The 451,470-nt window shown below is 65.4% G+C and carries 402 protein-coding genes, 13 tRNA genes and 7 pseudogenes (1 of these 422 only partly in view); 204 read left to right on the top strand and 218 right to left on the bottom strand.

Going from position 1 to position 451,470, the window contains the following annotated elements:
- The 3 genes in view from ACNKW1_RS02110 to fliF are tightly spaced (at most 33 nt apart) and all read right to left on the bottom strand, a layout consistent with a single transcriptional unit that may run on beyond the window.
- Positions 1-519: the 5' portion of a flagellar assembly protein FliH gene (locus tag ACNKW1_RS02110; protein WP_418362942.1), read on the bottom strand. The gene continues 456 nt to the left of window position 1, outside the view; only the first 519 of its 975 coding nucleotides appear in the window; the start codon lies at positions 517-519; the stop codon falls past the left edge of the window.
- A 33-nt stretch (positions 520-552) separates the two neighbouring features.
- The gene (gene fliG, locus ACNKW1_RS02105; protein WP_418362941.1) at positions 553-1,554 is read right to left on the bottom strand and encodes a flagellar motor switch protein FliG; all 1,002 of its coding nucleotides are present in this window, start codon (positions 1,552-1,554) and stop codon (positions 553-555) included.
- Positions 1,551-3,242, bottom strand: a complete 1,692-nt coding sequence (fliF, locus tag ACNKW1_RS02100; protein WP_418362940.1) for a flagellar basal-body MS-ring/collar protein FliF — start codon at positions 3,240-3,242, stop codon at positions 1,551-1,553. The genes fliG and fliF overlap by 4 nt, the downstream gene beginning before the upstream one ends.
- Positions 3,243-3,373: 131 nt before the next feature.
- Between fliF and ACNKW1_RS02095 the strand changes: the two genes are divergently transcribed.
- The 3 genes from ACNKW1_RS02095 to fliE all read left to right on the top strand — a co-directional run bounded on the left by ACNKW1_RS02095 (position 3,374) and on the right by fliE (position 6,567).
- Positions 3,374-4,612, top strand: coding sequence for a sensor histidine kinase (locus tag ACNKW1_RS02095; protein ID WP_418363349.1), 1,239 nt, complete (start codon positions 3,374-3,376; stop codon positions 4,610-4,612).
- The gene (locus tag ACNKW1_RS02090) at positions 4,609-6,078 is read left to right on the top strand and encodes a sigma-54-dependent transcriptional regulator (protein ID WP_418362939.1); all 1,470 of its coding nucleotides are present in this window, start codon (positions 4,609-4,611) and stop codon (positions 6,076-6,078) included. The genes ACNKW1_RS02095 and ACNKW1_RS02090 overlap by 4 nt, the downstream gene beginning before the upstream one ends.
- Before the next feature lie 165 nt (positions 6,079-6,243).
- Positions 6,244-6,567 (top strand): flagellar hook-basal body complex protein FliE, encoded by a 324-nt coding sequence (fliE, locus tag ACNKW1_RS02085; protein WP_418362938.1) that lies wholly within the window; start codon positions 6,244-6,246, stop codon positions 6,565-6,567.
- A 33-nt stretch (positions 6,568-6,600) separates the two neighbouring features.
- Here the strand turns inward: fliE and ACNKW1_RS02080 are convergent, their stop codons facing one another.
- The 9 genes from ACNKW1_RS02080 to ACNKW1_RS02040 all read right to left on the bottom strand — a co-directional run bounded on the left by ACNKW1_RS02080 (position 6,601) and on the right by ACNKW1_RS02040 (position 14,082).
- Complete coding sequence (locus ACNKW1_RS02080; protein WP_418362937.1) at positions 6,601-7,377, bottom strand: flagellar brake protein; 777 nt, start codon at positions 7,375-7,377, stop codon at positions 6,601-6,603.
- Between the two features lie 11 nt (positions 7,378-7,388).
- Positions 7,389-8,174 (bottom strand): flagellar brake protein, encoded by a 786-nt coding sequence (locus tag ACNKW1_RS02075; protein ID WP_418362936.1) that lies wholly within the window; start codon positions 8,172-8,174, stop codon positions 7,389-7,391.
- Between the two features lie 187 nt (positions 8,175-8,361).
- Positions 8,362-8,712, bottom strand: a complete 351-nt coding sequence (locus ACNKW1_RS02070) for an EscU/YscU/HrcU family type III secretion system export apparatus switch protein (RefSeq protein WP_418362935.1) — start codon at positions 8,710-8,712, stop codon at positions 8,362-8,364.
- Positions 8,705-9,847: a flagellar hook-length control protein FliK gene (locus tag ACNKW1_RS02065; protein WP_418362934.1), complete on the bottom strand. Its 1,143-nt coding sequence runs from the start codon at positions 9,845-9,847 to the stop codon at positions 8,705-8,707. The genes ACNKW1_RS02070 and ACNKW1_RS02065 overlap by 8 nt, the downstream gene beginning before the upstream one ends.
- A gap of 37 nt (positions 9,848-9,884) precedes the next feature.
- Positions 9,885-10,199, bottom strand: coding sequence for a flagellar protein FliT (locus ACNKW1_RS02060; protein ID WP_418362933.1), 315 nt, complete (start codon positions 10,197-10,199; stop codon positions 9,885-9,887).
- Positions 10,200-10,214: 15 nt separating this feature from the next.
- Positions 10,215-10,619, bottom strand: a complete 405-nt coding sequence (gene fliS / locus ACNKW1_RS02055) for a flagellar export chaperone FliS (protein WP_418362932.1) — start codon at positions 10,617-10,619, stop codon at positions 10,215-10,217.
- Between the two features lie 17 nt (positions 10,620-10,636).
- The gene (fliD, locus tag ACNKW1_RS02050) at positions 10,637-12,064 is read right to left on the bottom strand and encodes a flagellar filament capping protein FliD (RefSeq protein WP_418362931.1); all 1,428 of its coding nucleotides are present in this window, start codon (positions 12,062-12,064) and stop codon (positions 10,637-10,639) included.
- A 27-nt stretch (positions 12,065-12,091) separates the two neighbouring features.
- Positions 12,092-12,523: a flagellar protein FlaG gene (locus ACNKW1_RS02045; RefSeq protein WP_418362930.1), complete on the bottom strand. Its 432-nt coding sequence runs from the start codon at positions 12,521-12,523 to the stop codon at positions 12,092-12,094.
- A 77-nt stretch (positions 12,524-12,600) separates the two neighbouring features.
- A complete protein-coding gene (locus tag ACNKW1_RS02040; protein WP_418362929.1) occupies positions 12,601-14,082 on the bottom strand; it encodes a flagellin in 1,482 nt (493 codons plus the stop codon).
- Between the two features lie 253 nt (positions 14,083-14,335).
- Between ACNKW1_RS02040 and ACNKW1_RS02035 the strand changes: the two genes are divergently transcribed.
- Positions 14,336-16,675 carry a tetratricopeptide repeat protein gene (locus tag ACNKW1_RS02035; RefSeq protein WP_418362928.1) on the top strand — a complete coding sequence of 780 codons (2,340 nt, stop codon included), beginning with the start codon at positions 14,336-14,338 and terminating at the stop codon, positions 16,673-16,675.
- Here ACNKW1_RS02035 and ACNKW1_RS02030 read toward each other — a convergent pair whose 3' ends face one another.
- The 8 genes from ACNKW1_RS02030 to ACNKW1_RS01995 form a co-directional block, all read right to left on the bottom strand.
- Positions 16,676-21,694: a glycosyltransferase gene (locus tag ACNKW1_RS02030; RefSeq protein WP_418362927.1), complete on the bottom strand. Its 5,019-nt coding sequence runs from the start codon at positions 21,692-21,694 to the stop codon at positions 16,676-16,678.
- Between the two features lie 64 nt (positions 21,695-21,758).
- Positions 21,759-24,767, bottom strand: coding sequence for a sulfotransferase (locus tag ACNKW1_RS02025; protein ID WP_418362926.1), 3,009 nt, complete (start codon positions 24,765-24,767; stop codon positions 21,759-21,761).
- Positions 24,768-24,772: 5 nt separating this feature from the next.
- The gene (locus tag ACNKW1_RS02020) at positions 24,773-25,486 is read right to left on the bottom strand and encodes a WbqC family protein (protein ID WP_418362925.1); all 714 of its coding nucleotides are present in this window, start codon (positions 25,484-25,486) and stop codon (positions 24,773-24,775) included.
- Between the two features lie 11 nt (positions 25,487-25,497).
- Positions 25,498-26,700: an aminotransferase class I/II-fold pyridoxal phosphate-dependent enzyme gene (locus tag ACNKW1_RS02015; RefSeq protein WP_418362924.1), complete on the bottom strand. Its 1,203-nt coding sequence runs from the start codon at positions 26,698-26,700 to the stop codon at positions 25,498-25,500.
- Positions 26,697-27,929 (bottom strand): aminotransferase class I/II-fold pyridoxal phosphate-dependent enzyme, encoded by a 1,233-nt coding sequence (locus ACNKW1_RS02010; RefSeq protein ID WP_418362923.1) that lies wholly within the window; start codon positions 27,927-27,929, stop codon positions 26,697-26,699. Before ACNKW1_RS02010 ends, ACNKW1_RS02015 begins: the two co-directional genes overlap by 4 nt.
- Positions 27,930-27,936: 7 nt before the next feature.
- The gene (locus ACNKW1_RS02005; RefSeq protein ID WP_418362922.1) at positions 27,937-28,644 is read right to left on the bottom strand and encodes a class I SAM-dependent methyltransferase; all 708 of its coding nucleotides are present in this window, start codon (positions 28,642-28,644) and stop codon (positions 27,937-27,939) included.
- On the bottom strand, positions 28,644-29,648 hold the full coding sequence (locus tag ACNKW1_RS02000; protein WP_418362921.1) for a hypothetical protein: 1,005 nt from the start codon (positions 29,646-29,648) through the stop codon (positions 28,644-28,646). Before ACNKW1_RS02000 ends, ACNKW1_RS02005 begins: the two co-directional genes overlap by 1 nt.
- 239 nt (positions 29,649-29,887) lie before the next feature.
- Positions 29,888-31,372, bottom strand: a complete 1,485-nt coding sequence (locus ACNKW1_RS01995; RefSeq protein ID WP_418362920.1) for a flagellin — start codon at positions 31,370-31,372, stop codon at positions 29,888-29,890.
- A 374-nt stretch (positions 31,373-31,746) separates the two neighbouring features.
- Here ACNKW1_RS01995 and cysD point away from each other — a divergent pair.
- The 3 genes and pseudogenes from cysD to ACNKW1_RS01980 form a co-directional block, all read left to right on the top strand.
- A pseudogene (gene cysD / locus ACNKW1_RS01990) lies at positions 31,747-32,658 on the top strand (sulfate adenylyltransferase subunit CysD); the annotation flags it as partial.
- Entirely contained in the window at positions 32,658-34,538 is a 1,881-nt protein-coding gene (gene cysN / locus ACNKW1_RS01985) for a sulfate adenylyltransferase subunit CysN (RefSeq protein ID WP_418362919.1), read from the top strand. The pseudogene cysD and the gene cysN, both read left to right, overlap by 1 nt.
- A gap of 27 nt (positions 34,539-34,565) precedes the next feature.
- Complete coding sequence (locus tag ACNKW1_RS01980; RefSeq protein WP_418362918.1) at positions 34,566-34,802, top strand: ribbon-helix-helix domain-containing protein; 237 nt, start codon at positions 34,566-34,568, stop codon at positions 34,800-34,802.
- Positions 34,803-35,085: 283 nt separating this feature from the next.
- Here the strand turns inward: ACNKW1_RS01980 and ACNKW1_RS01975 are convergent, their stop codons facing one another.
- A complete protein-coding gene (locus ACNKW1_RS01975) occupies positions 35,086-35,646 on the bottom strand; it encodes a Uma2 family endonuclease (RefSeq protein WP_418362917.1) in 561 nt (186 codons plus the stop codon).
- Between the two features lie 206 nt (positions 35,647-35,852).
- On the opposite strand from ACNKW1_RS01975, the gene ACNKW1_RS01970 reads away from it, so the two are divergent.
- Genes ACNKW1_RS01970 through ACNKW1_RS01960 form a run of 3 tightly spaced genes read left to right on the top strand, consistent with a single transcriptional unit; the run spans position 35,853 to position 40,358 of the window.
- Positions 35,853-38,333, top strand: a complete 2,481-nt coding sequence (locus tag ACNKW1_RS01970) for a hypothetical protein (protein WP_418362916.1) — start codon at positions 35,853-35,855, stop codon at positions 38,331-38,333.
- Positions 38,334-38,335: 2 nt separating this feature from the next.
- A complete protein-coding gene (locus ACNKW1_RS01965; protein ID WP_418362915.1) occupies positions 38,336-39,763 on the top strand; it encodes a hypothetical protein in 1,428 nt (475 codons plus the stop codon).
- Positions 39,764-39,773: 10 nt separating this feature from the next.
- Positions 39,774-40,358 carry a GrpB family protein gene (locus tag ACNKW1_RS01960; RefSeq protein WP_418362914.1) on the top strand — a complete coding sequence of 195 codons (585 nt, stop codon included), beginning with the start codon at positions 39,774-39,776 and terminating at the stop codon, positions 40,356-40,358.
- On the opposite strand, the gene ACNKW1_RS01955 is transcribed toward ACNKW1_RS01960, so the two are convergent.
- Complete coding sequence (locus ACNKW1_RS01955; RefSeq protein WP_418362913.1) at positions 40,336-44,124, bottom strand: hypothetical protein; 3,789 nt, start codon at positions 44,122-44,124, stop codon at positions 40,336-40,338. The two genes, ACNKW1_RS01960 and ACNKW1_RS01955, sit on opposite strands and share 23 nt — an antisense overlap.
- 240 nt (positions 44,125-44,364) lie before the next feature.
- Here ACNKW1_RS01955 and ACNKW1_RS01950 point away from each other — a divergent pair, with 240 nt between their 5' ends.
- The 10 genes from ACNKW1_RS01950 to ACNKW1_RS01905 all read left to right on the top strand — a co-directional run bounded on the left by ACNKW1_RS01950 (position 44,365) and on the right by ACNKW1_RS01905 (position 60,834).
- Positions 44,365-46,476, top strand: a complete 2,112-nt coding sequence (locus ACNKW1_RS01950; RefSeq protein WP_418362912.1) for a VWA domain-containing protein — start codon at positions 44,365-44,367, stop codon at positions 46,474-46,476.
- Positions 46,477-46,526: 50 nt separating this feature from the next.
- On the top strand, positions 46,527-47,288 hold the full coding sequence (locus ACNKW1_RS01945; protein ID WP_418362911.1) for an ABC transporter ATP-binding protein: 762 nt from the start codon (positions 46,527-46,529) through the stop codon (positions 47,286-47,288).
- A complete protein-coding gene (locus ACNKW1_RS01940; RefSeq protein WP_418362910.1) occupies positions 47,285-49,156 on the top strand; it encodes an FtsX-like permease family protein in 1,872 nt (623 codons plus the stop codon). The genes ACNKW1_RS01945 and ACNKW1_RS01940 overlap by 4 nt, the downstream gene beginning before the upstream one ends.
- Before the next feature lie 24 nt (positions 49,157-49,180).
- Entirely contained in the window at positions 49,181-50,884 is a 1,704-nt protein-coding gene (locus ACNKW1_RS01935) for a formylglycine-generating enzyme family protein (protein ID WP_418362909.1), read from the top strand.
- Between the two features lie 75 nt (positions 50,885-50,959).
- Positions 50,960-51,607 (top strand): YMGG-like glycine zipper-containing protein, encoded by a 648-nt coding sequence (locus ACNKW1_RS01930; protein WP_418362908.1) that lies wholly within the window; start codon positions 50,960-50,962, stop codon positions 51,605-51,607.
- Positions 51,604-52,149: a hypothetical protein gene (locus tag ACNKW1_RS01925; protein ID WP_418362907.1), complete on the top strand. Its 546-nt coding sequence runs from the start codon at positions 51,604-51,606 to the stop codon at positions 52,147-52,149. The genes ACNKW1_RS01930 and ACNKW1_RS01925 overlap by 4 nt, the downstream gene beginning before the upstream one ends.
- Positions 52,149-53,333, top strand: a complete 1,185-nt coding sequence (locus tag ACNKW1_RS01920) for a S41 family peptidase (protein ID WP_418362906.1) — start codon at positions 52,149-52,151, stop codon at positions 53,331-53,333. Before ACNKW1_RS01925 ends, ACNKW1_RS01920 begins: the two co-directional genes overlap by 1 nt.
- Positions 53,334-53,335: 2 nt before the next feature.
- Entirely contained in the window at positions 53,336-57,559 is a 4,224-nt protein-coding gene (locus ACNKW1_RS01915; protein ID WP_418362905.1) for a hypothetical protein, read from the top strand.
- Positions 57,560-57,701: 142 nt separating this feature from the next.
- Positions 57,702-59,684 (top strand): hypothetical protein, encoded by a 1,983-nt coding sequence (locus tag ACNKW1_RS01910; protein WP_418362904.1) that lies wholly within the window; start codon positions 57,702-57,704, stop codon positions 59,682-59,684.
- 121 nt (positions 59,685-59,805) lie between these two features.
- A complete protein-coding gene (locus ACNKW1_RS01905) occupies positions 59,806-60,834 on the top strand; it encodes a hypothetical protein (protein WP_418362903.1) in 1,029 nt (342 codons plus the stop codon).
- Positions 60,835-60,852: 18 nt separating this feature from the next.
- Here the strand turns inward: ACNKW1_RS01905 and ACNKW1_RS01900 are convergent, their stop codons facing one another.
- From ACNKW1_RS01900 to ACNKW1_RS01885, 4 genes are all read right to left on the bottom strand, one after another.
- Positions 60,853-62,907 carry a hypothetical protein gene (locus ACNKW1_RS01900; RefSeq protein WP_418362902.1) on the bottom strand — a complete coding sequence of 685 codons (2,055 nt, stop codon included), beginning with the start codon at positions 62,905-62,907 and terminating at the stop codon, positions 60,853-60,855.
- Positions 62,908-62,984: 77 nt separating this feature from the next.
- Positions 62,985-63,626: a tetratricopeptide repeat protein gene (locus ACNKW1_RS01895; protein ID WP_418362901.1), complete on the bottom strand. Its 642-nt coding sequence runs from the start codon at positions 63,624-63,626 to the stop codon at positions 62,985-62,987.
- On the bottom strand, positions 63,623-64,288 hold the full coding sequence (locus ACNKW1_RS01890; RefSeq protein ID WP_418362900.1) for a hypothetical protein: 666 nt from the start codon (positions 64,286-64,288) through the stop codon (positions 63,623-63,625). Before ACNKW1_RS01890 ends, ACNKW1_RS01895 begins: the two co-directional genes overlap by 4 nt.
- A gap of 54 nt (positions 64,289-64,342) precedes the next feature.
- Entirely contained in the window at positions 64,343-65,980 is a 1,638-nt protein-coding gene (locus ACNKW1_RS01885; protein ID WP_418362899.1) for an electron transfer flavoprotein-ubiquinone oxidoreductase, read from the bottom strand.
- Between the two features lie 172 nt (positions 65,981-66,152).
- On the opposite strand from ACNKW1_RS01885, the gene ACNKW1_RS01880 reads away from it, so the two are divergent.
- The 8 genes from ACNKW1_RS01880 (at position 66,153) to ftsB (ending at position 78,747) form a co-directional block, all read left to right on the top strand.
- The gene (locus tag ACNKW1_RS01880; RefSeq protein WP_418362898.1) at positions 66,153-66,572 is read left to right on the top strand and encodes an acyl-CoA thioesterase; all 420 of its coding nucleotides are present in this window, start codon (positions 66,153-66,155) and stop codon (positions 66,570-66,572) included.
- Between the two features lie 91 nt (positions 66,573-66,663).
- Positions 66,664-68,655 carry an acetoacetate--CoA ligase gene (locus ACNKW1_RS01875; protein ID WP_418362897.1) on the top strand — a complete coding sequence of 664 codons (1,992 nt, stop codon included), beginning with the start codon at positions 66,664-66,666 and terminating at the stop codon, positions 68,653-68,655.
- A 12-nt stretch (positions 68,656-68,667) separates the two neighbouring features.
- Positions 68,668-69,210 carry a hydrolase gene (locus ACNKW1_RS01870; protein ID WP_418362896.1) on the top strand — a complete coding sequence of 181 codons (543 nt, stop codon included), beginning with the start codon at positions 68,668-68,670 and terminating at the stop codon, positions 69,208-69,210.
- A gap of 229 nt (positions 69,211-69,439) precedes the next feature.
- Positions 69,440-74,308 carry an NAD-glutamate dehydrogenase gene (locus ACNKW1_RS01865; protein ID WP_418363348.1) on the top strand — a complete coding sequence of 1,623 codons (4,869 nt, stop codon included), beginning with the start codon at positions 69,440-69,442 and terminating at the stop codon, positions 74,306-74,308.
- 169 nt (positions 74,309-74,477) lie between these two features.
- Positions 74,478-76,115 (top strand): CTP synthase, encoded by a 1,638-nt coding sequence (locus tag ACNKW1_RS01860; RefSeq protein ID WP_418362895.1) that lies wholly within the window; start codon positions 74,478-74,480, stop codon positions 76,113-76,115.
- 11 nt (positions 76,116-76,126) lie between these two features.
- Positions 76,127-76,966: a 3-deoxy-8-phosphooctulonate synthase gene (gene kdsA, locus ACNKW1_RS01855; protein ID WP_418362894.1), complete on the top strand. Its 840-nt coding sequence runs from the start codon at positions 76,127-76,129 to the stop codon at positions 76,964-76,966.
- A 43-nt stretch (positions 76,967-77,009) separates the two neighbouring features.
- Positions 77,010-78,293 carry a phosphopyruvate hydratase gene (gene eno, locus ACNKW1_RS01850; protein WP_418362893.1) on the top strand — a complete coding sequence of 428 codons (1,284 nt, stop codon included), beginning with the start codon at positions 77,010-77,012 and terminating at the stop codon, positions 78,291-78,293.
- 181 nt (positions 78,294-78,474) lie between these two features.
- Complete coding sequence (gene ftsB / locus ACNKW1_RS01845) at positions 78,475-78,747, top strand: cell division protein FtsB (protein ID WP_418362892.1); 273 nt, start codon at positions 78,475-78,477, stop codon at positions 78,745-78,747.
- Between the two features lie 32 nt (positions 78,748-78,779).
- Here ftsB and ACNKW1_RS01840 read toward each other — a convergent pair whose 3' ends face one another.
- The 3 genes from ACNKW1_RS01840 to ACNKW1_RS01830 all read right to left on the bottom strand — a co-directional run bounded on the left by ACNKW1_RS01840 (position 78,780) and on the right by ACNKW1_RS01830 (position 80,666).
- Entirely contained in the window at positions 78,780-79,268 is a 489-nt protein-coding gene (locus ACNKW1_RS01840; protein WP_418362891.1) for a C40 family peptidase, read from the bottom strand.
- A 151-nt stretch (positions 79,269-79,419) separates the two neighbouring features.
- A complete protein-coding gene (locus tag ACNKW1_RS01835) occupies positions 79,420-80,115 on the bottom strand; it encodes an SIMPL domain-containing protein (protein WP_418362890.1) in 696 nt (231 codons plus the stop codon).
- Positions 80,115-80,666, bottom strand: coding sequence for a gamma carbonic anhydrase family protein (locus tag ACNKW1_RS01830; RefSeq protein ID WP_418362889.1), 552 nt, complete (start codon positions 80,664-80,666; stop codon positions 80,115-80,117). Before ACNKW1_RS01830 ends, ACNKW1_RS01835 begins: the two co-directional genes overlap by 1 nt.
- Positions 80,667-80,844: 178 nt before the next feature.
- Here ACNKW1_RS01830 and ACNKW1_RS01825 point away from each other — a divergent pair, with 178 nt between their 5' ends.
- The 4 genes from ACNKW1_RS01825 to ACNKW1_RS01810 all read left to right on the top strand — a co-directional run bounded on the left by ACNKW1_RS01825 (position 80,845) and on the right by ACNKW1_RS01810 (position 84,176).
- Positions 80,845-81,690, top strand: coding sequence for a 23S rRNA (adenine(2030)-N(6))-methyltransferase RlmJ (locus tag ACNKW1_RS01825; protein ID WP_418362888.1), 846 nt, complete (start codon positions 80,845-80,847; stop codon positions 81,688-81,690).
- A gap of 5 nt (positions 81,691-81,695) precedes the next feature.
- Entirely contained in the window at positions 81,696-82,055 is a 360-nt protein-coding gene (locus ACNKW1_RS01820) for a nucleotide pyrophosphohydrolase (protein WP_418363347.1), read from the top strand.
- A gap of 122 nt (positions 82,056-82,177) precedes the next feature.
- Positions 82,178-83,758: an inorganic phosphate transporter gene (locus ACNKW1_RS01815; RefSeq protein WP_418362887.1), complete on the top strand. Its 1,581-nt coding sequence runs from the start codon at positions 82,178-82,180 to the stop codon at positions 83,756-83,758.
- A 67-nt stretch (positions 83,759-83,825) separates the two neighbouring features.
- Positions 83,826-84,176, top strand: a complete 351-nt coding sequence (locus ACNKW1_RS01810; RefSeq protein WP_418362886.1) for a DUF3301 domain-containing protein — start codon at positions 83,826-83,828, stop codon at positions 84,174-84,176.
- Between the two features lie 30 nt (positions 84,177-84,206).
- On the opposite strand, the gene folE is transcribed toward ACNKW1_RS01810, so the two are convergent.
- From folE to fabI, 3 genes are read right to left on the bottom strand one after another with little or no spacing between them, the layout of a single operon-like run.
- The gene (gene folE, locus ACNKW1_RS01805; protein ID WP_418362885.1) at positions 84,207-84,860 is read right to left on the bottom strand and encodes a GTP cyclohydrolase I FolE; all 654 of its coding nucleotides are present in this window, start codon (positions 84,858-84,860) and stop codon (positions 84,207-84,209) included.
- Positions 84,861-84,918: 58 nt separating this feature from the next.
- Positions 84,919-85,512 carry a hypothetical protein gene (locus tag ACNKW1_RS01800; protein WP_418362884.1) on the bottom strand — a complete coding sequence of 198 codons (594 nt, stop codon included), beginning with the start codon at positions 85,510-85,512 and terminating at the stop codon, positions 84,919-84,921.
- 18 nt (positions 85,513-85,530) lie between these two features.
- Complete coding sequence (gene fabI / locus ACNKW1_RS01795; protein WP_418362883.1) at positions 85,531-86,310, bottom strand: enoyl-ACP reductase FabI; 780 nt, start codon at positions 86,308-86,310, stop codon at positions 85,531-85,533.
- Positions 86,311-86,494: 184 nt separating this feature from the next.
- Here fabI and ACNKW1_RS01790 point away from each other — a divergent pair, with 184 nt between their 5' ends.
- From ACNKW1_RS01790 to ACNKW1_RS01780, 3 genes are read left to right on the top strand one after another with little or no spacing between them, the layout of a single operon-like run.
- Positions 86,495-87,004, top strand: coding sequence for an HAD domain-containing protein (locus tag ACNKW1_RS01790; RefSeq protein WP_418362882.1), 510 nt, complete (start codon positions 86,495-86,497; stop codon positions 87,002-87,004).
- 10 nt (positions 87,005-87,014) lie between these two features.
- On the top strand, positions 87,015-87,797 hold the full coding sequence (locus ACNKW1_RS01785) for a hypothetical protein (protein ID WP_418362881.1): 783 nt from the start codon (positions 87,015-87,017) through the stop codon (positions 87,795-87,797).
- Entirely contained in the window at positions 87,797-88,345 is a 549-nt protein-coding gene (locus ACNKW1_RS01780; protein ID WP_418362880.1) for a YaeQ family protein, read from the top strand. Before ACNKW1_RS01785 ends, ACNKW1_RS01780 begins: the two co-directional genes overlap by 1 nt.
- A 13-nt stretch (positions 88,346-88,358) precedes the next feature.
- On the opposite strand, the gene ACNKW1_RS01775 is transcribed toward ACNKW1_RS01780, so the two are convergent.
- From ACNKW1_RS01775 to ACNKW1_RS01760, 4 genes are all read right to left on the bottom strand, one after another.
- Positions 88,359-89,243 carry an alpha/beta fold hydrolase gene (locus tag ACNKW1_RS01775; protein WP_418362879.1) on the bottom strand — a complete coding sequence of 295 codons (885 nt, stop codon included), beginning with the start codon at positions 89,241-89,243 and terminating at the stop codon, positions 88,359-88,361.
- 47 nt (positions 89,244-89,290) lie between these two features.
- Positions 89,291-92,464 (bottom strand): EAL domain-containing protein, encoded by a 3,174-nt coding sequence (locus ACNKW1_RS01770; protein WP_418362878.1) that lies wholly within the window; start codon positions 92,462-92,464, stop codon positions 89,291-89,293.
- A gap of 239 nt (positions 92,465-92,703) precedes the next feature.
- Positions 92,704-94,710, bottom strand: coding sequence for a DEAD/DEAH box helicase (locus ACNKW1_RS01765; RefSeq protein WP_418362877.1), 2,007 nt, complete (start codon positions 94,708-94,710; stop codon positions 92,704-92,706).
- A 208-nt stretch (positions 94,711-94,918) separates the two neighbouring features.
- Entirely contained in the window at positions 94,919-95,128 is a 210-nt protein-coding gene (locus ACNKW1_RS01760; protein ID WP_002926583.1) for a cold-shock protein, read from the bottom strand.
- Between the two features lie 255 nt (positions 95,129-95,383).
- On the opposite strand from ACNKW1_RS01760, the gene ylqF reads away from it, so the two are divergent.
- Complete coding sequence (gene ylqF, locus ACNKW1_RS01755; RefSeq protein WP_418362876.1) at positions 95,384-96,313, top strand: ribosome biogenesis GTPase YlqF; 930 nt, start codon at positions 95,384-95,386, stop codon at positions 96,311-96,313.
- Between the two features lie 22 nt (positions 96,314-96,335).
- Here ylqF and ACNKW1_RS01750 read toward each other — a convergent pair whose 3' ends face one another.
- Complete coding sequence (locus tag ACNKW1_RS01750; RefSeq protein ID WP_418362875.1) at positions 96,336-97,013, bottom strand: YitT family protein; 678 nt, start codon at positions 97,011-97,013, stop codon at positions 96,336-96,338.
- A gap of 172 nt (positions 97,014-97,185) precedes the next feature.
- Between ACNKW1_RS01750 and ACNKW1_RS01745 the strand changes: the two genes are divergently transcribed.
- From ACNKW1_RS01745 to pnp, 14 genes are all read left to right on the top strand, one after another.
- The gene (locus tag ACNKW1_RS01745; RefSeq protein WP_418362874.1) at positions 97,186-98,073 is read left to right on the top strand and encodes a 3',5'-nucleoside bisphosphate phosphatase; all 888 of its coding nucleotides are present in this window, start codon (positions 97,186-97,188) and stop codon (positions 98,071-98,073) included.
- Positions 98,074-98,078: 5 nt separating this feature from the next.
- A complete protein-coding gene (locus ACNKW1_RS01740; protein ID WP_418362873.1) occupies positions 98,079-98,702 on the top strand; it encodes an L-threonylcarbamoyladenylate synthase in 624 nt (207 codons plus the stop codon).
- Between the two features lie 27 nt (positions 98,703-98,729).
- Complete coding sequence (locus ACNKW1_RS01735; protein ID WP_418362872.1) at positions 98,730-99,389, top strand: site-2 protease family protein; 660 nt, start codon at positions 98,730-98,732, stop codon at positions 99,387-99,389.
- A gap of 6 nt (positions 99,390-99,395) precedes the next feature.
- Complete coding sequence (locus ACNKW1_RS01730; protein WP_418362871.1) at positions 99,396-100,598, top strand: tryptophan--tRNA ligase; 1,203 nt, start codon at positions 99,396-99,398, stop codon at positions 100,596-100,598.
- Positions 100,599-100,636: 38 nt separating this feature from the next.
- Positions 100,637-101,467 carry a segregation and condensation protein A gene (locus ACNKW1_RS01725; protein ID WP_418362870.1) on the top strand — a complete coding sequence of 277 codons (831 nt, stop codon included), beginning with the start codon at positions 100,637-100,639 and terminating at the stop codon, positions 101,465-101,467.
- Positions 101,445-102,047: an SMC-Scp complex subunit ScpB gene (scpB, locus tag ACNKW1_RS01720; RefSeq protein ID WP_418362869.1), complete on the top strand. Its 603-nt coding sequence runs from the start codon at positions 101,445-101,447 to the stop codon at positions 102,045-102,047. Before ACNKW1_RS01725 ends, scpB begins: the two co-directional genes overlap by 23 nt.
- The gene (rluB, locus tag ACNKW1_RS01715) at positions 101,995-103,089 is read left to right on the top strand and encodes a 23S rRNA pseudouridine(2605) synthase RluB (RefSeq protein WP_418362868.1); all 1,095 of its coding nucleotides are present in this window, start codon (positions 101,995-101,997) and stop codon (positions 103,087-103,089) included. Before scpB ends, rluB begins: the two co-directional genes overlap by 53 nt.
- Before the next feature lie 304 nt (positions 103,090-103,393).
- Positions 103,394-103,828, top strand: coding sequence for a ribosome maturation factor RimP (rimP, locus tag ACNKW1_RS01710; protein WP_418362867.1), 435 nt, complete (start codon positions 103,394-103,396; stop codon positions 103,826-103,828).
- A gap of 27 nt (positions 103,829-103,855) precedes the next feature.
- Positions 103,856-105,331, top strand: coding sequence for a transcription termination factor NusA (gene nusA / locus ACNKW1_RS01705; protein ID WP_418362866.1), 1,476 nt, complete (start codon positions 103,856-103,858; stop codon positions 105,329-105,331).
- 13 nt (positions 105,332-105,344) lie between these two features.
- On the top strand, positions 105,345-108,263 hold the full coding sequence (infB, locus tag ACNKW1_RS01700; protein ID WP_418362865.1) for a translation initiation factor IF-2: 2,919 nt from the start codon (positions 105,345-105,347) through the stop codon (positions 108,261-108,263).
- A gap of 3 nt (positions 108,264-108,266) precedes the next feature.
- Positions 108,267-108,671: a 30S ribosome-binding factor RbfA gene (rbfA, locus tag ACNKW1_RS01695; protein ID WP_418362864.1), complete on the top strand. Its 405-nt coding sequence runs from the start codon at positions 108,267-108,269 to the stop codon at positions 108,669-108,671.
- The gene (gene truB, locus ACNKW1_RS01690) at positions 108,661-109,641 is read left to right on the top strand and encodes a tRNA pseudouridine(55) synthase TruB (RefSeq protein ID WP_418362863.1); all 981 of its coding nucleotides are present in this window, start codon (positions 108,661-108,663) and stop codon (positions 109,639-109,641) included. The genes rbfA and truB overlap by 11 nt, the downstream gene beginning before the upstream one ends.
- A gap of 78 nt (positions 109,642-109,719) precedes the next feature.
- Positions 109,720-109,989 carry a 30S ribosomal protein S15 gene (gene rpsO, locus ACNKW1_RS01685; protein ID WP_002926549.1) on the top strand — a complete coding sequence of 90 codons (270 nt, stop codon included), beginning with the start codon at positions 109,720-109,722 and terminating at the stop codon, positions 109,987-109,989.
- Between the two features lie 230 nt (positions 109,990-110,219).
- Complete coding sequence (gene pnp / locus ACNKW1_RS01680; RefSeq protein WP_418362862.1) at positions 110,220-112,319, top strand: polyribonucleotide nucleotidyltransferase; 2,100 nt, start codon at positions 110,220-110,222, stop codon at positions 112,317-112,319.
- Positions 112,320-112,481: 162 nt separating this feature from the next.
- Here pnp and dksA read toward each other — a convergent pair whose 3' ends face one another.
- On the bottom strand, positions 112,482-112,907 hold the full coding sequence (dksA, locus tag ACNKW1_RS01675; RefSeq protein ID WP_418362861.1) for an RNA polymerase-binding protein DksA: 426 nt from the start codon (positions 112,905-112,907) through the stop codon (positions 112,482-112,484).
- Positions 112,908-113,120: 213 nt separating this feature from the next.
- Between dksA and ACNKW1_RS01670 the strand changes: the two genes are divergently transcribed.
- The 5 genes from ACNKW1_RS01670 (at position 113,121) to ACNKW1_RS01650 (ending at position 120,300) form a co-directional block, all read left to right on the top strand.
- The gene (locus ACNKW1_RS01670) at positions 113,121-114,722 is read left to right on the top strand and encodes an NYN domain-containing protein (protein WP_418362860.1); all 1,602 of its coding nucleotides are present in this window, start codon (positions 113,121-113,123) and stop codon (positions 114,720-114,722) included.
- Positions 114,719-115,504 carry a glycerophosphodiester phosphodiesterase gene (gene ugpQ / locus ACNKW1_RS01665; protein ID WP_418362859.1) on the top strand — a complete coding sequence of 262 codons (786 nt, stop codon included), beginning with the start codon at positions 114,719-114,721 and terminating at the stop codon, positions 115,502-115,504. The genes ACNKW1_RS01670 and ugpQ overlap by 4 nt, the downstream gene beginning before the upstream one ends.
- Positions 115,505-115,594: 90 nt before the next feature.
- Positions 115,595-116,803 (top strand): ChaN family lipoprotein, encoded by a 1,209-nt coding sequence (locus tag ACNKW1_RS01660; protein ID WP_418362858.1) that lies wholly within the window; start codon positions 115,595-115,597, stop codon positions 116,801-116,803.
- Positions 116,804-116,880: 77 nt separating this feature from the next.
- Positions 116,881-118,998 carry a M1 family metallopeptidase gene (locus tag ACNKW1_RS01655; RefSeq protein WP_418362857.1) on the top strand — a complete coding sequence of 706 codons (2,118 nt, stop codon included), beginning with the start codon at positions 116,881-116,883 and terminating at the stop codon, positions 118,996-118,998.
- A gap of 90 nt (positions 118,999-119,088) precedes the next feature.
- Positions 119,089-120,300, top strand: a complete 1,212-nt coding sequence (locus ACNKW1_RS01650) for a lytic murein transglycosylase (RefSeq protein ID WP_418362856.1) — start codon at positions 119,089-119,091, stop codon at positions 120,298-120,300.
- A 103-nt stretch (positions 120,301-120,403) separates the two neighbouring features.
- On the opposite strand, the gene ACNKW1_RS01645 is transcribed toward ACNKW1_RS01650, so the two are convergent.
- Positions 120,404-121,174: a GntR family transcriptional regulator gene (locus ACNKW1_RS01645; RefSeq protein WP_418362855.1), complete on the bottom strand. Its 771-nt coding sequence runs from the start codon at positions 121,172-121,174 to the stop codon at positions 120,404-120,406.
- A 327-nt stretch (positions 121,175-121,501) separates the two neighbouring features.
- On the opposite strand from ACNKW1_RS01645, the gene ACNKW1_RS01640 reads away from it, so the two are divergent.
- From ACNKW1_RS01640 to ACNKW1_RS01625, 4 genes are all read left to right on the top strand, one after another.
- Entirely contained in the window at positions 121,502-123,202 is a 1,701-nt protein-coding gene (locus tag ACNKW1_RS01640; RefSeq protein WP_418362854.1) for an L-lactate permease, read from the top strand.
- 106 nt (positions 123,203-123,308) lie between these two features.
- Positions 123,309-124,142 carry a (Fe-S)-binding protein gene (locus ACNKW1_RS01635; protein WP_418362853.1) on the top strand — a complete coding sequence of 278 codons (834 nt, stop codon included), beginning with the start codon at positions 123,309-123,311 and terminating at the stop codon, positions 124,140-124,142.
- Entirely contained in the window at positions 124,139-125,578 is a 1,440-nt protein-coding gene (locus ACNKW1_RS01630; protein WP_418362852.1) for a LutB/LldF family L-lactate oxidation iron-sulfur protein, read from the top strand. The genes ACNKW1_RS01635 and ACNKW1_RS01630 overlap by 4 nt, the downstream gene beginning before the upstream one ends.
- Before the next feature lie 23 nt (positions 125,579-125,601).
- Complete coding sequence (locus tag ACNKW1_RS01625; protein ID WP_418362851.1) at positions 125,602-126,273, top strand: LutC/YkgG family protein; 672 nt, start codon at positions 125,602-125,604, stop codon at positions 126,271-126,273.
- A gap of 58 nt (positions 126,274-126,331) precedes the next feature.
- Here ACNKW1_RS01625 and chrA read toward each other — a convergent pair whose 3' ends face one another.
- From chrA to ACNKW1_RS01605, 4 genes are all read right to left on the bottom strand, one after another.
- The gene (gene chrA / locus ACNKW1_RS01620) at positions 126,332-127,528 is read right to left on the bottom strand and encodes a chromate efflux transporter (RefSeq protein WP_418362850.1); all 1,197 of its coding nucleotides are present in this window, start codon (positions 127,526-127,528) and stop codon (positions 126,332-126,334) included.
- 32 nt (positions 127,529-127,560) lie between these two features.
- Complete coding sequence (gene ubiG / locus ACNKW1_RS01615) at positions 127,561-128,265, bottom strand: bifunctional 2-polyprenyl-6-hydroxyphenol methylase/3-demethylubiquinol 3-O-methyltransferase UbiG (RefSeq protein WP_418362849.1); 705 nt, start codon at positions 128,263-128,265, stop codon at positions 127,561-127,563.
- Positions 128,266-128,368: 103 nt separating this feature from the next.
- Entirely contained in the window at positions 128,369-129,070 is a 702-nt protein-coding gene (locus ACNKW1_RS01610) for an OmpA family protein (protein ID WP_418362848.1), read from the bottom strand.
- A gap of 99 nt (positions 129,071-129,169) precedes the next feature.
- A complete protein-coding gene (locus ACNKW1_RS01605; RefSeq protein ID WP_418362847.1) occupies positions 129,170-130,489 on the bottom strand; it encodes a TRZ/ATZ family hydrolase in 1,320 nt (439 codons plus the stop codon).
- 143 nt (positions 130,490-130,632) lie between these two features.
- Here ACNKW1_RS01605 and ACNKW1_RS01600 point away from each other — a divergent pair, with 143 nt between their 5' ends.
- Positions 130,633-131,997 (top strand): protein kinase domain-containing protein, encoded by a 1,365-nt coding sequence (locus ACNKW1_RS01600; protein WP_418362846.1) that lies wholly within the window; start codon positions 130,633-130,635, stop codon positions 131,995-131,997.
- 56 nt (positions 131,998-132,053) lie between these two features.
- Here the strand turns inward: ACNKW1_RS01600 and hemH are convergent, their stop codons facing one another.
- Positions 132,054-133,151, bottom strand: coding sequence for a ferrochelatase (gene hemH / locus ACNKW1_RS01595; protein ID WP_418362845.1), 1,098 nt, complete (start codon positions 133,149-133,151; stop codon positions 132,054-132,056).
- 52 nt (positions 133,152-133,203) lie between these two features.
- Entirely contained in the window at positions 133,204-134,232 is a 1,029-nt protein-coding gene (hrcA, locus tag ACNKW1_RS01590) for a heat-inducible transcriptional repressor HrcA (RefSeq protein WP_418362844.1), read from the bottom strand.
- Between the two features lie 167 nt (positions 134,233-134,399).
- Between hrcA and ACNKW1_RS01585 the strand changes: the two genes are divergently transcribed.
- Both ACNKW1_RS01585 and recN read left to right on the top strand, forming a co-directional pair.
- Positions 134,400-135,281: an NAD kinase gene (locus ACNKW1_RS01585; RefSeq protein WP_418362843.1), complete on the top strand. Its 882-nt coding sequence runs from the start codon at positions 134,400-134,402 to the stop codon at positions 135,279-135,281.
- Between the two features lie 90 nt (positions 135,282-135,371).
- Positions 135,372-137,027, top strand: coding sequence for a DNA repair protein RecN (gene recN / locus ACNKW1_RS01580; protein WP_418362842.1), 1,656 nt, complete (start codon positions 135,372-135,374; stop codon positions 137,025-137,027).
- A 15-nt stretch (positions 137,028-137,042) separates the two neighbouring features.
- On the opposite strand, the gene fur is transcribed toward recN, so the two are convergent.
- Positions 137,043-137,480, bottom strand: a complete 438-nt coding sequence (gene fur, locus ACNKW1_RS01575; RefSeq protein ID WP_418362841.1) for a ferric iron uptake transcriptional regulator — start codon at positions 137,478-137,480, stop codon at positions 137,043-137,045.
- 178 nt (positions 137,481-137,658) lie between these two features.
- Here fur and ACNKW1_RS01570 point away from each other — a divergent pair, with 178 nt between their 5' ends.
- The 6 genes from ACNKW1_RS01570 to greA all read left to right on the top strand — a co-directional run bounded on the left by ACNKW1_RS01570 (position 137,659) and on the right by greA (position 146,597).
- On the top strand, positions 137,659-138,072 hold the full coding sequence (locus ACNKW1_RS01570) for an outer membrane protein assembly factor BamE (RefSeq protein ID WP_418362840.1): 414 nt from the start codon (positions 137,659-137,661) through the stop codon (positions 138,070-138,072).
- A gap of 105 nt (positions 138,073-138,177) precedes the next feature.
- Positions 138,178-138,984: a 4-hydroxy-tetrahydrodipicolinate reductase gene (gene dapB / locus ACNKW1_RS01565; RefSeq protein WP_418362839.1), complete on the top strand. Its 807-nt coding sequence runs from the start codon at positions 138,178-138,180 to the stop codon at positions 138,982-138,984.
- Between the two features lie 14 nt (positions 138,985-138,998).
- The gene (locus ACNKW1_RS01560) at positions 138,999-141,506 is read left to right on the top strand and encodes a response regulator (protein WP_418362838.1); all 2,508 of its coding nucleotides are present in this window, start codon (positions 138,999-139,001) and stop codon (positions 141,504-141,506) included.
- Positions 141,507-141,665: 159 nt separating this feature from the next.
- On the top strand, positions 141,666-142,808 hold the full coding sequence (gene carA, locus ACNKW1_RS01555; RefSeq protein ID WP_418362837.1) for a glutamine-hydrolyzing carbamoyl-phosphate synthase small subunit: 1,143 nt from the start codon (positions 141,666-141,668) through the stop codon (positions 142,806-142,808).
- Between the two features lie 85 nt (positions 142,809-142,893).
- Positions 142,894-146,124: a carbamoyl-phosphate synthase large subunit gene (gene carB, locus ACNKW1_RS01550; protein ID WP_418362836.1), complete on the top strand. Its 3,231-nt coding sequence runs from the start codon at positions 142,894-142,896 to the stop codon at positions 146,122-146,124.
- Entirely contained in the window at positions 146,121-146,597 is a 477-nt protein-coding gene (greA, locus tag ACNKW1_RS01545) for a transcription elongation factor GreA (protein ID WP_418362835.1), read from the top strand. Before carB ends, greA begins: the two co-directional genes overlap by 4 nt.
- Before the next feature lie 90 nt (positions 146,598-146,687).
- On the opposite strand, the gene yhbY is transcribed toward greA, so the two are convergent.
- Positions 146,688-147,149 (bottom strand): ribosome assembly RNA-binding protein YhbY, encoded by a 462-nt coding sequence (gene yhbY, locus ACNKW1_RS01540; protein WP_418362834.1) that lies wholly within the window; start codon positions 147,147-147,149, stop codon positions 146,688-146,690.
- Between the two features lie 108 nt (positions 147,150-147,257).
- On the opposite strand from yhbY, the gene ACNKW1_RS01535 reads away from it, so the two are divergent.
- From ACNKW1_RS01535 to pstB, 8 genes are all read left to right on the top strand, one after another.
- Positions 147,258-147,881 carry an RlmE family RNA methyltransferase gene (locus ACNKW1_RS01535; protein ID WP_418362833.1) on the top strand — a complete coding sequence of 208 codons (624 nt, stop codon included), beginning with the start codon at positions 147,258-147,260 and terminating at the stop codon, positions 147,879-147,881.
- A 122-nt stretch (positions 147,882-148,003) separates the two neighbouring features.
- Positions 148,004-149,896: an ATP-dependent zinc metalloprotease FtsH gene (ftsH, locus tag ACNKW1_RS01530; RefSeq protein ID WP_418362832.1), complete on the top strand. Its 1,893-nt coding sequence runs from the start codon at positions 148,004-148,006 to the stop codon at positions 149,894-149,896.
- A 117-nt stretch (positions 149,897-150,013) separates the two neighbouring features.
- On the top strand, positions 150,014-150,844 hold the full coding sequence (folP, locus tag ACNKW1_RS01525) for a dihydropteroate synthase (RefSeq protein WP_418362831.1): 831 nt from the start codon (positions 150,014-150,016) through the stop codon (positions 150,842-150,844).
- Between the two features lie 54 nt (positions 150,845-150,898).
- Positions 150,899-152,251, top strand: coding sequence for a phosphoglucosamine mutase (gene glmM / locus ACNKW1_RS01520; RefSeq protein ID WP_418362830.1), 1,353 nt, complete (start codon positions 150,899-150,901; stop codon positions 152,249-152,251).
- A gap of 158 nt (positions 152,252-152,409) precedes the next feature.
- Positions 152,410-153,450, top strand: a complete 1,041-nt coding sequence (gene pstS, locus ACNKW1_RS01515; protein ID WP_418362829.1) for a phosphate ABC transporter substrate-binding protein PstS — start codon at positions 152,410-152,412, stop codon at positions 153,448-153,450.
- A gap of 108 nt (positions 153,451-153,558) precedes the next feature.
- Positions 153,559-154,521 (top strand): phosphate ABC transporter permease PstC, encoded by a 963-nt coding sequence (pstC, locus tag ACNKW1_RS01510; RefSeq protein WP_418362828.1) that lies wholly within the window; start codon positions 153,559-153,561, stop codon positions 154,519-154,521.
- Between the two features lie 12 nt (positions 154,522-154,533).
- Positions 154,534-155,376 (top strand): phosphate ABC transporter permease PstA, encoded by an 843-nt coding sequence (gene pstA / locus ACNKW1_RS01505; RefSeq protein ID WP_418362827.1) that lies wholly within the window; start codon positions 154,534-154,536, stop codon positions 155,374-155,376.
- A 59-nt stretch (positions 155,377-155,435) separates the two neighbouring features.
- Positions 155,436-156,200, top strand: coding sequence for a phosphate ABC transporter ATP-binding protein PstB (pstB, locus tag ACNKW1_RS01500; protein WP_418362826.1), 765 nt, complete (start codon positions 155,436-155,438; stop codon positions 156,198-156,200).
- 84 nt (positions 156,201-156,284) lie between these two features.
- Here the strand turns inward: pstB and ACNKW1_RS01495 are convergent, their stop codons facing one another.
- Positions 156,285-156,521, bottom strand: a complete 237-nt coding sequence (locus tag ACNKW1_RS01495; RefSeq protein WP_418362825.1) for a DUF2789 domain-containing protein — start codon at positions 156,519-156,521, stop codon at positions 156,285-156,287.
- A 300-nt stretch (positions 156,522-156,821) separates the two neighbouring features.
- On the opposite strand from ACNKW1_RS01495, the gene tpiA reads away from it, so the two are divergent.
- From tpiA to ACNKW1_RS01390, 21 genes are all read left to right on the top strand, one after another.
- Positions 156,822-157,559, top strand: coding sequence for a triose-phosphate isomerase (gene tpiA / locus ACNKW1_RS01490; RefSeq protein ID WP_418362824.1), 738 nt, complete (start codon positions 156,822-156,824; stop codon positions 157,557-157,559).
- A 33-nt stretch (positions 157,560-157,592) separates the two neighbouring features.
- A complete protein-coding gene (gene secG / locus ACNKW1_RS01485; RefSeq protein ID WP_418363346.1) occupies positions 157,593-157,943 on the top strand; it encodes a preprotein translocase subunit SecG in 351 nt (116 codons plus the stop codon).
- Positions 157,944-158,007: 64 nt separating this feature from the next.
- A tRNA-Leu gene (locus ACNKW1_RS01480) sits at positions 158,008-158,092 on the top strand.
- A 105-nt stretch (positions 158,093-158,197) separates the two neighbouring features.
- The gene (gene ndhC / locus ACNKW1_RS01475; protein ID WP_138861751.1) at positions 158,198-158,572 is read left to right on the top strand and encodes an NADH-quinone oxidoreductase subunit A; all 375 of its coding nucleotides are present in this window, start codon (positions 158,198-158,200) and stop codon (positions 158,570-158,572) included.
- Between the two features lie 3 nt (positions 158,573-158,575).
- On the top strand, positions 158,576-159,052 hold the full coding sequence (locus tag ACNKW1_RS01470; protein WP_002926530.1) for a NuoB/complex I 20 kDa subunit family protein: 477 nt from the start codon (positions 158,576-158,578) through the stop codon (positions 159,050-159,052).
- A gap of 14 nt (positions 159,053-159,066) precedes the next feature.
- Positions 159,067-159,672: an NADH-quinone oxidoreductase subunit C gene (locus tag ACNKW1_RS01465; RefSeq protein ID WP_418362823.1), complete on the top strand. Its 606-nt coding sequence runs from the start codon at positions 159,067-159,069 to the stop codon at positions 159,670-159,672.
- Complete coding sequence (locus ACNKW1_RS01460) at positions 159,665-160,918, top strand: NADH-quinone oxidoreductase subunit D (protein WP_418362822.1); 1,254 nt, start codon at positions 159,665-159,667, stop codon at positions 160,916-160,918. Before ACNKW1_RS01465 ends, ACNKW1_RS01460 begins: the two co-directional genes overlap by 8 nt.
- A 61-nt stretch (positions 160,919-160,979) precedes the next feature.
- Positions 160,980-161,459 carry an NADH-quinone oxidoreductase subunit NuoE gene (nuoE, locus tag ACNKW1_RS01455; RefSeq protein WP_418362821.1) on the top strand — a complete coding sequence of 160 codons (480 nt, stop codon included), beginning with the start codon at positions 160,980-160,982 and terminating at the stop codon, positions 161,457-161,459.
- A gap of 11 nt (positions 161,460-161,470) precedes the next feature.
- Positions 161,471-162,775, top strand: a complete 1,305-nt coding sequence (gene nuoF, locus ACNKW1_RS01450; RefSeq protein WP_418363345.1) for an NADH-quinone oxidoreductase subunit NuoF — start codon at positions 161,471-161,473, stop codon at positions 162,773-162,775.
- Positions 162,769-165,108, top strand: a complete 2,340-nt coding sequence (nuoG, locus tag ACNKW1_RS01445; protein WP_418362820.1) for an NADH-quinone oxidoreductase subunit NuoG — start codon at positions 162,769-162,771, stop codon at positions 165,106-165,108. Before nuoF ends, nuoG begins: the two co-directional genes overlap by 7 nt.
- Positions 165,108-166,157, top strand: coding sequence for an NADH-quinone oxidoreductase subunit NuoH (nuoH, locus tag ACNKW1_RS01440; protein ID WP_418362819.1), 1,050 nt, complete (start codon positions 165,108-165,110; stop codon positions 166,155-166,157). Before nuoG ends, nuoH begins: the two co-directional genes overlap by 1 nt.
- A 7-nt stretch (positions 166,158-166,164) precedes the next feature.
- Complete coding sequence (gene nuoI / locus ACNKW1_RS01435) at positions 166,165-166,650, top strand: NADH-quinone oxidoreductase subunit NuoI (RefSeq protein WP_418362818.1); 486 nt, start codon at positions 166,165-166,167, stop codon at positions 166,648-166,650.
- Positions 166,651-166,682: 32 nt separating this feature from the next.
- Positions 166,683-167,288 carry an NADH-quinone oxidoreductase subunit J gene (locus ACNKW1_RS01430; protein ID WP_418362817.1) on the top strand — a complete coding sequence of 202 codons (606 nt, stop codon included), beginning with the start codon at positions 166,683-166,685 and terminating at the stop codon, positions 167,286-167,288.
- A gap of 60 nt (positions 167,289-167,348) precedes the next feature.
- Positions 167,349-167,657: an NADH-quinone oxidoreductase subunit NuoK gene (gene nuoK / locus ACNKW1_RS01425; protein ID WP_418363344.1), complete on the top strand. Its 309-nt coding sequence runs from the start codon at positions 167,349-167,351 to the stop codon at positions 167,655-167,657.
- Between the two features lie 12 nt (positions 167,658-167,669).
- The gene (nuoL, locus tag ACNKW1_RS01420) at positions 167,670-169,697 is read left to right on the top strand and encodes an NADH-quinone oxidoreductase subunit L (RefSeq protein ID WP_418362816.1); all 2,028 of its coding nucleotides are present in this window, start codon (positions 167,670-167,672) and stop codon (positions 169,695-169,697) included.
- 74 nt (positions 169,698-169,771) lie between these two features.
- Complete coding sequence (locus ACNKW1_RS01415; protein WP_418362815.1) at positions 169,772-171,253, top strand: NADH-quinone oxidoreductase subunit M; 1,482 nt, start codon at positions 169,772-169,774, stop codon at positions 171,251-171,253.
- A 50-nt stretch (positions 171,254-171,303) separates the two neighbouring features.
- Positions 171,304-172,773, top strand: coding sequence for an NADH-quinone oxidoreductase subunit NuoN (nuoN, locus tag ACNKW1_RS01410; protein WP_418362814.1), 1,470 nt, complete (start codon positions 171,304-171,306; stop codon positions 172,771-172,773).
- A gap of 7 nt (positions 172,774-172,780) precedes the next feature.
- On the top strand, positions 172,781-173,113 hold the full coding sequence (locus ACNKW1_RS01405) for a DUF2818 family protein (RefSeq protein ID WP_418362813.1): 333 nt from the start codon (positions 172,781-172,783) through the stop codon (positions 173,111-173,113).
- Positions 173,110-173,679 carry an NUDIX domain-containing protein gene (locus tag ACNKW1_RS01400; protein WP_418362812.1) on the top strand — a complete coding sequence of 190 codons (570 nt, stop codon included), beginning with the start codon at positions 173,110-173,112 and terminating at the stop codon, positions 173,677-173,679. The genes ACNKW1_RS01405 and ACNKW1_RS01400 overlap by 4 nt, the downstream gene beginning before the upstream one ends.
- Positions 173,680-173,784: 105 nt before the next feature.
- Positions 173,785-175,413 carry an NAD+ synthase gene (locus tag ACNKW1_RS01395; protein WP_418362811.1) on the top strand — a complete coding sequence of 543 codons (1,629 nt, stop codon included), beginning with the start codon at positions 173,785-173,787 and terminating at the stop codon, positions 175,411-175,413.
- 15 nt (positions 175,414-175,428) lie between these two features.
- Positions 175,429-175,767, top strand: a complete 339-nt coding sequence (locus ACNKW1_RS01390; RefSeq protein WP_418362810.1) for a P-II family nitrogen regulator — start codon at positions 175,429-175,431, stop codon at positions 175,765-175,767.
- A gap of 93 nt (positions 175,768-175,860) precedes the next feature.
- Here ACNKW1_RS01390 and ACNKW1_RS01385 read toward each other — a convergent pair whose 3' ends face one another.
- Positions 175,861-176,973, bottom strand: coding sequence for a Smr/MutS family protein (locus ACNKW1_RS01385; RefSeq protein WP_418362809.1), 1,113 nt, complete (start codon positions 176,971-176,973; stop codon positions 175,861-175,863).
- A 9-nt stretch (positions 176,974-176,982) separates the two neighbouring features.
- Entirely contained in the window at positions 176,983-177,936 is a 954-nt protein-coding gene (gene trxB / locus ACNKW1_RS01380; RefSeq protein ID WP_418362808.1) for a thioredoxin-disulfide reductase, read from the bottom strand.
- Between the two features lie 237 nt (positions 177,937-178,173).
- Here trxB and ACNKW1_RS01375 point away from each other — a divergent pair, with 237 nt between their 5' ends.
- From ACNKW1_RS01375 to ACNKW1_RS01360, 4 genes are all read left to right on the top strand, one after another.
- Positions 178,174-178,845, top strand: a complete 672-nt coding sequence (locus tag ACNKW1_RS01375) for a Crp/Fnr family transcriptional regulator (protein ID WP_418362807.1) — start codon at positions 178,174-178,176, stop codon at positions 178,843-178,845.
- A gap of 145 nt (positions 178,846-178,990) precedes the next feature.
- A complete protein-coding gene (locus tag ACNKW1_RS01370; RefSeq protein ID WP_418362806.1) occupies positions 178,991-181,282 on the top strand; it encodes a DNA translocase FtsK in 2,292 nt (763 codons plus the stop codon).
- Complete coding sequence (gene lolA / locus ACNKW1_RS01365; RefSeq protein WP_418362805.1) at positions 181,279-181,941, top strand: outer membrane lipoprotein chaperone LolA; 663 nt, start codon at positions 181,279-181,281, stop codon at positions 181,939-181,941. Before ACNKW1_RS01370 ends, lolA begins: the two co-directional genes overlap by 4 nt.
- Positions 181,942-181,951: 10 nt before the next feature.
- The gene (locus tag ACNKW1_RS01360; RefSeq protein WP_418362804.1) at positions 181,952-183,346 is read left to right on the top strand and encodes a replication-associated recombination protein A; all 1,395 of its coding nucleotides are present in this window, start codon (positions 181,952-181,954) and stop codon (positions 183,344-183,346) included.
- Here ACNKW1_RS01360 and ACNKW1_RS01355 read toward each other — a convergent pair.
- On the bottom strand, positions 183,343-183,606 hold the full coding sequence (locus ACNKW1_RS01355; RefSeq protein WP_418362803.1) for a hypothetical protein: 264 nt from the start codon (positions 183,604-183,606) through the stop codon (positions 183,343-183,345). The genes ACNKW1_RS01360 and ACNKW1_RS01355 overlap by 4 nt on opposite strands.
- 258 nt (positions 183,607-183,864) lie before the next feature.
- Between ACNKW1_RS01355 and serS the strand changes: the two genes are divergently transcribed.
- The gene (serS, locus tag ACNKW1_RS01350; RefSeq protein WP_418362802.1) at positions 183,865-185,157 is read left to right on the top strand and encodes a serine--tRNA ligase; all 1,293 of its coding nucleotides are present in this window, start codon (positions 183,865-183,867) and stop codon (positions 185,155-185,157) included.
- 66 nt (positions 185,158-185,223) lie between these two features.
- Here the strand turns inward: serS and ACNKW1_RS01345 are convergent, their stop codons facing one another.
- The 8 genes from ACNKW1_RS01345 to ACNKW1_RS01310 form a co-directional block, all read right to left on the bottom strand.
- Positions 185,224-188,349 (bottom strand): efflux RND transporter permease subunit, encoded by a 3,126-nt coding sequence (locus tag ACNKW1_RS01345; protein WP_418362801.1) that lies wholly within the window; start codon positions 188,347-188,349, stop codon positions 185,224-185,226.
- A complete protein-coding gene (locus ACNKW1_RS01340; protein ID WP_418362800.1) occupies positions 188,346-189,545 on the bottom strand; it encodes an efflux RND transporter periplasmic adaptor subunit in 1,200 nt (399 codons plus the stop codon). Before ACNKW1_RS01340 ends, ACNKW1_RS01345 begins: the two co-directional genes overlap by 4 nt.
- A gap of 319 nt (positions 189,546-189,864) precedes the next feature.
- A tRNA-Arg gene (locus ACNKW1_RS01335) sits at positions 189,865-189,941 on the bottom strand.
- A gap of 54 nt (positions 189,942-189,995) precedes the next feature.
- A tRNA-Arg gene (locus tag ACNKW1_RS01330) sits at positions 189,996-190,072 on the bottom strand.
- Between the two features lie 667 nt (positions 190,073-190,739).
- The gene (gene dmeF / locus ACNKW1_RS01325; RefSeq protein WP_418362799.1) at positions 190,740-191,726 is read right to left on the bottom strand and encodes a CDF family Co(II)/Ni(II) efflux transporter DmeF; all 987 of its coding nucleotides are present in this window, start codon (positions 191,724-191,726) and stop codon (positions 190,740-190,742) included.
- A gap of 6 nt (positions 191,727-191,732) precedes the next feature.
- Positions 191,733-192,011, bottom strand: coding sequence for a metal/formaldehyde-sensitive transcriptional repressor (locus tag ACNKW1_RS01320; protein WP_418362798.1), 279 nt, complete (start codon positions 192,009-192,011; stop codon positions 191,733-191,735).
- 371 nt (positions 192,012-192,382) lie between these two features.
- Positions 192,383-195,706, bottom strand: a complete 3,324-nt coding sequence (locus tag ACNKW1_RS01315; RefSeq protein ID WP_418362797.1) for an EAL domain-containing protein — start codon at positions 195,704-195,706, stop codon at positions 192,383-192,385.
- A gap of 60 nt (positions 195,707-195,766) precedes the next feature.
- On the bottom strand, positions 195,767-198,733 hold the full coding sequence (locus tag ACNKW1_RS01310; RefSeq protein ID WP_003100881.1) for a Tn3-like element ISPa38 family transposase: 2,967 nt from the start codon (positions 198,731-198,733) through the stop codon (positions 195,767-195,769).
- Between the two features lie 158 nt (positions 198,734-198,891).
- On the opposite strand from ACNKW1_RS01310, the gene ACNKW1_RS01305 reads away from it, so the two are divergent.
- The 9 genes from ACNKW1_RS01305 (at position 198,892) to ACNKW1_RS01265 (ending at position 202,734) form a co-directional block, all read left to right on the top strand.
- Positions 198,892-199,182 (top strand): nucleotidyltransferase family protein, encoded by a 291-nt coding sequence (locus ACNKW1_RS01305; protein WP_001247892.1) that lies wholly within the window; start codon positions 198,892-198,894, stop codon positions 199,180-199,182.
- Positions 199,179-199,565, top strand: a complete 387-nt coding sequence (locus ACNKW1_RS01300; RefSeq protein WP_003100872.1) for a DUF86 domain-containing protein — start codon at positions 199,179-199,181, stop codon at positions 199,563-199,565. Before ACNKW1_RS01305 ends, ACNKW1_RS01300 begins: the two co-directional genes overlap by 4 nt.
- Before the next feature lie 15 nt (positions 199,566-199,580).
- Positions 199,581-199,754 carry a hypothetical protein gene (locus tag ACNKW1_RS01295; protein ID WP_003154411.1) on the top strand — a complete coding sequence of 58 codons (174 nt, stop codon included), beginning with the start codon at positions 199,581-199,583 and terminating at the stop codon, positions 199,752-199,754.
- A 47-nt stretch (positions 199,755-199,801) separates the two neighbouring features.
- Positions 199,802-200,158 (top strand): cupin domain-containing protein, encoded by a 357-nt coding sequence (locus ACNKW1_RS01290; RefSeq protein ID WP_003465043.1) that lies wholly within the window; start codon positions 199,802-199,804, stop codon positions 200,156-200,158.
- 254 nt (positions 200,159-200,412) lie between these two features.
- Positions 200,413-200,739: a hypothetical protein gene (locus ACNKW1_RS01285; protein ID WP_003100858.1), complete on the top strand. Its 327-nt coding sequence runs from the start codon at positions 200,413-200,415 to the stop codon at positions 200,737-200,739.
- Entirely contained in the window at positions 200,736-201,236 is a 501-nt protein-coding gene (locus tag ACNKW1_RS01280) for a hypothetical protein (protein WP_003100856.1), read from the top strand. Before ACNKW1_RS01285 ends, ACNKW1_RS01280 begins: the two co-directional genes overlap by 4 nt.
- Positions 201,233-201,604, top strand: coding sequence for a hypothetical protein (locus ACNKW1_RS01275; RefSeq protein WP_003100853.1), 372 nt, complete (start codon positions 201,233-201,235; stop codon positions 201,602-201,604). The genes ACNKW1_RS01280 and ACNKW1_RS01275 overlap by 4 nt, the downstream gene beginning before the upstream one ends.
- Positions 201,598-202,155 carry a recombinase family protein gene (locus tag ACNKW1_RS01270; RefSeq protein ID WP_003100847.1) on the top strand — a complete coding sequence of 186 codons (558 nt, stop codon included), beginning with the start codon at positions 201,598-201,600 and terminating at the stop codon, positions 202,153-202,155. Before ACNKW1_RS01275 ends, ACNKW1_RS01270 begins: the two co-directional genes overlap by 7 nt.
- A 108-nt stretch (positions 202,156-202,263) precedes the next feature.
- Positions 202,264-202,734, top strand: coding sequence for a hypothetical protein (locus ACNKW1_RS01265; RefSeq protein WP_418362796.1), 471 nt, complete (start codon positions 202,264-202,266; stop codon positions 202,732-202,734).
- A gap of 243 nt (positions 202,735-202,977) precedes the next feature.
- Here ACNKW1_RS01265 and ACNKW1_RS01260 read toward each other — a convergent pair.
- From ACNKW1_RS01260 to ACNKW1_RS01235, 6 genes are all read right to left on the bottom strand, one after another.
- Positions 202,978-203,067, bottom strand: a tRNA-Ser gene (locus tag ACNKW1_RS01260).
- 87 nt (positions 203,068-203,154) lie between these two features.
- Positions 203,155-203,505, bottom strand: a complete 351-nt coding sequence (locus ACNKW1_RS01255; RefSeq protein ID WP_418362795.1) for a carboxymuconolactone decarboxylase family protein — start codon at positions 203,503-203,505, stop codon at positions 203,155-203,157.
- A gap of 102 nt (positions 203,506-203,607) precedes the next feature.
- Positions 203,608-204,426 carry a GTP cyclohydrolase FolE2 gene (gene folE2 / locus ACNKW1_RS01250; RefSeq protein ID WP_418362794.1) on the bottom strand — a complete coding sequence of 273 codons (819 nt, stop codon included), beginning with the start codon at positions 204,424-204,426 and terminating at the stop codon, positions 203,608-203,610.
- 99 nt (positions 204,427-204,525) lie between these two features.
- The gene (gene dxs, locus ACNKW1_RS01245; RefSeq protein ID WP_418362793.1) at positions 204,526-206,385 is read right to left on the bottom strand and encodes a 1-deoxy-D-xylulose-5-phosphate synthase; all 1,860 of its coding nucleotides are present in this window, start codon (positions 206,383-206,385) and stop codon (positions 204,526-204,528) included.
- A gap of 54 nt (positions 206,386-206,439) precedes the next feature.
- Positions 206,440-207,339: a polyprenyl synthetase family protein gene (locus ACNKW1_RS01240; RefSeq protein ID WP_418362792.1), complete on the bottom strand. Its 900-nt coding sequence runs from the start codon at positions 207,337-207,339 to the stop codon at positions 206,440-206,442.
- Positions 207,336-207,593 carry an exodeoxyribonuclease VII small subunit gene (locus ACNKW1_RS01235; protein ID WP_418362791.1) on the bottom strand — a complete coding sequence of 86 codons (258 nt, stop codon included), beginning with the start codon at positions 207,591-207,593 and terminating at the stop codon, positions 207,336-207,338. Before ACNKW1_RS01235 ends, ACNKW1_RS01240 begins: the two co-directional genes overlap by 4 nt.
- Positions 207,594-207,719: 126 nt before the next feature.
- Here ACNKW1_RS01235 and ACNKW1_RS01230 point away from each other — a divergent pair, with 126 nt between their 5' ends.
- Positions 207,720-208,826, top strand: coding sequence for an aromatic ring-hydroxylating oxygenase subunit alpha (locus ACNKW1_RS01230; RefSeq protein ID WP_418362790.1), 1,107 nt, complete (start codon positions 207,720-207,722; stop codon positions 208,824-208,826).
- A 42-nt stretch (positions 208,827-208,868) separates the two neighbouring features.
- On the opposite strand, the gene ACNKW1_RS01225 is transcribed toward ACNKW1_RS01230, so the two are convergent.
- The 8 genes from ACNKW1_RS01225 to ACNKW1_RS01190 form a co-directional block, all read right to left on the bottom strand.
- Positions 208,869-209,333 (bottom strand): chemotaxis protein CheX, encoded by a 465-nt coding sequence (locus tag ACNKW1_RS01225; RefSeq protein ID WP_418362789.1) that lies wholly within the window; start codon positions 209,331-209,333, stop codon positions 208,869-208,871.
- 15 nt (positions 209,334-209,348) lie between these two features.
- Complete coding sequence (locus tag ACNKW1_RS01220) at positions 209,349-209,714, bottom strand: response regulator transcription factor (protein ID WP_418362788.1); 366 nt, start codon at positions 209,712-209,714, stop codon at positions 209,349-209,351.
- Positions 209,715-211,811 (bottom strand): ATP-binding protein, encoded by a 2,097-nt coding sequence (locus tag ACNKW1_RS01215; RefSeq protein WP_418362787.1) that lies wholly within the window; start codon positions 211,809-211,811, stop codon positions 209,715-209,717.
- A 342-nt stretch (positions 211,812-212,153) separates the two neighbouring features.
- Positions 212,154-213,092, bottom strand: a complete 939-nt coding sequence (gene ispH, locus ACNKW1_RS01210; RefSeq protein WP_418362786.1) for a 4-hydroxy-3-methylbut-2-enyl diphosphate reductase — start codon at positions 213,090-213,092, stop codon at positions 212,154-212,156.
- Positions 213,093-213,119: 27 nt separating this feature from the next.
- Positions 213,120-213,548: an FKBP-type peptidyl-prolyl cis-trans isomerase gene (locus ACNKW1_RS01205; protein ID WP_418362785.1), complete on the bottom strand. Its 429-nt coding sequence runs from the start codon at positions 213,546-213,548 to the stop codon at positions 213,120-213,122.
- Positions 213,545-214,090 carry a signal peptidase II gene (gene lspA / locus ACNKW1_RS01200; RefSeq protein ID WP_418362784.1) on the bottom strand — a complete coding sequence of 182 codons (546 nt, stop codon included), beginning with the start codon at positions 214,088-214,090 and terminating at the stop codon, positions 213,545-213,547. The genes ACNKW1_RS01205 and lspA overlap by 4 nt, the downstream gene beginning before the upstream one ends.
- Positions 214,083-216,899 carry an isoleucine--tRNA ligase gene (ileS, locus tag ACNKW1_RS01195; protein WP_418362783.1) on the bottom strand — a complete coding sequence of 939 codons (2,817 nt, stop codon included), beginning with the start codon at positions 216,897-216,899 and terminating at the stop codon, positions 214,083-214,085. The genes lspA and ileS overlap by 8 nt, the downstream gene beginning before the upstream one ends.
- Positions 216,900-216,956: 57 nt before the next feature.
- Positions 216,957-217,895: a bifunctional riboflavin kinase/FAD synthetase gene (locus ACNKW1_RS01190; protein ID WP_418362782.1), complete on the bottom strand. Its 939-nt coding sequence runs from the start codon at positions 217,893-217,895 to the stop codon at positions 216,957-216,959.
- 276 nt (positions 217,896-218,171) lie between these two features.
- Here ACNKW1_RS01190 and thrC point away from each other — a divergent pair, with 276 nt between their 5' ends.
- Positions 218,172-219,635: a threonine synthase gene (thrC, locus tag ACNKW1_RS01185; protein WP_418362781.1), complete on the top strand. Its 1,464-nt coding sequence runs from the start codon at positions 218,172-218,174 to the stop codon at positions 219,633-219,635.
- Positions 219,636-219,745: 110 nt separating this feature from the next.
- Here the strand turns inward: thrC and ACNKW1_RS01180 are convergent.
- The 3 genes from ACNKW1_RS01180 to ACNKW1_RS01170 all read right to left on the bottom strand — a co-directional run bounded on the left by ACNKW1_RS01180 (position 219,746) and on the right by ACNKW1_RS01170 (position 222,441).
- Positions 219,746-219,830 (bottom strand) — tRNA-Leu (locus tag ACNKW1_RS01180).
- 176 nt (positions 219,831-220,006) lie between these two features.
- Positions 220,007-220,852 (bottom strand): carboxylating nicotinate-nucleotide diphosphorylase, encoded by an 846-nt coding sequence (gene nadC / locus ACNKW1_RS01175; protein ID WP_418362780.1) that lies wholly within the window; start codon positions 220,850-220,852, stop codon positions 220,007-220,009.
- A 53-nt stretch (positions 220,853-220,905) separates the two neighbouring features.
- Positions 220,906-222,441 (bottom strand): NAD(P)H-hydrate dehydratase, encoded by a 1,536-nt coding sequence (locus ACNKW1_RS01170; protein WP_418362779.1) that lies wholly within the window; start codon positions 222,439-222,441, stop codon positions 220,906-220,908.
- 280 nt (positions 222,442-222,721) lie between these two features.
- On the opposite strand from ACNKW1_RS01170, the gene tig reads away from it, so the two are divergent.
- The 10 genes and pseudogenes from tig to ACNKW1_RS01120 all read left to right on the top strand — a co-directional run bounded on the left by tig (position 222,722) and on the right by ACNKW1_RS01120 (position 230,598).
- Positions 222,722-224,029 carry a trigger factor gene (tig, locus tag ACNKW1_RS01165; RefSeq protein ID WP_418362778.1) on the top strand — a complete coding sequence of 436 codons (1,308 nt, stop codon included), beginning with the start codon at positions 222,722-222,724 and terminating at the stop codon, positions 224,027-224,029.
- Positions 224,030-224,049: 20 nt separating this feature from the next.
- Complete coding sequence (gene clpP / locus ACNKW1_RS01160) at positions 224,050-224,688, top strand: ATP-dependent Clp endopeptidase proteolytic subunit ClpP (RefSeq protein ID WP_418362777.1); 639 nt, start codon at positions 224,050-224,052, stop codon at positions 224,686-224,688.
- Between the two features lie 17 nt (positions 224,689-224,705).
- Positions 224,706-225,974: an ATP-dependent Clp protease ATP-binding subunit ClpX gene (gene clpX, locus ACNKW1_RS01155; RefSeq protein WP_418362776.1), complete on the top strand. Its 1,269-nt coding sequence runs from the start codon at positions 224,706-224,708 to the stop codon at positions 225,972-225,974.
- Between the two features lie 108 nt (positions 225,975-226,082).
- Complete coding sequence (lon, locus tag ACNKW1_RS01150) at positions 226,083-228,494, top strand: endopeptidase La (RefSeq protein WP_418362775.1); 2,412 nt, start codon at positions 226,083-226,085, stop codon at positions 228,492-228,494.
- 239 nt (positions 228,495-228,733) lie between these two features.
- Positions 228,734-229,024: pseudogene (locus ACNKW1_RS01145) on the top strand (HU family DNA-binding protein); the annotation flags it as partial.
- A gap of 38 nt (positions 229,025-229,062) precedes the next feature.
- Positions 229,063-229,138, top strand: a tRNA-Val gene (locus ACNKW1_RS01140).
- A gap of 130 nt (positions 229,139-229,268) precedes the next feature.
- The gene (locus tag ACNKW1_RS01135) at positions 229,269-229,496 is read left to right on the top strand and encodes a DUF3079 domain-containing protein (protein WP_418362774.1); all 228 of its coding nucleotides are present in this window, start codon (positions 229,269-229,271) and stop codon (positions 229,494-229,496) included.
- Positions 229,497-229,661: 165 nt separating this feature from the next.
- Positions 229,662-230,222, top strand: a complete 561-nt coding sequence (locus ACNKW1_RS01130; protein ID WP_418362773.1) for a phasin family protein — start codon at positions 229,662-229,664, stop codon at positions 230,220-230,222.
- A gap of 181 nt (positions 230,223-230,403) precedes the next feature.
- Positions 230,404-230,478, top strand: a tRNA-Val gene (locus ACNKW1_RS01125).
- A gap of 45 nt (positions 230,479-230,523) precedes the next feature.
- A tRNA-Val gene (locus tag ACNKW1_RS01120) sits at positions 230,524-230,598 on the top strand.
- A 107-nt stretch (positions 230,599-230,705) separates the two neighbouring features.
- Here ACNKW1_RS01120 and ACNKW1_RS01115 read toward each other — a convergent pair.
- The 12 genes from ACNKW1_RS01115 to ACNKW1_RS01060 all read right to left on the bottom strand — a co-directional run bounded on the left by ACNKW1_RS01115 (position 230,706) and on the right by ACNKW1_RS01060 (position 243,857).
- Positions 230,706-231,551: an HD-GYP domain-containing protein gene (locus tag ACNKW1_RS01115; RefSeq protein ID WP_418362772.1), complete on the bottom strand. Its 846-nt coding sequence runs from the start codon at positions 231,549-231,551 to the stop codon at positions 230,706-230,708.
- A 114-nt stretch (positions 231,552-231,665) separates the two neighbouring features.
- On the bottom strand, positions 231,666-232,193 hold the full coding sequence (locus ACNKW1_RS01110) for a hypothetical protein (protein WP_418362771.1): 528 nt from the start codon (positions 232,191-232,193) through the stop codon (positions 231,666-231,668).
- Positions 232,190-233,797 (bottom strand): ASKHA domain-containing protein, encoded by a 1,608-nt coding sequence (locus ACNKW1_RS01105; RefSeq protein WP_418362770.1) that lies wholly within the window; start codon positions 233,795-233,797, stop codon positions 232,190-232,192. Before ACNKW1_RS01105 ends, ACNKW1_RS01110 begins: the two co-directional genes overlap by 4 nt.
- Positions 233,798-233,802: 5 nt before the next feature.
- Positions 233,803-234,813, bottom strand: coding sequence for a uroporphyrinogen decarboxylase family protein (locus tag ACNKW1_RS01100; protein ID WP_418362769.1), 1,011 nt, complete (start codon positions 234,811-234,813; stop codon positions 233,803-233,805).
- Positions 234,810-235,484 carry a cobalamin B12-binding domain-containing protein gene (locus ACNKW1_RS01095; protein ID WP_418362768.1) on the bottom strand — a complete coding sequence of 225 codons (675 nt, stop codon included), beginning with the start codon at positions 235,482-235,484 and terminating at the stop codon, positions 234,810-234,812. The genes ACNKW1_RS01100 and ACNKW1_RS01095 overlap by 4 nt, the downstream gene beginning before the upstream one ends.
- 183 nt (positions 235,485-235,667) lie before the next feature.
- Positions 235,668-235,752: transfer RNA gene (locus tag ACNKW1_RS01090), tRNA-Leu, on the bottom strand.
- 104 nt (positions 235,753-235,856) lie between these two features.
- Complete coding sequence (locus ACNKW1_RS01085; RefSeq protein WP_418362767.1) at positions 235,857-237,305, bottom strand: mannose-1-phosphate guanylyltransferase/mannose-6-phosphate isomerase; 1,449 nt, start codon at positions 237,303-237,305, stop codon at positions 235,857-235,859.
- A gap of 43 nt (positions 237,306-237,348) precedes the next feature.
- A complete protein-coding gene (rfbD, locus tag ACNKW1_RS01080) occupies positions 237,349-238,257 on the bottom strand; it encodes a dTDP-4-dehydrorhamnose reductase (RefSeq protein WP_418362766.1) in 909 nt (302 codons plus the stop codon).
- Positions 238,254-239,324: a dTDP-glucose 4,6-dehydratase gene (rfbB, locus tag ACNKW1_RS01075; RefSeq protein ID WP_418362765.1), complete on the bottom strand. Its 1,071-nt coding sequence runs from the start codon at positions 239,322-239,324 to the stop codon at positions 238,254-238,256. Before rfbB ends, rfbD begins: the two co-directional genes overlap by 4 nt.
- Before the next feature lie 113 nt (positions 239,325-239,437).
- Positions 239,438-240,589, bottom strand: a complete 1,152-nt coding sequence (locus ACNKW1_RS01070; protein WP_418362764.1) for a lipocalin-like domain-containing protein — start codon at positions 240,587-240,589, stop codon at positions 239,438-239,440.
- Between the two features lie 38 nt (positions 240,590-240,627).
- Positions 240,628-243,183 (bottom strand): FtsX-like permease family protein, encoded by a 2,556-nt coding sequence (locus ACNKW1_RS01065; protein ID WP_418362763.1) that lies wholly within the window; start codon positions 243,181-243,183, stop codon positions 240,628-240,630.
- On the bottom strand, positions 243,180-243,857 hold the full coding sequence (locus tag ACNKW1_RS01060; protein ID WP_418362762.1) for an ABC transporter ATP-binding protein: 678 nt from the start codon (positions 243,855-243,857) through the stop codon (positions 243,180-243,182). The genes ACNKW1_RS01065 and ACNKW1_RS01060 overlap by 4 nt, the downstream gene beginning before the upstream one ends.
- Before the next feature lie 207 nt (positions 243,858-244,064).
- On the opposite strand from ACNKW1_RS01060, the gene hpnC reads away from it, so the two are divergent.
- From hpnC to hpnE, 3 genes are read left to right on the top strand one after another with little or no spacing between them, the layout of a single operon-like run.
- The gene (hpnC, locus tag ACNKW1_RS01055; RefSeq protein ID WP_418362761.1) at positions 244,065-244,913 is read left to right on the top strand and encodes a squalene synthase HpnC; all 849 of its coding nucleotides are present in this window, start codon (positions 244,065-244,067) and stop codon (positions 244,911-244,913) included.
- Positions 244,910-245,743: a presqualene diphosphate synthase HpnD gene (gene hpnD, locus ACNKW1_RS01050; protein WP_418362760.1), complete on the top strand. Its 834-nt coding sequence runs from the start codon at positions 244,910-244,912 to the stop codon at positions 245,741-245,743. Before hpnC ends, hpnD begins: the two co-directional genes overlap by 4 nt.
- Entirely contained in the window at positions 245,740-247,065 is a 1,326-nt protein-coding gene (gene hpnE / locus ACNKW1_RS01045; RefSeq protein ID WP_418362759.1) for a hydroxysqualene dehydroxylase HpnE, read from the top strand. Before hpnD ends, hpnE begins: the two co-directional genes overlap by 4 nt.
- Positions 247,066-247,104: 39 nt before the next feature.
- On the opposite strand, the gene ACNKW1_RS01040 is transcribed toward hpnE, so the two are convergent.
- Both ACNKW1_RS01040 and yaaA read right to left on the bottom strand, forming a co-directional pair.
- Positions 247,105-248,241, bottom strand: coding sequence for a M14 family metallopeptidase (locus tag ACNKW1_RS01040; protein ID WP_418362758.1), 1,137 nt, complete (start codon positions 248,239-248,241; stop codon positions 247,105-247,107).
- 4 nt (positions 248,242-248,245) lie between these two features.
- Entirely contained in the window at positions 248,246-249,031 is a 786-nt protein-coding gene (yaaA, locus tag ACNKW1_RS01035) for a peroxide stress protein YaaA (protein ID WP_418362757.1), read from the bottom strand.
- A 277-nt stretch (positions 249,032-249,308) separates the two neighbouring features.
- Between yaaA and bioA the strand changes: the two genes are divergently transcribed.
- From bioA to bioD, 5 genes are all read left to right on the top strand, one after another.
- Positions 249,309-250,673 (top strand): adenosylmethionine--8-amino-7-oxononanoate transaminase, encoded by a 1,365-nt coding sequence (bioA, locus tag ACNKW1_RS01030; RefSeq protein ID WP_418362756.1) that lies wholly within the window; start codon positions 249,309-249,311, stop codon positions 250,671-250,673.
- A gap of 85 nt (positions 250,674-250,758) precedes the next feature.
- Entirely contained in the window at positions 250,759-251,940 is a 1,182-nt protein-coding gene (gene bioF, locus ACNKW1_RS01025; RefSeq protein WP_418362755.1) for an 8-amino-7-oxononanoate synthase, read from the top strand.
- A complete protein-coding gene (locus tag ACNKW1_RS01020; protein WP_418362754.1) occupies positions 251,937-252,758 on the top strand; it encodes an alpha/beta fold hydrolase in 822 nt (273 codons plus the stop codon). Before bioF ends, ACNKW1_RS01020 begins: the two co-directional genes overlap by 4 nt.
- Positions 252,751-253,644, top strand: coding sequence for a methyltransferase domain-containing protein (locus tag ACNKW1_RS01015; protein ID WP_418362753.1), 894 nt, complete (start codon positions 252,751-252,753; stop codon positions 253,642-253,644). The genes ACNKW1_RS01020 and ACNKW1_RS01015 overlap by 8 nt, the downstream gene beginning before the upstream one ends.
- A gap of 13 nt (positions 253,645-253,657) precedes the next feature.
- Positions 253,658-254,356, top strand: a complete 699-nt coding sequence (gene bioD / locus ACNKW1_RS01010) for a dethiobiotin synthase (RefSeq protein ID WP_418362752.1) — start codon at positions 253,658-253,660, stop codon at positions 254,354-254,356.
- A 14-nt stretch (positions 254,357-254,370) separates the two neighbouring features.
- Here the strand turns inward: bioD and ACNKW1_RS01005 are convergent, their stop codons facing one another.
- The 17 genes from ACNKW1_RS01005 to rpsB all read right to left on the bottom strand — a co-directional run bounded on the left by ACNKW1_RS01005 (position 254,371) and on the right by rpsB (position 270,190).
- Entirely contained in the window at positions 254,371-254,874 is a 504-nt protein-coding gene (locus tag ACNKW1_RS01005) for a hypothetical protein (RefSeq protein ID WP_418362751.1), read from the bottom strand.
- A gap of 134 nt (positions 254,875-255,008) precedes the next feature.
- A complete protein-coding gene (locus ACNKW1_RS01000; RefSeq protein WP_418362750.1) occupies positions 255,009-255,809 on the bottom strand; it encodes a TrmH family RNA methyltransferase in 801 nt (266 codons plus the stop codon).
- Positions 255,810-255,818: 9 nt separating this feature from the next.
- A complete protein-coding gene (gene rnhB, locus ACNKW1_RS00995) occupies positions 255,819-256,445 on the bottom strand; it encodes a ribonuclease HII (protein WP_418362749.1) in 627 nt (208 codons plus the stop codon).
- A gap of 8 nt (positions 256,446-256,453) precedes the next feature.
- A complete protein-coding gene (gene lpxB, locus ACNKW1_RS00990; RefSeq protein ID WP_418362748.1) occupies positions 256,454-257,605 on the bottom strand; it encodes a lipid-A-disaccharide synthase in 1,152 nt (383 codons plus the stop codon).
- Between the two features lie 16 nt (positions 257,606-257,621).
- Positions 257,622-258,410, bottom strand: coding sequence for an acyl-ACP--UDP-N-acetylglucosamine O-acyltransferase (lpxA, locus tag ACNKW1_RS00985; RefSeq protein WP_418362747.1), 789 nt, complete (start codon positions 258,408-258,410; stop codon positions 257,622-257,624).
- Entirely contained in the window at positions 258,407-258,844 is a 438-nt protein-coding gene (gene fabZ / locus ACNKW1_RS00980; RefSeq protein ID WP_418363343.1) for a 3-hydroxyacyl-ACP dehydratase FabZ, read from the bottom strand. Before fabZ ends, lpxA begins: the two co-directional genes overlap by 4 nt.
- 3 nt (positions 258,845-258,847) lie before the next feature.
- The gene (gene lpxD, locus ACNKW1_RS00975) at positions 258,848-259,885 is read right to left on the bottom strand and encodes a UDP-3-O-(3-hydroxymyristoyl)glucosamine N-acyltransferase (protein ID WP_418362746.1); all 1,038 of its coding nucleotides are present in this window, start codon (positions 259,883-259,885) and stop codon (positions 258,848-258,850) included.
- A gap of 13 nt (positions 259,886-259,898) precedes the next feature.
- A complete protein-coding gene (locus ACNKW1_RS00970; protein ID WP_418362745.1) occupies positions 259,899-260,399 on the bottom strand; it encodes an OmpH family outer membrane protein in 501 nt (166 codons plus the stop codon).
- A gap of 35 nt (positions 260,400-260,434) precedes the next feature.
- On the bottom strand, positions 260,435-262,792 hold the full coding sequence (bamA, locus tag ACNKW1_RS00965; protein ID WP_418362744.1) for an outer membrane protein assembly factor BamA: 2,358 nt from the start codon (positions 262,790-262,792) through the stop codon (positions 260,435-260,437).
- 7 nt (positions 262,793-262,799) lie between these two features.
- Entirely contained in the window at positions 262,800-264,164 is a 1,365-nt protein-coding gene (rseP, locus tag ACNKW1_RS00960) for an RIP metalloprotease RseP (protein WP_418362743.1), read from the bottom strand.
- Entirely contained in the window at positions 264,164-265,363 is a 1,200-nt protein-coding gene (gene ispC, locus ACNKW1_RS00955; RefSeq protein ID WP_418362742.1) for a 1-deoxy-D-xylulose-5-phosphate reductoisomerase, read from the bottom strand. The genes rseP and ispC overlap by 1 nt, the downstream gene beginning before the upstream one ends.
- Positions 265,364-265,411: 48 nt before the next feature.
- Positions 265,412-266,233, bottom strand: a complete 822-nt coding sequence (locus ACNKW1_RS00950; protein ID WP_418362741.1) for a phosphatidate cytidylyltransferase — start codon at positions 266,231-266,233, stop codon at positions 265,412-265,414.
- Entirely contained in the window at positions 266,226-267,005 is a 780-nt protein-coding gene (uppS, locus tag ACNKW1_RS00945) for a polyprenyl diphosphate synthase (protein ID WP_418362740.1), read from the bottom strand. Before uppS ends, ACNKW1_RS00950 begins: the two co-directional genes overlap by 8 nt.
- Before the next feature lie 49 nt (positions 267,006-267,054).
- Positions 267,055-267,612, bottom strand: a complete 558-nt coding sequence (gene frr / locus ACNKW1_RS00940; protein WP_418362739.1) for a ribosome recycling factor — start codon at positions 267,610-267,612, stop codon at positions 267,055-267,057.
- Between the two features lie 18 nt (positions 267,613-267,630).
- A complete protein-coding gene (gene pyrH / locus ACNKW1_RS00935) occupies positions 267,631-268,344 on the bottom strand; it encodes a UMP kinase (protein WP_418362738.1) in 714 nt (237 codons plus the stop codon).
- A gap of 10 nt (positions 268,345-268,354) precedes the next feature.
- Positions 268,355-269,257 carry a translation elongation factor Ts gene (tsf, locus tag ACNKW1_RS00930; protein WP_418362737.1) on the bottom strand — a complete coding sequence of 301 codons (903 nt, stop codon included), beginning with the start codon at positions 269,255-269,257 and terminating at the stop codon, positions 268,355-268,357.
- A 177-nt stretch (positions 269,258-269,434) separates the two neighbouring features.
- On the bottom strand, positions 269,435-270,190 hold the full coding sequence (gene rpsB, locus ACNKW1_RS00925) for a 30S ribosomal protein S2 (protein WP_418362736.1): 756 nt from the start codon (positions 270,188-270,190) through the stop codon (positions 269,435-269,437).
- Positions 270,191-270,499: 309 nt separating this feature from the next.
- On the opposite strand from rpsB, the gene map reads away from it, so the two are divergent.
- Together map and ACNKW1_RS00915 are read left to right on the top strand one after the other, a co-directional pair.
- Positions 270,500-271,321 (top strand): type I methionyl aminopeptidase, encoded by an 822-nt coding sequence (gene map, locus ACNKW1_RS00920; RefSeq protein WP_418362735.1) that lies wholly within the window; start codon positions 270,500-270,502, stop codon positions 271,319-271,321.
- Between the two features lie 23 nt (positions 271,322-271,344).
- Positions 271,345-273,921, top strand: a complete 2,577-nt coding sequence (locus tag ACNKW1_RS00915) for a [protein-PII] uridylyltransferase (protein WP_418362734.1) — start codon at positions 271,345-271,347, stop codon at positions 273,919-273,921.
- Between the two features lie 30 nt (positions 273,922-273,951).
- Here the strand turns inward: ACNKW1_RS00915 and ACNKW1_RS00910 are convergent, their stop codons facing one another.
- Complete coding sequence (locus ACNKW1_RS00910) at positions 273,952-274,458, bottom strand: TIGR00645 family protein (RefSeq protein WP_418362733.1); 507 nt, start codon at positions 274,456-274,458, stop codon at positions 273,952-273,954.
- 11 nt (positions 274,459-274,469) lie between these two features.
- Complete coding sequence (locus ACNKW1_RS00905) at positions 274,470-275,207, bottom strand: S-methyl-5'-thioinosine phosphorylase (RefSeq protein ID WP_418362732.1); 738 nt, start codon at positions 275,205-275,207, stop codon at positions 274,470-274,472.
- Positions 275,208-275,334: 127 nt separating this feature from the next.
- Here ACNKW1_RS00905 and typA point away from each other — a divergent pair, with 127 nt between their 5' ends.
- Positions 275,335-277,146: a translational GTPase TypA gene (gene typA, locus ACNKW1_RS00900; RefSeq protein ID WP_418362731.1), complete on the top strand. Its 1,812-nt coding sequence runs from the start codon at positions 275,335-275,337 to the stop codon at positions 277,144-277,146.
- A gap of 217 nt (positions 277,147-277,363) precedes the next feature.
- On the opposite strand, the gene galU is transcribed toward typA, so the two are convergent.
- Genes galU through smc form a run of 4 tightly spaced genes read right to left on the bottom strand, consistent with a single transcriptional unit; the run spans position 277,364 to position 285,116 of the window.
- On the bottom strand, positions 277,364-278,266 hold the full coding sequence (galU, locus tag ACNKW1_RS00895) for a UTP--glucose-1-phosphate uridylyltransferase GalU (protein WP_418362730.1): 903 nt from the start codon (positions 278,264-278,266) through the stop codon (positions 277,364-277,366).
- A gap of 50 nt (positions 278,267-278,316) precedes the next feature.
- Positions 278,317-280,428 (bottom strand): NAD-dependent DNA ligase LigA, encoded by a 2,112-nt coding sequence (ligA, locus tag ACNKW1_RS00890; protein ID WP_418362729.1) that lies wholly within the window; start codon positions 280,426-280,428, stop codon positions 278,317-278,319.
- Positions 280,428-281,531, bottom strand: coding sequence for a cell division protein ZipA C-terminal FtsZ-binding domain-containing protein (locus tag ACNKW1_RS00885; RefSeq protein WP_418362728.1), 1,104 nt, complete (start codon positions 281,529-281,531; stop codon positions 280,428-280,430). Before ACNKW1_RS00885 ends, ligA begins: the two co-directional genes overlap by 1 nt.
- 36 nt (positions 281,532-281,567) lie before the next feature.
- Positions 281,568-285,116: a chromosome segregation protein SMC gene (gene smc / locus ACNKW1_RS00880; protein ID WP_418362727.1), complete on the bottom strand. Its 3,549-nt coding sequence runs from the start codon at positions 285,114-285,116 to the stop codon at positions 281,568-281,570.
- Positions 285,117-285,242: 126 nt separating this feature from the next.
- Between smc and dapC the strand changes: the two genes are divergently transcribed.
- The 5 genes from dapC (at position 285,243) to prmB (ending at position 290,832) form a co-directional block, all read left to right on the top strand.
- Positions 285,243-286,436: a succinyldiaminopimelate transaminase gene (gene dapC, locus ACNKW1_RS00875; protein ID WP_418362726.1), complete on the top strand. Its 1,194-nt coding sequence runs from the start codon at positions 285,243-285,245 to the stop codon at positions 286,434-286,436.
- 14 nt (positions 286,437-286,450) lie between these two features.
- Positions 286,451-287,272, top strand: coding sequence for a 2,3,4,5-tetrahydropyridine-2,6-dicarboxylate N-succinyltransferase (gene dapD / locus ACNKW1_RS00870; protein WP_418362725.1), 822 nt, complete (start codon positions 286,451-286,453; stop codon positions 287,270-287,272).
- A 96-nt stretch (positions 287,273-287,368) separates the two neighbouring features.
- Positions 287,369-288,544, top strand: a complete 1,176-nt coding sequence (locus ACNKW1_RS00865; RefSeq protein ID WP_418362724.1) for a PilT/PilU family type 4a pilus ATPase — start codon at positions 287,369-287,371, stop codon at positions 288,542-288,544.
- Between the two features lie 47 nt (positions 288,545-288,591).
- Positions 288,592-289,731: a succinyl-diaminopimelate desuccinylase gene (gene dapE / locus ACNKW1_RS00860; protein ID WP_418362723.1), complete on the top strand. Its 1,140-nt coding sequence runs from the start codon at positions 288,592-288,594 to the stop codon at positions 289,729-289,731.
- A 153-nt stretch (positions 289,732-289,884) separates the two neighbouring features.
- Positions 289,885-290,832, top strand: coding sequence for a 50S ribosomal protein L3 N(5)-glutamine methyltransferase (gene prmB / locus ACNKW1_RS00855; RefSeq protein WP_418362722.1), 948 nt, complete (start codon positions 289,885-289,887; stop codon positions 290,830-290,832).
- A gap of 111 nt (positions 290,833-290,943) precedes the next feature.
- Here the strand turns inward: prmB and iscX are convergent, their stop codons facing one another.
- From iscX to ACNKW1_RS00800, 11 genes are all read right to left on the bottom strand, one after another.
- The gene (gene iscX / locus ACNKW1_RS00850; RefSeq protein ID WP_418362721.1) at positions 290,944-291,138 is read right to left on the bottom strand and encodes a Fe-S cluster assembly protein IscX; all 195 of its coding nucleotides are present in this window, start codon (positions 291,136-291,138) and stop codon (positions 290,944-290,946) included.
- Between the two features lies 1 nt (position 291,139).
- Entirely contained in the window at positions 291,140-291,481 is a 342-nt protein-coding gene (gene fdx / locus ACNKW1_RS00845) for an ISC system 2Fe-2S type ferredoxin (protein WP_418362720.1), read from the bottom strand.
- A gap of 11 nt (positions 291,482-291,492) precedes the next feature.
- Positions 291,493-293,361: a Fe-S protein assembly chaperone HscA gene (gene hscA / locus ACNKW1_RS00840; RefSeq protein WP_418362719.1), complete on the bottom strand. Its 1,869-nt coding sequence runs from the start codon at positions 293,359-293,361 to the stop codon at positions 291,493-291,495.
- Positions 293,362-293,379: 18 nt separating this feature from the next.
- On the bottom strand, positions 293,380-293,916 hold the full coding sequence (gene hscB, locus ACNKW1_RS00835) for a Fe-S protein assembly co-chaperone HscB (RefSeq protein ID WP_418362718.1): 537 nt from the start codon (positions 293,914-293,916) through the stop codon (positions 293,380-293,382).
- Between the two features lie 10 nt (positions 293,917-293,926).
- Positions 293,927-294,250, bottom strand: coding sequence for an iron-sulfur cluster assembly protein IscA (iscA, locus tag ACNKW1_RS00830; RefSeq protein WP_418362717.1), 324 nt, complete (start codon positions 294,248-294,250; stop codon positions 293,927-293,929).
- A 26-nt stretch (positions 294,251-294,276) separates the two neighbouring features.
- Positions 294,277-294,660, bottom strand: a complete 384-nt coding sequence (gene iscU, locus ACNKW1_RS00825; protein ID WP_418362716.1) for a Fe-S cluster assembly scaffold IscU — start codon at positions 294,658-294,660, stop codon at positions 294,277-294,279.
- 51 nt (positions 294,661-294,711) lie between these two features.
- On the bottom strand, positions 294,712-295,920 hold the full coding sequence (locus ACNKW1_RS00820; RefSeq protein ID WP_418363342.1) for an IscS subfamily cysteine desulfurase: 1,209 nt from the start codon (positions 295,918-295,920) through the stop codon (positions 294,712-294,714).
- A 57-nt stretch (positions 295,921-295,977) separates the two neighbouring features.
- A complete protein-coding gene (locus ACNKW1_RS00815; RefSeq protein ID WP_418362715.1) occupies positions 295,978-297,141 on the bottom strand; it encodes a cysteine desulfurase family protein in 1,164 nt (387 codons plus the stop codon).
- 29 nt (positions 297,142-297,170) lie between these two features.
- Positions 297,171-297,653 (bottom strand): Fe-S cluster assembly transcriptional regulator IscR, encoded by a 483-nt coding sequence (gene iscR / locus ACNKW1_RS00810; protein ID WP_418362714.1) that lies wholly within the window; start codon positions 297,651-297,653, stop codon positions 297,171-297,173.
- Between the two features lie 260 nt (positions 297,654-297,913).
- Positions 297,914-298,669 (bottom strand): serine O-acetyltransferase, encoded by a 756-nt coding sequence (gene cysE, locus ACNKW1_RS00805; RefSeq protein WP_418362713.1) that lies wholly within the window; start codon positions 298,667-298,669, stop codon positions 297,914-297,916.
- A gap of 143 nt (positions 298,670-298,812) precedes the next feature.
- Positions 298,813-299,550: an RNA methyltransferase gene (locus ACNKW1_RS00800; protein WP_418362712.1), complete on the bottom strand. Its 738-nt coding sequence runs from the start codon at positions 299,548-299,550 to the stop codon at positions 298,813-298,815.
- Positions 299,551-299,683: 133 nt separating this feature from the next.
- Between ACNKW1_RS00800 and ACNKW1_RS00795 the strand changes: the two genes are divergently transcribed.
- The 5 genes from ACNKW1_RS00795 (at position 299,684) to ACNKW1_RS00775 (ending at position 304,670) form a co-directional block, all read left to right on the top strand.
- Positions 299,684-300,496, top strand: a complete 813-nt coding sequence (locus ACNKW1_RS00795) for an inositol monophosphatase family protein (RefSeq protein WP_418362711.1) — start codon at positions 299,684-299,686, stop codon at positions 300,494-300,496.
- A gap of 94 nt (positions 300,497-300,590) precedes the next feature.
- Complete coding sequence (mutS, locus tag ACNKW1_RS00790) at positions 300,591-303,197, top strand: DNA mismatch repair protein MutS (protein ID WP_418363341.1); 2,607 nt, start codon at positions 300,591-300,593, stop codon at positions 303,195-303,197.
- Positions 303,194-303,964, top strand: coding sequence for a fused MFS/spermidine synthase (locus tag ACNKW1_RS00785; RefSeq protein WP_418362710.1), 771 nt, complete (start codon positions 303,194-303,196; stop codon positions 303,962-303,964). Before mutS ends, ACNKW1_RS00785 begins: the two co-directional genes overlap by 4 nt.
- An 82-nt stretch (positions 303,965-304,046) precedes the next feature.
- Positions 304,047-304,244, top strand: coding sequence for a (Na+)-NQR maturation NqrM (gene nqrM / locus ACNKW1_RS00780; protein WP_418362709.1), 198 nt, complete (start codon positions 304,047-304,049; stop codon positions 304,242-304,244).
- An 18-nt stretch (positions 304,245-304,262) separates the two neighbouring features.
- On the top strand, positions 304,263-304,670 hold the full coding sequence (locus ACNKW1_RS00775) for a CBS domain-containing protein (protein WP_418362708.1): 408 nt from the start codon (positions 304,263-304,265) through the stop codon (positions 304,668-304,670).
- Between the two features lie 24 nt (positions 304,671-304,694).
- Here ACNKW1_RS00775 and dnaQ read toward each other — a convergent pair whose 3' ends face one another.
- From dnaQ to ACNKW1_RS00760, 3 genes are read right to left on the bottom strand one after another with little or no spacing between them, the layout of a single operon-like run.
- The gene (dnaQ, locus tag ACNKW1_RS00770) at positions 304,695-305,420 is read right to left on the bottom strand and encodes a DNA polymerase III subunit epsilon (RefSeq protein WP_418362707.1); all 726 of its coding nucleotides are present in this window, start codon (positions 305,418-305,420) and stop codon (positions 304,695-304,697) included.
- Positions 305,421-305,433: 13 nt separating this feature from the next.
- Positions 305,434-305,892, bottom strand: coding sequence for a ribonuclease HI (rnhA, locus tag ACNKW1_RS00765; RefSeq protein ID WP_418362706.1), 459 nt, complete (start codon positions 305,890-305,892; stop codon positions 305,434-305,436).
- 2 nt (positions 305,893-305,894) lie between these two features.
- On the bottom strand, positions 305,895-306,614 hold the full coding sequence (locus ACNKW1_RS00760; RefSeq protein ID WP_418362705.1) for a class I SAM-dependent methyltransferase: 720 nt from the start codon (positions 306,612-306,614) through the stop codon (positions 305,895-305,897).
- A 27-nt stretch (positions 306,615-306,641) separates the two neighbouring features.
- On the opposite strand from ACNKW1_RS00760, the gene gloB reads away from it, so the two are divergent.
- Positions 306,642-307,415, top strand: a complete 774-nt coding sequence (gene gloB / locus ACNKW1_RS00755; protein WP_418362704.1) for a hydroxyacylglutathione hydrolase — start codon at positions 306,642-306,644, stop codon at positions 307,413-307,415.
- 7 nt (positions 307,416-307,422) lie between these two features.
- Positions 307,423-308,919 carry a transglycosylase SLT domain-containing protein gene (locus ACNKW1_RS00750; RefSeq protein WP_418362703.1) on the top strand — a complete coding sequence of 499 codons (1,497 nt, stop codon included), beginning with the start codon at positions 307,423-307,425 and terminating at the stop codon, positions 308,917-308,919.
- 23 nt (positions 308,920-308,942) lie between these two features.
- Here ACNKW1_RS00750 and ACNKW1_RS00745 read toward each other — a convergent pair whose 3' ends face one another.
- From ACNKW1_RS00745 to ACNKW1_RS00735, 3 genes are read right to left on the bottom strand one after another with little or no spacing between them, the layout of a single operon-like run.
- The gene (locus ACNKW1_RS00745; RefSeq protein WP_418362702.1) at positions 308,943-311,021 is read right to left on the bottom strand and encodes a dipeptide ABC transporter ATP-binding protein; all 2,079 of its coding nucleotides are present in this window, start codon (positions 311,019-311,021) and stop codon (positions 308,943-308,945) included.
- A complete protein-coding gene (locus tag ACNKW1_RS00740; protein ID WP_418362701.1) occupies positions 310,993-311,481 on the bottom strand; it encodes an FKBP-type peptidyl-prolyl cis-trans isomerase in 489 nt (162 codons plus the stop codon). The genes ACNKW1_RS00745 and ACNKW1_RS00740 overlap by 29 nt, the downstream gene beginning before the upstream one ends.
- A complete protein-coding gene (locus tag ACNKW1_RS00735) occupies positions 311,456-311,953 on the bottom strand; it encodes a peroxiredoxin (protein ID WP_418362700.1) in 498 nt (165 codons plus the stop codon). The genes ACNKW1_RS00740 and ACNKW1_RS00735 overlap by 26 nt, the downstream gene beginning before the upstream one ends.
- A gap of 412 nt (positions 311,954-312,365) precedes the next feature.
- On the opposite strand from ACNKW1_RS00735, the gene lexA reads away from it, so the two are divergent.
- From lexA to ACNKW1_RS00715, 4 genes are all read left to right on the top strand, one after another.
- On the top strand, positions 312,366-312,974 hold the full coding sequence (lexA, locus tag ACNKW1_RS00730; protein WP_418362699.1) for a transcriptional repressor LexA: 609 nt from the start codon (positions 312,366-312,368) through the stop codon (positions 312,972-312,974).
- A 25-nt stretch (positions 312,975-312,999) separates the two neighbouring features.
- A complete protein-coding gene (gene imuA / locus ACNKW1_RS00725; RefSeq protein WP_418362698.1) occupies positions 313,000-313,884 on the top strand; it encodes a translesion DNA synthesis-associated protein ImuA in 885 nt (294 codons plus the stop codon).
- Positions 313,885-313,895: 11 nt separating this feature from the next.
- Positions 313,896-315,368: a Y-family DNA polymerase gene (locus tag ACNKW1_RS00720; RefSeq protein WP_418362697.1), complete on the top strand. Its 1,473-nt coding sequence runs from the start codon at positions 313,896-313,898 to the stop codon at positions 315,366-315,368.
- Between the two features lie 201 nt (positions 315,369-315,569).
- Complete coding sequence (locus ACNKW1_RS00715; RefSeq protein WP_418362696.1) at positions 315,570-316,190, top strand: hypothetical protein; 621 nt, start codon at positions 315,570-315,572, stop codon at positions 316,188-316,190.
- A gap of 28 nt (positions 316,191-316,218) precedes the next feature.
- On the opposite strand, the gene ACNKW1_RS00710 is transcribed toward ACNKW1_RS00715, so the two are convergent.
- From ACNKW1_RS00710 to ACNKW1_RS00700, 3 genes are read right to left on the bottom strand one after another with little or no spacing between them, the layout of a single operon-like run.
- The gene (locus ACNKW1_RS00710) at positions 316,219-318,012 is read right to left on the bottom strand and encodes a M61 family metallopeptidase (RefSeq protein ID WP_418362695.1); all 1,794 of its coding nucleotides are present in this window, start codon (positions 318,010-318,012) and stop codon (positions 316,219-316,221) included.
- A 50-nt stretch (positions 318,013-318,062) separates the two neighbouring features.
- Complete coding sequence (radA, locus tag ACNKW1_RS00705) at positions 318,063-319,478, bottom strand: DNA repair protein RadA (RefSeq protein WP_418362694.1); 1,416 nt, start codon at positions 319,476-319,478, stop codon at positions 318,063-318,065.
- A gap of 4 nt (positions 319,479-319,482) precedes the next feature.
- Positions 319,483-320,400: a LysR family transcriptional regulator gene (locus ACNKW1_RS00700; RefSeq protein ID WP_418362693.1), complete on the bottom strand. Its 918-nt coding sequence runs from the start codon at positions 320,398-320,400 to the stop codon at positions 319,483-319,485.
- Between the two features lie 235 nt (positions 320,401-320,635).
- Between ACNKW1_RS00700 and lplT the strand changes: the two genes are divergently transcribed.
- Positions 320,636-321,886 carry a lysophospholipid transporter LplT gene (gene lplT, locus ACNKW1_RS00695; RefSeq protein ID WP_418362692.1) on the top strand — a complete coding sequence of 417 codons (1,251 nt, stop codon included), beginning with the start codon at positions 320,636-320,638 and terminating at the stop codon, positions 321,884-321,886.
- Positions 321,887-322,003: 117 nt separating this feature from the next.
- On the opposite strand, the gene ACNKW1_RS00690 is transcribed toward lplT, so the two are convergent.
- The 4 genes from ACNKW1_RS00690 to ACNKW1_RS00675 form a co-directional block, all read right to left on the bottom strand.
- Positions 322,004-322,855 carry a uracil-DNA glycosylase gene (locus tag ACNKW1_RS00690; protein WP_418362691.1) on the bottom strand — a complete coding sequence of 284 codons (852 nt, stop codon included), beginning with the start codon at positions 322,853-322,855 and terminating at the stop codon, positions 322,004-322,006.
- Positions 322,855-323,304: a ribosomal protein S18-alanine N-acetyltransferase gene (gene rimI, locus ACNKW1_RS00685; protein ID WP_418362690.1), complete on the bottom strand. Its 450-nt coding sequence runs from the start codon at positions 323,302-323,304 to the stop codon at positions 322,855-322,857. The genes ACNKW1_RS00690 and rimI overlap by 1 nt, the downstream gene beginning before the upstream one ends.
- Positions 323,301-323,993, bottom strand: a complete 693-nt coding sequence (tsaB, locus tag ACNKW1_RS00680) for a tRNA (adenosine(37)-N6)-threonylcarbamoyltransferase complex dimerization subunit type 1 TsaB (RefSeq protein ID WP_418362689.1) — start codon at positions 323,991-323,993, stop codon at positions 323,301-323,303. Before tsaB ends, rimI begins: the two co-directional genes overlap by 4 nt.
- Before the next feature lie 123 nt (positions 323,994-324,116).
- Positions 324,117-324,488, bottom strand: coding sequence for a hypothetical protein (locus tag ACNKW1_RS00675; RefSeq protein WP_418362688.1), 372 nt, complete (start codon positions 324,486-324,488; stop codon positions 324,117-324,119).
- A 241-nt stretch (positions 324,489-324,729) separates the two neighbouring features.
- Between ACNKW1_RS00675 and ompR the strand changes: the two genes are divergently transcribed.
- The 6 genes from ompR to ACNKW1_RS00645 are packed head-to-tail and all read left to right on the top strand — an operon-like array spanning position 324,730 to position 328,928.
- Positions 324,730-325,509, top strand: coding sequence for a two-component system response regulator OmpR (gene ompR / locus ACNKW1_RS00670; protein ID WP_418362687.1), 780 nt, complete (start codon positions 324,730-324,732; stop codon positions 325,507-325,509).
- A gap of 10 nt (positions 325,510-325,519) precedes the next feature.
- On the top strand, positions 325,520-326,947 hold the full coding sequence (locus ACNKW1_RS00665) for an ATP-binding protein (protein ID WP_418362686.1): 1,428 nt from the start codon (positions 325,520-325,522) through the stop codon (positions 326,945-326,947).
- On the top strand, positions 326,944-327,552 hold the full coding sequence (locus ACNKW1_RS00660) for a septation protein A (protein WP_418362685.1): 609 nt from the start codon (positions 326,944-326,946) through the stop codon (positions 327,550-327,552). Before ACNKW1_RS00665 ends, ACNKW1_RS00660 begins: the two co-directional genes overlap by 4 nt.
- Positions 327,552-327,851 (top strand): YciI family protein, encoded by a 300-nt coding sequence (locus ACNKW1_RS00655; protein ID WP_418362684.1) that lies wholly within the window; start codon positions 327,552-327,554, stop codon positions 327,849-327,851. Before ACNKW1_RS00660 ends, ACNKW1_RS00655 begins: the two co-directional genes overlap by 1 nt.
- Positions 327,848-328,135, top strand: a complete 288-nt coding sequence (locus ACNKW1_RS00650) for a BolA family protein (RefSeq protein WP_418362683.1) — start codon at positions 327,848-327,850, stop codon at positions 328,133-328,135. Before ACNKW1_RS00655 ends, ACNKW1_RS00650 begins: the two co-directional genes overlap by 4 nt.
- A gap of 10 nt (positions 328,136-328,145) precedes the next feature.
- Complete coding sequence (locus ACNKW1_RS00645; RefSeq protein ID WP_418362682.1) at positions 328,146-328,928, top strand: peptidylprolyl isomerase; 783 nt, start codon at positions 328,146-328,148, stop codon at positions 328,926-328,928.
- 174 nt (positions 328,929-329,102) lie between these two features.
- Here ACNKW1_RS00645 and ACNKW1_RS00640 read toward each other — a convergent pair whose 3' ends face one another.
- Genes ACNKW1_RS00640 through ACNKW1_RS00625 form a run of 4 tightly spaced genes read right to left on the bottom strand, consistent with a single transcriptional unit; the run spans position 329,103 to position 333,305 of the window.
- A complete protein-coding gene (locus ACNKW1_RS00640; RefSeq protein WP_418362681.1) occupies positions 329,103-330,899 on the bottom strand; it encodes an acyl-CoA dehydrogenase in 1,797 nt (598 codons plus the stop codon).
- 34 nt (positions 330,900-330,933) lie between these two features.
- On the bottom strand, positions 330,934-331,599 hold the full coding sequence (locus tag ACNKW1_RS00635; protein ID WP_418362680.1) for an energy-coupling factor ABC transporter permease: 666 nt from the start codon (positions 331,597-331,599) through the stop codon (positions 330,934-330,936).
- A gap of 22 nt (positions 331,600-331,621) precedes the next feature.
- Positions 331,622-332,551 (bottom strand): electron transfer flavoprotein subunit alpha/FixB family protein, encoded by a 930-nt coding sequence (locus ACNKW1_RS00630; protein WP_418362679.1) that lies wholly within the window; start codon positions 332,549-332,551, stop codon positions 331,622-331,624.
- 4 nt (positions 332,552-332,555) lie between these two features.
- Positions 332,556-333,305: an electron transfer flavoprotein subunit beta/FixA family protein gene (locus tag ACNKW1_RS00625; protein WP_418362678.1), complete on the bottom strand. Its 750-nt coding sequence runs from the start codon at positions 333,303-333,305 to the stop codon at positions 332,556-332,558.
- A 169-nt stretch (positions 333,306-333,474) separates the two neighbouring features.
- Here ACNKW1_RS00625 and ACNKW1_RS00620 point away from each other — a divergent pair, with 169 nt between their 5' ends.
- A complete protein-coding gene (locus ACNKW1_RS00620) occupies positions 333,475-334,071 on the top strand; it encodes a TetR/AcrR family transcriptional regulator (RefSeq protein WP_418362677.1) in 597 nt (198 codons plus the stop codon).
- 1 nt (position 334,072) lies between these two features.
- Here ACNKW1_RS00620 and ACNKW1_RS00615 read toward each other — a convergent pair whose 3' ends face one another.
- The 7 genes from ACNKW1_RS00615 to ppx form a co-directional block, all read right to left on the bottom strand.
- Positions 334,073-334,843, bottom strand: a complete 771-nt coding sequence (locus tag ACNKW1_RS00615) for a TatD family hydrolase (RefSeq protein WP_418362676.1) — start codon at positions 334,841-334,843, stop codon at positions 334,073-334,075.
- A gap of 47 nt (positions 334,844-334,890) precedes the next feature.
- Positions 334,891-335,691 (bottom strand): enoyl-CoA hydratase, encoded by an 801-nt coding sequence (locus ACNKW1_RS00610; RefSeq protein WP_418362675.1) that lies wholly within the window; start codon positions 335,689-335,691, stop codon positions 334,891-334,893.
- A gap of 64 nt (positions 335,692-335,755) precedes the next feature.
- The gene (locus tag ACNKW1_RS00605) at positions 335,756-336,391 is read right to left on the bottom strand and encodes an ABC-type transport auxiliary lipoprotein family protein (protein WP_418362674.1); all 636 of its coding nucleotides are present in this window, start codon (positions 336,389-336,391) and stop codon (positions 335,756-335,758) included.
- Between the two features lie 52 nt (positions 336,392-336,443).
- A complete protein-coding gene (locus tag ACNKW1_RS00600) occupies positions 336,444-337,382 on the bottom strand; it encodes an MlaD family protein (RefSeq protein WP_418362673.1) in 939 nt (312 codons plus the stop codon).
- Between the two features lies 1 nt (position 337,383).
- Positions 337,384-338,160, bottom strand: a complete 777-nt coding sequence (locus ACNKW1_RS00595) for an ABC transporter ATP-binding protein (RefSeq protein WP_418362672.1) — start codon at positions 338,158-338,160, stop codon at positions 337,384-337,386.
- A gap of 8 nt (positions 338,161-338,168) precedes the next feature.
- On the bottom strand, positions 338,169-339,269 hold the full coding sequence (locus tag ACNKW1_RS00590; RefSeq protein WP_418362671.1) for an MlaE family ABC transporter permease: 1,101 nt from the start codon (positions 339,267-339,269) through the stop codon (positions 338,169-338,171).
- 18 nt (positions 339,270-339,287) lie between these two features.
- Positions 339,288-340,793, bottom strand: a complete 1,506-nt coding sequence (gene ppx, locus ACNKW1_RS00585; protein ID WP_418362670.1) for an exopolyphosphatase — start codon at positions 340,791-340,793, stop codon at positions 339,288-339,290.
- A gap of 187 nt (positions 340,794-340,980) precedes the next feature.
- Here ppx and ppk1 point away from each other — a divergent pair, with 187 nt between their 5' ends.
- Positions 340,981-343,065: a polyphosphate kinase 1 gene (gene ppk1, locus ACNKW1_RS00580; protein WP_418362669.1), complete on the top strand. Its 2,085-nt coding sequence runs from the start codon at positions 340,981-340,983 to the stop codon at positions 343,063-343,065.
- Positions 343,066-343,119: 54 nt separating this feature from the next.
- Here ppk1 and ACNKW1_RS00575 read toward each other — a convergent pair whose 3' ends face one another.
- Positions 343,120-345,324, bottom strand: a complete 2,205-nt coding sequence (locus tag ACNKW1_RS00575) for a RelA/SpoT family protein (RefSeq protein WP_418362668.1) — start codon at positions 345,322-345,324, stop codon at positions 343,120-343,122.
- A 106-nt stretch (positions 345,325-345,430) separates the two neighbouring features.
- On the opposite strand from ACNKW1_RS00575, the gene ACNKW1_RS00570 reads away from it, so the two are divergent.
- From ACNKW1_RS00570 to ACNKW1_RS00560, 3 genes are all read left to right on the top strand, one after another.
- On the top strand, positions 345,431-346,204 hold the full coding sequence (locus ACNKW1_RS00570; protein ID WP_418363340.1) for a zinc-dependent peptidase: 774 nt from the start codon (positions 345,431-345,433) through the stop codon (positions 346,202-346,204).
- Positions 346,201-346,674: a flavodoxin family protein gene (locus ACNKW1_RS00565; protein WP_418362667.1), complete on the top strand. Its 474-nt coding sequence runs from the start codon at positions 346,201-346,203 to the stop codon at positions 346,672-346,674. The genes ACNKW1_RS00570 and ACNKW1_RS00565 overlap by 4 nt, the downstream gene beginning before the upstream one ends.
- A 161-nt stretch (positions 346,675-346,835) precedes the next feature.
- On the top strand, positions 346,836-347,273 hold the full coding sequence (locus ACNKW1_RS00560; protein ID WP_418362666.1) for a host attachment protein: 438 nt from the start codon (positions 346,836-346,838) through the stop codon (positions 347,271-347,273).
- 196 nt (positions 347,274-347,469) lie between these two features.
- On the opposite strand, the gene thpR is transcribed toward ACNKW1_RS00560, so the two are convergent.
- Genes thpR through ispD form a run of 3 tightly spaced genes read right to left on the bottom strand, consistent with a single transcriptional unit; the run spans position 347,470 to position 349,329 of the window.
- Entirely contained in the window at positions 347,470-348,135 is a 666-nt protein-coding gene (thpR, locus tag ACNKW1_RS00555; protein WP_418362665.1) for an RNA 2',3'-cyclic phosphodiesterase, read from the bottom strand.
- Positions 348,128-348,622 carry a 2-C-methyl-D-erythritol 2,4-cyclodiphosphate synthase gene (ispF, locus tag ACNKW1_RS00550; RefSeq protein ID WP_418362664.1) on the bottom strand — a complete coding sequence of 165 codons (495 nt, stop codon included), beginning with the start codon at positions 348,620-348,622 and terminating at the stop codon, positions 348,128-348,130. The genes thpR and ispF overlap by 8 nt, the downstream gene beginning before the upstream one ends.
- A complete protein-coding gene (ispD, locus tag ACNKW1_RS00545) occupies positions 348,619-349,329 on the bottom strand; it encodes a 2-C-methyl-D-erythritol 4-phosphate cytidylyltransferase (RefSeq protein ID WP_418362663.1) in 711 nt (236 codons plus the stop codon). Before ispD ends, ispF begins: the two co-directional genes overlap by 4 nt.
- 101 nt (positions 349,330-349,430) lie before the next feature.
- Here ispD and amrB point away from each other — a divergent pair, with 101 nt between their 5' ends.
- The 4 genes from amrB to ACNKW1_RS00525 are packed head-to-tail and all read left to right on the top strand — an operon-like array spanning position 349,431 to position 352,600.
- Positions 349,431-350,255 carry an AmmeMemoRadiSam system protein B gene (gene amrB, locus ACNKW1_RS00540; RefSeq protein WP_418362662.1) on the top strand — a complete coding sequence of 275 codons (825 nt, stop codon included), beginning with the start codon at positions 349,431-349,433 and terminating at the stop codon, positions 350,253-350,255.
- A complete protein-coding gene (gene amrA / locus ACNKW1_RS00535; protein ID WP_418362661.1) occupies positions 350,242-350,808 on the top strand; it encodes an AmmeMemoRadiSam system protein A in 567 nt (188 codons plus the stop codon). Before amrB ends, amrA begins: the two co-directional genes overlap by 14 nt.
- A complete protein-coding gene (gene amrS, locus ACNKW1_RS00530; protein WP_418362660.1) occupies positions 350,805-351,947 on the top strand; it encodes an AmmeMemoRadiSam system radical SAM enzyme in 1,143 nt (380 codons plus the stop codon). Before amrA ends, amrS begins: the two co-directional genes overlap by 4 nt.
- Positions 351,944-352,600 carry an alpha/beta hydrolase gene (locus tag ACNKW1_RS00525; protein ID WP_418362659.1) on the top strand — a complete coding sequence of 219 codons (657 nt, stop codon included), beginning with the start codon at positions 351,944-351,946 and terminating at the stop codon, positions 352,598-352,600. The genes amrS and ACNKW1_RS00525 overlap by 4 nt, the downstream gene beginning before the upstream one ends.
- Positions 352,601-352,608: 8 nt before the next feature.
- On the opposite strand, the gene ACNKW1_RS00520 is transcribed toward ACNKW1_RS00525, so the two are convergent.
- Complete coding sequence (locus tag ACNKW1_RS00520; RefSeq protein WP_418362658.1) at positions 352,609-353,301, bottom strand: nitroreductase; 693 nt, start codon at positions 353,299-353,301, stop codon at positions 352,609-352,611.
- A gap of 233 nt (positions 353,302-353,534) precedes the next feature.
- Here ACNKW1_RS00520 and mfd point away from each other — a divergent pair, with 233 nt between their 5' ends.
- The 3 genes from mfd (at position 353,535) to corA (ending at position 359,914) form a co-directional block, all read left to right on the top strand.
- Complete coding sequence (gene mfd / locus ACNKW1_RS00515) at positions 353,535-356,987, top strand: transcription-repair coupling factor (RefSeq protein ID WP_418362657.1); 3,453 nt, start codon at positions 353,535-353,537, stop codon at positions 356,985-356,987.
- A 171-nt stretch (positions 356,988-357,158) separates the two neighbouring features.
- The gene (locus ACNKW1_RS00510) at positions 357,159-358,928 is read left to right on the top strand and encodes a putative bifunctional diguanylate cyclase/phosphodiesterase (protein ID WP_418362656.1); all 1,770 of its coding nucleotides are present in this window, start codon (positions 357,159-357,161) and stop codon (positions 358,926-358,928) included.
- A 20-nt stretch (positions 358,929-358,948) separates the two neighbouring features.
- Complete coding sequence (gene corA / locus ACNKW1_RS00505; RefSeq protein ID WP_418362655.1) at positions 358,949-359,914, top strand: magnesium/cobalt transporter CorA; 966 nt, start codon at positions 358,949-358,951, stop codon at positions 359,912-359,914.
- A 160-nt stretch (positions 359,915-360,074) separates the two neighbouring features.
- On the opposite strand, the gene ACNKW1_RS00500 is transcribed toward corA, so the two are convergent.
- Genes ACNKW1_RS00500 through ACNKW1_RS00490 form a run of 3 tightly spaced genes read right to left on the bottom strand, consistent with a single transcriptional unit; the run spans position 360,075 to position 361,840 of the window.
- On the bottom strand, positions 360,075-360,704 hold the full coding sequence (locus ACNKW1_RS00500) for a LysE family translocator (protein ID WP_418362654.1): 630 nt from the start codon (positions 360,702-360,704) through the stop codon (positions 360,075-360,077).
- Positions 360,705-360,749: 45 nt separating this feature from the next.
- Positions 360,750-361,337, bottom strand: coding sequence for a DNA-3-methyladenine glycosylase I (locus tag ACNKW1_RS00495; RefSeq protein WP_418362653.1), 588 nt, complete (start codon positions 361,335-361,337; stop codon positions 360,750-360,752).
- A gap of 44 nt (positions 361,338-361,381) precedes the next feature.
- Positions 361,382-361,840 (bottom strand): YaiI/YqxD family protein, encoded by a 459-nt coding sequence (locus tag ACNKW1_RS00490; RefSeq protein WP_418362652.1) that lies wholly within the window; start codon positions 361,838-361,840, stop codon positions 361,382-361,384.
- Between the two features lie 256 nt (positions 361,841-362,096).
- On the opposite strand from ACNKW1_RS00490, the gene ACNKW1_RS00485 reads away from it, so the two are divergent.
- Positions 362,097-363,176 (top strand): 3-deoxy-7-phosphoheptulonate synthase, encoded by a 1,080-nt coding sequence (locus ACNKW1_RS00485; protein WP_418362651.1) that lies wholly within the window; start codon positions 362,097-362,099, stop codon positions 363,174-363,176.
- Positions 363,173-364,006, top strand: a complete 834-nt coding sequence (gene serB, locus ACNKW1_RS00480) for a phosphoserine phosphatase SerB (protein WP_418362650.1) — start codon at positions 363,173-363,175, stop codon at positions 364,004-364,006. Before ACNKW1_RS00485 ends, serB begins: the two co-directional genes overlap by 4 nt.
- A 74-nt stretch (positions 364,007-364,080) precedes the next feature.
- On the opposite strand, the gene ACNKW1_RS00475 is transcribed toward serB, so the two are convergent.
- A complete protein-coding gene (locus ACNKW1_RS00475; protein WP_418363339.1) occupies positions 364,081-364,788 on the bottom strand; it encodes an ABC transporter ATP-binding protein in 708 nt (235 codons plus the stop codon).
- Here ACNKW1_RS00475 and ACNKW1_RS00470 point away from each other — a divergent pair.
- Positions 364,772-365,401 carry an arylesterase gene (locus ACNKW1_RS00470; protein ID WP_418362649.1) on the top strand — a complete coding sequence of 210 codons (630 nt, stop codon included), beginning with the start codon at positions 364,772-364,774 and terminating at the stop codon, positions 365,399-365,401. The two genes, ACNKW1_RS00475 and ACNKW1_RS00470, sit on opposite strands and share 17 nt — an antisense overlap.
- Positions 365,402-365,449: 48 nt before the next feature.
- Here ACNKW1_RS00470 and selD read toward each other — a convergent pair whose 3' ends face one another.
- On the bottom strand, positions 365,450-366,490 hold the full coding sequence (gene selD, locus ACNKW1_RS00465) for a selenide, water dikinase SelD (protein ID WP_418362648.1): 1,041 nt from the start codon (positions 366,488-366,490) through the stop codon (positions 365,450-365,452).
- Positions 366,491-366,549: 59 nt separating this feature from the next.
- Here selD and mnmH point away from each other — a divergent pair, with 59 nt between their 5' ends.
- Complete coding sequence (gene mnmH, locus ACNKW1_RS00460) at positions 366,550-367,626, top strand: tRNA 2-selenouridine(34) synthase MnmH (protein WP_418363338.1); 1,077 nt, start codon at positions 366,550-366,552, stop codon at positions 367,624-367,626.
- Between the two features lie 34 nt (positions 367,627-367,660).
- Here mnmH and ACNKW1_RS00455 read toward each other — a convergent pair whose 3' ends face one another.
- The gene (locus ACNKW1_RS00455) at positions 367,661-368,254 is read right to left on the bottom strand and encodes a class I SAM-dependent methyltransferase (RefSeq protein ID WP_418362647.1); all 594 of its coding nucleotides are present in this window, start codon (positions 368,252-368,254) and stop codon (positions 367,661-367,663) included.
- A gap of 289 nt (positions 368,255-368,543) precedes the next feature.
- On the opposite strand from ACNKW1_RS00455, the gene ACNKW1_RS00450 reads away from it, so the two are divergent.
- The 12 genes from ACNKW1_RS00450 to ACNKW1_RS00395 all read left to right on the top strand — a co-directional run bounded on the left by ACNKW1_RS00450 (position 368,544) and on the right by ACNKW1_RS00395 (position 383,865).
- Positions 368,544-371,231, top strand: a complete 2,688-nt coding sequence (locus ACNKW1_RS00450) for a GNAT family N-acetyltransferase (protein WP_418362646.1) — start codon at positions 368,544-368,546, stop codon at positions 371,229-371,231.
- Positions 371,232-371,234: 3 nt separating this feature from the next.
- The gene (locus tag ACNKW1_RS00445) at positions 371,235-372,083 is read left to right on the top strand and encodes a D-hexose-6-phosphate mutarotase (protein WP_418362645.1); all 849 of its coding nucleotides are present in this window, start codon (positions 371,235-371,237) and stop codon (positions 372,081-372,083) included.
- Between the two features lie 211 nt (positions 372,084-372,294).
- Positions 372,295-374,682 carry a Tex family protein gene (locus tag ACNKW1_RS00440; RefSeq protein ID WP_418362644.1) on the top strand — a complete coding sequence of 796 codons (2,388 nt, stop codon included), beginning with the start codon at positions 372,295-372,297 and terminating at the stop codon, positions 374,680-374,682.
- A 131-nt stretch (positions 374,683-374,813) separates the two neighbouring features.
- Positions 374,814-375,167 (top strand): arsenate reductase, encoded by a 354-nt coding sequence (locus ACNKW1_RS00435; RefSeq protein ID WP_418362643.1) that lies wholly within the window; start codon positions 374,814-374,816, stop codon positions 375,165-375,167.
- Positions 375,168-375,196: 29 nt separating this feature from the next.
- Positions 375,197-376,060, top strand: coding sequence for an Hsp33 family molecular chaperone HslO (locus ACNKW1_RS00430; protein ID WP_418362642.1), 864 nt, complete (start codon positions 375,197-375,199; stop codon positions 376,058-376,060).
- A 183-nt stretch (positions 376,061-376,243) separates the two neighbouring features.
- Positions 376,244-378,394: an EAL domain-containing protein gene (locus tag ACNKW1_RS00425; RefSeq protein WP_418362641.1), complete on the top strand. Its 2,151-nt coding sequence runs from the start codon at positions 376,244-376,246 to the stop codon at positions 378,392-378,394.
- A gap of 10 nt (positions 378,395-378,404) precedes the next feature.
- Positions 378,405-379,880 (top strand): hemerythrin domain-containing protein, encoded by a 1,476-nt coding sequence (locus ACNKW1_RS00420; RefSeq protein ID WP_418362640.1) that lies wholly within the window; start codon positions 378,405-378,407, stop codon positions 379,878-379,880.
- 647 nt (positions 379,881-380,527) lie between these two features.
- On the top strand, positions 380,528-381,565 hold the full coding sequence (locus ACNKW1_RS00415) for an HDOD domain-containing protein (RefSeq protein ID WP_418362639.1): 1,038 nt from the start codon (positions 380,528-380,530) through the stop codon (positions 381,563-381,565).
- A 329-nt stretch (positions 381,566-381,894) separates the two neighbouring features.
- Complete coding sequence (minC, locus tag ACNKW1_RS00410) at positions 381,895-382,665, top strand: septum site-determining protein MinC (protein ID WP_418362638.1); 771 nt, start codon at positions 381,895-381,897, stop codon at positions 382,663-382,665.
- A gap of 31 nt (positions 382,666-382,696) precedes the next feature.
- Positions 382,697-383,509: a septum site-determining protein MinD gene (minD, locus tag ACNKW1_RS00405; protein WP_418362637.1), complete on the top strand. Its 813-nt coding sequence runs from the start codon at positions 382,697-382,699 to the stop codon at positions 383,507-383,509.
- Position 383,510: 1 nt separating this feature from the next.
- On the top strand, positions 383,511-383,771 hold the full coding sequence (gene minE / locus ACNKW1_RS00400) for a cell division topological specificity factor MinE (RefSeq protein ID WP_418362636.1): 261 nt from the start codon (positions 383,511-383,513) through the stop codon (positions 383,769-383,771).
- Between the two features lie 9 nt (positions 383,772-383,780).
- A tRNA-Leu gene (locus tag ACNKW1_RS00395) sits at positions 383,781-383,865 on the top strand.
- A gap of 187 nt (positions 383,866-384,052) precedes the next feature.
- On the opposite strand, the gene ACNKW1_RS00390 is transcribed toward ACNKW1_RS00395, so the two are convergent.
- From ACNKW1_RS00390 to tnpA, 12 genes are all read right to left on the bottom strand, one after another.
- Positions 384,053-384,292, bottom strand: a complete 240-nt coding sequence (locus tag ACNKW1_RS00390) for a thioredoxin family protein (RefSeq protein WP_418362635.1) — start codon at positions 384,290-384,292, stop codon at positions 384,053-384,055.
- A 2-nt stretch (positions 384,293-384,294) separates the two neighbouring features.
- Positions 384,295-385,758: a permease gene (locus ACNKW1_RS00385; RefSeq protein WP_418362634.1), complete on the bottom strand. Its 1,464-nt coding sequence runs from the start codon at positions 385,756-385,758 to the stop codon at positions 384,295-384,297.
- Between the two features lie 137 nt (positions 385,759-385,895).
- Positions 385,896-386,444: a sigma-70 family RNA polymerase sigma factor gene (locus tag ACNKW1_RS00380; protein WP_038012257.1), complete on the bottom strand. Its 549-nt coding sequence runs from the start codon at positions 386,442-386,444 to the stop codon at positions 385,896-385,898.
- Positions 386,445-386,463: 19 nt separating this feature from the next.
- Positions 386,464-387,216: an arsenical resistance protein ArsH gene (gene arsH / locus ACNKW1_RS00375; RefSeq protein ID WP_051019166.1), complete on the bottom strand. Its 753-nt coding sequence runs from the start codon at positions 387,214-387,216 to the stop codon at positions 386,464-386,466.
- The gene (gene arsC / locus ACNKW1_RS00370) at positions 387,194-387,616 is read right to left on the bottom strand and encodes an arsenate reductase (glutaredoxin) (RefSeq protein WP_004291318.1); all 423 of its coding nucleotides are present in this window, start codon (positions 387,614-387,616) and stop codon (positions 387,194-387,196) included. The genes arsH and arsC overlap by 23 nt, the downstream gene beginning before the upstream one ends.
- A 12-nt stretch (positions 387,617-387,628) precedes the next feature.
- On the bottom strand, positions 387,629-388,666 hold the full coding sequence (gene arsB, locus ACNKW1_RS00365; RefSeq protein WP_418362633.1) for an ACR3 family arsenite efflux transporter: 1,038 nt from the start codon (positions 388,664-388,666) through the stop codon (positions 387,629-387,631).
- A 144-nt stretch (positions 388,667-388,810) separates the two neighbouring features.
- The gene (locus ACNKW1_RS00360) at positions 388,811-389,143 is read right to left on the bottom strand and encodes an ArsR/SmtB family transcription factor (protein ID WP_418362632.1); all 333 of its coding nucleotides are present in this window, start codon (positions 389,141-389,143) and stop codon (positions 388,811-388,813) included.
- 304 nt (positions 389,144-389,447) lie between these two features.
- A complete protein-coding gene (locus tag ACNKW1_RS00355; RefSeq protein ID WP_418362631.1) occupies positions 389,448-389,615 on the bottom strand; it encodes a hypothetical protein in 168 nt (55 codons plus the stop codon).
- Positions 389,616-389,721: 106 nt separating this feature from the next.
- Positions 389,722-390,231, bottom strand: a complete 510-nt coding sequence (locus ACNKW1_RS00350) for a hypothetical protein (RefSeq protein ID WP_418362630.1) — start codon at positions 390,229-390,231, stop codon at positions 389,722-389,724.
- Positions 390,231-391,784, bottom strand: coding sequence for an IS66 family transposase (gene tnpC / locus ACNKW1_RS00345; protein ID WP_418362629.1), 1,554 nt, complete (start codon positions 391,782-391,784; stop codon positions 390,231-390,233). Before tnpC ends, ACNKW1_RS00350 begins: the two co-directional genes overlap by 1 nt.
- Before the next feature lie 71 nt (positions 391,785-391,855).
- Positions 391,856-392,203 carry an IS66 family insertion sequence element accessory protein TnpB gene (gene tnpB / locus ACNKW1_RS00340; RefSeq protein ID WP_418362628.1) on the bottom strand — a complete coding sequence of 116 codons (348 nt, stop codon included), beginning with the start codon at positions 392,201-392,203 and terminating at the stop codon, positions 391,856-391,858.
- Entirely contained in the window at positions 392,200-392,592 is a 393-nt protein-coding gene (gene tnpA, locus ACNKW1_RS00335; RefSeq protein ID WP_418362627.1) for an IS66 family insertion sequence element accessory protein TnpA, read from the bottom strand. Before tnpA ends, tnpB begins: the two co-directional genes overlap by 4 nt.
- Positions 392,593-392,928: 336 nt before the next feature.
- Here tnpA and ACNKW1_RS00330 point away from each other — a divergent pair, with 336 nt between their 5' ends.
- The 7 genes from ACNKW1_RS00330 to ACNKW1_RS00300 all read left to right on the top strand — a co-directional run bounded on the left by ACNKW1_RS00330 (position 392,929) and on the right by ACNKW1_RS00300 (position 397,561).
- A complete protein-coding gene (locus ACNKW1_RS00330; RefSeq protein WP_418362626.1) occupies positions 392,929-393,243 on the top strand; it encodes a PepSY domain-containing protein in 315 nt (104 codons plus the stop codon).
- Positions 393,244-393,246: 3 nt separating this feature from the next.
- Positions 393,247-393,912, top strand: a complete 666-nt coding sequence (locus ACNKW1_RS00325) for a response regulator transcription factor (protein WP_418362625.1) — start codon at positions 393,247-393,249, stop codon at positions 393,910-393,912.
- 27 nt (positions 393,913-393,939) lie between these two features.
- Entirely contained in the window at positions 393,940-395,295 is a 1,356-nt protein-coding gene (locus tag ACNKW1_RS00320) for a sensor histidine kinase (protein ID WP_418362624.1), read from the top strand.
- Positions 395,296-395,452: 157 nt separating this feature from the next.
- Positions 395,453-395,950: a hypothetical protein gene (locus ACNKW1_RS00315; RefSeq protein WP_418362623.1), complete on the top strand. Its 498-nt coding sequence runs from the start codon at positions 395,453-395,455 to the stop codon at positions 395,948-395,950.
- Positions 395,951-395,998: 48 nt separating this feature from the next.
- A complete protein-coding gene (locus tag ACNKW1_RS00310; protein WP_418362622.1) occupies positions 395,999-396,583 on the top strand; it encodes an RNA polymerase sigma factor in 585 nt (194 codons plus the stop codon).
- Positions 396,576-397,100 (top strand): anti-sigma factor family protein, encoded by a 525-nt coding sequence (locus ACNKW1_RS00305; protein WP_418362621.1) that lies wholly within the window; start codon positions 396,576-396,578, stop codon positions 397,098-397,100. Before ACNKW1_RS00310 ends, ACNKW1_RS00305 begins: the two co-directional genes overlap by 8 nt.
- On the top strand, positions 397,097-397,561 hold the full coding sequence (locus ACNKW1_RS00300) for a periplasmic heavy metal sensor (RefSeq protein WP_418362620.1): 465 nt from the start codon (positions 397,097-397,099) through the stop codon (positions 397,559-397,561). The genes ACNKW1_RS00305 and ACNKW1_RS00300 overlap by 4 nt, the downstream gene beginning before the upstream one ends.
- On the opposite strand, the gene ACNKW1_RS00295 is transcribed toward ACNKW1_RS00300, so the two are convergent.
- The 4 genes from ACNKW1_RS00295 to ACNKW1_RS00280 form a co-directional block, all read right to left on the bottom strand.
- A complete protein-coding gene (locus ACNKW1_RS00295) occupies positions 397,558-398,886 on the bottom strand; it encodes a ferric reductase-like transmembrane domain-containing protein (RefSeq protein ID WP_418362619.1) in 1,329 nt (442 codons plus the stop codon). The genes ACNKW1_RS00300 and ACNKW1_RS00295 overlap by 4 nt on opposite strands.
- A 15-nt stretch (positions 398,887-398,901) precedes the next feature.
- Positions 398,902-399,393 (bottom strand): diheme cytochrome c, encoded by a 492-nt coding sequence (locus tag ACNKW1_RS00290; RefSeq protein WP_418362618.1) that lies wholly within the window; start codon positions 399,391-399,393, stop codon positions 398,902-398,904.
- A 21-nt stretch (positions 399,394-399,414) separates the two neighbouring features.
- Positions 399,415-399,831, bottom strand: a complete 417-nt coding sequence (locus tag ACNKW1_RS00285) for a DUF1924 domain-containing protein (protein ID WP_418362617.1) — start codon at positions 399,829-399,831, stop codon at positions 399,415-399,417.
- A 175-nt stretch (positions 399,832-400,006) separates the two neighbouring features.
- Positions 400,007-401,347, bottom strand: coding sequence for a ferric reductase-like transmembrane domain-containing protein (locus tag ACNKW1_RS00280; protein ID WP_418363337.1), 1,341 nt, complete (start codon positions 401,345-401,347; stop codon positions 400,007-400,009).
- A 226-nt stretch (positions 401,348-401,573) separates the two neighbouring features.
- On the opposite strand from ACNKW1_RS00280, the gene ACNKW1_RS00275 reads away from it, so the two are divergent.
- Positions 401,574-402,020 (top strand): hypothetical protein, encoded by a 447-nt coding sequence (locus tag ACNKW1_RS00275; protein WP_418362616.1) that lies wholly within the window; start codon positions 401,574-401,576, stop codon positions 402,018-402,020.
- A 4-nt stretch (positions 402,021-402,024) separates the two neighbouring features.
- Positions 402,025-402,915, top strand: coding sequence for a cation diffusion facilitator family transporter (locus ACNKW1_RS00270; protein ID WP_418362615.1), 891 nt, complete (start codon positions 402,025-402,027; stop codon positions 402,913-402,915).
- 78 nt (positions 402,916-402,993) lie between these two features.
- On the opposite strand, the pseudogene ACNKW1_RS00265 reads toward ACNKW1_RS00270, so the two are convergent.
- Both ACNKW1_RS00265 and ACNKW1_RS00260 read right to left on the bottom strand, forming a co-directional pair.
- Positions 402,994-403,137: pseudogene (locus ACNKW1_RS00265) on the bottom strand (cytochrome B); the annotation flags it as partial.
- Between the two features lie 136 nt (positions 403,138-403,273).
- Positions 403,274-403,531, bottom strand: coding sequence for a PepSY domain-containing protein (locus ACNKW1_RS00260; RefSeq protein ID WP_418362614.1), 258 nt, complete (start codon positions 403,529-403,531; stop codon positions 403,274-403,276).
- Between the two features lie 234 nt (positions 403,532-403,765).
- On the opposite strand from ACNKW1_RS00260, the gene ACNKW1_RS00255 reads away from it, so the two are divergent.
- Complete coding sequence (locus ACNKW1_RS00255; protein WP_418362613.1) at positions 403,766-404,089, top strand: hypothetical protein; 324 nt, start codon at positions 403,766-403,768, stop codon at positions 404,087-404,089.
- A gap of 218 nt (positions 404,090-404,307) precedes the next feature.
- Here the strand turns inward: ACNKW1_RS00255 and ACNKW1_RS00250 are convergent, their stop codons facing one another.
- From ACNKW1_RS00250 to ACNKW1_RS00195, 12 genes are all read right to left on the bottom strand, one after another.
- The gene (locus ACNKW1_RS00250; protein ID WP_418362612.1) at positions 404,308-404,724 is read right to left on the bottom strand and encodes a Crp/Fnr family transcriptional regulator; all 417 of its coding nucleotides are present in this window, start codon (positions 404,722-404,724) and stop codon (positions 404,308-404,310) included.
- Positions 404,725-404,899: 175 nt separating this feature from the next.
- Positions 404,900-407,191, bottom strand: a complete 2,292-nt coding sequence (locus ACNKW1_RS00245; protein ID WP_418362611.1) for a TonB-dependent receptor — start codon at positions 407,189-407,191, stop codon at positions 404,900-404,902.
- Positions 407,192-407,327: 136 nt separating this feature from the next.
- Positions 407,328-407,780, bottom strand: a complete 453-nt coding sequence (locus tag ACNKW1_RS00240; RefSeq protein ID WP_418362610.1) for a copper chaperone PCu(A)C — start codon at positions 407,778-407,780, stop codon at positions 407,328-407,330.
- 198 nt (positions 407,781-407,978) lie between these two features.
- Positions 407,979-408,395 (bottom strand): DUF2946 domain-containing protein, encoded by a 417-nt coding sequence (locus ACNKW1_RS00235; RefSeq protein WP_418362609.1) that lies wholly within the window; start codon positions 408,393-408,395, stop codon positions 407,979-407,981.
- A 77-nt stretch (positions 408,396-408,472) separates the two neighbouring features.
- Complete coding sequence (locus ACNKW1_RS00230) at positions 408,473-408,739, bottom strand: hypothetical protein (RefSeq protein ID WP_418362608.1); 267 nt, start codon at positions 408,737-408,739, stop codon at positions 408,473-408,475.
- A 301-nt stretch (positions 408,740-409,040) separates the two neighbouring features.
- Positions 409,041-410,447, bottom strand: a complete 1,407-nt coding sequence (locus ACNKW1_RS00225; RefSeq protein WP_418362607.1) for an ATP-binding protein — start codon at positions 410,445-410,447, stop codon at positions 409,041-409,043.
- Positions 410,444-411,106, bottom strand: coding sequence for a response regulator (locus ACNKW1_RS00220; protein WP_418362606.1), 663 nt, complete (start codon positions 411,104-411,106; stop codon positions 410,444-410,446). Before ACNKW1_RS00220 ends, ACNKW1_RS00225 begins: the two co-directional genes overlap by 4 nt.
- Before the next feature lies 1 nt (position 411,107).
- Positions 411,108-411,770, bottom strand: a complete 663-nt coding sequence (locus ACNKW1_RS00215) for a tetratricopeptide repeat protein (protein WP_418362605.1) — start codon at positions 411,768-411,770, stop codon at positions 411,108-411,110.
- A 14-nt stretch (positions 411,771-411,784) separates the two neighbouring features.
- Positions 411,785-412,600 carry an SDR family oxidoreductase gene (locus tag ACNKW1_RS00210; RefSeq protein WP_418362604.1) on the bottom strand — a complete coding sequence of 272 codons (816 nt, stop codon included), beginning with the start codon at positions 412,598-412,600 and terminating at the stop codon, positions 411,785-411,787.
- Positions 412,591-413,256: a TenA family transcriptional regulator gene (locus ACNKW1_RS00205; protein WP_418362603.1), complete on the bottom strand. Its 666-nt coding sequence runs from the start codon at positions 413,254-413,256 to the stop codon at positions 412,591-412,593. The genes ACNKW1_RS00210 and ACNKW1_RS00205 overlap by 10 nt, the downstream gene beginning before the upstream one ends.
- Positions 413,240-414,742, bottom strand: a complete 1,503-nt coding sequence (locus ACNKW1_RS00200) for an AMP-binding protein (RefSeq protein ID WP_418362602.1) — start codon at positions 414,740-414,742, stop codon at positions 413,240-413,242. The genes ACNKW1_RS00205 and ACNKW1_RS00200 overlap by 17 nt, the downstream gene beginning before the upstream one ends.
- Positions 414,735-415,337, bottom strand: a complete 603-nt coding sequence (locus tag ACNKW1_RS00195; RefSeq protein ID WP_418362601.1) for a thermostable hemolysin — start codon at positions 415,335-415,337, stop codon at positions 414,735-414,737. The genes ACNKW1_RS00200 and ACNKW1_RS00195 overlap by 8 nt, the downstream gene beginning before the upstream one ends.
- A 142-nt stretch (positions 415,338-415,479) precedes the next feature.
- Here ACNKW1_RS00195 and yghU point away from each other — a divergent pair, with 142 nt between their 5' ends.
- From yghU to ACNKW1_RS00180, 3 genes are all read left to right on the top strand, one after another.
- Entirely contained in the window at positions 415,480-416,355 is an 876-nt protein-coding gene (yghU, locus tag ACNKW1_RS00190; protein ID WP_418362600.1) for a glutathione-dependent disulfide-bond oxidoreductase, read from the top strand.
- Positions 416,356-416,751: 396 nt separating this feature from the next.
- The gene (locus ACNKW1_RS00185) at positions 416,752-417,333 is read left to right on the top strand and encodes an ABC transporter ATP-binding protein (protein WP_418362599.1); all 582 of its coding nucleotides are present in this window, start codon (positions 416,752-416,754) and stop codon (positions 417,331-417,333) included.
- A complete protein-coding gene (locus tag ACNKW1_RS00180; protein ID WP_418362598.1) occupies positions 417,326-417,895 on the top strand; it encodes a hypothetical protein in 570 nt (189 codons plus the stop codon). Before ACNKW1_RS00185 ends, ACNKW1_RS00180 begins: the two co-directional genes overlap by 8 nt.
- A gap of 154 nt (positions 417,896-418,049) precedes the next feature.
- Here ACNKW1_RS00180 and ACNKW1_RS00175 read toward each other — a convergent pair whose 3' ends face one another.
- The 16 genes and pseudogenes from ACNKW1_RS00175 to ACNKW1_RS00100 form a co-directional block, all read right to left on the bottom strand.
- On the bottom strand, positions 418,050-418,862 hold the full coding sequence (locus ACNKW1_RS00175; RefSeq protein ID WP_418362597.1) for a TOBE domain-containing protein: 813 nt from the start codon (positions 418,860-418,862) through the stop codon (positions 418,050-418,052).
- A 148-nt stretch (positions 418,863-419,010) separates the two neighbouring features.
- Positions 419,011-419,868 (bottom strand): ModD protein, encoded by an 858-nt coding sequence (gene modD / locus ACNKW1_RS00170; RefSeq protein WP_418362596.1) that lies wholly within the window; start codon positions 419,866-419,868, stop codon positions 419,011-419,013.
- Between the two features lie 126 nt (positions 419,869-419,994).
- Positions 419,995-420,696, bottom strand: coding sequence for a sulfate/molybdate ABC transporter ATP-binding protein (locus ACNKW1_RS00165; protein WP_418362595.1), 702 nt, complete (start codon positions 420,694-420,696; stop codon positions 419,995-419,997).
- 6 nt (positions 420,697-420,702) lie between these two features.
- The gene (gene modB, locus ACNKW1_RS00160) at positions 420,703-421,380 is read right to left on the bottom strand and encodes a molybdate ABC transporter permease subunit (protein ID WP_418362594.1); all 678 of its coding nucleotides are present in this window, start codon (positions 421,378-421,380) and stop codon (positions 420,703-420,705) included.
- An 18-nt stretch (positions 421,381-421,398) separates the two neighbouring features.
- Positions 421,399-422,160, bottom strand: a complete 762-nt coding sequence (modA, locus tag ACNKW1_RS00155) for a molybdate ABC transporter substrate-binding protein (RefSeq protein ID WP_418362593.1) — start codon at positions 422,158-422,160, stop codon at positions 421,399-421,401.
- A gap of 101 nt (positions 422,161-422,261) precedes the next feature.
- Positions 422,262-422,710: pseudogene (locus ACNKW1_RS00150) on the bottom strand (arsenic resistance protein); the annotation flags it as partial.
- Position 422,711: 1 nt separating this feature from the next.
- Positions 422,712-423,224: an arsenate reductase ArsC gene (locus ACNKW1_RS00145; RefSeq protein ID WP_418363336.1), complete on the bottom strand. Its 513-nt coding sequence runs from the start codon at positions 423,222-423,224 to the stop codon at positions 422,712-422,714.
- A 45-nt stretch (positions 423,225-423,269) separates the two neighbouring features.
- Positions 423,270-423,572: pseudogene (locus ACNKW1_RS00140) on the bottom strand (ArsR/SmtB family transcription factor); the annotation flags it as partial.
- Between the two features lie 24 nt (positions 423,573-423,596).
- Complete coding sequence (arsJ, locus tag ACNKW1_RS00135; RefSeq protein ID WP_418362592.1) at positions 423,597-424,916, bottom strand: organoarsenical effux MFS transporter ArsJ; 1,320 nt, start codon at positions 424,914-424,916, stop codon at positions 423,597-423,599.
- A 3-nt stretch (positions 424,917-424,919) separates the two neighbouring features.
- On the bottom strand, positions 424,920-425,963 hold the full coding sequence (locus ACNKW1_RS00130) for an ArsJ-associated glyceraldehyde-3-phosphate dehydrogenase (protein ID WP_418362591.1): 1,044 nt from the start codon (positions 425,961-425,963) through the stop codon (positions 424,920-424,922).
- A 141-nt stretch (positions 425,964-426,104) separates the two neighbouring features.
- Positions 426,105-426,833, bottom strand: a complete 729-nt coding sequence (locus ACNKW1_RS00125; protein WP_418362590.1) for an FAD-dependent oxidoreductase — start codon at positions 426,831-426,833, stop codon at positions 426,105-426,107.
- Positions 426,834-426,860: 27 nt separating this feature from the next.
- A complete protein-coding gene (locus ACNKW1_RS00120; RefSeq protein WP_418362589.1) occupies positions 426,861-427,517 on the bottom strand; it encodes a TIGR04282 family arsenosugar biosynthesis glycosyltransferase in 657 nt (218 codons plus the stop codon).
- Positions 427,514-428,248, bottom strand: a complete 735-nt coding sequence (locus ACNKW1_RS00115; RefSeq protein ID WP_418362588.1) for a TIGR04283 family arsenosugar biosynthesis glycosyltransferase — start codon at positions 428,246-428,248, stop codon at positions 427,514-427,516. The genes ACNKW1_RS00120 and ACNKW1_RS00115 overlap by 4 nt, the downstream gene beginning before the upstream one ends.
- Positions 428,248-430,395 (bottom strand): FAD-dependent oxidoreductase, encoded by a 2,148-nt coding sequence (locus ACNKW1_RS00110; protein WP_418362587.1) that lies wholly within the window; start codon positions 430,393-430,395, stop codon positions 428,248-428,250. Before ACNKW1_RS00110 ends, ACNKW1_RS00115 begins: the two co-directional genes overlap by 1 nt.
- 20 nt (positions 430,396-430,415) lie before the next feature.
- Entirely contained in the window at positions 430,416-431,378 is a 963-nt protein-coding gene (gene arsS, locus ACNKW1_RS00105) for an arsenosugar biosynthesis radical SAM (seleno)protein ArsS (protein WP_418362586.1), read from the bottom strand.
- A gap of 88 nt (positions 431,379-431,466) precedes the next feature.
- A complete protein-coding gene (locus ACNKW1_RS00100) occupies positions 431,467-432,009 on the bottom strand; it encodes a hypothetical protein (RefSeq protein WP_418362585.1) in 543 nt (180 codons plus the stop codon).
- A gap of 184 nt (positions 432,010-432,193) precedes the next feature.
- On the opposite strand from ACNKW1_RS00100, the gene ACNKW1_RS00095 reads away from it, so the two are divergent.
- Positions 432,194-433,375 carry a glycosyltransferase gene (locus ACNKW1_RS00095; protein ID WP_418362584.1) on the top strand — a complete coding sequence of 394 codons (1,182 nt, stop codon included), beginning with the start codon at positions 432,194-432,196 and terminating at the stop codon, positions 433,373-433,375.
- 106 nt (positions 433,376-433,481) lie between these two features.
- Here ACNKW1_RS00095 and ACNKW1_RS00090 read toward each other — a convergent pair whose 3' ends face one another.
- The 3 genes and pseudogenes from ACNKW1_RS00090 to ACNKW1_RS00080 all read right to left on the bottom strand — a co-directional run.
- Entirely contained in the window at positions 433,482-434,801 is a 1,320-nt protein-coding gene (locus tag ACNKW1_RS00090; RefSeq protein ID WP_418362583.1) for a PEP/pyruvate-binding domain-containing protein, read from the bottom strand.
- 65 nt (positions 434,802-434,866) lie between these two features.
- Positions 434,867-436,795 (bottom strand): DUF47 family protein, encoded by a 1,929-nt coding sequence (locus ACNKW1_RS00085; RefSeq protein ID WP_418362582.1) that lies wholly within the window; start codon positions 436,793-436,795, stop codon positions 434,867-434,869.
- Positions 436,774-437,337, bottom strand: a pseudogene (locus ACNKW1_RS00080) (transposase); the annotation flags it as partial. The gene ACNKW1_RS00085 and the pseudogene ACNKW1_RS00080, both read right to left, overlap by 22 nt.
- Before the next feature lie 117 nt (positions 437,338-437,454).
- Here ACNKW1_RS00080 and ACNKW1_RS00075 point away from each other — a divergent pair.
- The 3 genes and pseudogenes from ACNKW1_RS00075 to ACNKW1_RS00065 all read left to right on the top strand — a co-directional run.
- Positions 437,455-437,736, top strand: coding sequence for a DUF1778 domain-containing protein (locus ACNKW1_RS00075; protein WP_418362581.1), 282 nt, complete (start codon positions 437,455-437,457; stop codon positions 437,734-437,736).
- Complete coding sequence (locus tag ACNKW1_RS00070; protein ID WP_418362580.1) at positions 437,733-438,230, top strand: GNAT family N-acetyltransferase; 498 nt, start codon at positions 437,733-437,735, stop codon at positions 438,228-438,230. The genes ACNKW1_RS00075 and ACNKW1_RS00070 overlap by 4 nt, the downstream gene beginning before the upstream one ends.
- A 63-nt stretch (positions 438,231-438,293) precedes the next feature.
- Positions 438,294-438,458, top strand: a pseudogene (locus ACNKW1_RS00065) (ISAs1 family transposase); the annotation flags it as partial.
- Between the two features lie 432 nt (positions 438,459-438,890).
- Here ACNKW1_RS00065 and ACNKW1_RS00060 read toward each other — a convergent pair.
- The 5 genes from ACNKW1_RS00060 to pgsA all read right to left on the bottom strand — a co-directional run bounded on the left by ACNKW1_RS00060 (position 438,891) and on the right by pgsA (position 441,234).
- A complete protein-coding gene (locus ACNKW1_RS00060; RefSeq protein WP_418362579.1) occupies positions 438,891-440,075 on the bottom strand; it encodes an alkaline phosphatase family protein in 1,185 nt (394 codons plus the stop codon).
- A 61-nt stretch (positions 440,076-440,136) separates the two neighbouring features.
- Positions 440,137-440,212, bottom strand: a tRNA-Gly gene (locus tag ACNKW1_RS00055).
- A gap of 69 nt (positions 440,213-440,281) precedes the next feature.
- A tRNA-Cys gene (locus tag ACNKW1_RS00050) sits at positions 440,282-440,355 on the bottom strand.
- Between the two features lie 73 nt (positions 440,356-440,428).
- Positions 440,429-440,504, bottom strand: a tRNA-Gly gene (locus tag ACNKW1_RS00045).
- A 160-nt stretch (positions 440,505-440,664) separates the two neighbouring features.
- The gene (pgsA, locus tag ACNKW1_RS00040) at positions 440,665-441,234 is read right to left on the bottom strand and encodes a CDP-diacylglycerol--glycerol-3-phosphate 3-phosphatidyltransferase (RefSeq protein ID WP_418362578.1); all 570 of its coding nucleotides are present in this window, start codon (positions 441,232-441,234) and stop codon (positions 440,665-440,667) included.
- Between the two features lie 205 nt (positions 441,235-441,439).
- On the opposite strand from pgsA, the gene pgi reads away from it, so the two are divergent.
- Together pgi and ACNKW1_RS00030 are read left to right on the top strand one after the other, a co-directional pair.
- A complete protein-coding gene (pgi, locus tag ACNKW1_RS00035) occupies positions 441,440-443,095 on the top strand; it encodes a glucose-6-phosphate isomerase (protein WP_418362577.1) in 1,656 nt (551 codons plus the stop codon).
- A 127-nt stretch (positions 443,096-443,222) separates the two neighbouring features.
- Complete coding sequence (locus ACNKW1_RS00030) at positions 443,223-443,684, top strand: PaaI family thioesterase (protein ID WP_418362576.1); 462 nt, start codon at positions 443,223-443,225, stop codon at positions 443,682-443,684.
- Positions 443,685-443,780: 96 nt separating this feature from the next.
- On the opposite strand, the gene ACNKW1_RS00025 is transcribed toward ACNKW1_RS00030, so the two are convergent.
- The 5 genes from ACNKW1_RS00025 to ACNKW1_RS00005 are packed head-to-tail and all read right to left on the bottom strand — an operon-like array spanning position 443,781 to position 451,319.
- The gene (locus ACNKW1_RS00025) at positions 443,781-444,569 is read right to left on the bottom strand and encodes a peptidylprolyl isomerase (protein WP_418362575.1); all 789 of its coding nucleotides are present in this window, start codon (positions 444,567-444,569) and stop codon (positions 443,781-443,783) included.
- Between the two features lie 10 nt (positions 444,570-444,579).
- Positions 444,580-445,302, bottom strand: a complete 723-nt coding sequence (narI, locus tag ACNKW1_RS00020) for a respiratory nitrate reductase subunit gamma (RefSeq protein ID WP_418362574.1) — start codon at positions 445,300-445,302, stop codon at positions 444,580-444,582.
- Positions 445,299-445,985, bottom strand: coding sequence for a nitrate reductase molybdenum cofactor assembly chaperone (narJ, locus tag ACNKW1_RS00015; RefSeq protein ID WP_418362573.1), 687 nt, complete (start codon positions 445,983-445,985; stop codon positions 445,299-445,301). Before narJ ends, narI begins: the two co-directional genes overlap by 4 nt.
- Complete coding sequence (narH, locus tag ACNKW1_RS00010) at positions 445,982-447,511, bottom strand: nitrate reductase subunit beta (protein WP_418362572.1); 1,530 nt, start codon at positions 447,509-447,511, stop codon at positions 445,982-445,984. Before narH ends, narJ begins: the two co-directional genes overlap by 4 nt.
- A 28-nt stretch (positions 447,512-447,539) precedes the next feature.
- On the bottom strand, positions 447,540-451,319 hold the full coding sequence (locus ACNKW1_RS00005) for a nitrate reductase subunit alpha (RefSeq protein ID WP_418362571.1): 3,780 nt from the start codon (positions 451,317-451,319) through the stop codon (positions 447,540-447,542).
- Positions 451,320-451,470 lie beyond the last annotated feature (151 nt).

Below are 451,470 nucleotides of genomic sequence, written 5' to 3'. Positions count from 1 at the left end.
GTCGAGGATGGTTTCGGGGTGGTGCTCGAGCGTGAGCCGCACCATGCGCCGCGCCATCTCGATCGCGAGCGCCATGAGCTCTTCTGCGATCTCCGCGTCCAGCGTCTGCATCGCGTCCTCGAGCGTGTCCACCAGCCTGGCGATCCGTCCGGCTTCCTGCGCGGCCTGGCGCTGACCTTCCTCGTACCCCTGCTTGCGTCCGGCCTCCAGCCCTTCGGCCACGCCTTCGCGCCGGCCTTCGTCGAAGCCGGCCTGGCGCACCTCCTCGTGCATGCGCTCGATCTCCTCCGCTGTGGGCAGGCGGAAATCGGGGGGCAACTCGGGCAACTCGGGCGGCCCGGCTGGGGCGGGCGCCTCCTCCGCCGCAGCGGGTGCAGCGACTGCGGTCGGTTCGGCCTCAGCCGATGATGCCTCGCCGGTATCCGCGTCGTCTGCAGCGCCGTCCTCGCCTTCGGCATCGAAGTCGGCCGGCGTCCAGCGCCTGTAGGCCCCTACGGCCTGATGGCGGGAAATGCTCATGGGCGGCTCACGTGTTCAGTGCCGGGGCGCAGATCAGACGAAACCATCGTCGCCGCCCTTGCCGCCGAGCATGAGCTGGCCCTCTTCGGCCAGGCGACGCACGATCTTGAGGATCTCCTTCTGCTCGGCCTCGACCTCGGACAGGCGAACCGGCCCGCGTGCCTCGAGATCCTCGCGCAGCATCTCTGCAGCACGGCTGGACATGTTCTTGAACACCTTCTCGCGCAGTTCGGGCGGTGCGCCCTTGAGCGCGATGATGAGCGAGTCGGACTGGATCTCGCGCAACAGAGTCTGAATGCCGCGATCGTCGATGTCGAGCAGGTTCTCGAACACGAACATCTCGTCGAGTATCTTCTGCGCCAGTTCCGGATCGTATTCGCGCACGTTGTCGATGACCGCCGTTTCATGCGTGGAACCGACGAAGTTGAGGATCTCGGCCGCATGGCGAATGCCGCCCATTGCCGCCTTCTTCACGTTCGATGCGCCCGAGAGCATCCGTGTCAGCGCGTCGTTGAGTTCCTTCAGCGCCGCGGGCTGGACGCCGTCCAGCGTGGCGATGCGCAGCACCACATCGTTGCGCAGGCGGTCGGTGAAGTGCTTGAGGATCTCGCCCGCCTGGTCGAACTCCAGGTGCACGAGGATGGTGGCGATGATCTGCGGGTGTTCGTTCTTGATCAGGTCGGCGGCGGTGGCGGCGTCCATCCACTTCAGGCTTTCGATGCCTGCCGTGTCCGAGCCGCTCATCATGCGCGCGAGCAGGTGGCCGGCGCGCTCGTCGCCGAGCGCCTTGGTCAGCATCTCGCGCAGCTGCGCCTCGTCGGGCTGGATCATCGCGCCCTTGCCGAAGTGCGCGTCCACTTCCATCAGCAGTGGCATCACGCGATCGCGGGTCTGGGCGGGCATCTCCGACATCTTCAGGCTCAGCTTCTGCACCTCGCGCGGGCCGAGCTGGCGCAGGACTTCTGCGGCCGCATCCGGGCCCAGGGTCAGCAGCAGCAGGGCGGCCTTCTCCAGGCCCTCCTCAGGCGTCGTCACTTGCGCCCCTCCTCATTCAGGCCCATCCAGTTCTTCATCAAATTCGCCATGGTCTTGGGATCGTCGCGGGCGAGTTGGCGAATGCGCTCGAGGCGCTGCTCGAAGCTCTCCTCGGCTTCGCCCGACAGGGTGACGCGCACGCCTTCCTCGCCTTCCTCCAATGCCTCCTCTCCCGCCGCACCGGCACCCGTCTCGGTCTTTACCGGCGGCGGCAGCACCGTGCGCAGCAGCGGGCGGATCACGCCGAAGTAGGCCAGCAGCAGCGCCACCAGCACCAGCAGCCAGTTCAGCCCTTCCTTGCCCAGCTCGATCATCTCCGGGTCCTTCCACAGGGGCAGGGCCGGCTCGACGCCATCCTGGGCAAAGGCGCTGTTGGCCACGTTGATGCTGTCGCCGCGGTCGGCGTTGTAGCCGACCGCTTCGCGTACCAGATTGGTGATGCGCGAGATCTCGTCGTCCGTCAGGGGTACGCTGGTGGGCGTGCCGTCGGTGCCGGGGATGGTGCGATTATTCACCACAACGGCCACCGACAGGCGCTTGACCTGGCCCACGGCCTGCTTGATGTGCTGGATACTGCGGTCGAGTTCGTAGTTGAGCACGGCGCTGCGGTTGCTGCTCACCGCGGCGGCGCCCGCTGCACCCGGGCCGCCGGCCACCGGCGGTGCGGTGAGGGGGGCGGTCGCCGGCACCGGCGGCTGGTTGGTGAGCGCGCCCGGCACGCCCTGCGGTCCCTGCAGCGGATTGATCTGCTCGGTGGTCTGCTGACTGCGGATCGCCTGGTCGGGAGACGGATTGGGCTTGTAGCTTTCGGCGGTCTGCTCCACCTGGTCGAAATCGACATCGGCTGCGACCTGGGCGCGGAAGTTGTCCTTGCCGACCATCGGGATCAGGATGTTCTCGATGCGCTCGATGAAGGCCTTCTCCATCGCACGCACGTACTCCAATTGGCGTGCGTTGAGCCCCGCATGCATCAGGGGGTCGGCCTGCTCGGTGAGCAGGCTGCCGTTCTGGTCGACGATCTTCACGCCGTCGGCGGTCATGCGCGGCACGCTCGACGACACCAGGTGCACGATGCCCGCCACCTGGCTTTGGTTCAGCACCCGGCCCGGACGCATGTTCACCATCACCGAGGCTGTCGGGCGCTGCTCGTCGCGCAGGAAGGCGGTCTGCTTGGGCATGGCGAGATGCACGCGTGCGCCGGCCACCGCGTCGATGGCCTGCACGGTGCGGGACAGCTCGCCCTCGAGTGCGCGCTGGTAGTTCACCTGTTCGTTGAACTGCGAGATGCCCAGCTTCTGCCCGTCCATCAGCTCGAAACCGGCGAGCCCGCCCTTGGGCAGACCTTCTGCGGCCAGGCGTAAGCGCGTCTCGTGCACCTGCGCCTGCGGCACCAGGATGGCGTTGCCGTTGGCCGACATGCGATAGGGCACGTTCTGCTGTTGCAGCGCGGTGATGATCTGCCCGCCATCGCGCTCGTCGAGGTTGGAGAACAGCACCGCGTAATCGGGCGCCCGGTTCCACAGCAGTGCGCCTGCGACCAGTGCGATCGCGAGCGCGATGGCGGCCGCGGCGGCAATCTTCTGCCGCTGCGAGAGCGCGTTGATGTTCTGCAGTGCCTGCTGCAGCCGGGTGTCCGCCGGCGCTGCGGCGCCGGGGGCAAGGTCTGCGGTGTTTTCTGCTGCGGCCATGGTGGCTGTCCTGTCGCGTACGCTTTTTCCGATGGCGGCATTGTCCGTCCGCGAGCGCAAGGTTCATGTCGTGAAAAGCGGCATTTTTTGCCGCTTGTTTGCCGGCTAAGATGACGGTGTTCGCCGATAGAGTGCATGCCGTGAAAACGGAACCCGCGTTGACTCCTGCCGTGACCGACCCCGCCAGCGCCGATGCAAGGACTGCGCCGGGCGCTGCTGCGCCCGCGCTGGATGCCGCCCAGCTCGCCGAAGCCTTTGCGCTCTTCAGCCGTGCGTCGGAAGAGCTCTCTTCGGCCTACAACGCGCTGCAGGAGCAGGTGGGGCAACTCACCGAGCGCCTCGCGGTGTTGATGGGCGCGCTGCCCGCGGGGGTGCTCGTGCTCGACCGCGCAGGCCGCATCGTGCAGGCCAATCGAGCCGCCGGCGAGCTCTTCGGTCGCGACCTTTCCGGCCTGGGTGAGGGCGAAGCCCTGCGCTGTCTGGAAGAGACCGAGACCCCCGGAGAATACCTGCTGCGCCTGCCGCAGGCGGAGGCGGGCGCTGAACCGCGCCGCGTGGCCCGGACCGAATCGGAGCTCGAGTCCGGCGACGAGCGCATCGTACTGCTGCACGACATCACCGACACCTTCCGCATGCGCCTCACCGCCGAGCGCAACGAGCGCCTGGCCGCGATGGGCGAGATGGTCGCCGGCCTCGCGCACCAGTTGCGCACGCCGCTGGCGGCTGCCTTGCTCTACACCGGCAACCTGCGCCAGTCCGAACTCGACCCGCTGCAGCGCATCCAGGTGGCCGACCGCGCGCTCGAGCGCCTGCGGTATCTGGAGCGCCTGATCCGCGACATGCTGCTGTTTGCCCGCGGCGACAGCACCGGGCGCCACCGCTTCGAAGTGTGCGAACTGGTCACGGAGCTCACGCATACGCTGGAGCCGCTCGCACGTGCTCGCCAGGTGAGCTTCGAGAGCGGCTGCGCGTGCCCGCAGGCAAGCGTACTGGGCGACCGCAAGGCGCTCGGCGGGGCGCTCACCAACCTGCTCGAGAACGGCATCCAGGCTTGCCCGCAGGGCGGGCAGCTTGCCTTCGCCGCGGTCGAGATCGACGCGGCCGAGTCCGGTATCGGCTGCGCGGCGGTGCGCTTCACGGTGCGTGACAGCGGCGGCGGCGTGCCGCCCGAGTTGCAGGAGCGCCTTTTCGAGCCTTTCTTTACCACTCGCGCGGAGGGCACCGGTCTGGGGCTCGCGATCGCGCGCGGCGTCGCCCGTGCGCACGGCGGCGACATCACGCTGCGCTCCGCACCGGGGCAGGGGGCGGAATTCGCGCTGACCGTGCCGCTCGCATCGGCAGCCGCTTCGAACGGGGACGAACCCACATGATCGAGACATTGAACATCCTCGTGGTCGAGGACGACGCCGCGCTGCGCGATGCGGTCTGCTTCACGCTGGAGATGGCGCATCACGGCGTCGTCGGCGTCGATGGCGGGCCGGCGGCGCTGGCGGCGCTGGAGCAGGACCACTTCAACCTCGTCGTCACCGACCTGCGCATGCAGCCCATGGATGGCCTGCAGCTGCTGCATGAGATCCGTGCGCGCTGGCCGCAGCTGCCGGTGCTGCTGATGACCGCCTATGGCGACGTGGACAAGGCCGTGGCGGCCATGCGCGGGGGCGCCTGCGACTTCCTGATGAAGCCCTTCGAGCCCGATGTGCTGCTCGAGAACGTGCGCCGCTACGCCGCCGTGCAGCCGGATGCGGAAGACACCGTGGCCGAGGATCCGCTTACGCGCAACCTGCTGGCGCTTGCTGCGCGTGTGGCCGAGACCGACGCCACGGTGATGCTTTCGGGCGAATCGGGCACCGGCAAGGAAGTGTTCGCGCGCTACATCCACGAACATTCGCCGCGCGCCGGCAAGGCCTTCGTCGCCATCAACTGCGCGGCCATCCCCGAGAACCTGCTCGAAGCCACGCTGTTCGGCTATGAGAAGGGCGCCTTCACTGGCGCGCAGGCGGCGCAGCCGGGCAAGTTCGAACAGGCGCAGGGCGGCACCATCCTGCTCGACGAGATCTCCGAGATGCCGCTTGGCCTGCAGGCCAAGCTGCTGCGCGTGCTGCAGGAGCGTGAGGTCGAGCGCGTGGGCGGCAAGAAGCCGGTGGCGCTGGACATCCGTGTGCTCGCCACCAGCAACCGCGACATGCCGGCCGAGGTCGCCGCCGGACGCTTCCGCGAAGACCTCTACTACCGGCTCAATGTGTTCCCGATCGCGATTCCCGCGCTGCGCGAGCGCCCCGGCGACATCGTCCCGCTCGCGCGGCATTTCCTTGCGCGCCATGCCGCCCGGCTCAAGCGCCAGGTGCGCTTCTCGCCCGAAGCCGAGGTGCTGCTTGCGCGCTACGGCTGGCCCGGCAACGTGCGCGAGCTCGAGAACACCATGCACCGGGTGCTCATCCTCACGGCGGGTGACGAGGTGAACGCAGAGACTGTGCGGCTGTGCCTGCCGCACTGGAATCCGGAGGCGGCAACACCTGCCGCTGCGCCGGCAAGTTCTGCCGCTTATCTGTCTGCATTCACGTCTCCAGTCACGCCCCCACTCACGCCCCCGACGGCTGCCGTGCCCGTGCACGCCGCCCCGCTACCGCCAGCGGCGGGCCCGCTTCCTGCTTCCAGCCCCCATGAGGCAGTGGCCCAGCGCCCGGCGAACATGAAGGACCTGGAGCGCGAGCACATCCTCTCGACGCTGCGCGCGCTGGGCGGCTCGCGCAAGAAAACCGTTGAAAAGCTTGGGATTTCAGAGCGTACGCTGCGCTACAAGCTGCAGCAGTACCGTGAGGAGGGCCATGACTGCTGACCCGGGCCCTCCAGAGCTTCCCTGTGGAAACGGGCTTGCCCGCGAGTGCGGCACCCAAAGGCGCGGCGGTCGCGGGTAGGCTGCACTGCGACCACGCCAATGCTTGGCATGCCGCTTGCTCTGCTACACTGACGTCACCAAACACCCTGAGGCTGGGGAACGCACATGGATACCCGTGGAATCGACCAGATGCTGAGCGACCTGCGCTCGGTATCGCAGGCTGCACAAGGCAAGGCCGCATCGCCCGCCGACGCGCCCGCCGGGGGCGTTAACTTTGCCGACGTGCTTGGCAACGCACTCAAGGATGTCAGCGCCGCGCAGGGCGAGGCACGGGCGATGGCCGAGAACTTCTCCGCAGGCGACCCCAACGTGAACCTGCAGGACGTGATGGTCAATCTGCAGAAAGCAAGCCTGTCCTTCCAGCAGATGGTGCAGGTACGCAACCGGCTGGTCACGGCTTACCAGGACATCATGAACATGCCGGTATAACCGGCGCCGGCGCAGCGATCGCTGCGCCGCTCTTCAGAAACCGCCGCGCGTGCGCGCGTTGATCTCGCGCTCGACGTTGAAGATGTAGCGCTGGATGCGTGTGTCCGCGCTGCGCGGCAGGGATTCGAACCGCAGGCCGATACGCAGCTGCTCGGTACCGTTGGGCCGAAGCTGACGGTTGATGTTGCGCACCTCCAGATCGACCGGCAACGGCTCGCGGTCCGTCAGGCGCAGCGTACAGCCGTGCAGGAACTCCCCGATGGTGAGCTCGCGCAGGTCGGCCGGAACCTGCACCGCGATCCCGGTGCCGCTGATGTCGACGACGCGCGTCTCGCTGGGGGCCTGCTCGGACCCTTCCGCTGGCGGAATCGTCAGCGTGACGTTGTGCGCAATGGGCACCTGCAGGCGGAAGAAGTCGCGGCGTTGCAGGCGCAGCACCTCGGTCGGGAGCCTCGCACGCAGAGCTGGGCGGCCTTCGTCGACCACTTTGCGGATGCCCGTCGCGGTGAACTGGATGCGGATGCGGTTGATCTGCGTGGTGCACAGGATCTGCTCGGCTTCGAGTGCCTTGGCGTGAATTTCCGCGTCCGGGCTTACGTCGATCAGGATCGCCTCGTCATCGGGCATGACCTTGAGCACCGCGCTGACGTAGGAGACCCCGCCGCGAATGTAGGCCGACATCAGGCAGCGGTTGTCGATCAGTTCCTTCATCACCTGAAGGATCTGTCCCCGACCGCGCAGGATGTAGCGCTCGAATCCCGCGTCCTGCATGGGTGGAACGGGGGTGAAGGTCTTTTTCTCTTCTTCCATGGTCTCGGATGTCAAGTCAGCCCCCGCTCGCGCGCGTTGCGCTCTCGTTCCATGCGCAGGACGTAGCGCTGGATTGCGTCGCCTGCGCCGCGCGAGAGGTTGGCGAAGGCGCAGCCGATCCGCAGCAATTCGACGCCGTTCATGCGGGTGATGCGGAAGAGGTTGCGTACGATCAGTCGCGCGCTGATCGGTGGGTTGTCGGGCAACAGGAGCGTGCAGTCCTCGAACGCGGCCCCCTGTTCCAGCGTGACGCCACCGGGCGGCACGGCGATCGCGAGACCACCGCGGCTGATGTCGAGGATGTTCAGTTCCACCTCGCGTATCGTTCCGTCGCCCAGCGGCAGGGGCAGCCTGCACACCACGCGGCGCGGGGACGAGGATGAGGGGGTCTGCAGACGGTAGAACTCGCGGCGCTGCAGGCGCAGCACGGTGTTGGGGAAGGGCGCGCGAAAGCCGGGTTTGCCTTCCTCGACTACCCGTACTGGGCGGCGGACGAGGAATTGGATCCGCACGCGGTCAAGCTGCGTGACGCAGTCGAGTGCCTCGGATTGGGCAATGCGGTCGTTCTGCAGAGGATCTGCGCTGGCATCGAGCAGGATGCCGTGCTGCTCGTCGGCCTCGATCAGGGCGGTGATGAAACTCTGCCCGCCGGGGACCATGCGTGCGCTGACCAGCCCTCGGCTGGCGAGCAGCGCTCGAAAAAGTGCCTTGATTTCGACGGGGTCGCGCAGCAGGTATTTTGCTTCGTCTTCACCGTAGACCAGCTCGACGCGGGTATCTTCCTGTTCGATGTGCATCTTGTGCAGAGTGTTGTAGGGCGTACCCGCTTTCTTTCCAAACGCTCGTTCCCGCGTGTTCCGGCGCGTTACGGTTCCGGCTTCGTTATATCACGATAAACCCGCCTGCGGCCGGTCGCTGCGCCATCGGGCGCAGGGTCTCAGCCTCCGGGCGCGGCCTCGGCGCTGCGCCATCGGGCGCAGGGTCTCAGCCTCCGGGCGCGGCCTCGGCGCTGCGCGGGCGCAGGGTCTCGGGCAGATCCTGTGCCACCGGCGGTGCACCGGCCTCGGCGCCCTGTTCGATCCGGTACAGCCAGGCCAGCAATTCGGCCACTGCGACATAGAGCTGAGGCGGGATGCGGGCGTCCAGATCGACCTGCATCAGCAGGCTCACCAGTTCGGGCGATTCATGCACGAAGACGCCCGCCTCTCGTGCGCGGTCGATGATCTCCTGCGCCAGCACGCCCTTGCCCTTGGCCACCACCCGCGGCGCGGTCTCGCCGGCCGTGTAGGCGAGGGCGACGGCCTCGTTGCGGGTGCCGGGGCGTGCGTCACTCATTGCGCGGCTCCACGATCAGACCGGAGAGCTTCAGGTCGACGGCCTCGAGGGCCGAGGCCAGGGCAGCGGCACCCGAATCCAGCGCTACCAGGGTGTCTGCCTCGTCTGCACGCAGACGCAGCGCCACCTGATTGCCGGAGAGGTGCAGCACGGCTTCCACGCCGCCGAGGCGCGGCAGGGTCAGGCGCAGGGTGCTGTCCCAGCCGCGTGCGGTTTCTTCCTCGGCGGTGCCGTCATCGCGTTCAGGATCCTCGATCCGCCACTCCACCGCCTGGCCCGGCCAGGCCTGCCCGTGCCAGACATACTGCTGTGTGGCGAGCGCGTCCAGCTGCTGGTGGACGATGGGGATCAGGCGCTCCGGAATCGGTGCGCTGCGTACCGGCGCGGTCTCTTCGGCCGACATTGCGGCGCTGCGCGCCTGGCTCGTACGCTCGTTGCCCTCGGATGCCGCGGCCTGCTGCCCGGCTTGCGTACCCTGTGCAGTAGGTGTGCCGCCCTGTGCAGCGGCCTGGCCCGACGAGGCCTGGGGCGAAGCCTGCGCCACGGGGCGCGGTTGGCCCTGCGGCTCGCTCCTCAGGCTGGCGGTGTCGCGGCGGCCCAGCACCCAGTCCGCCTGATGCGATTCGTAGAACAGCCCGCTCTGACCGAGCGCCTGGCGCAGCAAGGGCGCCAGTTGTGACCCGTTGGCCGGTGGTGCGGTGAGCAGGGGCTGATTGGCGGCAAGGCTTGCCGGCTGCGGTGCCGGCTGCCCGGTGAGCAGAAAGCTGATCAGCCGGCCCGTCTGGCTCAGCGCCGGCTGTGCCGAGGCGGTGCTGGTCGCGGTCGCCTCCTGGCCCACGATGCGCGCGAACACCGCGCGCGGCGTGACCTGCGAGACTTCGAGCTCCAGGGTGTCGCCCGACTGGGCTGCGGTGTTCAGCGCCAGCGTCATCTGCTGTCCGGCGACCACGGCGCGGAAGGTGCCGTCGGGCAGGGTGCGCTGCAGCGTTGCGAAAAAGCGCTGTCCCGGAACCAGATCCGGCAGCTGGGACTGGATCTCCCGTGCCCGCTGCAGGCCCGGAACGGGCGGCTCGGTGTTGAAGAAGCTCGCTTCGTTGAGCAGACGCAGGCGGGAGGCGAGGTCGGCGGGGATCATGGCGAGACGGTCCTGGCGCTCGGGCGGTCAGCGCCCGTCAGCCACCGTAGGCGTCACGTAGGGCGCGACCCTTTACCGAACTGGAGATCAGCTTTCGAGTGCTCTCCAGCGCAGGTTCCGCGTGGAGGCGGATCTGGTGGTCCAGTTCCAGGATGTCGGCAATGAGCCTCTGAAGCTCGGCTGTGTCCTCTTCGGAAGGCGCGGCCGCCTCAACCGGCGATTCGGCCAAAGCGCGCAATGTGCTCGCCTGCCGTTCCAGGTCGGCCAGCGCCTCCCAATCGCCCGCCTCGGCAGCGTCGTGCATCTGCCGGTACAGGGAAAGCAGGGTCCGAGCGGTGTCCAGGGTCAGCATGGCCGTACGGGTTCCCTAGCCTTGTACCTGAGCTTCGATTGCCGCCCAGGCTTCTCGCAGGCTGTCGAGCAGACCGATCACTTCGTCGATCGCTGCCTGATTGTTGTGCAGGTTTGCGTGCAGCAGGCGATCGGCCATGTATTCGTACAGCGCGTCGAGGCGCTCCGCGAGTTCGCCACCGGCCTTGATGTCCAGACTCACCTTGAGCCCGTTCATGATGATGTCGATCGCCTTGGAGATCGACTTGCCCTTGGTCGGGATGTCCTTGTTCTGCATTGCCACGGTGGCGGTGCGCAGGGCGACGAGGGCGCCGTCGTACAGCATCAGGATGAGCTTGTGCGGCGAGGCCGATTCGACGCTCGTCTGATTGCCGACGCGGGCGTAGGCCGCGGCACGATTGGCGTATGAGGTTCCGAACATGGAGATCTGGCTCCGGGTTACTGAGGCTTGCTGGCGGAAGGCAGGCTGGCCAGTTGCTGGGTCAGGTAGGTGCTGGTCTGCGTCAGGCCGTTGAGCAGGGTGTCGAGGTTGGAGTACTGCAGTCGGTAACGCTCCTCCATTCGATTCAGCCGCGCTTCCATGGTGTCGTACTGCTTGGTCAGGGACTTGATGGTCGAGTTGATGCCTTCAGTACGACTATTCAGCAGGCCATCGGTGTCGATGAAAGCGTCGAGTCGGGTACTGAGGGTCTCGGCAAAGCCCTTGACGCCATCCTTGCCCGTGAAGAAAGCCGCGACGTCCTTTTCCGGATCGCCCAAGGCTGCCGTGAACTTCGTGTCGTCGAGCGAAAGTTTCCCATCCTTGCCGAAGCTGACACCAACCTGTGATAGAGAACTGGCGCCCGTAAGACCCGCTATGGACGTGCCCAACACGTTGCGCAGCTGATTCTGGATGTTGCGTGCGGTCGAGTCGCCGGTCAGTGCGGCTCCGGTCTTGTTCTCGGCATTGTAGGAGGTCAGGCTGGACAAGGTGCTGGCGACTTCGTTGTACGCCTTCACGAATGCCTCGACGGCAGTTTTTGCCGCGCTCTGGTCATCGCTGACCGACAGCGTGCCGGTCAGGCTGGTCGCCGGGGAGACGGGCTCCTTGTTCAGCGTGAGCGTCACGTTGTCGATGACGTCGGTGATGGTGTTCTTGCCGCGCGTGACCTCGATGCCGTCCACGCGGATGCGGGCATCCTGCGCTGCCTGTACCGAGTACATCGGATCCGTCGGCGCAGGCGTCGCTGCGGGGTCGAAGCTCAGATCCGTGAGTCCGCCCTCGCCAGTCAGCTTGAATGCCATGTCGGCACCCGTGGCGGTTCCGCTCAGTACGAGTTGCTTCGCCGTGCCATTGTTGATGATGTTGGCCTTGATGCCGAGCGTGGCGTCGCCGTTGATCGCATCACGCAGTTCTTCGAGTGTGCTGCCTTCGAAGTCGAGGCTGGCCGTTCGGGGCGGGCTGTCGCTCTCGAAGGTCTTCCCGGAACCGTCATCCTTGACCGCGCCGAACTCGATGGTCAGCTTGCCAGCTGCAGGCGTGAAGCTGCTGGTTGTCGGCGTGGAGACACGCTGGATCTTGGCCATCTGCAGCACGTCAACCGCATAGCTGCCGCTTGATGCACCCGGGCTGGAACTGGCTGTGAAGCCGGCGTCGCCCGTGACGCTCGCCTTCGTCGCAGAAAACCTGGTCGCTGTCTTCAGCCCGTCCGTCGCGGTCTGCAGGGAGGACAGCGCGCCCTTGATCTGGCCGAACGCCGAAAGCTTCGCCTGATAGCTTGCTTCCTTCTGCGCCAGCAGGGTCAGTGGCCGGCTTTCCACCGACATCAAGCCGCTCACGATCGCGTTGACGTCGATGATCGAACCGCCGCTCGTGATGGTTGCCATGTCGGGTCCTCCTTTCTGCTAATCGGGTCAGGCCTTCTGTTCGACCAGCAGGCCCTGCAACTTGTCCAGCGCCTTCGCGATGGAAATGATCTCTTCCGAGGGGATCTGGCGGATCACCTCGTCTGTACTGGCATCGACCACCTTGACGATCGTCTTGCCGGTGTCTTGGTCTATGGAGAAAAGCAAATCTTGTGCCACCGGCGCAATCGCCTTCCGGACGTCGTCCATTGCCTGCTCCACCTGCTGCAGAGGGGTCGGCTCCTGTGCCGTGGCGGTGTCGCCGGGTGCGGCTTGCCGGCTCCGCTCGACGCCCGTGCCGGGTGCGGCGGTTCCTGCTTTAGCAGGTGAGTCCGATTCGCTGCTGGCGGAGGCGCGTTCTGCAGGCGCGGCGCGCGAGCCAGATGTGCTCTGGATCAGGTTCTCGGCTTGAGCCGAGATGTTCACCGAAGAGATGTTCATGATCGTCACCCTGATGGTGTGACGGCGCGGGGCCCTTGCGAACCCCGCGCCGTGCCTAGCGACTTAGGCTACTCCGCTTACCCGAGCAGCGAAAGCACGTTCTGCGGCAGCGCGTTGGCCTGCGAGAGCATTGCCGTGCCGGCCTGCTGCAGGATCTGCGCACGGGTCAGGTTGGCGGTTTCCTGAGCGAAGTCCGTGTCGCGGATACGGCTGCGGGAGGCGGCCATGTTCTCCGAGGTGGTCGCGAGGTTCGCGATGGTGGTTTCGAATCGCGACTGGAGGGCGCCGAACTTGGCGCGCTGCCCGTTGACCGCTGCGAGTGCGGAGTCGACCATCGCTAGCGTTCGCTGCGCGGAATCGACCGAGCTCACATCCAGATCGCTGACCTTCTGCAATTGACCTGCGGCTGCCGTTGCGGTGAAGAAATCGGTCGTGTTTGCCGCAGCGAGGCTGAACGACTTTTCCGAATCGAGCACCAATTGACCGGTTGCAACAGCGGTCGCTCCTGCTGCAGTCGAGGTGCCGCCAACGGTCGCTGTGGCCGAGCCGCTCGCTGCGTTCGCCACGGTGATGTTCTCGCCGTTCGCATTCAGCAACGTGATGCCGTTACCCGCATCATTGACGCGGGCGGTAACGCCGGTCTTGGAGGCGACGTCGTTGAAGGCATTCACTGCGGAGGCCAGGCCGTCCTTATCCACCGCAGCGCCCAGCGTGAAGGAGACGGTGACCGCGGTCGAGTTGTCCGAGGTGACGTCAAATTTGTAGGAGGTGTTGGCCGCCATCGCGGTCACATCGATCTCGGTCTTGGCCGAGGCCTTGACGCCAGTCGTCCCGGTCTGACCGTTGATCAGCTCAGCCGCTTTTTTCGCGGAATCTCCCGCGGTGATCGTGACGGCGGCCGAACCGGTGGCGCCGCTGATGGTGATTGCACCGCCGCCGACACGGCTGGTTGCCGCTGCGTTGGAGGCGATCGCGTTGGCGGTGCTGCCGGTGGTCAGATCACCCTTCGCGCCTGCGTCGGTCGCTACTTTGGCGCCGACCCGGTAGTTGCCGTACTGGCTGGTGGAGAAGTTGGCCGTGCTGGCCGAGATCGATTGACCAGCGTTGGCGCCGACCTGGAAGGTCGCGGTGCCGAAAGAGCCGTCAAGCAGTTTGGAGCCGTTGAATTCGGTCGTCTTGGCGATGCGGTCGAGTTCGGCCGTGAGCTGGTTGACTTCGGCGTTCAGGGCCTGGCGGTCCGAGGCGGAGTTCGTCGCGTTGGACGACTGCACGGCCAGTTCGCGGATGCGCTGCAGGATGTCGCCGGAGGACTGCAGGGCGCCTTCAGCGGTCTGCGCAAGCGAAATGCCGTCGTTCGCGTTACGGCGAGCTTGGTCCAGACCGCGGATCTGGGAGGTGAAGCGCTCCGAAATGGCAAGGCCGGCAGCGTCGTCCTTGGCACTGTTGATGCGAAGACCCGACGACAGGCGCTGCAGCGACGAGTTCAGCGAGTTTGCGGATTGGTTCAGGTTGCGCTGAGCGTTGAGCGACTGAACGTTGGTGTTGATCACTTGTGCCATGATTTTTCTCCGTTAGAGAAGTATCAAAAATGGTCCGGCCATGGCCGGGGTGTCCTCAGCGAGCCAGCCTGCGAAACCTGCCAGCTGCACTCTTGAGACCTTTAACGGAGTAGCGACCGGAAACTTTAGGGTTTATCGAAGGGTTGCTCTTCTCGGGAGGCTGGGAGGCTGGGAGGGTGTGTCGGGTCGAAGACGATAGGCTGCGGGCGCTATGATCCTGTGGGTTCATTCATGAGAAAGGAAGGGTTGATCCATGGCCGCTGAATTCACTTTATCGTCGCGAGACCTGGAAAGCTTGAGAGAGGCTGCTCATCACTTCTCTGCTGGTCGTTATGCTCGGGCGGTGGAGTTGGCGAGCTCTCTATGCACGAAGCACGCTGCGCTGCCGGCCGCTCACAAACTCCTCGGAAGTGCCCTCCACCTCGATGGCCGTAGTAAAGAGGCGGTCGCTCCGCTCGAGCGGGCGACGTGCTTGGATCCTGACGATGCGCAGGCCTGGAGCAATCTGGGCAACGCGCTTGCTGCGATCGGGCAGCATGAGGCTGCGGTGGCTGCGCATGAGCGTGCGGTTGCGCTTCAGCCTTCCAATCCGACCGTCCTCTACAACTTCGGGTGTCTGTTGCTCGAAATGAAGCGCTCCGCGGATGCGCTGGAGCAGTTCTGGAGGTCCTATGAGGCTGGGGCCGGGGACCCTGAGGTCGCGTGTCTATGCCGAGGAATTCTGGCTGAGCTCGGGGATTCAGCGCTCTCTGAAGCGTTCTGCCGGCTGAATGTGATGCGTGCGCCGGATGATCACAATGCGCAGTCGATGCTCGGAGGTTTGCTTGTGCAGCGTGGGGCGTACGCGGAAGGAGAGCAGCTATTGCGCTCTTCGCTCCAGCGAGATCCGGCGAATGCGCTCGTGTGGTCGAATCTTTGCGTTGCTTTGAAAGGCGATGGGCGTTTCGCGGAGGCGATTGATGCCGGGCAGCACGCGGTAGCTCTTGCACCGGAGTGGGCGTTGGCACACAGCAATCTGGGCGTTGCGCTGCGCGATGCCGGTGCGTGGGCACAGGCGAGGCAGCAGTTCGTGGAGGCGCTGACACTCGATCGGGAGTGTGCAGACGCCTGGTACAACCTGGGGTGCGTCAGCGCCGACCTTGGAGAGGCCGAGGATGCACGTGCTGCCTATATCGAGGCGGTTTCGCGAGCTCCGCTACCGGAATGGCTGATTCAGGGAGCACATGCATGTCGCCAAATGGTGGATTGGGAAGCGGCCGATTTGATGGAGGTCGAGCTGGTAAGGCAAATCGAAAGCGGTACTCTGTCTCAGGCGAATGGATACCGACCCTCTCCCTTTGCTTTCCTCACTACGCCTGGGGCGTCTGCTGCTGCGCAGCTTCAGGTCGCCGGAAACTTCGCTGCGCAGTTTGCGGGGCGTGCCGGCTTGACCAAGGACGCTGCGGTTGTCGATGGTCACCCGCGAAGGCGGGGCTTGTGCATAGGCCTGCTATCGGCCGACTTTCGCGATCACGCTACAGCGCACCTGATCACCGGCGTGCTGGAGGCGCTGGACCCAGCTCGGTTCGACCTGATTGCCTACGATTACGGCCCCCAAGCGATTGAGGGCGATGAATACCGACGTCGACTGCGGTCGGCAATCCCGCGGTGGGTGGATGTTGCAGCGATGTCCGACATCGACGCGGCCAGGAGAATGCAAGCCGACGGCGTCGATATCGCCATCGACCTGAAGGGATGGACCCAGGGCTATCGTGCAGGAATCCTTGCGTATCGGCCGGCGCCGATCCAGATGCAGTGGCTTGGCTTTCCCGGCACCATGGGGGCCCCCTGGATCGACTACATCATCGCAGACGCCATCGTCATTCCGCCTGGCATGGAGGGCGGCTACAGCGAGCAGGTCTTGCGCTTGCCCGCCTGTTATCAGCCCAATGATCGTCTGCGGGTGATCGGCCGGACGCCGGGCCGAGCGAGCCTGGGGCTTCCGGAGAATGCTGTCGTGCTGGCGGGCTTTCATCAGTACTACAAGATCACCCGGGAAACCTTTGCGTTGTGGAAGCGGGTGCTTGGGCAGTGTCCTGACGCGGTGCTCTGGCTGCTGGATGGGCCGGAAAGTGCCAAGGCGGTGTTCTTGCGCGAGGCCGCCGCCGCGGGTATTGAACGCAAGCGGCTCGTGTGGGCGCAGAGGGTTCCTGCTGCTGACCATTTGGGCAGGTTGGGGCAAGCCGATCTTGCCCTCGATGCATTTCCTGTCAATGCCCACACAACGGCAAGCGATGCGCTGTGGGCAGGGGTGCCCCAATTGGCAATTTGCGGTGACACCTTCGTGTCCCGGGTTTCGGCGAGCATTCTGCATGCCGCGGGTTTGCCCCAACTCGTTACCAACGATCAAACGACTTATGAGCGCTTGATCGTTGAACTTGTTCGCAGTGCCGAAATGAGGGAAATGCTACGGAATCAACTGCGTGAGACACGGGACAAGCTTGCTCTTTTCGATGCGGAGGCCTTTGCTCGACACCTTGGTGCAGGACTTGAGGAAGCGTGGCAGCGCCACCAGCGCGGATTGCCGGTGGCGCATATCAATGTTAACGGCTGATCAACGCGTCCAGCCAGCAAGCCATTCGTCAAGATGGTCGTCGAGCATCCAATGCTGGCGAACCTGAGCTTGCAGGGCCATGCCCTCCTGCCGGGCCGCATCCGGATCGTGGATACGTTCCCGGATTGCCGCAATCCATGCCTGGGGTGTGTTGGCGACCCGTTTGACCGGGAGCCCTTGCCGGTATGGCCCGATGTCGGAGCACACTACGGGGTAGCCGAGGATGCCGTACTCCAGTAGCTTGAGATTGCTCTTGGCCTCATTGAATGCATTGCTGGCGATCGGCGCGATGGCGAGATCCAGGCCCATGCTGGCCAGGGCCTGGGGATACTGCGAGAAGGACACGGCAGCTTTTTTCTCACTGATGTAGGGAAGCATGTCCCGAGAGCAGGTGCCGAGAAAGACCCAGTCGACTTCATTGGCCAGGGTTTTCACGACATCGGTCAGCAATGCCAGGTCGCCGAGGTGGGAGATGCTGCCCGCCCAGCCGACCCGCGGGCGGCTGCCGGATCTTCTGGCCGGTGTCAGGGTGTTCCAGACCCGCTTCGGCAAGTAGTTTGGCACGACCCTGACCTCATCCACCAACTGACCATAGGCTTGAGCGAGCGCCTCGGTGGGGACCACCAGGCGGTTGCACAGGCCGAGCGCCTGCTTGAACAGTGCGATGGTGTCCGGACCGAAGTCACGGGCATGGGGACTGCTCTCCGGAACGTCAGTGAGCAGGTCGTCTACTTCAAAGATGCGCAATGCGCTGCTCAGTTGCCGGTATTGGTGCATGGCACGGAGTACGGGCGCAGTATGCGGCCGCTGGAAGATCAGGGTGTCGAATTCGTCGGCGACCATCCGTGCAGGGGGCAGGGGGTCTGTGGCTGCGCCGCCACTGACCCGCGCGTTCGACAGCAGGGCTTCGAGCGGCTGGAGAATGCGGTAGTGGCCGCAGCCTTCGCGGTCGGCGGCGTGCGCGTAGATACGCGGAAGGCCGAGGCTGGCCAATGGAGCATAGGTGAGCGCGCTGCGCGTTTCGGGTATCAGGTCTCTTGCTTCCATGTTCAGGTGCGGCTCGGCAGCGACCTGGTCTGCTATCTGGGTCTGCCAGCGCAGAAGGGTGGCCGTAGTGGTCCCTCCCAACTCGCTCTTGCGCCTTGAGGTGTCTTCCTGCTCAAGTTGTTCGAGCGATTCGCGCACCATCACAGTGGAGCTTGGCGTCCATAGCAGCGGGCCGAGCGCCCCGAGGCGCAGGCAAAGATCCGCGGCCCAATGCTCTTCGCTGCTGGCCGCATCCAGGCCTCCTGCGGCGGCGAGGGCGGACCTGCGTACCAGCAGGCAGCGGGGATCCAGAATCCGGACGCGATGGTCTGACTGCAGCCAGGCGTTTTCGCCCGGATAGTCGAGAAATACCCCTTTGTAGGGTGCGCCTGATGGGCCACAGAGTCCCATGATCTCTCCCGCACTGACGAGTTGCGCGGCGGCATTGGCCAGCCGCGGTCCGACGGCGGCGGGTGATGAGGGGCGACTGAACTGTTTGAGCAGCGGCGTGAGCCAGTCGGTCTGTACCGCCACGCTGTCATCCGCCCAGAAAACGAGGAAATCATCGGTAATCCGGGTGACTGCCTCCTGCAGGATCCGTACTCGCCCTTCATCGTATGGGGCGGGGAGGAAGACCACATTGGGCAGCCCGAGGCTTTCGAGCTGGGTTAGAAAACGCCAGATGTCCGGATGACGAGGGCCTGGGTTGATCAGATAGAGCGTGTGTGGCTGGGGCGGAGTTTTTTCCAGCAGGCTGGTGATGGCCTGTTCGAGGGCGGCAAGCTGGCAGGCCGCGGGGTAAATCACGATTGCGACCGAGGGGGTGGCCTTGGCGGGGGACGGGTGGAAATCCAAGCGTAGCGGCTGTCCTTCGTCGAAACGCAGCGACGCTTCGATGCCCTGACGGCCGAGGTGGTCGGCCACCGCCTGAGCGTGGCTGTGCTGCGGGTAGGGGGACCAGCGGCCCGCGGGACGGTGTAACAGCACGTCCGGGACGTGGCCGATGGCCTCCGGGGGACAGGATTCCAGCGTGCGAAGCATGAGATCGAAGGTCTCCGCTTCGGGTAGGGCAGAACACAGCCCACCGAGGTCGGCGAGGTGGTCGGCGCGGAAAAAGAGTACTTTGCCGATGTAGGGGGCGGCTAAAACATGGTCGGGATCGAAAGCCGGTTTGAAGTGGGGGCTGTGGTGTTTCCCTTTAGCGTCGATTTCATCTTCATCGACATAAAGGAGCTGCCATGCCGTGTGCGAATGGGTGTCCAGGGCAAGCGTGAGCAAGGCGCGTTCGGGCAGTCGGTCGCCTTCCTCCAGCACGGCCACCCAGGTCGCATGGCGTTCGCCGACTCCAGCTGCCAACTGGTTGACCGCCTCCGCCCACTGCGAAGGGGGGCACTGAATCCAGGTCAGCCGTTCGCCCTCGATGCCCGGAGGGGCTTCGATAGGTGATAGGACAACCAGCCTGAATGCACCGTACAACTGGGCCGTGAGTGAACGGATCGTGGCGGAGAGTGCATTGAAGTCTGCCTGGGTGTGACGCACGAAGAGCATGAACTGGGGCTTTTCGATCCAGCCGTCCAGTTCTGCGTCGATACGCCGGGCCATGCCGGTGGTGAAGTAGCAGCCTTCGCGCCACAAGCCGTAGGCATACTCCCGACGGTGATGTTCTGCGATCTGGCGATATTCGGACTGGGCACGTGCGCGGTTGCCGGAAAGGGAGTCGTCGCTGACCAAGTAGAGGCCGGTGAAGTCCCACAGACATCGCATCGGGTAGCGGGCCCCCACGCGTAACCAGAAGTCCTGGTCGCTGATGGCGGTGTATCTCTCATCGAACCAGCCGAATTCGTCGTGAAGGCGCCGCCTCCACATTGGGTGAGGGCCGATGGAAGGCTCTTTAAGGAGTCCTCGATAGCTGTAGTCGGCCCATTTGTAGCAACCGGCATAGGTGAAACGGGCAAACGACTCGTGCGGCGTGCGGGTGAGATAGCTGAAACCGTAGGTCAGCGCGATATCGGGTTGTTCATCGAGTACCCGGGCCATCAGTTCGAGCGCGTTGGGGCGGAGACGGTCGTTAGTGCTGCATGACACGAGGTAAGCACCTTGCGCCATGCGAATGGCGAGATTCCACGCCGCATAGACGCCGATCCGCTCCGCAGTCCGGTGGTAGCGGATGTTGGTATGCCTGGCCTGGTAGCCGCGCACGATCTCTGCCTCGTTCTCTGGAGAGGCCGCGTCAATGACGATGATCTCCGTGTCATCCGCAATCGATTGGCTGAGCAGGTCGTCCAGACAATCGGCGATGAACGCTGCGGAGGCATAGGTCGAAACGATGGCGCTGACACGATAGGGACGGTCCGGCTCGGCTCCCTGATTGATTGTGTTAAGCGCAACCACCGGGGATGAATATTTCAGACGTACATTGCTGCATTCCAGACTGTGGAGCAAAACGTCTCCCAGTACGGCGAGTTGTGTTTCACGTTTGAGTGCCTCGTCCGGGTCTCCTGCACGGACTTCGACACGCCGGATGGCCTCATTCAGGAGCGGGCTCTTGGCCAGAGAGAGAATATGATCCTTGAAACGGTAGAGATCGTCCTTGCGATAATTGACAGGATGGGAAATATGGAAAGCAACGTAGGCGTCCAGGCGCTTGATCGGTATGCCAGCTTGTGCGGCCTGGAAGGGGACCCAGTAGTCCCACCACGGGATACCGAGCATGAACTGTGATGCCGGATAGGCATCCAGTAGGACGCGATCGAAGAAGAAATAATCGAAGCCATAGTGATACGTATAGCCGAGCGCCGAGCCGTATCTCGGGATTTCGACGCGCGAGCCATAGACAAGGGCGTCCCGGCTGTGCTGCCCGATAAAGTCGACGAAATCCTTGTCAGCAAAAAGGAATACGTCGGAATTGACGATCCCGAAACGATCCGCTGCGCTTGTGCGGAAGTGGCTAAGGATATCGTCGATGAAAACACAGGGTTTGCCGACCAGGTGTTTGCCGTGGCGTTTTGCGGTGATAAAGCGGACACCCGGGTAATGCTGGTCGAGCAGGGGGATTTCCTCGGCAGGGTTGATGCTGACAACCTCAAAACCGAGTTTTTGCCAGCTGCGGACTGCGGGCAATTGTCCGCTGACGTTGTTGGGGACAAGACTGGTGGCGATCTCGATCCGGTGGGTTGGGGGAGACGTGCCCCTGTTGCTGGCGACGTGTTGCGTGCAGCGGATGCGCTGCACTTCTTCCAGGTAGCGCTCGCTGGCGACGGCGGTTTTCTGGGCGGCGTGGTAACGAAAACCGCCCAGAAGTGCGTCCACGAGGTGGAGCTGAGCATGGTCGAAGAAGCGGAGCCACAGCTCGAAGTCGCCCGCGTAGTCAAATTCGCCATTGATCGCTCCGCCGCTCTTTTCCCATAGATCACGGCGCCAGAAGGTACTTTCCTGCTGAATGTAGGTATCGAGCGCTGGGTCGAGATAATCGTCCCTGGTGAAAGTGTGCATCAGGCGGACGTCCGCCAGATCACCCTGTTCGTTCCACGTGCTTGGACGGCCTGTGAGCCAGGAAACCTCGGGGTGGCTGATGAATGCGTCGGCGACGGTTCGGAAGCTGCCGGGATGGTATTTGTCGTCTGAATTGATCCAGGCCATGATGGCTCCGCTGCTGTGACGGAATCCTTCGTTGATGGCCTGATATTGCCCACCGTCCCGTTGGGACTGCCAGTAGGTCAGGTATTTCTCGTACTTCTTGATGATCTCGACGGAGCGGTCGGTGCTCCCACCGTCCATGATGATGTATTCAAGGTTTGGGTAGCCTTGCTCCAGTACCGAAAGAATGCATTCCTCCAGGAAGTCGCCCTGATTGTAGGAGGGCGTGACGATCGAAATCCGTGGTGGGGTGTCCTCCCCCCTGCGCGGCGGTGCGGCTAGTAGCGGCAGGCCATCGGGGCCGTACACACGGCGGGTCTGGCGCAGCGGGAGTTCCTGAAGTCTGGGCTTATTCATGTTGTATCGATGGCGTCGCGATTGGGAGTAGCCAGGCGAAGTGCCGGGCTGGAGCGGGGGCGATCTAGGTCGCGGCCGGTTTGCGCCAGACGAGATTATAGGAAGCCGGGCGACCGAAGGCTTCATAGGTCTTCTGGGTGATCGGCTGCCATTGCCGTGTGTAGGCCGCCTTGCTCATATGCCAGAGATCAGGGTCGAGGCGCAGTGCCCAGAGCGGGACTGCCGGGTTGAGGGTGGGGCGGTGAGCGTGCAGGTAAGGGATCAGCGGGTGAATAAAGGCCTGCCGGTGCAATACCACGTCGATGCAGTGCATCGACAGCCCACCGGGTTTGAGGATGCGGTCGATATCGGCAGCGATGCGCCCGAGTGTGGCGTCGTCTTGTGGAGTGTGTTCGAGGGTCGAGATACTGAACACGCCATCGAAGGTGTTGTCTGCCAGTTCAGGAGAAAAATCCCCAATGTAGGCGCGCACCAGCGTGTGGCCTGCCGTGTTGCTGGCGTCTGTTGGTCCCGCGCCCAGTCCTTCGAATTTGTCCAGATTCCAGAATTCGTATTGGCCCTTCAGCGCCTGAATGATTCTGGAATTTCCCCCACCGATTTCCAGCAGGCGAGCGCCCGGTGGGAAGTTGTCGAGGATGAACCAGTAGGTCAGCATGTCCTGGTACACCTTCAGGTCACAATCTTCGATGTTCGCTCCCGCGTGCATGGGCGGCAGTCCGAGCCGAGTGAAGTGGCGGACACGTGAAATCGTATAGTCGGAGAAATCGTCTGCGCGGACCTGCGCTCGCGCCGTCTTGGAGGGCGCCGGCGGGGGAGGTGGGGTAGAAGGCTGCTTCTCGTCGAGGCTGAGATAGAGGCCGGCGACTTCATGGTCCTCCGGGTGGCTCATCATGTAGCCGAAATACACGTGGCGCGCCTGCTCGATATGCCCCTGCACGGTCAGCGCGGCAGTGAAGTTGAGCAGTGAGGTGCGGTCGTTCGGATCGTTCTGGTGCGCACTGGCGAAGAATGACAGTGCGTGTTCCGGTTGTTGATTGATCCACCACAGTACGCCGATGTTGTTTTGCGTGCGGGTATGGTTGGGAACGAGGGACAGTGCGGTTTCGAAGTGCTCTGCTGCCTCATCGAATTCTTCGGCCTCGATTGCTTGCTCTCCCTTGTCGCAGGCCTCGTCGGCCAGTGCCAATGTCTGGCTGGGCGCTAGCGCGTCGAATGGCAGGGCGCCTTGCAGCACCCGTTCCAGAATGGCGTTCTCGAACTGTGCTTGGAGATTCTGCGAGTCCTGGCCGAACTGCGCGAGGATCTGTGGGGAGGTGGCAGCGAGAAAAGCCTTGGCGGCAAGGATATTCTCCGGTCGGAAGAGAACATCCTGCCACTTGTCGACGGACGCCGGGCTGGCTGCATCGTGCTGCGGAATACCGATATTGTCGCCAAAGGCGCCTTTGAAATGCTGTGTGGGGTCGTACCGCAGCATCGCAGGCGTGAAGTCTACTTCGAGAAAATCGCACAGTTTCCGCAACTCCGTTTCAGGCTGCTTGACCAGCGTCTCGTACTGCAGGGTATGGGCCTGGTGACCGAGCAAGGGCAAAGCCTGGGCCAGATGCTCGAACCCGCGGGTTAGATCGCGCTGGTGGTGCGGGCTGGCGAGCGCGTGTTCGACGCTGCCGTTGAACCAGGACTCGGCCACGGAAGCCAGAACGCCGAGCGGGTTGCGGAGCAGAACGACGAACTTTGCCAGTGGGAAGAGCTGCCGTAGTTCCGGGACGATGTAGTGATAACGGGGGGTCTTGTCGAGAAAGTAGCTTGCGCCGCTTGCGGTGCGGCATTGCCGGTACAGGTCTGCTACGAATTGTCGTAGTCCATCGAGCAGCGTGGCCTTGCCCCCGGGGAGTTCAAGAGTGAATTCCTCCACGCCTTGTGCCGCGAGCACGGTGTCGTAATCGGCGGTAACCAGCCTTGGTGAGAGCAGGGTGCTGACAGGGAGCAGAAGCCACGGCTCGGCCGTGGTGTGAATCTCCGGATGCTCCCCCAGCAGGCGCTGCAACAGCGTGGTGCCGGAACGTGGCAGGCCGAGCAGGAACACGATGCCCTTGCCCAGTTTGTGAGCGTGTTCGACTGGAAGCGTGTCTGCCAAGCGCGCCGCGTGCCTTTTCGGTTCCAGCGTTTGCTGAATTTCGTCGATGGTGGTGATGATCTCGTCGTCCCGCCAGGGCTCAGTACGCCAGGTGGAGCAGCGGAATCGGCGCAGCATCTCGAAGACAAGCGGGTCGTCCGTGAGCGAGTAGGGAATCGGCATGCCTGTCGGGACCCGGCGAAGATCGGCATCGAAGCGTCGAGTGCTGGGGCAATGGGTGCCGGTGTCGTCGAAGCCTATGTTATGCACCAGTGAAACGGTGGGGCAAACCACGCGCAGGTCGTCGCGCGCCATGATGTAGTTCATGCGCACGTCACCCGCGTCTAGCGAACCTGCCAATTCACGTTGCAGCATTTGTGCCAGATCGTCCCCTTGCATTTCGAGATGCTTCCGGAATGCAGGAGATTGGCTTGTGTGTGGATAGTCCTCGATGCGACGGGGAATTCTTTCCAGGCTGCGTTTCCAGTAGCCGTAACCCCACCCAGAATAGCGCGGGCTCAGGATGGCGTTCTCCCGGGTAATCCATTCGAAGCGCATCGGTGGGGTATATCCGCAGATGGCGAAGATCCGTTCGTCGTCCTTGAAGCGCTCGAGGCCGTCGTTGAGGAAGCGGAGAAAAGAGGGCGCGACGATGAGGTCGTCTTCCAGGGAGATCACTCTGCCGTATTCGTTGAGCAACTGCATCTCGCCGTCGACCCAGTTGGCGACGCGGTTGTTCATCTCGCGTTCGATGATCTCAACACGGCGAAAGCCGGTGATGGTGCGCAAGTAGCGGCGGACAGCGGCAACGTCCCTCTCATCACCAGGGGCTGGCGCGTCGGAAAAGAAAAAGAGGTCGCTGTAGATTGCCTCCGGATTTTTCTTCAGCGCATCGACAGTCTTTTGCAGGTGCTCGAGGCGGCGATAGGGGCAAATGCAGATCGGGCTGAATGTGGGCATCGCGGTCAGTCCTGTGAAACTTTATGCTTTGGGAGGGCATGCTGATCAAGAAAAGTCTTGACGGTTTCGGCGCTGTTCCACATCAAGACATCGATCACAGACAGAGCTGACTCGAACGGCCAGCCACGGCAAGTGTATTCCATCTGCGGCGGATGTCTGATTGTCAGTCGTATGCTGTGGGCCGCAAAAGCGGCTCGGTCGAACAGACCTTCGCCCCCCGGAGGGTTGACGTACTCGTCCGCGCCGACTGCGGCAGAGATGCGCAAAGCCCAGTCGCCGGGGTGGGTGGTTTCGCCGATGTTCAGGTCCAGGTCGGAGAAATAGCTATGGTGGAATGCAATGCCCAGCCTTGCGCAGATCTTTTCCAGGATGTGGCCGTTGAGGCGCGCAATCGATGGCTCAGGATGGGCTAGGCAATCCATGACCAAATCTACCGTCTCGGAGTAGAAGGGCGCCCGGCGCTTGTAGTGCGTGAGCTGGCCGATCAGGGTCTCTTGCCAACGCAATTGATTGTTTATGTGAATGTCCTTGATTGGTGTGCGGTGACCATGCTTGCATAGAGGCACGATGACATATTGCCAACCAGTTTTCGGGTGGAGTATCCGGTTACGGTTGATCCAACCATGCCGGATGTACTGTGGCGTGTCGAAGATGATCCAGTGGTCGGTGTTGCGGATCAGGTCGAAATACCCAAGATAAGGGAAGAAATATGGCTGCATGACCCCCAGTCTCATCCGGTTCGCTCCAGCTTGGCACGGAGGGTGTGAGCTTGTCTCAAAAGGGCCTCGACGACATCGCAGATTTTGACCACGTCGTCTTCGGTCATTGGGGCGCCGTTTGGAAAAACGATGACATCGCGGCACAGTCGTTCTGTGACCGGTAAGCTGAGTGTCCGGTACGCTGGGTGATCGCGAAAGGGTGGAAGCTGGTGCGTTCCGGGCGCGAAATAGCGTCGGCACATGATGTTTTCAGCGTCGAGCAGCAGGGCAAGCTGGTCGCGAGAGAGTCCGGCGCGCTCGCTATCGATGACGACGGTGACGTACTGGTGGTTGCTGGTGTCATGCGCTTCGGGGGTTAGAAGTCGCATGCCCGGCAAATCCCCGAGCCGTTGTTGATAGATGATGTGACGGGACCGATTGGCGGTGATGTTGCTCTCCAGTTCGGCCAGGCTCAGAAGGGCGAGGCCAGCCTGGGCCTCGCTCATCTTGCCGTTGATACGGGCTGTGACCGCTGCGTAGTGTTCGCCGGGATGGAAGCTGCGGATGGTTCTTGCCCTCGCCGCCAGTTCATCGTCATCGGTTGCAATGCAGCCGCCCTCTGCGGCATTGACGACCTTCGTGGCATGAAAGGAAAAGGTCGCCAAATCGCCGAATTGCCCCAGGGGGCGACCGTGGTGCGTGCAGCCGACCGCATGCGCTGCATCGAACAGCAGCGCAAGCCCGAACTCTTCGGCGAGTGCGGCCAGCGACTCCGGGGCACAAGGTTGCCCCCAAAGGTGCACGCCTGCAATGGCGACGGTTGAAGGCGTGATCAAGGGGCGGGCCTGCTCGGCGGTGAGGGTATGGGTTGCAGCCGAAACGTCGCAGAATACGGGTGTCAGTCCTGCCCAGGAAAGGGCTTGCACGGTGGCGGGGAAGGTAAACGACGGGACGATCACCTCTCCCTGTTCGAACCCGAGTGCGCGGGCTGCGACCATCAGGGCGACGGTGCCATTGCTAACTGCAATTGCATGTTTGACGCCGAGATGTCGGGCAAAGGCGATGTCGAACTCTCTGGCCAGCGGGCCGTGATTGGTGTACCACTGGCGCTCGAATATTCCTCTGAAGGTCGTCTCTATCTTGTCCCATTGTGGCAGGTTTAGTTGGCCGACATGCAGGGGTTGAGCGAAGGTGGGTTTCCCGCCAAACAAAGCCCATTGGTCGGGGTGCTTCATAATTGGGAGCCGCACTGATGAGCGTCGGCCGGATGACGCGCGGCGATTTCTCTACCATGCGAATGCAGGAACTGCAGGAACGCACTGATTGAGGCGATATCTTCGGGCGAAACCTGATTGCCGGCGGGGAGTTGGAGGAAGCGTTGCGCAAGGGATTCGGTCACCGGGAGATGAGCAGGGTCATTATCTGCGACATGCAGAGGTGGACTGTAGTAGGGATTTATGGAGGCTCCCTCCGCTCGTAGCAGGGTGCAGGTGAGATCCCTGCTTAGCGGCCACTCGGGTTCGATATCAGCGATTACCATGGAGTAGTTCCAGGCCTCTGCATCCGGACCCGCAGGTGTAAGCAGACTCAGGCCGGGGATCGCGCTTAGTGCTTCACGATAGAGTGTGAAACGGCGCCGATTCGCATCGATGATGCCGTCAATGTTCTGCAAAGAATGCAGCGCCATTGCGGCGTGAATCTCGTTGAGCTTTGCATTGCAGCCGAGCAAATGCTGCGGGAGGTTGGCGGTGTCCAAGCCATAAGAGAAGTTGCGCTGATGCCGCAGCGACTGCGCCAGTCCAGCGTCGTCGGTGGTGATGTAACCGCCTTCGAAACCGTTGAGGAGTTTGGTGGCGTGCAGGCTGAAGACCTCTGCCTGGCCGAAACCACCCAGACGTTTGCTGCCGTAGCGATTGCCAAGTCCGTATACCGAATCGAAGAAGAGTGGTAGTCCGTGCCGTGCCGCTACCGCAGTGAGTTTGTCGATGTCGCCCGCGCCGTTGATGTTGCACACCGCCAGGATGGAGCGGGTACGATCCGTAATACGGCTTTCCACCGATTCCGGTTCGAGGGTGTGCGTATCAGGCGTGACGTCGGCATAGCATGGCGTTTGCCCCGCCCAGCGTGCGAAATGAGGTAATCCTCGGAAGGCGAACGACGGCATGATCACAGTGCCAGGACGTCCCCCGGAAAAGAGTTGCATCAGCATCATCAACCCAAGTCCGGCGTTGGCCAGGGCGATGACGTGAGCAACGCCGTGGTATGCGGCTAGCGCCTCTTCCAGTTCGCGCACGAAGGGGCCGTCATTCGTTAGGCGGCGTTGCTCGGTCATCGACTTGAGCGCTGCAAGAAACGGCTCTATCGGTGGTGCGTCGAGTTGTCCGATCGATCTGTGCCGCTGAAACAGTGCTGAGCCGCCGAACAACGCCAGTTCGTCGAGGGACCGTTTGCGCGTGACTGTCATAAGGGCTTCAAGCCGGGGTCAGTAGAGCGTCGTAACGATAGGCAGCACCGTAGAATTGCTCTGGCATGCGGAGAATGTGGCAGTTCCAGCCGTGCTCGTTTGCCAGGTCTGCAAATTCGCTTTCTGTACGCCAGATACCGATCACTGAATCCGCGCGACTCTCGATGCCGAGTGTGTACGAGCGCTGATCGAAGTGGCGATGCATTAGTGCCTTGTCGGGCAGGTTTCCGATGTAAAAATGAGTGACGCGGGAAAATCGTTGTCGCAAGGTTGCGAGTAGGACAGCGGCTGCAGAGGAGGGTAGATACTGAAAGGCGCCGTAGCAGAGTGACTTGGTGAAACGCTCGGGGTGTGTGGTGTGCTGAACGTAATCGACCGCGTCCATCAGTTCGTAGGATTCACTCGTGCGGTGAAGGAAATCGCGCCGGGCGATCTTGATGAGTGAAGGTGAGAAATCGATGCCAACGCCGCCGCGACATCGCGATAGGAAATAACGGGTCAGCGCACCGTTGCCGCAGCATAGGTCGAGCAAGCGGTCTTCTTTGCCCAATTCGAGGCCAGCATTGACCGCATCTACAATCATCCCGATCTGTGCTTCCGATACAGGTTTCCCGTTCACGGTTCTGCCGACCTGACGCCAGTAATCATCAGGGGCGCAGCTTTCTGGGAATAGCTTGTAAAATTCGCCGCCTGTGGCGATTGAAGCGTTGTTCATCACATTTCCTTTCGGAGATTCGAAATCAACCATCCGAAAATTGGGACAATTTTATCTACTGTCAAGCCTGGATAGGGGGGCGGAGCGAGGCTGCCACCATCTGTATCCGGGGGTGTCGGCTCAAAAAGTTCATTACGGCCAAGATAACGCTCCGCGACGTTCCGGTTGCTGTCGGCGTAGCGAGCGTAAATACTATTCCGTGTTGTGGTATCCAGCAACGGGAGGGTGTTGAACAGTGAAGTGCCTGCTGCGCTCTCACTGAGTTGCATGAGCGCCTTGTGAAATTGTCGTTTTTCGAAAGTTGGTAAGGGCAGTTGGTTGAGTAAGCGTTGAAATTCCAGAAGGTCGCGATTCAGGGATGGGTTGAAACGCTGTTCGTTGAATCGAAAGCCAGTGTCTGGGAGACTAAGAAAGGTAAGGAAGTCATGGCATATGTCAGTACTGGCAGCATAGGTGCGAATATGCATGTTGGAAAGTCCAAATGCCGACTCCCACTTTGCCAAGGATGTAGTGTAGTCCCAAAGCTCAGCGTTTTGATCAATATGCTGCTCTAGTGTCCCCGCGTAGCCGAGCGCCTTGACCGCTTGGTTGTACCAAGATACGACCATGTCCTCTTGTCGTCGTAGATAGACGACGATTGTGGTGTTCCGAGGATCGATGCCCAGTGCGGCGATGAGTTCGGCAACGATTTCGGCAGAACATAACCAATAGAAATTTTCGCTGCTCAGTATAAGGTCTAGCGGGCTAGCCTGAATTTCCTGTTTGAGTTGATGTGTGAGGGTGTCGAACGAATGTTCGTTCGGGGCGGACCACTCGGGGTACCCACCGCTGCACAGAAAGGCCAAGTCATGGTGGCCGCCGCCACGACGTGCTGTAGCGGGGTAATTGAAACCATGGCTGCGCAAGCTTTCGGCATTCGCCGCTAAAAAAACCTGCAGTGCAGTCGTTCCAGTCTTGGGAGTCCCAATATGAAGGACGCAACGACGCTTCCTAGAAGAGTGCATCTTGTCGACTCAATCGATCTCGGGTTCAATCGTGAATGCGATTCCAATACAGCTCTGGGAATCACCGCAACTTCGATAGAATTGGGAAATCCGTGCTTCTATCCATGATGGATTTCGGGAATCGCGAGTATATTCGGGGTTGCAAGCGCTGTGCGTCAAGTCGAATTGTAAAGCCCCTCGGCATGAAAATAAGGCCCGTGCGAACGGGCCTTATTTGATAAGTTGCGCAGGTACTTGGATCAACCCTGCAGCAGCGACAAAACCTGCTGCGGTAGTGCATTGGCCTGGGATAGCATCGCCGTACCTGCCTGCTGCAGGATCTGCGCGCGGGTCAGGTTCGCGGTCTCGGCCGCGAAATCGGTATCCCGAATCCGAGAGCGCGATGCCGACAGGTTTTCAGACGAGATCTGCAGGTTAGCGATGGTGGTTTCGAATCGCGACTGGAGGGCGCCGAACTTGGCTCGCTGTCCATTCACCGCGGCGAGGGCTGAGTCCACCATTGCCAGCGTGCGCTGCGCCGAATCCACAGAACTTACGTCCAGATCGCTGACCTTTTGCAACTGACCTGCGGCTGCCGTTGCAGTGAAGAAATCGGTCGTGTTCGCAGCGGCAACGCTGAAGGATTTTTCGGAGTCGAGGATCAGTTGACCTGTCGCGACTGCGGTCGCTCCTGCGGCTGTCGAGGTGCCGCCAACGGTCGCGGTCGCCGAGCCGCTCGCCGCGTTCGCGATGGTGATGTTCTCGCCGTTTGCATTCAGTAGCGTGATGCCATTGCCAGCATCGTTGACGCGGGCAGTAACGCCGGTCTTGGAGGCGATATCGTTGAAGGAATTCACGGCGGATGCCAAGCCGTCCTTATCCACCGCAGCGCCCAAGGTGAAGGAGACGGTAACTGCAGTCGAGTTGTCGGAGGTGAGGTCGAACTTGTACGACGTGTTGGCCGCCATCGCGGTCACGTCGATCTCGGTCTTGGCCGAGGCCTTGACGCCAGTAGTGCCGGTCTGACCGTTGATCAGTTCAGCCGCTTTCTTCGCAGAATCTCCCGCGGTGATCGTGACTGCGGCCGAACCGGTGGCGCCGCTGATGGTGATTGCACCGCCGGCGACACGGCTGGTTGCCGCCGCGTTGGAGGCGATCGCGTTTGCGGTGCTGCCCGTGGTGAGGTCGCCCTTGGCGCCTGCGTCCGCGGCCACCGTAGAGCCAATCCGGTAGTTGCCGTACTGGTTGGTGGAGAAGTTTGCGGTCGTCGCTGAAATCGACTGACCTGCGTTGGCGCCGACTTGAAAGGTTGCGGTGCCGAAGGTGCCGTCGAGCAGCTTGGAGCCGTTGAATTCGGTCGTTTTGGCGATGCGGTCGAGTTCGGCCGTGAGCTGATTCACCTCGGCATTCAGCGCCTGACGGTCGGACGCGGAGTTGGTAGCGTTTGAGGACTGCACCGCCAGTTCGCGGATGCGCTGCAACACATCACCCGCGGATTGCAAGGCGCCTTCAGCCGTCTGTGCAAGCGAGATGCCGTCGTTGGCGTTGCGCCGCGCCTGATCCTGTCCGCGGATCTGCGAAGTCATGCGCTCCGAAATCGCCAGACCCGCCGCGTCGTCCTTTGCGCTGTTGATGCGCAGACCCGAGGACAGGCGCTGCAGCGAGGTCGCGAGCGAGCCGGCTGAGGTATTCAGGTTGCGCTGCGCATTGAGCGACTGAACGTTGGTGTTGATGACTTGAGCCATGATTGATCTCCGAGGGTGTCCGTTGCGTTTTGCAGTACGGCCAGCGTTGTCGGAATGCCAGATCCGGGGCAGAACGTGGTCGTGCTTGGCAGTCTCTTAGCGAATATCGTGCCAAGCAGACGAGACCTATTCTAGTGGGGCGGCGAGGCGCGCAAAGGCCGGAAAATGCCGGTTTATTGGTGCCAATTCGGCAAACCTTGCCGGTCTTGCCGCGTTGAGCGTGGGATATTGCCGGTGGCTGAACGCTTGTACCGCAGGGCGAAGTGTGCGGGTGGTAAGCGATGAGGTGTGGGATGTGGCCGTGGATGCCCTGCGTACGCAGCTTTGGATGTAAGCGGTAGGCTACGGGGTGCGACTCTTGCAAGTCCGCAGCAAAGTCCATCATGAACGGGTGCTTGCACATGAAGAATATCGAATCCGAATCCATAGAAATCATCCGCGAGGCAGTGGCGACTGCGCGCAACCCGGTGATGATGTACTCCGTCGGCAAGGACAGCTCGGTCATGCTGCACTTGGCCCGCAAGGCCTTCTACCCTGGTCCGCCGCCGTTTCCGCTGCTGCATGTGGACACCGGCTGGAAGTTTGCCGCCATGTACGCGCACCGCGATCGCATGGTGAAGGAGTCTGGGATGAAGCTGATCACCCACACCAATCCGCAAGGGCTTGCAGAGGGTGTAGGGCCGTTCTCGCACGGCAGCAACTACCATACCGATGTGATGAAAACCCAGGCCCTCAAACAGGCCTTGGATGCCCACGGCTTTGACGTGGTATTCGGAGGGGCGCGCCGCGACGAGGAAAAGTCCCGCGCCAAGGAGCGCGTGTTCAGCTTTCGTGCACCAGGCCACCGCTGGGACCCGAAGGCGCAGCGCCCAGAGCTGTGGAGCCTTTACAACACCCGCATCCAACCGGATGAGACCATCCGTGTGTTTCCGATCAGCAACTGGACGGAGTTGGATATCTGGCAGTACATCCACGAGGAAAACATCCCCATCGTGCCCTTGTACCTGGCTGCTGAGCGCCCGGTGGTGCAACGCGGGGGGCAGTGGATCATGGTGGACGACGAGCGCTTTCCTTTTGCGCCGGGCGAGCAGGCCGAGATGCGTAAGGTGCGTTTCCGTACCCTGGGCTGCTGGCCGCTGACTGCTGCGATCGAGAGCGGTGCCGACACGCTGGAAGCGGTGATTGCCGAAACCTTCAACGCTCGCAGTTCAGAGCGACAAGGCCGGCTGATTGATTCGGATGTGCCAGGTTCCATGGAAAAGAAGAAGCAGGAGGGCTACTTCTGATGAGCATCCTCAAGGCACAAGACATCGCCGCGTTTCTGGATGGCCAGCGTAACAAGGAAACGCTGCGCTTCATCACCTGCGGCAGTGTGGACGACGGGAAGAGCACGCTGATCGGCCGCCTGCTGTTCGAGAGCAAGGCGATCTTCGATGACCAGCTCGCCAGCTTGGAGAGTGATTCGAAAAAGTATGGCACCCAAGGCGAAAGGATGGACCTGGCGCTGCTGGTGGATGGTCTGCAGGCCGAGCGTGAGCAAGGTATCACCATCGACGTGGCCTACCGCTTCTTTGCCACCGACCGACGCCGTTTCATTGTGGCTGACACCCCGGGCCATGAGCAGTACACCCGGAATATGGCCACTGGCGCCTCCACCGCCGACCTGGCAGTGATCCTGATCGATGCGCGCAAGGGGGTGTTGACGCAGACCCGCCGCCATAGCCGCATTGCGGCGATGATGGGCATACGCCATGTAGTGCTGGCAGTGAATAAGATGGATTTGGTGGAATTCCGCCAAGCTACGTTTGATGCCATCGTTGCCGACTACCGGGCGTTTGCCGCCGGTTTGGGATTTGCCAGCGTGCAACCGATTCCGCTTTCGGGCCTGGACGGTGACAACGTATTGCAAGAGAGTTTGCACGCCCCCTGGTACGACGGTCCGAGCCTGATGACTTACCTGGACACAGTGGACGTGCGTGACACCCGTGACCGCCACGCCTTCCGGATGCCGGTACAGTGGGTCAATCGCCCGAATCTGGACTTCCGCGGTTTCTGCGGTCGAGTCGCTGAGGGCCAGGTGCGCCCGGGTGACGTGGTGCGCGTGTTGCCTTCGGGTGTCCAGACCCGGGTCAAGGCCGTCATTGCCGGCTTCGACCAAGTTGAAGTTGGTCATAGTGGCGACGCCATTGCCCTGACCCTGACCGAAGAGGTGGACGCCAGCCGGGGTGACGTGCTGGTCGCGGCTGAGAACCCACCCGAGGTGGCCGACCAGTTCGAGGCGCGTTTGCTGTGGATGCACGAGCACGCGATGACACCGGGGCGGCCCTACCTGATGAAGCTCGCGACGAAGGAGGTGACGGCCACCGTAACCGAGATCAAGTACCGCGAGGATGTGAATACGGGTGCGCACCTTGCCGCCAAGACGCTGGGGCTGAACGAGATCGGGACGGTGAATCTGTCGACCAGTGTGCCGCTGGTGTTTGAGCCGTACGGCGTGAACCGGGTGTTGGGTAGCTTCATCCTGATCGACAAGCGGACCTTCGAGACGGTGGGTGCTGGCATGATCGACTTTGCGCTGCGCCGAGCCAGCAACATCCACTGGCAGGCGCTGGAGCTGAACAAGGCGTCCCGGTCTGCGCAGAAGAATCAAACGCCAAGGTGCATCTGGTTTACCGGTCTGTCGGGGTCTGGAAAGACGACGATTGCCAACCTGCTGGAAAAGCGCCTGCACGCGGAGGGTAAACACACCTATCTGCTCGATGGCGACAACGTGCGCCACGGTTTGAATCGCGATCTGGGCTTTACCGAAGCCGACCGGGTGGAGAACATCCGTCGGGTAGCTGAGGTGGCGAAGCTGATGGTGGATGCGGGCATCATCGTGCTGGCGGCGTTCATCTCCCCCTTTCGCAGCGAGCGGCGCATGGCGCGTGAGCTGTTTGAGGAAGGGGAGTTCATCGAAGTGTTTGTCGATACGCCGATTGCCGAGTGCGAGGAGCGTGACGTGAAGGGTCTGTACGCCAAGGCGCGCAGGGGCGAGTTGAAGAATTTCACGGGCGTCGACAGTCCTTATGAGCCCCCCGAGACGCCTGAAGTGCGGTTGTTGACTGCCAAGCACAGCCCGCAGGACTGTGTGGAGCAACTGCTGACCGTGCTCAACCGGTCGTAGGTCATGGCTCAGTCCAGAGGAATGACGATGACGGTTCGCCTGAACGAGACGCTCAGCGAGTTCGTGGCAGCGAAGGTGGGCGAGCAGGGGGATTACGAGGACATCAGCGAGTACGCCCGCGACCTGATCCGCCGCGACAAGACGTGTCTGGAGCAGGCGATGGAAGAGCGGCTCAGGATCGAACTTGCCCATGCCTTCGCGGCGCCGGAGTCGGCCTATACGCGCCTGACTGCGGGCGACGTGATCGCGCGTAACAAGGCTTGATTGCGATGGCGCAAGTCCGCGTCCAGGAAGCTGCGTCCTATCGCCTTGACGAAATCTATCGCTATACGCGGGACCGCTGTGGGGTTGAGCAGGCGGACCGCTACATCAACGGCCTGTTCGACGCCTTCGAGGGGCATCGAAGCTCACCGGGTGGCGTCGCGCCCCGTTCCGGCCAACTTCGGCGTCGAGGGGTTCTACTTCCGCTACGAGCGCCATTTTGTCTACTGGCGATGTTTGTCGAACGGCGACATCGGCTTCGGTGGCTTCGCCGACCCGAACGCGCTCAATCGACGTTGCGGAACACCTTCTGCCATGCAATCTCCACGTCCAGGCTCTGCAACTGCAGCGGCTGCTCGGGTTCGATTTCCTGCAGCTCCCAGCGGTTGGCTTGCGTGCGCCGGTAGTGCTCGATGCGGCGCGTGTCGGGGTCGATGAGGATGAAATCCTGTAGCGAGGCGATGCGGCGGTAGGCGGCGAATTTGTCGCCGCGGTCGTAGGCGGCGGTTGCCGGGGAGAGCACCTCGACGATGAGCTTGGGTGCGCGCATGAACTGGTCGGCGCGGTGGTCGGCGGGGTCGCAGGTGACGAGGACGTCGGGGTAGAAGTAGGCCTCGTTTTCGGCCGCCTGGACCTTCATGTCGGCCATGTAGGCACGGCAGGGTGTGCCGTCGAGGGCGTCGTCGAGGGCAGAGGCGACGTTGAGCGAGATCGTCACGTGCCGGCGGCTGGCGCCACCCATCGCGAAGGCCTCGCCGCGCACGTATTCATGCTTCTTGGGCTGCTCGGCTTCCCAGCGCAGGTAGTCGTCGGCAGTGAAGCGGGGTACGGGGTGGGGCAGGGCCATGGTCTCCTCGTCCGGGCGGTGAAGTCCTGCAGGGATTATAGTCCGGCCCGTGCGGCCGAACGCTCGGGCCATCCGGGGTCATCTGGGGCGCCATCCGTGAAGCAGGCCACGGCGCGAAACACAGTTCCGATCCATGATTACGGCGAAAGCGCATTGTTCCTGCCCGACATCCGTACGCAGCGACTGCGGACAGCGAGGTGAGAGTCTTGTCCGACACACTCGAAGTACCCAGAAAGATCGATCTGCGCCCGCTTGTGCGCTTGCTCTCTGCCTGTTTGCTGGCCGTCTTCATGGCGGGGCCTGCAGCCTTCGCCGAGGAGGCGGTCGGGGTGGGCAGCGTGGGCGCGAATCCAGCCGGCACGCAGGCCGGCGACGCTTCGCTGGAGGCACTGGTGCGCAGTGGCAAGCTCACGGTGCGCGCGGTGGCGGCCTTCGGACGCATCCCCACCCGTTTGCTGGCCTCGTTGTCCGGCCTGGGGGCGGGCGGTGTCGATGTGCTCGGGGCCACGCCGGAAGCTCTCGCCCGCATGCTCGAAGATCCCGCCCTCGTGCTCGATGCGCGGCAGCGTGCGGCACTCGAAGAGGCGCTAGTGATTCTGCAGCAGGTGCAGGAGGAGGCAGGGGCAGGCGCAGGAGCAGGAGCCAGTCCGGCCGCTGCCGCGCTCGCGCCTGCCAGCGTGCAGGCCGAACCGCTCTTCAAGGGCGAGATGACCGAGGCCTGGCAGCCCCATGCCGTCCGCGGTGGAGACTTCGATGCCTTCGCGCGCATGGAGGGTGGGGCCTTGCGCGTGGCTGTGGCGTCGCCTTCTGGGGCGATGACGACCGGGCTGAAGACGGCCGCGCCGGTCGTGAAGCTGCCGCAAGCGGGTGGCGATCAGGTCGTGCGGCTCGGCTTCGACTTCGACGTGGAGACCGTGCGCAACGTGGTGTTCGCGCTGGTGCCTGGCGATCAGTTGGGCAAGTGGGATTGGTCCGTGCACGAGATCTGGCTTGCGGTGGAGCAGACGGCCGATGGCGCGCCGCATCTGGTGCTCGCGGTGCAGCGACAGGTGCAGACCCGGCTGAAGCTGGACGATCCGGGTGTTCTCGCCGGGCTGACGCTGGAGCTTCGGCCGGACGGACTGATCCTGGTCGGCAACGGGGAGGGTCGCGTCCTCATCGAAGGCCGGATGGCGAATGCGCCGGTCGCGACGGATCTTCACTTGCAGGTCTCGGCCAGTTCGCCCGACGCACGTGCGCCTGCACGTCTCGATCTGCGGACGGTGAGGCTGGACACGGTGCGTTTTGTGCCGAACGATCCGGGTGTGCTGCTGGAGGATGTGCCGCTGACGGTCACGTTGTTCGACGGACGCACGATGGCGCCGCATTTTCAGCGTCACGGGCTGCCGCGAGGCGGGATTGCGCCGGAGAAGCTAAGCATCCGGGATGGGCTGCGGGTCGCATCGGAGAAAGGCGACGGCAAGAACCTGCTCGGGATCTACGCCCCGGAACCCGTGGTGTGGCTCGACCGCTTCGGCCCGGGGGCCAGCGTGCGCTTGCGCTTCGAGTTTGACGCCGCCGAGACCCGCGGCTTCCGCTTGGGGCTGGCAACGCCGCACAGCCTCTCGGACGGCGGCCCGAACCCGCCGCGTTTCGTGCTCGACTGGGTGCGTGCGCCGGACGGCGTGATTCGCGCCTCGCGCTGGCTTGACCGCGAGGAGGCGCGCCTCGACGCGACGCCGGCGGCCATGCCCGCGGTCGTCGAACTGGAACTGACGCCGCAGGGCGTTCGTGTGATCGCCGAGGGTTTTCCGACCGATCTTGCACCGTGGGGCGATGCCCGGACCGGGCAGGGGCTGCGGCTCTTCATCCTCGCGCTCGCCGATGACCGGGCGCATCCCGTGTCGATGGTGCTGAAACGCATCTCGATGACCCGGACGCCGGGTCAGAAGCCTGCGCAGCCACTGCCTGCGCCCGGTGTCGAGCCGCTGCCGGTCACCCGTCTGTTCCCCGATGCGGGCGCACCCTGGGAGCCGTTCGGCCTTGCGGGCGTCGATTTCGCCAAATTCGGACATCTGGATCCGGAAAAAGGGCTGACGGTGGCGGTCGAGCGTGGCTTCTCTGGCGGGCGGGCGGGCATCCTGTCGCCCGCGCCGGTCGCCCGTCTGGACCAGCGAATTCTGCGCACACCCTACCGCCTGGTCCTTCGCTTCGATCCTGCAGCGACCGATGGCGCGCAGGTGATGCTGTCCCCCCACCGGGTCGCGGACATGCAGAAGGGAAGCCTGCTCGCCCTCTCCCTGGTCCGCACCGCCGAGGGCCGTGACGCGGGCAGCTATGTGCTGACGCTGACCCGTGACTACTACGCCTACTGGAGCCGCCGGATTCCGGCCGAGGTGATGGCGCGATGGGACGGCATGCTGACCATCGACCTGTCGCCCGGCTCGGTGGTGGCAGATCTGCCGGGCGTGACCACGATGCGCGGCACCGGATTCATCGGCATCGCCAAAGGGGCCGAGCTCTCCATGGCCATCCAGTCGCGCTCGGATGCCGGCAACGGGCCGGTACGGATGGCGTTGCGGCAGGTGGATGCGCAGTGGGTGACACCTGACGGGATGACGGCCCTTGAAAGGATGGAACTGGTGGATCTGCAGGACTTCGATCCAGAGGCGTACCTCGACGTCCTCATCGACGCGCAGGAGAAGTGAGCATGCAGAAGTTTCGCGGTGTCGTGGCAAGCACCCTGGTGGCGTTCGGCCTGGTGCTGGTGGTGGGGCAGGGCTGGGCGCAGGATCTGCATGCGCTGCGTGATACGGTCGCCGCCCAACTGCGGGAGGCGCGCGAGAAGGGCTATGCCATGCCGAAGGTCGCCGACCCGTGGGCCTATAGTGCAGAGACGCTCCAGGAGGTGGCGACTCGGCTGAAGACCGTCAAGGATCCCTGTCTTTCTGCCTTGGAGACCGCTCTTTATCTTGACTCGCGTCGCGCGGAGACGAGCGTCGAGGCGGCCCTCGAGAAGATTGAAAACCCGGGCGTCATGGCGCTCGAGATTGCCGCCGAATGGATACTGCCCGACGGCGTAGGGGTGTCGACATCGCTGCTGGATTACCTGTTCAAGGTGGATGATCACTTCGGCCCGATTGGAACCCTGACCGACGCCGTGGACAGCTGGCACATCATGAAGCGCCACTTCGTAGGCACGGTCGAAAGCGAGAGCGGCGTTTGGGCCTACAAGGCCTGGCGCGAGGCAAGCGACAAGAAATGGACCGATACCGATCTCCAGGCGCAGCACAAGGCGCGCGTGGACTTGAGCGCCAGCTTGTTGGCCGAGATCGAGGCTGCGAAGGAGGGGCTCGACGATCAGATGATGCGGGTTGATCTGAGCCATGGTCAGGCCCGTCTTGACATCGAGAAACGCCACGCGGATGCCGTCGATGCGATCCGGCGAGAGGCGGGTGGAAACAGATTCCGACTCGAAGAGCCCGCCTTCGTTGCCAAGCTGGCGAATGCAAAGAACGTGTTCGTCCGTGCGTGGGGCGAGGAACTGCAACGCTACCAGGATGCGCAGAACAAGGTGATCGCCGAACACACCGGGAAGGTGGCACGCGCGCTGAAGGACATTGCGAGGCTGCAGGTTGAGCAGGCGACATTGAAGAAATATGTCACTCATGTCGTTCGCGGCGAATGCGAGCAGACGGGCAAACCCTTGCTGCCCGCTATGGCAGGAAAGGCATCCCCGCTGAATCCGATTCTCGGCCTTGATCATGATCGGCTCAAACAGGTCCTGGAGGTGCTGGGGGTGCAGCCTCCGAAAGCCTTCCTGAACTGTCTGTGCGCGAAGGCGGGGTGGGGCAGCCCCCAGACGTCCCGTTTCTATCATCCCGATACCTGGGGGAGCTATGACAAACGCTATGTTTGTCAGCGTCCGGGGGAGCCTTGCATCGTGGAGGGTTATGGTTGCCTGCGGTTCCCGCTGCCTTCTGATCCCGCCATCTGGACGGGCTGCGCTGCGGAGGTTGTCGCTGCGGGCGAAAGGAAGGTGACGACCGCCATCGAAGAGGCGGTCGCGGCTCGGGCGGCCAAGGCCAACGCGGCCCGAGCAGCCAAGGATGCAGCGGCTCGGGCAGCCAAGCCCTAGGTATTGCTACATGAGCGCAAAACCCCGCCATGTCCAACGCGCGCTGCAGGAGCGGGTGGAAATCGTGCCTTACGATCCCGCCTGGCCAGCGCGTTTCGAGGAAGAGGCGGCGCGGCTGCGGGCGCAATTGCCGGCGGAACTGATCGGGCGCATCGAGCACTTCGGCAGTACCGCCGTGCCGGGGCTGGCGGCAAAGCCGATCATCGACATGCTGGTCGAGGTGCGCTCGATGGCCGATGTGGTGCAGCGTATCGCGCCCGAGCTGAAGCGACAGGGCTATGAGTTCTTCTGGCGCGACCGCGAGCGTGGGCTGCCGGGGATCGCGTACGCGTGGTTCATCCGTCGTGATGCGGCGGGGCGGCGCACGCATCACATTCACTGCCTGGAGCCGGGCTCCTCGGAGTGGGCGCGCTTGCTGTTCCGTGATTACCTGCGCGCCCACCCGGAGGCGGCATGTGAATACGGTGCGTTGAAGCAGCGCATCGCGGCCGAGCACCCCGACGACCGCGTCGCCTACGCGAAGGCGAAGACGCGCTTCGTGCGCACGGCGATGGAGGCCGCGCGCAGGGAGCTCAGCCGCCCGGACCGAACTTGATCGCCGCCTCCATCAGCATCGCCATCTCGTCGACCACCTGCGGGATGTCCTTGCCGCCAGTGAGCATGCGGATGCGGCGGTTGGCGGTGATGGGGTCGATGGTGTTGTTGCCGAAGTCGGCCAGCACCTGGCGCACCTCCTGCCAGTGCTGGCGTGAGGTCTTGAAGTGGTCGGCGCTGCCCGCAGTCGGCTTGATGCGGTCGAGCATGGGGGCGACCTTGGTGTCGAAGTCCTTCGCAGCGCCGCGGCTGACTTCCTGCAGGCGCTCGAAGTGGCTGAGGTTAGGCGCCTCCTCGAGCATGTGCCAGCTCTTGTAGCGGGTGACATCGGCAGCCTGCTGTCCCCATGCCTTGCTGACCCTGGACTTGTCCGCGGCCAGCCAGGCGGTGTCGCGATAGCTCTCGAGGTGCTTGCTGGTGGTGACGTTCTCCCAGGCGAGCTCGGCGTTGCGGCCGGTGATCTTGGCGTAGGCCGCTTCCCAGGCCTCTTGTGCCTCGCTCTGCCAGGTGTGCAGCTTGGCGGGCTCACCGTTGCGGGTGAGCGACTTCATCGCCGCCTCGTCGAGGCCGATGTCGAAGTCCATGCCCACCGAGCCGGCGCTGGCAGCGTTGCGCATCTCCTTCAGCGCCTGCTGGTTCCAGCCGCGGTCGCGCATGTTCTGGTGGAACTGTCGTTCGACGTCGCCGTGTACCGATTCGAGCTGCAGCACGTACATGCGCTGGGTGGTGGGGTCGCCCTTGTACTTGAGGTAGTTCTTTGCGTTCGGGTTGCCGTTGATGGCCGTGACCTTGTCGCGGATCTCCTTCTGGATCTGCGCCAGTTCAGCGGCTGGGCGGCCGGCGCTGCCGGCGTCGGCCAAGCGTTGCTGGGCGGTACGCAGGTCCTGCACCAGGGCCTCGCCTTCCTTGCGCGCGCGGTTGAATTGCGCTTGCGCCTCGCGCTCGAAGGCGGTGGGGCCGATCGGGGCGGGCGCAGCATCGCTCGTCCCTGTTTTCGAAGGCGGTGCGGCGTCTGCGGCCTTGGCCTTGGCGGTGGGGGCGGGGCCGTCGGCATCGATTCCGCCGCGCCCGGCGCGAGCCACGACCTTGCCCATGCCATATTCAATGCCCTTCGAAGTGATGAAGGAGATGCTGCCGCGTTTTGCGGCCTCGGTGAGCCCGCCCTCGCGGTAGCCGCGCAGGGCCTCGACCGCCGCGCCCGTGCGCGGTCCGATGCTGCTGACGGTGCGCAGCACGGCCTCGGTGGGGCCGCCCTCGATGTAGCCGGTGACGGCCTGGTAGGCGGTGTCCACCGCCTGCCCGCCGAAGAGCGAGGCGACCATCATGCCGGTGTCGGCGGCGGTCTTGATGTTCTCCGAGGCCTCCAGCCCGAAGTTCGCCAGCGCGGCCGCTTCCTCGTCCTGCGCCTGCTGGCCGAGGTAGTGGCCCTGCACCTTCTTGCCGAGCGCATCGGCGATCTGCTGGATCGCCGCCTGGTCCATCGTGGTGCGCACCTCGGGGGTGAGCTGGCGCTCGACGAAGGCGCGCGCGTTCTCGCCTTCCTCGCCGGGCAGCATGGAGGCGAGCTTCAACAGCGAGGCTGTGCCGCGCTGGAAGCGCTCCATGCGCTGCTGGTTGTCGCGGATGCTGGCGATGAAGCCGGCATGGGCATAGTCGTCGAAGGGCGAGCGGGTGCGGACGAGCTCGCCGGTCTCGATCGAGGCGATGAGGTCCTTCTCGCTCTGGATGTCGGACAGCGCACCGACGATGCGGAACTCGAGCGCGGCGCGGCGCTCGGGGTCGGTTTCGGCGGCCAGCTCGGTGCGATCGCGTGCGAGGTTGGCTTCGACGAAGCGGATGTTGTGACGGTGGAAGTCGATGCGCTCGCGCTGGGCTTCGGCCTCGGCCTTCGCTTCGGCTTCGGATTTCGCGCTCGCCTTGGCGTCGTCGTTCTTCGCTGCCGGGGAGGGCGCTTTTGCGGCGGGGGCGATTGCGGGTGCTCGCTGGGCGGCGACCCCGCCACCGTCGCGCGCTGCGACCAGGGCGGAAAGGCGTGCCCTGTCCTCTGCCAGGGTCGTGTCTTCCGAGAAGGGGCGCTCCTGCAGCCATTGCCGCGCTGCAGCCACGAAGGCGGGCGTGAGCGCATGGTGGCGTGCGATGTCTTCGTACTGTGACTTCGTCAAACCCTTGATGACGGCGTCCCCGACCGCTGCCCCAAGCGCCAGGACATTCTGCTCGATGGCCTGCCCGGCAGCGGCGACCGGGTCATCACCGCCCGAGTCGCCCTGCTGCGCGGCGGCGGCTTCCTGCGCGCGCTCCTTTGCAGACCGTGCGATCGTGGCGTCCCTCGCTGCCGCCACACGGGAGAGTTCGAGCGATTCGGGATACTGCACTGCCTGCCCTTCGGACAGGGCGCGGGCCTTGACGGTCGTGCTCCAGGTGCTGGTTTCGCCGTCCTCGTCCGTGTCGGACAACTCGAAGGTTTGCCGGATCTCGCCACCCTTGAGGTAGGGCAGCAGCGAGGGCATGGGCAGCCCATCGTCCTCGTGCATCTCGAGGACGTCGATGTACGGGTCGGTTTTCTCGTCGTACTCCTCGGCGTCCAGGGACAGGGCCCGGTAACGCGGGGCGGAGGCCGGGCCAACGGCGTAGACGACGAACAGCAGGGGTTGCTCGACGAGATCGTCGATCCACAGGTCCTCCTCGTTCTGGTACACGCCGAACCAGATGCCCTCGGGGCCTGTTGCCGGGGTGAGCAGGCCGAGCAGGGTGTCGGTGGCCCTGCGGTGACCGGTTGCGGCGGCGTCCTGTGCGGCGATCGGGTCCGGCGCTTCGCCGAGGGCCTGCATGGCCTCGGCGAGCTTCTGCGCGCGCGCCTCGAGGGCGACCAGGTAGTCCTTCAGCAACGCGGCCTGCGTCAATGCGGCTCCGGCGTAGGCTTCGTTCTCGTACTGGGCCGCTATGTTCGCTTCGGCCCAGGCGTCGTCGAAGGCGGCTGCAGTGAGTGCGATCGCTTCACGGATGTTCAGCAGCTCGGACAGAATGGGTGTGGCGCGACGGAAGTACTGCAGGATGTCGTCTGCGGGAAAGGCGTAGTACCCCGCCCAGCGCTGCTCGACGCGTGCCGCGTCCGCTTGTGAGAGTGGGCCCATCAGGGCCAGGGTGGCTTCCTTGGCGGTGGTGATCATGCCTGCGTACTGCGCGCTGCCGAGTTCGACCATGGGCAGGGCCGTTGGCATGGCGAAGGGGGGCAGGGGGGGAGGTAGCGGGCGGGTCACGGCCAGGGAGTCAGGGGCCGAGGCTGTGCTGGCGCTGCCGCCTGCCGCCTCGGTTTCGACCTCGCGGATCACCTCCAGCGCCTTGCCGAGCGCCGTGCGCTGATGGGCATCGAGCGCGGGATCGTCGAGCATGCGGGCGAGGGCTTCGGGGGATGCGCCGAGCACATCGATGCCGCGCGCACGTAGTCCGGCCAGTGGTGCAAGGACGCTGGCGGGGATGCGGTTGAAGGCGACCAGCGCGCGAACCGTGAGGGCGTCGCGGCCAACGAGATCGCGCAGTGCACCGGCGGTGTCCTGCTGACCCTGCATGGCGCGCTCGCCCGCGCCGGCGCCCTGTGCAGCGGGTTGGCCCAGCGCGGCGGGGCTGTTCATCAGAGCGGTGGCCAGGCAGGCGCTGGTCGCCAGACTCAGGAGCGTGCGGTGCGGGTGTGGCAGCAGACCGCTTTGCGCTCGGGTGGGGCGGGGGGTGGGAAAGGAGCTGGAGCAGGGGACGATGAGGCGGTCGGGCATGGTCTTGACCTCTTGATCGAGTGCCGTCGTTCGGTTTGCCCCATTTTCGGTGTTTGGCCTTGCAACGGCCCCATTATTCTTTAGCGGCACTGTGGCTTGAATCACGAATCGCATCGTCCGTACGTGAAAGAATGGCGGTGAGCCCGTTTTCCGTTGTTCTGCGCGGGTTGTGCCCGAATTGGGTGGCTTGTTTTGATCGAGGCGTCATCGATGCCTCATGTCATGAGAGTGAATGCCGTCATGAGCCGACAAACCGTTCGTCGTGTGGCCCACCGCTTGCGTTGGGGCGTTGCCGTCGTTTCCCTGTGTGCGAGTGGTCTGGCTGCTGCGCAGCTGTCTGCACTGGAGGGCAAGGAGGGCCATGCGCCCGCCGCGGGCGCGGATGCGCTGGAAGGCGCGTCCGCAGTTCAGGCCGGGACGGCGCCCGTGGTGGCCGACGGCGTCCAGTGCGAGGGTACCGGGCCCTGTATCGAGACGGTCACCCAACTGCCGCTGAGGGTGCTGCCGCGCCCGTTTTCCAGCCTGTACCGCGAGGCGCAAGCCAGCGCAGACGGCGTTGCCCGGGCAAACCTGCCGGCCTTCAAGCCGCTGTACGTGTTCGAGCGCAAGGGGCTGGATCTGAGCAACCCCACCGAACCGCAGGGCTGGTACCGCGTCGGCACGGCGCGTGATGCGGCAGAAGGCTGGATGCAGGCCCGTGATGTGCTGGAATGGCGCCAGGCGCTGCTGCTGTCCTACACCCACCCCGGCAACCCGCTCGAGGGGCGCCGTCCGGTGCTGATGTTCCGCGACCAGACCGGACTGCAGGGCATTGTCGACGACATGGACATGGCGGGGCGCGCAGAGGCCCTGTACAAGGAGATCGACGCCGGAAACACGCCCGATGCGGTGGTGAGCATGGAGCCCAAGCGCTTCGTCGACATCACGCAGAATTTCTACATGCTGCCGATCCTGCAGTGGTCGCAGACCCAGATCAACGGCGACGACGCGCGCCTGGTGCAGCTCGCGGCGGCGGTGCCACGCAGCCGGGGTGCGGACAGCCTCGAGAACCCCGAGTACCGCAGCCAGGCCGAAGTGGGGCGTGATGCAGCGGGTGCGGCCTTGCGAGACGTAAAGGCCGACATCGTGTTCGTGGTCGACACCACGCGCAGCATGCAGCCCTTCATCGACATGACTCGCGAGGCGGTGGCCGAGATGGCACGCCGCTTCACCGGCGACAAGGCTGACCGCGTGCGCTTCGGCCTGGTGGTGTATCGCGATTCGCTCGAGGCCGTGCCCCAGCTCGAATACCTCACCCGCAACCTGACCCCCGAACTGGTCGATGCCGGCACGCTCGCCGGTCTGCTGGAAAACGACGCGCGTGCGACGGCGGTCGGCAGCCTCGATTACGCCGAAGAGGCCTTCGCCGGCGTCGAGACCGCGCTCTCGTCGAAATGGCGTGAGGGCGCGTTGCGCTTCGTGATCCTGGTCGGTGACGCCAGCGCCCACCCCAAGGGCCACGCGCAAAACAAGACCAGCAAGGACGAGACCGACCTGCGCCGCGAGTATGACGACCAGCAGGTGCACCTGCTCGCCATCCACCTGCAGGACCCGCGTGCGAAGGAAGACCACCCGACGGCGGTGGCGCAGTTCGGCCACCTTGCGCGCGTGCGCGGCTCGCAGGACCAGTCGGCGCTGGAAACGGTCAATGCCTTCGAGGAAGCGGAATACCGTGCGTTGGTCGATCGTGTCACCCGGGGCATCGGGCAGAAGCTGGACGAGGCCATGGGCGTGGCCAGTGGCGCCGATGCGATCGAGGTGCCCGAGTCGCTCAGCAAGGTGTGGGATGCGGCGCTCATCGAGTACATCGGCAAGGAGGCCTCGCCGCCCAAGGACATCGTCGCCTGGGCGCTGGACCGCGACCTGGTGAATCCGGCCGACCGGGCGCTGGACGTGCGCGTGCTGGTGACGCGCGACCAGCTCTCCTCACTGGCGCAGGCGCTCGACCAGGTGGTGCAGGCACTGATGCGCGCCGAAGTCACCCAGGTGCAGTTCTTCGAGGCACTGCAGGGCGTCGCGGGGCAGACGATGAAACGTCCCGAGGACATCGGGGCCGGTGCGCGTCTGGCCGACAGCGGGCTGTTGCCGGCGTTCATCCAGAGCCTGCCGTATCGCAGCGACATCCTTTCGCTGACCGACGACATGTTCGCCAGCATGACCGCCGAGCAACGCTCGAAGCTGGAGTGGAGCATCCTCGCCAAGCTCGAGCAGTACCGCGCCATCAACGAACAGGTCGATGCCTGGTTCCGGCTCAACGACGCCGACCCGGACAAGGAGCTGGTGTATCCCCTGCATCTGGACTATCTGCCCTGAGCGTGACGGGACGCCAGGGTTGCGTGAAGGGCGAAGCGGAGCAAGCGGCGATGTCTGCGCGCAAGGGCGGTGGATTCCGGGTTCGCATGGATGGACTGCGCAAGCTGCGCACCCAGGGCGAGAGCGTGTTCGAGCTCGCGGTGCCCTTCTTCGAGGTGGAGGCGGGCGAGCTGGTCGCCGTCGTCGGCCAGAGCGGTTGTGGCAAGAGCACGCTGCTTGACATGCTGGCGCTGGTGATGGAGCCGACCGAGGTCGGCCGCTTCGAGCTGCACCCTGGCGACGGACCAGGCGGCTTCGACGTGCAGGCCTTGTGGGCGCGTGCGGACGAAGCCGCCCTCGCAGGCCTGCGCCGCGATTACCTGGGCTACGTGTTGCAGACGGGGGGCTTGCTGCCCTTTCTGTCGGTGCGCGACAACATCGCGCTGCCCGGACGGATCAAGGGCCTGGACGAGCGGGGTGAGCGGCTCGAACGCCTGGCGAGCCGGCTCGGCGTGCAGGAATGCCTCGACCGCATGCCCTCGGCGCTGTCGATCGGGCAGCGCCAGCGCGCTGCGATCCTGCGCGCACTGGCGCACGGCCCGCGTCTGGTGCTCGCCGACGAGCCTACGGCCGCGGTCGACAAGGCGCGTGCCCGCGCCATCATCGACGACATGGAGGCGCTTGCACGCGACGAAACCGTCGCCGTGGTGGTGGTCACGCATGATGTCGAGCTGCTCGCCGGACGTGCCGACCGGATCTACGGCTTCGAGGTGGAGCAGGTTTCGGCCCAGGTGACGCGCTCGCTATGCCGGCGCATGGAGCGGCTGCGATGATGCACATGCCCACTCCGGCCCCCGCTGCCCGTCCGCGCCGTCCCGCGCGCCTGGTGTCGTCGCTGGCTGCACACAGCCTGTGGCACGAGTGGATCCTCACCCTGTGCCTGGTGATCGCGCTCGCCGCCGTGATTGCGCCGCTGCTGGTCCTGCTCGGGCTCAAGCACGGCACCATCGAGACCTTGCGCGACCGGCTCGTTGAAGACCCTGTGTTCCGCGAGATCCGCCCTGCGCAGACACGCGAATACCCGCCCGAATGGTTCGAAGCCTGGCGGACGCGCGGGGAAATTGCCTTCCTCACCCCGACCGTCCTGCCCCTGTCTTCCGTGCTCGGTGTGGAGCCTGCCACGGGCGGCCGCCCGGAGCTGCTCGACCTGGTCCCTACGGCACCCGGCGACCCGCTGCTGCTCGAGAATGGCGGGGTGATTCCGGGCGCTGACGAGCTCGTTCTCAGCGCGGAGGCGGCGCGGCGCGTGGGCGTGAAGGCGGGTGATGTGGTGCAGGCCAGGGTGAGCCGCAGCCGGGCCGGGCGCAACGAGGTTGCGCAGGCGGCGCTGCGGGTCGCGGCGGTGCTCGACGCGCGCGCCGGCAGCCTGGCGCGGGTGTATGCGCCGCTCGCCTTCGTGCTCGATGTCGAAGCCTACAAGGAGGGCTATGGCGCCCCCGCCCGTGGTTGGGCCGGAGATACCCCGGAGCCATACCTGAGCTTCGATGGCGCGGTGCTGTTGCTCGATGCTCCGCTGTCACCGATCCGTCGCAGCGGGCTCATCATCAATACCGGCTTCGGTCGTATCACCGAACTTGCACCGGAGCAGGTGGCCGAACGCCTCGGCTTCACCCCCTCCGGCGGCTTCGCCGCGTACGACCTGCATACGCCCGGGGCGGCCATCACCGTGTCCAGCCTGCGTGCGATCGAGCAGAAGCTGCGGGGTGAGCAGCGCATCCTGCTGCCCTACGTGAGCGACCTCAAGGTACGGGATGCCGGCGGCGAGCCTTTGCAGCTCGTCGGTTTGTCCGTGGACGCGGAGCAGGCGGCCCGCCTCGGTGTCGCGGCGCCGCCCTGGGGCGGATTCGCCCCAGCGGCGGCCACGCCGGAGCGCCAGCGCAGCGTGCTGTGGCCTGCGCAATCGGGCCCGGGTGCGCAGGCGGGGGCAGTGCGCTTGTCGGCGGAGGGTGTGGTCGGCATGGACTTCAGTCTGCTGCCTGTCGGCGACAGCGCCTTCGATCATGCGGTGGTGCCGGTGGAGCTGCTGGGCATCCTGCGCACCGCGCGTCAACGTGCGGTGCTGTTCGACGCAAGCAGTGGCCGGTTCGAGATGGCGCGCGGCGGCTACCGCGGTTTTCGCCTCTACGCGCGCAGCATCGACGACGTGCCGGGCCTGTATCACGCGCTCGCGGCTGAAGGCATTGAAACGATTGCGGAAGTGGAGGCGATCGAGCGTATCCAGGTGCTCGACACCGGTCTGACGCGCCTGTTCTGGCTGATCGCCGTGCTCAGCATCAGCGGCGGCACGGCCGTGCTGGTCGCGAGCCTGTATGCCGCCGTGGAGCGTCGCCGGCGCGACCTTGGCGTGCTGCGCCTGCTGGGTTTGGCACGTGCGCATGTGTTTTTCTTCCCGGTTGCACAGGGGCTGATGATCGCCACGCTCGGGCTGGGTGCCTCCTTTGGCGGCTACGGCCTGCTCGCCGAGGTGATCGACCGCAGCTTTGCCAGTCAGCTGGCACCGGGCGAAGCCTTCTGCTCCCTGCCGGCAGCCTATCTGCCGCTGGCGGGCGGCGCGACGCTTGCGCTGGCGGCGTTCGCCTCGCTGGCGGCCGCCTGGCGGACGACGCGGGTCGATCCCGCCGAAGCGATCCGAGAGCAATAGCATCGATTCACGAGAGAACCGTACATGAACGCCCCCCAACACTCTTCCCGAGCCAGGCAGCCGCTGCAGCGCCGTGCTGCCTGGCTGGCGGTGCTGCTGACGCTCGCCTTGGGTGCGCCTGTGGCGGCGGCCCAGGACGCTGCGCCGAGCGCGTGGAACCCCAAGCCGGCCGAGGGCGACCTGGTGCTGCCGATGCCCGATGGCGCAGAAATGGTCTTCCGTCGCATTCCCGTGCCCGGCGAGGGTTTCTGGGGCGACCGGGCGCGCATCATCCAGCTCGGTGACGCCAGTGGCGGCATCTTCGAGGGGCTTCAGCGCACGCAGGTGAGCGGCTCCTTCCCCGCGGCCGATGGCAAGCAATGGGAGATCGTGCTCGGCAAGTACGAGCTCACACGCGGCCAGTTCGTGGCCGTGATGGGCATGGAGGCGCTGCTGGCCGCCAGCGGCGACCCCGAGGACCAGAAGCTCCCGACGTTGCAGGGGCGGGCGCTGCGTGACGCGCTGATGAAACCGCTGGCCTTCGTCAGCTATCAGGACGTGCTCGCCTTCATGCGGCGCTACAACCAATGGCTGTTCGATCCTGCGCATCCGGAACGCGTCCAGGGGTTGCCACGCCTTGAGGGTGTTCCCGGCTTCATTCGGCTGCCGACGGAGGAAGAGTGGGAATACGCCGCTCGCGGCGGGCTGCAGGCGATCGAAGCGGGACGCTTCGACGATCGCCTGCCGATGCCGGCTGGTGAGATCAACGAATACGCCTGGCATCTGGGCAATGCACGTCACCAACTGCGGCCGGTCGGTCTGCGCAAGGCGGGTGCCTTCGGCCTGCATGACCTGTTCGGCAACGTGCAGGAGATGAGCGCTGGCGTGTTCCGCCCCGAGATCTGGCAGGGCAAGCCGGGCGGGGTCGCGGTGCGGGGCGGTTCGGTTTCCACGCCCGCGGCCGAGCTGCGCAGCGCACAGCGGGCCGAGCTCGACGTGTACGCATGGAACGCCGACCAGAAGAAGATGGAGGAGCGGCGCTCCTTCAACTCGGGCGCGCGCATGGCAATCGGAGCCAACGTGGTGGTGAGTACCGCCCAGTTCGCGCAGATCGAGAAGGAATACGAAGCCTACCGCGCCGATTTGCGGCGCAGCACCCCGGTCGGGCGCACGCTCGACAACCTGGTCGCGCAGGCCTCGGTGCAGATCGATTCGGTCGACCCGATCCTCGACCGTTTGATGAAGGAGAACGCGGCGCTGCGCGAGCCGCTCGCCGCGGTGCAGGCCACCATGGGCAAGGCGCGCGAGCAGCTTGAGCTCGCGCAGCGCGAGAACGCGCGTGGCCTCGCGCAGGATGCTGCGCGCAACGGCGTGAACCTGTCGGTGTACCTGTCCAGGCTGGAGCGCCTCGCGGTGACGCTGACCACCGCGAAGGAGCTCGCCGCCATGTCCACCCGCTACGACGAGCAGGTCAAGGCGGTCGAGACCTCGATGGCTGAGCTGGAAACCGCTGCGCGCGAACAGCTCGACGGCTACCGCGACAAGCTGGCCAAGCTTGGCGAATACGACAAGGCGCACGTTGCGCTGGCTTTTCAGACCCTGGAGGGGCGTGAGCCCACGCGGCGCGAGCGGACGGTGCTCGAGGTGCTCAAGCAGCACGCGAAGGTGTTCGAGGAGACGCGCCGCGCGGATCCCGAGCGCTGGATGGAAGATTTCCGCGCCCGCTTCAAGGGTTTTACCGACAGTTGAGGACGGCAGGCCGCCTGGCCGTTGTCTTCGTGAGCAGGAACGTTGCAGACGCTTTCGACAAGGAGAATCCAGATCATGAAAACCGCAAGACTCAGCCTCATCGCCGCCCTGGTGGCAAGCCTCTCGTTCGGCTGTGCAAACATGGACGACCCTTCGCGCACCCAGGCCGAGGGCGCCGGGATCGGTGCGCTGCTCGGCGCCGTGGTCGGCTATGCCGTCAGTGGTGACGGCAAGGGTGCGGCAATCGGTGCCGCGGTCGGTGGCGGGCTCGGCTTGCTGGTGGGCAACGAGGTTGCCAAGCGCAAGCAGGCCTACGCGAGCACCGAAGAGTTTCTCGATGCCGAGATCGCCCGCACCGATGAGTTCAACGCCACCGCAGTCGCCTACAACAAGAAGCTGAATACGGAGGTCGCCGCGCTGGAGAAGGAGACCAAGACCCTGCGCGCGCGCTACGACAGCGGCAAGGTGAAGAAGGAGGTCCTGGTCGCCAAGCGCACCGATCTGCAGAAGCGCATCGACGACAGCAACAAGCTCGAGCAGACGCTGGCCAAGGAGTTGGAGGTGCAGAACGCGATCCTCGCCGAGGAGCGCGGGAGCCGTCCGGCCGGCGATGCCCACATCGCACGTCTGGAGAAGGAGGTTGCGGAGCTGCAGAAGAACCTCGACAAGCTGCGTGAGGGCAGCAGCCAGCTCGCGCGCATCGACCAGAGGCTCTCGGTATGAGTGCGACGATTCGGCTGGCCGCCGCTGCAGCGGCCGTGGCGCTGACCGGGTGCGCGAACCTGTCCACCGATCCGCGCGAGGGCGGGTTTCTGGGGGGCGTTTCGGGCTTGAGTTCGGGCGCCTATGAGGCCCGCGTGGTCGAGCGTGAGGACCGCCTGGCGCAGTTGCGCGAGACGCAGCGCGGGCTCGAGATGGAGCGGGCCCAGCTCGAGTCGCGCAAATCCGACGCCGGACGCCAGCTTGCCGCCGAGCGTGCGCGGGTGAAGAAGCTCGACGCCGACATCGCAGGCCTGGAGAAGAAGGTCGGCACGATGACGAGCCAGCAGGGTGCGGATGCGCAGCGCGTTGGCGAGCTGCAGTCGCGTCTCGCGGAGCTCAAGCGCAAGAGCGCGCAGCAGACGAGTGCGCTCGACGCGCTCGAGGGCAGCGGCTTGGGCGACGCCGAAACCGATCTGCGCCGCAGCCAGCTCGAGGAGCAGCGCCGTGCGCTGCAGCGCGAGTACGACCTGCTCATGAAGATGCAGCTGGAGCTCGCACGCTGATGCCTTTGGCCACGCTCCGTCCGCTCCTGTTGTCCGCGCTTCTGGTTTGGGCGGGCGGCGTGACGACGGTGCGGGCTGCGCCGGTGGATGAGATTCGTGCCCTGCTGGCGAGCGCGCTCGTCGATCCCCCGGACGAGCAGGCGCTAGCCCGGCTGGCGGGGCTCGATGCCACCGGGCGCGCGCCCGCGGTGCAGGCGGGGGCGCCCGACGCATTCGACGCTGCCCTGCGGGCGATCGATCGCCACGCGCGCTATTTCGCGGCCGATGCCTATCGTTCGCCGCTGCTGGGCGCGGCGGAATCGAGCGGCATCGGCGCGCGGCTGCTGACGCAGGGCGATGCGGTGTTGCTCGACGTCTACCAGGGGGGGCCGGCCGATCGTGCCGGCATTCCGGATGGCGCGCGGCTGCTCGAGGTGGATGGCCGTGCGCTGGGTGGCCGTGCCGTGCAGGAGGTGGCCGTGCTGTTGCGCGGAGAGGTGGACAGCCGGGTGCGCATTGCGTTTGCCGATGGCGATGGACGTCGCCGGACGGTGACGCTCGAGCGTGCGCGCTTCACCCCGCTCGAGGTGGAACTGGTGGAGGCGGGGGCGCTGCCGGTGCTGCGCATACGCGACTTCGTCGGCAGCATCACGCGCACGGCGGCGCTGGCGACGGTGGCCCATCTTGGCCGGGGGCGCTCCGAGGGCGCGCCGCCCGCGCTGGTGATCGACCTGCGTGCGGCGCCGGGGGGCGATCTCTACGAGGCGTTCGATCTGGCCGCCGCTTTTCTGCCGCAGGGGGCGCTGCTCGGCACCTTGCGTTCACGCTCGGCGCCGCCGCGCGAGGTCCGGGCGCCGGGCGGGCCCAAGCTCGACATGCCGCTCGCGTTGCTGATCGGCCCCGATACCGCGAGCGCGGCAGAGGTGTTCGCCGGTACGCTCCAGGCCCATGGGCGCGCCGTCCTGATCGGGGGACACAGTTTCGGCAAGTGCAGCTCACAGACCGATGCCCGGCTCTCGGATGGCTCGGTGCTGCGCTTCACCAATCTCGAGGTGCTGCTGCCCGATGGGCAGAGCTGCTCGGGACGGGGCTTGAGCCCCGATGTCGAGGTGGACGCGACCACGCTGGTGCGTCTGCCGGATCTGCTGCGGCTTGCGCGTGTGCGGCTGGGGACGGAAGGGCCTCGGCCAGCGGGAGGAGGATGATCGTGTACGAGCCCTTGCTGTGGGTGCAGTCCTGGTTCTCCCGGGCTGGGGGGGCAGCTGCGCGGCGTGCGGCAAGGGCGGCGCTGTTCCGGTCTGCCTGCCTCGGTCTGCTGCTGGCGATTGCGCTGCCGGCCTGGGCGCAACACACCAACGAAGAGCTGATGGTCATCCTCAAGGATGTGGTGGCGCGCGACCCGGATGTCGCGCTCATGGGCATCGGCTCATGGACCGGCGGCAACAAAAAGTACAAGGATCCGCTTGCAGCCGAGCATGCGACGAAAAGCCTGGACAGCGTTTCCGATCACGACATGAAACTGCTGGTGTCGGAGGGCATGGATGACGCCTCGGCGCTGGCCAAATGGCGCAAGACCCAGGACAGCATCCGCGAGGCGGTCAAGCGCAAGTACGGCTCGATCGCGCCGGGTACGCGCGGACACCGGGTGCTCGGCACGATCAACGTGTATCCGCCCGAACAGCTCGTCGCGCATGCAGAGGATGCGAGCCAGGCCGCACGCATCTTCCGCGACGAGCTCAAGGGCTTCCCGAACCTGGCGATCGATCCCGACACCACCATGTCGCTCAAGGACATCGAGAAGAAGGCTGCCGACGGCATCTGGGGCAGCGGCAAGGCCGCCTACGTGCAGTCCTACGAGCGCCAGACCGGCAAGCTCATCTACAGTCGCAACGGCCGGGTGTGGGTCAACAGCGCCGAGCTCTATCACTTTGGCCAGGGGGCAATGAACTTCACCCCCGAGGGTTCGATCAGCAACGCCTTCCAGTGGCTGGAAAAGGGGCGCGATGCGCTCGATGTCGGCGATCCGGGCAAGGTGGGCAAACATCTGCAGCGTGCGCTCGGCGACATCAAGAAGGCGCGCAACCTGCTTCGGCTGGGCAACAGCGCCGTCACCGGCGAGCTGGACATGCTGGTGCGCAGCCTGCAGAGCATGAAGCCGGAGGATGCGAAGGCGCTGCTGAAGTCCGGGCGGGTGCAGCGGGCGCTGGCCAACGCCTACAGCGAAGGACGTCTGATCGAGGGCTACCTGCGCATGGGCGGCAAGGAGCGTCAGCTCTTCAAGCACGTACTGACCGACCCGCACCCGCGCTGGACCAAGCTGCGCACGACCCTGAGCGAGCTGCAGCTCAAGCTCCCGGTCGACCAGATGGCGCGTGCGGGAACGGTCCTGATCAAGGCGGTGGCGGCCTATGCCAGCTACCGCGCGGTAGCGGGTGTCGCCGCCAAAGCTGGCGAGGAGGGCATGCTCGCGGCGGCGAAGCAGGCCGGCATCGAGGTGGCGATGATCGCCAGCCTGCCGCTGGGGGCGCTTGCCACCGCGGTGGACGCCATTCTGGAGGAAGCCAAGTCCTTCGGTTACGGCATGGTGTCTATGACGCAGGACTGCGACAACCTGCTCGCCGGCATCTCCCAGGTCAAGGGCTCCGAGGGTTTCCTGAAGGCGAACGTGACCGCGCGCGATCTGGCAGAGCGCTACGCGAAGGTCTCTTCGGTACGCGACCGGGTGTTCTATTTCGCCGATCAGGCGACCCAGCGCGACTATGGCGCCGAGCGTGGCGAGACCCTGCGCAAGGCCGACGAAGGTCGCCGCGATGCGCTGGTGAGCCGCTGCTCGGTGCCGATCCTGCAGCTGTGGCTGACCGAGCGGGTCGCGATGCAGGATAGCCTGGAGACTGCCTTGCTCGGGCTCGACACTTTCCTGACGACCCAGCCCTTCCTGGTTGGGTTCTCGCCCGATCCCGCGCGCCTGCCGGCTGCGCGCGACGGTGCGGATGCGCCGGTGGTGGAGGTCAAGGCCAGCGTGCGCTCCAAGGGCGAGTGGAAGGTGGTGCGGGAGGCGAACGAATCGATCCGCCGGGAACTGGACTTTCTCGGCGGCACGGACGGACGCGAGGGCACCTACGTCTACGAACAGGTGAAATGCAGCTGGACGCTGTCGCGCGAGGAGGGCGACGATCTGGTGATGCTGCGTCAGGAAGACGCCTTCTGCACTCTGGACCAGGCGGAGCATGAATGGGCGCTTGCCTTGAGTGAGCCGGGGACCTATCTGGTGGAGTTCGACTGGGCGCTGCAGTACTCGCCCTACTGCCCGCACTGTCCGATTCCTGCCGATTACCGGCGCACGCACAAGTACAAAACCGCCGGCCGGGTCGAGGTGATCCGTGACGAGGGGCTTGCGGTGGCCTGGGCGGGGCGCGCCGAAGGGGGCGACAAGCTGCAGGCCCTGGGGCGGGTGCAGTGGCCGGGCGATGCCGCGGCGGCATCGGTTGCGGGGGCGGTGCGGCCGTTCGGAGTGAGCGCGGAGACGGGCGACAACCTGCTGGCGGTGAAGGTCGAAACCGCCGCGGAGGCGGATGCTGCGCAGACCTGGGGACTCAAGCTGCTGCGGGTGCAGGGCCCCTCCTGGGCAAGGCCTGGCGCGGCGAGCCTGAACGAAGCCCGACTCTCACCCGGCGCGCCGGCCGAGTTCGAGCTGCCGTTCGCGCTCGGTGCTGCGCCGGTGGATGAGGAGGGCGAGCTGGTGCTCGACTTCGCGGTGACCTCGCCGCGCGGGGAGGCCTCGGAGCGCAGCCTGCGCGTGCCTTTATGGGTGCAGGAGCCGGTCACGCTGGAGGCGCGCTTCGAACCGGCGACCCGTGAACAAGCCGCCAGACTGACCCTCCGGCTGCAGGCACGGGAGACGGTCTGGGACGCGAACAGTGTGCGCGCTGCCATCGGTGGGCTGAAGCTGGAGCCCGTGATCAAGGTCGAGGACCAGGGACGCACGCTGCACCTCGAGCACCGCTTCGACCGGCAAACGCCGGGGGCGGGGCGCCACACCGTGCAGTTGAGTGTGGCCGACCAGCGCAAGCGCAGGGCGCGTGCGTTCAGCGTGGATTTCGACTATCTGCTGAGCCTGGTCATCGCCGAGCACGCACTGCGCCCGGTGGACGAGCCCGACGCCGCGCCGCGAACCGCTAGCCTGGAGGGGGGCGAGCGCGCCGCGCTGACGATGACGCTGGAGACCTTCGAGCCGACGCCGATCGCGGGGCTGGTGATCACGCCCATGACTGCCGCGCCGCTCGCACTCGACCCCGACACGCGGCCGCAGGAGGTGGCGCGGCTTGCCCGCGGCAAGCCGCTCGTGCTTGCGCCGGTGCGCGTCGAGGCGCGTCCCGTGGGCAAGGAGGAGGGCGCCCGCGTCGAGTTGCAGGCGCGCGTGGGTGGTCGCGCGGACGTGGTGCAGCCGGTGCTGCCGCTCAAGGTCGTTCCGGGCGAGACGCTGACCGTGGTGATCGACGGGCCGGTGGACGACGCCCGCGCCGAGGGCCTGCCCAACAACGCCGATGGGGTGCCGCAGGCGGGCGAGCGCGTGCGCATTCCGCTTCGGGTGCTCAACTTGAGCGAGTTGCCGCAGCCCGCCTACCGCCTTCAGGCCCGCAGCCTCGAGCCCCGCCTCGAGGTGCTCGACACTCAGCCCCAGCCCGGGCGGGCGCTGGTCCGCGGCGACAGTGAGATGCACTGGGTCGCGGCCAAGGTGGGCAAGGACGTCACCGGCGGCAGCCTGGGCTTCGGGGTCGAACTGCGCCTCGAGGGCCGAAGCGATCCGCTCGACTTCACCCTCCAGCTCGAGCTGCCCGCGCTCGGGCCACTGGCGGCACTGAGATTGCCGGCGGTGGTGTTCGCATTTGCGAACGAGGACACGGTGATTCCGGCCAGCCTGCCGCCGCGTCTGATGCCGCGAGAACCGGTCTTTGTGTGGGAGTTCAGCGATACCACGCAGGTGTGGCAGAGCGCGGAGGGAAGGCTGGTCCGCAACTTCCGCAGCGAGGATTCGTGCATGGTGCGTGCGCTGTTGTACGACGGCGATACCGGCGCGCTGGTCGCGGCGGGCGGTACGCTGGTCGTGGTGCACACACTGGCTGGCACCGGGCCGGAGAACGCCGCGAACCGCAAGGCGGTCACCGATATGGCGAAGATGGTCGAGGGCCAGATGACTTCGGTGCTCGCCTCGGCGCCGGGTGCGACGCTGGACGAGAAATACCAGTCGATGGCCGCTGCCAGCGGCGGCCAGAAGGTGAGCGAGGCGCAGCGCCTGGCGATGCTCGAGCAGTTCGCCGCGATGAACGGCGGACAGGTGGATGTGGAGCGGATCCGCCAGGGCTTTGCCCGCCTGATGAAGGATCCCCCGTCGCGGCTTGCGGATCACCCTGCCGCCGCGGCGAAGCAGTGAAGACTCACTCGGACCTGACGGGCAACTGCCCGCAACGGAGTAGATCATGATGATGCGAAGCGAAATGCAAGGCTGCCGGGCCGTTGTCCACCGCTCCACGAAGAGGCAACGATGGTGGCGTGTGCGGGCGACCGATCTATGCATGGCAGCCATGCTTGCGCTGCCCCTGCTCGGACTATCGCAAGCGGACGCCGCGCAGGCAGCGGAGGGCGAGCGTGTGTGGCGATGGATGCCGCCCTTCCATGTGCAGGTACCGGCGAACTGGCGGCCGCGAATGGACGATGGCGGGGTCGGCTACTACAGCGCCCGCCATCCGGAGGCCAAGACCGAGGACATCCCGGAGGGGATGAGCGAGGAGGATTTTTCCAGGCTGCCGTTTGGCATGGTGCACGTCGGTCGTGAGCGCCCGCCTAAACGCGGCGGAACGCTCGATGACATCCTCGGGCAGTTCAAGAAGATGGGTGAGGACGAAAAGGTGAGCAACTTCTCGCTGACCCAGGAGGACGCGATGCTGGGCAGTCGTCCGGCCGTCCTGCTGCGTGTTGGTGGCGATCAGCAGGTCCGGGAAGGACTGAGCGTGCGGCTGGATTCGACCATGATGATCGCGCGTGAACCGGATGCGGACGGCATGTTCCAGGCAGCGATGCTGGCGGGTACGAGCACTTTTTTCGACGCGCACACCGCTGCAATCAAGGCCATGCTGGCCGAGGCCGTCGAAGATCGCCAGCCGCCCCTGCGTCCCCTGCGCGAGATCACCTATCTGGTCGATGGCGACAAGCTCAAGTACACGTTCGGGCCAGCCGTCGCGCCCGACGGCGCAGTGGCGCTGGGGGACTGGAAGCACGCAAGGGTGCTGGTGTTCGCGGCCGATGGCAGCGTGATGCACGAGTGGGGAAGCAAGCATGCCTACAATGAGCCGTCGCCACCCGATGCCTTCAAGCAGGGCAAGGGGCTCGCCTTCGGGCCGGAGGGGCGCGTCTACCTGGTCGATGATGGCTATGGGGATCCGGTCATCCGCATTTTCGAACGCGATGGCAGGCCGGTTGCGGCGCATGCGCTCGACCGGAAGACCCTGCCTGAGCGCGGACTGAAGGAGATCCGCAGTTTGTGGGTCGGCCCGGCGGGTGAGCTGTGGCTGACCGGCCAACGGGCAAGCGACGATGCCCTCGTGCTCATGACGCTTTCTGCAGCGGGCGAGATTCTCACCGAGATCGCCTTGCCCCAACACCACGCTGCTGCACGTATGCCGGATGGCGGCGTGGTGCTCGGCGTGGACGGTGATCGGGCAGACCGGATCGTGCGTCTAGACGCGCAGGGCCAGCAGATCGCGGAATGGACCTATACCGGAACCGGCTTCGATCCGCTGCCGGGGGAGTCGAGGCAGTACTTCAGCATCGAGCACCTTGCGACGGACGGCATCGGCCGGGTGTATGTGTTTGATGACGCAGAAGACGGCTTCTGGATCTACTCTGCTGAAGGGGTCTTTCAGGAGGTGGTGCCGGAGCAGGGGCTGGTGAACAACCGTTTCGCCGCACTGGTGGCTTCGGCACGTGGCGACCTGCTCGTTCAGGATGAGCCCGGTTTGGGGAGCGGTGATGCGCCGGCTCTGCGCTGGCTGGAGAATGCAAGTCCGGCCGCGATCGGTGCCCCGATTCCGGCTGCAGCGGCCGTCGCAGCGCCTGCAGCGGACAAGCGCGCGCCCGAACTGGTGGCGCTGGCCGCTCAAGGCAATCTCACTGTGCGTGCCTTGCGCGGCTTTGGCCAACTGGAGCCCAAGCACGACGCGCTTGCGCTCCAGTTGCGCGCCCAGAGCCTCGACCTCTACGCGGCGGATGCAGCGGGGATCGAGGCGTGGTTGGTGGCGCATGCGGGCGGCAAGCAGGCGCTGCCGGAGGGCAGCATCGAGACCTTGCAGTTGCTTGCGCTCAAGCTGCGCGAGTTCGAGCCGAGGGCGCCCGAAACATCTGCGGGCGTGTGCGTGTGCGTCGATACGCGTGGCAACGGGCAGCACACCGTGATGAAGCACGGCAGCGGCGCGCCGCAGCAGGTGCGGCTGCAGGCCGGGGACATCAACGCGTGCATGAAGCTTATCGAGACCTTGCCCGAGTGTTCGCGCCAGCCTTGAATACTGTGCTCCCGCTCCCCTGGGCTGACGACTTGCACAAGTGGGGTGCCGATGCCCGGCGAGGGGTGGGCACCTTCGTACCGGCGAGGTGCTGCAGCGCCCATCTTGACGGCGGCGCGGGATGAATATGCGCGTCGAAAGCGGCCGGCCGTTCGTGGTGTGGCTGATCGTGCTGATGCTGATCGCCTACGGGCTGCTCGGCCCCGTCCTGCTGAGGATCGGTGCCGGTTCCACGGCGACCATCACGGAGGTGCGTCGCACCGGCGGTGCCGAGCCGCAGTGGTTCAACCAGTACTGGTGGGTGGTGGCCTATGAGTTCAGGGCGGCCGACGGCAAGGTCCATGGGGGACATACGCGGGTGTTGGCGCATGACACTGGCCCGCGTGGTTACGCGAGGGTCGAGCCGGTGGTCTATCTGGCTTCGGCGCCGTGGCTCAACGTGCTGCGCAAGGAGGCCGGTTTCCATGCCGGGACGGCCGCCACGTTGGGCGCCGCCCTGTTGATCCTCTGGTTGACCCGTTCCCGAAAAACCGCGGGCAGTGCGTCTGCACGGCGCGCGAGCAAGCGGGTGGGGGGCAGTCGGAGCCGCGCGAGTGCCTCTCGCGGTGCAGTCACAGCCATGACGGTTGATCAATCGGTACGCTGGCTTCTTGGCTACCGTCGCCAGAGCCGGCTGTATGCCTGGCTGTTCTTCGCCGCGGTGATCCCGGTGGTGCTGCTGGTGATCTGGCTGGAGATGGGCGAGCTCAACGACGAGGTGCTGGGCTCGCTCGCCTTCTTCATCCTTGTGTTTCTGGCGCTCGCCCTGGGCTCGCGGCGGCAGACGAGCGCCGCCTGGCGGGCTGTGGTTGTGGACAAACAGCCTTCGGAGCAGGGCGCGGGCGGGACGCTGGTGCTGGCGCTGAAACATGGGAAGCAACGCAAGCTGCGGGTGTCCTCACCCCTGTTCGATTACTACGCGCCGGGAGATGCGGTGTTCAAGCTCGACGGCTTCGAGTGGCCGGAAAAATGGGAGCCCGATGCGGGGCGCAGGGCGTGCATCGCCTGTGGCGGGGTGATCAAGGGTGAGACGCGCACGACCGCCTGTCCGCACTGTGGCGCGCCGCTGCCCGCACATGAGGCGATGCAGACGCTGGCACCGCGTGCGTAGTGCTGTGGTGCAGTAGGCTCAGCGCGGCGCGAACCCGCCGCCGACCGGCACGCCGCCCACTGGCTGCCCTGCAGGTGTGGGTTCGGGCGAGTGCTCGACCAGCGTGCGTACCCGATAGCCTTGGCGAAACTCCGCCTGGTAGCGTGTGCTGCCGGCCGCGTTGATCTCGGTGCGGGTGCCGTGCCACATGATGAAGAGCTGGCGTGTCGTCAGCAGCGTATGGCAGTGCCTGGGCATGGCCGCAGCGATCGCGGCCTGGGATGCGTCGTCGGGCATCGAGCTGCGGTAGGTCTGCGTGAGCAAGCGTTCGATCTCGTGTTCCTGGAGCGGCTTGCTTGCGCGTTCCTGGGCGAGACGAACGACCTCGTCGCGCGGCATCAGCAGGAAGCTGAATTCGGTGCGTGCGCGGTCGGCGTGCGTGACGCGCGCTTCGAAAACGGTTCTCTCGCACGGGGTGTCTGCCGGGGGCTGTGGCCAATCCGGCCTTTCCGCCGCTTGCACGTTCAGCACGGCCTGTGCTCGCACACTGCGCCCGAGGTGGTCGCGCAGGGTGAATTCGAGCGTGTGCATGCCCGGGCTGGAGGGCGCACGCAGGCTGGCGATGGCGCCACCTGCGAGAGGCGTCGACTCGATGCCGACCGCGCTGAAGTCCTGAGCGCCGCCGCGGGCCTGCAAAATGAAGCTCACCCACTCGCCCGCAGGTGCGGACGTCGGGCCGCTGACGTCGACCCCTTGGAGGGTAGGCGCCTCGGCGATCAGGCGTTCGATCAGACCGATCACCTGGTTGGTGCGGTCCAGCGCCGGCCGCAGCATGGGATAGACCGCCAGGCCTTCCTCGAGAATCTTGCGCGCATCGAGCATGTGCTCGCGTGCCTGGCGGAGCTGGCGCCCTTGGCGCGCGAGACCGTAGCCGGCGTTGTAGTGAACCCGGGCCTCCGCGATGATGCGGTTGGCCTGCAGGAGATCGCGAGCGTCTTCGATGTTGCGGTCGAGTTCGAGCAGTTTGCCCAGTACCCAACTGTCGGGCTCGTCTTTCGTGGCGTAGAAGGCACGCAGCTTGCCGAGATAGCTGCGCGCCTTGGCAAGCTTTCCAGCCTTGATCAGCTCGTCCGTTCGCAGCAGGCCCTGCAGTACGCTGGCCCGCATCGCCAGTGCTGCTTGCTGCTCGGCGATCGCTGCGTTCTGACGATCGTAATGCAGCTGAATGATCTCGCTGGTCAGCTCGCCCACTGCGGCGGCCGACAGGCTCACCACCAGGCCGTGCAGGAACAGCCCGCCTCCCAGCGCCCGAACCGCGACGTTCGCGCCGGTCTCCAGGCCATAGGTCACAAGGGTGCCGCTACTGCGTGCGGCCTTCTCCTGCGGGCTGTCGAGTGCCGCAATACCCAGGATGTCGCCGGCCACGAACAATGCGTCTACGCCGGTGCGCATGAACATGTCGAAGCCGCTTACGCCTCGCGCAGCCAATTGGTTGCGCACTAGGCGCTGGCCGGCGAGGGCGCGCTCGGGGGGCAGTCTTGCCAGCACATCGACCAGCTTCTCGTCGAGCTCGCGGGTGATGCGGCCGGTGCTGGCGAGCTGTGTTTCGGCCTGGCGGAGGAGTGTGAGAGCCTCGCGGCCGGCTTCGTCGAGGCCCTCATCCGAGTGGGCCACGATCCGCCGCAGCACGTCGTCGCCCTTGCCCGCGAGTCCGTCCGCATGATCGCGGATCAGCGAGGCGGCATACGCGCGCAGGCGCTTCTGCTCCACCAGCGTACGCAATGCGTCGCGGCTCTGAACCTTGCGGAGATCCCCCCAGAACTGCGCAGCGGCCGAGGCGTTGTTCACCAGCACGTCGGCAGCCGCATTCAGTTCGGCAGCGACTTGTCGACGAACCGTTTCGTCGCTGCTGAACCGCCGCAGCAGATCGTTGACCGTGTCGGCCGCGAAACGGACGCTGGTCTTTCCCGCCTCGACCTTGGTTGCACGTTTGGCCCAGTCTGGGTCGTCCTGTGGCCCCTGGGCGAACAGCGACGTGCTGCTGGTGCCGACCACCAGGCCGACCAGCACGCCGAGCAGTGCGGGCTGGCACAAGGGCGCCCGAACGGGATCCGTCCGCCTGGGTGCGGCCGCAGTGAGGCGAACGGCGGGTTTGCGCTGTGCCATGGTTTTCAGCGCCCCCATTCCGCCAGCGCGGAGCCGAGGCGTGCAGCCTGCTCGCGCAGTGTGCGTGCGCGTTGCGGATCGGCCGCCACCCACAGGCCCGAATCGAGTTCGTCTGCGAGCATCGCCATCGCGTCCGGGTCACCGCCAGCCGCGGCCCGCTCGAGCCATTCGATGCCGGCCTCGGGCGCAGTGCGCTCGCCTGTGCCCTTGAGCAGAAGCAGGCCGAGCAGCATCTGTGCGCGGGGTGTGCCGGCTTGCGCGTCCGATTCAAGCCTGACTCTCGGGTCGCTGGGATGGTCGGAGGTACTGGCGTCGTTGTCGATGTCCACGATTCCGCGTATGCCTTGGGTATCGAGCGTCGGGGACGCGGCGGACGTTGGCGCCGGATGAATCCCGGCTGCTTCGAGTTTCGACTGAAGGGTTCTGTAGCGCGTCGAAGCCTCGCGATAGGCCTGGAGCGCAGCCTTGCGATCGCCGTCTGCACCCGGCGTGGTAAGCAGGCGCGTGTAATGCTCGAAGGCGGCCTGATAGGCTGCGCGCGCTTCGGCCAGCTGTGCGGGATCGACCGCTCCCGCGGTGTGCGCCATCGACGAGGCGAGGGCGCATGCGAGAACGGCTGTACGCAGCCCGGTGGCCAGATGGCTCACCTTCCGCGGCCTCCGGAGTGGCCCCGCACCAACGCCTTCGGGCAGCGCGAAACGATGTAGTCGCGCACGAAGGCGAAGTCTTCCGGCGCGGCGTAGACCTGGTTGCGGCTGAACTTCTCCGCGAGGTAGATGACCCCGCGGCGCTCGTTGATCCGGATCTGCCGGACCTTGGTGAAGGTCGTGTGCAGGGACTGGCGCGACGCCGCGAGCAGGCCGGCGCCGGTGGTCTGTGGGCTGCTGCCGGCGATGCCTGCGAGCATGGTGACCAGCATCAGGGCCTGGTTGCGCTCGAACTGTTTGCGCAACTGGACGTGATTGACGCCGCGCGCGTCCATCTCGAAGACGACGCAATAGCGTCCGCCCGTCAGCAATGCGAGCAGCGGGTAGGCAATCAGCGTCAGGACGACCACGATGCCGATCGAGAGACCACCCACCTCCGCGAAGGTGCGCAGCGCCGCGACCACACCGTCACCGTCGAAGAGGGTGAGGACGCCAACGAGCAGCGCCGGCACCAGGGCCGCAAACAGCATGACCTTTGCGACGGTGATGAGGATCGTCGGGTTCTTCCACAGATTGACCTCATGCACCCAGCGGAGAACCCCGTCCTGTCCGGACGTGATGCCCGAGCCGGGGAGGGGTTCCGCATCTGCAGCGCCAGCCATTCTGAACCTCCCGAAGGGGATGACGCAGCGCGGTGGCTGCGTCGGGTGGACAGATTACATGCCCTGGTAGATCGGCCCTTCGCCGCCCTGCGGCACGACCCAGTTGATGTTCTGGGTCGGGTCCTTGATGTCGCAGGTCTTGCAGTGGATGCAGTTCTGCGCGTTGATCTGCAGACGGGGCTTGCCTTCTTCCTCGACGATCTCGTACACGCCGGCCGGACAGTAGCGCTGTTCCGGGGCGTCGTACCGGGCGAGGTTGATCGAGATGGCTACCGAGGGGTCCTTCAGCTGCAGATGGCAGGGCTGCTCTTCCTCGTGGTTGGTGTTCGACAGGAACACGGACGAGAGCCGGTCGAAGGTGAGTACCCCGTCGGGTTTGGGGTAGTTTATCTTCGGGCACTCGGACGCCGGCTTCAGTTTCTCGTGATCGGCGCTGTTGTGCAGGGTCCAGGGGGCTTTGCCGCGGAAGAGCATCTGGTCCATGCCGAACAGGAAGGAGCCCATGATCAGGCCCTTCTTCATCAGCGGCTTGAAGTTGCGCGATTTGTGCAGCTCTGCATAGAGCCACGAATCGCGGAAGGCGGCCGGGTAGCCCGTCAGCGCGTCGCGCTGGCGTTCGGCGGCCAGCGCCTCGAAGGCTGCTTCGGCGGCGAGCATGCCGGACTTGATCGCTGCATGCACACCCTTGATGCGCGCGGCGTTCAGGAAACCCGCGTCGTCACCGATCAGCGCACCGCCCGGGAACACCAGGCGCGGCAGGCTCTGGATGTTGCCGGTGGCGATGGCACGTGCACCGTAGGACAGGCGCTTGCCGCCCTCGATGTGCTTGCGCACCGCGGCGTGGGTCTTCCAGCGCTGCATCTCTTCGAAGGGGGACAGGTGCGGGTTTTCATAGTTGAGGCCGACCACGAAGCCGAGCGCGACGAGGTTGTCCTCGAGGTGGTAGATGAAGCCGCCACCGTAGGTGCGGTTGTCCATCGGCCAGCCGGCAGTGTGCACGACCAGGCCGGGGCGATGCATCTCCGGGCTGACTTCCCACAACTCCTTGACGCCGATGCCGTAGGTCTGCGGATCGACGCCGTCGCGCAGGTTGAACTTCGCTTCGAGCTGCTTGCCGAGGTGGCCACGACAGCCTTCGGCAAACAGCGTGTACTTGGCGTGCAGTTCCATGCCGGGCTGGTGCTGCGGGCCGGGTGTGCCGTCGCGGTTCAGACCCATGTCACCGGTGGCGATGCCTTTGACCGCACCGTGCTCGTCGTAGAGGATCTCGGCCGCGGCGAAGCCCGGATAGACCTCGATACCGGCAGCTTCGGCCTGCTCGCCCAGCCATTTGACGAGGTTGCCCAGGCGGATGATGTAGTTGCCGTGGTTGTCGAAACAGTCCGGCGTGAGCGCAGGCGGGTTGCGGAACGAGCCCTTTTCGGTGAGAAAGATGACCTGATCTTCGGTCACGGCGGTCGTCAGCGGAGCCCCCTTTTCCTTCCAGTCGGGGATCAGCTCGTTGAGCGAACGCGGGTCGATCACCGCGCCGGAGAGGATGTGGGCACCGATTTCCGCGCCTTTCTCGATCAGGCACACCGCAAGGTCCTGCCCTTTTGCCTCGGCCTGTTGCTTCAAACGGATCGCCGCGGCGAGGCCTGCAGGGCCGCCGCCGACGATCAGTACATCGAATTCCATCGATTCGCGTTCCATCCTGTCCTCCTGTCCCATCATTTCGGCGTGTGCGCGAGCTGTCGCTGGCGCCAGTTTAAACCCGTGCGCGCTCGCGCATGCGCCGACGATCATCCGGCACGCAGGCGCCTTGCGCAAACATACGGGGCCGTATGTTACATTAGCGCGCTCAACATACAAGAGGAGATGCAACATGAAGGAGCACGGCAAGCTCATCTACACTGCGCGCATCCCCGTGCGCTGGGGAGACATGGACGCCTACGGGCACGTCAACAATACGGTGTACTTCCGCTTCCTCGAGCAGGCCCGCTGCGAGTGGCTGGAAAAGGTCGGTGTCCGCGTGCGTCCGGACGAGGCCGTAGGGCCGGTGATCATCAACGCGAGCTGCACGTTCCTGATTCCGGTGAATTATCCTTCAACGGTCGTTGTGAAGATGTACGTCGGTGAGCCGGGGCGGTCGAGCGTGATGACCTGGTATGAACTTTTCGTCGAAGGCGACGAGCGATTGTACGCAGAGGGCGCGGCCAAGACGGTGTGGATGGACATGCGCACCGGCAAGTCGGCGCCGATTCCCGATTTCATCCGTGCGCTGTTCGAGGACGCGCCCGCCTGAAGCAGGCCGTACTTGCACGTGACATAGCGACTGGCTGTACAGAAAAAGACGAGGCCACCGAAGTGGCATGCATTCAGTGAGAGGAGACACGATGAATCAGCTTGCAGAACAGAAGCCGCTCTGGACGCCGTCGGCCGAGCGTGTGGCGGACGCCAACGTCACCGCCTTCCGTCTTGCCGCGGAGAAGCGGTGGGGCGTCACGCTGCCCGACTATGCGGCGCTCTACGACTGGTCGGTGGCGCAGCCCGAGCAGTTCTGGGTGAGCGTCTGGGAAGGGGATGGGACTGGCGCCGGCGTGATCGGCGCGCGCGGTCAGCGCGTGCTGGTCGATGGTCACCGCATGCCCGGCGCGCAGTGGTTTCCCGATGCACGCTTCAACTTTGCCCGCAACCTGCTGCGTTCGCGCGATGCGCACGATGCCATCGTGTTCTGGGGCGAGGACCGGGTGAAGAACCGCATGAGCCACGGCGAGCTTTATCGCGCCGTTGCGCACTTCGCCGCCGCCCTGAGGGAACAGGGCGTGGTCGCCGGTGACCGCGTCGCCGCCTACATGCCCAACCTGCCCGAGACCGCCATCGCCATGCTGGCCGCGGCGAGTATCGGCGCCATCTTCACCTCGGCCTCGCCCGACTTCGGTGTGCAGGGCGTGCTCGACCGCTTCGGCCAAACCGAGCCCAAGGTTTTGATCGCCTGCGACGGCTATTACTACGGCGGCAAGACGGTCGACGTGCTCGGCAAGCTCGGCGACATCGTCGGTCAGTTGCCGTCCGTGCAGCGCGTCGTGGTCGTGCCTTACGTTCATCACGACCACGACCTGTCGCATGTGCCGCATGCGCGCATGTACGCGGATTTCATCGCCCCCTTCCACTTCGTGGACGACATCGAGTTCGCCGAGCTGCCCTTCGACCACCCGCTGTACATCATGTACTCCTCGGGCACCACCGGCGTCCCGAAGTGCATCGTGCACTGCGCCGGCGGCGCGCTGCTGCAGCACCTGAAGGAACACACGCTGCACGGCGACGTGAAGCCGGGCGACCGCGTGTTCTACTTCACCACCTGCGGCTGGATGATGTGGAACTGGCTGGTCTCCGCGCTCGCCGCAGAGGCTACGCTGCTGCTCTATGACGGCTCGCCCTTCGCCGGCGACAACCAGATCCTCTTCGACTATGCCGACGCCGAGCAGATGACGCACTTCGGCACCTCGGCCAAGTACCTCGATGCGGCCGCGAAGTTCGGACTCAAGCCGCGTGAGACCCACAAGCTCGACAGCGTGCGCGCCATGATGAGCACCGGCAGTCCGCTCGTGCCGGAAGGCTTCGACTACGTCTACCGCGACATCAAGGCCGACCTGCAGCTCTCGTCCATCTCGGGCGGCACCGACATCATCTCCTGCTTCGTGCTCGGCAGCCCGGTGCTGCCGGTGTGGCGCGGCGAGATCCAGTGCCGCGGCCTGGGCATGGCGGTGGACGTGTGGGACGACGAGGGTCGCCCGGTGCGCGGCGAGAAGGGGGAGCTGGTGTGCAGCAAGCCCTTCCCGGTGATGCCGATTGGCTTCTGGAACGACGCCGACGGCGCCAAGTACCACGCTGCCTACTTCGATCGCTTCGACAACGTGTGGTGCCACGGGGATTTCTGCGAGATCACCGCGCATGGCGGGCTGATCATCTACGGAAGGTCGGACGCCACGCTCAACCCGGGCGGGGTGCGCATCGGCACCGCCGAGATCTACCGCCAGGTCGAGAAGCTGCACGAGGTTGTCGAGTCGCTGGTGATCGGCCAGGACTGGCCGCCGCAGAATCCGAACGATGTACGCGTGGTGCTGTTCGTGAAGCTGCGCGAAGGGCTGACGCTCGACGACGATCTGGTCGGACGGATCAAGCAGACCATTCGCGACAACACCACGCCGCGCCACGTGCCGGCCAAGGTGCTTCAGGTGGCAGACATCCCGCGCACCAAGAGCGGCAAGATCGTCGAACTGGCGGTGCGGAACGTAGTGCATGGCCGCCCGGTCAAGAATCAGGAGGCCCTGGCCAACCCCGAGGCGCTGGCGCATTTCCGCGAACGCGCCGAGCTGGCCGACTGAGGAGGAAAGACCATGCTGATGAATCCCGATAGATCCGTGTTGCTGATCGTGGATGTGCAGGCGCGGCTCGCACCCTATATTCACCAGGGCGAGCAGGTGGCGGAGAACTGCGCCTGGCTCGCCCAGGTGGCCGAGCGGATCGGTGTGCCGGTGGTGGTGACCGAGCATTTCCCCGAGAAGATCGGTGGCACCGTGGATTCGGTGCGCGCGGTGACCGCCAATGCGCAATACGTCGGCAAGCAGTTCTTCTCCGCGCAGGCCGATGGCTGCTTTGCGGGCACGGCGGTGGAGCAGCGCAAGCAGGTGATCGTGTGTGGTACCGAGGCGCATGTGTGCGTGCAGCAGACCGCACTTGACCTGCGCCAGGCCGGCAAGGATGTCTTCATCGTCGCCGAAGCCTCGGGTTCGCGCGACCCGGCCAACCGCGACCTCGCCTTCGAGCGCATGCGTGGGCACGGTATCGAGATCGTGTCGCGCGAGATGGTCGCTTTCGAGTGGCTCCAGCGCGGCGGAACGGATCTGTTCCGTGAAGTGAACCGCGACTTCATCCGCTGAATGCGGTGGCCCGAAGGGCCGCAAGACGGCGCGCCGACCTGAAGGAGGGGGCGCGCTTTTTTTTCGTGCCTGTGGCGGCGGGTACGGGAAAACGTGCCTATGACCGGCAGATCCTTTGACCTAACCTGACCGATCTGTTCCACGGCGCTGCGATCCGGGTTCTCGCCACGCAATCCGCAGGAGCCCGCATCGTCGCACCGTGCCCCAACACGCACGTGCGGAGGTCGAGATGGAAAAGCGGGAGACAGGCAGGCTTACGGCACAGATCGATGCGGTGATCGAGCAGATTGCCGCACGGCTGCCGGCGGACCAGGCAGCGGTGGTGAGCGACTTTGCCGCCCGCTACTTCGCCCAGATGGATCCGGACGAACTCGAAGCTCTGCCCGTCACCGACCTCTACGGCGCGGTGTTGAGCCAGTGGCATTTCATCGCTCGCCGCAAGGAAGCAAGCTGCGTGCGCGTGTTCAACCCACGCGTGGATGAGAGCGGATGGGAGTGTCCGCACACCGTCATCGAGATCGTCGGCGAGGACATGCCTTTTCTGGTCGACTCGATCACCATGGAGGTGGCGCGCCAGGGACTGACCCTGCATCTGATCATCCATCCGGTCATCAAGGTGCAGCGTGATGCGCAGGGCCGCTTTGTCCGCTTCGGCAGCGACGGCGCAGACGCTGCGGGTGCAAGCGCCGAGGGGGCGGGAGGCAAGGGGGCGGGAGGCAAGGGCGCCGGCTTCGAATCCATCATGCACCTGGAGGTCGACCGTCGTACCGACCCCGCGGATCTGGCCGCGCTGCAGGCGGGCATCGAGCACGTGCTGGCCGATGTGCGTGTTGCGGTGAGCGACTGGCCCGCGATGCGCACCCGGCTGCAGGAGATCACCGCCGGGCTCGATACGCTGCCGACTGCGCTGGAGTCGGCCGATGCCACGGAGGTGAAGGCCTTCCTGCAATGGCTGGCCGAGGACAATTTCGTGCTGCTCGGCTGCCGCGACTACACGCTGGCGAGTACGGAGGAGGGGAACGAACTGCGCATCGTCCCCAACTCGGGGCTGGGTTTGCTGCGCGGCGAGGGTGAGGATGGCCAGTCACGCTCCTTCGCGGCCTTGCCGCCGCAGTTGCGTGCACAGGCCCATCTGCCGCGACTGCTCACGATCACCAAGTCGAATTCCCGCTCGACGGTACATCGGCCGGGCTATCTGGACTTCATCGGCATCAAGACCTTCGACGGCGAGGGCAGGGTGGCCGGTGAGCGTCGGGTCATCGGCCTGTTGGCATCCACCGCCTACAGCACCAGCCCGCGCCAGATCCCGCTGCTGCGCCGCAAGGTCGACGCGGTGTTCGAGCGCGCTGGCCTGCTGCCCGGAGGTCATGCCGCCAAGGCGCTGCAGACCTTGCTCGAGCGCTATCCGCGCGACGAGCTGTTCCAGATCGATCCGGAAGAGCTGCACGCCCACGCGATGGGTATCCTCCGCCTCGGCGAGCGGCTGCGCACCCGGCTCTTCGTGCGCATCGACCCGTTTGCGCGCTTCGTGTCCTGCCTCGTCTATGTGCCGCGCGAACACTACAACACCGACCAGCGCAAGCGCATGCAGGCGGTGCTGATGGATGCGTTCAACGGGACCTCGTCCGAGTTCGACGTGCAGTTCTCGGACTCCGCTCTGGCGCGCATCCTGATCACGGTACGTACGCGGGACTCGATCATTCCACCCTTCGATACCCGCGAACTGGAGCAGCGCCTGATCCGCGCCGCGCGGCGCTGGGAGGATGAGTTGCAGCAGGCGCTGGTCGAGCAGTGCGGCGAGGAGCGCGGCATGAAACTGCTGCGTCGCTACGGCAGCGGGTTCCCGGCCGGCTACCGTGAGGACTATTCGGCGCGCATGGCGGTGTTTGATATCGAACAGATGGAGGCGTTGCGCGACGATGACGCGCTGGCGCTCAACCTGCATGTGCCGCTGGAGGCGCAGCAAGGGCGCCTGAACCTGCGCCTGTATCACCTCGGTGCGCCGGTGGCGCTGTCGCACAGCCTGCCCATGCTCGAGAAGATGGGTGTGAAGGTGATCGACGAGCGCCCTGCCGAGATCGAGCGTCTGGATGGCAGCACGGTGTGGCTGCACGACTTCGGCCTGCAGTACGCGGGCGCCGAGAGCCTGGACATCCACGCCCTGCGGCCGCTGTTCCAGGACGCCTTTCTGCGCGCCTGGCGCGGCGAGGTGGAAAACGACGACTTCAACCGCCTCGTGCTGCTCGCCGGTCTTTCATGGCGCGAGGTCAGCGTGCTGCGCGCCTACGCGAAGTACATGCGGCAGGCGGCCTTCACCTTCAGTCTCGCCTACATGGAGCAGACGCTCGCGGCGTATCCGAAGCTCGCGCGCGCGCTGTTCGAGCTCTTTCGCACCCGCTTCGATCCGGCGCTGGGCGGCGACCGCGACGCGCAATGCGCGGCGCAGGTGGCGGCGATCGAGGCCGAACTCAACACCGTCGCCAATCTCGACGAGGACCGCATCCTGCGCCAGTTCCTCGCCATGATCCTCGCCACGCTGCGCACCAACTGGTTCCAGCGCGACAAGGACGGCGCAGCCAAGACCTACACCTCGTTCAAGTTCTCGCCGGCGAAGATTCCCAGCCTGCCGCAGCCCCTGCCGATGTTCGAGATCTTCGTATACTCGCCGCGCTTCGAGGGCGTGCATCTGCGCGGCGGCAAGGTGGCGCGTGGCGGCCTGCGCTGGTCCGACCGCATGGAGGATTTCCGCACCGAGATCCTTGGCCTGGTGAAGGCGCAGATCGTCAAGAATGCGGTGATCGTGCCGGTAGGCTCGAAGGGCGGCTTCGTGGTCAAGTGTCCGCCCGCCGAGGGCGGACGCGAGGCGCTGGTCGCCGAGGGCGTGGCCTGCTACCGCAATTTCCTGCGCGGCCTGCTCGACCTCACCGATAACCTGGTGCAGGGTGCCGTGGTGCCGCCGGCCGACGTGGTGCGCCACGATGAGGACGACCCCTACCTGGTGGTGGCGGCCGACAAGGGCACGGCGACCTTCTCGGACTATGCCAACGAGGTTTCGGCCGAATACGGCTTCTGGCTGGCCGACGCCTTTGCCTCCGGCGGCTCGGTGGGCTACGACCACAAGAAGATGGGCATCACCGCGCGCGGCGCCTGGGAGGCGGTCAAGCGCCACTTCCGCGAGATGGGCAAGGACATCCAGGAAGAGCCCTTCACCGCGGCCGGCGTGGGCGACATGTCGGGCGACGTGTTCGGCAACGGCATGCTGCTGTCGAAGCAGACGAGACTGATCGCGGCCTTCGACCATCGCCACATCTTCATCGACCCCGATCCCGACCCCGCGCGCTCTTGGGAAGAGCGCGCGCGCCTGTTCGCGCTGCCGCGCTCGAGTTGGGATGACTACGACAAGGCGCTGATCTCGCAGGGTGGCGGCGTGTGGCCGCGCAGCGCAAAGTCGATCAAGCTCTCGCCCGAGGTGCGTGCCGCGCTCGATCTCCAGGCCGCGCAGCTCACACCCACCGAGCTCATCCGCGCCATCCTCACCGCGCCGGTGGAACTTCTCTACAACGGTGGTATCGGCACCTACATCAAGGCCAGCGCCGAGGCCGACGCCGCGGTGGGCGACCGCGCCAACGACGCCGTGCGCGTCAATGGCGGCGAGCTGCGCTGCAAGGTGCTGGGCGAGGGCGGCAACCTGGGGGCCACCCAGCTCGGCCGGATCGAGTTCGCGCTGGGCGGCGGCCGCGTCAACACCGACGCGATCGATAACTCCGGTGGCGTGGATTGCTCGGATCACGAGGTCAACATCAAGATCCTGCTCGGTGCCGTGGTGGCCGAGGGCGAGCTCACCCTGAAGCAGCGCAACAAGCTGCTCGCAGACATGACCGATGAGGTCGCGACGCTGGTGCTGCGGGACAACTACGCGCAGACGCAGATCCTCTCGGTGACATGGGCGCGGGGCGTGGCGTTGCTCGACGAGCAGGCGGACTTCATGCGCCGCCTCGCCCACGCCGGGCGGCTCAACCGCAAGCTCGAGTTCCTGCCGATGGATGAGGAGCTTGCGCAGCGCAAGGCCGCGCGCGCCGGTCTCACCCATCCTGAGCTGGCCGTGCTGCTCGCCTACAGCAAGATCGAGCTCTACGACGAGGTACTGGCGTCCGACGTGCCGGAGGATCCCTACATCCGCACCGCGCTGGAGCGCTACTTCCCGGGACCCCTGCGCGAGCGCTTCGCCGTCCAGATCCAGGCGCATCCGCTGCGGCGCGAAATCATCTCCACGCACGTCATCAATAGCATGATCAACCGCGTCGGGCCGACTTTCGTGCATCGGCTGAAGACCGAGGTGGGTGTGCCTGCCGCCGATATCGTGCGCGCCTACATGGCTACGCGCGAGGTCTTCGGGCTGGTGGGGGTGTGGCAGGATACCGAGGCGCTAGACAACCGCATCGACAATGCGGTGCAGCTGGAACTGATCTTGGCCTCCGGCCGGCTGGTGCAGCGCGGTACCTTGTGGTTCCTGCGCAACCGGCGCTGGCTGGCCGATCTGCAGGCGACGCTGGCCCACTTTTCGCCGGGCGTCGCAGCGCTGGCCGGTCGGCTGCACGACGATGTCGGCCCTGCTTACCGGGAAGAGCTCGATGCTGCAGTGGCACGCTGGGTGGAGCAGGGCGTGGCCGAGGCGCTGGCGCGGCGCGTGGCGGCATTGGACGAGCTGTACTCGGCGCTCGACCTGGTCGAGATTGCCGCCGAGACCGGACAGGATGAGGCGGCGGTGGCACGGGTGTATTTTGCGCTCGGTGGCGAGCTGGAGTTGCACTGGCTGGGGCGGCAGATCTCGGCGCTGCCGGCGGAGACGCGCTGGCAGAATCTCGCCCGGGGCGCCTTGCGTACCGACCTGTCGATGCTCGCGCGCACGCTCGCTGCGGAGGCCATCCGCCTGGCGCCGGAGGGCGGCGACACGGCGGCCCGGCTCGCGGCATGGCGCGCTCGTGCTGCCGCGGCCCTGGACCGATACCAGCACTTGCTCGGAGAGATCCGTGGTGCGCAGAACATCGACCTGGCGATGCTGTCGGTGCTGCTGCGCGAGCTGCGCGGTATGACCTGAGAGGCATGGCCTGAGCAGCGAGGCCCCCGGCCGGAGGCTGGATCATGCGATTCCCGTGGGGCGGCGCGGGGTCCGGCCTGGGGGCCGAACAGGGGCGGAGCGAGCGCCGGACTGCTGACGCATGTCCGGCGCTTCGGTTATCATCGCGCTTTCCCGCAGCACATCTCCCATGACCAAATACGTCTTCGTTACCGGCGGTGTCGTGTCCTCCCTGGGCAAAGGCATCGCGGCGGCCTCTTTGGGGGCCATTCTCGAGTCCCGTGGCATCAAGGTCACGCACCTCAAGCTGGACCCGTACATCAACGTCGATCCGGGCACCATGAGCCCGTTCCAGCATGGCGAAGTCTTCGTCACCGAAGACGGTGCGGAAACCGACCTCGACCTCGGCCATTACGAGCGCTTCACCAGCGCCAAGATGAGCAAGCGCAACAACTTCACCACCGGTCAGATCTATGAGTCGGTGCTGAAGAAGGAGCGCCGTGGCGAGTACCTGGGCAAGACCGTGCAGGTCATCCCGCACATCACCGACGAGATCAAGGCCTACGTCAAGCGCGGCGCCGAGGGCGCCGACGTGGCGATCATCGAGGTCGGCGGCACGGTGGGCGACATCGAGTCGCTGCCCTTCCTGGAGGCCATCCGCCAGATGGGCTTCGAGGAAGGCCGCAACGGCACCTGCTTCATCCACCTCACGCTGCTGCCCTACATCCCGACCGCCGGCGAGCTCAAGACCAAGCCGACCCAGCACTCGGTGAAGGAGCTGCGCGAGATCGGCATCCAGCCCGACATCCTGCTGTGCCGCGCCGATCGCTCGATTCCGGTGGACGAGCGCCGCAAGATCGCGCTGTTCTGCAACGTGATGCCCGAGGCGGTGATCGAGGTGCTCGACGCCGACTCCATCTACAAGATCCCGGGCATGCTGCACGACCAGATGCTCGACCAGATCGTCTGCCACAAGCTCGACATCCTCGCACGCGCGGCAGATCTCTCGGTGTGGGAGAAGCTGATCCACGCGCTCGAGAACCCGAAGCAGTCGGTCGACATCGGCTTTGTCGGCAAGTACGTCGACCTCACCGAGTCCTACAAGTCGCTGATCGAGTCGCTCAACCACGCCGGCATGCACACCGAGTCGAAGGTGAAGATCCACTACATCGACTCCGAGGACATCGAGCGCGACGGCTGCGGCGTGCTGCAGGCCATGGACGCGATCCTGGTGCCCGGCGGCTTCGGCAAGCGCGGCACCGAGGGCAAGATCGCCGCGATCCGCTACGCGCGCGAGAACAAGGTGCCGTACCTGGGCATCTGCCTCGGCATGCAGCTCGCGGTGGTGGAGTTCGCTCGCGACGTCGCCGGCATGGAAGGCGCCCACTCTACAGAGTTCGAGCGCGACACCAAGTACCCGGTGATCGGCCTGATCACAGAGTGGAAGGATCGCACGGGCAAGATCGAGAAGCGCTCGGAAGAGTCCGACCTCGGCGGCACCATGCGCCTCGGCGGCCAGCTCTGCCAGCTCAAGGAAGGCACGCTGGCGCGCGCGATCTACGGCGCCCCCGAGGTCATGGAGCGCCATCGCCATCGCTACGAGGTGAACAACACCCTGCTCGCCAAGCTGGAAGAGAAGGGACTGGTGGTGTCGGGCCGTGCGCCCGTCACCGACCTGTGCGAGATGGTCGAGCTGCCCGCCGAAGTCCATCCGTGGTTCGTCGGCTGCCAGTTCCACCCCGAATTCACCTCCAACCCGCGCAAGGGCCATCCGCTGTTCACCGCCTATGTGAAGGCGGCGATTGCGCGCAAGCAGGCCGCGGCCTGAAGGAGCGAAGCATGAACCTCTGCGGTTTCGATGTTGGCCTGGACAAGCCGATTTTCCTGATCTCCGGCCCCTGTGTGGCCGAATCCGAGCAGATGTGCCTGGACATCGCCGGCCAGATGAAGGAAATCTGCGCCGAGCTGGGCATCCCGTACATCTTCAAGGCGTCCTACGACAAGGCCAACCGCAGCTCGGGCAAGAGCTTCCGCGGCCACGGCATGGACGCCGGCCTCAAGATGCTCGAGGCGGTGAAGAAGCAGCTCGGCCTGCCGGTGCTGACCGACGTGCACACGATCGAGGAAATCCCTGCGGTGGCGTCGGTCGTCGACGTGCTGCAGACCCCGGCCTTCCTGTGCCGCCAGACCGATTTCATCCACGCGGTGGCGGCCAGTGGCAAACCGGTGAACATCAAGAAGGGCCAGTTCCTTGCGCCGGGCGACATGAAGAATGTCGCCGACAAGGCCAGGGAAGCGAACGGCGGCGCCGACACCATCATGGTGTGCGAGCGCGGTGCGTCCTTCGGCTACAACAACCTCGTCTCCGACATGCGCTCGCTGGCGATCATGCGCGACACCGGCTGCCCGGTGGTGTTCGACGCCACCCACTCGGTGCAGCTGCCGGGCGGGCAGGGCACGGCCTCGGGCGGCCAGCGCGAGTTCGTGCCGGTGCTGGCGCGCGCCGCAGTCGCGGTGGGCGTGGCGGGTCTCTTCATGGAGACCCACCCGGACCCCGCCAAGGCGCTGTCCGACGGTCCCAACGCCTGGCCGCTGCCGAAGATGAAGGCGCTGCTGACCACCCTCAAGGACATCGACGCGCTGGTAAAGCGCCAGGGCTTCCTCGAGACCACGCTCTGAGCTTCGAATTCCCCCAATCCCAGTAACTGCAACAGGACTACACATGAGTGCAATCGTTGATGTGATCGCCCGCGAGATTCTCGACTCACGCGGCAACCCCACCGTCGAAGCCGACGTGCTGCTGGAATCCGGCGTGATGGGCCGCGCCGCGGTGCCGTCGGGCGCCTCCACCGGTTCGCGCGAGGCGATCGAGCTGCGTGACGGCGACAAGTCGCGCTTCCTCGGCAAGGGCGTGCTGCGCGCGGTCGAGAACGTGAACACCGAGATCGCCGAAGCGATCATCGGCCTCGACGCCGAGGAGCAGGCCTTCATCGACCGCACCCTGATCGAGCTCGACGGCACTGAGAACAAGTCGCGCCTGGGCGCCAACGCCATGCTGGCGGTGTCGATGGCGGTGGCCAAGGCCGCCGCCGAAGAGGCTGGCCTGCCGCTGTACCGCTACTTCGGCGGCTCCAGTCCGATGGTGATGCCGGTGCCGATGATGAACGTCATCAACGGCGGCGAACACGCCAACAACAGCCTGGACATCCAGGAATGCATGATCATGCCGGTGAGCATGGGCAGCTTCCGCGAGGCGCTGCGCTGCGGTGCCGAGATCTTCCACCACCTCAAGAAGATCGTGGACGGCAAGGGCTACCCCACCACCGTTGGCGACGAGGGCGGCTTCGCCCCCAACGTCTCGGGCACCGAGGAAGCGCTCAACCTGATCCAGGAAGCCATCGTCGCCGCCGGCTACGTGCCCGGCCAGGATGTGCTGCTGGCGCTCGACTGCGCTGCATCCGAGTTCTACAAGGACGGCAAGTACGAGCTCAAGGGCGAGGGCCTGTCGCTCACCGCGGAGGGCTTCACCGACTACCTCGAGACCCTGTGCGACAAGTTCCCGATCGTCTCGATCGAGGACGCCATGGCCGAGGGCGACTGGGACGGCTGGAAGATTCTCACCGAGCGCCTGGGCAAGCGTGTGCAACTGGTGGGTGACGACCTCTTCGTCACCAACACCCGCATCCTTGTGCAGGGCATCGAGCAGGGCGTGGCCAACTCGATCCTCATCAAGATCAACCAGATCGGCACGCTCACCGAGACCTTCGCCGCCGTCGAGATGGCCAAGCTCGCTGGCTACACCGCGGTGATCTCGCACCGCTCGGGCGAGACCGACGATTCGACCATCGCCGACATCGCCGTGGGCTTGCGCGCGATGCAAATCAAGACCGGTTCGCTGAGCCGCTCGGACCGCATCTCCAAGTACAACCAGCTGCTGCGTATCGAGGAAGACCTCGGCGATACTGCGGCCTACCCGGGCAAGCGCGCGTTCTACAACCTGCGCTGACCGTCGTCCTGCGGCGAGGTCGGCGCTCTTGTCGCCGACCTCGCCGAATCGGTGCTGACCGGGCCTTCGTGGGCAAGCCCGGTATAACCGGAATGCAGGCCCGCCCCGCCACGGGGAGTGGGCCTGTCCGCGAACGCGGTGGTCGGCCCTGCGGCAATCCAATCTCGAGTTTTTCTGCTTGATGCGCTGGCCCATCCTGATCCTGCTCGCACTCGTCGTGCTGCTGCAGTACCCGCTCTGGCTGGGGAAGGGTGGATGGCTGCGCGTGTGGGACGTCGATCGCCAGTTGCAGGCGCAGCGAGATGAGAATCTGCGCCTCGAGCAGCGCAACGCAAGCCTCGCGGCCGAGGTGAATGACCTCAAGTCGGGTAATGAGGCAATCGAGGAGCGCGCCCGTTTCGAACTCGGGCTGACCAAGCCGGGCGAGATCTACGTGCAGGTGCCGCAGCGCTGAGTGTTCTCTGGGCGGCGCCGGGCTTGTAGCCTTCAGTTGGCAAGCAGGGTGCGGGCGCCGTCGATGCGCTGTGCGAAGTAGCGGTTGTCCAGGCGCTCGACGCGAACCTTTCCACGGCTCGACGGCGCATGCACGAACCGGCCATCACCGATGTAGATCCCCATGTGTGAATGTCGGCGCTTGAGCGTGTTGAAGAACACGAGATCGCCGGGCGCGAGCGCCTCGACCGGGATGGGCCGGGTCCGTTCTGCGATCTGAGCCGCATTGTGGGGCAGGCGCTGGCCGCTGATATTCTCCACGACGTACGCGACCATTCCGCTGCAGTCGAGCCCGGCCTCGGGGTTGCGGCCGCCGAAGCGATAGCCGGTGTCGAGGAGACCGAGGGCGAACAGCACCATCTCCTGGGCATGCTGCTCGTCGGGGAAGGCAAAATAGCTGCTGCGCGCGGGCGCCGGCGTCTGTGGCGCAGCGGTGCTGTGGCGGGGTGCCTCGGGGACCGTGCTGCAGGCGGCTAGCAGCATGACTGCGCTGAGGCAGGCGAACCGTCGCCGGCTTGCCTGCCGGGGGTGAATTGCCTTGCGCGCGGAGTTCGTCGATCTCATGTGCGCAAAGATAAAGCAGGCCTTGGAGACGGTCCAGCGGCGGGCTTCACGCCACGGGTCCTTCAGGCTGTCAGTCCGTCAACTCGATGCGCCCGCTCACATGCACCGATACCTGGCTCTCGCCGCCTTCAAGCGGTGCGGGTGCGGCATCGGCGGCGGCCATGGTCGCCATGCGCATGCGGGGCATCGGGGGGGGCGAGAAGCCGCTGTCACCGACGCTGAGGTGGACGATGCGGTGTTTCCGACCCAGGGTGCCGGCGATCAGTCCGGCGCGGGCCTCGAAAGCCTGTAGCGCGTCGACGGTGGCCGCGTCGAGCGCCTTGCGCCGCGTGGCGGGGGCAGGCTCCATGCCGACATGGGCGAGCGCCAGAGCGGCCTGCAGTCGTCCGACCAGCGCGGACATCGCCGCCAGGTCCATGCTTTCGAGGCGGATCTCCGAGCGCATGCGCCACGACGTGATGCGGCCACGGTCGTCCTTGTCGTAGACCGGCCAGGTGGAGACGCTGCCGGTCTGCGCCTTGACCGTTTTCTCCGCGCGCACGGTTTCCAGCGCCCCGGCGATGGCGCGGTTCACCTCGTCGGCAAGCACCGCGGCGTCGGCACCGGAGCGCTCGACATACAGTACCGCGGTGGCGAGGTCGTTGGCAGCCGCGGTGCTGGCCTGCGCGGATAACTCGACCGTGAGCGGCGCGCCGGCCTCGGCGGCGGCAGGCACAGCCACGGCGATGTTGAATGCCGCGACCAGGGCGAGCAGGGCGGGTTTCATCAAGCGGCCCCTTCGATGACGCTGGCGGGTTCGAGTGCGCATAGATCCTTCTCGTACAGACGCGCGTTCTCGATGTAATGTTGCGCGTTCCACTTCAGGTGCGCGATCTCATCCTCCGTCAGGGTGCGGATGACGCGGCCCGGAGACCCGACGACGAGCGAGCGGTCGGGAATGACCTTGCCCTCGGGGATCAGGGCATTCGCGCCGATGATGCACTGGCTGCCGATGACGGCACGGTTCAGGATCACCGCGTTGATGCCGATCAGGCTGCCATCGCCGATCGTGCAGCCATGCAGCATGGCCATGTGGCCGATGGTGACGCCGCTGCCGATGTGAAGCGGAACGCCCTTGTCGTTGTGCAGCACCGTGCCGTCCTGGATGTTGGTGTCGTCACCGATGGTGATCGGGTCGTTGTCGCCGCGCATCACCACGTTGTACCAGATGCTCACGTTGCGCCCGGCGTGCACTGCGCCCACCACGGTTGCGTTGTGGGCGATCCAGCTGCCTTGACCGAAGGTGGGGCGGCGATCGCCCAGGGCATAGATGCTCATGTGTTGTTCTCGCTATGTATGTCTCGTGCCACAGCGTACTGCGGCATGTCGGGGCGCGCATCATAACAACTGCGCTCTGGCGTGCAAACACGGTGATTGTGTCAATGTGGCTGATCTGCCAAGGGTTTTGCCGCGCCCTGCGGGGTGCTACGATGCCGGCCGCGAACGGACAACACCCATGCTCAGCTATCGACACGCCTTCCATGCGGGCAATCACGCGGATGTGCTCAAGCACTTCGTGCTGCTCGAATTGCTCGACTACTACAACCGCAAGGATAAACCCTGGGTTTATATCGACACGCATGCCGGTGGCGGCTGCTATGCGCTTGACAGCGAGCAGGCCGGCAAGACCGCCGAGGCGGCGGCCGGGATCGGGCGACTGTGGGACAGGGATGATGTCCCTCCGGCGCTCGGGCCGTACCTCGATGCCGTGCGCCAGTTCAACCCGCATGGCCGGCTCCTGTTCTACCCAGGCTCGCCCGCGCTGGCCATGACCAAGGCGCGCGCGCAGGACAGGCTGCGCCTGTTCGAGCTCCATCCGGCCGATCACGAATCGCTGCAGCGCACCTTCACTACCGAACGCGAGCGCGTGCAGGTGCAGCGCAGCGACGGCTTCGGTGCGCTCAAGGGCTTGCTGCCACCGCCCACCCGGCGTGCCGTGGTGCTCATCGATCCGCCTTACGAGGTCAAGGAAGACTACCGCCGCACGGTCGACACCGTGCGTGAGGCGTTGCGACGCTTCCCAACCGGTACTTTTGCGGTGTGGTATCCGATGCTGGCGCGCCCCGAGGCCCGTGCCTTGCCACAGAAGCTCGCCGAGATCGGCGCCGAGAGCTGGCTGGACGTGCGCCTGGCCGTATCTGCTCCGCCGCGCGACGGGTTCGGCATGTTTGGCAGCGGGCTGTACGTGATCAACCCGCCCTGGGTGTTGCCCGAGCGGCTGGAGGCGGCCCTGCCATGGCTGGTGCGGCAACTTGGCGTAGATGAATCGGCCGGCTTCGATCTGGAGCATCACATCGAATGAGCGAGATGCGACCTTCGGGAGACGCGCTGGACGAGTTGCGCGAGGCCATGCGCCGCTTCACGACCGAGCGCGAGTGGACGCCGTTCCACACACCGAAGAATCTTGCCATGGCGCTGGCTGGCGAAGCGGGGGAACTGCTCGAGCACTTCCAGTGGCTCACCCCCGAGCAGTCTGCGCGCCTGCCTGTGGACACCCACGAAGCGGTGGCGCTGGAGATGGCGGACGTGCTGCTTTACCTGGTCCGCCTGAGCGATGTGCTGGGTGTGGACCTCGCCGACGCGGCACGGCGCAAGATCCGCATCAACGCGGAACGCTACCCGGTCGAACTCGCCCGCGGCAGGGCCGACAAGTACAACCGCCTGTAAGACCTCCCCGGAGCCGACCCCAGGGGAGGGGATGGCAATTTGCGGTGCTGCAGCAGGAATGGATTGGGCCATTGCAAATTTTCTGAAACAATACGCGCTTTCGTATTGAACGGACTCCCATCGTGGACTTGCAGCACATCACTGACATCGAGCGTGCGGCCCAGAAGGGCCGCGGAGAGATATTCCGCCTCGGCATGGGTGTGCTCTTCATCGTCGGTGTGATGTTCTACTCGGCTATGCGGGGGGCTGGAGAAGGCAGTCTGGTGCTGGTCATGGCGGCCATGATCGGTGGCTATATGGCCATGAACATCGGTGCCAACGACGTCGCCAACAACGTCGGCCCCGCGGTCGGCTCGCGCGCGCTCACCCTGGCGGGCGCGCTGGTGATCGCAGCGGTATTCGAGGCCGCGGGGGCGCTGATTGCAGGCGGCGAGGTGGTAGGCACGATCCGCAACGGCATCATCAATCCGGACCTCATCTCCGACCCGGATGTGTTCGTCTGGGTGATGCTGGCCGCACTCCTGGCCGGGGCCTTGTGGCTCAATCTTGCCACCGCGGTGGGCGCACCGGTGTCGACCACGCACTCGATCGTCGGCGCGGTGCTCGGCGCAGGCATGGCGGCAGCCGGGCCTTCGATCGTCGACTGGAACACGATGGGCAGCATCGCCGCGAGTTGGGTGATCTCTCCCTTGCTTGGCGGCTTGTTCGCCGCAGGCTTCCTGTATCTGGTCAAGCGCAGCATCACCTATCAGGTGGACATGGCCGAGGCCGCACGGCGCATGGTGCCGCTGCTGGTGGGCCTGATGGCGTGGACCTTCTCGACCTACCTCATGCTCAAGGGCCTGGGCAAGGTCTGGAAGGTGAGCTTCGGTGAGGCGCTGGCCTATGGCTTCGTGCTTGGTCTGGTGGTCACGCTGGTGCTGCAGCGCGTGCTCGCCCAGCGCCAGTCCGTTGTGGCCAACACCAAGCAAAGCGTGAACCGGCTGTTCACGGTGCCGCTGATCTTCGCTGCGGCGCTGCTCAGTTTTGCACACGGCTCGAATGACGTTGCGAACGCGGTGGGTCCGCTGGCTGCGATCGTCGATGTGGTGAGCTCGGGGGGGGAGATCCACAAGGCGGCGCCGATCCCGACCTGGGTGATGATGGTGGGGGCGATCGGCATCGCGCTGGGGCTGGCGCTGTTCGGACCCAAGGTGATCCGTACCGTGGGTTCGGAGATCACCGAACTGGATCAGATGCGGGCCTACTGCATTGCCATGGCCGCGACCATCACCGTGATCTTTGCGAGCCAGTTCGGGCTGCCGGTCAGCTCGACGCACATCGCGGTCGGTGGCGTGTTCGGCGTGGGCTTCCTGCGCGAATATCTCAAAAGCAACTACGACCGCATGCTGGCCGAGATCAAGGCGCACCACCCTGAGGGCGACATCGTCGCGATCGAGGCGTTCATCCAGCGCTTCGACAAGGCCACGCTCGAGGAGAAGGGGGCCATGCTCGAGGATCTGAAGCAGCGCTCGAAGAACGCCGAGGATCCGGCCCACTTCTCCAAGGGCGAGCGCAAGGATCTGAAGAAGGTGTACCGCCGCGAGCTCGTGAAGCGCTCACAGCTGATGCGCATCGCTGCGGCCTGGGTGATCACGGTGCCGGCTTCCGCGTTGATGGCTGCGATGCTGTTCTTCACGATTCGCGGCATGATGCTGCCGTGAGCGCCAGCGGAGAGGCCTTTCTCGCGCGCCCGCGTTCGCGCGAATGCAGCGTGTGCCACTTTCCGACATGACCCTCACCGAACTCTTCGTGCTGTTGCTGACCGGTAGTGTGGTCTGGTTCTGGCTTGACAGTCTGAAGGCGCGCGAGGCCGGCATTGCGGCGGCGCGCCGTTCCTGCCAGCGCGAGGGCGTGCAGTTGCTCGACGAAACCGTGGTGGGGCATGGGCTGCGCTTTGCGCGCAACGACCGTGGGCACATGGTGCTGCGGCGGGGCTTCGACTTCGAGTACTCGGTGAGCGGCGACGATCGTTACCGTGGCACTGTCGTGATCGAGGGACGCGAGGTGGTGCTTGTGGATGTGAGTGCGCACAGGCTCGCGCGCCGCGCCGTGATCATCGATTTCCAGCAGGAAGGCTAGACCCGCGGAGCTGCTGGCCGTTGGCGCTGATCAGCGCCGACGGTCCTCGATGGCGTGAAGGAATTCGTTGCGCGCCTGCGGTGAGTGTGCGAACGATCCCGCGAACGCCTGCGTCACCACCCGCTCGTCTCCGCGCCGGTCCTCACCGAGCAACAGGCACAGCTGCTCGGCCTCGATCACGCAGGCGGCGCCGTCGGCCATGCCGTGGGTCACGAGCGCATCGGCAATGTCGCGCGTCATCCATTCCTGATAGGTGAAGCGGTGCCCGATCGCGTCGACCATGCGGGCGATGCGGCCGAATCCATGCAGACGACCGCCCGGCAGGTAGGCGACATGCGCGACGCCCCGGAAGGGGACGAGATGGTGTGGGCAGACCCCGTGCACCGCGATGCCGCGGATCACGACCATGTCGCGGCGTGCATCCTCGAAGCCTTCGCCAAGCGCCTCGGCGGGATCGAGCTCATAGCCGCCGAGCAACCGGCGCTGCCAGAGTTCGCGCACGCGCTGCGCGGTGCGGCCCGTGTGGGAGTTGTCGGGGTCAATGCCGGCGGCACGCAACAGCTCTGTCACGGCCCGCTCGAACGCAGGGCCATCGAAGTGCCCGCTGCGGGCGATCCCGATCGAGGCGGGCCGGGCTGGCGCCGGGTGCTCGTGATCGCAGGCATCTGCACGCTGCGCGCTCATGTGCGGGGACTTGGTTGCGAGAGGTGCGCCTGCGATGCGCAGGGTGGGGAAGGCGGGCTCATGCGATGAAGACCGGGTCGGAGAACACCAGGGTGCCGTCCTTGCGCATCATGAGGTTGTTGGCGTTGAGGATATCGGGTAGTACTTGGTAGTCCTCGACGAAATCGGACAGCGCCTTGACCGCCTTCTGCATGCCGGTGCCGAGCGCAAGCGGATTCATGGTCATGTCGTAGAGGGCGATGCGCCCCATGTCCGCGCCGAGCCGGCTCCATTGCTGGCAGGCCGACCAATACACCTCGATCAGGCGCCGTGCGAGCTCCGCCGCGGGCGCATCCTCGGCCAGCGGGTAGAGCTTTTCCATCTCGAGCAGGTGCAGAGGGTAGCCCGACTGCGCACGGCCGATGATGCCGTGGTCCGCGTGGATGATGGGGAAGTGCTCACCGCGGGGGCGATCCTCGGCCGTGTAGAGAAAATAATCCGCGGGCGAGCTGACAATCTTGTACACCCGCTCGTCGTCGCCCTTGTCGAGCACGATGGAGTATTCGCCGCGCCCGATTTCCTTTTTCCCGTCGAGCAAGGGGTGTTCCGGAACCGGGTCGGGAAGGAGGACGGTCTGCCGTCCGATCAACTCGCGTGCTGCGGAAAAATCCATCGTGCCATCTCCAGGACGTCAGGCCATGATGTTATAACCGGCGTCCACGAAATGCACGCCACCGGTCACCAGACGGCCCGCATCCGACACGAGGAAGGCGGTAAGGGCGCCGATGTCCTCGGGGGTCACCAGCGCGTGCATTGGCGAACGTTCGACCGCGGCCGCCATCAGCCCGTCGAACCCGGCAATGCCCGAGGCTGCGCGGGTCATGAGCGGGCCGGGAGAAACCGCATTCACGCGGATGCCCTTTGTGCCCAGTTCGGCTGCCATGTAGCGGGTGGCTGCCTCCAGCGCCGCCTTGCACAGACCCATCACGCCGTAGTTCGGGATCACCTTCTCCGAACCGAGATAGGTCATCGTCACCAGCGCGCCGCCGCCAGCCTTCATGAGCAGGGGTTCTGCCATTTTCGCCATGCGCACGAAGGAGTGGGTGGATACGTCCATTGCGAGCGCGAAGCCGTCGGGCGAACTGTCCACGACGCGTCCATGCAGGTCGTCGCGCTTGGCGAAGGCCATGCTGTGGATGGCGAAGTCGAGCTTGCCATGGCGGGCGTCGATCTGGGTGAACACGTCCGCCATGGTTTCGGGGCGGGTGACGTCGAGCAGCACCACGTCCTCGACCCCGAGTCGATGCACGACCGGCTCGATGAACGCACGCGTCTTCTCGTTCTGGTAGGTGATGACGACCTTGGCTCCGGCCTCTATGCAGGCCTCGGCCACGCCGGTGGAGATGGATTTCTCGTTGGCGATTCCGGTGATCAGTCCGACCTTGCCTTCCAGGCTGACGATAGGTTTCATGTTGAAGCGTTCCTTGATGGATGTGTTGTTGCAGTGCAACGAAAATGCCCTTGAGGGTGCCGCCGGGGCTTGATTCCGGTCGATCGTGACATCGGGCACGCGGCGCCACTATGGTGCATGCAGTATATTGCGCATTGCAACAATCTCCTGGAGCGTGCGGGGATAATTTGTCCCCCGTCCAAATATGTCACGACCCACCTACATCTTCATGGACTTCGACGGCGTAACCCACCCGTGGGGGGAGGCGGAGGATTTCCGCTGCCTGCCGAGGATCGAAGCCGTCGTGCGCGAGTTCTCCGAAGCACGCATCGTGATCGCATCGGACTGGCGCATGCTGTTCTCGCTGTCCAGACTGATCACGCGCTTTGCCGAGGACGTTCGCGCGCAGATCGCAGGGGTTACGCCGCAACTGCTACCGAAGACGGGGGCGGAACTGCATGGCCTGCGCGAACGCGAGGCGATGGTGTGGCTGGCGCAGCACGAGGCCAGTCCTGGCGAGGCGGCCTGGTGCGCGATCGATGATGCGCCCGGTAACTGGCTTTCGCGCCCGCGACTGATCCTCACCGATTTCAAACGTGGCTTCACTGCGGAAGATGAGGGCGCGTTGCGGCGCGTGCTGCAGGGCTTCCGCGATGGGAAGCGCAACCAGGTGGGCACGGTGGCGCCCTCGCTCTGGTCGCGTGATAGCGCGTGAAGGAGCGAGCATGAACTCGTCCGAGAAGATCCTTCCTCCCGACCCGATTGCCGCGCTGGTCGACCCCGACGCGCAGCGTCAGGCCGCAGGCATGGCAGAGCAGACCTTTGCACGCGTGTTCCGGCTCAGCGTCAACGAGGACGACGCCGCACGACGCAAGGGCGTGGAGCAACTGCAGGGCGACCTCGCCGACTGGAGCCTGCGCGGGAAGGCGGGGGAGGCAGGGGAGCCGCAGGCGGCGCGAATCGCCCTGCTGCTCTATGGTCTGGACCAGTGGGGGCTGGCCTGGAGCCGGGCCTTTGGCCTGGTGTCGATCCCCGCACTGAGCGAGCTCATCGGCGCCCTGCGCACCGGGCTGGACGCGCGCGCGGAGGCCCGCTTCCTGCGCCATTTCGATGAGATCGGTAGCGTCGAGGAATGTGCCATCGAATTCAAGGTCGAGCTGCGACGCGGGGTTCACCTCGCGCTCTGGCACGCCTCGATCGCCAGTGAGAACCGGGAGGAGGCACTGCGCCTTGCGGGGCAGCTGGGCAGCCACCTGCTGGCGCTCACGCGCGAGATGCCGGTCGCGGGCTGGCGCCTGGTGGCCGACGCGCTGGCCTTCATCCAGATCCGCTGCCTGTCGGAAGGGCTAGCGAGTGAAGGCATCGGCCAGGAGGCCACGCAGGCCTTGTTCGCGGCACTGGCGCGCGAGCTGCCGGGCAGTCAGCGCGAGCTGGTCATGGCCCACTCCGCGCGGGCGGTGATTGCCTGGCAGCAAGCCTTGCGAACGGCCAACGGGCAGGTTCACTGATGGCACTCAAGGCTACGATCTTCAAGGCCGACCTGCAGGTGGCCGACATGGACCGACACCATTACGCGGGCTACAGCCTCACGCTGGCGCGCCACCCGTCCGAGACCGACGAGCGCATGATGGTCCGGCTGCTGGCGTTCGCGCTCTTCGCCGACCCGGCGCTCGCCTTCGGCAAGGGTTTGTGCGTGGAGGACGAGCCGGATCTGTGGCAGAAGGATCTCACGGGTGTGATCGAGCGCTGGATCGACGTGGGGCAGCCCGATGAGAAGTGGATCCGCAAGGCTTGCGGGCGCGCGCGCGAAGTGGTCGTCGTCGGCTACGGTCGTGCGCTGGATGTCTGGTGGAACGGCGTCGCGCCGAAGCTCGCGCGTCACGACGGGCTGCGCGTGCTGGAGCTCGACCGCGAGGCGACGGCTGCGCTGGCTCGCCTGGCCGAGCGCAGCATGCGCCTGCAGGTGAGTATTCAGGACGGACAGGCCTGGGTTACGAACGGGCGGGAGCAGGTGCTGGTCGAGCCGCGCTTCCTGCTCGGCGAGCCGGGGCGCTGAGGCCGCGCAACGCTCAGGCGTTGCTGCCGAGCAGTGCGCCGCGCACCGCACCGGCAGCGGCGTCCGGGTCTTCCTGCATGAAGCAATGTCCACCGGGCACCTCGCTCCAGCGCACGTTGGCGCGCCGCTCCGCCCAGCGCTGGATTGCGCGTGCGGCGAAGGGGTAGCTGTCGCGCCCGCGCAGCACCTGTACCGGGATCTCGATGCGAGCGAGCGAGGACCACAGCCGGCGTGGGTAGGAACCGAAGATTTCGGCCTCGCGCGAAGGCAGACATTTGAGCTCGACGCCCCCGCCCGGGACATCCCGCAGGGCGTGCTCGACGTATGCGTCGAGGGCGTCCTCGCACCAGCCGCGGAACATGCCGCGTCCATGCAGGTTGGCACGTGCAGCGGCGCGGTCGGGCCAGTGGTGGCGACGACGGCGCGCGCGCGTGGCGAGTTGGTTGCGCGAGTAGAGGCCGACAACGTCCGAGAGCGCCATCAGCCCGATCATCGCCGGAGAGAACAACACCGGGTCGAGCAGCACGGCGCGTGAGAACTGGCTGGGTGCGCGTGCGAGCATGAGGCAGGTGATGACGCTGCCGAAGCTGTGGCCAACCGCGTGGACAGGCGCACGACCGAACAAGGGGGCATGCGCATGCCATGCCTCCAGGGCGAGTTCGGCGCAGCGGTTCCAGCCCGTGAAGCGACCGCCGTGTTCGCTCTCGCCGTGCCCTTGGGTATCGGAAAGAAAGAGGTCGAAGTGCTCGCTCAGACCCTTGAGCATCGGGGCATAGACGAGGCCGCAATAGCCGTTGCCATGGAGGAAGTGGATGACCGGGCGTCCGCTCGGCGCAGTGTAGTGGCCGCGCAGCGTGAAGCCGGCGCTGCTGTGGTGGGTCCAGGAAAGCAGTTTCATCGCTTGGGGAGGATTCGCATCGCAGCCAGGGGCTGCAGCTGGGTCGATCAGAGGGTACAGGACGCGTCCGCGTCCCAGGAGGCTGGCGTGTTGTCGCGGCACGCGGCCGACGCTGGCGTGCCAGTGCCGTCCTCGTACCACGCGTGCCAGGCGAGCAGGTGCTCCGCAGGCATCGGGCGTGCGATGCCGAAGCCTTGCCCGAGTCGGCAGCCGAGCGCAGAGAGGGCTTCGGCATGCGCCGGCGTTTCCACCCCTTCGGCGATGACGTCGCGCCCGAAGGTTTCGGCAAGTTGCACCACGGACCCGACGATCGCGTGCGCCTCCTCGTCCGTGAGCATGTCGAGGACGAAGCTGCGGTCGATTTTCAGCAGGTCGACCGGGAGTTGGCGGAAGTGGCGAAGTGATGCATAGCCAGTGCCGAAGTCGTCCAGTGCGATCCGTACACCAAGACGACGGCAGGCGTGCAGGATCTCCATCGCATGCACCATGTCGTCGAGGGCGGTGGACTCGAGGATCTCGAGCTCGAGCTTGGAGGGGGGGATGGTCGGATGGCGCTCCAGTGCACCGCGCACAACCTCCACAAAACCGGGCATCAACATCAGGCCGGTGCCGATGTTGACGCTCACGCTGATGTCCATGCCCGCCTGGCGGCAGATGCGCAACTGGGCGAGGGCGCTGTCGATGACCCACTGCCCCAGATCGACCTCCAGGTCCGTGCCTTCGATGTCGTCCAGGAACTCGGCAGGCAGCAGCAGTCCCCGCTCGGGGTGTTGCCAGCGGATCAGCGCCTCTAGGCCTACGAGCCGCCCGCGATTGATGTCCACCTGCGGCTGATAGTGCAGCACGAACTCCCGCTGCTTCAGGGCGAGGGCGAGGCGTTCGGTGCGCTGCTTGCGGCGACGTTGCGCGTCTTCGATGCCGGCGTCGAAGTATTGAATGCAGTTCCGTCCGCGCTGCTTGGCGCGGTACATCGCCTGGTCAGCATGGCGCAGCAGGGTATCGGGGTCGGACTTGTCCTCGGGATAGAGCGTGACACCGATGCTCGCCGATACGCTGACCCGCTCGCGGCCTAACACGAACGGCGCGCGGATCGCTTCGAGGATGCGTTCGAGCACGGTGTTGCCCTGCACGTCCTCCAGCAGCAGCACGAACTCATCACCGCCCAGACGGGCTACGGTGTCACTGGCGCGCAGGAGCTGGTTGAGGCGATCCACGATACCCATCAGAACCTGGTCGCCCGCCTTGTGTCCGTGGAGGTCGTTGATCGGCTTGAAGCCGTCGAGATCGATCACGCAGACGGCGAGCTTGTCTCCGCTCCTGTTCGCGTGGGCAATCGCCTGTCGCATGCGATCGTCTAGCAGGCGCCGGTTCGGCGCGCCGGTGAGCGGATCGAAGTACGCGATGCGGTTCAGCTCTTCCTGGTGGCGTTTAAGACGGCTGATGTCCGAGAACATTGCCAGGTGATGGAGCAGTCGTCCGCTGCTGTCACGCACCCTGCTGATTGAGAGCACTTCGGCGAACTCCCCGCCGTCCTTGCGCCGGTTCCAAAGCTCGCCGCGCCAGTGGTCGTTCCGCTCGAGCTCGTCCCACATCTTCTTGTAGAACTCCGGACTCTGCCGACCGGAACTGAGCATGCTCGGATCGCGGCCGATCGTTTCGTCGCGACTGAAACCGGTGATGCGGGTGAAGGCAGGATTGACGTCCACGATCCGGTTGCGCGGATCGGTGATGACGATCGCCTCGTAGCTGGAGGAGAAGACGCTGGCCGCGAGTTGAAGATTCTCTTCGTTGGCCTTGCGGCGGGTGATGTCGATCTGCGCGCCGGTGATCAGTTCGGCAGTACCTCGCGCGTTACGCTGCACGGCGATCGCGCGGTCATGCACCCAGATCCAGTGCCCGTCGGTGTGGCGCAGGCGCAGGTCCAGCTCGTAGCAGGGGGTTTCGCCGTCGATATGGCGCTTGAGCTCGCATTCGGCGGCTGCAAGGTCGTCGGGGTGGACGATCACGCGCCAGTGCGAACGATCGAGCTGGCGGCTCGCCGTTTCCGGCATGCCTAGCATTTCGGCCATGCGCCGGTCGACAACCCACTCGCCGGTCGTCAGATTCCACTCCCAGCTTCCAGCGCGGCTGGCTTCGACCACATTGCGCAGATGGTGGCGTTCGAGATCGACCTGCGCGGCGAGCATGCGTGCGGCTTCGTTCGCTCGCTCGAGCCGGCCGTTGTTCTGCAGCATCCGGACGAGCAGCAGGACGATGGTGATCGCCGCAAGTGCGAACGCGAACAGCCACTCTTGGTACTTCTCCCAGATGTCCAACCAAGTGAATTCGGGACTGCTGTCGAAGGGCGGCAGGCGCAGTTCACGCATCGCCTCTTCTACGCGCGAGTAGTCCGAGGGGATGGTGAAGCCCGCGATTCCGGCGGCGACGGCCGCGGGATGCTCTGGCTGCAGCGCAAGGACGAGCGCGGCTACCCGCCGCACCACCTTTTCGTCGGCGTGGTCCAAGGCGACCAGTGGCCACTCTGGATAGAGCTCGGTGGAGCTCATGTAGGGGTGATCCGGCCAGGTAAGCGGGTTGAGCACGCGCAGCCCGGAGATATCCCGGCCTTCGCGGGACAGGCGCTCGATCAGCCCGGTGCGCACGAAGGCTGCATCGGTCTGCCCGGCGAGCAGTGCGTCGATCACGCTGTCCTGATCCTGGCCAAAGGGCCTGAGTCGAAGCGACTCGAGATCGACGCCGGCTTTCTTGAGCGCGAGCGCCTGCGCCGGGTAGGTGCCGAGGAAGTTCGATGAGGTCGTGGCGACGCGCCGTCCCTCAAGGTCGGCCAGCGACCGCAGGTGTTCGTCCTTCCTGCGCACGACGACTACGCCACCGAAGGTCCGGACCTCGATGCCGCCGTCGAGGTTGACCTGAGTGGCGATGGCGCCGGAGAGGGGGCTGGACGCCCTGAGTTCGATGAAATGCGCCGGGTTCGTCAGCAGCAGGTCGACCTCGCGGCGGTCGATGGCGCCGCGCAACTCTTCGGTGTCGAGCACGCGCAGCCGTACCTCGCGGTCACCCAGACCTTCGCCAAGATAATCGGCAAATGCGTGCCACGTGGCTTCCACGATCGGCTTCGGGCGTAGCGCGAACACGCCGAGCGTGAGCGGTTCGGCGGCATTCGCCAGTGCGCAGAGCAACAGCGGGACAAGCAGCAGGGCTCGGGCGAGGTGCTTCCTCATGCTGCGTTCTTTGCCCCTTCGGTCAAGTCATCGTCGCAGCCGGCCCGCCAGGGGCGCGCGGCCAGACACTGCTCGCTCCAATGTGCGCAGGGCGCAACGGAGCGAGTGGATCGAGGAAAGCAGGGCAGGTTTTCGGGCATGCGTGTGGCGCGTCGATGAGGCGACCTATTCTAGGTGGAGCACGCTCGCGAAAAGTTGACGGAAATCACGCTTGTCCGGTGAAAGATGTTGTCATTGAATCACTTGTCCCGCCGCTTGGGTCCGGAATAGGGGCGACCCTGGTCCGGGCCGCGCTGGGGGCGTTTGTGCGGCTCGCCCCGGGGGGCGAAGGGAGCTCTCTCCCCGGGTTCGGGCTTGCGTGCCGGGCGCGGCCGGTCGGAGAAGGGCTTGTCCTCGCGATAGGGCGCGCGCGGCCGATCGCCGCTGGCTTCGCGACTCTTGCCGTGGCGCTCGCGGGGGGCATCGTCCGCCGGCCGTGTGCGTCGGGTTGGGGTGGTGGCTTCCTCGGCGGCGCTCAGGGCCCGGATGTTCAGCGGCATCTGGCGGACGCGCGTGCGCCGCAGTGTGGCGAGCAGGTCCTCGGGCAGGCTGGAAGGCAGCTCCACCGTGGAGAACGCGTCGAAGAGGTGGATCTGGCCGATGAAGCGGCCTTCGATGCCGCCTTCGTTGGCGATTGCGCCGACGATCTCCTTAGGGCTGGCGCCGTGCATGCGACCGACCTCGATGCGGTAGCGCACGAGCGATCCTTCGGAGAAGGCGCGGCGACGCGCCAGGATCTCGTCCCGGTTCGGGCGGGGCGCATGCTCGCGCGGAGCGCCTGTGGTGAAGTGTTCAGCGCGCGGCGGGCGGTTCTCGAAGGTGGTGGGTGCGGTGGCGATGTCCCAGCCGCGGCCGGATTGCTCGATCTGCAGCGGGCGCTCGCGCTGGGCGAGCAGGGTGAGTGCGGCGGCAACTTCGTGGATGTCGAGCTCGTTCTCTTCGACCAGATCATTCACGATGCCCATGAAGAAGCCCAGATCCTCGCTGGCGATCGCGTCGACGACCTGGCGCTTGAACTGGGCGACCCGCAGATTCGTGACTTCCTCGGTGCTTGGCAGGGCGATCGGTGTGATCGGCTGGCGGGTTGCGCGCTCGATCATCTTCAGCATGCGCGTCTCGCGCGGTGCGACGAAGAGGATCGCCACCCCTTCGCGGCCCGCGCGGCCGGTGCGGCCAATGCGGTGCACGTAGGCTTCGGTGTCGTAGGGGATGTCGTAGTTGATGACGTGCGACACACGCGGTACGTCGATGCCGCGCGCAGCGACGTCGGTGGCGATGACGATGTCGAGCGCGCCGTTCTTGAGTTGCTCGATCACGCGTTCGCGCAGGCCCTGTGTCATGTCGCCGTTGAGGGCGGCGGCGGCGTAGCCGCGGGCGGCAAGCTTGTCGGCGAGTTCCTCGGTGGCGATCTTGGTGCGCACGAAGACAAGTGCGGCGTCGAAGGTTTCCTCGGCGTCCAGAATGCGGGTAAGTGCGTCGAGCTTGTCGACGCCGCGCACCAGCCAGTAGCGCTGGCTGATCTTGGCTACGGTCGAGGTGGCGGCGCGGATCTTGATCTCCTGCGGCTCGCGCAGGTGGCGGCGGGCGACGTCGCGGATTACGTTGGGCATCGTTGCCGAAAACAGCGCGGTCTGGCGCTCGGTCGGCGTGTGCTCGAGGATCCATTCGACATCGTCGATGAAGCCCATGCGCAGCATTTCGTCGGCTTCGTCGAGCACGATGGCCTTGAGCGCGTCGAGCTTGAGGCTTTCGCGCTCGAGGTGGTCCATGACCCGGCCGGGGGTGCCGACGATGATCTGGGCACCGCGCGAGAGCTGGCGCAGTTGCACCACCATGCTCTGGCCGCCGTAGATCGGCAGCACATGGAAGTTCTTCAGATGATGGGCGTACTTGGCGAAGGCCTCGGCGACCTGGATTGCAAGCTCGCGCGTCGGCGTCAGCACCAGCACCTGAGGGCGCGTGTCGGCGAGGTCGAGCCGGGCCAGCATCGGCAGCGCGAAGGCGGCGGTCTTGCCGGTGCCGGTTTGCGCCTCGCCGAGGATGTCGCGGCCTGCGAGCAACTGAGGAATGCAGGCGGCCTGAATGGGCGACGGCGTTTCATAGCCGACCTCGGCCAGCGCAGAAAGGAGCGGGGCCGGGAGGTCGAGGTCGGCGAAGCGCAGGGTAGCCTCGGGGCTGGCGGGTTCGGTGCGGGCAGAGTCGGTCATGGCAGTCGGGCTGTGGTGGCGGCGATGTGCAGCAGCGCTGCGAAGTCGCGATTATCGGCGATTCCGGCGCGGCAAACGAAAAAAGCGGCTCGTGGCCGCCGTGGGGCGAATCAGGCTGGAGTCAGCAGCGGCAGGCGCCGGAAAAGCAAAAACGCGGCGCAAGGCCGCGTTTCGGATCAATCGAAGGACGTCGGAGACGTCGGATCGATTACAGCGGGCGGATGTTGGCCGCCTGCAGGCCCTTCGGGCCGGTCTTGACTTCGAATTCGACGCGCTGGTTTTCGGCCAGGCTCTTGAAACCCTTGCTCTGGATCTCCGAGAAGTGGGCGAACAGGTCGTCGCCGCCGCCTTCAGGGGTGATGAAGCCGAAGCCCTTGGCGTCGTTGAACCATTTCACGGTACCGGTTTGAGTGCTCATTTTGCGTTCCATATGAAAAATTGCGGGCTTGCGCCCCGGAAATGCAGGAACGATCAAGAAACGTAATCAGGGGGCATCAAACCGACACGCGCTCTCTTGGAACACGCTGGGCAACCACCAGAACAACCACTGCTTGAATCGACTGCGACCGGCACAATACACGCTTTTTCAGGCTGTGCGCGATTTTATTTGGGTGTTCGCGCAAAAAAACGTCGGGTGGGATAATCCCCGCTTCGAACATGAAGGCAATTCCCCATGCCCATCCAGTGGTTTCCAGGACACATGGCCTCCGCACGCAAGAAAGCAGCGGAGGCGATGGCGTCCATCGACGTGGTGATCGAGGTCACCGACGCGCGCCTGCCCGAGGCGAGCAGCAATCCGATGATCAGCGAATTGCGCCGCTTCCGTAACCGCCCCTGCCTGAAGCTGCTCAACAAGTCGGACCTGGCCGACCCTGCGGTGACGCGCGCTTGGATGGAGCACTACAACCGGCAGCCCGGCGTGAAGGCGGTGGCGATCTCGGCGAAAAACCCGGCAGAGGTCGCGCGCGTTCCCGGGCTGTGCCTTCAGCTCGCGCCGCACCGCGACGATGGCGTCAAGCCCTTGCGCATGATGATCATGGGGATCCCCAATGTGGGCAAATCGACCCTCATGAATGCGCTGCTCAAACGCAAGGTGGCCAAGGTGGGGGACGAGCCTGCCGTGACCAAGCACCAGCAGACCCTGGATCTCGGGCCGGGCATGACGCTGACCGACACGCCCGGCATGATGTGGCCGAAGATCGCATATGACGCGGACGGCTACATGCTTGCTGCGAGCCATGCCATCGGCCGCAACGCAGTGATCGATGAGGAGGTGGCGGCCTTTCTCGGCGACATTCTGATCGCCCGCTATCCGGCGCAGCTGAGCGCACGCTATCGCCTGGGCGCCGATGCATTGGCGGTGATGGACGGCCCGGCACTGGTCGAGGCCGTGGGACGCAGGCGCGGCTGTCTGGTGAAGGGGGGCGGGCTGGACCTGGAGAAGGCTGCACAGATCCTGCTGCAGGATTACCGCGATGGCGCCCTGGGACGTATCAGCCTGGAGACGCCCGAAACGCGTGCGGCGATGGTTGCCGCGGCGCAGGCGGCCGAGGCCCTGCGACGCGAGGAGGACGAAGCGCCGGGGGCTTTGGGGGAGGATTGAGCGGGCAGGCTTCAGTGCCCGCTCAGATGCCGAAGTACCGGCCCGGGCGGTGGTTGACCGCGATCACGAAGTTCAGCGCTGCGGCGCCGAGCACGGAGAGTGCGACCTTGTCCGGGCTCACCGCCAGCAGGCCGAGCGACAGGATCAGGCAGTCGAAGCCCATCTGCACCCAGCCTGCCCGCCATCCGCGTTGTTTCTGAAAATACAGTGCGAGGATCGTCACCCCGCCCAGGCTGGCCCCGTGGCGGATCAGGATCAGGATCCCGATTCCCGCGAGCAGTCCGCCCATGATCGCGGAGAAGACGGGGTTCAGGTGCTCGAAGCCGATCACTGCCGGCAGCAGTTCGGTCTGCAGCGCGAGCACGCCGACGGCACAGAAGGTCTTGATGGTGAAGGTGCGGCCGAGGGTGCGCAGGCCAAACACGTAAAACGGCAGGTTGATCATGAACAGCACGATGCCCAGCGGCCAGCCGCCGAGGTAATGCGTGAGGAAGGCAAGCCCGGTCGTTCCTCCGGTGAGGAGCGAGCTTTCACGCAGCATGAGCACTGCCAGTGCCACGAACAGGCAGCCTGTAAGCACTCCCTGCACGTCTTCGAACACGGTGTGCGCCTGCGCCTGAGGCACCGGTGTGCGCGCATGCGGCGGAGGTGTTTTTTGCGTCGGGGTAGCGGGGGGCTGGTCTGCGGCTTGCGGGGACATCGTGCGCTTCGGAGGAACGGGGCTGCAAATGATACCGGCTCACACGCTGCCGGGGAGATTGCGGCAATTGCACGCGAGACGCGACAGGTGCCGAGGCTCGCCTGGAGCCTGCACGGGGTTTGAAGGCGGGATTTGCTATCATTCCAGCCTACTGATTCGATACAGGATACGCATGAGCGATCCGTCAGCCGCCGGGCTGCGCGCCATCAACGCTGATCTGCACTGCCATTCGACTGTCTCCGACGGCTGGCTGGAGCCCGAGGAACTGGTTCGGCGCGCCGTTGCGAACGGTGTGGAGTTGCTTGCGCTGACCGATCACGACGAGGTCGGCGGTGTCGATGCGGCCGCGCGCGTCGCGCGTGCGCAAGGCGTCGCCTTCGTGGCGGGGGTGGAGATCTCGGTGTCGTTCGCGGGCGCGACCATTCATATCGTCGGACTCGATGTCGACCACCGGCACCCCGCCTTGCGCGATGGGCTGGCCCAGGTGCGGAGCGGGCGTGATGCGCGCGCGCAGCGCATGAGCGAGGCGCTCGAGGCCGTCGGGATTCACGATGCGCTCAGCGGCGCCAGGCGTTTCGCGCGCAACCCGGACCTGGTGAGCCGGGCGCATTTCGCCCGCCACCTCGTGGCGAGTGGCGTGATGCCGGACGTGAAGACGGTGTTCGATCATTACCTCGTGCGCGGCAAGCCCGGCTTCGTGGAGCATGAATGGGCCACGCTTGAAGAAGCGGTGGGATGGATCCGGGCTGCGGGTGGCGTGGCGGTGGTGGCGCATCCGGCGCGCTATCGGCTGTCCTCCGCTCAGCTGGCGCTGCTCTTCGATCGCTTCATGGCGGCAGGGGGCGAAGCGGTCGAGGTCGTCTCCGGTGCGCATACCGAGGAAGAGATGCTTCGTTTCGCGCACCTCGCGCGGCAGCGTGGCCTGCTGGCGTCGCGTGCATCGGACTTCCACGGCGAGAACGAGAGCGTGGTGGATGTGGGCTGCTGTCGGCCATTGCCGCCCGATCTCGAGCCGGTGTGGTCACGGTTCTGGCCGCCCGCACAAACCTTGACGAACTAGAAGACATGGCCCAGTTCTTTTCGCTGCACCCCGAACAGCCCCAGCCGCGCCTGATCCGCCAGGCGGCGGACATCATCCGTGCCGGAGGCTTGGTTGCGCTGCCCACCGACTCGGCTTACGCGCTTGCCTGCCATGTCGGAGACGCCGCGCTGCTCGAGCGCATCCGGCGTATCCGCGGCGTGGACGAACGCCACCACTTCACGCTCGTGTGCCGTGATCTGTCCGAGATCGGTACCTATGCCAGGGTGGACAACAGTCAGTACAGACTGCTCAAGGCGATCACGCCCGGGCCGTACACGTTCATTCTCGAAGGGACGAAGGAACTGCCCCGGCGCGTGTTGCACCCCAAGCGCAAGACCATCGGTCTGCGCGTCCCCGACCATCCTGTCGTCTCGGCCTTGCTGGCCGAGCTCGGCGAGCCGTTGCTGAGTTCGACCTTGCTGTTGCCCGACGAGGAACTGCCCCTGACCGACGTGGATGAGATTCGCGACCGTCTGGCCAAGCAGGTGGATCTCGTCATCGAGGCCGGGTACTGCGGCCCGGAGGCGACGACAGTGGTCGATCTGACCTCGGGCGTCCCTGAGTTGGTGCGCGAGGGTCGCGGCCCGCTCGGGCCGCTCGGGCTGTAAGATCCTCGGTTTGCGAACGACACTCGAATGGATTCGCTGATCTCCACGCTGGCCATCTGGGCCCTCCCGGTGCTGCTGGCCATCACCCTGCACGAGGCTGCGCACGGCTATGTGGCGCGGCATTTCGGCGATCCTACTGCGGACCTAGCGGGGCGCATCACGCTGAACCCGTTGCGGCATATCGACCCGGTGGGCACGATCCTGGTGCCGGCAGGCATTCTTGCGCTCAGTTCGATCGCTGGCGCGGGCGGCATCCTGTTCGGGTGGGCAAAGCCGGTGCCGGTCAATTTCGGTCGGTTGCGCAACCCCAAGGCGGACATGCTCTGGGTGGCCGCCGCCGGCCCCTTCGTGAATCTGCTCATGGCGATCGGGTGGGCGATCCTGTTTACGATCGCGGCCAAGAGCGAGCCGGGCGCCTACACGCTTCCGATGCTGAAGATGGCCGATGCCGGCATCCAGATCAATGCGGTGCTGATGGCGCTGAACCTGCTCCCGATCCCCCCGCTCGACGGCGGGCGCATCGCGGTCAGCCTGTTGCCCAACCGGCTCGCCTGGCGCTATGCGCGGCTGGAGCCCTACGGCTTCCCGATTCTGCTTGTGCTCCTCTTCACCGGGATCCTCGGTGACATCCTGTGGCCGCTGATTGCCGGCTTCCGTTACCTGCTTTCGATCTTCTTCGGCTTCTGATCCCTCATGTACGCAGAACGCGTCCTTTCCGGCATGCGCCCCAGCGGGCGTCTGCATCTTGGCCACTACCATGGCGTGTTGAAGAACTGGGTGAAGCTGCAGGAGGAATACCCCTGCATGTTCTTCGTTGCCGACTGGCATGCGCTGACCACGCACTACGACACGCCCGAGGTGATCGAGCAGAACGTGTGGAACATGCTCATCGATTGGCTCGCAGCCGGCGTGGATCCGGCGCAGGCGACGCTGTTCATCCAGTCGCGCGTTCCGGAGCATGCGGAGCTGCATCTGCTGCTGTCGATGATGACGCCGCTCGGATGGCTCGAGCGGGTGCCGACGTGGAAGGAGCAGCAGGAGAAGATCGAGGGGCGCGACCTGTCGACCTACGGCTTCCTCGGCTACCCGCTGCTGCAGTCGGCGGACATCCTGATCTATCGCGCCGACAAGGTGCCGGTGGGCGAGGATCAGGTGCCGCATGTGGAGATCACCCGTGAGATTGCCCGTCGCTTCAATCATCTGTACGGCCGCGAGCCCGGTTTCGAGGACAAGGCGAAGGATGCTGTGCGCAAGCTCGGCGCCAAGCGTGCACGGCTATACCACGAGCTGCGCACCCGCTTCCAGCAGGAAGGCGATGAGGATGCGCTCGAGCAGGCGAAGGCGCTGCTCGACGAGACCCAGAACCTGAGTCTCGGCGACCGTGAGCGCCTGTACGGCTATCTCGAGGGCAGCGGCAAGATGATCTTCGTCGAGCCCGAGGCGCTGCTCACCCCGGCCGGACGCATGCCCGGCCTTGACGGCCAGAAGATGTCGAAGTCCTACGGCAATACGATCAATCTGCGCGAGGATGCGGAGAGCGTCACGCGCAAGGTACGTACCATGCAGACCGACCCGGCACGCATGCGCCGTACCGATCCCGGCGAGCCCGAGCGGTGTCCGGTGTGGCAACTGCACGCAATCTATTCCGACGAGTCCACGCTGGGCTGGGTGCAGGATGGCTGCCGCAAGGCCGGTATCGGCTGTCTGGAGTGCAAGCAGCCGGTGCTGGAGGCCATCCTGAAGGAGCAGGAGGTGCTTCACGAGGGTGCGCAGCCCTACCTGGACGACCCCAGTCTGGTACGCAGCATCATGGCCGATGGTTGCGAGCGTGCGCGAAAACTTGCACAGGAAACCATGCGTGACGTGCGCGAGGCCATGGGCCTCGACTACGGCTGAGGTCGGGACGTCGTTTTCCGTCCGGGCATGGCTTGCTGATGAATCTGCCGCTCGATCTGGCGCCGGTCGACACCGCCGACACCCTCGACGTGTTGGCGCGCATCCATGGCGAGCCCCTGCTCGAACTGCCGAAAGACCTGTATATTCCGCCCGACGCGCTGCAGGTCTTCCTCGATGCATTCGAAGGGCCGCTGGATCTGTTGCTGTATCTGATCCGCAAGGCGAACCTCGACGTGCTCGACATCCCGATGGCGCCGTTGACCGCGCAGTATCTCGAGTACGTCGAAGCCATGCGGACTTCCAATCTCGAGCTTGCCGCCGAGTACTTGTTGATGGCGGCAATGCTGCTTGAAATCAAGTCGCGCATGCTGCTGCCGCGGCCGCCACGCGAGCATGCAGAGGAAGTCGATCCGCGCGCGGAGCTGGTTCGCCGATTGCTCGAATATGAGCAGATGAAGCTTGCCGCAGCGCGGATCGATGCGCTGCCGCGTGTCGAGCGGGATTTCGAATGGGTCGGCGTGTTCGCCGCCGAGAAGGTGGTCGAGCGCTTGCCCGCGGTGAGTCTGCATGACTTGCAGCTGGCCTGGCTTCGCATCATGAAGAAGGCCCGTCTGACGCAGACGCACCGCGTGGAGCGCGAACAGCTCTCGGTGCGCGAGCACATGACGGTGATCCTGCGCAGGCTGCGCGGAGGCGGCTTCGTGGTTTTCGACACGCTGTTCGAGGTCGAGCTCGGTGCGGCGGGCCTGGTGGTGAGCTTTCTCGCCGTGCTCGAGCTGGTGAAGGAAAAGCTGGTTGAAGTGACCCAGAACGAGGCGTTCGCGCCGATTTACGTGAAACTTGCCGATGCAACCCGCGACGACGCCTGAAGCCTGGCTGCGCATTGTGGAGGCTGCACTGCTGGCGGCCACGGGCCCGCTGACGGTGGCCGAGCTGCGCAGGCTGTTCGATGAGGACCCGGGTCCGGACCTGGTGCGTCGTCTGCTCGACGAGTTGCGCGCCGAGTGGTTCGATGCTGCGCGCGGGGTGGAGCTCGTGCAGCTGGCGAGCGGCTGGCGCTTCCAGACGCGGGCCGAAGTTCAGGTCTATCTCGACCGCCTGAAGGAGGAGAGGCCGCCGCGTTACTCGCGTGCGGTCATGGAAACACTGGCGATCATCGCCTACCGGCAACCGGTCACCCGCGGTGACATCGAGGATATCCGGGGAGTGGCGGTGTCGCCCAACATCTTGAAAACCCTCGAATCGCGGGGGTGGATCGACGTTGTCGGCCACCGCGACACCCCGGGGCGGCCGGCGCTTTTCGCCACCACCCGGCGCTTCCTCGATGACATGGGCTTGCGCAGTCTGACCGAACTGCCTGCGCTGACCGAAATCGAAAAAATCATGGACCTCATCGATGTCTCGCAAAACGAACCGGCCACTGCGCCCGCCCTTGAAGAAGAAGTCTGAAGCGATCGAGATTCTCGATCGCGACCCCCGTGCGCAGCGCACGGACCGCCAGGAGGGGCATGCTGCCCGCGATACGGGCGAGTGGTCCGAGGACGGCGTGCCGTCCCGCCGGCGCGACGCCCGTGGGGGCGGACGGTCGCAGGATGCGCCTAGCGCGCCGCGACCCGCTCAGGCCAGGGGGCAGGGCGGCAGGACCGGAGGGCGCGGTGCGCCGCCCGAGCCGGTCGAGCCCGAGCGTCTGCAGAAGGTTCTGGCTCAGGCGGGCGTTGCCTCGCGCCGCGAGATCGAGGAATGGGTGGTCGCGGGTCGGATCACGGTCAATGGCGAGCCGGCTGCGCTTGGCCAGAAGATTGGTCCGGGGGACCGCGTGAAGGTCAATGGCCGACTGGTGCCGCTGCGCTTCAACCAGCGTTCGCCCCGGGTTCTGATCTATCACAAGCCGGAGGGCGAGATCGTCTCGCGCGAGGACCCCGAAGGGCGCCCGACCGTGTTCGAGCGCCTCCCGCTGTTGCGCAAGGGGCGCTGGCTGGCGGTGGGGCGGCTGGATTTCAATACTTCCGGGCTGCTGCTGTTCACGAATGACGGCGAACTTGCCAACAAGCTGATGCATCCGCGTTACGCGCTCGAGCGCGAATACGCCGTACGGGTGCTCGGTGCCTTGAGCGAGGAGCAGGCGAAGTCCCTGATCGACGGGATTCAGCTCGAGGATGGTCCAGCAAAGTTCAATGTGCTGCGTGACGAGGGCGGAGAGGGCGCGAACCACTGGTACAGGGTGACGATTTCGGAAGGGCGTAACCGTGAAGTGCGGCGCATGTTCGAAGCCGTGGGCCTCACCGTGAGCCGGCTCATGCGCGTGCGCTACGGAAGCGTAGAGTTGCCTGCGCGCCTCAAGCGTGGCATGTGGATGGAGATGCCCGAGGCCGAGGCCTGCGCGCTCGCGGGTCTGCCACCGCCGCAGCAGAGCCGGCAGCAGGACGAGCGCGCGAAGCGCCCGGTCAAGATGCATCGCACGCAGGTGCGTGCACCCTCGAAGCCGCGCTGAACCCGCGCAGCGGCGGCGCGAGGCCGCAGAGCCCGTCCCACGCGAGGCGTGGTCGCTACGGCAGCTTCGGCTGCCGGTGGCGCACCATGCTTTGCGTGTTTGCTCGTGCACGTCCTTTCGCTGTATACTCTCGCGGCTTTGATGGATGGCTTCCTGTTTGCGCCCTCTTGCTGCGCGACAGCTTCTGTCTGTCATCCGGTTGTGCCAGCGGTTTTTTCCGGCAGGAGCAATGGTTTGATGGGCGTTTCGCCCATTTTTTATTTGTGGCGCCAGCAGGGCGCGGCATGAGGGACGGACGGAATACATGCGTGCAGATGTCGAGCAGCTGATCGAACAGGTGGTGACGGGGCTGGGGTATGAACTCGTGGATGTCGAGTTCTCGCCCAAAGGCCGGTTGCTGCGCGTGTTCCTCGACATCGAGCGCGGGATCACCGTGGATGACTGCGCCACGGTGAGCAATCAGCTGCAGCACGTGTTTGAGGTCGAGAACGTCGATTACGACCGCCTTGAGGTGTCGTCGCCGGGGCTGGATCGCCCCCTGAAGAAACTGGCCGACTTCGAACGTTTTGCCGGCGAGCAGGCCCAGGTGCGCCTTTCCCTGCCGATCGGCAACCAACGCAATTTCGTCGGCGTGATCGAGCGGGTGCAGGACGGCGCGGTGGCGCTGCGCACCGAGAAGGGCGAAGTCCTGCTGCCCTTTGAAGACATCGAGAAAGCACGCCTGGTACCCCAATTTTGAGACTGTGGATGTGGAGGTTTTACTGAAATGAGCCGCGAGATTCTGCTGCTTGTCGATGCCTTGGCGCGCGAGAAGAACGTCGCCAAGGAGATCGTTTTTTCCGCGCTCGAAACCGCCTTGGCCTCCGCGACCAAGAAGCGCATCCACGACGACGCTGACGTGGTGGTGTCGATCGATCGCGATTCCGGTGATTACACCTCCAAGCGCCGCTGGCTGGTGATGCTCGACGAGGAGGTCACCAACGACGAGGGCGAGATGGGCATCATCGACGCCCGTGATCTGCGTGCCGACATCGAACTCGGCGACTACATCGAGGAAGAGCTCGAGCCCATCGACTTCGGGCGCATTGGTGCCCAGGCCGCAAAGCAGGTCATCCTGCAGAAGATCCGCGACGCCGAGCGTGAGCAGGTGCTCAACGACTTCCTCGACCGCAAGGAATTTCTCGTCTCCGGCTCGATCAAGCGCATGGAACGCGGCAACGCGATCATCGAGGTCGGCCGTATGGAGGCCGTGCTGCCGCGCGATCAGCAGATCCCGCGCGAGAACCTGCGTGTGGGCGACCGCGTCAAGGCCTTCCTGCTGCGCATCGACCGCGGCGCCCGCGGCCCGCAGCTGGTGCTGTCGCGTACCGCGCCCGAGTTCCTGATGAAGCTCTTCGAGCTCGAGGTCCCCGAGATCGAGGACGGACTGCTCGAGCTCAAGGCCTGCGCCCGCGATCCCGGCCTGCGTGCCAAAATCGCAGTCAAGTCGAACGATCAGCGCATCGATCCGATCGGTACCTGCGTCGGACTCCGGGGCTCCCGCGTCACCGCGGTGCGCAACGAGATCGGCGGCGAGCAGATCGACATCATCGTGTGGTCGGCCGATCCGGCCCAGTTCGTGGTCGCCGCGCTGCAGCCCGCCGAGGTGGTTTCCATCGTCGTGGATGAAGACTCGCATGCGATGGATGTCGTGGTCGACGAGAACAACCTCGCGATCGCGATCGGACGCAGCGGCCAGAACGTGAAGCTCGCCTCCGAGCTGACCGGCTGGACGATCAATCTGATGAGCGAGCAGGAATCGGCCGAGAAGACCGCGCAAGAGCAGCAGGGCCTGCGTGCGTTGTTCATGGAAAAGCTGGATGTGGACGAAGAAGTCGCCGACATCCTGATCGAGGAAGGCTTCTCCTCGCTCGAGGAAGTGGCGTACGTGCCGCTGGCCGAGATGCTGGAGATCGAGGCCTTCGACGAGGATACGGTCAACGAGCTGCGCAACCGTGCGCGCAATGTGCTGCTGACCGAAGCGATCGTCACCGAGGAGCAGATCGAGAAGGTCTCCGATGATCTGCTCAACCTCGACGGCATGGAGAAATCCCTTGCCGCAACGCTGGCCCAGCAGGGCATTCGTACCCGTGACGACCTGGCCGACCTTGCGGTCGACGAGCTGGTCGAGATGGCCGGGATCGACGAAGAAAGAGCCAAGGCGCTGATTTCCGTTGCGCGCGCCCATTGGTTCGAAGAATGATGGGAGGGCTGTAATGGAACAGATGAGCGTGACCCAGTTTGCCGGCGAACTGAAGATGCCGGCCGTGGCGCTGCTCGAGCAGTTGAAGCGCGCGGGTGTCGAGAAGACCGGTGCGGCGGATCTGCTGACCGAACAGGACAAGGCGAAGCTGCTGGAATTTCTCCGGCGTTCGCACGGCGACACCCAACCGAAGGGCAAGATCACCCTTACCCGGAAGGAAACGACCGAGATTCGTGCCACCGACTCCACCGGTCGTGCGCGCACGGTGCAAGTGGAGGTGCGCAAGAAACGCACTTTCGTGAAACGAGATGAACTGGCCGAACAGGCTGCAGCGGTCGCCGCAGAGACGGAAGACGCCGTTGCCGCAAGCGTCGCTGGTGAGGTCTCCGCGCCGGTCGAGCTGGCGCCCGTCGCTGCTGTCGAGCAGGCTCCGGCTCCGCAAGCGCCTGAGGAGGCGGTTGCCGAGGTTGCACCGTCTGAGCCCGCGAACGTGGCTGAGGTTGTCGCACCGGAGGTCCCAGTGCAGTCGCCCGTCGAGGCAGAGTCCAGGGTCGATGCGCCTCAGGAGGTGCCTGCAGCGGTCGAGAGCGCCGAAGCTGCCGAGCCGGTCGTTGCTCCGGCTACGGCTGCAGGAAACGATCGCAAGCGTGGCAAGCCGCGCAGCGAGGCGCCGGTCGAAGCGCCTGCCGTCACGACCGTGCTGAGCAAGCCCTTGCCGCTGTCGGAGATCCTCAGCGAGGAAGAGATCGCGGCGCGCAAGCGCGACGAGGAGCGTCAGCGCGCGCTGAAGGAGCGCCAGGCAGCCGACCTGCGCGCCCGACAGGAGCGGGAAGCCGCGGCGCGTGCAGCATCCGAGGCGCGCAAGGCCGAGGAGGAAGCCCGCCTGCGTGCGGAACAGCAGAAGAAGGACGAGCCCGCCAAGGCGGCCAAGCCGACCACCGGGACCCTGCATCGTCCGGCCAAGGCTGAGGACAAGACGCCCGCGACGCGCGACGGCAAGCGCAGCCCGGCGGCGCCTGCCCGCGAAGCAGACGCGGCGAGCAAGCGCCGTGGCGGCATGAAGACGCGCGGTGAAGTCGGAGCAGGCAGCGGTTGGCGCGGTGCGGGCAAGGGCGGTGGACGAAATGCCCGTCGGCAGGACGATCGCACCAACTTCCAGGCGCCTACCGAGCCGATCGTGCGCGAAGTGCACGTACCTGAAACCATCACCGTGGCCGATCTGGCACACAAGATGGCGGTCAAGGCGACCGAAGTGATCAAGGCCCTGATGAAGATGGGCTCGATGGTCACGATCAACCAGGTGCTGGACCAGGAAACCGCGATGATCATCGTCGAGGAAATGGGGCACGTTGCCGTCGCCGCCAAACTCGACGACCCGGATGCCTTCCTGGAGGAGCATGAAGCACACAAGGACGCAGAAGTTCTGCCGCGCGCACCGGTCGTCACCGTCATGGGTCACGTCGACCACGGCAAGACCTCGCTGCTGGACTACATCCGTACCGCGAAGGTGGCGGCGGGTGAATTCGGCGGCATCACGCAGCATATCGGTGCCTACCACGTCGAGACTGCGCGTGGCATGGTCACCTTCCTCGATACCCCGGGTCACGAGGCGTTCACGGCCATGCGTGCCCGCGGTGCGAAAGCGACCGACATCGTCATCCTGGTGGTTGCCGCCGACGACGGCGTGATGCCGCAGACGCGCGAAGCCATCCACCATGCGAAGGCGGCCGGTGTGCCGCTGGTCGTTGCGATCAACAAGATCGACAAGCCCGAGGCCAACCCGGATCGGGTGACGCAGGAACTGATCGCGGAAGAGGTCATCCCCGAGGCCTACGGCGGCGAGACCATGTTCGTGCCGGTTTCGGCCAAGAAGGGTATCGGCATCGACGAGCTGCTCGAAGCGGTGCTGCTGCAGGCCGAGGTGCTGGAGTTGACTGCGCCGAAGGATACCCCTGCCAAGGGCCTGATCATCGAGGCACGCCTGGACAAGGGTCGTGGCCCGGTCGCTTCCCTGCTGGTGCAGTCCGGCACGCTGCGCAAAGGCGACGTGCTGCTGGCCGGCGCTACCTTCGGCCGCATCCGCGCGATGCTGGACGAGAATGGCAAGCAGATCGAGGAAGCCGGCCCCTCCATTCCGGTCGAGATCCTCGGTCTGTCGGATGTGCCTTCCGCAGGAGACGAGGCGATTGCGCTCACCGACGAGAAGAAGGCGCGCGAGATCGCCCTCTTCCGCCAGGGCAAGTATCGCGACGTGAAGCTCGCGAAGCAGCAGGCGGCGAAGCTCGAGACGCTGATGGACCAGATGACGGAGGGAGAGGTCAAGACCCTGCCGCTGATCATCAAGGCCGACGTGCAGGGTTCGCAGGAAGCGCTGGTGCAATCGCTGCAGAAGCTCTCCACCGACGAGGTCCGCGTCAATGTCATCCACGGCGCGGTGGGCGCGATCAGCGAATCCGACGTCAACCTGGCGCAGGCCTCGGGTGCAGTCATCATCGGCTTCAATACCCGCGCCGATGCAGGTGCGCGCAAGCTGGCAGAGACGTTCGACGTCGATATCCGTTACTACAACATCATCTATGACGCAGTGGATGAAGTAAGAGCGGCGCTGTCCGGCATGCTCGCACCGGAGAAACGCGAGGAAGTGATTGGCCTGGTCGAGATCCGCCAGGTGTTCACGATCTCCAAGGTCGGCTCGATCGCGGGCTGCTACGTGCTCGAAGGCGTGGTGCGGCGCGGTTCGCATGTCCGTCTGCTGCGTAACCACACCGTCGTGTGGACCGGTGAGCTCGAATCGCTCAAGCGCTTCAAGGACGATGTCAAGGAAGTCAAGTTCGGTTACGAGTGCGGTCTGCAGCTCCGGAACTACAATGACATCCATGAAGGCGACCAGCTTGAGGTGTTCGAGATCAAGGAAGTCGCGAGGACCCTGTAAGCGATGCCCAAGGAGTATTCCCGCAGCCAGCGCGTGGTGGAGCAGATCCGCCGCGAGCTGGCGGAGCTGATCCGGCTCGAAGTCAAGGATCCACGTGTCGGCTTCATTACCCTGACCGACGTCGAGATCACGCCCGACTACGCCCATGCCAAGGTGTATTTCACCAACATGACCGGCGAGGACGACGTGCCCGAGATTCTGCAGGGTCTGCGCCGCGCCAGTGGCTTCCTGCGCCGCGAACTCGGCCGTCGCATCCGCATCCACACCATCCCGGAACTGCATTTTCACTACGACCGCTCGGTGGAAGAGGGCTCGCGTCTCTCCCAGCTGATCGATGCGGTGGTCAAGGACGACGAAGCGCGGCACGAGGGTGAAGGCGATGGCGCCGACGACAGGGATGGGCGCTGATTCCGTGGTGGAGGCAGCCACGCCGGCGAGACGTCCGCGTCAGATACAGCGCAAGATCCCCCGTCGCCAGGTCGACGGTGTGCTTCTGCTCGACAAGCCGCAGGGCGTGAGCTCGAACGGTGCCTTGCAGACGGCGCGTCGCTTGCTCAATGCCGCCAAGGCTGGCCACACCGGCACCTTGGACCCGATGGCGAGCGGCCTGCTGCCGCTCACCTTCGGTGAGGCCACCAAGTTCTCGCAGATGCTGCTGGATGCCGACAAGACCTACGAGGCCGACGTGTTGCTCGGGGTGGAAACGGACAGCGGCGATGCCGAGGGCAGGGTGCTTGCGACGCACCCGGTCGCTGTAGATCGGGCCCGGCTCGAGCGTGTGCTGGAGCGCTTTCGCGGTCCGATCGAGCAGGTGCCGCCGATGTTTTCGGCGCTCAAGCGCGACGGCAAGGCGCTGTACGAATACGCACGCGAGGGCATCGAGCTCGAGCGCGAAGCGCGCCAGGTCACGATCCACGCGCTCGATCTGCTCGACTTCGAGGGCGACCGCTTCCGCCTTCGCGTTCATTGCAGCAAGGGCACCTACATCCGCAGCCTCGCCATGGACATTGGCGCTGCGCTGGGCTGCGGTGCGCATCTGACCGCGCTGCGGCGTACCGGAATCGGCCGCTTCACGCTGCAGGGGGCGGTCTCGCTCGCGGCGCTCGAGGCGACAGCGGAAGCCGTCCGCGAGGCCTTGTTGGCACCGGTGGACGCCCTGGTTGCCGAGTTCCCGCGACTCGATCTCGACCAGGCTGGCGCAATTGCGCTGCTGCAGGGCAGGGTGCTCGATCTCAGCCTTGAAGGGGTGGAGGGCGTGCTGCTGCGGGTATTCGGACCCCAGGGTTTCCTCGGCCTGGCCGCGCGGCAGCACGACGGACGGCTTGCCGCGAAGCGGCTGATCGCGACCTGCGGCGACAAGCTCGCCGCAAATGCGTGATTTCGATTGAATTCGTCGAACGCTTTTGGGTATAATCCGGCGCTTCTGATTGGCAGAAAAACACGAGTAAAGACACACATGGCTCTTGATACCGCATCCAAGTCGCAGATCGTCTCCGACTTCCAGCGCGCCCAGGGCGACACCGGCTCGCCGGAAGTCCAGGTTGCACTCCTGACCGCCCGCATCAACGGGCTTGCCCCCCACTTCAAGGCTCACGGCAAGGATCATCACTCCCGCCGCGGCCTGCTGAAGATGGTTAGCCAGCGCCGCAAGCTGCTGGACTACCTGAAAGGCCGCAACGCTGACAGCTACCGCAATCTGATCGAGCGTCTGGGCCTGCGCAAGTAATTGCCGTCCATGACGAGCCAGACAGCGCCGATCAGGGCGAAGTAAGCCAGCAAAGCCGGTGTGTGCCCCTGCGGCCTCACCGGCTTTTTGCCATACAGGCTTCCCGCACGCAGATCCTGCATCGACCGACCTGTCCGGGCCCGTCTTTTCTCGGTGCTCTGGCCTCCATCTTGGAAAGCCCGCCGCAAGCAGTTGTAGTTCGCTGCATCCATCGAATAAGGAAAAGAACCTTGCCTACCGCAATCAAGAAAACCTTCGCCTACGGCGCCCACACCGTCACCCTGGAAACCGGCGAGGTCGCCCGCCAGGCCGGCGGCGCCGTCATCGTGAACATGGACGAGACCGTGGTGCTGGCCACCGTGGTCGGCGCCAAGGAAGCCCGCCCGGGCCAGGACTTCTTCCCGCTCACCGTCGACTACGTCGAGAAGTTCTACGCTGCGGGTCGTATCCCCGGCGGCTTCTTCAAGCGCGAAGGTCGTCCGAGCGAGAAGGAAATCCTCACCTCGCGCCTGATCGACCGTCCGATCCGCCCGCTTTTCCCTGAAGGCTTCATGAACGAAGTCCAGGTCATTGTCACCGTGCTGTCGCTAAACCCCGAGATCGATTCCGACATCCCGGCGATGATCGGTGCCTCGGCCGCGCTGGCGATCTCCGGTTTGCCCTTCAACGGCCCGGTCGGGGCCGCGCGCGTCGGTTACCTGGATGGCAAGTACGTCCTCAATCCGACTGCCACTGAACTGCAGTCCAGCCAGATGAACCTGGTTGTGGCAGGCACCCAGACCGCAGTGCTGATGGTCGAGTCGGAAGCCCAGGAACTGGCGGAAGACGTGATGCTCGGCGCCGTGGTGTTCGGCCATGAGCAGATGCAGACCGCGATCCAGGCCATCAACGAGCTGGTCGAAGTCGCCGGCAAGCCCGAGTGGGACTGGCAGGCGCCGCCCGCCAACGAGGCGCTGATCGCCAAGGTCACCGAGCTCGCCAAGGGCGAGATGGAAGAGGCCTTCCGCATCACCAGCAAGCAGGAGCGCTCGGGCCGTCTGTCCGAGATCCGCAAGCGCGTGATCGGCCAGCTCACCGAAGGCGTGGAGAACGCACCCTCGGTCAACGAGATCAAGGACATCTTCTTCAACCTCGAGTCGGGCATCGTCCGCAGCCGCATCCTCAATGGCGAGCCGCGCATCGACGGGCGCAATACCCGCACGGTGCGTCCGATCGAGATCCGCACCGGCGTGCTGCCGCGTACCCACGGCTCGGCGCTGTTTACCCGTGGTGAAACCCAGGCGCTGGTCGTGGCCACGCTGGGCACGGGCCGCGACGAGCAGATCATCGACGCCATCGCTGGTGAGTACAAGGAGCGCTTCCTGCTCCACTACAACTTCCCGCCGTTCTGCACCGGCGAAACCGGCCGCTTCGGCATCACCAAGCGTCGTGAAGTGGGCCATGGCCGCCTGGCCAAGCGCTCGCTCGTCGCCATGCTGCCGAAGGCGGAAGAGTTTTCCTACACCGTGCGTGTGGTTTCCGAGATCACGGAATCCAACGGTTCCTCGTCGATGGCCTCGGTGTGCGGCGGCTCTCTCGCCATGATGGACGCCGGCGTACCGCTGAAGAACCACGTCGCCGGCATTGCCATGGGCCTGATCAAGGACGGTAACCGCTTCGCGGTGCTGACCGACATCCTGGGCGACGAGGACCACCTTGGCGACATGGACTTCAAGGTCGCCGGTACCGAGAACGGCATCACCGGCCTGCAGATGGACATCAAGATCCAGGGCATCACCAAGGAGATCATGCACGCCGCGCTGGAGCAGGCCAAGGAAGGCCGCCTGCACATCCTCGGTCTGATGCAGCAGGCCCTGAGCAGCAGCCGTGGCGAGGTGTCCGAGTACGCTCCGCGCATGATCAACATGAAGATCAACCCCGAGAAGATCCGCGACGTGATCGGCAAGGGCGGTGCGGTGATTCGCGCGATGCAGGAAGAGACGGGTACGGTGATCGAGATCGAGGATGACGGTTCGATCAAGATCTCGTCGGTCAGCGCCGAGGGTGCCCAGGCCGCGAAGGCGAAGATCGAGGCGATCACTGCCGAAGTCGAGGTGGGCAAGGTCTACGAAGGTCCTGTGGTGCGCCTGCTTGATTTTGGCGCGATCGTGAACATCATGCCGGGCCGCGACGGCTTGCTGCACGTTTCGCAGATCGCCAACGAGCGCGTGAACAACGTGTCGGACTACGTCAAGGAAGGCCAGGTCGTGCGCGTCAAGGTGCTCGAGACCGATGAGCGCGGCAAGATCCGTCTCAGCATGAAGGCCCTGCTGAACGACAGCGCAGCGTGATGAGGTGGCAGCGGGTCATCCGCTGCACGCTGTAGAAACGAAGAAGGACGCCTAGGCGTCCTTCTTCGTTTTGAATCCCAGCTAGCTTCGGTCGGCGTGGTCTGACGACCTGAAAAAAGGGGCGCCTCGGCGCCCCTTGTCGATGGTGAAGCCAGTCGTGCCTTATTTGGCGACCTGGCGTTCGCGCATTTCCTCGAGCGTCTTGCAATCGATACACATTGTTGCGGTCGGTCGCGCCTCCAGGCGCTTGAGACCAATCTCGACGCCACAGCTGTCGCAATAGCCGTATTCGCCCTCGTCGATGCGGCCAATCGCCTCGTCGATCTTCTTGATGAGCTTGCGTTCGCGGTCGCGGTTGCGCAGCTCGAGAGCGATGTCGGACTCCTGGCTCGCGCGATCGTTGGGGTCGGCAAAGACAGTGGCTTCGTCCTGCATGGTATGGACCGTACGCTCGATGTCATCCACGAGCTCGGCCTTGAGCGAATTCAGGATTTCGCGGAAGTGGGCCAGCTGCTTCTCGCTCATGTACTCCTCGCCGGCGGCTGGGACGTAGGGCGGGAATTGCTTGTGCAGGGTATCGTCGGCCATGGATCAGCTTCCGTAGATGGTCAATGAAGGGAGCGGACTTAATAGCAGAATCGGCTTGAGGCAGCAAGCCGAAGATCCGCCGACGATCTGCAGCAGGCCAGCCGTGGGAGCGTGATTTTGGGGGCGACCCGTGCGGGCCCGACTGTGCGGGCCCGACTGGTGTGGCGGGGAGGCAGGGCTTAACATCACGGCTGACTTGAACCGGAGATTCTCATGGCCTCTTCCTCGGACAGCGTGAGCATGGCGCTATTCTGCGACTTCGAGAACGTCGCGCTCGGTGTGCGCGATGCGAAGTACGAGAAGTTCGACATCAAGCGCGTGCTCGAACGCTTGCTGCTGAAGGGCAGCATCGTGGTCAAGAAGGCGTATTGCGACTGGGATCGCTACAAGAGTTTCAAGGCCGCCATGCATGAGGCGAACTTCGAACTCATCGAGATTCCCCACGTGCGGCAGTCTGGGAAGAATTCCGCGGACATCCGGCTCGTGGTCGATGCTCTGGACCTCTGCTATACCAAGTCGCACGTAGATACCTTCGTGATCATCAGTGGCGATTCCGATTTTTCCCCGCTGGTCTCCAAGCTGCGGGAGAACGCGAAGCAGGTCATTGGCGTAGGGGTCAAGCAGTCGACCTCGGACCTGCTGATCGCCAACTGTGACGAGTTCATTTTCTACGATGACCTCGTGCGTGACAGCCAGCGCAATGCCGCGAAGCGCGAGGCGCGGGATGCAGTGTCGGGGAGTCGGCGCTCGGCGGAGGAAGAGAAGCTTGGGCGCGAGGAGCTCGAGGCGCGCCGGGCCAAGGCGATCGATATTGCGGTCGAAACCTTCGACGCGTTGCTGGCCGAGCGCGGCGAAAGCGGCAAGATCTGGGCGTCGATGCTCAAGGAGGCAATCAAGCGCCGCAAGCCCGATTTCAACGAGAGCTACTTTGGCTTTCGTGCCTTCGGCAACCTGCTCGAAGAAGCGCAGACGCGCCGTTTGCTCGAGCTTGGCCGTGACGAGAAGTCGGGTACGTATGTGAGTCGTGCTTCCAGCACTGGAGGTGCTGTTTCCGATTCAACATACGCTACATCGGAACGCCAGTCGCCGGCGGCCGCGCAGGCGGGGTCCGTACCCGCGGAGGCGCAGGCTGCGAGCGATAACGGCGAGGCGACAGAGGGAGCGGGCAGGGCGCGTCGTGGTCGTTCGCGTAGCCGCGGGGCTGCAGCCAGGCCCGAAACGCCTACCGAGGTTTTGGCGGAAGTTGCCCTTGTCGAGGATTCAGCGGCAGCGGAGGTGCCAACCGGCCTGCGCGTCGAAGAGGCTGCTGCCTCCTCGACGGAAGCCAGTGCAGCCGTTCCGGCGGATGGGGAGGGGCAGGAGCCTGCTCGCACGATGCCGCCTGCCCCGTCGAGCGCCCGTTCTTCCCGCGGGCGGCGCGCCCGTGCCACCGTGGCTGAAACCGATGTGCCCCTCGTGGCACCGGCCAAGGCGGACAACCCTCCGGCGGCCGACAGTTCGCCTGCAGGCGCAGCCGCTGTGAAGGGTGAGAAGGGTGAGAAGGGATCAAGGGCGCAAAAGGGGACGAGAGGGACAAAGAAGGAGACCGGGCGGGCGCAGAAGGCCAAGGCCTCTGGCCCTGCTGATCAGCCGGCGGAGTCGGCGTCCTCGCCCGCGGCGGTGAAGCATGGGAGCGGGGCCGAGGTGGAGGCGCACGCCTCGTCTCAGTTGGCGGTCGTTGCGACCAAGGCGGACAGCGATGAAACAGGTGGTGGTGGCGGGCGCAAGGGGGCGTCGAAGCCCCGGCGCAAGCCCAAGCCCGAGTCGGCGGAGTGACCCCCGGCGATCGCAGTCCGAGCGGCGAGGCCCGCCCCGGCGTGCTCGAAACGCGGGGCGGATGGCCCTATCCGCGCTGGATCGCGCATCGAGGTGCAGGGTTGCTGGCGCCTGAGAACACCATTGCTGCGTTCCGCGCGGGTGCGGCGAATGGTTTCCGCATGTTCGAGTGTGATGCCCGCCTGAGCGCTGACGGCGAAGTGTTCCTGCTTCATGATGATCTGCTGGAACGCACGACCGATGGCCATGGTGCTGCGGTCGAGTTCGATTGGGCGGCCCTGTCCAGGCTCGATGCGGGAAGCTGGCACGGGCCGGGTTACGCGGGCGAGAGGCTCCCGACGCTCGCCGGGGTCATTCAGGAGTGCGAGGCGCATGGCTGGATGCTGAATGTCGAGATCAAGCCTGCGCCCGGTGACGAAGAGCGCACAGGCCGGCGTGTCGGTGAGGTGCTTCGTGCGCAGTGGCGATCGGCACCGCCCCCCTTGCTTAGCTCCTTTTCGCTGCCCGCGCTCGCGGCGGCGGCGAGCGCTGCGCCCGGGGTGCCGAGGGCCTTGCTCTGCGAACGACTGGTGCCGGGTTGGCGCAGTTGTGCTGCACGCCTGGGCTGCGTCGCGATCGTCGCCGCGCAGGCGGCGTGGAACGAGGAGACTGCGAAGGTGGTCGCTGAGGCCGGGTTCCGCCGGCTGGCCTATACCGTCAACACGGATGCCGAGGCGGCCCGCCTGGCGGCACTCGGCCTCGAAGGCCTGATCACCGACAGGGTCGATCACTTCCCGGGTTGAGCCTGTTGCCGGGCATGGCATCCGGGTAGTGCGGAACTCGCGGGGATCCGGCTCGCTCTACCGGTGGTTACCGTCTCCCGGATACTCATCATGCGTGCTCGTTCAAGCCTGGGGGCAGTCGTGCTCTCGGCGGCCCTTTTGATCTCCCTGTCTGCGCAGGCTGCGGTAGCGTCCGAGCAAACCGACTGTCTGGCGCCCGGCAACTGGGCACGTGTCGACGGCGCGACACCACAGCTGGTGGCACCGACCGGTCTGCTGATTGCCATGGGGCAGCGCGACGTCGTTCTCCTTGGCGAGCAGCACGACGACATGGATCACCATCGCTGGCAGTTGCATACCCTTGCAGCCTTGCACGCCCAGCGTCCGCACATGGTCATCGGCTTCGAGATGTTTCCTCGCCGGGCGCAGGCGGTGCTGGATCGCTGGGTGGCTGGAGAACTCGGCGAGGCTGAGTTCCTTTCCCTGAGTGAGTGGGACGAAGTGTGGAGCATGCCGGCAGAACTGTATCTGCCGCTTTTCCACTTCGCCCGCCTGCACCGCATCCCGATGCTGGCCCTCAACGTGGATGCATCGGTAACGCGCGGGATCGCGGAACGTGGTCGGGCGGCGATGGACGCGTCCGAACTGGAGGGGGTGGGGCGCCCGGCCGAGCCGGCGCCGGACTACATGGCCTTCCTGCGTGAAGTGCACGGCCACCACGCGGCGGCGCGCGACGAAGACAAGTTGGAGGCGGAGAGTGAGCGTGCCTTCCGCAACTTCGTGGACTCCCAGTTGAACTGGGACCGTGCAATGGCCGAGGCGCTGCTGGATGGGCGCCGTCGCCATGCCGCGCCCGATGGCAGCCTGCCGCTTGCCGTCGGCATCCTCGGTAGCGGACACGTCCGTTTTGGGTATGGCGTGGCGCATCAGCTGCGCGACCTGGGGGAGTACAGCATCGGGCAACTCCTGCCGGTACCTGCAGGCGTTCCGTGTGCCAGCCTTCCATCCGGCCTGGCGGACGCCGTTTTTGCCGTGGATAGTGAACGCACTGCACCTCCACCGCCACCCCGTCTGGGCGTGTGGCTGGAGGAGGTGGAGGGCGGGGTGCGTTTGCGTGAGGTCAGATCGGGGAGTCTTGCGGAGCGCAGTGGGCTGAAGGCGGCTGATGTCGTCCTGGAAGTCGCGGGGCGGCCCGCACGCACCTCCCGGCAACTCGTTACGGCTGTGCGCGAGCAGCCTTCCGGCACCTGGTTGCCGCTGGTCGTGCAACGCGACGGTAGGCGTATCGACGTGGTGATCCGCTTCCCGCCCGAGGGTTGAGCGCGGAGTTTGTGTCGGCCGTGCCGGAAGTGTCGGATGTGTGATTCGTGCGGGGGGGCAGTGATCGGGGGAGAACGATGAATCGCTGTGTCGTGAGCGGCCTGTGGCGCAGGTTTGCCTTGCTCGCCACGGCTTTGCTTTGCCTGCCCATTCCTGCGTCCGGTATGGCGGGGCCGATTGCCGCCGGTCAGTTGGTGCTGGACGTGGAACTGGACCCGGCCACACGGCAGATCGCCGTGCAGGCTGAGTGGCTTGCAGAGGATGCGCACTTTCGCTTCGTCCTGCATGAGTCACTGCGCCCGGTGTCGGCGCAGGCGGGGGCACGAGCGCTGCAGGTCCGTCCGCTTGGGGCGCGCGGGGCGCTGCGTGCCTGGGCGCTGGACAACCCCGCGGGCGAGGCGCTGGTGTTGCGCTATGCGGGTACGCTGCCCGCGCTCGAGCAGGCGCGCGATCATCGCGGCGTACTGCAATCGATGCCGCCGATGGCCTCACCACAGGGGAGTTACCTCTCGGCGGGGAGCGCGTGGTATCCCCGTCCGGCGGATCTGTTCTCGTACGCGGTGAACCTCCGTGTGCGTGGCGCGCAGCGAGCGCTGGTGCCGGGGCGCCTGGTGGAGGAAAGCTTGCCGGCCCCCGCCGATGGCGTCTATCGTGCCCACTTTGTCTTTGAGCACCCGACGGACGGGATCGACCTGATGGCCGGCCCCTGGACGGTACGTGAGCGAACCGTCGCACAGGACGACGGGCGCCCCTTGCGACTGCGCACCTACTTCCCGCCTGCGCTGGACGGCGAGCCCGGGCTCGCCGATGGCTATCTTGCGGACAGCCAGCGCTACATCGAGCGCTATTCGGGCCTCATCGGGGCCTATCCCTTCACCGAGTTCTCCGTGGTCGCGAGCCCGCTTCCCACCGGATTCGGCATGCCGACGCTGACCTACATCGGGGAACAGGTGTTGCGGCTGCCTTTTATCCGTGCCACCTCTCTTGGTCATGAGGTGCTGCACAACTGGTGGGGTAACGGGGTCATGGTGGATTACGCACGTGGAAACTGGTCCGAGGGCCTGACCACCTTCATGGCCGACTACGCGTACCGGGTAGACGACTCTGCGGCCCAGGCGAGGGAGATGCGCCTAGGGTGGATACGAGATTTTGCTGCGCTACCGGCAGACGCGCACGCGCCGCTTGCGGCGTTTCGGTCGCGCACCCATGGGGCTGCCGCTGCGATTGGCTATGGCAAGGCCGCGATGCTGTTCGTGATGCTGGAGGACGAGATCGGTGCGGAGGCGTTTTCACATGCGATTCGTAGTTTCTGGACGCAGCACCGCTTCCGCACTGCAGGCTGGGAGGATCTGCGCGCTGCGTTCGAGCGGGCCGCGGGACGTTCTCTCGAGGGATTCTTCAGCCAGTGGCTGGAGCGCCGAGGGGGGGCTGCACCCGGCATCGAGCGCGCGTGGCTGGAACGGGCTGCTGAGGCCGGGCGCGATGCCCGCATCCGCCTCGTGCTTACGCAACCTGCGCCGGCGTACGCGCTGCGCCTGGAGGTTCGTGCAAGTGCCAGTGATCTCTCCAGCACACGTTCGGTGGGCTTCTCGGAGACCCGCGCCGAGGCCGTCATCGATCTGCCCTTCGTGCCTGAAACACTCAGCCTTGATCCCGATCTGCGACTCTGGCGCGTGCCCGAACCCGAGCAGCTGCCGCCCATCCTGCGGCAATGGATCGTCGCCCCCCAGCCCCGTCTCGTGCTTGCCGATGCACTTGCCTTACCGGGGGGCCTTGGGGCGAGCGCAGCGGTGCGCCTCCCGGAGGCTGCGATCTCCGCTGCAGCGCGTACGCTGGCGCAGCGCTTGTTCGAGCGGGAGGCCGTGATCGCGGGCTTCGAGGCCCTGCATGTCGACGGCGGGCCGGTGCTGCTGATCGGCACTATGCCTGCAGTGGAGCGCGCGTTGGCGCAGGCGGGGCTCGCGACACAGGTCGAGGGCATGCCTGCTGGAGGAAGCGCACGCGTGTGGACCGTCCGGCGCACGGAAGGGCCGCCCTTGGCGGTGGTGGCCGGGCAGGACGCGGCGGCGCTGGAGGCGCTCGTGCGCCCGTTGCCCCACTACGGTGGCCAGAGCTGGCTGGTGTTCGACGGTGCGAAGCTTCTCGAGCGTGGCGTGTGGGTGGCGCCTGGGCGGATGGTCAAGGTGGAGCGTTGAGTTGCGCGGCCGGCAGATACGCACGCCGGATCCCGGTGGTGCGCGATGGTAGACTGCTCGCCCGGATAGTCGTCTTTCGCTGACAGAACCATGCGCTCCCGTTCGCTCCTGCTTGTCGCAGCCTTCTCGACCCTCTCCGTCTCTGCACCCGCCGCTGCAGATGAGGCGGCGTTTACGTCCTGTGTCGCGGATCTGCGCGGCGAGGCGATCCGCCAAGGGGTGCGCGAAGAAGTGTTCGATGCACAGATCGCCGATCTGGCGCCCGATATGGCCGTGCTTGGCTTTCTGGACGCCCAGCCGGAATTTGTCACGCCGATCTGGGATTACCTCGCCGCGCTGGTGGACGAAGAGCGTGTCACCGACGGCACCGCGATGCTCTCCGAGTGGAAGACCGTGCTGGAGCGGGTCGAGGCCGAGTATGGCATCGACCGCGCCACCGTGGTTGCCGTGTGGGGGGTGGAAAGCAACTACGGGCGCAACTTCGGCAGCCGGCCGCTGTTGAGCTCCCTGTCCACACTGTCCTGCTTCGGGCGGCGGCAAGCCTTCTTCCGTGGCGAGTTCATCACCACGCTCAAGATCGTCCAGGAAGGCCATGTTGCGCCTGAGCGTCTGACCGGCTCCTGGGCGGGTGCATTCGGGCATACGCAGTTCATGCCCTCGACGTTCATGCGCCTGGCGGTCGACTTCGATGGCGACGGGCGCCGCGACCTGGTCGACAGCGTACCGGATGCGCTGGCGTCGACCGCGAACTTCCTCAAGCGAGCGGGCTGGCGCAGCGATCTGCCGTGGGGATTCGAGGTTGGCTTGCCGGCCGGGATGAAGGTGTCCGACGCCGGGCGCAAGAACAAGCGTGCGGTTTCGGAATGGGTTGCGCGCGGAGTGAAGCGCCTGGATGGTCGCCCCATGCCGGCTGCTGGAACGCAAGCGGCTTTGCTCCTGCCGGCCGGCGAGGCAGGGCCGGCCTTCCTCATAACGCGCAATTTCGATGCGCTGTATTCCTACAACGCTGCCGAAAGCTACGGTCTTGCGATTGCGCATCTCTCCGACCGCCTGCGCGGCGGCCGGCCTTTCGTGACGCCCTGGCCCACCGAGGACCCCGGGCTTTCGCGCGCCGAGCGGCGCGAACTGCAGTCCTTGCTGATCTCACGGGGCCATGACATTGGCGAAGTGGACGGGATGATCGGCGCGCGCACGCGCGATGCGCTCAAGCTCGAGCAGACGCGGCTGGGACTGGAGCTTTCAGGGCGTGCCGGCCAACGCGCACTGCAGGCGTTGCGGGTGCGCTCCGAGGGCGTGCGCTAAGCCCGGCGGCTTGATCCGGACGAGCCGTGGCTTGACAGGGGCACCGGCACGGATCCGGATGCCGCTCGGTAGCATGGGCGGGATCTGAATGGACCCGCAGCGCTCAGGCGGGCTCGCGGCGGCGCTTGGCGCGCTCGATCCTCTTCGCCTCGTCGAGGGTGTCGACGAGGACCTCCTGTACGTAATCGAGGTGTTCCGAGGCCTTGCGCCGCGCGTCGTCGGCCCGGCCGTCGACGATTGCGCGGTACAGGGCCTCGTGCTGCGCGAGCAGCCTGTCGCGGACCACGCTACCGAGCGGCAGCATGCCGCCGATGTTCGTCACCACATTGTGTTCGAGCAGATCGAACAGACTGCGGATGGTGTGCAACAGCACGGCATTGTGGCTCGCCTCGGCGATTGCGAGATGGAAAAGGGCGTCGGTCCGGCCTTCCTCGCTGCGGCTGACGCGCCCCTGCTGCAGGTAGCAATCCTGCACGCGTTCGAAAGCGGCCTTCAGACGCTGACGGTCGAGGTCCGTGGCGCGTAGGGCCGCGTAGTAGGCGCAGGCCCCCTCCAATGTGTGGCGGAACTCGATGAGGTCGCGCTGGGCTTCCGGATTGTTCTCCAGCAGCTCGAGCATCGGGTCGCGGAAGGACGAACCCAAGGAGTCGCTGACGAAGGTTCCACCTCCATGACGGCTGATCAGTAGGCCGCGTGCGACAAGCTTCTGGATCGCCTCTCGGAGCGATGGACGTGAGACGCCGAAGTCCTCGGCCAGCGCACGCTCGGCGGGCAGGCGCTCGCCCGGGCGCAGGCTGCCTTCGAGGATCAGGGTTTCGATACGCTCCACGATGTCGTCAGAGAGTCTTCTTTGTTGCAAGGGGGTGGCTTTCATCAGGGGGTTCCGTGGAGGACTGCGTTCGTGCGGGGAGACGAAAACTGCTGCCGAATCTAGCGGCGCAGGGGGAGGAGGGCAAGTGCCGTCTTGCGTGCGGGCGAGGTGTACTGGATACGAGTTATGTGGCTATCGGAAAAGTTGATGAATTCCATTGACAGCTTCCGGTCGCTCCCCTAGTCTAGGTCACAACGTGGTGAAGTGGTAAGACCACTATCTATTTTCCAGTAGGACTTCTGAGGGGAAGGGGGAGAGTAAATGCGATTTTTTGTCACGATAGTCTTCGATGCGGACGCTGGCTGCCGCACGGTTGTGGGGGGGTGAGGGATGCAGCCCGGAACCCTTGCCCTGCTGGCGTTCTCGCCCATCCTGCTTGCGGCGATCCTGCTTGTCGGGCTGCGCTGGCCCGCAAAGCGGGCGATGCCTTTCGTCTATGTCGTCACCGCGTTGATCGCGCTCTTCGCCTGGGACATGAGCATCAATCGCGTGCTGGCTTCGACCCTCCAGGGGCTCGTGATCACGGTGGGCGTGCTGTGGATCATCTTCGGCGCCATCCTGCTGCTGAATACGCTCAAGTACTCCGGCGGCATTACCGCGATCCGGTCGGGCTTCGCCACGATCAGCCCTGATCGCCGCATCCAGGCCATCATCATCGCCTGGCTGTTCGGCTGCTTCATCGAGGGGGCGTCGGGATTCGGCACGCCAGCGGCGATCGCCGCACCGCTGTTGGTGGCGATCGGCTTTCCGGCGCTGGCGGCAGTGCTGCTGGGCATGCTGGTGCAGAGCACGCCGGTGTCGTTCGGTGCGGTGGGTACGCCAATCATCATCGGCGTGAATAGCGGGCTCGATACGGCGACCATCGGCGCCGAACTTTCTGCCAGGGGCTCGAGCTGGGAGGTGTTCCTGCAGCTCATCACCAGCAACGTGGCGATCATCCATGCGCTGGTCGGCACGGTGATGCCGTTGATCATGGCGATGATGCTGACCCGTTTCTTCGGGCGTGAGAAGAGCTGGAAGGCTGGCCTGGAGGTGCTGCCGTTCGCGCTCTTCGCCGGTGTTGCGTTCACCGTGCCGTATGCATTCACCGGTGTTTTCCTCGGGCCCGAATTCCCGTCCCTGCTGGGGGGGCTCGTCGGTCTGGCGATCGTCACCACGGCCGCGCGTGCGGGTTTCCTCGTGCCGAAGAAGGCGTGGGATTTCGCCGATGCAAAGGAGTGGCCGAGTGAATGGATGGGCAGTGTCGAGATGAAGCTCGATGCGCTGCCGAAACACCGCGAGATCGGCGTAATCCGCGCCTGGCTCCCGTACGTGCTGGTGGGAGCGCTGCTGGTGTTGAGTCGTGTGTTCCCGGAGGTTGGAAGTGCGCTCAAGGCGGTGGTGCTCAATTTCCCCAATCTGCTTGGCGAGAAGGGCGTGAGTGCGAATTTTCAGCCGCTCTACCTGCCTGGCGGGATCCTGGTGGCAGTGGTGTTGATCACCGTGTTCCTGCACGGCATGCATGCACGCTCGCTGGTGAAGGCGGTGGGCGAGTCCTCGCGGGTGCTGCTTGGCGCCGGATTCGTGCTGCTGTTCACCGTGCCGATGGTGCGCATCCTGATCAACTCCGGCGTCAATGCGGCAGATCTTCCGAGCATGCCGATCGCGATGGCGCAGTGGGTGGCCGACAGTGTCGGCAACGTCTATCCCCTGCTGGCACCCTCGGTCGGTGCGCTCGGTGCCTTCATCGCCGGCTCGAATACGGTGAGCAACATGATGCTGAGCCAGTTCCAGTTCGGGGTTGCGAACACGCTGGGTATTTCGGGGGCGCTGATCGTGGCGGTACAGGCGATCGGTGCTGCGGCCGGCAACATGGTGGCGATCCACAACGTGGTTGCGGCCTCCGCGACCGTGGGGCTGCTCGGCCGGGAGGGGGCAATCCTGCGCAAGACGTTCTGGCCGACCGTGTACTACGTGCTGATGACCGGCGCGATCGCGATGATCGCGATCTACGCGCTGGGTGTCAGCGACCCGCTGCTCGCTGCGGGGTGAAGGTGACGGGAGGCGGAATGGCCTCCCGCCATCAGTGTTTCCGGCAGTCGCGGCGACGCTGCGACTGCTTCACAATCAAGGGCATCGTTTTCTGGAGCCGAAGCGAATGAGCCATCCGTCCTCCGTACCTGCCAACGCGACGCGTGTGGCGCCTCCGCTCGAAGCTGCGCGCAGCTATCCCGCCAAACCGTCGGATGTGTATCTGTTCGGCACCTGCGTGATCGATGTGTTCTTTCCCGGTGCAGGGATGGACGCCATCCGCCTGCTTGAGCGCGAGGGTATCAAGGTGCATTTCCCGCAGGGCCAGAGCTGCTGTGGCCAACCCGCGTACACCTCGGGCTATACCGACGAGGCGCGTGAGGTCGCGCGGGCGCAACTCGCACTGTTCGGTGGTGACTGGCCGGTGGTGATCCCGTCCGGTTCCTGTGCCGGCATGTTCCGTCATCACTACTTTGAACTGTTCAAGGACGAGCCGCAGACGTTGAGACAGGTCGAGTCGCTTGCCGCACGGACCTACGAGCTGGCCGAGTTCCTGCTTGAAGTGTGCAAGGTCGAGTTCGAACACAACGGTGCGCCGGTCAAGGTGGCGCTGCACACCTCCTGTTCGGCGCGGCGCGAGATGAATACGCATGTGCATGGTCGGGCGCTGCTGGCACAGCTCCCGGGTGTCGAGCGGGTCGATCATGACCACGAAAGCGAATGCTGTGGATTCGGTGGAAGCTTCAGCGTGCGCATGCCCGACATCTCCGGCGCGATGGTCAAGGACAAGACGGCCGCGTTGAAAGGCTCGGGCGCGGCCGAGGTGGTCAGCGCCGATTGCGGCTGTCTGCTGAATATCAACGGTTGCTTCGAAAAGCAGGGCGATGCGCTGCGCGGCGAGCATTTGGCGAGCTTCCTGCTGCGCCGTACTGCGTCTGCGCGCAAGGGAGGTGCAACATGAACGGCCTGGCCGATACCCCCGCGATGCCGATCGCCTTCAAGCGCAACGCGCGCGAGGCGCTCGCCGATCCGCAACTGCGGCGCAACTTCCGGGGCGCGATGGATTTTCTCATGGACAAGCGTCGCAGCCAGTTCCCCGATGGCGAGGAACTGGAGCGCCTGCGGGCTTTCGGTAACCGGGTGCGGGCGCGGGCGCTGTCGAAGCTTCCGGATCTGCTCGAGCGCCTCGAAGCCAACCTCACCCGTAACGGCGTGCAGGTTCATTGGGCCGAGACGGTCGAGGAGGCGAACGCGATCGTGCACCGTATCGCCGAACGTCATGCGGCGAAGAAGGTGATCAAGGGCAAATCGATGGTGTCCGAGGAAATGGAGATGAACCATTACCTTGGCGAGCGTGGCGTGGACTGCCTCGAATCCGACATGGGCGAGTTCATCGTCCAACTGCGCGAAGAGAAGCCCGCGCACATCATCATGCCGGCGATCCACCTCAATGCGGGGCAGGTCGCTAAGCTGTTCCACGAACGGCTGAACGTCGATTACACCGAAGACGTGGACCGCCTGATCCAGATCGGTCGCGAAACCCTCCGCCGCAACTTCTTCGAGGCCGACATCGGCGTCTCGGGCGTCAACTTCGCCATTGCGGAGACCGGAACCCTGCTGCTGGTCGAGAACGAGGGCAATGGCCGCATGTCGACCACGGTGCCGCCGGTCCATATCGCAGTGACGGGCATCGAGAAGGTGGTCGAGAACCTGCGTGACGTGATCCCGCTGCTTTCGCTGCTGACACGCTCGGCAACCGGACAGGCGATCACGACCTACGTAAACATGATCTCCGGTCCGCGCAAGGCGAACGAACTCGACGGCCCGCAGGAAGTGCATCTGGTGCTGCTCGACAACGGCCGCACCCAGGCCTTCGCAGACGGCGAACTGCGTCAGACGCTCAATTGCATCCGCTGTGGTGCATGCATGAACCACTGCCCGGTCTACACCCGTATCGGAGGCCACGCCTACGGAACCGTGTATCCGGGGCCGATCGGCAAGATCGTCACGCCGCACATGCTTGGCTTGGAGACCACCCGTGACCTGCCTACCGCGTCGTCGATGTGCGGCGCCTGCGGAGAGGTATGCCCGGTCAAGATCCCGATCCCCTCCCTCTTGCGCCGGCTGCGCGAGGAGGCGGTGCGCCCGCCGACGGAGGCGCCGCATCACATGCGCGGCCAGGGCGCCAAGTACTCGAAGAGGGAGACGATGATCTGGAAGGCCTGGCGTACGCTCAACACTTCGCCTGCGCTGTACCGGGCAGCGATGTACGCCGGAACGCGGATGAGGGGGCTGATGCCGGCCAGCATCGGCCCATGGACCGAGCACCGCAGCGCGCCGAAGCTTGCGCCGCGCACCCTTCACGAACTCGCCCGTGAGCATCTTGGCGACCAATGAGCGATCTGGGGAGCATGGACGCAATGAATGCAAAGCAACGGATACTGGGCAAGCTGCGCGGTAGCCTTCAGGGTACGACGCCGGTTGCCGATGATTACGATATCGACCTGCTTACGGAGCCGTGGCGGTACAGCGACGAAGCCCGCATACCACGCCTTCGGCAGATGCTCGAGGCGGTCCATGGCGAAACACAGTTGAGCACCCGCGCCGGGTGGCCTGCGCGGGTGGTCGAGGCGCTCGTGGCGCGGGGAATCGGCGAGTTGCTTGTTTCGCCCGCCACCGCCCACGGGCGGCAGCTCGCCGAACACCTTGCGTCGAGTCCGTGCGCGATTCGTCTGAAGGCCTACGATCGACCGGTGGAAGAGTGGAAAGACGAACTCTTCTTCCATACCCCGGCCAGCTTGACGGGAACGCTCGGCGGGATCGCCGCGACCGGCAGCCTTGTGCTCTGGCCGACGCCTGAGGAGCCGCGACTGATGAGTCTGGTGCCGCCCTTTCATATCGCGCTGCTGAACGCGAGCGAGGTGCGGGACAACTTCCACGACTTCATGCACGAGCACAACTGGGCCGCGGGACTGCCGACCAACGCATTGCTGGTGTCGGGGCCTTCAAAAACCGCCGATATTCAGCAAACGCTTGCCTATGGCGCACATGGGCCAAAGGAGTTGCTGGTCCTGATCCTTGAGGACGCCTGAGCGTTCGGGCCATGGGATGCGGTTGCAAGAGGGATCAGCGATCGCGGCCGCCTCGCGTTCAGGTGGCCCACGCCTGCAGCAGCCCGCCGAGCAGTGCAGTGAGCACAACGACCGCCCAGGGCGGTGCCTTGAATCGCATCAAGGCGAGCAGGGCGAGTGCGGCGAGCATCAGGTCAGCGGGTGCGTGGATCGCGCTTGTCCATACCGGGTCGTAGAGTGCAGCGAGCAGCAGGCCGACGACCGCAGCGTTGACGCCGATGAGGCTGGCGCGTGCTGCGGTGCTGGAACGTAGCCGGTCCCAGAAGGGCAGGGCACCAAGCACGAGCAGAAAGGCCGGCACGAAGATCGCCACCAGGGCGAGCATGCCGCCCGCCCAGCCGTTGACCGGCCCGTCGGCGGATGCGCCAAGAAAGGCCGCGAAGGTGAAGAGTGGTCCGGGCACCGCCTGTGCAGCGCCATACCCGGCGAGGAAGGTGTCGTTGTCCACCCAGCCGGGCGGGACGACCTCGGCCTGCAGCAAGGGCAGCATGACGTGGCCGCCACCGAATACCAGGGCGCCGCTGCGATAGAACACATCCACCATCGCCAAGGTGGCATTCTCGAACGATGCGGCCAACACGGGCAGGCCTGCGAGAAGCACGGCGAAGCCGAGCAGCAGGCCAAGAGCGACCCTCCGGCTCATCTGCGCGATGGGTGGCGAGTGTGCGGGGTTGGCCTGTCCGGCGAACAAGCGGCGACCGATCAGCGCACCCGCAAGGATGACAGCGATCTGACTCCATGCCGATGGCAAAGCAAGCAGGAACAGCGTGGCGCCAGCCATGAGGAGTTTGTGCGGCACTTGAGGGCAGAGTTTTTGCATCATGCCCCACACCGCTTGTGCGACGACCGCGACCGCCACCACCTTCAGTCCGTGCAGCACGCCGTCCGGCATCGATCCCCAGTGCTGCATGCCGAGTGCAAGCAGGATCATCGCCACCGCAGAGGGGAGCGTGAAACCGAGCCACGCCGCCAGCGCGCCCGGGAGTCCGGCGCGCGCATAGCCGACTCCCATGCCGATCTGGCTGCTCGCAGGGCCCGGCAGGAACTGGCACAGCGCGACGAGGTCTGCATAGCCTCGCTCGGTGAGCCATGCACGCCGGGTTACGAACTCGGCGTGAAAATAGCCCAGATGGGCCACCGGTCCGCCAAAGGATGTGAATCCGAGGCGCAGAAAGGCGAGGAAGATGGTCCTGAATGAATCCTGGGGTTGTGCCATCTACGATCCTGTATCTGCGGTCGGTCGGGCGCTCAACTCAGGCTCTGCGTGTGCACCATGTAGTTCACGTCGGTGTCTGGCCCAAGGCTGTAGACGCGGCTCAGCGGGTTGTAGGCCAGACCGATGATGTCGCGCACCTCAAGCCGGGCTTGGCGACAATGCCGTGTCAGTTCGGAGGGCTTGAGGAACTTCGCGTACTCGTGCGTCCCGGCGGGGAGCAACTTGAGCACGTACTCTGCGCCGATGATCGCGAAGACGTAGGACTTGAGGTTGCGATTGAGCGTGGACAGAAAGACGTGTCCACCAGGCTTCACCAGGGCGGCGCAGGCAGCGATGGTGCTTGCGGGGTTCGGGACGTGCTCCAGCATCTCCATGCAGGTCACCACATCGTAGTGCTGCGGGTCGTCCGCGGCGTGCTGCTCTGCGCTGATCAGCCGGTACTCCACCTTGTGGCCGCTTTCGAACAGGTGCAACCGTGCCACGCTGAGTGCCTTATCCGACAGGTCGATGCCGGTCACCTCAGCGCCGAGCGCAGCCATCCCCTCGGAGAGGATTCCGCCGCCGCAGCCGACATCGAGCACCTTCTTGCCCGCCAGTCCGGCCTTGCCGTCGATCCACCCCAAGCGGAGCGGGTTGATCTCGTGCAGGGGCTTGAACTCGGATGCGGGGTCCCACCATCTGTGGGCGAGTTCGCTGAATTTCTGCAGTTCGGCGGGATCGGCGTTCAGGGTGTTCATGAGGGTCGATGGTCCTTGATGGCGGGACGCCGGGAGCGCGGGACGCCCGGCAGAAATGAAAAAGCCCCGCCGAGGCAGGGCTTTCGCGCATGCGGTTCCGGAATTACTTGGAGCCGATGACTTCCACTTCGACGCGACGATCCGGCTGCAGGCAGGAGATCAGCGCGGCGCGGCCACGGACCTTGTCGCACTGGTTGCCGGTCACCGGCTGGGCTTCGCCCTTGCCTTCGGTGTAGATGCGGTTGGCGTCGACACCCTGCGAGACCAGGTAGGTCTTGACGGCGGCGGCACGGCGCTCGGACAGTCGCTGGTTGTAGGCTTCCGAGCCGATACGGTCGGTGTGGCCGACGGCGAGGATGACTTCCAGCTTCAGGGACTTGGCCTGCGCAGCCAGTTCGTTGAGCTTGGCCTGGCCTTCCGGCTTCAGGGTGGCCTTGTCGAAGTCGAACAGGGCGTCGGCGGCCAGTTTCACCTTGTCGGCGGTGGGCTTCGGAGCCGGGGCAGCAGCAGCAGCGACCGGGGCGGTGCACTTGTCGGCCGGGACGATGTCGGCATCGCACGCGCAGCCGACCGGGAACTCACCGGCCAGGGCGGTCGAAGCGGCAGCCGGGCTCCAGTAGCCGGTGCGCCAGCACAGGCCGGTACCGCTGCGGGCGACCACGTTGCGCGCGTCGATGACGTAAGGGATTTCGCTGGCGCCCGACACGACGACGTCGTTTACCTGCGCAAAGGCGCTCGGAGCGGACAGGCCAATCGAGGCGATGGCGGCCAGCATGAGCATCTGCTTCTTGGTTTGTTTGATCATGGTTTCCTCTTTGATGGGCGAGTCGCCGGTAATGCCATTGAAAGGGATGAAGACAGCCGGACTACCGTCTTCGCGTACGAAAGACTCTGTATATCCACTTCAATTACTGAACCTAGTTTGCCACACCGACGAAAGGCGGAGCAATTCGCTGTCGTTAATATGCAACAGCGCAGCGCCTTTGTCCACGCGGGTTTCACCATTTACCCAGACGTGTGAAACATGCTCGCGACCCGCGACATGGACAAGGTGTGAAACGGGGTCGAAACACGGTTGGCAATCCACTGCACCGAGATCGACTGCGCACAGGTCGGCCAGCTTGCCAACCTCGATCGAGCCGATCCGGTCGGCCATTCCCAGTGCGCTTGCGCCGTCCAGTGTCGCCATGCGCAGTGCGGTCTGAGCAGGGACGACTGTTGGGTCGCGGGAGGCGGCCTTGGCCAGCAAGGCTGCGTGACGCATTTCGTGGAACATGTCGAGGCGGTTGTTGCTTGCGGCGCCGTCCGTACCCAATCCCACGCGCAGGCCTGCAGCGAGCATTCGCGATATATCGGGGATGCCGCTACCGAGCTTCATGTTCGAGGTGGGGCAGTGTGCCACGCTGCAGGCGTGGCGTTGGAGAAGCTCCAGATCGGTCTCGTCGAGATGCACTACGTGAACTGCGATCGTGTTCTGGCCGAGCACCCCCAGCCGCGCCAGACGAGCTAGCGGGCGGCAGCCGTGGGCGGCGAGCGAGTCAGCGATCTCCTGGCTGGTTTCGTGCACATGGATATGAATGGCGAGATCGAGCTCCTCGGCAATGGCCAGCGCACGCGCGAAGCTGGCGTCCGAAACTGTGTACGGTGCATGGGGCGCGACCGAGAACTGAATCAGGGGGTGCGCGGACCAGCGGTCGCGCGCAGCAAGACCTTTGCGCAGGTAGTCGTCGGCGTCGCTCGCGTAAGGGGTGGGGAACTCGAGCATGACCATGCCGACGACCGCGCGCATGCCCATCTCGGCGAAGGCCTCTGCAGCGGCCTCGGGGTGAAAATACATGTCGTTGCAGGTGGTAACGCCACCGCGCAGCATCTCGGCGGCCGCAAGACGCGTGCCGTCGCGGACGAATGCCGGGCTTACGTGGCGGGCCTCGGTGGGCCAGATGGCTTCCTGCAGCCAGCGCATCAGCGGCAGGTCGTCGGCGATGCCGCGCATGAGGTTCATTGCTGCGTGCGCATGAAGATTCACCATGCCGGGGATGAGCAGATGGGTGGGCAGGCTCACCACACGTTCGGCTCGATAGTGGCGGTGCGCTTCGGCCTGAGGCATCACGCCCACGATGCGTCCATCCCGAACGGCCACTGCGTGGTTCTCGAGGACGGTGTCGACGGGTGCGACCGGGGCGATCCAGCGCGTGTTGATGACCAGGTCGGCAGGCTCGTTCAAGTTCTCGTCTCCGTCGGGTAAGGGGGGCGGGCAAGGGTAATGCAGGCCGGGTGCATTACATTGCCTCGTGCAGGCCGCTTCGTGCAAGAATTGCACTGTTTTCCAGCGCTGCGTAGTGGGGCGCCTGCCTCCACGGGATGAAGATGAACGCGACTCCGGACCGGATCGGGAAGTACAGGATCATCAGGGAAATCGGCCGTGGTGCAACGGCGGTGGTCTATCTCGCCGAGTGCGACGATTACCCTACGCCCGTGGCGCTCAAGCATGTGCGCTTCGGCGACCGCGGCCGCGACGAGGCCAAATGGAGCCGGCGCCTGATCAAGCTGCTTCGGGCGGAGCAGGCGGTGTCCGGGCGCCTTGATCACCCGAATATCATCCGTATCTTCGATGCTTCGGTCGATGCCGAGCAGGCATATGTGGTAATGGAGTATTTCCCGGGTGAGTCACTCGAGCGTTATTGCGGGTTCGAGAACCTGCTGCCCATCCATCGCACGATCGCGATCGTGTTCAAGTGTTGCATGGCGCTGGATCACGCCTATCGGCAGGGGGTCGTTCATCGCGACATCAAGCCGGCGAACATCCTGGTGGATGAGCGCGATAATGTAAAAATTACCGACTTCGGTCTGGCGCTCAACATCAACAAGAAGCTCGATACCGACTCCACCTTCATCATGGGGGTCGGTTCACCCGCCTACATGAGCCCGGAACAGATCAAGGGCTACCCGCTCAACCAGAAGACCGATCTCTATTCGCTTGGTGTCGTGCTGTTCCACATGCTCACCGGGCGGCTGCCATTCCGCGCCAGCAATCCGGCGCAGCTCGTCTACAAGATCATCAACGCCGATCCGCCCTCGGTCTCGCAGCTGAACCCGGACGTGCCCGAGCAGATGGACGCGGTGATCCGCAAGGCGCTGGAAAAGGACCTGTACTCGCGTTACCGCAATGGCGCGGAGTTTGCCAAGGATCTGGCAGCGGTTCGCTACCGCATCCTGGACGAGAGCTACGTGCCGCCGGATTCGGCGCGTTTCACTCAGTTGCGCCGCATGGCCTTCTTTACAGAGTTCGAGGATGTGGACCTGTGGGAGGTGCTGCGCATCTGCTCGTGGCGCAAGGTGGAGCAGGAGGTGGCCTTGATGCGCGAAGGTGATACCGACCAGCGGTTCGGTATCGTGCTTGCGGGGCGGGTCGAACTCTCTAGGAACGGCAAGCGGGTCATGGAGCTCGGCCCGGGCGAGGTGTTCGGTGTGCAGGCCTGGCTGGACCAGCTCGAGCATCGTCACATGCTCACGGTCGTGTCGCTCGAGCCGCTGAGCTACCTGGAGGTCAATCCGGCTGCGCTTGCGCTGGCTACCGATGAGGTGCAGGAGCGCTTCAAGCGCCAAGTCGCCACCGCCGTGGTGCGCAGGCTCGCGTCGCTTTCTGCTCAACTTGCCGAGGAGGCGCCCGAGGCTGTGCGGGCGCAGCGATCTGCGCCTGTGAGCCATGACCTGCAACTGCTCGACCCCTGAACGCAATCCTCCTGTGGATCCTCCGCGGGGGAGGGTCGCCTCCCCCGGCACATGCCCTATTGAGCTGCGCCTAGTTTGCGTGCGCGTTCGAGGCTGGTCTTGCGCGCTTCGGGTGTCGAAGGCGCCAGCGCGAGCCAGTTGCCCAGGTGCGCGCACGTGAGCTCGGTGAGTGCCTGCATCCATTCGTGGCGCTCATTCAGGCAGGGGATGTAGTGGAAGGCCTTGCCGCCTTTCTCCAGGAACGCCTCCCTGCACTCCATGCCGATTTCCTCCAGGGTCTCGAGACAGTCCGAGACGAAGCCTGGGCACATCACGTCGACGCGGCCCACCCCCTGTGCCGCGAGCGCCTCGAGCGTGGGCTGCGTGTAGGGTTTGAGCCATTCGGCCTTGCCGAAGCGCGACTGAAAGGTTACCAGCACCTTCTCCGGCGCGAGGCCAAGCCCTTCCGCCACCAGCCGGCCGGTCTTGTGGCATTCGCAATGATAGGGGTCGCCCAGATCGAGCGAGCGCCGCGGCACGCCATGGAAGCTGAGCAACAGGCGATCGGGTTCACCGTTCGCGGCCCAGTGGTCGCGCACGCTCTGCACCAGCGCCGCGATGTAGCCTGGATGGTCGTGGAAGTTGCGTACGAAGCGGACTTCGGGCTGATTGCGCCAGCGTGCCATGCAGCGTCCCACCTCATCCACGACGGTGGCGGAGGTGCTTGCCGAATACTGCGGGTAGAGCGGTAGCACGAGGATGCGGGTGCAGCCGCGTGCGCGCATTGCATTGAGGGTGTCCTCGATCGAGGGCGCTCCATATCGCATCGCATACGCGACGTCGAGTTCCCCGTGGCCGGCTTTCGCGAGATATCCGGCGAGCAGCTTGGTCTGGCGCTCGGTGTGCACCTTCAGGGGGGAGCCTTCATCGGTCCAGATGGTGGCGTATTTTGCGGCCGAGGCCTTGGGGCGGGTGTTGAGGATGATGCCGTTGAGGATCAGCCACCAGATCGGGCGTGGAATCTCTACCACGCGTGGATCGGACAGAAACTGCTTGAGGTAGGGGCGCAGCGCGGCCGCGGTGGGTGCCTCGGGGCTGCCCAGGTTGACGAGCAGCACGCCGGTGCGGGGCGTATCGTCGTGTTTGAAAGGCGGTTCTTTCCAGTAACGGGACATCGGATTCCTTGTCGTTCTTTCGGTTGTCGCGGCCAGTGGTGTGGGTCCGCCCTCAGTTGCGGGCGGACAGCGCGTTGGAGAGCAGGCGGGCGGTGATGTCGACGATCGGGATCACGCGGTCGTAGGCCATGCGTGTTGGGCCGATCACGCCCAGGGAGCCCACGACCTGACCATCCACCTCGTACGGGGCAGTGATGACACTGCAGCCGTCCAGGGGCTCCAGGCCGGATTCGCCACCGATGAAGATCTGAACGCCTTCGGCCCGGTTCGACAGGTCGAGCAGTTGCATCAGGCCGGTACGCTGTTCGAAAAGCTTGAACAGCTCGCGCAGGCGCGACATGTTCGAGGACAGGTCGTCGATATCGAGCAGGTTGGTTTCGCCCGAAATCACGTAATTTGACGCGTTGTCCTCGGCTGCCTGCGCGCCTGCGTCTACCGTTGCGCTCATCAACTCGGTCATGTCGCTGCGCAGCTGTCGGAGTTCATCCTTGAGTCGGATGCGGATCTCGTCGAAGGACAAGCCGGCGTAGTGTTCGTTCAGGTACTGCGTGGTGGCCCCAAGTTCGGCGGAGCTATAGCCGCGGCGGGTGAGGAGCAGACGGTTCTGCACGTCGCCACCGGTGGTGACGATGATGAGCAGGATCCGGTTCTCGGCGAGGCTGATGAACTCGAACTGGCGGATGCGCACCGCTTCCTTGCGCGGCGCGACGACCACCCCCGCGAAGCGTGTGAGATCCGAGAGCAGATGTGAGGCGGAACTGATCAGGCGTTGCGGCTGATCTGGCGGCAGTTGCCCCTTCAGTGCGCGTACACGCTCGCTGCCGAGTGGCTGCACGGTGAGCAGGGTATCCACGAAGAAGCGGTAGCCCCGCGCCGTCGGAATGCGCCCTGCCGAAGTGTGCGGGCTTGCAATGAAGCCCATCTCCTCTAGGTCGCTCATCACATTGCGCACCGTGGCGGGTGACAGCTCCAGTCCGGAAAAGCGCGACAGTGCGCGCGAACCAACCGGCTGCCCATCGGCGATGTAGCGTTCGATCAGGGTCTTGAGCAGGATCTGGGAGCGGGTGTCGATGGAATTCATGGCAGTCGGGAATATAGCCCGGATTCTACGGAAGCGTCCCTTCGCAGGCCAGTTGGCCGGGTTACATTGGCCGGGTTGCGCGATCCGCAAAGCTTCTCTCCTTCGGCTTCTCCGGAACTCTTTGGCGTCATGCCCGAGGGCTGGGCATTGTGGTTTAATCCAGGTCCATGAGCACGAACTTCCGCACGATTGCCCTCATCGGCAAGTACCAGAGTACCGACGTGGCCGAGTCGGTGCTCTCGGTCGCGCGCTATCTGCGTGATCGTGGCCTCACCGTATTGATCGAGCAGGGCACCGCGAGTTCGATCGGTGGCGTGCACGATTTTCCGGTGGCGAGCTACGAATACATCGGTGTGAGCGCTGACCTCGCCGTCGTTGTCGGCGGAGATGGAAGCATGCTGCATAGTGCGCGCCGGCTCGTCGATCATGGCGTACCCCTGGTCGGGGTCAATCTGGGACGGCTGGGTTTTCTGACCGACATCTCGCGCAGCCATGCCAGCGAGCGCCTGGGCGAGATGCTGGACGGCCATTACACGGAAGAGCATCGTTTCATGCTCGATGCCGAGGTGCTGCGGGGTGGAGAACGTGTGTTCCATACGCTCGCGCTCAACGACGTGGTGGTCAACAAGGGCGATCTGGGGCGCATGATCGAATTCGACCTCTCCATCGATGGGGAATTCGTCTACACGCAACGCTCGGACGGCATGATCGTGTCCACGCCGACCGGCTCGACCGCCTACGCGCTCTCCGCCAATGGCCCGATCCTGCACCCGAGTGTGGGCGGAATCGCCCTGGTGCCGCTGTGTCCGCATGCGCTTACGGCGCGTCCGATCACGTTGCCCGACAGTTGCTGCATCGACATCGCCATGCTGCCCCTGCAGGATGCGCGCGTGCATTTCGACGGCCAGACACGCTTCGACCTGCGTGCGGGAGACTGCGTGCGGCTCAAGCGTTCTGTGCACACCCTGCGTCTGCTGCACCCGAAGGGCTACAGCTACTTCGACATGCTGCGCGAGAAGCTTCACTGGAGCGCCGCGCCGCGGAACTGATCCGGTCGCTGGTGCAAACGAACGCGCTCTTGCGTTGCTCGTTTTTCTTCCGTTTCGAAACCCGCTTTTCCTTTGATTTGCCTCGCTACGATGCTGCGCAGCCTGACCATTCGTGATTTTGTCATCGTCGACCGGCTCGATCTGGAATTCGAGCCGGGCTTTGGCGCCCTGACCGGCGAAACCGGGGCAGGCAAATCCATCCTGCTCGATGCGCTTGGTCTTGCGCTCGGTGGCCGCGGGGATGCCGCCGCAGTGCGTCAGGGGCGCGAGCGCGCCGAGGTGGCCGCCGAGTTCGATCTGCCGGTCGAGGGCGGGCTTCGTGCCTGGCTGGTGGAGCAGGGCTTGGGTGTTGAAGAGGATTGCGTGATCCTGCGCCGGACCATCGACGCCGGCGGACGCAGCCGGGCCTGGATCAATGGCAGCGCTGTAACGCTCACGCAACTGCGCAGCGCGGGGGAGTGGCTGGCCGATATTCACGGGCAGCATGCGCACCACGCCTTGTTGCGTGGCGATGCGCAACGCGCGCTGCTGGATGCCCAGGCTGGAGCGCTTGGCCTCGCGGCGGAGGTGGCGGAAAGGCATCGTGAATGGCAGCGAATGCTGCGTCTGCAGCGGGAGGCCGAGGTGGATTCGGCTAGCTCGGCCAAGGAGCGCGAACTGCTTGGCTGGCAACTTGGCGAGTTGGAAGAGCTTGGCTTCGATGTCGAGGAATGGCTCGCGCTGGAAGCCGAGCATGGACGTCTTGCTCATGCTGCAAGCATTTTGGAAGGCGCCGAGGAAACGCTGGCCGTGCTTGGGGAAGGCGACGCGGCGGTCTGTTCGATGCTCCGGTATCTGGATGCACGCATCAGCGGGCTGTGCGAGTTCGATCCCGGGCTGGCCGATGTGCGCGAGCTGCTTGGCGCAGCAGCGATCCAGGCGGACGAAGCCCTGCACGCCTTGCGTCGTTACCACGACCGGCTGGACCTGGACCCCGCACGACTGGCAGAGGTGGAGCGCCGTATCGCCGCCGTCATGGATATGGCGCGCAAGTACCGCGTGGCGCCGGAGGCGCTTCCCGAGCTTGCCGATCAGTGGCGCACGCGGCTGGCTACACTCGAGGCCACTGCCGATCCGCAGCGCCTGGCCGCAGCCGCGCGTGAGGCCGAGCAGCACTACACGGAAGCAGCACGTGCGCTGTCGCTGCAGCGCGCGCCGGCAGCGCGCAGGCTGTCTGAAGAGATCAGCGCTGCGATGCAGGACCTCGCGATGGCGGGCGGGCGCTTCGAGATCGCACTCGAGACCTGCGCGCCCGGGGCAAACGGGCTGGAGGATGTCGAGTTCCGCGTTGCTGCCAACCCCGGGCAGGCATTGCGCAGCCTGGCGAAGGTGGCGTCCGGCGGCGAGCTATCGCGCATCGGGCTTGCCATTCAGGTGATGACGAGCCGGGACGCGGCAGTGCCGACGTTGATTTTCGACGAGGTGGATGTGGGTATCGGCGGTAGGGTCGCCGAGATCGTCGGCAAACTGCTGGCGCGCCTGGGCACGGAGCGTCAGGTCCTGTGCGTGACGCATCTGCCGCAGGTGGCCGCTTGTGCCGACTGGCAGTGGCGAATCGCGAAGCGGGACCAGGATGGCGAAACGCTGAGCGAAGTCTCCCCGCTTGGGCACGAGGCGCGCGTGGAGGAGATTGCGCGCATGCTCGGCGGCGTGCACATCACCGCCACCACGCGCCAACACGCCGCCGAACTGCTCGGTGCGCGTTGAGCGCGGGCGGCTGCCTCAGTCCTCGCGCTCGAGGTTGGGGCAGTTCTCGCGCGTGCAGTCCGCGTAAATGTAGAGGGCGTGATCGCGGATCTTGAATCCGCGCTCTTCGGCGATCTTGTTCTGCCGGCGCTCGATCTCCGCGTCGAAGAATTCCTCAACTTTGCCGCACTGCATGCACACGAGGTGGTCGTGATGCCCGCCCTCGTTCAGTTCGAACACGGCCTTGCCCGATTCGAAGTAGTGCCGCTCGAGCAGTCCGGCCTGCTCGAACTGGGTCAGCACGCGATAGACCGTCGCCAGGCCGATGTCCATGCCTTCGTTCATCAGTGCGCGGTAAACGTCCTCCGCGGTCAGATGGCGCTGATCCGAATGCTGAAAGAGGTCGAGGATCTTCAGGCGCGGATAGGTCGCCTTGAGGCCGATGCTTTTCAGGTTTTTGGAGTTGTCTGACATTGGACTGGGCAGGTGATGAGGGCCTGAAGGGGCCGTATTCGCCGGGGGGCGGCCACGGCAGCGAGGCGAAGCGGTGACCGGGAGAGGGCGCAGCAGCGCCTTATGAACGCGCCTATGTTATATTTTTTACCCCTTTCTGAGAACAGCGACTCCGTCGCGACCAGGTCCGAACACCCACATGCGTTCCCACTTCGCTGCCGCGCTCGTCGCCACCAGCCTGCTCGCAGGCTGCTCCTTCGACTCCCTGGTCGGGGTCGTCAATCCTTATCGCATCGACGTCCGGCAAGGCAATTACGTCGACCAGGAAATGGTATCCCAGTTGCAGCGAGGCATGACGCGCGACCAAGTGCGTTACGTGCTCGGGACACCCCTGGTGGTGGGGATGTTCCGCAAGGATCGGTGGGATTACGTCTATCGCTACCGCCCGGGGCATGCCGATGCGCAGCAGCGTGTGATCTCGCTGTTCTTTGAAGGCGATGCGCTCGAGCGGATCGAAGGTGACGTCGAGGCAGGCAGTGGCGCGGAGGCGTCCGGCGAAACCGGCGCGGTGCGCAGTCGTGTGGTCGAAATGCCGGCCGCAACGGCGCGCTGAGGGCGTGTTCGGCTCGGAACAGTCCCTTGGAACCCCCGGGTTCGCAACCGTTCACATCGTCGGCGCGCCTGCCGGGTGCGCCGCGTCGTTCAGGAATACATGAAGATGTCGGAGATTCGAGTCGCGATTGCCGGAGCATCCGGCCGAATGGGGCGCATGCTGATCGAGGCGGCGCTCGCGGAGGAAGGCGTGGTGCTGGCAGCCGCCTTCGATCGGCCGGGTACGCCTTTCATCGGCCGCGATGCGGGCGAGATGGCTGGGGTGATGACCGGTGTGGCAATCGGTGACGATGCGGAGCGCGCGATTGGCGCAGCCGACTGTGTGATCGACTTCACCCGCCCCGAGGGAACGCTCACCCATCTCGCGCTGGCTCGCCGTCTGGGTAAGGCAATGGTGATCGGTACGACTGGATTCGACCAGGCGGGCAAGGACGAAATTGCGGCAGCCGGTCAGGAGATCCCCGTCGTGTTCGCGCCCAACATGGCCGTTGGTGTCAATGCCGTGTTCAGGCTGCTCGAGGTGGCGGCCCGCATCCTGTCCGAGGGTTATGACGTAGAGGTGATCGAAGCGCATCATCGCTTCAAGGTCGATGCGCCTTCGGGCACTGCGTTGCGCATGGGTGAGGTGGTGGCGCGCGAGCTCGGTCGGGATCTCGATCGCTGCGCAGTGTATGGGCGCGAAGGCCATACCGGCGAGCGCAGCTCCGAGACGATTGGTTTCTCCACGATTCGTGGCGGCGACGTCGTCGGCGACCACACGGTCCTCTTCGCGGGGATCGGTGAACGCATCGAGATCACGCACAAGTCTGGCAGCCGGATGCCCTATGCGCTCGGCTCCATGCGCGCCGCGCGCTTTCTGGCCGGTCGCAGCAGTGGCTTGTTCGACATGCAGGACGTGCTCGGGCTGCGCTGAACGAGGTCCGTGCCGTGCCCGGCGAAACGCCCCCTTCCCCTCGTGAGCCTGACCAGTCGGCGAGCTCCGCAGCGGGCGAAGAGGTGCTCACCGAGGCCTGCGCGAGGGTGCGGCGGCAGTTGGAGCTGCTCTGCGACACGACCGGCGCCGGGGTTTGGGAGCTGGATCTCGAGAGCGGTGTCGTGCAGACCGACACGCGTTGGCGCGCCCGCCTTGGCTATGAAGCATCCGAAACGATCGAGTGGTCCGACCTGATCGAGGAAGGGGGCGTAGAGCGGATCCAAGCGGTACTGCGGGCGCTGTTGAAGGAGGAGGTGCCCGAGCTGATCGTGGAGCTGCGCTTCCGCGCCTGTGACGGCAGCTGGCGCTGGATCGAGCTGCGGGGGCGTACGGCGGGCGCACCGTTCGAGGGGCGCTGGACACTCGTCGAAGGTACCTACCGCGACGTCACGCAGCGCAAGCAGCGCGAGCTTGAACTGCTTGAGGCCAAGGAGGCGGCGGAAGCCGCCAGCCGTGCAAAGGGTGACTTTCTGGCGAACATGAGCCACGAGATCCGCACGCCGATGAACGGCATCATCGGCATGACGGACCTCCTGCTCGACTCCGGCATGGTGGGCGAGCAGCGCGAATACCTGCTTACGGTCAAATCGTCGGCGGATGCACTGCTCACCATCATCAACGACATCCTGGATTTCTCGCGCATCGAGGCCGGGCAGCTGAGCGTGGAGGAGATCGATTTCTCGATCTCGTCGGTGGTGGCGGAAACCTGCAGGGTGCTCGCGTTGCGTGCTTCACAGAAGGGCATCGAACTGTTCCATGACATCGACCCTGACGTTCCCCGGGTGCTGCGGGGTGATCCGACACGCCTGCGGCAGATACTGGTCAACCTGATTGGCAACGCAGTGAAATTCACCGAGCGGGGCGAGATCTGCGTGCGCGTGGAACGTGCCGAGCGCGGCGAGGAGATCGATCAGCTGAGGTTCTCGGTGCGCGACACGGGATGCGGCATTCCTGCGGACAAGCTCGAGGCGATTTTTGCTGCATTTTCCCAGGCAGACACCTCCACGACGCGCAAGTATGGCGGTACGGGGCTGGGCCTCGCGATCACGCGTCAACTCGTCGAGCTGATGCATGGGCGCGTCGAGGTCGAGAGCCGGCTCGGCGCGGGGAGTACCTTCAGCTTCACACTGCCGTTGCGCCCGATTGCCGGACGGGCAGAGAGCATGCCGCCGGGCCTCGCGGGAACGCGTGTGCTGGTAGGCGCGACCAATGCAGCATTCGGCGCGTATCTGTGTCGCACCCTGGCGCGCTGTGGCCTGCGCCCGGAGCATGCAGGGGACGGGCAGGCCGTGCTTGCAGCCCTCGTCGCGGCCCGCGACGGGCGTGATCCCTATCACTTCCTGCTGCTGGATGCGGATATGCCGGATCCGGGTGGCTTGGCGCTTGCGCATCGCTTCGCGGACCTGGACCGGAGGGTGGATCGCATCGTCATGATGCTCGCCAGCCATGCACAGCGCAACGAGGCAGTGCGCTGCGCCGAGCTCGGCATCCAGCACAGGCTCGCGAAGCCTTTCGCGACCGAGGATCTGCTGTCGGTGCTCGAACTCGCACGTTCCGGGAAGGCCTCCGGGGAGGAACCGTCGCAGGCGGGAGGGGGAGATGGCGCTGCGTTCATGCTCGACCCCGTCATGCTTCCGCCGAGCCCGGATGGGTGCGAGACAGCGCGCCTGAGGATCCTGGTGGCCGAGGACAACCCGGTCAACCAGACAGTGGCGCAGCGTATCCTCGAGCGTGCCGGTCATGAGGTGACGGTGGTCGATAACGGCGAGCAGGCGCTGGAGGCGGTCGAGGAGGGCCGCTTCGACCTGATCCTGATGGACGTCCAGATGCCGGTGATGGGCGGAATGGAGGCGACGCAGGCCATTCGTGCGCACGAAGCGAGACGCAGCTGGGTGGTGCAGGACGACTGGCGCCCGATCCCGATCGTCGCAATGACGGCCCATGCCATGGAGGGTGACCGTCAGCGCTGCCTGGATGCCGGAATGGACGACTACGTGGCCAAGCCGATCCAGCCGAAGGCGCTTTTCGCCGCCATCGAGCGGGTCCTGGCCCCGCGCGCGACGGATGAGGTGGCCAGCGACATCACCTTCCTCGAACTTGGGGCCGATGATCGGCGGCAGATTGCCAGTCTGGACGAGGCGCGCGAGATGTTCGGTGGCGACGAGGGCGTGGTGAAGCAGCTCGTGACTGTGTTTCTCGACGATCATAATCACATCATCGGCGAACTGCAGGCGGCGGCAGCGGACATGGACTATGCGCGGCTCGCGCAGATCGCGCATTCGGTCAAGGGCTCGGTGGGGCTGTTCGCCGCGCGGCGCGCGGTAGATGCGGCGCTTGAGTTGGAGACGCTCGCGCGGGCCGGTGACGCACAGGCGCCCGCCAACCAGGCCAGGGTGCTGATCGGTGAGTTGCGGCTGCTCGCGCAGGCGCTGCAGGGGGAGCTGGGCAAGGCTCCGCCCTAGCGTGCGGCGTTGTTGCCAGTTTGCCTTGAGGCGGCCGGAAATATACAATTCAAGGGTTTGTTAAGCGGGATCGGCCCGGAGGCCCGTCCCGCTTTTTGTACATATCGGGCGCGCAGGCTGCGCGCCCCTGAATCTTCCAGCTGAATCCAGGAGCTTTTCGTGAGTGCATTCCCGTCCGCCCTTCTTGCGCTTGCCGACGGAACGGTTTTCCACGGCAAGGGTATCGGCGCGGTTGGCAGCACGGTCGGCGAAGTGGTGTTCAACACCTCGATGACGGGCTATCAGGAAATCCTGACCGACCCGAGCTACTGCCGCCAGATCGTCACGCTGACCTATCCGCACATCGGCAACACCGGCGTCAATACCGAGGACGTCGAGTCGACCCGGGTGCAGGCAGCCGGCCTCGTGATCCGCGACCTGCCCATCCTCGCTTCCAATTTCCGCATGTCCGAGCGGCTCGACAGCTACCTCAGGGCGCAGAACGTCGTCGCGATCGCCGGGCTCGACACCCGCCGCCTGACGCGCGTGCTGCGCGAGAAGGGTGCGCAGGCGGGCTGTATCGTCACCGCCGCCGAGGGCGAAACCCTTAACGCTGATGCTGCCGTGGCCCAGGCCCGCAGTTTCCCGGGGCTGGCCGGCATGGACCTGGCCAAGGTGGTGAGTGCGAGCGAGCGTTATCCATGGGCCGAATCCGAGTGGGTGCTGGGCGAAGGCTACGGCAAGTGCGAGGATGGTCGTTTCCATGTCGTCGCCTATGACTTTGGTGTGAAGTACAACATCCTGCGCATGCTTGCCGAGCGTGGTTGCCGCCTGACGGTGGTGCCGGCGCAGACGCCTGCTGCCGAAGTGCTGGCGCTGCAGCCCGATGGGGTGTTCCTGTCCAACGGCCCCGGCGACCCTGAGCCCTGCGACTACGCCATCGAGGCGATCCGCGAACTGATCGCGGCGCGCGTGCCGACCTTCGGCATCTGCCTCGGCCACCAGTTGCTGGCGCTTGCCTCGGGTGCAAAGACCATGAAGATGAAGTTCGGCCACCACGGGGCGAACCATCCGGTCAAGGATCTAGACAGCGGTCAGGTGCTGATCACCAGCCAGAACCACGGCTTCGCGGTCGACCCCACCTCCATGCCGGCGAACCTTCGCGTGACCCACCAGTCTCTGTTCGACGGCTCGAACCAGGGCATCGCCCGTACCGACGCCCCGGCCTTCTCGTTCCAGGGGCATCCCGAGGCGAGCCCCGGTCCGCATGATGTCGCGTACCTGTTCGATCGCTTCATCGGTCTGATGGAATCCGCCAAGTAATCCGGCAAACGGCGGGCGCAGGCCCGCCGCCCCCAGTTTTGGACGTGCGCGCCTTGCGCCGTCGACGAATCACCGAGGCAAGACAATGCCGAAACGTACAGACATAAAGAGCATCCTGATCATCGGGGCAGGCCCCATCATCATCGGCCAGGCCTGCGAATTCGACTACTCGGGTGCCCAGGCCTGCAAGGCCCTGCGGCAGGAAGGTTACAAGGTCATCCTGGTCAACTCGAACCCGGCGACCATCATGACCGATCCGGAGACGGCCGATGTCACCTACATCGAGCCGATTACCTGGCAGGTCGTCGAGCGCATCATCGAGAAGGAGCGCCCCGACGCGGTGCTGCCGACCATGGGCGGACAGACCGCGCTCAACTGCGCGCTCGACCTCGCCCGCCACGGCGTGCTTGCCAAGTATGGCGTGGAACTCATCGGCGCCTCGGAAGAGGCGATCGACAAGGCCGAGGATCGCCTCAAGTTCAAGGATGCGATGACCAAGATCGGTCTCGGTTCCGCGCGCTCGGGCATCGCCCACAGCATGGAAGAGGCGCTGCAGGTGCAGGGCGGCATCGGCTTCCCGGTGATCATCCGCCCGAGCTTCACGCTCGGTGGAACCGGCGGTGGCATCGCCTACAACATGGAAGAGTTCCAGGATATCTGCAAGCGCGGCCTGGAAGCGAGCCCGACCAACGAACTGCTGATCGAGGAATCGCTGCTCGGCTGGAAGGAGTACGAGATGGAGGTCGTCCGCGACAAGGCGGACAACTGCATCATCGTGTGCTCAATCGAGAACCTCGATCCGATGGGCGTGCACACCGGAGACTCGATCACCGTCGCGCCGTCGCAGACGCTGACCGACAAGGAATACCAGATCATGCGGAACGCCTCGATCGCGGTGTTGCGCGAGATCGGGGTGGATACGGGGGGGTCGAACGTACAGTTCGCGATCAACCCCAAGGACGGTCGCATGATCGTCATCGAGATGAACCCACGTGTGTCGCGCTCGTCTGCGCTGGCCTCCAAGGCCACCGGCTTCCCGATCGCCAAGGTCGCGGCCAAGCTCGCGGTCGGATACACGCTGGACGAGCTCAAGAACGAAATCACCGGCGGAGCCACCCCGGCCTCGTTCGAGCCCTCGATCGACTATGTCGTCACGAAAATCCCGCGCTTCGCGTTCGAGAAGTTCCCCCAGGCCAACGACCGCCTGACCACCCAGATGAAGTCGGTGGGCGAGGTCATGGCGATGGGTCGCAGCTTCCAGGAGTCGTTCCAGAAGGCCCTGCGCGGGCTGGAGGTCGGCGTATATGGTCTGGATGAGGTGGAAGCCGACCGCGAGGACCTCGAGCACGAGCTCGCCAGTCCGGGCGCGCAGCGCATCTGGTACGTGGGCCAGGCCTTCCGTGAGGGCATGAGCCTCGAACAGGTCTTCAACCTCTCGAAGATCGACCCGTGGTTCCTCGCCCAGATCGAGGACATCGTGCTGTCCGAGAAGGCGCTCGCCGGTCGTTCGCTGAAGGCGCTGCAGGCGCCCGAACTGCGCGAGCTGAAGAAGAAGGGTTTCTCCGACCGCCGCCTGGCCAAGCTGCTCAATACCGACGAGACCGCCGTGCGCCTGCACCGCCACGCGTTGGGCGTGCGCCCGGTGTTCAAGCGCGTTGACACCTGCGCAGCCGAGTTTGCCACCTCGACCGCCTATCTCTACTCGTCCTATGAGGAAGAGTGCGAGGCGATGCCGACCGAGCGCAAGAAGATCATGGTGCTCGGCGGTGGTCCCAACCGCATCGGCCAGGGCATCGAGTTCGACTACTGCTGCGTGCACGCGGCACTCGCGCTGCGCGAGGACGGGTACGAGACCATCATGGTCAACTGCAACCCGGAAACCGTATCCACCGACTACGACACTTCGGATCGCCTGTACTTCGAGCCCATCACGCTCGAGGATCTGCTCGAAATCGTGCACATCGAGAAGCCGGTCGGCGTGATCGTGCAGTTCGGCGGCCAGACGCCGCTCAAGCGTGCGCAGGCGCTTGCGGACAACGGTGTGCCGATCATCGGCACCAGCCCGGACATGATCGACGCCGCTGAGGACCGCGAGCGCTTCCAGAAGCTACTGAACGACCTCGGCCTCAAGCAGCCGCCCAACCGCACCGCCCGCACGCCGGAAGAGGCGGTGCGACTGGCCGCCGAGATCGGCTACCCGCTGGTGGTGCGTCCATCCTATGTGCTCGGTGGGCGCGCGATGGAGATCGTGCACGAGCAGAAGGACCTCGAGCGCTACATGCGTGAGGCGGTCAAGGTGTCCAACGAGTCGCCGGTTCTGCTCGACCGCTTCCTCAACGACGCCACCGAGGTGGACGTTGACGCGCTGTCCGACGGCAAGCAGGTGATGATCGGCGGCATCATGGAGCATATCGAGCAGGCCGGCGTGCACTCGGGCGACTCCGCCTGCTCGCTGCCGCCCTACACGCTGACGCCGGCGCTGCAGGACGAACTGCGCCGTCAGACCGAAGCGATGGCGCGGGCGCTCAACGTCGTCGGCCTCATGAACGTGCAGTTCGCGATCCAGGGCGAGGGCGACAATGCAGTGGTCTATGTGCTTGAGGTGAACCCGCGTGCCTCGCGCACGGTGCCCTTTGTGTCGAAGGCCTGCTCGCTTCAGCTGGCCAAGATCGCCGCGCGCTGCATGGCCGGCCAGACGCTGGCCGAGCAGGGCGTGACGGGCGAGGTCGTGCCGCCGTACTACTCGGTCAAGGAAGCGGTGTTCCCGTTCGTGAAGTTCCCGGGCGTGGATACCATCCTCGGCCCCGAGATGAAGTCCACCGGCGAAGTCATGGGCGTAGGTCGCAGCTTCGCCGAGGCCTTCGTCAAGAGCCAGATGGGTGCCGGCGTGCGCCTGCCGACCTCGGGCACGGTGTTCATCAGTGTGCGTCCGGGTGACCGCCCTGTGGCGATCGAGGTCGCGCGCGAACTCCACGAACTTGGGTTCTCGCTGGTGGCGACCCGCGGTACGGCCTCGGTGATCGAAGGTGCCGGCATTCCGGTGAGCGTGGTCAACAAGGTCAATGAAGGGCGGCCGCACATCGTCGACATCATCAAGAACCAGGAAGTGGTGCTGGTGATCAACACGGTGGAGGAGAAGCGTCAGGCGATTGCGGACTCGCGCTCGATTCGTACCAGTGCGCTTGCCGCCAAGGTTTCCATCTTCACCACCATCGAAGGTGCGCGCGCCGCATGCATGGGCATGCGCCATCTGGCCAGCGGCCTCGAGGTCTACTCGGTGCAGGAACTGCACCAAGAACTGAAGCAGAAAGCATGAACAAAACCCCGCTCACCGTTGCTGGCGCCGAGAAATTGCGCGCCGAGCTGCATCGCCTCAAGACCGTGGAGCGCCCCAACGTGATCGCTGCGATCGCGGAGGCGCGCTCTCACGGCGACCTGTCGGAGAACGCTGAATACGAAGCCGCCAAGGACCGTCAGGGATTCATCGAAGGCCGGATCATGGAGGTCGAGGCCAAGCTTGCCACCGCCCAGATCATCGACCCGCAGTTGCTCGACGCCGATGGACGCTGTGTGTTCGGCGCGACGGTCGAACTCGAAGATCTCGACTCCGGGCAGGTCGTTACCTACCAGATCGTGGGTGACGACGAGGCCGATATCAAGGAGAACAAGATCTCCATCAGCTCACCGATCGCGCGCGCACTGATCGGCAAGTACGCGGGCGACGTCGCGGAGGTGCAGGCCCCCGGTGGTGTGCGCGAGTACGAGGTGATCGACGTCCGCTATATCTGACCGCAGCCGCGTGGCGGATACAGGCAACGAAAAAGGCGGTGCGCTGCACCGCCTCTTCTTTTTGCCGCTTGCCTGCGCAAGCCCGGCGGTTCAGCGTCCCCGCGAGCCGCTGCTTGTGCCCCGCGTGCGCGGTGTCGGGCTGCGGGCCGGTGAGCGGCGGGATTCGGCGCTGGCCTTGGCCAGTGCGGCGCGGCGCGCTGCGGCCGCGAACGCAGCGGCGGACTTGGCCGTCGCCGCGCGCGCCGGTTTCTTTTCGGGCGCGGCTGCGGGCTTGTCTTCCTCACGGCGCTGACGCCAAACGATGAGGATGTTGCCGATGTGCTGCACGGGCTCCGCATCCAGGGTCGCGCAGAGCTCCTGCATCAGCGCGTCACGCTGCTCGCGCTCGGTGCCCTGGACTTTCACCTTGATGAGCTCATGCGCTTGCAGCGAGCGCTCGATCTCGGCGAGGACGTTCGGTGCGAGGCCGTTGCCGGCAATCGTGACCACGGGGTTGAGGTGGTGGGCGCGGGCGCGCAGGTCGCGGCGCTGGGCCGGGGTGAGCTCGGTCATTGAGATTCTCTGGATACTGGATGCCTGGGAGGCGGATTCTACTCTGTGCGCGGGGGTGGGTGGTCCTTCATGGACGAGTGGGCCCAATATGGATAAGCGGATGAAGGCATGAAGAAGAACAAGACGAGTCGCGCCTGGGTGCACGACCATTTGAACGATCCGTGGGTGCAGCGAGCCCAGGCGGAGGGGTACCGCGCCCGCGCGGCCTACAAGCTGATCGAGATCGACGAGCGCGATCACCTGCTGCGCTCCGGCGCGGTAGTCGTCGACCTGGGGGCGGCGCCGGGCTCCTGGTGCCAGGTCGCGGTCAAGCGCTGTGGGCCGAAGGGAAAGGTGTTTGCTCTCGACCTGTTGCCGATGGAGGCCGTTGCCGGCGTGGATTTCCTGCTCGGGGATTTTTCCGAGGATGCGGTGCTCGAAGAGTTCGAGCGGCGACTGGAAGGCGCCCGTGTTGACCTCGTGATGTCCGACATGGCCCCCAACCTGAGCGGGGTGGCCACGGTCGATCAGGCCCGTTCGATCCACCTTTGCGAACTGGCGCTGGATTTCGCAGCACGACACCTCAAGCCTGGCGGCCAGTTCGTGGTGAAGGTGTTCCAGGGCGAGGGTTTCATGGAGTTCCGGCGCCAGATGGAGGCGGTGTTCTCCAGCGTGCAGGTGCGCAAGCCCAAGGCGTCGCGCGACCGCAGCGCGGAGGTCTATCTGCTGGCGAAGGGCCTCAGACGGAGCTGAATCGCAACGGGTGTCCCCAATAGCGCCTGCCAATGCGGCTCATTGGTTTGCCCGGGGGAACATTCACCACTAGAATCGGTCAGTCGCGTACATGGCCAGAAAGGCTCTCGGGGAATAGAACCTTGAATAATCTCTTCAAAAATCTCGCGATCTGGATGGTCATCGGCGTGGTGCTGATGACCGTATTCAACCAGTTCAACACGCGTCAGACGCCTGCCGCCACCATGGAGTACTCCCAGTTCCTGGAGGAAGCCAAGGCGGGTCGAATCGCGCGCGCGACGATCGACGGGCGCGTGGTCAAGGCGACGACGCAGGAAGGTCGCACGATCACGGTGTTCACGCCTGGGGTGCAGGACATCTGGATGGTGTCCGATCTGATGCGCTATGGCGTCCAGATCACGGCTTCGAAGCCCGACGAGGAGCAGTCCTTCCTCGCGAGCGTCTTCGTGTCCTGGTTCCCGATGCTGCTGCTGATCGGCGTGTGGATTTTCTTCATGCGGCAGATGCAGGGCGGCGGCAAGGGCGGTGCGTTCTCCTTCGGCAAGAGCAAGGCACGCATGCTCGACGAGTCGGCCAATTCGATCACCTTCGCCGACGTGGCGGGATGCGATGAGGCCAAGGAAGAGGTTTTTGAGCTGGTCGAGTTTCTGCGCGACCCGTCCAAGTTCCAGAAGCTCGGCGGACGCATCCCGAAAGGTGTGCTCATGGTGGGTTCGCCCGGTACCGGCAAGACGCTGCTTGCAAAAGCCATTGCGGGCGAAGCGAAGGTGCCGTTCTTCTCGATTTCCGGCTCCGATTTCGTCGAGATGTTCGTCGGCGTGGGTGCTGCGCGCGTGCGCGACATGTTCGAGCAGGCCAAGAAGCACGCGCCCTGCATCATCTTCATTGACGAGATCGATGCGGTCGGCCGCCAGCGCGGTGCTGGTTTGGGCGGTGGCAACGACGAGCGTGAGCAGACCCTGAACCAGTTGCTCGTCGAGATGGACGGCTTCGAGGGTCAGACAGGTGTTATCGTCATCGCAGCGACCAACCGCCCTGACGTGCTCGACCCCGCGCTGCTTCGCCCGGGGCGCTTCGATCGTCAGGTTGTCGTGTCGCTGCCCGACATCCGCGGTCGCGAACAGATCCTCAAGGTGCACATGCGCAAGGTGCCAATCGCGCCCGACGTCGACCCGCAGGTGCTGGCGCGTGGTACGCCGGGCTTTGCCGGCGCGGATCTCGCCAACCTGGTCAACGAGGCGGCGCTGTTCGCAGCGCGGGGCAACAAGCGCCTGGTCGATATGGACGATTTCGAGCGCGCCAAGGACAAGATCATGATGGGCGCGGAGCGCCGGTCGGTGGTCATGCCCGAGGAGGAGCGCCGCAATACTGCCTATCACGAGTCGGGCCATGCGGTGGTTGCACGCCTGCTCGACAAGACCGATCCGGTGCATAAGGTCACGATCATCCCGCGCGGTCGCGCGCTGGGGGTGACCATGCAGCTGCCGACCGAAGATCGCTACAGTCAGGACCGCGAGCGGCTGCTGCAGACCATCGCCGTGCTCTTCGGCGGCCGTATCGCCGAAGAGATCTTCATGAAGCAGATGACCACCGGAGCGTCCAACGACTTCGCGCGCGCCACCGATCTCGCTCGACGCATGGTCACGCAGTGGGGGATGTCGGACAACCTCGGCCCCATGGTGTACGGTGAAGAAGAAGGCGAGATCTTCCTCGGGCGTCAGGTGACGACCCATCGCAACGTGTCCGAGGCGACCATGCAGAAGGTGGACGGGGAAATCCGTCGCATTATCGACCAGCAATACGGTCTGGCCCGACGGCTCATCGAGGAGAACAGCGACAAGGTCGAGGCGATGACCAAGGCGCTGCTCGAGTGGGAAACCATCGACGCCGATCAGGTAAACGACATCATGGATGGTCGCCCGCCGCGCCCGCCCAAGCCGGTGCCGGTACCGCCAGCGCGCCCGAAGGACGATGCACCGGGCGCGGCACCTAACGCCGCTGCTCCGGCGGCCTGATTAACTTCGTTCCACACTGGGACATCCCGATCCGAGGGCCGGTTTTACCGGCCCTCTCCCTTTCAAGCCCCCCGAGGCCATGCCGCCCCAGGCTTGCGCCCGCCCGGAGTTCACCCCTTGAGCATGCTGCACTGTGGCCGTTTCCGCCTCGATCTGGCGGAGCCGAAGATCATGGCGATCATCAACCTCACCGACGATTCCTTCTCCGGGGATGGTCTTCGTGCGGACACCCGCGCCGCGCTCGTGCGTGCGGAGCAGGCTCTGGAGGAGGGCGCGGACGTGCTCGACATCGGCGCGGAGTCATCGCGCCCGGGTTCAGACCCGGTACCCGAGGCGCAGGAGCGCGAGCGCATCGTGGCTTTCCTTCAGGCCGCGCAGGCATGGCGGGTTCCGCTGTCGGTTGACACCCTGAAGCCCGTGGTGATGTGCGCGGCGCTGGACGCCGGGGCGGATATGATCAACGACATCAATGGTTTCCGTGCGCCCGGTGCGGTGGAGGCTGTGGCAGGAGGCGAGGCCGGTCTGTGCCTGATGCACATGCAGGGGGAGCCCCGCACCATGCAGCAGGACCCGCGCTACGAGGACGTGGTGGGCGAGGTCGCGGGGTTTTTCGCCGAGCGTGTGGCCGTCCTCGTGGCGGCGGGTGTCGGACGCGAGCGGCTCGTGCTCGACCCCGGCCTCGGTTTCGGCAAGAACACCTCGCACAACTACACCCTGCTCCGCGATCTAGGCCGCCTTGCTGTGGGTGGCCTTCCCTTGCTTGCGGGGTTGTCGAGAAAGTCGATGCTCGGGGCCGTCACAGGACGACCGGTGGAGGATCGCTTGGCCGCGAGCGTTGCCGGCGCGCTGATCGCGGTGCAGAACGGTGCGGGCATCGTGCGCGTGCACGACGTTGCGGCGACCCGCGACGCTTTGCGTGTATGGAAAGCGACGCAGAATCCGTGCTGAAGCCGGTCTTCCGGAGTGTCATAATTCAGCTCTTTTGACGTCTTCGGAGCGAGGATGGGACGCAAGTATTTCGGTACCGATGGGGTTCGTGGCAAGGTGGGCGAGGCACCGATCACACCCGAGTTCGTGATGAAGCTCGGCTATGCTGCGGGTGTGACCCTGGTGGCGCGGGAGCAACTGCCTCCGGGAGAGCACCCTGCAGTCCTGATCGGCAAGGACACCCGCATCTCGGGCTACATGCTCGAAGCGGCCCTCGAGGCCGGTTTTGCGGCAGCCGGGGTCGATGTCATGCTCGCAGGGCCGATCCCCACGCCGGCGGTGGCGTACCTGACGCGCGCACTGCGCCTGCAGGCGGGTGTGGTCATTTCGGCGTCGCACAATCCGTTCTACGACAACGGAATCAAGTTCTTCTCCGCCAGCGGCAGCAAGCTGCCCGACGCGATCGAAGCCGAAATCGAGGCGAGGATCGAAGAGCCCATCGGCTGCGCCGAGTCGGCCAGGCTGGGCAAGGCGCGTCGCATTGCGGACGCGGCGGGACGCTACATCGAGTTCTGCAAGAGCACGTTCCCGAACGAGCTAGACCTGCGCGGCATGCGCATCGTGGTCGATTGCGCGCATGGCGCGGCGTATCACATCGCCCCGAAGGTCTTCCATGAACTGGGCGCCGAGGTGGTCGCCGTGGGGGCGGAGCCGAACGGCTTGAACATCAATGACGGCGTTGGTGCGACCCGTCCCGAAAATCTGCGCAAGGCCGTGCTTGCGCAGGGTGCCGATCTGGGGATCGCGCTCGATGGTGACGCCGACCGGATCGTCATGGTGGATCAGACTGGCGAGATTTACGATGGCGACAAGCTGCTCTATGTCGTGGCACGGTCGCGGCACGCCGAGGGGCGGCTCGATGGGGTCGTCGGCACCCTGATGAGCAATCTGGGTTTCGAGCATGCGATCAAGCGCTTGGGTACACCCTTCGCTCGCGCGAAGGTGGGCGACCGCTACGTGCTCGAGATGCTTCAGGCGCGTGGCTGGAAGCTGGGGGGCGAGAATTCGGGTCACATTATCTGCCTGGACCAGCACACCACCGGTGATGGAATCGTATCTGCACTGCAGGTGCTCGCCGCGCTCAAGCAGCGCGGCGTGTCCCTCGCCGAGGCTTGCGCCGACCTCGTCTTCTATCCGCAGCGGCTGATCAATGTGCGTATGCCGAGCGGTTTTGACTGGGGTGCTGACGATGGCATCGCGAGCGCGAGGCGCCGCGCAGAGGCAATGCTGGGCGAGCGCGGGCGGGTGCTGCTCCGCCCGTCGGGCACCGAGCCCTTGCTGCGTGTGATGGTGGAAGGTCAGGACGGCATGCTAGTCGAGCAACTCGCACGCGAGATCGCAGACGCCGTGGAGCAGGCCTTCGGTTGATGGCCGGAGTAGAGGCGCAGTGTATCCAGCGCTGCGCCCAGTCGGATCGCGAGCAGGCATTTGCTCCTGGCCTCCGTTCTGTTTCGATGACATGAAACGTCGCTGTAACAATGCATTGCTACCTTACGGGCTCAGTCTTCCAACCCGAGGTAGTGACCATGCGTTTTTCCACCAAGTTTGCACTCGCCGCGTTCTCCACCGCATTCATCGGCCTCAACGCCCACGCTGCGGACATCACCGGCGCAGGTGCGTCCTTCCCGGCGCCGATCTACGCCAAGTGGGCGGATGCATACCAGAAGGCGACCGGCAACCGTGTGAATTACCAGTCGATCGGCTCCGGCGGCGGCATTCGTCAGATCGGTGCCAAGACGGTCGACTTCGGTGCCTCGGACATGCCGCTCAAGCCTGAGAAGCTCGATGAAGGCGGTCTGCAGCAGTTTCCGACCGTGATCGGTGCGGTGGTGCCCGTGGTCAATATCGAAGGCGTCGAGCCTGGTGAGATGAAGCTCACCGGCGAGGTTCTGGCTCAGATCTACCAGGGCAAGATCACGAAGTGGAACGATCCGGCCATCGTCGCGCTCAACCCGGACGTAGGCCTCACCGACCAGGATATCGGCGTCGTGCGCCGTGCAGACGGTTCTGGCACCACCTTCGTGTTCACCAACTACCTTTCGAAGGTCTCGGCCGAGTGGAAGGAAAAGATTGGTGAAGGCACCGCAGTGCAGTGGCCGGTGGGTCTGGGTGGCAAGGGTAACGAGGGGGTTTCGGCCTTCGTGCAGCGTCTGCCTGGCTCGATCGGCTACGTCGAGTACGCTTATGCCAAGCAGAACAAGCTGTCGCACACCAACATGCAGAACAAGGACGGTCAGTTCGTCGCGCCGAGCAACGAAACCTTCGCTGCGGCCGCCGAGGGTGCGGATTGGTCCAAGTCTGCGTTCTACGAGATCCTGACCAATCAGCCGGGTGCAAAGTCGTGGCCGATCACCAGTGCCACCTTCATCCTGATGCATAAGGTGCAGGACAAGCCCGCACAGGCAGCCGAAGTGCTGAAGTTCTTCGACTGGGCGTACGAGAATGGCGGTGATATGGCGCTCGAACTTGAGTACATCCCGATGCCGAAGGCAACGGTAGATCTCATCCGTGCCTCGTGGGGTGGAATGAAGGGCGCGGATGGCGCGGCTGTGTATCAGGCCAAGTAATCCGGGTCCGCACGCGTGGCTCAACCCAGTGCTCAGCCAAAGGCCCATGGGGCCTTTGGCGGTGATCTTTACGCGGGTGGCGGTGATGCCTCCCGCTCTGGTAATCAAATGCGAACGACCGAGTTCAAGTCTCCGGCGTCGAGCAAGCTCGCCGACAAGGTGTTCGGCGGCATGGCGAAGTCCTTCGCCTGGCTGACCCTGATCCTGCTTGCGGGCATCATCATCGCCCTCGTCTTTGCCTCCTGGCCGAGCATCCAGGCCTTTGGCATCGGCTTTCTGTTCTCCGACGCGTGGAATCCGCCGATGGAAGAGTTCGGGGCGCTGATCCCGATCTACGGCACCATTGTGACGTCGGTGATCGCGTTGCTGATCGCCGTGCCGGTCAGCTTCGGCATTGCGCTCTTTCTGACCGAACTCGCGCCCGTATGGCTGCGCCGCCCGCTCGGCACGGCGATCGAACTGCTCGCCGCCATCCCATCGATCGTCTATGGCATGTGGGGTCTGCTCGTGTTCGCCCCCATCTTCGCCAAGTACATTCAGCCCGCGCTGCAGTCCTCGCTCGGCCAGTTGCCATTGATTGGCGATCTGTTCGCCGGACCACCTTTGGGTATCGGTCTGCTCTCTGCCGGCATCATCCTCGCAATCATGATCATTCCGTACATTGCCTCGGTGATGCGGGACGTGTTCGAAGTGACGCCGCCGATGCTCAAGGAGTCGGCCTACGGCGTGGGCTGTACGACCTGGGAGGTGATGTGGGGCGTAGTGCTTCCTTACACCAAGACCGGCGTGATCGGTGGCGTGATGCTCGGCCTTGGGCGTGCGTTGGGCGAGACGATGGCGGTGACCTTCGTTATCGGTAACACGAACTTCCTCAACTCGGCCTCGCTGTTTGCGCCGGGCAACAGCATCACCTCGGCACTGGCGAACGAGTTCGCCGAGGCCGACCCGGGCTTGCATACCGCAGCGCTGATGGAGCTGGGCCTGATCCTGTTCTTCATCACCCTGGTAGTGCTCGTCGTGTCCAAACTGCTGCTGCTCAAGCTCGCCAAGGGCGAGGGTGCGAAGACCTGAGCGAGAACGAACATGAACCTGCTTGCAAGACGCAAATTCACCAACCGGCTCGCATTGACGCTGTCCCTTTCGGCGATGGCGTTCGGCCTCTTCTGGCTGGCCTGGATCCTGTGGACGGTGTTCGAACTGGGTCTTTCCGGGCTGTCGGTGAGCCTCTTCACCGAGATGACGCCGCCGCCGGGGGCGGAAACGGGTGGCCTGCTCAATGCGATCGTCGGTAGTCTGGTGCTGGTCGTGCTCGCGACTCTGCTCGGGACCCCGATTGGCATCCTGGCCGGGGTGTATCTCGCCGAGTACGGGCGCTACCACTGGCTGGGGGCGACCACGCGTTTCATCAACGACCTGCTGCTGTCGGCACCCTCGATCGTGATTGGCCTCTTCGTCTATGCCGTGGTCGTGGCGCAGACGGGCAAGTTCTCGGCGTGGTCAGGCGTGATTGCGCTCGCCCTAATCGTGCTGCCCGTGGTCGTGCGGACGACCGAGAACATGCTCCAGCTTATCCCCAACACGCTGCGTGAAGCCGCCTTCGCGCTCGGCGCACCCAAGAGCGTGGTGATCTCCAAGGTCACGCTGCGAGCGGCACGAGCAGGGGTGCTGACGGGAGTGCTGCTTGCCGTTGCACGTATCGCGGGCGAGACCGCGCCCTTGCTCTTCACGGCGCTGTCCAACCAGTTCTGGACGCTCGACCTGAACGAACCGATGGCCAACCTGCCGGTGACCATCTTCAAGTTCGCCATGAGCCCCTTCACCAACTGGCAGGAGCTGGCCTGGGCAGGCGTGTTCCTGATCACCATGGGCGTGCTGGTACTCAACATCATCGCGCGCGTCTTCCTGCGCGCCGAGAAGATCAACTAAGGCATTGGCCGCATGCAATCCGCGCCCGCCGCGACGGCGGGCCGGGATTGGAGAAGAGAATGGAAATCACCGACGCGCAGATCGAGTTCAAGGACTTCAACTTCTACTACGGCAAGTTTCACGCGCTGAAGAACATCAATTTCAAGATGGCGCGGCACAAGTGCACAGCGTTCATCGGTCCCTCGGGCTGCGGCAAATCGACGCTGCTGCGCACGATCAACCGCATGTACGACCTCTATCCCGAGCAGCGCGCCGAAGGGCAGTTACTGTTCGATGGCCGCAACCTGCTGGCCTCGGAGATCGACGTGAGTGTGCTGCGCGCCAAGATCGGCATGGTGTTCCAGAAACCGACGCCATTCCCGATGTCCATCTATGACAACATCTCGTTCGGAGTGAAGCTGCACGAGAAGCTGTCGAGCAAGGATATGGACCAGCGCGTTGAATGGGCGCTGCGCAAGGCCGCCCTGTGGGATGAGGTCAAGGACAAGCTCAACCAGAGCGGGATGAGTCTCTCCGGCGGTCAGCAGCAGCGTCTTTGCATTGCGCGCGGCATTGCAGTCAAGCCTGAGGTGATCCTGCTCGACGAGCCGACCTCGGCGCTGGACCCCATCTCGACAGCCCGAATCGAGGAGCTGATCGACGAGCTGAAGGAAGAATTCACCATTGTCATCGTGACCCACAACATGCAGCAGGCGGCGCGGATTTCCGATTACACCGCCTACATGTACTTGGGCGAGATGGTCGAGTTCGGCGTGACCGACGAGCTGTTCGTGAAACCGAAGAAAAAGGAAACCGAGGACTACATCACCGGGCGCTTCGGCTGACCGGGTGAGCGCACGCCCCGCGGGCCGGCCACGCGGCCGGCGGGCGTGGATGGGAGGGCAGCCCCATCCGCGCCCGCAGCGGTTTCAGCCCCCGCGCAGTGCCACGCTGAGTTGATCGACGAGCTCTGCCCAGTCAGCGTCATTCGCCAGTTGTTCGCGCAGGAAGGCAGCTTGGGCCGTGGTCCAGAACGGTGCATCGCAGAGCTTGACGGCTTCGGCGAGTGGCGAGTGCGTGCGGATGAAGGCCTCGATCGAGGCCGCATCGTTCGGCAGGCCGAGCTGTGCGAACAGGTCGCTGAATACGTGAATCGGCTTTTCCATGGGCTGCTCCTTCGGGTGTGCGAGATCGGAAGAGAGATTGCGGAGTGTCACGGGCCGGGGCTTGCGTCCTCCACGGATGCTCGAGCGTACTTTTTCCAGTATGGTTCGCGTCGTGCGCCGAGGCAAACCGGGCGGTCGGTGTTGGTCCTCGCGTGCTTCGTGGCTGGGCAGGCACTTTGATGCGCCGATGCGGCTGGCTCGCGGGGTCGGTTGGCCTCTGTTCGCGCGGCCTGCATTTGCAGCATTGGCGCCGGCAGCCCTATAATCCTGCGGTTTATCCCCGATCGCATGATTCGACAAATGACCAGGCTCGTCGCCGGCAACTGGAAGATGAACGGCAGCCTCGCTGCCAACCGCGAGCTTCTGGGCTCGCTGTCAGCCGTATCGGGCGTCGAGATGGTCATCTGCGCGCCTTTCCCCTATCTGGCGCAACTGCAGAAGCGCCCCGAGGGTCTGGCGCTCGGCGCGCAGGATGTGAGCGAGTTCGAGGAGGGTGCCTATACCGGCGAGGTCAGCGCGGCGATGCTCGCCGAGTTCGGCTGCAGCTACGTCATCGTAGGTCACTCGGAGCGCCGTGCGCTGTTCGGTGAGGGCGACGCGCTCGTCGGGCGCAAGGCCGTTGCAGTGCTTGCGCACGGCATGGTTCCCGTGGTGTGCGTTGGCGAGACGCTGGCCGAGCGCGAGGCGGGTGAAGTGATGTCGGTCATTGGCCGGCAACTCGGCGCGGTGTTCGGTGTGCTTGGGCGGGCTTCGATGCGAAAGGTGGTCGTGGCCTATGAACCCGTGTGGGCGATCGGCGCGGGGCGCTCGGCGAGCGTCGAGCAGGTCGCCGCGGTGCATGGCGACATCCGCGCCTGGCTCGAGGCGAACGGTATCGCCCGGGACGAGGTCCGCATCCTTTACGGTGGTAGCCTCAAGCCCGAGAATGCCGCTGCGCTGTTCGCGGTGCCAAATGTAGATGGCGGGTTGATCGGCGGAGCGTCGCTGATCGGGGAGGATTTCATGGCCATCTGTCGCGCTGCGGCAGATGCGGTTTGATTGTTCAACGTTGGGTTTAATTCAGGGTTTGAGATGGGTGATTATCTTTTTTCTCTCGTGCTGACGGTTCATGTGCTCGTCGGCATTGGTGTCATCGGCTTGGTGCTCGTGCAGCACGGCAAGGGGGCTGACATGGGGGCTGCGTTCGGCGGCGGTGCATCGGGTAGTCTTTTCGGCGCATCGGGTTCGGCGAACTTCCTCAGTCGGACGACCGCCGTGCTTGCGACGGTCTTTTTCCTGACGAGTCTGGGTCTCAGTTTCCTCGCCAGCAACAAGCCTGCTGCGCCCTCGAGCGTGATGGAAGGTGCTCAGGTCGCGCCGGCCGTGGAGTCGCAGCCTGTGGCCCCGGTGGACACTTCGCCGGCCCAGTCGATCCCGAAATAATTGCTCGCCTGGCTTTGCTCAGTCAGGGAAAACTCGTATAATTACGAGGCTTTCAACGTGAAGCGCCGACGTGGTGAAATTGGTAGACACGCTATCTTGAGGGGGTAGTGGCGAAAGCCGTATGAGTTCGAGTCTCATCGTCGGCACCATATTCCGGGAGCGCCCGCAACTGCGGGCGTTTCCATGCAGAACAGCAAAAACAATAATGACGGCGCGCCAATGATGCCGTTCAACGCAAACGGGGGTTTCTGGACATGCTGGAAAACTATTTTCCTGTCCTGATGTTCATGCTCGTCGGTCTTGGCTTTGGCCTTGCGCCCGTCATTCTTGGGCGACTGATTGCCCCCTATCGTCCCGATTCAGAAAAAAACTCTCCCTACGAATGCGGCTTCGAGGCGTTTGAAGATGCCCGAATGAAGTTCGACGTTCGCTATTACCTGATCGCAATTCTTTTCATCCTGTTCGATCTTGAAATCGCCTTTCTCTTCCCGTGGGCGACGGTCTTCCAGGAGTTTATTGCCGCCGGTGAAATTGCCTGGTTCGTGTTTGGATCGGTCATGGTCTTTCTGGCGATTCTGGTAATTGGCTATATCGTCGAGTGGAAGAATGGCGCACTCGACTGGGAGTAATGCATGAGCATTGAGGGCGTATTTCGCGAGGGGTTTGTCACCACCTCGCTGGATGCGGTCATCAACTGGACGCGCACGGGTTCGCTCTGGCCGATGACTTTCGGTCTGGCCTGCTGCGCGGTCGAGATGATCCATGCGGGCTGTTCCCGCTATGACCTGGACCGCTTCGGGGTGGTTTTCCGCCCGAGTCCGCGTCAATCCGATCTGATGATCGTCGCTGGTACCCTGTGCAACAAGATGGCGCCCGCGCTGCGCAAGGTCTACGACCAGATGTCGGAGCCGCGCTGGGTGATCTCCATGGGGTCCTGTGCCAACGGTGGCGGCTACTACCACTACTCCTATTCGGTCGTGCGTGGTTGCGACCGGATCGTGCCGGTTGACGTCTATGTGCCGGGCTGTCCGCCCACGGCCGAGGCGCTGATCTACGGCATTCTCCAGCTCCAGAACAAGATCAAGCGCACGAACACGATCGCGCGCTGAGGGGTGTCCCAGACATGAGTGCCAAGCTTGAACGCCTGAGCCAGTCCCTGCGCGAAGTCTTCGGCGACCACATCCGGTCGCTGGTGCTCGATCGGGGTGAGCTCACCATCGAGGTGCCTGCCTCGGAATACCTGCGCATCTGCCGTCGGTTGCGCGACCATGCCGAGTTGCATTTCGAGCAGCTGATCGACATTTCGGGTGTCGATTATTCCACTTATGGCAACGCGCCATGGGCGGGAAAACGCTTCGCATCGGTGGCGCATCTCACCTCGGTGAAGCACAACCAGCGCCTGCGCGTCCGCGTGTTCGCGGAAGAAGATGCCTTCCCGGTGGTGGATTCGGTGGTAGAGGTCTGGCCAAGCGCCAACTGGTACGAGCGCGAGTCCTTTGATCTGTACGGGATCCTGTATTCCGGCCATCCGGATCTGCGCCGGATCCTGACCGACTACGGTTTCGTCGGCCACCCATTCCGCAAGGACTTCCCGGTGTCGGGTCATGTCGAAATGCGCTACGACCCCGAGCAGGGCAGGGTCGTCTATCAGCCGGTCACCATCGAGCCACGCGAGAACACACCGCGCATCGTGCGCGAAGAGAATTACGGGGACGTCGGCCATGGCTGAAATCCGCAACTACACGATCAACTTCGGTCCGCAGCACCCTTCGGCACACGGCGTGCTTCGTCTCGTGCTCGAGCTGGATGGCGAGGTGGTCGAACGTGCCGACCCGCATATCGGCCTGCTGCATCGCGGCACGGAAAAGCTTGCCGAGACCCGTACCTGGGTGCAGTCCGTGCCCTACATGGATCGTCTCGACTACGTGTCGATGATGTGCAACGAGCACGCCTACTGCATGGCGATCGAGAAGCTGCTCGGCATCGAGGTTCCGTTGCGCGGTCAGTACATCCGGGTGATGTTTGACGAAATCACCCGCATCCTGAACCACCTGCTCAACATCGGCACGCATGCGCTCGACATCGGCGCCATGACGATGGTGCTGTATACCTTCCGCGAACGCGAAGACCTCATGGACGCCTATGAGGCCGTCTCGGGCGCGCGGATGCACGCGGCCTACTACCGGCCCGGTGGCGTCTATCGTGATCTGCCGGACCGCATGCCGAAGTACGAGGCCAATCGTTTCAAGAACGAGAAGGCGGTGCGCGAGCTCAATGCTGCGCGCGAAGGCTCGATGCTGGATTTCCTCGAGGACTTCACGAACCGCTTCCCGACCTATTGCGACGAGTACGAGACGCTTCTCACCGAAAACCGGATCTGGAAGCAGCGCACCGTCGGCATTGGTGTCGTTTCGCCCGAGCAGGCGCTGGCATGGGGATTCACCGGTCCGATGTTGCGTGGTTCCGGAGTCGCATGGGATCTGCGCAAGAAACAGCCTTACGAGGTTTACGACCGACTGGATTTCGACATCCCCGTTGGCAAGAACGGCGACTGCTACGACCGTTACCTGTGCCGCATGGAAGAGATGCGCCAGTCGAACCGCATCATTCGCCAGTGTATCGACTGGTTGCGCAAGAACCCTGGTCCGGTGATCACCGACAACCACAAGATTGCGCCGCCTTCGCGCGAGGCGATGAAGTCGAACATGGAAGAGCTGATTCATCACTTCAAGCTCTTCTCCGAGGGCATCCATGTGCCGAAGGGCGAAGTCTATGCTGCAGTCGAGCACCCGAAGGGCGAGTTCGGGGTGTATGCGGTTTCGGATGGTGCGAACAAGCCGTATCGCCTGAAACTGCGTGCCCCAGGGTTTGCGCACCTCGCCGCGATGGACGAGCTCGCGCGTGGCCACATGATTGCCGACGTTGTGGCGATCATCGGCACGATGGACGTGGTGTTCGGCGAGATCGACCGCTGATCCCCCCGCGAACGCACCACACGAATACGAATCGGCAGGCTATCCGGAAGATCAAGACGACATGCTGAGCCAGGAATCGCTGCAACAGATCGATCGAGAGATCGCGAAATATCCGCCAGATCAGAAGCAGTCCGCGGTCATGGCCGCGCTGCGGATCGCGCAGGTCGAAAAGGGCTGGTTGCCGAAGGAGCTCATCGAGTTCGTCGCCCAGTACATCGGCATGCCGGCGATCGCAGCCTACGAGGTCGCGAGCTTCTACAACATGTACGACCTGGAGCCGGTGGGGCGTCACAAGATCACGGTGTGCACAAACCTGCCCTGTGCGCTGTCCGGCGGCGTGCATGCCGCCGACTACCTGAAGCAGAAGCTCGGCATCGATTTCAACGAGACCACGCCCGATGGCCAGTTCACGCTGAAGGAAGGTGAATGCATGGGTGCGTGCGGCGATGCCCCGGTGCTGCTGGTGAACAACCATCACATGTGCAGCTGGATGACCACCGAGAAGATCGACCAGATCCTGGCCGACCTGGACAAGAAATGAGCACGCAAGGAATGATTCTCGCCGGCTGTGACGGCGACCGCACCTGGCGGCTCCAGGACTACGTCGCTCGCGGCGGCTACTCGGCGTTGAAGAAGATCATCGGCGAGAAGGTCACGCAGGACGCCATCATCGCCGAGCTCAAGTCCTCGGTGCTTCGCGGCCGTGGTGGTGCGGGTTTTCCGACCGGACTCAAGTGGAGCTTCATGCCGCGCTCGTTCCCGGGCGACAAGTACCTCGCCTGCAACTCGGACGAGGGCGAACCGGGAACCTTCAAGGATCGTGACATCCTGCGCTACAACCCGCACTCGGTCATCGAGGGCATGATCATCGCAGCTTATGCGATGGGTGCTGCACGCGGATACAACTACATTCACGGTGAGATCTTCGAGGTGTATCAGCGCTTCGAGGAGGCGCTCGCCGAAGCGCGCGAGGCGGGCCTGCTCGGGCAGAACATCCTGGGTTCCGACTTCTCCTTCGAACTGTTCGCGCATCACGGCTACGGTGCCTACATCTGTGGCGAGGAAACCGCCCTGCTCGAGTCGATCGAGGGCAAGAAGGGGCAGCCGCGCTTCAAGCCGCCGTTCCCGGCGAGCTACGGTCTCTACGGCAAGCCGACCACGATCAACAATACCGAGACCTTCGCGTCGGTCCCGTTCATCATGAACATGGGCGGCGAGGCCTTCCTCAACCTCGGTAAGCCGAACAATGGCGGCATGAAGCTGTTCTCGGTGTCGGGGCATGTCAATCGCCCGGGCAACTACGAGATCCCGCTTGGCACGCCGTTCTCCGAACTGCTCGAGATGGCAGGCGGGATGCGCGGCGGTCGGAAGCTCAAGGCGGTGATCCCGGGAGGGTCCTCCGCGCCGGTGGTGCCGGGTGCGGTGATGATGGACTGCACGATGGACTATGACTCCATCTCCAAGGCCGGGTCGATGCTCGGCTCAGGCGCGGTCATCGTCATGGACGAGACCACCTGCATGGTGAAGGCGCTCGAGCGGCTGTCCTATTTCTATTTCGAGGAATCCTGCGGGCAATGCACGCCTTGTCGCGAAGGCACAGGCTGGTTGTATCGCGTGGTGCACCGTATCGAGAACGGCCTTGGCCGTCCGGACGACCTCGACCTGCTGAACTCGGTCACGACCAACATCATGGGGCGCACCATCTGTGCGCTGGGCGATGCGGCTTCCATGCCGGTGCAGAGCTTCGTCAAGCACTTCGGTAGCGAGTTCGAATACCACATCGAAAACAAGAAGTGCCTCGTGCCGCCCGAAGTGCAGCGCGCAGGCAGTCAAATCTACGTGAGCCCGTCATGCTAGAGATCGAAATCGACGGCAAGCAGATCCAGGTCGAGGACGGCAGCACCGTGATGGATGCCGCCTCGGTCGCCGGGGTGTATATCCCGCATTTCTGCTACCACAAGAAACTCTCCATCGCGGCGAGCTGCCGCATGTGCCTGGTTCAGGTCGAGAAGGCGCCCAAGCCGCTGCCGGCCTGTGCGACCCCGGTCACCAATGGCATGAAGGTGTGGTCACACTCCGAGCTCGCCGTGAAGGCGCAGAAGGGGGTGATGGAGTTCCTGCTCATCAACCACCCCTTGGACTGTCCGATCTGCGATCAGGGCGGCGAGTGCCAGCTGCAGGATCTCGCGGTCGGTTACGGTTCCACCGCTTCGCGCTATCAGGAAGAAAAGCGCGTCGTCTTCAACAAGAACCTCGGTGCGCTCGTCTCCACCGACATGACGCGCTGCATCAACTGCACCCGCTGCGTGCGCTTCACCGCCGAGATCGCCGGCGAGATGGAACTGGGCCAAGCGTTCCGTGGCGAGCACGCGGAGATCATGCCCTTCATCGAGAAGACGGTCGATTCCGAACTCTCGGGCAACATCATCGACCTCTGCCCGGTCGGTGCGCTCACCTCCAAACCCTTCCGCTTCGCTGCCCGCACCTGGGAGCTCTCGCGCCGCAAGTCGGTGAGCCCGCACGATTCGCTGGGCGCGAACCTGATCGTCCAGACCAAGCACGACGTCGTCAAGCGCGTGCTGCCGCTGGAGAACGAAGACGTCAACGAGTGCTGGCTGTCCGACAAGGACCGATTCTCCTATGAGGCGCTCAACGGTGAGCAGCGACTCACCACGCCCATGGTCAAGCAGGGCGGGCAGTGGAAGCAGGTCAACTGGCAGGCGGCGCTCGAGTTCGCGGCCAATGGACTGCGCGGGATCGCACATGATCACGGCGCCCCCGCGATTGGTGCCCTCGGCTCGCCGCATGCGACGGTCGAAGAGCTCCATCTGTTGCAGAAGCTCGTTCGCGGCCTCGGCTCGCAAAACGTCGATTTCCGCCTGCGCCAATCGGATTTCCGCTGCGACGCCCATCGGCTCGGCACCCCTTGGCTTGGCATGCCGATCACCGGCGTCAAGGACCTCAACCGCTTGCTCGTGGTCGGCAGCTTCCTGCGCAAGGACGCACCGCTCCTCGCGCAACGCGTGCGGCAGGCCGCAAAGAAGGGACTGCACGTCAGCGCCATCGGGCCAAATGCCGAGCAATGGTTGATCCCGGTGCGCAACCGAGCGCTTGTCGCACCGTCGGCGATGGTTGCCGTCATGGCCCAAGTGGTGGTCGCGCTGTCGCAGGAGAAGGGTGTCGAGGTCAGTACCGCGCTGCAGGGCAAACTGCCGGTGGACGTTTCCGATGACGCCCGGGCGATCGCCCAGAGCCTGGCCAGCGGCCGCAAGGTTGCGGTGTGGCTCGGCAACCTGGCCGTCCAGCACGAGCGCTACAGCGAATTGCAGACCCTGGCGCAGGAGATCGCGCGCATTTCCGGAGGCAGCTTCGGCGTCATCGGAGAAGCGGCCAACAGTGTTGGCGGCTATCTTGCCCGCGCCGTGCCGGGCGAGGATGGCCTGAACGCCGCCGCGATGATCGAACAGCAGCGCAAGGCCTACGTGTTGCTCGGCGCCGAACCCGATCTCGATTTTGCCAACCCGGTCGCCTCGCTCGCAGCGATGCGCGCGGCGCAGCTCGTCGTCGCGATGAGCGCCTTCGACTCGCCCGCGTTGCGTGAGGTGGCCGACGTGCTGCTGCCGATCGCGCCCTTTACCGAAACCTCCGGAACCTTCGTCAACACCGAGGGCAGGGCGCAGAGCTTCACTGCGGTTGCCCGTCCCTTGGGTGAGGCGCGGCCGGGCTGGAAGGTGCTTCGCGTCCTGGGCAACCTGCTCGCCCTCGAAGGCTTCGAGTATGGCGACTCGGAAGCCGTGCGCGCCGAAGCGCTGGGTGGCGACATTCCGGCACGCTTGGACAACGAACTGCGTGGCATCGTGGTCAATGCGGCGCTGGGTGAAACCTCCAGGCTCGAGCGCGTGGCCGATGTCCCGATCCACTTCGCCGATCCGATCGTGCGTCGTGCGCCTTCGCTGCAGAAAACGCGTGATGCAGCCGCACCCGTGGCGCGCATCGCACCGGCCACCATTGCGGCCCTCGGCCTCAGCGACGGAGATCGGGTGCGGGTGACGCAGGGTGGTGGCAGCGTCGAACTGGTTCTTGCGGCCGACACCGGCCTTGCCGAAGGCTGCGTGCGCGTGGCCGCAGCGCATCCCTCGACCGCCGCGCTTGGCGCGCTGAGCGGTGACCTCAGCGTGGAGCGTGTCTGATGGATTCGATGCTTCAACCCGTAGCCGATTTCTTCGGCCCGAGCTGGACGGCGATCTGGACGCTGATCAAGATCGTCGCGATCATCGCCCCGTTGATGATCTGCGTGGCGTATCTGACCTTGGCCGAGCGCAAGGTGATCGGTTTCATGCAGGTGCGGATCGGCCCTAACCGGGTCGGCCCGATGGGTCTGCTGCAGCCGATCGCGGACGGCATGAAACTGCTGTTCAAGGAGATCATCGTCCCGAGCGGCGCAAGCAAGGGGCTCTTCATCCTGGGCCCCATCCTTGCCATCGCGCCTTCGCTGGCCGCCTGGGCGGTCATACCCTTCGATGACGGGCTCGTGCTCGCCAATGTCAATGCAGGGCTGCTCTTCCTGCTCGCGATCACTTCGCTCGAGGTGTACGGCGTGATCGTCGCGGGCTGGGCGTCGAACTCAAAGTATCCCTTCCTCGGCGCCATGCGTGCGGCGGCACAGATGGTGTCTTACGAGGTTTCGATGGGCTTCGCCCTGATCTGCGTGCTGCTGATCTCGGCCAGCCTCAACCTCACCGACATCGTGATGTCGCAGTCCCAGGGACGTTTTGCCGACATGGGCCTGGGCTTCCTATCCTGGAACTGGCTGCCGCTGTTCCCGATGTTCGTCGTGTATGTGATCTCCGGCATCGCCGAAACCAACCGCGCCCCGTTCGACGTGGTCGAAGGCGAGGCAGAGGTGGTTGCCGGACACATGGTCGAGTATTCGGGTATGGCGTTCGCGCTGTTCTTCCTCGCCGAATACGCCAATATGATCCTGGTCTCCATCCTGACCGCGGTCCTGTTCCTTGGCGGATGGCTTTCGCCCGTGGGCTTCCTGCCCGACGGTTTCCACTGGCTGGCGGTGAAGACGGCATTCATCCTGCTGCTGTTCCTGTGGGCGCGAGCCACCTTTCCGCGCTTCCGCTACGACCACATCATGCGTCTGGGCTGGAAGGTGTTCATTCCCGTCACCCTGGTGTGGGTGTTCGTGGTGGCGGTCTGGATGATGTCGCCGTTGTCGATCTGGAGTTGAGAAGACCATGGGTGCCAAGGATTACATCGGCAGTCTGTTCCTGAAGGAACTCGTCAAGGGCATGGCCCTGACCGGACGGCATTTCTTCCAGCGCAAGATCACGATCCAGTATCCGGAAGAAAAGACTCCGCAGAGCAACCGTTTCCGCGGTTTGCACGCCCTGCGCCGTTACCCGAACGGTGAAGAGCGCTGCATCGCGTGCAAGCTGTGCGAGGCCATCTGTCCGGCAATGGCTATCACGATCGAGTCCGCGCAGCGGGACGACGGATCGCGTCGCACCACGCGCTACGACATCGATCTGACCAAGTGCATTTTCTGCGGTTTCTGCGAGGAGGCGTGCCCGGTTGATGCGATCGTGGAGACGCGCGTGCTCGAGTACCACGGCGAGCAGCGCGGCGATCTCTACTACACCAAGCAGATGTTGCTGGCAGTGGGGGATCGTCACGAGGCGCAGATCGCCGCCGACCGCGAACAGGACGCCAAGTACCGCTAAGGGGAGGGCGCGCGAGCGCCACAGCCGAGAACATGGAATTCAAGACCTTCGTCTTCTACTTTCTAGCCGCGATCATGGTGTTCGCGGCACTGAAGGTGATCACCGCCCGGAATCCGGTGCATGCAGCGCTGTATCTGGTGCTGACTTTCTTCAACGCCGGCGGCCTGTGGCTGCTGTTGCAGGCAGAGTTCCTCGCCATCACGCTCGTCATGGTCTACGTGGGCGCGGTGATGGTGCTGTTCCTGTTCGTCGTGATGATGCTGGACATCAACCTGGACCGCCTGCGTGAGGGGTTCTGGAGCTATCTGCCGGTGGGGGCACTGGTTGGCGTGCTGATGCTCGTCGAGATGGTGATGATTCTCGGTGGGCCGTACTTTGGCCTGGACGCGATGCCCGCGCCTCCGGCCGCGGCCGAGACCTACAGCAACACGCGCGAACTCGGCCGTGTGCTCTATACCGACTACGTCTATGCCTTCGAACTCGCTTCGCTGGTTTTGCTGGTGGCGATGGTGGCAGCGGTTGCGCTGACGCTTCGCAAGCGCAAGGGGCTGAAGTACATCCAGCCTTCCCAGCAGGTTTCGGTCACGCGTGAAGGTCGTGTCGAACTCGTGAAGATGCAGGCCGAGAAGCAGGACTGACGTCGTAGCTGCGCAAAACAAGAACCGCACCTGCCGGGGGCAGGTGCGATCAGGGGGTCACTGATGCTTTCGCTTTCCCATTTCCTCATCCTGGGCGCGATCCTGTTCGCGATCAGCGTGGTCGGGATCTTCCTCAACAGGAAGAACCTGATCGTGCTTCTGATGGCCATCGAACTGATGTTGCTGTCGGTGAACATGAACTTCGTCGCTTTCTCGCATTACCTCGGCGACATCGCAGGCCAGGTTTTCGTTTTCTTCATCCTCACCGTCGCAGCGGCCGAATCCGCGATTGGCCTTGCGATCCTGATCGTGATGTTCCGCAGCATGCGCACGATCCATGTGGATGATCTGGACAGCCTCAAGGGTTAAGGAAGCGTCACGATGACGGACATGAAAGCACTTTATCTCCTCGTGCCGCTGGCGCCGCTGGCCGGCGCGATCCTTGCGGGCCTGTTCGGCAAGCAGATCGGCAGGGCGGGGGCGCACATCGTCACCATCCTCGGCGTGGCGATCGCATTCGTCGCCTCGGTGGTGATCTATCAGGACGTAGCTGCGGGGAATACCTTCAACGGCACGGTCTACACCTGGATGCAGGCGGGCGGCATCGACTTCGAGGTCGGCTTCCAGATTGATTCGCTGACCGTGATGATGATGCTGGTCGTCACCTTCGTATCCCTGATGGTGCATATCTACACGATCGGCTACATGTCCGAGGACCCCGGCTACCAGCGTTTCTTCAGCTATATCTCGCTGTTCACCTTCTCCATGCTGATGCTGGTGATGTCGAACAACTTCCTGCAGCTTTTCTTCGGCTGGGAGGCGGTGGGCCTCGTGTCCTACCTGCTGATCGGCTTCTGGTACGAACGTCCGACGGCCATCTACGCCAACATGAAGGCCTTCCTGGTCAACCGCGTGGGTGACTTCGGCTTCCTGCTCGGCATCGGTCTGATCGCTGCCCATACCGGCAGCCTCAACTACCAGGAAGTGTTCGCCCAGGCGCAGGCGCTTTCCGTGACCGAGATGGTTGTCACCGGCTGGCCGCTGCTCACCGCGATCTGCATCTGCCTGTTCATCGGTGCGATGGGCAAGTCGGCCCAGGTCCCGCTGCACGTGTGGCTGCCCGACTCGATGGAAGGCCCGACCCCGATCTCGGCGCTGATCCACGCCGCGACCATGGTTACCGCGGGTATCTTCATGGTGGCGCGGATGTCGCCGCTGTTCGAGCTCTCCGATACCGCGCTGTCCTTCGTGCTCGTCATCGGCGCCACCACCGCGCTGTTCATGGGTTTCCTTGGCATCGTGCAGAACGACATCAAACGCGTGGTCGCATACTCGACGCTGTCGCAGCTCGGCTACATGACCGTGGCGCTCGGTGTGTCGGCCTACTCCGCGGCGGTGTTCCACCTGATGACGCACGCCTTCTTCAAGGCGCTGCTGTTCCTCGGCGCGGGCTCGGTGATCATCGGCATGCACCACGATCAGGACATGCGCAACATGGGCGGCCTGCGCAAGTACATGCCGATCACTTGGATCACCTCGCTGCTCGGTTCGCTGGCCCTGATCGGCTTTCCGTTGTTCTCCGGTTTCTATTCGAAGGACTCGATCATCGAAGCGGTGCATGCGTCCGAGATCGCAGGCTCCGGCTACGCGCTGTTCTGCGTGCTGCTCGGCGTGTTCGTGACCGCGTTTTACTCCTTCCGAATGTATTTCCTCGTCTTCCACGGCGAGGAGCGCTTCGGCAAGGCGCATGACCACGCCCATCACGACCACCACGGCGACCACGATGATGAGGAGCCGTCGGCGGACCATCACCACGGTCTCGCGCCGGGTCAGAAGCCGCACGAGTCGCCCTGGGTGGTCACCGTGCCGCTGGTCCTGCTCGCCGTCCCTTCGGTGCTGATCGGATTCTTCACCATCGATCCGATGTTGTTCGGCGGGTGGTTCAAGGACGTGATCTTCGTCGGTGACAGCCACGCCGGCCTGAAGGAACTCGCGGCCAGCTTCCACGGACCGGTCGCGATGGCGATCCACGGCCTGCAGACGGCACCGTTCTGGCTCGCGATGGGTGGCGTTGCGCTTTCCTGGTTCTTCTACATGAAGCGCCCCGACATCCCGGCGGCGATCCAGCAGAAGTTCAAGCCGATCCACACCCTGCTGGAGAACAAGTACTACTTCGACCGCTTCAACGAGATCTTCTTCGCCGGTGGTGCGCGTGCGCTCGGCAAGGGCCTGTGGAAGGCCGGCGATCAGGGGCTGATCGACGGGGTCATGGTGAACGGCTCGGCGAAGCTCGTGGGTTGGGTCGCGCAGATGTCGCGCCTGTTCCAGACCGGCCATCTGTACCAGTACGCCTTCATGATGATCATCGGCGTGTTCATCCTGCTCACCTACTGGTTCAACAAGGGTTGAGCGGCACACTCCGGTGCTGAAACACATAACAAGATCGAACGCGCCGTGCGCGGCGCACTGAACGGAAAGCAACGATGACGGACATTCCTCTCCTCAGTCTGGCGATCTGGGTACCGATCCTCGGTGGCCTGCTGGTGCTCGCGACCGGCTCGGATCGCAATGCCCCGATGGCGCGCATGCTCGCTCTCGCGGTCGCGGTGGCTGGCTTCGTCGTGACGATTCCGCTCTACACGGGCTTCGACGTGACGACCAGCGCCATGCAGTTCGTCGAACTGACCGCGTGGGTGCCCCGTTTCAACATCAACTATCACCTCGGCGTCGATGGCCTGTCGGTCCTGTTCGTGATCCTCAATGCCTTCATCACCATCCTCGTGGTGGTCGCAGGCTGGCAGGTGATCCAGGACAAGGTTGCGCAGTACATGGCCGCCTTCCTGATCATGTCGGGCCTGATGAACGGCATCTTCTCTGCGCTCGATGGTGTGCTGTTCTATGTGTTCTTCGAGGCATCGCTGATCCCGCTGTACCTCGTGATCGGCATCTGGGGTGGCGCGAACCGCGTGTATGCCGCGATCAAGTTCTTCCTCTACACGCTGCTTGGCTCCCTGCTGATGCTGATCGCACTGCTGTACCTGTTCATGCAATCCGGTGGCAGCTTCAGCATCCTCGACTGGCACCAATTGCCGCTCCCGATCGAGCCGCAGATCCTGATCTTCCTCGCCTTCCTCGTGGCTTTCGGTGTCAAAGTCCCGATGTGGCCGGTGCACACCTGGCTGCCCGATGCGCACGTCGAGGCGCCCACCGGCGGTTCGGTGGTACTGGCGGCGATCGGCCTGAAGCTTGGCGCCTATGGCTTCCTGCGCTTCTCCCTGCCGATCGTGCCCGACGCCGCGCAGCAACTGGCGCCGCTGGTGATCACGCTGTCGCTGATCGCGGTGGTGTACATCGGCTTCGTCGCCCTCGTCCAGGCGGACATGAAGAAGTTGGTGGCGTATTCGTCGATCTCGCACATGGGTTTCGTCACCCTGGGCTTCTTCATCTTCAACCCGCTTGGCGTGGAAGGCGCCTTGGTACAGATGATCTCGCACGGTTTCGTGTCCGGCGCAATGTTCCTCTGCATCGGTGTCCTGTACGACCGTATGCACTCGCGCCAGATCGCTGACTACGGCGGGGTGGTGAACACCATGCCGAAGTTTGCTGCCTTCTTCATGCTGTTTGCGATGGCCAACTCCGGGCTACCTGCCACTTCTGGCTTCGTGGGCGAGTTCATGGTGGTGCTCGGCGCGGTGCAATACAACTTCTGGATCGGCTTCGTGGCAGCCACGACCCTGATCCTCGGCGCGGCCTACTCGCTGTGGATGTACAAGCGCGTCGTTTTCGGCAAGGTTGCGAACAAGCATGTGGCGGAGCTCACCGACATCAACGGGCGCGAGTTCGCCTTCCTTGCAGTTCTTGCGTTCTGCGTGCTGGCGATGGGTCTGTACCCCTTCCCGTTCACCGAAGTGATGCATGCCTCGGTCAACGAACTCCTGCGGCATGTTGCCGTGAGCAAGCTCTGAGCGCTGCTTGGCGCTGGCGCAATAGAGACACTTAACGGACTGGTCAGAAGATGAATTTCGTCGTTCCCGACTTCTACCCCGCAGCGGCCGAGATCTTCGTTGCCGTGATGACGCTGGTGATCATGCTGGCGAGCACCTTCGCGCGCAGCATTGCACGCAACCTGTCCTACCTGTTGACGCAGGCGACGCTGATCGTGGCGGCCTTCATCACCATCTTTACGATGGATGGCGAAGTGGTCTACACCTTCAGCAATCTCTTCATCAGCGACCTGATGGGCGATTTCCTGAAGCTGATGATCTACGGCTCCACGGCCGTGGCGCTGCTGTACGGGCGCGGTTACATGGCCGACCGCAAGCTCGACAAGCCCGAGTACTACATCCTCGCGCTGCTGATGACCCTGGGCATGATGGTGATGGTTACCGCCAACCACATGCTGCCGATGTACATCGGCCTCGAGATGATGTCGCTCGCGCTGTACACGATGGTCGCCTTCGACCGCGATTCCCCGCGCTCGACTGAAGCGGCGATGAAGTACTTCGTGCTCGGTGCGCTCGCCTCCGGCCTGCTCCTGTACGGGATGTCGATGGTGTACGGTGCCACCGGTACGCTCGAGTTCTCGGCCATTGCGCAGTCCCTGCACAACCAGACCGCCAATACCACGGTGCTGATGTTCGGCCTGGTGTTCCTGGTTGCAGGCATCAGCTTCAAGCTTGGTGTCGTGCCCTTCCACATGTGGGTTCCGGACGTCTATCAGGGCGCACCGACCGCGGTCACGCTGGTCATTGCAACGGCGCCGAAGCTTGCTGCGTTTGCGATGGCGGTGCGCCTGCTGATCTGGGCGCTGTTCGACCTCGCCCAGGAATGGCAGATGATGCTCATGCTGGTCGCTGGTGCCTCCATCGTGCTCGGCAACCTGGCCGCGATCGCGCAGCAGAACATCAAGCGCATGCTGGCGTATTCGGGGATCTCGCACATGGGCTTCGTGCTGCTCGGGCTGCTCGCCGGCGTAGTGGAAGGGGATCGCCAGTTCGCGCTCAACGCCTACAGCTCGGCGATGTTCTACGCGGTGGCGTATGTGATCATGAGCCTGGCCTCTTTCGGCATGGTCATCCTGCTGTCCCGCGCGGGCTTCGAGGCCGAAAACATCGAAGACTTCAAGGGCCTGAACAAGCGCAGCCCGTGGTACGCACTGATGATGTTGTTCGTCATGTTCTCGATGGCGGGCGTGCCCTTCTTCATCGGGTTCTTCGCGAAGCTGTCGGTGCTGCAGGCCGTTGTCGCTGCAGGGTACTTCTGGCTGGCGGTGCTGGCGGTGGTGATGTCGGTGATCGGGGCATTCTATTACCTGCGCGTGGTCAAGCTGATGTACTTCGATCAGCCCGTCGACGCGTCGCCCATCCGTGCGCCGGCCGAAGTTCGTGTCATGCTGTCGGCCAACGGCCTCGCAATCGCAGGGCTTGGCCTGATGCCGCAGATGCTGATGTCGGTATGCGCCTACGCGCTGCTCGCATCGCTCTGAACGTGACGTGAGCCACTCCGGGTCGAGTCTTTTTCTTCTGTTGGCCATCGCGTTCACGATGGCCAATCTTCCTTTTGTCTTCGAGCGCATCTTCTTCGTACGCAAGCCCGCTGCGGGTAAGCGCAAGGCGCTCGGGTGGAGCCTGCTCGAGCTCGTCGTCCTGTATGCCGCCCTCGGGGTGACCGCGGCGCTGCTCGAGATTCGTGCGAACGGAAGCCTGTATGAACAGGGCTGGGCCTTCTACGTGACCACCTTCTGCATGTTCCTCGTCTTTGCCTTTCCAGGCTTCACGTATCGCCACCTCTGGCATCCTCCCCGGGCTGGACGCGCATCCGAATGAACGCGAGGCAGGCAGACGACCCGCTGGCCGAGCACACACTCGGTTCGGAGCCGGTGTTCGACGGACGTCTGCTTCACGTACGACGCGATCGTGTGCGTCTGCCCGACGGGAGCGACGCGATACGCGAGTACATTCGCCACCCGGGTGCTGTGGTGATTGTCGGTATGCTTGACAGTGGGCGGCTGCTCTTCGAGAGACAGTTCCGTTACCCGCTGCGACGTGCCTTTGTCGAGCTTCCCGCGGGCAAGCTGGATGCGGCGGAGCCGCCGCTCGCGTGCGCGTGCCGTGAACTGCGGGAGGAAACCGGCTACGAAGCCTCGACCTGGATTCACCTTGGGGTGATGCATCCCTGCATTGGCTATTCCGACGAGCGCATCGAGATCTTTTTCGCACATGGCCTGACACCCGGCGCAAGCGCGCTCGATGAGGGCGAGTTCCTCGAAGTGCTCGAACTGTCCATCGACGAGGTCGAGCGCCAGATCGATGCCGGCGAGATCACGGATGCGAAAACGATCACCGCCTTTTTCCGTGCCCAGCCGCTGATTCGCGCGTATCTTCCCGCATAGTCTGCTCCGGCCTCGGTTTCCCAGCGCAGTCTGCATCTCCGCACACTCCACACGACCCGGTCGGATGGCGCCAGCCGTTCGATGCATGTCCCACCGTTCGAAATCATGAATACATCCATCCAGTCTTCCATCGGGATCGCGATCGCCCAGCTCAACCTGACCGTCGGTGATCTTGGCGGCAACGCGGACAGGATCATCGCCGCGGTCGGGCGTGCGCGCGCGGCCGGAGCGAGCCTGTTGCTGACCCCGGAACTCGCGCTCTCGGGTTATCCGCCAGAGGATCTGCTGCTTCGGCCCGATTTCTACCGTGCGTGCGCGCGCGAAATGCAGCGCATCGCTGACGCTGCAGTCGGCATCGTAGTGGTGCTAGGCCACCCGGTTGAGGAAGGGCTGCAACGTTTCAATGCTGCATCCGTGCTGTTCGAGGGGCGGGTGCTCGCGCGTTACCACAAGCGCCTGCTGCCAAACTACGAGGTGTTCGACGAGGAGCGTTACTTCCAGGCGGGTGACGAGACCTGTGTGTTCGAGTGGCAGGGCATTCGCTTCGGACTGAACATCTGCGCCGACGTGTGGGAGAGCGGCCCCGCCACCGCGGCGCGCGCGGCCGGGGCACAGGTATTGCTCGCCCTGAACGCCTCGCCCTATCACATGGGCAAACAGGCGCTCAGAAGGCAGATCCTGCGCGAACGCGTGCGCGAGGCGGGATTGCCGGTGGTGTACTGCAACATGGTGGGTGGCCAGGACGAACTGGTCTTCGACGGGGCGTCCTTCGTTCTCGCGGCAGACGGTGAGTTGGTGCATCAATCGGAGCCGTTCGAGGAGCAGGTCGACGTAGTGCGCTTCGACGGGGGAGGTTGGCAGGGCGGGCGCAGCGTCCCCGAATGTGGCTGCGAAGAGGAAGTCTACGAGGCGCTCAAGATCGGGGTGCGCGACTACCTGGGCAAGAACAGCTTCCCTGGGGCCATCATCGGGCTCTCTGGCGGAATCGACTCCGCCCTTACCCTGGCCATCGCGGTCGATGCGCTCGGTGCGGACAAGGTCCGGGCGGTGATGCTGCCCTCTCCTTACACCTCGCAGATGAGCTTGGATGATTCGCGTGAGATGGTTCGGCGGCTGGGCGTGCGTTACGACGAGATTCCGATCGAGCCTGCGATGAAGGCATTCGACGGACTGCTCGCATCCCAGTTTGCCGGACTGCCCGCAGATGCCACTGAAGAGAACCTCCAGGCGCGCATCCGCGGCATGATCGTGATGGCGCTGTCGAACAAGACGGGCGCGATCGTCCTCACCACGGGCAACAAGAGCGAGATGGCGACCGGCTATGCCACGCTCTACGGGGACATGGCGGGCGGGTTCGCGGTGCTGAAGGATCTCTACAAGACCTTCGTGTTCAGGCTGTCGAACTGGCGCAACACGGTGAGTCCTGTGATTCCGCAGAACATCATCGACCGTCCGCCGTCGGCTGAACTCAAGCCTGACCAGAAGGATCAGGACAGCCTGCCGCCCTACGAAATCCTGGATGCGATCATCCAGGCCTACATGGAGCGCGACCAGTCGCCGCGCGAAATCATCGCAGCAGGCTACCCCGAGGCCGATGTGCGGCGCACCGTCACCCTGCTCAAGCGCAACGAGTACAAGCGCCGGCAGGCGCCCGTGGGGATCCGGGTCACTCAGCGGGGCTTCGGCAGGGATTGGCGTTATCCGATAACATCGCGCTACCAGGACGAATACTGAGACGAGGAGGAGTGGATGAAGAAGATCGAGGCGATCATCAAGCCGTTCAAGCTGGACGAGGTGCGTGAGGGACTTTCAGAGGTGGGCATCACCGGCCTCACTGTCACCGAGGTGAAGGGTTTTGGTCGGCAGAAGGGCCATACCGAGTTGTACCGCGGCGCCGAATACGTGGTCGACTTCCTTCCCAAGATCAAGGTCGAGGTGGTGCTCGCCGATGACATGGTCGACCAGGCGGTGGAGGCGATCGTCAAGGCCGCGCACACGGGCAAGATTGGTGACGGAAAGATCTTCGTCACGCCCGTGGAGCAGGTGATCCGCATCCGTACGGGTGAAACCAACGAGGCGGCCATCTAGGTCTTACGGGTCTTAGCGCTCCGCCGGCACGCTGATCTGGTGTTGCCGGCGCCCGGGCGGGGTAGGTGTGGAGCGGCGAGTGCCGGTCCCTGCTCAGCGCGGCGCGGCGTTTTGCGCCCTGAGGAGCACCAACAGCGCTCCACCGCCTCCGTCGTGCGGGCCGGCTTGGCAGAAGGCGAGGATCTCCTCGCGCTGCGCGAGCCACCCACGCGAGAGTTGCTTCAGGATTGAGACCTTCCCCGGGGAGCCGTGTCCTTTTCCGTGGATCACGCGGATGCAGCGTTTTCCCTGGCTCAGCATGTCGTGCAGAAAATGTGCGAGCGCCGACCGAGCCTCATCGCGGGTGAGGCCATGCAGGTCGATCTGCCCCTGCAGCACCCAACGGCCGCGGCGCAGGTCTGTGAGCACCCGGCGTGGCAGGCCCGTGCGCAGGAAAGCGGCCTCTTCGCCCATGTCGAGGCGGTCTTCGAAGGTCAGGGGCGCAGCGAGCGTTTCGCTCAGTGCGGCACGCTCGTCTTCCTCGCGCTTGAGCGGGGCCGGTAAGGGCGCGGGTTTGGCCAGTTCGACACGGTTGGCTTGATCCAGAGGTTTCGCCTCGCCGATCACGGTGCGAAAGAGCGCAGCCGGGTCATGCAGGTCGGCATCGGCAGGCAGCACCAGCGCGTCGGGTCGCAAGGCCGGGCCCGCGTGCGGACGGTCCCGCTCATGGTGGCGCCGTGGCGTGTCGAGCACCACGCGGCCGCTGTCGCGCAGGGGCATCACGCCTTCATAGGCGAGCTGCAGCGGGTCCTGCCTGCGCGCGCCTGCGGGGCGGTCCGTTGGTGCATCCTCTTCGACGACGCGTGGGCGAGGAACTGGCGCGGGGCGGGCACCCTGAACCTCGACCCGCCCGCCAGTCCGTACTGGACGGACCGGTCCAACTGCCTTGCGAAAGGCTTCCAGCTCCGCAGCGTCGCATACCGCAGCCGGGCCCTCGCGGTCAGGGGGCGCGTCGGCCGGTGCGGAGGGCTTGCCCGGCGTCGTCTGCGCCGTCGCGGGTCGTTCCTCGGAGGACGGCTGAGTACGCGGCTGAGTATGCGGCTGGGCGCGCAACTGCTTGCGCAGGTCGGCAAAGGGCGCATTGAGCGCCTTTGTGCTCGCGGCGGGGACTTCCCCTCCACGCCCCTTGCGCGACTTACCGGATGCTGCTGCGCCCTTGCGGCTCACCCGGGTGCCTCAGCCGCCCAGGGCGTCGAGGTAACGCTCGGCGTCGAGCGCTGCCATGCAGCCGGTCCCGGCCGAAGTCACGGCCTGGCGATAGATGTGATCCTGCACATCACCGGCGGCAAAGACACCGGGAATGCTGGTCTGCGTGGCATTGCCGTTGCGCCCGCCCTGGGTGACGATGTAGCCGCCCTCCATCTCCAGCTGCCCCTCGAAGATATCGGTGTTGGGCTTGTGGCCGATCGCGATGAACACGCCCTGCAGGGCGACGTCACGGGTGGCGCCGGAGTTGACCTCCTTGATGCGCATGCCGGTCACGCCGCTGTTGTCGCCCAGCACCTCGTCGAGCGTGGTGTTGAGCGCGAGTTCGATCTTGCCGGCCGCGACCTTCTCCATGAGCTTGTCGATCATGATCTTCTCGGCGCGGAACTTCTCGCGTCGATGCACGAGCGTGACCTTCTTCGCGATGTTGGCGAGGTAGAGCGCTTCCTCGACCGCGGTATTGCCGCCGCCGATCACTGCCACTTCCTGGTTGCGGTAGAAGAACCCGTCGCATGTCGCGCAGGCCGACACACCCCGCCCGGAGAACTTCTCTTCGGAGGGCAGGCCAAGGTACTTGGCGGTCGCCCCGGTTGCGATGATCAGGGCATCGCAGGTGTATTCGCCGTTGTCACCGATGAGGCGGAACGGGCGCTCGCCCAGCTTCACCGTGTGAATATGGTCGAAGATCATCTCGGTGTTGAAGCGCTCGGCGTGCTTCTGAAACCGCGCCATCAGGTCGGGCCCCATCACGCCGTCGGCGTCAGCGGGCCAGTTGTCGACCTCGGTGGTCGTCATCAGTTGCCCGCCCTGGGCGAGGCCGGTAATGAGCACCGGATTCAGATTTGCGCGCGCTGCATACACTGCGGCGCTGTAGCCGGCCGGGCCAGAGCCGAGGATGAGCAGGCGGGCGTGCTTGTTCGTCATGGGGGCTTTCCTGCGGGTTGGGGTGAAGTGCGTGATTATAGCCGAGCGTCGGGACCCTCCCGAGGTACGGAAGGGCTTGATCCGCAAGGTTCGGCGGATTGGGTCGCCGATAATGAAAGCTTGCACGGAGGCGTGCGTGTGACGAATATCACACCTGCTCCTCGCGACGGCTTGCATTCGATTACAATCGGATGCCCGTTGTCGGGGACGGGACATACACCGCAAACCGGAGTACGCATGACGCAAGCCACCGCCGTTTCCGTGGTCGCACTCAAGACCATCCCCTTGTTCCAGGGACTGTCCGACGACGCGCTGGGCACCATCGCCCGTGTGGCGATGATGCGACGTTTCCCGCGCGGGCAATCGGTCGTCTGTGCTGGTGACCGGTCCGACTACGTTTATCTGGTGCTGACCGGCAGCCTCAAGGTCGTTGTCAGCGACGAGGATGGTCGTGAAGTCATCCTCTCGATCCTGGGGCAGGGTGAGCTCTTCGGCGAAATGGGCATGTTCGACGAGCGCCCGCGTTCGGCGTCGGTGATCGCGGTCGTTCCTGCGGATCTGGTGCTGATCTCGAAGCAGGATTTCCGCCGCATCCTGCACGACAGCTTCGATGTGTCGTGGCGAATCATGTGCAACCTGGCCGAGCGGCTGCGCAACGCCGACCGCAAGATCGAAAGCCTTGCCCTGATGGACGTCTATGGGCGGGTCGCGCGGCTGCTCATCGAGATGGCCGAAATCGTCGGCGCCGAGACGGTGGTGGTGCGCAAGGTCTCGAAGCAGGACATTGCCAAGATGATCGGCGCCTCGCGTGAAATGGTCAGCCGGGTGATGAAGGATCTTGGTCAGCAAGGACTGATCGAGGAACGGCCCGATGGCATCGTGCTGCGCGACCGTATCAACGATCTCTGAGCTGCGACGGGCGTGTCAGGGCGGGGCAGGGGTTCTCGTCTGCACTATGACGCCTTTGTGAGCAGCCGCAACATCGGGCCTGGATGAGACGGTCGATCCCGTATAATCCCGGGGTCTCTCCAAGCCATCCCGGTGCCCCGATTCGATGTTGTCCCGCTCGTCTTCCCGTTCGCAGCCGTTGCCGGAAAAGATCTCCTTGCTGTTGCAGGAGGCACGCTGGCTCATCCTCGGGGTGATGTCGCTCTACGTCGGACTGATCCTGATCGGTTACAACCAGGCTGACCCAGGTTGGTCGCATGCCTCGGATGTGGCCGGGGTGTCCAACCCCGGCGGGCGCTTCGGAGCCTGGCTCGCCGACCTGCTGCTGTATCTGTTCGGGGTCTCGTCCTGGTGGTGGGTCGTCTTCCTTGGCTACAGCCTGCTTTGGGGCTTTCGCCGCATCAAGAACCAACTTGAGCTCGACCGCCGTTCGTTCGCCTTCGTCATGGTCGGGTTCCTCGTTGTGCTGCTTGCAAGCAGCGCGCTGGAGTTCCTTCGTTTCCATTCCCACGGAGCGGCCGTTCCGCTCGAGCCCGGTGGACTGCTCGGCATGGAGATCGGGCGCGCCACGCAGCGCTACTTCGGCTTCACCGGGGGGACACTGCTTCTCCTGACCCTCCTTGCCACGGGGCTTTCGGTATTCACCGGAGTCTCCTGGATTGCGGTGGCGGAGCGCACGGGGCTCGGGCTCGAACAACTGGTGGTCGGTACCCGGCAGGCATGGCTGAGCTGGCAGGACCGGCGCATGGGGCGCGAAGTTGCGCAGAAGCGCGAAGCCGTGGTGCAGACCCGTCGTCGCAAGGTGGAGAAGGAGGCGCCGGCGCCCTTGCGCATCGAGCCTGCGGTCGTGGCGGTGGTGCGATCGGATCGCGTCGAGAAGGAGCGTCAACAGACCCTGTTCGAGGACGCCCCGGAGGGCATGATTCCACCCGTGGGGCTGCTTGACCCGGCAAGCGGCGGTGTCGAGCCGCCTTCGGCCGAATCGCTCGAGTTCACTTCCCGCCTGATCGAGACCAAGCTCGCCGACTTCGGCGTGGAGGTCAAGGTGCTTGCCGCCTATCCCGGCCCGGTGATCACCCGCTACGAGATCGAGCCAGCCACCGGAGTGAAGGGCAGCCAGGTGGTGAACCTCGCCAAGGATCTCGCCCGAGCGCTGTCCCTGGTGTCGATCCGCGTGGTCGAGACCGTGCCCGGCAAGTCGTGCATGGCGTTGGAGTTGCCGAACCCGAAGCGACAGATGGTGCGCCTGTCGGAAATCGTCGGTTCCAAGGTTTATCAGGATGCACATTCGCCGCTCACCGTAGTGCTCGGCAAGGACATCGGCGGTCAGCCGGTGGTGGCAGACCTCGCCAAGATGCCGCACCTGCTTGTGGCCGGCACCACCGGCTCGGGCAAGTCGGTGGGCATCAACGCGATGATCCTGTCGCTGATCTACAAGAGCGAGCCCGAGCGCGTGCGGCTGATCATGGTCGACCCGAAGATGCTCGAACTCTCGATCTACGAGGGCATCCCGCATCTGCTCGCCCCCGTCGTCACCGACATGAAGCACGCGGCCAATGCGCTCAACTGGTGCGTGGCCGAGATGGACAAGCGCTACAAGCTGATGGCTGCGGTGGGCGTGCGCAACCTGGCCGGTTTCAACAAGGCGGTGCAGGAGGCACGCAAGGCCGAGAAGCCCCTCACCAACCCGTTCTCGATCAGCCCGGAGAACCCTGAGCCGCTCGAGCAGCTGCCCTATATCGTGGTCGTGGTCGACGAGTTGGCCGACATGATGATGGTGGTCGGCAAGAAGGTGGAAGAACTCATCGCTCGCCTCGCGCAAAAGGCGCGCGCCGCCGGCATCCACCTCATCCTTGCCACCCAGCGCCCCTCGGTGGACGTGATTACGGGCCTGATCAAGGCCAACGTGCCAACGCGAATCGCTTTCCAGGTGTCGAGCAAGATCGACTCGCGCACCATTCTCGACCAGATGGGTGCGGAGACCCTGCTCGGCATGGGCGACATGCTTTACCTTGCGCCCGGGACGGGGCTGCCTGTGCGGGTGCACGGTGCATTCGTCGCGGACGACGAGGTGCACAAGGTGGTCGATCACCTGAAGAAGGCCGGTCCGCCCGATTACGTCGAAGGCATCCTGTCGGCGTCCGAGGACGAGCTCGACGGCATGGCCGGTGGGGGCGAGGGCGATGCCGATGGCGAAGCCGACCCCCTTTACGATCAGGCAGTCGAAGTCGTGGTGAAGACGCGGCGCCCGTCCATCTCGCTCGTGCAGCGACACCTGCGCATCGGCTACAACCGCGCCGCACGCCTGATCGAGCAGATGGAGCGGGCCGGGCTGGTGTCGCCGATGGGCAGCAATGGCAACCGTGAAGTGATCGTTCCCGCAAAGGACAGTGAATGAAGACCGGCTACCGCTTCTCCGGCGCGCTCGCGAGTGCTGCGCTGCTTGTCTCCATGGCAGGCGTTGCCTTTCCGGCGTTTGCCGCCGATGGCATCGCACAGCTGCAACGCTTCGTCTCCGCCGTTCAGAGTGCCGAGGGCGAGTTCGAGCAGGTGGTGACCAGCCAGTCGGGACGGCGCCCGCAGGAAGCGAGTGGCAGCTTCGCGTATTCGCGCCCCGGGCGCTTCCACTGGGAGTACGCCGCACCCTACCGGCAGGTGCTCGTGGGTGACGGGCGCTCGCTCTGGTCCTGGGACCCGGACCTCAACCAGGTCACGGTGCGAGAGATCGGCGACGCACTGGGCGCGACACCGGCCGCAATCCTGTTCGGCAGCACGGCGCTCGAAGATGGCTTCGAGCTCGCGGAGGGCGGAGAGCTCGATGGTCTGGCCTGGGTCGATGCGCGTCCGAAGAACCAGGAGAGCGGCTTCGAGGCCCTGCGCATCGGTATGGCGAATGGCGAATTGCGACGCATGGAGATGCGTGACCACTTCGGGCAGACGACCGTGATCCGGTTCCTTCGCCTGCGCGCCAACCCGGTGTTCGATGAAGACCGCTTCCGTTTCTCGCCGCCGCCCGGCGCCGATCTGATCGGCGAAGCGCCGGGCGTCACGCGCTGAACCGGCGCGCATGAGCGACCTTTTCGACGCGCTCGAGCCGCCGCGCGTCCCGCTGGCGGAGCGCATGCGCCCGCAAACGCTGGACCAAGTCGCGGGGCAGGCGCATCTGCTCGGCCCCGGCAAACCGCTGCGCCTGGCCTTCGAAGCCCGCAGACCGCACTCGATGATCCTGTGGGGTCCGCCGGGCGTGGGCAAGACCACGCTCGCGCGGCTGATGGCGGACGGCTTCGATGCGGAGTTCGTGGCACTCTCGGCGGTGTTTTCCGGCGTCAAGGAAATCCGCGAGGCCATCCAGCAGGCTCAGGCGGCGAAATCGAGAGGGCGGCATACGATCCTTTTCGTCGACGAGGTGCACCGCTTCAACAAGGCCCAGCAGGACGCCTTTCTGCCCTATGTCGAGCAGGGGCTGGTGACGTTCATCGGTGCCACCACCGAGAACCCGTCCTTCGAGGTGAACTCGGCCCTGCTGTCACGGGCGGCGGTGTACGTGCTGGAGTCGCTCGATGCGGCTGCGATGAGGCTGCTGTTTGAACGTGCGCACGCGATGGCCTGCCCGGACCTCGTGTTCGAGGACGACGCGCGCGAGCGCATTGTCGGCTTTGCCGATGGCGATGCCCGCCGGCTTATGAACCTTGTTGAACAACTCCAGGTGGCCGCCCAGACCGCGGGAGCCGATACGATCACTGCTGCTTTTGTCGACGCTGCGCTGTCGCGAGATTTGCGCCGCTTCGACAAAGGCGGCGAGGCCTTCTACGACCAGATCTCGGCACTGCACAAGTCGGTGCGTGGCTCGAGCCCCGATGCGGCCTTGTACTGGCTTTGCCGCATGCTGGACGGTGGGGCAGATCCGCTGTATCTGGGGCGGCGCATCGTTCGCATGGCAATCGAGGACATCGGCCTTGCCGATCCTCGTGCCCTCGAGATTGCGCTCAACGCTTGCACTACGTACGAACGGCTGGGGTCGCCCGAGGGCGAACTCGCGCTGGCGGAGGCGACCCTGTTCCTCGCCTGCGCCGCAAAATCGAACGCGGCCTACAAGGCCTACAATGCCGCCCGCGCCTTCGTCGCACGCGATGGCTCACGCCCGGTGCCGCTTCATCTTCGCAACGCTCCCACCAAGCTGATGAAGGCGCTCGAGTACGGCAAGGCCTATCGCTACGCGCACGACGAACCCGACGCCTACGCCGCGGGCGAGAATTACCTCCCGGAAGGCATGACGCCACCCGGCTGGTACGCGCCCGTGCCACGCGGCATGGAGCTCAAGATCGCCGAAAAGCTCGCCCGTCTCCGCGAACGCGATGTGGCCGCATCCGCAAAGGCAACAGGAACGAGGCCCGGCCAAGGTGTCGGTCAGGCCTCGCCGAAAGGGCCGCCTCGTGGAAACGAGCCGGACGAGGAGCCCTAATGGGGGAGTGGGTGATCCTGCATGAAGCGGGCGCAGACCTTGGCAGCGCGCTCGGCCTTGCCGTTATCGCCGCACGCGTTGGCACGCTCGATCAGGTCGAGCATGAAATTGGTCAGCACCATGACGCCCTCCGGCGTTTGCACCATGCCGCAGCACACCTGCGCGGCGGCTGCATCAGGAATGTCCTCATGTTCTGCGATGAGAGCGATCTCTTCCTCGGTCAGGTCGCAGTAGTCGAGACAGTCGCGAATCGATAGCATGCCGAACTCCTCCAATGATGTGCCGTCTGTTGCGGCTTCATATCTCCTTCAAGGATAGTTGACGTTCCGGCGGCTGCAAGTTCGATACATCTTGCCCTGCAGTGCTCCGGTTCCGATTGCCCAGTTTTATCCAGGCCCGGGTCAGACGACCCCTTCAGGCGCATAGAGTCATTTGAAAACAGATATTTGCAGAGCACGCGCCGCCTCCGCTTCTGCAGCATCGAGAGTATTCGTTTCGCAACGTTCAGGATCCGATTCATGCTAGACATCCAGTTACTCCGTACCCAGCTCGACACCGTCGCCGCCCGTCTCGCCACCCGTGGCATGACGCTGGATACCGCCGCTTTCCAGGCGCTTGAGGATGAGCGCAAGCAGCTACAGACCCGCACGCAGGAACTCCAGGCTCGCCGTAATGCGCTGTCCAAGCAGATCGGCATGCTGAAGGGCAAGGGTGAGGATGCGTCGGCAGTGATGACCGAGGTGGCTCAACTGGGGGACGAGCTCAAGGCTTGCGAGCAGGCGCTTCCGCCCTTGCTCGAGCGCATCAATGCCTTCCTGGCCACGCTGCCGAACCTGCCGCAGGAAGATGTCCCGATTGGGGAGGACGAGCACGGCAACGTGGAAGTGCGCCGTTGGGGCACGCCGCCCACCTTTGACTTCGAAGTGCGCGATCACGTGGATCTTGGCGCGCCCCTTGGACTGGATTTCGAAACCGGCGCCAAGCTTTCGGGCTCGCGTTTTGCCTTCCTGCGCGGCCCGGTGGCGCGTCTGCATCGCGCCCTCGCGCAGTTCATGCTCGATACGCACACCCGCGAGCACGGGTACACCGAGTGCTACACGCCCTACATCGTCAATGGTTCGGCGCTGTTCGGTACCGGACAACTGCCCAAGTTCAAGGAAGATCTGTTCTGGGTGCTGCGTGGCGGCGACGAGGAGGGGCTCGAGCAATACCTGATTCCGACCGCGGAGATCACGCTCACCAACAGCGTACGCGACGACGTGCTTGCGTTGGACCAGTTGCCGATCCGCCTGACTGCGCACAGTCCCTGCTTCCGCTCCGAGGCGGGCAGCGGCGGACGGGATGTACGCGGCATGATCCGCCAGCATCAGTTCGACAAGGTCGAGATGGTGCAGATCGTGGAGCCGTCGAAGAGCAATGAGGCGCTCGAGCAGATGGTTGGGCACGCGGAGGCGATCCTGCAGAAGCTCGAGCTGCCGTACCGCGTGATCACCCTGTGCACCGGAGACATGGGCTTCGGCGCGGCGCGGACCTACGACCTCGAGGTCTGGCTACCGGCGCAGGATACCTACCGCGAGATCTCCAGTTGCTCGAACTGCGAATCCTTCCAGGCCCGTCGCATGCAGGCCCGCTTCAAGAATGCGCAGGGCAAGAACGAACTGGTGCACACGCTCAACGGTTCCGGCCTTGCTGTCGGGCGCACCCTGGTCGCGGTGCTGGAGAACCATCAGCAGGCGGACGGATCGATCGTGATCCCGAAGGCGCTTGTGCCGTACATGGGTGGAGTGGAGCGGCTCGAAGCGCCACTCTGACCTTCGGCGGCGTTCATGCGCATTTGGCAAAGGGGGCGCAGGCCCCCTTTGTTGTAGAGCCCGCGCTTATGCAGGGCCGGAGGTGCTCGCGGTGGCGACTGACCTGCGCATCGCCATCCAGGCGCGCGCACTCTCGAGCAGCGACAGCAATGCGGGCACGAAGAAAAGCACCAGCAGGGCCGAGAAACCCAGGCCGAATGCGATCGAGGTCGCCATCGGGATGAGGAATTGCGCTTGCAGGGACCGTTCGAACAGCAGCGGCGTGAGGCCTCCGATCGTGGTCAGCGAGGTCAGCAACACTGCCCTTAGCCGGCCGCAGGATGCACCCACGAGCGCATCGTGCAGGCTTGCGCCCTTGTGTTGCAACTCCTTGAACAGCGACACGAGGATGATCGAGTTGTTCACCACGATGCCGGCGAGGCCGAACAGTCCGAACATGGACAGGATCGTCAGGTCGATGCCCAGCACCCAATGGCCGAAAATGGCGCCGGCCAGCCCGAGCGGAATCGCCGACATCACCACCAGGGGCCAGGTCCAGGACGAGAAGGACCACACCAGGACCAGGTAGATCAGGCCGAGGCCCAGAACCAGTCCGTCGCGCATGTCGGCCATGGTCTCGCGCTGGTCGGCGGAGCGCCCCTCGAAGCTGAAATCGAAATCGTAGCGTTCGGCAAGCGCAGGCAGTGTGTTGCGTTCGAGTTCGGCTTGCACGGTGTTCGCGTTGCTTACGCTCGGATCGACGGCAGCTGAAACTTCCACCGCGAGCCGCCCTTCTGCATGGCGCAAGGCTTCGAAACCCCGCCGAGCCTCCCAGCTCGCGACCGTTGCCAAGGGAACGAATCGCCCATCCGGGAGGCGGACGGTGATGCGCTCGAAGACGTCCAGGCGATAGCGCTCGGAATGCGGCAGCATCACGCGTACCTCGAGTTCGTCGCGCCCGACCTGCACCAGTTGTGCGAGCGCACCGTCGAATGCCGCGCGCAACTGCTGGCCCAGGCTCTCGGTGGTCAGGCCGAGTGCCTCGCCGGCTGGTGTCAGCCGGTAGATGAGCTGTTCGCGGCCATAGGGCATGTCGTCCTCCGTCTCGCTCACGCCGGGGATGCTGCCCAGGGTTTCCGCAAGCTCCAGTGCCGCCGCCTTCAGGGTGTCGGCATTGTCACCGGTGAGCCGGATGTTGATGTCGCGCCCCGGCGGGCCTGACTGCCGCGCAGTGAAGGTCAGCAGTTCGAGCCCCGCCACCGGCGGCAGCTTCTCGCGCCACTTTGCCAGGAAGTGCTCGTTGCGCACCTCGCGCGCGTCCGGCGGGGTCAGCTCGACCATGATGCCGGCGAGCTGATCGCCACGCGCACTGCTGCCGGAGCCGCTGCTGATGGTGCCCCCCAGTCGCGCCACCGCGGTTTGGATGAGCCCTCCGCCAAGTTCCGCCTCGGCTGCATACAGAGCCTGCTCAAGTTGGGCGAGGAAGGCTTCGGTGTGCGCACGCGGCGTGCCCGCGACGAACGTCGCGTTGGCGAAGACGACCTGACCCTCTGGCGTGGGAAAGAACACGAAGCCGATGCGCCCCCCGACGATGAGCCCCACCGCGAGCACCATTGCCGCCAAGCTGATCGCCACCGTCGCACTCCGCCAATGCAGCGCGCGCTCGACCAGGCGTCTGAAGGGGCCGTCGCGAAAATGTGCGAACCCCGCATCGAGCCGATTGCGTAGCGCGGAATGCTTGAGTGCCGCGTCGCCGGCAAGCGCTACGCGCAGGTGAGAGGGCAGGATCAGGAAGCTCTCGAGCAGGGAGGCGGTGATCACTGCGACCATCACGAACGGGATGTCGCCAAGGATGTTGCCGATGATCCCGCCGACCATCATCAGCGGCAGGAAGGCCGCGACCGTGGTGAGCGAGGCTGCGACCACTGGCCAGAGCATGCGCCGGGCTCCGCCGAGTGCGGCCTGCGCGGGGCCTTCGCCCATGTGGCGGTGGGTGTCCGCATCCTCGCTGACCACGATGGCATCGTCGACGATGATGCCCAGCGCCATGATCAGCGCGAACAGGCTCATCATGTTGATCGTGCCGCCCAGCATGAACATCATCGCCAGCGTGGCCAGGAAGGCGGTGGGCACCCCAACCATGACCCAGAACGCGACTCTCGCAGGCAGGAAGAAGTACAGTACGGCGACCACCAGCAGCAGTCCGGAGACGCCGTTGGCTACGAGCAGTTCGATACGGTCACTGATCAGCTGCCATTGCGCGTCGAATACCTCCAGCCGGATCGAAGGTGGAAGGGCGGGGCGGGTCGTTTCGAGCCAGGTGTCGAGTACCCGGGCGGCCTTCAGGGAATGGCCCGTCTCGCTGCGTTGCAACTGAAGTTCGACCACGGTGTCGCCGCGCTCGAACAGGGCGAGTTCGTTGCTGCGCGGCTCGCGCTGGATGCGGGCGATTTCACCGAGGCGGACGAGCCCATGCTCATCGCTGGTGACGGGCAGAGAGCCGAAGGCCTCGGCGGTGCGCCGTTGTTCCAGGCCGCGAATTTCGCGCGCGCCGTCGGCCTGCCCTGCAATGCCTGCGGGGACATCGCGTGCAAGCTGGTTGATCCGGTCGCCCACCTGGACGAGCGACAGGCCGAGCGTTTCCAGCGCCGCGGACGGAATCTCGATGGCGATGCGCTCCTCAGGCAGGCCCGTGATCGTCACGCGATCGATGCCCGCCGCAAGCAACTCGCTCTCGAAGCGCCGCACCCACGGCCTGAGCTCCTCCACACTGCTGCCGCGCACGAGCAGCCGTGCAATCGGCTCATAGCGGGAGACCCGGCTGACTTCGGGGGTTTCCGCGTCGCGAGGGAGGTTGCGGAACTCATCGACGCGCTGACGGACCTGGTCGAGCGCGGTCAGCGCTTCGGTGTCCTCCTCCAACTCCAGGGTGATGCTCGATACCCCCTGCGCCGACGTGGAGCTCATGCGTTTCAGACCGTCCACGGTCTTGAGCCGCTCTTCGAGCGGCGCCGTGATTCCGGCCTCCACGTCTTCCGCCGCCGCACCGCTCCACACCACCCGCACGGAGATCACGTCCAGTTCGAAGGTGGGGAAGAACTGCACGTTCATGCGCGTGACGCCGAGAACGCCGAGCACGAAGGCAAGCAGCATCAGCACGTTGGCGGCAACCTTGTGTCCCGCCAGGCGTTCGAGCAGGCTCACATGCTTCATTGTGTCGCCCCGTCGCCGACCACCTCGACTGCCAGGCCGTCGATCGCATGGGGAAGGTGGGTGCCGAGAATGCGCTGGTCGTTGGCCAGAAGCACCCCCTCGTCGCGCGGGCGAACGAGCAGGGTGAGCACGTCGCCCTCTCGTCGCTCACCGGCGCGGATCACGGGCAAGGCACGCAGTCTGCCGCCGTCGATCAGATAGAGGCGATCGCCGCCGTGCAGGGCCGAAGGCGGTACCGCAAGCACCTGCGTGGCGACGGGGCGCTCGAGTACGGCGTTCACGAAGGCCCCGATCGGGACCCGGCTGGCGTCCTCCAGCCTGAGCAGGACTTCCACTCCGCGCGCATCGGCTTCGCCGCTGATGCGCTCCAGTCTTGCGAGGAGGGGGGTGGTGCCGAACGCCGCGCGTGCTTGCAGCGCCTTGCCGCCCGCCAATGCCGCACGTAACTCCTCGGCGTAGATTGCCGGCACCCGGGCGCGCAGGTAAAGGGCGTCCGATGGATAGAGGCTGAGTATGGTCTGCCCTGTCTGCACCTGATCACCGGCCGCTACCTCCACCCGCCCGATCCGCGCAGGAAAGGGGGCAGTGATCGCCCCGCGTGCGGCATCGCGCTGCATCTCCAGCAGCTTCGCCTCCAGTTGGGCAAGCCGGGAAGGGTGTTCAGCAATGGCCTGCTCGCGCTGGGTAAGGGAAAGACGCACGCGGGCGAGCTCTTCCCGCGCTTGATCAAGCGCGCTCTCCGCCCCCAGGCGGGCATTCTTCAGGCGTTCGAAACGCTCTACCTTCGCCTGCGAAAGGCTGAGCAGGGTTCGCTCCTGCTGGATCGCCCGTTGATCGTGCTGGTGCCGGATGCGCTCGCGTTCGACCTCCGCAGCGGCTTGTGCAACGCGGGGTTCGAGGTCGCTTGGATCCATGCGGGCGAGCACCGTCCCTGCCTCGACCCGGTCGCCGTCGCGCACCCGCACGTCCAGCAGCCGCCCGCCGACCGGCGACGCAGCGCGCACGCGATCAGGTGCTTCGATGCGACCGTACAGGACCAGGGTCGGCGCAAGGTCAGTCGGCGTGAGCGCGTGCGCCTCGACACGCCACACCCGTTCGCGTGCCTCGACCGTGGGGGCCGCGGGCTTGGTTGCGCGCAGAAAGGCGAAACCCGCAATCGCCAGGAGGAGGATGAGCAGGGGGAGGGCGCGACGCATGGTGGGGGCCTTGGGTCTGTCGTTTTTTATTAGAGGGCGCTTATTTTAGGCCTTTGATGCGCCCAGCGCGAACAGCTTCGTTTCCGGGGCCGGGTCGAGGCGGTGCGATGGCGTGAACGTCCGGTTCTTGAGCGGCAGGGAGTGAGCAGGGGTGCGGATTCCGTTGCCGCAGCGCGCAGGGATCCGGCCAGGCCGGGCGTGCAGGGCCCGGTGCCGATGAAGGCGGGCAGAGAAAAGGGCGCGGCTTGCGCCAGATAAGGGCGCGGCTTGCGTCAGATGTACGAAGGGCCCGGTCCATGGACCGGGCCCTTCTGATGTCTGGCGCGCCCGGAAGGATTCGAACCTCCTACCCCCTGGTTCGTAGCCAGGTACTCTATCCAGATGAGCTACGGGCGCGTAGCCGAAATCGTTTTGAGCCTGAAATCGGAAAGGCTTTTCCACAATGCGTTGTGGCGCGCCCGGAAGGATTCGAACCTCCTACCCCCTGGTTCGTAGCCAGGTACTCTATCCAGATGAGCTACGGGCGCTTTGTACTGCGTCACTGCGAAGGACCGGCATTATAACGACTAATGCCACGACTTCAAGTGTTTCGTGGCGAAGACGGTTGGAATGGATGGGTCAATAAACTTTCGTATAAAAAACAATTGTTTACTGATATACATCGATTCCGTGTATCACCATCTTGTTACACCAGAACCAACAGCGGTCGCCACTATGCCAGCTATGGCGCCCTGACGCAAGCGCTTCCTGGCTGCTTCCTGGCTGCGGCTTCCTGGGCGCCGCTGGGTCGTGTCGTACGCGCCCACGACGGAGGCCGAGCGACGTCCTTCACACGTATTGCCGGCGATTCATGCAGTCCGCCTGGCAGCACGGAGGGGAGGATTCAATCCTCTTGGCGGGTGTCGCCCTGGTCGTCATCGTCGCCGACCACTGCATCGACGCCCGCAACTGCGATGTCGACTGTGGTCTCCACTGCACTTGCCGTAACGCTGACCGCGGTCGCAGCTACCGAAACGGCGGCCCCGGCAACGGTAACAACCGCGCATCCGTGCAGTCCGAAAGCAAACAGGAAAGCGGAGATGAGCGGGCCCACCCCGAGCCGGCGCGCGCAGGGTGGTGCCGAAGTGCAGTCGTCCTGATCAGATGGCAGCCGAGCGCTTCGGTGACCGTGGTGATCGAGTAGGGGAGAGCGCCTCATCCACCCGCTCCGGCAAGGTTTCCCTGCAGGCCGTCGCGGTGATGAATCTCGATCGTGGAGTGGACGATCTCCTCATGCACTGCCAACCGCGCGCGTATCGCCCCGGGGGTGAGTCCGGCATCCTTTGTGACCACCGCGATCGCGCATGAGTATGCCTCCTTGCCAACGCGCCAGACATGAAGGTCGGTGATCCGCGTATCGCTCGCTTCCGGGCCGGATTCGACCACTTCGTGTATCTCGGCGACGACCGGGTGATCCATCTCGCGGTCGAGTAACACCCTGCCTGTCTCCAAGAGCAGGCCCTTGGCCCAGATGGCGACCAGCACTGCACCGACGATGCCCATCACCGGATCCAGCCAGGACCATCCGTAGATCCACCCCCCGACGAGTGCCACGATAGCCAGCACGGAGGTGGCCGCATCGGCGATGACGTGAAGGTAGGCGGACTTCAGGTTGAGGTCGTGATTGTGGCGTTCGTTGCCGTGATGAGGATGATCGTGCCCGTGCGGGTGGCCGTGCCCGTGATGATGCGCCTTGCCCAGGATGAGCGCGCATACGAGGTTGACCGCCAGGCCCAGGATGGCGACCGTGATCGCCTCCTTGTACTGGATGGGTTGCGGCGACACGATGCGTTCGATCGAACCGATGACCATCATCGCGGCCACGCCGAGCAGGAAGATGGCACTGGCAAAGCCGCCCAGGATCTCGATCTTCCAGGTTCCGAATGCGAAGCGGGGGTCCTTCGCGTAGCGTCGCGCAGCCGCATAGGCCAGCGCGGATAACCCAATTGCGAAGGCGTGCGAACTCATGTGCCAGCCGTCCGCCAGCAGCGCCATCGAGTTGAACCACCAGCCGGCGGTGATCTCGATGACCATCGCCGCTGCGGTGATCCACATCACCACCCAGGTGCTGCGTTCGGCAAGCGCGTTTCCGGTATCGAAGACGTGTTCGTGCGTCCAGGCCGAGAGGTTGTCGGTATGCATGGGGGGTCACTTGAGATAGGTGCGCAGGACGCCGATCAGCTCGTCGGCGCCCTTGGTGCGCTCGGCGGCGTCGGTGATTGCCGGGTCTGCGATGTGGGTGCGAACGTGCTCCTCGAGTACCTCCGCCATCAGGCCATTGGTGGCGCCGCGCACGGCGGCGATCTGGTGCAGGATCTCGGCGCACTCCCTCTCGGCCTCGAGCGCGCGCTCGAGTGCTTCGACCTGGCCGCGTATCCGTCGGACACGGGCCAGCAGTTTGGTCTTGTCACGGATGGTGTGGCTCATGTAAGAACGCGATAGATAGTATAGGGGGGTAGGGTATTCAAATAACGTGGTTCTGTCCAGGGGCAGCGCTGGGCGGTGCAGAGCGGGGAGGTCAGTCCCAATCGGAGTTGCAGTGTGCAGATGCGCAGGACAAGGGCAATCACGTCAAGCGGACGATCAGCGAGTAGGTCATCCTGTCATTTGCGCCGCTGGGTTTGAGTCAGGAGCTTGAAGACGAACTCACCGACATGTTGCTCGTGCAAACGCGCGGAATCCTGAGACTGTTTCAGGAGTCCGACGACACCGTCGAGACGCTCGCCGGGTTGGTTCGGCGGCTGGAAACAGTGCTGAACCAGACTTGACGTCCACCTGAAGTGGTCCGCAGCCATGTTTCATCGATCCTTGGCTGCATGTGCAGAGATGAAGGCATAGCAAAACGGCGGATCGTCGGCAAGGTCGAAGAAGCTCAAACTGCGTTTCTGCCGGGCAGTGAGATCAGCGTTGATTCGGTCATGGTCGAGCGTTAGCAACACCATGCCCCAGTCCGTGAAGGTACGTCGATGCATGGGGCCTTCCGCCACGATCCGAAAATCACGATGCCGAACATCGCTGCGGATGCGTTCGCTCAGCGCCAGTACGGTTTCCTTTGTGCCTTCAAGGAGTTGAATGAACTCCCCATTCTTGTATAAGAGGGAGCCGGAGATGCCATCCCGCCGGTTCCTCTGCTGGAACTGGAGCATCAGCGCAGAAACGTCATCCTCGGACATGGGCTGGGTGCTACGGCTCACGTAGATCAGGAAATAGAGTTCCGTTTCGGCAGCGCCGCCAGGCTGGAGGATCTCGTGTTCGAACGTTTCGACAAAGGTCTTCTCAGCCAGGGGGCGGTGGAAGAAGTAACCCTGGATCATTTCGCAGCCGTAGGTGCATAGCTCCCGCCTCTGGCCGGCGTTTTCCACGCCTTCTGCGACCAGTTTCAGGCCCAGGGAACGCCCGATTCCGATGACTGCGCGGATGATGGTCCGGCTCTCCTCGTTCTTCTCGATGCCGTCGACGAAAGCTCTGTCGATCTTCAGGACATTGACCGGCAAGCGGGTGAGTTGTGCAAGCGAAGAGTAACCGGTTCCGAAGTCATCCACCGCCACGCGCAGACCAATATCCGCAAGACGACGGAGGATGCGCAGGTTCGCCTCGACGTCGGCCATCAGCGATGTTTCGGTGATCTCGAGCAGCAGGCGTTTCGGGTCGGCGCCGGTCTCAAGCAAGATCGCAGAAAATTCATCCACCAGGGTGGGCTCGTTCAACTGGCGAGCCGAGACATTGACGGAGACGTAGGGGGCCGCCTCGCCCCAGCGGTGCCGCCATTCTGCCTCGGCGCGACACGCTTCCCGGAAGACCCACAAACCGATCGGCACGATGGCACCGGTCATCTCCGCAATGGGGATGAAGGCCGCAGGCGAGATTGCACCGCTGTCCGGGTTCCAGCGCAGCAACAATTCGGCGCCCGCAATGCGCCCTGTCTCGGCGTTGACGATGGGCTGAAACAGGGCAGAGAGCTCCTGTCTTTCGATGGCGGTGCGCAGACCATTGATGATGGTGAGGCGCTGTCGAGCCTGCTCCTGCAGCGTTTCGCTGAAAAACTGCCAGCCGTCGCGACCGCGTTCCTTGACCGTATACATCGCGGTGTCGGCATAGCGCAGCAAGTCGTCTGCAGAATGGTTGATGCCGTTGCCGATGGCAACGCCGATGCTCCCCGAAACGAAAAGATCCGTACCCCGAAAAGGTACGGGCTGACGCACGATGTCGTTCAGTCGAGCAGCAAGCACGGACATGTTGATGGGTTGTTCGACCTTCTCGCAGAGGATGACGAACTCGTCACCTGCAAGGCGGGCAACGGTATCGCCGGGGCGCACCTGCTCAAGCAACCGGCTGGCGATCGCCTTCAACAGTTCATCGCCCGCTTCATGGCCGTGGGCGTCGTTGATCAACTTGAATCCGTCGAGGTCCAGGAACAACAGCGCGATGCTTTCACCGCTGTGTCGTGAGCGTTGCAGGGCGTTGCACAGGCGCTCGTGGATCAAGGCCCGGTTCGGCAGTCCGGTCAGGACATCATGGGTGGCGCGGCGGGTCAGTTCCTCCTCCGCCCGCTTGCGCTCGGTGATGTCGCGCATGGTGACGACCAGTAGCCCGACGTTGCCATCGTGAAACTTTGCAATCGAAGCTTCGAGCGGGAAAAAGCTGCCGTCCTTGCGGTAGCCAATGACTTCATTGCGTCCGCTCATCCTGCGCTCGTTCTCGGCGCTATCTACAAAGGCCCTCAGGAACTCCGCATGACGCTGCCGGAGGTGGGGCGGCAGCAACTGGTGGACCGACATGCCGACCAGCTCATCCTCGAGATATCCGAAGAGGGCTTGCGCGCTGCGATTCGACTCGCTGATGACGCCGTCGTTGTCGGTCGCGACGATCGCCATGTCGGCGATTGAGAGGATATGTTGGGCGGCATCGACGCGTCCCCGTGCTCGAACCATCTTCTCGGCGAGGTTGCCTGCCAGAGTGGGGGATGGTCGGGACTCCCTGAGCACGACGGGCTGAGCTGGGGTCCGGTATCGATCGGGTATCTGCGGCGGGATCTGGCCGAAATTCTGGATGATCCTGAAGCTGCCGTCGGCACTGCAGCAGGCCAGAACACTGTTGACCTTCGCGTGATGCGTGGCAGCGTCCATTTCCACAACGCCTTGCGGGCCGCTGACAGAGACGTGCTCAAGCGCACCGACCAGTGCATCGGCTGATACGCTGCCGGCGGCCTCAGCGGCGCGGGCGAACGCGTGCACGCACAGGTATGCGCCTTCACCGAAATTGGTCAGTACGCCATTGCCATCCGGCCAGATGCCGGTAATGCCCGGCTGTGCTGCGAGTTGCTGGAGGTAGTTTCGGTTGGATGTGGTCTCCAGTGACATGAAGTACGTATTGCTGGAGTAGAGCCCCTCGCGCACTTCGGGTGCAAGCTGGCTTGCGAGCATCTCGTCGAAGTGGCCCATCACCACCGCCATGCGCCGTTTCAGTCCGGCAGCCGCAAATCGCGTGAGCAGGGTCAGCTGATCCTGACCGGCAAAATAGGGCACAAACACATCCGCGCCAGAGCGGGCAACTTCGGCCAGCAAGTGATCGATTTCCTCGATACTCGCGCCCAGGGGAAGGTAGCGCTCCGCGACAACGTCGCCATCCAGCGCCTGAAGCGACCGCTTTGCGGCGTCGACAGATCCTCTCGGCCATTCGTAGTTATTGCCGGCAAAAAACATCTTCAGACCGAAGCATCGCGCCATGAAGGGGATCATCTTGTCGATCTGCTGATTCGGCAGCGCGGCAAAATTGAAAAAATACGGGCTACTGATGCTTCCTTCGTAAAACGAGAAATTCAGCAGTGGAATCTGCCGGGGCTCGGCGATCTGGGTTGCAACGGCAATGCGGGAGTTTGACAGCAGGTTACCGATGAATGCGACGCAACGATGTTCGTCGACGAGCCTCGCGGCCGCTTTCAGTGCGGTGTCCGGCAGGCTGCCATCGTCCTCGATGACCAGCTTCAGCGGCCGGCCAAGGACGCCACCGGTTTGATTGATTTCTGCGCAGGCGATGTGGGCGGCAGCAATAATTTCTCGGCCGTAGAGTCCGACCATCCCTGTTATCGGAGGCATCAGACCCAAGCATATCGGTTCGATCATCTGAATGGCATAAAAAGGCGTGATTTAGGGGTCGTCTCAGAAAACGGAAAATAAAGCACGCTAAGCCGGTTGCAGCGGCCGTAGCGGCCTGAACTTGCCCGCGCCGATCTTGGCGCTGCTGCGCCAGAGGTAATCGCCGGTCAGGTTGATGTGCTCCCAGCCGAGCGGCGACAGGTACTGCAACAGGCCGTCATCGACGGCTTGACCGTGGCCACGCAAGGCGTTCGCGGCCCGCTCCAGATAGACCGTGTTCCATAGCACGATGGCCGCCGTCACCAGGTTGAGGCCGCTGGCCCGGTAGCGCTGCTGCTCGAAGCTGCGGTCGCGGATTTCCCCCAGGCGGTTGAAGAACACGGCGCGGGCCAGCGCGTTGCGCGCCTCGCCTTTGTTCAGCCCGGCATGCACGCGGCGGCGCAGCTCGACGCTTTGCAGCCAGTCCAGGATGAACAGTGTGCGCTCGATGCGTCCCAGCTCACGCAGGGCGACGGCCAGGCCGTTCTGGCGCGGGTAGCTGCCAAGCTTCCTGAGCATCAGCGAGGCCGTCGCCGTGCCCTGCTTGATCGAGGTGGCCATCCGCAGGATTTCATCCCAATGGGCGCGGACGTGCTTGATGTTGAGCGTGCCGCCGATCATCGGTTTCAACGCCTCGTAGGTGGCATCGCCCTTCGGGATGTAGAGCTTGGTGTCGCCCAGGTCACGAATGCGCGGGGCGAAGCGGAAGCCCAGCAGGTGCATCAACGCGAAGACGTGGTCCGTGAACCCTGCCGTGTCGGTGTAGTGCTCCTCGATCCGCAGGTCGGATTCGTGATACAGCAGGCCGTCGAGCACGTAGGTCGAGTCGCGCACGCCGACGTTCACGACCTTGGTGTGGAACGGCGCGTACTGGTCGGAGATATGGGTGTAGAACGTCCGCCCTGGGCTGCTGCCGTATTTCGGATTGATGTGGCCGGTGCTCTCGGCCTTGCTGCCGGTGCGGAAGTTCTGGCCGTCCGACGATGACGTGGTGCCGTCGCCCCAATGCTCGGCGAAGGGATGTCGGAACTGCGCGTTGACCAGCTCGGCCAGTGCCGCCCCGTAGGTTTCGTCGCGGATGTGCCAGGCTTGCAGCCAGGCCAGCTTGGCGTAGGTCGTGCCGGGGCACGATTCCGCCATCTTGGTCAGGCCCAGGTTGATCGCGTCGGCGAGGATCGTGGTCAGCAACAGGTTTTTGTCCTTGGCCAGGTCGCCTGACTTCAGGTGGGCGAAGTGCCGGGTGAAGCCCGTCCATTCGTCTACCTCCAGCAGCAATTCGGTGATCTTGACGTGCGGTAGGATCATCGCCGTCTGGTCGATCAGGGCCTGTGCGGTATCGGGCACCGCCGCATCGAGCGGCGTGATCTTCAGGCCCGACTCCGTGATGATGGCGTCCGGCAGCTCGTTGGCCAGCGCCATGCGGTTGACGGTGGCGAGCTGCGTTTCCAGCAGCGTCAGCCGGTCATGCAGGTACTGGTCGCAATCGGTGGCCACGGCCAGCGGCAATTCGCTGGCCTGCTTGAGGCTGGCGAATTTCGCGGGCGGCACCAGGTAGTCCTCGAAGTCCTTGAACTGGCGCGAGCCTTGCACCCAGATGTCGCCGGAGCGCAGCGCGTTCTTCAGCTCCGACAGCGCGCACAGTTCGTAGTAGCGCCGGTCGATGCCGGTGTCGGTCATCACCAGCTTCTGCCAGCGCGGCTTGATGAACTCGGTCGGCGCGTCGGTGGGCACCTTGCGGGCGTTGTCGCTGTTCATGCTGCGCAGCACCTCGATGGCGTCGAGTACGTCCTTGGCGGCGGGCGCGGCCCGCAACTTGAGCACGTCGAGAAATTCCGGCGCGTAGCGGCGCAGCGTGGCGTAGCTCTCGCCGATGCGGTGCAGGAAATCGAAGTCCTCGGGTTGCGCGAGCCGCTGCGCTTCGGTGACGCTCTCGGCGAAAGCATCCCAGGACATGACGGCCTCGATGGCGGCGAACGGATCGCGGCCCGCTTGCTTGGCCTCGATCAGCGCCTGGCCGATGCGCCCGAACAGCCGCACCTTGGCATTGATCGCCTTGCCGGATGCCTGGAACTGCTGCTGATGCTTGTTCTTGGCGGCATTGAACAGCTTGCCCAGGATGCGGTCATGCAGGTCGATGATTTCGTCGGTGACGGTGGCCATGCCCTCGATGGCGAGCGCCACCAGGGTCGCGTAACGCCGCTGCGGCTCGAACTTCGCCAGGTCGGCGGGCGTCATCTGGCCGCCCTCGCGGGCGATCTTGAGCAGCCGGTTCTGGTGAACCAGCCGCTCGATGCCGGAGGGCAGGTCGAGCGCCTGCCACGCCTTGAGGCGTTCGATGTGTTCCAGCATGTGCCGCGAGTTCGGTTTGACCGGGGATTGCCGCAGCCAGGCCAGCCACGTCGTCTTGCCGTTGTCGCGGCGCTTGAGCAGATCGTCGAGGCGACGGCGATGCACGTCCGTCAGCGGCTCAGCCAAGGCGTCGTAGAGACGCCGGTTGGCGCGGGTAATCGCTTCGGCGCTCGCCCGCTCGACGGCGTTGAGGGCGGGCACAATGACCGACTGCCGCCGCAGGTGCTCGATCAAGGCTCTGGCCAGCACGATGCCCTTGTCGGTTTGCATGGCCAGCTCGGTCAGCAACTGGACAGCCTGCCGGTAGTGGCCAATCGTGAACGGCTGGAAGCCGAACACCGTTTGCAGCTCGACCAGGTGCTCGCGTCGGGTCTGCTCACGCTGCCCGTACTCGTCCCAGCTTTCGATGCCGACCTTGAGCTGGTTGGCGACCAGTCTCAGCAATGGCGGGAACGGTGGCTCATCAGCGCCAAGGATGACGCCGGGAAAGCGCAGGTAGCAGAGCTGCACCGCGAAGCCCAGCCGATTGGCCGGGCCGCGCCGCTGCCGGATGATGGAGAGGTCGCTTTCGCTGAACGTGTAGTGACGGATCAACTCATCCTTGGTGTCCGGCAACGCCAGCAGGCTTTCGCGCTCGGCGGCGGAGAGGATCGAACGGCGGGGCATGCGGTTTCCTTCTTCTTGAAAACGTAGGTTTGTGACAAGCCCGCCAAGGCAACCGGCGCGGCACGGGAATCAAGGCATTGCGATTCTCGAAAATAGTTCTTGAAATTCTATTCTTGATTGCATATCATCTCAACGAGTTTCGATAAGAAAGGATGCGCATGCGACCGTCTGTTGTGCTTGACATGAAGCGAAGCGCAGTGCGTGAAGCGGTAGGCCGCTTTCGCGCCGCGAACCCGCGCGTCTTCGGCTCGGTGCTGCATGGCACCGACCGGGATGGCAGCGACCTCGACCTGTTGGTCGATGCGCTGCCCGGTGCCACGTTGTTGGACTTGGGCGATTTGGAAGAAGAACTGAAATCGCTGCTCGGCGTTGACGTCGATCTGCTGACTCCCGGCGACCTGCCGCCGAAGTTCCGGGCCAAGGTGCTCGCGGAGGCGCAACCGATATGAGCGAGAACCGCCTGCCCGATTACCTCGACCACATTCAGCAGGCCGCAACCGATGCGCGCAGCTTCGTGGAAGGGATGGCCAAGGACGACTTCTTGGCCGACAAGCGCACCCAGCAGGCCGTCATCATGAGCCTGATCGTCATCGGCGAGGCGGCCACAAAGGTGATGGATGGCTACGTCGAGTTCACCCAGGCGCATGCCGACGTGCCGTGGCGCAGCATGCGCAATATGCGTAATCGCATGGCTCACGGCTATTTCGACATCAACCTCGATGTGGTGTGGGAGACGGTACAGGAATGGCTGCCGGCGTTGCTCCAGCAATTGCCCGCCGTGCGTCAGGATGCCGACGATGAAGACCGTAACGACAAAGGCATGGAGCCATGACCAATCAAGCCGCCGATGTTCGGCCCCTCTGGCGTGTTCGATCCCGCGACCTATGAGCCGCGCTCGGGCAAGACCTTCTGGATGGCCGCAACGGACGTGAGTTCGCTGGTGGGCAAGGAGGCAGCAGCCGACACGCTCATCGGCAACTGCACGACCGCACGACCAGCCTCCCGTTCAAATTCGAGTTAGAACTCATATCCAGCCTGTCTGGGGGCACTGTGAAAGAGGGATCTCCGATGACTGTTGAATCGAGAATATTTTCTGTAGCCGAGTATGTTCAGCCGTCCGAAGGCGAGCCTATTCGTTCCGTTGTGCTTGAAACCCGAGACTCAATTATCGTGGTTTGGCATGTCCATCCCGGGCAGGAAATTGCGGCTCACATTCATCCTCACGGCCAAGACACGTGGACTGTTTTGTCGGGAATGGCTGATTACTTTCAGGGCAATGGGATTGTTCGTGCCCTCAGGGAAGGTGAGATAGCCGTGGCAAGACCGGGCCAAGTGCACGGGGCGCGAAATACAGGTACCGAGCCATTTGTGTTCGTCTCGGTTGTGGCATCAGCCAATGCCGGTTTCGTATTGGCTGAGCGATAGAGCCCAATCTCTGGAGTTGGTCCAATGAGCGGTCGGGGAGATAGGTAACAGACATGCAGCGGACACGGCTGCTAAACCAGGTCGCAAACCTCCTTGCGTCGCAGCGTGCCGCAAGCGACGCGATCAATCGAATGGGGTCGGCATGAGACTGAACACCATCCAGTTCCCGACCGCGTAGCCGCCTGTCCTGCCGATCAGGTCTTGACCATCGACGCCTGGGATCAGTCCTGAATGTTCTTGGAGACCACTACGTTATGAGCCGCAGCCGCCGCAAAACACCCATCGTCGGGCACACGACCTGCGGCAGCGAGCGCGAGGACAAGAAGCTCTGGCATCAGCGCTGGCGCACCCGTGAGCGCACGGCGCTGACCAGCGCGTCGCCCGAAGCCCTGAGCGCCCATCTGCCCCTGCTGGAAAACCAGGCCAGCAGCGTCTGGTCGATGGGCAAGGATGGCCGCTCCTACTGGCCCGTCAAGCGCCAGGCCGCCACGGCGGATCGCATCGCCAATCACAAGGGACGCAACCCGCAAGAACGCGCCTCCCTGAAAAAGCGCCTGCTGCGCAAGTGGATGAGCAAATGAAGCTCTCCTTCCATCAGCACATTGCGCTGTTCTGGATGATCGGTGCTCCGGGCGTCTTCGCGCCCGTGATCGAGAACGCCAAGCGGCCCGATGCCGGCGCCGTCATGGCGTGGGGTGTCGCGATCGTGGCGGTGATGATCCTCTTCACCCCTTTGCTGCTGCGCTGTCCACCATTCCGGCGCTGGTATGGCCGGACGGATGCGCTGTCGGAGCGGCAGCGCCAGGCGCTTGCCGAGCGCGGCCTGCGCCGCTACTACCAGACCGCTTTCGATGACGGCTACGTGCCCCGCGTGATGCCCTACGTGTGGCGCATCATCTGGACGGTCGGCGGGTTGATGGCTGTGACCGCCGTACTGCCTACCAACACCGGACGGCCAGCCTTCGATGCCTTGGTGGTCTTCTCGACCTGGTATCCGATAGGCGTGATGCTGCTGGTTTTCGCGTCGAGGCCCCTTGGCCGGTTGATTCGCCAAAGAGCACAGGAGCGGCGGAAATGAGCACGTCAACCATCGAGGCGCTGGCCAGCGCCTGGGCAAGGATTGCCGAGGAAGCGGAATTCCCCGCTGACTACGAGGGGACTGCCACACCACAAGCGCATCGGGCTAGCGAAGCTATTCAGGAGCAGATTCGGGAGCGCATCGTCGCCACCAACGACATGCGGCTGTTCAGCCTGCTGCACCTGCTGGGTCAGGCGTCGCTGCGCATGGAGCAAGCGCTGTGGCCGGAGGATTACGAGCGGATGACGCGCGAGGTTGAGGAAGCCCTGCGGCAAGCCACCGACGCCAACGCCAGATCGTACACCCACGAAGAAGTGATGCAGGCGATGCAGGAACGCATCGACCGGGCGCGAGACAAGCCATGTTGATTGGCTATGCGCGCGTCTCGACGCAGGATCAGAACCTGGAGCTGCAACGCGAAGCCTTGAGCAAGGCCGGATGTAAAAAGGTCTTCGAGGACAAGGTGAGTGGCACGCGGGCAGACCGGCCTGGCTTGGCCAAGACGCTCGAAATGCTGCGCGAAGGCGATACTTTGGTCGTCTGGAAGCTCGACCGGCTGGGCCGGTCGGTCAAGCAACTGGTCGATCTGGTCGGCGATCTGCACAAGCACGGTGTCCAGTTCAGGAGCCTCACCGACTCCATCGACACCGGCACACCATCCGGGCGGTTCTTCTTCCACGTCATGGCGAGCCTTGCCGAAATGGAGCGCGAGCTGACCGTCGAGCGCACCCGCGCCGGGCTGGAAGTCGCCAAGCAGCTCGGCCGCAAAGGCGGCCGCAAGCCGAAGATGACCGACAGCAAGATCGAGTCGGCCAAGAAGCTGCTGGCCAGCGGGGTGCCGCCCAAGGACGTGGCCAAGAACCTCGGCGTGTCCATTCCGACGCTGTACCGCTGGGTGCCAGCCTCCACGCACGCTTAGCGTGCTTTATTTTCCGTTTTCTGAGACGACCCCTACTATTACTTCACGAGCAAGGAAGCGATCATCGCTGCCATCGTGTGTAGGGATCTCGCCGGGCAGATCGAGCTCATGGAGATGCTGCGCCGCGAGGGGCGATCCTCTTCGCTGGTGCGCGACCGCATTGCCAGTGCAATGCGCGCGCAACTGAACCCTGAGATCGCCGCTTTGAAGGTGGAGATTCTCGCGGAGGCCGGAAGAAACCTGGAGATTGGAAAGGTCGTGCGTGATGCAGACTCCGTGATTCGCCATAGCCTTGCACTGGCGGTCGAGGAGGTACGGCGATCTGCAGGGTTTGACGATGATCCAGAAGGCATTGCTGCTCTGGTCGAAGTTCTGCTTACGATTTACAACGGCCTGTCGTTGCGGGTCATCCGAAACCCATCCCTGGACCCTGGGCCACTCATCGAACGAGCAGGCGTTCTCATTCACGATGCGCTCATGGGGAGCGTACAAGCGCCCGACTCTGCTGGTGGAGCCGGTAACGATGGCAGAGAACTCGACGACCAAGTGAAAGTCCTGTTGAAAGGCCAGTCGAATTGAAATGCCGACAGGGTGGTTTCCATCACCCTGTCGCTGAAGATGCATTGACCGGCACCCTCGCTGGCTGCGCCTGCCACCACCATCCGTGGCAGAAGGTGCTCCTCGGCGCGCTGCGGATGGCACAATCGGGCCGACGGTGCTTATTCCCACGCGGTGACAAAGCCCGATGGTTTTTCGAATGGCGGCTTGCCCAAAGCAAAAAACCCGCAAAGCCAATGGCAGTGCGGGTTTCAGCGTGTTGTCTGGCGGAGAGGGTGGGATTCGAACCCACGGTAGGCTTGCACCTACGCCTGATTTCGAGTCAGGTACATTCGACCACTCTGCCACCTCTCCGCTCGAAGCTCGACATTATAGTGTATTTCACTGAAAAGTGAACACGGGGTCACGCCTTTCTGCGTTCTCGGGCGTGTACTTGTGCGATCACTCGTCCTTCGGCAGCAACTGCTCGTAGGCGCGGACCGCGTCGGCCGCATACATCAGGGCCGGGCCGCCGCCCATGTAGGTGCAGACGCCAAGCGTTTCCATGATCTGCTCGCGGGTTGCGCCCAGCCGGATGAGCGCCTTGATGTGGAAGCCGATGCAGGCGTCGCAGCGCTGCGTGACTGCGATGGCTAGCGAGATCAACTCTTTCTGCAGCTCGCTCAATGCGCCGTCCTTCAGCGCGCTTTGCGCCATCGAACTGAAGCCCTGCATGGTCTGTGGAATCTCTTTGCGCAGGGTACCCAGGGCCTTGGAGACGTCGTTGGTGATCTGTAGGTACGACTTGGACATGAAGCGGATCCGGTAATTAAGAAACCGCTTATATTACGCATTCCCGTCGCCCTGCGCCATTGCGAAGGGTGATCACGCCATAAGTTTGACGTAAAGACCCGCTCAGGAAGCCAGCGATGCGCCGCGCTTGTCGTGCTCGATCAAAGCGTAGGCCGAGTGGTTGTGAATGGACTCGAAGTTCTCGGATTCGACGGTATAGGCGTCGATCCTCGGCTCGCGTGTGAGCTGTGCAGCCACGTCCCGCACCATATCCTCGACGAACTTCGGATTGTCGTAGGCGCGTTCGGTCACCCATTTTTCGTCCGGGCGCTTGAGCAGGCCGAAGAGTTCGCAGGAGGCCTGGGCCTCGACCAGCGCGATCATCTCCTCGATCCAGAGATGATCGTTGAGAACGGCTGTGACCGTGACGTGCGAGCGCTGGTTGTGCGCACCGTAGTCAGAGATCTTCCTCGAGCAGGGGCAGAGGCTGGTCACGGGCACGACCACCTGCATCGTGAATTCGTAGCGCCCACCTTCACAAATGCTGCCGGTAAAGCACACCTCGTAGTCCATCAGGCTCTGTACACCTGAAACCGGCGCCGTCTTGGTCACGAAATAGGGGAAGCGCATCTCAACATGACCGGTTTCCGCCTCGAGTCGCTCCACCATGGTGCGCAACATGGGCTCGAAATTCTCGACAGAGATCTCGCGCTCATTACCATTGAGCAACTCCACGAAGCGCGACATGTGCGTGCCCTTGAAGTTGTGCGGCAGTCCGACGTACATGTTGAAGCTAGCAACCGTATGCTGGACGCCGCCGGCCTTGTCTGCAACCTTGACCGGATGGCGGATCGACTTGATGCCGACCTTGTTGATTGCGATGCGGCGGCTGTCGGCGCTGCTCTGGACGTCCGCCATCAGGGGCTCGGAAGGGGAGTTCATACGTGTTCTCTGTCTTTTCGTAAGGTGTGGCGCTGCGGTCGTGGTGCAACATAATTGCAGATTCGACGCGATGTTAGCCTCCACACCCGGCCAACTCAACTATTGCGTCGATAGCGCATCACTGATGCTTGCGAGGATGCCGGCTTTGTCGAGGCCGACCGAAGCGAGGAGTTGCGCCTGATCGCCGTGATCGACGAACTGGTCTGGCAGGCCGAGGCGAAGAACGCGTGGTCGCTTCGGCAGCCGTTCGATTATGCGGGAAACCTCGGAGCCGGCCCCCCCGATGAGGGCGTTCTCCTCAAGCGTCACGACGAGATCGTGCGTAGCCGCCAGTTCGGTCACGAGCGCTTCATCGATTGGCTTGATGAAGCGCATGTTCGCAACCGTGGCGTCGATCTCCTCACCCACTTCGCAGGCCAGGTTAACCATGCTCCCGAAGGCCAGCAGGGCGACGTTGCGGCCATGGCGGCGCACTTCGCCCTTGCCAATTGGCAGGGCGCTCATCGTCTGCAGCGGTACCGTGCCGTTTCCGCTACCGCGCGGATAGCGCACGGCTGTCGGCCCCGGATGCTGCACGGCGGTGAAGAGCATCTGACGGCACTCGTTCTCGTCCGACGGCGCCATCACGACGAGGTTCGGAATGCAGGTCAGGAAGGAAAGATCGAAGGCTCCGTGATGGGTCGCTCCGTCCGCGCCGACGAGTCCGCCACGGTCGATGGCAAACACCACCTGAAGGTTCTGCAAAGCCACGTCGTGAATGAGCTGATCATAGGCACGCTGCAGAAAGGTAGAGTAGATCGCCACCACCGGCACGAACCCCTCGCAAGCCAGACCTGCTGCGAAGGTCACCGCATGCTGCTCCGCAATGCCGACGTCGAAATAGCGCTCCGGGAACTCCTCTGCAAAGCGGACCAAGCCCGACCCTTCGCGCATGGCCGGTGTGATGCCCACGATGCGCGGATCGCGCTTCGCGATGTCACAGAGCCAATCGCCGAAAACCTGCGTATAGGTGAGCTTTCCGGCCCCCTTGCCGGTCTGTATGCCTGCGACGTGATCGAACTTCGAGACTCCGTGGTAGAGCACCGGATCGGCCTCGGCCAGCTTGTAACCGTGTCCCTTGCGCGTGATCACGTGCAGGAACTGGGGCCCCCTGAGCTTCTTGATGTTCTGAAGAGTGGGGATCAATGCGTCGAGGTCGTGGCCGTCGATGGGGCCGTAGTAGTGAAAGCCGAACTCCTCGAACAGGGTGCCCGGCCCGATCATGCCCTTCGCGTATTCCTCGACCTTGCGCGCAAGTTCTGCCACCGGTGGTGCCATGCCGAGCACGCGTTCGCCCACGCGACGTGCGGTGTTGTAGGTCGAACCGGACATCATGCGGGCCAGGATCTTGGTAAGCGCCCCAACAGGCGGGGAGATCGACATCTCGTTATCGTTGAGGATCACGAGCAGGTTGATGTCTTCCATGTCCCCGGCGTTGTTCAGCGCCTCGAAAGCCATGCCGGCGGACATCGCACCGTCGCCGATGACGGCGATGGACCGACGCTCTTCCCTGCGCGCACGTGCGGCCACGGCCATGCCCAGTGCGGCGGAAATCGACGTAGACGAGTGCGCGGTGCCGAAGGTGTCGTATTCGCTTTCGCATCGACGCGGAAAGCCCGAGATGCCGCCCCAGTGACGCAGCCGGGACATGGCCTCGCGCCGCCCGGTGAGAACCTTGTGGCCGTAGGTCTGATGGCCGACATCCCAGACGATGCGGTCATCCGGGGTATTGAACACATGGTGCAGCGCAATCGTCAGCTCGACCGTGCCAAGGTTCGAGGAGAGGTGACCGCCGGTTTTGGATACCGACTCGATGAGGAAGGCGCGCAACTCGCTTGCAAGTGCGCCCAACTCACGACGGTCCATCTTGCGCAGGTCGGCCGGCGAGCCGATGCGTTCCAGATTGGGGTAGGGGGCCATGTCGAATCCGGCTTTCGGTTTGTTCGTTCTTTGACGTTCGCGGCGTACTGGCGTTCAGAAGGCCCGATGCACGACGTAGTCTGCGAGTTGCGCCAGGCGCAGGGCGCGGGGGCCAAAGCCCTGGAGCGAGGCCTTTGCCTCGGAAAGCATGTCCTCCGCGAGCCTGTGCGCCTCGGAAAGGCCAAGCAGGCTTACGTAGGTGGGCTTGTCGTTGTCCGCATCCTTGCCTGCAGTCTTGCCCAGCGTGGCAGTGTCGGCCACCGCATCCAGAATGTCATCGACCACCTGAAACAGCAGACCGACGATCTTAGCGTAGTGGTCGAGGCGCTCCAGGGCAGTGTCCTCAAGGGCGGGACCCGTGCGTGCGCCAAGCAACACCGCGGCGCGGATCAGCGCCCCGGTTTTGTGGACGTGCATGAACTCCAATTCTTCCCGACCGAGTTTTCTGCCTACCGAGGCCAGGTCGATCGCTTGCCCGCCCGCCATGCCGCGCGACCCGGATGCTGCGGCCAACTGGGCGAGCATCTCGAGCTGCACGTCTGGCGCTTGGGAGATGGGGCGCTCCGCAAGCACCTGGAAGGCCAGCGTTTGCAATGCATCCCCCACAAGCAGAGCGGTAGCCTCGTCGTACTCGACATGCACGGTCGGTTTGCCGCGGCGCAACACGTCGTCGTCCATACACGGCAGGTCGTCATGCACCAGCGAATAGGCGTGGATCAACTCAACGGCACAGGCCACCCGGTCAACGTCCTCAGGTGCCCCACCGGTGAGTTCGCCGGCCGCGTGGGCCAGCAGGGGACGCACCCGCTTGCCGCCCCCGAGCACTGCGTAGCGCATCGCTTCATGTAGCCGCCGCGGGGCGAGCGCGGGCGATGGCAGGGCCGACGCCAGGGCATGCTCGGTGCGGTGCTGAACTGCTGCCATCCAGTCAGCAAGCGTGGGCGCTGTGCTCATGACCCGGCCTCGGTCGAGGACTGACCACTGCTGTCAGGCGCAAAGGGCTGCAGCATGTCGCCTTCGAGAACCTTCACGCGCTGCTCCGCGTCTGAAAGCGTAGTCTGGCAGAAGCGCATCAGGTTCACGCCGCGCTGGTAGCTGGCGAGCGCATCCTCGAGCGAAAGCCTGCCGGACTCCATTTCCTGAACAATGGCTTCGAGTTCCGAAACCGCGACCTCGAACGTTTTTGGGGCGGACGCCGACTTTGGCATGGATCAATATCTGGCGCGGTAAAAGCGGGAAAATAACCGAATGCGGGTGTAGCGGTCAAACAGCGGCTGACTTACACTAACCTGTTTATTTTTCCGGATTTCTTGTCCGCAAGAGGAGGTTCGGGGATGTCCGACATCGCTCCCAAGGCACGGCTGGCCCAGGCGGTATCCCAACTGCCGGTTTCATGGTACTTCGACGAGAAGGTTTTCGAACTGGAGAAAAGGCTTCTCTTCGACGCCGGTCCGGGCTATGTCGGCCATGAGCTGATGGTGCCCGAGCCTGGCAATTACCGTTCGCTCGAGTGGCTGGACCACGCCAAATTGCTGTTTCGCACCGAGATGGGCGTACACCAGATGTCCAACGTCTGCCGCCATCGCCAGGCGATCATGCTGCAGGGCAGTGGTACGACCGAACATGTGGTCTGCCCGGTGCATCGCTGGACCTACGATCAGCAGGGGGCACTCATCGGTGCGCCGCATTTCGCTGAGAAGCCCTGCCTGGGTCTCAAGCGCGATGAACTCGAGTGCTGGAACGGCCTGCTGTTCAAGGGACCGCGCTCGCCCGCAACCGACCTTGCCGGAATGAAGGTGGCGCGAGCGCTGGATTTTTCCGGCTACAAGCTCGATAAGGTCGAGATCCACCAGTGCAACTACAACTGGAAGACCTTCATCGAGGTCTATCTGGAGGATTACCACGTCGTACCCTTCCACCCCGGCCTGGGTAACTTCGTGACCTGCGACGACCTAAGCTGGCAGTTCGGAGACTGGTACTCCGTCCAGCAGGTGGGCATCACATCGCTGGCGAGGCCTGGTTCGGAAACCTACGCAAGATGGCACAAGGCAGTGCTGGAATACTACGGCGAGAACAAGCCCGAGCACGGTGCGATCTGGCTTACCTATTACCCGAACATCATGGTGGAGTGGTATCCACACGTACTCGTCGTCAGCACCTTGATTCCGACCGATGTGGACAGGACGACGAACGTGGTCGAGTTCTACTACCCGGAAGACATCGTCGAGTTCGAGCGCGAGTTTGTCGAGGCAGAACAAGCGGCCTACATGGAGACGGCAGTCGAGGACGACGAGATCGGCGAACGCATGGACCGCGGACGGCTCGCCCTGTACAAGGCGGGGCGCAATGAGTTCGGCCCCTACCAGTCACCATTCGAGGACGGTATGCAGCACTTCCACGAGTTCTACCGCCGGATCATGGGGTCGCAGATCGAGGACTGATCCGACAACCAGGGCCCTGGCCGCACCGGGGCCCACCCACGCTCAGCAGCGTTCGACGTCGACCACTACGGTGGCCGTATGCCGCTTCCACTCGATATCGATGACGAAGGGGCGCGCTCGCACCGGAACCTGCAGCGTATCCACGCTACCGCGGAAAGTTACCGGCACCGAAATTTCCATTGCCTCGCCGAGCAACTTGCGGGCATTGCCAGCGAGGGTGTTGGCCACTTCGCCTACTGCATCGAGCAGGTTCAATTCACTGTGGTCGGGCTCCTGCATCGCGCTCAGCAACTGGCGCACGAGCGCGTGACCGGCCGTGAAGTACACTGCGCCGCGATATTCACCGGATACCGTGATGAGTCCGGTGTAATCGAGGGTGGGGAGCGTTTCGTTTCCCGAGGAAAGATAGGATGCGCGCACACTCGCGGCTTCCCCTGTAAGCGCGCGGAAGTACTGCGTCACCGCATCCACAAAAACCTTGATTTCGCTCTCGCTGATGTTCGGCATGAAGGTCTCGCAGGATTATTGAACGACTTGCGTCAGCCCGTTGATGAGTTGCTCGTCCGTGAACGGCTTGTGCAGAAAGCCATGCGCGCCACGTTTCAGCGCTTCGATCGCAGTGGCCTTATCGGAGAGCGCCGAGACGACAAGGATGATCAAGTCGGGATTGTCGCCCAGGATGCGAGGAATGCATTCGATTCCATCCATCTCGGGCATCGTCAGATCCATGGTCACCACGTCGGGCCGAAGTTCCTCGCAGACGCGAACCGCGTCTGCGCCGTTGCGGGCGAGGCCCACAATCTGCCAACTGGACAGCGAGCCGCTGCCGACCACCCGGGCGATACGGGAGCGGATCACGTTCGAGTCATCCACGATGAGCAGTCTCATTTAAGCGCCCTCCGGGCTAGGTGAACCCGCAAAGCGGATACTGAATTCGGTGAAATGCTTCGGCCGGGAGACCAGCTTCAGGCGCCCGCCCAGTGCGCGCACCCGTTCGGCCACCAGATCCAGTCCGACCCCGCGCCCCGCGTGCTCATCGACCGTCGCGGCAGTCGAAAAACCTGGCTCGAAGAGCTTGCCGTAAAGCTGGCGCTCGTCCATCCGCGCGATTTCGTCTTCGCTGCAGGCGCCCGAACGGCGGAGCGCGTCTCGGATCCTCTCTTGGTCTATCCCATGCCCGTCGTCGCGAAACACCAGTTCGTAACCTCCTTCTGAAGCCTTGCGGAGCCCAATGAAGACCTCGCCGGCGCTCGGCTTGTTCGCACGCTCACGCTCGGGTGCGGGCTCGATGCCGTGCACGATCGCATTGCGCAGCAACTGCAGTGCAATTTCGCGCACCTGCCTGAACAAGGGATCAGGCAGGTAGCTGATTCCGTCCAGGTCAGTGCGAACCCGCACCTTCTTCTTCTGTTCGGCAGCGATACGGTCAGCGAGCGACTCGATGCTCTGACGCAAGCCCTGTGTTGCATCCGGTTTCTTCGTGGGCGCATGGTCATCGCTGCGGTCTGAAACTGCAGCAAGCAGTTGCTTGACGGTATCGACCCGCTCCAGCATGAGGTCAAGATGCGGTGGCAGGCTGAGCAGATCCTCGCCCCCGATGCCCGTCTTGTCGCGCAGTTCGGCGAGCGTGTCCTCAAAGTCATGTGCGAGATTCTCGAACAAGCCCAAGCCCAGCGCGGCGGCATCGCCCTTGATTCCGTGGATGCTTCGGAACACAGCCGTAACCTGTCGGCGCAACTCTTTCTCGTTCTGTGCAGATTGCTGCAGGATCGCATTGACGTTATTGAGCGTCTGCTCCGTTTCATCGAGGAACCGCGTGAGGGAGTCCCGATCGGCCGACAAGGTCGCAAGGAGTGAGGCAATCTCGCTTCGTGCACCACGTCTGGCCTCATCAAGTTCACGCGTCAGACGCACCTGTTCGGTCACGTCGATCACGGTGACCAGGAGGTTTTCGACTTCGTTATCGCGCTTCACGCGGTTGAATGCGAGCGTGAGATAGCGGGGGCTTCTGGATGCACCTGATGTGAAGACCTCAATTTGCTGCAGCGGATTCAACTCCCGTACGAGTTCCTCCTTCACACGTTTCCCGAACAGCAGCCCGATGTAGTCTCGGGCGGAGGCGAAGATCTCCGGCGAAACCATTTTCTCGAGCAGGGGCATGAACTCTGCGCCGCGCTCGATCGTCCGCCCCATGATCGCGGGCAGTGCCGAAGACATCTGGGAGCCGATCCGGCCATCCTTGTCGAGCAGGAAAAGACCTTCGTTCACCGTCGCCAGTATGCGTTCGGTTTCCTCGCGTGCGGTCTCGGCAACCGCATCGCTCGCACGCAGGCTGCGGACGAAATTGAGCAGGATGAAGAAGAAGTTGCCGAGCGCGAGCACGATCACGGCGATCTGTATCCAGCGCAGCATGGCCGCCTGGCGCTGCGCGTTCCCTTCGAGTTCCGCGGTTAGCTTGTTCATCAGCCCCAGCAGCGTAGCGCTGTTCGTGCGCGCATACTCGACCGCCTTGTCAATGTCGGTCAGCGTTGCCTGGGGCCCCAGCGCTGCTGCGATTGCGGCGAGATAGGGGTGCCACAGTCTCGTCGAATCAGAAAGCAGGCTCCGTTCTGCTTCGCGCTCAAGCGCATCGACGCGAACCAGTTCACCGATCGGCCCGATTACGCTCCCGCCTGTCGAAAAAGCCTGCAAGGTTCCGTCGAACAACTCCGTGGCCTGTTTCAGCTCTGCGAGCGCGGGCTTCGGGTCGCTACCGGTCTGCAGTTCATCACGGACGATGAACAGCGATTTTGCGACCTGCTGCGACAACATTCGCTGGCGACCGGAGATGTTGATCAGCATCGCATCGCCCTCAATCCGGGACGACACGTAGAAATTCATGATCAGCGCGGTGAGGTCCAGCACCAGAAAGAACCCGACCGCCAGGATGATGCCTCGGTATTTATCCCCGAAGCGTTCGCGCTTGCGCGTTGCCACTGCTTGCATGACCGAGTTCCCCTTCAGCTTGGCGAATCGTGGAGGGCAACGCTAGCCATCGCAATGGTCGCCGTACCCTGATGGCGGGCGATCAGATCACGTAAGGGTCAGGTGCGGATTTGATAAGTGTCAAATGCTGATGCTCTCCGCATGCACAGTGAGGAATAAATCACGGAAGCGATGAAAAGAGCATAAATTGCTCGAGGGTTGCAAGAAAATCCGCTTATCCCTCTGTGCGGGCAGAGGTCCTTTGAGCGAGCGCTTTGGCCTGGGTGGGGCACGACCCGAACCGCTCCGATGGGCCGGAGATTCAGGTGAACGGCGTGGCGGTTACGGGCTTCCGGACACCGTTCAGTGCGGATCCTGCAGTTCCTTCGGGAGCGGGAAGGTGACCCGTTCAGGAACGCCGTCCAGGTTCTGCACCGAAGCACCGCTGAGTTCCTTCAGGCGTGCGATCACCTCATCGACCAGCACTTCCGGTGCGGATGCGCCCGCAGTGACACCGATGCGACGTCTGCCGGCCACCCATGCGGGGTCGATCCCCGCAGCGTTGTCGACCAGATGGGCAGGCACGCCCCGCAGCTCTGCCACTTCACGCAGGCGATTGGAGTTGGAGCTGTTCTTCGAGCCGACGACGAAGACCACGTCCGCGTATGGGGTCATGAACTTGACCGCATCCTGGCGGTTCTGGGTGGCATAGCAGATGTCGTCCTTCTTCGGGCCGACGATGCTCGGAAACCGCGCACGCAGCGCGCTGACAATGGCTGCCGCGTCGTCCACCGACAGGGTGGTCTGGGTGACGTAGGCCAACTGGTCGGGATCCGCGACCTCGAGACCCGCCACGTCCTCCGGTTTCTCGACCAGATGGATCCCGCCCTGCGCCTGACCCATGGTGCCCTCGACCTCGGGGTGCCCCTTGTGCCCGATCATGACGATCTCCTTGCCCTGCTCGCGCATGCGTGCCACTTCGATGTGCACCTTGGTGACCAACGGGCAGGTCGCGTCAAAAACGCGCAGGCCGCGCCGCTCGGCTTCCTCCCGTACCGCGAGCGACACGCCGTGGGCGGAAAAGATCACCGTGTTGCCGGCAGGCACTTCATCGAGCTCGTCGATGAAGACGGCACCCTTGCTGCGCAAGTCGTCCACGACGAACTTGTTGTGCACGACCTCGTGGCGCACATAAATCGGTGCTCCGAAGCGCTGCAGTGCACGCTCGACGATCTCGATCGCGCGTTCGACGCCCGCGCAAAAGCCGCGCGGGTTGGCGAGCAGGATTTCCTTGTCGTTCATTCTTTCGTCTCTGTGGGGCCGGTGCGTTCAGGAGATGCCGATGACCTGCACCTCGAAATGGATCGACTTGCCTGCAAGCGGATGGTTGAAATCGATCAGTGCCGATCTGTCATCAATCTCGCGCACCAGACCCGAATAGCGTGAACCGTCGGGAGCGGCAAACTCCATGATGCTCATCGGCTGGATCTCCTCATCGGGCATGTGCTCGCGCTTGACACGCTCGACGAGGTCCTCGCGATAGGGGCCGAAGGCGTTCTCGGGATCCAGCTCGAACACGTGATGGGTGCCCGGCAGCAAGCCGACGAGCAGCTTCTCCATCGCAGGAAGCATCTCCCCTGCGCCCAGTTGCAGCGTTGCGGGGGTGGCGTTGAAGGTGCTGATCAGCGGCTGGCCGCTCGGCAGCGAGATGCGGTAATGCAGGGTGACGAGGCTGTTGGCCTGGATCGCTTCGCTCAAGATGGTGCTCCCGATCGGGGCTGCTCGTCGCCGCTGGAGCCGAAGAACTGGCCCCACAGCATCAGCACGACGCCCACGGTAATGGCCGAGTCGGCCAGGTTGAACGCCGGCCAACTCCAGCCGGCGTAGTGGAAATGCAGGAAGTCGACGACCGCGCCATGCACCAGGCGGTCGTACACATTGCCGAGCGCGCCCCCGATGATGAGCGCGAAGGCCGCCGGCAGCAGCCTCTCGTGGCGGTGATGGTGCATCAGCGTCAGCAGCCAACCGCTGACCGCGAGCGCCAACACGGTGAAGAACCAGCGCTGCCAGCCGCTATGCTCGGCGAGGAAGCTGAATGCCGCGCCGGTGTTGAATACCAACACGAGGTCAAAGAAGCCGGTGACCGGGATCACTTGGCCGTAGTGCAGGTTCGCCAGCACCAGTTGCTTGGTGAACTGATCGAGTACGCCGACCACCAAGGCGAGGATAAGCCAGGGCAGCATCAACGACAGCGCACTGCGCGGCGCAGGAGAGCGCATCGTGGCCACTGCCTCAGGCATGAAGGCGTGTTTCGCCGCTGCCGAACAGATTGCTCACGCAGCGCCCGCACAGCGTGGGATGCTCGGCGTCGCCGCCTACCGACTCGACGTAGTGCCAACAGCGCTCGCACTTCTTCGCCGCGCTGGGCGTTGCGATGATGCGCTCCTCTTCGGCGCTGGCGACTGCGGTGAGGGTGGCCGAGGACGTCATGGTAACGAAGCGCAGATCCTCGCCCAGGCTCGCCAGAGCAGCGAACTTGTCGGCGGTAAGCGCAAGCTCCAGCTCTGCCTGCAGCGAGGCGCCGACCTTGCCTTCGGTGCGCAGCGCCTCGATCACCTTCAGGCCTTCGCTACGCACCGCTCGGATGGTCTCCCAGCGCGCGATCAGGCCGGCCTCGCCTTCCTGTGCGGGCAGGGCGTGGAAGGTGTGCAGCATCACGCTGTCGGCTTCCTCGCCGGCTTTCGCCGGGTTGAGGATGGCCCAGGCTTCCTCTGCGGTGAAGGACAGGATCGGCGCCATCAGCTTGAGCAGCGTCTGGGTGATGTGCCACAGCGCCGTTTGCGCGGCACGGCGCGGCAGGCTGCCGGCAGCCGTGGTGTACAGGCGGTCCTTCAGGATGTCGAGATAGAAGGCGCCGAGGTCCTCGGCGCAGAACACCTGCAGCGCCTGCACGATGCGGTGGAACTCCATCTTCGCGTAGTCGGCCTCGGCCTGCTGCGCCATCTGGCGGGTGAAGGCGAGCGCGTAGCGGTCGAGGTCCATCCACTGCTCGAGCGGCACCGCGTCCCGGGCGATGTCGAAGTCTGCGGTGTTGGCGAGCAGGAAGCGCAGGGTGTTGCGGATGCGGCGATAGACCTCGACCACGCGGTCAAGGATCTCCTTGGAGATCGAAAGCTCGCCCGAGTAGTCGGTCGAGGCCACCCACAGGCGCAGGATTTCGGCGCCGAGCTTGCTGGTGACCTCCTGCGGCACGACCACGTTGCCGAGCGACTTGCTCATCTTGCGTCCGGCCCCGTCGACAGCGAAGCCGTGGGTGAGCAGGCTGCGGTAGGGGGCGTGGCCGTCGATCGCGCAGCCGGTGAGCAGCGAGGAGTGGAACCAGCCACGGTGCTGGTCCGAGCCCTCAAGGTACATGTCGGCGCGCGGGCCTTCGGGGTGGCCGTCGTTGTGCGAGCCGCGCAGCACGTGCTTGTGGGTGGTGCCGGAGTCGAACCAGACGTCGAGGGTATCGCTGATCTTGTCGTACTGGTTGGCCTCGGTACCGAGCAGTTCCGCTCCGTCGAGCTTGAACCAGGCCTCGATGCCTTCCTTCTCCACGCGCAGCGCGACTTCTTCCATCAGCTCGACCGTGCGCGGATGCAGCTCGCCGGTTTCCTTGTGCAGGAAGAAGGGGATCGGCACGCCCCAGTTGCGCTGGCGCGAGATGCACCAGTCGGGGCGGTTGGCAATCATCGCGTGCAGGCGCGCCTGACCCCAGCCGGGGTAGAACTTGGTCGCCTCCACCGCGCGCAGCGCGCGCTCGCGCAGGGTGGATCCGTCGGCGGCGTTGCGGTCCATGCCGACGAACCACTGCGCGGTGGCGCGGTAGACCAGCGGGGTCTTGTGGCGCCAGCAGTGCATGTAGCTGTGGGTGATCTTACCGTGCGAGAGCAGGGCGCCGACCTCGGCGAGCTTGTCGACGATGACCGGGTTGGCCTTCCAGATGCTCATGCCGCCGAAGAAGGGCAGGTCGGGCACGTACTCGCCGCCGCCCATCACCAGGGACAGGATCTCGTCGTTGCTGCGGCCGTAGGCGCGCCACGAGTTGAAGTCGTCCACGCCGTGTGCAGGGGACGAGTGCACGATGCCGGTGCCGGCGTCGATGCCGACGTATTCGGCCAGATACACCGGCGAGACGCGATCGAAGAAGGGGTGGCGGAACTCGATGAGCTCGAGCGCCGCGCCCTTGGTTGTGGCGACGATCGTGCCTTCGAGCTGGAAGCGCTGCAGGGCGGATTCGACAAGTTCTTTCGCGAGCACGAGCAGGCGGTCACCGGTATCGACCAGCGCATAGTCGAACTCGGGGTGAGCGTTGAGCGCCTGGTTGGCGGGGATGGTCCACGGCGTCGTGGTCCAGATCACCGCCGCGGCGGGTTTGTCGAGCTTCATCAGGCCGAAGGCGGCGGCGAGCTTGTCTGCGTGCCCGGAAGAGACCGGAAACGCGACGTCGATCGTCGGCGACGGCTTGTCGGCGTACTCGACCTCTGCCTCGGCGAGCGCCGAGCCGCAGTCGAAGCACCAATTCACCGGCTTCAGGCCCTTGAACACATAGCCGTTCTTCGTCATCTCGGCCAGCGCGCGGATCTCGTTGGCCTCGTTGGCGAAGTCCATCGTGCGGTAGGGGTTGTCCCAGTCGCCGAGCACCCCCAGGCGGATGAAGTCGGCCTTCTGGATCTCGATCTGCTCGGCGGCGTAGGCGCGGCACAGCTCGCGCACCTTGTCCGCGGGCAGGTTCTTGCCGTGAGTGACCTCGACCTTGTGCTCGATCGGCAGGCCGTGGCAGTCCCAGCCCGGCACGTAGGGCGCATCGAAGCCGGCGAGCGTCTTCGAGCGCACGATGATGTCCTTGAGGATCTTGTTGAGCGCGTGGCCGATGTGCAGGCTGCCGTTGGCGTAGGGCGGGCCGTCGTGGAGCACGAACTTGGGCCGGCCGGCGCTGGCCTTGCGGATGCGCTGGTAGAGCTTCTTCTGCTGCCAGTCGGCGATCCAGTTCGGCTCGCGCTTGGGCAGGTCGCCGCGCATCGGGAAGGGGGTGTCGGGCAGGTTAAGCGTCTTGCGGTAGTCGGCCATGGCGAATTCGGGAGTCGGTTGAGTCGGTACGATTCAGGTGGGCGGGCCTGCGCGGGATCAGGCGATGTCAGTTGTCGCCGCGAACCAGTCGCGCGCGGACAGCGCGTCGCGCGCGATCTGCGCGCGCAAGGCGTCGAGCGATTCGAACTTGCGTTCTTCGCGCAGCTTGTGCAGGAAATGCACGCGTATATGCGCACCGTAGCAGTTCTGGGTCCAGTCGAAGAGGTGGACTTCGAGCCGCGCGCGACCACGTGCGGTGGCCGTCGGGCGAACGCCGACGTTCGCGACGCCGTGTATGCGCCCCTCGACCAGGCCTTCGACGCTGACCGCATATACGCCGGTCAGGGCCGGACGGCGGTGCTTCATCTGCAGGTTGGCGGTTGGAAACCCCAGCTGCCGCCCGACCTTGTCACCGTGGCTGACACGGCCCGCGATGCTGTACGGACGCCCGAGCAGTCGCGCAGCGCGATCGAGTTCTGCCGCGCACAAGGCGGCGCGGACAGCTGAACTGGAGACGCGCTCGCCTTCGACTTCGAGTGTCGGCATCGCCTCGACGCCGAAGCCTTGAGTACGGCCCGCTTCGCACAGCATGGCAAAGTCGCCCTGACGGCGCGCACCGAAGCGGAAGTCATCCCCTACGAAGAGGTGGCGCACGCCGAGTCCGCGCACAAGCGTGTCGCGAACGAAGCTCTCGGCGCTCTGCGCAGCTCGCTGGGCGTTGAACCGACAGATATGCACCCGATCCACGCCAGCGCTGGTCAGCAGCAGCAGCTTTTCACGCAGGGAGGCGAGGCGGGCAGGGGCGTCGTCAGGACTGAAGAACTCGCGCGGGTGCGGCTCGAAGGTGAGCACCACCGCCGGCAGGCCGAGCTCGCGGGCCTTTCCGGTCAGCAGCGAGAGCAGTGCCTGGTGGCCGAGATGCACGCCATCGAAATTGCCGATGGTAAGCACCGCCGCCGTGTCGGCGCGCTCGGGAATCCCGCGATGAACCTGCATAAGCGCCTGTTAAAAAGGCGCAATTATAACGGCAAAGGGCTGACCTGCGGGCTGGTCGCCGTGCAGGTTTGGATGGGCTGTGGGTTGGCAAGTACGGGGAGCCCGTGTAGCGCGTCGCGGGTGTCGGCTGCGAAACGCGCGGATGGGCGTGCGGATTCGTTTCCCAGGCATTGGGTTAGAATCCCGCCCTTGCGCGCGAGCGCGCCCCGGCCGCAGCCTGCCACGCCCCCGCAGCCAAACCCGCCCGACCCTCCAGCCAATCGAAGGACTGCCCACGTGAAGTACATCTCGACCCGCGGCCATGCCGGCCAGCCTGCACATCCCGAGTTCTGCGACATCCTCCTCGGCGGTCTTGCGCCCGACGGCGGCCTGTACCTTCCGGAAACCTATCCTCGGGTCACACGCGACGAACTCGACAGCTGGCGCAAGCTGTCGTATGCGGAACTGGCCTTCGCCATCCTGTCGAAGTTCATCACCGATATTCCGCCTGCAGACCTGAAGGCGATCTGCGACAAGACCTACACGGCTGAGGTTTATCGCCACGTACGCAAGGGCGACGATGCGCGCGACATCACCCCGGTGCACTGGCTGGAGAAGGATGCCGGCGGCCGTGGTCGTTTCGGCCTGCTCGAACTGTCCAACGGCCCGACGCTAGCCTTCAAGGACATGGCGATGCAGTTGCTCGGCAACCTCTTTGAGTACGTGCTCGCAAAACGCGGCGAGTCCATCAACATTCTCGGCGCCACCTCGGGCGACACCGGCTCGGCGGCCGAGTACGCAATGCGCGGCAAGCAGGGCGTGCGCGTGTTCATGTTGTCGCCGCACGGCAAGATGAGCGCCTTCCAGCGTGCGCAGATGTATTCGCTGCAGGACGAGAACATCTTCAACATCGCCGTCACTGGCATGTTCGACGAAGCGCAGGACATCGTCAAAGCGGTATCCAACGACCACGCCTTCAAGGCAAAGCACAAGATCGGCGCGGTCAACTCGATCAACTGGGCGCGGGTCGCCGCGCAGATCGTGTATTACTTCAAGGGCTACTTCGCCGCAACGAGCAGCAATGACGAGCAGGTCGCGTTCTGCGTGCCCTCCGGTAACTTTGGCAACATCTGCGCAGGCCATATCGCCCGCCAGATGGGACTGCCGGTGGCCAAACTGATTCTTGCCACCAACGAGAACGACGTGCTCGACGAGTTCTTCCGCAGCGGCGTTTACCGCCCGCGCAAGGCCGCGGAGACGCACGTCACCTCCAGCCCGTCGATGGATATCTCCAAGGCCTCGAATTTCGAGCGCTTCGTGTTCGATCTCGTCGGCCGCGATCCGAAAAAGGTCGCAGCCCTGTGGGCCGAAGTGGATGCCGGCCGCGCGTTCGATCTCTCCGGCTCGCCCGAATTCACGCGCATTGATGAGTTCGGCTTCGCGTCGGGCGCCAGCGGTCACGCAGACCGCCTGGCCACGATCCGCAAGGTGTTCGAGCAGTACGGCGTACTGATCGACACGCACACCGCCGACGGCGTGAAGGTAGCCTGGGAGCGTGCAGCCGACGTGCCCGCTGGGGTACCGGTTCTCGTGCTGGAGACAGCGCTTCCGGTAAAGTTCGCCGAAACGATCGTGGAGGCGCTGGGCCGCGAGCCGGAGCGCCCTGCCGACCTGGAAGGAATCGAAAAGCTGCCGCAGCGGGTGGAGGTCATGGCGCCCGACGTCGAGGCGATCAAGCGCTTCATTGCTGAGCGCACCTGAGCGCCGCTTCATGCCCTGTCGTCCCGGCCGGGGCGGCAGGAAACAAAAAGCCCGCGAACGACTCGCGGGCTTTTTGTTGGGGCGCTGACAGTGAGCAGCGCCGTTACGTTTGGTGCCTTGGGCGAGACTCGAACTCGCACGGCTTTCGCCACTACCCCCTCAAGATAGCGTGTCTACCAATTTCACCACCAAGGCTCGCTCGCTGCGCGACCTGCAGGGACCTCAAGGTGTTCAGCGAGGGCGCGGATTATGCTCTGGCGCCGCACCGCCCGTCAACGCAATTGAGCGCAATGAGGGCGATTTGAGGGAATGGCAAGGGGAAAGGCAACGAAGGCGCAGGGCGAGCACGGTGAATTCTGCGCCCCGGCTTCTCAGGCTTCGACGTGACGCAGCGAAAGATCCAGTGCGCGCACGTCCTTGGTGAGGGTCCCGATGGAGATCCGGTCGACCCCCGTTTCGGCAATGGCGCGCACCCGGTCGAGGCTGACCCCGCCCGACGCTTCGAGTTCGGCGCGCCCCGCCGTGATCGAAACCGCCTCGCGCATCTGCTCAAGGCTCATGTTGTCGAGCAGAACCATGCGCACGCCCGCATCGAGGGCCTCGCGCAGTTGCTCGAGCGTTTCTACCTCGACTTCGATAAAGACGTTCGAGGGCGCGATGGCGCGGGCCTGGGCAACCACCTCGCGGATGCTCCCCGCAGCGATGATGTGGTTCTCCTTGATCAGAATCCCGTCATAGAGCCCAATCCGGTGATTGGTGCCACCGCCGATTGCGACGGCGTATTTCTGCGCCAGGCGCAGGCCGGGCAGGGTCTTGCGGGTATCGACGATCCGTGCCTTGGTTCCAGCGACCGTCTCCACGAACCGGCGCGTCACGGTAGCCGTGCCGGACAGCAACTGAAGGAAGTTCAGTGCGGTGCGCTCGGCCGTCAGCAGCACGCGGGCACGCGCGATGATCTCGCACAACTGCTGCCCCGCTTGCACGCAGTCTCCATCCTTGACCAGCCAGTGCACGACGGCCGAAGGGCTCAGTGCGGCGAAGGCTGCATCGAACCAGGCCGTGCCGCAGATCACCGCGTCCTCGCGCGTGATCACTCGCCCGCGCGCTTCGGTATCGGGTCCGATCAGGCGAGCGGTCAGGTCGCCGGTGCCGATGTCCTCGGCGAGAGAGGCGGCAATATTGCGCTGGATTTCGACGCGGAGTTGTTCGGAGAGCATGAGGGCCTTGAAAAGAGAGGTATCTATGGTTACGGATTCTAGCATCCGCACGCCTAGCGCTCGGGACGCAAGCCCGCGGTCGGACCGGGTTCGCGTTGCGCCTCGATCAACCACGCATTGAAGACGCCACGCGCAGCATCGATGGTCTCGCTGGCGCTGAGTCCTACCGGGCCGATGCCTTCACGTGCAAGCCGGTCGGCTGCAGCGCCATGCAGATGCACGCCGGCGATCAGGGCCTTCTCGGGTGGCCAGCCTTGCGCAAGCAGGCCGACCACGAGGCCACTGAGCACGTCGCCCATGCCGGCGCTGGCCATTCCGGGGTGTCCCGAGGTGTTGATGTACCACCTCCCATCCGGAGTGCCGATGATGCTGCCACATCCCTTGAGTACAACCATGGCGCGATAACGGCGCGCGATCTCGAGTGCTGCACACAGGCGGTCTGCCTGCACCTGTGCCGTGCTCACCCCGAGCAGGCGCCCCGCCTCGGCCGGATGCGGGGTGAGGATGGTGGGTGCCTGGCGCTCGCCGAGCGTAGCGGCAAGCGCAGGATCGGTGCCCACGAGATTGAGCGCATCGGCGTCGACCAGCAATGGCATGTCACGTCGCAGCGCATTCGCCAGCACACCGGCCGAGATGTTCTGCGTGCCAAGCCCGGGGCCGACCGCCAGCGCACTCAGCCGCTCGGGCAGGAGGTGCGCCCGCCGAAGCATGAGTTCGGGATGCGCAAAATCAACGGCCGGGCCGTGGTCATCCAGAAGTCCGACGTAGACACGGCCGGTACCGAGCCACAATGCGGCTCGACCCGCGAGCAAGGCTGCCCCCACCATGCCAGCGTTGCCGCCGAGGATGCCCACGTCGCCATAAACCCCCTTGTGGGTGTTGCGCGGTCGTGGCTGAAGCAGGGTGCGGAACAGCGAAGGAGCAATGGCAAGGCCGCTCGCCGGCAGCCACGCAGCGGCATCGACGTCGATGCGCTGTACCGAGACCTCCCCGCAATAGTCGGGGCCATCATTGGTGAGCAGTCCGGGCTTGAGGGCAATGAAGGTGGTTGTGTGCGTGGCGCGGAAAGTGGCTCCCTTCGGCTGGCCGGTATCGGCGTCGAGCCCGCTCGGAACGTCGAGCGCCATGCGTGGCACAGGCTGCGCGTTCAGGGTGAGAATCCAGTCTGCATAGCGCCCGTCGATCCGTCGCGCGAGGCCGATGCCGAACAAGGCGTCGACCACCAGTGCCCAGCCACAGGCGGGGGCCGCAGGCAGGTCGGAGACGATGCTGCCGCCCGCAGCAACATAGTCCGCGTGCGCCTTGGCGGCTTCGAGCGGAAGCGATTCGACCTTTCCGGCGAAGGCCACCACCACTTCGCGCCCTGCCTGAGCGAGCTGGCGAGCCATCACGAAGCCGTCGCCGCCGTTGTTGCCCGGGCCGCAGGCGATCAGGATCGGGCCGGGCCGGTTCATGATCAGCCGCACCGCATCCTGCGCGGCTGCGCGCCCGGCACGTTCCATAAGTGGAGGGCGTGCATTGGGGATGAGTTTGTCCTCGATTTCTCGTATTCCGGCGACGGGATAGATCGGACGCAAGGGGCTGAACATGCTGAGCGACTCCAGGGGGTTTGGCCGCGATTCTACGCCGTCTGGCGGACCGCCCCACGCGGGCCTCCTCGGTCCGGTGGCAAAGCCCGCATTGGGTACTCCTGCGTCTGTGCGCGTGCCCTCGTCTGTGCGCGTGCCCTGCAGGTGCGTCCCGGGCCTGTGCTAGAATTGTCGACTTCGTACATCGTGCTCACGCTGGCGAAATGCGCCCCGGGCTCGTGCCCGTCATCGCACTACAGTAAGCGGGAGCGGTTATTCAAGACTTCTCAGGATCGATTTAATGGAGCAGAACCAGGTCACCCCGAGCGCGCTCGAGCGCCGTATCGACATCGCCGTTTCCCTGGCGGACATCGAGAAGGAGGTGGATGCTCGCCTCAAGCGCATGGCGCGCACGGTGAAGATGCCCGGGTTCCGCCCGGGCAAGGTGCCGCTGAAGATCGTGGCCCAGACCCATGGCGGTCAGGCACGTGGCGAAGCCGTCGGCGCTGCCGTCGAAAAGGCCTTTGGCGAGAAGGTGCGCGCAGAGAACCTGCGCGTGGCTGGCTACCCCAGCATCGAGCCGAAGGACGGCGCACCCGAGGGCACGCTCGAGTTCACCGCGGTGTTCGAGGTCTACCCGGACATCGTGGTGGGGGAGTTTGCCAGTCAGAAGATCGAGCGCCCGACTCTGGCGGTTGGAGATGCCGAGGTTGACAAGACCCTTGAAGTCCTGCGCAAGCAGCGTACCAGCTTCAAGGCAGTGGATCGTGCTGCCGCCGAAGGCGACCGTGTGGTGATCGACTTCACCGGCCGCAAGGACGGCGAGGTGTTCGATGGCGGCCAGGCGCAGGACTTCCCCTTCGTGGTCGGCGCAGGGTCCATGCTCAAGGACTTCGAGACTGCGGTAGTGGGTCTCAAGGCTGGAGAAGGCAAGACCTTCGACATGACCTTCCCCGAGGACTATCACGCCCAGCACCTGGCGGGCCAGACCGTGCAGTTCGAGATCACCGTGAAGGCGATCGAAGAGCCGGTGCTGCCCGAGGTGGACGCCGAGTTCGCCAAGTCGCTCGGTGTTGCCGATGGCGACGTCGCAAAGCTGCGCGAGGAAGTAAAGGGCAACCTCGAACGTGAGGTGAAGCGCCGCATCCAGTCCAAGGTCAAGGAACAGGTCATGGACGCACTGATCTCGGCCACGCCGATCGAAGTGCCCAAGGCGCTGGTGCAGGCCGAATCGCAGCAACTGGCCGAGAGCGCCCGCCGCGACCTCGAGATGCGCGGTCTCAAGACCAAGGACATCCCGGTCAACCCGTCCTGGTTTGCGGAGCAGGCCGAGCGCCGCGTCAAGCTGGGCCTGATCATGGCCGAGCTGGTCAAGGCCAACGAGTTGCATGCAAAACCCGAACAGGTACGCGCGCTGGTCGAGGAAATGGCCCAGAGCTACGAGGACCCTTCGGAACTCGTGCGCTGGTATTACGCTCAACCGGAACGTCTGGCGCAGGCCGAAGCCGTGGTCATCGAAGACAACGTCGTCGCCTGGGTCTGCGACAAGGCCGAGACCACCGACAACCCGGTGGCCTTCGACGAACTGATGGGCAACAACGCGGCCTGATGCCGCAGAGGGTCTGACGAATGATGCAAGGAACACCCCAGCAAAGCAGCGACTGGAACCCGGTCGGTCTCGGCCTGGTTCCGATGGTGGTCGAACAGAGCGGTCGCGGCGAACGCGCCTACGACATCTATTCGCGCCTTCTGAAGGAGCGGGTGGTGTTCCTCGTCGGCCCCGTCAATGACGTGACCGCCAACCTGATCGTCGCGCAGTTGCTGTTCCTCGAGTCCGAGAACCCGGACAAGGACATCTACTTCTACATCAACTCGCCTGGCGGTTCGGTCACCGCCGGCATGGCGATCTACGACACCATGCAGTTCATCAAGCCGAATGTCAGCACGCTGTGCATCGGCCAGGCAGCGAGCATGGGCGCCTTCCTGCTGGCGGCGGGCGAGAAGGGCAAGCGCTTCATCCTGCCGAACTCGCGCGTCATGATCCACCAGCCGCTCGGCGGCTTTCAAGGCCAGGCTTCGGACATCGAGATCCACGCCCGTGAGATCCTCTACCTGCGCTCACGCCTGAACGAGATGCTGGCCAAGCACACCGGCCAGCCGCTCGAGCGCATCGAGAAGGACACCGACCGCGACAACTTCATGTCCGCCACAGCGGCCGTGGAGTACGGCCTGGTCGACAAGGTGATCACCAGTCGCGACGACACCTGATTCAGGAGAACCCCCACATGACGGACAAGAAGGCTGGCGGCGACAAGCTGCTGTACTGCTCCTTCTGCGGCAAGAGCCAGCACGAGGTGCGCAAGCTGATCGCCGGTCCTTCGGTCTTCATCTGCGACGAGTGCATCGAGCTGTGCAACGACATCATTCGCGATGAGGTCGTAGGCGCCGCAGATCCGGAGAAGTTCAAGGACGCCCTGCCAACCCCGCAGGAGATCTGCGAGATCCTCGACCAGTACGTGATTGGCCAGTCCAAGGCCAAGCGCAATCTGGCGGTGGCGGTGTACAACCACTACAAACGTCTTCGCCACATTGAGGCCAAGCAGGACGACGTCGAGCTCGCAAAGAGCAACATCCTGCTGATCGGTCCCACCGGCTCGGGCAAGACCCTGCTCGCGCAAACCCTGGCGCGCGTGCTCGAAGTTCCGTTCGTGATGGCCGACGCCACCACGCTGACCGAAGCCGGCTACGTCGGCGAGGACGTCGAGAACATCATCCAGAAGCTTCTCCAGAAGTGCGACTACGACGTAGACAAGGCGCAGCAGGGCATCATCTACATTGACGAGATTGACAAGATCTCGCGTAAGGCCGACAACCCGTCGATCACCCGCGATGTGTCGGGCGAAGGCGTGCAGCAGGCCTTGCTAAAGCTCATCGAAGGGACGATCGCGTCCATTCCGCCGCAAGGCGGCCGCAAGCACCCGAATCAGGACTTCGTCCAGGTCGACACCACCAACGTGCTGTTCATCTGCGGCGGCGCCTTCGACGGACTGGAGAAGGTCATCCGCAACCGCACCGAGAAGGTCGGGATCGGCTTCGGCGCCGAGGTCAAGAGCAAGGAAGCGAACAACCTCTCCGACACCTTCCGCCAGGTCGAGCCTGAGGACCTGATCAAGTTCGGCCTCATCCCCGAACTCATCGGCCGTCTGCCCGTCGTCGCCACCTTGCAGGAACTCGATGAAGAGGCGCTGATCCAGATCCTTGTGGAGCCGAAGAACGCATTGGTCAAGCAGTACCAGAAGCTATTTTCCATGGAAGGCGTCGAGCTCGAGATCCGTCCGACGGCACTGCACGCGGTCGCACGCAAGGCGATCCGTCGCAAGACCGGCGCGCGCGGCCTGCGTTCGATTCTGGAATCGGCGCTGCTCGACATCATGTACGATCTGCCGGCCATGGAGAACGTGACGAAGGTCGTCGTCGACGACGCCACGATCGAAGAGGGTGGCAAGCCGCTGCTGATCTATGCGGAGCAGCAGAAGGTGTCCGGCGGCAACTGACTCCCAGCTTCGCGCATCCGGCCCCAGGACGTGAGCCGACGGCCCGCAGCTTGAATTTCCAGGTCACGCCCATACATGGGTGTGACCTTTTGCTTAAGGAAAGAAAAAATGTCGGGTCCTGCTGACCTCCCCAACGAAGCGATGGAAATGCCGCTCCTGCCACTGCGGGATGTGGTGGTGTTTCCGCACATGGTCATCCCGCTCTTCGTGGGCCGCCCCAAGAGTATCAAGGCGCTCGAAAACGCCATGGAGGCAGGCAAGAGCATCCTGCTCGTGGCGCAAAAATCAGCTGCCAAGGACGAACCCTCGGTCGAAGACCTGTACAGCATCGGCTGCATCGCAAACATCCTGCAGATGCTCAAGCTGCCGGACGGCACCATCAAGGTGCTGGTCGAAGGTGTGCAGCGGGCACACATCGAAAAGGTCGAAGATCTGCGCAGCGTTTTCGTTGCCACGGTACGCCCGGTTCCGGCCGCAGAGCATGCCACTCATGAGCTCGAAGCCATGCGGCGCGCAATCATCTCGCAGTTCGACCAGTACGTTAAGCTCAATAAGAAGATTCCGCCTGAGATCCTCGGCTCGCTGCAGGGCATCGAAGACGCGGGCCGGCTGGCCGACACGATTGCCGCACATCTGCCGCTCAAGCTCGAGCACAAGCAGGAGGTGCTCGAGATGTTCGATACGGCCGAGCGACTCGACAAGTTGTTGAGCCAGCTCGAGGGCGAACTGGACATCCTGCAGGTCGAAAAGCGCATCCGTGGCCGCGTCAAGCGCCAGATGGAGAAGAGCCAGCGCGAGTACTACCTGAACGAGCAGGTCAAGGCGATCCAGAAGGAACTCGGCGAAGGCGAGGACGGCGCCGACCTCGACGAAATGGAGAAGAAGATCCGCTCGGCGGGCATGCCGAAGGAAGCCCTTGCCAAGGCCGAAGCCGAGTTCAAGAAGCTGCGCCTGATGTCGCCGATGTCGGCCGAAGCCACGGTCGTGCGCAACTACATCGACACCCTAATCGGCCTGCCCTGGAAGAAGAAGTCGCGCGTAAGCAAGGACCTCGGCGAGGCCGAGAAGGTGCTTGACAAGGACCACTACGGCCTTGAGCGCGTCAAGGAACGCATCCTCGAATATCTCGCCGTGCAGCAGCGTGTCGACAAGGTCAAGGCGCCGATCCTGTGCCTGGTTGGCCCCCCGGGGGTGGGCAAGACCTCGCTCGGCCAGTCGATCGCAAAGGCGACCAACCGCAAGTTCATCCGCATGGCGCTGGGCGGTGTGCGTGACGAGGCCGAGATCCGTGGTCATCGTCGCACCTACATCGGCTCGATGCCGGGCAAGATCCTGCAGAACATGAGCAAGGTCGGCGTCAAGAATCCGCTTTTCCTGCTGGATGAGGTGGATAAGCTGGGCATGGATTTCCGTGGCGACCCCTCGTCGGCACTGCTGGAGGTGCTGGATCCCGAGCAGAACCACACCTTCCAGGACCACTACGTCGAGGTCGACTTCGATCTTTCCGACGTGATGTTCGTCGCCACGGCCAATACGCTGAACATTCCGGCGGCGCTGCTCGACCGCATGGAGGTCATCCGGCTGTCGGGGTACACGGAAGACGAGAAGGTCAATATCGCTCAGCGCTATCTGCTGCCCAAGCAGATGAAGAACAACGGCCTCAAGCAGGACGAACTCTCCGTCACCGAAGAGGCACTGCGCGACATCGTGCGCTACTACACCCGCGAGGCGGGTGTGCGCAGCCTCGAGCGCGAGATCTCGAAGGTGTGCCGCAAGGTGGTCAAGCAGCTCGTGCTCAAGCCGCGCAGCAGCAAGATCGTCGTCAACGCCAAGAATCTCGACAAGTTCCTCGGCGTGCGCAAGCACAGCTTCGGCATGGCCGAAAAGGAAAACCAGATCGGCCAGGTGACTGGACTGGCGTGGACCGAGGTCGGCGGAGAGTTGCTTACCGTTGAAGCCGTGCAACTCCCGGGCAAGGGCAAGGTGCTCACCACCGGCAAGCTGGGCGAGGTGATGCAGGAGTCGATTCAGGCTGCGCTGTCGGTGGTGCGTCGCCGCGCGCGCTCCCTTGGCATCGATCCCGAGTTCTATCAAAAGAGCGACATCCACATTCACCTGCCGGAGGGCGCGATTCCGAAAGATGGCCCCTCGGCGGGCATCGCGATCTCCACTGCGCTGGTGTCCGTGCTCACCGGCATCCCCGTGCGTTGCGACGTCGCCATGACCGGTGAAATCACGCTCCGTGGCGAGGTGCTGGCGATCGGCGGACTCAAGGAGAAGCTGCTTGCCGCCGTGCGTGGAGGCATCCGTACCGCGCTGATTCCCGAGGAGAACGTCAAGGACCTCGCGGAGATTCCCGACAACATCAAGAACGCTATTGAAATCGTGCCGGTGAAGTGGATCGACAAGGTCCTTGAACTCGCGCTCGAACGCAACCCGGAACCCCTGCCCGAGGAACCCGAGGCTGCAGCCGTGCCACCAGCCTCGGACGAGGCCGCATCCTCACGTCACGCGCACTGAGAAAGCCAGTCTCTGTCGTAGCGGCAAGAAGGCCGCATGCCGTATCTTCGGCGTGCGGCTTTTTTGTGCAATTCATCCTGCTTCCATCGTGCTCCTGGGCAACACGACAGGACACGCGCGTGGACACGCGCGTTGACAGCGCGGAATTCACCGCGCTATAAAACTCCCCATATGCAAACTGTCGTCCAGGTTGCAGTGGCCATCAGTTCTGGCCGGTCTGCACTCTTTTCCATGCGGTTCGTCTCCGGAGGGGTCAAGTGAACAAACAGGAACTGGTTGCAAACATTGCGGAAAAGGCAGGCATGACCAAGGCTGATGCAGCGCGAGCGCTCGAGGCCACAGTCGCTGCCGTGACCGAAGCCCTCCAGCGCACGGAGACGGTCACTCTGGTTGGTTTCGGTAGCTTCTATGTGGGAGAACGTGCTGCACGCAGCGGACGCAATCCGCGGACGGGAAAGGACATCAAGATCAAGGCGGCCAAAGTACCCAAATTCCGCGCTGGCAAAGGGCTCAAGGATTCGGTAAACTGACGCACTTTGCGAATCCGGCCCGATCCGGGTTGCAGCGCGGGTGCTTAGCTCAGTTGGTAGAGCGTCGCCCTTACAAGGCGAATGTCGGCGGTTCGACCCCGTCAGCACCCACCAATATCACCGAAGCCCGGGCCTGTCCCGGGCTTCGTCTTTTGCATGCTTGAACTCGCAACAGGCCAGCACGGTTTGGGAACTTCCAGGCGTGCGGCTCGCGCCTGTGGATCTGCGTAGGCTGGAGAAATCCATGGCGAAGAAATTCCCGCTACACCCCAAGAACCCTGAGCGCATCTGCTGGGGCTGCGACAAGTACTGTCCGGCTGACGCGCTGGGATGTGGTAATGGCTCGGGACGCACGCAACATCCGTCCGAGCTGCTGGGCGAGGATTGGTATACCTACGGGGACTGGGGTATCGATCCTGAAGACCCCGCGACGCCCTCTGGAAAGCCCAAAGGGGCCCCTGGCGAGCGCTGACCTGCGGATACGACTCAGCGGGCAAACAGGGGCAATGGTGCGGCGCACAAAGTATTTGACATGTCTTTCGCTGCGCACTAGGATTTGAATTGTTGCAGCGCAGCATTACGTTCCGGGTGCTGCAAGGAATCATCCAATCCGCTTGTCCAGCCAAGGAGCATCCAAATGACGAAGATCCAGTCCCCCGAGCAGTTTGCAGCGGTGAGCCAGGCCAACCTCGAAAAGCTGGTTGCGCTCGCCAACAGCGCGCTGTCGCGCGCCGAGCGTCTTGCAGAATTGAACCTGAACGCCGTCCGCTCCGTGCTGGAAGACAGCGTGGCCACGACCCGCAAGCTGGCCGAGGCAAAAGATCCCCAACAACTGGCCAGCCTGCAGGCCGAGCTGACCAAGCCGATGATCGACAAGGCCGTTGCGTACGCCCGCAGCGTGCAACAGATCGCCACCGAGGGCCAGGAAGAAGTCTCAGGTCTGTTCGAAGATCAGATCGCCGAACTTAACCGCAACTTCAACAACATGCTGGAACAGGCTGCAAAGCAGGCCCCTGCTGGCTCCGAGAGCGTGTTCGCCGCAGTCAAGTCGGCCATGGAGAGCGCAAGTACCCTGTACGAGAACGCCTCGAAGGCTGCCAAGCAGGCTGCGACCACCGCTGAAGCCAATATGGCTGCAGCGACCGAAGCGGCCGTGAAGGCTGTGACGGGTGCCCAGAAGCCTGCCGGCAAGAAGTAATCCCACGCGTCGTACCCCAGGGGCCGTCTCCGAAGACAGGAGGTCGCCCCTGTGTTTTTCCCGCGCCGCGCCAGACCGACCACCACTGGCTGCGCAAAGGCATGCGATCTCATGGCATGTTCTGATGGCATGTGCTTGACGCGAGCCTGGCCGCCTCCTAAAATGCGGCCTCTTTTCTGGCGGGCGGTTAGCTCAGCGGTAGAGCACTGCCTTCACACGGCAGGGGTCACTGGTTCGATCCCAGTACCGCCCACCAACGTTCGCGTTGTCTCCTCCAGAACACCGATCAGATTTTCCGATCGGGCGGTTAGCTCAGCGGTAGAGCACTGCCTTCACACGGCAGGGGTCACTGGTTCGATCCCAGTACCGCCCACCAGACACGAAACGCCGGCCTTTGGCCGGCGTTGTTCGTTCACCCCAGGCAAGGCAACGTGCAGGAGCAGGGGGGCTGCACTCCGGAACGCAACGCCTGCCATCGAGCGTTCATGCCTCCGTTCGGGCGGGTGAGGGCCGGCGCGAGAAGAGGCTGCCAAGATCTACGCCGTCCGGGAAGTTGTAACCCCTGTCCCTGAACAGTTCGAGGCATACATCCACTACCTGTGGATCATAGCGTGTGCCACGGTTGCGAGTGATCTCGTCAAGTGCCGTATCCACGCCCAGACCCGGACGATACGGGCGATACAGCGCGATCGCCTCCACTACATCCGCTACGGTGATGATGCGGGCACCAATCATGATTTCGTCCCCGCGCAAGCCTCGCGGATAGCCCGTCCCGTCAAGATGTTCGTGGTGTTGATAGACCATCTCTGCGACAGGCCATGGAAAATCCACGTTTTTCAGGATCTGGTAGCCCACCTCCGGGTGCGTGCGGATGAGGGCAAATTCGATTTCCGGCAGCGGTCCGGGAAAGCTTAGGATCTCGGCCGGCACATGGATCTTTCCGATGTCGTGGATTGCCGCGGTCAGCCGGATGCCATGGACCTGCTCTTCCGGCATACCCAGCGCCATGGCAAGCCGCGCCGCGAGATCCGAAACGCGGCGCTGATGGCCAGCCGTGTAGGGGTCGCGTTTCTCGATCGTGGTTGCGATCGCCTGAATGGCGTCTTCCATACTCCTGTTCAGGCGCAGCAGGTTGCGGCGGCTTTCTTCCTCAAGCCGGACCTGCTCACTGATGTCACGCAATGCACCATCCCATACCGGTCGACCTTGCTCGCCGGTGGCGCTGGCGGCATCGAGCAGCAGATGGCGCAGGTTCCCATCCGGCGCAGTCCAGCGCAGTGGAATATGCAAGCGCCTGCCCGCTTCACTTTCACGAAGCGCCTCGGACAATCGAGTTTGCTGACCGTCGTCCAATCCGGCAAAGAGCAGGGCGGGGCGGTCAAGCAGATCCTGCGCCTGAAGGCCGAGGGCCGCACGAGCGCCACCACTCGCGTAGCTGAAGCGCTACGCGCCATCCTGCTCGACCATCTGAAAGAGCAGTTCCGGCACGTTGTCCGCCATGCTCAGAAAACGGTGTTGCGATGCGATGCGGTCCAGGGTGGTCTCGATCAAGCCCGCCAGGGCAAGATAGAGGTCCAGCGTCTCACGCGGCAGGGGCGTCCTCCCCCTGTGCGCAGCGACCAGAACATAGGCGGTGCGCTGACGCTCCCTGCCGATCGGCAGCAAGATCGATTCGTGCGGATCCGGCAGGCTGAGCGCCTCCGTGCTGAGAAAGCCGCTTTCGAACACCTGCTTGGCCGACTCAGCGCACACCTGCGCAAGCTCTGTATTTTCCGGCTCACATTGCAGGCAGCGAATTTCCCCGCCAGCATCGCGTGCCAGAAAGGCAGCGATGTCGGCGCCATAGAAGTTGTGCACGACCCGTGCGAGTTGGGGCCACAGCCCTTCGTAGGACACGATGCCAGCGAGATACTGAGCCGTGCGCACCACGGCGTCAACCGGCGTACGCGGATCGGGCAGCGGACCGCTCATGACGAAATGCTCATCGGTTGAAGGAAGAGATGATCCAGGAACGCCGCGTCGAATGCGGCGGTGTTGCCCAGATTGACGAAACGGGTGCATCCGCGCGCATCGGCGAGCATCTGTCTTGCGCCCTCGGCGAACAGCAGAGCACAGGCACCGGCCAGCGCCGTGTTGCCTGCGAGCGAGATACGCCCCGCGGGCAACGCGGGCAGCAGCCCGATCTGCGCTGCATTTTTCAGATCGAGGTGGCGACCGAACAGCCCTGCGGCAAGGAGATGACGCAGTTCGGCGGGGTTGATGCCCGCGCATTCACACAGCACTGCGACGCCGGCGCCGATCGCAGCCTTCGCCCGCTGCAGCGCATCGATCTCGCGCCAACCCAGGCTCAGAACGCGCCCGTTGGCTTCGAAATGGAAACGCTCGCTGCCATCCGCGAACCGCCCGATGGTATTGATCTGCCCGCGCCGCAGCAGGCACGCTAGCAGATCCACAAGCCCCGAGCCACAGAGCCCTCGGGCCTCGTCGGTACCGACAATGTCGCACTCGAGCGCGTCACCCACGCCCTCGCGGACGTGGTAGACCGCGCCGGCTTCGGCAGGAATGCAGTCGCGCCCGGCGCTGGCTTCGAAAGCAGGGCCACCGGCGGTGGCAGTGACCCACAGGGTCTTGCCCGTCCACAGGGCCATCTCCGAATTCGTGCCGAAATCGATCAGCAAGCATGGGGCAGGGCGCTCCAGCATGCGCTCGGCGACCACGCCGGCAAGCAGATCCGAGCCTACAAAGCCCGCAAGCGGTGGAATGACTTCGATCGTAACCCCGGGGGAGAGGCTCCACTCCTGCGCCCAAGGGGCCGCGTCCGCGGGAGCACAGTCGACCGGGGCGAACCAGTTTCGAGGTTCGAGCAACTGCTGATGATTGCGGTTGGCGAGCAGGCTCAACATGGCCGTGTTGCCCACCACCGTCATGCGGGTAATGCGCGCCAGATCAATCCCCTCGCTGCGGGCGATCTCGCCAAGCGCTTCACCGATCGCACCTCGAGCCAGTGCGGCGAGGTTTTCGGCCTGGCCCGCACCACCGGCCACGACCAGCCGCGTCATGATGTCCGCGCCATGGGCACGCTGAGGGTTCGGACCAAAGCGCAGTGTGAGCGGCCTTCCGCTGTCGAGATCCAGCACTGCAAGGCTGATGTGGCTGGTCCCGAGGTCGACCGCGACGCCGAGCGGACGAGCACCACGGTGATGCCCGGACAGGGGAGGCGTCCAGCGCAGCGAACCGAACCCTTTCAATCCCCCCGCGGGCATACGCCAGTTCGTCGGCGCAGCCAGGCTCAACACTTCGATCTCGAGATCGGCCATCGGGTGGCACTGGCAGGCCAGCCGGATGCCGTCCAGAAGCAGGACCTCATCCAGTTGTGCGCGCTCTACCGCAGTGACCGCACCGGCGTCACCGCGGAGCACACGGATCCGGCACAGGCCACATGCCCCCAGGCCAAGACAGGCGGTACGCACCCGGTAATCCGTCGGTTCGAGGATACCGCGCAGGCTTGCCCCGGCTGCAGGATCGAAGGCCAGCGCATGTAGCGTTCCGTCGACACGAACGCGCAGGGTAGCCATTTTGCTCAGTCCTCGCGAAGCGCCGCACCGATCGCGGAAATGTTGGCCGAGGCCGCCTCGGGCGGAATTTCGCAGCCGCTCGAGAGCAGGAAGCCCCCGCGAGCATGGAAGGTCGCAACCAGGGCACGCGCCTGCTGCTCGACCGTCTCCGGTTCGGCATCGAGGAAATCGAGCGATTTGAGGTTGCCTGCAAGACAGGTGCGAGGCAGGAGCCGACACGCCTCGTCAGCATCAACGTAATAGTCGAAGGTGGCGACATCGGCGCCGATACGCGGATAGCAGTCGAGGATGCCTGCGGTCGGCCCGGCGATGTTGAGCCAGGTGAAAGCCGCACCCTCCTGGCGCAATGTGGACATCAGCTGCATCAGCCTCGGCAGGAGATGCGCACGGAAGAATGCGGCCGGAACAACGGCAGGGGAGGCCGCCGGATCAAACACGACGACGGCATGTGCGCCGGCATTGAGTTGCGCACGAGCAAAAAGGATAGCCAGTCGGGTCGAAAAATCGAGCGTCGCAGAAAAGCGCTGGGGATCGTCGATCGCGACATAGAGGGCGCTTTCGATGCCATACAACTGGGCGCTCAGCGTCATCGGCCCTGCCACCGCGCCCGCGACAAGTGCACTATCCCCGAGCGCAACACGCATCCTTCGCAGCCCATCCAGGCACACGGGCATCCGGCCGGAGATCTGCGGATCGGGCAGGGTCAGGCAATTCGCGTCCCCCTCCGGGGCGAGCACCGGATCCACGACATCGGGGTAGCGGTCCTCATAGAAACGCAGCCCTGCGCCGAGCGCCTCAGCCTCAACCCCGAAATCCATGAAGCCGAAGACTGCGTCGGTGCCGTAGCGCTCCCGCTCCGCCAACTGCGCACATGCAAGTGCTGCTCCGTCATGGAGGTACGCGCGCAGGCTGAGGCCGGCATTCACCGCAGCGTGCCCGAACAGCTGTGGTACGAGAGGCGGGCGGTCGACGGCCTCCAAGCGGGTTGCGGCCAGGATGCGCTCAAGGCTGTTCATGACCGTTCATCGGCTTCCACGAGCCGTTCGAGATAGCGCGCCCCGTCAAAGGCATTCTCAGCCACGTAATCGACATCGAGGGCTCGGGGCTGCAACTGCTTCAGCGCGGCCCCTCCGGCGACGACAGGAAGCTCGCCAAGTCCCGCAGCGGAGAGCGCTGGCCGAACCTTCCGCACCTGGCTGACCACAGGACTGATCAGGCCACTCACGAGGACGGCAACCGCGTCTTCACGCTGCGCTGCGCTCACAAGATTCTCCACCGGACAGTCACGCCCGAGATCAACCACGCGAAAGCCCTTGCCAACGAGCACCATCCGCACGATGTTCTTGCCGAGGTCGTGCACATCGCCTTCGAGTGTCGCAATCACGAAGGTGGCGCGCCCCTCGGTCGGGGCATAGCCGTCCGGATACAGCACATGGACAACTGCAGACACTGCGCGCCCGACCAGCATGATCTCAAGCAGGTTGAAGCTATCGACCGTGCACTTGTCATCGAGCCGACTCATCGCATGCTCGAGGCCTTCGGTGACGATGCGTTCGCGCGAACACCCCCGATCGATCAAAACCTGCGTCGCTGTGAGGGCCAACTTGTGATCGCCGGCAAGCAGGGCGTCGATAAGGGGCTGAAAGTCGAACTCAGCCCTCGGATCGCTAGGCGGCACATTGGACATGGCCATCCTCATGCGGGTGGGAGACGACTCGACTATAAGACCGCGGCGTTACGGCTGCAACTTCCAAGTTAACATAACGCAGATTCTTCGCTTTTTACCAACGGGAACACGAAACAGAGCCGGGATGTGTCCAACCTTACGGCACATCCCGGCCTTGTTCCATCGAACCCTTGCTGCGCTTGATGGTGCGGGGAAAGAGACTCGAACTCTCACGCCTTGCGGCGCTGGAACCTAAATCCAGTGCGTCTACCAATTCCGCCATCCCCGCGGTGCCGAGAAGCGGCACGCATTATACACAGGCATGCATGCCCCGAGCCCTGCAGTCCGAAAGACCAGCAGGTGCATCGAGTTGGCCGCCACCCAGGATCGGCGTCACGCCGGCGCTCGTCCGTACGTGTCTTCGAACCGCACGATGTCGTCTTCGCCAAGGTAGCTGCCCGACTGGACCTCGATGATCTCGAGCGGCACTTTGCCCGGGTTCGAGAGCCGATGCGTATGTCCAAGCGGAATGTAGGTCGATTCGTTCTCGGCAAGCAGGAAGGTCTTGTCGCCGCTGGTGACCTCGGCCGTGCCACGCACCACGATCCAGTGCTCCGCGCGATGGTGGTGCATCTGCAGACTGAGCTTGGCGCCCGGATTGACCACGATCCGCTTCACCTGGAAGCGCTCACCGGCGTCGATCGAGTCGTACCAACCCCAGGGGCGATACACCTTGCGGTGGCTCTGGGTGAGGCTGCGGCCTTCGGCCTTGAGGCGGGCGACCACCTTCTTCACGTCCTGGGTGCGGGTCTTGTGTGCGACCATGACCGCGTCGGGTGTTTCCACCACGATCATGTCCTCGCATCCGATCGCCGCGACGAGTCGGCTGTCGGCGTGCACGAGGGTATTGTGGCTGCCTTCGAAAATCACTTCGCCGCGTGCGGCGTTGCCATCGGCGTCTTTCTCCGACACGGCCCACAATGCATCCCAGGCCCCCACGTCGGACCAGCCGGCCGAGAGCGGAACGACCACGCCCTGCCCCAGATCCGACGCCGTCGCGAGCTTCTCCATCACCGCATAGTCGATCGAATCGCTCGGGCTGCGCTCGAAGGCGGCTGCATCCAGACGCACGAAGTCGGCATCCTGGCTGCGCCCGTCGATCGCTGCGGAGCAGCTGCGCGCCATGTCCGGATTGAAGTGGGTGATGGCAGCCATCCACACCGAGGCCTTCATCATGAAGATCCCGCTGTTCCAGTAGTACTCGCCGCTGGACACGTAGCGCTCAGCAGTCTCCCGGTCCGGCTTCTCGACGAACTCTTCCAGCGCACGCGCGCCCTCGCCCGCCGCAAGCACGGCACCGGCGCGAATGTAGCCGTATCCCGTTTCTGCGTGGTCGGGCACTATGCCGAAGGTCACGAGCGCGCCGCTTCGTGCCGCAGCCGCACCCACGGCGATCGCGTGCTGGAAAGCGCCCAGATCACCGATGACGTGGTCCGCCGGCATCACGAGCAGAATGGGATCCCCCTCCTCCGCTGCGGTGAGCGCGGCCAGCGTGAGCGCCGGCGCGGTATTGCGTCCCACGGGCTCGAGCACGATCTGCGGCGAACGCACCCCGATCTGGCGCAGCTGCTCGGCGATGATGAAGCGATACTCCTCGTTCGTGATCACGAGCGGGCGCGGGTCGACCTCGGCGGCGGTAAAGCCTCTCAGCCGCGTCGCGGTCTCCTGGAGCAGCGAACGCTCACCGGTGAGCGGCAGCAGCTGTTTGGGATAGCTCTCGCGCGAAGCCGGCCACAATCGGGTACCCGAGCCCCCGGAGAGAATCACGCTCTTGATGGTCATGGAGTCCTCTATGCTCTTCCTTCAGTCTTTGCGGGTATGCCGTTCACTGCACGCTGGATTCCCGCCCCGCGATCTCCTGCAGCATGCGGGCCACGCCATCGCGCCAGTCGGGCAGTTGGAGGCCGAAGCGGCTGCGTAGCAGCGCGGTGTCCAGGCGCGAGTTGAGCGGCCGCTCTGCAGCGGTGGGGTAGTCGCGCGTACCGATCGGAACGATCTCACGCGCCTTGAGTAACACCCCGATCTGGCGCGCATGTTCGATGACGAACTGCGCGTAGCCGTGCCAGCTCGTCTCGCCATCGGCGGCCAAGTGGTACAGGCCCCCAAGCCCGGGATCGGCCTGGACTGCGCGGATCGCATGCGCACTGACGTCGGCAATCAACTCGGCCCCCGTGGGTGCGCCGAACTGGTCCGCGATCACGCGCAGGCTGTCGCGCTCGGCCGCCAGGCGCAGCATGGTGCGGGGAAAATTATTCCCGCGTGCAGCATGGACCCAGGAGGTGCGAAAGATAAGATGACGGCATGCGCTCGCACGAATTGCCTCTTCACCCGCAAGCTTGCTGCGGCCATATACCGAGAGCGGACCTGTGGGCGCATCCTCGCGCCAAGGCCGCGCGCCACTGCCGTCGAACACATAGTCGGTCGAGTAATGCACCAGCAGGGCGCCGAGCCGCCCGGCTTCGGTGGCGAGCACCCGAACCGCATCGGCATTGATCCGCCGGGCCCGCGCTTCGTCCGTCTCGGCCTTGTCCACCGCCGTATAGGCTGCCGCATTGACGATGATCCCCGGCGCGAGCTTGCGCACCGTCGCTTCCAGCCCCTGCAGATCCTCGAGATCGCCATGCAGTCCGTCCGTGCCACGCCGATCCAGCGCCACCACTTCGCCCAGCGGTGCGAGTGCGCGTTGCAGTTCCCAGCCGACCTGCCCGTTCTTGCCGAGGAGCAGGATCTTCATCGCTCCGCCTCACGCGCAGCGTAATTGCGGCTGACCCAGTCGCGATACGCGCCGCTCTGCACGTTCGCCAGCCATGCCGGATTGTCGAGATACCATTCCACGGTCTTGCGGATGCCGCTCGCGAAGGTTTCCGCCGGGCGCCAGCCGAGCTCGCGCTCGATCTTGCGCGCGTCGATCGCGTACCGGCGATCGTGGCCGGGGCGGTCTGTTACGTGGGTGATCAGCCGCTCACGGCTTCCGGCCGGATCAGGCCGCAGGGCATCGAGCAGCCCGCATACGGTACGCACGATCTCGATGTTGGCCATCTCGTTCCAGCCACCGATGTTGTAGGTTTCCCCGCTGCGCCCGCGCGCGAGTACCTCGCGGATCGCGCTGCAGTGGTCCCCCACGTAGAGCCAGTCACGCACATTGAGCCCGTCGCCGTACACCGGCAGGGGCTTGCCCGTGAGCGCATTGACGATCATCAGCGGGATCAGCTTCTCCGGAAACTGGCAGGGGCCATAGTTGTTCGAGCAGTTGGTGGTTAGCACCGGCAATCCGTAGGTGTGATGCCAGGCGCGCACCAGATGGTCGCTGGCGGCCTTGCTCGCCGAGTACGGGCTGTTCGGCTCGTAGGTCTTGGTCTCGGTGAAGGCCGGATCATACGGTCCCAGCGAGCCATAGACCTCATCGGTGCTCACGTGCAGGAAGCGAAATCCCTCGCGCGCATTCGCGGGCAGCCCGGACCAGTACGCGCGCGCGGCTTCGAGCAGGGTGAACGTGCCTTCCACATTGGTGCGGACGAACGCGCCCGGCCCGTGAATGGAACGATCGACATGGCTCTCCGCCGCAAAATGCACGATGGCCCGCGGCGCATGTTCGGCGAACAGGCGGTCCAGCAGCGTCCGGTCGCAAATGTCGCCATGCACGAACACGTGGCGCGGATCGTTCTGCAGGGAAGCCAGGTTCTCGAGATTGCCCGCGTAGGTGAGGGCATCCAGGTTGAGTACCGGCTCATCACTACCCTTCAGCCAGTCGAGTACGAAATTTGCGCCGATGAAGCCGGCGCCGCCCGTAACGAGGATCACAATGCCATTCCTGCCCAGATTGGAAGGGCGCCATTATCGCATCGCACACGGCCGCTTGGGCGTCTCTCACGCGCGCACGGGTGCATGCCAGCGCGATCGCGTGAAGGGGGCCATCACATGCGCAGGCGCTCGGCGTAGCCGGTCATCTCCAGATAGCCCTCGCCGACTTCCTTGTGCACTTCGCCGGCGGGTTCCACCGCATACAGGCGGACTGCACCCTCCCAATAGATAGCGCCCGTGGAGGCGCGGCTGTCCAGCTCCTGGTCGTCCAGCAGCGGGCGGATGACGAAGCGGCGCCCGTCCTTCAGCTCAAGCGCCCATTCGACCGGGTACTCGATCCCGGTGCGTGGCGAGCGCCAGTGACGCAAGGGTGTGAAGTGCAGGGTTTCAGGCCCGAGCGTCTGCGCTGCACCCTGTGCATCACCGACCGTGCCTGCACCCCAGATCGCGTTTCCGTTTGCGTCGCGCATCTGGAAGCCCATCAGGCTGCCCCCATCGTGCAGGTTGATCCCGACCCAGTCCCAGCCGCGCGCATTCTCGGGAAGGATCTCGCTCGACCACTCATGATCCAGCCACGCCCTGCCCTCCACCGCATGTTCCCGCCCATCCACACGCAGGGTGCCGCGCACCGCGAGCTGCGGGCGGCTGTAGTAGTAACTGGCGTTGAGCGGATCGGGCGCCTTCTGGCTGAACCCGCCGCGCCCGTTCTCCACCGGTGGTCGATCCGGGTGAAACTCCAGCTCGAAGGCGAAATCCTCGGCCTCGATCCGGCTCCGGTATACGCCCATCAAATCCGCACTGCCTTCGAGGAACCAGTCCTCGACACGCACGGACGTACGTCCCTCCTCGGCCTCGACCAGCCCGGGGAACACCCGTCCCGAGCGCTCGGCATGCCGCAGGCGCCCGTGTCCGGCATCGGCCACCGCGGCGTGGGCAAGCACGAGTTGCCGGGGCGCGAAGCGGCTCGGATTGTCCTCACCGATGCGGGTGCGCACCCGGAAGAAGGTGAGCTGAAAGCCTCGCGCCTTGCCCGCCTCATCCCGCAGCCAGCCGGTGATGTACCACCACTCGGTGCGATAGGCGGGATGCGCGCCGAAATCCTGCGGAAACACAAGAGCGCTTCCGGGTCGCACGGCCGGATAGTCCGGATCGTCCCTATCGGCCTGCGCGCGAGCGACCGCGGGGTTCAGCAGTACCGCCACCGCGACACAGAAGGCCAGCAAGGCCCCCGGCAGCCTGCCCGGTGCATTCTCCTTACCCGCCATAGGCCATCCTTTCCCGAGCATCCGCATCCCCATGTTCCTCACCAGTCCGCCTTCACCGCCAGCACGGCAGAGCGCTGCATCGCATGGCGGCCGGCGAGCCTGGCCACCAGCGCCGCGAGCAGGATCAGGCTGGCCACGAAAAGCGCCAACGCTCCCCAGGGAACCGCCAGCTCCATGCTCCAGTGAAAACTCTGGCGGTTGATGATCTCGATCAGGATCCAGGCAATCGCCGCCCCAGCCACAAGGCCTGCGAGCACCCCCAGCGCCGCGGTGAGCGCGCCTTCGAGTGCGATCAGGCGGCCGATTTCCCCGCGCGTGAAGCCGAGGTGCCTGAGCATGCCGAACTCGCCCTGGCGGGTCACCGCGAGCGCCGCGAAGGTCGTGGCGATGCCAAACAGCCCGATCATCACCGCAACCGCTTCCATCAGATAGGTGATGAGGAAGGTGCGATCGAAGATCTCCAGACTCAGTGCCCGGATCTCGCCAGGGAGCGCGATCGTCACGTGCTCCGCGCCGAAGCGCGTGCGCAGGGCTTCGGCCACCGCCGGCGGCGCCGCACCGGGCTGGAGCAGGATGGCCGCATCATTCACCCGTCGATCGCCGGTCAGGCGCACGTAATCTGCGCTTTCGATCAGACCGGCACCGTGCTGGCGGGCGTAGTCGCGCCATACCCCCGCAACGATGAAGCGCACCATCCGCCCACCCAGCGGCAGCTCGAAAACCGCCCCGCGTGCAAGCCGGTGCCGGTCCGCCGCCGCCTCTGAAACCCAGATCGGCGGCAATCCATCCGCCTGGGCCGGGGGCGCCATGGAACCGCTGACCAGCGGCAGCCCCCAGTTGCCCTGCGAGGGGCGGGCCAGCACGCTGAACAGGGGCTCATCGTCCGACAGGCGCAGGTTGATCAGCCGTGTCGTATCCACGCGCGCCACGCCCTCGGTCGCTGCGATCATTGACAGTGCTGCCGGATCGAGGTAGCCGCTGCCCGAGGAGACCGAAGCACGCATGTACAGATCGGCCGGCAGCACCTGCGCCAGCCAGTCATCGACCGATACCCGGAACGAGCTCACCATGATCGCCATGGATACCGCGAGCGCCACGCTCGCGATCACCCCCGCACCCGCCACGACCGCCTGCCCAGGCGTGCCCGAAAGCCGCGCATGTGCAAGCCGCCAGATCACCGTGCGCCCTCTCGCGAGCAGAGGCAGCACGCGCCGCGCGATCACCGGCAGCGCGAGCACGGCGGCCGCCAGCACGAACACGACCGCCCCATACCCGCCAACCGGAATTCCCCGCAACGGCGGCGGCAGGCAGGCCAGGACCGCCAGCGCAACCATCGCCGCGGCGTACCCGCTGCGGGTGTGTCCTTGCGGCAGCCCGCCGCGCTCGTGCTCCCCCGCCCTGAGCGCGTGTGCGGGTGCGACCCGAGCGGCTTCCCGCGCTGGAAGCCAGGTCCCGGCCAGTCCTGCGCATACCCCGAGCACAAGGTAGGAAAGGCTCAATAGCGTATCGAAGTGCAGACTGGGTACGAGGCCGCGGAAGAACCCGGCGCCGAGGTCTCCCCCCACGAAATGAAAGGCGCCGGCGGCCAGCGCGTGCCCAAGCGCCACACCGAGCAGCCCTCCGACCAGGCCCACCGCGGCCCCTTCGGCAAGCAGGCCGCGCATCAGCGTGCGCCGCTCGAGCCCCAGCGCGCGCAACAGGGCAAACTCGCGGCGCCGCCTGGCAACAGAGAGCAGCTGTGTCGAAAACACCAGAAACGCGCCGGTCACCAGCGCAATGGCCGCGAGCATGGTCAGATTGACCCGGTAGGCGCGCGAGAGCGTGCCGACCTCGCTCGCCGCGGCTTCCGGCGGTCGCAGCGCGAGCCCCGGCGGCAGCGTCGGGTTCAGCGCAGCGAGGGCCTGGGGCACGCTCAGTCCGCGCGCGATCTTCAGATCCACGCGGCTCAGCGTGCCGATACGGCCAAACACCTGCTGTGCCGCCGCGATGTCCATCACGCCGATTACCCCCGCCATACCCGGGACGCGCCCGGCGACCTCTAGCGTAACGCTGCGCACGCCGGACTGCACCAGCACCCTGTTCTCGCGCATCGCAGGCGGCTGCGACTCACCATCACCGCTGCGATCCGCTTCCTGCAGGCGCGCACGCGCGTCGTCACTCAGGAACAGCCTGCCCGGCTGGAGTGCCGCAAAGCGCCCGCCTGCATCTGCCCCATCGTCGGCGAGCGGAATCAGCCCCGGCTGCATGCGTAGCACACGAAAGACGTCGACGCCGAGGATGCGCAGGGCGTCCTCGCGCCCCGGCAGGCGGGCCTCGACCTCGAGGATGGGACTTGCCGCGGCCACTGCGGGATGCCGCGCCAGCGCCACGAACACCGCCTCATCGAAACCGTCGCGCGGCCCCACCAGTTGCAGATCGGCTTCGCCGGCCACCAGCCGCATGCCGCGGCCAAACTCATCGAGCGCCGCGCCGTGAATCAGTTGTACCGCCAGCCCGAGCGCAACCCCGAGCGCGATAGCGAGCAGGGACAAGGCGGTGGCGAGCCGGCGTCGCAGGAGGCTGGCAAGAAAGACGTGGCGCAGTGATGCGTTCATGCGCGAACCGTGATGTCGTGCAAGCCATCCATGCGCAGCTCGACCACACGGTCGGCACGCGCGGCCGCAGCGCGCGAGTGCGTGACCAGCACCCCCGCCGCACCCGAGTCCCGGATCTGGCCCAGCAGCAGATCGAGCACGTCCGCGGCGCGACCAGGGTCGAGGTTGCCAGTGGGTTCGTCGGCGAGCACCAGGTGCGGCCGATGCACCAGGGCGCGCGCGATCGCCACGCGCTGCATTTCACCGCCGGAGAGTTGCTGCGGCGCATCGAGGGCGCGCGCCCCCAGACCGACCCGCTCCAGCATCGCACGAGCGCTCGCCTCGGCCTGCGCTGCGGGCATGTCGAGCAACCACAAGGGGAGCGCGACGTTCTGCAACAGGCTCAGATGGGGCAGGATGTGGAAGGCCTGAAACACGAAGCCGTAGTGGCTGCGCCGCAGGCGCGCCATCGCGTCGTCGTCCAGCCGCTCGATCGACGAGGGGCCGACCCGGATGCTGCCACTGTCGATCGGCTCCAAGCCGGCGACGCAGTTGAGCAGCGTCGATTTGCCTACGCCCGACTCACCGACGATCGCAACGCACTCGCCCGCCTCGACGCGCAGGGAAAGCCGGTCGAAGAGGGCGCGCTGCGGCGGCCCGGGGAGCGTCTTTGAAAGGCTGACGAGTTCCAGCATGGGAGAACATCCGATTGAACGCGGCAGGAAAGCGCCGACGCGAAGACGAGATTGTGTCATCCCGCACCGCAAAAAGTTGCACCGATGCACACCGCGCGATGCATGCCGCACAACTTTCCGGCAGCCGAGCGCCGCCTGGTGCGCGATATACTCCGCGCTCCTGTACAGCACTCACCGGCCCGCGGTGACGTCTGCGCCACGCTCCCCATGCCGGTCGAACACTACGAGAATTTCCCGGTCGCATCCCTGCTTCTACCCGCGCACCTGCGTGCGCCGGTGGAGGCCGTCTATGCCTTCGCGCGCAGCGCGGATGACGTGGCGGACGAAGGCGATGCGCTGCCGCAGGACCGACTTGCCCGCCTGCACGATTACCGTCAGGCGCTGGAGGCCTGTGCAAACGGACAGGCGGTTAGCGACCCCGAGCTGGCGCCCATGTTCGCGCGCCTGGGTCAGGCGATCCGGGCGCATGCGCTTCCCGTCCAACCCCTGCGCGACCTGCTCGATGCCTTCATGCAGGATGTCGGCAAGACACGCTACGCCGACTTCGCCGAACTGCGTGACTACTGCCGGCGCTCGGCCGATCCCGTGGGTCGGCTCATGCTGGCACTGCACCGTGCCGACAGCGCGGAAAACCTGCGCCGTTCGGATGCCGTCTGCACCAGTCTGCAGCTCATCAATTTCTGTCAGGATGTCGCGATCGACTGGCACAAGGCGCGCATCTACCTGCCGCAGGAGGACATGGCCCGCTTCGGCGTCGACGAGGCACAACTGGACACGCTGGCGCGGGGCCGCAGCACGGTCACCGGGCCGTGGCAGTCCCTGCTCGCCTTCGAGGTCGGGCGGGCGCGCACCTTGATGCGCGAAGGCGCCCCGCTTGCACGCGCCCTGCCTGGCCGGGTCGGCTGGGAGCTGCGCCTGGTCGTGCTCGGCGGCCTGCACATTCTCGAGCGCATCGAGGCCGTCGGCTACGATGTGTTCCGCCACCGTCCCACGCTGGGTCGCAGCGACTGGCTGCGCCTGGGCTGGCGCGCCCTGAACTACGGAAAGTTTGCATGAATCCGCACGATTACTGCCAGGACAAAGCCGCAAAGAGCGGCTCCAGCTTCTACTACAGCTTCATGTTCCTCCCCGCCGAGCGGCGCCGGGCGATCACCGCGCTGTACGCCTTCTGCCGCGAGGTGGACGACGTGGTGGACGAATGCCATGACCTCTCGCTCGCACAGACCAAGCTGGAGTGGTGGCGACAGGAGGTCGGGCGCATCTACGGCGGCGTGCCCACGCATCCGGTCGGTCATGCGCTGAAGGATGTGCTGCAGGGCTTTCGTCTGCCACAGGAACAGCTGCTCGAGATCATCGACGGCATGGCGATGGATCTCTCCCAGACCCGTTACCTCGATTTCAAGGGACTGCAGCTCTACTGCTACCGCGTCGCAAGCGTCGTCGGCCTGCTCGCGGCGGAGATCTTCGGCTACCAGGACCGGCAGACGCTCAAGTACGCGCACGATCTGGGGCTGGCCTTCCAGCTCACCAACATCATCCGCGACGTGGGCGAGGACGCCCGCCGCGGCCGCATCTACCTGCCGATCGAGGATCTGCAGCGCTTCGGGGTCCCGGCTCGGGACATCCTCGAGGGGCGCTACTCCGAGCCCTTCAGGGCGCTGATGGCGTTCCAGGCCGAGCGTGCGGAAAAGTTCTACGATCAGGCCTTCGCCCACCTGCCCGCGGTTGACCGCAAAGCGCAGCGCCCCGGGCTGGTGATGGCCGCCATCTACCGCACGCTGCTGCGCGAGATCGCCGCCGACGGCTTCAAGGTGCTGGACCGCCGCACCTCCCTGACCCCGCTGCGCAAGGTCTGGCTGGCCGGCACCACCTGGTTCCGCGCATGAGCGCGCCCGAGGTCGCCATCATCGGCGCGGGCTACGCCGGGCTCGCCTGCGCCGTCGAACTGGCGCGGACCGGGGTGCACGTCACGGTGTTCGAGCGCTCGCACACCATGGGCGGGCGGGCGCGCGTGGTTCACAAGGACCACCACTGGCGGGTGGACAACGGCCAGCACATCCTGATCGGCGCGTACACCGAGCTCACCCGCCTGCTGCGACTCACCGGGGTTTCACCCAAGCAGCTTGCGCACCTGCCGCTGACCCTGCACGTCCCCGGCCGCCTGCACCTGAAGGCGGCCGCCCTGCCCGCCCCTTTCCATCTGGCGGTGGGGCTGCTGCGTGCAAAGGGACTCGGCTGGGGGGATCGCCTCGCGATGCTGCGCATGATGCGCTGGCTGAAGAAGCGCAACTTCCGCCTGGACGACCCCGGGATGCATGTCGACGCCCTGCTCTCGGAGACCCGCCAGACGCCCGCACTGCGCACACTGATCTGGGAGCCGCTGTGCGTGGCGGCATTGAACACCCCCGTGGCGGAATCCTCTGCCCAGATATTTGCCAATGTTCTGCGCGACAGCCTGGCCGCCGGCGCGGCAGCGAGCGAACTGCTGTTGCCGCGCACCGACCTGTCCGAACTGTTTCCGGTCCCGGCAGCGCGCTACATCGGTGTTCGCCGCGGCAAGCTGCGCACCGGCCATGCGATCGAATCGATCTCGCCTGTTGCGGGCGGGCTTGCCCTGGGCGGCGACAGCCAGGGCAAGGCCTGGCGCCACGTCGTCGTCGCCACGGCGCCCTACCATGCCAGCGCGCTGCTTGCGTCCACCGGCGCCTGCGACCGGCTGGCCGCGCAGATCGATGCGCTGGAGCATGAGCCGATCGTTTCCATCTACCTCGCCCTGGGCAAGGGCGAGCGCTTGCCCGAGCCGATGATCGGTCTCGCAGGAGGCGATCCCGCCGATCCCGCGCAATGGGTGTTCGACCGCGGCCAGCTGGGGGGGCCGGAGGGGCTGATGTCCTGTGTGATCAGTGCGCACGGCCGACATGAAGCCTTGGCCCGCGACGAGCTCATCCTGGCCGTGCATGCCCAGCTCGAACGCCAGCTTGGCCGGCGGCTCCCCGCCCCGGAATGGTCGCAAGTGATCGTCGAGCGGCGCGCCACGTTTGCCTGCCGGCCGGGCATCCTGCGCCCGGGACTGCGCACGCCGCTGCCCGGCCTTTGGCTGGCGGGGGATTACCTGGATTCGGAGTACCCGGCCACGCTGGAGTCCGCAGTGCGTTCGGGTGTGGCCTGTGCCACCGCCATTCTCGCAGAACTGGGAAGCAAGGGCTGAAGACCGGGTGGGTTGCCCCAATCGCCCGGGCGGGCTCGTTCAGCCTGCGCGCCCGGCCTCCAGGTGGCGCAGGATCGGATTGAGCATCGCCGCGCCCAGGCGCTTGCTGCGTGCGCCATTCCAGCCTACGTGCCCATCGGGCAGGTTGGCGTTGTCCTTGAAGGGCATCTCCAGCGTCAGCGAAACGCACCCGAAGCGGTGCGCCACCCATTTGCTCGCGAGCGTCAGCAGCTCGTCCGCGAAGCGCCCGGGTTTGTAGCCCTCGTGCGTCTGGAAGTCCGGACTCACCGCAGCGAAGCACTCGATGAAGCGCGCCTGGGCCTCGAGCGCTTCGGCCCCATATCCCGGCACCTCTTCTGCGGTAGAGAAGAACACATAGGGCAAGGACTCGTCGCCGTGGATGTCGAGGAATAGCTCGCAGCCGGTGCGCTCCATCTCGGACCGTACCCGCAGCACCTCCGGGCTCGTCGCCGCGTCGGGTTCGCGCCAGGCGCGGTTGAGGTTACAGCCCGCCGCATTGGTGCGCAGGTTGCCGCGCACTGCGCCGTCCGGGTTCATGTTGGGCACGATGTACAGCACGGCGTGTTCGCGCACCTTGCGCGCCACTGCGTCCGCGCCGTCCAGCAGGCGCTCGAGCAGACCTTCGACGAACCACTCCGCCATGGTCTCGCCCGGGTGTTGGCGGGCGATGATCCACAGCGGCACGCGCCGCGGAGAAGGCCGCCCGACCTCGATCAGGTCAAGGTCGCGCCCTTCGACCGTGCTGCCGAGGTTGCGTACCTGGGCATAGGGCGGCTGCTCCACCCGCCCGAGCAGATCGAGATGGCGCTCGTGCGAATAGGGCTCGAAATACGCGTAATAGAGGGTGTCGCGCTCGGGCGTATGCTCGACGATCAGCGCCCCGTCTTCGTAGCGGGTCGTGGCGATGCGGAACCAGTTCTGGCGGTCATAGGAGGCCACGCATCGGTAATCCGGCCAACCCTCCGGGTAGGCGGCGCTGGCCGCGTTCTCGAACACCATGCGCACAGGCTTGCCAGCGGCACCCATGAGTCGGAAATGGAACCACTGGTGGAAGTCGGCCGCGTTGTCGCTGCGCAAGCGCAGGCGGATGTTGGACGGGTCTTCGAGGCTGAGAACCTCGATCGCACCCGAATCGAAGGCGCAGCTGATCTTCATCGCCTCACACCTCGCGGCGACGGAAGACCAGCCGGTCGGCCTCCGAAGCCTCGGGCGCAAACGCATAGCCCTCGCTATCGAAACCCTCGAGCGCATCGAGCGCATCGATACGCTTGCGGATCACATAGCGGCTCATCAGTCCGCGCGCGCGCTTGGCGTAGAAGCTGATGATCTTGTAACGCCCGCCCTTCCAGTCCTCGAACACCGGCGTGACGATGCGCCCGTTCAGCTTCTTCGGCTTCACCGACTTGAAGTACTCGTCCGAGGCCAGGTTGAGCAGCACCCGCTCGCGGCCCGCTTGCTCTTCGCGGGACAGCAGTCGGTTGAGTTCGGCAGTGATGCGCTCGCCCCAGAACTCATAGAGGTTCTTTCCACGCGGGCTGGCGAGCCGCGTGCCCATCTCCAGCCGGTAGGGCTGCATGAGGTCGAGCGGACGAAGCACGCCATACAGGCCGGAGAGGATGCGCAGATGATCCTGTGCCCAGGCCAGATCCTCGGCCGACAGGCTCTCCGCATCCAGGCCTTCGTATACATCGCCATTGAAAGCGAGCACCGCCTGCTTCGCATTGGCGGGAGAGAACGGCCGCGACCAGCTCGCATAGCGCGCCACGTTGAGGCTCGCGAGCGCGTCGGAAAGGGACATCAACTCGGCGACCTGTGCCGGCGAATAGTCGCGCAGCACGGAGATGAGCTCGGCCGCATCGTCGAGAAAGTCGGGTTGGGTATGGGTTGACGTGACGGGTGGCGTTTCGAAATCGAGCGCTTTTGCCGGAGAGATGACGAGGAGCATGTGCAGAATCTTCGCGGAAGCGGCACGGAGGCCGGACCCGGTGAATGTTAACGCGAATCGGATCCGGCGCGTCATCACCCAGACCGCCCTCCACGCGGCCGTGCCGTCGCCATCCCCCATCCCTTCACGCCCCGATTTTCCAACCCTTCATGCCCCCGCACCCTCGGCCCTCTTCACCGCCGGCCTCCCCCCCCCTCCATCGACAACCTCCATCGACAATTGACAGCCCTACCCCCTTTGCCCAACATGGGCGCCCTTTCAAGCCGACCGTATCCGGATGTCCCGCACCGACGACTTGCTCGCCCGCTCGCTCGCCGCCGTCTGGCACCCCTGCACCCAGATGAAGACGCACGAGACGCTGCCGCTGGTGCCCATCGTTCGCGGAGAGGGGGCATGGCTGATCGACGCGCAGGGGCGCCGGCTGATGGATGGCATCAGTTCGTGGTGGGTGAACCTGTTCGGCCACTGCAACCCGCGCATCAATGCTGCGCTGCGCGCGCAGCTCGAAACCCTCGAGCACGCCATGCTGGCCGGCTTCACTCATGCCCCGGTGGTCGAGCTGTCCGAACGCCTGTCGGCGCTCACCGGTCATCGCCTGGGGCACGCTTTCTACGCCTCGGACGGCGCATCGGCGACCGAGATCGCGCTCAAGATGAGCGTGCATTACTGGCGCAATGCGGGGCAACCCGGCAAGACCCGCTTTCTCAGCCTCGCCGGCAGCTACCACGGCGAAACGGTCGGCGCCCTGGCCGTGACCGACGTGCCGGTCTTTCGTGACGCCTACGCACCCCTGGTGCGCGCAGGAGACACCGTGCCGTGCCCGGACGCCCGCCGGGTGCGAGAGGGCGAGACGCCGGCCGAGCTCGCGCACCATGCCGCAGACCTGCTCGAAGCCCATCTCGAAGCCCACCACGAGGGCATTGCGGCGCTGATCGTCGAGCCGCTGGTGCAGGGTGCGGCCGGCATGGTGATGTACGACGCCGAATACCTGCGTCGGGCGCGCGCCCTGTGCCAACGCTACCGCGTGCACCTGATTGCCGACGAGATCGCGGTCGGCTGCGGCCGCAGCGGCACTTTCTTCGCCTGGGAGCAGGTTGCCGGCCCTGCGGAGGGGCCCGACACCGAGGTCGGCTGGCCGGACTTCCTGTGCCTCTCCAAGGGCATCTCCGGCGGCTACCTGCCGCTCTCGCTGGTGCTCACCCGCGACGAGATCTACCGCGCCTTCTACGACGACCGAAGCACGCGCGCCTTCCTGCATTCGCACTCCTACACCGGCAATCCGCTCGCCTGCCGCGCTGCGCTCGCCACCCTGGACATCTTCGCCGAGGACGGGGTGATCGAGGCCAACCGCAGCCGTGCCCGCCTCCTGGGCGAGGCGCTTGCGCAGCGCTTCGGCAGCCACGCCGCGGTACGCCACCTGCGTCAGACCGGGATGATCGCAGCCTTCGACGTGGCCGAGGCACCGACCGGCTTCGCGCACCGCTTCTTCGCCGCCGGGCTGGAACATGGTGTGCTGCTGCGGCCGATCGGCAATACGGTCTATTTCATGCCGCCCTACATCCTGGATGAGGCGGACATCGCCCACCTCGCCGACGGCGCGGCCGCAGCACTCGCCGAAGCGCTCCATCGGGAGGCCACGTGAGGCCCCCGATGTTCGCCCCACTCGTCTGCGCCCCACTCGTCTGCGCCCCACTCGTCTGCACGCCGATGCTGGCAACGCAAATCCAATGAGCCTGCTCGACGATCTGCGCGTCGGACTCGCCACGCTCGATCAGAACGCGCTGCGCCGACGCCGGCGCAGCAACGCGCAGCCCTGCGCACCGCAGGCGAACGTGGATGGCGGCACGCGGCGGGCCTTCTGCAGCAACGACTATCTGGGCCTTGCGGCGGAGCCCCGGCTCGCCACGGCGCTGGCTGCCGGTGCAGCACGCTGGGGTAGCGGCGCCGGCGCCTCCCATCTGGTGAGCGGCCACTACACGGTGCACGACGCGCTCGAGACTGCGCTCGCACGCTTCGTGGGCTGCGAACGTGCGCTCTACCTGTCCACGGGCTACATGGCCAACACGGGTGTGCTGCCGGCCTTGCTCGGACGTGGCGACGCAATCTTCGCCGACCGCCTGGTCCATGCTTCGCTGGTCGATGGCGCCCTGCTCTCGCGTGCCGAGCTGCGCCGCTACCCCCACCTCGACCTGGGCGCGCTCGAGCACCTGCTCGCCAGCAGCACGGCGCGGCACAAGGCCATCGTCACCGACAGCGTGTTCAGCATGGACGGCGACGTTGCCCCACTTGCCGCGCTGCTCGCGCTCGCAGCCCGCCACGATGCTTGGCTGGTCGTGGATGACGCGCATGGTTTCGGCGTACTCGGGCCGCAGGGGCGCGGCGCACTGGCCGAAGCGGGCGTGCTGACCCACCCCGAAGCCTGGCGTATCGTGCTCATCGGAACCCTCGGCAAGGCCGCCGGGGTGGCAGGCGCCTTCGTCGCGGGTCAGGCAGAACTGATCGAGTGGCTACTGCAGAAGATGCGCACCTATCTCTTCAGCACCGGTGCCCCGCCGGCGCTGGCGCACGTGCTGCTCGAGAGCCTGCAACTGATCGAGGACGGCGATGCGCGCCGCGACCGGCTCGCACACCTGATCGCCTGTCTGCGCAGCCGTGCCCGTTTCGTGCGCTGGCGCCTGATGGACTCACGCACGCCGATCCAGCCGGTGCTGATCGGCGACAACGCCGAGGCCCTCGCAGTCGGCGCCGCACTCGAGGCGGCGGGCTTCTGGGTGCCGGCAATCCGCCCGCCGACCGTTCCGGCGGGCACCGCCCGTCTGCGCATCTCCTTGAGTGCAGCGCACAGCGAGGACGATGTGTGCTGCCTGGCAGAAACCTTGTGCGGTCTTGAACAGCGCCTCACCCCATGAACGCCAGCTTGCCTTCGCACGACACGCGCGGCGAAGCACCGCCGCTTGTCCTCCTTCATGGTTGGGCGATGTCGCCCGCGGTGTGGGCGCCGCTGCGCGCGCTGCTGGGCGACCGGCCGGTGCTGGCGCCTGCGCTGCCCGGGCACGCCGGCGCCGTACCCGCGCGCCATGCCGCGCCTGAGGATTTGCTCGCCGCTTGGTCCGACGCCCTGCTCGCGCGCTTGCCGCAGCAGGCCACCCTCGTGGGTTGGTCGCTCGGCGCCCTGCTCGCGCTCGACATCGCCGCGCGCCATCCCATGCGTGTCGCCCGACTGGTGCTGATCTCAAGCACCGCACGCTTCGTGGCCGATGTGCCGGACACTGCAGCGGTAACACAACCCGCGACGGCATGGCCGGGCCTGGCGGCGGAAACCGTGGCCGCCTTTTGCAACGGCTTCGCGCAATCGCCACAGGCCACGCTGCGTCGCTTTCTCGCCCTGCAGTGCCTGGGTGAGGCCACACGCAAGGTGCTTGCCGACCAGCTCGAATCCTGTCTCGCCCCGGAACACCGCGGTGGAACGGGCGAACACGCCGGCCTGCGCGCCGGACTCGAGCTGCTCGCCTGCGCGGATCTGCGTCCAGCGCTTGCGCAGGTCCGACAGCCCTGCCTGCTGATCCACGGCGAACACGATGCGCTGATGCCCGTTGCCGCCTCTCGAATGCTGGCGCAGGCCCTCCCCGACGCGCAGCTGGCGCACCTGCCGGCCGGCGGACACGCGCTGCCCTTGTCGCATGCTGCGGACTGCGCCCGCTTGATCGAGCGCTTCATGCATGGATAAGGCCTCGCGCGACGATCCCGCCGCGGCCGACGACCGTGTGCGTTTGAGCGCACATCGCGTGCGACGCCACCGCATCCGCCGGGCCTTCGACCAGGCCGCCGACGGCTACGACGCCGCAGCGGAGATCCAGCGCGCGATCTGCCAGGCCCTGCAGGTCTTCGGCCGCGAAACCGCCACTGCGACCACTCCTCGCCCGAACGCGCGGGTGCTCGATGCGGGCTGCGGTACAGGGTTCGGGCAGGCAGCGATCGAGCTTCTCTGCCCGGGGGCGTCGCTGCTCGCGCTCGATCTCGCGCCCGCCATGCTCGAGCGCGCACGCAGCCGGCACGGCGCGCAGGCGGCCAGCCGTACCCCCACCCTGATGCCCGTGTGTGCCGACCTTGAGCACCTGCCGCTCGCAGACGCCTGCCTTGCCATGGTCTGGTCCAGCCTCGCCATGCAGTGGTGCGATCCTGCACGTGCACTGGCGGAATGCGCGCGCGTACTGACCCCTGGCGGTGTAGCGCTGATCGCAACGCTGGGGCCTGCAACGCTGCAGGAACTGCGCGATGCGTTCGCCAGCATCGACGACGCTCGCCACACGATCGAATTCCACCCCGCGAGCCGCTGGGTTCAGGACGCGACCACCGCCGGGCTCGCCGTCGAAGCGCTCGATACGCGGCCCATGCACGCCTGCGCTGAAGACCTCCGCAGCCTGCTACGCGACATCAAGGCAATCGGGGCGGCGACGGTCGACCATGGACGTCGGCGCGAAGCGCTCGGACGTGCGGCCTGGATGCAACTGCAGGCACAGTACGAACGCCACCGGCGCAGCGACGGGCTGCTCCCCGCGACCTACGATGTCATTCTGCTCGCACTACGCAAACCCCTGATCGCAAACCCCTGATCGGAGACGGCGCATGACCCCGCCAGCCCCCACCGCAAGCCTCGCCCCCGCCTGGTTCATCGCCGGCACCGACACCGGAATCGGGAAGACCTTCTCCACCTGTGCGCTGCTGCAGGCCGCACGTACCCAAGGCTTGCGCGCCCTCGGCATGAAACCGGTGGCTGCAGGCGCCGAACGGGTCGACGGCGTGCTCCTGAATGAGGACGTGGCCGCGTTGCGCGCGGCCGGCAGCTTCGACCCCGGGCTGGAGCGGCTGAATCCGTGGTGTTTCGCTGCACCCATCGCGCCCCACATCGCGGCGGCGGAGGAAGGCCGCAGGGTTGAGCCGGCTCCGGTGGTCGAGGCGCTTGCAGCGCTTCGCAGGCAGGCCGATGTCGTGTTCGTGGAGGGCGTGGGCGGCTTCAAGGTGCCGCTCGCGGAGGACTATGACAGCGCAGACCTCGCGGTCGAGCTTGCGCTGCCGGTGATCCTGGTGGTCGGCCTGCGCCTGGGCTGTCTCAGCCATGCCTTGTTGACGGTCGAAGCCATCACACATCGCGGGCTGACGCTCGCCGGCTGGATCGGCAACTGTGTCGATCCGGAAATGCTGCGCCGGGAGCAGAACGTGGAGGCGCTTCGCCAGCGCATCGCTGCGCCCCTGCTAGGCCTGCTGCAGTGGGCGCCGGGCGGCTCGCCCGCAGATCAGGCAACTGCACTGACCTTGCCGCGCTGAAGCGCCGGCCCGGATCAGGACCCGGCCAGCACCCCGCGCAAGCGGGCGGAAAGCTCGTCGGCGCGCTTGCGCCCGATACTGGTTTCGGTGATTGAAACCAGCCACTCGTCGAACAGGCCATGAAGCTCGTCCTCGGCATTGGACGAATGGATGCGCTTGACGAGGTCGAGCTTGCCGTACGGACCATGGAAGGTGCGCAGCGTGTTCATCATGAAGTCGCGCGCCATCTTTACCTTCTCCGCACTCGCGCCAGCGCCCTTCGGGGCCGGGATCGGCTCCACCACCGCAGCGCTCGCCGTGGCAGCTGCTTGCGGCGCCACGCTCGCTTCGATGAAGCCGCCTTCCACGAGCACCGTGAGCACGTCCTCGACATCGGGCGCCCCGCTCATTGCTGCAAGCACGTCCACGTCACGCTCGCCGTCAACGAGGATCAGTACGCGTCGCGCGCGCAGGCCCAGCCCATGCGTGCGCGAGTTGATCTCCTCCTGCCCTTTAGCGGTCTTGAGGTATTTCGCCATCTAAGGTGTCTCCAACCCGGGTTGCGGCCTGTGGCCGTCTAGGTGTATGCCGGAGCAGTTCTCCGGATCAGGGGCTAGCATCAGGGCGTACCGTCCCCCCGTCAACGCCCCGGGCACTGCCCAACGTGAAGCTTTTAACGGCTGCGCAGTTGCCGGGCCTGTTCGAACAGGCAGACCGCAGCGGCGGCACCCACATTGAGTGACTCCATGGCACCCAACATGGGGATTACGGCGCGCTGGTCGGCGCATGCCAGCAGTTCCCGCGACAGGCCCTTGCCTTCTGCACCAAAGAGCCAGGCGACCGGCCCACGCAGGTCGAGGTCGTAGAGCGGGCGCGCACCCGCACCGAGCGCAGTTGCGATCCGCACTCCGGGATAGCCTGCAAGGCGCGCGGGAAGATCCAGCCCTTCCTCGATCCGCAGCGCGAAATGGGCACCCATTCCGGCCCTCAGCACGCGCGGCGACCACGCGTGGGCGCAGCCCTCACCCAGCAGCGCGCGCCGGATTCCGGCCGCTGCGGCGGTACGCAGGATCGTGCCGAGGTTGCCCGGATCCTGCACCGCATCCAGCGCGATCAGGCTTTCAGGGCGGAGGATCCCACCGCCCTCGTCGACGAGGACCGCTGCGGGCTCCACCACCGCAAGCACTCCCGCGGGTGTATCCACCGGACTCACATGCCGGAACAAGGCGTCGGTCAGCAGGTAGCGCTGCACGCCGGGGGGCAGCGCGGCGCAGAGGCCCGAGATCTCCGCCTGCTCGAGACCACTCTCGGAAACGATCAGTGCTTCGAACGGGCAGCCCGCATCCAGCGCTGCGCGTAGCAGATGCGCGCCATCCAGCAGCGTCTGCCCGGATTTGCGCCGATCTCGTGCTGAGTGGGCGAGCGCGTGCCAGTGCTTGACCAGCGCGTTGTCGCGGGAACGGATCGCCTTCATCTCCACCGCTCAGCGCTCTCCCAGCGCCGCGAGCAGCCTGCGCACCGGCCCGAAACTGCGCCGGTGGAAGGACTGCACGCCGTGCGCCTCCAGCGCCGCCAGATGCGCCGCCGTCGGATACCCTTTGTGCGCAGCCAGTCCATACTGGGGCCAGACGGCATCCAGCGCGCGCATGGCCTCGTCGCGGGCCGTCTTGGCAAGGATGGAAGCAGCGGAAATCGCGGGCTCGGTCGCATCACCCTTGATGATGGCGCGCGCCGGGTAGCGCAGGCGGGGGCAGCGATTGCCGTCGATCAGCACCTCGATCGGCGCCAGCGACAGCCCGTCTACGGCGCGTTGCATCGCGAGCATGGTTGCGTGGAGGATGTTGAGCCGATCGATCTCCTCGACATCGGCCTGCGCGACAGCCCACGCCAGCGCCCGCTCCCGGATCAGCGGTGCGAGGCGCTCGCGTGCTGCCTCGCTGAGCTTCTTGGAATCATTCAGGCCGGGAATCGGCCGCGCGGGGTCGAGGATCACCGCCGCGGCCACCACCGGCCCGCACAACGGCCCGCGACCGGCCTCGTCCACCCCGCACACCAGACCGCTCGCGGGCAGGCCGGCAGGTATCTCGTCGAAAAGGTCCCGCGTCCGCATGTGCGTACTTACGCCCCGGAGCGGGAAAGATAAGGCAGGATGGCCTCGGCCGCCCTGCGGGCGGTATCCTGCTTCAGGCTGAGGTGAAGGTCCATGAAGCGCGCCTCGACCGCTGCCCGACGCGCGGGGTCCTGGAGCCAGGCAAGCAGCGCTTCGGCGAGCCGCTCGGGCGTCGCATCGTCCTGCAGCAGTTCGGGCACCACGGTATCCCCGCACAGGATGTTCGGCAGGCCGACCCAGGGCAGATAGGCCATCCGTTTCATGAGGCGGTACTGCCACTTGCCGATGCGGTAGGTGATCACCATCGGTCGCTTCAGCAGCGCGGCCTCGAGGCTCGCCGTCCCGCTCGCCACCAGCACCACATCAGCCGCGGTCATTGCCTCCACTGCCTGGCCCGGAAGCAGTTCGAGCGGCACGTCCTGCGCCTGGCAACGGACAATGGCCTCGTCGAAAATCTGCCGAGTCTCGGGCGTTGCGAGCGGAACGAGAAAGCGCAGGTCCGGCGCCCGCTCGCATAGCCGGCGGGCAGTTTCGATGAAGGTGGCAGCGAGATTGCGCACCTCGGATTGCCGGCTTCCCGGCAGCAGTGCCACCACCTGTTGCGCGACGGCAATGCCCAAGGCTACCCGCGCCTGGTCGCGGTTGGGCTGCAGCGGGAACACGTCGGCGAGGGGGTGACCAACGTAGGTCACGGGCACCCCGGCCCGCGCATAGAGCTCGGGCTCGAACGGGAACAGGCACAGCATGTGTGACACCGAGCGCGCGATGCGCTTGATGCGGCCACCCCGCCAGGCCCAGATCGAAGGGCTGACGAAATGGATCGACGGGATACCCGCTGCGCGCGCCTTGCCTTCGAGCCAGAGGTTGAAGTCCGGCGCATCGACCCCGATGAAGACATCGGGTCGCTCGTGCAGGATCTGCCCCAGCAGGTCGCGGCGGATTCCCGAAAGCTCGCGATAACGCTTCAGCGCATCGACGTAGCCATGCACGGCGAGCCGTTCGCATGGCCAGCGCGCCTGGAAGCCCTCGGCCTGCATCCTGGGCCCGCCGATACCGAAGAACTCCGCGTCGGGCACATGCTGCCTGAGCGCACGGATCAGATGGCTGGCAAGCAGGTCGCCGGAGGTTTCTCCGGCGACCATGGCAATACGGACCGTCATGGCAAGGTCGGCGTGCTCAGCGCACGAGACCACGCCCGGATTCGGCGATGAAATCCGAGAACAGGGCGACTTCAGGCTGCGCGGCGGCGATCTCAGCCACGCGCTGGCGAGCCTCTTCGAGCGACAGTCCGCTGCGGTAGAGGGTACGGTAGGCGCGCTTGACGCCGGCGATGGCCTCGGCCGAGTACCCTCGGCGGCGCAGCCCTTCGCTGTTGATGCCGTGCGGCTTGCCCGGGTTGCCCGCCACGGTCACGAACGGCGGAAGGTCCTGCAGGAGCACCGTTCCCACGCCGCAGAAGCTGTGCGCACCAACGCGGCAGAACTGGTGCACACCGGTGAAACCGCCCAGGATCGCCCAGTCGCCAACGTGTACATGGCCTGCCAGCGTGGCGTTGTTGGCGAAGGTGGTGTGATTGCCTACATGACAGTCGTGGGCGATGTGCACATAGGCCATGATCCAGTTGTCGCTGCCGATGTGCGTGATGTGCGCATCCTGGCTGGTGCCCACATTGAAGGAGCAGAACTCGCGGATCGTGTTGCGATCGCCGATCTGGAGCCGGGTGGGCTCGGCATCGTACTTCTTGTCCTGCGGGCTGGCGCCGATCGAGCAGAACTGGAAGATCTCGTTGTCGCACCCGATGCGAGTGTGCCCCTCGATGACCACATGGGGGCCGATGCGCGTACGTTCGCCGATCTCGACGTGTTCGCCGACGATCGAGTACGGGCCAACGCGGACGCCAGCGGCAATCCGTGCGCCGGGATGGATGATCGCGGTGGCGTGGATGCTGGCGCTCGGATCGATCATAGCGTCTTGATCGCGCACATCAGCTCGGCCTCGGCTGCGAGCTCACCGTCCACGGTCGCACGCGCCTTGTACTTGTAGATGTTGCGCTTGCTTTGCGTGATCTCCACCTCGAAGATCAACTGGTCGCCCGGCACCACCGGTCGTTTGAAGCGCGCGTGGTCGATGCCGGCGAAGTACACCACCGAGTTCTCATCGGGTTTCACCCCGCTGCTCTTGAATGAAAGCAGCGCTGCCGCCTGCGCCATGGCCTCGATGATGAGCACGCCGGGCATGACGGGATGATGCGGGAAGTGGCCCGGGAAGAAGGGCTCGTTCATGGTCACGTTCTTGAGCGCCCGTGCGCGCACGCCCGGCTCGATCTCAAGCACGCGATCGACGAGCAGGAAGGGGTAGCGGTGCGGGAGGTACTGCAGGATTTCCTTGATGTCCATGATCGTTCAGCCCGGATTGCGGTCTTCGGAACCGTCGTGATGATTATGTTCGAGTTGGCGGACGCGCTTCGCGAGCGCATCCAGGTGGCGCAGGTGGGAGAAGTTCTTCACCCAGTCGCCATGGGTCTGCAGGGGGAGATTCCCGGTATACACGCCCGGCTTGTTGATCGACTTGGCAACCAGGGTCCATGCGGAGACCACGACGTCATCTGCGATCTCGAGATGCCCGGAGATGCCCGCCTGACCGCCGATCATGCAGCGCGCGCCGATCTGCGCACTGCCGGCGACGCCTGCGCAGCCTGCCATGATGGTGTGCGCGCCGACACGGACGTTGTGCGCGATCTGGATCAGGTTGTCGAGCTTGACGCCGTCGCCGATCACCGTGTCGTCGAGCGCACCCCGGTCGATGGTGGTGTTCGCACCGATCTCCACGTCGTTGCCGATCACGACCCGCCCGGTTTGCGGAATCTTGACCCAGGCACCGGATCGCTCACGGGCAAAGCCGAAACCATCCGCACCGACCACCACCCCGGCATGCAGGATGCAGTCGTCGCCGACCACGCAGTCGTGGTAGACCGTTACGTTCGCGTGCAGGCGCGTACCCCGCCCGATGCGCGCACCACGTCCGACGAAGCAGTTCGGCCCGATCACCACGTCCTCGCCGAGCTCGACTCCCTCTTCGACGCAGGCACCCGGCCCCACCTCGACGCTCGCCGGTACCACGCAATCCACGCTGGCCATCCGATGCACACCCGGACGGGGTGCGGGCTGCGGAGAGAAAATCTGCGCGACGCGGGCGAAATAGAGGTAGGGATCCGGGGTGACGATCAGCGTCCGAGCGGTAAGTTGTTCGCAGGAATCGGGGCCTACGATCAACGCGCTGGCCGCACAGTCCCTCACCTGAGCGAGGTACTTGCGGTTGGCGAGAAAGGCGAGGTCGCCCTCCCCGGCCTTTTCCAGCGTGGCGACACGCGCAACGGCGATGTCGCCGTCGCCGCGCAGTTCGCCACCGAGGCGGTCAACCAGTTCTTGCAGTCGGAACATGCGCCTGCCGTGCTTACTTGGCGTCGGACAGGGCCTTGATGACCTTGTCGGTGATGTCGATGCGCGGATTCGCGTACACCGCTTCTTGGAAGATGATGTCGTAATTCTCGTTCTCGGCGATGTCCTTGATCGAGCGGTTGGCCCGATCCAGCACCGTGGCGAGTTCCTCGTTGCGACGCTGGTTCAGGTCTTCACGGAACTCGCGCTGCTTGCGCTGGAAGTCGCGGTTCAGGTCGGTGAACGAGCGCTCCTTGTTACGACGATCGTTCTCGCCCATCGTGGGACCGTTACGCTCCAAGTCATCCTGCATCGACTTGAGGTCGCGCGCCATGCGCTGGAGTTCCTGGTCGCGCTTCTCGAACTCCTTCTCGAGGCGCTGCTGCGCGCGCACGGCCGGCGCCGCCTCGCGCATCACGCGGTCGGAGTTGACGAAACCGATCTTGGTCTCTGCGATGGCGGCCTGGGAGAGGGCGAGCAGCGCGGCTGCAACCAGGGAGAGGGTACTGACTTTCACTTATGCCTCCGGATGAAACTGGATCGCCCGCAGCGTCAGAACACGCTGCCGAGCTGGAACTGGAATCGCTGGACTTCGTCCTGGTCCTTTTTGTTGAGCGGATGACCGAAGCTGAACTTGAGCGGGCCGATCGGCGAGCTCCACGCGAATGCGAGACCGGTACTGTAGCGCAGGTCGCTGAAGCGCAGCTTCTGCTCCACGAACTGGTCGCTGCCCAGGGGTTGCTCGTCTTCACCCCAGACATAGCCGGCATCGAAAAACGCCGAGATGCGGAACGAACGGTCCTTGCCTGCACCAGGCATCGGGAAGTAGAACTCGGCATTGCCGACGATCTTGCGCGTACCGCCGGTCGAGGTCACGTCCCCGTCCGTGTCCCGGAACTTGGGACCGATCGAGCCCTGGTCGTAACCGCGCACCGAGCCGATACCGCCGACGTAGTAGTTCTTGTAGAACGGAACCTCCTTGCCACCGAAGCCCTTCGCCCAGCCCACATCTGCATTGAGCATCAGCGCGTAATCACGCCCGATCGGGAACCAGTGCTGGTGCTGATAGCCGATCTTGCCGTAACGCAGATCTCCGACCGGAACCGTCAACTCGCCATAGACCCGTTGATACGTGCCCGAACGCGGATAGGTGAAGCTGTCGCGGCTATCGCGCGCCCAGCCCACGGTCGCGATCAGGCTGGTAACCGTCACATCGCCGGTGCCGTCGCTGTTGTTGCAGCCACCAAAGTCGCGGCAAAAGTCCTTGTAGAGCTTGGGGCTCAACGCGTAGGTCGTGATCTCGGTGTGGTCGGCGGTCAGACCGAAATTGATCTGGTCATCTTCGGCAATCGGCCAGCCCAGGCGGATACCGGCACCGGTCGAAACCGTCTTGTAAGGTGACACGCTATCGAGTTCGTCCGCATCGTAGGTGCGGTGATAGAGATCCCAGCCAAGACTCACGCCGTCCACCGTGTAATACGGATTGGTAAACGAGAGCGCCAGGGTGCGACTCGACTCACTGGTGTTCAGTCCAAGGGTCAAGGCATTGCCGCTGCCAAACAGGTTCTGCTGCGCAATCGAAGCCGACAGGACGATGTTTTCCGCGCTGGAGAAGCCCGCACCGAGCATCAGGTTGCCGGTTGGACGCTCCTTGACGGTGAAGTTGACATCCACCTGGTCCGTGGTGCCGGGGACCGCGGGGGTCTCGACGTTTACCTCGTCAAAGAAGCCAAGCCGGTCGATGCGGGTGCGCGAGCGGTTGATCGCCGCCGCGTCGTACCAGCCGCCTTCCATCTGGCGCATCTCGCGGCGCACCACCTCATCGCGCGTCTTGGTGTTGCCGCCGACGTTGATGCGGCGCACATATACTCTGCGACCCGGGTCAACGAACACCGTGAATGCGACCTCGCGCTTCTCCTTGTCAACCTCGGGCGCGGCGTTCACGTTGGCGAAAGCGTAGCCTTCATTGCCGAGGCGGTCAGTGATCGCCTTGGTGGTCTCGGTCAGGTTCTCGCGCGAGAAGGTGTCGCCGGGGCGGATTTTCGACAGCGCCACGTACTCCGACTCTGGCAACACAAGATCGCCGGTAAAGCGCACGCCGGTGACGGTGTACTTCTCACCCTCGGTGATGTTCACCGTGACGTAGATGTCGCGCTTGTCGGGCGTGATCGAAACCTGCGTGGAGTCGATGTTGAAGTCGAGATAACCCTGGTCGAGATAGAACGAGCGCAGGGTTTCCAGATCGGCGGAGAGCTTCTGACGCGAGTACTGGTCGTTCTTGGTGTACCAGGTCAGCCAGCCCGGCGTCGTCAGTTGCATCTGGTCGAGCAGATCGTCGGCGTCGAAGGCTTTCGCGCCGACAATGTTGATCTGGCGGATCTTCGCGACGCCGCCTTCTTCCACCGCGAAGTTGATGCCGACGCGGTTGCGTTCGAGCGGCGTGACCGTGGTGGTCACCGTAGCGGCGTACTTGCCGCGCGACAGGTACTGGCGCTTGAGTTCCTGCTCGGCACGCTCCAGCAGCGCGCGATCGAAGATGCGGGACTCGGCGAGTCCGACATCGCGCAAGCCCTTCTTGAGCGCATCCTTGTCGAACTCCTTGACACCCACGAAGTCGATGTCGGCGATTGCCGGGCGCTCGTCCACGACGACGACGATTACGTCGCCCTCGGTCTCGATGCGAACGTCGTTGAAGAAGCCCGTGGCGAAGAGCGCACGGATGGCATCGGAAGCCTGACCCTCGGTGAAGGTTTCACCCACTCGTACCGGGAGATAGTTGAACACGGTGCCCGCCTCGGTGCGCTGGATGCCTTCGACCCGAATATCCTTGACGACGAAGGGGTCGAATGCGAGGGCCGGCGCAGCGGCGAACAGGGCCATCAGGAGCCCGGGCAGGAGCTTGCGATTCATGCGGGATTCAGCCGGAAATGAGACGGTTGATGTCGTTGTAGAAGGCGAATGCCATGAGCATGATCAGGAGTGCAAGGCCGATCTGCTGGCCGATCTCCATGATGCGCTCGGGGATGGGGCCGCCCTTGATGATTTCGGCCGTATAGTACATCAAGTGCCCCCCGTCCAGAACCGGGATGGGGAGCAGGTTGAGCACGCCGAGGCTGATGCTGATCAGGGCGACGAACTTCAGGTAGTGGCTCAATCCGAGCTGCGCGGTCTGCCCCGCGTAGTCGGCGATCGTCACCGGTCCGGAAAGGTTCTTCCAGGACACTTCACCCGTAAACATGCGGCCGATCATCTTGAGGCTGAGCACGCTGGTCTCCCAGGTATGCCGCACGGCCTTGCCGATCGCTTCGAGCGGGCCGTAGCGCACCTCGCCGAACATCTGCACGCCGCCCGGCGCAGGCTCGGCAACGCCCACCCCGATGCGGCCGATGCGGGTGCTGCCCTCCTCAGCCGACTCCGGAACAACGCTGAAGCGCAGGCGTTCGCCGCCACGTTCGACCTCGAACGGCAGCGCTCTTCCCGGCGCCTGGCGTACCGCCTGTACCAGCTCACCCCAGTGGCCGATCGGTACATCGGCGATCGACAGCACGCGGTCGCCGCTCAGCAGACCCGCCCGGGCCGCAGCGCTGCCCTCGGCAACCCGACCGAGCACGGCGGGAATCTCCGGACGCCAGGGCTTCAGCCCGATGCGTTCGATCAGATCCTTCCCGTCCTCATCGATCGCCACGCCGGACAGGTTCAGATTGCGAAGGGCATCCACGTCTTCCAGCGTACGCACACGCAGGACGATCTCGCGCTGATCGAGCGCATGACGCAGCAGGACCCAGCGCAGATCCTGCCAGCTCGCCACGGGCTCCTCGTCCACAGCAACCACCAGATCGCCATCCCGAACGCCGGCCGCCTGGGCGATCGCCGGAGTATCGGAAAGGGCCACGCGCGGCCGAAGCTCCTCGGTACCCGCCACGAACAGCCCCCAGTAAAGCAGGATGGCAAGCAGGAAATTGGCCAGCGGACCGGCGGCGACGATCGCAAAGCGACGGTAGACGCTCTGCCGGTTGAACGCGCGATGCAGTTCTTCCGGCGCCACGGTGCCTTCACGCTCGTCCAGCATCTTCACGTAACCACCGAGCGGAAAGGCCGCAAGCGCCCATTCGGTCCCGTCCCGCCCTGCGCGGCGGAGGATCAGCGGCTTGCCGAAGCCGATCGAGAAACGCAGCACCTTGACCCCGCACCAGCGCGCGACCAGGTAATGGCCCAGCTCGTGGATGAGGATCAGCAGCCCCAGCGCAAGCGCAAAGGGAATCAGGTAATCGAACAGTGTCATCAGGTAGCCTGGCGAAGTCGGATCTGGTCGCGCGCCCACTCGCGTGCGGCAGCGTCGGCGGCGAATACCGCCTCCACCGAATCGACCGCAAGCGCGCCGCTGCGTTCCAGCGTCTCGCCGATGACGGCGGGAATGTCCAGGAATCCGATGCGGCGCGCGAGGAAAGCCGCCACGGCCTCCTCATTGGCGGCGTTGAGAACGGCCGGGGCTGCGCCACCGGCTTGCAGCGCCTCGAAGGCCAGTCGCAGACACGGGAAACGCTCCAGATCGGGACGCTCGAACTCCAGCCGTGCGATCGCGAACAGGTCGAGCGGCTTCACGCCCGCCTCGATACGCTCCGGCCAGGCCATGGCGTGTGCGATCGGGGTGCGCATGTCCGGGTTGCCCAACTGGGCAATGACCGACCCGTCCGCATATTCCACCATCGAATGGATCACGCTCTGTGGATGCACGACGACCTCGATCATCTGCGCCGGCGCGCCGAACAGCCAGTGCGCCTCGATGACTTCCAGGCCCTTGTTCATCATGGTTGCGGAGTCCACCGAGATCTTGCGCCCCATCACCCAGTTCGGGTGTGCGCAGGCCTGTTCGGGCGTCACCGCAGCGAGGCTGTCCAGCGGCGCAACGCGAAACGGGCCGCCGGAGGCGGTGAGCAGCACGCGGCGAACGCCTGCATCCGAGGGGCGGCGCGTATAGTCGGCCGGCAGCGCCTGGAAGATCGCGTTGTGTTCGCTGTCGATCGGCAGCAGGGTCGCGCCGTTGCGCGCCACCGCCTCCATGAACAGCGCACCCGACAGCACCAGGGCCTCCTTGTTGGCGAGGAGCACCTTCTTTCCGGCGCGCGCGGCGGCAAGCGTGGGCCGCAGTCCGGCTGCACCGACGATGGCCGCCATCACCATGTCGACCTCGCCCGCCGCCGATACCTGTTCAAGCGCGTGCTCGCCACAGAGCACTTCGGTACGGCTACCCGCCGCACGCAAGGCACTCTCGAGCCGCGATGCCGCAGCGGGGTCGCCCATCACCGCGTAGCGAGGTAGAAACTGCAGGCACTGCGCGAGCAGCTTGTCGTCCTGACGCTGGGCACTGAGCGCAAAGATCTCGAATCGATCGGGGTGGCGCGCAACGACGTCGAGCGTGCTCTGCCCGATCGAGCCGGTGGCACCGAGAACGGTCAGGCGCCGGAGTGCGGATTGAACCATGTCGTGGGAAGTTCCAGAACGGGGGCGACGAAGGGCGGCCGAGCCGCGTCAGCGCGCAAGCAAAAGCGCGGCAAAGGCAACCAGCGGCAGCGTGGAGGTGAGGCTGTCGATCCGGTCGAGGATGCCGCCATGTCCTGGCAGGAGGGCGCCGCTGTCCTTGAGACCGGCCTGACGCTTCAGGAGCGATTCGAACAGGTCGCCGACGATGCTGATCGCAGTCCAGGCGACCAGTGCGACACCGATGACCAGCGCCCCGCCGGGTTGATTCGCCCCGAGCCCCACGAGCACACCGAACCCGAACAGCAACACGGCAAGCGCAGCACCGGCCGCCCCTTCCCAGGTCTTGCCCGGGCTGATTGATGGCGCCAGCTTGCGGCGGCCGAAGGCCCGACCGGAGAAATAGGCCGCGATGTCCGCCACCCAGACCACCGCCATCGCCCCGAGCAGCACGCCCGGGCCTATGAGGCGCAGGTGCATCATGGCGAGCGCAGTGGGCAGAAGCACGACGAAGCCAACCAAGGAGGCCGCCATCGGATTCGCCAGCGACCATTTGCGCGCCAGCCACACGGGCGCGATGAGAAGCCAGAACACGGCGCTCAGCAGATACAGCGGCAACAGCAGCGCTCCCCCGGCGATCGTTCCATCGACAAGACCGGCGAGGTGCCCGATGAGCAGGCAGGTGACGCCGAAGATGATTGCGGTACTCACGCGCAGCGGACGCTCGAAGCGCGCGAGCCCTCCCCACTCCCAGGCAGCCGCAGCGCAGATCAGGGAACAGACTACCGCCCAGCCCAACGGCGGCAGAAGGAACAGCGCACCAAGCAGTCCCGCGAGCAGCAGGATCGCAGTGATCACCCGGTCCTTAAGCATTGTCGCCCCGTGTCTGTAGTGTCGTCTGAAGCTGTTCGCTGGTACGGCCGAAGCGGCGCTCGCGCTGCTGATACGAGGTGATCGCCTCGTCCAGCGCATCCGCATCGAAATCAGGCCAAAGCACATCGGTGAAGTGAAGCTCGGTGTAGGCGAGTTGCCAGAGCAGAAAATTGCTGATGCGCGTTTCGCCACCCGTGCGGATGAACAGGTCAGGCTCGGGTGCGTAATGCATCGACAACTCGCAGGCGAGCTCGTCCTCGGTGAAGGCTTCGCTCCGCCCGGGATGCCTGGCCATCAGACGCGAAATCGCGTTCATGATGTCCCACCGACCGCCGTAGTTGGCGGCCACGGTGAGCGTGAAGCGCGTGTTAGCGGCGGTGCGGGCTTCGGAGGCGTGAATCATCTCGACGAGCTTTGCGTCGAAACGGGAGAGGTCGCCAACCACGCGCAGGCGGATGCCGTTTTCGTGCAGGCGGCCGACCTCTTTCTGCAGCGAATTGAGGAACAGCTGCATCAGAAAGGAAACCTCGTCGGCCGGCCGGCGCCAATTTTCAGAGCTGAAGGCGAATACCGTCAGGTATTCGACACCACGCTCCATGCAGGCGCGGATGACCGAGCGCAAGGCTTCCACCCCGCGCTTGTGGCCGGCGACACGCGGCAGCAGGCGCTTGCGCGCCCAACGCCCATTGCCATCCATGATGACGGCAACATGGCGCGGTACCGCCGACACCTCGGGGATGTCCCGGGTGGAACTTCTGAACCGTCCGCTCATGCTCCGCCTCCTGTTCTGCCCATAAGGGAGCAGCCGATCCGGAAGCGGATCAGATCTGCATCAGTTCCTGCTCTTTCTGGGCGAGCAGCTTGTCGATCTCGGCGACGTATCGGTCGGTAAGCTTCTGGATCTCTTCCTCGCCACGGCGCTCATCGTCCTCCGAGATCGCCTTGTCCTTGACGGCATCCTTCAGCTGCTGGTTCGCATCACGACGCAGGTTGCGGATCGCGACCTTGGCGTTTTCGCCTTCGTGGCGCACGACCTTGGTCAGGTCGCGGCGGCGTTCTTCGGTGAGCGCGGGCATGGGCACACGCAACAGCTCCCCCATGTTGGCCGGATTGAGGCCGAGGTCGCTGTCTCGAATGGCGCGTTCGACCTTGCCCAGCATCGGCTTTTCCCAGGTCTGCACGCCCAGCGTGCGGGCGTCGATCAGGGTGACGTTCGCCACCTGATTCACCGGCACCATGGAGCCGTAGTACTCGACCATGACGTGGTCGAGCAGACCGGCGTGGGCACGGCCGGTACGGATCTTGGCAAGGTCGGTCTTGAGCGACTCGACGGACTTCTGCATCTTGCCTTCGGCGGTCTTCTTGAGTTCGGGGATCATGCGCGCATTCTCCGGAGTTCAGGAATGAACCAGCGTGCCTTCGTCTTCGCCCATCACCACACGCTTGAGCGCGCCGGGCTTGAAGATCGAAAACACGTTGATCGGCAGTTTCTGATCGCGACACAGCGCGAACGCGGTCGAGTCCAGGACCGCCAGGTTGCGGCCGATGGCCTCGTCGAAGCTGATGCGATGGTAACGCTGAGCCTGCGGATCCTTCTTGGGATCGGCCGTGTAGATACCATCGACCTTGGTGGCCTTGAGGACGATCTGGGCGCCGATCTCAGCGCCACGCAACGCGGCGGCGGTATCGGTGGTGAAGAAGGGGTTTCCGGTGCCGGCGGCGAAGATCACCACCCGTCCCTCTTCCAGATGCCGGATCGCACGACCGCGGATGTAGGGCTCGACGACCTGGTCGATGCGCAGCGCCGACTGGACGCGCGCAGGCACATCCATGCGGCGCATGGCATCGGCGATGGCCATGGCGTTCATCACCGTGGCCAGCATGCCCATGTAGTCGGCGGTGGCGCGATCCATGCCGGAAGCCGCGCCCTTCATGCCACGGAAGATGTTGCCGCCGCCGATCACCACACCGACCTGGACACCGAGCTGCGTGATCTCGGCGACTTCGGACACGATGCGGGTGACGACCTCCTCGTTGATCCCGTAAGCGTCGTCCCCCATCAGGGCTTCGCCGGAGAGCTTGAGCAGGATGCGCTTGTAGGCGGCGGACATCTGCATCTCCTTACTGCTTGGCCGCAGCGGCAGCAGCGGCCTGCTCGGCCACCTCGGCAGCGAAGTCGGTGACCTTCTTCTCGATGCCTTCGCCAACGAGGTACAGCGCGAAGCTCGCGACCGATGCACCCTTGGCCTTGAGCAACTGCTCGATGGTCTGCTTGCCGTCTTCGGCCTTGACGAACACCTGCGCCAGCAGGGTGACGTCCTTCAGGAACTTCTGCACCGTGCCATCGGCGATCTTTTCCAGCATCGCTTCGGGCTTGTTGTCGGCGCGGGCTTTCTCGATCGCGATGCGGCGCTCGGCGTCGATCAGATCCTGGGAAACGCCCGACGCGTCCAGCGCCTTCGGCTTGGACGCAGCAATGTGCATCGCGATGTCCTTGCCGAGTTGCTCGTCACCGCCGACCAGGTCCAGCAGCACGCCGATCTTGGCGCCGCCGTGGATGTACGAGAACAACTGGCCCTTGGCTTCGACGCGGGTGAAACGGCGGATCGACATGTTCTCGCCGATCTTGCCGACCAGCGCGCTGCGGGTCGATTCGACGGTCCCTTCGCCCAACGGCAGCGCCGACAGTGCGGCGACGTCGGCGGGGTTGCTCGCGGACACGAGACCGGCGCAGTTTTGCACCAGCGCGAGGAAGTCGTCGTTCTTGGCGACGAAGTCGGTCTCGCAGTTCACCTCGATGATCGAGCCCAGCTTGCCATCGGCCGAGATGTCGATGCCGACCACGCCTTCGGCAGCCACGCGGGCCGCGGCCTTGGTTGCCTTGTTGCCGAGCTTGACGCGCAGGATCTCTTCGGCTTTGGCCATGTCCCCACCGGCCTCGGTCAGTGCCTTCTTGCACTCCATCATCGGCGCGTCGGTCTTCTCGCGCAGTTCCTTGACCATGCTTGCGGTGATTTCCGCCATGCTAGCTCCTGAATGTATCTGGGTTGACGTTCGGGTTGCGGCTACCGCCCCGCACGGGCACACGACCCGGGCGCGGAAGCCTGAATTCTTTCCGGGACGGGTTACAGCTGGCATGTCGCCGGCCGCGCCCACCACCCGGATTGCAAAAGGGGCCCCTCGGGCCCCCTTCGCTGAGGATCAGGCCTGCTCTTGCGTGCCTTCTTCCTCGACCTCGACGAACTCGTCGCCGCCGGCATCGACGATTTCCTGCAGCACCTGGCTGCGGCCCTGCAGCACGGCATCGGCCACGCCACGGGCGTACAGACGGATGGCACGCGAGGAGTCGTCGTTACCCGGGATGATGTAATCCACACCCTCGGGCGAGTGGTTCGTGTCGACCACGGCCACGACCGGGATCCCGAGCTTCTGCGCTTCGGTGATGGCGATCTTGTGGTAGCCGACGTCGATGATGAACAGCGCGTCCGGCAGGCCGCCCATTTCCTTGATGCCGCCGATCGACTTCTGCAGTTTCTCGAGTTCGCGGCGAACGGTCAGCGCTTCACGCTTGGACAGACGCTCGATCGAGCCGTCTTCCATCATCGCCTCGACTTCCTTCAGACGCTTGATCGACTGCTTGACGGTCTTGAAGTTGGTCAGCATGCCGCCGAGCCAGCGCTCGTCAACATAGGGCATGCCGGCGCGCTGCGCTTCCTCGGCGATGATCTCGCGCGCCTGACGCTTGGTGCTGACGAACATGATGTTGCCGCGGTTGGCCGCGAGCTTGCGCACGAAGTCCATGGCTTCGTTGTACTTCACCATCGTCTTCTCGAGGTTGACGATGTGGATCTTGTTGCGCTGGCCGAAAATGAAAGGGGCCATGCGCGGGTTCCAGAAGCGGGTCTGGTGACCGAAGTGGACGCCGGCTTCCAGCATCTGACGCATCGTTACGGACATTTGATACTCCAAGTTTTCGAAGGGTTGAACCTCCGCCCTGCGGATGCCGGACCAGCCCGCACCCGATCGGGCGCAAACATGGCGCTGCAGTTCCTGCCGTCCGAAGCATGCCGTCACAAGGACGGGCACACACCGTACGGACCCCTTTGCCGCAGGACGTGCGGATTTTGCCTGCCCAAGCAGACAAGCCCGCGATACTAGCACGCGTCGCAAGCTGCGCTCAACATGTTCCAGGATGGATGTTTGCCGCGGAGGGGTGGCTTGCGCTAGCCTAGACACCTTCCAGCCCCCGCAACAGAAGACCATCGAATGAGCATCGTCATCAAGACCGAAGAAGAGATCGAGAAAATGCGCGTCGCCTGCCGGCTGGCAGCCGAGGTACTCGACTATATAGAGCCCCATGTCACGACTGGCGTCACGACGGCAGAGCTCGACCGCCTGTGCCATGACTACATGGTGAACGTGCAAGGGACCGTGCCCGCGCCGCTGAATTATGCACCCCCGGGCTACACGCCCTACCCAAAATCAATCTGCACCTCGATCAACCACCAGGTCTGCCATGGCGTGCCGAGCGACAAGGCGCTGAAAAAGGGCGACATCGTCAACCTCGACATCACCGTGATCAAGGACGGCTTCCATGGCGACACCAGCCGCATGTTCCTGGTGGGCGGAGCGAACGCTGCGAGCATCATCGCCCGCCGGCTGAGCCAGATCACCTACGAATGCATGTGGCTCGGCATCGCCGCAGTCAAACCGGGCGGACGACTCGGCGACATCGGCGCGGTGATCCAGAAGCACGCCGAAGGAAACGGCTTCTCGGTCGTGCGGGAGTTCTGCGGTCACGGCATCGGCCGCAAGTTCCACGAGGATCCGCAGGTGCTCCACTACGGCAAGGCCGGCACCGGGCCCGAGCTCAAGCCCGGCATGATCTTCACCATCGAGCCGATGATCAACGCTGGCAAGGCGGCGATCTCCGAGCTCCCCGACGGCTGGACCATCGTCACCAAGGATCGCAGCCTTTCGGCACAGTGGGAGCACACGGTCGTGGTCACCGAAACCGGCGTCGAGGTGCTGACCCTGTCCGAGAAATGCCCGCCTCCACCCGCACTGGTTGCCGAACGCTTCGCCTAAGGGACGCCGGGCGACCGAGCCGAATGAACGACACCACAACCTGCCCCCTGCCGGCCCACATCCCCGCTGCCCGGCAGAGGATTGCCGAGGGCATGGCGGCCCTGCGCGCCGCGTATGAAGAACACCCGCACACGGCGAACCTGCTGCAGGGCCGTGCCGAACTGGTCGACCGTGAGCTCGCTGCGCTCTGGACCGCCTGCGGCATGCCCACCGAGGCCGCGGTGGTCGCAGTCGGCGGGTATGGTCGCGGGGAGCTTTTCCCGGCCTCGGACGTAGACGTACTGATACTGCTGCAGGAACCGCCGGACGCAGCCATGCAGGGCAAGCTTTCCGCCCTGGTCGGCGCCTTGTGGGACATGGGGCTGGAGATCGGTCACGCTGTGCGTACGGTGGAGGAATGCCTGAGCACGGCGGCCGACGACATCACAGTGCAGACCAGCTTGCTGGAGGCGAGGCTAGTCACCGGCAGCGCACAACTCTTCGCCTTGCTCGAGCGTCGCTACCGCGAGAGCCTCGACGTGCGTGCCTTCTTCAAGGCCAAGCTGCTCGAGCAGGAGCAGCGTTACGCACGTTTCAACGACACGCCCTACGCACTTGAGCCCAACTGCAAGGAAAGTCCTGGCGGCCTGCGCGACATCCAGATGCTGGGCTGGATCGCCCGTGCCGCAGGCCTGGGGCGCAACTGGCGGGAGCTCGCACGCCGACGCCTGATCACCGGCGGCGAGGCAAGCGAGCTGCGCAACGCTGAGCGCTTCCTGCAGCATCTCCGTATCCGCCTGCATCATCTCGCGGGGCGCGCCGAGGATCGCCTGCTCTTTGACCACCAGGAGAAGATCGCGCGCATCCTCGGCATCGAAGCCACCGCGGTGCGGCGGGCGTCCGAAGTGCTGATGCAGCGCTACTACGTCAACGCGAAGATGGTGCTGCAGCTCAACACCTTGCTGCTGCAGAACTACGGCAGCGAGATCTGCCCCGACCGCGGCGCCGCGATCGTGATCAATCCGCGCTTCCAGGCAGTGCGGGAACTGCTCGACCTGCGCGAGGAAGACGTGTTCGAACGTCACCCCTCGGCGCTGCTCGAATGCTTCCTGCTGCTCGAGCAGCGCTCCGAGCTCAAGGGCATGACAGCGCGCACACTGCGTGCACTATGGTCGAACCGCAAGCGGGTCAATGCCGCATTCCGCAATAACACGGATAACCAGGCGCTGTTCCTGCAGATTCTGCAGCAGAAGCGCGGCGTGCTGCATGCATTCCGGCGCATGAACGAGTACGGCATCCTCTCGCGCTACATCCCCGCGTGGCGGCGCATCGTCGGTCAGATGCAGCACGACCTGTTCCACGTCTATACCGTCGATCAGCACATCCTCATGGTTCTGCGCAACATGCGCCGCTTCACGATGGGCGAGCATGCGCACGAGTACCCGCTGATGACCCGTTTGATCATGGGCTTCGAGCGCCACTGGCTGCTCTATGTCGCCGCGCTGTTCCATGACATCGCCAAGGGCCGCGGGGGCGACCACTCCAAGCTAGGCATGGCCGATGCACGCGAGTTCTGCGTGCAGCACCGCCTGACCGAGGAAGACACCAAACTGGTGGTGTGGCTGGTCGAACACCATCTCACCATGTCGCACGTGGCACAAAAGGAAGACACGTCCGACCCGGAGGTGATCCGCCGCTTTGCCGACGCGGTGGCGAATGAGCGCCGCCTGATCGCGCTCTACCTGCTCACCCACGCCGATGTGCGCGGCACCAGCCCCAAGGTCTGGAACGGCTGGAAGGGCAAACTGCTGGAAGATCTCTTCTTCGCCACGCGGCGCCTGCTGCGCGGCGCCACACCGCAGGAAGCGCTCGGACTGGACGACCGCCTCGAAGATGCGCGCCGGCAACTGCGTTTTCACGGCCTGCGGCCGGGCGTGGAAGAAGCGCTCTGGTCCAGACTGGACCCGGTGTACTTCATGCGCCACTCGGCGGAAGAGATCGCCTGGCACACACGCATGCTCTATTACCGCTGCGACGCCCACGAGCCGGTGGTCAAGGCGCGCGTCGCCGAGGGCGAAGATGGCGTGCAGGTGATGGTGTTCACCCGCGACCAGAAGGATCTCTTCGTACGCCTGACCGGCTTCTTCGGTCGCATGGGCTTCACGATCCTGGACGCCAAGGTGCACACCACGCGCCACGGCTACGCGCTGGACAGCTTCATGCTCCAGGACCCGGGCCAGCAGGCCGCGTACCGAGACATCGTCACCCTGATCGAGCACGAACTCTGCGCTCGCCTGCAGAAACCCGGCCTTCCCGAGCGTCCCTCCCGCGGGCGCATGTCACGTCAGGTCAAGCACTTCCCGATCACGCCACAGGTCAGCATCCTGCCCGACGAGGCCGGGCGTCACTACGTGCTTTCATTGACCGCGGCCGACCGGCCAGGCCTGCTCTTCGACGTAGCCGGGGTGCTGGCCGATCACGGCATCCGCCTGCACACTGCGAAGATCGCGACCCTGGGCGAGCGCGTGGAAGACACCTTCCTGCTCACCGGGCAGGTGCTCGCACAGGATGCGCAGGTGCTCAGGATCGAGCGCGAGTTGCTCGACCGTCTGCAGATCTGAACGGTGGGGAGGCCTGCGCGCACCCGCGCTTCAGTGGCCTTTCCCCGACAGCCTGTCCATGGCGGCGTACAACAGCCCCGAGAACAGGAAGGTCACATGGATGCCGACCATCCAGCCGAGTTGACGGTCGGTCAGGTTATGCGCGTTCATGAAGGCCTTGAGCAGCTCGATCCCGGAGATCGCCACGATCGAACCGATGAGCTTGAGCTTGAGGTCGGAAAACCCGATGTGGCCCATCCACTCGGGGCGATCACGATGCGAGTGCAGGTCCTCCATCTTCGAGACGAAGTTCTCGTAGCCGCTGAAGATGATGATCACCAGCAGATTCATGATCAGCGCCACATCCACCAGCGAAAGCACGCCGATGATCAGCTCTCCGCCCGTCGCGGACCAGATGTGGGCGAACAATCCATAGAGCTCTTTGGTGAACTTCACCAGCAGCAGCACCATCGCCAGCACCAGGCCGAAATAAACCGGCGCCATCAGCCACCGGCTGGTGAACAGCACGTGCTCGAACGCGCTTTCGAGACGCTTCATCTTTTCCACCCTCACACTTTGCACAGGCACTCGAGTACGTTGCGTACCCGCACCATCGATTCCTGCAGCACGAGCTCGATGTCATCGAAGTGGATGCCATGCTCGCTTGCGGAACGGCCCGCAGCATAATTGACCACCACGCCGATCGCGGCATACGGCAGATCGAGCTCCCGCGCCAGAGAGGCCTCGGGCATGCCGGTCATGCCCACGATGTCCGCACCGTCGCGCTCGAAACGATCGATCTCGGCGGCAGTCTCCAGACGCGGGCCCTGCGTTGTCGCATACACGCCCCCATCCACGGCCGCCTCGCCTGCCGCCTGGATGGCCGCAAGCAGACGCTGGCGCAAGGCGTCATCGTAGGGGTGGGTGAAATCGATGTGGCGCACGGAGCTGTCACCGCCTTCGAAGAAGGTGCTTGCGCGCCCCCAGGTGTAGTCGATGATCTGATGCGGCACGAGCAGCGTTCCGGGTGGCAGGTCGATGCGGATGCTGCCAACCGACGCGACCGACACCACGCCAGTGACGCCCGCTTCCTTCAGCGCCCAGATGTTGGCGCGGTAATTCACGAGGTGGGGCGGAATGGTGTGGCCGTAGCCGTGACGCGCCAGAAACACCACCTCGTCGCCGCACATACGCCCGAATACAAGCGCGCCGGAAGGCTCGCCGAAGGGCGTGCGTGCGACCTCCCGGCGCTCGATCTCCATGTTCGACAGCTGTGTGAGTCCGCTACCGCCAATGATCGCAAGCATTCGATGACCTCTCAGATTCGGGCGCGGGATCTTAACATGCGTACAGGCGACCTCGAGATTTCGTGTTGCGCTGCGGTGCGTCATGGTAGAATCCTCGCCCTTTCAAAGACTTCCCACCCCCTCCTCCATGTCCCGCGCCATTCGCAACATCGCCATCATCGCCCACGTCGATCATGGCAAGACCACCCTCGTCGACCAGCTCCTGCGCCAGTCCGGCACCTTCCGCGATAACCAGCAGGTCGCAGAACGCGTCATGGACTCGGGTGACATCGAGAAGGAACGTGGCATCACCATCCTGTCGAAGAACTGTGCAATCCAGTACGGCGACACCCACATCAACATCGTCGACACCCCGGGCCACGCGGACTTCGGCGGCGAGGTGGAGCGCGTGCTGTCGATGGTCGACAGCGTGCTGCTGCTCGTGGATGCGGTCGAAGGTCCGATGCCGCAAACCCGCTTCGTGACCCGCAAGGCACTTGCGCTGGGCCTGAAGCCGATCGTCGTCATCAACAAGATCGACCGTCCGGGGGCGCGCCCGGACTGGGTGATCAACCACACCTTCGACCTGTTCGACAAGCTCGGCGCCACCGAGGAGCAACTCGACTTCCCGGTGATCTACGCCTCGGGCCTCAATGGCTTCGCGGTGATCAACGAGGGCGATGAGCGGAAGGACATGCGCCCGCTGTTCGAGGCCATCCTCGAGCACGTGCCTGCACCGGAAGTCGACGCCAGCGGTCCGCTGCAGATCCAGGTCTGCTCGCTCGACTACTCGACCTACATGGGCCAGCTCGGGATCGGCCGCATCAAGCGCGGCCGCGTGCGTCCCAACCAGGAAGTCGTCGTCATGTACGGCGAAGAGAACCGCGGCAAGGGCAAGGTCAGCCAGATCCTTACCTTCGAAGGCCTGGAGCGCAAACCCTCCGAGATGGCCGAAGCTGGCGACATCGTGCTGATCGCGGGCATTCAGCAGGTCAACATCGGCGTTACCCTCTGCGACCCCGATTGCCTCGAGGGCATGACGCCGATCGCGGTCGACGAGCCCACGCTGACCATGAACTTCATGGTCAACACCTCGCCGCTCGCCGGCCGTGAAGGCAAGTACGTCACCAGCCGCCAGATCCGCGAGCGTCTGGAAAAGGAACTGCTCAAGAACGTCGCCCTGCGCGTGAACTACACTGGCGACTCGGATGTGTTCGAGGTTTCCGGCCGTGGCGAACTGCACCTCACCATCCTGCTCGAGAACATGCGCCGCGAAGGCTACGAGCTCGCTGTGGGCCGCCCGCGCGTGGTGTACAAGGAAATCGACGGGGTGAAATGCGAGCCCTACGAGATGCTCACCGTCGACGTTGAGGAAGACCACCAGGGCGGCGTGATGGAAGAGCTTGGCCGTCGCCGTGGCGAGCTGCAGGACATGCAACCGGACGGCAAGGGCCGCGTGCGCCTCGAGTATCGCATTCCGGCCCGCGGCCTGATCGGCTTCCAGGGTGAGTTCCTCACCATGACGCGCGGCACCGGCCTCGCCAGCCACGTCTTCGATGACTACGGCCCGATGGCCGGCCCGATGGCCGAGCGCCGCAACGGCGTACTGATCTCGCAGAACGACGGCGAGGCGGTGGCCTACGCGCTGTGGAACCTGCAGGACCGTGGCCGCATGTTCGTGAGCCCGGGCGAAGCGCTGTACGAAGGCATGATCATCGGCATCCACACACGCGACAACGACCTCGTCGTCAACCCGATCAAGGGCAAGCAGCTCACCAACGTGCGCGCCTCCGGCACCGACGAAGCCGTGCGCCTGATCACGCCGATCGCACTCACCCTCGAGTCCGCGATCGAGTTCATCGCCGACGACGAACTGGTCGAGATCACGCCCAAGAACATCCGCCTGCGCAAGCGCCACCTCAAGGAAACCGACCGCAAGCGCGCGGCCAAGGCCGCCTGAGCCGGATCGCCCGCCATCGGGTGCAGTGCCCAAGCCCTGCACCCGAACCGAAGGCGCAGAGGCCCCGCCGGGACTATCCCGCCGGGGCCTCTTTTTTCCGCGCACCAAGGCGGCCGCTGCGTCTACACCCAAGCTTGAGCGGTAGTCGCTTTCATTCGCCGGCTTGCCCGCTCAAACCTTGAGATGAGACCTTGCCTCACCCACGGAAATCGAGCGCTTACTTCTTCTTGCCGCCGCCCGGCTCGGCTCCGAAACGGCCACTGAGATACTGGGCAAAATCGGCGCCGGTTTCCGGATGGCGCAGGCCGAACTCGATCGTCGCCTTCAGGTAGCCGAGCTTGGAGCCACAATCGTAGCGGACACCGTCGAACTGATAGGCCAGCACCGCCTCCTCCTTCAGCAGCGAGGCGATTGCGTCGGTGAGCTGATATTCGCCGCCGGCACCCGGCTTCAGCGCGCGGATGTGGTCGAAGATGCGCGGGGTCAGGATGTAGCGTCCGACGACCGCCTGCGTCGTCGGTGCCTCCTCGGGCTTCGGCTTCTCGACGATGCCGGTCATACGCTGCACCTGCCCCTTGTCGGACTCTGTGCTGACGATGCCGTAGCTGCGGGTTTCCTCGCGGGGCACGTTCATGGTGCCGAGCACCGAACAGCGGTGATAGTTGTAAACATCCACCATCTGCTTCAGTACCGGCGTCTTGTCCTTGTTGTCGAGCAGGTCGTCCGCGAGGATCACCGCAAAGGCCTCGTCACTCACCACATGGCTGGCGCACATCACCGCGTGGCCAAGGCCGAGCGCTTCCGACTGGCGGATATAGATGCAGTTGACACCCTTCGGCACCGTCTTGCGCACGATGTCGAGCAACTCCTTCTTGCCGCGCGCCTCGAGCTCGGTCTCAAGCTCGTAGGCCTTGTCGAAGTGGTCCTCGATCGAGCGCTTGGTACGCCCGGTGATGAAGATCATGTCGGTGATGCCCGCCGCCACGGCCTCCTCGACCGCGTACTGGATCAGCGGCTTGTCCACGATCGGCAGCATCTCCTTCGGGCTCGCCTTGGTGGCGGGCAGGAAGCGCGTACCCATGCCGGCAACCGGAAACACTGCCTTGGTGACCTTCTTCATTTCTTATTGCTCTCCCAGATTGAAAGGATGCCGCAACGCAGCGGGCGCCATCATGCGCCCGTCCGCGCCGGTGCGCATCCACCGTTTGTATCCGATTCGCTCAGCAGCCGCAGCAAGCCGTCCTCTTCGAGGATCGCGACCCCGAGCGCCTGCGCCTTGTCGAGCTTCGAGCCGGCCTCCGCACCGGCCACCACGTAGTGCGTTTTCTTTGAGACGGAGCCCGCGACCTTGCCGCCGCGCGCCTCGATCAGCGCCTTGGCCTCGTCCCGCGTCAGCGTCGGCAGCGTACCGGTCAGCACGAAGGTCTTGCCGGCCAGCGCACCCGCAGCGGCCGCGGCGGGCTCGCCCTCTTCCCAGTGCAGGCCCGCAGCGCGCAGCTGCTCGATGACCTCGCGGTTATGCGGCTCGGCGAAGAACGCGGCGATCGCATTCGCCACGATGGGGCCCACATCCGGCACCCGCTGCAAGGCATCAAGGTCGGCCGCCATCAGGGCGTCCAGCTTGCCGAAATGCCGTGCCAGATCGCGTGCGGTCGCCTCGCCCACGTTGCGGATGCCGAGCGCGAAGATGAAGCGCGCGAGCGTCGTCGCACGGCTCTTCTCGATCGCCGCGAGCAGGTTCTGCGCCGACTTCTCGCCCATGCGCTCCAGGTTGGCCAGCGCGAGCACGCCCAGCCGGTAGAGATCGACCGGCGTCTTGACGATCGCCGCATCGACCAGCTGATCGACGAGCTTGTCGCCGAGGCCCTCGATGTCCATCGCGCGACGCCCCGCGAAATGCAGCAAGGCCTGCTTGCGCTGCGCAGGACAGAACAGTCCCCCGGTACAACGCGCCACCGCCTCATCCTCGCCTCGCACGACGTGCGAGCCGCATACCGGACAGACGGGAAAGCGCTCGAGCAGTACGAAGCGTGGCAACTCGGCCGTGCGCCGCTCCACCACCGGCGCAACCACCTCGGGGATCACGTCACCGGCACGGCGTACGATGACCCAGTCACCGATGCGCACATCCTTGCGATCGATCTCGTCCTGATTGTGCAAGGTGGCATTCGTGACCGTCACCCCGCCAACAAACACGGGTTCGAGTCGCGCCACAGGGGTCAGCGCCCCGGTGCGACCGACCTGCACTTCGATATCGCGCAGCAGCGTCACCGCTTCTTGCGCCGGGTACTTGTGCGCCACCGCCCAGCGCGGTTCACGAGTAACAAAACCCAGCTGCTGCTGCAGCGCACGCGCGTTGACCTTGTACACCACGCCGTCGATGTCGAAGGGCAGGCTGTCGCGCAACCCGGCGATGCGGGCGTGGAAATCCGCCAGCCCCTGCGCACCCTGCACCACTGCACGGTGCGCGCACACCGGCAGCCCGAAGTCGGCGATCGCGTCGAGCACGCCGGCGTGGGTGTCGGGTACCTGCCAGCCCTCCACATCCCCCAGGCCGTAGGCGTAGAAGGACAAGGGACGGCGCGCAGCGATGGCGGGGTCGAGCTGGCGGATGCTGCCTGCGGCAGCGTTGCGCGGGTTGACGAAGGTCTTCTCGCCGGCCTCTGCCTGGCGTGCATTCAGGCGCTCGAAATCCACGCGGCGCATGTAGACCTCGCCACGGACCTCGAGCACCGGCGGCGCCTCGCCGCGCAGGCGCAGGCGCAAGGGGACAGCCTTCATCGTGCGCACGTTGCTGGTGACATCCTCTCCGGTCTCACCATCCCCCCGCGTGGCCGCCTGCACCAGCAGGCCCTGCTCGTAGCGCAGGCTGATCGCGAGGCCGTCGAACTTCAGTTCGGCTGCGTATTCCACTGGCGGATCCGCATCCTCGAGCTTGAGCGCGCTCCGCACCCGCGCGTCGAAGCTGAAGGCGCCGCTCGCCTCGGTGTCGGTCTCGGTGCGGATCGACAGCATCGGCACGCGATGGCGCACCGGGGGGAACTGTGCCAGCGGCTTGCCCCCCACGCGCACCGTCGGCGAGTCGGGCGTGCGCAGCGCTGGATGCGCAGCCTCCAGCGCCTGCAATTCGCGGAAAAGGCGGTCATACTCCGCATCCGGAATGGTCGGTGCATCCAGCACGTAATAGGCGTGGTCGTGGCGCGCGATCTCCGCCCGCAGTGCGGCCGCACGCGCTTCCGGGTCGCCCTCGCTGGCGCCCGATGCCTGATCGAAGAGATCCATCAGTGCGAGAACAGGCGCTGCGCGAGCGGACCGCCCGCGGGAAGATCGGACTCGGCCATGCGTGCCTGAAACTGCTCGATCTGCACCCGGATCAGCGCTGCCGCATCCGTACCGAAAGGCGCGCGGTTGTCATCGACCACATCGCCGTCGAGCGCGCGCGCGAGCTCGTTCGCGGTGTGCATCATGCGCTCGAAGACCTGGGCGCCGTGCGCGACGCGCGGGACGTCGATCACCAGCGTGATGCCGGGCGTGACGAGCTTGTCGAGGTTGTCGCGCGAGAACAGCCCGGCGTCGAGGTTCGCAAGCATGAACTGGCTGCTGGTGCCGTCGATCGCATGGAAGCAGCCATCCTCGCCCAGGGTCAGGCCGAGGCGTTCCGCCTGGCGCCGGATCTCACCGCCTTCGAACTGGCCGTCGCGGGCGACGATATTCACGCCGATCTGCACATCCACATCCGCGCAGAAGCGGTCGAGCTCAGCGGCGTGCTTCAGGGTTTCGGCCCGCGGCGGCAAACCCGGCGGGAGCGCCATCAAGGCATCCGCCACGCGCTGCACGCCGCCGGTAAAGCGCATGAAGTCGGTTTCACCGATCGATCCATGCCGGTCCACGAGCTGGAGCGCCGCACAGAACCAGTTGCACGTGCCTTCGCTGTCAGGGCCGAGCTGCTGCCAGAGGTTCTCGGTGTCCTTGAAGCCGAACCAGCGCACCGGCTTGCTCAGGCCCGCGAGCTGGGCGATCTGTTCGTTCCAGACGCGCGAAACGTCCAGCGCTTCGATCGTCTCGAGCCGGATCACGCAATCTGCGCGAGCGTCCAGCAGACGCGGCAGGTCAGGCACGCTGCGTCGCAAGGGCGCTTCACTGACGCGCCGCGCAGCGTTGTCCGACTCGCTGTCCACGCGGAACTCGCCGGGCTCCCGGCGCGCCGACCCGCCCCCACCCTCCGCGTCGGCGCGCGGCTCGAGCAGCACATCGCGGTGCTCCGACCTGAAGGCGCGCTCGGCGTTGCGCTGGTGCTTGCGCTCCTGCCACTTGTTGTAGCCGACCACCAGTACCACCGCGCCGATTCCGACTGCAACCAGCGCGATCTGAAGTTCGCTGTCCATGAGTTTTCCGAAAGACTCCGTCTTGCCCCGTATGCCCTACGCCGCGACCGGATCGGCCAGGCGCAGCGCCTCTTCGATATCCACTTCCACGACGCGCGAAACGCCCTGTTCCTGCATCGTCACCCCCACAAGCTGCTGTGCATACTCCATCGTGATCTTGCTGTGACTGATGAAGATGAACTGCGTCTGCGATGACATGCGCTTGACCATGTTCGCATAGCGTTCGGTGTTCGTATCGTCCAGCGGCGCATCCACCTCGTCAAGCATGCAGAAGGGCGCCGGGTTGAGCTGGAACATCGAGAACACCAGCGCAATCGCGGTCAGCGCCTTCTCGCCCCCCGACAACAAATGGATGGACGCGTTCTTCTTGCCCGGCGGTTGCGCCACGATCTGGATGCCCGCGTCGAGAATCTCCTCGCCGGTCAGCACCAGCTCCGCCCGTCCGCCGCCGAACAGCTGCGGAAACAGCGCCGCAAACTGCCGATTGACCGTATTGTAGGTCTCCTGCAACTGCTCGCGCGTTTCCCTGTCGATGCGACGGATCGCATCTTCAAGCGTGTCGATCGCCTGCAGCAGGTCTTCTGTCTGAGCATCGAGGTAGCCCTTGCGTTCCGCTGCACTCTTCAACTCGTCCAGCGCAGCCAGGTTCACCGCGCCCAGGTCAGCGATCTCTCGTGCAAGCCGGGCAAGCTCACGCTGCAGACTGCCTTCCTTTGGCCCCTCCTGAAGCAGGGGCGTGAGTGCGGCTTCATCCGCCTTCACCTCGATCAGGCGCTCCTCGAACTGCTGCACCGACAGCTCGGCGGCCTGCAGGGCCAGACGCAACTCGGCCACGCGGCTGCGGATCGGTGCAGCCTCGTGTTCGGTGCGCAGGCGCGCCTCCTCCACCTGCTTCAGGGCGGCGGCCGCATCGGCCAGCGCGTCGCGCCGCGCGGCCAACGCTGCCTCGCGGCGGGTGCGCAGTTCGAGCGCCGTGTGCAGGGCCTCGGTACCCCGGCGGTCATCGGTCGCTTCAAGCTCAGCCTCGCGGGTGCGGCTTTCGCTTTCGATGCGTGCAAGCTGCTCCTCTGCGAGTTGCCGGTTACGGGCGATATCGTCGAGCTTGCCCGCGCACTCACGCTCGGAGAAGCGGGCTTCCTGAAGCTCCCGGCCCGCAGACTGTTCCAGCGCGCGCGCCTCGCGCAGCGCCTGCTCCCGATCGCGCAGGATCTCGCTGGCAGCCTCCAGGCGCTCACGCTGAAGCGCCGCCAGCTCTGCAGCGCGCGCCTGCTCCAGCTCGGCCCGCGTGAGGTGCTCTCGCTCGGTGCCTTCGAGATGCAATACATCCTCCAGGTCGCGCACCAGCTGGCTGCGGCGCTCTTCGGCCCGACTGCGGGCCTGCGCGAGCTTGAGCACCTCGACCTGCTCGGCATGGACCTGCGACTGCACCGCCTGCGCGTCCTTGCGCAGCGCGCCAATGCGCTCCTGCACATCACTCGCCGCGGCCTCGGCCGCGTGCAGCGCGTCATGCGCGATCAGCGCCTCTTCCTCCAGTGTCTGCTGCGCATGGGCAAGACTCTCGATCTCGCGCTGGCGCTCGATGACGCCGTGCGTGCGGGTGTCGGGCGCATGGTACGAAAGGCTTGCGCGCGTGAGCACCTGACCCTGCGCACCGACCAGCCTTACGCCCACGGGAAGCTCTGCATGGCGGGCAATCCACGGGGCGAGGGCCTCGACCGCGTAGCAGCCTTCAAGCAGATCCTCCAGCAGTGGTGCGAGCTCTGCCCGGATGCAGGTCACCAGCGTGCCGAGCGGCACGGTCCCTGCCAAGGCCACCGCGTTCGCGGGCGAATCTGCGACCTGTCGCGCCAGCCCGAGACCGATCGCGACCGATTCCGGCGGGGCCTCGTCGAGCAGGCTGTGCGCGGCGGACCGCGCGGCTGCTTCATCGGGCGCGATCAGCGCGGACAATCTTTCGCGCAGCACGGCCTCGACCGCGGCATCCCAGCCGGCCTTCACCTGCAGGAGCTCCCACAGCGGCGGGAGCTGCTCGAGTCGGTGACGCTTGAGCCAGTCCCCGAGCTTGCCCTGTGCCTGCACCCGAGCCTGCAACTGGACCAGCGCGTCCCGCCGCGCGCGCAGTTCGGTGAGGTTGCGCTGCGCAGCGCGTTCTCGCTCGAGCGCCGTCTTGAGCGCCACCTGCGCATCCGGCAGGCGCGCCTGCAAAGCGCCCAGCTCCTGGTGCGCCTGCTCGGACGCTTCCTGCAGCGCCTCCAGCCGCGCTTCGCGCTCGAGCAATGCGCACGCGTCCGGACCGGTAATCGCAGCGCGCTCGGCCTCGAGCCGGCCGCGCCGCTGCTGCAGAGCCTCGAGCGCGCGGTGGGCGCTCGCTCGGTTTGCCTCCTCCACCCGCAGCTGCTGTTCGGTCTGCGCCAGTTCGCGGCGGGCTGCAGCGACCGTCGTATCCGCCGCCTGGCGTGCCGCATCAAGCTCCGGCACACGGTCGGCGATCTCCGCATGGCGCGCCTCGGCCTGCTCCGCACGCATCGCCGCATTGAGCGCCAGTTCCGACCAGCGCTCATGGTCGCCCGCCAGTCCCTCGCGGCGCGCCTGCCAGTGCGCATGGTCAAGCCCGAGCTGAGTGATGCGCGCTTCGAGCCGCTTGCGCGCCTCGCCCAGGTGCTGGAGCTCGGTCTCGAGCCGGCTCACCTCGGCGCTGACGGCGAACAGGTCGTTCTGCGCTTCATGGACCGACTCCGACGCCTGGAAGTGGGCGTCGCGGCAGGTTTCGATTGCCGTCTCCAGACTCTGCAGACGCTCGCTGTCGAGCTCGACCCGGCGGGCGGCTTCACCGAGCTCGGCCGCGATCCGCGCGTGCGCATCACGTGCCTCGTTGCGCTTGAGCAACCAGAGCAACTGCTGCCGCTCGGTGTGGACGGCGCTGAGCTGCTGGTACCGAGCCGCCACTTCGGCCTGCCCCTCGAGGTGGCCGATGCGCTCGCCCAGCTCCATGCGGATGTCGTCCAGGCGGGCCAGGTTGTCGCGCGCGTCACGCAGCCGCCCCTCGGTCTCCTTGCGCCGCTCACGGTATTTGGTGACGCCCGCCGCCTCCTCAAGGAAGCCGCGGATCTCCTCCGGGCGCGCCTCGATGATGCGAGAGATCATGCCCTGCTCGATGATCGCGTAGGCGCGCGGACCCAGGCCGGTACCGAGGAATAGGTCGATGACGTCCTTGCGGCGGACGTGCACGTTGTTGATGTAATAGGTCGACTCGCCCGAACGGTCGAGCACGCGCTTGACCGAAATCTCGGCGTAGCGCGACCACTGCCCCGCAGCCTTGCCCTCGGCATTGTCGAACACCAGCTCCACGCTCGCACGCGATACCGCCTTGCGCGTCGTCGAGCCGTTGAAGATAACGTCCTGCATCGACTCGCCGCGCAGCGCGGAGGCCCGCGTTTCGCCCAGCACCCAGCGTACCGCGTCGATGATGTTGGACTTGCCGCAGCCATTGGGTCCCACCACGCCGACGAGGTTGCCGGGCGTAAGCACCGTGGTCGGGTCGACGAAGGTCTTGAAACCGGCGAGTTTGAGCTTGGAGAGACGCACGTCGGAACCAGGCGGAGAGCGCGCGCGAACGCGCCGCAGGGCGGTCGGAAAGGCTGCGCATGATACCATTTCCGCCCATCCCGACTTCGCGCGGACGCGCCCAGCGCGTACCCGATCCGTATCAAAGTGAATCCGAATCTTGCCCGCCTGCAGACCTACCCCTTCGAGAAACTGCGCGCGCTGTTCGCAGGCATCGAGCCGCCCGCGCACCTGAAGCCGATCCGGCTGTCGATCGGCGAGCCGCAGCACCCGACGCCGGGCTTCATCCGCCAGACGCTGGCCGACAACCTTGGCGGCCTGTCGAGCTACCCCGCCACGCTCGGCAGTGACGCGCTGCGCGGCGCGATCGCGCACTGGCTCGAACGCCGCTTTGGCTTGCCGAAGATCGACCCGGCAACGCAGGTGATCCCGGTCGCGGGCACGCGCGAGGCACTGTTCGCCTTCGCGCAATGCGTGGTCGATGGCACGAAACCCGGCGCCAAGGTCCTGTGCCCGAACCCCTTCTATCAGATCTACGAGGGGGCGGCCCTGCTCGCCAACGCCGAGCCGATCTTCATCAACAACCTGCCCGAGAACGGCTTCGGCTCGGATTTCGGCAGCATCGACGAGGCCGTCTGGCGCGACGTCCAGCTCGTCTATGTGTGTTCGCCGGGCAACCCCACCGGGCGGCTGCTGAAGCTCGAGGAGTGGAAGACGCTGTTCGAGCTGTCTGACCGCTACGGCTTCGTGATCGCTGCCGACGAGTGCTATTCCGAGATCTACTTCGACGACGACGCCAGGCCGATCGGCGGCCTGGAGGCGGCCTGGCGCCTGGGGCGCACGGATTTTCGCAACGTGGTGATGTTCTCCAGCCTGTCGAAGCGCTCGAACGTGCCCGGCATGCGCTCTGGCTTCGTGGCAGGCGATGCGCGGATCCTGAAGGACTTCCTGCTGTACCGCACCTACCACGGCTGCGCGCTCAACCCGGCAGTGCAGGCCGCCTCGGTGGTGGCGTGGAACGACGAGGAGCATGTCGAGGAGAACCGCCGCCTCTACCGCGACAAGTTCGCCCGCATCACGCCCATGCTGCAGCCCTGGCTGCCGGTGTCGCTGCCGGACGCCGGCTTCTACTACTGGGTGCGCACACCGATCCCGGACACCGAGTTCGCCCGCCGTCTGCAGGCTGAATATAATGTGACGGTCCTGCCGGGCAGCTTCCTCGCCCGCGAAGCCAATGGCGTAAATCCGGGCGCCGGCTTCGTGCGCATCGCGCTGGTGGCCGACACGCACGAGTGCGTCGAGGCGGCCGAGCGCATCATCGATTTCTGCAAAACACTCTGAGAGAGATTTCCCACATGCACGCTCTGCAACCGATCATCGACGACGCTTTCGAAAACCGTGCCAGCCTGTCGCCCGCCTCCGCCCCGGCCGAGATCCGCAATGCGGTGGAAGAGGTCATTGCCGGCCTGGACGCCGGCACGCTGCGCGTGGCCGAGAAGAAGGACGGCCAGTGGGTGGTCAACCAGTGGATCAAGAAAGCCGTGCTGATCTCCTTCCGCCTGCGTGACAACGAGGTGGTACAGGCCGGCGGCCTCAACTTCTTCGACAAGGTGGCGACCAAGTTCGGCGACTACACGCCAGAGCAGTTCCGCGAAGGCGGCTTCCGCGTGGTGCCGCCGGCCGTCGCGCGCAAGGGAAGCTTCATCGGCAGGAACGTGGTGCTGATGCCGTCCTATGTGAACATCGGCGCCTACGTCGATGAAGGCACCATGGTCGACACCTGGGCCACGGTCGGCTCCTGCGCGCAGATCGGCAAGAACGTGCACCTGTCGGGCGGTGTCGGCATCGGCGGCGTGCTCGAACCGGTGCAGGCCGGCCCGGTGATCATCGAGGACAACGTCTTCGTCGGCGCGCGTTCCGAGGTGGTGGAAGGCGTGATCATCGAGGAGAACGCGGTGCTGTCGATGGGCGTGTATATCGGCATGAGCACCAAGATCTACGATCGCGAAACCGGCGAAATCACCTACGGCCGTGTGCCGGCGGGCGCGGTCGTGGTGCCCGGCAGTCTGCCCTCGGCCTGCGGCAAGTACAGCCTGTACTGCGCGGTGATCGTGAAGAAGGTGGACGCCCAAACGCGCGCCAAGACCGGCATCAACGAGTTGCTTCGCGGCGCTTGATTCACTCCGTAGGAGCGCCTTTGCCGCGATGACCTTGCGCGCGCGCAAGAGGCGCTCCTGCGATGCTCACGATCTTTTGTCCGGGACCTTCACGCCATGATTTTCGACAGTCTCTTCCAGCTGATGGCCGAGAAAAAGGCCTCGGACCTCTTCATCACTGCAGGCGCCCCGATCCACATCAAGATCCAGGGGCACACCATGCCGATCAATCAGCAGATGATGGATCCGCTGATGATCCAGCGCATGCTGACCGAGGCCATCACCCCGGCGCAGATGACCACCCTCGAAAAGGATCGGGAACTCAACCTCTCCTTCGGTCGTCGGGACCTGGGCAACTTCCGGGTCAACGTGTTCTGGCAACGCAACTCGATGGCAGTGGTGGTGCGCTACATTCAGAGCGATATCCCGACCATCGAGAGCCTGGGGATGCCGCCGGTGCTCAATGAAGTGGTGATGGAAAAGCGCGGCCTCGTGCTCGTGGTAGGGGCGACCGGCTCGGGCAAATCCACCACGCTGGCCTCCATGCTCGACCACCGCAACGGGAGCCGCAGCGGTCACATCCTCACGGTGGAGGACCCGATCGAGTACCTGTTCAGACACCGCAAGTCGGTGGTGAACCAGCGCGAGGTCGGCATCGACACCAAGAGCTGGAACGAGGCCTTGCGCAATGCCATGCGCCAGGCCCCGGACTGCATCCTGATCGGTGAGATCCGCGACCGGGAAACCATGCAGGCAGCGATCTCGTATTCGCAGACGGGCCATCTCTGCCTCGCAACGCTGCACGCGAACAACGCCTACCATGCCCTCAACCGCATCGTGAACTTCTTCCCGCTGGAGAACCGTCAGCTGCTCTACCTGGACCTCGCCGTCGCCCTGCGCTGCATCGTCTCCCAGCGGCTGGTGCGCAAGCCCGACGGCAAGCGCATTCCCGCAGTGGAGATCCTGATGAACACCCGCCACACTGCCGAGTTGATCGAACGTGGCGAACTGAACGGCATCAAGGAGGCCATGGAGCAATCGCTGGCGCCCGGCTCGCAGACCTTCGAACAGGCACTGTACCGGCTCTACAGCGAAAAGCAGGTCACGCTAGAAGAGGCGCTGGCCAACGCCGATTCGCCCACGAACCTGCACTGGCTGATCAACAACGCGCAGATCCAGAGCGCAGAGTTGAAGTCGACACAGGTTCGGACGCCGAAAGCGATGGACTTCGAAGCGAGTTCGCCGGACGGCGCCTCGTTCCAGGAGTTCACGCTCGACCTGAACAACAACTGAGCACGTACTGAGGCGCGACCGCACTGCCGGTCGTGCCCGAGACCCCCATGACAGAAGACCTTTCCACGCGGGCCCTGGCCCGTGCGCTCATCGCTCGCCCATCGGTCACGCCCGACGATGCAGGCTGCCTCGAACTGATCACCGACCGGCTGCGCCCGCTCGGGTTCACGATCGAGCGCATCGACACCGGCGGCGTCAGCAATCTGTGGGCGCGGCGCGGAACCGCGACGCCCGTGCTCTGCTTCGCTGGCCACACCGACGTGGTACCTCCCGGACCGGCCGAGGCCTGGACCACTCCGCCCTTCGCACCCACCGAGCGCGAGGGCATGCTGTACGGACGGGGCGCTGCCGACATGAAGACCTCGCTCGCGGCATTCGTGACCGCGATCGAGCGCTTCGTGGCGCAGCACCCCGCCCACGACGGCAGCATCGCGCTGCTGCTGACCTCCGATGAGGAAGGCATCGCCACCCACGGTACGGTCAAGGTGGTGGAGGCGCTCGCTGCCCGTGGCGAGCGCCTGGACTACTGCATCGTTGGCGAACCAACCTCGGTGAAGACCTTGGGCGACATGATCAAGAACGGCCGGCGTGGCTCGCTTTCGGGCACGCTGCGCGTCAAGGGCAAGCAGGGGCACGTCGCCTATCCACAGCTCGCGCGCAACCCGATCCACCTTTTCGCACCAGCGCTGGCCGAGTTGGCATCGACCACCTGGGACGAGGGCAACGCGTTCTTCCCGCCCACCACCTGGCAGGTGTCCAACATCCACGCAGGAACCGGCGCCAACAACGTCATCCCGGGCGTGTGCGAGGTGATGTTCAACTTCCGTTTCAGCTCCGGGTCGAGCGCCGAAACCCTCAAGGCCCGCACGCATGATGTACTCGACCGCCACGGACTGGACTACGAGGTCGACTGGCACTTGTCGGGAAAACCCTTCATCACCGGGCGAGGCAGGCTGGTCGGCGCGCTATCGGCGGCAATCCTGGATACGCTGGGAGTGGAAACCGAGCTGTCAACCACCGGCGGCACCTCCGACGGACGCTTCATCGCCGAGATCTGCAAGGAAGTGGTCGAGTTCGGCCCGGTCAATGCAAGCATTCACCAGGTGAACGAATGCGTTTCCCTCGATGCGATCGAACCGCTTTCGGTGGTCTACGAGCGAACCCTGGAGGGACTGCTGACGGCCTGATGTGACGACGGCGAATCCAGGAACCAGCCCCCGGCCAGACATCGCCACCCCGTAACGCCTTCAGCCCACTGCACACCTTTCGCGGGCAAGCCCGCTCCCACGAAATCCCGTGCGTGGCGATCATGCGACGCACACCGAACCCAAGAGGCCCTGATGCACCACGACGAACACCCGGAAGACGAGCACGATCACGAACATGAGCACGGTCCCCTTGCCGAGCTCGTCACCGTCCGCGACTGGCTGCGCTACGCAGTTACCCGCTTCAACCGCGCCGGCATCTTCTGCGGCCATGGCGTACAGGACAGCTTCGACGAGGCCGTATGGCTGATCCTCGGCACGCTCGCCCTGCCCCTCGATCGTCTTGAACCCTTCCTCGATGCCTGCATTCCTGGGGAAGAACGCCTCGACCTGCTGCAGGCGATCGAACAACGCGCAGACGAACGCTTGCCGACCGCCTACATCCTGGGTGAAGCCTGGCTGGGAGATTTCCGCTTCACGGTGGACCCGCGCGTGATCGTGCCCCGGTCCTTCTTCGCCGAGTTGCTCGAGGACGGGCTGGCACCCTGGGTGGAAGACCCGGAGGCCGTGGGCAGTGTGCTTGACCTGTGCACCGGCTCAGGGTGCCTCGCGATCCTGATGGCACACGCCTTCCCGCACGCTGCGGTGGTGGGTGCAGACCTTTCCGCGGATGCGCTCGAGGTCGCACGCATCAATGTGGAGGACTACGGACTGGAAGAGCGCGTCGAACTCGTCTGCAGCGACGTGTTCTCAGCCCTGCAGGGGCGCAGCTTCGATCTGATCCTGAGCAATCCCCCCTACGTCACCGCAGAGGCCATGGACGCGCTCCCGCCGGAATACCTGCATGAGCCGCAGATGGCGCTCGCCTCGGGCGACGATGGATTGGATGTGGTGCGGCGCCTGATCGCCGAGTCTGCTGCGCACCTGAACCCGGGCGGACTCCTTGCAGTCGAGGTCGGACACAACCGTTCAATCGTCGAAGAGGCCTTCCCCGACCTGCCCTTCAACTGGCTCTCCACCCGGGGCGGAGACGACATGGTCTTTCTGCTCAGGCGCGAGGATCTGCCGGGTTCGGAGCTCTGAATCGGGCGTTGCAGAAAAACCGCAACGCGCCCCCGGTCGATATGCCGGGGAGACGCTGCGGTGGCGGCCGCGCTGATATCGCTTTTGGTGCTGACGTCGTCGCTGCGGCGGTCAGGCGACTTCGTCGATCCAGGCCTGCTGGATGCCCTCGAGAATGCGCTCGCCGCAGCGCTTTGGGTCGTCGTCGAACTCGGGCAGCGCCATGACCCAGTTCATCAGGTCGACGAAATTCAGCTTTGTCGGATCGACCTCTGGATGCGCGTCAGCGAGCTGGATGGCGATTTCCTGAACCTCTGTCCACTTCATGTCAGTGCTTTCCTTCGCGAGCCATGTTGATGGTATAGCGCGGGATCTCGACCACCAGCGGCGTGTCAGCGATTACCGTCTGGCAGGACAGGCGTGAGTTCGGCTCCAGGCCCCAGGCCTTGTCGAGCAGGTCTTCCTCATCCTCGGTGGCTTCGTTCAGCGAATCAAAGCCTTCGCGTACGATCACGTGGCAGGTGGTGCACGCACAGGATTTCTCGCAGGCGTGTTCGATCTCGATGCCGTGATCCAGCAGGCCGTCGCAGATGGTGGTACCGGGTGCGACGTCGATGACGCCACCATCCGGGCAGAGTTCGACGTGGGGCAGGACGATGATCTGGGTCATGGTTTCGTGCTTCAGAAATTCAGTTCATCCACCTTATGGCCAGCAAGCGCGCTGCGAATGCTGTTGTCCATACGGCGGGCGGCAAATTCGTCGGTGGCGCGGGCAACGGCGTCGATGCCGGCCTTGATCGCGCGATGGTCCTCGCCAGCGCGAAGCTGGTGCAGGCTTGCCAGCACGGCGTCGATGCGCGCGCGCTCCTCAACGTCGAGCAACTCGCCGTCCTTGTCGAGCGCTGCGGCGACCGCCTCGATCACCCGGTCGGCCTCAACCTGCTGTTCGCGCAGCGCACGTGCCAGCATATCGTCGCCGGCGTGATCGACGCCGGAACGCAGCATCTCCGCGATCTCGTCGTCGGACAGGCCGTAGGACGGCTTTACGAGCACGCTCGCCTCCACCCCAGAGGACATCTCGCGCGCAGACACCGACAGCAGACCATCGGCGTCCACCTGGAAGGTGACCCGGATACGTGCCGCCCCCGCCACCATCGGCGGGATGCCACGCAGCTCAAAACGCGCGAGCGAGCGGCAGTCTGACACGAGCTCGCGCTCGCCCTGCACAACATGGAAAGCCATCGCGGTCTGGCCGTCCTTGAAGGTGGTGAATTCCTGGGCACGCGCGATCGGCAGCGTGGAGTTGCGCGGGATGACTTTCTCGACCAGCCCACCCATCGTCTCCAGACCGAGCGAGAGCGGAATGACGTCGAGCAGCAGCCAGTCGTCCTCTCCGGCACGGTTGCCCGCGAGCACGTTCGCCTGCATCGCGGCGCCCAGCGCAACGACCTTGTCGGGGTCGAGGTTGGTGAGCGGTTCCTGGCCGAAGTAGTTCGCCACCGCGCGCTGGATGTGCGGCATGCGCGTTGCCCCGCCGACCATGACCACACCCTTGATTTCATCCGGGGCGAGTCCGGCGTCGCGCAGCGCCTTGCGCACCGGCGTCAGCGTCTTCTGCACGAGGTTGGCGGTCATCTCGGCGAACTCTTCGCGCGTGACCACCAGGTCCACCTCCTCGCCCGAAGCCAGGCGTACATGCACCGGCGCCTCCTCGCAACTGGTGAGCAGTTCCTTCGCTTCGCGCGCCTTCATCTGCAGCCGACGCGCATCCTGCAGGGACGGCGGCGAGATCTTGGACTTGTCGAGAATCCAGCAGAACAGGCGATGATCGAAGTCGTCACCGCCGAGGGCCGCGTCGCCGTTCGTGGACAACACCTCGAACACGCCACGCGAAAGCTTGAGGATGGAGAGGTCGAAGGTGCCGCCGCCAAGGTCGTACACGGCATAGACGCCTTCGGCCGCATTGTCGAGACCGTAGGCCACTGCAGCAGCGGTGGGCTCGTTGAGCAGACGCAGCACGTCCAGTCCCGCCAGGCGCGCGGCATCCTTGGTAGCCTGGCGCTGGGCGTCGTCGAAGTAGGCCGGCACGGTAATGACGGCGCCGACGAGCGCACCGCCCAGACTGGCCTCCGCGCGCTCGCGCAGAAGGCGCAGGATCTCGGCAGATACCTCCACCGGGCTCTTCACGCCCTGCACGGTGCGCAGGCGCAGCATGCCTTTGGCGTCCTCGAAGTCGTAGGGTACGGCCTCGATGTGGGCGACGTCCTTGAGGCCACGCCCCATGAAGCGCTTGACCGAGACAATGGTGTTGCGCGGGTCGACCGCCTGCGCCTTGAGCGCCGCAAGGCCAACCTCGACCCCCCCCTCGGTGAGGTAGCGGACCGCGGACGGCAGCATGGTGCGGCCCGTCTCGTCCGGCAGGCAGACGGCAATGCCGTTGCGCACTGTGGCGACGAGCGAATTGGTGGTCCCCAGATCAATGCCCACCGCGAGCCGGTGCTTGTGCGGCTCGGCGGACATGCCGGGTTCAGCGATTTGCAGCAGGGCCATCGGGTCTTCGTTCCGTGCTTACTCGTTTTCGAGGGCCAGCAGGGCCTCGTCGATTTCTTGCTGGAGTTTGTCCACGAACATCAGCCGACGCACGGTGTCGGCAGCCGCTTCGTAGTCGTGTCGTGTGTCGAGCTGCTCGGCCAGATGGCCGCGCACCTCACGCGCATGACCGAGCAGGCGGCGGTGCAGCTCCTCGAGCTCGCCCGCGTCGGCGGCGATGCGCGCTTCTTCCACCGCTTCGCGCCACTCCATCTGTTCCATCAGGAACTCGGGCGACATGGCGGTGTTGGTTTCCAGCGCGGCATCGACTCCGGCCAGCTCGAGCAGGTACTGCGCGCGCGCGAGCGGCTTGCGCAGGGTGCGAAAGCCCTCGTTCACCCGCGTCGCCCATTGCATCGACAGGCGCCTCTCGGTGTCCGACAGGTGTGCGTGCCGGTCCGGGTGCACCTGGGACTGCAGCGTATGCCAGGCGGCCTCGAGCGCACCCTCGTCGAGCGCGTAACGGCGCGGCAGCCCGAACAGCGCGAAGAAGTCCTGCGTCAGGTCGATGCTCATCGCGCGCGGCTCAGACGTTGAAGCTTTCGCCGCACCCGCACTGATCCTTCACGTTCGGGTTGTTGAACTTGAAGCCCTCGTTGAGCCCTTCCTTGACGAAGTCCAGTTCGGTGCCATCGAGGTAAGACAGGCTCTTCGGGTCGATGACGACCTTGACGCCATGACTCTCGAAGACCAGGTCCTCGTCCTCGGTGTTGTCGACGAACTCGAGCTTGTAGGCCATGCCCGAGCAGCCCGAGGTCTTCACGCCGAGACGGATGCCCAGCCCCTTGCCACGCTTGGCAATGAAAGTGGACACATGCCGGGCGGCGGATTCGGAAAGCGTGACGGCCATGATTCCTCCTGTACTGAACGAGCCGGTCAGGCGTCGTGCTTCTTCTTGTAGTCGGCCACGGCGGCCTTGATCGCGTCCTCGGCGAGGATCGAGCAGTGGATCTTCACCGGCGGCAGGGCCAGCTCTTCGGCGATCTGGGTGTTCTTGATCTCGAGCGCCTGATCAATGGTCTTGCCCTTGACCCACTCGGTGACGAGCGAGCTCGATGCGATCGCCGAGCCGCAGCCATAGGTCTTGAACTTGGCGTCCTCGATCACGCCATCCTTGCCGACCTTGATCTGCAGCTTCATGACGTCGCCACAGGCGGGCGCGCCGACCATGCCGGTCGCCACGCCTTCCTCATCCTTGCCGAAGGAGCCGACGTTGCGGGGGTTCTCGTAGTGGTCCAGGACCTTTTCGCTGTATGCCATGTTTTTCTCCTGCTGGGGTTGTCTCTGTTGCTTCGACCGCGCGCGTACCGATCAGTGCGCCGCCCACTGCACGGCGTCAAGATCCACGCCGTCCTTGTACATCTCCCACAACGGGGAGAGCTCGCGCAGCTTGCCGATCTTCTTGTGCAGCAGGTCGATCGTGAAGTCGACTTCCTCTTCCGTGGTGAAGCGGCCGATGGTGAAGCGGATCGAGCTGTGCGCAAGCTCGTCGTTGCGACCCAGCGCGCGCAGCACATAGGACGGCTCCAGGCTGGCCGAGGTGCACGCCGAACCGGACGACACCGCGATGTCCTTGATCGCCATGATCAACGACTCGCCTTCGACGTAGGCGAAGGAGATGTTCAGGTTGTGCGGCACACGGTGCTCGAGGTCGCCGTTCACATAGGTGGCCTCGATGTCGGTCAGGCCGGCGAGCAGCTTGTCGCGCAGCTTGGTGATGCGCGCATTTTCCCCGGCCATCTCCTCGCGTGCAATGCGGAAGGCTTCACCCATGCCCACGATCTGGTGAGTGGCGAGCGTGCCGGAGCGCAGGCCGCGCTCATGGCCGCCGCCGTGCATCTGCGCTTCCAGGCGCACGCGCGGCTTGCGGCGCACGTACAGCGCGCCGATGCCCTTGGGGCCGTACGTCTTGTGCGCCGAGAAGCTCATCAGATCCACCTTGAGCCTGGCCAGGTCGATGTCCACCTTGCCGGTCGCCTGCGCAGCGTCGACGTGGAAGACGATGCCCTTCTCGCGGCACAGCTCGCCGATCTCGGCGATCGGCTGCACCACACCGATCTCGTTGTTCACGAACATTACCGAGATCAGGATGGTGTCAGGGCGGATCGCCGCCTTGAGCACCTCGAGATCGATCAGGCCGTTCTCCTGCACGTCGAGATACGTGGCCTCGAAACCCTCGCGCTCGAGCTCGCGCACCGTGTCGAGCACGGCCTTGTGTTCCGTCTTGACGGTGATGACGTGCTTGCCCTTGCCCTGATAGAAGTGCGCAGCGCCCTTGATCGCAAGGTTGTTCGACTCGGTGGCGCCGGAGGTCCAGATGATCTCCTTGGCGTCCGCATTCACCAATGCGGCAACCTGTTCACGCGCGTCCTCGACGGCCTTCTCGGCTTCCCAGCCGAAGGCGTGCGAGCGGCTGGCGGGGTTGCCGAAATGCTCGGTGAGCCAGGGGATCATCTTCTGCGCGACGCGCGGATCCACCGGGGTCGTGGCCGAGTAGTCAAGGTAGATGGGGAACTTCAGCATTGCGTCTCTCCGCAAGTTCGTTGTTCGTGTATCACGTCTGCCGGGGCGTGTCGTTCAGCGCGCCACCGACGCCAGGTTCTTCAATTCGTCTGCGACGCGGACAAAGGTCTGCACAAAACGCCGCACGTCGTCTTCGCAGGTGTCGCGACCAAGACTCACCCTCAGCGCACCGCGCGCAAGACCGGGCTCCACCCCCATCGCAAGCAGGGTATGCGAAGGCTCGGGGTTTGCGCTCGAACAGGCGGAACCACTCGCACAGGCGAAGCCCGCACGGTCGAGCTTGCCCACGAGGGTCTCACCGTCAATTCCGGCGAGGGCGAAGAATACGGTATTCGGCAGGCGCAGCGCGCCAGCAGAGAAAATCTGCGCACCACGCGCCGCCAGCGCAGCTTCGATCTCGTCGCGCAGCGTGGTCAGGCGCGCATGTTCCGCCTCGCGCCGCGCGACAGCAAGCTCGCAGGCAGCGCCGAAGCCGACGATCGCCGCCACGTTCTCGGTGCCGGAGCGCAACCCCCGCTCCTGACCGCCACCAGCGATCAAGGGCGCGAGCTCGACACGCTTGTCCACAACGAGCGCCCCCGCCCCCAGCGGCCCGCCGATCTTGTGCGCGGAAAGCGTGAGCGCATGGACACCGAGGCCGCGAAAGTCGACCTCGATCTTGCCCAGCGCCTGCACCGCATCCGAGTGAAACAGCGCGCCGGCAGCGCGAGCTTCTACAGCCAGGCTACCGATGTCCTGAATCACGCCGGTCTCGTTGTTCGCCAGCATCACCGACACCAGACGCGGCTTGTCGGACAGCACCGTCTGCCAATCCTCCTGTGCCACGCGCCCTTGGACGTCCACCGCGATCTCGCGCATCGTCCAGCCGCTGCGCCGCAGCTGTCGTGCAGGCTCACGCACGCAAGGGTGTTCGATGCCGCTCACGGCCACCAGGCCCGGCTTCATGACGCCGGCCGCGCCCTTGAGGAAGAGGTTGTTCGCCTCCGACCCGCCGCTCGTGAAGATCACCTCGGTCGCATGTGCGCCGACTGCCGTCGCCACGCGCGCGCGCGCCTCATCCACGGCTGCACGCGCCTGACGACCATACTCGTGACGGCTGGACGCGTTGCCGAAGCGTGCCGGCTCGGCCGCACCCAGCCAGGGCAGCATCGCCTCGCGCACTACGGGGTCCAGCGGCGTGCTTGCGTTCCAGTCTAGGTAAGTGGGCGTAAAGCGCATACTACGTCGTGAATGGATGCGGACTGCGCTCAGACCGCCGCGACCTGACGGGTGGCTGCCATGCTTCGGCGGTGCATGTTCTTGAGCACCGAGGTTTCGGAGTCCGGCAGGATGCGGCGATTCACCAGAGCGTCCAGGGTTACCGAATCCAGATAGGCGTACATGCGCTTGTTGAGATTCGCCCACAGGTCGTGCGTCATGCAGCGATGGGCGTCGTGACAGTTTTCCTTGCCGCCGCACTGGGTCGCGTCAAGCGGCTCATCCACCGCGACGATGATGTCAGCCACGGTGATCTCCGCCATGTCGCGCGCCAGCCGGTAGCCTCCCCCCGGGCCGCGCACGCTGCTCACCAGGTCGTGACGGCGCAGCTTGCCGAAAAGTTGTTCGAGATAGGAGAGCGAGATTTTCTGCCGGTCTGCAATACCGGCCAGCGTGACCGGCCCATCGGCTTCGCGCGAAGCCAGGTCGATCATCGCCGTAACGGCGAAGCGGCCCTTGGTCGTCAGTCTCATGCGTGCTCCTGAAATAAATCTGCTGGGGGCAAAAGCGGCAGGGAAATTCGAACAGCTAAAGTCGAACAGCCATAGCCGGGATGAAGCCGCAGAGGGCCCAAGATCAGCCGCGCACTGCGGCACAACCGTGTCCGCGCTCACTCCATCGAATACCCTACAATTTCGCTCGACTATACTTATCCCGACAAAAACGGTCAACTACTCAGCCGTCAGCCTGACCCGGTCCCTATGCGTCCAGACACCCGACAGTCGCCACCCGCCTAATCGACCATCTTCGACAGCCGACCTGCGTCGAAATCGTCACTCGCCTCGGCGACGTCATCCAGCTTGACACCCTGCGCCTCGAGGCGCGCGATGATGGCGTGCATGCGGCGGTCGGTTTCCACCGCATGATCCAGCAAACCATGCAAAGCCTTCGCAACCGGGTCGTCCATGTCGCGTGTGACACCGTAGGCGCTGAATCCGATCTCCTCCGCCTTCTGCTCGCGTGCAGCATCCCGCTCCGGATCGAGGATGCGTGCCGGGTTTCCCACCGCCGTAGCCCCGTCCGGCACCGGTTTCACCACCACCGCGTTCGAGCCGATCTTTGCCCCCTCGCCTACGGTGAAGCCGCCCAGCACCTTTGCCCCTGCACCGACCACGACGCCGCGACCGAGCGTGGGGTGACGCTTGGTACCGCGATACAGCGACGTCCCCCCAAGGGTCACGCCCTGGTAGATCGTGCAATCGTCCCCAATTTCAGCCGTCTCACCGATCACCACCCCCATGCCGTGGTCGATGAACACCCGCCGCCCGATCACTGCACCGGGATGGATCTCGATGCCCGTGAAGAAGCGCCCGACATGGCTGAGAAAGCGCCCGAGCCAATGCCAGCCCCGCTGCCATGCACCGTGTGCCAGGCGATGAAACATCAGGGCATGAATACCCGGATAACAGGTCAGCACCTCGAGCGTGGAGCGCGCGGCAGGATCGCGCTCGCGAACGCTGGCCAGATCTTCTCGAAGGCGGCTGAACATGATGGAGAAACTCCAGGATGGGACAAGAAAGCGTGCAGGGAGGTCGCACAGCGAGGGCTGCGCTGAATTTCCGACAATTTTAATCGACTATCGCAAGCGGCAGAAAGCCCCGTCTGCGCAGCGCACGGCATGCAGCCGGGTGCTCAGCCCCGCTTGCGCGGCGTCTCAAAGGTCGTGAGCATGCCGCGCAGCAGCGCGACCTCCTCGCGCTCGAGCCGTACTCGGTTAAAGAGTCGTCGCATGCGCGGCAACAAGCGCTTGGGCGTGGTGGGATCGTGGAAGCCGCTTGCGGTCACGGCACGTTCGAGATGCGCCATGAAACCCTCGAAATCGGCATGGGTCGCGGGCTCCGGCTGCGGATCTGCAGGCGCAGCCTCGGCACCGAGTACCGCCATCCGCAACTCATAGGCCAACACCTGCACGGCAGCCCCCAGATTGAGCGAAGAAAAGTCGGGATCGGTCGGGACCGTCACCGGCAGGCTGCACAGCGCGGCCTCCTCGTTGGTCAGGCCGCTGGTCTCGTTGCCGAACACCAGCGCAACCACGCCATCCTGCGTGCGCGAAACCAGTTCCAGCGCGGCATCCCTTGCCTGCTGGCGCGGGAGCGAAAGCTCGCGCCGGCGTGCCGTCAGGGCGGCGGAAAACACGGTGTCGGCCAGCGCCTCCTGCAGGCTGCCGACCACGTGGGCCGATTCGAGCAGGTCCACGGCACCCGAGGCGCGGGCCGTGGCCACCTCATCCGGGAACGACTCCGGCGCCACCAGCCACAGGTCGCGCAGACCCATGGTCTTCATCGCGCGAGCGGCAGCGCCGATGTTTCCCGGGTGGCTGGTACGCGACAGGACAACCCGGATACGGTCGAGCGCAAGGGGGCGATTCATATTAAAATTCCGCGTTTTCCGAATTTGCCGGGCTGCCTGCCCGGAACGTGAAGGCGATAAGACGGCAAGGCGTCCCTGACGCCCCGCGCGCTGCACGTCGCAGGCCCCGATTCTTTAACCGAGACCGATCCGCATGCATCCCACCCTGAACATCGCCGTCAAGGCCGCCCGTCGCGCCGCGTCCGTCATCAACCGCGCGGCGAACCAGCTCGACCTGCTGACCGTGCAGTCCAAGTCCCCCAACGATTTCGTCACCGAAGTGGACCGTGCCGCAGAGCAGGCCATCATCGAGGTGCTGCGCGACGCCTTCCCGGGGCACGGAATTCTAGCAGAGGAGTCCGGCGAGACCGGGCCGGCGAACGGTCAGGAAAGCGAGTTCAACTGGATCATCGATCCGCTCGACGGAACCACCAACTTCATTCACGGCTTCCCGCAGTATGCGATCTCGATCGCGCAGACGAAGAACGGCGTGCTGGAGCATGGCGTGGTCTACGATCCCAATACCAACGAACTCTTCACCGCCTCGCGCGGCAGCGGCGCTTTCCTCAACGACCGCCGCATCCGCGTCTCTCGTCGCACCCGCCTCAACGAAGCCCTGATCGGCACCGGCTTTCCTTTCCGCCAGTCCGACAACGTGGATGCCTACCTGGGCATGTTCAAGGAACTCACCCAGAAGACCGCCGGCATCCGCCGTCCGGGCGCTGCCTCGCTCGACCTCGCCTACGTAGCCGCCGGCCGTTTCGATGGCTTCTGGGAAATGGGTCTGTCGCCGTGGGACATGGCCGCTGGCGTGCTGCTGATTCAGGAAGCGGGTGGACTGGTGTCGGACCTGTCGGGCGAGGGCAACTACCTCACCTCCGGTAACGTGGTGGCCGCCACGCCGAAGATCTTCGGCCAGCTGCTGCCCATCATTCAGGCCTGGCGCCCGGCCAACATGCAGGCCTGAGGCCGTCTTGGCAGCGAGCAAGCGATCGCGCGGCGAAGCGGCTGCGCGCCCGGCCAGCCTGAGCGAGGCGGAGATTGCCGCCCACACCCCCATGATGCAGCAGTACCTCCGGATCAAGCAGCAGCATCCGGACACCCTGCTCTTCTACCGCATGGGCGATTTCTACGAGCTCTTCTTCGACGACGCCGAGAAGGCCGCGCGCCTGCTCGACATCACGCTCACCACCCGCGGCCAGTCGGGTGGCAAGCCGATCCGCATGGCAGGCGTGCCCTTCCACGCAGTCGAGCAGTACCTCGCGCGCCTGGTCAGGCTCGGCGAATCGGTGGTAATCGCTGAGCAGGTCGGTGAGCCGGGCGCAACCAAGGGACCGATGGAGCGTGCGGTGAGCCGCATCGTCACCCCCGGCACGCTGACCGACGCCGCGCTGCTCGATGACCGCCGCGATTCCCTGCTGCTCGCCGCCAGCCTGCACCGCGGCGTGCTGGGGCTGGCCTGGCTGAACCTCGCCAACGGCGACTTCCGCCTCATGCAATGTCCGTCGGATGCGCTGCAGGCGCAGTTCGAGCGCCTGCGCCCGGCCGAGGTGCTGGTGCCCGACGGCCTCGCCCTGCCGCTCCTCGACGCGCTCGCCCCCGCGCAGCGCCGGCTGGCCGACTGGCAGTTCGACGCCGAGACCGGCACGCGCCTGCTCACCACCCACTTCGGCACCCGCGACCTCGCCGGCTTCGGCGTCGAGGACCTGCCGGTGGCGCTCGGCGCCGCCGCGGCCCTGTACGACTACGCCCAGGCCACCCAGCGCCAGACGCTCGCCCACGTCACCGGCCTCGTCGTCGAGCGCGAATCGGAGACCCTGCGCCTGGACGCCGCCACCCGGCGCAACCTGGAACTCACCGAGACCCTGCGCGGCGAGCCCTCGCCCACCCTGCTCTCTCTGCTCGACACCTGCGTGACCAGCATGGGCTCGCGCTGGCTGCGCCATGCGCTGCACCACCCGCTGCGCGACCGCACCGAACCCGCCGCGCGCCATGCAGCGGTGGCGGAACTCGTGGGTACGGTCGAAAGCGAGATGAGCGAGCACACGGACGCAGCCGCCGGTGGGTTCGCGCTGGCCGGGCGCGACGGCCGCGTCGCCTTCGCCGTGCGCGGCGCGCTGCGTGGCGTGGCCGACGTCGACCGCATCACCGCCCGCATCGCGCTGCGCAGCGCCCGCCCGCGCGACCTCTCCGCGCTGCGCGAGAGCCTGCTGCGGCTGCCCGAGCTCGCCGCCGCGCTCGCCCCCTGCCGCGCGCCGCTGCTCGCCGAGATCGTCGGCGCGCTCGCCATCGCCCCCGAGCCGCTCGCGCTGCTGCAGCAGGCCATCGCCGCCGAACCCGCCGCCATGGTGCGCGACGGCGGTGTGATCGCCCCCGGCTTCGATGCCGAGCTCGACGAGCTTCGCGGCATCCAGACCAACTGCGGCGAGTTCCTGATGGCGCTGGAGGCGCGCGAGCGCGAGCGCAGCGGCATCCCCGGGCTCAAGGTCGAGTTCAACAAGGTGCACGGCTTCTACATCGAGGTCAGCCGCGCCAACGCCGACAAGGTGCCCGACGACTACCGCCGCCGCCAGACGCTGAAGAACGCCGAGCGCTACATCACGCCCGAGCTCAAGGCCTTCGAGGACAAGGCGCTGTCGGCCAACGAGCGTGCGCTGGCACGTGAAAAGCTCCTCTTCGACCAAGTGCTGGACGTGCTCGCCGCACACATCCCGGCGCTGCAGCGCATCGCGCGCGCGCTGGCCCTGCTCGACGGTCTCGCGGCGCTGGCCGAGGCCGCACTGCGCTACGGCTACGTGCAGCCGCGCTTCGTCGACACGCCGGGCCTGAACATCGTCGGCGGCCGTCATCCGGTGGTCGAGCGCCAGGTCGAGAGCTTCATCCGCAACGACGCGCGCCTGGCCGCCACGCGCCGCATGCTGATGATCACCGGCCCCAACATGGGCGGCAAATCGACCTTCATGCGCCAGGTCGCGCTCATCTGCCTGCTCGCCCACGTCGGCAGCTTCGTGCCCGCGGATGCAGCAGAGCTCGGCCCGCTGGATGCCATCTTCACCCGCATCGGTGCATCCGACGACCTCGCCTCCGGGCGCTCGACCTTCATGGTCGAGATGACTGAGGCGGCTGCCATCCTGCACGGCGCCACCGAACGCAGCCTGGTGCTGATGGACGAGATCGGCCGCGGCACCTCGACCTTCGACGGCCTCGCGCTCGCCTTCGCGATCGCCCGCCACCTGCTGGAGAAGTCGCGCGCGCTGACGCTGTTCGCCACGCACTACTTCGAGCTCACCCGGCTCAACGCCGACTACCCCGAGTGCGCGAATGTGCACCTGGACGCGGTCGAGCACGGCCACCGCATCGTCTTCCTGCACGCGCTGGAGGAAGGCCCGGCGAGCCAGAGCTACGGCATCGAGGTCGCCGCGCTCGCCGGCATCCCGGCCGCGGTGATCCGCGACGCCAAGCGGCGACTGCGCGCGCTGGAGAACCGCGAGATCGAGGCCGGCCCGCAGGCCGACCTCTTCGCCGCGCTGCCTGAACCGGAGGACGCGCCGCTGTCGCACCCGGTGCTCACCGAGCTCGCCGACATCGACCCGGACGCGCTCACCCCGCGCGAGGCGCTCGAGCGCCTCTACGCCCTCAAGCGCCTGGCCGGAGACCACAACGCATGAACCCGCCAATCGAGATCTCCGAAGAAGCCGGCGTGCGCTACCTGCACTTCGGCTCCGACTGGATCCAGGGCGCGATGCGCATCCGCAAGCCGCATGCGCTCGAGCTCGCCTACACCCGCGAGATGATGGCCGGACTGCTGCTGCGCGACGGTCTCGCCGCCGACGGCGCGCACTGGCCGCGCAAGGTGCTGATCATCGGCCTGGGCGCGGCCTCGCTGGCGCGCTTCGTGCATCACCACCTGCCGCAGGCGAAGATCCGCGTGGTCGAGATCGCGCCCGCGGTGGTCGCCGCGGCGCGCCAGTTCTTCAAGCTGCCGGCGGAGGACGCGCGCTTCTCGGTGCACATCGGCTGCGGTGCACAGTTCGTGCTCGAGCACGACGAAGCGTGGGACTACGTGCTCGTTGACGGCTTCGACCGCAACGCGCGCGCGGGCGTGCTCGACACCGAGCCCTTCCACCAGGCAGTGCGGGCGCGGCTGTCGAAGCGAGGCATCATGGCGGTGAACCTCTTCGGTCGTTCGCGCGGTTACAAGGCGAGCCTCGAGCGCATCGTGCGCGCCTTCGATGATCGCGCGCTTGCCTTTCCGTCCTGCGACAGCGGCAACGTCGTGGCTTTCGGCGCCGATGGAGAGCCCATCGAGCGCAGCATCGAAGACCTGCGGGAACGCGCACGAACGCTCAAGGCCGAGACGGGACTGGACCTGCTTCCTACCGTCACCCGTCTGGAGGCATCGAGCGCCTTGCCCGGTGGCGTACTGCGACTGTAAAACGTGGCCATAAACGCCTCGCGCGCGTTATTGTCCACCTCAACGTCGGGTCGCGAGGCCCTGTGCAAAGAGGATTGAACGCATGAACACCTTCCTGATCGCCTTCGTCGTGATCGGCATCGTGATCGGTGCCATGGCCATTGGCGTCATGTTCGGACGCAAGCCCATTGCAGGCAGTTGCGGTGGGCTGGGTGCGAGCGGTGGCGCTTGCGGCTGCAGCAACCCGTGTTCGAAGCGCCAGGCTCGCCTCGACGCGGCCCAAACCGAAGAACAACACTGATTCCACTCAGGAGAAAGCATGCTCAGTTCCCTGCTTGTCAAGGACTACATGGTGGGTGACCACCTCGCCTTCAAATCCGATACCAACCTGCTCAAGGCGGTGCACACCCTGCTCAAGCATGGCCTGAGCGGCGCGCCCGTAGTGGATGACAACAGTCGCCTGATCGGCTTTCTGTCGGAGAAGGACTGCCTGAAGGCTGCGCTTGATGCCTCCTACTTCCGACGCGAGGAAGGCACGGTGCAGGACTTCATGAGTCGCGACCTCACTTCGATCTCGGGCGATGCCAGCCTGATCGACGCGATCCAGCTGTTCCTGAGCAAGCACTACCGCTGCCTGCCGGTATGCGAAGGATCGCGTCTGGTGGGCCAGATTTCGCGCCGCGACATCCTCAGAGGCCTCGAGAAGGTGCGCAACGAGGAGCGCTGAGCGCCCTCGCGTGACGGCGCTGTTTCAAGCGGCGGGCGACGCCTGTTCTGCGGGCGGCAACCACAGGCATACGCCCTTGTTTGCCTTGGCGATCGCATCGAGGACCTCGGCGTGCGCCTTCAGTTCGTCCTCGGTCGCACGCAACACCTTGAGCGCCGGGCGCACGGCCGGTGCGCCGCCCGCATCGGACTCCGGCATCGGCACTTCGTCTTCGAGCCCGATCATCAGGCTCTCCTGGCCGCGGGTCATCGCCAGATACACCTCGGCGAGCAACTCGGCGTCCAGCAGCGCGCCGTGCAACTCGCGGTGCGCATTGTCGACCTCGTAGCGATCGCACAGCGCATCGAGCGAAGCTTTCTTGCCCGGATTCTGCTCCTTGGCCATCTTGAGCGTGTCGACCACACCCGCGCATAGCGCGGCGAGCTTTCCACGCCCGAGCAGGTCCAGTTCGCAGTCGAGGAAGCCGACGTCGAAGCTCGCGTTGTGGATCACCAGTTCGGCGTCGCGGACGAAGTCCTCGAACTCGGCGACGATATCGGCGAACTTGGGCTTGTCGGCGAGAAACTCCTCGGTGATGCCATGCACCGCGACGGCCTCCGCGTCGATGCTCCGCCCCGGGTTGATATACACGTGATAGTGACGCCCGGTGAGGCTGCGGTTGAGCAATTCGACGCAGCCGATCTCGATGACGCGATCTCCGTTACGCCAGTCCAGGCCAGTGGTTTCAGTGTCGAGTACGATCTGTCGCATTCCCGCTCTCCGTTCAGCCCTGCGCCGACGCGCCATTCCGGCGCACCGCATCGACGCCCCGCCGCGCCAGCGCATCGGCCCGTTCGTTCTCGGGATGGCCCGAGTGGCCGCGCACCCAAAGCCATTTCACTTGGTGGCGGGCCGCCGCCGCATCCAATGCACGCCACAGGTCTGCGTTCTTCACCGGCTCCTTGGAAGCCGTCTTCCAGCCGCGCGCCTTCCAGCCGTGAATCCACTCGGAGATTCCCTTCTGCACGTACTGGCTGTCGGTGTGGACCCGCGCCGTGACCGGGCGCTTGAGCGCATCCAGTGCCCGGATCACCGCAAGCAGCTCCATGCGGTTGTTCGTGGTGTCCGGCTCGCCCCCCCAGATCTCCTTCTCGTGCGGACCCGAACGCAGGATCGCACCCCAGCCGCCCGGCCCTGGATTGCCGCTGCAGGCGCCGTCGGTGTAGATATCCACTTCTTCCATGTCTAAAGCAATGTCCTCGTGCTCCCGTCGCGCTGCGCAACGGGAGAAAGCCGTTTCGTACTTGCCTTGCGGCCTCGCCAATGAGGGGTGATCAGCCGCATGCCTTGCACCCGCTTCACCCCATGCACCATATAGCCCGCGCCCAACACGGGCCACCAGCGCGCGCCGGCCCGGTCCAGGCAGCGCCAGCGCGGGGTGCGCAGCGGCGGTGCGTAACAACCGAAGGCGTTGTGCTGGATCTCGAACCCCAGCAAACCGAGCCAATCGCGGATCTGCATCACCGTGCGATAGCGCCCCCGCCACGGAGATTCGGCACCGGTCCGTGCCATCATCCTGCGCAGCCCCCAAAGGCTGAGCGGGTTCAGTCCGGTCACGATCACGCTGCCTTCCGGAACCAGCACACGCTCCACCTCGCGCAGGATTGTGTGCGCATGGGGGGAGAACTCGAGCACATGCGGCAGCACCACCAGATCCACACTGCCACTCGCGAGGGGAAGCGCATGAGGCTGCGCAAGCACATCCGCTCCCGCGTCGGTGGCACAGCAGCGTACGCGCTGCGGCATGCGATTCGCCCGCAGGAGATCGATGCCCGGCAGGCCGACCTGCACCGCGTAGTAGCCGAAGAGGTCCGCCAGGCACTGGTCCAGCACCGACTGCTCCCAGTCGAGCAGGTACCGCCCCTGCGGCGTCTGCAGCCATTCCTCGAGCCGGAGGATTGACATCGTCACTCAGGTCCTCACAATTCGCGGATGCACATTATCCCTCTTCCTGCCTTCCGCGATAACTACATCTGGCTGATGCATGACGGCCGCCATGCGGCGGTGGTCGACCCGGGCGATGCCGCCCCGGTTGAAGAGGCTCTGCAGCGCCTCGGGCTGGCGCTCTCGGCGATCTTCATCACCCACCACCACGCCGACCATATCGGCGGTCTTGCCAGGCTCCTCTCGGCGTGGCAGGTGCCGGTCCATGGACCAGCGGCCGAGGCGATCACGGGCGTGAGCCACCCGGTCGCCGAGGGCGACGAGATCCACCTGGTCCACCCGGCCGCGCGCTTCCGCGTGCTCGGGGTCCCCGCGCACACCGCGGGTCACGCCGCTTACCTGAGCATGGACATCGAACCCGGCGTGGTGTTCTGCGGCGACACGCTTTTTTCGGCTGGCTGCGGGCGCCTCTTCGAGGGCACGCCGGCCCAGTTGGGTGCTGCACTCGCACGACTTGCCGCGCTGCCCGCCGAGACGCGCGTCTGCGCCGCCCACGAATACACCCTGTCCAATCTTGCGTTTGCACGCGCCGCCGAGCCGGACAACCCTGCCCGCGACCGGCACGCCGAACACTGTCAAGCGCTGCGGGCCCGCGGCGAACCGACCCTGCCGAGCACGATCGGGCTCGAGCGCGAGATCAATCCCTTCTTGCGCTGCGACCGCCCCGGCATTCTCTCCGCGGTGCAGGCCCACAGCGGCGTCCGGCCCGCCGATGCGCAAGCCTGTCTTGCCGCCTTGCGCGCCTGGAAGGATCAGTTCTGAACCGCACATGAAGCCAAAGGATGCCCTCCATGGCCGGGGGCCGATGACCCTGTCCGCCCTGCTGCGTGCCATCGCACTTGTGCTCTCCGCCGCCCTCTGCCTTCATGCCACCGCCAGCGGTGCGCAAGCCGGGGCGCAGGTCGCGCAGCCTGCCCAGGCCATCCACCCGCAGCGCACCGATCTGCAGGCCGCCGACCCACAGCCCCCCGGTGCGCAGACACCGGATACAGCCGGGGCCTTGCCCACCCCCATGGCGCCCGCAGCCGACCTTTCTACTGCATCGGCTACGACTGGTCAGCGCGCTGCGCTTTTGCCGCCCGTCACGGCCGCGCGCGTGCTCACCCTCGACCTGACCCGCGACGCCAACGACATCTGGGACCGCATCCGGCGCGGCTTCGGCATGCCGGACCTGGACAGCCCGCGCGTCATGGAACAGCAGAGTTTTTACCTGAACCGTCCCCGCTTCCTGAAGCAGGTGTTCGAACGGGGCGGACGTTACCTCTACTACATCGTCGACGAACTCGAACGGCGCGGCATGCCGACCGAGATCGCCCTGCTGCCGATGATCGAGAGCAGCTATAACCCGATGGCCTACTCACGCGCGCATGCCTCTGGGCTCTGGCAGTTCATCCCATCCACCGGTCAGCATTACAACCTCGCGCAGAACCACTGGATCGACGAGCGTCGCGACGTCATCGCCTCCACCAATGCAGCCCTCGACTACCTGCAGCGCATCTACGACATGCATGGCGACTGGCACCTCGCACTTGCCTCGTACAACTGGGGAGAAGGCTCGGTGCAGCGCGCCCTCAAGCGCAATGCCGAAGAGGGACTGCCGCTCGAGTACAAGCACCTGCGCATGCCGGAAGAGACGCAGAAATACATCCCCAAGCTGCAGGCCATCAAGAACATCGTCGCGCAACCAGAACTGTTCCACTTCGAGTTGCCTTATGTCGCCAACGAGCTGCACTTCGTCAGCGTGGATGCGCCGATCGGCGTCGATCTGGCTACTGCAGCGCGGCTGTCCGACATGCCGCTGGACGAATTTCTGGCCCTGAACCCGGGCTTCAATCGCCCGGCCGTCACCCTGCCGGGACAGAGCTTTGTCGTGCCGGCCGACCGTGCCAGTCAATTGCAGGAAGGGCTGGCCGAACTCGACGAGGAGGACGGGAGTTGGCGCATTCATCGTCTGGCCAAGGGTGAAACCCTGCAGGCACTGGCGGCACGGCATGGCATCAGCCATGCCCAGCTGCTCAAGCTCAACGGCCTTGCCTCAGGAAGCCAGCCCGCTCCGGGCTACGCGCTGTTGGTACCGGACGGCGTCGATCCGGACGGGGCCCTGGAAGTGGTCAGCCTGTTGCCCCTGCGTGCAGCCCTCGTTCGCCCGCAGGGACTGAAGCTGAACGCCCCCTCCAAGAAGGGAGGCGCCACCGGGCTCAAGTCGCCCCGCTCGCAGCCACGCAACACGGCAAGGTCGGGCGCCAAGCGCAAGGCGGCGCGCTGACACCCGGCTGCGCGGAGCGCCGTTCAGACCCGGGTTTGCGGCTGGGTTTGCGGCCAATGACAGCGCACACGGTGTCCGTGCCCAAGTTCTGTCGTGCCGGGATAACTTGCGCGGCAAACGTCGCTCGCCAGCGGGCAACGCGGATGAAAATGACAACCCGCGGGCGGGTGCAAGGGAGACGGCAGCTCGATCATCTGCGCGGCACGGGCTGCATGCTCCTCCTCGGCAGAAGCATCACCCCTCTCCTCCTCTTCGCCCAGCCGTGGCACCGCTGCCAGAAGCGCCCGGGTATAGGGATGGGCACTCGCGCCAAGCACGCGTGCGAGTGGCCCCTCTTCCACGATCCGACCGAGGTACATCACCGCGACGTCGTCGGCCAGGTACTCGACCACCGCGAGATTGTGTGTGATGAACAGGTAGGCCAATTGCTGCTCGTGCTGAAGGGCACGCATCAGGTTGAGCAGTTGCGCCTGGACCGACACGTCGAGTGCACTCGTCGGCTCGTCACACACGATCACTCGCGGAGAAACCGCCAGCGCCCTCGCTACGGCGATGCGCTGACGCTGCCCGCCGGAGAACTCGTGCGGATAGCGCCAGCGCATGTCGCCCGAAAGCCCCACGCGCTCGAGCAGTTCCGCGACGCGCACCTGACATGTATTGGGGTCGGTCTCGACACCCAGCGCCTGCAGCCCCTCCGCGATGATCTCGCCCACCCGCATGCGTGGGTTCAGCGAAGCGAACGGATCCTGGAACACCATCTGTACCGCCCGCCTGAGCGCATGCAGCGCCTGCCGCGGCAAGGCCGAATAGGCCTCGCCATCCAGCAGCAGCTTGCCGGCGCTGGGCTCGATCAAGCGCAGGATCGCCTTGCCCACTGTGGTCTTGCCGCACCCCGACTCGCCCACCAGGGCCAGGGTGCGCCCCGGCATCAGCCTCAGGCTGACGCCGTCAACCGCTCGCACGTAGCCCACCGGGCGCTGGAGCAGTCCCTTGCGCACCGGAAAATGCACCGCCAGATCGCGCACCTCGAGCACCGCCTGGGAACCCCCCGAGCGCGCCTCCGGCACGCCCACTGCAACCTGCATCTCGAGCGCGCGCGGCACGCTCACCCCTTCGTACAGGTGGCAGCGCACCGCCTGCACACCCACGTGGTGCCACGCCGGCGACTCCTCGTCGCAACGGTCGAAAGCCATGGGACAGCGCTCGGCGAAACGGCAGCCCACGAAGCTGCGATCGAGCGGCGGCACGCTGCCCGCAGGCGCGTCGAGCGGGCTGCCGCGCTTCTCGGTGCCGGGCAGCGCGGCAAAAAGCTTGCGCGAATAGGGGTGAAGTGGCGCGGTGAAGAAATCGGCCCGCGGTCCGGTTTCCACGACCTGGCCAGCGTACATCACGCCGACCCTGTGCGCCATGCGCGCCACCACGCCCAGATCATGCGTGATCAGCAGCATGGCCATGCCTTCGCGCCGCTGGATGCCGGCAAGCAGATCGAGCACCTGTGCCTGGATGGTGACATCGAGCGCCGTGGTCGGCTCGTCGGCGATCAGCAGGTGCGGCCGGCCGGCCAGCGCCATCGCGATCATCACGCGCTGCTTCATGCCGCCGGAGAACTGGAAGGGATATTCCCGCAGCCGCCGCGCGGGGTCGGGAATACCCACCGCCTCAAGCAGCTTGCAGGCTTCCTCGCGCGCCGCCTCGCCGCGCAGGCCGTGCACCGCGAGCGCCTCGACGATCTGCGCGCCCACGCTCATCACCGGATTGAGGCTGGTGGCGGGCTCCTGGAAGATCATGCCGATGCGCCCGCCGCGCACCTTGCGCATCGCCGCCTCGGGCAGCGCGAGCAGGTTCTCTCCGCCCAGACGGACGCTGCCACCCGCAATGCGCCCGCCATCGGGGAGCAGGCGGGCCAGCGCCAGTGCCGTCATGGACTTGCCGCAGCCGGACTCGCCCAGCAGGGCGAGCGTTTCTCCGCTGCGGATCTCGAGGTCGACGCCGTCGACAGGACGAATCTCGCCGCCGGCGCGCGCAATCTCCACGCTCAGGCCGGCGACCTGAAGCAGTGGAGATTCAGCGATATCAGTGGTGGTGATGTCCGCCCGGACCATGAACGTGGCCGTGGGAGAGCTCCTCGGCGCTGGCCGCCCGCACTTCAGCGACGGTGATGTCGAATACCAGCGCCACACCGGCCAGCGGGTGGTTTCCATCGACCACGACCTTGCCGTCGGCGATGTCGGTGATGCGGTAGACCATGTCTTCCTCGCCGTCGTCCGAGACGCGCTCGAAGCTCATGCCCACCTCGATGTTGTCCGGGAAGAGCTTGGCGTCCTCGACCAGGACCAATTCCTCGTCGTAGTCGCCGAAGGCATCCTCGGGCTGCAGCTTGACCTGCAGTTGCTCACCGAGCTTCCGGCCATGCAGCGCTTCTTCAAGCACCGGGAAGATGCCGTCGTAGCCGCCATGCAGATACACCAGCGGGTGCTGCCCGTCGTCGATGACGCTGCCTTCCGGATCGCGCACGGTGTACTGCAGCGTGACCACGCTATTTTTTACGATTTCGTTTTGCATTTCGGGGTTCCAGTTCCTTGACCAGTTCGAAAACCGCGGCGGCGTGGCCACGGGGTGTCACATCGTAGAGCGCGTGGCGAATGCAGCCTTCCTTGTCGATGATGAAGGTCGATCGCCGCACACCCATCTTCTTCACGCCGTCGACTTCCCGTTCCTGCCAGACACCGTAGAGGCGGCACGCCTCGGTATCCGCATCGGAGAGCAGACGGATCGACAACCCTTCCTGGTCACGAAACTCGGCGTGCGTCAGACAATCGTCCGGACTCACGCCGACCACGATGCAGTCGAAAAGGGCGAACTCGTCCTCGTGGTCGCTGAAATCTGCGGCCTGGAGCGTGCAGCCCGGGGTCTTGTCGCGGGGGTAGAAGTAAAGAACGACATGATGCTTGCCGACCTCCGACGCGAGGTCGAAAATTTCCATGTCGGCATCGGGCAACGTAAAGGCGGGGGCGGTATCTCCGCTTTTGAGCATGTGTTCTCCGTGATGAGGGGCGGATTCTAGCCGAGAGCCCCGGCCAACACTACCGACGCTGGCCAGGACAGCTTCCGGAAACTGCGCCAGCCGGGCAGGCAGACGCGTCCCTTGTCGTATGGTTCGCTTCGGTGCGCACCTGCAGCCGCGCCCGAGACTGAAGCAATAGCCCATATCGGGCGCAGGCTCAAGATGCAGCGCATCATTGCCTCGAACAGCCAGGAGGACCGCACCATGCTGGCAGCCGCTCCGCGCCGCTCTTTCCGGAACCTGCCCGAGAGACCATGTGCGCGATGGTGCTGGACCGCCCGGGGGGGCTGGAATTGCGCCCACTGCGGTTTCTGGTTTCTGCCTTACCGCTTGCTCTCGGCGCACAACTGTTTAAAATTACAGCCATCCATTGGAGGCTGACATGAGTGCCCGTAGCGAAAACCTTACCGCGCGCCAGCAGGAAATCCTCGACTTCATCCGTGCCACCGTCGAATCCGAGGGCCGACCGCCCACGCGCGCCGAAGTGTGCACCGCCTTCGGCTTCCGCTCGCCCAACGCCGCCGAGACCCATCTGCGCGCACTCGCCGCCAAGGGCGCCATCCTGCTCGAGGAAGGCCGTGCCCGCGGCATCCGCCTCGCCGAGGCGCTCGGACTGCCGCTGGTTGGCCGGGTTGCCGCGGGCAGTCCAATCCTCGCCGCCGAGCATGTCGAAGCGCGCTTCCAACTCGACCCTGCCCTCTTCTCGCCCAAGGCCCACTACCTGCTGCGCGTGCGCGGCATGAGCATGCGTGATGCCGGTATCCTCGACGGCGACCTCATCGCCGTGCACCGCAGCACTGAGGCGCGCAACGGCCAGATCGTGGTCGCCCGCGTCGACGACGACGTCACGGTCAAAACCTTGCAGCGCAAGGGCCCGGTGGTCGAACTCCTGCCGGCAAACCCGGACTACACTCCCATCGTCGTCGACACCCGCCAGGCGCCCGTGGTGATCGAAGGCATCATGGTCGGGCTGATCCGCAAGGATCACTGACGTCGATTCCGATGGCGCGACCACCATGGCCATCCCGCTTCGCCACGCCGGGGACGCGCCGCAGCATGCTTCCCTGCCTGCGCCCCCCTCTGTGCGCCCTTCTGCATCCTCGCCCCTTTCCCTGTCCGCCGGCACGGATGCGCTCACCAATGCGCTCGCCAAGCTGCCAGCCGGCAGTGTCTGGCAAGCAAGTCAGCTTGCACAGGGGCAGACACGGGTGCTTCCGAGCGGCTTCGCCGAGCTCGATGCGGCGCTGCCGGGTGGCGGCTGGCCAGCCGGCGCACTGATCGAACTGCTGTGCGACCGCCCCGGCGTCGGGGAGCTCTCCCTGCTCCTGCCCCTGTTGCGCCGCGTGACACAGACCCAATGGGTGATCTGGATTGCTCCGCCCCTGCTGCCTTACGCCCCTGCACTGGCACACGCAGGCGTACCCCTGTCACGCCTGCTGCTGGTGCGCACCCGCAGCCGCCAGAATCTGCTCTGGGCCGCACGCCAAGCGGCCGCTTCGGGCAACTGCGCATGCGTGCTTGCATGGGCCCTGCAGGGAGATAACACCGCCCTCAGGCGCCTGCAGCTCGCAGCCGAGGAAAGCGCCACCCCCATTTTTCTTTTCCGTCCGCACAGCACGGCGCAGCATTCATCGCCCGCGCCACTGCGCCTGGCGCTTGCCGCACATGATCAGGGCCTGCAGATCCATGTGCTCAAGCGGCGCGGCCCGCCTCTCGCGGAGCCGTTGCTGTTGAACCTGCATGTCGCCGGCGGGTCGGAGCCGCCTGCCGCCGCTCCGATCACCGGGACCGCACCTGAAGCATGGGCGAACGAGTCACCTGGGAACGGGCCGCCCCGGGCTACCGCAGGGTCGCCGGGGGTGGCTGCCCCCACTTCGTCCCCCCTGGCCCTGGTCCGCTGAGCCTGCGCGCCATGCTGTGGCTCGCCATCGTACTGCCCGAGTTGCCCTTGCAGGTCTTCACCCGCGCCATGTCCTCGCCGCAGCCGCTCGCAGTCGCCTCCCCGCCGCCGCGTGCGCAGCTGATCGCCGCGAATGCCCCTGCGCGTGCGCTCGGCATCGTGCCGGGGCTGCGCCAGGCCAGTGCGCTGAGCCTGCTTCCCGGGCTTTCGCTACGCGCGCGCGCGCCGGCATGCGAGCGTGCCGCGCTGGAAGAGATCGCCCTCTGGGCTGCACGCTTCACCCCACGCATCAGCCTGGCACCACCGGATGCCGTGCTGCTCGAGGTGTCCACAACACTACGCCTGTTCGGTGGTACACACCGGATCGCACACGAACTGGAGCAGGGACTGCGCACGCTCGGGTTCGAGGCACGGCTCGCTTGTGCGCCAACGCCTCTCGCCGCCCACTGGTTCGCCCGCAGCGCCGCAGGCCGGCTGGATGCGGACGATGAGCAGGAGGACTGGCTGCGGCACCTGGACGAACTCCCCGCGAGCGTACTCGCGGACAGTGGCTGCGACGCCGCGACCTGCGAGCTTCTCGCCGGTCTCGGCATGCAGACCCTCGCCCAGGTGCAAGCACTGCCTGCCGCAGGCCTGGCCCGCCGCCAGGCGCAAGCGGTCAGCGAAGCGCTCGCACGCGCACGCGGCACACTCGCCGACCTGCGCCCCTGGTTCGCCCCCCCGCAGGGCTTCGACCATGCGCTGACGCTCCCCGCGCCGACACACCATGCCGAAGCGCTGAATTTCGCCGCCCGGAGGCTGTTCGCCAGCCTTGCCGCATGGCTGCAGGCGCGCCATGCCGCCCTCGATGCCTGCACCCTGAGCCTGGAGTACGAGCACGAACCGGCCACCGTGCTCGAACTTCTTTTCGGCCAGCCGTCGGCGGACGCCCAGCGTTTTGCGCTGATCGCACGCGAACGCCTGGCTTCGCTGCCCCTGCCCGCCGAGGTCTGCGCACTGCGTGTGCGGGCAGATCGCACCATGCAAGCCAGTACACCCAGCGGCGACCTGTTTGGCGACACCGGACAGGAGGCGGCAGACGCCTTTCTGCTCCTCGCCCGACTGCGCGCACGCTTGGGCGATTCCGGCGTAATCCGGCTGGGCACCCGGCCCGAGCACCGCCCGGAGGCAGCCCTGCAGGTGCACGCGCCGGATCGCACCCACTCTGCCCGGGAGCCAGTTCCCGCATACCGCGCCACGGCGCACCTGCCCCCCGCTGCACACGCGCGTGAGCGTCCGCTGTGGTTGCTGCCCGTACCGCGCCCGATCCTCGCGGAGCGGTTCACTCTGCTCGGCTGCGCAGAGCGCATCGAAACAGGCTGGTGGGACGGCCAGCCTGTGCGCAGGGACTATTACCGCGCGCGCGACCCCGGGCATGTGCTGTGCTGGATTTTCAGCGATCTGGATCGGGGCGGGCGTTGGTTCCTGCATGGATACTTCGCATGAGCCCCTAAAAGGCCTCAACCCCGGCATCCACGGCCAGAATCCGCTCCGCAAAAGCGCCCGCGCACGGAAAGCGCGCCCACGTACGCCGCGCCCAGGTAGTACACTGCGTCCAAAACTGCGTCCCCAAGCAGGCGCTTGCGCCTGCCTGAATCCCCCAACCACCCGAGCCCCTGCCTCTCCACAGCGCCCCGCTGCTCTGCCATGTCCCAACGCCCCTCAGCTTCCCTCGATACCCCCGCATCCAACCCGTCGTCCCCGGGCGGCGCTTTCTCCAGCACAGCGCTGCCGAGCGCGCATCCGCCCGGCGATGTGGCGCGCAGGCGTGCATTCTTCAGCCTGCTTGTCAGCCTCGTGGCGCTGCCCGCATCCTGGCTCCTGTTCTCCCAGCTCGAACGCCTGTGGCCCGAGATCGTGCAACTCGAAGGCATCCCTTTCCTCGCCGCAGCCACCCTGCTGGGCGCCACCATGGCGATCGGTCCCCTCGCGGTGGTGATCGGTCTGCTGCTCGCCGTGTGGTTCGGCGTGCGCAGCGTCTACAGCGCGCGCAGTCGTCCTTCCCCCGGGCTCGACCGGCTGATCATCGCAGCCGCACTGCTGGTCTGGTTCTCGCCAGCGCTGGCGGCGGTATACAAGGCGGCGCATGCGCTCGCCACCGGCAGCATCCATTTCGTCCGCCCGCCGCGGGACTACTTCCTTGCCACCGATCCGATTGCCTACTGGCAGGGTGTGGGCTTCTGGCTGATCATGGCGGGCCTGTTCGGGTTTCTCGCCTGGCGCTACTGGCGTGGCAAGCTGTTCGCCCGCCCGGCCGCCGAGCCCTGAGCCCCCCCACGCCCGGCATCCGCCAGGCTCAGCTGCCCAGCCAGCCCCGGCGTAGCGCGACGGCCGCCGCGCCAGCCCTGGGCGCCAGTGAGAGCACGTACTTGTCCGCAGGCGCTTCGCCCAGTTCGAGCGTGAACGCCATCAGCTCGTCCCGCCGGAACACGTGCAGCCTCGCCTGCTCCCCCGCGAGGCGGCGCGCCAGCAGGTCGTCCAGTGCCTTGGCACTGGCGATGCGAATCCCGTCCAGCGCAAGCAGCACGTCGCCCGCCGATACCCCCGCCGTCTGCGCCGCACCGTCGTCGTATACATTCGCCACTCTTGGCTCGCCCGCGCCCGCCGCCAGCTTCACGCCCAGCACCGGCGCCACGCCCGCAGGCGTCGCCTCGAGCACCACACCCATGGGTTTGAGCAGCTTGGCCAGGGGCAGATCCTCGCAGCCCTCCACCGCCTGCCGCAGCCAGCGCGCCAGCCGCGTGCCCAGTCCTTCGCCGCCGACCTCGCGCACCGCGGCAAAGATGCCGTCCTCGGGCACGCCCACGCCCGTGCAGCCATGGCGCTGCCACAGCAGGCGCATGACGTCGTCCAGACTGCAGCGACCCGCGCTTCCGGCACGTAGCTGCACGTCGAGCGCGAGCGCGATCAAGGCGCCCTTGGCGTAGTAGCTGACGATCGCGTTGGGCGCGTTCTCGTCCTGGCGGTAATACTTCGTCCACGCATCGAAGGAGGACTCGGCAACGCTCTGCTTGAGCCGGCCGCTGCCACGCATCACCGCGGAGAGGTTCTTGCCCAGCAGGGCCAGGTAGTCGTCCACCCCGATCACGCCGCTACGCACCAGCGCCAGGTCGTCATAGTAGGAAGTGAAGCCTTCGAAGGCCCACAGCAGACGGGTATGATTCTCGCGCGTCAGATCGTAGGGGGTGAACGCTGCCGGCTTGATGCGCTTCACGTTCCAGGTGTGGAAATACTCGTGGCTGCACAGACCCAGGAAGCTCTTGTAGCCATCGGACAGGCCTACCATGCCTTTCCACGGCAGATCGGCCCGGCTGCACAGCAGCGCGGTGGAGGCGCGGTGTTCGAGCCCGCCATAGCCCTCGCCCACCACCATGACCAGGAACGCATAGTACGTCACCGGCGCGGGCGCGCCGAACAGCTCGATCTGCCAGGCACAGATGCGCGCCAGATCGCTGCACAGGCGCTCGACATCGCAATCCTGCCGCCCGGTGAGCGCAATCTCGTGTGTCACCCCGCCGGCTTCGAAGCGCGCCCGCGCGAAACGGCCCATCTCCACAGGGTGATCGATCAATGCATCGTAGTCCGGGGCAACAAAACGCCCGAAATCGCAGCGCCCGGTGGGTCCGCCCTCTGCAGGCGGCAGCGTGGTGATGAGGGCCCAGTCCGCGTACTGCCCGCCCTCGGGGCGATCGATCGTGACGGCGCAGGGCGCATCGGTGCGTCCTTCCACCGCGAGGAAGACGCTCGTGCCGTTGAAGAAGCCGTGCGTCGTATCCAGGTGGGCGGTACGCACCGAAAGATCCCAGGCGTAGATCTCGCACCGCACCACCAGCTTCTTCACCCCGCGCAAGGGTGACGTGCGCCAGCTGTGTTTGTCGACCTTTTCCAGCACGCAGGGCTTGTCATCGGCCAGCGCCTCGATGCGGACGATGTTGCGCGCAAACTCTCGGATCATGTAGCTGCCCGGAATCCACGCCGGCAGGCTGAAGCCCTGCCCGCCCGGATCGGGATCCAACACCGTGCAGCTCACCTCGAACAGGTGCGCGCCGGGCCTGGACGGACGGATACGGTACTCGACGGGAGGTTTCATGAGGACGCTCTTGGGACCGTACGGGTTACCGGCGGATTGCACCGGCAGGTTCATTCAAGGGTGCGCAGGGCTTCGAGCGCCTCTTCCACACGCCCGACCGGGATCACCGCCATGCCTTCGATCGGTTGCTTCGGCGCGTTTGCACGCGGCACGATCGCGGTGTCGAAACCGAGCTTGGCGGCTTCCTTGAGACGCTCCTGTCCGCGCGGCGCAGGGCGGATCTCGCCGGCAAGGCCCACCTCGCCAAACACTGCAAGGCCGCGCTTGAGCGGGCGATCGCGCAGGGAAGAGACGATCGCGAACAGGATCGCGAGGTCGGCGGCCGGCTCGGTGATCTTGACGCCCCCCACCGCATTGACGAACACGTCCTGATCGAAGCACACCACACCTGCATGGCGGTGCATGACCGCGAGCAGCATGGCCAGCCGGTTCTGCTCCAGGCCCACCGACAGGCGCCGCGGGTTGGGACTTTGCGAGGAATCGACCAGGGCCTGCACCTCCACCAGCAGCGGGCGGGTTCCTTCCTGGGTGATCAGCACACAACTGCCGGCGACCTGCTGCGCGTGCTGCGACAGGAAGATGGCCGAGGGGTTGGAGACGCCGCGCAGGCCACGCTCGGTCATGGCGAAGACACCGAGTTCGTTGACCGCGCCGAAGCGGTTCTTGAAGGCGCGGATCAGGCGGAAGCTGGAGTGCGTGTCGCCCTCGAAGTACAGCACGGTGTCCACGATGTGCTCAAGTACCCGCGGACCGGCGAGCGTACCGTCCTTCGTGACGTGGCCGACGAGGATCAGGCTGGTGCCGCTCTGCTTTGCGAAGCGGGTGAGCTGGGCGGCGCATTCGCGCACCTGGGCGACCGAGCCCGGTGCCGACTGCAGGGCTTCGGAGTAGACGGTCTGGATGGAGTCGATCACCGCCACCCGTGGGCGTGCTTCGCGCAGGGTGTGGAGGATGCGTTCGAGATTGATCTCGGCAAGCATCTGCAGCGGCGTCGCCGCAAGCTGCAGGCGCTGAGCGCGCAACGCGACCTGCTCACCGGACTCCTCACCGCTGACATACACCACGCCTGAACCCTGCTTTGCAGGGGATGCACCGGCGCCCGGCGCCACAGCCATGCCCGCCAGGTTGGCGAGGGCCTGCAGCAGCAGGGTCGATTTACCAATGCCTGGGTCGCCCCCGATCAGCACCACGCCACCGGAAACCAGGCCGCCGCCGAGCACGCGGTCGAACTCGTCCAGGCCGGTAGCCAGGCGCGGCTCTTCGCGCGGCTCGAGCGTCGAGAGCACCTGCAGCCGACTGGTTTCACCGGCCAGGGCGGCAAAGCGGCTGCCCGCAGCCGGCGCCGCCGGTTCGAGCACGGTTTCGACCATGGTGTTCCAGGCCTGGCACCGCGGACACTGCCCCTGCCAGCGTACGGTCTGCGCACCGCACTCGGTGCACACGAAAGCCGTCTTGCTGCGTGCCAAAGACTCAGCCCTCGCCGCGCTCGCGGGCCATACGCGCGAACTCCTCGCACACGAATTCGGCAAAGGCGTTGATCAGCCTCGAGCGGAACTTGTCACGCGGCAGGATGACTTCGAGCGGGGTGTACAGGCGCGGCTTGAGCGGGATGGCCACCAGTCGCCCTTCTTCCACATCGCGCAGGATCGCGCGCCGCGAGGCGATCGCGAAGCCCAGCCCAGCCGCCGCGAGCTGCTTCACGGTCGCCAGGCTGCCAAGCTCGGCGCACAGCGTGATCTCGCTGCCCGCGATCCCGGCCGCTTCGAAGAACTCATCCGCGATCTGACGAATGCCATTACCCGGATCCCGGTCGATGAAGGGATGCCCGACCAGATCCTTGGCCGTCAGTTCAGCGAACTTCGCCAGCGCATGGTCAGGCCTGCAGATCACCAGCAGCTCATCGCGCGCGGCACTGCGGCGCTCGATGGTGTTCTGCTCGGTGGCGATCTCGATGAGACCGATGTCGAGATCACGCGCCGCGACCCGGTCCTCCGTCAGTTTCGAGGTACCCACCACCACCCGCGGCAAGACCCCCGGGTAACGCCGCTTGAATCCCTCGAGCAGTTCCGGCAGCCAGTACGCGGCAATGGTCGTGCTGGTGCCGATCTTGAGCTGGCCGGCCAGTTCGTCTGTCAGCTCCGACACCCGGGAATCGAGCTCCGCCGACAAGCCGAGGATGCGCTCTGCGTAGGCAAGCACCAACTCCCCTGCAGGCGTCAAGTTGATCTTTCCATGGCCGCGATCCAGCAGGCGGGTATCGAAGTGCTCCTCGAGCTGCTTGATCTGGAAAGTGACGGCGGGCTGCGTCATGTGGAGATGCTCGGCTGCGCGCGTGAACGAGCCGTGCTTTGCCACCGCGTGGAATACCTGAAGTCTGCGATCTGCCATGGTGTGTATAAGAATGACTTATTTCGCGAATTAAAGCACAAAGCGGTCCTTTCGGGGGACTCTCAGCACCCCGTAAGGCCGCGTCCACGATACGGATCCGCCCTGCCTCCGACACGCATGGCATACACGCCGCGTAGCGCCTGCGAGAGCGTGCTCCGCCGCCTTGCGCGCAGTCATCACCCTGTACCGGCGTTCGTGATATAACCCGCGCTCCAGTCCCGTGATCCGATCACCGATGCCGCTCGGTTTCTACATCATCATGGCGGCGCAGTTCTTCTCCGCGCTGGCCGACAACGCCCTGCTGATCATCGCGATCGCCATGCTGCGGGACATGGCTGCCCCCTCTGAATTCGAGCCGCTGCTCAAGCTGTTCTTCACGCTCTCCTACGTGCTCCTCGCAGCCTTCGTCGGCGCATTCGCCGACTCGATGCCGAAATGGCGGGTGATGCTGATCAGCAACACGATCAAGATCGGCGGTTGCCTGCTGCTCTTTCTCGGCACGCATCCGCTTTTTGCCTACGCGATCATCGGCCTGGGCGCGGCATCCTACTCCCCGGCGAAATACGGCATCCTCACCGAATACCTGCCGCACCGGCTGCTGGTCGTGGCCAACGGCTGGATCGAGGGACTGACCGTGGCAGCCATCATCGCCGGCACGGTGCTCGGCGGCGTCATGATCCGTGAGGACGTGGCCGGCCTGCTCGGCGGGCTGGGCCTGCCTTTCGCCCACACGCCATTCGCGGCCGCAGTGCTGTTCGTGGGCACGCTATACCTGCTCGCGGCGGCATTCAATTTCTACATACCGGACACCGGCGTCGATCACAAGCCGCTCAAGCGCAATCCCCTTTACCTGATCCACGACTTCAACCATTGCCTGCGCCTGCTCTGGCGCGACAAGCTGGGCCAGATCTCGCTTGCGGTGACGACGCTGTTCTGGGGCGCAGGCGCGACCCTGCAATTCATCGTGATCAAGTGGGCCGAACACAACCTCGGCCTGAACCTCTCCCAAGCATCGATGCTGCAAGGCGTGGTCGCGCTAGGCGTGGCCACCGGCTCGGTGCTTGCAGCACGCTACGTCTCGCTGCGTCGCTCGGTGCAGGTGATCCCGCTCGGCATCGCTATGGGCGTGGTGGTGATGAGCATGATCGGCGTCACCGAGGCCTGGATCGCGATGGCGCTGATGGTCGTGGTTGGCGGACTGGCGGGATTCTTCGTCGTGCCCATGAATGCACTGCTGCAGCACCGCGGCCACATCCTGATGGGTGCGGGCCACTCGATCGCGGTGCAGAACTTCAACGAGAACCTGTCGATCCTGGTCATGACCGGCACCTACGCGCTGCTGGTCATGTCGGGCCTTTCGATCAACACCGTGATCGTCATGTTCGGGGCCTTCGTCGCTGGAACGATGCTGCTGGTGATGCGCAGGCACGACGCCAATCAGCGCGAATTCGACAACGTCGCCCTGCTCGAGGACCGCACGCACTGAGCACCCCACTCCGCTCACGCGCCGGCTGAACTTCTTCCGGCCACCGCCCCCGGGCAGCACCGATTTCCGGCAGCCGGATCGTGCCCCGCACTCAAGGCAGCGAGGCTCTGAGAACGTTCAGACCCGATCGCCCAGCTCGGCCATGAGGCGGCGCGCGAAGCACAGATCTTCCCAGGCCTTCGCCTTGTCCTGCGGATTGCGTAGCAGATAGGCGGGGTGATAGGTGACGACGACTGCGACACCGTTGTGCTCGAAACGCTTGCCACGCGCCGAAGTAATCGCAAGCTCGCGCTGCAAGAGCGCCTGTGCAGCCGGCCTCCCGAGCGCGACCAGCAGGCGCGGCTGCACGAGCGCAATCTGTCTTTCCAGATACGGCAGGCATGAAGCGATCTCGCTGCGCTCGGGCGTGCGATTGTGCGGCGGGCGGCACTTCACCGCGTTCGCGATGTAGACGTCCTCGCCGCGCGCCAGCCCGATCGTCGCAAGCATGCTGTCCAGCAAGCGGCCCGCCTGACCCACGAATGGTTCTCCGCGCTGGTCCTCTTCGGCGCCGGGCCCTTCTCCGACCAGCATCCAGCGCGCGCTTCGATCGCCCACCCCCGGCACTGCCTGCCTGCGCCGCTCGCACAACGGGCAGGCACGGCAGGCACGGATGTCCTCTTCAAGCGCTTCCCACCCCAGTGTTGCGATCCGGTTCGCGCGCCCATCATCCCGGGCCTGCAGCGACGGGCTCGGCGAACGCGCGAAACCTTCGGACTTCTGCACAAGCGGCCTGCCGGGCACGACCTGCGAAGCGGTGGGCGGACAGATTGCAGCCACTTCCGACACCTCTGCCGATACCTCTTCCGGCCCCGCTGCCGCCAGCGGCGCATCGGCGCCGGCCGCCGCCCACGCGCGCAGGCGCCAGAGCGGCCCCAGCCTCATCTCGCGCAGCGCTGCCTCCGGCCAACTCGAGGTCCGAACAGCCATCAGAGCGCGCGTCTCATCACGATTGCATCTTCCCGACCGTCCTGCGCCGGGTAATAACCCCTGCGCCGACCAATCTCCACGAACCCGGAACGCGTATACAGCGCAAGTGCCGCCGTGTTGGAGGGACGCACCTCGAGGTAGAAGCTTGCCGCCCCATCGTCCCGCGCATGCACGCTCAAGCGCTCCACAAACTGCGTGCCGAGCCCCTGCCCCTGGAAGCCAGGGGCGATGCCGATCGTCAGCAAGTGCGCCTCATCGAGCACGCGCAAAACGATCGCGTATCCGGCCAGGGCTTCATCGACCAGCAGCCCCCAGGCTTCGTGTCCGGCAGCGAGCGAGTCCTCGAAGTTGCCGCGCGTCCACGGGTGTGCCTGCAAGGCTTGCTCCTGCTCCACCACCCAGTCCAGGTGACCGGCGTCGAGGGCGATGAAGCGCAGCACCGGCGTCACGCCCGCCCTCCGCGCGCGAGCCGCTCCGCCGTCGTGAAGGCGACCTTGTCGCGTACATAGAGGGGTGTAGCGTGTTCCGCCGCGAGGAGTTCCCCACGCGCCGCGGCCACCGCCGCGAGGCGGGCAACCTCCTCGGCCCGCGGCATGTGTTCGGGTGCGCAGCCGAGCAGACGTCCCATGAAGCGCTCCTGCAGCACCTCCGGCCATACCTTGAACGCGGAACCCACGGCGAACCAGTTCCCAGCCGGCAACTCGACTTCGACCGGCGCTACGCAACGTAGAGCGCCAATCTGTACCGGCACGCCTTCGGTGTCGGCCTCGAACGCGCCGCAGTAGATCTCACCCATGCGCGCGTCCGTCGCCACGAAGGCGCGCGCCGCACCAGTCTGCAGGGCAAGCGCCTGCAAGCTGCCGACTGCGGCCACCCCGACATCCGCAGCGAGCGCAATGCCCTGCGCGATCCCACACGCCAGCCGCACGCCAGTAAACGCTCCTGGCCCCGCGCCGAAGGCCACGGCGTCGAGATCGCCCACGCCCAGGCCCGCCTCGGCGAGCAGTGCGCGCACATCGCGCAGGATGGCTTCGGAGTGGTTGGCTGCACCCTCGACACGGCGCGCCAGGAGTTCCCCGTCGTGCAGGACGGCGACGCTTCCGCGCTCGGTGGCAGTTTCGATGGAAAGGACTTTCATGAGGCCGGTATTCTACCGACACGTGGCAGGACGAGCGCGGAGAATCTCCTGCGCCGGCGTCCTGTGCCGCAGCCCGGCCGACCGTTTCACTACGACGGCAGCCCGGCGAGCAGCAGCGCGCGCTCAGCGCCCCTTGGCACCGCGCGCTGGGGCGTCCGGGTAGGCGTCCCGCGCAGCATCGCGAACATGCTTGCGCAGATGATCGCGCTCTTCGCGACTCATGCGGCGCCGCTGCGGCGAACTCTGCCACTCGGCCGCCTCGCCGTCGGACGCCTGCCCATCCAGCACCTGGCGCCAGTCCGGCCGCTTCTCCACGCGCTCCAGCGGCAACGGATCAACAGCCGTCTGCGCGAAACGGGCAGGCACGTCCGGCTGGGCGTCAACGCCCATGCTCACGCCAAGGAGCAGGACAAACCCGGCGATGCTGCAAAGACGCGACCGGCCGGAAAAGGGCAGCGGGCTGGATCGCAGGGAGGGCAAGGCGGCAAGACGCATGATCTGTGTCCGTGCGGACGGCGCCGAAGCGGCTGTCCGTCCCCACCGGGGTGGTTTTCTGTCCAGCCCCGAACATACGGGAATACGGCGGCTGCAGGAAGCCCGCGGGCACCTCCCAGAGGAACTTTTGTAAGGTGATATTGCCGCCATGTGCATGGCTTACGAAGCCTTACCGCCTGCACGAAGCACAACCCGCGCGATGTGCTGGCATGGCCCTGCGAGTCAGGCTAGGATTTCACGCATGAACCTGAAAAACCGCTACCGCATCCTGGTCGTCGACGACGACGCGCGCCTGCGCGAGCTGCTTTCGCGCTATCTCCAGGAACAGGGATTCGCCGTGAAGGCCGTCGGAGACGCGCCGATGATGGATCGTGCGCTGCACCGCGAGCACTACGACCTGATCGTGCTCGACCTGATGCTGCCCGGCGAGGACGGGCTGGCCATCTGCCGGCGCTTGCGCGCGGCGGAAAACCAGATCCCGATCATCATGCTGACCGCCAAGGGCGATGATGTGGACCGCATCGTTGGCCTCGAGATGGGCGCGGATGACTACATCGCCAAGCCATTCAACCCGCGAGAACTCGTCGCCCGCATCCAGGCCGTCATGCGCAGGCAACCACAGACGCTGCCGGGCGCCCCTGCTGCCGAAGACGAGGTGGTCTCCTTCGGCCGCGTGGCAGTGAATCTGGGCACTCGCATCCTGGTGCGTGACGGTGAGGCAATCCAGCTCACGACGGGCGAATTCTCCTTGCTGAAGGTCCTGCTCACCCACCCGCGCCAGCCCCTGTCGCGCGACAAGCTGATGGAACTGGCCCGCGGCCGGGAATACGGCGTCTTCGATCGCGCCATCGACGTACAGGTTTCGCGCCTGCGCAAGCTGGTCGAGGACGACCCGGCCAAACCGCGCTACATCCAGACCGTCTGGGGTTTCGGTTACGTTTTCGTGCCCGACGACCCGAAAGCGGGCACGAAGGAGCAGGACGCCGACACCGGCCAGGCCGAAGATTCGGCCGCAGGCTGAGCCGGCAGCAATGGTCCGGCACAAGGCTGCCGCCGCGCAGGGCACGGCGGGCGAGCGCCGCCCCGGTCCGCGGCCACGGACCCTGCTCGGCCAGACCTTCCTGCTGATTGCGCTGCTGCTGATCCTCACCCTCGGTATCTGGTCGCAGATCTTCCGCTATTTCCAGGAACCCGCGCGCGCGCGCGATGTGGCGCAGATGGTCGTATCGGTGGTGAACCTCACCCGCACCGCGCTGATCAACGCCGACCTCGAACGGCGCATGGACCTGCTGATCGAGCTCGCCGCGCTGGAAGGAATCCGCATCTACCCCGCCGAGGCCAGCGACGAGTTGATGCCGCTTCCCGATACGCGCCCGATGCGGCTGCTGACTGCGGACGTGCGCCGCCAACTGGGCGAGCACACCCGATTTGCAACCCGATGGAAGTCGCTTGACGGCTTCTGGGTGAGCTTCCGGCTCGATCCGGACGACGCTCATGACGAATACTGGGTCATGCTGCCTCCGGAGCGCATCGACAGCCCAGACAACCTCGACTGGCTTGGATGGGGCAGCGGCGCCTTGCTTGCTGCACTGGTCGGCGCGTACCTGATCGTGGCCCACATCAGCGCACCGTTGCGACAGCTCGCAGGTGCGGCGCGCCTTGTAGGACAAGGGGAACGCCCCCCTCCGCTCCTGGACAATGGCGCCGAAGAGATCGCGGTCGTGGCCCGCGCCTTCAACCAGATGGCAGGGAACCTCGCGCGCATGGACGAAGACCGGGCCCTGATCCTCGCCGGCGTGTCGCACGATCTGCGCACCCCCCTCGCCCGCCTGCGTCTGGGCATCGAAATGTCCGGCGCGCCGGAGAGCGAGGTGAGCGCGATGGTGACCGACATCGAGGAAATGGACCGGATCATCGGGCAGTTCCTCGACTTCGGCCGTGGCGACCCTCAGGAGAGCCCGCACCCGACCGACCTCGCCCAGCTCGCACGCGAAGTCAGCGAGCCCTATCGCCTGCGTGGCGTCAACATCCGTCTCGATGCGCCGGAGCCGGTCTTCGCCCCGGCGCGGGCCCTCTCGATCCGCCGCGCCCTAGCCAATCTGATCGACAATGCGTTGCGCTACGCGGAAGGGAACACCGGCCTGGATCTGAAGGTCGACCGTGCCGACGGCTTTGCATGCATCGAGCTCGCCGACCGTGGACCTGGCATTCCGGAGCATGAGGTCGAACGTCTGCGACAACCCTTCACCCGGCTCGAACAGGCGCGCTCGAACACCAAGGGCGCCGGTTTGGGGCTGGCCATCGTGGACCGGGTGATGCGTGCCCACCGCGGGCGGCTCGACCTGCTGGCGCGCCCGGGAGGCGGCCTGCGCGCCGTCCTGTGCCTGCCGCTGCCGGAGAGCGTCGGCGAACACGATAGAATGCACCCTGTCACGAACGGCGATCGTCAGAAATCATGAAATTCCTCTTCGACCTGCTACCGGTCATCCTCTTCTTCGCCGCCTACAAAATCGGTGGCGCAAACCCCGAAGCCACCCATGCCATCGCGAGCGGCTGGCTTGGCGACGGCATCGCCCCCACCCAGGCACCGATCCTCATTGCAACCTTCGTGGCCATCCTCGCCACCTTCCTGCAGATTGCGATCGTTTGGCTCAAGCACCGCAAGGTCGACACCATGCTCTGGGTCAGCCTCGCGATCATCGTCGTCTTCGGCGGTGCGACGCTGTTCTTCCACAACCCGACCTTCATCAAGTGGAAGCCGACCGCCCTGTACTGGATGTTCGGCACGGTGCTGCTCGGCTCGGCCACGCTGCTGCAGCGCAACCTCATCCGCAAGATGCTCGAAGCGCAGATCAAGCTGCCCGACGAAATCTGGGGACGCCTGAATCTCGCCTGGGCTGGTTTCTTCATCGCGATGGGCCTGCTGAACCTGTATGTCGCCTACAGTTTCAGTGAGGAAACCTGGGTCAATTTCAAGATGTTCGGCGGCATGGGGCTGATGCTTGCCTTCGTGCTCGGCCAAGGCTTTTATCTGTCCCGCTACATGGAAGAGGAAACCAACTGATGTACTACGCTCTGATCGGAGAGGATGCGCCCGGGGCGCTGGAGACACGCCTGGCGGTTCGCCCCGGGCACCTCGCCAGGCTCGAAGCGCTGCGCGACGCGGGCCGCCTGCTGCTGGCCGGCCCGATGCCGGCGATCGACAGCCCCGACCCAGGCCCGGCCGGATTTGCCGGCAGCCTGGTCGTGGCGGAGTTCGACTCGCTCGCCAGCGCCGAAGCCTGGCTCGCCGAAGACCCCTATGTACGCGAGGGCGTATTCGCACGTACGCGCGTGCACCCCTTCCGCAAGGTCCTCCCATGAGCGCGGAGACCGCTGCGCGCATCCACGCGATCCTGGCCGAGCGGTTGTCGCCGCAGCAACTCGAGATCCTGGATGACAGCGCCCTCCACGCCGGGCACGCTGGCGCGCGCGACGGAGGTGGGCATTACCGGGTTTTCATCGTGTCGGAAGCATTCGAAGGCTGTAGCAGAGTGCTCCGACAGCGTATGATCTACGACGCGCTTGGCGACATGATGAAGAGGGATGTCCATGCCCTCGCCATTCGCGCGCTTTCGGCCACCGAGGCCAACTCACAAGCAAACTGAAGGAATCTCCATGAAACATTTTCCGAGCCGTCTCGCCATCACCCTGCTCGCCGGCTTCCTCGCCCTTCCCGCCGTCGCTGCCGACTCTGTCGCCAAGGTGAACGGGGCCACGATCCCCGCTGCCCGCGCTGAGGCCATGCTCGCCGAACAGCGTGCCCAGGGTGCTCCCGAGGGAGAGCAGCTCCGCAATGCGGTGCGCGAGGAACTCATCCGCCGCGAGGTACTGAGCCAGGAAGCGGGCAAAAAGGGTCTGGACAAGAAGGCAGACGTGAATGCGCAGATGGAGTTGGCACGCCAGGCCATCCTGATCCGCGCATACCTGCAGGAATACGTGCGCACCAACCCGGTCAGCGAAGCCGACCTGAAGAAGGAATACGAGGCGATCAAGGGCCGCATGGGCGACAAGGAATATAAGCCGCGCCACGTCCTGGTCGAAACCGAGAACGAAGCCAAGGCCATCATCGCCCGCCTGCAGAACGGCACGCCGTTTGAGGAAGTCGCCAAGGATTCGCGCGACCCCGGTTCGCGTGAGCGCGGCGGCGACCTGGGCTGGAGCAACCCCGGCATGTACGTGCAGCCGTTCTCCGAAGCCATGGTCAAGCTGGAGAAGGGCAAGTACACCAGCACTCCGGTCAAGAGCGACTTCGGCTACCACGTGATTCAGCTCGACGATGTCCGCGACGTACAGGCGCCTCCCTTCGAGGAAGTGAAGGCCCAACTCGAGCAGCGCCTGCAACAGCAGAAAGTCGAGCGCCACGTTCTCGAACTGCGCGAGAAGGCGAAGGTCGAGTAAGTACGCTGGCAGCCCCTTTCGGGGCTGGCAGATGACGCTGGGGGGCGGCGAAACCTGCCCCTAAGGTCAGGAAAGGAAACGCCCGCCCGGTACATGCCGGACGGGCGTTTCCTTTTGCCCCTTCTGCAGGTAGCGATCCGACCGAAGGCCCCGGTAGGACCGGGGCCCTGCGGATCAGAACTGTTCTTCGCTCAACTCGAGCGCGCCTGCAGCACCATTCACCACCGTGTAGGCCAGGCCCGAAGCCTGCGACAGCACATGATCCGCATAGAAGCGTGCGGTGACGATCTTGGCCGTGTAGAAGCCCGCATCGCCCTCACCCGCTTCGAGCTTGCGCTTGGCGACCAGCGCAGCGCGGGCCATCTGCCAGCCGCCGGTGACGATACCGAGCAGCTTCAGGAACGGCACCGAGCCGACCGAAGCGGCCTTGATGTCCTTGGCGTAGGTTGCAAGGATGTAGGCCACCGCCTCTTCTACCGCGGAGATGCCCGTCTTGAGCGAGCGCGCGATGGCGGCGAAGGACGCATCCTGAACGCCCTCGAGTTCGGCTTCCACGGCGCGCATCATCTGCACCACGGCTCCGACGGTGGCGCCGTTCTCGCGAGCGATCTTTCGTCCGATCAGGTCATTGGCCTGGATCGCGGTCGTGCCTTCGTAGATGGTGGTGATGCGGGAGTCGCGGAAAAACTGGGCCGCTCCGGTTTCCTCGATGAAGCCCATCCCGCCATGAACCTGCACGCCGTCCGAAGTGACGTCGATCGAATTTTCGGTGCACCAGCCCTTCACCACCGGAATCATCAGATCAACGAAAGCCTGGCTCTGGACACGCACCGCTTCGTCCGGGTGGCTGTGTGCCTTATCGGTTGCGGCGCCGACCACGTACGCGAGCGCACGCATGGCCTCGGTCCGGCTCTTCATGTTCATGAGCAGGCGGCGGACGTCAGCGTGGTGGAGGATGCTGACCTTGGGGCCACCGCGCACGCCGGCCTCGGTTCCCTGGATGCGCTCCTTTGCGTACTGCAGCGCATGCTGGTAGGCGCGCTCGGAGAGTGCAAGACCTTCCATGCCGACCGCGAAGCGGGCTTCGTTCATCATGATGAACATGTACTCGAGGCCGCGGTTCGGCTCACCCACCAGGGTGCCGATCGCGCCACCGTTGTCACCGAACGCGAGCACCGCGGTCGGGCTGGCGTGAATGCCGAGCTTGTGCTCGATCGACACGCAGTGCACGTCGTTACGGGCGCCCGGGAGCCCATCGGCGTTCACCATGAACTTGGGCACCACGAACAGCGAGATGCCCTTGACGCCCTCGGGGGCGTCCGGCAACCGCGCCAGCACGAGGTGAATGATGTTGTCGGTGAGGTCGTGCTCGCCGTAGGTGATGAAGATCTTCTGCCCGAAGATCTTGTAGGTGCCATCCCCCTGCGGCTCGGCGCGGGTGCGTACCGCAGCGAGATCCGAGCCTGCGTTGGGCTCGGTCAGGTTCATCGTGCCGGTCCACTCACCCGAGATCATCTTCGGCAGGTACATGTTCTTCTGCTCGACATTGCCGCGCAGCATCAGTGCTTCGATCGCACCGTTGGTAAGCATCGGGCACAGCGAGAAGGCCATGTTGGCCGACTTCCACATCTCCATGACCGCCGTGGCGAGCAACTTCGGCAGGCCCTGACCGCCGTACTCGGGCTCGCAGGCAAGCGCAGTCCAGCCGGATTCGGCAAACTGCTTGTAGGCGTCCTTCCAGCCCGGTGCAGTGGCCACTTCGCCGTCGTTCCACTTCGCGCCTTCCTGGTCACCCGTCCAGTTCAGGGGCGCCAGCACGCCGCTGGCGAACTTGTCGGCCTCTTCGAGGATCGCATCGACCAGATCTGCCGAGACTTCCTCGTTACCCGGCAGCTTCACCACTTCGTCCAGTCCGGCAAGCTCTTGCATGACGAACTGCATGTCGCGGATGGGGGCGTTATATTGACTCATGATTTTTTGGCGCTCCGAAATTGTTTAGAAAGCCTTACTTGTTGAGCAGATAGCGTCGATCGTCGAACGCAGCGACCCACTCCGGCCGATACACCACCATCAGCGTGATCACCGCGCCGCTGATCCAGCCCTCGGAAAACCCGAGCAGCAGGAAGAAGGGCAGGTACTCTTCGAGCAGGAATCCCGCCGGGTACGCGCCTGCAAGGGCGAGCGAGGCCGCAGCGATCCCACCCTGCAGCATCACCGTCAACGCAGCGCCGGCGAAGCCGACCACGAACACGAAGATGAAGAAATGCGCGGGCAACACCCGTTCGGCCAGGTACCGGATCCCATTCGCGATGAGCACGGGCAGCAGCGCCATCAGAACGAAATTCACGGGCCAGTCCGCAAGCCCGATGCCACCGTTGGCGAGCACCCCCAGCAGCGCCAGGCTCATGCTCACGACGGCAAGCCACGCGCCCAGGACCAGGGTTGCCGCCATGGCGCCGAGCAGATGCAGGTTCAGCCCCGGCTGAACCCCTGCCTTCATACTCCACACCAATGTCAGCGCCACCGCGAAGCCCAGCACCAGATGCAGCTTCGTGGCTTCGCCCAGCCTGCTCCATGGCGCACGACGCGCGGTCAGGTACAGACCGAGCATCGCGATAATCAGCAGCCCCCCCTGCCACGCCGCCGGATAGAGGGAGGCCGGGAGGTCCATGCTGATTGCCCTGCGGACCCGCTCAGAGCGCGCCGGTCAGTTCCGGCACCACCTGGAACAGGTCGCCCACCAGGCCATAATCGGCCACCTGGAAGATCGGCGCGTCCGGATCCTTGTTGATCGCGACGATCACCTTGGAGTCCTTCATGCCGGCCAGGTGCTGGATCGCGCCCGAGATGCCCACCGCGATGTAGAGCTGGGGCGCCACGATCTTGCCGGTCTGCCCGACCTGGTAGTCGTTCGGGCAGTAGCCCGCATCGACCGCCGCGCGGCTCGCGCCCAGTGCCGCGCCGAGCTTGTCCGCCAGCGGCTCGAGCAGCTGGTGGTAGTTCTCACCGCTGCCCAGGCCGCGACCACCCGATACGATGACCTTGGCCGCACCCAGCTCCGGGCGCGCGCTCTTGACGATCTCGCGCCCCACGAGCGCAGTCACGCCCAGGTCCGCCGCAGCGGCGACGGCCTCGACCGGCGCGGCATTGCCGTCGCCCGCCGCGTCGAAGGCGGTGGTGCGCACGGTGATGACCTTGACCGCATCGGCGCTCTTGACCGTGGCCAGCGCGTTGCCGGCGTAGATCGGGCGCACGAAGGTATCGGCAGATTCCACCGCGACGATGTCGCTGATCTGCGCCACATCGAGCAGCGCAGCCACGCGCGGCAGCATGTTCTTGCCCGCCGGCGTGGCCGGGGCGAGGACATGGCTGTAGCCAGCGGCGAGGCCCTTCACCAGCTCGGCCACGTTCTCGGCCGTCTGCGCTTCGTACTGCGGCGCATCGCACACCAGCACCTTGGCCACACCGGCGATCTTGGCCGCGGCTTCGGCCGCCGCGCCGCAGCCCGCACCGGCCACCAGCACGTGAAGGTCGCCCCCCAGCCGGGAGGCAGCGGTCACGGTGTTGAGGGTGGCCGCCTTGATCGATTGGTTGTCGTGTTCGGCAATGACGAGAATGGTCATGATTTCAGATCACCTTCGCAACGTTCTTGAGTTTGTCGACCAGCTGCGCGACGTCCGCCACGCGTTCGCCCGCGCTGCGCTTGGGCGGCTCGGACACCTTCAGCGTGCTCAGCCGGGGCGCCACATCCACGCCCAGATCCTCGGGCTTGACGGTCTCCAGCGGCTTCTTCTTCGCCTTCATGATGTTGGGCAGCGTGGCGTAACGCGGCTCGTTCAGACGCAGATCGGTGGTCACCACCGCCGGCAGCTTGACCGACAAGGTCTCCAGGCCACCGTCGATCTCGCGCGTCACCGAGGCCTTGCCGTCGGCGATCGCGACCTTCGAAGCAAAGGTGGCCTGCGGCCAGCCCGCGAGCGCCGCCAGCATCTGACCGGTCTGATTGGCATCGTCGTCGATGGCCTGCTTGCCGCACACGACCAGGCTCGGCTGCTCCTTGTCGCACACCGCCTTCAACAGCTTGGCGACAGCCAGCGGCTGCAACTCGACGTCGGTCTCGACCAGGATGCCGCGATCGGCACCGATGGCCATCGCCGCGCGCAGCGTCTCCTGGCAGGCGCCCACGCCGCAGCTGACCGCCACGACCTCGCTGGCGACACCGGCCTCCTTCAGGCGCACGGCCTCCTCGACGGCAATTTCGTCGAAGGGGTTCATGCTCATCTTCACATTGGCCAGATCCACGCCACTGCCATCGGCCTTGACGCGCACCTTGACGTTGTAATCCACGACACGCTTGACGGGTACGAGAACTTTCACTCTGCCGCACTCCTCTCTGATTTCTGACTGGACACCGGCTCTGCAGACCGGACGAATCGATTATGTCACCGCGCTCCACCGATGGCACTGCTGCAGGGCAACATCGCCATACGGAAAAGTATCGCGCATACGGTAGCGTATGGCCCCGGAATCGTCAATACTACGGCGTATGGAAACAAGCGCCAAGAAACCCCGTACCCAGCTCGACCGCGACGCGTGGATCGCGGGCGCGACCGAAGTGCTCGCCGAGGAAGGCATCGCCGGCCTGCGCGTGGAGGTGCTGGCAAAACGGCTGAAGGTCACCAAAGGCAGCTTCTACTGGCACTTCACCGACCGCCGCGACCTGCTGATGGCCGTACTCACGCACTGGAAGGACGGGCGCATCCGCGACATCATCAAGCAGACACGGGCGCAGCCTGGTCGCGAGCTGGAGCAGATCTACCACGTGATCGACGTGTATAGCGCCAGCCGCAGCCGGCGCGGCATGATGATCGAACTCGCTGTCCGTGACTGGGCGCGCAGGGACGCCGAAGCCGGGGCGATCGTGGCCGAGGTGGACGACGTGCGCCTGCGCTGCGCGCGCGACCTCTTCCTAGCCTGCGGGGTGCCGATGGAAGAAGCCTCCAGCCGCTGCATGCTGCTCTACGCCTATGTGTTCGGCGTTTCGCTGATGATCTACGACAAGTTCGACAGCGACGTCGGGCGGCTCAAGCGCGACATCGCCGACCTCATCGCACGCTCCAGCGCCTGTCGCCAGACAGGTTGACTCAGCGCGGGCGCCAGCCACCCAGCGTCTCCTGCACGTTGCGCCCGGTGGTCTCGACTACCTCCTCCTCCGTGATGTCCCGCAGTCCGGCGAGCACCTGTGCATAGCGGGCAAGGTTTTCCGGCAGATTGCGCTGGCCAGGCGCCCACGCTGGCGGAATATCGGGCGCATCGGTCTCGAGCACGATCGAGGACAAGGGCAGCGTGCGCGCCAGCGTGCGAATCCGGCTGGAGCCCTCATAGCTCATCGCCCCGCCGAAACCGAGCTTGAAGCCCAGCGAAATGAAGATCTCCGCCTGCTGCCGGCTGCCGTTGAAGGCGTGCGCGATGCCGCCGCAGATGCCCGCACGGCGCAGCTCGCGCAGAATCGGGTCCACCGCCCGCCGCACATGCAGGATCACCGGCAGTCCGTGCCTGCGTGCAAGACGCAGCTGCGCACGAAAGAATTCCAGCTGGCGCACCGGGTCGACATCGGCGACGAAGTGATCGAGACCGATCTCCCCCACCGCATGCGCCTCGCCCGCGGCCAGGTGGGCGTCGAGGATCTCGAGGTCTTCCATCGCGGCCCGCATCACATACAGAGGATGGATCCCGAGCGCGACACACACATCCCGGCGGGCGGCGGCCAGGGACAGCAGCCCGGCGAAACCTTCCCGCGCCACGCCGGGCACCACGAAGCCGCGCACCCCGACCGCACGCGCACGCTCGATGAGCACGGTGCGGTCCGGGTCGAACTCGGCAGCATCGAGGTGGATGTGCGAATCGATCAGCATCGACTGCCCCCTCCGGAGCGGGCTGGCCCTTGCGCGACGCTGCGCCTTCAGCGCCCGCGGAATTCGGGTTTGCGCTTCGCCACGAAGGCGTCGATCCCCTCGCCCGCATCCTCGCACATCATGTTGCACGCCATGGTCTCGGAGGCGAGCTGATAGGCTGCATCGAGTCCCATCTCGAGCTGCTTGTAGAACATCTGCTTGCCCATGCGGATCGCCAGCGGCGACTTGGCGAGGATGGATGCGCACAGCCGCTCGACCTCGGCATCGAGCTCATCGGGCGGCACCACACGGTTCACCAGCCCACGGCGCTGCGCCTCGCGAGCATCGATGAAGTCGCCGGTGACGAGCATCTCGAAGGCCTCCTTGCGCCCGACGTTGCGCGACAGGCCAACGCTGGGCGTAGCGCAGAACAGGCCCACGTTGATCCCGGACACCGCGAAGCGCGCATTCTCGGACGCCACCGCCAGATCGCACATCGACACCAGCTGGCAGCCAGCCGCGGTGGCGATGCTGTGCACCCGGGCGATCACCGGCTGCGGCATCTCGGTCAGCTTCATCATGAACTTGCCGCACAGGCGGAAGAGTTGCTGGTGGAAGGCGAGCGCGTGGTTCGAGCGCATTTCCTTGAGGTCGTGGCCCGCGCAGAAGGCCTTGCCCTCGCCCGCGATCACGACCGCACGCACGCTCTCGTCCCGCGCGATGTCGTCGATGGCGCCAATCAGCGCTTCGAGCATCGCCATCGACAGCGAGTTGAACTGCTGCGGCCGGTTCAGAGTGAGCGTGGCGATGCCGCCTTCGTCGCGGCGCAGCAGGATGGGTTCGTTCGGACGCTCTTCGTGTGCAGTCATGACGGGTCTCCTCCGTAAGGTGTCGGTCCCGGAGCCTTCGCTCCGATGGAAGTTAACGTTAACGTCAATTGCCCCGTTGCACCAGCCCCTCGCATCCTGTCTCGCCTGTCATGTCGCGGCCAAGGATCTGCATCCACTCCCCAAGCCTCTGGACGAGCCCGCCCACCGCCTCGCGATGGGCCAGCACCCCCCCCGCTGCATCGGCGCTCGGTGCGGGCGCCGCAAGCTCGAAGGCACGCGCAGCAAGGACGCGATCTCCACGCGCGGGCAGCAGACTGGCCCGCACAAGAACCTCCACCCGGCTCATGCCTGCACCGTCAAAGCGCTGAATGAACTCATCGAGTTCGATGCGCAGGCGGCACCCGCCGTTGCCCTCGAGCGAACCCAGGCTGCGGGCAAGGGCCTGGCGCAGCATCGCCGGCGGCGAAGACACCCAGCGGCTATGCACATAAACCCGCCGTTGGGCCGGATCGGAGGCATCGAGCCGGTACTGCATGGCAGACGACGCAAGCCAGGGCGCCGCCGTCACCTCGATCCGGACGGGCGCAAACGCCTCATCCAGACCGCGCGGGGCGAAAGGTCCGAGATCGTACTGCGCCATGACTGCCGGCTTGGGCACGATTGCGGAACAGGCACCGAGCAGCCAGGCGAAGAGCGCGACCAGCAGGGTGCGAGCCAGCGGAGCGGGAAGATTCATCATGCGTTCCTGATAGCAATTCGGTCGGGACACGAAGGCACGCAGACTGACATCATCACCGTCCTTCGAACCCCGGCTCGCCCGGCCCCGGCAAGGCCGCAGCACGGCCAGTGAGCAGGATCTGCGGGGAGGTTTCGATCTCCTCGGCAAAACGCCCGAGCCGATGCGCAGTGCCCACGAGCTCACGGAGCAAGGTGTTCAACTGCGGCAGCGTCTCACCCGCCAGCCCCTGCGCAGTCGAGGTGGCGGCCTCGTCCAGACTGGAGGAAACCACCTCGAGGCGCTGCATCAGGCGGCGCAGGTCGGCCAGCGCCGGACTCACCTCTGCGGCCGCAGCATCCGCCCGCAACAGCAGCGATGAGAGCCGGGCGACGTTGTCCTCGCTCAGCACGCGCCGCAGGGAGGCGAGCGTCTCCGGCAGTTCGCCGACACTACGATCGAGGCCAACTGCAGCCGATTCGAGCCTCGCCAAGGTATTGCGCAGGCGCGCGCTGTTCTCGTCGTCCAGCAGCGCATTGATGCGTTCGCCCAGCGTCTGCATCTGCTCCAGGGCGGCGATCGCGCGCACCCCGAGCACGTCGACCAGACCGGGGCGCAGGGTAATGCGGGCATCCGCACCCTCTCCTTCAGCGAGCGGCCGCGGATCGTCCCCCCGATCATCGAGCTGGACGAAGGCCAGGCCGGTCACCCCCATGGTGCCGAGCGAGGCCGTGGTGCCGCGGGTGACGGGGACGTCTGCGCGCACGCGCACACGGATGATCAGATTGCCTGGATCCTCCGGGTCGATGTGGATGGCGCGCACATTGCCGACCGCAAGACCGCGAAAGCGCACCCGCGACTGCTCGGCCAGCCCGTTGATGTCCCCTCGCGCCACGAGCACGAACTCCCGCGTCGCCTCCCGTTCCTGGGAGAACCACCACACCGCGAACACCACCCCTGCCCCCAGCACGAGGGCAAACAGACCGGCAGCGAAGGCGTATGCCCGGTTTTCCATCTCAATGCACTCCCCTGACGCGCTCCAGCGCCCGGCGTCCATTCTCGCCCAGGAAGAAGCGCTGCACGAAAGGATGATCCACCTTCAACGTCTCTTCCAGCGTGGCAAAGCTCACGATGCGGCGCTCGGCCAGCACGGCGACCCGGGTCGCCATGGCGGCCAGGGTGTCGAGGTCGTGCGTGACCAGCACCACGGTCAGCCCCAGCTCCGCATGCAGCGAGCGGATCAGGCGCACGAAGGCCACACTGCGATCGGGATCGAGCCCGGCCGTGGGTTCGTCGAGCAACAGCAGCTCCGGCTCCAGCGCCAGCGCCCGTGCCAGCGCGGTCCGCTTGACCATGCCGCCGGAGAGTTCGGCTGGCATCAGCAGGGCGTGCTCGGGCTCCATCTCCACCATCGCAAGCTTGAGCGCGACCAGATCGCGGATTTCGGCCTCACTGACCATACCAAGTTCACGCAGGGGAAAGGCAATGTTCTCGAACACCGTGAAGGCCGAGAACAGCGCCCCCTGCTGAAAGAGCACACCGAAGCGCTGGCGCCGTGCCAGGCGTTCGGCCTCGCTGCCCGCGTGCAGGGGTTCGCCGAACAGTTCGACCTCGCCCGATTGGGGCCGGGTGAGCCCGATGATGTGGCGCAGCAGCGTGGTCTTGCCGCTACCCGACCCGCCGACCAGCGCAACGATCTCGCCACGTCGGATGTCGAGGTCCAGGGCCTCGTGCACCACGTTGCGCCCGAAGCGGGTAAGGATGCCGCGCAGGGATACGACCCGCTCGCTCATTGCCGCCCTCATACCGGAAGGCCGATCGACCGGGTGGCGATCGCGAACACGGCATCGACCAGGATCACCACCGTGATCGCCGACACCACCGAGGCCGTGGTGTGCGAAGACAGGCTTTCGGTGTTGGGCTGCACGCGCAGGCCGAAGTGGCAGGCGATGAGCGCGATCAGCAGCCCGAACACCGCGCCCTTCGCCAACCCGATGTACAGGTTCGCCACCGGCACCGCATCGGGCAGCGCGGTGACGAAATACTGGAAACTGAGGTCAAGCTCAACCCATGCGGACACCCAGCCGCCCAGCAAGGCCATGGCCGAGGTCCACAACACCAGCAGCGGCATGGCGAGGGTGAGCCCGAGCACCTTTGGCAGCACCAACCGCAGCGAGCGCGACACGCCCATCGCGGCAAGCGCGTCGATCTCCTCCGTCACCCGCATCACACCGAGTTGGGCCGTCATCGCGGAGCCGGAGCGCCCGGCCACGAGCACGGACACCAGCACCGGTCCAAGCTCACGGATGATACCCATCCCGAGGATATCCACGATGAAGGCATCTGCACCGAAGGTCCTGAGTTGCAGCGAGGACAGGTAGGACAGCACTACCCCGATCAGGAAGCCCACCAGCGCGGACACCGGCATCGCTTTCACGCCGACCTTGTGCACCGTCGCCGAGATCTCCAGCAGCGGCCACTGGCGTGGGTGTTGCAGCAGATGCAGCAAATCGAGAAACAGCGTCCCGAGCAGTGCTAGGAATGCACGCAGGTGCGCGAGGAATGCGATCAGCGTCTCCCCGAGCAGGCGTATCGCCTCTACGGGACCGCCTCGCCTCGCCACGGGTAGAGGGTGTGCATCCGCCTGGGCGATGCGAGCGATGATCGTACGCTGAGCCTCGCTCGCCTGCAGGCGCGCAGGCCAGGCGCGCCCCCAAGCCTGCCAGATCAGCGTGGCACCGAAGCTGTCCAGGCGTGCAAGCTCCAGCAAGGACCAGGCCGTGCCTCGAGGAACGGAGGCCAGGCGCTGGCGCAGCGCAGGCAGATGTGGCGCAAGGCCGCGCAGGGTCCAGTCGCCCCGAAGGCGGGCACCCGTCTCATCGACCACGAGCACCCGGTTCATGCGCGTGCCCGCGGCCGTTCAGGGGGCGACCGGGGTGCGCAGGCTCAGTGCGCGGATGTAGAGCGAGCGCCCTACGCCCTGCCACTGGCGGCGCTCCTCTTCCAGCGCCACCGCGGTCAGGGGAAGTTTCTGCAGCCAGCCTGGCGCGGCGGTCAGGCTGAACCCCCTGCCCTCGCGCAAGAAGGTCACTGGCGGCAAGCCCCGTGCGTCGCGCGCCCGGTGGATCACCACCGCGAGGCGCAGACAGGCGATCAACAGCCAGTCCACACTGCCCGGATCGATCGCCGAGGCCACGCGCTCCAGCTTGCCCCGATGCGCCAGCACGAGCCGGGCCAGGCGCGCCTGGTCCATGCGCGAGAAGCCCGGCATGTCGGCATTGCCGACGATGTAGGCGCTGTGCTTGTGATAGCTGGAGTGCGCAACCGAAATGCCGATCTCGTGCACCATCGCCGCCCAGCGCAGGAAGCGTTGGTCGTCCCCTTCCGGGTCGCTCATTCCGGGCTCGAGCTGCGCAAGCAGATGACAAGCGGTGTCTGCAACCTGCTGCGCCTGCCGCACATCGACGCCATAGCGGCGCACGAAGGCACTGATCGTCGCGTCGCGAAGGTCATGGTGGTGGTAACGTCCGAGCAGGTCGTAAAGCACGCCGAGGCGCAAGGCACCTTCGGAGAACACCATCTGCTCGAGCGCGAACTCCTTGAACACCGCGCTCATGATGGCGAAGCCGCCGAGGATCACCGGCAACCGGTCGCCCTTGAGCCCGGCCAGATCGAGCGCGTCGATGCTGCCCGCGCGCAACAGCAAGGCCTTGAGCTTCTCGAGGCCCTCGCGCGTGATCCCGCCGGACGACAAACCGTTCTGCTCCAGAATCTCGGCCAGCGCCTTGGCGGTGCCGCTCGAACCGACGGCCTCCTCCCAGCCCGCTTCGCGATAGGCGGCAGAGATCGTCTGCAGTTCACGCCGCGCCGCAAGTTCCGCCTCCTTCATTCCGCGCTTGTCGATGCGCCCATCGGGGAAAAACCTGAGGCTGAAGCCGACGCAGCCCATGTAGCGCGACTCCAGCAGCAGCGGCTCGAAGCTCTTGCCGACGATGAACTCGGTCGAGCCGCCGCCGATGTCGACCACCAGCTGCTGCTTGTGCGGATCGGGCAGCGTGTGCGCAACGCCGACATAGATCAGCCGCGCCTCCTCGCGCCCGGCGATGACCTCGATCGGGAAGCCGAGCGCCGCCTCGGCGCGGATCAGGAACTCGGGTGCGTTCTTCGCCACCCGCAGGGTATTGGTTGCCACCGCACGCACGCGCCCGGGGGGGAAATCGCGCAGGCGCTCGTGGAAGCGCTGCAGGGCAAGCACGCCGCGCTGCTGCGAGGCAAGGTCGAGCTTCTTGTCGGGCGATAGACCGGCGGCGAGGCGAACGGCCTCCTTCAGCCCGTCGAGCGGATAGATCTGGTCGTTGACGATACGCCCCACCTGCAGGCGGAAGCTGTTCGAACCCAAATCGATCGCTGCAATCAGATCTCGCATCGTTATCCCGTCTGCAGGCGTCCCCAGGGACGCGAGGCCCGGATTCTATCACCGCGGGCCGCTGGATCGTTGCGTGCAAAACTTCTTCGAAGCCGCGCCCGATCTCGCCTGGAGCGGAAATCATCGTCATGAAGATGCAACGAAAGTGTCACATAATCCCGAAGCACGCACCGCCCCGGAAAACGCCATGTACATCGCCCGAAACACGCCGCTTACCCACCCCGCCGAACACTTCCTCAACCGCGAACTGTCGCTGCTGCAGTTCCAGCGCCGGGTTCTGGCGCAGGCTGCCGACCCCGACGTGCCGCTACTCGAGCGCCTGCGTTTCGTCTGCATCGTTTCGAGCAACCTCGACGAATTCTTCGAGATCCGCGTCTCGGGCATCAAAGAGCAGATCCGCGTCGGCAGCCGGAAATCGGGCGAAGACGGCATCACCCCAAACGAGTTGCTCGCCCGCGTTTCCGATGAGGTGCATGAGATCATCTCCGACCAGTACGAGATGCTGAACGACGACATCCTTCCCGCACTGGAGCAGGAAGGTGTCGTATTCCTCCGCCGCAGCCTGTGGTCGGAGGCACAGCGCGCGTGGATCCGCGATTACTTCATGCGCGAGGTGATGCCGGTGCTCACGCCGATCGGACTGGACCCCGCCCACCCCTTCCCGCGCGTGCTCAACAAGAGCCTGAACTTCGCCGTAGAACTGGAGGGGCGCGACGCCTTCGGGCGCGACTCCGGCGCCGCGATCGTGCAGGCACCACGCGCCCTGCCCCGTGTCATCCGCCTGCCCCGCGAACTCTGCGAGCAGGAATACTGCTTCGTCTTCCTGTCGTCCGTGCTGCATGCTCACGTCAGCGAGCTCTTCACCGGCATGCGCGTGCTCGGCTGCTACCAGTTCCGCGTCACCCGCAACTCGGACCTTTTCGTGGACGAGGAGGAGGTCAAGGATCTACGCGCATCGCTCAAGGGCGAACTGCAGCAGCGCCACTTCGGTGATGCGGTGCGGCTCGAGGTCGCCGACAACTGCTCCGACGAGATGGCGAGCTTCCTGCTGCAGCACTTCCATCTGACCCCCGACGACCTGTACCGCACCCCGGGCATTGTGAACCTCGTGCGCCTGATCCAGGTACCGGACTGGGTGGATCGCCCCGTCCTCAAATACACGCCCTTCGTGCCGGGCCTGCCCAAGACGCTCGACAAGCGGCGCAACATCTTCACCGCCATCCGCAGTGGCGACATCCTGCTTCATCACCCCTTCCAGAGCTTCGCACCGGTCATCGACCTGCTGCGCACCGCCGCAGACGACCCACAGGTGCTCGCGATCAAGATGACGGTGTATCGCACCGGCACCGACTCGGTGCTGATGGAGCACCTCGCGCGCGCCGCACAGAAGGGCAAGGAAGTCACCGTCGTGCTTGAGCTCATGGCGCGCTTCGACGAGGAGGCGAACATCACGCTCGCCAACCGGCTCGAGGAGGTCGGCGCGCACGTGGTGTACGGCGTCTTCGGTTACAAGACCCACGCCAAGCTGCTCATGGTCGTGCGCCGCGAGGAAGACGGGCTGCGGCGCTATGTGCACATGGGCACGGGCAACTACCACCCGCGCACGACCCGCTTCTACACCGACTTCGGCCTGATGACCTGCAACGCCGAAATCGGCGACGAGGTGGCGACGGTGTTCAAGCAGCTCACCGGACTGGGCAGGGCGAGCGAACTCCGTCACCTCTGGCAGGCGCCGTTCGCGCTCCAGCCCAGGGTGGTGGAGGCGATCCGCCGCGAGGCGGAGATCGCGCGCGAGGGGCGGCGCGGGCGCGTCATCGCCAAGATGAACGCGCTGCTCGAGCCGGAAACCATCGAAGCGCTGTACGAGGCCTCACAGGCAGGCGTGGAAATCGACCTGATCATCCGCGGGCCTTGCGCGCTGCGTCCAGGCGTGCCGGGCCTGTCGGAGAACATTCGCGTGCGCTCGGTGGTCGGCCGCTTCCTCGAACACCACCGCATCTTCCACTTCCATGCCGACGGCAAGGATCTGATGTATCTGTCGAGCGCCGACTGGATGGACCGCAACTTCTTCCGCCGCATCGAGATCGCCTTCCCGGTGCTCGATCCGCGCCTGAAGCGTCGCGTGATGAAGGAAGGCCTGCGCCCCTACCTCGGCGACAACTGCCAAGCCTGGGAGATGCTGCCGGACGGCAAGTACCGGCGCAAGCACGCGCGCACCGTGCGCCGCTCCGCGCAGCTGATCCTGCTCAACGAACTCGCCGCCAGCAGCTGAGCGCGGCACCGCAGGCCGGGCCCGCCGCAACAGCGAGTCCGGTGGGCGCGCGGCTCATTTGCGCTGCGCGTCGATCACCCCCGGCACTTCGCGGATCAGCGTGATCGCCCGCTGCGCCTGCTTGATGCCCCCCACTTCCATGGTGAAGCGCATGTAGGCCGTGCCCTTCTTGGTCAGGGTGTTGACGGCGATCACGTTCAGCTTCTCGCGCGACAGCACCTCGGAGATGTCGCGCAGCAGGCCCTGACGGTCCCCCGCCTGCACGTTGATGTCGACCTGGTACAGCGCAGTCCGGGTGTCGTTCGCCTTCTCGCCCCACTCGGCCGGAATCACCCGTTCCGGGTGCTGGCGGGCGAGTGTCTGGAAGTCGGCGCAATCCACACGGTGGATGGAGATGCCACGCCCGCGCGTGACGAAGCCTTCGATTGCATCCGGCGGCGCGGGCTTGCAGCAGCGCGAGAGCGAAGTCATCAGCTTGCCCACGCCCACGATCAGGATCTTGTCCTGGTTGTCGCCGGAACGGCTGCGGCTGACGACGAACTCCGGCTCGTTCCCGGCCGGAGTTTCGGGTGCGCTGCCCTCGCGCAGCGCGGTCTGCACCGCCCTCGGGCCCACCTCTCCACGTCCGGCGGCCAGATACAGCGCCTCTGCGTTCTTGAAGCCCAGGCGCTCGGCCAGGCCGTCGATGTTGGCCTGTCCGTGGCCGTCGCGCTGCATCTCGCGGGTCACGAAGCTGCGCCCGCGCGACAGCAGCTCTTCCTCGTCGAGCTGGGCAAAATACTGCTTGATCTTGTTGCGCGCACGCGAGGTGGCGACATAGGCCTGGCGCACATCGAGCCAGTCGCGCGACGGGCCGCCTTCCTTGGCGGCGACGATCTCGACCGTCTGTCCGCTCTCGAGCTGCGTGTTCAGCGGCACCAGGTGGCCATCGACCCTGGCGCCACGACAGTGATGACCGAGGTCGGTGTGCAGCCGGTAGGCGAAATCGACCGGGGTCGCGCCGCGCGGCATGTCGATCACCTTGCCCTGCGGGGTCAGCACGTACAGCGTGTCGTCCAGCGAGGCACGCTTGAACTGCTCCATCCAGTGCGCGGAGTCCGTGACCTCGTCGCGCCACGAAAGCAGGTTGCGCAGCAGGGCGATCTTCTCGTCGTAGTCACCCCCCTCCTTCGCACCTTCCTTGTAGCGCCAGTGCGCGGCCACACCGAGCTCTGCATGACGGTGCATGTCATAGGTACGGATCTGCACCTCGAGCGCCCGACCGTCGCCCGCCAGCACCGCGGTATGCAGCGACTGGTAGTTGTTGCCCTTGGGCTTGGTGATGTAGTCGTCGAATTCCTTGGCGATCGGCTGCCAGATCTGATGCACGATGCCCAGCACCGTGTAGCAGTCCTTGATGTCATCCACCAGCACCCGCAGCGCGCGGATGTCGAACACCTGCGAGAAATCGAGCCGCTTCTTCCGCATCTTGTTGTAGATGCTGTAGATGTGTTTGGCGCGCCCGGTGATCTCGGCCTGGATGCCGACGCCGGCGAGCTCGCTGCGCAGGCGCTCGATCGCATCCTGGATGAACTGCTCGCGTTCGATGCGGCGCTCGTCGAGCATCTTCGCGATGCGCTTGTAGGTCTCTGGCTCGATGAAGCGGAAGGACAGATCCTCGAGCTCCCACTTGAGCTGCCACACCCCGAGCCGGTTGGCGAGCGGCGCATAGATGTCGAGGCTTTCACGCGCAATCTCGACCCGGGCGTCCCCTGGCAGATCGGTGTGGAAGCGCAGCGTCTGCGTGCGCGAGGCCAGGCGAACCAGCACCACGCGGATATCCTCGACCATCGCCAGCAGCATCTTGCGCAGCACTTCGGTCTGTGCGCGGATCTCGGGTGCGGTGGCATTGGTCGTGAGCCGGGTCAGCACCCGCAAGCCGTTCAGCCGGTGCAGGCCACGCACCAGATCGGCAACCGCACTGCCGAAGCGCGCGCCGATCTCCTCGGCGGGCTCATCGAGCTCATCCCACGCCGCAAACAGCAGCGCCGCCAGCCGCGTCTCCGCATCGAGGCGCAGCGACGCGGCGATCAGGGCTGCCCCGATCGCATGCGTCCAGGTCGATTCGCCGGTACCGAGGACCTTGCCCTCGTACAGTTCGGCAATCCACTCCAATGCGGATTCAAGGCGGTCACGCTCGATCGGCGCGAGGCCGTCGGCGAGCTTGTCAATGGGCGGTGCGGTATCGCCCTGGGCGATGGCATGCGTCACGGAAACCATGGCGCCGATTATCCCACATTGGGCATCCGGAAGCGCTGCGGTAGCATACCGGTCAGCCACTCGGAACCTTTCCCGGATTCGTGCCTGCCGACGGCCCGCCCGCATGATGCTGAAGATGCTCCGCTCCCTGCTCGGTTTGCGGCCTGCCCCGCCCGAGGTCTGCTCCGACCAATGGGCGCGGGTCGAGGCCCGCCTGCCCTTCCTCGCCCGCCTGACAGCGGACGAGCGGGAACGCTTGCGCACGATGGCGCTCGAGTTTCTCCAGCGCAAGGAGTTTCACGGCGCCCAAGGTCTGGCGCTGAAAGACGACATGCTGCTGTCGATTGCCCTGCAAGCCTGCCTGCCAGTGCTCAACATCGGACTGCAGGCCTACGACGGCTGGGTGGGCGTGATCATCTATCCCGGCGACTTCGTGATCCCCCGCCAGGAGGTGGACGAAGCCGGCATACTGCACGAGTACGACGACGAGGTGCTCGGGGAGGCCTGGGAGGGCGGCCCGGTCCTGCTGTCCTGGTTCGAAGAGGACGACGGGCCGGAGGGCGTGAACGTCGTGATCCACGAATTCGCGCACAAGCTCGACATGGAGAACGGCGGCGTCGACGGCCTGCCCCGACTGCGCCCCGGCATGGCCCGCAAGGCTTGGGCAAGCGCCTTCGCCAGCGCCTACGAGGCGTTCTGCGCCGAGGTCGAACGCGGTGTCGACACGGCCATCGACCCCTATGCTGCGGAAGACCCTGGCGAGTTCTTCGCGGTTGCGTCCGAAGTCTTCTTCGAAGCACCGGAAGTACTCCGCGACCGCTTCCCACAGGTCCATTCACAGCTCGCGCTCTTGTACGGCCTCGATCCCGCAGCACGCACCTTGGACCACGCGCGCCCATGAGCTTCCAACCTACACGCAAACGCCTGCTGATCGTCCATCACACTCAGTCAGGCAACACTGGTCGGCTCGCCGAGGCCGTGCTGCGTGGTGCGCAACGGGTCGAGGAATGTGAATCGCAGCTCAAGCGCGCCTTCGACACCGGCACCGACGACCTGCTGGCGTGCGACGGCCTGCTCCTGGGAACCCCGGAGAACTTCGGCTACATGTCGGGCGCGCTCAAGGATTTCTTCGACCGCACCTACTACCCCTGCGAAGGCCGCCTCACCGGCTTGCCTTACGCGGTTTTCGTCAGCGCAGGCAACGACGGCACCGGCGCCGTGCGCGAGATCGACCGGATCGCCCGGGGGTATGGCTGGAAGACGGTCGCCGAGCCGCTGATCGTGCGCAAGGGCGTCAGCACCGGGGATCTGCTGCAGGCCGAGGCGCTCGGCGAGGCGATGGCGGCAGGACTGGCGATGGGTGTGTTCTGAGGGCCAGCCCCCGCGGCGCACACCTCGGACGACCGTCGTCACCGGTTCGTCACAATTCGCCTTTGCACACCGGACATCGCTGGCCTAAGCTTGAACCGTATTCGTCCCCGGGCGGCACCCGAGGTCGAATGCAACGGTCTTTCAGCAACGAAGGAGGTCTTATGGCCATCACCTGGATTCTGGTTGCCAACGCCAGCCTGGCGAAGCTCTATGCGAATCATGGCCCCAACAAGGGGTTGCAGCTGGTGAAGGAACTGATCCACCCGGAAAGCAGGCAGAAAAACGGCGATCTCGTCTCGGACCGCGCAGGCGCGATGGCCGGTAACGGAGGCGGCGGCTCGATGCAGCCGCAGACGCTACCCAAGCAGCACGAGGCCAAGGTCTTTGCACAGGAGATTGCCCAAACGCTCTACGACGGCCGTACCGCCAATGCATTCAAGCGTGCCATCCTGATCGCACCGCCCGCATTCATGGGGCTGCTCAACGCCGTCCTCGACGGCCCGACCGCGCAGATGGTCACCGACCGTTTCGAAAAGGACTACACCAAGACGCCCGAAGGAGAACTCGGGAAGCACCTTGGTTCCACCATTTTTCTGTGAGGGAGGGACTCGCGAACGCTTCGAACTTCATGGACCACATGCTGCAGGCCACGGGCCGGTGCAAAGGAGGACGTGTTTGAAGGTAGCGCAGAGGCTGAATCTTCACTGAAGTGAACAACACCTGAAGGGTGATCATGTCTCCACTCGTGAGACACCGGCCGATCGGGCCGATCCGGACGGGGCGCTGGGCGCCCCGTCACCCGTTTACACCTTGCTCCGACGAAGCCTCCCCGCCGCTGGAGGAGGAAAGCGGCCAGCGCTGCAGGACGCGGTAGTGCGCCCCGCTGGGCAGCCGCTCGGAGGACACCAGCACGAAACTGTCGACCGGCCAGCGCAAGCCCGCCACCACTTCGGTCACCGGAGCGCGACGGGCATTGCGGACCAGCGTCACATGAGGCGTGAACCCGCGCGCCTCGAGGGAAAAGCCGGCGGCGCGCAGGCGGCCAGCGAGATCGTCTGCCAGCTTCGCAAGCGCCGCGGGTGTGCGGGACGTGCCGGTCCACAGTACGCGATGTCCGTGCCAGCTTCCGACGCAATCGAGTTCGATCGCAAAGCACTCTCCCCGCACGCCCGAGACCGCCGCCTCGATGCGCATGACCGAATCCGCGGGTACGTCGCCCAGGAAGGCCAGGGTCAGATGCAGGGTGTCGCGGCGCATCAGCCGTCCGCCGCAGTCCTCCTGCAGGCCGCGTCCGCGTGCGTAGAGCGCAGCGGCGGTGGCGGCGGCGGGCCACAGCGCGAGAAAAAGCCGCAGGCATACGGAAACACGGCGGACGCCCGGCCGCTCCCGCTCGGATGCCTGCGCTGCCGGCGCGGCCTCCCGTCTGGTCCGGGACGCCTTGCCGGCGCCGCCCTCAGGCATCCTGCGTGCGGGCAAGCAAGGCGACCACCTGGGCTGCGATGCCTTCGCCCCGCCCGGTAAAACCGAGCTTCTCGGTGGTCTTGCCCTTGATGTTGATCGCTGCGGCATCCATGGCGAGGTCGGCCGCGATGTTCGCGACCATGGCCGGTGCATGGGGGAGGATGCGCGGGGCCTTGCAGATCAGCGTGGCGTCCACGTTGACCACCTTCCAGCCTGCATCGCGCACGCGCGCAAACGCCTCACGCAGCAGCACCCGGCTGTCCGCACCCGCATGCGCGGGATCGGTGTCCGGAAACAGGCGCCCGATGTCGCCCAGCCCGGCCGCGCCGAGAATGGCATCGGTCAGCGCATGCAGCAGCACGTCCGCATCCGAGTGGCCCAGCAGGCCACGCTCGAAGGGGATGGTCACCCCGCCGACGATCAGCGCGCGCCCCGGCACCAAGGCATGCACGTCGAAACCTTGTCCGACCCGGAATGGAACATTCATGGGGTATCACCTCTTCGGTTCTGGAGAATCCACTCGGCCAGATGCAGGTCGAGGGGATAAGTCACCTTCAGGTTGGTCGCATCGCCCTGGACGAGTCGCGGGCGCAGGCCGGCAGCTTCGATCGCGCTCGCCTCGTCGGTCACGTCCTTGTGCGCCTCCAGCGCCCGACGCAGCATCACATAGCGGAACATCTGCGGCGTCTGCGCCTGCCACAGGCTGTCGCGCGCCACGGTCTCGAGCACGTGCCGATGCGCATCGGCGCGCTTGAGCGTATCGGCCACCGGCACGGCGAGCAGCCCGCCGACCTCCTCGTGCGCGAGTTCTCGTATCAGCTTGTCCACGTGCCAGGCGGCCAGGCAGGGGCGCGCCGCATCATGGACCAGCACCCAGTCACCCGGCGCGGCCTCGGCGGCAATCGCGCGCAAGCCGCCCAGCACGCTGTCGGCACGCGTGGCGCCGCCGCAGAACAACGGCCTGAGCTTGGATCCGAGCGCCGACCAGTCGTAGTGGGCCCATTGCGCGTCATCGACCGAGAGCACGACGTAGACCACGTCGATCTCCGGCGCCTCGCACAGCACCGAAAGGGTGTGATGGATGAGCGGGCGGCCGAGCAGTTCGAGATACTGCTTCGGCTGCGGCGAGCCCATGCGCGAACCGTTACCGGCGGCAGGCACAATGGCGTAGTGGCGGGGGCGATGATTCTGCATGGCGCGCATTCTAGCCGCGCACGCGAGCGATCGCGCGCGGCGCGCCTATAATGGGCACGAACACCCCGTTTTCATTCAGGCAACCTTCCGCAGGATCCATCATGGCGCTCGCAGCGATCCGGCCGCCGGCGGTGGCCGGCCAGTTCTACCCCCGTGACGAACGCGTGCTGCGCACCCAACTCGCCGAACTGCTCAACACTGCAGTGGGGCTGGACGCTCCCGGCGCACCCAAGGCGATCATCGTGCCGCACGCGGGCTACATCTATTCCGGCCCGGTCGCAGCAAGCGCGTACGCGCTGCTCGCGCCGTTGCGCGAGCGTATCCGCCGCGTCGTCATGCTCGGCCCCACGCACCGCATGGCCGTGCCAGGCTTCGCCCTGCCCGCCGCGCAGGTATTCGCCACCCCGCTCGGCGAAGTGCCGCTCTCTCGCCAGGCATGGCTCGCGCTGCAAGCCCGGCGCGACGTGATCGTGGACGACCGCCCGCACGCCTTCGAGCACTGTCTCGAGGTACAGCTGCCCTTCCTGCAGATGGTGCTCGAGCGCTTCGAGATTGTTCCGGTACTGGTGGGCGACGCCAGCACCGAGGCGACCGCCAGCGTGCTCGACAGCCTTTGGGGCGGTCCCGAGACGCTGATCCTCATCAGCTCCGATCTCTCCCACTATCTCGGCTACCGCGAAGCGCAGGCATCCGACCGTGCCGCCGTCGAGCAAGTGCTGGCACTACGACCCGGGCTCGACCACCAACAGGCCTGCGGCGCCACCCCGATCAACGGCTTGCTGCTCGCAGCACACAGCCATCCCCTGCGGGCCCATCTGCTGGACCTGCGCAACTCCGGCGACACGGCCGGCGACCGCTCCCAGGTCGTCGGCTACACCAGCATCGCCTTTTGTGAACTGGAACCCCCCAGCCATGCCCGACACTGATTTCGGCTCCATCCTGCTGCGACTTGCCCGCGCGGCCATCGCACACCGCCTGGGGCTTGGTCCCGCGCCGGCAGTCCCCGAAGATCCGCGCCTGCACGAGAAAGGCGCCACCTTCATCACCCTGCTCAAGGACGGCGAACTGCGCGGCTGCATTGGCAGCCTGCGCCGCTCGCGCGAACTGGGGGAGGACGTGATCGCCAACGCGGTGGCCGCCGCCATGGAAGACACGCGCTTCGGGCCGCTCGGCACGGACGAGTTCAGCGCCATCACGATCGAGGTGTCGGTCCTGTCCGAGCCGGAGTTCCTCGACTTCTTCGGTGAAGAGGAACTCCTCGCCCAACTGCGCCCAGGCGAAGACGGCCTGATCATCTTCTCCGGCTGCCGCAGCGCGACCTTCCTGCCACAGGTGTGGGATCAACTGCCCGAGCCACGCCAGTTCCTCGCTGCGCTCAAGCACAAGGCCGGCCTGCCGATGGACCGCGAGGTGGTCGAGCTGATGGCCGCGCGCTACCACGTACAGAAATGGAAGGAGACCGAACAGGAGGCCTCATGAACACCCAGCCCGAGCCTGCCAACGTGATCGGCAGCCGTTTTCCTGCGCGCTACTGGCAACGTCTGGACGACGGCCGCTTCCAGTGCGACCTGTGCCCGCGCCTGTGCAAGCTGCACGACGGCCAGCGCGGTGCCTGCTTCGTGCGCATGCGCGTAGGTGACGTGATGTTGCTCACCACCTACGGCCGCAGCTCGGGCTTCTGCATCGACCCGATCGAGAAGAAACCGCTCAACCACTTCTACCCCGGCAGCAAGGTCTTCTCCTTCGGCACGGCGGGCTGCAACCTGGCGTGCAAGTTCTGTCAGAACTGGGACATCTCCAAGTCTCGCGACATGGACACACTGATGGACCAGGCCTCACCGCAGGAGATCGTCGATACCGCGCTTCACTGGGGCTGCCACAGCGTCGCCTTTACCTATAACGACCCGGTGATCTTCGCCGAGTACGCCATGGATGTAGCCGACGCCTGCCATGCGGTCGGGCTGCAGACCGTAGCCGTGACGGCAGGCTACATCAGCGAATGCGCACGCAAGGATTTTTTCTCGCGTATGGACGCAGCCAACGTCGACCTCAAGGGCTTCACCGACGACTTCTACGTGAAGCTGTGCGGCGCGCACCTGCAGCCGGTGCTCGACACGCTGGTCTGGCTGCGTCACGAGACCGACGTGTGGGTGGAACTGACCACCCTGCTGATTCCGGGACAGAACGATTCCGATACCGAGTTGCGGGCGTTGTCGAAATGGGTGCACGACGAACTCGGGGCCGAGGTGCCACTGCACTTCAGCGCCTTCCACCCCGACTTCAAGATGGTCGACCTTCCCCCCACGCCACCCGCAACCCTGCGCAGGGCGCGGCAGATCGCGCTCGATGCCGGCCTTCGCCATGTCTACACCGGCAACGTCCATGACACGGAGGGCGACACCACTCGCTGTGCCGCCTGCGGTGAGCCCGTGATCGTGCGCGACTGGTACGAGATTCGCAGCTACCGCCTGAACGCGCAGGGCGCCTGCCCCCGCTGCGGCGAGCGGCTCGCAGGCCGGTTCGGCCCGGTCGGCGCAGCGATAGACGAAGCCTTCGGCGCCCGCCGCATCCCCGTCTCCATCCACCGCCAGCCCAGCGCTGGCAGGCAGCTTTCGTGAAACTTCGCCACACCCCGGTCAGCATTTCATCGAACGGCGCCTGGCTCGACGGCGTGCTCGCCCATGCGCCGGACGTTCGCGGACTCGCGCTGTGCATCCATTCGCTCGGCCACCCTTCGCCCGATGCGCCGCCGCGCCCGCTCGAACTTGCGCTGCAGGCAGCGGGTTTTGCCACCATGACGGTGGATCTGCTCACACGGCAGGAGGCGATGCGCGACGCGGATGCCTCCTACAACATTCCCCGCCTCACCGATCGCATCCTCTCCGCGGTCGAATGGGCTGCGCATCAGCCGCCCCTGGTCGGCCTGCCGTTCGGCCTGGTCGCCAGCGGCACAGGCTGCGCCGCCGCGGTACGCGCTGCGGTGCGGGCCCCGGACGCCTTCATCGCGATCGCCTGCCTGGATGGCCGCGCCGATCTGGCCGGTGCAGAGCCCCTGCGCGCGGTGCGCACGCCCGTGCGCCTGATCATCCGCCCCGGCAGCGCGGAGGCGAACATCCTGGAAACGGCCTACCCTTTGATGAGGGGCGCCCACCACTGGCTCGCCCTTCCACCGGCACGAGATGCACACGAGCAGGAGCTGTTTGCCGCGAGAGCAGCCGCGACCTGGCTGCGGCAGCACCTGCCTCCGGAGGAAGGTGCCGCCCCGGACTGAGCCGGACCTCAGTCGCGGAACACCACCCACTCGTCGAGCGGCGCACGCTCCGTTCTGAGCCTGTTCTCGGGCGCGTCCGGGTCCGCGTAGCCCAGGGACATCCCGCAGATCAGGGTTTCGTTGTCGGGAATTCCGAGTTCCGGGCGAAGGATGCGGTGGAACTGGATCAACGCCGCCTGCGGGCAGGTATCGAGGCCGCGCGCCTTGGCAGCCAGCATCACGTTCTGCAGGAACATGCCGTAGTCGAGCCAGGAACCCTGTTCCATGACACGATCGACCGTGAAGATCAGCCCGACCGGCGCATCGAAAAACTTGTAGTTGCGCGCGAACTGCTCGTGCATCCGCTTCGCATCCCCCTTCTGGATCCCGAGCAAGCCATACAGATCGAGGCCGACCTTGCGCCGACGGTCGATGTAGGGGGAGATCCACTGCTTCGGGTAGTACTGGTACGGATCGGTGTGGGTGGCCGCCTCTTCAGGGTCGTCGAAGGCCGCGAGCAGTCTGGCCGTGACCCTCGCCTTGGCGTCGCCCGTCAGCACCCAGGCCTTCCAGGGCTGGATGTTGGTGCCCGAGGGCGCACGCGAGGCCACGGCAAGAATCTCGGCGATGGTTTCTTTCGGAACGGTGCGCGGCAGGAAGGCGCGGCAGGAATGGCGGCTGTCGATGACCTGGTCGACGGCGGACTGAAGCGGAGTGGTCATGATTGCAATCTCTCGTTGAGCCTGTGATGAATGAAAGCCTTCTTGGCGCGAGGACCTATGGTGTGTCTACATGCCGTTCACGTCAACGTGAGCGTGAGGCGGTGAGCGTGAGGTGGAGGGCGGGACGCGCAATCGCGCATGAACGAGCTGTGGCTCTCCTATAATTGCGCATTCCGATCGCACGACCCCCGCGCCCTACGCGGGCGTCGTGCCGTGCTTTAGACGCAGCCCTCATGCCCAACACCCTCGACTCTCTCCTGTCACGCCTCGCCACCGACAAGCTGCCCAAGCCGGGCGCCCGCCTGGACCTTGCTCCGCTCGCAGGCTCCGCCGACGCGCTCGCGATCGCCCAGCTCGCCAGCCGCGGCCGCATGTTGGTAGTGATCACCGCCAACCCGCTCGACGCCCAGCGCCTGCAGGACGAGATCGCCTGGGTCGCCCCTGGCCTGCGCGCGCACGTGCTGCCCGACTGGGAGACCCTGCCCTATGACAACTTCTCCCCTCACCAGGACCTGATCTCCGAGCGCCTGTCGACGCTCTACGCGATCAGCCGCGGCGAGACCGACCTCGTGCTGGTGCCGGCCTCAACCGCGCTCTACCGCATGGCGCCGCCGAACTATCTGGCCGCCTACACCTTCTTCCTCAAGCAGGGCGAGCGGCTGGATGTGGAGCAGTTCAAGGCACAGATGGCGCTCGCCGGCTATGCACACGTGACGCAGGTGGTGAGCCCGGGCGAGTTCTCGGTGCGCGGCGGGCTGGTGGACCTCTTCCCGATGGGCTCGCCCTTGCCCTTCCGCATCGACCTCTTCGATGACGAGGTCGAGAGCATCAAGACCTTCGACCCCGACACCCAGCGCACGGTCTACCCGACCAAGGAGATCCGCCTGCTGCCGGCGCGCGAGTTCCCGCTCGACGACAAGGGCCGCACGCGCTTTCGCAGCCGCTTCCGCGAGACCTTCGAGGGCGATCCGACGCGCGCCTCGATCTACAAGGACGTCTCCAACGGCATCGCGCCCGCCGGCATCGAGTATTACCTGCCGCTGTTCTTCGACGAGACTGCGACCCTGCTCGACTACCTGCCCGCCGAGACACCGGTGCTGCTGCACCGCGACGTACCGGCGGCGATCGCCGAGTTCTGGAAGGACACACGCTCGCGCCACGACCTGCTGAAGGGCGACCGTACCCGCCCCGTGCTGGCGCCCGAGCAGCTCTTCCTCACCGACGAGGCGTTCTTCGTCGCGCTGAAGAACCTTTCGCGCCTGAGCATCGGTGCCGAGGCGAGCGCCGAAACCCCCGATGCGCTCGCCCTGCCCCCGCCCGCGGTCGCGGTCGAGCGCAAGGCCACCGACCCGCTGCACAGGTTGAAGACCTTCCTCGACGGCTTCGACGGCCGCGTGCTGCTGCTATCGGACTCGCCCGGCCGGCGCGAGACCATGGCCGAGTTCTTTGCCGAATACGGCGTCAAGCCCAAGGCCAGCACCGATTTCGGCGCCTTCCTCGATGGCGACGCCCGCCTCGCGCTCGGCGTCGCGCCGCTCGCGCGCGGCTTCGTGCTGCCGGCTGCCAAGCTCGCGGTGCTGACCGAGACCGAGCTCTACGCGGCCACCGCGCGCAGCCGCGTGCGCCGCGACGCGCGCAAGGCCGCCACCATGGAGGGCTGGCTGCGCGACCTGTCGGAGCTGAAGGTCGGCGACCCTGTGGTGCACGTCTCGCACGGCATCGGCCGCTACCTCGGCCTCATCCACATGAACCTGGGCGAGGGCGACACCGAGTTCCTGCACCTGGAGTACAACGGCGGCGACAAGCTCTACGTACCGGTGTCGCAGCTGCACGTGATCACCCGCTACGCCGGCGCCGACCCAGAGGCCGTGGACCTGCACCGCCTCGGCTCGGGCCAGTGGGAGAAGGCGAAGAAGAAGGCGGCGATGCAGGTGCGCGACACCGCCGCCGAGCTGCTCGCGCTCTACGCCCAGCGCGCCGCGCGCCCGGGCCACCGCTTCGACTTCAAGCAGCACGACCTGGAGGCCTTCGCCGAGGGCTTCGGCTTCGAGACCACACCCGACCAGCAGTCGGCCATCGACGCGGTGGTGAGCGACATGAAGTCCGGCCGCCCGATGGACCGCCTGGTGTGCGGCGACGTCGGGTTCGGCAAGACCGAGGTCGCGTTGCGCGCCGCCTTCATCGCAGTCGCCGACGGCAAGCAGGTGGTGGTGCTGTGCCCGACCACGCTGCTCGCCGAGCAGCACTACCAGACCTTCGCCGACCGCTTCGCCGACTGGCCGATCAAGCTCGCCGAGCTGTCGCGCTTCAAGTCCGCCAAGGAACAGGCCGAAGCCCTGCAGCAACTGTCCGAAGGCAAGGTCGACATCATCATCGGGACCCACCGCCTGCTGCAGAAGGACGTCCTCTTCAAGCGCCTCGGACTGGTGATCATCGACGAGGAGCACCGCTTCGGCGTGCGCCAGAAGGAGGCCTTGAAGCAGCTGCGCTCCGAGGTCGACATCCTGACCCTCACCGCCACCCCGATCCCGCGCACGCTGGGCCTGGCGATGGAGGGCCTGCGCGAGTTCTCGGTGATCGCCACGCCGCCGCAGAAGCGCCTGTCGATCAAGACCTTCGTGCAGCCGTCGAGCCGCGGCGTGATCCGCGAGGCGGTGCTGCGCGAGTTCAAGCGCGGCGGGCAGGTGTACTTCCTGCACAACGAGGTCGACACCATCGACAACATGAAGGACGACCTCGAGGAGTTGCTGCCCGAGGCGCGCATCGTCGTCGGCCACGGCCAGCTCCCCGAGCGCGAACTCGAGCGCGTGATGCGCGACTTCACCCAGCAGCGCGCCAACCTGCTGCTGTGCACCACCATCATCGAGACCGGCATCAACATTCCCACCGCCAACACCATCCTCATCAACCGCGCCGACCGCTTCGGCCTGGCGCAGCTACACCAGCTGCGCGGCCGCGTCGGCCGCAGCCACCACCAAGCTTACGCCTACCTGCTGACCATGCCGGGCGCCAAGCCCACCGCGCAGGCGCAGAAAAGGCTAGAAGCAATTGCGATGATGGAAGACCTCGGCTCGGGCTTCTACCTGGCGATGCACGACCTCGAGATCCGCGGCGCCGGCGAGGTGCTGGGCGAGAACCAGTCGGGTGAGATCCAGCAGGTCGGCTTCAGCCTGTACACCGAAATGCTCAAGCGCGCGGTCAAGGACCTGCAGGCCGGCAAGGAGCCCGACCTGTCGCAGCCGCTGGAGGTGGTGTCCGAGATCAACCTGCACACCCCCGCCCTGCTCCCCACCGACTACTGCCCCGACGTGCAGGAGCGCCTGACGCTCTACAAGCGCCTGGCCAACTGCGAGCTGGAAGAAGACCTGCGCGCGCTGCAGGAGGAACTCATCGACCGCTTCGGCGAGCTGCCGCCCCAGACCGCCGCACTCATCGAGACCCACCGCCTGCGCATGCTGGTGAAGGACTACGGCGTGCAGAAGCTGGATGCGTCGGACGCGCAGATCAGCGTGCAGTTCGCCAAGGACGCACCGATCGACCCGGTCAAGGTCATCTTCCTGATCCAGAAGGACCGCAGCACCAAGATGGCCGGCCCCGAAAAGCTGGTGCGTCGCGTGAGCCTGCCCAACCTCAAGGAGCGGGTGAAGGCGGTGAAGGACCTGCTGGATGCGGTGAAGGCGGGATAGCCCGGGCGCAGGCGCCGGTCTGGCGCCTGGCAGACACTGCGGATGAGGGCGCGCATCGGACCCGCCCTCCTTCCCAGAGCCACGCTCTCTGACACCATTCGCTAGCCGGACCCGGCGGGAAGCGCTTAACATCGCGGCGTTACCGTTTCGTTGCGCACCGGTGCGCCCCCGATGATCAAGGTCTACCGCAAACCACCTCAAGCCTTCCCTACAGAAAGCGCCTTCTTCCGCCTGCCCGGCACCTTGCTGATGGTCCTGGACGAGGACTGGAACGTTCAGATGATGAGTGAGGCCTGGAACGATGTCCTCGGAATCGATCAGACGGCCCTGCGCTGGCGCCCATTTGCCGCACTCATCCACGACGCTGACCGCAACGGCGTCCGTGACCGCCTCTCGCAACTCGACGAGAACAAGACCACCCTGCGTTTCTCCTGCCGTTGCCGCCACGCCGATGGCCACTACGTCGGTCTCGCCTGGAGCGTCAATCTCGACCGCGAACACCGTCTCTACTATGTCTCCGCGCACGAAACCGGCGTGCGCCTGAGCACCGATGCGGGCGGCCTGCCGGAGGTGCTGATCGACGGCCTCACAGGGCTTCCCAACCGTGGGCTCTTCGTCGATCGCATCGGACACGCCATCCAGCGTGCCCGGCGGGACAACGACTCCCGGTTTGCAGTCATCCATTGCGGCATCGACCGCTTCAGCGTCATCAATCACAGCCTGGGCAACCGCATCGGCGATCTGCTGCTGGTCGAACTCGCGAACCTGCTGCGGCGCTCCACTCGTCCCACCGACATGGTGGCCCGGCTGGGTGGCGACGAGTTCGGCATCCTGCTGGAGGACATCCGCGACGAGACCTCGCCCATCCGCGTGATCAAGCGCCTGCAAGCGCAGTGCACGCTGCCCTTCGAGCTCCACGCGCAGGAGGTCGTCGCCAGCCTGTCGGCGGGCATGACCCTGTCCGCACCGGAGTATGAGGAGGCCGATGCAATGCTGCGCGACGCGGGCATGGCCCTCAAGCGCGCCAAGACGCAAGGAGGTGGCGCCCATGTGATCTTCGATCGCAAGCTGCATGAAGAGGCGTTCAACCGGCTGGATCTCGAACTCGATCTGCGACGCGCCTTGGAGCGCAACCAGATCGAGGTGTATTACCAGCCCATCGTACGGGTGAGAGACCGGCGGCTGGTGGGCTTCGAGGCCCTGGCACGCTGGAACCACCCCGAAAGAGGCCTCATCGCGCCGGCCCGCTTCATCCCGCTGGCCGAGGAAAGCGGCCTCATCGTACCGATCGGGCGCTGGATCCTGGAGCGCGCCTGTACCGACCTCAAGCGCTGGCAGACCGCGCATCCTCGCCGCCCGGCGCTGACCGTCAGCGTGAACCTTGCCGCGCGCCAGATTGCCTATCCCGACCTGCTCAAGGACATCCGCCAGAGTCTGCGCCAAAGCGGGCTCGCACCGCGCCATCTGAAGCTGGAGATCACCGAAAGCGCGATGATGGATGACGCCGAGCGTGCCATCGAACTCTTCGTTGCGCTCAAGCGTTCGCGCTTGAAGTTGTTGCTCGACGATTTCGGCACCGGGTATTCCTCGCTGTCCTACCTTCACCGACTGCCGATCGATGCGCTGAAGATCGACCGTTCCTTCATCGAGCACATCGACACCCGCCCCACCGATCGCAGCTTCGTCGAGACCATCCTCAGTCTTGCCCGGCAGCTCAACCTCGAGGTGATCTGCGAAGGCGTCGAGCGCGTCGAGCAGGAAACCCTCCTGCACGCGCTCGGCACAAGCCATGTCCAAGGCTTCATGTACTCGCGCCCGGTCACGGCCTCCCAGGCCGAGATGCTGATCCTTCAGGACCTCAAGCACCCTGGTCACTTTCTCCCGGAGAGTTGCCCGCCACAAACGGGCGCATCTCACCCAGGGTGCGCCGCCCCAGCCTGACACACGCGCACACCCGACAGATGCTCATCAACTGTACCGCCTACCAGCGCGGCCACAAGCTCGCCGACATCCCGGTCGAAGCCATCCGCGAAACCCTCCAGCAGGGCGACACCTTTGTCTGGGTCGCGCTCAAGGACGCCACGCCGGAAGAGCTTGCGCGGATGAAGGAAGAGTTCGGCCTGCACGAACTCGCCATCGAGGATGCAAACCACCGCCACCAGCGCCCCAAGGTCGAGGAGTACGACGACGAACTGTTCGCGGTCATGCATCTGATCGAGGAGAAGGAAGGCAAGCTCGAGGTCGGCGAGGTGCACGTCTTCGTCGGCGCCAACTACGTCCTTTCAGTGCGCAACAACCATGCGCGCGACTTCCTCGGCGTGCGGGCGCGCTGTGAGCGCGAGCCGAAGATGCTCGCCAAGGGCCCCGGCTACGTGCTTTACGCGCTGATGGACGCCGTGGTCGACGGCTATTTCCCGCTCATCGAAAGGCTCGAGACCGAGGTCGAGACACTGGAGGACCGGATCTTCACCAAGGGCGCGGCCCGCTCCAACATCCGGCGCCTGTACCGGCTCAAGCGCAAGGTCACGATGCTCAAGCATGCGGTGATGCCGCTGCTGGAAGCCGCCGGCAAGCTGCACAGCGGGCGCGTACCCGAAGTCTGCGCCAAGAGCCGGCACTATTTCCGCGACGTGTACGACCACCTCGCCCGCATCAACGCCTCGCTCGAAAGCATCCGCGAGACCATCGGCACCGCAATCCAGGTGAACCTGTCCATGGTCACGATCGACCAGACCGAGATCAGCAAGCGGCTCGCAGCCTGGGCCGGCATCTTCGCGGTCGCCACGGCCTTCGCCGGCATCTGGGGCATGAACTTCGCCCACATGCCCGAGCTTGAGTGGAGATACGGCTACCTGTTCGGCCTTGGCATCATCGCCAGCGCAAGCGCATTTCTCTGGTGGCGCTTCCGCAAGGCGAAGTGGCTGTAGAAAGACCGCAGCGCTGCACGCCGAGTTGCCTCCCTTGATGCGTGGGGCGCTTGCTCAACGCCGAGGCCATGCCCTGGGCTACACACCAACAAGTGCGCAAGTCGGACATTCTCGGCCTGGGGCAGTTCGTCATGCGCCCTGGCGCGCGGGGTACGAAACACTAGCCTGGCTGAGACACCGCCAGCTTGAGCCCGAAGCCGAGGAACACGACGCCGGCGAGCCGATCGAGCGCGGCAACTACGGCAGGCTTCTGCAGGAAGCGGACCGAGCGCCGTGCAAGTGCAATCAGCAGCACGAACCACAGCACCGACATCGCCACATGGATCGCCGCGAGCAGGAAGCTGAACCCAGCCATACCTGCCCCTGCCGGCACGAACTGAGGCAGCAGGGTCAGATAGAAGATGCCGACCTTGGGATTGAGCGCATTGGTCAGGAAACCCTTGGCGAAGGCCGAGCCCACGGTCTCACCGCTTGCCGCAAGCGCAGGCGCGTCGGCTCGCAAGCCCCGGCTCCGCAGCAGCAGCACGCCCTGCCACACGAGGTAGGCGGCACCGAGCAGCTTCACGATGGTGAACACCGTGTCCGACGCCGCCAGCAGCGCCCCCAGCCCGGTCGCCACGACCGCCCCCCAGAGCAGGCAGCCGGCCGCGATCCCGAGCGCTGCGCCCAATCCGCGCCGCGCACCGGCAGAAATCGACATGCGCAATACCAGCGCGGTGTCGATGCCGGGCGTCGCCGCCAGCACGAGGGCGGCAAGCGTGAAGGCGAAGAGGCTCTGTTCTACGGTCATGGCGAGCAGGAAATCCGCCGCGGAGTATAGCGCACGGCCACAGGCTCACCATTCGCCTGCGGCATGCAGCGCCCGGATCTCACCATGGCGGAAACAATCCACCACGTGGTCATTGACCATGCCCACCGCCTGCATGAAAGCGTAGCAAACGGTCGGCCCGACGAAGCGAAAGCCCATCCGCTTGAGCTCGCGGCTCATGGCTTTCGATTCGGCCGTCTCGGCCGGCACGTCGGCGATCGTCTCCCGCGCACCATCCTGTGGCGCGCCATCAACGAAGCGCCAAAGAAGCGCATCGAGCGAACCGAAACGCTCACGCGCCGCGAGCGTTGCCCGTGCATTGGCAATCGCCGCCTCGACCTTCAGCCGGTTGCGCACGATCCCCGGGTCGGCAAGCAGCCGCGCCACATCCTCTTCCGTGTAGCGTGCGACGCGTTCGGCGTCAAAATCGTCGAACACCCGGCGATAGTGGGCCCGCTTCTTCAGGATCGTGATCCAGCTCAACCCCGCCTGCGCCCCTTCGAGCACCAGCATCTCGAACAGGTGGCGGTCATCGTGATTGGGCACGCCCCACTCGGCGTCGTGATAAGCCACGTACAGGGGGTCGGTGCCACACCAGGCGCAGCGTTGGGACATGGTAGATCTCTCCGGAAACGAAGCGAGGCGATCCTGTGGGGCGCTCAGCCCCCGCGCTGCGCCGATGCATGCAGCAGGCGATCGAGGCGGTTCGCGAAGCTCTGCCGGTCGGCCATGCTGAACGGCGGGGGGCCGCCGGTATCGACCCCGGTGCTGCGCAGGGTGTCCATGAAGTTGCGCAGGTCGAGCAGCTCGCGGATGTTCTCCTTGCCATACAGCTCGCCCTTGGGCGACAGGGCGTGGGCATCGCGGGCGACGACGTCGGCAGCGAGCGGGATGTCGGACGTGATCACCAGGTCGCCAGCCTGCACGTGGGCGGCGATGTACTTGTCGGCCTCATCGAAGCCGCCGGGCACCTGAATCATACGGACCTGGGGCAAGGCGGGTACGCGCAGGTACTGGTTGGCGACCAGAGTGAGCGCACCTCCGGTGCGCTCGGCGGCCCTGAACAGGATGTCCTTGATGACGGCGGGACAGGCGTCGGCGTCTACCCAGATATGCACGGCATTCCCTTCATGATCGACTGGCAGGCTGCTCCGCTCCGGCACAGCCCCGGGAGGGCGGCCACTCGCCCCAATGAGGGCTGAACTTTATCCCAAAGGCACATACCTCGCATCCGGCCCGCCAGCGCCCACCCACCTGGACACCCTCGCGCGCGCGTCGAGGCGCCGCCAAATCCGCGTCAAATCCGCAACGACATCGCCCATCGCGGGCGCTACAATTGCAGGCTTTCCAGGCCGCAATCCGGAGCCCTCAGCAATGCCGCTCACCCAGACCGAAAACCTCAACGTCCTCGCGTTCGACCACATGCCCTCGCCCGACGAGATCAAGGCGCACGTGCCGCTCACCGAGCCCGCGGCCGCTTCGGTCGTGGCCGGGCGGCGGGCGGTCATGGACATCCTCGACCGCAAGGATCCGCGGGTGTTCGTGGTGGTCGGCCCGTGCTCGATCCATGATCCCGAGGCGGGCCTCGACTACGCGCGCCGGCTGAAGAAGCTGGCCGACGAGGTTTCGGACGTGCTGCTGCTGGTGATGCGCGTGTACTTCGAGAAGCCGCGTACCTCCACCGGCTGGAAGGGCTTCATCAACGATCCGTTCATGGACGACTCCTTCCGCATCGACGTGGGCATGGAGCGCGCACGCAGGTTTCTGCTCGACGTGTGCGAGATCGGCCTGCCCACCGCCACCGAGGCGCTCGACCCGATCGCACCGCAGTATTACGGCGACCTGATCTCGTGGACCGCGATCGGCGCGCGAACCTCGGAATCGCAGACCCACCGCGAGATGGCTTCGGGCCTGTCGACGCCGGTCGGATTCAAGAACGCCACCGATGGCGACCTCGAGGTGGCGATCAACGCGATCCTCTCGGCGGGCAGCCCGCACAGTTTCCTCGGCATCAACGGCATGGGACAGTCGGCGATCACCCGCACCCGCGGCAACCGGTACGGCCACGCCGTGTTGCGTGGCGGTGGCGGCCGCCCCAACTACGACACCGTGTCGATCTCGCTCGCCGAGCAAGCGCTGGCCAAGGCCAAGCTGCCAAAGAACATCGTGGTCGACTGCTCGCACGCCAACTCGTGGAAGAAACCGGAGTTCCAGCCGCTGGTGATGAAAGACGTGATGCACCAGATCCGCGAAGGCAACCAATCCGTGGTCGGGCTGATGATCGAGAGCAACCTCGAGGCGGGCAACCAGCCCATCCCGGCTGATCTATCGCAGCTCAAGTACGGTTGCTCGGTCACGGACGCCTGCGTGGGCTGGGAAACCACCGAAGAGATGATCCGCAACGCCGCGGCCGTACTGCGCGACGTGCTGCCCCGCGCGGAGCGACACGCATGAACCTGGTCGTGCTGGCCGGCGACGTCGACAGCGCCGCGCTGAAGAACATCGCCAAGCTCACCGAGGCACGCGAGGTCGAGCAGATCACCACGCGCTCCTTCCGCCTCGTGGGCGCAAAGCCCCACGAGGGGTTGGTGGCCGCATGCGCCGAGGGCGGACTGGACCACGTGTGGCTGCCCGAAGGTCGCAAGCTAAGCGATTTCGGCCTCTTCGTCACCGACATGGACTCGACCCTGATCAACATCGAGTGCATCGACGAGATCGCCGACATGCAGGGTCTCAAGCACGAGGTTGCGACGATCACCGAGGCCGCAATGCAGGGCGAGATCGATTTCCGCGAATCACTCACCCGCCGCGTGGCGCTGCTCGCCGGGCTGCCGGAGACGGCGCTGGCCGAGGTGTTCGATCACCGTCTGCAGCTGAACGCGGGCGCCGAGCGCCTGCTGCAGGGCTTGCAGCGCGCCGGCATCCGCACCGTACTGGTTTCGGGCGGATTCACCTACTTCACCGAGCGCCTGAAGGCGCGGCTGGGCTTCGATCACGCCTATGCCAACGAGCTTGAGATCATCGACGGCAAGCTCACCGGCAAGGTCGTTGGCGACATCATCGATGGCGAGGCCAAGGCGGCCCATCTGGAGCGCGTACGCGACGAGCTCGGGCTCAAACCCGAGCAGGTGATCGCAGCGGGCGACGGAGCCAACGACATCCCCATGCTGCGTGCAGCGGGCTTCGGCGTCGCCTTCCGCGCCAAACCCGTGCTGCGTGACGTGGCGCACTGCTGCCTGGATCACACCGGGCTCGACGGCATCCTCGACATTTTCGGCGGCTGACGCTCGCGCGCGACGGGCGTTTCGTGGGCAGCGCAATCCGCCTCAGCGCGCACCCTGCCTCAGCCCCCCCTGCCTCAGTGCCCCTCCTCCATCAAGCGCCCGGCCTGCATGCGCAGCATGCGCCCGCAGCGGCGCGCGAGCGATTCGTCGTGGGTGACGAGGATCAGCGTGGTCCCCGCCTCGCGGTTGAGGCTGAACATGAGTTCGATGATCGACTTGCCGGTCTCCGCATCGAGGTTGCCGGTGGGTTCGTCGGCCAGCAGCACGCGCGGATTGGGTGCAAAGGCGCGCGCCAGGGCGACGCGCTGCTGCTCACCACCGGAAAGGTGCTTCGGATAGTGGCGAAGCCGGCTGCCCAGGCCCACCCGCTCGAGCCACTGCGTGGCCACCGTGCGTGCCGCATCCGCACCGGCCAGCTCCAGCGGCAGCATCACGTTCTCCAGCGCGGTCAGCGCCGGCAGTAGCTGAAAGGACTGAAACACGAAGCCGATCGCCTCGCCGCGCAACGCGGCGCGCGCATCCTCGTCGAGCGCGAACAGGTCCTGCCCCTGCAAGCGCACCGTGCCGCGGGCGGGAACATCCAGCCCGGCGAGCAATCCCAGCAGCGTCGACTTACCCGAACCGGAGGCGCCCACGATGGCGACCGACTCGCCCGCGGACACCGCAAACCGGATGTCCTGCAGAATATGCAGGTCGCCCTGGCCATCGGCCAGCCTCACCTGTTTGCTCAGGCCATCGACCTCGATGACCGGACTGGAGTGCTCAATGCCGCTGCGATTCATCGCTACCTTCGTGTTCATGTTCTTCTTCGCCGCCACCGTTCAGGCGGCGACCATCCTCGTGTGGGGCGACAGCCTGTCGGCCGGCTACGGACTGGAAAGGGGCCAGGAGTGGCCAGCCCTGTTGCAGACGCGCCTGGCCGAGAAAGGTTTCAATCATCAGGTCGCCAACGGCAGCGTCTCGGGCGAGACCTCCTCCGGCGGCCGCTCGCGCCTGCCCGCCGCACTTGCCGAGCACGCCCCCAACATCCTGATCCTCGAACTCGGCGCCAACGACGGACTGCGCGGCCTCCAGCCGCAAGTGCTGGAGGACAACCTGCGCGCGATGATCACCGAGGCACGCGAGGCCGGCGCCCGTGTGCTGCTCGTCGGCATGCAGATGCCCCCCAACTACGGCCCCTTCTATACCCGCCGCTTTGCTGCCGTCTACCAGAACCTGGCCAAAAAAGAGGACGTACCCTTCGTTCCCTTCCTGATGGACGGCTTCGCCGACCGCCCGGAGCTGTTCCTGGCCGACGGCATCCACCCCACGGCCGAGGCGCAGACGCTGATCCTGGACACCGTCTGGGCAGGATTGCAGCCGATGCTCTCTAGCCCCCACGCGAAAGCCCGCTGAAGTTGCCGCGCGGGAGGCCTCCAAGGCACATCGGCCGCGAGGCTACCTTCAGCGGACCACTACCCGCGCCACGCCCGCCTGCATCTCGCCGATCACCACCCCCGGCTCGCCCTGCGCTTCCACGATTGCGGCCTGCACCGCCTCGACCGCCCCGGGCGCGCACGCGATCAGCAGTCCGCCCGAGGTCTGCGGGTCGGTGATCAGCTTGCGCTGCCATTCCGGCGCATCCGCGGCCAGTTCGACCCCCGTGCCGTAGCTCGCCCAGTTGCGCGTCGACGCGCCGGTGGCCACGCCCGCCATGACCAGCGCACGCGCCTCGTCGATCACTGGCAGCGCATCGAATCGCACCACGCCCGTCAGGGAAGCGCCGCGGCACATCTCGAGCAAATGACCGGCCAGTCCGAAGCCGGTGACGTCGGTCACCGCATGCACGCCATCGATGTCCGCGAGCTTGCCGCCGGCGCGGTTCAGCGTCGTCGTCCAGCGCACCATCTGCGCGTAGCCCTCAGCGGACAGCATGCCCTTCTTCAGGCCACCGGACAGGATGCCGATGCCAAGCGGCTTGGAGAGGATCAGCACGTCGCCCGGCTTCGCCCCCGCATTGGTACGCACCCGCTCGGGGTCGACAACACCCAGCGCCACGAGCCCGTAGATCGGCTCCAGCACATCGATCGAGTGCCCGCCCGCGAGCGGGATGCCCGCGTCGCGGCACACGTCCGCGCCCCCCCTCAGGATCTCGCCGATCACCTCCGCCGGCAGCTTGTCCAGCGGCATGCCGACGATCGCGAGCGCGAGGATGGGGGTCGCGCCCATCGCGTAGACGTCGGAAAGCGCGTTGGTGGCGGCGATGCGGCCGAAATCGCGCGGATCATCGACGATGGGGGTGAAGAAGTCGGTGGTGGCGACGATGGCCTGGCGCTCGTTGAGCTTGTACACCGCGGCGTCGTCGGCGGTATCGGTGCCCACGAGCAGCTCGGGCGGCACCAGCCCGGCCGGCATGCTGGCGAGCAGTTCGGAGAGCACGGCGGGCGCGATTTTGCAGCCACAGCCGCCGCCATGGGAGAATTCGGTCAGTTTGATCTGATTCATGTTCTGAAAAGGAGAAAGCGGCTGACTGCGCGCAAGGCGCCCGCAGCCGCGTGAGCATCATGCAGAAAGGCGTGGCGACCGTAGCACAGCTGTCCGGGTTTGACGAGATCATCGATGCGCGCACGCCTGCGGAGTTCGCAGAGGATCACATTCCCGGCGCAATCAACCTGCCCGTGCTCGATGACGCGCAGCGCATCGTGGTGGGCACGATGTACAAGCAGCAGTCCGCCTTCGACGCGCGCCGCCTTGGCGGCGCGCTGGTGGCGGCAAACATCTCGCGCCACATGCTGGAGAAGCTCCAGCACAAGCCGAAGAACTGGCGCCCGTTGATCTACTGCTGGCGCGGCGGCCAGCGCAGCGGCTCATTCACCACCTGGCTGCGCATGGTGGGCTGGGATGCATGCCAGCTCGAGGGCGGCTACAAGTCCTTCCGCCACCACGTCATCGCCGAGATCGAGCGCATCACCCAGCAGCTCGACCTGCGCATCGTCAGCGGCCCCACCGGCAGCGCCAAGACGCGCATCCTCGAGGCGCTCGCCGCCGAAGGCGCACAGGTGCTTGACCTCGAAGACCTGGCCGCGCACAAGGGCTCGGTGCTCGGCGCCCTGCCCGACCGCCCGCAGCCTGCGCAAAAGCGCTTCGAAACCCTGCTGTGGGACAGGATGCGCCGGCTCGACCCGGCACAGCCGGTGTTCGTGGAAGCCGAGAGCCGCAAGATCGGCCTTGTCTTCGTGCCCGAGCCACTGATCCTGGCCATGCGTCGCGCACCGTGCATCCTGGTCGACGCCACGCGCGAGGCGAGGCTCGCGTTCCTGGTCCGTGACTACGCCTACCTCGGTGACGATGTCGCCGCGCTGCAGGACAAACTGCACCGGCTGCGCGAACACCAGAGCCGCGAAACCCTGGAGCGCTGGAAGGCGCTCGCCGCAACCCACGCGCTGCCCGAACTCTTCGGCGAACTCATCGACCTGCACTACGACCCGCTCTACAACCGCTCGCAGCACACAAACTACGCCGGCTACGCCGACGCCCTGCGGGTGCAGAGTGCCGATCTCGGTGATGGAGGCATCCGCGAAATCGCACAACGCATCCTGGCGCAGCACGCCGCACCGCCCACCTCTCCGGACGCAGGCTGAAACTGCGCGCCGGGAGCACGGCAACTGCGCAGACTCACGGCAGCGCGGGCAGCCTGTATCCCTCTCCGCCACCACCTGCGTGCACCGCGCACAGACGCTGCACCACGGCGGGCCGTGGACGGGCAACCTCTCCCTGTTCGAAGGCGACCACGGTCCATGCCTCATCCAAGCGCTGCAGCAGCTCTCCCGGTCGCAGCAGGAAATCCGGATTGGAGGGCTTGCCGAAGCGCTCATTGCCGCGCATGAAGGTCTCGTACAGCAACACGCCGCCCGGGCGCACCGATGCGAGGAGCGCCTCAAAATGCGGCCGGAAGAGGTAGTTGCTCACCAGCACGACATCGAACGACTCCCCATCCAGCGGCCAGGCCTTGGCCTCCAGGTCCAGAACCCGGGTTTCCACGCCCTCGAGTCCCTGCAGGTGCGACAGTGCCTCGACATCCCGGTCCACCGCCACCACCTTCAGGCGGTTCGCGGCACACCAGCGCGTGTGGCGGCCCGATCCGCAGGCCAGGTCCAGCACCCGCCCTCCGGGGGGCAGCAAGGGCGTGAAGCGGACGACCCATGGCGATGGCTCACCGGTCGGGAGATGCGCGTCGTGGCTCGAAATCGGAGAAGGCGCCGGGTGCATGGATTCGCTCGGTTCGGGTTGAAGGCCGAGGCCATTCTAGCGCCGCAGCAACCCGGTTGGCGCGGCACGGGACAGCCTCCATGTGCTTCCGCGTGCGTGCTTCTACGGCCTGCGAATTCGCACGTACTGTCGTAAAGTGCACAAAAAGCGACAGGTGGCCGTCCCGCGATTGTGCACTGCAGTATAATCAGATCGCGTCCAGTCCCCCCGCGCCTTCTCCGCCGGATGAGATGACAGACATGTTGCAAATCGCATATCCAACCCTGCACACCATGACCAGGCTCCCATCATGAAAGACAAGCACTATCTGACTCCGCTGCTGGAACCGCGCTCGGTCGGCATCATCGGCGCGAGCGAACGTGAGGCGTCTTTGGGCAATGTCCTGATGCGCAACATGCTCGAGGCCGGCTACAAGGGCAAGCTGTTCGCCATCAACCCCAAGCACGAGAAGGTGCACGGGGTAGTCTGCTACAAATCCGTCGAGGACGTGCCGCAACGCCTCGACCTGGTGGTGATTGCCGTGCGCGCCGAGAAGGCACCCGCGATCATGGACGCGTGCGGACGCGCCGGCGTAAAGGCCGCGATCATCCTGTCCTCGGGCTTTTCCGAGGCCGGGCCGCGCGGCGCGCTGATGGAGCGCCAGGTCATCGAAGCCGCGCACCGCCATCGCATCCGCCTGCTCGGCCCCAACTGTCTGGGGATCATGCGTCCGCAGCTGGGCGTCAACGCCACCTTCGCCCATGCCAGCGCGCTCAAGGGCAGCATCGGCCTGATCTCGCAATCGGGCGCGCTGTGCGCGGCCATCCTCGACTGGGCCAAGCCGAACAATGTGGGCTTCTCCTCGGTCGTGTCGCTCGGCTCTTCGTCGGACATCGACTTCGGCGAAGTGCTCGAGTACATGATCTCGGACCCGCGCACCGAGAGCATCTTCCTCTACGTCGAAGGTATCCGCGACGCACGCCGCTTCATGAGCGCCCTGCGCGGCGCGGCGCGCGTCAAGCCCGTGCTGCTGATCAAGGCCGGCCGTCATCCCGACGCCTCGCGCGCAATCCTGTCGCACAGCGGCGCACCCATGGGGGACGACGCGGTGTTCGACGCCGCGCTGCGCCGCGCCGGCGTCATACGCCTGTACAACATGGGCCAGCTCTTCGCCGCGGCAAACGCGCTGTTCTCGCACTTCCGCCCGCGCGGCAACCGCCTCGCCATCATCACCAACGGTGGCGGGCCGGGCGTCATGGCGGCCGACCGCGCTGCCGACATCGGCATCCCGCTCGCCAACCTGTCCGAAGGCACAGTCGAGAAACTCAACGCCGCCCTGCCCACGGGCTGGTCGCATGGCAACCCGGTGGACATCCTCGGCGACGCCGACCCAGAGCGCTATCGCAAGGCGCTCAAGGCCGTACTCGAAGGCCCCAACGTTGACGGCGTGCTGGTGATGCTGACGCCGCAGGCGATGAGCAATCCGGCAGGGGTGGCCGATGTCGTCATCGAACTCGAGAAGACGGCGGACAAGCCGGTCGTGACCTGCTGGATGGGCGAGGAACTCGTCACCGAAGCGCGGCAGAAGTTCAGCGCCGGTGGCATTCCGCACTTCCGCACGCCGGAGCCGGCGGTCGAGCTGTTCAGCCACATCTCGGCCTACTACCAGAACCAGAAGCTGCTGATGCAGACGCCGTCTTCACTTTCGCACCTGCCCTCGCCCTCCATCGAGAGCGCGCGTCTGGTCATCGAGATGGCGCTGTCCGAACGGCGCAAGAAGCTCAACGAGATGGAGTCGAAGGCCCTGCTCGCCGCCTTCCGCATCCCGATCGCACAGACCGTGGTCGCACGCTCGGCCGCCGAAGCCATGGTGCTCTCGGCCGAAATCGGCCTTCCGGTGGTGATGAAAATCGACTCGCCGAGCATCGTGCACAAGTCCGACGTGGGTGGCGTTCGGCTGAACATCCGCAGCCTGGCCGCGGTGCGTTCGACCTATCAGGAGATCATCGACGAGGTCAAGCGCGTGCAGCCGGACGCAGTGATCAACGGCATCGCGATCGAGCCGATGATCCAGAAGCGCAACGGGCGCGAGCTGGTGGTGGCGGTCAAGCGCGACCCGGTGTTCGGCCCCGCGATCAGCTTCGGCGAGGGCGGCAACCTCGCGGACGAGAACCGCGACATCGCCGTGGCACTGCCCCCGCTCAACAGCTTCCTCGTCAAGGACATGATCCGCTCCACGCGTATCGCGACCCGCCTGGGCGAATACCGCAACATGCCCGCGGTGGACATGGGCGCACTGGAACTGGTGCTGCTGCGCATCTCGGAGATGGTGTGCGAACTGCCGTGGATCACCGAGATGGAGATCAACCCGCTGATCGTGGACGAGAACGGCGTGGTCGCGGTCGATGGCAGCATCACGGTGGAGAACGTCTCGCCCACCGCGGACCGCTACGACCACATGGCGATCCACCCTTACCCGTCGCACCTGATCAGCACCTGGACGGTGCCGGACGGCACCACGGTGACGATCCGCCCGATCAAGCCCGAAGACGCCGAGCTCGAGGTCGACTTCGTGCGTACGCTGTCGGCCGAGACCAAGTACTACCGCTTCATGAACACCATGCGCGAGCTGCCGCCCGCCATGGTCGCGCGCCTGACCCAGATCGACTACGACCGCGAGATGGCCTTCGTCGCCACGCTCGCGGTCGACGGCATGGAAAAGGAGATCGGCGTGTGCCGCTACGCGGTCAATCCGGACGGCGAATCCTGCGAGTTTGCGGTCGTGGTGGCCGATGACTGGCAGCACCGCGGCCTCGCCCGCAAGCTGATGGGCGTGCTGATCGAGACCGCGCGCAGCCGCGGCATCCAGTACATGAACGGGGTCTTCCTCGCCAACAACGAGCGCATGCTGAAATTCGTGCAGAAGCTCGGCTTCGTGCTCAGCAGCGACCCGGAAGACAGCTCGGTCAAGCTGGGCGTGCTGGCGCTGCAGGACTGAGCGATGGCTGCAACGATCGAGCGCATCGAGTTTCACGGCCAGCCTGCGCTGCGCTTGTCGACCGCCGCGGGCGCACGCGCGGTGGTGGCGTTGCAGGGTGCGCAGGTGCTGTCCTGGACGCCGCCCGGCGGGGAAGAGCGTCTGTACCTGAGCCCGCGAGCCTTGTTCGACGGGCACAGCGCGATCCGGGGCGGCATTCCGGTCTGTTTTCCGCAGTTCGCCGACCTTGGCGCCCTGCCCGCCCACGGCTTCGCACGCAACCGGGCGTGGACGCTCGTCACCGAGCGCTGCGGGGAGGACTTCGCCCTCATCGGGCTGCAGCTCGCCGATGATGCCGACACGCGCGCGCAGTGGCCGCATGCCTTTCGTGCGGAGCTCTCGATCCTGATCGAGGACAGCCGGCTGGATCTCGAGCTCGAGATCGGCAACACCAGCGATCAGCCTTTCGAATTCACCGCGGCGCTGCATACCTATCTTGCCGTGCGCGAGGTCGAGGAGTCGCGCATCGAAGGTCTGCACGGCTTCTCCTACCGCGACAAGACCGACGCCAACCGCGTCCGACGCGACTCCGGCGACGCGGTGCTGATCGAGGCCGAGACCGACCGCGTCTATCAAGACGTCACCCGCCCGGTGCTGCTGCGTGAATACGATCGCAGCCTGGGCATCAACGCCGACGGTTTCCCCGACGTGGTGGTATGGAACCCCTGGGTCGAGCGCAGCGCGGCCCTCGCCGACCTGCCCAACGACGGTTTCCGTCGCATGCTGTGCATCGAGGCTGCCGCTGCGCGCGAACCGATACGCTTGGCGGCAGGCGGGACCTGGTGGGGCCGGCAGACCCTGGTCGCGCTCTGAGGCTGCCCTGCAGGCGCACCCGCCTGTGAGGGCGTGACTCCGAAAAAGGTCCGCCGGCCTCCGTTTTCGCGGGCAAGCCCGCTCCGGTGGTGATTTTTCCACCCTGCAGCCGGGCTTCGGACCAGGCATCGTGCTGCCGGCGGGTTGATCCTGGCCGGTAGCCTGTTGCACTATCCCGCCCTTCCCTTTTGCGCTTCACCGCCTCCGCCCCATGCTCCCCCCGATCGAACACCGCATCGCCGACGAGCTCGGCGTCTCGCCGCGCCAGGTCATCGCCGCCGTCCAGCTCATCGACGATGGCGCAACCGTACCCTTCATCGCCCGCTACCGTAAGGAAGTCACCGGCGGCCTGGACGACACCCAGTTGCGCACGCTGGAGGAACGCCTCGGCTACCTGCGCGAACTCGAGGACCGCCGCGCCACAGTGCTGGCCTCGATCGCGGAACAGGGCAAGCTCACCGCCGAACTGCGTGCAGAGGTCGAGCACGCCGACACCAAGCAGCGCCTCGAAGACCTCTACCTGCCCTACAAGCCCAAGCGCCGCACCAAGGCACAGATCGCACGCGAAGCGGGGATCGGCCCACTGGCCGAGGCCCTGCTCACCGACCCGACGCTGACACCCGAGCACGAGGCGGAGAAGTACCTCAATGCCGACGCGGGCTTCGCCGACACCAAGGCAGTGCTCGACGGCGCACGTCAGATCCTCATGGAACACTTCGCCGAGGACGCCACCCTGCTCGGCGAACTGCGCAGCTATCTGCACGAGCACGGCCAAGTCCGCTCGAGCGTGATCGAGGGCAAGGAGAACGAAGGCGCCAAGTTCCGCGACTGGTTCGACTTTGCCGAGCCGATCGCCACCATGCCCTCGCACCGCGCGCTGGCACTACTGCGCGGCCGCAACGAGGGCGTGCTGCGCCTCGCGCTGGATGTGGACCGCCCGGACCCCGAGGCGCCTCACCCCTGCGAAGGCCGCATCGCGGTACGCTTCGGCATCCGCAACCAGGGCCGCCCGGCCGACCGCTGGCTTGCCGAAACCGCGCGCTGGGCGTGGAGCGTGAAGATCTCCATCCACCTCGAGCTCGAGCTGATGAGTGAGCTGCGCGAACGCGCGGAGGAAGAGGCGATCCGCGTCTTCGCGCGCAACCTGAAGGACCTGCTGCTCGCCGCGCCCGCTGGCACGCGCGCCACCCTCGGCCTCGACCCGGGCATCCGCACCGGCGTGAAGGTCGCGGTGGTGGATGCCACCGGCAAGCTGGTCGACACCGCGACCGTGTATCCCTTCGAGCCACGCCGCGACCGCGAATCCTCGATCGCCACCATCGCCGCGCTGGCGAAGAAGCATGCGGTCGAACTGCTCGCCATCGGCAACGGCACCGCCTCGCGCGAGACCGACGCCCTGGCGGCGGAGCTGATGCAGCGCTACCCCGAACTCAAGCTCACCAAGGTCATGGTGTCGGAGGCCGGCGCCTCGGTGTACTCGGCGTCCGAGCTGGCGGCGAAGGAGTTCCCGGACGTGGACGTGAGCCTGCGAGGCGCGGTGTCGATCGCCCGCCGCCTGCAGGATCCACTGGCGGAGCTGGTCAAGATCGACCCCAAGTCGATCGGTGTCGGCCAGTACCAGCACGACGTCAACCAGGGCCGCCTGGCGAAGAGTCTGGATGCGGTCGTGGAAGACTGCGTGAACGCAGTCGGGGTGGACGTGAACACCGCTTCGGCGCCGCTGCTCGCGCGCATCTCGGGGCTTAACGCCACGCTCGCCGGCAACATCGTCGAGTACCGCAACACCAAAGGTCCGTTCCGCAGCCGCAGCGCGCTCAAGGACGTGCCCCGCCTCGGCCCCAAGACCTTCGAGCAGGCCGCCGGCTTCCTGCGCATCCCCAGCGGCGACAACCCGCTCGACGCTTCCTCAGTCCACCCGGAGGCCTACCCGGTGGTCGAGCGCATCCTCGCCAAGGTGCAGAAGAGCGTGCGCGAGCTGATGGGCAACGGCAGCTTCCTCAAGAGCCTGCGGCCCGGGGAGTTCACCGACGAGCGCTTCGGCCTGCCCACGGTGCAGGACATCCTCGCCGAGTTGGAGAAACCCGGCCGCGACCCGCGCCCCGAGTTCCGCACCGCGAGCTTCCGCGAGGGCGTGGAGACGCTCAAGGATCTGGAGCCCGGCATGCTGCTCGAAGGCGTGGTCACCAACGTGACCAACTTCGGCGCCTTCGTCGACATCGGCGTGCATCAGGACGGCCTGGTGCACATCTCCGCACTGTCGAACACCTTCGTCAAGGACCCGCACAGCGTGGTCAAGGCCGGCCAGGTGGTGAAGGTGAAGGTGCTGGAGGTGGACATCCCGCGCCACCGCATCGCGCTCACCATGCGCCTGGGCGACGAGGCCGCACCAAAGCGCGGCGAATCCGGCGCCCGACGCGACGAACGCGCGCCGCGGCGCGCGGAAGGCAGCCAGCAGCCGCGTGGCGAGCAGCACCCGCGCGGCAACGACAATCGCCGTCCGCCCGCGCAGGGCAAGGGCGGCGCACGGCAGGAAGCCTCCCGCCCCGCGGCCGGCAACGCGCTGGCCGAGGCCTTCGCCCGGGCCCGCGGGGGGAAGTGAGCGCACCGATCGAGCGCAACGGTGCGTGGGCAAGCCCGCTCCCGCAGCCTGGCGCCCATCGCCGGCAGAATCGCTCCCCTGTGCGTGGGAGCCCGGCTTCTGCGCGAATCGACCAACAAACGGACGCCTTCATGAACCCGATCATCCACGGCATCAAGAACTGCGACACCATGAAGAAGACTTTCGCCTGGTTCGAAGGGGCCGGTGTCGCCTACGATTTTCATGACTACAAGAAGGCCGGCATCGACACCGCCACGCTCGCGCGCTGGTGCGACAAACTCGGCTGGGAAGTGCTGATCAACAAACGCGGCACGACTTGGCGCAAACTCGCTCCCGAGCAGCAGCGCATCACCAATCCCGAGGGTGCAATCGCCCTCATGCAGGCACAACCCAGCCTGATCCGCCGACCGGTCGTCGAATTTGCAAGCGGCGAGTTGGTCGTCGGCCTCGATGCCGCAGCATTCGAACGCCTGAGCGCACGCTGAACCCCGCCTCGCACACTGGACCCTCATCGATGAGCGAAACGCTTCCCAAGAGCTACATCCAGCGCTTCCTGCTGGAAGACCTCGACATCCGCGGCGCCGTGGTGCGCCTGACCGACGTCTGGCAGGCCATGCAAGCCGGGCGCGACTACCCCCCGGCGGTCGCACACCTGCTCGGCGAGATGAGTGCGGTCTCCGCCGTGATCGCCGGCAACCTCAAGCAGCCTGGCCGACTCACCTTCCAGATCAGCGGCCACGGACCGGTGCGCCTGCTCGTGATCGACTGCGCCGAAACGCTCAACCTGCGCGGATACGCCAAGGCGGAGTCGGCCCCGGCCGAAGGCACCCTGGCCGAGCTCGTCGGCGACGGCCGTCTGCAACTCTCGCTCGACATCGAAGCGATGGATCAGCCCTACCAAAGCCTGGTCCCGCTGGAAGGCGACAGCATCGGCGCAGTCTTCGAGCACTACCTCGCCCAGTCCGAACAGCAGCCGGCAGGCCTGTGGCTGGCCTGCAGCCCCAACGCCGCAGTCGCGCTTTTCGTGCAGAAGCTGCCGGGCGCCGACCTCAAGGATCTGGACGGCTGGTCCCGTATTCAGCAGCTCGCAAACACCATACGCGACGACGAACTGCTCGGCCTGGACGCCGCCGAGATCCTGCGCCGCCTGTTCGCGGAAGAAAACGTTCGCCTCTTCGACGCCCGCCCGGTCACGCACGACTGGCCTGCCGACCCGGACAAAGTCACGGCCATGCTGCGCGCGCTGGGCGAGGACGAGGTCCGAGCGATCCTCGACGAACATGGCGAAGTGGTGGTCCATGACGACCTCTCGAACCACACCTACCGTTTCGACGCAGACGACGTCGACGCCCTGTTTCGCCCGCCCACGCTGCACTGAGCCCCCATTGCCTCGCCCCACCACCCGCACGATCTCACCCCATCCGTGAAATCCGCCACTGCAATGATCGGGCGTACAACCTAGCATCCGCCGGACGATCCGGCTCTGTGTCCAGGCGCTCGCGCAAGACCGCCACGCAGGCCCAAGAACACAAGGGTTAGCGTAATGACAGGTAACACGGCCTTGCGAAACACCATCGCGCACCCCGACGGGGGTGCCGACGGTGAGACGCTCGCCCGCATGTATCGCACTGCCGTCCTATCGTCGGCGAGCGCGATCATGATCTCCGACTCGACCGCCGGGGACCGGCCGATCATCTTCACCAACCCCGCGTTCACCCGCATCACGGGCTACAGCACGGCAGAGGTTGTCGGCCGCAACGCCCGTTTCCTGGTCGCCCACGACCCCGACCAGCCCGCCCTCACCCAGCTGCGCGACGCCTTGCGCCGGGGGCAGACCGCCGCGGTGCTGCTGCGCTTCCAGCGCAAGGATGGCGGGCTGTTCTGGGCTGACCTGAACATCGCTCCGGTCCACGACGACACGGGGACGGTCAGCCACTTCGTCAGCATCCTGACCGACGTCACCGACCGGGTCGAACAGTCCGAACAGCTGAGCTACCTCGCCACCCACGACCGCCTGACCGGGCTGGCCAACCGTTCGCTGCTCATCGACCGGCTTTCGCAGACCATGGCTCGCTCGGCCCGGCAGGACCTGCATGCAGCGGTGGTGTTGATCGACATCGACCGCTTCAAGCTCATCAACGACGAACTCGGCAACTTCGCCGGCAACAAGCTGCTGATCGAGTTCGGTCAGCGCCTGCGCGAATGCGTGCGCGAGGGCGATACCGTTGCGCGCCTGGGCGATGACGAGTTCGCCATCGTGCTGGACGGACTGCGTCCGGGTGACGACCCGACCCGTCCGACCCACGCCGTACTGCGCGCACTCGCAAAGCCCTTCCGGGTCAATCAGGTCGAGTATTTCCTCACCGCCAGCATCGGGGTAGCCGTGCACCCGCACGACGGCGTGACCCCGGACGACCTGATGCGCAACGCGCACCTCGCCATGCACCGCATCAAGCGCAACGGCGGCAACGGGTTCTGCTGCTTTTCCCCCGATTCCGACCGCCGCTCGCACCAGTTGCTCGCACAGGAGAACGAACTCCACCATGCGCTGCGGCGCGAACAGTTCGTCCTCCACTACCAGCCGAAGCTGAATCTGCACGATGGAAGCATCTGCGGTGTGGAGGCCCTGGTGCGCTGGCAACACCCCGAGCGCGGGCTGGTGCCGCCGGGCGAGTTCATTCCCCTGGCCGAAACCCTCGGCCTCGTGCAGCCCATGGGTGAATGGGTGTTGAACGAAGCCTGCCGCCAGGCGCGCGAATGGATGGACGCCGGATTGCCGCCGATCCGCGTCGCGATCAACGTCTCCGCCCACCAACTCCGGACAACCGGGCTGGCCGATGCGGTCGCCGCGGCGCTGGCGCGGCACGCACTGCCGGCCAGTTGGCTCGAGCTCGAGCTCACCGAGTCGGCGGTCATGGACGATATCGACCGTGCAAGCGCCATTCTCGAGCAGATCAGCGCGCTGGGTGTTTCACTAGCACTGGACGACTTCGGCACCGGGCACGCGAGCCTGAGCTATCTGCGCCGCCTGCCGTTCAACACTTTGAAGATCGACCGCAGCTTCATACAGAACCTGGTGAACGATCCGGGCGATGCCTCGCTCTCGCTCGCGATCATCGCCATGGCGCACAGCCTGGGGCTGCGCGCCATCGCTGAGGGCGTGGAGACAGAAGCCCAGCGCGACTACCTGCGCAAGCATCTGTGCGACGAGATCCAAGGCTATCTGGTCAGCCGCCCCCTGCCCGCCGCGCAGGCCAGGCAATACCTTTGCGATGCCGCCGCACTGTCAGAGTCCGCCCCGGACGACGGCGAACACCGCCCCACCCTGCTGCTGCTCGACGACGAGCAGGAAATCCTCAATGCCCTGAATCGCGTGCTCCGCCGCAGCGGCTACCGCATCCTGACGACAACCGAGCCGGACGAGGCCTTTGCGCTGCTCGCGCGCAATCCGGTGGGCGTGCTGATCGCCGACCAGCGCATGCCGCGCATGACCGGGGTTGAGTTCCTGCAGCGCGTACGCAAGCTCTACCCGAATATCGTGCGCATGGTGCTGTCGGGCTACGCCGATATCGACTCCGTGACCGGCGCGATCAACCGTGGCGAAGTGTTCCGCTACCTGACCAAACCGTGGGATCCCGAAGATCTGCGCCAGGAGGTGCGCATGGCCTTCGAGCGTTTCAACGACCACCTCCCCTCGCCGCACCTTTCCTGAGGATCTGCGCATGCCCGCCCGCGTCATTGAATGGAGTGAACATTTCGAAACGGGGGTAGCCAGCGTGGATGCCCAGCACCGGCGCCTGATCGAGCTTGCCAACGAGCTCGGCGATGCGATCGTGGAGAAGAACGAGTCCCGCTGCGACCACTTCTGCGCGGAGCTCGGTCGCTACGCCCTCGAGCACTTCGCCAACGAGGAGGAGTGCATGACGCGGGCGGGCGTGACGCCGAGCGCCGTCGCACATCATCACGCACGTCACGCCAGCTTCGGCACCGACCTCGATCGCATCCGGCGCGCCGCCCTGCCCAACCGGGAGAAGCTCAAGGCCATCCATCGCTTCACGCTGTCATGGCTCACCTACCACATCCTGCAGGAGGACAAGCCACTGCTTTCGGGTAATAGGGATGCAGCGAGCGCCAATGCATCCTCCGACCCTGACCAGTCCGGCTTCATGGTCCGCACCCTGCTCGATACCATCCACAACCTCTACGACTCGCTCTGCGCGACCAACCAGGGGCTGGAAGAGCAGGTGCAGCGACGCACCCAGGAGCTGGCACAGGCAAACGCGCGCCTCCAGGAAGAGAAGCGCGCGCTCGAAGCTGCCCTGCACGACCTGAGAGATGCGCAGGCGCGGCTCATGCACAGCGAAAGGATGGCCGCAACCGGCCAGCTTGCGGCGGGCGTCGCACACGAGATCAACAACCCGGCCGGCTTCGTGCGCTCGAACCTGAGTACCCTGCGTGACTACGCCTGCGATCTGCTGGAGATCATCGACGCCTACACCAAGGCCGAGCCGCTCCTCGCTCAGGCGCGCGAGACACAGGCGGCGCTGCGCAAGCTATGCGCCGACCGCGACCTGTCCTTCATCCGCGAAGACATGGCCACGCTGCTCGACGAGTCCGACGACGGGCTGCAGCGCATCACCCGCATCGTGCGCAATCTGCTCGACTACGCCCGCCCGGGCAGCCAGGGCCGGCTTACGGTGGACATCCACGACGAGATCGACAGCACGCTCGGGCTGGTCGGGCACATCGTCCTCGAAAAGGCGGAAGTGCGCCGCGAATATGGCATCGTCCCGCCCCTGGTGTGCAGCCCGTCCGAACTCAATCAGGTGTTCACCCACGTACTGGTCAACGCCGCACAAGCCATCCAGACACACGGACTCATCACCGTACGCACCGGTACCCGTGGGCCATGGGCCTGGATCGAGATCGGAGACAACGGTGTCGGCATGGCGAGCGAAGACCTGGAGCGCGTGTTCGAACCCTTCTTCACCACCAAACCCGTCGGCAAGGGCACCGGCCTGGGCATGAGTGTGTCGTGGAGCGTCGTGCGCGACCACGGCGGCCAGATCCTCGTCGACAGCCAGCCCGGCGCCGGCACCCGGGTCTGCATCGAACTACCCCTGGAGTCTGCCGAAACGGATTCCACCACACCGGCACATCCCCGGGAGCCGCAAGATGTCCACCCTTACTCGTCCTGAGCAAACCGCCCCACCTGCAGTGGAGACACGCCGCCGCACCCTGCTCCTGGTCGATGACGAGGAGAACATCCTCGCGGCACTGAAGCGCGCGCTGCGTCGCGACCGCTACGACATCCTCACGGCGAACTCCGATGCCATCAACGAAGGCGCGATCTACAAGTTCCTGACCAAGCCCTGGGACGATGAGCAACTGCGTACGAACATCGCCGAGGCCTTCAAGCTGAGGGAACTGGCCCAGGAGAACCATCGCCTCACCGAAGCACTGCGGGTCTCGAATGCAGAGTTGGCTGCTGCGAACGCACGCCTGGAAGCCTTGCTTACCACCAAGGAGCATGAACTGGTGATTGACAATGCCGCGCTTGATGTCGCCCGAGAAGTGCTGCACGCAGTTCCCGCGGGTATCTTCGGCGTCGACACCGAAGGCATGATCGTGTTCGTGAACGCACATGCCGAGCGCTTGCTGTCTGCCAACCAACCCCTGCTCTGCAGCATTGCCGCCGAGGCGCTACCTGCCCCCCTGCAACCGCTCATGCGGGGCACCGATCCCGCCTCCACAAGGCTGACGCTGGATGGCGGCGCGTTTCGTGCCGACTGCCGCGCCATGGGCAGCACCGCATCGCCTTTGCGCTGCACTTTGGGGCCGAGCCATGAATGCGCCCCTGCCCCCACTCGACACCGACAGCCTGCGCGCAGCCGCAGCCCGCCTGCCCGCCCTGCCCAGCGTGGCGGTGGAACTGATCACCTCGCTCGATGCGGAGGAGGCGGACGCCGAGTCACTGGCCGAGATCATCTCGCGCGACCAGACCCTGGTCGCGCGCCTGCTGCGCATCGCCAACTCCTCCTTCTATGGCATGCCGGGCCGGATCCACTCGATCCGCGATGCGATCATGCTGATCGGCCTGCGCGGCGTGCGCTCGCTGGCCATCGCCGCCAGCCTGTCGGGCGCGCAGCCAAGGGAATGCCCCGGGCTCTCATTGCAGCACTTCTGGCGCCATTCCACCGCAACCGCCATCGCTGCCCAGGAACTGGCACGGCGCAACCAGCTTCCCGCCGATCTGGCCTTCCTCGCCAGCCTGCTCCACGACATCGGCAAGATCGGGCTCCCCGACACCCTGCTCGCGCGCTCGGTGACCGACATGAACGGCGAGGATACGCACCTCTATCGGAAGCACCCTGTAACGGGTGAGCAGGCACTGATGGCGCTGGAAGACCTGCACGGCGCGGCGAAGCTGGTGCGCGGGCATCATGAACGCTTCGACGGCAAGGGCTTTCCCGACGGCCTTCTCGGCGAGTTCATCCCGATCGGCGCGCGCATCCTGTCGGTCGCCAACGATTTCGACAGCCTGCAGATCGGCACCATCGCCCCGCGCCGCATGAGCGCAGAGGCCGCGACCCGGCTCATCGTCGACTACAGCGGCAAGCGCTACGACCCGGACGTGGTGGAGGCCTTCCTGGCCGTCACCAGCGCCGTGGAAGCGCCTGCAAGCAACACTGAAGAGCGCGCGCTCAACGTGGACATGCTCGAGCCGGGCATGGTGCTGACGCGCGACCTGATGTCCAGGCAAGGCTATCTGATGCTGGCCGCGGACTTCACGCTCACACGCGGCATCATCCGCCAGATCGCCGACTATGCCGAGGCCGAGAACCTGCCCCAACTGCAGGTCTTCGTGCGCATTCCGAGGTAACCCCATGCCCCGACGCATCAGCCCGCAGGAGCTCGAACTGCGCGGGCTCAAGCCGGAATCCCCCGGCATCACCAAGGTCCGCAGGGGGCCGGACGGAGAGTTGCTGATCGACGGCGACTGAGCAGCTACGCCAGCCCCCACCCGGTCGGACGCGCGGCGAACACGCCTGCACCCGCGGCTTCGCCCCTGCCCTGCCCCTACGCCTCTCGCCCGCCCCGATCTCCCGGCGCCGCGCTGCATGCGCGCGGCGATTGTGCGCCACCGTTGCGCGCCTTGCCCGAATCCCGGCTGGTCAGTACACTCGCATGACTTTGTAGCCCTCCCGACCCATGGCCGCCAGCGCAAGCACCCGCCCCATCGAATTCCGTAACACCACGCTGGGCGTCACCGTCGCAGTGCTGCAGGCCGCCGAGCCTGCCGAGCTTGCAGATGCCCTGCACAAGATGCTTGGCGGAATGCCCGATTTCTTCAATGGCGAAGCCGTGGTGCTCGACTGCGGCGGTCTCGCCAGCACGACCCAGCGCCTCGACTGGCCCGGCCTGCAATCGCTGCTGCGCCGCTACCGCCTGCAACCGATCGGCGTGACGCGACTGGCCGAAGCGCATCACGACGACGCCCGCCGCGCCGGCCTGGCACTGCTCGACGGCGCCCTGAGCGGCGCCCGGCCCCCCGCCGAGAACAGCACCGCCCCGGCACCCACACCCAAGCCGGTAGCCGATGCGCCGGCCCCGGCACCCGCTGCGCAGCCCGCCCCGAACGCCACGATGTTCATCGACCGCCCCCTGCGCTCCGGGCAGCAGATCTATGCCCGCGGCGCCGATCTCGTGCTGCTCGGCGGCGTAAGCCCGGGCGCAGAAGTCATTGCCGACGGCAGCATCCACTGCTACGGTCCGTTGCGCGGTCGCGCGATCGCAGGCGCGCAGGGCGACCATGCGGCGCGCATTATGAGCAGCAATTTCGGCCCGGAGCTGGTGTCGATCGCGGGCGTGTACCGCACATTCGAGCGCGGCATCCCGGAATCCTTCGCCGGCAGACCCACCCTGGTGCGGCTGACCGGCGCCGAGCATACACTCAACCTCGAAGCGCTGAAGCTCGACTGAGCCAGCTGCACCATATCCACAAGGGGAAACCGTGAGAGTCATCGTCGTTACGTCCGGCAAAGGTGGCGTCGGCAAGACCACCACCAGCGCAGCCTTCGCATCCGGCCTTGCCCTGCGCGGCTTCAAGACCGCGGTCATCGACTTCGACGTCGGCCTGCGCAACCTCGACCTGATCATGGGTTGCGAGCGCCGCGTGGTCTACGATCTGGTCAACGTGGTCAATGGCGAAGCCCGCCTCAACCAGGCCCTGATCAAGGACAAGCACTGCGAAAACCTCTTCATCCTCCCCGCCTCGCAGACGCGCGACAAGGACGCGCTGACCGAGGAAGGCGTGGAGAAGGTGCTGCAGGAACTCGAGCACATGGGCTTCGATTACGTAGTGTGCGACTCCCCCGCCGGCATCGAGCGCGGTGCCGTGATGGCACTGACCTTCGCCGACGAGGCGATCGTCACCACCAACCCCGAGGTGTCCTCGGTACGCGACTCCGACCGCATCCTCGGCATCCTGCAGAGCAAATCGAAGCGCGCGCGCGACGGCGGCGAGCCGGTCAAGGAGCACCTGCTCATCACGCGCTACTCGCCCAAGCGCGTCGAAGAAGGCGAGATGCTGTCGTACAAGGACGTGCAGGAACTGCTGCGCGTGCAGTTGATCGGCGTCATTCCCGAGTCCGAATCCGTCCTGCACGCATCCAACCAAGGCACGCCGGCCATCCACCTCAAGGGCACCGATGTCGCCGAGGCCTATGCGGACGTGGTCAGCCGCTTCCTGGGCGAGGACCGCCCGCTGCGCTTCGTCAACTACGAGAAGCCCGGCCTGATGAAGCGCCTGTTCGGAGGGAAGTGACATGTCCTTCCTGTCCAAACTCTTCGGCGAAAAGAAGAAGACCGCGGAGATTGCGAAGAACCGCCTCTCCCTGCTCATCGCCCACGAGCGCGCCGGCGGCACGCCAACCGTCGACTTCCTCCCCGCCCTGCAGCGCGAGCTGATCGAAGTCATCTCGAAGTACGTCGCCGTCAACCCGGACGACATCAAGGTCCAGCTCGACAAGCAGGACAACATGGACGTGCTCGAGGTCAACATCGTGCTGCCGGAGCAGAACCGCTAAGCAACGGGCGCCCGGGTGATGAAATTGGTAACCATAGCGGACTTAAAATCCGCCGGCGCAAGCCTTACGGGTTCGAGTCCCGTCCCGGGTACCATTAAGAAACAACGGCTTGCGTAGCGCCATCGGGCGTCGGCCCGGTTTGATCGAGTTTTTTGCTGCATTTTTGCTGCAATCGATCAGAGGTCGCTACACCTGTCTTCTCATTATCGGAGCAGGAGACACGGCAAGAGTTGTCAAGCTGGGCCCATATATCACTCCGCATTTGTTGCGGTCGGTCGATTTCAGGCTGCCCGTATCCACTCCGCAATCGTCGCCGTCGTCGGAATCCGCCCTGACGAAACTAGCTTGCCACCGATCACCAGCCCCGGGGTCTTGAGCACGTCATGGGCGAGGATCTCGTCCATGGCGGTGACCTTCAGGATTTTGGCTTCGATCCCCGTCGTGGCAAGGGCTTCGCGAACGAGTTCTTCCAGCTTGCGGCAGTTGGCGCAGCCAGGGCCGAGCACCTTGATTTCGAGCATGATCAGACTCCTTTCAGTGAAGACGCGTGGCGGCTCGCGACCGATAGCAGCACCGCCAGCAGCGCGATGAAGCCCACGAGGTAGAGCGCGAGCATGAGCAGTGAGGCGCCGTCGATCCAGGCGCCGTAGATGAGGCCGGCGGCGGCACTGAAGAGCGCCACCAGCCCGACGTAGGTAAAGGTCTTCTTGCGACCGATGATCGCCGAGATGATCAGGATGCTCTGCAGCGACAGCTCGGGGTCGGACATCAGGTAGGCGAGCAGCGGGCCGCGATGCATGCCGAGTTCTAGGAACATCTTTGCGATCGGCACCTCGACCAGGGTCGGGAAGTACATGAACACGCCGAACACCACGCCCGCCAGGTTGCCGGTGAGCGAGTTGGTGCCTGCCAGCATCTGGATCCATTCGGGGCGGATCAGCACGCGGATCATGCCGACGATGAACACGCCCACGACCAGCAGCGGAAAGATCTGCTTCACGAAGCGCCAGGACTCCCACAGCCAGTCGCGCAGCTCGTCCTCGTTCAGACGGTGACGGACGATGTGGCTCAGCACCGCGAGCGCGGCGGCAACGCCGAAGAACTTGCCGGTGAGACCGACGCGGAGCCCGCCTTCCACCGGCTGCACCGCCAGCGCGGCCACCAGCAAGGTCGCCGCGATCAGTGCGAGACTGATCCAGGTCCATGCATTGGCACCGTCGGCGATGTTATCCAGCCCTCGCCAGGCGGCGAAGCCGATCGCGCCGAGCAGCCCGATCAGCACCACGCCCTGCAGCGACACGCCCTCCTCGCCCCTGCCGGCGTCGTAGGGCACCAGGCGGTCGAGCACGGCCTGCCAGCCTTGCGCGTCGGCGAGCGGCAGCCTGACGTCGAAATACGTCCCGGTCAGCACGTCGAGCTTCAGCGTTCCCGCCAGCAACAGCGCCACCCAGACGAACAGGAAGACCAGCGCCATCCGCCCCATCCCGGCGCCCTGGGCACCGAAGGCGGTGTCGGTGGCACGGTCATGCGCGGCGTCGTCGCTGCGAAAGATCAAGGCCATGATCAGGCCGATGCCGATGCCGAAAGTCAGCGAGAGCAGGAAGCGCGCGATGGCAAGATCAGAGCCTATGATGCCACCGGTGTAGACCAGCGCCAGGATGTTGGCCGCCGGGGCGAAGAACAGGAAGGTGATCGCAGGTCCGAGCCCCGCCCCTTTCTTGTAGATGCCGGCGAAGAGCGGAACGATGGTGCACGAGCACACCGCAAGCAAGGACCCAGCGGCAGCTGCAGCGGGATACGACACCGCCTTGCGCGAGTTGCGTCCGAGGAAGCGGGTGACGGTTTCCTTGGGAATCAGCGCCGACATCGCGCCGGCGATGAAGAACGCGGGCAGCAGGCAGAGCAGAACATGCGCTGCGAGATAGGCGGCAAGGTTGCCCATACCACCGTACAGGACGGGCATCACCCAGGAAAGCACCATGTCCATTTCACCCACTCCAGCAAGAAATCCTGCAGTCTGATATCCGCTCGACTCGACCCACAGGCGATACCTGATCAGCCGTTCCGCCGTCGACAACTAGCCTCACCGATGAAGACGTTGAAATGCTGAAAAGGATGCAGGGGTCAGCCGAGCGGTGGGCGCGGTACGAAACAACAGACCTTCCCATCCTCATCGAGCTGGACCTGGCAGGCAGTCAGCAGCTGCGCTCGAAGCCGCTGCCGCGCGCGTCGCACGCGCGACTTGGCACCCGGCAGCGACAGGCCCTTGAGCTCGGCGAAGGCCTGCTGAGTCATTCCGTCAATGTCACAGCACTCAAGCGCCTCGCGGTCTTCAGCCGCAAGCTCACTCAGCACGCGCGGCAGGCAGGCGGACAGCCGGTCGACCGGCGCGAGTTCGCTTTCAGCCTCGTCAAATGCGACGAGGTTGTCGGGCAAGGGCTCACTGGCGTGCGCGCGCCGGGCATTGTCGATCACGATATTGCGCGCCACCTCGAACAGCCAGGCGCGCGGATTGGTCACAGCGCAAAAGCGCTCGCGCTGACGCACCGCCCTCAGGAACAGATCATGGAGCACATCCTCGGCCTCGGCCGGCTGGCGGAGGCGATGCCGCAGGTAGCGCAAGAGCTCGGCTTCATGCGCCGACCAAGCCTCAAGCAAGCATGGGACCGTCACGCGTGCCCTCCTCGCATCGTCAGATCGACTTCTGATTCACCCGCGCCGACAACTCGGCCGCGCTCTCCTTGCGCTCGCTGTAGCGATCGACCAGGTAGGGCGCGATGTCGCGCGTCAGCAGCGTGAACTTCACCAGTTCCTCCATCACGTCCACAACGCGGTCGTAATAGGCCGAAGGCTTCATGCGGTCCCGGTCGTCGAACTCGAGGAAAGCCTTCGCAACTGACGACTGGTTGGGGATGGTCAGCATCCGCATCCAGCGCCCGAGCACGCGCATCTGGTTCACCGCGTTGAAGGACTGCGAGCCACCGCAGACCTGCATCACTGCCAGCGTCTTGCCCTGGGTCGGACGCACGGCGCCGACCGACAGCGGAATCCAGTCGATCTGCGCCTTCATGATGCCGGTCATCGCGCCGTGGCGCTCAGGCGAGCACCACACCATGCCCTCGGCCCACTGCGTGAGCGCGCGCAACTCGACCACCTTGGGGTGGGTGTCGGGGGCATCGTCGGGCAGCGGCAAGCCGCTGGGATTGAAGATGCGTGTCTCTGCGCCCATGGCGCGCAGCAGGCGTGCAGCTTCTTCTGTCAGCAGGCGGCTGAAAGAGCGTGTGCGTAGCGAACCGTAGAGCAGCGCGATGCGTGGCGGATGGGCGGACGGTTGCTGAACCTGCAATCGCGCGGGATCTGGCACGCGGAACAGCGCGGCGTCGATGTTGGACAGATCAGGCACGGAAGTGCCGGGCAGCGACTCAGACACGACGCCCCTCCGCATCGATCACCTGCTCGCCGTCCTCCTTGGCAAAGGCGCCGCGCTGCGGCTGCGGCAGGATGTCGAGCACGACTTCGGAGGGCCGGCAAAGGCGCGTGCCGAGCGGGGTGACGACGATCGGGCGGTTGATCAGAATGGGGTGGGCGATCATTGCATCGATCAGCTCGTCCTCGGTCTTCGCCGGGTCGTCAAGGCCGAGTTCGGTGAAGAGCGTCTCCTTGGCGCGCATGATGCCGCGCACGCCGAGACCGGCAGCCGCGATCAGCGCAACCAGCGTTTCACGGGTGGGCGGCGTCTTGAGGTACTCAATGACGTCCGGCTCAACCCCGCTGTTGCGGATCATCGCCAGGGTGTTACGCGAGGTGCCACAGCGCGAGTTGTGGTAGATCGTGATATCGCTCATGTCTGTCCTTGTTCAGTTGCGGCGCGCCTCGGCGGCACCGGGAAACCAGTATCGGGTGCGGTTGACGATGGCCACCAGCGAGAGCATCACCGGCACCTCCACCAGCACGCCAACCACCGTGGCGAGCGCCGCGCCCGAGTTCAGCCCGAACAGCGAGATCGCCACCGCCACCGCCAGCTCGAAGAAGTTGGATGTACCGATCAGGCAGGCCGGCCCCGCCACGTTGTGCGGCAGCTTCATCGCCTTCGCGGCGACATAGGCGATCAGGAAGATGCCGTAGCTCTGCACCAGCAGCGGCACCGCGATCAGGCCGATCACCAGTGGTTGCGCCACGATCGTACGTGCCTGGAAACCGAACAGCAGCACCACGGTGGCGATCAGACCGACGATGGACCAGGGCTTCAGCCGGCCGACGAATTCAGCGACTGCCTGTGCCGAACGGCGTTCGAGCACGTGCCGGGTCGCCATGCCGGCCACGAGCGGCAGCACCACGTAGAGCACCGTCGACAGCAGCAGCGTCTCCCACGGCACCGTGAGATCGGTGACACCGAGCAGGAAGGCGGCGATCGGGGCGAAGGCGAACACCATGATGAGGTCGTTCACCGACACCTGCACCAGGGTGTAGTTGGGATCGCCCTTCACCAGCTGGCTCCACACGAACACCATCGCGGTGCACGGCGCCACGCCGAGCAGGATCATGCCGGCGATGTACTCGCTGGCCGAAGCCGGATCGACCCAGGGCGCGAACAGATGCTGGAAGAACAGCACGCCGAGCGCCGCCATCGTGAAGGGCTTGATCAGCCAATTGACCACCAGGGTCAGGAGCAGGCCCTGCGGCTTCTTGCCGACGTCCTTCACCGCATGCCAGTCGATCTGGATCATCATCGGGTAGATCATCACCCAGATGAACACGGCCACCACCAGATTGACCTGGGCGAACTCGAGGCCGGCGATGGCTTGGAACGCGCCCGGCGCGACCAGCCCCAGGCCGACGCCGGCGAGAATCCCCAGCCCGACCCAGACCGTCAGGTAACGTTCGAACAGCCCCATCTCAGCCCTCTGTCGGCGTCTGGCCGATATGGTCAAGTGGGGACCGGCGCGGCTTGGCCGAGCGCAGAAAGAGCACGTTGTAGATCTTGTCGGACATTGGAGGCCTATCTGTCGTTATGAGCCCGGGCTGGGCGATCGTTCAGCTCAGCAATTCAGTCCCGAAGCACAGGCATCGACGCCGCACAGCTCGGGCATGCCGGTGCAGCACTCTTCGGTGAGGTAGGCGATCAGTTCGCGCATCAGCGCCATGTTGGCGCGGTAGCGCTGGAAGCGGCCCTCCTGTTCCGCCGACACCAGGCCGGCGTGGGTCAGCGTCTTGAGGTGGAAGGACAGATTCGTGGGCGGGACGTCGAGCGCGGCCGACAGCTCGCCCGCCACCATGCCCGCAGGGCCGACTCGCACGAGCAGGCGGAAGACGTCCAGGCGGATGCCCGAGGACAGGGCCTCGAAGATCGGCAGTGCGGCGTTCTTTTCCATATTTTGTTCTCCGGGTCCATCGCTCAGGGCGCCGCTCAGGGCCCCACCTAGGCGGCATCGTGACGGGGCGGCATCACCATCCAGCAGATCAGCAGCATCACCTACGAACCGACGAGCGCATCGGAAGCAATTATAATGATACTTATAGAACTCTTGAAACGTAGAGGCGAGCATGTAAGGACAGAGTGAAGCTCTCGTGACGAACCAGGGCCGCCCGCCTCGCCAACTACGAAGAGTTGCATCGGGGGAACGTGAGCCGGGCGTATTTGCGCCTTGAAGCCGCGCAGTGAGCATGGGCATGGACTCAGCCGATTTCAGCTTCACCCGGCAGGTTGGTGCGCTCGACTTGGCCACTGCGATCAACCACGGTTGCGACTGCCGAAGCCTCGACCCTGAGCGCTTGCGCCAGCAGCTCGAGGCCGAGCCGAGCCTGCTCGGCCTCGCGGCAGAGATCGGTCGCAGCCGGCCGCATCTGTTCTCGGCGACCGCCGTATTCATTGCGCCCGAAACGCTCCTGGCCATTGAAGTAACCGTCCGAGCAACCCCGCCCCCCCGCCCCCCCGGCGGAGCCGGCGACTTCAGAGATCGACGACGTGCCTGAGCAGCCCGAATGACACGCGCCAGCCAGGCTCGTTTTCGCAGTCGACGCTGGCTGTCTTCTGGTTGATGCGCACGATGGTGCCGATGCGCGTTTGCAGGTGGCGGTCCTCGAAGCTGACGCGGTCGCCGACGCGGAAGTCCTCTCGGGTGGGGCGTTGGGTGGGCTTGGCTGTGGGCACCTGAGGCGCGGCGCGGCTGTCGGCGGGGAGCTCGATCGCCGCGTAGGGCAGCGTCCAGGTCGCGCGGGTGGCGTCGTCCTGCACCGTGACTTGAGTGTCCTTCATCGCCACCACGGTGCCGCTGCGCAGTTGCAGCGCAGCGCCCGGCGCTTTCCCGTCCACGAAACGCACCCGTTGTCCCAGGTGCAGATGCAGCCGGATCTGCACGATTCGCGACGGGTCCGACATCAGGCGCTCGATCACGCGCGACAGATGGAACAGTTCGAGCGAGCTTGCGCGGTTGAGGGCTTCGAGGGTGGCGGGGTCCATCAGGGCGCGGGCTTCCAGTTCATCGGCAGCAGTTCATCGAGCCGGTCCATGCGGTGGTCAGGCAGGCGCGTGAGCACATCCTTCAGGTAGGCGTAGGGCTCAACGCCGTTCAAGCGCGCGGTTTCGATCAGCGAGAGTGCCACGGCGGCGGCCCGTCCGCCACGTGGGCTGCCGGCAAACAGCCAGTTCTTCCTCGAGATCGCCACCGGTCGCATCGCGCGCTCGGCGGTGTTGTTATCCGGCGCGAGGAGACCGCTGTCGGCAAACACGGTGAGCGCTGTCCAGTTCGACAGCGCATAGGCAAATGCGCGCCCCAGCGGCGAGCGCGGCAGCAGCGTCGGGTGGTGATGGGTGAGCCAGCGGTGGAACGCGGTCAGCACTCGCCGGGTGCGCCCTTGGCGCACGCGCAGGCGCACGTCCGGGTCAGCCTCGACCAGGCGACGCTCGATGCGGTAGATCAGCCCGATGAAGCGCAACGCGTCATCGGCCAGCCCGGGTGGCGCCCCCTTGGGGGCTGCCTTGGCCACATCGAAGAACTTGCGCCGCACATGTGCCCAGCACGCCACGTGGGTGACGCCCTCGCGGAAGCTGGCGCGGTAGCCGCTGTAGTCGTCGGCCTGCAGGTAGCCGCGCCACGCGCCCAGGATCCGGCGCGGATGCGTCCCGGATCGATCGGCCGTGAAGTCGTAGAGTGCGGCCGGGGCCACTTTCTGCCACTGCCCCTCGTCGTCCTTCTTCTGCCCGCCGGCCAGATAGACCCACATGCGGGCGGTGATCGTCTTGCCCGGTGCCTGAAGGGCCAGCGTGGTGTCGTCGGTGAAGATCACCGGGCTCGAGAGCACGTGGCGTTGCAGGGCCGGCATCAACACCGCAAGCAACTCGGTCGCATCGAGCACCCAGTCGCACAGCGTCTGACGCGACAGAGCGACGCCTTGGCGCGCGAAGATCCGCGACTGGCGCGCGAGCGGGCAGTGATCGAGGTACTTCGAGACCATCACGTGGGCGAGCAGCCCCGCGCCGGCGTTGCTTCTGGGCAGGGGCGAACCCTGGGCAGTGGCGGTGCGCACGGTACTGCGGCCGTCGGCGCTCTCGCAGCGGTACTTCAAGCGCACGTTCTGGATCACTTCGAGCCGGGCGGGAATGTACTCGAGCAACTCCGAGACCTCCTCGCCGATACGCTCGAGCGCGGTGTATCCGGCCTTCTCGGCATCGGAGAGGTCGTGCTCGACGCGCCGGCGCGGCAGATCCGGGCTGATCGCTGGCCGCCCGCCCTTGCGTCGGGTGTGGGCGCCGACCTCGCGACGCTCCTCACTCGGTACGGGAATCTGCACCGGGTCGGCCCACAGCTCTGCCTGCCCGAGGTGGATTACCTCGCTGCGCGGTCCGAACAAGCGCCGCCGCAACTCGGCCAGTTGGTGGCGCAGGGTGTCGAGTTGGGCGTCGAACTGCGCACGCATCGCCTGCATCTGCTGCCCCAGTTCGAGCACCAGATCCTGCAGCGGAGCAAGCTCCGTGGGCAGGCTGGCGCGATCGATCGGGACAGGCAGGTTCATAGATCAAAGAATGCCAGCACCGGCACCTCGGGTGAATGCGGTGAATCACCGATTGCCCACGCAGCCGCGATTTACCCCACGACGCTGGCCGCCACCGGCGCCAGGCGGCGTGTTCGCGACAGATCGATGCCATCGAGCCAGGCCAGCAACTCGCTCATCGCCAGGCCGTCACCCGACAGCCGCGCGGGGTCGGTGAAACGCCCGCGCTCCAGGCGCTTGTACAGCACCCAGAACCCATGACGGTCCCACACCAGCAGCTTGGCCTTGTCGCGACGCCGGCCGATGAACACGAACACCTGGCCCGAGAGCGGGTTCATGCCCATGCAGCGCGACACGATCTGCGCGAGCGCATCGATCGACTTCCTCATGTCGACCGCCTCGCTATAGACGTGGGCACGGATCGCCGAGGACAGGATCACGGCAGTCGCGCCAGCACGCGGTCGAGCACCTGCCGCGCAGCCGCGCCATGCAGACGCAGCGTCATCGATTCGGGCAGCACCACTTCGAGCTCCACCGTATCGGGTTGCACACTCGGGGCTGCCTGCGCGAGCGCGATGAAGCGACCGCCGGCTTCGCCCACCTCCAACCCTGCCTCGGCAGCGGCCAGGCGGTTGATGCGGTGGCGGAACGTCGACAGCGCCAGGCCGGTGGCCTGGCAATACTGCGGAATGCTCAAGCCTTGCCGGCGCCGCTGCTGCTCATGCGCGCGCCAGAATGCATCGTCCCGGTGTACGCGCCGCTGTACGGCCACCTCGCCACGGCGCTGAGCCGGTAGCTCTGCCTGCGCCATCAGTCTCTCCTGCTCCATCGTCGTTCTCCCGAAGTGAGTTCGGAGATGCAACGATCGATGATTCAGCTCTGATCGGGAACTACGGGGTTGCTCGGACGGTTACAGTGGTCGGCCTGTGCCTGGGCACCTACGTGCTCGCCTACGCCGGCTTGCTCGACGGCCGACGGGCCTCGACCCACTGGGAGTTCGAGCAGGATTTTCTGGCGCGCTTTCCGCAGGTGCGACTGGACTCCACCGTGTTCTACCGGATGCAGCCGGACACACGCGCCTCGATCCGCGGCTCGGCCTTTTCAGCCATCGTTCAGGATGGGCTGCGACAATCCTCCTCCAATAACCTCGAGGAGAAACTGAATCATGAGAACCCCCTTTCGCCTTGCACTGTCGGGAGTCACCGTGGCAGCCGCTCTCTTCGCCTTTGGCGCAAGTGCGACCGAGCGGCCTCGGCTGGATGAGATCCGTCATTTGCGCGAGACCGGCCGTATCATGGCTGCCGAGGATGTTTTGGCCCGTAGCCGTAGCGTTCAGCCTGGCCAGGTCGTGGGCCTGGAACTTGAGCACGAGGACGGGCGCTGGATCTACGAGGTCAAGCTTATCGACGAGCGCAACCGGGTGCACGAACTTGAATTAGACGCCGCCAGCGGTGAAGTTCTGGAACGCAAGGAGAAGTGATCGATGCGCCTGCTCGTGGTTGAGGATGATCCGCCGCTCGGTGAGCGCCTACGCACCCGGCTTGTCGCCGAAGGCTACGCGGTCGACCTCGCACGCGACGGCATCGACGGCGCTCATCTGGGCGCGACTGAACCCTACGACGCGGTGATCCTCGACCTCGGTCTGCCCGGGAAGCCCGGGCTCACGGTGTTGCGCGAGTGGCGCGCGGCGGCGAACCGTGTGCCCGTCCTGATCCTCACCGCTCGCGACGGCTGGGCAGAGCGCGTCGAGGGCCTGCAGGCGGGCGCCGACGACTATCTGGGCAAGCCCTTCCATATCGAAGAGCTCCTCGCGCGCATCCAGGCGCTGCTGCGCCGTGCGGCGCCGGTACCCGACACCGAGCTGCGCACGGGCGATTGGCGGCTGGACGAGGCGCGCCAGTGCCTGGTCGATCGCAGCGGCAACGAGCAGGCGCTGACCGCCACCGAGTTCCGCCTGCTGCGCTACTTCATGCGCCATCCCGACGAGGTACTGTCGAAGACGCGGCTGTCCGAGCACGTGTATGACTACGACGCCGAGCGTGACAGCAACGTCATCGAGGTCTACGTCCGGCGCCTGCGCGGCCTGCTCGGTAACGAGCGCATCGAGACCCGACGCGGGCAGGGCTATGTGTTCCGCAGCGGCGACTGAGGTGCGCGTTAGAGGGCAAGCCGAAAGATGAACTCGATCCGCCGCCACCTCTCGCTCACGCTCGCTCTGGTGCTGCTTGCCGCGGGCGTGCTGCTGGCCTTTGCGCTGCGCGACTTTCCGCGCAGCATGGTGGAGGAGCATGTGCTTGCTCGCCTGGATCACGACGCCGACCTGCTCTACGTGCATCTGCTTGATGCGCTCGTGCGCCAGGATGGCGAGGCTGCCCTGGAGTCCAGCCTGCTCGCCGCAGCCGGGCCGGGCTACGACCTGCCCCTGTCAGGGCACTACTTCGTGGTGCGCCTCGGCGAGCGGCAGTGGCGCTCACGTTCGACCTGGGACGCGGACCTCGATCTGCTGGCCGGTATGGAAGACGGCACGCCGCGGCGGCTCGCGGGCCCCGCGGGACAAGCGCTGCTGATGGTCGCAAAGCGTTTTCCAGACAGCGCCGACGGCCGTGTGGTGAGTATCGCTCTCGCCGAGGACGTCGCCGCGATCGACGCCGCGATCGCGGCCTTCCGCGTGCAGGCGCTGACCGTGCTCTGGCTGGCGTTGATCGCGATGCTGGTGCTGCAGCGGCGCGTGCTGCTGCGCGGGCTGGCGCCGCTGGACGAGGCGGTTGATGCCTGCCGGCGGTTGGAGCGTGGCGAGGCCGTGCAGTTTGAGACCAATGCGCCTGCCGAGGTGCGGCCGCTGCTCGGTGCGGTCGAGCGCCTGTCGCACCACCAAGCCCAGCGGCTCGGGCGTATCCGGCACGCCGCGGGCAATCTCTCCCACGCTCTCAAGACGCCGCTCGCGGTGCTTGGCCAGAGCGCGGATGCGCTCGCCACGCGCGGTGACGAGGATGGCGCGGCAGCGATCCGCGCCCAGCTCGAGGCCATGCGTGCGACCATCGAGCGCGAGCTGCGCCGCGCCCGCCTCGCTGGTGGCGGCGCGAGCGGGGCCGGCTTCGCGCTGCGCAAGCAGCTCGGCGCGCTAATCGAAGTGTTACAGCGCTTGCACGCTGGGCGCGGCATTCGTATCGAACTCGAGGCCGACGAGCGCAGCTGGCCGGTGGACCGCGAAGACATGCTGGAGCTCTTCGGCAATTTGCTCGACAACGCCTGCAAGTGGGCGCGCACGCGGGTGCGGGTGATGGTGGTGCCCGGTCCCGATACTGCGCGGCTCACGTTCAGTGTGGAGGACGACGGCCCCGGCGTGCCACCCGAACTGCTTGACTGCCTCGGCACCGCCGGCCTGCGCGTCGACGAGTCTCGCCCCGGCCACGGCCTCGGCTTGGCGATCGTCGGCGACATCGTCGCCCAGTACAGCGGCACTGTCCGCTTCGAACGCGGACGTGTGCTCGGTGGCCTGCGCGTGGACGTCGAGCTACCACTGCGCGGTTGAGCACGGTGCTCAAAAACATGGCAGTGCCGCTACGGGCGGCATGGTATGGCGCGGAGGTTTTTCCATCGAGGCATGGAACCTTTTGCGCGGCGCTTCGTTTCACTGTGCAGGAAGGCGATTCCGCCCCCCGAACCCACGACGAAAGGACCCCCTCGACATGCAATCCCGTTCCACCCTCCGCCTACTGGCCTTTAGCGCCGTCGCGATCCTCGCTGGCCTTCTTTCGACCTCCCCCGCCGTGGCGGCCGACAGCCATCGCCATGACAACCACGCCGCGGTCCTCCAGCTCGACCATGGCGCCAGATGGCAGACCGACGCCGCGCTCCGGACCGGCATGGAGGCGATCCGCGACGCGCTCGCGCGGGCCATCCCGCAGGTGCATGCGGGGCGCTTCGATTCAGCGCAATATCGTGCGCTGGCCGAAGGGGTCGAAGGACAGGTCGGCTACATCGTGCAGAACTGCAAGCTGAAGCCCGAGGCGGACGAGGTGCTGCACGCGATCATCGCCAGGCTCGGCCAGGGCGTCGAGGTGATCGGCGGCCACGCCGCCGGAACGGAACCGGAGCAGGGCGTCGTCCACCTCGCGCAGACCCTCGACGACTACGCCGCGCACTTCGACCACCCGGGCTGGAAGGGGCTGGAGACCGGACACTGATTCGACAGCGGCAGCGGGGGAAGGCCTGGTGACGGATCTCCCGCGCGCATGATCGGCGAGCACCCGAGCAGCGCGGCGGACGCGGGCGAGGCGGGCGAGCTCGACCGCGCCCGCGCTGGCGACGTGGCCGCCTTCGGCGCGCTCGTCCGTCGCCATCAGGAGCAAGTGTTCCGCTTCCTCCACCGAATGCTCGATGCCCGCGAGGAGGCGAAGGAGCTGACCCAGGACGTCTTCGTCAAGGCCTGGCAGGCCCTGCCCGGCTGGCGCCCCGAGGCAGCCTTCTCCACCTGGCTGCTGCAGATCGCGCGCAACGCGGCGCTCGACCAGTTGCGTCGCCGGCAGGTGGTGCGCTTCGCGCCGCTGGAGGAAGGCCTGGAGGTCGCCGACGAGGCCCCGGGGCCGGAGGCCCGCTATGCCAGCCGACAACGCCAGGCCCAGCTCGAGCGCGCGCTGCGGCGGCTCGCCGCCGAGCACCGCGAGATCCTGCTGCTGCGCGAGGTCGAGGGCCTCGCCTACGGCGAGTTGGCCAGTGTCCTCGGGATCGCCGAGGGCACGGTGAAATCCCGTCTCGCGCGCGCACGTCGCGCCTTGCTCGAACACTTCGACCCGCACACCGGAGCCTTCCATGAATAGGAATTCCCCCCCGGGGCCGTGCCCTGCCGACGAAGCGCTGTCGGCCCTCGTCGATGCGGCCCTGCCCTCCGAGGCCGGCGCGGAACTGATCGCGCACTGCGCGGGTTGCCCGCGCTGCACGAGCCGGCTCGCCGAATTGCGCGCCCTGCGCGACGCCTTCGCGGCGCTCCCCGCCATCCGCCTCGAGGTCGATCTCGCCGCGCAGCTGGTCGACCGCCTGCAGGCGGGCGCGTCGCCGTCCGCACGCAAGCACGCATCAGGCCCATGGTGGCTGTGCTGGGTGGATCGACTCCGCCCGCCGATGCCCTGGCGCCTCGGCCTCTCGCAGTTCGCCGGATCCGCTGCGGCCGTCGGGCTCGGGCTGTGGCTGGGCGGGATGCTGATGGAGCTCGAAGCGCCGCGGTCGCCGCCGGCCGCGAACACGACGCTGGCCGCCATGAGCGTGTTCGGCTCCGTCCCACCGGGAAATCTCTGTCCGCGGGCCGGGGCCTGCGGCGCAAGCGGGAGCGCGCGATGAAAACCTCCAAGCCTGGAATGGCGCTGCTGCTGTTGGTCGCGCTCAACCTCGGCGTGCTCGGCGCCGTGCTGCTGGATCGACTCGGGCCGGGCGCCTCCTCCACGCCGGCGCCGCCCCTTCATCGGGTTTTGGCGCTCGACGAGGCGCAGCGCGCCCGCTGGGAGGAGGTCGAAGCGCCCTTCCTGCAGCAGTTCGAGGCGGCCGCCGTCCGCCTGGAGGGTCACCGCCACGCCCTCGTCGAAGCCCTCTTCGCCGAGTCGATCGACCCGCTGCGCATCGAAGCCGAGCGTGCGGCGATCGCCGAGCTGCAGCAGGCCCAGCAGCGTCTGATCATCGAGCAGCTGATCGCCGAGCGCGCGATCCTCAACGCGCGCCAGCGCGAGCAACTGCTCGGTCTGCTCCTTGCCCAGCCGCCGGCACGCACCACGGTCGAGGACCTGCACGCACGCCCGGAGCGCTAGCGCATCTCGAACGCCTCCTGGTGGAAGCGCGCGCCGCCCATGCCGAGTCCGCGCAGTCCCTCGCGCAGGCTGGTGGCGAGGCCGCGCGGCCCGCAGAACCAGATCTCCGGCGGCGCGCCCGCGCGCGGGCGGTCGCGCAGCGTTGCCGCGGTGAGGCGCTCGTTGCGTGCACCGCTGATCACGTGCAGGCGCACCGTGGGCAGGTTCGCGCACAAGACCTGGAGACGGACAACGAAGGGGTCGGTCTCATGCTCGCGCACGCTGTAGTAGAAATCGACGTCCGGCGCCTGCTCCGGCGTCGCCTTCAGCGCCTCGAGCCAGGCGAGGAAGGGGGTCACGCCGATGCCGCCGGCGATCCAGACCTGCTTTCGCCCGTCCCGCGACTGCGGCAGATCGAAGCAACCGTAGGGGCCTTCGATCTGCATGGGCTGACCGGGCTGCAGGCGCCGGGCAAGGCCGCGGGTGTAGTCGCCCAGGGCCTTGATCTCGAAGCGCACCCGGCGGTCGCCGCGGTCGGCGCCGGCGATCGTGAAGGGATGCGCGCCCTCCAGGCGGTCGAAGGTGGCGAACGCGAACTGGCCGGGACGATGTCCGCGCCAGCCCTCGTCCAGTCGGCAGACCACCTCGGTGACGCCCGCGCCGGACTCGCGGACCCACTCCACCACGCCGGCGACGCGGCGGCCCTGGCCGATGCGACCGGCCAGCACCAACACGCTGGCGACGCTGCCGGCGGCGATCAGGCTTCCGAGCAGCACGCCGACCGGTTGCGTCCAGTAGTCGAGCGGCGCGAGGAAGGCGGCATGGAAGGCGAGCGCCAGGTACAGCACCGGCATGACCTTATGCACGTAGCGCCAGACCCGGAACGGGAAACGCTTCCACAGCGTCAGCACCAGCATCGCCAGCAGCGCGTAGATCGCGAACTCACCCAGTTCTTCGGCGACGTCGCGCATGGCTTCGAGGAAGCCGCCGCCGTGATCCTTGGGCAGGCGCCCCTCGCGCCCCCACAGCGCCTTGATGAGCTCGTCCGACATCTCTACCAGCCAGTGCAGCGCCGCGAAGCCGATCGCGAGGATGCCGGCCCACTTGTGCACGCGGTAGATGCGGTCCATGCCGCCGAAGGGCCGCTCCAGCCAGGCCGGACGGGTGGCGAGCATCATCGCCAGCGACATCAGCGCGAAGGACCACAGCCCGGTGAGCATCAGGGCGTGCTCGCGCACCGCCCAGGGATTGCGCGGCGCGCTGGCGACGGCAACGGTCGCCGACAGCATTTCCCAGCCCCAGGTCAGGCCGACCAAGGCGATGAAGGCGGACAGAAAGCGTTTCATGACCCGGTCCCTCCTTCAGTCGTCCTCGAAGTAGCCCTTCGCGGCGTCGATGTGGCACGCGGTGCAGTTGGCCTTGCTGCCGACGTCCTTGCGGGTCCAGTCGGAGCGCGGGACCTCGTCGTGCTCGTGCACCCACTTCGGCAGTTCGGTGATGCGCAGGGGGGCATCGCCGGGGCGCAGGCCGCGCAGCAGCTTGCCCGGCTGTCCGCCGACGTCGCCGGCGTGCTCGACCAGGTAGCGGGTGATCGCGGCGGTGGTGTCGGCATCGACACTGGCGTCGTCGCCAAAATGATTTTCCAGTTCGCCCATCATGCGTCTCCACGACGCTGCGGGCAGCATCGACGCAGGGAAGGCGATGTGGCAGCTCGCGCACTCCTGCACGGTGAGCGGGTCGGTGACCGGCGGATAGAAGTCGTCGTCGCCGGCCTGGGCGCGGCCGAGCAGCATGAGGGTCACGGCGATCGCGGCGACACCGAGGGCGAGGGGGCGAAGGGCAAGGGTGTTCATGGCGGGTCTCCTGGGCGGTGCTTACTGGGTGCTCATCCAGGCGAGCCAGTCGCCCTTCTCGCGTGCGCTGCACTCGCGGCCGAGCACCTCGTTGCAGTTGCGCTTGAACCATTTTTCGACCTTCGCCGGATCGCCGTAGCGTGTGGCCGACACCGATACCGCCATCGGCTCGATGGCCTTGCCGCTGCGAGTCTGGCCGGCTGCGCGCGCGTTCTCGCCATGGCAGGAGGTGCAGGCGGGCGTGTCGGGCTTGCCGAGGCCGTAGCGGGTGCGGTGCAGGGCTTCGCCGCGTGCGACGGAAAAACCGGCGAAGGCGGGGTCGGCGGCGCGCGCCTCGACGGCGTAGCGCTCCAGGAGAGCGGCGCTCGGGGCGGCGAGCGCCCCGGCACTGGCGGCGAGGCCGCACAGCAGGGCAAGCGCGCGGAGTTTGCTGTTCATGGTTCGTTCCTTGATCCGGGCTGATGAATCGACCGGACGGGCATCGCGGATGCCATTCGTCCGGAATCGCGAGCCCAGTGTGCAAGCGCGCCACTGAATCGAACCTGAACGGAGAAAGCGCGTGCGCCAAGGAGCGGCGGAGGCGGGCGCCGATGCGCCCGCGCGCTGCCCGCGCTCAGCGCATGTCGAAGAGTTCCTGGTGGAAGTCGGCCGCCGGCAGGCCCCGGGCGACGAAGCCCTCGCGCAGGGCCTGGCCGAAACGGCCGGGTCCGCAGAACCAGACGTCCGCCTCGGCCCATCCCGGCACCGTGTCGCAGATGCGCGCCACGTCGAGGCGGCCGTCGCGCGCGCTCACCAGCACGTGCAGCCTCACGCCCGCCGCCTGCGCATCGCGCTGCAGGCGGGCGATGAAGCCCTCGTCGGGTTCGGCGGTGCTGTAGAACAGATCGACCTCGCGCCCGTCGGGCACCACCGCGAGCGCCTTCATGCGGGCGATGAAGGGCGTGATGCCGATGCCGCCGCCGACCCAGATCTGCCGGCGCTTTCCCCCGACGCTGCCGCTGGCGAAATCGAAGCGGCCATAGGGGCCTTCGACGGTGACGAGGTCGCCGACGCGGAGCAGCTCGGACAGGCGGGCGGTGTAGTCGCCGATGCCCTTGATCAGGAAGAACAGGCGGCCGTCCCCCTTCCAGCCCGAGGAGATGGTGAAGGGGTGCGCGCCTTCGTCCGTCGAAAAGGTGACGAAGGCGAACTGCCCGGCTTCGTGCCCCGGCCATCGGTCCTTGAAGCGGATCGCCACCTTGAGCACGCGGTTGTCGGGGAAGGGCACCAGCTCCTCGATCTCGCCCACCGCCTTGCGCCGATGGCCGACGCGTCCGGACAGGGACACCACGGCGGCGACGCTGCCGCCGGCCATCAGCACGGCGAGCACGATGCCCATCGGCTGCGCCCAGTAGGCAAAGGGCGTCAGCAGCACCGAGTGGAAGACCAGCGCGAGGTAGGCGAGGGCCAGCAGGCGGTGGGTCTTGAAGAACAGACGGTACGGAAAGCGCTTGGCGAGCGCGATCACGATCAGCACCACCGCGGCGTAGAAGGCCCACTCGCCGACCGATTCCGCCAGGCCGCGCTGGGCGCGGAAGAAGCTCTCGACGGGGTCGGTGAGCGTCGGCTTCGGCCCCCGCTCGGGCTTCACCAGCCAGCCCCAGCCCACCGCCCACTTGGTGCCCTGCGCCCACAGCCAGTGGATCACCGCGAACACCAGGCCGGTGATGCCCAGCCACTTGTGCAGGCGATAGGTCTTGTCGAGCCCGTCGAGCAGCGGCTCGACCAGCACCGGACGCAGCGCCAGGATCATGCCCACGCTCATGACGCCGATGCCGATCACGCCGGTGTAGTTGATCGCCACCGTGCGCAGGGCGAAGTATTCGTAGCCGGCGGGCAGCAGCGGATCGGCCATCCACCACAGCAGGCTGAGCAGCAGCAGGAGCGCCGCGTACGCAAACCGGATGTTCTTCATCATGCTCTCCGTTCGATCGCATTTCGGCGCCCGCACCGAGGCGCGGCCAGCGTGCCTCGTCGAGCGCCACCTCCCGCTAGTATCCGCGCCGAGCCCGCCGCCGGCCTTGTCGCCGGACAAGGCCGGTGCGCATCGCATGGCGACGCCGCCCCGGGGCCGGCCATTCAGGTCCGCTTAAGGATCGCGGCCCCATGCTGCGGGTTGTCCCGAACACGGAGCCTTTCCAATGATGACCAAGAGCTTGATTTCGACGCTGCTGCTGGCGCTTGCCGCCGGGATCGCCACCCACGCCCGCGCCGCCGGGGACGAACCGACGGCGCTGTCGCCGCAGGCCTGCCAAGCGCTGCACCAGGAGCTCGATGCCATGGCGGCCCACGTGCGCGCGGCGCGCGCGAGCGGCGCCGCAGAGGCGGACGCACCCTACCCAGCGCTGGCGCAGGCGCTGGAGACCCACCTCGATGCCTTGAAGGCCGGCCTGCCGACGCCGGCGACACAGCGCGCGCAGGCTGGCGAGTTGTTGAGCGACATGCGCGACGCCCTGGTCCTGGTGCGCGGCTCCACCCACCTCGAAGCCCGCCTGCTCGCGGTGCAGCGCCTCGAGGACGATCGACGGCTCTACAATCGCGTCCTGGAGACCCTGGCGTGCTCCGCCACCCGACCCACCGCCCTGTGACCCGATGACCTCCATCACGCCACGCCAGGCCCTGCTGCTCTCGCTCGCCGCAGCGCTCGGCACCATCGCAATGAAGACGGGCGCCTGGTGGCTGACCGGCTCGATCGGCTACCTGTCCGACGCGCTCGAGTCGGTGGTCAACCTGGCCGGCGCAGGTTTTGCGCTGTGGATGGTGTCCTACGCGCAGCGCCCGGCGGACGAGGATCACCAGTACGGCCATGGCAAGGCCGAATACTTCTCCGCCGCGTTCGAGGGCGGGCTGATCTTCATCGCCGCGCTGATCATCCTGCTCACCGCCGGGGAGCGCCTGCTCCATCCGCAGCCGATCGGCGCGCTGGGGCTCGGCACCTTGCTGTCGGTCGGCGCGAGCCTGATCAACTTCCTGGTCGCGCGCGTGCTGCTGCAGGTCGGCCGCGCGCACCGCTCGCTCGCCCTCGAGGCCGACGCGCGCCACCTGATGGCCGACGTGTGGACCACCGCCGGCGTGGTATGCGGCGTCGGCCTAGCCTTCGCCACGGGGTGGACCTGGCTCGACCCGATCGTCGCCGGCGCGGTCGCGCTCAACATCCTTCGCGAGGGCTGGGAGCTGATGCGGCGCTCGGTCGACGGCCTGATGGATCGCGCGCTATCCAACGCCGAGGTGGCCGCGATCGAGCGCACCCTGGCAGAAGCCTCGCCGCCGGGCTGCTTCCACGGCAAGCTCAGGACGCGCGCGGCGGGCGCGCTGCACTTCGCCCACGTCGAGCTGTGTGTGCCCGGAGACTGGACCGTAGCCGAGGCCCACGCCGTCGCCGACGCGCTCGAACGCATCGTGCTCGAGCGCACCGGCACCCGCCTCGCGACCCACCTCGAACCGATTCCGTCGCCCGGTCCGGGAAACGCGCACCCGGACTGAGCATCGCCCGGGCTGGAAGTCGTGCCTGCCAGCGCGGATCGCCGCCAGGTGGGTGCGCAGCCGGGCGGGCGTCGGGAAGAAGTCGGCGAAGCGCGCGTGTGCGCTGCCGACGAAGCCCCAGACGAGGCGAGCGACGACCAGACCCGAGGCGGTGTAGCCGACGAGCTGGTGCAGCGTCTCGCCGTCGTCGGTGACGAAGAAGTTTACGAGAACGCAGCTCACCAGGCTCCAGTGGAAGACGCGCACGAACGGGTCCCAGACCGCAGGGCAAGATCGGAATCGGGTGTGGGCATGACAGGGGCTCCTCTAGGGGTGGAGGAAGGCGGCCCGCGATCGCGCGCCACCCTCCGATGGCGACTCACTTGCGTTCGAGTTCGGCGCCGGTCTCGGGGTTGAAGTAGATCTCCACCTTCTTTCCGTCCTTGTCGAAGCCGTAGATCTCGTAGCAGTCGTTCTTGGCGACCTTGAAGGTCTTGATCTTGTAGCCCTGGGCTTCAACCTTGGCCTTGAAGTCGGCATCCTTCATCCACTTCTCCTTGGGGGCTGTGCAGGTGGGGCCGGCGAGGGCCGAGGTCGAAACGAGCGCGGCGGCGGCGAGGGCGAGAAGGCGGTTCATGATGGTTCTCCTGTCTTTAGGTCGGATGCGTTCCGATCCGGAACACGGGCGCAATCTAAGCCGCTGCACATGAAGGGAAGCTGAACAGGCGGGTGCAGGACGAGGCGTGCCCTGGGGCGAGGTCGACCGCATTCGCGCCTGCCGGCACTCCCACAGAAACCTGCCGTGGATTCAGCGCGGGTTCAGGGTGGCGCGCGCAGAGTGGGTCCCGTCGCCAACCAACCGGAGACGATCATGACGACCCGACTCATCCGCAATGCTGTTTCCCTGGCCGCACTGCTGGCCTTGTTCTCGATCCAGGTCCGCGCTGCCGATCCCGCGGCCGCGACCCCGGCGCAGGCGGTGGCGCCTGCTGGCACGGATTCCTGTGCGCAACTGCGTGCGCAGATCGCGGCGCAGACGGAGATCCTGCCGCGCCCCAACGTCGAACTGCTCGGCAAGGTCGGCGCCAACGAGCAGTGCCATTTCACCTCGGCCGAGACCTACCGTGCAGCCTGGGGCGCGAAGCCGCTGAATCTGCCCGAGCCGCGCGGTGGGGGGCATGACGAGGACGACTGAACGCCGATAGAGGCGACACGGGTGCAGCCGGTGCCGCCTTAACACGCTATTGATTTGCTCAAACCCCAGCAAAGACGGGATTTTCCGGAGGTTTCAAGACGGCCTGTCGGCTGACAATCGCAGGTCGCACGCTTGGGGCTGCGCTTGCCCCTTCGCACACGGGGGCTGGATCAATTCGATGGGCGGCACCTCGGGCAAGCCTGCGCGCCCGATGCCCGTCACCCAGTCGCAGGCGCAGCAGCAGCCGCTGCCAGACGCACACGGGCCGGCACCGTTCCACTGACCAGAGCCGAGATCCAGGACTCCGCCTCGTCCAGGGCCACCTGCATCTGGTGCAGCACCATCCACTGCAACTCCGGCGCACGTTGCAGGCTGTCCCGGAGCCGGATCGCCATGATCCAGCGGGTGCGAACCTTGTCGAGCGCAAGCGCAACGTGCCGCGTCCGGCTCTCAGTCAGGGTCTCCAGCCCGATGATGCCGCCGTCCTGGACGATGCGCACGATGCGCTCCTTGCCCAGGAAGTCCTCGCACACCAACGTCACGGCGCCCGAAACCACGAAGTGGACGCCGAGCGCAGGCGCCCCACCCCGCAGCAGCGTAGCCCCAGGCTTGAAGACATAGGATTTGAACGGCACCGTACCCGCTGGCGAAATCGGTGCGGCAAGCACGCCGCACGATGATGCACCGCTGGCCGTGCACGACCCACGGCCGAGTTGGCAAAGCTCGTAAGAGCGATTCCCAATGGGAGGTGCCGGAACGCCCCCGCCTCGCAGAAACGAAGCAGGGACGTATCTTCGCCTGACAGTTCTCTTAGAACTTGTAATTGATGCCCGCATAGATCGAGCGGCCAGCACCCGGTACCAGCGTACCCCACAACGGAACCGCACCCACTGGGTTGGCGGTCATCGTCGTTCCCTGGCCAACATAAGCGCCGCCCAGCGGCAGGTAGTAGAACTTGTCAAACACGTTCTCCACGCCGAAGTCCACTCGGACCTGCTTCCAGGAGTAGCTCGTGCGCAGATTGACGAGGTTGTACCCGGAGGTCTCCTGCTCATTGCGGACCGCGGAGACATCGTTCTTCGACTGTGCCGCGAACCACTCGAGGGCGCTGTCCCAACCACCATGCTGATGCGTCAGCGTGAGCTTCACGTTGAGCGGCATGATGTTGTAGAGACTGTCTCCGGTGTCGCGGTTTTTGCCGTTGGTGTAGTTGAGCACACCACGCAGTCCGAACTCGCCATAGGGCGTAGTAGCCAGCGGCATGCGGCCCGACAGATCGATACCGTACAGTCGTGCCGACTGGTTTGCGAGTTGCAGGAAAACGAAGCTGTTGGTTGCGGTGAGGTTGGGGACAGAGCACGATCCACCGAGGCTGGTCGGGCAGCGCACCGCATCGATGTAATCCGTGACGCGCGAGTAGAACGGCGTTGCCTTCAGCTCCCATTTGCGATCGACCGAATGCCAGTCGAAAGTGGCCGAGATGGTGTGGGCCTTCTCGGGCTCAAGGTCCATGTCGCCGATGTAGCCGTTACCGTCACCGAACCAGTTCACCATCAGCATTTCCATGCCTCGGCTGTACCAGCTATAGCGCTCGTAGAGGCTGGGCGAGCGCACCTTGCGCGCGAACCCGACTTCCACATCGAGCGTGGGATCGACGGTGTATTTGGCCAACAGCGTCACGTCCCAGTTGTTGTCGGTACGTTCGCGATCAGCATTATTGAACGCAGGCACCAGCGTTGTAGCCGGGGCCCCATTGTTGTTGTACGCCTGGACCGGCCCTGCATTGGTCTTCACCCTCTCGTAGCGCACGCCCGCCAGCGTGGTCCACTGCGCACTCGGTTGCGCCTCCCACTCCGCGAAGACCGCATTACGGTCACGCTCGCCGTTGTTGATGTTCCAGAAGGTGTTCGGCCACATTCCACCCCCGGAAGCAGGCCACCAATCATTGAGTTGGTAGCGTTGGAGCTCGGCACCCACGCGAACGAGATCCATTGCAGTGATGTCGATGTCGCCCTTGAGTGAAAACCCGGTGTTCTTGCTCTCGGTGTGCATCGGCATCCCTGCGGCGCACGTAGCACTGAGCGGAGCGCACGGGAAACCATTGAGTGCAACCGGGCCACCAGAGCCCGTCGGAGGAGCGCCATTCCCGTACCAAAAGCGCTTGTCCGCACCAAAGTCCATGAAGTGCTCGACCTTCTCGTGGTAAGCGCGGGCCTGCAGCTTGCCCCAGTCGTACTTGCCCTCATAGCGCAGGTTCACGCGCTTCTGGTCGTTCGCGAGCATATCCATGCGCTGGTTGGGCCACAGCTCGTAGGGAATGTCCTGCAGACCGACCTTAGCTTCGAAGAGGTGATCGCCGCCCTTGAAAGCGAAGCCAAGCTCATGGTTGCGGCTCTTGTAGGCGGTGGAGCCCACTTCGTCGAGGGGCAGCGTATGGCCCTCGCGCCCGGTGACCTCCGAGGTCTTGAACGCACGCGCGGCCTCGTAATTGTCGCTCTCGGCCGTCGAACCCGAATAGCTGACGCTCAACGAGTCGCTGGCGAAGGTGGCTCCCAAGTTGCCGCCACGCGCGTTGCCATTGCTGCGGTAGAAGGCACCGACCTCGCCGGTCACGAGCGTCTTCCCCGGTTCTGCGAACACGGGAGCTTTGGATTCGGCAAGGATCGTACCAGCGATGCTGTCACCACCGACGCTAACTGGGGAGATGCCCGGATAGACCTCAAGCAAACCCACATTGGAGGGGTCAAGATAAGACAGTGCCGGGTTCATGTGGTTGGGACAGGCTGCAATCAGGTCCATGCCGTCCACCTTGATACGGATCCGGTCATCCGCAAGGCCGCGAATCACCGGCAGGCTGGAGACGCCGCCCGCTCCGTAGCTGCTGACGCCCGGCACGTCGCGAAGGAGGGTCGCCGAATCGCTCGTTGCAGGACGCAAGGACTGAAGCCCGTTACTCTGCACCGCTGTCCCACTCAACGTCGTGGTCACGGCAGGCGCAGTGACCACGACATCCTCAAGCTTTGTTTCCTGCGCCTGACCCAGCGCCGGAATCGCCATGGACACCGCGATTGCGAGCGGCAGGCGTTTGAAGGTCTTCTTCATGTCGTTTTCCTGTTGATGACTGAAACGGAGTGGCAAAGTCTGGAGGTGCCGCACGCCATAGGCGCACGGGGGAAAATGTTCGATGCGCGCGATACCCCGTCGTCCGCACGAAGCGGGCGATGCGCTTGGCGAAGCGTCAGTGTTTCATCTGCATGCGGGCATTGAGCGGGCGGGCCGGGGCCACGACGTCCATGGATGCACGGCTGCCGTCGCGGCGTTCGATGACCAGGCGCAGCGGCACCTCATCACCCACCTTCACCTGCTGCCGGAGGTCCATCAGCATGACGTGGTAGCCCCCGGGCTTGAGCTCGACGTCCTGTCCGGCGGGCAGGTCGAGACCGGAGATGGGGCTCATCTTCATGACATCGCTCTGCATGGACATCTCGTGGATCTCGACCACGCCGGCAACGGGCGATTCCGCGGCCACAAGGCGGACATCGGCATCGGATCTGAGGTGCATGAAGGCGCCGGTGGCCTTCTGTTGGGGCACCGTGGCACGGACCCAGGGTTCGGTCACGGTCAGTTGCTGCGCACTGACCGAAAGGCTGGCCGCCAGCAGCAGCGCAGTCGTCAGGGGCTTTCTCATCATTGCTCTCCGGGCGCAAAAAACTCGTCAGGCAGGACGCGTCACGGCGTACCGTCCGCAACTGCGGACGTGGCGCGACTGAGCTCGGACCAAAGTGCGCCCAAAAAGGGCGACGTGCCGTGCCTGACGTCGAAGGGGTGATGCTTCCTGGGGTAAAACGTGGGGGCGGCCCGGGCGCGATGCGCTCAGGCCGCCGCTCGATCACGCATGCGCAGGCGGCGCGCGCGGATGAGAAGGCGCCCACACGAAGAGCGGGCGCGGAGAGACGAGGAAAAGCGCGGGAAGAACTTCACCGCCACGAACGGAGAAGACCTCGGGAGAAGCCAGGGTCGGCAGCAGCGTCGTGGTGTAGGCGGCGGAGCAGTACGGACATTGATCGAGCGACAGGGCGCCGCCCTTTCCGGACTCTTTATCGTCGCGGGTCTCCACGTCGGCGTAGAACTCGGCCTCTGCCGCACTCACGGCGACCCACTCGATGCCCGCCGCCGAGCAGACCTGAACGAAATACCGGCCATTCTCGTCCGGCCCCATGGCACGACTGATCGCCGGCGCCAGCGCGCTGAGCATCATCGCGAAGATCGCGACCCAGGCGAAGAGGCGTTGGCGGGAGCGTTGCATGAGGGCTGTCGTGCGGAGATCGTGGCGGATATGTGGCGGTATTCTAATGCACGACACCCCTTCGGACTTGATCTCGATCAGTCCTTCGGCAATTTCGCGATCATCGGCGCGGCGCCGACACGATCCTGCAGCCAGCGCACGAACTCGGGCAAGGGGATCGCGCGCGAGAAGCGGAAACCCTGAAGATGGTCGCAGCCGAGTTCCGCCAGCAGGCCTTCCGCTCCACGGCACTGACCGCTCGCGACATGGAGCCTGGCCTGAAGGTGCAGCTCAGGTTCATGTCCGCGGGCGAAGGCTTCACGCAGCTCGCGCTCGAGTGTCGCAAAGGTGGGCGAAGCACTCACGCTAGCCACGCCCGACACCCGGCAGAAGACGCTGCTTTACGCCCCTGACCATGGAAACGAAGTGCGTCATGTCGGCAACCATGTGGGACACAGCCCGCGCACGGAAGCTGCCTACGCAGTGCCCGTCATGGACTGGCAGTGCGTGGCGGATACTGCTGCAGGCACTTGAGCAACGGCCCATCCTGACGGACAGCTGGATGACAGCGCGCTGCGCCTCATGGGCTCACGCAACTGGTTTGCCGAAGGCTATGCATGGGCGACGCCACCAGGCTAGCCGCCTTAGAACTAAGGGAGCGGGGAATCAAGCACCAAATGGGGCTGCGCCCCGGTCCACCCTGACCAAGCCGCACAACCGTGCCGCGAACCCAACCGTCGCGAGGTTCTGGGCCGAGAAGCGCCCCCCGTGCAGTTCCATGATCCGAGACACGATCGCGATCCCCAGACCGCTGCCTTCAGCTAGGCTGTCGCGCCCCCGGACGAAACGCTCCCCGAAACGCGCGATCAGCTCGTCCGGCACGCCAGGGCCATCATCCTGCACGCACAGGCAGACGCGCCCGCGCCCGTCGTCTTCGAGGCGAATCACGATGGTGCTGCTCGCGGGTGAGTAGCGGATCGCATTGTCCATCAGGTTGCGCAGGGCGATGCCCAACAGGTCGGCATCGCCAAACACGCGCGGCGCCACTGGCGGCAGTTCGTGCCGAACCGTCTGCGTCAGTACCGGATTAGCGGCGATGACATTGGCCAGCGTGCCTTCGACCAGCAGCAGCAGGTCGAGAGGCTGCGAATTGGGCAGCACGTTGAGGGGGTCGAGCCGCGCGAGGCGCAGGAGTTGCTCGACTAAGTGGGTCGCGCGGTCCACACCGCTCTCGATCTGCCTCAGCGCACGCGCCTTCTGTGCCGCATGGCGGCTGAGCTGTGCAACCTGGGCCTGCACCTTGATGGCGGCCAGCGGTGTCCGCAATTCGTGCGCCGCGTCGGCGGTGAAGCGGCGCTCGTAGTCCAGCGCCCGTGCAACCCGCAGGAACAGGCGATTGATGGCCGCGACCAGCGGTCCGACCTCATTGGGCACGTTCTCGCGGGACAGGGCGGCCAGGTTGTCCGCGCTGCGCGCCGCCACGTCTCGGGCCAGCCGGTTGAGCGGATCGAGCGCCTTCACGACCGACACGTAGATCAGGAGCAGCAGCACGGGCGTGATGATCGCCAGCGGCAGAACGGTCTGCCCCGCCACCTCGAGCGCGGCACGGTCCCTGAGACCGATCGACTGCGAAACCTGCACGCGGTGCCGCCCGTCACCCGACGCCACGTTAAGGACTCGCCACGAGCCGTCCTTGCGCAGGATGTCGCTGTAGCCCGGCACCCCGAGCACGGGCAGATCCGGCGCCCCGATCGAGCGCGCAAGGATGGTGCCATCCCCCAGACCGAGCTGAAACTCGAGTGGCGGCTCATAGACGTTGTCGGCCGCCCCCCTCACCGTGGCGAGGCGGCCGGCGAGTTCCCCCAGATCGTCCTCGTTGTCCTGGGTGATCGCCAGCAGCAGACGGCCCGTCTGCGCGAGGTTGCCATCCATCAGCTCCTCGGCCTCATGCTGCGCCTTCGTGTAGCTGAACCATCCCGTGAGCGACCACAGCAGCAGCACCGCGACGGACACCGCCGCCAGCAATCGCCAGCGCAGGGAAGCCAGTCCGGCCAGCAGGCGCCCTCGCCTCACCCCTCTTCCCCAAGCTGATAGCCCAGTCCCCTGACAGTGCGGATGAAATCGGCGCCGAGCTTCTTGCGCAGGTGGTGGATATACACCTCGACCGTATTGCTGCCGGTTTCGTCCCCCCAGGCGTAGAGGCTCTCCTCGAGCTGCGCCCGGCTCCGGATGTGGCCGGGGTGGCTGAGCAGGTCATGGAGCAAGGCATACTCGCGCGCCGAAAGCGTCACCTCGCAGCCATCGGCGGTCACGCGCTTGGTCGAGGGGTCGAGCACGACGCCGCGATGCTCGAGCACGGGCCGCGCCGTACCGCTGGCCCGGCGGATCAGCGCGCGGAGTCGCGCCTGCAGTTCGCCGAGGTCGAAGGGCTTGGTGAGGTAGTCGTCCGCGCCCGCATCCAGCCCGCCGATCTTGTCCTCGCGGGTATCGCGCGCGGTCAGCACCAGCACCGGTGTCCGGTCGCCCGCGCTGCGCGCTTCCTTCAGCACCGCGACGCCGTCCTTCCCCGGCAGGCCGAGATCGAGAATGCAGGCTTCGTAACTGTGGCTGTCCAAGGCATGCAGCGCCTGCTCGCCGTTGCGCACCCAGTCGACGGCATAGGCGTCGAGCACCAGCCCCGCCCGTATCCCGTCCCCCAGCAGGGCGTCGTCTTCGACCAGCAAGATCCTCACATCAATTCCCTTCCCTCGCGGCACGCGCTAGCAGGGCACGGATCTCGCCCTGGCGCCCCGAATCCGCAAGGGCACGCCCCGGGCGCGGAGGCGCGTTGAGCGCCCGCTCCAGGAACACTCGCCCCTCGGAGATCCGTCCTGTCTCGATCAGATACTCGCCATAGAAGTAGTTCGGGTCAATCCCGTCCGGGTTGATGGCCAGCGACTTCTTGAACAGCGTCTCGGCTTGCGCCTTGTCGCCGAAGCCAAGCGGCCATCCGGGCACCTTGGCGTAGAGCGTCGCAAGGCTGGTGTATGCGGACCCGTCCAGCGCACGCTCGTCGAGCTTGAGGCTCTCCTCCAGCAAGGCCTTCGCATCCTTGGCGAGCGACAGGGCCCCGAGCCCGCCGCGCGCGCCGGCCTCGCTCGACAGCACGATCCCTTCCCAGATCAGCACGGCCGCTTCGTTGGGGTGGGTCTCCGACATCTGGTGGGCCTGCTCGGCAAGGTGCCGGTACTGCTGCGCCTGCTCCTTGGCGGGTTGCTGGTACTTGATCTCCGCCCAACGCGCCTGGATGGGTGCGACCAGCGCCTCGGGCGCGCTCGCCTGCTGGGCGGCGGCGGGCAGACCGAAAGAGAGCGCCGCAGCGAGCAACACTCGGCGCAGAACAACGGTGGATGTCATCGGTGGGTTCCTTCTCATGATTGCGAAAGTTCGGCGCCGGCGATCGTCCGATCGCCGGCATGCCGCTTGATGGTGGAAAGCTTGTCGCGCAGGCCGCGATCGACCAGCGCGGGCGCACACCCGTTGAGCCAGGCGAAGAGCCGTTCGGGCTGGCCGACAACGCGCTCCGCGCACTCATCCTCGATGGCGGCGATCACCACGCTGGCGACCTCTTCAGGCCGGTCGCTGGCGTTGCCGAGTTCGGCATTGAGCTGCCTGACCGCCGGCGAGTTGAGCGCGGTGTCGATCGCCCGGGGCGACACATGCACGACACGCACCCCGGTATCGGCCAGCTCGCGCCGCAGCCCCTGGGAGAAGGCCCGCAGCCCCGCCTTGGCGGCCGAGTAGGCGGCGAAGCCCGCGAACGGAATGCTGCCGAACGCGGAGCCGATGTTCACGACCACGGCCGCGGGCTGCGCGCGCAGCGAAGGCAGCAGGGCCTGCGTCAGCCTGACCGGCACCGCGAGATTCGTCGTGAGGATGCGTTCGACCTCGCCCCAGCCCTGCTCTTCGAACAGGCCGAAGCCCCCGATGCCCGCATTGTTGATGAGCACGTTGGCACCGAAATGGTGGGCGGCAGCCGCGAGACGATCGACGCCATTGGCTGCGGCGAGGTCCGCGGCCAGCACTCTGCATGGCCCGTTCACCGTGCTGGCAAGCCGTTCGAGGCGCGCCGGGTCGCGGGCGGTAAGCAGCAGCGACGCCCCGGCGTTCGCCAGCTGGCGGGCCAGCGCCTCGCCCAGCCCTCCGGTAGCGCCGGTGAGGACGACGCGCGCATTTGTCAGCCGCATGATCCGGCCTCGCTCGGCAGTGCACGGAACACGTCGCCGTACAACCTGAAGAACACGCGCGCAGCATGGAGAACATCCGCCTGATCCTCAGGCTCCATGCGTTCGAGCAGATTCGCCAGGTGTTGCGTGTGCTCCTGATCGAGCGTGCCGTGCGAGCGCAGGTAGGAGAAAGCGGCGTCCGGCAGGCCAAGCGCCGCCTGGATGCGATCGGCGGCGGTGAGCGCAAGCGCCACGCTGGTACCTTCGAGCACGAAGACCATGCCGAAGAAGGCTGCCGGGTTCCGGCGGCTGATCAGGTCGTACGCATAGGCCACCATCACCTCCGCCGGGAGATCGGGAAGACCCGCACGAACGGCCTCCGCATCGCCGCCTGCAGCGCGGATGTCGTTGAGGATCCATTCCTCGTGGCCGATCTCTTCCTCGATGTACTCGGCCACCGCCTTGCGCATCCAGCCCTGCCGTTCGGGCAGCCGGCCGCCCAGGCTCATCAGCAGTGGCGCGGTGTGCCTGACGTGGTGATAGGCCTGGGTGAGGAAGGCGACATACGCCTCGCGGCTGACCCGGCCCGCCAGGCAGTCCACGATGATCGGCGCGGTGACGAGATGCTGGCGCGCCTCGTCGGTCTCCAGGCGAAGCTGGTCATAGAAGGACATCATTGGCTTCCTTTTCGTTGGCTTTCGTTTCGTTGGATGAAGCGACGTAAAGCGCATCGATCTGTGTTGAATGGTGTTCGAGGACGCGTGTGCGCACTGGGCGGCCATTGCCCGTCACCAGCCCGTTCTCGACCGTGAAGGGGGGCACGGCCAACCAGTGCCGGACGCGCGCGTAGTCGGGCAAGGCGGCATTGACGCGGTCGATCAGCGCCGCGAGCGCAGCGGGATCGGTGCCCGGCGACGGAACGATCAGCGCGGCGAGCTGCGGCCTACCATCGCCGACGACCACGGCCTGGGCCACGCAGGCATCGGCCAGCAGGAGGGACTCGACCCACTCGGGCGAGACGTTGCGTCCGAAGGAGGTGATCAGCAGGTTTCCGCGCCGACCGTCGAGTTGAAGATGGCCGCGGTCATCCAGATGCCCAAGGTCGCCGCTCGCAAATGCGCCGGAAGTAGCCCGCTCTCCCCCGACGTAGCCGAGGAAGGCACGCGCCTGCACCACGACCTCGCCCTCGCGCACCGACAGTCGCACGTGCGGCAGCGGCGCGCCGGCATCGTCGCCATCGTCGCCCGGCAGATTCAGGCTCACGACGGATCCGGCCTCGGTGAAGCCGTAACCCTGGTAGGCCGGGATGCCCCGCGCCCGTGCAAGTTCGAGCAGCCCGGGCGCAACGCGTGCGCCGCCCACCGCTACGAATCGCAGACGCTCGCTAGCCATCCGCCCGCGGGCGGCGAGCCAGAGACTCCAGACCTTCAGCAGTTCGGGCACCAGGATGAGGCTCGTCGCGCCGCTTGCGCGCACGACCGCATCCAGCTGCGCCGGATCGAAGCCGGCGCCGCCTTGCCAGCCAATATCTCCGAGCGATGGCAGATGGACGGGGATGCCACGCAGCAGCGCGGCATAGACGCCCGCCACGTTCTCCAGCAGCAGCCCCAGCGGCAACGCGGCGAGGTGACATTCCAGTGCCAGCGCCGACGTCGCCTCGCCAACGGCGCTGGCCGTATCGAGCAAACCCTCGCGCGACAGGCACACTCCTTTCGGGGTGCCCGTGCTGCCGGACGTATAGGAGATCTTCGCCGTGCCTTCTGGCAGGGACACCGCCGGGACGATCCGCCGCATCCAGTAAAGCCCCTGCCACCGCCCGGTGTGGCAGAAGCCGAGGTCGAGCGCGCCGATGCGTTCCGGCGTGTCCGTAAGGATCGTGTCCGCCGCGCTGAGCTCGAGCGCATGGCGCAGCTGCGCCTGCGTGAAGAACGCCGGCAGCGGCAGGTGCACCTTGCCCGCCACCTGGGTGCCGAGATCAGCCATCACCCATCCCAGCCCGTTGTCCGCCAGCACGGCAACCACATTCGACTCCGCCAGCCGCGGCTGCAAGGCGCGCAGTTCGTCCGCGATCTCGGCCGCCCGCCAGCGCCGCTGGCCGACGACGAGCAAGGGCGCGTCCTTGCCGTGGGACGCGAGCACGTCGAGCCAGGAAAACTCAGCCACGTTCGCTCCCCTTCTCGAGCGCCATGCGAATCCTTCCGGCGACGACCACGGGGCGGGTGTCGTAATACCGCCCCCAGGCCAGAGCCTCGTCCCCAAGACGCTCGGGATCGGCCTGTGCCAGCGCCAGCGGTGGCAGGCCGAGGCGGCGGAAGATGCCGATCAACTCGGTCGTCGCGGTGAACACCACCCATTCGAAGCCGAGCAGATCGAGGTGCGCCGCGAGCAGCAGGATCAGGTCCACGCTGCTGCCCGGACGCTCCGCCGCCAGGTTGCCAACCTCTACGATGCGGTTGCGCGGCACGGCCTGCCCGGCCAGTCGTCCGATCTCGCGCTCGATGGGCGCATCGAGGTAGCGCTCCAGAAACAACCCCTCCTCGGCCGCACTGCGCCAGCCCAGCGCGGCGAGCGGACGCGCGTCCTGATCCAGCAGCATTAGGTTCGGCGCGAACGCGGGCACGTCGGCCGCGTAGGCCTGCCTGAACGTGGCCCGGATGAATGCCTCGGCGGCGTGGCGACGGGGGTGTCCCGCCACCACGTGCGATACCGACGGGCCATGGGACAAACGGTTGAAGCGACGTTGAAGCGCGCCAGACATGACGGTCCTTGGAAACGAGTTGCCGCCAAGGTAAGGAGCCAGGATTAATCCACGCTTAAGTGGGTGGCCAACCTCCGATGCGCGCCGGGGTTCATCGCTCTATGATGCGGACTTGGGATCGCACCCTCACGGAGGCCACGCCATGTCAAACACCCCCGACTACACCCCACCAAAGGTCTGGACCTGGACCAAGCCGAGCGGCGGGCAGTTTGCCAGCATCAACCGCCCCATCGCCGGGCCCACCCACGACCGCGCGCTGCAGCGCGGCAAGCACCCCCTGCAGTTGTATTCGCTGGCCACGCCCAACGGCGTGAAGGTGACGGTGATGCTGGAGGAACTGCTCGCCGCTGGGCACAGCGGCGCCGAGTACGACGCCTGGCTGATCCGCATCAACGAGGGCGACCAGTTCGGCAGCGGCTTCGTCGATGTGAACCCGAACTCGAAGATCCCCGCCCTGCTCGACTGCAGCGGGCCTGGGCCGATCCGGGTGTTCGAATCAGGCGCCATCCTGCTGTACCTGGCCGAGAAGTTTGGCGCCTTCGTGCCGACCGACCCCGCCCGACGCGCAGAGTGCCTGTCGTGGCTGTTCTGGCAGGTGGGCAGCGCGCCGTACGTCGGCGGCGGCTTCGGCCACTTCTACGCCTACGCGCCAAGCAAGATCGAATACGCCATCGACCGCTTTGCGATGGAAACCAAGCGCCAGATGGACGTGCTCGACCGCCGCCTGGCGGAAAACCGCTACGTGGCCGGCGACGAATACACCATCGCCGACATGGCGATCTGGCCCTGGTACGGCGGCATGGCCAAGGGCCTTCTGTACGACGCCGGCGAATTCCTGCAGGTGCAGAACTACCGCAACGTCGTCCGCTGGGCCGACGAGATCGCCGCCCGCCCTGCGGTGCAGCGCGGGCGCATGGTCAACCGCGTGATGGGACCGCTGGACAACCAGCTGCACGAGCGCCACGACGCCAGCGACTTCGACACCCGCACCCAAGATAAGCTGCCGCCCGCGGCCTGACTAGGCCTCCCGATAATTGAGCAGAACGCCGTCGGCCTCTAGAGCGACGATTGGTTTCATGCCGCCCATCATCTCGCCCTATTGTTCAAGCAGTGGCAGCCAGAGATTGGCAGAATCGTAAGCGCCCGGCGAACCCGCCTTCCTCCAGCGGCTTGGCCCATTGAAGATCGTGTCCATCAATCTTGATGGCGGACACGATGGACTTCGTCACCCCGCGCCGGGCACGGCGCGCGCGCATCGAAGCATACGAGCAGTCGGTGGTCGCGACCTATCGTGAGCCCGGCGGGTTGCCGACGAGCTCGGGTGGTCCCTGCAGGCGCTCGCGCTTGAGCCTGCGCGTGCAGACGCCGAGGCCTACTTCGCCCTCATGGAGCATTGGGTGGACAACCTCGCGCGATGAATACATCAACGCTGCTCCAGGCGCGCGGCCTGCAAGCCGGGCTGGCCGCCGCCCTGTTCGCACCGATCGACCTGGCCCTGCATGCCGGCTCCGTCACCTTGGTAAGCGGGGAGAACGGCGTCGGAAAAAGCAGCCTGATGCGCACCTTGGCCGGGGAGCAGGCACCCTTCGCAGGCACTGTGCAGCCCGCACCTGGCCTGCGCATCTGCCATTTCAGTCAACATGCGGCCCAGTTGCCAGGAGGGCCATTCAGCGTAGATGACCTACTCCGTCTGGCGGGTACACCCGCGCTTGTTCACCCGTGGGTGCCCGGCAACCCCAGGCAGCGGTTCGATCAGCTCAGCGGCGGCCAGCGACAGCGTCTGCTGCTCGCCATGGCGCTCACGGCCCCCTGCGACCTGCTGCTGCTCGACGAACCGGCCCAGCATCTTGACGCCGCAAGCCGCCTCACCTTCCTGGCTTGGCTGGAAGGGGCCGCCGCGCGGTCCCGGGGCCCTGCGATTGTGGTGGTAACGCACGACGCCGAGACGATCCAGGCAGCAAGTCGCGTTCACCTCCAGGCTTTGCCCGATGCTTGAACAGATGATGCTCTTCGCACCCGGCTTCGTGCTCGGGCTGGTGCTTTCCGCAGTGCTCGCAGCGCTCGGCGTCCTCCTGCGTCTGCGCGACGAGGCGCTATCGGCCTTCAGCCACGCTCAGGTCGCCGTGCTCGGCGCGATGATCGCCGCCATCACAGGCTTGCCGGCACTGATCGGCGCCTGGGGGCTCGCGATGTTGGCGGCCAGCGTCAGCCTGTGGGCCCCGAAGCCAGCAACCGTGGCGGCAAGCTCACGTCACCTCCTGGTCATGCTTCTGGCTTGGAGCGCCAGCCTCCTTCTAGCCGACAACCACGCACAGGTGCGCTTGCTTTCAGCGTCTGCGGTCGAGGGCCAGCTCCTGCTCGTGCAGTGGCGGGACGTAGCCGTGTACGGCACCTCAGCCGCATCGGGGATCATGCTGCTCGGTGCCGTATCGAAGTCCCTGCTTGCGCGCCAGCTGTTGCCCTGGCTGCCGTACTGCAGGCAGCGACGCTTGGGGCCGCGGCCCATGTGCTCGCCTTTGGGCTCGCACTGGCACTCGACCAAGTCTATTCGGCAGTGATGATCATGATGCTCGCGGGGCTCGCTGCAGCCACATCCTTGCGCCGCAATGAGCATCCCCATTAACGGGCGCGCCCCGTCCAGGCTTGCTTCGCCCTCGCTTGGCCAGGGAAGCGTTCCAACCCTTGGCAAGGCAGGGATCGCTCGCTGGAGCATCAGGCCGGGACGCCGATGATTACGCTCGAGGCCTTGAAGATTGCCGAAGCGGCTTTGCCCACCACGAGCCCGAGCGCATCGCTGCTCTCATTGGTGACGATCGCAGCAACCGCGCCACCGCCGGGCAGGTCGATGACCACCTCGGTGTTCACCGCGCCCGGCTGCACCCGCGACACGGTGCCGGACAGGCAGTTGCGCGCGGAGAAGCGCGCGCCCTCGTCATCGGTCACGACAATGATCGACGACGATTTGATGAGAGCGAAGGCTTCCGCACCCTGCTGCAACGACAAGCCCTCCGCGCTGCCGTGGGTGACGATGGCGACGATACGGTGGCCTCCAGCCACTTCAAGCGCCACCTCGTCATTCACCGTACCCCGCTGCACCTCGATGACCTTGCCCAGAAACTGGTTCCGCGCGCTGGTCTTCATGCTCATTCTCCGTATCAGAAGATAGTCGTCCGCAATGCCCTCGGCCTGCTGGCTGAGCAGGTCCACGAAGCGGCGGTGCTCGCGCTCGATCAGGCGGAAGTTCTCCACCAGTTGTTCCCCGCGCCGGGTGAGCCGCGTACCACCGCCTCCCCTGCCCCCCGTGACACGCTCTACCAGTGGCTCGCCGGCGAGATTGTTCATCGTGTCGATGGCGTCCCAAGCGGCCTTGTAGCTCATCCCGATCGCCTTGGCCGCCTGTGTGATCGAGCCGCAGTCGGCGATCCTCGACAACAGTTCGATCCGGCCTGGGCCGCCCAGGTTGGCACCGCCCACTGTCATCCAGATCGATCCGTGCAGTTCGATCCCCGCTTTCTTGCCTTCCATGCACCGACTCCCTGTTCGCAACCGGGGAGAGGATAGCTGTTTGCGGCTCCGGGCACCGCACGACGGAGCGTGCCGAACCAACACCTGCCTGAGCAGAACCACGATCCCGCCGAGCCGAGACGATGCTCGATGAGATCCCCGGCGTCGCTCAAGCAGGGACAACGCAGGGGCCACCCAAACGAGCGAACACCACCTTCACATCCCGCGGCGGCGCCCAGTAGGGCGCCGAGCTGACAATCAGGTCCACGCCTGCGGCCGCATATGCGCGCGCATTGCCCGCATCGACGCCACCGGTCGCGGCCAGCTTCACGCCGGGGCGGGCAACGTCCACGATGCGACGGCAGGCCGCGACACGCTCCGGCGCGAATTTCTCCAGTTGAAGCACGTCGGCTCCGGCCTGCGCCCAGCGCAGCGCCTCATCGACCTCTGCGACCTCGACAACAATCTTCTTCTCCGGCTCTGCCGCCTTCAGGCGAAGAATCGTCGTCGTCGGGTCCTCATCGAGGAACAACCGGTGTTCGTCGAACACGAGCAGAGTTTCCGACAGGCCCAGCCGGTGCAGTCGCGCACCGCCCGCCCGCACCGCCTTGGCCGAGAGTGCGCGGGTACCCGGCACGTTCTTGCGCGTACACGCAACCGGCACGCCACCCGCCGCGGCCACGATCGCCGCGGCAGCGCTGGCGATGCCGCCAGCCCACTCCATCAGGACCTGGACGCTCTTGTAAGTGCGGTGCAGTGCCGCCACCGGCCCCGTGGCCTCGAGCAGCACGGTGCCGGGCTCGACCAGGCTGCCGCTCGGGCACAGGACGGTGGGCGTTGCGCCAGCGAGCGTGAGCAGCCGAGCCCCCTCCTCGGCGCCACACACCGTCGCTGCGTGGCGCGCACGGAACACCACATGACCCTCGCCTCCAATCCCCAGCGCCTCCGTGGTCAGGTCGCCGTATGGGGCGTCCTCGGCCAGCAAGCGGGCCAGTTCGTGGTCGTGCAGACAACTCGTACCCTTCATGATCCTTCGGCTCCCAACTTCATGTGTTTGAGCAACCGGTGCCCCGCACGGCCATGCATCGGCCGCTGTAGATGAAACGCACATCGAAATCGCGGGCATGCCTTGCCGCGGTCGGACGCCCGCCGCTCATGTGGCCCACTCCGCCATGGGATGAGCGGTCCCGATCGGCTCCAGTCGCCCGTCCTGCAGGTTCAGCACGTGCTCCCCGAACACTGCAGCATCCTCCGGGTCGTGGGTGATCAGCACCATCGGCACCTGCAGGCGCAGCTGCAGTTCGTCCAGTTCATTGCGCATGGTCGCGCGCAGCATCGGATCGAGCGCCGAGAACGGCTCGTCGAGCAACAACGCGCGCGGGCGCGACACCAGCGCGCGCGCAAGCGCAGTGCGCTGACGCTGCCCGCCGGAGAGTTCGCAGGGGAACTGGTCCGCAAGCGCGCGCAAGCGGAAGGCGGCCAGCCAGTGCTCGACCGTCTCGTCGCGGTGGCGCGAACCCGGGTTGAACCAGCCGGGCGTGAGGGGAAAAGCAATGTTCTGGCGCACGGTGAGGTGTGGGAACAGCGCATAGTCCTGGAACACGTAGGCCACCTCGCGCGCCTGCGGCGGCAGGTGGATACCGGCCGCCGCATCGAACAGCACCTGGCCGTTGAGACGGATGTGGCCCGCATCCGGTCGCAGCAGGCCAGCGATCGCCTTCAAGGTCAGGCTTTTGCCCGAACCGGAGGGCCCGACGATGACGATGCGCTGGCTATTCGACTGCAGGCGCACGTGCAGCGAGAAGGTGCGCCTGCCCGCGTTCAGGGTCTTGCGGATGTCGAGATCAAGCTGCATGGGGACTCATCCCGCACGATTGGCGATACGGCCCGGGGCAAGCCGCCCGGCACCGAGCAGGACTGCGATGCACACCACCGAGGTGATCAGCACGAGGAGGTTGGCAGCGCCGTCCTGCCCGGCCTGCACCGCCTCGTACACCGCCACCGACAGGGTCTGCGTCTTGCCGGGAATGCTGCCGGCCACCATCAGCGTCGCGCCGAACTCGCCCAGCGCACGTGCGAAGGCGAGCAGCACGCCGGCGAGAATGCCGCGCCAGGCCAACGGCAGGGTGACGCGGAAGAACACCGCCGCCTCCGCGAGGCCGAGTACGCGCGCGGCCTGCTCCAGTTGGCCATCGACCGCCTCGAAGGCCGCACGTGCTGGCTTGAAGACGAGCGGAAAGGACACGACGGTCGCGGCGATCACCGCACCCTTCAAGGTGAAGATCAGGTTGATTCCGAAGGTCTCGTGCAGCCACGCACCCAGGGTGCCGTGGCGGCCGATGAGCACGAGCAGGTAGTAGCCCAGCACGGTGGGCGGCATCACCATTGGCAAGGTCAGCACGGTGTCGAGCAGGTCACGCCCGGGAAAACGGCCGCGTGCCAGCAGTAGACCAACCGCCACACCGAGCACCAGGTTGATCCCCGTCGCCCAGCCGGCCACCTGCAGGGAAAGGGCGAGCGCGGTCCATGCCGTATCCATCCTGCAGCCACGTCCCGGTCAGGGTTTCTGAAAGCCGTACTTGCTCAGCACAGCCTGCCCCGCGGGCGACAGCACGTGCGCAACGAAGCGATTCGCCTCTTCCGCATTGGTGCTGGCCGCGATGCGCGCAATCGGATAGCGGATCGCCACCTCGATCGGCACCTCGAAAGCGATCCGTACCTTGTCCCTCATCACCGCGGCATCGGTCGCATACACGAAGCCAGCGTCGACCTCTCCACGCGCGACGTAGTCCAGCGACTGACGGACGCTCTGTGTGCCAACCGCACGCGCCTCGATCACAGACCACAGACCCGCACCTTCCAGCGCACGCTTGGCATAGCGCCCAACCGGCACGCTTGCGGGATTACCGACGGCAACCCGGGCAACACCGGGTTGCCGCAGATCGCGCAGGTCCTCAAGAACAAGCGTGCTCTCGATGGGGACGATCACCACCAGCGTGTTGCGCACGAAGTCCTGTCGGGCCCCGGCAACCAGCAGGCCCTGCCGCTCCGCCTCGTCCATGGTTTCCTGATCCGCAGTAGCGAATACGTCAACCGGAGCCCCCTTCGCCATCTGCTGAAACAATGCGCCCGAGGCGCCAAAATTCAGCAGCACCTTGCTACCGGCATGCCGCGCCTCGTAGTCCTGGGCGATCTCCCTGAACGCATTGGTCAAACTTGCCGCAGCGGAAACGGTCAATTCGCCCGCATGTGCACACCCTGCCGCGGCAGCGAACACAATCGCCGCAAGCACTTCTTTCGTGATCCTGCGCAGCCCCATGGAGCCATCCTCGGAGTCGTTGAGGTTCGTAATATACAACCGTATATTACGAACCTCAACGACTCCCTCGGCTCCGGGGGCACGTTTCGCGCCGCAACGCGCGCCGCACCCGAATTCAGCCCGAACAGCGAGATCGCGACCGCCACCGCAAGCTCGAAGAAATTCGAGGTACCAATCAGGCGGCCGACGAACTCACCCACCGCGAGCGCCGAGCGCTGCTCCAGCACGCGCCGCGTCGCCATCCCGGCCAGCAGCGGCAACACGACACCCCGAGCGCAGCCATTGTGAAGGGCTTGATCAGCCAGTTCACCACCAGCGTGAGGATCAAGCCCTGTGGTTTCTTGCCCACGTCCTTCACTGCGTGCCAGTCGATCTGGATCATCATCGGATAGATCATCACCCAGATGAACACCGCGACCACGAGATTCACCCGGGCCCACTCGAGCCCGGCAATGAGCCCGAAGGCCTCGGGCGCGAGCAGCCCGAGGCCTACGCCCGCAAGGATGCCGAGGCCGACCCAGACCGTCAGGTAGCGTTCGAATACCCCCACCTCAGGCCCCCGTGTCGACCGGCTCCCGCCCGATGCGGTCGATCTCCTGGCTGATCGCAAGGCGGTCGAGCTTCTCCAGCGGCAGGCTCAGGAACAGGCGCAGGCGATTAACGAGCTGGTTCTGCACCAGGCTGAAGGCATCGAGTCGGCGCTGTTCGCTGCCCTCGACCTTCACGGGGTCGGCGAATCCCCAGTGCGCGGTCAGCGGCTGGCCCGGCCAGGTCGGGCAGACCTCACCGGCCGTCTGGTCGCACACGGTAAACACGAAGTCCATCTTCGGCGCATCAGGGCGAGCGAACTCTTCCCAGCTCTTGCTGCGCAGATGCCCGGTTTCATAACCCTGCGCCTGCAGGACCTGCAAAGTCAGCGGATGCACCGCGCCACTCGGCTGGCTCCCGGCACTGTAGGCCTTGAAGCGCCCCTTGCCGAGCTCATTGAGCACGACCTCCGCAATGATGCTGCGCGCAGAGTTGGCCGAGCACAGGAATAGCACGTTGTAAGTCTTGTCCGACATGGAAAACTCCGGTTTGGTCTGGGAAACATCGTTGCGACGCAGCGGGATGCCGCAGGCTTCTGGCAGACCCGTACAGCACTCTTCAGTAAGGTAGGCGATCAACGCACGCATCAGCGGCATGTTGGCGCGGTAACGCTGGTAACGCCCTTCCTGCTCGGACGAGACCAGCCCAGCCTGAGTCAAGGTCTTGAGATGAAAGGACATGTTGGTCGCGGGCAGATCGAGCGCGGCGGCAAGCTCACCGGCCACCATGCCTTGCGGGCCCATCCGCACCAAGAGCCGGAACACATCCAGTCGCACGCCCGAGGACAAGGCCTCGAAGACTGGAACGGCGGCGCTCTTTTCCATCGATCGTTCTCCTTGGGCCGACACTCAAGGCACCGTCCGGGTCAATGCAGGTCGTTCGAGCGGCAGCGCCAGCGTCACCAGCCAGCACAACACCAGCATCACCGCCGAGCCTACGAGCGCATACAGCAGTCCGCCCCACTGGTACAGCAGCCCCGACAGCAGGGTGCCGATGAAGCGACCGAGCGCGTTGGCGGCGTAATAGAAACCCACGTCCTCGGCCGCTTTCTCCGAGCCCGCATAAGCCAGCACGAGATACGAATGCACAGATGAATTGACCGCGAAGGCAAAGCCGAACAGTCCGAGGCCACCTACCACCACCCACTCCAGATTGGGCGCCTCCAGCCACACCGCCGCCGCGAGGGCGGAAGGAATCACGGCCAGCGCAGCAGACCAACGGCGTGCGGCCGGCACCTCGCGGCTCAAGCCGTCGGTGCTGCGCCGAACGATCTGCGGCGCCAGCGCCTGCACCAGGCCATAGGCGATCGTCCATACGGCGAGAAAGGTGCCGACCATGGTGAAGGTCCACCCCGCCGAATACAGGAACACCGGCACCCCGACCACGAACCACACGTCACGCGCACCGAAGAGCACCACGCGAGCGGCGGCCAGCACATTGATGCCGGGGCTCTTAGCGAACAGCTCTCGCACCGAACGCGAAGCCTTCTTCCTGCCCATCATCGGCGGCAGCGACAACAGCACACCCAACAGCACCACGGCCAGCAAGCCCGACATCGCCCACAGGGCACCCCGGAAGCCCAGTACCTCGAGCAACAAGCCGCCGAGGAAGAAGCCGATACCCTTCATCGCGTTCTTGCTGCCGGTGAACCACGCGACCCACCTGAAGAGCTGACCGGCGCCTTCGGCCTTCGCCTCCGCCTGGGTGATCTTGATGGCCGACTTGCTCGCCGTCTTGGTCAGGTCCTTGGCCACGCCGCAGACCCCCTGTGCCAGCACCACCCAGGCCACCGCCATCGCCGCTGTCCACCCCGGATCGAGCGCCGACAGGAGCACGAAGCCGGTGATCTGCGTGACCAGGCCGACCGCAAGCATGCGCGCAATACCAAAGTGCGTCGCCAGCCAGCCACCCACCAGATTCGCCAGCACGCCCGCCGCCTCGTACAGCAGAAACAGAAAGGCGAGCGTGAACGGCGAGTAGCCCAGGCGGTAGAAGTGCAACAGCACCAACATGCGCAGCGCACCATCGGTGAGCGTGAAGCCCCAGTAGGCAGCGGTGACGATGGCGTAATTGCGCACGGCGTGGTGCGGGCCTCCGCCGGGCCTCCCCAAGGGGGGATCAGCCCCCTCGGGGGGTAGCGAGCGCGTTGAGCGTGCAGGCCTGTTCATGATTCAGATGCCAACGGCTTCCATGTGGCAGGCGAGGTCAACCATGCGGCAGGCGTAGCCCATTTCGTTGTCGTACCAGGCATACACCTTCAGCAGCGTACCGTCGGTGACCAGCGTAGACAGCGCATCGACGATCGAACTGCGTGTATCACGGGCGTAATCAACGCTCACCAGCGGGCGCTCCTCATAACCGAGGATGCCGGCAAGCGGGCCTTCCGCGGCCGCCTTGAACAGCGCATTGACCTCCTCCGCCGTGGTCTCCCGCTGCAGCTCGAACACGCAGTCGGTCAGCGAGGCATTGAGCACCGGCGCCCGCACCGCATGGCCGTTGAGCTTTCCTTTCAACTCGGGATAGATCAGCGCAATCGCGGTGGCGCTGCCGGTCGTCGTGGGTGCAAGGCTCATCAGCGAGCTGCGCGCGCGACGCAGATCCTTGTGCGGCGCATCGACCACCAGGTTGGTATTGGTGGGGTCGTGGATGGTCGTGATCTGGCCGTGGCGGATACCGAGGCTCTCGTGCACCACCTTGACCACGGGGGCGAGACAGTTGGTCGTGCAGGAGGCCGCCGTCACAATACGGTCGCGCGCGGGATCGTAGGCCTCATGGTTGATGCCGACGACGATGTTCAGCACGCCGCCCGTCTTTACCGGCGCGGCGACGATCACCCGCTTGGCGCCGCGATCCAGATGGCCCTGCAGGGTTTCAGGCGTGATGAACTTGCCGGTGCATTCGAGTACGACGTCCACGCCCAGATCCCCCCAAGGGATGTCGGCTGGGGTGGCATGCGAGGAAAAGGAGAGCGTGCGGTCTTCGATGCGGATCGTATCTTCCCTCTCGGCACGGACGTCCGCACGCCACCTGCCCTGCACGCTGTCGAAGGCCAGCAGATGTGCGGTCGCTGCGGCGCCGCCCTTCAGTTCATTGAGGTGCACCACCTCCAGCCGGTTGCCCGCACGTGGATCGTCCGCCTGCCGTTCCGCCGCCCCCATCGCCGCGCGCAGCGCCAGACGACCGACGCGGCCCATGCCGTTGATACCCACTCTCATGTCACACTCCAATACAACGATATTTTTAGAAGTTTTGAAGTATAGATGAGCGAGTGCGACGCCAATATGAAGATCTCGTGACAGCACGAGGACTCCGCAGGAGCCACGCGCCACAGCCCCGCATACGCCAGCAGACGCGTTTCAGTTACGGCTCCGGCTGTCGGCGAGTGTCCCGCGGCGAGTCGACGACTGATACTGCCTCATGAAACGCCGGTCGATCCAGTCCTTCCATCGCCACGCAAGCCGGCCGCTCGCGGAGAATGCCGCCCAGGAGACGATCGCCTCCCGGGGCCCGGTGGCCAGCAGGTAGAGGCTGCGGCGTTGCGGCCGATAGGGCTCGAGGGGACGCCCCGCGAGCGCACGCTGCAGGTTCCCGGTCAGTACCGGTCCGGCGCGCACCGCGTAGACGCCCGACTTGGCATGGGGTGCATCGATGCGCGAGGCCACATCGCCCGCGGCGAACACGTTCGCGTGCGACACGCTCTGCTGGCCTTGCCCGACCGCGATGAAGCCATCCGGCGCGAGCGTCAGCCCCGATTGTGGGAGCCAGTCCGGTGGGCCCACACCCGTTGCCGCAATCACCCAGTCAGCGGCAAGCGGCACGCCCGCCTCAGTTTCCAGCGCGGATCCGTCGGCCCGCACCCGCTGCTCGACAAGCTCGACGCCTTGCCCTGCCAGTGCCGCGCGTGCCCGCCGGACAACGCCAGGCGCGTGCCCGGGCAACAGCCCACCCCCACACGCAAGCATCACGCGCGGCGCGGTGACGCCGGTTTCACGACGCAGCCGGTACGCGACCGCAAGTGCGAGTTCGACACCCGCCGCGCCGCCGCCGATTACCGCCACCCGCGCCTTGTCATCGCCGAGAAGCATTGGCAGCGCCTGCAAGGACGAGCCGTTTCATGCCTGCCCCGATGAGGCGAGCACCGGGCGCAGCGCCGGAATGCGTGCGGCCAGCCGCTCGAAATCCGCCGGGCGGTCGACATCCCACAACGGCGCTGTTTCGTGCCAGTCGAGGCCGACCGCGCGCAGGCGCAGGCGCGTCTGTGCCATGACACGATCCGTGCTCCAGTCGATGGCCTCGAACAGTCGCGGATCTGCTCGACGCAGCGCGATCAGCACGTAACCGCCATCCTCGGCCGGGACAAGCACCGCATCGTGGCGGTCGAGGGCATCGGCCACCTGCCGGATCAAGTCCGGCGTCAGCACCGGGCAGTCGGTGCCGATGACCAGCGTGCCGGCCGATGTGCGCGATGCGGCAACGGCGGCCTGCATGCGCGCGCCAAGGTCGCCCTGTGGCTGGGGCAGAAGGCGGAGGTCGCCGTACGCCCCGCAGCGCTGGAAGTCCGGATGCGTCTCGTCAGGGGCACACCACAGGCTGACCGGCCCAATGTCGGCGCTCACCGCGGTAGTCACCGCGCGCTGCAGCAGCCAGCCTTGCAGCGCCGCCGCGCCGGCCGCGCCGAGGTGTGGAATAAGCCGGGTCTTGCACAGGCCGGGCAGCGGCGCTTTGGCGAGGATCGCCAGCTCGATGCGCGTCGAGTTGTCGGCGTTCATCGGGGGGTGTATCCGTAGGCGCGCGCAAGCGCGTCCGGCGAGGCGCCGAGCCAGAAGCGCAGCCGCAACCACCACATGGTCAGCACCGTACGCGCCAGGCCATGACGCGCCCAGCGCCGGCCGGATGTCTCCACCCGCTGGCGCAGGCAGGCGGGACGCGAGATCGCACGCAGCCGCTGCGAGAGCACGATGTCCTCCATCAGCGCGATCTCTGGAAAGCCCCCCGCCGCCGAAAAGGCCTCGCGTGTGCAGAACATGGCCTGGTCTCCGGTCGCGATGCCGGTGATGCGCGAGCGCAGGTTCATCGCCCAGCCGACCACCGCTACGCCCGCGGGCCCATCCACGATCCGAACATCGAAGCGCCCCCACGCGGCACCGCTGGCGAGCGCCTGGCGCACGGCCGACATCGCAGCAGGGGGCAGCACGGTGTCGGCATGGAGAAAGAGCAGCGTGTTGCCGCGGGCGCAGACGGCACCGGCGTTCATCTGCCGCCCGCGGCCCCTGTCCGTGGTCACGACCCGATCCGCGAGGGGCTCCGCCAGTGAGACGGTGTCGTCCTGGCTGCCGCCGTCGACGACGATCAGCTCGACCCCCTGCCTGCGCAGCGGCTGCAGCGACTGAAGGCGCGCGACGATGCCGGCGGCCTCATCGAGCACTGGCATCACGATCGACAGCCCACCAACGAGATCTGCAGCCGTTGGCGAGGGCACGATGGCTTGCGCTCTCTTCATCAGCCCCCCCTGCGCCAGGTATGGAAGCGTTCCACCCATCGCAGCAGGCGCTCGGGCACGTGTGCCCGCTTCCAGTTGCCGGCGACGTACTTGTTGGCTTCGGCCAGGGTCGGATAGATGTGGATGGTGCCGAGGATGCGGTTCAGCCCAATGCCCTGCTTCACCGCCAGCACGTACTCGGCGATGAGGTCGCCCGCGTGCTCACCGACGATGGTCACGCCCAGGATGCGGTCCTTGCCCGGCACCGTCAGCACCTTGATGAAGCCGTGCGCCTCGCTGTCGGCGATGGCGCGGTCGAGGTCGTCGATGCCGAAGGTGGTGAGCTCATAGGCGATGCCCTGTTCGCGGGCCTCCTGCTCGTTGAGTCCGACCCGGGCAACCTCGGGCTCGATGAAGGTGGCCCACGGGATGACGCGGTAGTCCGCCCTGAAGGTCTTGATCGGGTCGAACAGGGCGTTGACCGCCGCATACCAGGCCTGATGCGCCGCGGTGTGGGTGAATTGGTAAGGCCCCGCCACGTCGCCCGCGGCGTAGATGTTCGGGTAGTTGGTCTGCAGCAGCGCGTTCGTCTCGATCGTGCGACAACAGCGCACGCCGAGTTCCTCCAGCCCGTAGCCCCTCAGGTTGGCGCTGCGCCCGAGGGCGATCAGCACGGTGTCGAAGGCAATGCGTACCTCCTCGCCCGCATGCTCGGCGATCAGGATCTTCTGCTCGCCCTCCTTCACGAAAGCCTTGGCCTGGTGCTGAAGGCGCAGGTCGATGCCCTCGTCGCGAAAGCGCTGCATCACAAGCTCGGACACGTCCGCGTCCTCGCGCGGCAGCAGGCGCGGCCCGCGCTCGACCTGAGTGACCTGGGCGCCGAAGCGGGCGAAGGCCTGGGCGAGCTCGCAGCCGATCGGTCCGCCGCCCAGCACCAGCAGTCGGCGCGGCAGCGTGCGCAGCGACCAGACGGTGTCGGAGGTCAGGTAATCGATGTCCTCGATGCCCGGCAGCGCGGGCACCGTCGGCCGCGCGCCGGTGGCGATGACGATGGCGCGCGTCGTGAGGCGCCGGCGCTCGCCGTCGGCGGTGTCGATCTCGACCTCCCACGGCGACACGATGCGCGCGGCGCCCTGCACCACCTCGACCCCCAGCCCGGCATAGCGCTCGGCCGAATCGTGCGGCTCGACCTGGGCGATGATGCGTTGCACGCGTTCCATGACCTCGGCGAAGTCGAAGCGCGCATCGGCCGCGGCGATGCCGAACTCGGAAGCGCGCGCGACGTGCGACAGGAACTTCGCCGAGCGGATCAGCGCCTTCGACGGCACGCAGCCGGTGTTGAGGCAGTCGCCGCCAAGCTTGTGGCGCTCGACCAGCGTCACCTTGGCCCTGACCGCCGCGGCGATGTAGGACGTGACCAGACCTGCGCTGCCACCGCCGATCACCACCAGGTTGCGGTCGAACCGCCTCGGCCGGGGCCAGCGCGCATTGACCCGGTTGCGGCGGATGCGTTCCACCACGCGCCGCGCAAGCAGCGGGAACACGCCGAGGATGGCGAACGAGCCGAGCAAGGCAGGCGACAGGATGCCGCCCAGACTGTCGATGCGTGCGAGCTGGGTGCCGGCATTCACATACGCCACGGTGCCCGCGAGCATGCCGAGCTGGCTCACCCAGAAGAAGGTCCAGGTGCGCATCGCCGTCAGGCCCAGCAGCAGATTGACCAGGAAGAAGGGAAACACCGGCACCAGGCGCAGCGTGAACAGGTAGAACGCACCCTCGCGCTGGATGCCCTCGTCGATGGCCGTCAGGCGCTGGCCGAAGCGCTGCCCGACCCAGTCACGCAGCAGGAAGCGCGCGATGAGAAAAGCCGCGGTGGCACCCAGGGTGGACGCGAAGGAGACGATCACGGTGCCCCACAGCACCCCGAACACGGCACCGCCGGCCAGCGTGAGCAAGGCCGCGCCGGGTACCGACAAGGCGGTGACGAGCACATAGATGACGAAGTAGAGGGCGACACTCGAGACCGGGTTGTGGTCACGATAATCCGCAATGGCGGCCTGGTGCGTCTTGAGCGTCTGCAGGTTGAGGTACTGGCCGAGATCGAACAGGAAGAAGCTGCCGATCGCGGCAGCGAGAACCATCAGCACGACGAGTTTGCGCGGATTCATCCGGATGCCTGCCGATTCGCTCAATGCTCGAGCGCGCCGCCGCAACTGCTCCCCTGCCCGGCGGTGCAGCCGTAGCAATGCTCGCCAACCCGGATTTCTCCGTCCTCCAGGCCATCGCCCAGAAGATCCGACAGATGCGTGACCTGTGGCCGGGCGCCGAGCGGCAGCCCGAGCATCTGGTTGAAGTCACAGTCGTGCACCTGCCCCTGCCAGCTGACCGACACCAGCGTGCGGCACATCACCCCGCCCAGGTTCTCCTGCCGGTGGGCGCCCTTGAGCAATGCCATGTAGTCCTCGAACTGCCCGCGCGAAACAAGCTGACTGCCGAAGCGCTGGATGGGCATGTTGGCCAGCGCGAAGAGCTGATTGAATACGATGCCGTAGCGCGCCGCCAACTCGCGCTTGTACGCCTGCTCCAGTCCCTGCTGGTCGGGCGGCAGGCTGGGGCCGAGCGGGTTGTAGACCAGGTTGAGCACAAGCCCTGAGTCCGCCTGGCCATAGCCGAGCGCATTGAGCCGGTGCAAACCCTCCATGCTTTGCCGGCCCACGCCCTCGCCCCGCTGGGCATCTACGTTGTCCTCCAGGTAGCACGGCAACGAGGCAATGACCTCGACCCGCTGCGCGGCCAGAAAATCGGCCAGTCCTTCATAGCCCGGCTCGCCCAGGATGGTGAGATTGCAGCGGTCGATGACATGAAGCCCCATCGCCCGAGCCTCGGCGACAAGCCGCCGGAAGTTGGGATTCATCTCCGGCGCGCCGCCGGTGAGGTCCAGCGTGCTCACCCGATGTCGGCGGGCGACCTCGAGCAACAGCGCCATCGTGTCCCAGCTCATTTCCTCGGTGCGGCGCGGGCTGGCTGCCACGTGGCAGTGCAGACAGGCCTGGTTGCAGCGATAGCCAAGGTTTGCCTGCAGCACTTCGAGACGGCCGCGCGTGAGCGCGGGGAAGTCGGTCTTGACCAACAGGGGGAAGGTGTCGCGCATTGCATTGCTCCGGGTCGGTTTGTTCCTTGGTCGGAGGCGCTGGCAAATCCTTACAACCAGACGCCTGAGGCTGGAGCTATGTCAGGAGTCACGCCGCCCCCTGGACGCCATCCGATCCTTGCCTGTTCCTGCTTGAGCAAACGAACCGGGCCTGTAGCAGCGCTACATACAGGACTGTCACGCGTTCGTCGCAATGTTCGCTTAGTTTTGCTGCATGGTCCCCTACCCAAACCGAGATCAGTTGGTCATCTTCGACGCCGACGGCACGACCATCGACGCCTTCCATGCGATCGAGCAGAGTTTTCTGCGCCATGGCATGGCCATCGGCGATCTCGAACGCTTCCAGCGACGGCGCAAGCTGTTCAAGTATCTGGGCGGGCTGCGCGAGTTCCCGAACAACCTGCGCCAGCAGTTCGGCAAGCAGAATCGGAAGCGCCTGCTGGAGACGCTGACCGACTTCTACCGCGACGAAGCCGTTCTTTACCCCGGCATCGCAGCCCTGCTGCAGACCCTGATCGCCACGCCGCACGTTCGCATCGGCATGGTGACGCGCAATGTGACGATCGACCCGGAACAGACGCTCCGGCGCTTGTTCGCACGCCACGCCATCGACATCGATGCGTTCGATCACTTCGCATCCGGAACCGGCTGCGCCAAACGCATGGCGTCCCGGAGGATTTCATCCATGCCTCACCAACCGAGTTCAGGGAGAAACTGCTGCACACGCTCGCACTGGAAGACCTTCTCCCTCCGATCGGGCTGGAGATGGAAACCCACCCCGATCCGGCCCCCGGCGACGCAGCAGGAAGAGGCACATGACGACGAAGATCGATCTGATCTATTTCAATGCCGGTGGCGGGCACCGCGCCTCGGCGCTGGCTCTGGAGGCGGCGCTGCACCGCCAGGCGCCCAGCTGGCAGGTACGCCTGGTGAACCTGTTCGAAGTGCTCGATCCGCAGGACAAGTTCCGGTCCATTACCGGCAGCGGCCCGGAAGACTGGTACAACAAGCGCCTCTCCCGCGGCTGGACGCTGGGGATGGCGCAGGAACTGAAGCTGCTGCAGGCGGCGATACGCTTCGCCCACCCCCTGCTGCTTCGGTCCCTGCAGCAGCACTGGCTGCGTACCGAGCCCGATCTGGTCGTTTCGCTCGTACCGAACTTCAACCGGGCGCTCCACGAAAGCCTTGCATCAAGCCTTCCGGGGGTGCCCTATGTCACGCTGCTGACCGATCTGGCCGATCTGCCGCCCAGCTTCTGGATCGAACCCGATCAGCTACAGCACTTCATCTGCGGTACGCCCCGGGCCGCCGAGCAGGCACGGATCCTCGGCCACGACACGAGGCGCATTCATCTCACCTCGGGGATGATCATCCGCCCGGAGTTCTATGCACCCGCCAAGGTCGACCGTGCGGAAGAACGCTTGCGCCTCGGTCTGGACCCCAGACGCCCTACCGGCCTGGTGCTTTTCGGCGGCCACGGCTCGAAGGCGATGCTCGGTATCGCGCAGCGCCTGGCAGCAACGACGCAGCTCATCCTGATTTGCGGCCATAACAGGGCGCTCGCCGCACGCCTGCGCCAGCTTCCCGTGATCGCACCAAGAAGGGTGGTCGAGTTCACCTCGGACATCCCCTACTACATGCAACTTGCCGACTTCTTCATCGGCAAGCCGGGGCCGGGCAGCATCAGCGAGGCCGTGCAGCAGGGCCTCCCGGTGATCGTCGTCGACAATGCATGGACCATGCCGCAGGAGCGCTACAACGCACAATGGGTGCGAGAGAACGGCGTGGGCATCGTCCACGGCAGCTTCCGCACCATCGAGCGCGCAGTAGCCCAACTTCTCAGTGGCATGGATGCATTCAAGGCCCGCGTCCGCCAGATGGAAAACCGGGCTTTGTTCGAGGTGCCGGAGATCCTCGACCGGATCCTGGTACAGGCGACGGAACACGTCGATCGGGGGATCGACACCGGCTTGCGCCACACTGCCTCCACCATCTGACCTGCCCGATCCCCACACTGCACACCTTTTCCGGGTCGTGCGTCGATCTCGTCGAGCGCCCGTACCAGACCGGCAGATACGTCGATACCGAAACGCACACCGGGTATCACCCACCCGACGCCATCGACTGCCCGCAACGCAAGCCTTCGAGGCAGGTGAGGATCTCCTGTGGGACGCTTTCGACGATCTTCGTTGCGCCCAGGTAGATCGTGCCCTCATTGCCATCGAGCGTGATCAGAGCCCCTTCGTGCAACAGCCGCCCAGCCAGTGTCAAGGTTCGCGCGACCGGGTCGATCGAGGTGCCATCGCTCGCGGCGACATGCCGCTGCGTCAATGCGGCAGCGTCGAGGCCGTGTGTCCGTCGGGCCGCCGTACCGGCGTCGATCACGCCCTCGTCCATCAGATCGAGCGCAATACGCGCTGCCGCGAGCGGCGTCCGCTTTCCGTTGCGCGTCTGCAGCAGATAGAGTTGCCCATGTTGCACGGTGAACTCGAAGTCCTGCATGTCCCCGAAGTTGCGTTCGAGCAAGCCCACAAGCTCAAGCAGCGCTTGCCAGACAGCCGGTGCGACCGAGGCAAGCTCATCGTGCCCGAGCGCGCTGCGTCGCCCGCTCACCACGTCCTCGCCCTGTGCATTGAACAGGAAATCGACCCATGGACGGCGCTCGCCACTACTCGGGTCACGCGTAAAGCCAACTCCAGCCCCGGAAACACCGCCGGCATTGCCGAACACCATACGCTGCACGATGACCGCCGTCCCCAGGTCATCGTCGATACCGTGCAGCCTGCGGTAGGTGACCGCCTTTTCACGCTGCCAGGAGGCCATCACGGCAGCGATTGCCTGCCTTAGCTGCTCGTGTGCATTCTGCGGAAAAGCTTCCCCGGCCTCGCGCTGGTAGGTTGCGAGGTGGCGTCGTGAAAGCTCGCGCAACGTGGCGAAATCGAGTTCCCGCTCGTCGAGCGCTCCCCGCAGCACCTCGAGATCTTCCTCGAAGTGTGCTGCATCGATCTCCGCCACGGTTTCACCATAACCGGCAATGAGTCGCCGGTAAGCGTCCCAGGCCAAACGCGGATGCCCGGTGATGCGCACGAACCCCGGCAGGGTTTCTTCCGTCAGGCCAACGTTGAGCAGTGTTTCCATCATGCCTGGCATCGACACTGGCGCTCCGGAGCGCACCGAAACCAGCAAGGGGTGACGTGGATCCCCCAGGCGCAGCCTGCAGGATCGCTCCAGCGTTTCCAGCGCCGGCAGCCAGTGATGGCTTCTGATGCCATTCGACTGCGCGCACCAGCCCGTCCCGATCACGAAGGCTGGCGGCACCGGCAAGCCCAGCGCAGCCATTCGCGCAAGATTCCAGGCCTTGGCACCAAGCACGCGCGCACTCCCATGGGCAGGCAGCGGCGCATCCCGTTCGATCGTCTGCACGACACACCTTTCGTCCGCCCGCATCGGCACTGCTTCCGCACCCTTCACATCCGCCGCACGCCCGCTCATTGTCCGCCCCCTACCCGGCTGAAGGCGAGCCGCCGCAAGCCATAACCGGTGGCGAGCATCCAGTCCGAGGCGGATTCGAGTGCCTGCGCAAAATCAGTGCTCAGGCTGAGTGTCGCCGCATCGCTGATGTGTTCTGCAAGCGCACGGCGCACGTCACGAAGCAGCACGTCGCACTGGCGCTCTGCATTGAGCACCCGCCAGAGCGCAGACACGAACTCCTCATGATCCTCAGCATTGCTGTCCTCACCGAGCGTGCGAGCGATCTCGAGCGCGCGCACGTGATCCTGTGCGGCACCGAGCACCGTGTCGGCAAGCAACTGCATGGTCTGGTGGACCTCACCCCGCCACCCCTGGTGATGATCCGCGGCGATGAGCGAAAGCAGGAATGCGGCCTCCTCGAGCGCATCGGCGACGTCATCGGCGGTTTCGACCAACTCGGCGAACGCCTCCCAGCGCGGGCGTGCTTCGGCCCGTGCACGCGCATCCATCACCAGCTGGTCGGCACTGCGCTCCCACTCCTTCGCCCGCTCTGCAAACCTGCGCGCGGCCTTCTTGTCGCGTTCATGGTTGTGCGCAAGCCCATCGCGCAAGCCCTCTGCCATGGCATGGCAGTAGGCAGCGTGCTCGGCAAGCAGGTCGAACTCGTCATGTCTGCGCAGATAGCCCGCGAGCAGCAAGCGCGTATCGTCGGCGACCAGTGTCTGGGGCTGACGTTGCCGCACCGCCGCCAGGGCTTGCGCCATCACGTCGAGCAGAAACGCCGTCGCCTTCTCGCTTCCCATCACCACGTCGAGCCGGTCGCCAATGCGGAAATAGCCTGCACCCAGCGCCTGCATTGCCCCGAACACCAGCTTCTCGCCCCCCGCCTCGAGCCAGGCCATGTGACCAACTTGCCTGCGTGCAGCCTCATCCAGGATGGCGACGGCATCGGACTTGCTGACCAGTTGCTCAAGACGCTTGCGCGCACGGTTCCAGTCGATCAGGAACACGATGCGCTCGCCGATGCCCTCCAGCGTCTGCGCCACCTCCTCGTCGTCATCGCACTCGAAGCGCGCGGTGCCGACGTAATAGGTGGCGCCGAGATTCAGCCCGGCAGTGCTGCGCGCCTGAGGTTCGCTCCAGACCGCAGCAACCTCGCTCAACAGCGACTGAAAGAAGGCGAAGCGGCGGTGGTGCAGATCCGAGTATGTCAAGGTGATGACCCGGTCCTGCACCTGCATCACCAAAACGTGCGCATCATTGGTGCCGATATCGTTCTGTAACAGCAGCCGGTCGCCGTCGCGCGTCGCGGCCGTGTCGAGCCCCGGGTGCTCAAGCTTGAGCGGGCGTGTACGGTTGACACCCCGCATGAAGGCCGCGACACGCGCACGGTCAGCATCATCGATCTGCCACACGTGCGCGCCGTCGATGGTTTCGCTCGACAGATCCGCGGCCAGGCGATTGATCGCCTTGTGCAGGTCCATGACCAGCAAATGGAGACTGTCGTCCTTGCCGCGCTTGCCGCTCGTCAGCGCCTGGATGTCGCCTGCCGACAGCGTATCGGGCTGCAACTGCTCCAGCCACGCGCACCAGTGATCTATGCGGCCATCCAGGGACGGATCCCCCGCAACGGGGCGCCCCATGATCCGCAGATCCACGAGGATGCTGGAACGCAGTCTCGGCAGATCGGGGATGTGCAGCCGCGAGCCATCGCGAAACGCGCTGGAGGGCAATTCCAGCAGCCACGGCGCCTTCACACCCACCGCAGCGAATTCGTGCGAAAGATCGACCGCCTGCGACTCGCCGCCCATGGCATGCGCCTGCGCTGCCTGCAGGGCGCTCAGATAGAGCTTGAGCCGGTCGTTGGCAGCCAGCGCGGCGCGCACGCGCGCCGGCTTCAGCAGTTCGGTCTGGCCCAGACTGGCTACAGCTTCGGTTTTCTCCACGACGGGCTCCGGGTACACGAGCCTGGATTGTCCGGCCCGATTGCGACAAATACGTCACACCGCAGAGCCGCTCCCCGCAGGGCGGCCTCCTCTTCTTGCCCCAAGTACGCCTCGTCGGGCGTCTGACAGCCCAGCGCCTGGTGCGGCCGGCGCCGGTTGTACCACTCGAAGCACGCCGCCAGGCTCGCCTTCTGCTCGCGGCCGTCGGCGCACGGGCGCAGGTACACCCACTCGTGCTTCACGGTCCACCACAGCCGCTCGACGAAAATATTGTCATGACAACGGCCGCGCCCGTCCATGCTGATGCGGATATCGTGACGCTTGAGCACCCCGGTGAAGCCTTCCGCCGGGAACTGGCTGTCCTGGTCGGTGTTGAAGATCTCGGGCGCGCCGTAGCGGGCAATTGCCTCCTCCAGCGCGGCCACGTAGAAGTCGGTCGTGAGCGTGTTCGACAGCCGCCACGCGAGCACCCGGCGGGTCGCCCAGTCGAGGATCGCCACCAGGTACAGGAAGCCCTTGGCCATCGGGATGTACGTGGGGTCGTCTCAGGAAACGGAAAATAAAGTACATCAAGCCTTTGGCATAAGCTGGAACTGCCGAAATTCCGCTTTGTTCTGTACGGCAATCTGCCGTATGTTTTGCATCAGGAGGACAAGATCATGCCCGCAGCCATTTCTACCGCCCGCCTCGAAGCCCGGATCAGCACCGATCTGCATTCGATGCTCAAGCGCGCCGCCGAACTTCAGGGGCGCACCATGACTGATTTCGTGGTCGCTGCCGTCCAGGAGGCCGCGCAACGCGCCATCGAGCAAGCCGAGGTCATCCGGCTGTCGCTGGCCGATCAGGAAAGCTTTGCACAGGCGCTGCTGTCGCCGCCGCAACCGGCCCCGGCCTTGGAACGAGCTTTCGCCCGTCGCCGCACGCTCTTGCGTGCTGAATGAGCAGCGCGCCGTTCCGGCTCGCGCCGCTCGATGCCGCGCATGATCGCGCCGCGTTCAACTGCGGTTCAGAACCGCTTGACCGCTACCTGCGGGAACAAGTCACCCAGGACGTTCACCGCCGTGTGGCTGCCTGTTTCGTGGCGTTGGCCGAAGGGAAGCGCATCGCGGGCTACTACACGCTGGCGTCGGCAAGCCTGCTGCAGGCCGGCCTTACGGCCAGCGCCGGCAAGAAGCTGCCGCGCTATCCGACCGTGCCCGCCGTCCGCATGGGCCGCCTGGCAGTCGATAAGGCTTTCGAGGGGCAGGGTCTAGGCGGTGCGCTGCTGGCCGATGCGCTCGACCGTGCCGCCTGCTCCGAGATCGCCGCCTATGCCTTGATGGTGGATGCCAAGGACGAGGCGGCTGCGGCCTTCTACCGGCATCATGGCTTCATTGCGTTGCCAGACTCACCGCGCACCCAGTTCTTGCCGCTGGCAACCATCCAGCGTTCTTGAAACTCGTTACTCAGAGCCGTCTGAACCGAGAATGGTTTTCGAGAACCGCCCAACCAGGGGTCAGCTCACGAAACGGAAAAAAATCGTACGCACTGGATGCTCGACGTCTGCTTCGATGAAGACGACTGCATGATCCGCAAGGACAACGCGCCGCAGAACCTCTCGCTGCTCAAGAAGATCGTGATGAACCTGATTCGTGCGGACAAGACCGGCACCGCCAACCCATCCCGTCTGGGCCACTTCCACGATGAACCCGAAGGCCACGGGCACTGTTCCGAGCGTGTCCGGCAATCCACCCGCACCGCATGTCGCACAGGAACAGCAGCCCATCCAGGCCAGGCGTACGATCGTCGACCTCGTCGATGATCCGGATGCACTGGACGATTGGCATCGAAACGTGGAGCAACTCCGCGCAATGTTCAAGGATTGAGGATCGCCGAGCGCGGCCACCGCGGCAGCGTCCACGGTGAGCGCTCGCGGGACACCGAACAACGCCAAGCAGCGCTGGCGCCGCACCGGCCCATGTGCGCTGCCATCCTCCCGAACGCGCCGGAAAACGTCGAGCAAGCTGAAAGGAAATAAAGGCAAGCCGAGTCGTTCATTGATCTACGGGCCCTTGCGGTCGCCGCAACCGCGTCATGAGCGCAGGACGAGGCGGCTTCAGCAGTACGTCGTGATCAGCGGCACCAGCATTTCGTCCGCGCTGAGTCCGCCGTGCACGCCGACCATGTCATGGACGCGCTCGCCAGACACGTGATCGACAATCGTCCAGCCGGGCTCCATTAATAGCACATGACTGCCCGCACGCTCGGCGAGGCGCGGATGCGCCCTACCCGGCCCAAGCAGCCCCACCGCCAGGAAGTCCGCCGCGCGGACCGCGACCGCCCGGCCTGCGAGCGCCTCGGCCGCCCAAGCCTCGAATTCACCCCATGCGCCCTCGCGGACGCAGCAGAACGCAAGCCGACGCTCACCGAACAAGGGTGCCGCCAGCATCTGCGCCAAGCTGCCCTCCGGTGCGATGTCGATGCAGCGCTCAGGCGGTGCGTCGATGAAGCCGTGGTCGGCCGTGGCCACCAGATGTACGCCGCGCCCGGAAAGACTGCGCACGAGCGCGGAATACATCGCATCGACCCGCCAGAATTCCGCGAGCGCCTCGGGCGAACGGCAGCCATACACATGGCTCACGGCATCGAATCCAGGGTAGTAGGCATGAATGAGCCCCCCGCTGCCAGCGAGGGCGTCCGCCATGTCGACGATTGCTGCGCCAAGATCCGCCAAACCATCGTAGGGCTCGACATGTGCCCCCCGCGCATGATGACGGGTGAAGCGCGAGCCCGCGATTTCGACCGGGGAGATCAGGTTCACCGGCCGACAAGCATGGAAGAACATCGGCGGCACCGGGCACAGGCGAGGCAGCAGGTGAAACGCCTCCACCGCCTCTCCATCACGCCGCACCAGCGGTAGCGGTGCAATCACACCGCCAAAGCGCCGGTCGTGGATGAACCAGCCGTTCAGACCGTGCTCGGCAGGCGCCACGCCGGTGAGCAATGTCGTCACGGCGCTCGCCGTCGTGCTCGGGCAAACCGATGTGAGCGCCCCCTGCCGTGCAGAATGCAGCGCGGAGCCGACGCCTTCGCTACACAGGAAGCGGTCGCCCAGGCCATCGATGACGAGTACAACCACGAGGGTGCCGCTGCTGGATGGAACCCCACCGGCAGGCCAAGCGGCATCCCGGTCGTGCAACCAGTTGCGCAACCCCCGCGCGAACCCAAAAATGCCGCCCGCACCGTAATCGGGCAGCACGGTTTCAGCCGGAAGCGGGAAGGGAATGGAAGGCGTCAGCATGGAAGCGGCGCTCAAAAGCAGAAGCCGGATGAATGCTGAGCATTCATCCGGCTTCGGAATCTGGAGCGGGAAACGAGTCTCGAACTCGCGACCTCAACCTTGGCAAGGTTGCGCTCTACCAACTGAGCTATTCCCGCTTTGACGACAGGGCGCGAAGTATATCGACTCGAGCACCCTGACGCAATACTGCAAACTGCTTCAACTACTGGAGGCGCGACTCGGAATCGAACCGGGGTACACGGCTTTGCAGGCCGCTGCATAACCACTCTGCCATCGCGCCACGACCGTTTCGGCCGGCTGCCCCGGGCTCCGGAGCCTCCGGGCCAGGCCCAAGCCTGACCTTTCGAATTCTTTGGAGCGGGAAACGAGTCTCGAACTCGCGACCTCAACCTTGGCAAGGTTGCGCTCTACCAACTGAGCTATTCCCGCCCGGGAAAGACCGCCATTATAGGCAGTTTTTTCAGGACGTCAACTTTTAGCGCCACTTTTAGCGCCAACTTTTAACCCCGACTTCTTGAAGCTGCGCACAGAGCCGCCTGCCTCGAAACCACGGTGCACACCACAATCGTGGCCACCCCACCCCTGGATCTCACTCCTTCTCGCGCAGCAAGGGCATTGCCCGCTGCAGATAGTAGCCCATGGACCACAGCGTGAGCGCGGCGGCGACATAGATCAGCACATTTCCGATCGCGCGCACATCGACACCGAAGAGCGATGCATTGAACAGCAGCATCGGAATCGCCACCATCTGCGCCGCGGTCTTGAGCTTGCCGACGTAGGCAACCGCCACGCTTGCCGACTGCCCCACCCGGGCCATCCACTCACGCAAAGCCGAAATCGTGATCTCGCGCCCGATGATGACCACCGCGATCAGCGCGTCTGCCCGCCCGAGCTGCACGAGCAGGATCAACGCCGCGGCCACCATGAGCTTGTCTGCAACCGGATCGAGGAAGGCACCGAATGCAGAGGTCTGCCCCAGCGCACGCGCGAGGTAGCCGTCGAACCAGTCCGTGATCGCAGCGACGACGAAGAGAATGGTTGCGATCAGATTCTTGCTCGCGACCGGCATCAGCGCGTCCGGCAGGTAAAACAGGCCGACGAAGATGGGGATCAGAACGATGCGCGCCCAGGTCAGCGCATTGGGGATGTTTTGCGGCATGCCTGCGTGCATCTCGCATGATTGCTCGAAGCGCGAGTATAGCGCAGGCCTTGGGGCGGCATGCGCGCCGTTTCGGCCGCTGTACCGAGCTGTGACGGCGGTGCACACAACACCCGGCGGGGCCGGTAAGATCGCCGCTTTCGCCCCATCGGCATTCTCCATCCGCGGCCTGCCCGCTCTCCGCCCCCTCGCACCCCGTCCCCTCATGCACGCCCCGCAGCACAACCGGATCTGGCAGGCCCTGCGCGACTGCCGGCGCGAGCTCGCCACACACACCCTGCGCGACCTGTTCGAGCAAGCGCCTGATCGCGGTCGGTGCATGCGGGTATCGGCCTGCGGCCTCACCCTGGACTTCTCCAAGAACCTGCTGCGTGACAAGGAGCTGGCCCTGCTCGGGGCGCTTGCCGAGGCTTCCGGGCTGGGCGAGCGCATCGAGGCCATGTTCTCGGGGCAGCACATCAACGGAACGGAAGACCGCGCCGTCCTGCATGTCGCCTTGCGCAGCGAACCCCACGCCCGCTGGATGGCGGACGGCACAGATGTCGCCGCCGAGGTTTCCGGCGTGCGTGCACGCATGGATGACTTCGCGCGCCGCGTGCGCGGGGAGCACTGGCGCGGATATGACGGCCGTCCCATTACCGACGTGGTGAACATCGGAATCGGCGGCTCGGACCTCGGCCCCGCGATGGTGTGCGAGGCGCTGCGCGAACGTGGGAGAGCAGGGCCGCGCGTGCATTTCGTCTCCAACGTCGACGGCGTCCAGCTCGGCGATGTGCTCGCAGGCTGCACGCCTGCGACGACGCTGTTCGTGGTCGTGTCCAAAACCTTCACGACCCAGGAGACGCTCGCCAACGCCCGCGCGGCACGCGCATGGCTGCTTGCGCAGGCGGGCGCCGCGGACGCCGTTGCGCACCATTTCGTGGCCGTGTCGACCAACGCGCAGGCGGTGCAGGCCTTCGGCATCGACCCGGCAAACATGTTCGGCTTCTGGGAATGGGTGGGCGGACGCTTCTCATTGTGGAGTGCCGTCGGGCTGTCCATCCTGCTCGCCCTCGGCCCAGCGCGCTTCGATGCCCTGCTCGCCGGCGCACGGGCGATGGACGAGCACTTCCGCAGCACGCCGTTCACCCGCAACCTGCCCGTGCTGATGGCCCTGACGGGCATCTGGAACGCCAGTTTCCTCGAGGTGCCCAGCCAGTTGATCGCACCCTATCACCAGCGCCTCCACCGGCTGCCCGCATGGCTTCAGCAGCTCGAGATGGAATCGAACGGGAAGTCGGTCCGGGAGAACGGTACTGCGGTGGATTACCCCACGAGTCCGGTCGTGTGGGGCGAGCAGGGCATCAACGGCCAGCATGCCTATTTCCAGCTGCTGCACCAGGGCACGCAGACGGTCGCGGTCGATTTCATCGGCGTCCTTGAGCCCGGCGATGAGGATCCGGCCCTGCATCGGATCGCCTTCGCGAACATGGTCGCGCAGTCCGAAGCCCTGATGCGCGGCCGCACCTGCGCCGAGGCTCGCGCGGAGATGCACGCTGCCGGCCTTTCCGCAGCGCGGATCGACGCGCTGGTTCCACACCGCAGCTTTCCTGGCAACCGCCCGAGCAACACCTTGCTGCTCGACCGGCTGGACGCCCGCACGCTAGGAGCCCTGCTCGCCGCCTACGAGCACCGCTGCTTCGTTCAGGGCGTGATCTGGGGCATCAACAGTTTCGACCAATGGGGCGTCGAGTTGGGCAAGCAACTGGCTGCCCGCGTACTCGCCGAGCTCGACCCCGCCACGGCGCCGCCGCGAACGGACCAGCACGACAGCAGCACGCTTGCCCTGATCGAGCTGTACCGGAGCCGCCCTTCCCGATAGACGGTCCTTTCGCACCAAACATCAAGCTGGCGCAATTTGCACGATCGATGTCGGAACGCGCAATGGGAATGCCTCTGCAGCCGGCCTAAGATGCACGCACGATTCTGACCCTTGAAGGAGCAAGCCCGTGCACGCATTCCAGGACTACTACCCCGAGAACGTCGCCCACTGTTATGGCTGCGGCCGCCTCAATGAACACGGCCACCAGATCAAGACGTTCTGGGAAGGCGACGAAACCGTCACCCGCTTCCACCCGAGGCCCGAGCACACCGCAATTCCCGGCTTCGTCTACGGCGGCCTGATCGCCTCGCTGATCGACTGTCACAGCACCGGCACTGCCGCCGCCGCTGCCTACCGCGCCGAGAACCGCGAGATGGACAGCGAACCGCCCTTCCGCTTCGTGACCGGATCGCTGCACGTCGACTTTCTCAAGCCCACGCCGATGGGGCCGGAACTGGTGCTGCGCGGCCGCGTCAAGGAGATCAAGGGCCGCAAGGTGGTCGTCGAAGCCGAAGTGTGGGCCGGCGACGTGATGACGGCGCGCGGCGAGGTCGTCGCAGTGCAGATGCCCGATACCTTCAAGGCCTGAGGACACGGCTAAGGCAAAAGGGGCATGTCGCGCAACAGCCGCGTCATGCCCCTTTTCGATTGCGCCCGCCGTGGGCGCGTCCGCGCGGTGGCGTGATCACTGCACGAGCGGCGTCTCCGCGGCTTCCAGATCCACCCCGACGACCTCGGCCTGGCCGGCCAGCAGGCGCAGGTACTGGCGCAAGGCGGTCACATAGCTGGTCTGGTGCATGGACTGCAGCACCGCGCCCCTGACCGCCTCGAAGCTCGGCACCACGCCGGGCGTGCGCTCGAGCACCTCGACCACGTGAAGCCCGAAGCGGCTGTGCACCAGGCGCGGCAGCACGCCCACCTCGGCGTGACCGAAGACCTCGCGCGCGAACTCGGGCGCGCAGTCGGTCTCGGTGAGCACGCCCAGATCCCCGCCCTGCGCACCGCTGGGGCAATTGGAGAACTCGCGCGCGCGCGCGGCAAAACCGCCCTCTTCCTTGTCGTCATGGCAACGCACGTCGAGCAGGACGTGCTCGGCCTGCTCGCGCAGGGCGGCGACATCGACACCCGGCGTGACCGCGAACAGGATGTGGCGCAGGTGCGCCTTCTCTCCGCTCGCGAAACGCGCCTTGTGTGCCTCGAAATGACGCCGCAACGCCTCGTCCGCGGGCTCCGGGAGCTTGACCTCACACTCCAGCAAGTCCTCGATCGCCTTCGCTGCCGCCTCGCTGATCACGCCATCGCTGCTGGGCGCATCCTCTGCGCCCAGCAAGCCCTCGCGCTGCGCCGCCTGGCGCAGCAACTCGGTGCAGGCGCGCTGGCGCAGCGCTTCGGCGGGCAGTTGCTCGCCCTCGGCATGCAGTGCGACCCCATTCACGCGGGCCATCGGCATCGCAATCACGCTTCGCTCATCCATCACCATGCCCTCACGGACGACCGGCTTCGTTGTTGCTGGCCGGCAGGTTCAGCCTGCGGCTACGCACGAGCTGGAACGGACGCGCCGCGTAAGCGAGCGCAGCGAAACCGCTCCAGATGTGCACGAGGCGAGTGAAGGGGAACACGAGGAAGATCGTCATGCCCAGGAACAGGTGCATCTTGAAGGTGATTCCCACGCCTTCGAGCATCTCGACCGCGCCGCCACGGAAGGTGACGATGCGCTGACCCCACTCGGCGAGCTTCATCATCATGCTGCCGTCGAGGTGCTGCGCCGACAGCGGGACGGTGAGCAGGCCGAGCGCGAACTGCGCCCACAGCATGAACAGGATGACGATGTCGCTGGTCTTCGAGTTCTTGCGGATGCGCGGCTCGGTCATGCGACGACGCAGCAGGATGGTCAGACCGACGATACCGGCGAGGCCAGCGATGCCGCCGCTCACCATCGCGAGGACCTGCTTGGCCCCGGCGCTGATGAAGGGCTCATATACCGCATGCGGCGTGAGGATGCCGATGAAGTGCCCGAAGAACAGGAACAGGATGCCGGCGTGGAACAGGTTGCTGCCGAGCCTCAGCTGCCCCGGTTGCAGGAGCTGCGACGAATCGCTTTTCCAGGTGTACTGGTCACGATCGAAGCGGATCAGGCTGCCGAGGAAGAATACCGCGAGGCAGATGTAGGGATAGATCCCGAAGAGGAAGTTGTCGAGGGCGTTCATTTTGCGGCTCCGGATGTCAGGGACGCGCTGTGGCGCACGAAATGAATGGGCTGGGGCTGGTCCGGCTTGGACTGACCGTCGATGGAACAACCACCGAAGGGGTCGGGCTCGACCCAGGCCTCGTCGAGCGTGGGCTCCTGCGGCAGCACGAGCGGCGTCGCCTTTTCACCGGCAAGATCGAGCAAGGCCCCCATCGCCGCCGCGTAGTGGCTGCGCCGTTTTTCCAGCGCAGCGAACAGTGCGTTGATGATGTGGGCGATCTCGCCGAGTAAGGCGCGCGCCTGCTCGGGCGGCTGCGTCGATGCGAATTCCAGCACCGCCGGCAGGTAGTCGGGCAGTTCGCGGTCGGCAAAGTACAGCCCGCCTTGCGCGTAGGTCTGCTGGAGATCGACCATCGCCTGGCCGCGCTCGCGCGAGTCACCGTGTACATGCTCGAACAGATGCAGCGAGGTGGCGCGGCCGCGGTCGAACAGGTCGACATAGCTGGCCTCCACGTCAAGCTGATCCTTGCGCCGGATCTCGTCCATGAGTCGGCCGAGCTCGGCGCGACGCCCTGCGCTCAAGGCACCCTCCTCGTCGAGGGCGGCCCTGAGCTCGGAGAGGTTGCTCCGCAGGTCGTCGGTCGGATAGTCGAGCAGCCGGGCGAGCACACGCAGCGATAGGCTTGCGTTTCGCGTGCTCATGCGCGTTCCCCCAGCTTGATCGGGATGGTGCGCTTCTTGGGCGCGCCGAAGAGGCTCGTCTCGCCGATGCCGTCCGAGCACCCGTTGCCGAAACTGAAGCCACAGCTGCCGCGCACGTCGAAGGCGTTCTCGGCGTACTCGCGGTGGGTGGTCGGGATCACGAAGCGATCCTCGTAGTTGGCGATGCCCATTACGCGGTACATCTCCTCGGCAGCGGCTACGCTCATGCCCACCTGCTCCAGCACGCTCGCGTCCTTGCGGCGCTCGACGTGCTTGGCACGCTGGTAGGTGCGCATCGCGAGCATGCGCTCGAGTGCGGTCACGACCGGTTCGGTGTCACCCGCGGTCAGCAGGTTCGCAAGGTACTTGACCGGGATACGCAGTTGCTTGACGTCGGGTAGCTCGCCCTTGCTCTCGATCTGGCCGGCGTTGGCGGCGGTGGTGATCGGCGACAGCGGCGGTACGTACCAGACCATCGGCAGCGTGCGGTATTCCGGGTGCAGCGGCAGCGCGACCTTCCACTCGACCGCCATCTTGTACACCGGGCTCTTGCGCGCGGCTTCGAGCCAGGCGTCGGGCACGCCGTCGGCACGCGCCTGCGCGATGACCTTCGGATCGTTCGGGTCGAGGAAGATGTCGAGCTGTGCCTTGTACAGGTCACGGTCGTGCTGCACGCTGGCGGCGGCCTCGATGCGGTCGGCGTCGTAGAGCAGCACGCCGAGGTAGCGGATACGGCCCACACAGGTCTCGGAACACACCGTCGGCTGGCCCGCCTCGATGCGCGGGTAGCAGAAGATGCACTTCTCGGCCTTGCCGCTCTTCCAGTTGTAATAGATCTTCTTGTACGGGCAGGCCGACACGCACATGCGCCAGCCGCGGCACTTGTCCTGGTCGATCAGCACGATGCCGTCTTCCTCGCGCTTGTAGATCGAGCCGGAGGGGCAGCTCGCCACGCAGGCGGGATTCAGGCAGTGCTCGCACAGGCGCGGCAGGTACATCATGAAGGTGTTCTCGAACTGACCGTACATGTCCTTCTGGATCTGGTCGAAGTTCTTGTCCTTCGAGCGCTTGGCGAACTCGCCACCGAGAATCTCTTCCCAGTTCGGGCCCCACTCGATCTTCTCCATGCGGTCGCCGGTGATCAGGCTGCGCGGCCGTGCAACCGGCGCGGCGGGCAGCTCCGGCGCGGTGTGCAGGTGCTGGTAGTCGAAGGTGAAGGGCTCGTAGTAGTCATCGATGGTCGGCAGGCCCGGGTTGGCGAAGATCCGCATCAGGATCTTCCACTTGCCGCCCTGGCGCGGCTCGATCTTCCCGTCCGAGCGACGCACCCAGCCGCCATCCCACTTGTCCTGGTTCTCCCACTCCTTGGGATAACCGATGCCGGGCTTGCTCTCGACGTTGTTGAACCAGGCGTATTCCATACCCTGACGGTTGGTCCAGACCTGCTTGCAGGTCACGGAGCAGGTATGGCAGCCGATGCACTTGTCGAGGTTGAGCACCATGCCGATTTGTGCGCGTACTTTCATCGTTTCTCTCCAATCAGTCGGATTCGGCTCAACGCGACGTCGTGGCGGCGGCTTCGCCGTCCATCCAGTCAACCTTGCTCATCTTGCGGACCACGCAGAACTCGTCACGGTTGGCACCCACGGTTCCGTAGTAGTTGAAGCCGTAGGCCTGCTGGACATAGCCGCCGATCATGTGGGTCGGCTTGGTGACGATGCGGGTCACCGCGTTATGTATGCCGCCACGTGCATGCGTGACCTCGGAGGCCGGCGTATTCACGATGCGTTCCTGCGCGTGGTACATCAGCGCCATGCCCGGGTTCACCCGCTGGCTCACCACCGCACGCGCAGCGATCGCGCCGTTGGCGTTGAAGACCTCGATCCAGTCGTTGTCCTCGATGCCGGCAACCCTGGCGTCGTGCTCGGAGATCCACACGCAGGGACCGCCCCGGCTCAGCGTGAGCAGGATCAGGTTCTCGGTGTAGGTGCTGTGGAAGCCCCACTTCTGGTGCGGAGTGATCCAGTTGAGCACGATCTCCTTGTTGCCGTTGCTGTACTTGCCGAGCACCGGCTTGACCGCCTTGAGGTTGACCGGCGGGCGATAGCTCGCAAAGCCTTCGCCGAAGGCCAGCATCCACTGGTGATCCTGGTAGAACTGCTGGCGACCGGTCAGCGTGCGCCATGGGATCAGCTCGTGCACGTTGGTATATCCGGCGTTGTAGCAGACCTCATCCGCCTCGATGCCCGACCAGGTGGGCGAGGTGATGATCTTGCGCGGCTGGGCCTGCACATCGCGGAAGCGGATCTTCTCGTGCTCTTTCGGGATTGCCAGGTGCGTGTGGTCGCGACCGGTGATTTTCGACAGCGCTTTCCACGCCTTGACCGCCACGTGACCATTGGTCTCGGGCGCGAGCATCAGGATGGTCTCGCACGCATCGATGTCGCTCATGATGCGCGGACGCTCCGCCATCGGTTCGCCCTCGGGCACGGTGCCGTTGAGCGCAGCGAGCAGCTTGACCTCGTCCTCGGTGTTCCAGGCGATGCCCTTGCCACCGTTCCCCACCTTGTCCATCAATGGACCGAGGGAGGTGAAGCGGTTGTAGGTGTTCGGGTAGTCGTGCGCCACCACGCTGACTCGTGGTGCGGTCTTGCCGGGAATCACGTCGATCTCGCCACGCTTCCAGTCGCGCACATCGGTCGCCTGCCCGAGCTCCTCCGGGCTGTCATGCATCATCGGCGTGACGATCACGTCCTCCTCGACCCCCAGATGCCCGACGCATACCTCGGAGAACTTCTTCGCGAAGCCCTTGAAGATTTCCCAGTCGGTCCGCGCTTCCCAGGCCGGATCCACGGCCGCCGACAGCGGGTGGATGAATGGGTGCATGTCGGTGGTGTTGAGGTCGTTCTTCTCGTACCAGGTTGCCGCCGGCAGCACGATGTCCGAGTACAGGCAGGTCGTGCTCATGCGGAAGTCGAGTGTCACCAGCAGGTCGAGCTTGCCCTCGGGCGCCTTGTTGTGCCAAACGACCTCGTGCGGACGCGCCTCGTTAGGACCAAGTTCGGTCTCGATCACGCCGTTCTGCGCACCCAGCAGGTGCTTGAGGAAATACTCCGAACCCTTGCCCGAAGAGCCGAGCAGGTTGGAGCGCCACACGAACATGTTGCGCGGCCAGTTGTCCGGATGGTCCGGATCCTCGCAGCTCATCTGCAGCGTGCCATCCTTGAGGCCCTTGGCGACGTAGTCCTTGGCTTCCATGCCGGCGGCCTTGGCGTCGCGGGCGATCTGCAGCGGGTTCGTGCGGAGCTGCGGGGCGCTCGGTAGCCAGCCCATGCGTTCGGCGCGCACGTTGTAGTCGATCATGCTGCCACCGAACGCCGCCTTGTCGGCGAGCGGCGAGAGGATCTCGTCCACCCCGAGCTTCTCGTAGCGCCACTGGTCGGTCTGGGCGTAGAAGAAGCTGGTCGAGTTCATCTGGCGCGGCGGACGGCCCCAGTCCAGCGCGAAGGCGAGCGCGGTCCAGCCCGTCTGCGGACGCAGCTTCTCCTGACCCACATAGTGTGCCCAGCCGCCACCAGGCACGCCGATGCAGCCGCACATCATGAGCATGTTCATGATGGCGCGGTAATGCATGTCCATGTGGTACCAGTGGTTCAGGCCAGCGCCGAGGATGACCATCGAGGTGCCATGTGTGCGATCGGCGTTGAGCGCGAACTCGCGGGCGATGCGAACCACGGTCTCGGCTGGCACACCGGTGATCGGCTGCTGCCAGGCAGGCGTGTAAGGCACGTTGTCGTCGTAGCTCTTCGCGCAGGGGTTGGGCTCCTCGCCCAGGCCGCGATCGATGCCGTAGTGCGCAGCCATCAGGTCGTATACCGAGGCGACCTTCACCTCCTCCGCCTCGCCCTTCTCGTTCACCAGGCGCATGGTGCGATACGGCACCTTGCGCACCAGGACGTCGTCCTGCACGTTGCCCGGATGGTAATCGGCCGGCACGCCGCCGAAGTACGGGAAGCCGACATCGGCCACGCCGTCCTGCATGTCCATGAGGGTGAGCGCGAGCTTGAACTCGCTGCCGTCACGCGCGTCGCGCTGCTCGAGGTTCCATTTGCCGACCATGTCGCCCTGCTCGCCCCAGCGGAAACCGCCCGAGCCATTCGGCACGGCGATCTTGCCGTCCTCCTCCAGGGCGACCATCTTCCACTCGGCGTTGTTCTCCTGGCCGAGGCGGTCCTCGAAGTCGCTGGTACGCAGGTAGCGGCCAGCGGCCAGCACCTTGCGTCCGCCTTCGATCTCGCGCTCGTCGAGACGGACCAGCATGGGCAGGTCGGTGTACTTGCGGCAGTAGTCGTCGAAGTATTCCGACCGGCTCTCGCCGAAGTGGAACTCACGCAGGATCACGTGACCCATCGCCATCGCGAGCGCCGAATCGGTGCCCTGCTTCGGGTGCATCCACTCGTCGCACAGCTTGGCCACTTCGGAATAGTCGGGCGTGACCGCCACCGTCTTGGTGCCGCGGTAGCGCGCCTCGGTGAAGAAGTGGGCGTCCGGAGTACGCGTCTGCGGGATGTTCGAACCCCAAGCCATGATGTAGTTCGAGTTGAACCATTCGGCCGATTCGCACACGTCGGTCTGCTCGCCCCACACCTGCGGCGAGGCCGGCGGCAGGTCACAGTACCAGTCGTAGAAGCTGCCGGGCACGCCACCGATCAGATTGAGGTAACGCGAGCCCGCGGCATACGACACCATCGACATCGCCGGGATCGGCGAGAAACCGTAGATACGGTCGGGGCCATGCTTCTTGATGGTGTAGACGTTGGCCGCAGCGATGATCTCGTTCACCTCGTCCCAGGTGGAACGTACCAGACCACCCATGCCGCGCACCTTCTGGTAGTCGCGGCGCTTGGCTTCGTCGGTGACGATGCTCTCCCAGGCTTCGACCGGGTCCATCGTGCGGCGCGCATCGCGCCACATCTGCACCAGGCGGTTGCGCACCATCGGGTACTTCACCCGGTTGGCCGAATACAGGTACCAACTCGCCGACGCGCCACGCTGGCAACCCCGCGGCTCGTGGTTGGGCATGTCCGGGCGCGTACGCGGATAGTCGGTCTGCTGGGTTTCCCAAGTGACGATCCCGCCCTTGACGTAGATCTTCCACGAACAGGAGCCCGTGCAGTTTGCGCCGTGCGTGCTGCGCACGATCTTGTCGTGCGCCCAGCGGTTGCGGTAGGCATCTTCCCAAGTGCGGTCCTCGCCGGTGACGAGGCCATGGTCGCCCGAGAAGGCTTCCTTGGGGTTCGTGAAGTACTTCAGTCGATCGAGGAAGTGACTCATCTTGCCGCTCCTTTCCTGGTGCAGAAAATCGGTTGCTGTACGAAGTCCAAACTACGGATTTGTTCCTTAAGGATTCTTGATATACGCGTCCTTGCGCAGGTAGAACCACCAGTTGATGACCACGCAGATGGCGTAGAACACCGCGAAACCG

Source organism: Thauera sp. WH-2 (assembly GCF_048321015.1).
GTDB lineage: Bacteria > Pseudomonadota > Gammaproteobacteria > Burkholderiales > Rhodocyclaceae > Thauera.
Note: the sequence above shows the minus strand (reverse complement) of the source record. Positions and strands in the feature narration are given on the sequence as shown.

What these genes read in the sequence shown, in the direction of transcription:
- fliF (WP_418362940.1), bottom strand. Translation starts at nt 3,242, where the DNA reads ATGGCCGCAGCAGAAAACACCGCAGACCTTGCCCCCGGCGCCGCAGCG.
- ACNKW1_RS02090 (WP_418362939.1), top strand. Translation starts at nt 4,609, where the DNA reads ATGATCGAGACATTGAACATCCTCGTGGTCGAGGACGACGCCGCGCTG.
- fliE (WP_418362938.1), top strand. Translation starts at nt 6,244, where the DNA reads ATGGATACCCGTGGAATCGACCAGATGCTGAGCGACCTGCGCTCGGTA.
- ACNKW1_RS02080 (WP_418362937.1), bottom strand. Translation starts at nt 7,377, where the DNA reads ATGGAAGAAGAGAAAAAGACCTTCACCCCCGTTCCACCCATGCAGGAC.
- ACNKW1_RS02075 (WP_418362936.1), bottom strand. Translation starts at nt 8,174, where the DNA reads ATGCACATCGAACAGGAAGATACCCGCGTCGAGCTGGTCTACGGTGAA.
- ACNKW1_RS02070 (WP_418362935.1), bottom strand. Translation starts at nt 8,712, where the DNA reads ATGAGTGACGCACGCCCCGGCACCCGCAACGAGGCCGTCGCCCTCGCC.
- ACNKW1_RS02065 (WP_418362934.1), bottom strand. Translation starts at nt 9,847, where the DNA reads ATGATCCCCGCCGACCTCGCCTCCCGCCTGCGTCTGCTCAACGAAGCG.
- ACNKW1_RS02060 (WP_418362933.1), bottom strand. Translation starts at nt 10,199, where the DNA reads ATGCTGACCCTGGACACCGCTCGGACCCTGCTTTCCCTGTACCGGCAG.
- fliS (WP_418362932.1), bottom strand. Translation starts at nt 10,619, where the DNA reads ATGTTCGGAACCTCATACGCCAATCGTGCCGCGGCCTACGCCCGCGTC.
- fliD (WP_418362931.1), bottom strand. Translation starts at nt 12,064, where the DNA reads ATGGCAACCATCACGAGCGGCGGTTCGATCATCGACGTCAACGCGATC.
- ACNKW1_RS02045 (WP_418362930.1), bottom strand. Translation starts at nt 12,523, where the DNA reads ATGAACATCTCTTCGGTGAACATCTCGGCTCAAGCCGAGAACCTGATC.
- ACNKW1_RS02040 (WP_418362929.1), bottom strand. Translation starts at nt 14,082, where the DNA reads ATGGCACAAGTGATCAACACCAACGTTCAGTCGCTCAACGCTCAGCGC.
- ACNKW1_RS02035 (WP_418362928.1), top strand. Translation starts at nt 14,336, where the DNA reads ATGGCCGCTGAATTCACTTTATCGTCGCGAGACCTGGAAAGCTTGAGA.
- ACNKW1_RS02030 (WP_418362927.1), bottom strand. Translation starts at nt 21,694, where the DNA reads ATGAATAAGCCCAGACTTCAGGAACTCCCGCTGCGCCAGACCCGCCGT.
- ACNKW1_RS02025 (WP_418362926.1), bottom strand. Translation starts at nt 24,767, where the DNA reads ATGCCCACATTCAGCCCGATCTGCATTTGCCCCTATCGCCGCCTCGAG.
- ACNKW1_RS02020 (WP_418362925.1), bottom strand. Translation starts at nt 25,486, where the DNA reads ATGCAGCCATATTTCTTCCCTTATCTTGGGTATTTCGACCTGATCCGC.
- ACNKW1_RS02015 (WP_418362924.1), bottom strand. Translation starts at nt 26,700, where the DNA reads ATGAAGCACCCCGACCAATGGGCTTTGTTTGGCGGGAAACCCACCTTC.
- ACNKW1_RS02010 (WP_418362923.1), bottom strand. Translation starts at nt 27,929, where the DNA reads ATGACAGTCACGCGCAAACGGTCCCTCGACGAACTGGCGTTGTTCGGC.
- ACNKW1_RS02005 (WP_418362922.1), bottom strand. Translation starts at nt 28,644, where the DNA reads ATGAACAACGCTTCAATCGCCACAGGCGGCGAATTTTACAAGCTATTC.
- ACNKW1_RS02000 (WP_418362921.1), bottom strand. Translation starts at nt 29,648, where the DNA reads ATGCACTCTTCTAGGAAGCGTCGTTGCGTCCTTCATATTGGGACTCCC.
- ACNKW1_RS01995 (WP_418362920.1), bottom strand. Translation starts at nt 31,372, where the DNA reads ATGGCTCAAGTCATCAACACCAACGTTCAGTCGCTCAATGCGCAGCGC.
- cysN (WP_418362919.1), top strand. Translation starts at nt 32,658, where the DNA reads ATGAGCATCCTCAAGGCACAAGACATCGCCGCGTTTCTGGATGGCCAG.
- ACNKW1_RS01980 (WP_418362918.1), top strand. Translation starts at nt 34,566, where the DNA reads ATGACGGTTCGCCTGAACGAGACGCTCAGCGAGTTCGTGGCAGCGAAG.
- ACNKW1_RS01975 (WP_418362917.1), bottom strand. Translation starts at nt 35,646, where the DNA reads ATGGCCCTGCCCCACCCCGTACCCCGCTTCACTGCCGACGACTACCTG.
- ACNKW1_RS01965 (WP_418362915.1), top strand. Translation starts at nt 38,336, where the DNA reads ATGCAGAAGTTTCGCGGTGTCGTGGCAAGCACCCTGGTGGCGTTCGGC.
- ACNKW1_RS01960 (WP_418362914.1), top strand. Translation starts at nt 39,774, where the DNA reads ATGAGCGCAAAACCCCGCCATGTCCAACGCGCGCTGCAGGAGCGGGTG.
- ACNKW1_RS01955 (WP_418362913.1), bottom strand. Translation starts at nt 44,124, where the DNA reads ATGCCCGACCGCCTCATCGTCCCCTGCTCCAGCTCCTTTCCCACCCCC.
- ACNKW1_RS01950 (WP_418362912.1), top strand. Translation starts at nt 44,365, where the DNA reads ATGAGCCGACAAACCGTTCGTCGTGTGGCCCACCGCTTGCGTTGGGGC.
- ACNKW1_RS01945 (WP_418362911.1), top strand. Translation starts at nt 46,527, where the DNA reads ATGTCTGCGCGCAAGGGCGGTGGATTCCGGGTTCGCATGGATGGACTG.
- ACNKW1_RS01940 (WP_418362910.1), top strand. Translation starts at nt 47,285, where the DNA reads ATGATGCACATGCCCACTCCGGCCCCCGCTGCCCGTCCGCGCCGTCCC.
- ACNKW1_RS01935 (WP_418362909.1), top strand. Translation starts at nt 49,181, where the DNA reads ATGAACGCCCCCCAACACTCTTCCCGAGCCAGGCAGCCGCTGCAGCGC.
- ACNKW1_RS01930 (WP_418362908.1), top strand. Translation starts at nt 50,960, where the DNA reads ATGAAAACCGCAAGACTCAGCCTCATCGCCGCCCTGGTGGCAAGCCTC.
- ACNKW1_RS01925 (WP_418362907.1), top strand. Translation starts at nt 51,604, where the DNA reads ATGAGTGCGACGATTCGGCTGGCCGCCGCTGCAGCGGCCGTGGCGCTG.
- ACNKW1_RS01920 (WP_418362906.1), top strand. Translation starts at nt 52,149, where the DNA reads ATGCCTTTGGCCACGCTCCGTCCGCTCCTGTTGTCCGCGCTTCTGGTT.
- ACNKW1_RS01910 (WP_418362904.1), top strand. Translation starts at nt 57,702, where the DNA reads ATGGCAGCCATGCTTGCGCTGCCCCTGCTCGGACTATCGCAAGCGGAC.
- ACNKW1_RS01905 (WP_418362903.1), top strand. Translation starts at nt 59,806, where the DNA reads ATGAATATGCGCGTCGAAAGCGGCCGGCCGTTCGTGGTGTGGCTGATC.
- ACNKW1_RS01890 (WP_418362900.1), bottom strand. Translation starts at nt 64,288, where the DNA reads ATGGCTGGCGCTGCAGATGCGGAACCCCTCCCCGGCTCGGGCATCACG.
- ACNKW1_RS01885 (WP_418362899.1), bottom strand. Translation starts at nt 65,980, where the DNA reads ATGGAACGCGAATCGATGGAATTCGATGTACTGATCGTCGGCGGCGGC.
- ACNKW1_RS01880 (WP_418362898.1), top strand. Translation starts at nt 66,153, where the DNA reads ATGAAGGAGCACGGCAAGCTCATCTACACTGCGCGCATCCCCGTGCGC.
- ACNKW1_RS01875 (WP_418362897.1), top strand. Translation starts at nt 66,664, where the DNA reads ATGAATCAGCTTGCAGAACAGAAGCCGCTCTGGACGCCGTCGGCCGAG.
- ACNKW1_RS01870 (WP_418362896.1), top strand. Translation starts at nt 68,668, where the DNA reads ATGCTGATGAATCCCGATAGATCCGTGTTGCTGATCGTGGATGTGCAG.
- ACNKW1_RS01865 (WP_418363348.1), top strand. Translation starts at nt 69,440, where the DNA reads ATGGAAAAGCGGGAGACAGGCAGGCTTACGGCACAGATCGATGCGGTG.
- ACNKW1_RS01860 (WP_418362895.1), top strand. Translation starts at nt 74,478, where the DNA reads ATGACCAAATACGTCTTCGTTACCGGCGGTGTCGTGTCCTCCCTGGGC.
- kdsA (WP_418362894.1), top strand. Translation starts at nt 76,127, where the DNA reads ATGAACCTCTGCGGTTTCGATGTTGGCCTGGACAAGCCGATTTTCCTG.
- eno (WP_418362893.1), top strand. Translation starts at nt 77,010, where the DNA reads ATGAGTGCAATCGTTGATGTGATCGCCCGCGAGATTCTCGACTCACGC.
- ftsB (WP_418362892.1), top strand. Translation starts at nt 78,475, where the DNA reads ATGCGCTGGCCCATCCTGATCCTGCTCGCACTCGTCGTGCTGCTGCAG.
- ACNKW1_RS01840 (WP_418362891.1), bottom strand. Translation starts at nt 79,268, where the DNA reads ATGCTGCTAGCCGCCTGCAGCACGGTCCCCGAGGCACCCCGCCACAGC.
- ACNKW1_RS01835 (WP_418362890.1), bottom strand. Translation starts at nt 80,115, where the DNA reads ATGAAACCCGCCCTGCTCGCCCTGGTCGCGGCATTCAACATCGCCGTG.
- ACNKW1_RS01830 (WP_418362889.1), bottom strand. Translation starts at nt 80,666, where the DNA reads ATGAGCATCTATGCCCTGGGCGATCGCCGCCCCACCTTCGGTCAAGGC.
- ACNKW1_RS01825 (WP_418362888.1), top strand. Translation starts at nt 80,845, where the DNA reads ATGCTCAGCTATCGACACGCCTTCCATGCGGGCAATCACGCGGATGTG.
- ACNKW1_RS01820 (WP_418363347.1), top strand. Translation starts at nt 81,696, where the DNA reads ATGCGACCTTCGGGAGACGCGCTGGACGAGTTGCGCGAGGCCATGCGC.
- ACNKW1_RS01810 (WP_418362886.1), top strand. Translation starts at nt 83,826, where the DNA reads ATGACCCTCACCGAACTCTTCGTGCTGTTGCTGACCGGTAGTGTGGTC.
- folE (WP_418362885.1), bottom strand. Translation starts at nt 84,860, where the DNA reads ATGAGCGCGCAGCGTGCAGATGCCTGCGATCACGAGCACCCGGCGCCA.
- ACNKW1_RS01800 (WP_418362884.1), bottom strand. Translation starts at nt 85,512, where the DNA reads ATGGATTTTTCCGCAGCACGCGAGTTGATCGGACGGCAGACCGTCCTC.
- fabI (WP_418362883.1), bottom strand. Translation starts at nt 86,310, where the DNA reads ATGAAACCTATCGTCAGCCTGGAAGGCAAGGTCGGACTGATCACCGGA.
- ACNKW1_RS01790 (WP_418362882.1), top strand. Translation starts at nt 86,495, where the DNA reads ATGTCACGACCCACCTACATCTTCATGGACTTCGACGGCGTAACCCAC.
- ACNKW1_RS01785 (WP_418362881.1), top strand. Translation starts at nt 87,015, where the DNA reads ATGAACTCGTCCGAGAAGATCCTTCCTCCCGACCCGATTGCCGCGCTG.
- ACNKW1_RS01780 (WP_418362880.1), top strand. Translation starts at nt 87,797, where the DNA reads ATGGCACTCAAGGCTACGATCTTCAAGGCCGACCTGCAGGTGGCCGAC.
- ACNKW1_RS01775 (WP_418362879.1), bottom strand. Translation starts at nt 89,243, where the DNA reads ATGAAACTGCTTTCCTGGACCCACCACAGCAGCGCCGGCTTCACGCTG.
- ACNKW1_RS01770 (WP_418362878.1), bottom strand. Translation starts at nt 92,464, where the DNA reads ATGAGGAAGCACCTCGCCCGAGCCCTGCTGCTTGTCCCGCTGTTGCTC.
- ACNKW1_RS01765 (WP_418362877.1), bottom strand. Translation starts at nt 94,710, where the DNA reads ATGACCGACTCTGCCCGCACCGAACCCGCCAGCCCCGAGGCTACCCTG.
- ACNKW1_RS01760 (WP_002926583.1), bottom strand. Translation starts at nt 95,128, where the DNA reads ATGAGCACTCAAACCGGTACCGTGAAATGGTTCAACGACGCCAAGGGC.
- ylqF (WP_418362876.1), top strand. Translation starts at nt 95,384, where the DNA reads ATGCCCATCCAGTGGTTTCCAGGACACATGGCCTCCGCACGCAAGAAA.
- ACNKW1_RS01750 (WP_418362875.1), bottom strand. Translation starts at nt 97,013, where the DNA reads ATGTCCCCGCAAGCCGCAGACCAGCCCCCCGCTACCCCGACGCAAAAA.
- ACNKW1_RS01745 (WP_418362874.1), top strand. Translation starts at nt 97,186, where the DNA reads ATGAGCGATCCGTCAGCCGCCGGGCTGCGCGCCATCAACGCTGATCTG.
- ACNKW1_RS01740 (WP_418362873.1), top strand. Translation starts at nt 98,079, where the DNA reads ATGGCCCAGTTCTTTTCGCTGCACCCCGAACAGCCCCAGCCGCGCCTG.
- ACNKW1_RS01735 (WP_418362872.1), top strand. Translation starts at nt 98,730, where the DNA reads ATGGATTCGCTGATCTCCACGCTGGCCATCTGGGCCCTCCCGGTGCTG.
- ACNKW1_RS01730 (WP_418362871.1), top strand. Translation starts at nt 99,396, where the DNA reads ATGTACGCAGAACGCGTCCTTTCCGGCATGCGCCCCAGCGGGCGTCTG.
- ACNKW1_RS01725 (WP_418362870.1), top strand. Translation starts at nt 100,637, where the DNA reads ATGAATCTGCCGCTCGATCTGGCGCCGGTCGACACCGCCGACACCCTC.
- scpB (WP_418362869.1), top strand. Translation starts at nt 101,445, where the DNA reads ATGCAACCCGCGACGACGCCTGAAGCCTGGCTGCGCATTGTGGAGGCT.
- rluB (WP_418362868.1), top strand. Translation starts at nt 101,995, where the DNA reads ATGTCTCGCAAAACGAACCGGCCACTGCGCCCGCCCTTGAAGAAGAAG.
- rimP (WP_418362867.1), top strand. Translation starts at nt 103,394, where the DNA reads ATGCGTGCAGATGTCGAGCAGCTGATCGAACAGGTGGTGACGGGGCTG.
- nusA (WP_418362866.1), top strand. Translation starts at nt 103,856, where the DNA reads ATGAGCCGCGAGATTCTGCTGCTTGTCGATGCCTTGGCGCGCGAGAAG.
- infB (WP_418362865.1), top strand. Translation starts at nt 105,345, where the DNA reads ATGGAACAGATGAGCGTGACCCAGTTTGCCGGCGAACTGAAGATGCCG.
- rbfA (WP_418362864.1), top strand. Translation starts at nt 108,267, where the DNA reads ATGCCCAAGGAGTATTCCCGCAGCCAGCGCGTGGTGGAGCAGATCCGC.
- truB (WP_418362863.1), top strand. Translation starts at nt 108,661, where the DNA reads ATGGGCGCTGATTCCGTGGTGGAGGCAGCCACGCCGGCGAGACGTCCG.
- rpsO (WP_002926549.1), top strand. Translation starts at nt 109,720, where the DNA reads ATGGCTCTTGATACCGCATCCAAGTCGCAGATCGTCTCCGACTTCCAG.
- dksA (WP_418362861.1), bottom strand. Translation starts at nt 112,907, where the DNA reads ATGGCCGACGATACCCTGCACAAGCAATTCCCGCCCTACGTCCCAGCC.
- ACNKW1_RS01670 (WP_418362860.1), top strand. Translation starts at nt 113,121, where the DNA reads ATGGCCTCTTCCTCGGACAGCGTGAGCATGGCGCTATTCTGCGACTTC.
- ACNKW1_RS01660 (WP_418362858.1), top strand. Translation starts at nt 115,595, where the DNA reads ATGCGTGCTCGTTCAAGCCTGGGGGCAGTCGTGCTCTCGGCGGCCCTT.
- ACNKW1_RS01655 (WP_418362857.1), top strand. Translation starts at nt 116,881, where the DNA reads ATGAATCGCTGTGTCGTGAGCGGCCTGTGGCGCAGGTTTGCCTTGCTC.
- ACNKW1_RS01650 (WP_418362856.1), top strand. Translation starts at nt 119,089, where the DNA reads ATGCGCTCCCGTTCGCTCCTGCTTGTCGCAGCCTTCTCGACCCTCTCC.
- ACNKW1_RS01645 (WP_418362855.1), bottom strand. Translation starts at nt 121,174, where the DNA reads ATGAAAGCCACCCCCTTGCAACAAAGAAGACTCTCTGACGACATCGTG.
- ACNKW1_RS01640 (WP_418362854.1), top strand. Translation starts at nt 121,502, where the DNA reads ATGCAGCCCGGAACCCTTGCCCTGCTGGCGTTCTCGCCCATCCTGCTT.
- ACNKW1_RS01635 (WP_418362853.1), top strand. Translation starts at nt 123,309, where the DNA reads ATGAGCCATCCGTCCTCCGTACCTGCCAACGCGACGCGTGTGGCGCCT.
- ACNKW1_RS01630 (WP_418362852.1), top strand. Translation starts at nt 124,139, where the DNA reads ATGAACGGCCTGGCCGATACCCCCGCGATGCCGATCGCCTTCAAGCGC.
- ACNKW1_RS01625 (WP_418362851.1), top strand. Translation starts at nt 125,602, where the DNA reads ATGAATGCAAAGCAACGGATACTGGGCAAGCTGCGCGGTAGCCTTCAG.
- chrA (WP_418362850.1), bottom strand. Translation starts at nt 127,528, where the DNA reads ATGGCACAACCCCAGGATTCATTCAGGACCATCTTCCTCGCCTTTCTG.
- ubiG (WP_418362849.1), bottom strand. Translation starts at nt 128,265, where the DNA reads ATGAACACCCTGAACGCCGATCCCGCCGAACTGCAGAAATTCAGCGAA.
- ACNKW1_RS01610 (WP_418362848.1), bottom strand. Translation starts at nt 129,070, where the DNA reads ATGATCAAACAAACCAAGAAGCAGATGCTCATGCTGGCCGCCATCGCC.
- ACNKW1_RS01600 (WP_418362846.1), top strand. Translation starts at nt 130,633, where the DNA reads ATGAACGCGACTCCGGACCGGATCGGGAAGTACAGGATCATCAGGGAA.
- hemH (WP_418362845.1), bottom strand. Translation starts at nt 133,151, where the DNA reads ATGTCCCGTTACTGGAAAGAACCGCCTTTCAAACACGACGATACGCCC.
- hrcA (WP_418362844.1), bottom strand. Translation starts at nt 134,232, where the DNA reads ATGAATTCCATCGACACCCGCTCCCAGATCCTGCTCAAGACCCTGATC.
- ACNKW1_RS01585 (WP_418362843.1), top strand. Translation starts at nt 134,400, where the DNA reads ATGAGCACGAACTTCCGCACGATTGCCCTCATCGGCAAGTACCAGAGT.
- recN (WP_418362842.1), top strand. Translation starts at nt 135,372, where the DNA reads ATGCTGCGCAGCCTGACCATTCGTGATTTTGTCATCGTCGACCGGCTC.
- fur (WP_418362841.1), bottom strand. Translation starts at nt 137,480, where the DNA reads ATGTCAGACAACTCCAAAAACCTGAAAAGCATCGGCCTCAAGGCGACC.
- ACNKW1_RS01570 (WP_418362840.1), top strand. Translation starts at nt 137,659, where the DNA reads ATGCGTTCCCACTTCGCTGCCGCGCTCGTCGCCACCAGCCTGCTCGCA.
- dapB (WP_418362839.1), top strand. Translation starts at nt 138,178, where the DNA reads ATGTCGGAGATTCGAGTCGCGATTGCCGGAGCATCCGGCCGAATGGGG.
- carB (WP_418362836.1), top strand. Translation starts at nt 142,894, where the DNA reads ATGCCGAAACGTACAGACATAAAGAGCATCCTGATCATCGGGGCAGGC.
- greA (WP_418362835.1), top strand. Translation starts at nt 146,121, where the DNA reads ATGAACAAAACCCCGCTCACCGTTGCTGGCGCCGAGAAATTGCGCGCC.
- yhbY (WP_418362834.1), bottom strand. Translation starts at nt 147,149, where the DNA reads ATGACCGAGCTCACCCCGGCCCAGCGCCGCGACCTGCGCGCCCGCGCC.
- ACNKW1_RS01535 (WP_418362833.1), top strand. Translation starts at nt 147,258, where the DNA reads ATGAAGAAGAACAAGACGAGTCGCGCCTGGGTGCACGACCATTTGAAC.
- glmM (WP_418362830.1), top strand. Translation starts at nt 150,899, where the DNA reads ATGGGACGCAAGTATTTCGGTACCGATGGGGTTCGTGGCAAGGTGGGC.
- pstS (WP_418362829.1), top strand. Translation starts at nt 152,410, where the DNA reads ATGCGTTTTTCCACCAAGTTTGCACTCGCCGCGTTCTCCACCGCATTC.
- pstC (WP_418362828.1), top strand. Translation starts at nt 153,559, where the DNA reads ATGCGAACGACCGAGTTCAAGTCTCCGGCGTCGAGCAAGCTCGCCGAC.
- pstA (WP_418362827.1), top strand. Translation starts at nt 154,534, where the DNA reads ATGAACCTGCTTGCAAGACGCAAATTCACCAACCGGCTCGCATTGACG.
- pstB (WP_418362826.1), top strand. Translation starts at nt 155,436, where the DNA reads ATGGAAATCACCGACGCGCAGATCGAGTTCAAGGACTTCAACTTCTAC.
- ACNKW1_RS01495 (WP_418362825.1), bottom strand. Translation starts at nt 156,521, where the DNA reads ATGGAAAAGCCGATTCACGTATTCAGCGACCTGTTCGCACAGCTCGGC.
- tpiA (WP_418362824.1), top strand. Translation starts at nt 156,822, where the DNA reads ATGACCAGGCTCGTCGCCGGCAACTGGAAGATGAACGGCAGCCTCGCT.
- secG (WP_418363346.1), top strand. Translation starts at nt 157,593, where the DNA reads ATGGGTGATTATCTTTTTTCTCTCGTGCTGACGGTTCATGTGCTCGTC.
- ndhC (WP_138861751.1), top strand. Translation starts at nt 158,198, where the DNA reads ATGCTGGAAAACTATTTTCCTGTCCTGATGTTCATGCTCGTCGGTCTT.
- ACNKW1_RS01470 (WP_002926530.1), top strand. Translation starts at nt 158,576, where the DNA reads ATGAGCATTGAGGGCGTATTTCGCGAGGGGTTTGTCACCACCTCGCTG.
- ACNKW1_RS01465 (WP_418362823.1), top strand. Translation starts at nt 159,067, where the DNA reads ATGAGTGCCAAGCTTGAACGCCTGAGCCAGTCCCTGCGCGAAGTCTTC.
- ACNKW1_RS01460 (WP_418362822.1), top strand. Translation starts at nt 159,665, where the DNA reads ATGGCTGAAATCCGCAACTACACGATCAACTTCGGTCCGCAGCACCCT.
- nuoE (WP_418362821.1), top strand. Translation starts at nt 160,980, where the DNA reads ATGCTGAGCCAGGAATCGCTGCAACAGATCGATCGAGAGATCGCGAAA.
- nuoF (WP_418363345.1), top strand. Translation starts at nt 161,471, where the DNA reads ATGATTCTCGCCGGCTGTGACGGCGACCGCACCTGGCGGCTCCAGGAC.
- nuoG (WP_418362820.1), top strand. Translation starts at nt 162,769, where the DNA reads ATGCTAGAGATCGAAATCGACGGCAAGCAGATCCAGGTCGAGGACGGC.
- nuoH (WP_418362819.1), top strand. Translation starts at nt 165,108, where the DNA reads ATGGATTCGATGCTTCAACCCGTAGCCGATTTCTTCGGCCCGAGCTGG.
- nuoI (WP_418362818.1), top strand. Translation starts at nt 166,165, where the DNA reads ATGGGTGCCAAGGATTACATCGGCAGTCTGTTCCTGAAGGAACTCGTC.
- ACNKW1_RS01430 (WP_418362817.1), top strand. Translation starts at nt 166,683, where the DNA reads ATGGAATTCAAGACCTTCGTCTTCTACTTTCTAGCCGCGATCATGGTG.
- nuoL (WP_418362816.1), top strand. Translation starts at nt 167,670, where the DNA reads ATGACGGACATGAAAGCACTTTATCTCCTCGTGCCGCTGGCGCCGCTG.
- ACNKW1_RS01415 (WP_418362815.1), top strand. Translation starts at nt 169,772, where the DNA reads ATGACGGACATTCCTCTCCTCAGTCTGGCGATCTGGGTACCGATCCTC.
- nuoN (WP_418362814.1), top strand. Translation starts at nt 171,304, where the DNA reads ATGAATTTCGTCGTTCCCGACTTCTACCCCGCAGCGGCCGAGATCTTC.
- ACNKW1_RS01400 (WP_418362812.1), top strand. Translation starts at nt 173,110, where the DNA reads ATGAACGCGAGGCAGGCAGACGACCCGCTGGCCGAGCACACACTCGGT.
- ACNKW1_RS01395 (WP_418362811.1), top strand. Translation starts at nt 173,785, where the DNA reads ATGAATACATCCATCCAGTCTTCCATCGGGATCGCGATCGCCCAGCTC.
- ACNKW1_RS01390 (WP_418362810.1), top strand. Translation starts at nt 175,429, where the DNA reads ATGAAGAAGATCGAGGCGATCATCAAGCCGTTCAAGCTGGACGAGGTG.
- trxB (WP_418362808.1), bottom strand. Translation starts at nt 177,936, where the DNA reads ATGACGAACAAGCACGCCCGCCTGCTCATCCTCGGCTCTGGCCCGGCC.
- ACNKW1_RS01375 (WP_418362807.1), top strand. Translation starts at nt 178,174, where the DNA reads ATGACGCAAGCCACCGCCGTTTCCGTGGTCGCACTCAAGACCATCCCC.
- ACNKW1_RS01370 (WP_418362806.1), top strand. Translation starts at nt 178,991, where the DNA reads ATGTTGTCCCGCTCGTCTTCCCGTTCGCAGCCGTTGCCGGAAAAGATC.
- lolA (WP_418362805.1), top strand. Translation starts at nt 181,279, where the DNA reads ATGAAGACCGGCTACCGCTTCTCCGGCGCGCTCGCGAGTGCTGCGCTG.
- ACNKW1_RS01360 (WP_418362804.1), top strand. Translation starts at nt 181,952, where the DNA reads ATGAGCGACCTTTTCGACGCGCTCGAGCCGCCGCGCGTCCCGCTGGCG.
- ACNKW1_RS01355 (WP_418362803.1), bottom strand. Translation starts at nt 183,606, where the DNA reads ATGCTATCGATTCGCGACTGTCTCGACTACTGCGACCTGACCGAGGAA.
- serS (WP_418362802.1), top strand. Translation starts at nt 183,865, where the DNA reads ATGCTAGACATCCAGTTACTCCGTACCCAGCTCGACACCGTCGCCGCC.
- ACNKW1_RS01345 (WP_418362801.1), bottom strand. Translation starts at nt 188,349, where the DNA reads ATGAAGCATGTGAGCCTGCTCGAACGCCTGGCGGGACACAAGGTTGCC.
- ACNKW1_RS01340 (WP_418362800.1), bottom strand. Translation starts at nt 189,545, where the DNA reads ATGCGTCGCGCCCTCCCCCTGCTCATCCTCCTCCTGGCGATTGCGGGT.
- dmeF (WP_418362799.1), bottom strand. Translation starts at nt 191,726, where the DNA reads ATGCATACCGACAACCTCTCGGCCTGGACGCACGAACACGTCTTCGAT.
- ACNKW1_RS01320 (WP_418362798.1), bottom strand. Translation starts at nt 192,011, where the DNA reads ATGAGCCACACCATCCGTGACAAGACCAAACTGCTGGCCCGTGTCCGA.
- ACNKW1_RS01315 (WP_418362797.1), bottom strand. Translation starts at nt 195,706, where the DNA reads ATGATCGAACCGATATGCTTGGGTCTGATGCCTCCGATAACAGGGATG.
- ACNKW1_RS01310 (WP_003100881.1), bottom strand. Translation starts at nt 198,733, where the DNA reads ATGCCCCGCCGTTCGATCCTCTCCGCCGCCGAGCGCGAAAGCCTGCTG.
- ACNKW1_RS01305 (WP_001247892.1), top strand. Translation starts at nt 198,892, where the DNA reads ATGCGACCGTCTGTTGTGCTTGACATGAAGCGAAGCGCAGTGCGTGAA.
- ACNKW1_RS01300 (WP_003100872.1), top strand. Translation starts at nt 199,179, where the DNA reads ATGAGCGAGAACCGCCTGCCCGATTACCTCGACCACATTCAGCAGGCC.
- ACNKW1_RS01295 (WP_003154411.1), top strand. Translation starts at nt 199,581, where the DNA reads ATGTTCGGCCCCTCTGGCGTGTTCGATCCCGCGACCTATGAGCCGCGC.
- ACNKW1_RS01290 (WP_003465043.1), top strand. Translation starts at nt 199,802, where the DNA reads ATGACTGTTGAATCGAGAATATTTTCTGTAGCCGAGTATGTTCAGCCG.
- ACNKW1_RS01285 (WP_003100858.1), top strand. Translation starts at nt 200,413, where the DNA reads ATGAGCCGCAGCCGCCGCAAAACACCCATCGTCGGGCACACGACCTGC.
- ACNKW1_RS01280 (WP_003100856.1), top strand. Translation starts at nt 200,736, where the DNA reads ATGAAGCTCTCCTTCCATCAGCACATTGCGCTGTTCTGGATGATCGGT.
- ACNKW1_RS01275 (WP_003100853.1), top strand. Translation starts at nt 201,233, where the DNA reads ATGAGCACGTCAACCATCGAGGCGCTGGCCAGCGCCTGGGCAAGGATT.
- ACNKW1_RS01270 (WP_003100847.1), top strand. Translation starts at nt 201,598, where the DNA reads ATGTTGATTGGCTATGCGCGCGTCTCGACGCAGGATCAGAACCTGGAG.
- ACNKW1_RS01265 (WP_418362796.1), top strand. Translation starts at nt 202,264, where the DNA reads ATGGAGATGCTGCGCCGCGAGGGGCGATCCTCTTCGCTGGTGCGCGAC.
- ACNKW1_RS01255 (WP_418362795.1), bottom strand. Translation starts at nt 203,505, where the DNA reads ATGTCCAAGTCGTACCTACAGATCACCAACGACGTCTCCAAGGCCCTG.
- folE2 (WP_418362794.1), bottom strand. Translation starts at nt 204,426, where the DNA reads ATGAACTCCCCTTCCGAGCCCCTGATGGCGGACGTCCAGAGCAGCGCC.
- dxs (WP_418362793.1), bottom strand. Translation starts at nt 206,385, where the DNA reads ATGGCCCCCTACCCCAATCTGGAACGCATCGGCTCGCCGGCCGACCTG.
- ACNKW1_RS01240 (WP_418362792.1), bottom strand. Translation starts at nt 207,339, where the DNA reads ATGAGCACAGCGCCCACGCTTGCTGACTGGATGGCAGCAGTTCAGCAC.
- ACNKW1_RS01235 (WP_418362791.1), bottom strand. Translation starts at nt 207,593, where the DNA reads ATGCCAAAGTCGGCGTCCGCCCCAAAAACGTTCGAGGTCGCGGTTTCG.
- ACNKW1_RS01230 (WP_418362790.1), top strand. Translation starts at nt 207,720, where the DNA reads ATGTCCGACATCGCTCCCAAGGCACGGCTGGCCCAGGCGGTATCCCAA.
- ACNKW1_RS01225 (WP_418362789.1), bottom strand. Translation starts at nt 209,333, where the DNA reads ATGCCGAACATCAGCGAGAGCGAAATCAAGGTTTTTGTGGATGCGGTG.
- ACNKW1_RS01220 (WP_418362788.1), bottom strand. Translation starts at nt 209,714, where the DNA reads ATGAGACTGCTCATCGTGGATGACTCGAACGTGATCCGCTCCCGTATC.
- ACNKW1_RS01215 (WP_418362787.1), bottom strand. Translation starts at nt 211,811, where the DNA reads ATGCAAGCAGTGGCAACGCGCAAGCGCGAACGCTTCGGGGATAAATAC.
- ispH (WP_418362786.1), bottom strand. Translation starts at nt 213,092, where the DNA reads ATGAACGACAAGGAAATCCTGCTCGCCAACCCGCGCGGCTTTTGCGCG.
- lspA (WP_418362784.1), bottom strand. Translation starts at nt 214,090, where the DNA reads ATGCCTGAGGCAGTGGCCACGATGCGCTCTCCTGCGCCGCGCAGTGCG.
- ileS (WP_418362783.1), bottom strand. Translation starts at nt 216,899, where the DNA reads ATGGCCGACTACCGCAAGACGCTTAACCTGCCCGACACCCCCTTCCCG.
- ACNKW1_RS01190 (WP_418362782.1), bottom strand. Translation starts at nt 217,895, where the DNA reads ATGCAGGTTCATCGCGGGATTCCCGAGCGCGCCGACACGGCGGCGGTG.
- nadC (WP_418362780.1), bottom strand. Translation starts at nt 220,852, where the DNA reads ATGCTCTCCGAACAACTCCGCGTCGAAATCCAGCGCAATATTGCCGCC.
- ACNKW1_RS01170 (WP_418362779.1), bottom strand. Translation starts at nt 222,441, where the DNA reads ATGTTCAGCCCCTTGCGTCCGATCTATCCCGTCGCCGGAATACGAGAA.
- tig (WP_418362778.1), top strand. Translation starts at nt 222,722, where the DNA reads ATGGAGCAGAACCAGGTCACCCCGAGCGCGCTCGAGCGCCGTATCGAC.
- clpP (WP_418362777.1), top strand. Translation starts at nt 224,050, where the DNA reads ATGATGCAAGGAACACCCCAGCAAAGCAGCGACTGGAACCCGGTCGGT.
- clpX (WP_418362776.1), top strand. Translation starts at nt 224,706, where the DNA reads ATGACGGACAAGAAGGCTGGCGGCGACAAGCTGCTGTACTGCTCCTTC.
- lon (WP_418362775.1), top strand. Translation starts at nt 226,083, where the DNA reads ATGTCGGGTCCTGCTGACCTCCCCAACGAAGCGATGGAAATGCCGCTC.
- ACNKW1_RS01135 (WP_418362774.1), top strand. Translation starts at nt 229,269, where the DNA reads ATGGCGAAGAAATTCCCGCTACACCCCAAGAACCCTGAGCGCATCTGC.
- ACNKW1_RS01130 (WP_418362773.1), top strand. Translation starts at nt 229,662, where the DNA reads ATGACGAAGATCCAGTCCCCCGAGCAGTTTGCAGCGGTGAGCCAGGCC.
- ACNKW1_RS01110 (WP_418362771.1), bottom strand. Translation starts at nt 232,193, where the DNA reads ATGAGCGGTCCGCTGCCCGATCCGCGTACGCCGGTTGACGCCGTGGTG.
- ACNKW1_RS01105 (WP_418362770.1), bottom strand. Translation starts at nt 233,797, where the DNA reads ATGGCTACCCTGCGCGTTCGTGTCGACGGAACGCTACATGCGCTGGCC.
- ACNKW1_RS01100 (WP_418362769.1), bottom strand. Translation starts at nt 234,813, where the DNA reads ATGAACAGCCTTGAGCGCATCCTGGCCGCAACCCGCTTGGAGGCCGTC.
- ACNKW1_RS01095 (WP_418362768.1), bottom strand. Translation starts at nt 235,484, where the DNA reads ATGTCCAATGTGCCGCCTAGCGATCCGAGGGCTGAGTTCGACTTTCAG.
- ACNKW1_RS01085 (WP_418362767.1), bottom strand. Translation starts at nt 237,305, where the DNA reads ATGACCATCAAGAGCGTGATTCTCTCCGGGGGCTCGGGTACCCGATTG.
- rfbD (WP_418362766.1), bottom strand. Translation starts at nt 238,257, where the DNA reads ATGAAGATCCTGCTCCTCGGCAAGAACGGGCAGGTCGGCTGGGAACTG.
- ACNKW1_RS01070 (WP_418362764.1), bottom strand. Translation starts at nt 240,589, where the DNA reads ATGGCGGGTAAGGAGAATGCACCGGGCAGGCTGCCGGGGGCCTTGCTG.
- ACNKW1_RS01065 (WP_418362763.1), bottom strand. Translation starts at nt 243,183, where the DNA reads ATGAACGCATCACTGCGCCACGTCTTTCTTGCCAGCCTCCTGCGACGC.
- ACNKW1_RS01060 (WP_418362762.1), bottom strand. Translation starts at nt 243,857, where the DNA reads ATGCTGGAACTCGTCAGCCTTTCAAAGACGCTCCCCGGGCCGCCGCAG.
- hpnC (WP_418362761.1), top strand. Translation starts at nt 244,065, where the DNA reads ATGCCGGTCGAACACTACGAGAATTTCCCGGTCGCATCCCTGCTTCTA.
- hpnD (WP_418362760.1), top strand. Translation starts at nt 244,910, where the DNA reads ATGAATCCGCACGATTACTGCCAGGACAAAGCCGCAAAGAGCGGCTCC.
- hpnE (WP_418362759.1), top strand. Translation starts at nt 245,740, where the DNA reads ATGAGCGCGCCCGAGGTCGCCATCATCGGCGCGGGCTACGCCGGGCTC.
- ACNKW1_RS01040 (WP_418362758.1), bottom strand. Translation starts at nt 248,241, where the DNA reads ATGAAGATCAGCTGCGCCTTCGATTCGGGTGCGATCGAGGTTCTCAGC.
- yaaA (WP_418362757.1), bottom strand. Translation starts at nt 249,031, where the DNA reads ATGCTCCTCGTCATCTCTCCGGCAAAAGCGCTCGATTTCGAAACGCCA.
- bioA (WP_418362756.1), top strand. Translation starts at nt 249,309, where the DNA reads ATGTCCCGCACCGACGACTTGCTCGCCCGCTCGCTCGCCGCCGTCTGG.
- bioF (WP_418362755.1), top strand. Translation starts at nt 250,759, where the DNA reads ATGAGCCTGCTCGACGATCTGCGCGTCGGACTCGCCACGCTCGATCAG.
- ACNKW1_RS01020 (WP_418362754.1), top strand. Translation starts at nt 251,937, where the DNA reads ATGAACGCCAGCTTGCCTTCGCACGACACGCGCGGCGAAGCACCGCCG.
- ACNKW1_RS01015 (WP_418362753.1), top strand. Translation starts at nt 252,751, where the DNA reads ATGGATAAGGCCTCGCGCGACGATCCCGCCGCGGCCGACGACCGTGTG.
- bioD (WP_418362752.1), top strand. Translation starts at nt 253,658, where the DNA reads ATGACCCCGCCAGCCCCCACCGCAAGCCTCGCCCCCGCCTGGTTCATC.
- ACNKW1_RS01005 (WP_418362751.1), bottom strand. Translation starts at nt 254,874, where the DNA reads ATGGCGAAATACCTCAAGACCGCTAAAGGGCAGGAGGAGATCAACTCG.
- ACNKW1_RS01000 (WP_418362750.1), bottom strand. Translation starts at nt 255,809, where the DNA reads ATGAAGGCGATCCGTTCCCGCGACAACGCGCTGGTCAAGCACTGGCAC.
- rnhB (WP_418362749.1), bottom strand. Translation starts at nt 256,445, where the DNA reads ATGCGGACGCGGGACCTTTTCGACGAGATACCTGCCGGCCTGCCCGCG.
- lpxB (WP_418362748.1), bottom strand. Translation starts at nt 257,605, where the DNA reads ATGACGGTCCGTATTGCCATGGTCGCCGGAGAAACCTCCGGCGACCTG.
- lpxA (WP_418362747.1), bottom strand. Translation starts at nt 258,410, where the DNA reads ATGATCGATCCGAGCGCCAGCATCCACGCCACCGCGATCATCCATCCC.
- lpxD (WP_418362746.1), bottom strand. Translation starts at nt 259,885, where the DNA reads ATGTTCCGACTGCAAGAACTGGTTGACCGCCTCGGTGGCGAACTGCGC.
- bamA (WP_418362744.1), bottom strand. Translation starts at nt 262,792, where the DNA reads ATGAATCGCAAGCTCCTGCCCGGGCTCCTGATGGCCCTGTTCGCCGCT.
- rseP (WP_418362743.1), bottom strand. Translation starts at nt 264,164, where the DNA reads ATGACACTGTTCGATTACCTGATTCCCTTTGCGCTTGCGCTGGGGCTG.
- ispC (WP_418362742.1), bottom strand. Translation starts at nt 265,363, where the DNA reads ATGGTTCAATCCGCACTCCGGCGCCTGACCGTTCTCGGTGCCACCGGC.
- ACNKW1_RS00950 (WP_418362741.1), bottom strand. Translation starts at nt 266,233, where the DNA reads ATGCTTAAGGACCGGGTGATCACTGCGATCCTGCTGCTCGCGGGACTG.
- uppS (WP_418362740.1), bottom strand. Translation starts at nt 267,005, where the DNA reads ATGAGCGGACGGTTCAGAAGTTCCACCCGGGACATCCCCGAGGTGTCG.
- frr (WP_418362739.1), bottom strand. Translation starts at nt 267,612, where the DNA reads ATGATCCCCGAACTCAAGAAGACCGCCGAAGGCAAGATGCAGAAGTCC.
- pyrH (WP_418362738.1), bottom strand. Translation starts at nt 268,344, where the DNA reads ATGTCCGCCGCCTACAAGCGCATCCTGCTCAAGCTCTCCGGCGAAGCC.
- tsf (WP_418362737.1), bottom strand. Translation starts at nt 269,257, where the DNA reads ATGGCGGAAATCACCGCAAGCATGGTCAAGGAACTGCGCGAGAAGACC.
- rpsB (WP_418362736.1), bottom strand. Translation starts at nt 270,190, where the DNA reads ATGTCCGTAACGATGCGTCAGATGCTGGAAGCCGGCGTCCACTTCGGT.
- map (WP_418362735.1), top strand. Translation starts at nt 270,500, where the DNA reads ATGAGCATCGTCATCAAGACCGAAGAAGAGATCGAGAAAATGCGCGTC.
- ACNKW1_RS00915 (WP_418362734.1), top strand. Translation starts at nt 271,345, where the DNA reads ATGAACGACACCACAACCTGCCCCCTGCCGGCCCACATCCCCGCTGCC.
- ACNKW1_RS00910 (WP_418362733.1), bottom strand. Translation starts at nt 274,458, where the DNA reads ATGAAGCGTCTCGAAAGCGCGTTCGAGCACGTGCTGTTCACCAGCCGG.
- ACNKW1_RS00905 (WP_418362732.1), bottom strand. Translation starts at nt 275,207, where the DNA reads ATGCTTGCGATCATTGGCGGTAGCGGACTCACACAGCTGTCGAACATG.
- typA (WP_418362731.1), top strand. Translation starts at nt 275,335, where the DNA reads ATGTCCCGCGCCATTCGCAACATCGCCATCATCGCCCACGTCGATCAT.
- galU (WP_418362730.1), bottom strand. Translation starts at nt 278,266, where the DNA reads ATGAAGAAGGTCACCAAGGCAGTGTTTCCGGTTGCCGGCATGGGTACG.
- ligA (WP_418362729.1), bottom strand. Translation starts at nt 280,428, where the DNA reads ATGGATCTCTTCGATCAGGCATCGGGCGCCAGCGAGGGCGACCCGGAA.
- ACNKW1_RS00885 (WP_418362728.1), bottom strand. Translation starts at nt 281,531, where the DNA reads ATGGACAGCGAACTTCAGATCGCGCTGGTTGCAGTCGGAATCGGCGCG.
- dapD (WP_418362725.1), top strand. Translation starts at nt 286,451, where the DNA reads ATGCACGCTCTGCAACCGATCATCGACGACGCTTTCGAAAACCGTGCC.
- ACNKW1_RS00865 (WP_418362724.1), top strand. Translation starts at nt 287,369, where the DNA reads ATGATTTTCGACAGTCTCTTCCAGCTGATGGCCGAGAAAAAGGCCTCG.
- dapE (WP_418362723.1), top strand. Translation starts at nt 288,592, where the DNA reads ATGACAGAAGACCTTTCCACGCGGGCCCTGGCCCGTGCGCTCATCGCT.
- prmB (WP_418362722.1), top strand. Translation starts at nt 289,885, where the DNA reads ATGCACCACGACGAACACCCGGAAGACGAGCACGATCACGAACATGAG.
- iscX (WP_418362721.1), bottom strand. Translation starts at nt 291,138, where the DNA reads ATGAAGTGGACAGAGGTTCAGGAAATCGCCATCCAGCTCGCTGACGCG.
- fdx (WP_418362720.1), bottom strand. Translation starts at nt 291,481, where the DNA reads ATGACCCAGATCATCGTCCTGCCCCACGTCGAACTCTGCCCGGATGGT.
- hscA (WP_418362719.1), bottom strand. Translation starts at nt 293,361, where the DNA reads ATGGCCCTGCTGCAAATCGCTGAACCCGGCATGTCCGCCGAGCCGCAC.
- hscB (WP_418362718.1), bottom strand. Translation starts at nt 293,916, where the DNA reads ATGAGCATCGACCTGACGCAGGACTTCTTCGCGCTGTTCGGGCTGCCG.
- iscA (WP_418362717.1), bottom strand. Translation starts at nt 294,250, where the DNA reads ATGGCCGTCACGCTTTCCGAATCCGCCGCCCGGCATGTGTCCACTTTC.
- iscU (WP_418362716.1), bottom strand. Translation starts at nt 294,660, where the DNA reads ATGGCATACAGCGAAAAGGTCCTGGACCACTACGAGAACCCCCGCAAC.
- ACNKW1_RS00815 (WP_418362715.1), bottom strand. Translation starts at nt 297,141, where the DNA reads ATGCGCTTTACGCCCACTTACCTAGACTGGAACGCAAGCACGCCGCTG.
- iscR (WP_418362714.1), bottom strand. Translation starts at nt 297,653, where the DNA reads ATGAGACTGACGACCAAGGGCCGCTTCGCCGTTACGGCGATGATCGAC.
- cysE (WP_418362713.1), bottom strand. Translation starts at nt 298,669, where the DNA reads ATGTTCAGCCGCCTTCGAGAAGATCTGGCCAGCGTTCGCGAGCGCGAT.
- ACNKW1_RS00800 (WP_418362712.1), bottom strand. Translation starts at nt 299,550, where the DNA reads ATGAATCGCCCCCTTGCGCTCGACCGTATCCGGGTTGTCCTGTCGCGT.
- ACNKW1_RS00795 (WP_418362711.1), top strand. Translation starts at nt 299,684, where the DNA reads ATGCATCCCACCCTGAACATCGCCGTCAAGGCCGCCCGTCGCGCCGCG.
- mutS (WP_418363341.1), top strand. Translation starts at nt 300,591, where the DNA reads ATGCAGCAGTACCTCCGGATCAAGCAGCAGCATCCGGACACCCTGCTC.
- ACNKW1_RS00785 (WP_418362710.1), top strand. Translation starts at nt 303,194, where the DNA reads ATGAACCCGCCAATCGAGATCTCCGAAGAAGCCGGCGTGCGCTACCTG.
- nqrM (WP_418362709.1), top strand. Translation starts at nt 304,047, where the DNA reads ATGAACACCTTCCTGATCGCCTTCGTCGTGATCGGCATCGTGATCGGT.
- ACNKW1_RS00775 (WP_418362708.1), top strand. Translation starts at nt 304,263, where the DNA reads ATGCTCAGTTCCCTGCTTGTCAAGGACTACATGGTGGGTGACCACCTC.
- dnaQ (WP_418362707.1), bottom strand. Translation starts at nt 305,420, where the DNA reads ATGCGACAGATCGTACTCGACACTGAAACCACTGGCCTGGACTGGCGT.
- rnhA (WP_418362706.1), bottom strand. Translation starts at nt 305,892, where the DNA reads ATGGAAGAAGTGGATATCTACACCGACGGCGCCTGCAGCGGCAATCCA.
- ACNKW1_RS00760 (WP_418362705.1), bottom strand. Translation starts at nt 306,614, where the DNA reads ATGTCAATCCTCCGGCTCGAGGAATGGCTGCAGACGCCGCAGGGGCGG.
- gloB (WP_418362704.1), top strand. Translation starts at nt 306,642, where the DNA reads ATGCACATTATCCCTCTTCCTGCCTTCCGCGATAACTACATCTGGCTG.
- ACNKW1_RS00750 (WP_418362703.1), top strand. Translation starts at nt 307,423, where the DNA reads ATGAAGCCAAAGGATGCCCTCCATGGCCGGGGGCCGATGACCCTGTCC.
- ACNKW1_RS00745 (WP_418362702.1), bottom strand. Translation starts at nt 311,021, where the DNA reads ATGGTCCGGGCGGACATCACCACCACTGATATCGCTGAATCTCCACTG.
- ACNKW1_RS00740 (WP_418362701.1), bottom strand. Translation starts at nt 311,481, where the DNA reads ATGCAAAACGAAATCGTAAAAAATAGCGTGGTCACGCTGCAGTACACC.
- ACNKW1_RS00735 (WP_418362700.1), bottom strand. Translation starts at nt 311,953, where the DNA reads ATGCTCAAAAGCGGAGATACCGCCCCCGCCTTTACGTTGCCCGATGCC.
- lexA (WP_418362699.1), top strand. Translation starts at nt 312,366, where the DNA reads ATGAGTGCCCGTAGCGAAAACCTTACCGCGCGCCAGCAGGAAATCCTC.
- imuA (WP_418362698.1), top strand. Translation starts at nt 313,000, where the DNA reads ATGGCCATCCCGCTTCGCCACGCCGGGGACGCGCCGCAGCATGCTTCC.
- ACNKW1_RS00720 (WP_418362697.1), top strand. Translation starts at nt 313,896, where the DNA reads ATGCTGTGGCTCGCCATCGTACTGCCCGAGTTGCCCTTGCAGGTCTTC.
- ACNKW1_RS00715 (WP_418362696.1), top strand. Translation starts at nt 315,570, where the DNA reads ATGTCCCAACGCCCCTCAGCTTCCCTCGATACCCCCGCATCCAACCCG.
- ACNKW1_RS00710 (WP_418362695.1), bottom strand. Translation starts at nt 318,012, where the DNA reads ATGAAACCTCCCGTCGAGTACCGTATCCGTCCGTCCAGGCCCGGCGCG.
- ACNKW1_RS00700 (WP_418362693.1), bottom strand. Translation starts at nt 320,400, where the DNA reads ATGGCAGATCGCAGACTTCAGGTATTCCACGCGGTGGCAAAGCACGGC.
- lplT (WP_418362692.1), top strand. Translation starts at nt 320,636, where the DNA reads ATGCCGCTCGGTTTCTACATCATCATGGCGGCGCAGTTCTTCTCCGCG.
- ACNKW1_RS00690 (WP_418362691.1), bottom strand. Translation starts at nt 322,855, where the DNA reads ATGGCTGTTCGGACCTCGAGTTGGCCGGAGGCAGCGCTGCGCGAGATG.
- tsaB (WP_418362689.1), bottom strand. Translation starts at nt 323,993, where the DNA reads ATGAAAGTCCTTTCCATCGAAACTGCCACCGAGCGCGGAAGCGTCGCC.
- ACNKW1_RS00675 (WP_418362688.1), bottom strand. Translation starts at nt 324,488, where the DNA reads ATGCGTCTTGCCGCCTTGCCCTCCCTGCGATCCAGCCCGCTGCCCTTT.
- ompR (WP_418362687.1), top strand. Translation starts at nt 324,730, where the DNA reads ATGAACCTGAAAAACCGCTACCGCATCCTGGTCGTCGACGACGACGCG.
- ACNKW1_RS00665 (WP_418362686.1), top strand. Translation starts at nt 325,520, where the DNA reads ATGGTCCGGCACAAGGCTGCCGCCGCGCAGGGCACGGCGGGCGAGCGC.
- ACNKW1_RS00660 (WP_418362685.1), top strand. Translation starts at nt 326,944, where the DNA reads ATGAAATTCCTCTTCGACCTGCTACCGGTCATCCTCTTCTTCGCCGCC.
- ACNKW1_RS00655 (WP_418362684.1), top strand. Translation starts at nt 327,552, where the DNA reads ATGTACTACGCTCTGATCGGAGAGGATGCGCCCGGGGCGCTGGAGACA.
- ACNKW1_RS00650 (WP_418362683.1), top strand. Translation starts at nt 327,848, where the DNA reads ATGAGCGCGGAGACCGCTGCGCGCATCCACGCGATCCTGGCCGAGCGG.
- ACNKW1_RS00645 (WP_418362682.1), top strand. Translation starts at nt 328,146, where the DNA reads ATGAAACATTTTCCGAGCCGTCTCGCCATCACCCTGCTCGCCGGCTTC.
- ACNKW1_RS00640 (WP_418362681.1), bottom strand. Translation starts at nt 330,899, where the DNA reads ATGAGTCAATATAACGCCCCCATCCGCGACATGCAGTTCGTCATGCAA.
- ACNKW1_RS00635 (WP_418362680.1), bottom strand. Translation starts at nt 331,599, where the DNA reads ATGGACCTCCCGGCCTCCCTCTATCCGGCGGCGTGGCAGGGGGGGCTG.
- ACNKW1_RS00630 (WP_418362679.1), bottom strand. Translation starts at nt 332,551, where the DNA reads ATGACCATTCTCGTCATTGCCGAACACGACAACCAATCGATCAAGGCG.
- ACNKW1_RS00620 (WP_418362677.1), top strand. Translation starts at nt 333,475, where the DNA reads ATGGAAACAAGCGCCAAGAAACCCCGTACCCAGCTCGACCGCGACGCG.
- ACNKW1_RS00615 (WP_418362676.1), bottom strand. Translation starts at nt 334,843, where the DNA reads ATGCTGATCGATTCGCACATCCACCTCGATGCTGCCGAGTTCGACCCG.
- ACNKW1_RS00610 (WP_418362675.1), bottom strand. Translation starts at nt 335,691, where the DNA reads ATGACTGCACACGAAGAGCGTCCGAACGAACCCATCCTGCTGCGCCGC.
- ACNKW1_RS00605 (WP_418362674.1), bottom strand. Translation starts at nt 336,391, where the DNA reads ATGATGAATCTTCCCGCTCCGCTGGCTCGCACCCTGCTGGTCGCGCTC.
- ACNKW1_RS00600 (WP_418362673.1), bottom strand. Translation starts at nt 337,382, where the DNA reads ATGGAAAACCGGGCATACGCCTTCGCTGCCGGTCTGTTTGCCCTCGTG.
- ACNKW1_RS00595 (WP_418362672.1), bottom strand. Translation starts at nt 338,160, where the DNA reads ATGAGCGAGCGGGTCGTATCCCTGCGCGGCATCCTTACCCGCTTCGGG.
- ACNKW1_RS00590 (WP_418362671.1), bottom strand. Translation starts at nt 339,269, where the DNA reads ATGAACCGGGTGCTCGTGGTCGATGAGACGGGTGCCCGCCTTCGGGGC.
- ppx (WP_418362670.1), bottom strand. Translation starts at nt 340,793, where the DNA reads ATGCGAGATCTGATTGCAGCGATCGATTTGGGTTCGAACAGCTTCCGC.
- ppk1 (WP_418362669.1), top strand. Translation starts at nt 340,981, where the DNA reads ATGTACATCGCCCGAAACACGCCGCTTACCCACCCCGCCGAACACTTC.
- ACNKW1_RS00575 (WP_418362668.1), bottom strand. Translation starts at nt 345,324, where the DNA reads ATGGTTTCCGTGACGCATGCCATCGCCCAGGGCGATACCGCACCGCCC.
- ACNKW1_RS00570 (WP_418363340.1), top strand. Translation starts at nt 345,431, where the DNA reads ATGCTGAAGATGCTCCGCTCCCTGCTCGGTTTGCGGCCTGCCCCGCCC.
- ACNKW1_RS00565 (WP_418362667.1), top strand. Translation starts at nt 346,201, where the DNA reads ATGAGCTTCCAACCTACACGCAAACGCCTGCTGATCGTCCATCACACT.
- ACNKW1_RS00560 (WP_418362666.1), top strand. Translation starts at nt 346,836, where the DNA reads ATGGCCATCACCTGGATTCTGGTTGCCAACGCCAGCCTGGCGAAGCTC.
- thpR (WP_418362665.1), bottom strand. Translation starts at nt 348,135, where the DNA reads ATGCCTGAGGGCGGCGCCGGCAAGGCGTCCCGGACCAGACGGGAGGCC.
- ispF (WP_418362664.1), bottom strand. Translation starts at nt 348,622, where the DNA reads ATGAATGTTCCATTCCGGGTCGGACAAGGTTTCGACGTGCATGCCTTG.
- ispD (WP_418362663.1), bottom strand. Translation starts at nt 349,329, where the DNA reads ATGCAGAATCATCGCCCCCGCCACTACGCCATTGTGCCTGCCGCCGGT.
- amrB (WP_418362662.1), top strand. Translation starts at nt 349,431, where the DNA reads ATGGCGCTCGCAGCGATCCGGCCGCCGGCGGTGGCCGGCCAGTTCTAC.
- amrA (WP_418362661.1), top strand. Translation starts at nt 350,242, where the DNA reads ATGCCCGACACTGATTTCGGCTCCATCCTGCTGCGACTTGCCCGCGCG.
- amrS (WP_418362660.1), top strand. Translation starts at nt 350,805, where the DNA reads ATGAACACCCAGCCCGAGCCTGCCAACGTGATCGGCAGCCGTTTTCCT.
- ACNKW1_RS00520 (WP_418362658.1), bottom strand. Translation starts at nt 353,301, where the DNA reads ATGACCACTCCGCTTCAGTCCGCCGTCGACCAGGTCATCGACAGCCGC.
- mfd (WP_418362657.1), top strand. Translation starts at nt 353,535, where the DNA reads ATGCCCAACACCCTCGACTCTCTCCTGTCACGCCTCGCCACCGACAAG.
- ACNKW1_RS00510 (WP_418362656.1), top strand. Translation starts at nt 357,159, where the DNA reads ATGATCAAGGTCTACCGCAAACCACCTCAAGCCTTCCCTACAGAAAGC.
- corA (WP_418362655.1), top strand. Translation starts at nt 358,949, where the DNA reads ATGCTCATCAACTGTACCGCCTACCAGCGCGGCCACAAGCTCGCCGAC.
- ACNKW1_RS00500 (WP_418362654.1), bottom strand. Translation starts at nt 360,704, where the DNA reads ATGACCGTAGAACAGAGCCTCTTCGCCTTCACGCTTGCCGCCCTCGTG.
- ACNKW1_RS00495 (WP_418362653.1), bottom strand. Translation starts at nt 361,337, where the DNA reads ATGTCCCAACGCTGCGCCTGGTGTGGCACCGACCCCCTGTACGTGGCT.
- ACNKW1_RS00485 (WP_418362651.1), top strand. Translation starts at nt 362,097, where the DNA reads ATGCCGCTCACCCAGACCGAAAACCTCAACGTCCTCGCGTTCGACCAC.
- serB (WP_418362650.1), top strand. Translation starts at nt 363,173, where the DNA reads ATGAACCTGGTCGTGCTGGCCGGCGACGTCGACAGCGCCGCGCTGAAG.
- ACNKW1_RS00470 (WP_418362649.1), top strand. Translation starts at nt 364,772, where the DNA reads ATGCCGCTGCGATTCATCGCTACCTTCGTGTTCATGTTCTTCTTCGCC.
- ACNKW1_RS00475 (WP_418363339.1), bottom strand. Translation starts at nt 364,788, where the DNA reads ATGAATCGCAGCGGCATTGAGCACTCCAGTCCGGTCATCGAGGTCGAT.
- selD (WP_418362648.1), bottom strand. Translation starts at nt 366,490, where the DNA reads ATGAATCAGATCAAACTGACCGAATTCTCCCATGGCGGCGGCTGTGGC.
- mnmH (WP_418363338.1), top strand. Translation starts at nt 366,550, where the DNA reads ATGCAGAAAGGCGTGGCGACCGTAGCACAGCTGTCCGGGTTTGACGAG.
- ACNKW1_RS00455 (WP_418362647.1), bottom strand. Translation starts at nt 368,254, where the DNA reads ATGCACCCGGCGCCTTCTCCGATTTCGAGCCACGACGCGCATCTCCCG.
- ACNKW1_RS00450 (WP_418362646.1), top strand. Translation starts at nt 368,544, where the DNA reads ATGAAAGACAAGCACTATCTGACTCCGCTGCTGGAACCGCGCTCGGTC.
- ACNKW1_RS00445 (WP_418362645.1), top strand. Translation starts at nt 371,235, where the DNA reads ATGGCTGCAACGATCGAGCGCATCGAGTTTCACGGCCAGCCTGCGCTG.
- ACNKW1_RS00440 (WP_418362644.1), top strand. Translation starts at nt 372,295, where the DNA reads ATGCTCCCCCCGATCGAACACCGCATCGCCGACGAGCTCGGCGTCTCG.
- ACNKW1_RS00435 (WP_418362643.1), top strand. Translation starts at nt 374,814, where the DNA reads ATGAACCCGATCATCCACGGCATCAAGAACTGCGACACCATGAAGAAG.
- ACNKW1_RS00430 (WP_418362642.1), top strand. Translation starts at nt 375,197, where the DNA reads ATGAGCGAAACGCTTCCCAAGAGCTACATCCAGCGCTTCCTGCTGGAA.
- ACNKW1_RS00420 (WP_418362640.1), top strand. Translation starts at nt 378,405, where the DNA reads ATGCCCGCCCGCGTCATTGAATGGAGTGAACATTTCGAAACGGGGGTA.
- ACNKW1_RS00415 (WP_418362639.1), top strand. Translation starts at nt 380,528, where the DNA reads ATGAATGCGCCCCTGCCCCCACTCGACACCGACAGCCTGCGCGCAGCC.
- minC (WP_418362638.1), top strand. Translation starts at nt 381,895, where the DNA reads ATGGCCGCCAGCGCAAGCACCCGCCCCATCGAATTCCGTAACACCACG.
- minE (WP_418362636.1), top strand. Translation starts at nt 383,511, where the DNA reads ATGTCCTTCCTGTCCAAACTCTTCGGCGAAAAGAAGAAGACCGCGGAG.
- ACNKW1_RS00390 (WP_418362635.1), bottom strand. Translation starts at nt 384,292, where the DNA reads ATGCTCGAAATCAAGGTGCTCGGCCCTGGCTGCGCCAACTGCCGCAAG.
- ACNKW1_RS00385 (WP_418362634.1), bottom strand. Translation starts at nt 385,758, where the DNA reads ATGGACATGGTGCTTTCCTGGGTGATGCCCGTCCTGTACGGTGGTATG.
- arsH (WP_051019166.1), bottom strand. Translation starts at nt 387,216, where the DNA reads ATGCGGAGGGGCGTCGTGTCTGAGTCGCTGCCCGGCACTTCCGTGCCT.
- arsC (WP_004291318.1), bottom strand. Translation starts at nt 387,616, where the DNA reads ATGAGCGATATCACGATCTACCACAACTCGCGCTGTGGCACCTCGCGT.
- arsB (WP_418362633.1), bottom strand. Translation starts at nt 388,666, where the DNA reads ATGGGGCTGTTCGAACGTTACCTGACGGTCTGGGTCGGGCTGGGGATT.
- ACNKW1_RS00360 (WP_418362632.1), bottom strand. Translation starts at nt 389,143, where the DNA reads ATGGAAAAGAACGCCGCACTGCCGATCTTCGAGGCCCTGTCCTCGGGC.
- ACNKW1_RS00355 (WP_418362631.1), bottom strand. Translation starts at nt 389,615, where the DNA reads ATGCGGCCGGCTGCGACCGATCTCTGCCGCGAGGCCGAGCAGGCTCGG.
- ACNKW1_RS00350 (WP_418362630.1), bottom strand. Translation starts at nt 390,231, where the DNA reads ATGGACCCCGCCACCCTCGAAGCCCTCAACCGCGCAAGCTCGCTCGAA.
- tnpC (WP_418362629.1), bottom strand. Translation starts at nt 391,784, where the DNA reads ATGAACCTGCCTGTCCCGATCGATCGCGCCAGCCTGCCCACGGAGCTT.
- tnpA (WP_418362627.1), bottom strand. Translation starts at nt 392,592, where the DNA reads ATGGAGCAGGAGAGACTGATGGCGCAGGCAGAGCTACCGGCTCAGCGC.
- ACNKW1_RS00330 (WP_418362626.1), top strand. Translation starts at nt 392,929, where the DNA reads ATGAGAACCCCCTTTCGCCTTGCACTGTCGGGAGTCACCGTGGCAGCC.
- ACNKW1_RS00325 (WP_418362625.1), top strand. Translation starts at nt 393,247, where the DNA reads ATGCGCCTGCTCGTGGTTGAGGATGATCCGCCGCTCGGTGAGCGCCTA.
- ACNKW1_RS00320 (WP_418362624.1), top strand. Translation starts at nt 393,940, where the DNA reads ATGAACTCGATCCGCCGCCACCTCTCGCTCACGCTCGCTCTGGTGCTG.
- ACNKW1_RS00315 (WP_418362623.1), top strand. Translation starts at nt 395,453, where the DNA reads ATGCAATCCCGTTCCACCCTCCGCCTACTGGCCTTTAGCGCCGTCGCG.
- ACNKW1_RS00310 (WP_418362622.1), top strand. Translation starts at nt 395,999, where the DNA reads ATGATCGGCGAGCACCCGAGCAGCGCGGCGGACGCGGGCGAGGCGGGC.
- ACNKW1_RS00305 (WP_418362621.1), top strand. Translation starts at nt 396,576, where the DNA reads ATGAATAGGAATTCCCCCCCGGGGCCGTGCCCTGCCGACGAAGCGCTG.
- ACNKW1_RS00300 (WP_418362620.1), top strand. Translation starts at nt 397,097, where the DNA reads ATGAAAACCTCCAAGCCTGGAATGGCGCTGCTGCTGTTGGTCGCGCTC.
- ACNKW1_RS00295 (WP_418362619.1), bottom strand. Translation starts at nt 398,886, where the DNA reads ATGAAACGCTTTCTGTCCGCCTTCATCGCCTTGGTCGGCCTGACCTGG.
- ACNKW1_RS00290 (WP_418362618.1), bottom strand. Translation starts at nt 399,393, where the DNA reads ATGAACACCCTTGCCCTTCGCCCCCTCGCCCTCGGTGTCGCCGCGATC.
- ACNKW1_RS00285 (WP_418362617.1), bottom strand. Translation starts at nt 399,831, where the DNA reads ATGAACAGCAAACTCCGCGCGCTTGCCCTGCTGTGCGGCCTCGCCGCC.
- ACNKW1_RS00280 (WP_418363337.1), bottom strand. Translation starts at nt 401,347, where the DNA reads ATGAAGAACATCCGGTTTGCGTACGCGGCGCTCCTGCTGCTGCTCAGC.
- ACNKW1_RS00275 (WP_418362616.1), top strand. Translation starts at nt 401,574, where the DNA reads ATGATGACCAAGAGCTTGATTTCGACGCTGCTGCTGGCGCTTGCCGCC.
- ACNKW1_RS00270 (WP_418362615.1), top strand. Translation starts at nt 402,025, where the DNA reads ATGACCTCCATCACGCCACGCCAGGCCCTGCTGCTCTCGCTCGCCGCA.
- ACNKW1_RS00260 (WP_418362614.1), bottom strand. Translation starts at nt 403,531, where the DNA reads ATGAACCGCCTTCTCGCCCTCGCCGCCGCCGCGCTCGTTTCGACCTCG.
- ACNKW1_RS00255 (WP_418362613.1), top strand. Translation starts at nt 403,766, where the DNA reads ATGACGACCCGACTCATCCGCAATGCTGTTTCCCTGGCCGCACTGCTG.
- ACNKW1_RS00245 (WP_418362611.1), bottom strand. Translation starts at nt 407,191, where the DNA reads ATGAAGAAGACCTTCAAACGCCTGCCGCTCGCAATCGCGGTGTCCATG.
- ACNKW1_RS00240 (WP_418362610.1), bottom strand. Translation starts at nt 407,780, where the DNA reads ATGATGAGAAAGCCCCTGACGACTGCGCTGCTGCTGGCGGCCAGCCTT.
- ACNKW1_RS00235 (WP_418362609.1), bottom strand. Translation starts at nt 408,395, where the DNA reads ATGCAACGCTCCCGCCAACGCCTCTTCGCCTGGGTCGCGATCTTCGCG.
- ACNKW1_RS00215 (WP_418362605.1), bottom strand. Translation starts at nt 411,770, where the DNA reads ATGACATCCACCGTTGTTCTGCGCCGAGTGTTGCTCGCTGCGGCGCTC.
- ACNKW1_RS00210 (WP_418362604.1), bottom strand. Translation starts at nt 412,600, where the DNA reads ATGCGGCTGACAAATGCGCGCGTCGTCCTCACCGGCGCTACCGGAGGG.
- ACNKW1_RS00205 (WP_418362603.1), bottom strand. Translation starts at nt 413,256, where the DNA reads ATGATGTCCTTCTATGACCAGCTTCGCCTGGAGACCGACGAGGCGCGC.
- ACNKW1_RS00195 (WP_418362601.1), bottom strand. Translation starts at nt 415,337, where the DNA reads ATGTCTGGCGCGCTTCAACGTCGCTTCAACCGTTTGTCCCATGGCCCG.
- yghU (WP_418362600.1), top strand. Translation starts at nt 415,480, where the DNA reads ATGTCAAACACCCCCGACTACACCCCACCAAAGGTCTGGACCTGGACC.
- ACNKW1_RS00185 (WP_418362599.1), top strand. Translation starts at nt 416,752, where the DNA reads ATGAATACATCAACGCTGCTCCAGGCGCGCGGCCTGCAAGCCGGGCTG.
- ACNKW1_RS00180 (WP_418362598.1), top strand. Translation starts at nt 417,326, where the DNA reads ATGCTTGAACAGATGATGCTCTTCGCACCCGGCTTCGTGCTCGGGCTG.
- ACNKW1_RS00175 (WP_418362597.1), bottom strand. Translation starts at nt 418,862, where the DNA reads ATGGAAGGCAAGAAAGCGGGGATCGAACTGCACGGATCGATCTGGATG.
- modD (WP_418362596.1), bottom strand. Translation starts at nt 419,868, where the DNA reads ATGAAGGGTACGAGTTGTCTGCACGACCACGAACTGGCCCGCTTGCTG.
- ACNKW1_RS00165 (WP_418362595.1), bottom strand. Translation starts at nt 420,696, where the DNA reads ATGCAGCTTGATCTCGACATCCGCAAGACCCTGAACGCGGGCAGGCGC.
- modB (WP_418362594.1), bottom strand. Translation starts at nt 421,380, where the DNA reads ATGGATACGGCATGGACCGCGCTCGCCCTTTCCCTGCAGGTGGCCGGC.
- modA (WP_418362593.1), bottom strand. Translation starts at nt 422,160, where the DNA reads ATGGGGCTGCGCAGGATCACGAAAGAAGTGCTTGCGGCGATTGTGTTC.
- ACNKW1_RS00145 (WP_418363336.1), bottom strand. Translation starts at nt 423,224, where the DNA reads ATGTCGGACAAGACTTACAACGTGCTATTCCTGTGCTCGGCCAACTCT.
- arsJ (WP_418362592.1), bottom strand. Translation starts at nt 424,916, where the DNA reads ATGAACAGGCCTGCACGCTCAACGCGCTCGCTACCCCCCGAGGGGGCT.
- ACNKW1_RS00130 (WP_418362591.1), bottom strand. Translation starts at nt 425,963, where the DNA reads ATGAGAGTGGGTATCAACGGCATGGGCCGCGTCGGTCGTCTGGCGCTG.
- ACNKW1_RS00125 (WP_418362590.1), bottom strand. Translation starts at nt 426,833, where the DNA reads ATGCTTCTCGGCGATGACAAGGCGCGGGTGGCGGTAATCGGCGGCGGC.
- ACNKW1_RS00120 (WP_418362589.1), bottom strand. Translation starts at nt 427,517, where the DNA reads ATGAACGCCGACAACTCGACGCGCATCGAGCTGGCGATCCTCGCCAAA.
- ACNKW1_RS00115 (WP_418362588.1), bottom strand. Translation starts at nt 428,248, where the DNA reads ATGAAGAGAGCGCAAGCCATCGTGCCCTCGCCAACGGCTGCAGATCTC.
- ACNKW1_RS00110 (WP_418362587.1), bottom strand. Translation starts at nt 430,395, where the DNA reads ATGAATCCGCGCAAACTCGTCGTGCTGATGGTTCTCGCTGCCGCGATC.
- arsS (WP_418362586.1), bottom strand. Translation starts at nt 431,378, where the DNA reads ATGCGCGACACCTTCCCCCTGTTGGTCAAGACCGACTTCCCCGCGCTC.
- ACNKW1_RS00095 (WP_418362584.1), top strand. Translation starts at nt 432,194, where the DNA reads ATGACGACGAAGATCGATCTGATCTATTTCAATGCCGGTGGCGGGCAC.
- ACNKW1_RS00075 (WP_418362581.1), top strand. Translation starts at nt 437,455, where the DNA reads ATGCCCGCAGCCATTTCTACCGCCCGCCTCGAAGCCCGGATCAGCACC.
- ACNKW1_RS00070 (WP_418362580.1), top strand. Translation starts at nt 437,733, where the DNA reads ATGAGCAGCGCGCCGTTCCGGCTCGCGCCGCTCGATGCCGCGCATGAT.
- ACNKW1_RS00060 (WP_418362579.1), bottom strand. Translation starts at nt 440,075, where the DNA reads ATGCTGACGCCTTCCATTCCCTTCCCGCTTCCGGCTGAAACCGTGCTG.
- pgsA (WP_418362578.1), bottom strand. Translation starts at nt 441,234, where the DNA reads ATGCCGCAAAACATCCCCAATGCGCTGACCTGGGCGCGCATCGTTCTG.
- pgi (WP_418362577.1), top strand. Translation starts at nt 441,440, where the DNA reads ATGCACGCCCCGCAGCACAACCGGATCTGGCAGGCCCTGCGCGACTGC.
- ACNKW1_RS00025 (WP_418362575.1), bottom strand. Translation starts at nt 444,569, where the DNA reads ATGGATGAGCGAAGCGTGATTGCGATGCCGATGGCCCGCGTGAATGGG.
- narI (WP_418362574.1), bottom strand. Translation starts at nt 445,302, where the DNA reads ATGAACGCCCTCGACAACTTCCTCTTCGGGATCTATCCCTACATCTGC.
- narJ (WP_418362573.1), bottom strand. Translation starts at nt 445,985, where the DNA reads ATGAGCACGCGAAACGCAAGCCTATCGCTGCGTGTGCTCGCCCGGCTG.
- narH (WP_418362572.1), bottom strand. Translation starts at nt 447,511, where the DNA reads ATGAAAGTACGCGCACAAATCGGCATGGTGCTCAACCTCGACAAGTGC.
- ACNKW1_RS00005 (WP_418362571.1), bottom strand. Translation starts at nt 451,319, where the DNA reads ATGAGTCACTTCCTCGATCGACTGAAGTACTTCACGAACCCCAAGGAA.